The following is a 456,326-nucleotide window of genomic DNA, read 5'->3' on the forward strand; positions in this document are numbered from 1 at the left end:
ACGACGAGGTGATCGTGCACTGTCCGGCCGAGGAGGCCGAGCGCGTGGTGGGGGCCATCCGCGCGGCCGGGGAACTGGCCGGGCGGACCGCCTTCGGTGAGACACCGGTGCGGTTTCCGTTCACGACGGCGGTCGTGGAGCGGTACTCCGACGCCAAGTGAGCGCCGCCTGACCGTGACCGGCGGCTCGCCCGGGGCGGTCCACCGCGGAAGGGTCCCGCCCGCGCAGGGGACTGCGCGGACGGGACCCTTCGAGGCGGTGGTGCGCGCCCGCTGCCGCGTCTACCCGCGTTCCCACAACGCGGGGACATGGGGCGGTTCCCAGCCGCCCATGGCCAGGTGGCCCTGCAGACAGCGGTAGGCGACCCCGCCGTAGGTGACGCGGTCTCCCGCGCGGTAGGAGGTCCCGGCCGACCAGGTCCCGCCCGGCGGGTCGGTGGGCGGATCGGTGGGCGGATCCGTGGGACCAGGGGTCTGGGCTACGTCGAGGACGAAGTCGAAGGTGCCCTGTCTGCCGCTTCCCGCGGTGCGCACGTTCATCAGCAGGGCCGGATCGAAGAGGGAGTCGGTGGCGTTGCGCGGCTCGTTCGGGAAGTACAGCTGCGTGGTGAGGACCGGACGGCCGGGCGCCTGGGCCTTCACATGGATGTGCCGGGTGCGCCCGGGGTAGAGGCCCGCCACGACCGTGGTGAGCGTGAAGGCCCCGTTCGCGTCGGTGAACTGGTGGCCGCGGAAGGCGTAACCGGCCATGTCGTACGCGCCGTTGGTGTCGGCCTGCCAGAAGTCGAGCAGCACTCCGGGAATGGGCCGGCAGGCCCGGCCGAAGACGTATCCGCTGACGGTCAGCGGTACGCCGGGGGTTCCCGCCGTCACCAGGCTGGTGCGGCGTGGGGAGTTGGGCCTGAAGTACGGGCCCTCCATCTGCGGCGGCGTGGGGTCGTCCCCGTCGTCGCAGGCGGGGGTTGGGGCGAGCAGCCGGCCCTCGGAGCCGGCGTCGCGGGCGAGCGCGACGCCTCCTCCGGCGAGCAGGGGGGCGGCGCTCGCGACGATCGCTGCCTTCAGGAGACTCTTGCGGCTGATCCGTCGGTCGTGGGGGGCATCGTCGTTCGGGATGCCGTCGCGTACTGCTGGAGTCATGACGTATTCCTCGGAACGGGGAGAGGACGTACGGACAGGGGCTGTCTGGTCAGATCCGCTGCCACAGCGCGGGCACGTTCGGCGGCTGCCAGCCCGCCTGGGCCGTGTGGGCCTGGAGGCAGCGGTAGGTCGCGCCGCCGTACGTCACCGTGGCTCCGGCGGCGTACGCCGTGCCCGCGGCCCAGGTCCCGCCCGGCTCGGTCGGCGGGTCCGTCGGCTCGGTGGGCGGGTCGGTCGGGGTGCCGCTGGTCATCAGCGTCAGCCCGTAGACCTGGAGCGCGGCGTTCACCGGCTGGAAGTACGTCGTACCGCCTGACGAGCAGTTCCCGGAGCCGCCGGAGGTGACCCCCTGGGCCTGGCTGCCGGAGAGGAACGAGCCGCCGGAGTCACCGGGTTCGGCGCACACACTGGTGCGGGTCACCGGGGAGATGGTGCCCTCCGGGTAGGTGACGCTGGTGTTGCGCTGCTGGATGGTGCCGCAGTGCCAGCCGGTCGTCGATCCGGAGCGGCAGACCGAGGCGCCTTCGAGCATCTCGGTGGAGCCGGTGACGGTCACATCTCCCCTGCCGTAGCCGTTCACCAGGCCCCGCGGGGTCCAGGAGGAGTTGGTGGCGACCCAGGCGTAGTCCCGGCCGGGGAAGGTGGATGCCTGGAAGGAGCCCTGGGCCTGCTGGTTGACGCCGTTGGTGGTCGTGCCGGCCCTGCCGCAGTGCCCCGCGGTGACGAAGCCGTTCTGCGTACCGCGCTTGACGGGGAAGCCGATCGAGCAGCGGCCCGAGCCGTTCATGTAGTACGCGTCGCCGCCGCGCAGGTCCGCGAGGGCGCGGGGCCGCTCGGCGGACCGGTTGACCTTCACCAGGGAGCGGGAGACACCGGCGGCGTCGAGGAAGGCGCGCGCGGCCGAGGCGTCCGCGGCGTTGACGACGACCCGGTTGGTGCGCACGTCGACGTACCAGGAGGGCACGTTCCGCGGGGACTCGGCCCGTGCCACGCCGTCCAGCGCGGCCTTCGCGGCTTCGAGGCGGTCCAGGCTGTGGCCGACGACCTCGGCCTCGGCGCCCGCGGCGGTGATGCGTGCGGCCTCCGTGCTGTCGGTGGTGGCGACGGTGAGCGTGGCGCCGTCTCCGCTCACCCTGGCTCCGGCGAAGCTGGCGCCGAGGGACTTCTCCAGCCCGGCGGCGACGGCCGCGGCGCGGTACTCGTCGCCTATCCGGCTCTTCGCCTCCTTCTCGCTCAGGCCGAGATCGCGTCGCATGGCGTCGATCAGACCGGGTGACACCTGCTCGGCCGCGACCGCGGAGGGGGTGGCGGTGCCCGTCGGGTCGGCCGAAGCGGTTCCGGTCAGACCTGCGAGGGCGAGCGCTCCCACCGCCGCGGTGGCGGTACATGCGGCGAGTGCGCGTCTGCGGAGTGCGGTGGTGGTCTCCACGTAACTCTCCTTGGCGTGAGGGGTGTTGGGCTCCGGGCCGGGAACCCGGTCGGGGATTGCCGAAAACGTAGCCGCGCGCACGACGGCCGAGGAGATCCCGTCCGCCCCCTCACTTCGCGTTATGGGGCACCCCGGCGATCTCCCGCGCGGGACCGGAACTCCCTCCCGGAGGCCCGCTATAGGCTCCGCGCATGGCGACGCACGAGCACGAGATCACGGCACCCGTCGACCTCTGCGGGCCCGGGGGCCGGCTGAATCCGGCCGCTGTCGGGTGGTCCAGGAAGCCGCTGCACCGCGCCAACCTGCGGGGCTGGGGCCGGACGAAGCGGTGGGAGTACTGGTGCGTGACGACGCCCACCCATCTCGTGGCGCTGACCGTGAGCGACCTCGACTTCCTGGGCCTGAACACGGTCTACGTCCTCGAATACGGGCCCGGGGGCCGCGAGTTCGAGCGCACGGCGATCGTTCCCGGCGCCCGTGGCATCACCCTCCCGGAGGCCGTCGCCGGAGCACCGGGCTCCGCCGACGTGGTGGTGGGACCGGCCCGGCCGACCCGTGGCGCGGTGCGGATCGAGATCCGCGACGAGCCCGGGGGCACCCGGCTGCGGGCCCGTTGCCTGACCCCGGACCGGCAGCCGGTGGAGGTGGACCTGCTGGTCTCCCGCCCGGCCGGTCACGAATCGCTGTCGGTCGTCGTGCCCTGGAGCAGCACCCGTTTCCAGTACACGTCCAAGCAGACGGCGCTCCCCGCGACGGGCCGGGTCCGGATCGGCACCGACGTCCTGCCCTTCGCGGCGGAGGACACCTGGGCGGTCCTGGACCACGGACGCGGTCGCTGGCCGCGCTCGGTCGACTGGAACTGGGGCGCGGCCTCGGGCCGTACCGACGGCCGGACCGTGGGCCTCCAGTTCGGCGGGCGGTGGACGGCGGGCACCGGTTCCACGGAGAACGGGCTGTGCGTGGACGGCCGGCTCACCAAGATCGGCGAGGAACTGGCGTGGAACTGGTCCCCCGAGGACCTCCTCTCCCCCTGGACCGTGCGTACCCCGTCCTCGGACCAGGTGGATCTGGCCTTCACCCCGTTCCACAACCGCTCGACACGCACGGAGGCCGGACTGATCGCCAACCGCACCGACCAGTGCTTCGGCCACTACGACGGCCGTATCCGCACCGACGACGGCACCGAGATCGTCGTCGAACGGCTGCTGGGCTGGGCCGAGGACGTCCACATGCGCTGGTGACTCCCCCTCCGGCGGCGGCCCGGGTAGGTTCCCCTCATGCACACAGGCCAACCGCTGGGCTCAGGACGCACCGCCGATGTGTACGAGATCGACGAGTCCTGGGTCCTGCGCCGCTACCGCGACGGCACCGACGCCACGCCCGAACTGGCCGTCATGGCGTACCTCGCCGCCTCCGGATTCCCCGTCCCCCGCATAGGCCCGCCCGCCGGTCCCTCGATGCCGCTCTCCGATCTGGTCCTGGAGCGGCTGACCGGACCGACGATGGCCGAGGCCCTGCTCGCGGGCACGCTCAGCGGGCCGGAGGGTGCCGAGACGCTGGCCCGGCTCCTGCGCGAACTGCACACGATCCCGCCCCGGCTCTCCCACGACCCGGACGACCGGATGATCCATCTCGATCTGCATCCCGAGAACGTGATGCTGACGCCCGGCGGTCCGGTGGTGATCGACTGGAGCAACGCCTCGGAGGGCCCGCCGGAGCTGGACCGGGCCATGTCGTCCCTGATCCTGGCCCAGGTCTCGCTCGACCCCGCGTTCCCATCCGGGGACGCCGTCCGGGGGCTGCTCGGGGAACTGCTCGACCGGCTCGCCGAGGACGGCGGCGTACCCGCGGACGCCCTCGCCCGTGCCACAGCGCTCCGCGCATCGGACCCGTGCCTGACCGAAGGGGAACGGGCGGCGCTCGACGCGGCGGCGGAGCTGGTCGCCGCGGGGGCGGGCCTGGCCAGGGACTGAGCCGTCTGTCGAAGGACCAGACCCTAGGGTCCTAACCGCGCAGATAGGCCAGTACGGCGAGCACGCGTCGGTTCGTCTCGTCGGTCAGCGAGAGGTCGAGCTTCGTCAGGATGGAGCCGAAGTGCTTGCTGACGGTGCCCTCACTGACCGACATCGCCTGCGCCACCGACGCGTTCGAGCGGCCTTCGGCCATCAGCCCCAGCACCTCCTGCTCGCGTGCGGTGAGCCGGGACAGCGGATCGCGGCGGTGCCTGAGCAGTTGGCGTACGACCTCCGGATCGACCACGGTGGCGCCGTCGGCGACCCGCTGGAGCGCGTCGACGAACTCCTCCACGTTGCCGATCCGCTCCTTGAGGAGATAGCCGACGCCCGTGCCGTCGGAGGTGTCCAGCAACTCCTCGGCGTAGGCGCGCTGGACGTACTGACTGAGGACGAGGACGGGCAGCTGAGGCCGCGCCCCGCGCAGGGCGACGGCGGCCCGCAGCCCCTCGTCGGAGAATCCGGGCGGCATCCGCACATCGGTCACGACGATGTCCGGATCGTGTGCGCCGACCGCCGCGGTGAGCTCGTCGGCGGTGCCGACGCCCGCCACGACCTGGTGGCCGAACCGCTCCAGCAGACCGACGAGACCTTCCCGCAGGAGCACGCTGTCCTCGGCCAGCACGATGCGCAACATCAGATCCTCAGGGCGGAATCGGGTACGTCCAGCCGGAACACCGTCGGACCTCCGGGCGGGCTGGACAGTAGCAGGTGGCCGTCCAGCACCGAGATGCGGTCGGCCACGCCCTGGAGCCCCGTGCCGACGGCCGTGTCCGCACCGCCCGCCCCGTCGTCGCGCACCTCGACCACCAACACCCCTTCCACGACACGGCCGTTCACCCCGGCCCGGCTCGCCCCGCTGTGCTTGGCCACATTGGCGAGCGCCTCGCAGACCGCGAAGTACACAGCCGTCTCGACGTGTTCGGGGAGCCGCCCCGGCAGCTCGAACTCCACGTCGACAGGGACCGCCGACCGGTCCGCGAGGTCCTCGACCGCCGCCTGAAGACCGCGGTCGGTGAGCACCTGGGGGTGGATTCCCTGGATCAGTTCCCTGATCTCGACCAGCGCGGCCCGTGCCTCGTCGTGCGCCGTGGCGAGCAGACCCCCCAGCGGCTCGGCCGGGCTCTCCAGCCTGGCCAGGCCCAGTGTCATCGACAGGGCGACGAGCCGCTGCTGCGCACCGTCGTGCAGATCGCGCTCGATCCGCCGGCGCTCCGCCTCGAAGGCGTCCACCAACCGCATCCGCGACCGGCCCAGTTCCACGATCCTGGCATCGGTCCCGCTGCCGCCCGGAGCCAGCATCCACCGGGTCAGCGCGCCGCGCGCCGCGGCCACCAGCCCCACCGGGTAGGCGAACACCGGCAGCAGCAGGGCCCCGAGGAGCGCCACGGCGAACGCCTGCGGATACGTCTCCGCCAGCCCGAGCTTCAGTACGCGCACCTCCTCGCCCCCGGTGACCGCTGCCATCACGACCGGCGTCGCGAGCAGTCCCCCGCAGACCGCGATCACGGTCCCGGCCACCAGTGCCTCCAGGGGCCACAACACCCAGGCGACCAGCAGCGCGAAGCCCAGCTCCCGCCAGGTGGCGGGCTCCCGGAGCCGGGTCCGCACCCAGGCGGCCGGACCGGTGCGGTCCGGGTCGCGGTGCGGATCACCGATCGGAGCGGGGTCGACGAGCCGCAGCCGGCGGCGCTCCAGCGCGGCCACCGGTATGCCGGTGAGCACGAGCATCAGGAGCAGCGGAATGCCGATCAGTACGAGGGTCAGCGCACTGCCCACGACCGCCAGCAGCAGGACACAGCCGAGGACGGCCAGCCCGACGGGAACCCCCGTGAGGAGATAGAGCGCCGAACGCCACGGCCACCCGCCGAGGAGGTAGCGGGGCCGTCGGAGAGCCTGACCGATGCTGAGGGAGCGCATGAGCGCACGGTAGAAGGTGCTGGTCGCGGGCCACCACCCAGCTGGCTCCACCATCGGCCGGGAGCTGGGTGGGGTGGAGCTACCTCCACCCCCAGGACTCCTCCTCGCTGCGATGTGCGCGGCACGCGGCGTCGGTTGACTGATCCTCATGAATCAGCAACCAGCCGACAGCCCGCCGGCCGTGCGGCTCCGTTCGGTCACCCGCTCCTTCGGAAAGCCGGCCGACTCCGTCACCGCCCTCGACGACGTCAGCCTCACCATCCCCGGCGGCACCTTCACCGCCGTCATGGGACCTTCCGGTTCCGGCAAGTCGACGCTGCTGCAGTGCACGGCGGGGCTGGACCGGCCGACCTCCGGCCAGGTGTTCCTCGGGGACACGGACCTGACGGGGCTCAGCGAACGGAAGCTGACTCTGCTGCGCCGCGACCGCATCGGCTTCGTCTTCCAGGCGTTCAACCTGCTGCCCTCCCTCACGGCGGCGCAGAACGTCGCGCTCCCGCTGCGGCTGGCGGGCCGGCGGCCCGGGCGGTCCGAGGTGCGCGACGTACTGGAGCAGGTCGGTCTCGCCGACCGGGCCGGGCACCGGCCCGGCGAACTGTCCGGCGGCCAGCAGCAGCGTGTGGCCCTGGCCAGGGCCCTCGTCACCCGGCCCGAGGTGCTGTTCGGGGACGAGCCGACCGGGGCGCTCGATTCGCAGACCGGCAGGGAGGTGCTGACGCTGCTGCGTTCCATGGTCGACCGGGGGCAGACCGTGATCATGGTGACGCACGATCCGGTGGCCGCCTCGTACGCGGACCGGGTGGTGTTCCTGGCGGACGGGTCGGTGCGGGACGAGCTGCACGACCCGACCGCCGAACAGGTCGCGGCGCGCATGACCGCAGCGGCGGTGGTCCCGTGCTGAGCCTCGCTCTGCGCTCGATGCGGACCCGGTGGGTCACGTTCATCGGCTCCTTCGTCGCCCTGGCTCTGGGAGTCGGGCTGATCGCCACCACGGGGATGGCGCTCGCGGCGACGTTCGGCGCCCCGGAGCGCGAACCCGAACGGTTCGCCGGGGCCCCGGTCGTGGTGCGGGCGTCCGACACCCTCCGGGTCGCGACGCCGATCGGTGAACGTACCCAGCGACTGGCCGACCCCCGGCCGGTGCCCGCCGGCCTGGCCGCCCGGCTCGCCTCGCTGGGACGCACCACGCAGGACCGGACGTTCCACGTGAAACTGGACCGGGGCGACGGCCAGGACGAGGCCGTCGGCCACCCCTGGTCGATCGCCGCCGCCACCCCGTACCGGCTCTCCTCGGGCCGCGCCCCCCGGGCCGCCCACGAGATCGTCGTGGCGACGGGCTCCGCCGGCGGCCCGCGCACCGGCGACCGTGTCGAGGTCGCCACGGCCACCCGGCACACGCCCGGGGCCGTCTCCACGCGGACGGTCGTCGGCACCGTGCCGGCCACCGGCTTCGAGAGCGCCGTCTTCTTCAGCGACGCCGAGGCGGCCCGCATCTCCCCGCCGGTCGACGCGGTGGTGGTGCACGCGGACCCGGCCGCGGTCCGCGCCCTGGTCGGGGCGGCCCCCGGCATGACGGTCCTCACCGGTGACGAACGGCGCAGGGCCGACCCCGATCCCGACCGGGACAGCGAGGCGCTCGTCGCCGTCAACGCCATGCTCGGCACGGCGGCCGGCATCACCGGCTTCGTCTCGGTGTTCGTCGTCGCGTCGACGTTCTCGTTCACCGTGGCCCAGCGGCGGCGCGAATTCGGGCTGCTCCGCACGGCCGGCGCCACACCGGGGCAGGTACGGCGCATGGTGGTCGCCGAGGCAGGCGTCATCGGTGTGCTCGCGTCGGCCGCGGGCTGCCTGCTCGGCGACGCCGCGGCGCCCCGGCTCGCCTCCTGGATGACCGGTGCGGGGATCGCGCCGTCCTGGTTCGCCGTCGGTGACGTGACGTGGCCCCTGCACGCGGCCTTCTGGACGGGACTGTTCGTCGCGATGGCGGGCGTGGTGGTCTCCTCCCACCGGGCGGGACGCATCGGCCCCACGGAGGCGCTCCGCGAGTCCGCCGTCGACAGCCGGACGATGCCGCCGAGCCGGCTCCTGACGGGCTCCGCCGTCCTGCTGACCGGCCTGGGACTGCTCGCCTGGGCGCTGGTCACCGATCCGGGGGACGTACTGAAGCGGAAGACGTACATCCTCCAGCCCATGTGGCTGATCGTCGGCTTCGCCCTGTTCGCCCCGCTCCTGGTCCGCCCGCTGACCCGACTGCTGACCTGGCTGCCCGCCCGGCTCCCCGGCGCCACGGGCCTGCTGGCCCGGCAGAACGCCTCCACCGCGGTACGCCGCACGGCGGCCGTCGCGGCGCCGGTCCTCATCACCGTCGCCCTGGCCGTCTCCCTGCTCGGCACGGTGGCCACCGTCAACGGGGCCAAGGCCGCCGAGGCGGCGGCGCAGACCGGCGCGGACTGGGTGGTGTCGGCGGGCGAGGGCCGCGCACTGGACCCGCGCTTCGTGGACCGCGCCCGGACCATCCCGGGAGCGGTGACCAGCGCCTCGCGCTCCACCGCGGTCACCGTCCTCGAAGAGGGCACCGCCCTCATCAGGTCCGAGGCCCGAGCCGTCGACCCGGCAGCCCTGGCCCGGATCGGCCGTCCGCCCCTCGTCTCCGGAAGCCTCACCGACCTCGACGACGACTCCATCGTCGTCAACGAGGAGTGGGAGACCCGGACCGTGGGACAGCGGGTGAGCGTCTGGCTCGGCGACGGCCGCAAGGTGTCGCTGCGCATCGCCGCGGTCCTGCGGGTCGGCACCGGCTCCAACGGCGTGTACGTGACCCCGAAGAACGCCGCCGGGGCCGGAATCGACCGTCTCGACGTCGGGCTCCGTACGGGAGCGGACCGTTCGGCCACCGCCGCCCTCCTCGCGAAGGCCGGCCGGGCAACCTCCACCCCGGTCCTCACGAAGGACGCCTGGGTGACCGCGCACTACCCCCGCACCAGCGAGAACACCCGTATGGGCATGTTCCTGATCCTCGGCATCGCCCTGCTGTACACGGGCATCGCGCTGGCCAACACCCTGGTGATGGCCAGCGCGGACCGGGTCCGCGACCTCGCGGTGCTCCGCCTGACGGGCGCCACGAAACCGCAGGTCCTGCGGCTGATCGCCGTCGAGGCCCTGGTGGTCGTCGCCGTGGGCGCCGTCCTGGGCGGTGCGGTCGCCGCCCTCAACCTCCTCGGCGTCAAGGGCGCACTGGAGCTGCTCTGCGTGAGCTCACCGGTGATCGTGCCCTGGGGAACCGTGGGCACGCTCCTGGCCGCGAGCGCGGCCCTCGCCACGGTCTCCGCCGTCCTCCCGGCCCTGGCGGCCCTGCGCACCCGGCCGGTCGAGCTGGCCGGCATGCGCGAATGAACCGGTGCCGGCCGTCAGTCTCCGGTCACGACGGGAAGTTCCGAGGGAAGGCCCCACTCGCTCCACGACCCGTCGTACACGGACAGGCCGCGATACCCCGCCAGTTCGGCGCCCAGCGCGAGTACGCAGGCGGTGACCCCCGAACCACAGCTGAAGACCAGCCTCTCCCGCTCCCCCACGAGCCCCTCGAAGGCCGCCCGCAGTTCCGCGGCCGGCAGCATCCGCCCGTCACGCCGGAGCTCGGCGAAAGGCAGGTTGACCGCGCCGGGCATATGGCCGCCGCGCAGCCCGGCACGAGGCTCCGGGGCCGTACCGGCGAACCGCTCCCGGGCCCGGGCGTCGAAGACGACGGCGCCCGGGTCGGCAAGGGCCGCCAGGACCTCACCGCTCCCGACCACGAACCCGGCGCGCGGCCGGGCGGTGAAGTCACCCACCGGAACCTCGGGCGCGGGCCCCCCGCGCTCCAGCGGCAGTCCGGCGGCGGTCCAGGCGGGCAGCCCGCCGTCGAGCACGGCGACCCGGTCGAAGCCCATCGCGCGCAGCATCCACCAGGCGCGGGCACTGGAGTAGATGCCCGCCCCGTCGTAGACGATCACGGTGTCGGAGTCATGGACGCCCAGCACCCGCATCTCCCGGGCGAAGGCGTCCGCGCCGGGCATGGTGTGGGGCAGCGGCCCGGAGTGATCGGACAGCGCACCGTCGATATCGAAGACCCGCGCCCCCGGAATCCGCCACTCCGCCCCCCGGTCGGCACCCACGGAGGCATCGAGCACCACGACTCCCGGACGGCCGAGCCGCTCCCCGAGCCACTCGGCACCGACCAACGGGCCGGGAAGGACTCCCGGCAGCTCCCGCACACCCACGATTCCTCCCACCCCTCAGCCCTCCGGCCAAGTCCATCGCAGCACACAAAAGCCCCAGGTCAGCGATGAACTGACCTGGGGCTTCTCTGAGCCGCCTTCGGGATTCGAACCCGAGACCTACGCATTACGAGTGCGTTGCTCTGGCCAACTGAGCTAAGGCGGCACGCCCTGTCGCACCATAGTGCGATCAGCAGCGGGCCCAAGTCTACACAGTTTCCGGGGGTGCTCCGTACAGGGCGCCGCCGGAGGCGTATCCGCAGGTCAGGGGCGGGTCAGGAGCACTTCTTGCCCTCTGCGGGCGGGGTTCCCTCCAGCAGGTACGTGTTGATCGCCGTGTCGATGCAGTCGCTTCCCCGGCCGTACGCGGTGTGGCCGTCGCCCTCGTAGGTGAGGAGGGTGCCGGAGGAGAGCTGGTCCGCGAGCGACTCGGCCCACTTGTACGGCGTCGCGGGGTCCCGGGTGGTGCCGACCACGACGATCGGGGCGGCGCCCTTCGCCTCGGTGCGGTGGGGGGTGCCGGTGGCGTCGACGGGCCAGTAGCCGCAGTTCAGGGCCGCCCAGGCGAAGCCCTTGCCGAAGACCGGGGACGCCTCCTCGAAGCTGGGAACGGACTTCTGGACGTCGGCGGGGGCGTCGAAGGCCGGGGGCAGATCGAGGCAGTTCACGGCCGCGTTCGCGTACATCAGGTTGGCGTAGGTGCCGTTCGGCTCGCGCTCGTAGTAGCTGTCGGCGAGTGCCAGGAGACCCGAGCCGTCGCTGCGCAGGGCACCCGCGAGGGCCTCGCGGAGCTGCGGCCAGGCCGCCTCGTCGTACATGGCGGCGATCACCCCGGTCGTGGCCAGCGACTCGGTCAGCTTCCGGCTCTCGCCGGTCGGGATGGGCTTGGCGTCCAGATCGGCGAAGAGCTGCTTGAGCGCGGTGGCCGCCGCGTCCGCGGTCGTGGTGCCGAGCGGGCAGTCCTCCTTCTTCACGCAGTCCGCGGCGAAGGACTGGAACGCCGCCTCGAAGCCCGCGGTCTGGTCGCGGTTGATGTCGATGGCGGGAAGGGACGGGTCCATCGCGCCGTCGAGGACCAGCCGGCCCACCCGGTCCGGGAAGAGATCGGCGTACGTCGCCCCGAGGAAGGTGCCGTAGGACGCCCCGACGTAGTGCAGCTCCTTGTCGCCCAGGAGGGAGCGCAGGATGTCCATGTCACGGGCCGTCTCGACCGTGGAGACGTGCGGGAGGATCCTCTCGGAGCGCTTCTCGCAGCCGTTGGCGAACTTCTCGAAGGCACCGCTCAGCTCGGTGATCTCGGCGTCGTCGTCGGGGGTCTGATCGACCTGGGTGTAGGCGTCCATCTCCTTGCCCGTCAGACACTCGACGGGCTCGCTGCGGGCCACTCCCCGCGGGTCGATGGCCACCATGTCGTAGCGGGCGCGGACCGGAGCCGGGTAGCCGATGGCCGCGTACCCCTGGAGGTAGCCGATGGCCGAACCGCCCGGGCCGCCCGGATTCACCAGGAGCGAGCCGATCCGCTTGCCCGGTCCGGTGGCCTTCTTGCGGGAGACGGCCAGCTTGATGTCCCCGTCGTCGGGGTTCCCGTAGTCCAGCGGCGCCTTCATCGTGGCGCACTGGAAGCCCTCCACGCCGCAGTCGCGCCAGTTCAGCTTCTGCGCGTAGTACGGCTCGAGGTCCTTGGGGGCCGCGGCTCCGGCGGCCGACGCACTCGTCGTCGACGTTCCGCTGCTGCAGCCGGAGACGAGGAGGCCGGCAGTGCCGAGCGCGGTGGCGAGGATGCGGAGCAGGCGCCTGGTGTCCATCCCCGGAGCGTAGTCGCCGGGTGACGACTCGTCCGATTCCCTGCTCATTCGGGTGAATACCCCGCCCCACCTGCCCAGCTGCGTCAGCCGGCCCGGAGCGCCATCGTCATCGCCTCCACCGCGAGCAGCGGCGCCACGTTGCGGTCGAGTGCCCGACGGCAGGCGATGACCGCCTCGATCCGGCGCAGGGTGCGCTCGGGGGTCGACGACCGGGCGATCCGGTCGAGCGCGTCCCCCGCGTCGACGTTGGCGATCGCGATCCGGGAACCGAGCTGGAGCGCCAGCACGTCGCGGTAGAAGCCGGTCAGATCGGTGAGCGCCAGATCGAGGCTGTCGCGCTGCGAACGGGTCTTGCGGCGCTTCTGCCGGTCCTCCAGCTCCTTCATCACCCCTGCCGTGCCCCGGGGCATCCGGCCCCCGGCGACCGCGCCGAGCGCCGCCTTCATGTCGTCGGTCTCCTTGACGTCCACCTCGTCCGAGACCTGCTTGGCTTCCTCGGACGCGGTGTCGATCAGCTCCTGAGCAGCCTTCAGGCAGCCGCCGACGTCGTCGATCCGGAGCGGGAGCTTGAGCACGGCGGCACGGCGGGCCCTGGCCCGCTCGTCCGTGGCCAGCCGACGGGCCCGGCCGATGTGGCCCTGGGTCGCGCGGGCCGCCGACGCGGCGCGCTCGGGATCGATGCCGTCCCGCCGGATCAGCACGTCGGCGACGGCGTCGACCGGCGGTGTGCGGAGCGTGAGATGGCGGCAGCGGGAGCGGATCGTCGGCAGGACGTCTTCCAGGGACGGTGCGCAGAGCAGCCACACCGTGCGGGGAGCGGGCTCCTCCACGGCCTTCAGCAGGACGTTGCCCGCTCCCTCGGTCAGACGGTCGGCGTCCTCCAGGACGATGACCTGCCAACGGCCGACGGCCGGGGAGAGCTGGGCGCGGCGGACCAGGTCGCGGGTCTCCTTCACACCGATGGACAGCAGGTCGGTGCGGATGATGTCGACGTCGGCGTGCGTACCGATCAGGCTGGTGTGGCAGCCGTCGCAGAAGCCGCAGCCGGGAATGCCGCCGAGGGCCCGGTCAGGACTGGTGCACTGGAGCGCGGCGGCGAAGGCGCGGGCGGCGGTGGACCGCCCGGACCCGGGCGGTCCGGTGAACAGCCAGGCGTGGGTCATCTTCGAGCCCGGGGGTACCGGCTCACCCGTGGAAATGGCGGTGACCAGCGCATCGGCGTCCCGGGCGGCGGCAGCGAGCTGCTCCTGGACCCGGTCCTGTCCGACGAGGTCGTCCCATACGGTCATGGGTCATCGCCCTTCCGGTGCTGTGGTGGTGCGGTGAGCCGCGGACTCGGGATGTTCCGCGGCCTGGGGTCGAGCCGGATTCCCATTGTGGGGGAAGGCTCTGACAATCCACGCTTTCCGGCCTCCGGGACGAGCGGGCTCCCCGGACGCCGCCGCCGTCACGCGCGACCGGCGGGCCCGGAGTTCCGGGCCCGCCGGTCGCGCGGTCGGGTGGAGCGGGCGGTCAGCCGCGCGGACGGCGGCCCCGGCCGGACTGGCCCGGGTCCTCGTCGTGGCCGCCGAGCAGCTCGTCGGCCAGGGACGGCAGGTCGTCCAGCGGCGTCTCCTCGGCCCAGTCGGGACGGGGGCGCTTCTGGCGGGCCTGACGGTCGTAGGCGTCCTGGGCGGCCCGGGGGTCGTCGCCGATCTGCGGCAGCTCGCGCGTGCGCTCGTTCTCGCTCTCCGGGGCGCGCGCGGCGGGGCGCTCGTCACGGAAGATGCCCGGCGGCACCCGGTCGGACGGCGCCTCGTCCCGTACGGGAGGCAGGACCGTGGTCTCGTCCGCGTCCCTCGCCGGGCGGCGCCCGGCCGGATCGTCCACCCGCGGCAGCATGGTCGTCTCGGCGTCGTCGGCCGCGGAACCCGAACGGGGGGAGCGGTCGGAGCGCGGACGGTCGGGCTGCGCCACCGGCGAAGGCACCGGCTGAGTCACCTCGTTCGCCCCGACGATCGGCGTCGGCACCGTGAGCTCGTTGTCCGGAACGGACGGCCCGGACTGGCCGGACGACGAGGGCGACTCGGACGCGGACCACGCGGACCGCTCCGACTCCGCCGCGGCGGCAGCCGCAGCTGCGGCCTCCGCCTCGGCCTCGGCCCGGGCGGCGGCCTCGGCCTCCGCCTGACGCCGTGCCTCCTCGGCCCTCAGCAGCGCCTCTTCCGCCTTGCGCTGCTTCTCCAGACGCCGCGCCTCCGCCTCCTTGCGCAGCCGCGCCTCTTCCTCGGCCTGCCTGCGGAGGCGTTCCTGCTCGGCCTCGCGCACCCGCTCCTCGGCCTCGCGCCTGGCCCGCTCCTCCTCGGCGAGACGGCGGGCTTCCTCGGCCCGCTGCCGGGCCTCCTCGGCCTGCCGTTCGGCCTCGCGCTGCCGGGCCTCCTCCAGCTCGCGGCGCTTGCGCTCCTCCTCCTCGGCACGGAGCCTGGCGAGCTGTTCCTGCCGCTCGCGCTCCAGCCGCTCCTCCTCGGCCTTCCGGGCCGCCTCTTCCTCGGCCTTGCGCCGGGCCTCCTCCTCGGCCGCCCTGCGCGCCTCCTCCTGGGCCTTGATCTCGGCCTCGGAGAGCGGAAGGAGCCGGTCGAGCCGGTGGCGTACGACGGTGGTGATCGCTTCCGGTTCCTGGCCCGCGTCCACCACCAGGTAGCGGACCGGATCGGCCGCCGCGAGGGTGAGGAAGCCGGAACGCACCCGTGCGTGGAACTCCGGCGGCTCCGACTCCAGGCGGTCCGGCGCCTCGGTGAACCGCTCGCGCGCGGTCTCGGGGTCCACGTCCAGCAGGACCGTCAGGTGCGGCACGAGACCGCTCGTGGCCCACCGGGAGATCCGGGCGATCTCGGTCGGGGACAGGTCGCGGCCCGCACCCTGGTAGGCGACGGACGAGTCGATGTACCGGTCCGAGATGACGATCGCACCGCGTTCCAGCGCCGGACGCACGACCGAGTCGACGTGCTCGGCACGGTCGGCGGCGTACAGCAGGGCCTCGGCCCGGTTGGAGAGCCCGGCCGACGACACGTCGAGCAGGATCGAGCGCAGCCGCTTGCCGACCGGGGTCGCTCCCGGCTCGCGCGTCACGACGACCTCGTGGCCCTTCGCCCGGATCCACTCGGCGAGTGCCTCGACCTGGGTGGACTTGCCGGCTCCGTCGCCGCCCTCCAGGGCGAGGAAGAAACCGGTGGCGGCGGGCGCGACCGTCGGGTCGCCCCCGCGCACGGCCTCACGCAGATCGCGCCGCAGCGGCACACCCGAACGGTCGTCGGTCCTGGCGAGCAGAACCGCGGCGACGGGCAGCAGCAGTGCGCCGATGAGCATCAGCGCGAACGCGGCCCCGCCGTGCGCGAAGACGAAGTCACCGGAGCCCAGACGGTGCCGGCCGATGGCCGCGGCGAGCAGCGGGCCGCCCACGGCACCGAGTGCGATGAGCACCCGGACGACGGCCTGGAGGTGTTCGGTGGTCCTGGCCTGCCGGAACTCCTCGGTCTCCTGGTCGATGAGCGTGTGCCCCGTGGCGGCGGCGACCCCGGCCGCGTAACCGGCGAGGAGGGCGAGGAGCAGTCCGGTCGCGGTGTCGGGCACCAGGCCGAGGGCGAGGAGCGCGACTCCGGTGACGGCGGTGGAGAAGGCCAGCAGGCGGCGCCGCGACAGGGTGGGCAGCACCTTCTGAGCGGTACGGATACCGAGTCCGGTGCCGCCGGTCAGCGCCAGGATCAGCAGCGCGAACGTGGCGGGGCCGCCGCCCAGGTCGAGCGCGTGCAGGACGGAGACCGCCGCCGCGGCGGCGATCGCCCCGGCGACCGCGGCGCAGGCGCCGACGACCAGTGGAACCGTGCCGGTGCGGCCCTTGTCGGGTCCCGTGCCGGTGGCCGGACGGCGCAGGCCCTCCAGGGGCGAGCGCGGGCGGGGAGTCGGGGTGCCGGGCAGTTCGAGGAAGTACAGGGTCGAGATCGAGGCGGAGAAGAGTCCGGCCGCGACGTACGAGCCGAGTGCCGCCTGGTGGAACGAGAACCAGTCGAGTCCCGCGCCGAGCAGGTTGCCGACCAGGGTCGCGATCAGCAGGGCCGCCGCAGCGGCGGGGATCGCCAGGAAGTCGGTACGCAGCGAGAGCCTGCGCAGCGCGTCGAGGTGGTCGGGCAGCGGGCGCACGGCCGCGCCCTCGGCGGGCGGGGCGGGCAGCAGCGCGGGGGCCGCGCTCTCCTTCGCGACCGTCCACAGCCGCTCACCGACGCCGGTGACGAAGACGGTGATCAGGATCATCATGAGTGCCTTGTCCGGCATCCAGTCGATCCAGAGCGGTGCGACGACCAGCAGGGCGAGCCGCAGCCCGTCCGCGCCGATCATCAGCCATCGCCGGTCCACCGGCCCGCCCGGGGCCGTGAGCGACGTCAGTGGCCCCAGGAGTACGGCTCCGAAGAGCACCGTGGAAATAATCCGGGCGCCGAACACGGCGGCGACGGCGAAGGCCGCCCCCCGGTATCCGGCTCCGAATGAGCCCTCCAGGACCGCTGCTTGCAGCGACAACAGCACCAGCACGAGAAGGGCGAGTGCATCGCCGATACTGCCGACGAGCTGGGCGCTCCACAACCGCTTCAGCGGGGGAACACGCAACAATGCTCGTACGGCGCGCTCGCGTGAGTCTGCGGCAAGTGTGTCGGAGGTGGGGCTCACGACCGTTGGCTGCTCGGCTCGCGTCATCCGCCCAGCCTATCCGGAGCGGTGCCGTCACTGTCGGCCCCATCCGAACATACGGCCGCCGGGGGTGGGTGCGGGCGCCCGCGGAGGGCCCTTCCCCCTGCCCGCCCCCTCCCGGAACCGGGGCGGAGAACGACGGAACGGCGGGGCCCGAAGGCCCCGCCGTTCCCGTGTGTGCGGCCGGTCAGTCCTCCGTGGAGGCCGAGGAGGTCGCCTTCTTCGCCGCCGTGGCCTTCTTGGCCGTCGTCGTCTTCTTCGCCGTGGTCGTCTTCTTGGCGGCCGTCTTCTTCGCCGCCGTGGCCTTCTTCGCCGTCGTCGTCTTCTTCGCCGTGGCCTTCTTCGCCGGGGCCTTCTTCGCCGTCTTCTTCTTGGCGGGACCCTTGGCGCGCTTCTCGGCCAGCAGCTCGTAGCCGCGCTCCGGCGTGATGTCCTCGACGCTGTCGTCGGTCCGCAGCGTCGCGTTCGTCTCGCCGTCCGTGACGTACGCGCCGAAGCGGCCGTCCTTGACGACCACCGGGGCCCCGCTCACCGGGTCGGTGCCCAGTTCCTTGAGCGGCGGCTTGGCGGCTGCCCGGCCGCGCTGCTTGGGCTGGGCGTAGATCGCCAGGGCCTCTTCGAGCGTGATGTCGAAGAGCTGGTCCTCGGAGGTCAGGGACCGCGAGTCCGTGCCCTTCTTCAGATACGGGCCGTAGCGGCCGTTCTGCGCGGTGATCTCGACACCCTCGGCGTCCTCGCCGACCACGCGCGGCAGCGACATCAGCTTGAGCGCGTCGGCCAGCGTCACCGTGTCCAGCGCCATCGACTTGAAGAGCGAAGCCGTCCGCGGCTTCACCGCGTTCTTGCCGGTCTTCGGGGTGCCCTCGGGCAGCACCTCGGTGACGTACGGACCGTAGCGCCCGTCCTTGGCGATGATCTGGTTCCCGCTCACCGGGTCGGCGCCGAGCTCGAAGTCGCCGCTCGGCTTCGCCAGCAGCTCCTCCGCGTGCTCCACGGACAGCTCGTCGGGTGCCATGTCCTCGGGCACGTCGGCGCGCTGGTGGCCCTCGGAGTCCTTCTCGCCGCGCTCGATGTACGGGCCGTAGCGCCCGACACGCAGCACGATGCCGTTGCCCACGGGGAACGAGGAGATCTCGCGGGCGTCGATCGCGCCGAGGTCCGTGACGAGTTCCTTCAGACCACCGAGGTGGTCGCCGTCGCCGTTGCCCGCGTCGGAGGCGGCGCCGGCACCGGCCGTGGCCTCGCTCGCACCGAAGTAGAAGCGCTTCAGCCACGGCACGGACTGCGCCTCGCCCCGCGCGATGCGGTCGAGGTCGTCCTCCATACGGGCCGTGAAGTCGTAGTCGACCAGCCGGCCGAAGTGCTTCTCCAGCAGATTGACCACGGCGAAGGAGAGGAACGACGGGACGAGCGCCGTGCCCTTCTTGAAGACGTAGCCGCGGTCCAGGATCGTGCCGATGATCGACGCGTACGTCGACGGGCGGCCGATCTCGCGCTCTTCGAGCTCCTTGACCAGCGATGCCTCGGTGTAGCGGGCGGGCGGCTTGGTGGCGTGGCCGTCGACCGTGATCTCGTCGGCGGACAGCGCGTCGCCCTCCGCGACCTGCGGCAGACGCCGCTCGCGGTCGTCGAGCTCGGCGTTCGGGTCGTCGGCTCCTTCGACGTACGCCTTCATGAAGCCGTGGAAGGTGATCGTCTTGCCGGAGGCCGAGAACTCGGCGTCCCGGCCGTCGCTCGCCCGGCCGCCGATCTTGACGGTGACCGAGTTACCGACGGCGTCCTTCATCTGGGAGGCGACGGTCCGCTTCCAGATCAGCTCGTACAGACGGAACTGGTCACCGGTGAGACCGGTCTCGGCAGGGGTGCGGAAGCGGTCGCCCGAGGGACGGATCGCCTCGTGCGCCTCCTGCGCGTTCTTGACCTTGCCGGCGTACGTGCGCGGCTTGTCCGGCAGGTAGTTCGCTCCGTACAGCTGCGTGACCTGCGCCCGCGCCGCGGAGATCGCGGTGTCGGAGAGGGTCGTGGAGTCCGTACGCATATAGGTGATGAAGCCGTTCTCGTACAGCTTCTGCGCGACCTGCATCGTGGCCTTGGCCCCGAAGCCCAGCTTGCGGCTGGCCTCCTGCTGGAGGGTGGTCGTACGGAACGGCGCGTACGGCGAACGGCGGTACGGCTTCGACTCGACGGAGCGGACCGCGAACGTGGAGTCGGCGAGCGCCGCGGCCAGGGCGCGGGCGTTCGTCTCGTCCAGGTGCAGCGTCTGGCCGGAGGCGGACTTGAGCTGCCCGTCGGGACCGAAGTCGCGACCCTGGGCGATCCGGCGGCCGTCGACCGCGCTGAGGCGGGCGGTGAGCGTCGACGGGTCGGAGGCGTCACCGGTACGGCCGGTGGCGAAGGTGCCGGTCAGGTCCCAGTACTCGGCGGAACGGAAGGCGATGCGCTCGCGCTCCCGCTCGACGACGAGGCGGGTCGCGACGGACTGGACACGGCCGGCCGAGAGGCGCGGCATGACCTTCTTCCAGAGGACCGGGGACACCTCGTAGCCGTAGAGGCGGTCGAGGATACGGCGGGTCTCCTGGGCGTCGACCATGCGCTGGTTGAGCTCGCGCGGGTTGGCGACGGCGGCCCGGATCGCGTCCTTGGTGATCTCGTGGAAGACCATCCGGTGGACCGGGACCTTGGGCTTCAGGACTTCCTGGAGGTGCCACGCGATGGCTTCGCCCTCGCGGTCCTCATCGGTGGCGAGGAAGAGTTCGTCGGACTCGGCCAGCAGCTGCTTGAGCTTCCTGACCTGGGCCTTCTTGTCGGCGTTGACGACGTAGATGGGCTGGAAGTCGTTCTCGACGTCCACCCCGAGACGCCGTACCTCACCGGTGTACTCGTCCGGCACCTCGGCGGCGCCGTTCGGGAGGTCGCGGATGTGCCCGACGCTCGCCTCGACGACGTATCCGGGGCCGAGATAGCCCTTGATCGTCTTCGCCTTGGCAGGCGACTCGACGATGACGAGTCGGCGGCCGCCCTGTGCGGTCTCGCTGGTCGGGGACAACTTCGCTCTTCTCTCCGGTCGGCACTCAGTGGGCATCCGGGCAGCGCAGTGACGCTGCCCGCGGTGCTGTCGCTGCGGAGTGTGACGGTACAACCCGCCCCCGTGTCAAACGGCAAAAGCCCGCAACGGCCACTCGAACGGTAACCCGACTTCCGCCATTCCTGCCGCCCGGACCGCCCGGTCCGCAGTGCGCACGCCTCCTGCCTGCGTGTTTCGGGATGCCGTCGAGGCGCCTTCACGGAGGGTGCCGGTGCTGCCCTGTCCGGGATCAGCCCCTGCTGGGGGTGGGAATCAGACGCGGGTGAAGCACCAGACGCCGACCACGAGGAACGTTGCGCCGAAGAGCGTGGCGAGAGCGGTGGAGGCGACGGGGCTCACACCGTGAGCCACCGGCGCGCGGTGCAGGGTGCGCGCCCCCGTCCAGATCAGGAGCGCGGCGCCGAACAGTGCGAATGCCGTACCGGCGAAGACCGCGGTGACGCTCTCCATGTCCGTACCCCTCAAACTCACTCGTCGTCGTGATGCCGCCCGGGCGTGGCCGGGAGGGCCCGCGGCCCGGCAGGGGGAGGCTGCCACGCCGGAGCGTCGCCGACACGAACCCTGGGTGAACAGCACTCCCCCGGCCCCGCGCCGCCGCCCGTCCCACGTCGCATGGCCCCACGCCTCACCTCGCGTGTCGCATCACGTGTCGCGTCACGTGTCGCGTCACGTGTCGCGTCACGTGTCGCGTCACGTGTCGCGTGTCGCGTCACGTGTCACATCACGTCGAGGGTCGCGCGTCGCCGGCTGCCGCGTTCGAACAGCGCCAGGAGGGCCACGGCGAGCAGCGCGTACCCGGCGCCGACCGTCAGTTCCGCACCGAGCAGCCCCGTGTCGAGAGCTCCGCCCGCCGACAACTGCCGGGCCGCGTCCGCCGCGTGGGTCAGCGGGAGTACGTCGCCGAGGGCGCCCATCCACGCGGGGAGCTCGGTCCGAGGCACGTTCGCCCCGGTCAGCAGGAGCAGTACGGAACAGGCCACATTCGAGACCAGGAAGACATCACGGAAGCGCAGCCCGAGCGCACCAAGGGCGAGCCCGAACGCGGAGCAGGCGGCGCAGGCCGCGAGCAGCACCGCCGCGAGCCCGGGGACGGACCCGAGCGGAATCCGCAGACCCAGCAGGAGGGATGCCACGGTGAGGGTGAAGACGCTGATGAGAAGCCCGTTGAGTACATAGGGCAGGGCTCGGCCGAACCAGAGCGGAGCGCGGCGGCGGGGGCTGAGAAGGACCGCGCCGAGCGTGCCGAAGCGGCGCTCGTTGGCGATGGCCATCGTGCCTCCGTAGACGCAGGCGGTCGAGGAGGCGAGCACCGCGTTGCCGATCAGATAGAAGCGGTCGTCCGCCACCCCGAGCTCGCGCCCGAGGAAGACGAAGAACAGCAGTTGCAGCAGCGGTCCGGCCAGCAGCGTGCCGATGAACATGGGCGGTGTCGTCCAGTTGAACAGGGCTCGGTAGGAGAGGGCACCACCGAGGACGACAAGTCGTGCCGTACGGAGGGGTCCCGAGGCGGAGGCCGTGGCGGGAGCGGGGACTGACGAGGGCATGCGGGGGCTCCTGGAGATCCTGAATCGCCCGGTCATCAGGCGAGCGAGAGGGTGGCGGCGGCCCGGGCGCGGCGTTCGACCCGGCCGAGGACCAGCACCGCGAGCAGGCAGTAGAGCCCGCCGAGGGCGAGGGCCGTGCCCATCGGGACGAGCACCTGGGATACGGCGGGCCCGCCCGAGGTCGCCGCGTGCACCGCCCGGGAACCCCAGGTGGTGGGCAGCGCCCAGGAGATCGGCCTGGTCCAGTCCGGCAGAACGCGGATGGGAACGAGCATTCCGGACAGCAGCCAGACGGGTGCGTCCAGCGGGTTGGCGAGCGCGTTCGCGTTGCGCAGCAGGACGAACGTCGCGGCCAGGAGCAGCCCCATCATGCCGAGCGACAGCACGCATACGGGCACGGCGACGAGGAAGAGCAGCGGGTGCGCGAAGTCCAGCGGCACGCCGAAGAGCACGGCACCCCAGAGGACCGTCGCGCCCATGGAGTAGGTCCCGATGACGGCCGTGGCCAGCGTGATCGGCAGCAGGACGAGGGAGAGCGGGGACGTCGAGGCGACCAGCGTCTCCAGAGTGCCGAGCCAGCGCTGGTTCTGCACGGCGCCGCCGGAGCCGAAGAGCACCGAGGTCCAGATGCCCATCAGCCCCGCGCCGACGGCGGCGGTGAGCAGCCGGTCGGGGTCGTCGGCGGCCCGGAAGAGATAGACGGCGAGGGTCGCGTACACGAGCGGCAGGAGGACGGCGAAGGTGATTTCGAGCGGTGACCGGCTCATGTACAGGACATGGGTGCGCACACCGACGACGATCAGCCGCAGAGCCCGGCGGGGGCTCGTTCCGTTTCTCATACCCTGGCCTCCTGTTCGCCCGCCGTGGTCTTCTGCTCGTCCAGGGGGCCGGCCTCCGGTTCCGGGCCGCTCGCCTCCTCGACGATCGCGATGTAGGCGTCCTCCAGGGTCGGTTCGCGGGTGACGACCCGTCCGACCCTGATGCCGTCGAGCGCCGCCAGTACACCGGCGTGCAGGCCGGCGCCCCGCTCCGTCTGCACGATGACGGCCTGCCCGCTTCCCCGTTCCTCCGCGGCCACACCCCGCACGCCGGGCAGGGCCCGGATGCGGTCGAGGTGCTCCTCGGCGGCCCCGTACGCCTCGATCTCCAGGACATCGCGGTCCTGGACCCGCGACTTGAGCCGGTCCGGGGTGCCCAGGGCCCGGATCGTGCCGCCCGCGATCACCGCGATCCGGTCGCACAGCTCGTCGGCCTCGGCCATGTAATGGGTGGTCAGCAGCACCGTGGTGCCACCCGCCCGCAGGTCGGCGACGGTACGGCGCAGATCGCGGGCCGCCACCGGGTCGACGCCGATGGACGGCTCGTCGAGGAAGAGGACATCGGGCCGGTGCAGCAGGCCGCGGGCGATGTGCAGGCGCTGGCGCATGCCGCGCGAGTAGCCCTCGACCCGCTCCTTCTCCCGGCCCCTGAGCCCCACCAGGTCCAGCAGTTCGCCGATCCGGGCCTTCTGTTCGCGGGGCTCGACCCCGTACAACTCCGCGAAGTAGCGCAGGTTGTCGAGGGCCGAGAGCCGGTCGTACAGACCCCGGTCGCCCCCGAAGACGTACCCGATCCTGCGGCGTACGGCCACGGGGTCGGTGGCCACGTCGTGGCCCAGCACCTTCGCGGTGCCGGAGGTCGGCAGCAGAAGGGTGTTGAGCATCTTGATGGTCGTGGTCTTGCCCGCGCCGTTGGGCCCGAGCAGTCCGAAGAGCTCGCCGCGCGCCACCTGGAAACTGACACCGCGTACGGCCTCGGTCTCGGTGCGGCGCGGGCGCAGGAAGCCCGTGCGGGCGGTGTAGGTGCGGCGGAGATTCTTCGCCTCGATCGCAAGCATGGCGGCGACGCTAGAGCCGCAGCCGCGGCCCGGCCATCAATTCGGGGGCCGCCGAATCGTCGGCGCACGGCGCCGCGCTCAGGACACCGCGCGCAGGACGTCCTCCCCCGACAGCAGCGCGAGCAGGGCCCGTCCCGTGTCGGTGAGTTGGTAGTACACGCTGCGGCCGACCCGGTGCCGGGTCACGACGTCCGAGTCGGCGAGGACCGACAGGTGCTCGGAGACCGTGCTCGGCGCGAGGCCCAGCCGGTCGGATATCCCGGCCGTGGTGAGCGGTGCGCCGAGCTGGCGCAGGACGGATGCCCGGCCCCGCCCGAGCAGCAGACCGAGCCGGTCGCCGCTGCCGTCCGCAGGTTCGGCGGGCCGCTCGCGCAGTGCGGCCGCGCCCCTGGCCTGGAAGGAGATGGTCAGGACCTCGGGGTCGTCGGTGGAGTAGAGCCGGCAGCCCTCGGCGAAGACGAGGGGGACGAGCAGCAGCCGCCGCTCACCGGCCCGGTAGTCGGCGTCGATGTGCTTGGTCAGCTCCAGGACGGGCGGTGTCCACCTGGCCCGTGACTCCAGCCCGGCGAAGAGCGCGTCGACGCCCTCGGTCGCGAAGGTCCGTGCCCGGATGAGGACCTCGTCCTCCACGAGCCGGCGCATGGTCGGCCAGTGCTGCTCCATCGCGCCCTCCCAGTACGCCGCGTACGCGTCCGCGAGCGCGGCGCAGGCGGCCTCGGGGTCATCGAGATACGGGCGTACCCAGGGGTGCCCGGCGAGGTCCGCGTAGTGCTCGGTGATCCCGGCCCGTACGACGTCGGCGGGCGTGTCCCGGACGACGTCGAGCTCCGCCTCGATCGACGAGGCGCCGCACGGCTTCGGCACCAGGAAGTCGGGGAAGGCGTTCGGGCCGTCGATCAGGAGGCGCAGGGGGTGGGTCCGGTCGTCCTCGCGCAGGACCTCCCGGGCCCGGCCCACCCACGACTCGTACGGCCAGGACGGCGTCCTGTGCGGACCGGCCAGATGGATGCTGCAGAAGGTGTCCCACAGCGGGCTTACGGCGATCCGGGTCGCGCCGAGCGAGGCTTCGTCCAGCTCTATACGGATCACCGGCGCTCCCGTTCCGTCGCGCGGGCCGGGTGCACGCCACCCGCGCGGGCAGGGCCTACGGCGCTCGCGCGGAGCCCGGCGGCGCTCACACGCTGCCCCGTACGGGTTCCAGGAAGCCCTCCTCCACCAGCAGCCGGATCGCCTGCGGGGTCCGGTCGCGCAGCAGCACCGGGTCCTCGGACATCAGCTGCGCGATGGCATCGAGAATCCGGCCCGCGGGAAGCGATCCGTCGCACACGCCGGCGAATCCGGCCCCTACGGCGTCGACCTTCGTGGCACGGCGCATCCCGCGGTGCTGGCGCAGCACCACGTGCTCGGGGTCCTCCGCGCCGGGCAGTCCGACCTGCTCCTGCACGACCTCGGCGGCCAGCGTGAACCGGCCCGCCAGAAGCGCCGCGTCGTCCTGCTGCCTGAGGTAGTCCTGGCGGGCGAAGTGGGCCTCGATCGCAGGGCCGAGCGGCTGCTCCACCGGGTGCGGCCACTCCTCGATCACGATCGACGGCTCGGCCGCACCGGTCTTCCTGAGGGTGATCCAGCCGAAGCCGACCGCCTTCGTCCCGCGTGCCTCGAACTCGTCGAGCCATGCCTCGTACCGCGCGGCGTACTCGGCGGGGTCCGAACGGTGGTCGCCGCTGTCGCGCAGCCACAGCTCCGCGTACTGCGTGACGTCCTGCACCTCCCGCTGCACGATCCAGGCGTCGCAGCCGCGCGGCACCCACGTGCGCAGCCGGTCCTGCCACTCCTCGCCCTCCACGTGCTGCCAGTTGGCGAGGAACTGGGCGTAACCCCCCTCGTTCAGCCGGTCGCCTGCCTGCTGCACCAGGGTCCGGCACAGGTCGTCGCCGCCCATGCCGCCGTCGCGGTACGTCAGCCGGGCGCCCGGAGAGATCACGAACGGGGGGTTGGAGACGATCAGGTCGAACGTCTCCCCGGAGACCGGCTCGAAGAGGGACCCCTCGCGAAGGTCGGCGGGGGCGGCGCCGGACAGGGCGAGGGTGAGCCGGGTGAAGTCCAGGGCCCGCGGGTTGAGGTCCGTGGCCGTGACACGCGTCGCGTGCTGGGCGGCGTGCAGCGCCTGGATACCGGAACCGGTGCCCAGGTCCAGTGCGGATCCCACCGGCTCGCGGACGGTGATTCCGGCGAGCGTGGTCGACGCCCCGCCGACGCCGAGGACGACGCCCTCCTCGTGCGAACCGATGCCGCCGGCCCCGCCGACGGCGCAGCCGAGATCGGACACGATGAACCAGTCCTGGCCCTCCGGTCCGCCGTACGGCCGGACGTCGACGGTCGCCCGCACCTCGTCCCCGTCACGGCTCAGCCAGCCGTCCTCGACGCACTCCTCCACGGGAAGCGCCGCGCGGGCCCGCTCGTACGGGACGGGGCGCTGGAGAAGGAAGAGCCGCACCAGCGTGTCGAGCGGCGAATCGCCCCGGGTCGCCCGCAGTGCGGGGACCGTTTCGCTGCGGGCGAGCGCGGCATAGGCGGACGCGCCGAGCCGGTCGAGGAGCCCGTCCGCGGTGAAGGCGGCGGAGAGCAGGGCTTCGCGGAGCGCGGGGATACGGTCGGATGCGGGAAGGCTGGGCGTACTCACCCGCCCATTGTGTCCGCTTCCACCGACAACGGCAGCGGCCCGGCACCCATAAAGGGCGGCCGGGCCGCTGACCGGCGGTCCACCGAGGCGTTCCGCGTGCCGTGACTACGCCTTCTTGGTCGCCGAGGCGGACGGCGATGCCGTCTTCGAGGCCCCTGCGGACGGCGAGGCGGAGGCCGTCGGCTTCTGACAGCCCTTCTGCTTGGCCATCGCCTCACCGACCTCACCGGACTGGAGCTTCTTCAGCGCCTGGTCGCCATTGGTGCTGATCTTGTTCAGCTCGTCGGCGATGTCCTTGAGACCGTCGGCGAACTTCGCCTGGTCCTTCGTGTTGAGGGCGTCGACCTTCGTCTTCAGCTCGGCGTAGGCGACGGAGGAGGCGTTGAGCTCCTTCACGGCCTCCTTCTGCGTGGTCTCGCCGTCGTCGACGGGCGGCGGGCCCGCGGATTCCACGGCCGTGCCCAGCGCCTTGTACGCCTGCGAGATCTGCTGGAAGGCGGCCGAGTCGGTCGCCTGGACGTCCGCCGGCTTGCTGTTGTCCGCGGTCTGCTGCTGGATGGAGGCGTTGGCGTCCGCGATCTTCTGCAGCTGGGGCTGGACCTGGTCGCAGACCTCCTTGGCCCAGTCGTTGACCTTGTCGTCGCTGTCGTCGCTGCAGCCCGACAGCGTCAGTACGAGTACCGCACCGCCGGACAGTGCGGCTGCAAGCTTCTTGTTCACCGGATTGGGTCCCTTCCAAGGCTCTCGGCCCCGGAACTTACACGCCAAGTGGGCGACATTCTGGCGCCGGTCGTCCGATGTACGAGCTTTTGCAGCCATTTGCACCAAGGGAAATGAGGGAGATACAACTCACCCGAACGCTCGATCACGCGTATGGATACTCACCGGTAAGGGTGAAGTCCGCGAAGCACGACGGGCGGACGCCCCCTCAGAAGGGTTCGCCCACCCGCCGCTTGACCAGGTGCTGGGGACACGACTTACGGCCTCCGGGCCGCCCCGGGCCCGCCGGCCCGGCCGGTCCGGATCACGAAATGGCCGCCGGATCGGGCGACTTGGCGGAACGGCCGCCGTCGTCCCCGCCGCCACCCTCGTCCCCCGAACCGTCTTCGTCGCCCATGGCGATCCCGCGCCGCTTGGACACGTACACCGCGCCGACGATGACGACGATGGCGAACACCGCCACCACCGCCCGCACCCCGGCACTCGCGTCCTCCCCGTAACTGAACTGCACGACCGCCGGGGCGATGAGCAGCGCCACCAGGTTCATCACCTTGAGGAGCGGGTTGATCGCGGGCCCGGCCGTGTCCTTGAACGGGTCTCCGACCGTGTCGCCGATGACCGTCGCGGCATGGGCCTCGCTGCCCTTGCCGCCGTGGTGGCCGTCCTCGACGAGCTTCTTGGCGTTGTCCCACGCGCCACCGGAGTTGGCGAGGAAGACGGCCATGAGCGTGCCGGTCGCGATCGCGCCCGCGAGATACGAGCCGAGCGCCCCGACACCGAGACTGAAACCGACCGCGATCGGCGCCAGCACGGCGAGCAGTCCGGGCGTGGCCAGCTCGCGCAACGCGTCCTTGGTGCAGATGTCGACGACGCGCCCGTACTCCGGCTTCTCCGTGTAGTCCATGATCCCGGGGTGCTCGCGGAACTGCCGCCGCACCTCGTAGACCACGGCCCCGGCGGACCGGGACACCGCGTTGATGGCCAGGCCGGAGAAGAGGAAGACGACGGCCGCGCCGAGGATCAGCCCGACCAGGTTGTTGGGCTGCGAGATGTCCAGGCTCAGCCCCAGCTCACCCGCCTGGGCCCCCACGTCGTCGACCGCCGTGGCGATCGCGTCGCGGTACGAACCGAAGAGCGCCGCCGCCGCCAGAACGGCGGTGGCGATGGCGATGCCCTTGGTGATGGCCTTGGTGGTGTTGCCGACGGCGTCCAGGTCGGTGAGCACCTGGGCGCCTGCGCCCGTGACGTCGCCGGACATCTCGGCGATGCCCTGGGCGTTGTCGGACACCGGACCGAAGGTGTCCATGGCGACGATGACCCCGACCGTGGTGAGCAGACCGGTGCCGGCGAGCGCCACGGCGAAGAGCGCCAGCATCACCGACGTACCGCCCAGCAGGAACGCTCCGTAGACGCCGAGCCCGATCAGCAGCGCGGTGTAGACGGCGGACTCCAGGCCGATGGAGATACCGGCGAGCACCACGGTCGCCGGACCCGTCAGCGAGGACTTCCCGATGTCCCTGACGGGGCGGCGGTTGGTCTCCGTGAAGTAGCCGGTGAGCTGCTGGATCAGCGCGGCGAGCACGATGCCGATGGCGACGGCGACGAGGGCGAAGATCCGCGGATCGCCGCCGTGCGAGGAGATGGCGCTGTCGGTGACGCCGTCCAGTTCGGCGTACGAGGACGGGAGGTAGACGAAGACCGCCACCGCCACCAGGACGAGCGAGATCACCGCGGAGATGAAGAATCCGCGGTTGATGGCGGTCATCCCGCTGCGGTCGGCGCGCCGCGGGGCGACCGCGAAGATGCCGATCATCGCGGTGACCACGCCGATCGCCGGCACGATCAGGGGGAAGGCCAGTCCGGAGTCCCCGAACGCGGCCGAGCCGAGGATGAGTGCGGCGACGAGTGTCACGGCGTACGACTCGAACAGGTCGGCCGCCATGCCCGCGCAGTCCCCGACGTTGTCGCCCACGTTGTCGGCGATGGTGGCGGCGTTGCGCGGATCGTCCTCGGGGATGCCCTGTTCCACCTTGCCGACGAGGTCGGCGCCCACGTCGGCGGCCTTGGTGAAGATGCCGCCCCCGACCCTCATGAACATGGCGATCAGCGCGGCGCCGAGACCGAACCCTTCCAGGACCTTGGGCGCGTCGGCCGCGTAGACGAGGACGACACAGGAGGCACCGAGAAGGCCGAGGCCCACCGTGATCATGCCGACCACGCCCCCCGTACGGAAAGCGATCTTCATCGCCTTGTGCGAAACGGCGGTGAGATCCTTTTCCGGTTCACCTTCTTCCGGAGTCGCCTCACGCGCGGCTGCGGCGACGCGCACATTGCTGCGTACGGCGAGGCGCATGCCGATGTATCCGGTGGCCGCCGAGAAAAGCGCACCCACCAGGAAGAACAACGACCGTCCTGCGCGCTGGGACCAGTCGTCGGCCGGCAGCAGAAGAAGCAGGAAGAACACGACGACGGCGAAGACGCCGACGGTACGCAGCTGTCGTCCCAGATACGCATTCGCGCCCTCCTGGACGGCTGCCGCGATTTCCTTCATGCGTTCGGTGCCCTCGCCGGCCGCCAGGACCTGGCGTACCAGCAGCTGGGCCACGACCAGTGCGGCGATGGCGACGACCGCGACAACGATGATGATCAGCCGGTTGCCATCGGTGAGAACCGCGGCTGCGAGTGAGGTGGGACGGTCGGAAGGTGCGGAATACTGCGTCAGTTCTGCCAGTGGTGTGTTGAAGAACCCCGCCATACGTCCTCCTTGACGCTCAGCGCTCAAGACGTGGACGGATTGTAGGGAGCAGAACCTGATCAAAACAGTGGGCGGGTAATGGAATTGACCTTCGTCCCTCAATCGGCAAATGATCTCACCCCTGATTCGACGCGAATGCAGTAACGGGGCAGAGGCATTGCCCGGAGATCACCGGACGGACGGAAATGAAAAAAGGCCCTGCTCAGCAGGGCCCAGAAAATTCGATCACGTACACCCGGACGGGGTAGGCGGGGGTGCGTTCAAGCACATCCGGACGAGGACAGGTGCCGGCTTCGATCAGACACATCCCGAAGAAGACCGGTGCCGGATTCGGTCACGCGGTCGCGCGGTCCGGAGGCACGCAGCCCTCGGATCCGGTCCCGTGCCGCAGGGACGGCTCTCAGGAAAGCATCGCCGCGGACTTCTTCGGCCAGCTCATCCGGATCACTCCGCCGTCCGCGCCCGACCTGACTTCGACGTCGTCGACCAGACCGCTGATGACCGCGAGACCCATCTCGTCCTCGCCCTCACCGTCGGGCTCGGAATCCGTCTCGCCGTTTCTCCCGCCGGGCGTGGCGTCGGGCACCTCGTCGCCGACCTCGATGGAGAAAACCTTCTCCTCCTCGATCAGCACGACCGTCACCGGGGCGGTGATGCCGTAGGTCCGGTGCAGCCCGACAGCACGGCTGCACGCCTCACCCACGGCGAGCCGGACCTCGTCGAGCAACGCCTCGTCGACCCCGGCCCTGCGCGCCACGGCGGCTGCCACAAGGCGTGCCGTCCTGACATGTTCGGGCTGAGCGCTGAAGCGGAGTTCAACGGTGGCCATGCCATCCCCCTCGAACGTACGGGCGTGCGTCTCAGGGGCCCGGGCGTGGCGCCCGGTACCCCTGCTCTCAACCTCCGGAAAAGCCGACAAAGCCGGCAGCCGGCCAGAGGCCGACCACCTGCTCGACGCGGCCTGCCTGCTGCCGCGTGCCGGGCTGTTCACTGCCTGCCGGCCGGCCAGATGAGGCCGACCCGCCCGACGTCAGTCGGTGGCCGCTACAGCCTCGTCGACCGTGGTGTGAATGGGGAACACCTTGGTCAGACCTGTGATCCGGAAGATCTTGAGAATGCGCTCCTGGTTGCAGACCAGGCGCAGCGAGCCCTCATGGGCTCGGACACGCTTCAAGCCACCCACGAGCACGCCGAGGCCGGTGGAGTCGAGGAAGTCGACACCTTCCATGTCGACAACCAGGTGGTAGCTGCCGTCATTCACCAACTCGACCAACTGCTCGCGCAGCTTGGGCGCGGTATACACATCAATCTCGCCACCGACCTCGACGACCGTACGGTCGCCACCAGGGCCGGACACATTGCGAGTCGACAGGGACAGGTCCACGGATCCTCCAGCACCTTGCTATCGAGCGGTCGCCCCTCGGTCTCCCCGACGGAGCCAGGGGACGGATCGCCAGCCGCGATGGCATTCAATCACTTACCAGCAGCCATGCACGACGCCTTGGGACCATTGTCCGCCACGCCAGTGACACACTCGGTGCCGATGGCCAAGAATCACCGCCCCAGTCGACCGCCCGAGAGCGGGGGCTCCCGCCCCTCTCCCTCCATGGTCCTCGACCGGCTCGCCGCAGGGGCGGGCCGGTCCGCGCGCATCACTCATACGGAGCACTTGCCCCCGCGAGCGGGAACCCATGCCATCTGGCCGGATCGCATCCGGCCAGAAGTGATCTCGGCGATTCAGCAGGCCGGAATCGACCATCCGTGGGCACATCAGGCCGCCGCCGCGGAGTACGCCCTGGACGGCGAATCCGTCGTGATCGCCACCGGCACGGCTTCCGGGAAGTCGCTCGCCTACCTCGCGCCGGTCCTCAGCACCCTCCTCGACGGCTCACAGGCCCCGAACGGCCGCGGAGCGACCGCCCTGTACCTCGCCCCCACCAAGGCCCTCGCCGCCGACCAGAGGCGGTCCGTGAAGGACCTCTCGGCACCGCTCGGCCACGCGATCAGGCCGGCGGTGTACGACGGGGACACCCCCGTCGAGGAACGCGAATGGGTACGTCAGTACGCCAACTACGTCCTGACCAACCCCGACATGCTGCACCGCGGAATCCTGCCCTCCCATCCCCGCTGGTCCTCGTTCCTGCGCGCCCTGCGCTTCGTCGTCATCGACGAGTGCCACACCTACCGGGGCGTCTTCGGCTCCCACGTCGCCCAGGTGCTGCGGCGTCTGCGCCGCCTGTGCGCCCGTTACGGCGCCGATCCGGTCTTCCTCCTCGCCTCGGCCACCGCGGCGGACCCCTCGGTCGCCGCGGGCCGCCTCACCGGCCTTCCCGTGAAGGAGGTCGCCGACGACGCGTCGCCCCGGGGCGAGCTGGTCTTCGCCCTCTGGGAACCCCCGCTGACCGAGCTCCACGGCGAGAAGGGCGCGCCGGTGCGCCGTACCGCCACGGCCGAGACGGCGGACCTCCTCACCGACCTGACCCTCCAGGGCGTCCGCTCGGTGGCTTTCGTACGCTCCCGGCGCGGCGCCGAACTCATCTCCGTGATCGCGAAGGAGCGCCTCGCCGAGGTGGACCGCTCGCTGCCGAAGCGGGTCGCCGCCTATCGCGGTGGCTACCTTCCCGAGGAGCGCCGCGCCCTGGAACGTGCCCTGCACTCCGGAGAGCTGCTCGGCCTCGCCGCGACCACCGCCCTGGAGCTGGGCATCGACGTCTCGGGCCTGGACGCCGTCGTCATCGCCGGCTACCCGGGCACCAGGGCCTCCCTGTGGCAGCAGGCGGGCCGGGCGGGACGCTCGGGGCAGGGTGCGCTCGCCGTCCTGGTCGCCCGGGACGATCCGCTGGACACCTACCTGGTCCACCACCCCGAGGCGCTGTTCCAGCAGCCCGTGGAGTCGACCGTCCTCGACCCGGACAACCCGTACGTCCTCGCCCCCCATCTGTGCGCGGCAGCCTCCGAGCTCCCGCTCACCGAGTCCGACATCGATCTCTTCGGTCCTGCGGTGCCCGGTCTGCTGCCTCAGCTGGAGACAGCGAAACTGCTGCGCAAACGGCCGTCGGGCTGGCACTGGACCCGCCGGGAGCGGGCGGCCGACCTCACCGACATCCGGGGCGAGGGCGGCCGTCCGGTCCAGATCGTCGAGGAGGGCACCGGCCGCCTGCTCGGCACCGTCGACGAGTCGGCCGCGCACACCGCCGTCCACGAGGGCGCCGTCCACCTCCACCAGGGCCGCACCTACCTGGTGCGGAAACTGGATCTGGAGGACTCGGTGGCCCTCGTCGAGGAGGCGAGCCCGCCGTACTCGACCACGGCACGCGACACCACGGCGATCTCCGTCCTGGAGACCGACACCGAGATCCCGTGGGGCGACGGGCGGCTCTGTTACGGCTCCGTGGAGGTCACCAACCAGGTCGTCTCCTTCCTGCGCCGCAGGGTGATCACCGGGGAGGTCATGGGCGAGACCAAGCTCGACCTGCCGCCCCGCACCCTGCGCACCCGCGCCGTGTGGTGGACGGTCACCGAGGACCAGCTCGATGCCGCCCGGATCAATCCGGAGATCCTCGGCGGCGCGCTGCACGCCGCCGAGCACGCGTCGATCGGGATGCTCCCGCTCTTCGCCACCTGCGACCGCTGGGACATCGGCGGGGTCTCCGTGCCCCTCCACCCGGACACGCTGCTGCCGACGGTCTTCGTCTACGACGGCCACCCGGGCGGCGCCGGATTCGCCGAGCGGGCCTTCCACACCGCGCGGACGTGGCTGACGGCGACCCGTGAGGCGATCGCGTCCTGCGAGTGCGAAGCGGGCTGTCCTTCGTGCATCCAGTCCCCCAAGTGCGGCAACGGAAACGAACCGCTCCACAAGCGCGGCGCCGTACGCCTCCTCACCGAACTCCTGCGCGCCGCACCCCCGGACCCGGACCGGGAAAGCACCCGGAAGGCGTAACGAACGCACGGCCCCGGCAGCGCCCTCCACCTGCCCGGCGGCCTACGGCCTACCGGGTCCCGCCGTCCGGCAGCCCGGCCGCATCCGCCTGCTCCTCCCCGTCCGGCAGCTCCACCCCTTCCGGCAGCTCCACCCCGTCCGGCGGGCCCGCGCGGGACCTGACCGACGGTTCGTACGGGCCGAAGCCCGCGCGGGCGGTCACGTCGGCGATCTCTCCCCGCACCGCGCACCGCACCAGCACCGCGTCCTGCGCCCGGGCCACCCGCCCGGCGGCCCCGCACGCGGCTGCCGCGCCCTGGAGGGCACGATCGGCCGCGGCGAGGGCTGCCAGGTCCGCCGCTCCGCCGGCCCGGTGCCGGACCGCCACCGCCTGTCCCAGGGCCAGCACCACCGCGAACACCGCACACAGCGTGGCCGTGGTCATCGCCACCCACACCGTCGCCAGCCCCTGATCACCGCCCCCGCCCCGTTTCCCGCCCCCGAGCCCTTCCCCCTCCCCTCTCCCGGTCACGAGCCGACCCCGTCGCCGACCCCTCACGGCGCCACCCCCACCGTGTCCTCGGCCAGCGCGACCGCCTCGGCGCTCAAGGTGAGTGCCAGCGGTCCGGGCCCCGGTATCGGCGCCTCCACGCGGACCTGCCACAACTCCCCCGACCGTTGAACCTCGACCCGCGCCTGCCCCGGTGCCGCCGACCGCGCCGCCTCCAGGACCGCCGCGGCCGGCTCGGAACGTGCCGCAGCCCGTGCTCCCGCCCGTGCCGCATCCACGCACCGGATCTGGGCGGCGGCGGCCACGAGGGCCCAGATCAGGACCAGCGCGAGGGCGACGAGCGCAGGAATGACCATCGCCGCCTCCGCCGTCACAGCCCCCCGGTCCCCGCGGGGACCGTCAGGAGCCCGCGCCCGGCTCTCCCGTGCGGCCTCAGAACTTCGCATCGAGCGCGTCCTTGATCAACGCCTGCATGGCCGAAAGCACGGGTCCACTCGTCACGACCTTGTAGAGCACCGCGGCGAACCCGCAGGCCGCGATCGTTCCCACCGCGTACTCGGACGTCGTCATCCCGCGGTCCGACCTGGCGAACCTGCTCAGCCGATCCCGCCCGCCGGTCCGCACCCGGCGCACCGTGCCGAGCACCCGCTCCATGAAGTTCCTGCTCATTTCAACCCCCGAAATAGACTTGTCGATTTTTGTGACCGCCAGGTGGCCGCAAAGGAGTTCCACCTGTTTCGTGTCAGCCCGCGGTCAGCAGTCCGGTCGCGAGCCCGATCACCACCGGGGCCACCCCGATCGCCAGGAAGGCGGGCAGGAAGCACAGCCCGACCGGCGCCGTGATCAGTACGCCCGCACGCTGGGCGCGGGCCACCGCAGCGCTCGACCGTTCGGCGCGCATCGCCTCCGCCAGCCGGGCCACCGGTTCCGCCGCCGGCGCCCCGGTCGAACCGGCCCGGTCCAGACACCGGGCCAACGCCCCCGCGCCCGGTATCTCCGCGAACCGCCCCCACGCCTCGCCCGGTTCACCGCCGAGCCGGATCTCCGCAGCCGCCCTGGCCAGCCTGTCGCCGACCGGGCCGCCCATGGACTCGCCCACCGCCTCCGCCGCCTCCCGCGGACCGGCCCCGGCGGAGAGGCAGGCCGCCAGCAGATCGGCGGCCAGCGGAAGGTGCCGCGACACCTCGGTGAGCTCCGCTTCGGCGGCGCCCGCACCCCGCTCGCTCCGTGACCGCTGCCAGCGCCACGTCCCGTACGCCACAGCCGCCGCGGCCACACACCCCGGCAGCCCACCGACCAGAACCCAGCCGGCCGCCGCGGCCCCCAGCGGCGCCACCCACCTCCGGGCACCGGTGCCGGCTCGCGGCCGCCACCGGCGCCGCTTCCCCGCACCCGCGGCCAGGAGCAGCGCCCCCCGTCTGCGCACTGCCCGCTCGCGCCGCCGGCCGATCGCGGCGATAACCGGATACACGGCCGCGCACACCAGCGTCCCGGCGATCCCCAGGGTGTGGACAGCGCCCCCCGTCAGCCCGCTCATCCCGCCTCACCCGCCCTGACGATCCGCCGGGCCCAGATCAGGCCCACCGTCTCCAGCAGCCCGCCCGCCGCCAGGCAGGCCAGACCACCCGGACTGTGCAGCAGAACCCGCAAGGGGTCGGCTCCGAGCGCGGCACCCAGCCCCAGCCCAGCCACCGGCAGGAGGGCCAGCACCACGACCGTCGACCAAGCGCCCGCCAGTTGGGCCCGCAACTCCTCCCGTCGGCGCCTGTCCGCCCGTAAGGCGCCCTCCAGGCGGTCGAGTCCGGCCGCGAGCCCCGCTCCGCCGTCCACCGCCACCCGCCAGCACGCAGCAACACCCGCGAGTCCGTCACGCCCGGGCGTACCCGCGGCCTGCCGCAGCGCACCCGGCACATCCCCACCGAATCTCGCGGCAGCCAGCACAGCGGCTTCCGCCCCGCCCAGCGCCTCCCCCGCGCCACGGGCAGCAACCAGCAACGCCTGCCCCGGCTCACGCCCCGCCCGCAGCTCCCCCACCACCGCGCCGCACAGCGCCATCACCGCATCCGCCGCACGCTCCCGCTTCCCGCGCCGGGACCGCGCACCCAGCCACCGCCGCACGAGCGGCACCGCCACGGCCCCCGCGACGAGCGGCAGCACCGACTCGCCCAGCACCGCGAGCAGCACCGCCACAGGGGCACACAGCCACTCGTGCCTCCCCCGGAAGAACGCCGGCACCGCCGACGGCCACGCCCCCCACCGGTTCCGCTCCGGCGCCCCGACCACGAACAGCACCCAGGCCCGCCGCGGCGCCGGATCGCGCCGGGCGGCCGTCCACGCCGCCGCTCCCGCGCACACCGCCGTCGCGTACATCGCGTACGCCGACCCTCCGCCCGTCACAGCGCACCCCCGATCAGCGAACCCAGCCGCTCCCAGCCCCGCTCCCGTACGAATCCGCCGACACCCCAACGCAGCGCGGGCACCGTCACCACCAGCCCCGCCGCGTCCCGTTCCAGCACGTGCACCTCGGCCAGCCGCCGCTGACCGCTCCGGTCGCGCACCAGATGGACCACCACCGACAATGCAGCCGCCAACTGGCTGTGCAGGGCTGCCCGATCGAGGCCCGCAGCCGTCCCCAGGGCTTCAAGACGGGCCGGGACGTGTTCGGCGGCGTTGGCATGCACCGTGCCGCACCCGCCCTCGTGCCCGGTGTTCAGCGCGGCCAGCAACTCCGTCACCTCTGCCCCCCGCACCTCGCCGACCACCAGACGGTCGGGACGCATCCGCAGCGCCTGCCGCACGATGTCCCGCAGCGTCACGCGGCCGACACCCTCCTGGTTGGCGGGGCGGGTCTCCAGGCGCACCACATGGGGATGGTCCGGCCGCAGCTCGGCGGAGTCCTCGGCGAGCACGATCCGCTCCTGCTCCCCGACCGCGCCCAGCAGGCTGGACAGCAGCGTCGTCTTCCCGGCGCCCGTACCTCCGCTGATCAGATACGAGACCCTGGCTTCCACCAGCGCCCGCAGCACCCGATCCCCGCCCGGCGGCACCGTCCCCGCCTCGACCAGCTCGTTCAGCGCGAACGCCCTGGGCCGCACGACCCGCAGGGACAGACAGGCGGAGCCGACGGACACCGGCGGCAGCACCGCGTGCATCCGGGTCCCGTCCGGCAGCCGCGCGTCCACCCAGGGCCGGGCATCGTCCAGACGCCGCCCCGCGACGGCCGCGAGCCGCTGCGCCAGCCTCCGTACGGCCGCCGGGTCCGCGAAGGTGACCGCGGTCAGTTCGAGCCCGCCGCCCCGGTCCACCCACACCCGGTCCGGCGCGGACACCAGGACATCGGTCACGGCGGGGTCGGCGAGCAGCGGCTCCAACACCCCGGTCCCGACCAGTTCGCCCCGCAACTCCTCAGCGGCGCCGAGCACTTCCGCATCCCCGAGGAGCCGTCCCTGCGCCCGCAGGGCAGCCGCCACCCCGGCCGGGGTCGGCGCCGCGCCACTGCGGGCCAGCCGCTGGCGGACGGCGTCCAGCAGCGCCTCCGTCATGACACACCTCCGCCGGGAAGCCCGGTGGCGAGGCTTCCGCCACCTGCGGCGCCCGCCTGCTCCCAGAAAGCCGTGCAGAACCGGGCCAACGGCCCCCGCACCGCGCTCCCCGGGGGCACACCGTCGTCCTGAGCCTCCGGAAGCCCCGCCTCCCAGGGCAGTTCACCGACGAGCGGAAGGCCCAGGGCCTTGGCCACCCACCGCTCGTCCAGGCCCGCCGCATACGGACCGCGCGCGACGACCCGCAGGTCCTCCAGGACCATTCCGGCCATCGACACCACCCGTTGGGCCGCCGCGACCGCCCTCAGTTCACCGGGCACCACCACGAGTCCGAGGTCGAGTTGGGCCAGCGCCTCGGCCACCCCTTCGTCGACCCTGCGCGGCAGATCCACGACGACCACGCCCCCGAGACGGCGCGCGGCGGCCAGCACGGCCCGCATGGCCTGCGGCGGGATGACCACCTCGTCGTCACGGCCCCAGCTCAGCACCCGCAGCCCGTGCAAAGCGGGCAGCGAGTCCTCCAGCGCGCCACCTCCCACCCGCCCTCTGGACTGGGCGAAATCCGGCCACCTCATCCCCTCGGCTCGTTCGCCGCCGAGCAGCACGTCGATACCGCCGCCGAGCGGGTCGCCGTCGATCAGCATCGTCCGCCGGCCCGACCGGGCGGCGGTCACGGCGAGCGCACAGGCCAGCGTGGATGCGCCGGAGCCGCCCCTCCCGCCCATCACGCCGACGGTCAGCGCGGGACGCCCCACGCCCTCCGCCGCGTTGGCGATCTGGTCGACGAGCCAGCCCTCCGAATCGGGCAACCGCAGCACATATTCGGCCCCGATCTCCACCGCCTGACGCCAGACGTCCGGCGCGTCCTGGTCCCGTCCGACGAGCATCACGCCCCGCCGGCGAGCGGCGCCCCGACACCGCGGTGCCGCGTCGTCGCCCACCAGAACCATCGGGGCCTGCTCCCAGCCGCCCCGGCGTTCGGGCGGCCCGTAATGCACTTCCGGCTCGGCTCCGGCCGCCGCGCAGAGCCTCAGCAGATCGTCGAGCAACTCCACGTCTTCGGTCACGATCAACGGCCCGCCCCGGCGTCCTTCCGCGCTCGGCAGACCTTCTCGTGCGAGGGATCCAGCCACGATCTCCGCCCCCTTCTCACTGCCCCTTCAGTACGGTTCGCGGCGATCTCGGAGCGTTCCGAGATGCGCGATTCCGGAACCCGTGGACTTCACGGGTGGAATCACCGTGCAGCGCTTCGGAAAAACGTGTGGATCTTGCTGCAAAACTGTGGACAACTTCAACGTTGTGAATATCTCGGTAACCCATACCGGCGACTTCCGAGCGCAGCTCTTCCGTTACACACCGTGACGAGTCAGGATGAGGGAAGTCCCACGAAGAACCAGGCCGTTGCGGCCGGGAGAGGGGTGGAGTGCTCGATTCCGGCCGGCGAAAACGGGTCCGGACATGCGACGACCCCCGCCGGGGGGGAGAGCGGGGGTCGTCCCCACGGCCGACTCGGGGGGGGAGGAGTCGGACCGGGTTAGCACGGTCGCGAACGATCCGTGACTTCCATGGTGTACCCGAGAGCCTTCTCAGGCAAACCCACACGCGAGAGTTTACGCCGAATGGTGGGCCCCTATGCTCAGCCTTGTGGAAAACTGCTTCTCGCCGCGCACAGCAGCCTTCTTTGACCTGGACAAGACGGTCATTGCGAAGTCATCGACGCTGACCTTCAGCAAGTCCTTCTACCAAGGCGGACTGATCAACCGCCGTGACGTACTGCGCACTGCGTACACACAGTTCGTCTTCCTTGCCGGAGGCGCCGATCACGATCAGATGGAGCGGATGCGCGAATACCTCTCCGCGCTCTGCAAAGGATGGAACGTCGAGCAGGTCAAGGAGCTCGTCGCCGAGACCCTTCACGACCTGATCGACCCGATCATCTACGACGAGGCCGCCACGCTCATCGAGGAGCACCACACCGCGGGCCGCGATGTGGTCATCGTGTCCACGTCGGGTGCGGAGGTCGTCGAGCCGATCGGGGAACTGCTGGGCGCGGACCGGGTCGTGGCCACCAGGATGGTCGTCGGGGACGACGGCTGCTTCACCGGCGAGATCGAGTACTACGCCTACGGGCCGACGAAGGCCGAAGCGATCAAGGCGCTCGCGGTGTCGGAGGGGTACGACCTTTCGCGGTGCTACGCGTACAGCGACTCGGCGACCGACGTACCGATGCTGGAGTCGGTCGGGCACCCGCACGCGGTCAACCCGGACCGCGCGCTCCGGCGCGAGGCGACCATCCGGGAATGGCCGATTCTCGTCTTCAACCGTCCGGTCAGGCTCAAGCAGCGACTGCCCGCCTTCTCGATGCCCCCGCGCCCGGCGCTCGTGGCGGCGGCGGCCGTGGGCGCGGCGGCCCTCACCGCGGGACTGGTCTGGTACGCCAGCCGCCGCCGCGCGGCCACGATCGCCACCTGATCCCGAACCCCAACCCCTGTCACCCGCGCCCGTCATCCGCCGCCTCCGGGGCGCGCCCACTTCAGGACGCGCCGCCAACCCGGCACGTCTCGCGACCGTGCGCGACGGGCCCACGACGACGCGCGACACGGCACGTCCTACTCGCCCGTATTTGAACCCAAAAGTAAAGAAGTCGAGCCAGCACTTTCCCTTCCTCTCCCGGGGGAGTAGAAAGGACTCAACGGCCCGCGAGACCAAGGACATCCGAGAGGATCACCTTCACACGCAGAACGGCCCCACGGACCGCGCATGAAAGCCGAGCACCCACGCGACGTCGACCCGTCGATTACGGGCCAGCCGCACCAGGGCACGGGCTAAGTTCCCGACCTGATGGGCATATTACGAGGACGCTTGGTAACCCGGTGGACATGCCAGCGGCGGTACCGATTCCGGTACCGCCGCAACCCTTTCCCCCGTCAGAACGTCACGCCGCGCCGCGCTGCAGCGCCTCGCAGACGGCCGTCGACTCCCGTACGCCCAGCTCCACCGCACGGCCGCAGTGCGCGATCCAGGCCGCCACACCCTCCGGCGTCCCGGTCAGATAGCCCTCGAAGGCCGCCACGTACGCCGCCCGGCCCTGCTCCGCATGACCCACCTCGGCCGGGCAGATCGACTTCGGGTCGAGCCCGCTGCCGATCAGCACGATCCGCTGGGCCGTCCGCGCGACCAGACCGTTGCAGGAACTGAACGGGCGCAGGGCCAGCAGTTCACCGTGCACGACCGCAGCCGAGACCAGAGCCGGCGCCGCGCTCCCCGCGATGATCAGCCCGGAGAGCCCTTCCAGCCGTCCGGCGACCTCGTCGGCATCCGGCACCGGAGCCTCGATCAGCGGCTCGTCGACGGCCTCTCCCGCCAGTCGCGGCCGTCCGACGGCGTCGTCGGGCGACGCACCACCGGCCGCGACCAGGTGCAGACGCGCCAGAACCCTGAGGGGCGACTGCCGCCAGATGGAGAGCAGTTGACCCGCTTCGGCGGTCAGCCGCAGGGCCGCGCCGATCGTCCGGGCCTCGTCGTCACCTCTGAAGTCGGTGCGCCGGCGCACCTCCTCCAGATTCCAGTCGGCGCCGGAGAGCGCCGCGGATCCGCGGGCGCCGCGCAGGGCCGCTTCCGCGGTGATCTCGTTGCTCCGGCGCCGCATGACCCGGTGGCCGTAGACCCGGTCCACGGCCTTGCGTACGGAGTCCACGGCATCGGGGACGCCGGGCAGGGCGCCCAGCGCGGCGAGCGGATCTGAGGCAGTCGTACTCATAAGTAGCGAGGCTACGCGCCCCCTACACCCTTACCGCCTTGGAGTGGTCTTCTTCACGAAGTGTGACAGCGCACCGCAGTCGCACCACTACCCTAGGTGAACATGAAGATCGCTTTCGTGGGGAAGGGCGGCAGCGGCAAGACAACGCTGTCCTCGCTCTTCATCCGCCACCTCGCTGCCAATGAAGCCCATGTCGTCGCGGTGGACGCCGACATCAACCAGCACCTCGGAGCCGCGCTCGGCCTCGAAGAGGAGGAAGCCGCCGCCCTGCCCGCCATGGGCGCGCAGCTCCCGCTCATCAAGGACTATCTGCGGGGCAGCAACCCCCGGATCGCCTCCGCCGAGACGATGATCAAGACGACGCCGCCCGGCGAGGGCTCGCGGCTCCTGCGCGTCTGCGAGGACAACCCGGTCTACGACGCCTGCGCGCGTACGGTCCGGCTCGACGACGGGGAGATCCGGCTGATGGCCACCGGCCCGTTCACCGAGTCGGACCTGGGTGTGGCCTGCTACCACTCCAAGGTCGGGGCCGTCGAGCTGTGCCTCAACCACCTGGTCGACGGCCCGGACGAGTACGTGGTGGTCGACATGACCGCGGGCTCGGACTCGTTCGCCTCCGGGATGTTCACCCGCTTCGACATGACGTTCCTGGTCGCGGAGCCGACCCGGAAGGGTGTCTCGGTCTACCGCCAGTACAAGGAGTACGCGCGGGACTTCGGCGTCGCGCTGAGGGTGGTCGGCAACAAGGTCCAGTGCCAGGACGATCTGGACTTCCTGCGTGCGGAGGTGGGCGACGACCTGCTGGTGGGCGTCGGCCACTCGGACTGGGTGCGCTCGATGGAGAAGGGCCGGCCCTCCCGGTTCGAGCTGTTGGAGGCGGACAACCGGATGGCGCTCCAGGCCCTCCAGGACGCCGCGGAGGATTCGTACGGGCAGCGCGACTGGGAGCGCTACACGCGCCAGATGGTCCACTTCCATCTGAAGAACGCGGAGAGCTGGGGCAACGCCAAGACGGGCGCCGACCTGGCAGCCCAGGTCGACCCCGCCTTCGTACTCGACGAGCGGTACGCGCGGACGGGCGTCGCTCAGCCCGCATGACCGCGTCCGGCGGGGAGTACGAGGTCCGGGCACCACAGCCCCGGATGCCGCACTCCCCGCCCGGAAGTCAGCCGGCAGACCGCTCGCCCGAAGCGGGCTTGCCGGCGGGCTCGGCGGCCGGCTTTCCGGGAGATGCCGCGGCGCCGAGGTAGCCGGCCCAGCTCTCCTTCGGCGCCTCGCCGACGCCGAGCGTGCCGAGCTTGGCCAGCGTGGCCGGGTCCTGCGCGTCGAGCCAGTCGGCGAGCTGCCGGAAGGAGACGCAGCGCACGCCCTCCTTCGTACAGACCGTCTCGATCGTCTCCTCGATGGCGCGCATGTAGGTGCCGCCGTTCCAGGACTCGAAGTGGTTGCCGATGATCAGCGGGGCCCGGTTGCCGCTGTAGGAGCGGTCGAACGCCTGGATCAGACCGTCGCGCATCTGGTTGCCCCAGTACGCGTGCTTGGCCGGGTCGCCCTGTGTCGTACCGGACTGGTTGAACATGAAGTTGTAATCCATCGAGAGCGTCTCGAAGGCGCGGCCGGGTACGGGGACGAGCTGGAGCGGCAGGTCCCAGACGCCGCCCTTCTTCTTGGGCCAGACCTGGTTGCCGACGCCGCTGGAGTCGTACCGGAAGCCCATCGTCCGCGCTGCGGCGACCATGTTCTCCTGCCCTTCCAGGCAAGGGGTGCGACCGCCGACGAGTTCCTTGTCGTAGTCGAAGGGCAGTGGCGCCTCGGCCTTCAGGGCCGGAGCGTTGGACTTCCAGCTCTGCACGAAGGACTTCGCCTGGCGGATCTCGCTCTTCCACTCCTCGACGGACCAGGTCCCGACCCCGCCGTCCTTGCCGCAGAAGTGGCCGTTGAAGTGGGTGCCGATCTCGTTGCCGTCCTGCCAGGCGGCGCGCAGTTCGGTGAGGGTGTCGCGAATGCCCTTGGTGTCGTTGAAGCCGATGTCGGAGCGGCCCGCCGAGTGCTGGGGCGGGTTGTAGAGGTTCCGCTTCTCCTCGGGCAGCAGATACACGCCACTGAGGAAGTACGTCATGGTCGCGTTGTTCTTCTTGGCCACCTCGCGGAAGTGCGAGAACAGCTTCTGGCTGTCCTCACCCGCGCCGTCCCACGAGAACACCACGAACTGCGGGGGCTTCTGACCGGGCGCCAGACGCTCGGCAGCGGGAAGTTTCGGCTGCACCCCGGTGAAGGCGGTGGAACCGTCGCCGATGAGCTGGACCTTGCTCTTGGGGGCGGCGGCCGGAGCGTCCTCCTTCGGCCCGTGGGCTCCCTTGCCGACCTTCTCGGCGCCGGAGCCGGACGATCCCGATCCCGTCCCGGAGCCGGCGCAGCCTGCCAGACCCGCGACCAGTGCCGTCGCCATGACACCCATGGCGATCCTCTTCGTGGCGGCCATCATCCGCCCACCCTCTTCCTTGCAGGTTATGTGCATCGAAGTGCTGACACGGCGCGGTCAACCTCGCACGCAGCTCCGAGCAACCAGGACGACAGGCCGAATGAAAAGCTGCATATTCACCTGATTGGGTGGGCCAACGGACCATTTGCCCTAGATCATGGACACGTATCTTTACTCTGCATTACGATTCGTTTACTGAGAGTTGAGAAATCCCGCCGCTGCACGCCGTGACCCACGGCCGCGTCCCCCACATTCCGCGACCGCGCTGCCCCGGAGGAGACGGGAACATGTCTGCATGCGTCCCCACCCGCAATGACCACACATCCCGCAGTTCCCGCCCTTCCCGGGCCTCGGGAATCAAGCGACCACACAGCCCGCCACCGCCGCCCGGCGGACGGCGCTTCCGCATCGCCGGCGCCGACCTGTCCGCGTCGATCACTGTCTTTCTCATCGCAGTCCCCATGTCGCTCGGCCTCGCCGTCGCCATGGACGCCCCACTGGAGGCCGGTCTGGTCTCCGCGGCCATCGGCGGCATCGTCGCCGGACTGCTCGGCGGCACCCCTCTTCAGGTCAGCGGCCCTTCCGCCGGACTGACCGTCGTCACAGCAGAGTTGATCCAGATCTACGGCTGGCGGACGACCTGTGCGATCACCATCGGCGCCGGGCTTCTGCAGATCCTGCTGGGCTCGCTGAGAGCGGCCCGCAGCGCGCTCGCCGTCAGCCCCGCCATCGTGCACGGCACGCTCGCCGGGATCGGCGTGGCCATCGCCCTGGCGCAGCTGCACATCGTGCTCGGCGGCTCGCCCCAGAGCTCCGCCGTCGACAACGCCATCGCCCTGCCTGCCCAGTTGGAGCGGATCAGTCCGGCCGCTCCGCTCATCGGCTCGCTGACCATCGCCGTGCTGGTGCTGTGGCCACGCCTCCCGGGACGTGCCGGGCACCTGGCGCGGAGAATCCCCGCCGCGCTGGCCTCCGTGGTGATCGCGACCGCGGTCGCCGCCCTCGCCACTCCCGGAATCGCCCGGGTCGACCTCCCGTCCTGGCGCTCGCACGCCCTTCCCGAGATGCCGCAGGGGCCGGTTCTCGCCCTGGCCACAGCCGTGTTCACCGTCATGCTGGTGGCGAGTCTGGAGTCACTTCTCGCGGCGGTCGCCGTCGACAAGATGGCCGCGGACCGGGCGGCCGACCGCTCCGGAGGCGGGCCGTTCGGCCACGAGCCGGTCAAACGCTCCGACCTCGACCGCGAGCTGTGCGGTCAGGGCATCGCCAACTCGCTGGCGGGGCTGCTCGGCGGGCTGCCCATCTCCGGTGGCGCCGTGCGCAGTTCGGCGAATGTGAGGGCCGGGGCGACCGGCCGCGCGGCCACAGTGCTGCACGGTCTCTGGGTGCTGCTGGCCGCCGCCCTGCTGGTCACGGTGCTCGAATGGATTCCGCTGGCCGCGCTCGGCGCCCTGGTCATGATGGTCGGCATCCAGATGGTGAGCTTCGCCCACATCCGTAACGTCCACAAGCACCGCGAATTCCTGGTGTACGGCGCGACGATCACGGGCGTGGTCGTCTTCGGCGTGCTGAAGGGGGTGGTGCTCGGCATCGCGGTGGCGGTCGCCGTCGCCCTGCACCGGCTGGCCCGCACGAGGATCACCGTGACCGAGCAGGACGGCCGTCATCTGGTCACGGTCCGCGGACAGTTGACGTTCCTTGCGGTACCGCGGCTCAGCCGGACCCTCGGCCAACTCCCCCACGGGGTCGATGCGATCGTCGAGTTGGACGGCTTCTTCATGGACCACGCGGCGTTCGAGGCGATCCAGGACTGGCGCAGCGCCCAGATCGCCCAGGGTGGCCAGGTCGTCTTCACCGGAAGATCGGGCGGCCGGGTCGCCGAGCCCGCTGCGGCGGCGCACTCCTGCTGCCGCCCGTGGACCCCCTGGCGCAACCACCACTGCCACGACCGGTCCGAGCACGCCACCGCAGGCACCACCGAGTTCACGGCCCAGGATCCGTCGTGCCGCGGCGCATCCGGCCCCGGTCAGCCCGACGGCACCAGCGGGACCGGCGATGCGGTCGGCGAAAGCAGTGCGACAGGCGCAGCTCCACGACCGGCCGGTGCCCACCGTCTGTTCAACGGCCTCAGCTCGTTCCAGCGCAACACGGCCCCGCTGGTGCGCGAGGAGCTGGCCCGGCTGGCCGCAGAGGGCCAGCGGCCCTCCCAGCTCTTCATCACCTGTGCCGACTCCCGGCTGGTCACCAGCATGATCACGTCGAGCGGCCCGGGCGACCTCTTCACCGTGCGGAACGTCGGCAATCTCGTCCCCCCGCCGGACACGGAGACCACCGAGAGCGGCGACGATTCGGTGGCCGCCGCCATCGAGTACGCGGTGGACGTGCTGAAGGTCGGCTCCATCACCGTCTGCGGACACTCCGGCTGCGGTGCCATGCAGGCGCTGCTCGGCGCTGAGCCGCGCACCCCCCGGACGCCCCTGTGGCGCTGGCTGCGGCACGGCCTGCCGAGCCTGGAGCGAATGGCCTCGCGTCACCACTCCTGGGCCCGGATCTCCGGACGGCTGCCCACCGACGCGGTGGAGCAGCTCTGCCTCACCAATGTGGTCCAGCAGCTGGACCACCTGCGGGCGCACGAGTCGGTGGCCCGCCGGCTGGCCGAAGGCACGCTGGAGCTGCACGGCATGTACTTCCACGTGGGAGAGGCGCAGGCGTATCTGCTGGCCGAAGGAGCCAGCGCCGGTACGGGTCCTGACGAGGTCTTCGACCGGGTCGGCCCCGGCACCGACCTCAGCACCGCCCTCGACGCCTGAACCGCAGGCCCGCCCGGTCCGTGAGACCTTGTGGTCCCGCTTCCGCACCGCACGGAACTGCTTGCGGAAGCGGGGCCGGTGGCCCCATACACGAGAACACAGGTCTAAACCAATTCCCGGCAGACACTTGTCACCCGGCCTTTGGCCTGATGAGCTATGCCCCGGGACACAACGGACACCCTGGGACTGGGAGAAGTCGTGAGCAACGAAAGCCTCGCCAACCTGCTTCGGGAAGAGCGGAAATTCGCTCCGCCTGCCGAGTTGGCCGCGAACGCCAACGTGACATCGCAGGCGTACGAGCAGGCCGAGGCGGACCGGCTGGGCTTCTGGGCCGAGCAGGCCCGCCGCCTGACCTGGGCCACCGAGCCGACCGAGACGCTCGACTGGAGCAACCCGCCCTTCGCGAAGTGGTTCGCGGACGGCAAGCTCAACGTCGCGTACAACTGCGTGGACCGCCACGTCGAAGCGGGGAACGGCGACCGGGTCGCCATCCACTTCGAGGGCGAGCCCGGCGACAGCCGCGCCATCACCTACGCGGAGCTGAAGGACGAGGTCTCGCGCGCCGCCAACGCCCTCACCGAACTCGGTGTGACCGCCGGCGACCGGGTCGCCGTCTATCTGCCGATGATCCCCGAAGCCGCCGTCGCGATGCTGGCCTGCGCCCGCATCGGTGCCGCGCACTCGGTGGTCTTCGGCGGCTTCTCCGCCGACGCCATCGCGGCCCGCATCCAGGACGCGGACGCCAAGGTCGTCATCACCGCCGACGGCGGATACCGCCGCGGCAAGCCCTCCGCGCTCAAGCCCGCGGTCGACGACGCCGTCTCCCGTATCGAGAGCGTCGAGCACGTCCTCGTGGTGCGCCGCACCGGTCAGGACACCGCGTGGACCGAGGGACGCGACGTCTGGTGGCACGATGTCGTCGGCCGCCAGTCCGCCGAGCACACCCCCGAGGCGTTCGAGGCCGAGCACCCGCTCTTCATCCTCTACACCTCGGGCACGACGGGTAAGCCGAAGGGCATCCTGCACACCTCGGGCGGCTACCTCACCCAGGCGGCCTACACCCACAACGCGGTCTTCGACCTCAAGCCGGAGTCCGACGTCTACTGGTGCACCGCCGACATCGGCTGGGTCACCGGCCACTCGTACATCGTCTACGGCCCGCTGGCCAACGGCGCGACGCAGGTCATGTACGAGGGCACGCCCGACACCCCGCACCAGGGGCGCTTCTGGGAGATCGTCCAGAAGTACGGCGTCACCATCCTCTACACCGCGCCGACCGCGATCCGCACGTTCATGAAGTGGGGCGACGACATCCCCGCCAAGTTCGACCTGTCGTCACTTCGCGTCCTCGGATCGGTCGGTGAGCCGATCAACCCCGAGGCATGGATGTGGTACCGCAAGCACATCGGCGCCGACACCTGCCCGATCGTGGACACCTGGTGGCAGACCGAGACCGGCGCGATGATGATCTCGCCGCTGCCCGGAGTCACCGCCACCAAGCCCGGATCGGCGCAGCGCGCACTGCCCGGCATCGCCGCCACCGTCGTCGACGACGAGGCCCGCGAGGTTCCGGACGGGGGCGGCGGCTACCTCGTCCTCACCGAGCCGTGGCCCTCGATGCTCCGCACCATCTGGGGTGACGACCAGCGCTTCATCGACACCTACTGGACGCGCTTCGAAGGCAAGTACTTCGCGGGCGACGGCGCCAAGAAGGACGAGGACGGCGACATCTGGCTCCTCGGCCGGGTCGACGACGTCATGCTCGTCTCCGGGCACAACATCTCGACCACCGAGGTCGAGTCGGCCCTCGTGTCGCACCCCTCGGTCGCCGAGGCCGCCGTCGTCGGCGCCGCCGACGAGACGACCGGCCAGGCCATCGTCGCCTTCGTCATCCTGCGCGGCACCGCGACCGCCTCCGACGAGCTGGTCGCCGAACTGCGCAACCACGTCGGCACCACGCTCGGCCCGATCGCCAAGCCCAAGCGGGTCCTGCCGGTCGCCGAACTCCCCAAGACCCGCTCCGGCAAGATCATGCGCCGCCTGCTGCGCGACGTCGCCGAGAACCGCGAGCTGGGAGACGTCACCACGCTCACCGACTCCTCGGTCATGGATCTCATCACCACGCAGCTGCCGTCCTCCTCGTCCGAGGACTGACCGAGGACCGGCAGCCGCAGCCACTCCCGTACAGCCCCGAGGGGCACCCGGCAACGAGCCGGGTGCCCCTCGGGCGTTTAGTGTGAAGATCGCTCGATGTGGCTCCGGCGCCACAGGTACAGTGATGGCTCCGTCAACAACGTAATAAGAAATCTCCACAAGGTGCGCCGGGAAGTCTGGTCGGCAAGTGCTACAGCCATGCCATCGCTGCCGTACCGACCCGGAGGTCTCCACCCGTGGCCGCGCCCACCCCCACCCCGCCTTCCCCCCGCCGTACCGTCCTCGGCCGCCTTCCTCTGCCCGAGCGGAACTACGTCGCCGAAGCGCTGCGCACCGAGACCGTCGGCGGCATCATCCTGCTGGTCGCCGCCGTCGCCGCACTGATCTGGGCGAACACCTTCGCGGGAAGTTACGGATCGGTCAGCCACTACCACTTCGGGCCCGAGGCGCTGGGGCTCAACCTCTCCGTGACGCACTGGGCCGCCGACGGGCTCCTGGCCATCTTCTTCTTCGTCGCGGGTGTCGAGCTCAAACGTGAACTGGTCGCGGGTGAACTGCGCGACCCGAAGGCCGCCGCGCTTCCGGTCATCGCCGCACTCTGCGGCATGGCCGTCCCGGCCCTCGTCTACCTCCTGACCGTGGTCCTCGGCGACGGTTCCACGGCCGGCTGGGCGGTCCCCACCGCCACCGACATCGCCTTCGCGCTCGCCGTCCTCGCGGTCATCGGCACCTCGCTTCCGGCCGCGCTGCGCGCGTTCCTGCTCACCCTCGCCGTGGTCGACGACCTCTTCGCGATCCTGATCATCGCGGTCTTCTTCACCGACAGCATCGACTTCCTGGCGCTCGGCGGAGCCTTCGTCGGCCTGGCCGTCTTCTACTTCCTGCTGCGGGCCGAGGTCAGGGGCTGGTACGTCTACGTGCCGCTCGCCCTGGTCATCTGGGGGCTGATGTACAACAGCGGCGTCCACGCGACCATCGCCGGTGTCGCCATGGGCCTGATGCTGCGCTGCACGACACGTGAAGGCGAGGCGCACTCCCCCGGCGAGCACATCGAGCACCTGGTCCGCCCGCTGTCGGCCGGTTTCGCCGTACCGCTGTTCGCTCTCTTCTCCGCCGGCGTCTCCCTCAAGGGCGACGCGCTCGCCGGCGTCTTCACCCAGCCCGAAACGCTCGGTGTCGTCCTCGGCCTGGTCGTCGGCAAGACGCTCGGCATCTTCGGCGGCACCTGGCTCGCCGCCCGCTTCACCAAGGCGGAGCTCAACAAGGACCTGGCCTGGGCGGACGTCTTCGCCGTCGCCTCGCTCGCCGGAATCGGCTTCACCGTCTCGCTGCTCATCGGGGAACTCGCGTTCGAGGGCCACGGCGAGACGGTCAACGACATCAAGGCCGCCGTGCTCGTGGGGTCCCTGATCGCGGCCGTACTCTCCGGTGTACTGCTCAAACTGCGGGTACGCACATACAGAGCCCTCTTCGACGCCGAGGAGCTCGACGAGGACGAGGACGGCATCCCCGACATCTACGAGCAGGACAATCCGGAGTACCACCTCCGGATGGCCGCGATCCTCGAAAAGAAGGCCGCCGAGCATCGGCGTCTGGCCCGGGCGGCGGGGGCAACGAGCAGCGAGACGGACAGTCCGGCATGATCTGACACCGGATGTGTTGAAGAGGAGAGGGAGTCAGGGATGAGCGACCCCGGCAACTACGCGGGCAGTGGCGACCGCAGTCTCGGACAGTTGGTCGCTTCGGCGACGGCCGAGATGTCGGCACTGGTGCACGACGAGATCGCACTGGCCAAGGCCGAAGTACGCCAGGACGTGAAGCGCGGCGTCATCGGCAGTGTGGCGTTCATCGTCACGGGCGTGCTGATTCTGTTCGCGATTCCGGTGCTGAGCTTCGCGGCGGCGTACGGAATCCACAATCTGGGCCTCGGCCTCGCCTGGTCGTTCCTGATCGTCGGCGGCGCGTTCATCCTGCTGGGAATCCTGCTGGCGCTGTTCGGCTGGGCCAAGCTGAAGAAGGTCAAGCCGCCGGAGAAGTCGATCGCGTCGGCCAAGCAGACCGCCGCCGTCCTCCAGGGCGTCAAGCCCCACCCCCGTCCCGAGGTAGTGCCCGGTACGGTCCTTCCGGCCGCCGGCAGCACGATGCTGGACAAGGCCATCGAAAGCGGCCCGGTCCAGGACAAGGCGTCGGCTGTGGCACGCTCGTCCACATGACCGTCCCCGATTCCAGCGCGTCCGGTCCGGCACCAGGCCCCCAGGGCCCGGCCGGTTCCGGCAGTCCCGTACGCCTCGACGGTCCGTGGATCCACCGGGATGTGGCGGCCAACGGTGCGCGCTTCCACATCGCCGAGCTGGGCGACGGGCCTCTGGTGCTCCTGCTGCACGGCTTCCCGCAGTTCTGGTGGACGTGGCGCCACCAGATGACCGCGCTCGCCGACGCCGGGTTCCGGGCGGTGGCCATGGACCTGCGCGGGGTCGGCGGCAGCGACCGTACGCCCCGGGGTTACGACCCCGCCAACCTCGCCCTCGACGTCACCGGCGTGATCCGCTCGCTCGGCGAGCCGGACGCGGCGCTGGTCGGCCACGACCTGGGCGGCTATCTCGCCTGGACGGCGGCCGTGATGCGGCCGAAGCTGGTGCGTCGGCTCGTGGTGTCCTCCATGCCGCACCCCCGCCGCTGGCGGTCCTCGATGCTCTCCGACTTCTCGCAGTCCAGGGCGGGTTCGTACATCTGGGGGTTCCAGCAGCCGTGGCTGCCGGAGCGCCGGCTCGTCGCGGACGACGCGGCCCTCGTGGGCCGGCTGATCACGGAGTGGGCGGGACCGCGGACCCCGGAGTTCCCCGACGACGAAGCGCTGGACGTCTACCGTCGCGCGATGGCGATCCCGTCGACGGCGCACTGCTCGATCGAGCCGTACCGCTGGATGGTGCGTTCCATGGCCCGGCCGGACGGTGTCCAGTTCAACCGGCGGATGAAGCGGCCGGTGCGCGTACCGACGCTGCATCTGCACGGTTCACTCGATCCGGCGGTCCGTACGCGGAGTTCCGCGGGGTCCGGTGAGTACGTGGAAGCGCCGTACCGTTGGCGACTTTTCGACGGTCTGGGGCACTTCCCCCACGAGGAGGACCCGGTGGGGTTCTCGACCGAACTCATCAACTGGCTCAAGGATCCCGAGCCCGACCGCTAGCCCGGTGGCACGCGTGTCCGACGAACAGCCAATTGCCTGCCGCATAGGCCAATTGGCTGACTCCCGCACGATTACCGACCTTGGGTCACGGGCAGACGTCGGGGTATGGGCTGGACGCACGACTTCGGTGACGCAGCACGCAACCGCCGCTCGACCGCAACGGTCGGTCCGAGCACTCATGAGGGGGGCGGCCCACAGGGCCGGGTGCACGATGTGCATGATTTTCATGATCCCCAGCTTGGAATTCCGCGCATTCTCCGCCGCCGGGCCCGCTGGTTCTCGGCGCGGCTGCGCCATCCCCGTGGATGACGCAGCCACCTTCTGACGACAGGGCCTAGGTCGTGTCCGCGAAGTCTCGTCTGGCCGGCGATACTTTGCGGACACTCCCTAGAGCGCGCAGTTCTGGCTGTCCACCTGCTGGTTGGCGGTCCGGCCGCGCTCGACGTCCTGGCGGACCTCGTCGGCCGTCAGCGCGTACCCGGTGTCCGGGTCGTCGAGGGACTTGGCGAACACCACTCCGTACACCTTTCCGTCCGGAGTGAGCAGCGGGCCACCGGAGTTGCCCTGCCGCACGGTCGCGTAGAGCGAGTACACATCGCGGCGGACGGTGCCCCGGTGGTAGATGTCCGGACCGTCGGCGTTGATGCGTCCGCGGACCCGGGCGGACCGTACGTCGTAGGCGCCGTTTTCCGGGAAGCCCGCGACGATCGCGCTGTCGCCCGTCTCCGCGTCGTCCTCGGTGAAGCGCAGCGGCTTCGCTTCGAGGTCCGGCACGTCCAGTACGGCGATGTCGCGCTGCCAGTCGTAGAGGACGACCTTCGCGTCGTACAGCCGTCCCTCGCCGCCGATCTGCACGGTCGGCTCGTCGACTCCGCCGACGACATGGGCGTTGGTCATGACGCGACGGTCGGAGAACACGAAGCCGGTGCCTTCGAGAACCTTGCCGCAACTGGGCGCCATACCCACGACCTTGACGATGGACTTCTTGGCGCGGGCGGCGACGGGGCTGCCGGCCAGCGCCGGGTCCGGGGCCTGGACCTCGGTGATGGGCTCGTTGGCGAAGGGACTGAAGACCTGCGGGAAGCCGTTCTGAGCGAGCACCGAGGAGAAGTCGGTGAACCAGGTGGACGCCTGATCGGGCATCACACGCGAGACGCCGAGGAGGACCTTCGAGTTGCGGACCTCCTTACCGAGCGTCGGCAGGGAGGTGCCGGCCAGGGCGGAGCCGATCAGCCAGGCGACCAGGAGCATCGCCACCACGTTGACCAGTGAGCCGCCGGTGGCGTCCAGGGCGCGCGCGGGCGACCACGTGATGTGCCGGCGGAGTCTGTTGCCCAGATGGGTGGTGAACGCCTGGCCCGCGGAGGCACAGACGATCACGATGATGACCGCGACGATCGCGGCCGTGGAAGAGACCTCGGAGCCGTTGGTCACCTGGTCCCATATGAACGGCAGCAGATAGACGGCGACGAGTCCGCCGCCCAGAAAGCCGATCACCGACAGGATGCCGACGACGAAACCCTGGCGGTAGCCGATGACCGCGAACCACACGGCGCCGACCAACAGCAGGATGTCCAGCACGTTCACCGTCTCTAGCCTCGCAGAATCGTCACCTGGCCCGTCATCCGTCCGACGGGGTCCGGGCCGGGCCGGAGCAGCGCAGCACGGGATTGAGCAGTCAGCCTGTCATGGGCGCCAGTCGAGCGGCACCTGTCTGGTCGGGTCCCAGGGACGCTCCCAGCCCGCGTAGTGCAGGATCCGGTCGATCACGCCGGCCGTGAAACCCCAGACGAGAGCGGATTCGACCAGGAACGACGGGCCCGGATGGCCGCTGGGATACACGGTGGTCACCCGGTTGGCGGGATCCGTGAGATCCGCCACGGGGACGGTGAAGACCCGGGCGGTCTCGGCCGGGTCGACGACACCGACCGGGCTCGGTGCCCGCCACCAGCCGAGGACGGGCGTCACCACGAAGCCGCTCACCGGGATGTACAGCCGGGGCAGTACGCCGAAGATCTGGACGCCCCTCGGATCGAGTCCCGTCTCCTCCTCGGCCTCCCGCAGCGCGGCCCTGAGCGGTCCCGTGGTGGCCGGGTCACCGTCCTCGGGGTCCAGGGCGCCGCCGGGGAAGGACGGCTGGCCCGCGTGCGAGCGCAGCGAGCTGGAGCGCTTCATGAGGAGCAGCTCCGGGCCGCGCTCTCCCTCGCCGAAGAGGATCAGGACGGCGGACTGGCGGCCCGCGCCGCTTTCGGGCGGCAGGAAGCGGCTGAGCTGCTGGGGCCGGATGCTCCGCGCCGCGCGGGCGACGGGGTCGAGCCAGTCGGGCAACCCCTCGGTGGTGACGGGGACCTGGTCGGTGTCGGGCGTGCCGCTCGCCCCGGTCGGAGCGGACCGTGTGCTCTGTGCGTGCGTCATATGCACCCCCTCCGTTTCACAACGCCTGTCGTCGGCCATTTCGTTCCGGGGCCATTTCGCTCGGTTTCGTGCGGCTCGGGCCGGGTGCCCGTCCCTCATTCGGCCCCGAGGGGCGGTGCCGGTTTGCCCGGGTAGTCGGGCGGGGGGCTGAGGCGCTGGCCCGGGTAGCCGCCCATCTCGTACTTCAGGAGCTTCTTCGCCTTCTCCGGGTCCGTCTCTCCCTCGCCGTACGAAGGACAGAGCGGGGCGATGGGGCAGGCGCCGCAGGCGGGCTTGCGGGAGTGACAGATGCGGCGGCCGTGGAAGACGACGCGGTGCGAGAGCATCGTCCACTCGCTCTTCGGGAAGATCGCGGCCACGTCCGCCTCGACCTTCTCCGGGTCCTCCTGGTCGGTCCACTTCCAGCGGCGCACCAGCCGGCCGAAGTGGGTGTCCACCGTGATGCCGGGGACCCCGAAGGCGTTGCCCAGGACGACGTTGGCGGTCTTGCGGCCCACACCGGGCAGCTTCACGAGATCGGCGAGCCGGCCGGGGACCTCGCCGCCGAAGTCGTCCCTGAGCGCGGCCGACAGCCCTATCAGCGACCTGGTCTTGGCCCGGAAGAAGCCGGTCGGCCGAATGAGCTCTTCCAGTTCTTCGGGGACGGCCGCCGCCATGTCCTCGGGGGTCGGGTAGGCGGCGAACAGCGCGGGAGTGGTCTGGTTGACCCTCAGGTCGGTGGTCTGCGCCGAGAGCACGGTGGCGACGAGGAGTTCGAAGGGATTCCGGAAGTCCAGCTCCGGATGGGCGTACGGATAGATCTCGGCGAGCTCGCGGTTGATCCGGCGGGCGCGGCGGACCATCGCGAGGTGCGATTCCGGTTTCGCCTTCTTCGGGGCCCCGGCCCTCTTCGCCGGTGCCGCCGACTTCCCCGTCGCCGTCTTCTCTGTCGCCGTCTTCTCCGTCGCCGTCACTGCCTTCGTCGTCTTCACAGCCTTCGTCGCGGGCTTCCCCGCAGTGGTCTCATCCGGGCGTTTTGTGGCATTTTTGGAGCGACGCGCGAACCGTTCGCCCACAGCGGAATCAGGGCCTTCCGACACCCCATCAGCCCCCTCGACCTGCACTCTCACCGGCGTTCTGGACACCCGGCCAGCCTAGAGCCCGACACTGACATCCGCCCCGGTCACTGCGCATCCGCGCCCAATCGGCCCCCTGCCGTACGGTCCGGCACGTCCGTGCGTCAAACTGGTTTGTGATTGATCGCACTGTTTTACCGTCCGGCATCATGGGGACCACGGTTCCCTGAACAGGCCGACAAGGAGAGAACTCGTGGACGACGTTCTGCGGCGCGCCCCGCTTTTCGCGGCGCTCGATGACGAGCAGGCCGCGGAGCTCCGCGCCTCGATGAGTGAGGTGACCCTCGCGCGCGGAGACGCGCTGTTCCACGAGGGTGACCCGGGTGACCGCCTGTACGTGGTCACCGAGGGCAAGGTGAAGCTCCACCGCACCTCCCCCGACGGACGCGAGAACATGCTGGCCGTCCTCGGTCCCGGCGAGCTCATCGGAGAGCTGTCGCTCTTCGACCCGGGCCCGCGCACGGCGACGGCGACGGCCCTGACCGAGGTCAAGCTGCTCGGCCTCGGCCACGGCGACCTCCAGCCCTGGCTGAACGCACGCCCCGAGGTGGCCACCGCGCTCCTGCGCGCCGTCGCCCGCCGGCTGCGCAAGACCAACGACCAGATGTCCGACCTGGTCTTCTCCGACGTGCCGGGCCGTGTCGCCCGTGCGCTCCTCGACCTGTCGCGCCGCTTCGGCGTGCAGTCGGAGGAGGGCATCCACGTCGTGCACGACCTGACCCAGGAAGAGCTGGCCCAGCTGGTCGGCGCCTCCCGCGAGACGGTCAACAAGGCGCTCGCGGACTTCGCCGGGCGCGGTTGGCTGCGCCTGGAGGCTCGCGCGGTGATCCTGCTGGACGTGGAGCGGCTGGCGAAGCGCTCGCGCTGACCCCGCACCTGATTCGTGCACGAAGGGCCCCGCCGGACGGCGGGGCCCTTCCGCGTTCCCGGCCGCCCGGAGAAGGCTCCTGGAAGGTGCCCTGACCAAACGAGAGCGCTAGATGAGCCCGTGCTCGCTCAGGTACTCCATCTGGGCCCGCACCGACAGCTCCGCAGCCGGCCACAGGGAGCGGTCCACCTCCGCGTACACGTGGGCCACCACCTCCGAGGACGACCGGTGTCCGGCCTCCACGGCCGTCTCCACCTGGGCGAGACGGTGCGCACGGTGGGCGAGATAGAACTCGACCGCCCCCTGGGCGTCCTCCAGGACCGGGCCGTGGCCCGGAAGGACGGTGTGCACCCCGTCGTCGACCGTCAGCGAGCGCAGCCGCCGCAGCGAGTCCAGATAGTCGCCCAGGCGCCCGTCCGGGTGCGCCACCATCGAGGTGCCGCGCCCCAGGACGGTGTCGCCGGTCAGCACCGCCCGGTCGGCCGGCAGGTGGAAGCAGAGCGAGTCCGCGGTGTGCCCGGGCGTCGGCACCACCCGCAGTTCGAGTCCGCCGGTGGTGATCACATCGCCCGCCCCGAGCCCCTCGTCGCCCAGGCGCAGCGCCGCGTCCAGGGCGCGCACCTTCGTACGGGTCAGCTCGGCGAAGCGCGCCGCGCCCTCCGCGTGGTCGGCGTGGCCGTGGGTGAGGAGGGTGAGCCCGACACGCCGCCCGGAGCGCTCGACGGCGTCCGTCACCGCCCGCAGATGGGCCTCGTCGAGCGGGCCCGGGTCGATGACGACCGCCAGGTCCGAACCGGGCTCGGCCACGATCCAGGTGTTGGTGCCGTCCAGCGTCATCGGCGAGGCGTTCGGGGCGAGGACGTTGACCGTACGCGTGGTGGCGGGACCGGAGAGCACTCCGCCCCGCGGCTGCCCGGGAAGTGCCGCCGCGTCGCTCATGCGCCCTCGCCTCCGGCCTTCCCGGTGGGGATGTGTTTGGTGAACTCATCGTGCCCCGGCCAGCTCAGCACCAGCTCGTCGCCGTCCAGGCGGGCCTGTGCGAGTACGGGAGTGAGGTCCTGGGAGTCCGCCGCCTTCAGGGCCTCGGCGGCCGTCCCGTACGGCCTGAGCGTCCGCAGCGTGGACACGGTGGGCGGCATCATCAGCAGCTCGCCCCGGTCGTAGCCGTCGGCCGCCTCGCCCGGGGCGATCCACACGGTCCTGTCGGCCTCCGTGGACGCGTTGCGGGTGCGCTGGCCCTCCGGGAGCGCGGCGACGAAGAACCAGGTGTCGTAGCGGCGCGGTTCGAACTCCGGGGTGATCCAGCGCGCCCACGCACCGAGCAGGTCGGAGCGCAGCACCAGACCCCGCCGGTCGAGGAACTCGGCGAAGGACAGCTCACGGGCGACCAGCGCCTCGCGGTCCCCCTCCCAGTCCGCCCCCGTCGTGTCGCTGACGACCGTGCCGGCGGTCGGACCCGCCAGGAGGACGCCCGCCTCCTCGTACGTCTCACGCACGGCGGCGCAGACGATGGCCTGTGCCTCGGTGACCGTCTCGACGCCGAGCCGCCCGGCCCAGTGCTCCAGCGACGGCCCGGCCCAGCCGACCAGGCGGTCGTCGTCGCGCGGATCGACTCCGCCACCCGGATAGGCGTACGCGCCCCCGGCGAAGGCCATGGAGGCGCGGCGGCGCAGCATGTGCACGGCCGGCCCGCCCGCGGTGTCCGCGGCAGGGTCCCGGAGCAGCATCACGGTCGCGGCGCGCCTGGGGGTCGCGGCTGTCAGCTCGCCTGCGGCGAGGGCCCGGATCCGGTCGGGCCATTCCGGTGGGTACCACTGACCATTGGACATGGCCGGAGGCTATCCGGAACCGTCCCGATGTTCGAGGGCCGCGGTGATCCGTACATGCCCCGTACATGCATGATCCCGCCCGGTCACCGGGACCGGACGGGATCATGTGTGGCGTACGGAGGACGGATCAGGCGTCGACGAGCTCGACCTGGACCTCGACCTCGACCGGCGCGTCCAGCGGCAGCACCGCGACGCCCACGGCGCTGCGCGCATGCACGCCCTTGTCACCGAGGACCGCGCCCAGCAGCTCGCTCGCGCCGTTGATCACGGCCGGCTGGCCGGTGAAGTCGGAGGCCGAGGCGACGAAGCCCACGACCTTCACGACCCGCGCGATCCGGTCCAGGTCGCCCGCGACCGACTTCACGGCCGCGAGGGCGTTGAGCGCGCACGTCCTGGCGAGCTCCTTCGCCTCGTCGGGCGTGACCTCGGCGCCGACCTTGCCGGTCACCGCGAGCTTCCCGTCCACCATCGGCAGCTGGCCGGAGGTGTAGACGTACACCCCGGACTGCACGGCCGGCTGGTACGAGGCCAGCGGCGGCACGACGTCCGGGAGCGTCAGGCCGAGCTCCGCGAGGCGCGCCTCGACGGCGCCCGCCATTACGCGCGCTCCCGCTTCAGGTAGGCCACGAGCTGCTCGGGGTTGTTCGGGCCGGGGACGACCTGGACGAGCTCCCAGCCGTCCTCGCCCCAGGTGTCCAGAATCTGCTTGGTCGCGTGCACGAGAAGGGGCACGGTCGCGTATTCCCACTTGGTCATAGGGCCGACTGTAATGCCTGGCACGTACGGTCTCGTGCGTAGCCCGGGGCACGACTGGTTAGGCTCCAGGACGTGAGCAGGTTCCAGGTCGTCAGCGGTAAGGGCGGGACCGGTAAGACCACGGTCGCCGCCGCCCTCGCGCTCGCCCTCGCGACCGAGGGGAAACGCACCCTCCTCGTCGAGGTCGAGGGCAGGCAGGGCATCGCCCAGCTCTTCGAGTCGGAGGCGCTTCCCTACGAGGAGCGGAAGATCGCCGTCGCGCCGGGCGGCGGGGAGGTGCACGCGCTGGCGATCGACGCCGAGCGGGCCCTCCTCGACTACCTCCAGATGTTCTACAAACTGGGCAGTGCCGGCCGGGCGCTCAAGAAGCTCGGCGCGATCGACTTCGCCACCACCATCGCTCCGGGGGTGCGGGACGTCCTGCTGACCGGCAAGGCGTGCGAAGCCGTACGCCGCAAGGACAAGCGGGGACGTTTCGTCTACGACCACGTGGTCATGGACGCGCCCCCCACCGGACGCATCACCCGCTTCCTCAATGTGAACGACGAGGTGGCCGGGCTGGCGAGGATCGGCCCGATATACAACCAGGCCCAGGCCGTGATGCGCGTCCTGAAGTCCCCGGAGACCGCGGTCCACCTCGTGACGCTCCTGGAGGAGATGCCGGTCCAGGAGACCGCGGACGGCATCGCCGAGCTCCGGGCCGCCGAACTGCCCGTGGGCCGGATCATCGTGAACATGGTGCGCCCGCACCTGCTCGACGAGGAGGCGCTGCGGACCGTCTCGGGCGCTCGCCGCAGGGAGATCGCCAAGACACTCACCCGGGCGGGGGTGACCGGCTCCGCCGCCCTCGTACGGCCCCTGGTCGAACAGGCGGCCGAGCACGCCGAGCGGGTCTCACTGGAGCGCGAGCAGCGCGCCGTACTGGCCGGCCTGGAGCTGCCCACGGACGAACTGCCGCTGATCGGCGAGGGTGTGGACCTCCCCGCGCTGTACGACCTGGCGGTCGAGCTCCGTAAGCAGGGCACAGGGGAAGAGGTGGGGTCATGACGCTGGGCTCGGACGTCGCACCGGGGCTGGACACCGATGCGCTCCTGGACGACCCGGACATCCGGATCGTCGTGTGCTGCGGCTCGGGCGGGGTCGGCAAGACCACGACCGCCGCGGCCCTCGGCGTACGGGCCGCCGAGCGCGGGCGCAAGGCCGTGGTCCTCACCATCGACCCGGCCCGCCGGCTCGCCCAGTCCATGGGCATCGACCAGCTGGACAACATCCCCCGCCGGGTCGAGGACATCGACGGCGAGGGCGGCGGTGAACTCCACGCCATGATGCTCGACATGAAGCGGACCTTCGACGAGACCGTCGAGGCGCACACCGACCCCGCGCGGGCCCGCGCGATCCTGGAGAACCCCTTCTACCAGTCCCTGTCGGCCGGCTTCGCGGGCACGCAGGAGTACATGGCGATGGAGAAGCTGGGGCAGCTGAGGGCCCGCGACGAGTGGGACCTGATCATCGTCGACACCCCGCCCTCGCGCTCCGCACTGGACTTCCTGGACGCTCCGAAGCGCCTCGGTTCGTTCCTGGACGGAAAGTTCATCCGGCTGCTGGTGGCCCCGGCGAAGATCGGCGGCCGGGCCGGGATGAAGTTCCTCAACGTCGGCATGTCGATGATGACCGGGACGCTCGGCAAACTGCTGGGTGGTCAGTTCCTCCGTGACGTACAGACCTTCGTCGCCGCGATGGACTCGATGTTCGGCGGATTCCGTACCCGGGCCGATGCCACGTACAAACTGCTCCAGGCCCCCGGTACGGCGTTCCTCGTCGTCGCGACGCCGGAGCGGGACGCCTTGCGCGAGGCCGCGTACTTCGTGGAGCGGCTGGCCGACGAGGAGATGCCCCTGGCCGGCCTGGTGCTCAACCGGGTGCACAACAGCGAGGCTTCCCGGCTCACGGCGGAGCGCGCGCTCGCCGCTGCGGAAAATCTTGAAGAGGGCGGCATTGTGGATCAGACGACCGGGAAGGCTGGCCTCAGTGACCCAGTGGACCCGGCGGGCGCCTCTCCCGAAGCCCCCGAGTCACCGCTGCCCCCCGAACGCGACGAGCCGAACGAACAGCACGAGCCGCACGAGTCGCCCGAACACCCCCACAAGGGTGACGCCCGAGCACCTCACAAGCAGTCGGAGCCGCCGACGGACGCGCATTCCGCATCCGCTGCCGCCACTGCCGCCACATCGTCCGATCCCGAGTCCACCGAACCCTCGGTCGAGCAGGTGACCGCAGGTCTGCTCCGCCTGCACGCCGAGCGCATGCAGGTCGTCGCGCGCGAACAGCGCACACGCGACCGCTTCACCGCGCTCCACCCCGAGGTCCCGGTCACCGAGGTGGCCGCGCTGCCCGGCGATGTACATGACCTCGCAGGTCTCCGGGCCATCGGGGACCGGCTCTCGGCCGGTTCCGTTTCCGCTCCGGCCGGAGCTGCCTAGGCCCTGCTGCCCGTAACCCCTCACGGGGTGCGGGCCCGTACGCCTACCCCACGGCGGCGAACGTCTCGTGCAGTACGTCGTCGTCCAGGCCGACCGCTGCGGGCAGGATGCCCGTCGACTGCTCGTACTCACTGCGAGCGGTCTCCAGCAGGCGACGCCAGGACGTGACAGTCGGTCGTCGCCGCAGCAGTGCGCGGCGCTCCCGCTCCGTCATTCCACCCCACACGCCGAATTCGACGCGATTGTCCAGCGCATCGGCCAGGCACTCGGTCCGCACCGGACAACCGGTGCACACCGCCTTGGCCCTGTTCTGCGCTGCCCCTTGTACGAACAGTTCATCCGGATCGGTAGTGCGGCAGGCTGCCTGCGCACTCCAGTCGGTTACCCAGCCCATGCCGGCGCCGTCCTCTCCCGAATCGAGGCTCCCCCACGGCGGCGGCGGCATATTCACCGCCACCAGTTGAGGACGTTACGGAAGGCAGCACCAGCACAACACCCCCTTCGGGCCCAATCTTGGATGGCCCGAACGGACTATGCGTACGCGGCAGATCACCCAGAGGAGTGAGGGGAGGACATACGAGACCATCACCACAAAATCGGGGCAGGACCCCCAAATCGCAGTGGACAATCCGTGACACACAAGGCGAATTCGGGAACGCCTCGGGTCGCGGAACCGCTGCTTGCGGAGATGGCTTGAACTGCACGGGGGTTGAAACAAAACCGGTCTGCTGTGACAGTTGAGAGCAGCTTAGGCCAACGCATATACGCCTGTCCGGCGAATGAGAACGTAGGCTGCCCCCATGCCAAAGAAGCGCTCGGGCGGGGGTCTCACGACGACCCAGCAGGCCGCCAAGTTCCTCGGTGTCGCCGCACTATCCGGAGCTGTCCTGGCAGGTATCGCACTGCCGGCCGCCGGAGTGCTCGGCCTCGCGGCCAAGGGGACGGTCGAGGGATTCGACGAAATCCCTTCCAACCTCAAGACACCACCGCTCAGTCAGCGCACCAAGATCCTGGACAGCGACGGCGGGCTCATCGCGACGGACTACTCGCGCGACCGCACCGTCGTCCCGCTCAAGGACATCTCCCCGTACATGCAGGACGCGATCGTCGCGATCGAGGACTCCCGCTTCTACGAGCACGGGGCCGTCGACCTCAAGGGCATCCTGCGTGCGATGAACCGCAACGTGCAGGCAGGCGGGGCCGCGCAGGGCGCGTCGACCCTCACCCAGCAGTACGTGAAGAACGTCTTCGTCGAGGAGGCGGGCGACGACCAGGCGAAGGTCGCCGAGGCCACCCAGCAGACGCTCGGCCGCAAGGTCCGCGAGCTCAAGTACGCGATCCAGGTCGAGGAAGAGCTCGGCAAGAAGAAGATCCTGGAGAACTACCTCAACATCACGTTCTTCGGGCAGCAGGCGTACGGCATCGAAGCCGCGTCCCAGCGCTACTTCTCCAAGCCCGCGAAGAACCTGAAGCTGGCGGAGGCCGCGCTGCTGGCCGGCATCGTCCAGTCGCCCAGCCGCTACGACCCGGTCAACGACGCGCAGGAGGCGACCAAGCGTCGCAACACCGTGCTGCAGCGCATGGCCGCGACGAAGAGCATCACGCAGGCCGAGGCCGACAAGGCCATGGCCACCCCGCTCGGCCTGAAGGTCAGCAAGCCCCGCAGCGGCTGCATCACCGCTGTGGAGGGCGCCGGCTTCTTCTGCAACTACGTCCGCAAGACGGTCCTCTCCGACCGCTCCTTCGGCAAGACCGAGGCGGACCGGCAGAAGCTGTGGGACCTCGGCGGTCTGACCATCAAGACCACGCTCGACCCCAAGGCGCAGGCCGCGGCCAACAAGGCCGCCACCTCCCGCGTCAACAAGGACGACGGCGTCGCCGCCTCGGTCGTCCAGGTCCAGCCCGGCACCGGCAAGATCCTCTCGATGGGGCAGTCGCGGCCGTACGGGCTCGACGGGACGAAGCACGAGACGGTGATCAACCTCGGTGTCGGCAGCGAGATGGGCGGCACGACGTACGGGTTCCAGGTCGGCTCGACCTTCAAGCCCATCACCGCTGCCGCCGCCCTGGAGAAGAGCATCAGCCCCACCACGGTCTTCGACGACCCGTGGAAGATCAACATGGCGAAGAGCGACTACCGGAACTGCTCCGGCAGCCCGACCGGCTCGGACCAGTGGCCCGTGCAGAACGAGCTGGAGTCCGAGAAGGGCCCCTACGACCTGACCAGCGCGCTGGGCAAGTCCATCAACACCTACTTCGCGCGGCTGGAGCAGAAGGTCGGTCTCTGCGAGACCGTCACCATGGCGAAGAGCCTCGGGTACGAGGCCAGCACCGGGCGGAAGCTGGGCGAGGACCCGTCGGTCACCCTCGGCGTCGCGGAGAACACCCCGCTGGGCATGGCCTCCACGTACGCCGCCTTCGCCAACCGCGGCACGTACTGCTCCCCGGTCGCGATCGAATCGGTCACCACACGGGACGGCAAGTCCCTGCCCGTGCCGAAGACGGCCTGCAACCGCGCGATGAGCGAGCTCACCGCCGACACGATCAACCAGATGCTCAAGGGCGTCGTCGAGGACGGAACGGGCACCCAGGCCGGCCTCACCGACCGCGACAACGCGGGCAAGACCGGTACCACCGACGACCGCAAGGACGCCTGGTTCGTCGGCTACACCCCGAACCTGTCCACCGCGGTCTGGGTCGGCGACGACGTCGGCGAGAAGCGCGGCATGTACAACATCACCATCGGCGGCCAGTACTACGACAAGGTCTGCGGTGGCTGCCTTCCCGGCCCGATCTGGCGGACCGCGATGACCGAGGTGCTGAGCGCCGGCGAGACGCCCGCCTTCAACTACGTCAAGGTCCCGCGCGGCAACACCAAGCCCGAGAAGGAAGACAAGGGCGACAAGGAAGAGGACGACAAGGGGGGCAGGGGCGACCCCAAGCCCGGCGACGAGATCACCCTTCCGCCCGGCCTCCTCGGCGGCGCGACCGGCGGTGACGGCGACTGGGGGGACGGCACCGGCGGCGGCCGGAACTGACCCGAAGGCGCCCCCGCGGACTCCGGTCCGCGGGGGCGCCGGTCGCTCAGAAGCACGACGAGGGTGCCCCGGGATGATCCCGGGGCACCCTCGTCGCGTTTCCGTGAACACGTGACGAAGGTCACGTGACTCTTCGTGAAAGGCGCGGCTCCCGGCCCGTGCGGCGAATCCATAAATTCCACTCACAAACGACTTTGCGACACCTGGATTTCACCCAACGCAGTACCGGATGGTCTTGTTCCGATTATCGTGTCCCAGTCCCGCGTTCCAGTCGGCCCCCCACACCTATGATCGAAGAAGTAAAGAGCGGCGGGCATTTTCCGCTCATTGACGGGCCACGGAAAACGAAGGTGTAAAAACGGTTGCGATTTATCGGGACAGCACGAACTCTTGTCTTTCTCCTCGCTTTCTCTCCCCTTGCGGCGGGCTGCGGATCATCACCCCAGGCATCGCCTCCCGAGGACGTGGCCGGCTTCCGGAACGTGAAGCCGGGGACTCCGCTCGTGGAGGTCGTGGACGAAGTGACGTCCGCGGGACTCGGGCTCTCGGTCCGGGACGCGACCGCCCTGGGCAGGTACATCCCTCCGGAGATGACCCGGAAGTACGAGGTGTGCTTCACGGAGGACAAGCCCGATCTCGGCGCAATCGACCTGTTCGTGGTCCCGTCGGCGGAAGTCTGCCCGGCGAAGAGGGGTGCTGCCGCGCCACGGCCTCCGGTCCCCGACGTCACGGGCAGGACGACCGGTGAAGCGGCGTCACTGATGGCCGAGACCGGCTTCCGGCCCGACCGGATGACGGCTCGGGACGAGGAGAAGCCGTCCAGGCCGCTCGATGCCAAGGCGGCGAGGAATTGGCGGGTCTGTTCTCAGTCCCCGGCCGCGGGAACCCCGTTCACGGCTGACGGGAAAGTCCTCATGCTCATCGCGGTCACGTGCGGCACCAGCGAGAAGATTCAGCCTGAATGACACAGAGCGCACGGACCGGGTTGTATATCCGACAGCCCCAACCGAAAGGTCTTTGATATATGCGTCACGCAATGCGCGCCATAACCATCGCAGCCGCAGTTCTGCTCGCGGGAGGAATCACGGCGTCCTCGGCACAGGCCGACGACCCCGCCGTGACCATCTACACCGCTTCCAAGTTGGGCAAGGCCAAGTTCGAGCCCTACGGCGAGCACCTCTACATCACCGACCTGGTCAGTGACGGCAAGTCGACGGTGGCACGGCTCGTGGTTCACGGGGACACGACGTACTACTACTGGAACCGCACCAAGGCCGGCTCCACGCGCGACGTGAACATGGACCTCCCCGAGGACCGCCACGTCGCCCTGGTGGCCTACACCGGTGTCTGGGACGGCACCGTGACCGGCGGCATCCACTGGGACAGCTACGACCACATGCTTGAGGCCGTCACCACCTTCAGCTGAGTCGCCCACGAACGGGACCCTCCGGCGGGAGAGCGATGACTCCCCGCCGGAGGGTCCGTCAGTCCGCGTACACCGAAACGGTGATCAGCCCGCGAGGAGCTTCTTCACCGTCGCGGCCACCCGGCCGCCCTCGGCGAGGCCCGCCACCTTCGGGTTCACGATCTTCATGACGGCGCCCATCGCGCGGGGCCCCTCGGCTCCGGCGGCCTTCGCCTCCTCGACCGCGGCCGAGACGATGCCCGTCAGCTCCTCGTCGCTGAGCTGCTTGGGAAGGTACGCGTCGAGCAGCTCGCCCTCGGCCTTCTCGCGGTCGGCCTGCTCCTGCCTGCCGCCCTGGGCGAAAGCCTCTGCCGCCTCGCGGCGCTTCTTCGCCTCCCTGGCGATCACCTTCTGCACCTCGTCGTCGGAGAGCTCGCGCGCCGTCTTGCCGCTGACCTCTTCCTTGGTGATCGCGGTGAGGGTCAGCCGGAGCGTGGACGAGGTCAGCTCGTCACGCGCCTTCATGGCCGTGGTGAGGTCTTCCTTGAGCTTGGACTTGAGCGTGGTCATGCGGCGATTGTGACAGGTACGGGGCACCCGACGCCCGCGTGTTTTCCTGTCGCGGCACCGTGTCTGCGACGATGGGCACATGCGCGCACGCTACGGAGTACCCCTGAAAGTCACGGCTGTCGGCGCTGCGGTCGGCGTTGCCGGCCTCGCTTACGCCGCCGGATTCGAGGCCCGCTCGTTCCGCCTGCGTCGGATCACGGTCCCCGTACTCCCGCACGGGGCACGCCCGTTGCGCGTACTCCAGGTGTCCGACATCCACATGGTGTCCGGCCAGCGCAAGAAGCGGGCCTGGCTCCAGTCGCTGGCGGGCCTGCGTCCGGACTTCGTCGTGAACACCGGCGACAACCTCTCGGACCCGGACGCCGTTCCGGAGGTGCTCGACGCCCTCGGTCCGCTGATGGAACTCCCCGGGGTCTACGTCTTCGGCTCCAACGACTACTACGGGCCCAAGCTCCGTAACCCCGCCCGGTACCTGTTCGAGAAGATGCAGGGCAACCACGGTCTCAACGGCAACGCCCCCGCGGTCGGTGTCGTCCACAACCCGTGGGAGCCGATGCGGGACGCGTTCGACGAGGCCGGCTGGCTGGGCCTGTCCAACACCCGCGGACGGCTGAAGCTCGACGGCCTGGAGATCGCGTTCACCGGCCTCGACGATCCGCACATCAAGCGCGACCGGTACGCGGAGGTCGCGGGCGGTCCGGAAACCGGCGCGGACCTCTCCATCGGCGTGGTCCACGCCCCGTATCTGCGCTCCCTCGACGCGTTCACGGCCGAGGGCTACCCGCTGGTCCTGGCGGGCCACACCCACGGCGGTCAGCTCTGCATCCCCTTCTACGGTGCGCTGGTCACCAACTGCGACCTGGATACGGACCGGGTCAAGGGCCTCTCCACGCACACGGCCGGGGGCCACCGCTCCTACCTCCACGTCTCGGCCGGCTGCGGCACCAACCGCTACACCCCGGTCCGCTTCGCCTGCCCGCCCGAGGCGACGCTGCTGACCCTCACGCCGCGCGACTGACGCACGGACGGCGGGACCGGCCCACCGACGAATCGCGGGGTACGGGCTCCCCGCTTACCGTGAAGATCATGACCTCCCCGCGGACCGTCCTGCTCCCCAGCCCGCGGTCCGCGGAGTCGTTCCCGTACGCGGAACGGTCCCCCAGACCCGTGATCGCGGCCCTGCGCGCCCTCGTGTGCGCGGCGGCGGTCACCGGCCTGGTGATCGACATGGCCATCGGGTCGCCGCTCCGGGTCCTGAGCTACTTCACGATCCAGACGAACGTCCTGGTCGCGCTCGCCTTCGGCTGGTCGGCGTACCGCTCCTGGAAGGGCGGCCCGCCCCTCTCCCCGCGCCTCACCGGCGGGGTACTCCTCTTCGTCACGATCACCGGCCTCGTCTACCACCTGATCCTGGCGAACGGCTCCGGCGACTTCTCCATGGCGGACGCCCCGGGCCACACGATCACCGGCTGGCGCGCGGTCTCCAACCAGCTCCTCCACACGGTCACGCCCGTGGCGGCGGCCCTGGACTGGCTCCTCCTGACCACCCCCCGGACGCTGCGCCTGCGCTTCGTCCCGGCGTGGCTGCTCTTCCCCTTGGCGTACCTGGCCTTCGCCCTGACCCGGGGCGCACTCCTCTCCCCCGGCACGGAGGCCCGCTACCCGTACCCCTTCCTCAATGTGGACGCCTACAGCTACACCGGAGTCCTCATCCACGCCCTGGCCCTCGGCCTGCCCTTCGCCGCCCTGGCCACGCTGCTGGTCGGCCTGGACCGCATCCGGCCCGGGCTCTGGGGACCGCCCGCCCCGCACAGAAACCGGATTTCGCCTCCGGCCGCGGGTGGGCTAAAGTAATCGATGTCGCCGGGAGACCGCGTGACATCGGGGTGTAGCGCAGCTTGGCAGCGCGCTTCGTTCGGGACGAAGAGGTCGTGGGTTCAAATCCCGCCACCCCGACAGCTGAAACACCAGGTCAAAGGCCAGGTCCTAAATTTGGGACCTGGCCTTTGTCGTACCCCGGGGGCCAAACAGGGGGCCAAAGCAAGCTGATCCAGCTCCATGAGCAGACGCAGTGAGCTTTACTGCTGGCGTGGATCAGGGCATAGCAGGCTTAGTGGGAGCCGCGGTCGGAGGACTGATCGGCGTCGTGGGCACCTTGGGGGCCGCTCGACTGACCGGTAAGGACCAGAGACGGAACCAACATGAGCACTGGCGTCGCCAGCAGCGGCGAGATGCCTACAGTCAGCTTGTGATCCAAGCTTCTGAAGCTCTCAGGCTGGGTAGCAGCGCGCAAGATGCTTTCGAAGCCCGTGACCCGTCCTCCACTGCTCTCTCCGAACAGTTCAGTGGGGTGGTGCACAGGCTGGGCGAAGCCGAGAGTCTGGTTGCTCTCGAAGGCCCGGAAGAAGCGTCCAACGAAGCTGGTGAGCTCATTACAGAGCTATACACATGGGCGAACAGTCTCGACGTCGCCGTAGCAACGAGGGACGGACACGTCACGCTTCCCTCAGACTGGTCGGTCTCCCTAAGCGAGCTAGTCGATCACAGAGATCGTAGTCACGAAGCCGTGGCTACCTTCACCATGCACTGCCGACGCCTGTTGGACAGCTGAATCCGAGCGCCCAAGGACTGGTTCAACCGCATGTCAGTGGCGCGTGTGCTCACGGCCGCGCCACTGACATCCTTGTTACGGATAGAGGTCAACCCTCGCACTTGGTGCTCGGTCGTCGGCGAAGATGTCGTCCATCGCTTCGGCACCCTGCGTGATCACGGGTCGGAGCTGCTTACGGTAGACCGCCTCTGTGGTCGCCTGACTGCTGTGACCGACCAAGAGCGCGATCCGCTCCAAGGGGATGCCGTGGTCGGAGAGCAGGGACACGAAACTGTGCCGGAGCTCCCGCGGCGTCCACTCAGGCTTCAGTCCGGCCTTCTTCACGATGGCCTTGAAGTCTCGCCGGACGTTGGCTGCGTCCAGCGGCTCGCCGCTCCGAGTCGTGAAGACACGCCCCGTCGGGCTCCACTCCATCCCTCTCGATGCCCGCTCCTGCTTCTGCCATCGCATGTGCTCTTCGAGGACGTCGACTACCTGTCGGTAGAGCGATGGTCCGGCGGCTCTTCCTCGTCTTGGTGTCACCGTGCTTGCGCACCCGAAGAATGGGCCACCCTGGCGGGGATCGACCTCACAGGTCTGGCCAGGCAGCTCAACGGAACCCGCGAGACTGGACAGGGCTGCATACCCTGCTGGGCGCCGTCCCCGCCGGACGGTGGACCACCTACGGAGACGTAGCTGCAGTGATCGGCAGCCATGCCGTCCCGGTCGGTACCCATCTGGCCACCTGCGGCCAATGCCCCAACCCCTGGCGCGTCCTCACCTGCAGCGTTGTCGTCGGTCGCCGACGCTCCGCGTCGACTCCCTCCTCCGCCTTGCAGCTGCCCACACCAGACCCCGCTCCCTGATCCGGCCTGATCCAAACGAAAGACCCTTCGCCGACCGGCGCGAACGCTCGGCGAAGTCGAAGACGGAGCCGGTTTCCCCGGCCCAGTTGAAGTACCTGAACCCTTCTCGCCAGGGCCGTGCGAGCAGTTCGACACCGCGTACAACAAAGCGGTCGAGGCCACCGGCGTCGCTCGGACGGCACCGAGGGAGAGAACGCAGGCGGTGCTGGGGCGGCTGGGCAAGGCAGCGGCCCGCAGGCTGATCGCCGCACTGGTCTGCCCCTGAGGCCACCTGATGGAGTAACAGTGTCGCGTGTTCGTCCAACCGTTCGTCCGTCTCCGTCTCCGGGGCGGGCGATCCCGTCCAGTTACGGGACGCTGAGTGTGTCGCCATCGCGGCCACCGTCCGGACCGAGCAACTGGCCGCCAGTCGAGTTGTCACACCTCGTCGGCCCACACCGGCGTGCCGTCGTCCTGCACGTGCAGCGTCGGAGAGTGCTCCCGATATCCCCACTGTGCTGTGTCATCGGGCACCACCCAGGCCCTGGATTGGAACGCTTGGCCTGACGTCAGCGAAGCGGTACACGCGTTTAGCGGGCTGGTCTTCGTCGCTTTGGCGGGGACGGTGACCTTCATCAACGCCCCCCACGGGTCCGGGCAGGTCTGCTCCACCGCGGCCTGGACGTAGGCAAGCTTCGCCTTCACCGTGACCGGCGTGCCCGAGGTGTTCGTTAACTGAACCAGGAAGGACATCGTCCCGTCCGCGGCGAGGAGTGTGCACGGCGTCCACGACACCGCGCCCGCACTCCGGGGTTTTCCACACCGGTGGTTTCCCTCAACGCTGCCGGACTCGGTTGAGGTGGCAGGACCTGGCTTGGCCACGTCCGCCCCCTGCGCGCTCGTTGCCGACCCGTCCGGCTTCGTACTCACCGAGGAGGGCTCTTCACCGCCCAGCCACACGAACACTGCGATTGTCCCGGCCACCCCTGCGGCTGTGGCCGCTCCCGCCCAGATCCGCCCGTTCTTCCCCCTCCGCTTCCCAGTCTTCTGCTCGCCGACCTCGACCGCCTCGGCCGCCCTGGCAGGTTCAACGGGTTCGGCCGACTTGGCGGCATCGACCGGCTCGGCATGTGCGGCGGGCTTCGCAACCTCGGCCGGCTCGGCGGTCTCGTTTGGTTCAACGGGTTCGGCGGGCTGAGCGATGACGCTCGTCAGGACCCGGTTCCGCCAGCCCGGTCCACCTGTGTCCTGAAGACTGCGGGCAAGCTCAGCGATCTCCCAGCCAATCTTCGGAAGCCGCTGGGCGTTCTCTGGCGCCTTCTCCCTTAACGCCCGAGCAATGGCCTCGCAGTCCTCCTTGCTGGGCAGCCGGTTGTGCTTGGTGCCGGGCAACAGTTGGTTGCGGCCCTTCAACCAGTACGACAGCAGTGCCTCGTCAATCCTTTTGCGGGACTGCCAGACGGGCGTCGCGCGCTCTGTCTCCAGAGCCTTCACCAGAGCCTTACGCGTCGGCTTCCCCTCCGCCGTCGGCTCCCCCACACACGTCACCCACGCGTCCAGTGCCTGCACCAGACGGTGAGCCAAGTCCGCGAACGACTCCCCCTGATCCCCCATCAACGGCTCCCCCTGCGAGGCGAATTCTGTTGCGGTGCAACCGAGAAGCAGCAGGTTACGGAGGTGCAAGTTGCGCCGCAAATCCTCACCCCGCTTGCACTGATGATCTCCCCTTTCGACTGCGGGACATTCGGTTTGGCGGCGCGGAACGCCCCGCCGCCCCCGATGAGAAGAGGACTGACCATGTGGAACAAGTGCCAGCGCTGTAAGGGCAATGGAAAGTGCACCACCTGTGACGGATCCGGCTCCCGCGGTGTGTGGAAGTGCGACAGCTGCCGGGGCAGCGGCGACTGCAAGGCATGCGACGGCCGCGGCTGACCGCGTGAATGCCGCGGGGTGAGCTGACCCTGCTCTCTCCGCGGCACGAGCCCCCACCCCTTCAGACATCGCGGGCGTGGCTGACCCACATCAGCGCGCCCGCCACTCGATCGCCCCCGCCAGATAGGCAGGGGGCGTAAGCAGGAGGATGCGATATGCGTAAGACGATCAGGAAGCTGATGATGCCGGCGGTGGCAGCCGCTGTTGTCAGTGCCGTCGTAGTCGGTGTGGTCCATGAGGGAGAAACGCGCAGCGCCGACGTCCAGCTCAGCACCTTCGGTGACGACCAGGCACGGGGCGACAGCCACTCTGCCGCCGTCGGGAATGGCGCAACCAGCGGGCACCCGCAACCCGGACTGCGCGGGACGCCATTGGACAAGCCGTCGTCCAGCGACACCGGGTGGCCTGTCCTCAAGACGGGACAGCACAACGAGAACGTCCGCAGCGCCCAGTTGCTGCTCGCATCAAGCGGCTATCGCCTCGCCGCTGACGGAAGCTACGGCCCGGCCACCGCCGCCACAACCTCGGCGTTCCAGCGCACGAACGGCCTCACGGTGAACGGCTCCATTGACGGACCCACCTGGAACAAACTGCTACGCACGGTCGGCCGCGGGGCATCTGGCCCCGCAGTGAAGGCAGTGCAGGCCCAGCTGAACATGTACCGCAATCAGCTCGCCGTCGACGGAGCGTTCGGCCCTGCCACCGCGGCCGCTGTCGCGAAGTTCCAGCAAAATCGCCGCCTGACGGCCGACGGCATCGTGGGGCCGCTCACTTGGAAGAAGCTCATCAGCGGGACCGCGCTGGCCAAGCGCGGCACCCCCGCCAAGCCTGCCCCGGCGGCGCCGTCCCAGCTCCCAGAGGAGCTCACCCACACCCAGGCCATGGCCCTGCTGCGCCCCGCCGGCATCACCACATCGTCGAGCGGCGGCTGCGACAACCGCAACAACAACCGCTGCACGAGCCTGGACGACATCCGCAGCGACTCCATCCGCGGCGTCATCGCCTTGCGCAGGGCCAGCGGCTGTCCCCTCGTCATTACGGGCGGCACCGAATACGGAATCCACAACGAGGAGATCCCGAAGGCCCACACGAAGGGCTACAAGCTCGACCTCCGGATCGACACCTGCATCACCAACTGGATCAAGAACACCCAGCGCAAGGCCGCCCCTCGCAAGGCCGACCCGCGTTGGCAGGGCAAGTTCAGCAACATTGCGATCGAGTACGTCTACGAGACTCCCACGAACGGTGACGTCCACTGGGACATCACCTTCAACTAGGCCCGCCCTTCGCAGGTCACGGGCACGTGACGGTCGTGGCTGACTCCTCATAGGCGCTGACCCCGCCCTCAGCCGAGGGGCTTCCGCCGGGTGAACCCGGCGGGACCCCCTCCCCCTGCCTCCAAGCCCGGTAGCGGTTCGACCGCCAGCCCATGCCGGCCAGATCAACATCCGCCCTCGCCCCTTCAAGACCTAGGGAGAACGACCCTCATGTACCTGCTGGCGGGCTTCGTGATCATTCTGGGCCTGGCTGCGCTCGCTCAGGCTGCGGCGGCGCAGAGCGCTCTCGATCCTTACAGCGAGGCTTCGAGGTTCATGGCACCCGCTGTTGAGGAGGCGGAGCAGAATGCGGCAGGGCAGATGGTGGTCGCGCAGCTCGGAATGTTCTAGGGCGCCATCTACGCTGTTCTCGCGCTCGCTCTCGCCGCACGATTCGGCAAGGGAGGCAACGCCCTCCGCATCTGCACAATCGTCCAAGGCGCCTGGCTCTGCGTGGTCGGCACCTTCACTCTCGGCCTCACGGCCAACATCGCCCCCGCAACCGTCGTCATGCCAGCCTTTGTGGAGTTGGCCGCCGGTGTTCTGCCGATCGTCGTCATGGTTCAGAAGGACGGCATGGCCTGGTTCAGCCGCCCACGCCACTGAGCTCAGCAGAGACGAGGCCGGCCACACCGGACGGGTGGTGGCCAAGAAGCATTCAAAGGCAGCCAACTACACCTGGATCAAATGAGGAAGGAGGCCGACCTCGCGCAGGGCACCAACGAGGGCCTGGCCGAGGCCCGCGCCGGCGGGCGCGCGCCTCGGCCGCCCACCCGGCGATGACGGAGGAGCAGGTACGGCACACCCGGGACCTGCTCACCTGCCCGGAAAGCACCGCCACCCCGAACTGCCCCCGGCCTGCGCAGTGCTCAAGTCGACCAATGCGGAGAACTTGGCCTGATGGAGCAGCGAAGGAGGAGCAGATCCTTCCGGAGAATGGTCCACGCCGTTGAGGTCTGCTGGGGCATGCCCCCCCGGTGACGTCCCATGCTGGGAGCCATTTGGAAGCCGATCCGCTCCCCAAGCCCCTTCGAGACCACCCGACACCACCGCAGCCCAACCCTCTGACCAGGCAGAACGTCAAATCACCAGGTGACGATCGCGACCGGCCCTCATTCGGGACGAAGAGGTCGTGGGTTCAAATCCCGCCACCCCGACAGCTGAAACACCAGGTCAAGGGCTCGATCCGCATCGCGGGTCGGGCCCTTGAGTGGTTTCCGGGGGCGTCTTGGGAGCCGTGCTGCGCGCCGGTGAGACGCGGGGTGCGAACTCGGCCTCCGGCAGATGTTTTCGGCGCGGCACGAAACGGCCTGCGGCACACGTGCTCAGGCTTCGCCGTGGGAGGTCGCCTTGGTGGCGGGGCCGGGGGTGTCGTGTCGGGTGCATGCCCACAGCGCGAGCCCGAGGCAGCTGAACGCGGCGCCCAGTGCGCATACGGCGCCCCAGCCGGCTACTGCGTAGAGGGAGGTCGCGGCGATGGCGCCGGTGGCGCTGCCGATCGCGTAGAAGATCATGTATCCGCCGATCAGCCGGCTGCCCGCGTCCGGGTGCAGCGCGTAGATCAGGGTCTGGTTGGTGACATGGACCGCCTGCACGGCGAGGTCCAGGAGGATCACCCCGACGACCAGGGCCCAGAGCGAGCTGCGGGTGAAGGCCAGGGGCAGCCACGAGGCGGCGAGCAGTGCCAGGGCGATGCCGGTGGTCCGGCCGGAGAGTCCGCGGTCGTTCAGGCGGCCCGCCACGGTCGCGGCCAGGGCGCCGGCGACACCGATCAGCCCCAGGGCCCCGATCGCGCTGTGCGGCAGGAAGTACGGGGCCTCGCTCAGCGGCAGTGCGACGCTGCTCCACAGGGTGCTGAAGGCGGCGAAGACCAGCAGGCCGAACAGGGCCCGGAGCCGCAGCAGTCGTTCCCGTGCGAACAGGGTGACCGTGGAGCGCAGGAGCTGGCCGTAGCGCAGGGTTGCCGGCGGAGCGGCACCGTGGCGCGGCAGCACTCGGTACAGGACCAGGGCGAGCAGAGCGGTGAGCGCGGCCGAGGCGAGGTAGACGGAGCGCCAGCCCGCGAGATCGGCCATGAGGCCGGATGCGGTGCGGGCGAGCAGGATTCCGATGACCACTCCGCTGGTGACCAGACCGACGACGCGTCCGCGTACGGCGGGAGGGGCCAGCGACGCCGCGAAGGCCACCAGCGTCTGGGTGACGACCGCGAGAAGCCCCAGCGCGGCCATGCCCGCGAGCAGGACCGCCGCCGAGTGGGCGGTGGCCACCACGGCCAGCGCCACCACCAGGAGCAGCAGCTGCGCCACGACGAGCCGTCTGCGGTCGGCCACGTCGCCCAGCGGCACGAGGAAGAAGAGTCCCAGCCCGTATCCGACCTGCGTGAGGGTGACCACGCCGCCGACCAGCGCCGGGCTCATGCCGAGGTCGTGGCCCATGGTCACCAGGAGCGGCTGGGAGAAGTAGACGTTGGCCACCGCAGCCCCGCAGGCGACGGCGAACAGGATGACGACGCCCCGGGAGAGGGCGAACGCCGGACCCTCACCGCTTCGGGCCTCGGTCCGTCGTGTCGCGGCCTCACCGTTGCCGGGCATCAGCACTCCTCCGCACATCTGGTTTCATCTTGCTACCAGAGGTGACGGTAACTTCCTTGGTAGCATGTTGCAACCGTCGTGAAAGTGAGGGATGGCATGGTGACCAGGACGCGCTTCAACGACAGCGAATGTCCCGTCGCCCGGTCGGTGGACGCGATCGGCGACTGGTGGTCCCTGCTGATCGTGCGGGACGCCTTCGACGGGAGCCGGCGCTTCGGGGAGTTCCAGCGCAGCCTCGGCGTGGCGAAGAACATCCTCACCGCGCGCCTGCGCACCCTGGTCGCCGGCGGGGTTCTCGAATCCGTCCCCGCCTCGGACGGCAGCGCCTACCGCGAGTACGTACTGACTCCGAAGGGCAAGGCACTCTTCCCCGTCATCGTGGCGCTGCGGCAGTGGGGCGAACAGAACTTCTTCGAACCCGGGGAACCTCACTCGCAGTTGGTCGACCGTCGGCAGGAACGTCGCCTCCGGCCACTGGAAGTGCTGTCCGCGGACGGGCGACGACTGGACCCCGACGACACCACCGTCCACAAGGTCTCCGCCCGGTGATCCGAGCCGGCGCACGGCCGCATCCCCGAAGAAACCCCGTGCGCACGGACGGCAGAGTGCTGATAGTTGCTGCATGGAAGCGATTGACGCCGCGCGTGCCGTTGTAGACGAACACCACCCTGCCGCTCGGGCCGCGTTCCTGGGAGGCAGCGTCCTGACGGACCGCCGCACGCCGTTGTCGGACCTCGACATCGTGGTGCTCCTCCACGGATCCCCGGCCCCGTACCGGTCGAGCCTCCGGTACGGCGCGTGGCCGGTGGAGATGTTCGTACACACCGAAGAGACCTGGCACGCGTACGTCGAGCGGGAAGTGCGCGAGCGCCGCTCACCGCTGCTCCGGATGTGTGCCGACGGGCTGCTGCTCCTCGACACCGATGGGGTGGGGGCGCAGCTCGCCGCTGAAGCCCGGAAGCTGACCGCCGCTGGGCCGCCCCCGGTGCCGGCCGAAGGGATCGACGACCGCCGTTACGCGATCACCGACCTCCTGGACGACCTGGCGGGAAGCACCGACCAAGGTGAGCGGTTGTTCATTGCTACCGAACTGGTCCGCCGGACCGGTGAGTTGGCTCTGATAGTCGGCGGATCGTGGAACGGGAGCGGAAAGTGGCTGGCACGCCGTCTCGAGACCACGGCGCCGGGGCTCGGCATGCGCCTGCACGAGGGCGTACGTCACCTGTCGGCGGGGCGGACCGAGCCCCTCGCGGCAGTCGTGGACGAGGTGCTGGACCAGGCCGGCGGACGGTTGTGGGCCGGATACCGGCGCGGTGGAACGCCATGAACGGGGTCGTCGCCCACCGTTCCTGGAAAGCGGTCACCGCGAGTCCTGGCCTTGGGCTCCACCACGCCGTTCGACGGACTGCCGGCAGCCGCTGCCGACAGGGCTCTCGGCCGCCCGACCGGGCAGGGCATCGCGCAGCAGCGCGGTGACCAGCAGCGAGAGCACAGCCATCATGGCCATCGCCCAGCCCACCGAGCGCCCACCACCGAACCACTGGGCGATGCCACCGGCCAACAGCGCACCCAGCGCCTGGCCCGCCATCACACCGGTTCCGGAGAGGCCGAACGCCTGACCCCGCACGCTTTCATGGGTATGCCGCACCAGCCGCTCCTGCAACGGCAACGATGCCGAGAAGCCGAAGGCGGAGACCCCGACCAGCGTCGCCTCGACCGGCGCTGACAGCGACAGGGGGAACGCCAGGAACGGCACCGCCAGCAGCACGCGCAGCGGCACGATCAGCCTGTCGCGCAGACCTTCGGGGACGAATCGTCCCATCACGATGTCGCCCAGGAGCATGCCGACCGCGCCGGCTGCCAGCAGGTATCCGGCATGGCCGGTGGAGTACGGGATGAACAACGCCTCGCACCCCACGACCAGCCCGTTGGGCACCCACATCATCAGGTAGAGAGGCCGGACGACGGGCGAGGTGAGAAGTTCGCGGTTGATACGGCGGCTGCGTTCGACAACCTTCCCCTCCGCTCGTGGCGGACGGTCGGCGAGCCCGATCCTCGCTGCGATGCCTGCGGTGGCGCTCACCAGGGCGGCGAGCCCGAACAGCCAGGTCGGCGACACCACGGCGAGCAGCAGAGCGCCGGTGGCATTGCCAACGATCTGCATTCCACCGACGGTGATGTTCATCGTGGCACGGGCCAGCACATACGCGTCCTTCGGCACGATGTCCGACAACAGAGCGACGACTGTGCCCGACGTGGCGGCCAACGCCACGTACCCGCCGGCGAGGATCAGGAAGCGCATCCACCAGGTCAGGTCAGGGAGCATCTGCAACGTGGCCGTCAGCGCCGCAATGCCCGCCATGAAGATCACGGCAGTGCGGGGGCGCAGCAGATCCGAGGAGGCCAGCAGGTAGCGCGCGGTGACGAGCTGCACCAGCGGGCCCCCGAAGAGGGAGATCGCGGTCAGGAAGGGTGACCTCGTCTCGCGGTACATCACCGTGCCGAGCGCCAGGCCGGAGGCTACGACGCCCAGCATCGCGAACAGGCGTACCACGAAGAGGACTCGGAACTCACGGATGCCGAATATCGCGCGATAGGTGGTCACTTGACGTGTGAGCGATCGATGCGAGCCATCGGCGGGGCGTCACCGCGCCACGAGGCCGCATGGCCCTCACCGGCCGGCCACCTCTCACTCACTGACATCGATCCGAACTCCCGAGGTGACCTTCCGGCATATGTCGATCGCCTGCGCAGCGGTCGGCGCTGTGGCCAGCACATAGCCAACCCGCGTGCGGGAGTTGCGGATTGCGTGGATCCTGTCTCCGATCTTCACGGGCAGGTGCACCTTCAGGACGCCCGGAAGACCTTGCCACCGCTGTAGCCCCGTGATGTCGGCGACCCTTCCCGGTGGCGGTGTGAAGAAGCGGATGGCAGCGGCACCAGGATTCACCGGTGCCGTCTCCTGCGGCCTGGTCCGGTCGATGGCCCACTGGACCACAAGGTCGAGCAGGTCGCATCCGGTGGCTTGCCTGACGAGCACGGGAATCGAGTCTCCGCCGACACGGGTGTGCGTCTCGATGACCTCCGGGCCCGAAGGCGTCAGGCGCAGCTCCGTATGGCTGCAGCCATCGGTCATTCCCATGACGTCGAGGAAATCCGAGACGTACTCCTTGATCGCTGCCGCGACCTCCGGTTCGACCTGCGCGGGGACGACATGACCCACCTCCACGAAGGGGTTCGCCGGGTCGTCGTCGTGCGTGAACTTCCCCGTGATCGCCACCACGTGGTGATCACCGGCACAGCTGAAGCCCTCGACCGAGAATTCCCGGCCCGGGAGGAACGGCTCGGCAATGTACTCGTCGGTGGTCGTGGGCGGCAGGACCACCTCGTCGGCCTTCCGGAAGCATGAGACGTTCTCGCTTCCCTGGCCGTGTCGCGGCTTCACCATCACCGGGTATCCGTGCCTGGCCGCGAAGTTGTGGATGTCTGCGACGTCCCGCACGACCTCACAGGGAACAGTGGAGAACCCCTTGTCCCGCAACCAGGTCCGCATGGCGAGCTTGTCCCGTGTGCGTGCGACCACTTCTGGCGACAGACCAGGAATCCCGAGGGCCTCGGCGATCCGCGCAGCAGGCATCAATCCCTGCTCCGTAAGTGAAAGCACCGCACTGAACGGGCTGTCACGGTGGATCGCCTGCACCAGCGGGATCAGCGACGGATCATCGTATTCGGTCAGCACAGTGCGCCTGACAACCGAATTCAACGCCTGGTCGTACCGTGCCGGTGTTTCGACCAGCGTGATCTCCGCACCGGACAAACGCAGGCGGTCACAGAGTCCAGGACTACTGCCCAGGACAACGACCTGTCTCGGGGCTTCCATGCCCAGCACATCCTTTCACTCGGGGAACACAGGGGCGAGCCAATGCCTACAGAGTCCGTATATAGGTGTCCAGATCCCTCAACGACTCGCTCCGCAATACGGAATAACCGGTACGCCGGTTCCCCGAGAAGGGTTCCGCTCCGGAAACGAGATGTTCGCCGTCGTGGACGGCTCGCACTACATCGACTCCCGCCGGCCGGGCCGCTTCGGAGCGCTCGTCGAAGTGGAATCGAATCCCGTGCCAGATTCCCCGCGGTTCGTTCACGGGGACCTTCCAGTCGAGGCCGGCCCTGGCGTAGAGGTACGCCTCCTCCAGGCGCAGCCCGTGCTGCAGTTCGACGATCTCCGTCACATGGCCGCCGACGGGGCGAGCAGCGGCCTCGATGATGCTGATCCGCTCGGGATTCATCTTGAATTCCATGTGCATCACCCCCCGCACCATGCCCCAGCTCGACGCGATGCGCTCGGCCGTCTCCAACAGCCCTTGCCGGTGCTGTGCCGGCAGGTCGCTGCCGGAAATATGGCCGACCTCATGACATCCCGGAAGCGATGACACGAACTTCTGTGTCAATGCATGCGCGAGGATGCTTTCATCCTGCACGACGCATTCAAGACTGAACTCCGGCCCTTCCGCGAACTCTTCGACGAGAGCTCCCACGGTGAATTCGTAGTTGGTGAGCCGCGCCTTCCTGAAAGCGAACATCTTCGCCAGCGCGGCCTCGACCTCGTCCTGCGAGTCGCACGTGCGCACGAACAGGCTCATGGCCATGTCCAACGGCTTCACGACCACCGGGAAGGTGACGCTCCCCCAGTCGAACGCGCGGCTTTCCTCCAGCGAGGAAAGCCTGGCGAGCACCCGCGGTTGGGGTACGCCGTACCGGGCGAAGGCTTCCCGCATGAGCGACTTGTTCCGGGAGGCCCGTATGTTGATGACGTCGTTGTGATACAGACCCAATTCTTTTGCCAGGACGTCTGCCGCAATCACCGCGAATTCGTTGCCCGCGGCCACTGCATCGAACCTCCGTGAACCGATTTGAGAAAGTAGTTCCCGAGGGGATTCCGACAGCGCCGGCACCCGAATCCATTCGTGCAATCCGGCGGTGTTGTCCCCGACCGTGGAACGCTCAATCGTCACGATCGTCAGCCGCCAGCCCTCGCGTTTGCAGATTTCCGCAACGCGGTTCAGCGACCATTGCGCAACCGGGTGGAGCAAAAGAATATGCATGTTCACACGCCTTTGAACCCGTCGGGCAGGAAGTCGGTCACACGTCAGGGATTCTGCATCTGCGGGTCGCACCCGCATTCCGCCCGGTACGCCTCGATGCTCTCCGGCAGGGCAGCACGGAGCTGCCGCGGAGCAGCTCGACGACCCACCGAAGTCCCCCTGGACGCGCGATGTTGCGGTCAGCAGCCCGCACCGGGCGACGCTCTCCGCGTGATCGCGTGGGCAAGCTAACACTCCATCGCCGTGCCCGAAAGACAAGATCCGAAGGACAGGGTTGTACCCCCTGCGCTCCGGCGATCTCTCGTGCGTGACCGTTACGCCTGACATGCGACCTTCGTACGCACATGCGAATCTGGAAGGGCCCCATCGTTCGGGACGCTGACAGGAGGCGTGATCGTGGGCAAGAAACAGAGCCGGCAGAACCGTGGTGCTCGTTCAGGTGGCCATGAGCGCAGTGCCACCGCCGAGACGAAGGAACAGAAGCCGATGGGGGATACTCCCGACGCCGCGCGTGCGATCGGGGAGACCGTTTCCCACAAGAAGGAGCGGAAGTTCGGCCACAACTGATCCGCGGCCCTCGGGCAACCGACCTGCGGCCCCGTGGCAATCCGTCCGCGACCGGCATCCAGTACGGAACCTGGGCCGGTCGGGGCCGTCAGTACGCGCGAGGTGACATCAGCCGGGGTTCGGCGTCCGGTGCCTCAAGGAGGCAACTGGGGCTGCCGGGGCCCGGCTTCACGCGCACGGTGGCCGACTCCGGCGGTTCGGTGGGCAGTTCGATGCCCACGGCGATCGGGTCGTCTCCGCGCGCGGTGACGAATCCGGTCTCCTTGCCGTCGACCAGCACCTCCACCTCGACGGTGTGGCCCGTCTGAACGGTCACGGTCACCGAGTGGCCCGCGTGGTCGGTGTGGAAATGATGGCGCCGTCTCATGGAAGTCACCTTCCTGCGGCGCACGTTCCGGGTCTGCGTCCGCCTCATCAAGCGTAGCCGCGCCGGGCCCTGCGGGCGCCGCGAGCGGGCCAGGCGGGGACAGCGGGGATGGCGGGGAACGGGCGGCCCCGGAGTGCCCGGGGCCGCCCGTCTGCCGCACCGACGGCCGTGGTCAGTGTCCGGTCAGAGCCCTGAGCGCGACGTTGAGCTGGAGCACGTTCACCCGGGGCTCGCCGATGAAACCGAGGACGCGGTCGTCCGTGTGGGCGGCGACGAGTGCGGCGACCCGTCGGGCGTCGAGGTGGTTCTTCTCGGCGACGCGGTTGACCTGGAGCTTCGCGTATTCGGGGGAGATGTGCGGGTCCAGGCCGGAGCCGGAGGAGGTGACGGCGTCGGCCGGCACGTCGGAGGGATTCACCGGGTGGCCGGCGGTCGAGTTGTCCTTGACCACGGCGGCCTTGGCGTCCTTGACCCACTGGATCAGCTCCGGGTTGTCGCCCGAGCGGTTGGTCGCGCCGGAAAGGATCAGCGCGTACTGGGTGTTCACGCCGTTGGTACCGAGGACGTTGGAGGGGCGGGGCTGGAACCACCTGAGGTCCGGGGCCGCCGTCTCCTCCCCGTCCTTCAGGGGTACGTCGTAGCGCTGCCCGATGAGGGAGGAACCGACGACCCTGCCGCCGGACGTGATCTCGGAGCCGTTGGCCTTGTCGCTGAACAGGGCCTGGGCGACGCCGGTGACCGCGAGCGGGTAGACCACCCCGCAGATCAGGGTCAGGACGAGCAGGGCGCGCAGACCGGCGCCGAGCATCCGGGCCGTGCTTCCAAGGGAGTTGTTCATCGCAGATCAGCCGATTCCGGGGATGGTGGAGATGAGCAGGTCGATGATTTTGATGCCGATGAACGGGGCGACCAGGCCGCCGAGTCCGTAGATCCCGAGGTTGCGGCGGAGCATCTTGTCCGCGCTGGTGGGCTTGTACCGGACGCCCTTGAGGGCGAGCGGCACCAGCGCGACGATGATCAGCGCGTTGAAGACGACGGCGGACAGGATCGCCGACTCCGGTGAGGACAGGCCCATGATGTTGAGCTTGTCCAGGCCCGGATAGACGACCGCGAACATCGCGGGGATGATCGCGAAGTACTTCGCGACGTCGTTGGCGATCGAGAAGGTCGTCAACGCGCCTCGGGTGATGAGGAGTTGCTTGCCGATCTCGACGATCTCGATGAGCTTGGTGGGGTTGGAGTCCAGGTCCACCATGTTCCCGGCCTCCTTGGCGGCCGAGGTGCCGGTGTTCATGGCCACCCCGACGTCCGCCTGAGCCAGCGCCGGCGCGTCGTTCGTACCGTCGCCGGTCATCGCGACGAGCTTGCCGCCCGCCTGCTCCCGCTTGATGAGGGCCATCTTGTCCTCGGGCGTCGCCTCGGCGAGGAAGTCGTCGACTCCCGCCTCCTCGGCGATGGCCTTCGCGGTCAGCGGGTTGTCGCCCGTGATCATGACCGTCCTGATGCCCATGCGGCGCAGTTCGTCGAACCGCTCGCGCATGCCCTCCTTCACGACGTCCTTGAGGTGGATGACTCCCAGGACCCGTGCGCCCTCCGCGTCCTCCAGTGCCACCAGCAGCGGCGTTCCGCCGGCCTCGGAGATCCCGTCGGTCAGCGCCTGGGTGTCCGCGGAGACACTGCCGCCACGCTCCCTGACCCAGGCGACGACCGAACCGGTCGCGCCCTTGCGCACCTTGCGCCCGTCGACGTCCACACCCGACATCCGGGTCTGGGCGGTGAAGGCCACCCACTCGGCCTGCTCCAGCTCGCCCTGGTGGCGTTCGCGCAGTCCGTACTTCTCCTTGGCCAGGACCACGATCGAGCGGCCCTCGGGGGTCTCGTCCGCGAGGGAGGAGAGCTGGGCGGCGTCGGCCAGTTCGGCCTCCGTGGTGCCCCTGACCGGTACGAACTCCGATGCCTGACGGTTGCCGAGGGTGATGGTGCCGGTCTTGTCGAGGAGGAGGGTGGAGACGTCGCCGGCCGCCTCCACCGCGCGGCCGGACATCGCCAGGACGTTGCGCTGGACCAGGCGGTCCATGCCCGCGATGCCGATCGCTGAGAGCAGCGCGCCGATGGTCGTGGGGATCAGGCAGACCAGCAGTGCGGTCAGCACGATCATCGACTGCTCGGCGCCCGCGTACGTGGCGAACGGCTGCAGCGTGACGACCGCGAGCAGGAAGACGATCGTGAGGGACGCGAGCAGGATGTTGAGCGCGATCTCGTTGGGGGTCTTCTGCCGGGCCGCACCCTCGACCAGGTTGATCATCCGGTCGATGAAGGTCTCGCCGGGTTTCGTGGTGATCTTGACGACGATCCGGTCGGACAGCACCTTCGTACCGCCGGTGACGGCACTGCGGTCACCGCCCGACTCCCGTATGACCGGGGCCGATTCACCCGTGATCGCCGACTCGTCGACCGAAGCGACACCCTCGACGACGTCGCCGTCACCGGGGATGATGTCGCCCGCCTCGCAGACCACGAGGTCGCCGATGCGCAGCTCGGTGCCGGGCACCCGCTCCTCGTCGGAGCCAAGGAGACGGCGGGCGACGGTGTCCGTCTTCGCCTTGCGGAGCGTGTCGGCCTGCGCCTTGCCGCGGCCCTCGGCCACGGCCTCGGCCAGGTTCGCGAAGACCGTCGTCAGCCACAGCCAGGCGGTGATCGCCCAGCCGAACCAGTCGGTCGGGTCCTTGACCGCGAAGACCGTGGTCAGCACCGACCCGATCAGCACCACGAACATCACCGGCGACTTGATCATCACCCGGGGGTCGAGCTTGCGCAGCGCGTCCGGGAGTGCCTTGATCAGCATCCTGGGATCGAACAGACCCCCTCCCACCTTGCCGCTCCCGGGCTTGTGACCGGTGGGGGCGTCCTGGTGGGGCGCCAGATCGGGGGTGACGGTCGGCGTACTGGTGCTCATGACGCGAGCCCTTCGGCGAGCGGTCCCAGCGCGAGCGCCGGGAAGTAGGTCAGACCGGCGACGATCAGGATCGTGCCGACCAGGAGGCCCGTGAACAGCGGCTTCTGCGTGCGCAGCGTGCCCGCCGTCTCGGGGACCGGGGTCTGCTCGGCCAGCGAGCCGGCCAGGGCGAGGACGAACACCATGGGCAGGAAGCGGCCCAACAGCATCGCGATGCCGATCGTGCTGTTGAACCACTGGGTGTCGGCGTTCAGACCGGCGAAGGCCGAGCCGTTGTTGTTGGCGCCCGAGGTGTACGCGTACAGGATCTCGGAGAAGCCGTGCGCACCGGAGTTGGTCATCGAGTGGGACGGGGTGTCCAGGGCCATCGCCGCGGCGGTGAAGCAGAGGACCAGCGCCGGGGTGACGAGGATGTAGCAGGCGGCGAACTTGATCTGCCGCGTGCCGATCTTCTTGCCGAGGTACTCGGGGGTCCTGCCGACCATCAGACCGGCGATGAACACCGCGATGACCGCCATGATCAGCATGCCGTAGAGGCCGGAACCGACCCCGCCGGGGGCGATCTCGCCGAGCTGCATGCCCAGCATCGTGATGCCGCCGCCGAGGCCGGTGTACGAGGAGTGGAAGGAGTTCACCGCACCGGTGGACGTCAGGGTGGTGGCCACCGCGAAGATCGACGAGCCGGCGATCCCGAAGCGGGTCTCCTTGCCCTCCATCGCGCCGCCCGCGAGGTCGAAGGCCGGTCCGTTGTGCGCGGACTCGGTCCACAGCATCAGGAGACTGAAGCCGATCCAGATCGTGGCCATCGCCGCGAGGATCGCGTACCCCTGCCTGACGCTTCCGACCATGCGCCCGAAGGTGCGGGTCAGCGCGAACGGGATGACGAGGATCAGGAAGATCTCGAAGAGGTTCGAGAGGGGGGTGGGGTTCTCGAAGGGGTGGGCGGAGTTGGCGTTGAAGTAGCCGCCACCGTTCGTGCCGAGCTCCTTGATGGCCTCCTGCGAGGCGACCGCGCCGCCGTTCCACTGCTGGGTGCCGCCCGTGAACTGGCCGACCTCGTGGATCCCGGCGAAGTTCTGGATCGCGCCGCACGCCACCAGCACGATCGCGCCGATCACGGAGATCGGGAGCAGGATGCGGACGGTGCCGCGCACCAGGTCGGACCAGAAGTTGCCCAGCTCACCGGTGCGGGCGCGGGCGAAGCCCCGTACGAGAGCGACCGCGACCGCCATGCCCACGGCGGCGGACACGAAGTTCTGCACCGCCAGGCCGCCGGTCTGCACGACGTGGCCCATGGCCTGCTCGCCGTAGTAGGACTGCCAGTTGGTGTTCGCGACGAACGAGGCGGCGGTGTTGAACGCCTGGTCCGGGTCGATCGAGGAGAAGCCGAGCGAGCCGGGCAGGGAGCCCTGCACGCGCTGCATCAGGTAGAGGAAGAGGACGCTCACCGCCGAGAAGGCGAGGACACCGCGCAGATAGGCGGGCCAGCGCATCTCGGAGGCGGGGTCGGCCCCGATGGCCTTGTAGATCCACTTCTCGACGCGCAGGTGCTTGTCGGAGGAGTAGGTGCGGGCCATGTAGTCGCCGAGCGGGCGGTACACGAGGCCCAGCGCGGCGATCAGGGCGAGCAGCTGGAGCAATCCGGAGAGGACAGGACTCATGGCCCCCGGAGCGGCGGCGACTGATGTCACAGTCAGAACCTCTCCGGCTTGATGAGGGCCAGCACGAGGTAGCCCAGCAGGACGGCGGCCACGACGAGGCCGACGACGTTCTCGGCAGTCACAGCTTCGCCACCCCTCTGGCGATGAATGCCACCAGCGCGAAGACCGCGATCGTGGTGACGACGAAGGCCATGTCGGCCATCGTGAGCTCCTGAGTGAAGAACGGATTCTCGGACATTCCGAGGAAACCGCTTCTCAGGCGGGCCGCGGCTCCCGTTAACGGGTCCCATACGAATCGCGGGGCGCTCTTGACGCTTCTCCTACGGCGCGGGGGCGCGGGGTGTCACAGCCCCGGGTCTGTGCCGCCTCAGCCCTCACGGCGGACGTCGTCGAGGGCCTCGTACATCGCGCGGCGGCCCATTGCCGCGAGTACGGGATTCGTGACGCGGTAGTAGTGCTCCACCATGAGGCCGAAGCACAGCGCCCAGCCCCGCCCCCGCGCCCACGTCGCGTCGTCCACCCCGACCGACTCGCGGAACAGGCCGCGGGTCGGCGGCGACAGCAGGGTCCAGGCGGCCATCGTGTCGCAGGCGGGATCTCCGGTGCCCAGTCCGCCGAAGTCGATGACGGCGGTGAGCCTCCCCCCGCGAACCAGCACGTTCCCCGGCAGGAGATCGCCGTGGAGCCAGACGGGTTCGCCCTCCCACTGCGGGAGCCCGAGGCATTCCTCCCAGGCCGCTGTCGCGGCGTCCCCGTCGACCGTGCCGTCCGCGCCGAGGTCACGGATCGCGGCGCGGACCTGCTCCTCGCGACCGCTCAGCGGCCCGCCGCGGAACGACGCCGGTCCACCGGTGGCGTCGACCGACCGCAGGGCCGCGACGAAGCCGCCCAGTTCCACGGCCGCGTGCGGAAGGTCGGTGAGGGGCTCGTCGACGGCGTTCTCACCCTCCAGCCATCGGTAGACCGACCAGGGAAGGCCGTAGCCCTCACCCGGCTCCCCCACCGCGAGCGGGACCGGCACGGCGAGCGGGAGATGCGGGGCGAGATGCGGCAGCCAGCGCTGTTCCTTGGCGACCTGTCCGGCCGCGCGGGGAACGCGCGGCAGCCGTACGGCCATGTCGTCGCCCAGCCGGTACATGGCGTTGTCCGTGCCGGCGGAACGGACCGCCGTGACGGGCAGGTGCGCCCAGGCGGGGAACTGCGCCGCGATCAGCCTGCCGACCAGCGGGGCATCGATGTCGACTTCGTCGGCGTGCATCTTCGTGCCCGTCATACAGGTCTTCCTCCGGCTGTACGTGGATGTTCCGTGCGCCGCGTCCATGCGCTCCGCCCGGCGGGGCACCGTACTGACCGCCGCCTCCGACGTTCAAATGATTTACCGCACGGGATGCCCCAACAGCCTTTATTTCAGGGGGTCTTCGAGGTTTATCTACGCGCGGAGCTACGAGTCCCGAACGATCATTCGGGCATATCAGACGACTTCTTGCGCAGCCATTACCGGCGAGTACTCGGAGCTGCTAGAAACTGGGGCGCCCCACCAAATCCCCACTCACCCCCCACACTTCGAAGGGCTGGCAGCCATGTCAGTACGAAGAATCTGGGCATCCGTCTCCACCCTCGCCCTCGCCGCCGTCGCCGCCCTGGGCGCCGCCACTCCGGCCTCGGCAGCCGCCGGTGGCTACGTCGCTCTCGGCGACTCCTACTCCTCCGGTGTCGGAGCCGGGAGTTACCTCTCCGACAGCGGCGACTGCCGGCGCAGCACCAACGCCTATCCGTACCTCTGGGCCGCCGCGAACTCCCCGTCCTCGTTCGCCTTCGTCGCCTGCTCGGGGGCGACGACGAGTTCGGTCGCCAGCAGCCAGCTGGGCGCGCTGAGTTCGTCGACCGCGCTCGTCAGCGTCACCGCCGGCGGCAATGATGTCGGGTTCGCGACCGTCATGCAGGACTGCGTCCTGTCGAGCGAGGCCACCTGTGTGAACAGCGTGAACGCGGCGATCTCGCAGGTGGAGAACGTGCTGCCGGGACGCCTGGACTCCCTCTACGGCAACATCCGTTCGCGGGCCCCGCAGGCCCGTGTGGTGGTGCTGGGCTACCCGCGCTTCTACAAACTCTCCGGAAGCTGCATCGCCGGGCTCACCGAGACCGAGCGCGGGGCGATCAACAGGGCGTCGGACATCCTGAACGGCGTCATGGCCAAGCGGGCCGCCGATGCCGGATTCACCTTCTCCAGCGTGGTGGACGAGTTCACCGGGCACGAGCTGTGCTCCGGCGACGCCTGGATCCACAGCGTGTCGATTCCGGTCTACAACTCCTACCACCCCAAGGCCACGGGGCAGGCGGGCGGATATCTGCCGGCCTTCCGCTCGGCCGCGTAGCACGCGGAGTCCACCCCCACGGGTTCCCCACGGATGCGGCGGTGCCCCGGAGTCCGCTCCGGGGCACCGCCGCATCGCCGTGACCCCCGTGATCAGCCGCCGGTCCGGCGCGACGCCTTGATCGAGTACATCAGCGGGATACGGGGACGGTCCGCCGGGAACCGGTAGTAGCCGTCACCCTGCCGCTCCAGCGCGCCGAAGCGTGCGAAGAGCGAGGCGTCGTGCTCGTGGAGCAGCTCGATCCGCAGCCCGGCAGCGGCCAGCGCCGAGACGACCTCACCGATCGGATGCTGCCATTCGACGCTCCGGTTGTGGATCGTCGGAGCGTCGAAGTCGGTGTACGTGCCCGGGGTTTCGTCCACCCATGCCTCGCGGCTGAAGTAGTCGTAGGTGATCCGGGAGCCCGTCGCGTCGTCCAGCGCGTCGGTCAGCGGATGGAACTCCGCGAGGTAGAGGAAGCCGCCGGGCGCGACGAGCGAGGCGGCGGTCTCCGCCCAGCGCTCGATGTCGGGAAGCCAGTTCAGGGCGCCGAGGCCGGTGTAGACGATGTCGTACGAGGAGTCGGGGACGGCCTCCGCCGCGTCGTACACGTCGGCGGCGACGAACGCGGCCCGCTCCGGCGTGAGGCCGAGGGAGCGGGCGAGGCCGCGGGCGGTCTCCACGGCCGGCTCGGAGAAGTCGAGGCCGACCACGTGCGCGGCGCCGTGCCGGGCCCAGGACAGGGTGTCGAGTCCGATGTGGCACTGGAGGTGCAGGAGGGACTTTCCGGTGACGTCGCCGACCTCCGCGAGCTCGAAGTCGCGCAGCGCGTCCTTCCCGGCGCGGAACGCGTCCAGGTCGTAGAAGTCGCTCGCCGCGTGTATCGCCACCCGCTCGTCCCACCGCGCGCGGTTGGCGTCGTGCCAGTCGTCCGGAGTCGCTGCATACATGCCTGCAAGCTACCCACCGGCCGGGGACCGCGGCGAACAGTTATCCACAGGCCACTCGGTCGCGGCGCCCGATCGGGTTGGATGGTGGCATGAGCGACACACAGAACGCCTCGTCCGCGCCGGAGTGGGAGCAGCGTTTCCGCGCGCCCCGCGTGTCCCTGCCCGACTGGGCCGAGGACGCGCCCGACCGCTCGCTCTTCGTCTCCAACGCCACCGGGACGTACGAGCTCTACGCATGGGACCGGGCGAGCGGGCAGCAGCGTCAGGTGACCGACCGGCCCAACGGGACGACCGACGGACTGCTGACCCCCGACGGCTCGGCGGTCTGGTGGTTCAGCGATACCGACGGTGACGAGTTCGGCGTGTGGATGCGCCAGCCCTTCGACGGCGCCCAGGGCGAGGACGAGCCCGCCGCCCAGGGGCTCGAAGCCTCCTACCCGGCCGGCCTCGCCATCGGCCGCGACGGCACGGCGGTGATCGGCCGGTCCACCGACGAGGAGGGCACGACCGTCCACGTCGTACGGCCCTCGGGCGCTCCCGTGGAGATCTACCGGCACCGGGAGTCCGCCGGGGTCGGGGACCTCTCCTACGACGGCACGCTGGTCGCTCTGGAGCACACCGAGCACGGCGACGCGATGCACTCCGCGCTGCGAGTGGTGCGGCTGCACGGCAGCACCGGCGCCGAAGGCGGGGAAAGCGCCCCCACGGTCGCCGAGCTGGACGACACCGAAGGCGGCACGAAGGAGCTCGGCCTCGCCGTGCTGGGCTTCGCCCCGGTGGCCGGGGACACCAGGCTCCTCGTCGGGCACCAGCGCCGCGGTCGCTGGGAGCCGATGATCTGGGACCCGGTCGCGGGCACCGAGACGCACCTCCCGATCGACCTCCCGGGCGACGTGGGCGCCGAGTGGTATCCGGACGGCTCCGCGCTGCTGATCGAGCACAGCTTCGAGGCCCGCAGCGAGCTGTGGCGCTACGAGCCCGCCACGGAGGAGCTGGTCCGGGTGGAGACGCCGGCCGGCACGGTGTCGGGCGCGACCGCCCGCCCGGACGGCACCGTGGAGTACCTCTGGTCCTCGGCCGCGCAGCCGCCCGTCGTCCGGTCCACGACCGGCGCCGTGGTCCTCGACCCGCCCGGCGCGAAGGCACCGGCCTCGGTGCCCGTCGAGGACGCGTGGGTGGAGGGACCCGGCGGCCGGATCCACGCCCTCGTCCAGCGGCCCGCCACCGGGGACGGCCCGTTCCCGACCGTCTTCGAGATCCACGGCGGCCCGACCTGGCACGACAGCGATGCCTTCGCGTCCGGTCCGGCCGCCTGGGTGGACCACGGCTTCGCCGTCGTACGGGTCAACTACCGCGGGTCCACCGGATACGGCCGCGCCTGGACGGACGCGCTCAAGCACCGGGTCGGGCTGATCGAGCTGGAGGACATCGCGGCCGTCCGCGACTGGGCGGTGAAGTCCGGTCTCGCCGACCCGGCCCGGCTGGTCCTGGCGGGCGGCTCCTGGGGCGGCTACCTCACGCTGCTCGGTCTCGGTACGCAGCCGGACGCCTGGGCGCTCGGGCTGGCCGCCGTTCCCGTCGCCGACTACGTCACGGCGTACCACGACGAGATGGAGGCCCTGAAGGCGATGGACCGCACGCTGCTGGGCGGCACACCGGAGGAGGTGCCCGAGCGCTTCGAGGCGTCCTCCCCGCTCACGTACGTCGACGCGGTGCGCGCCCCCGTCTACATCTCGGCCGGCGTCAACGATCCGCGCTGCCCCATCCGTCAGGTGGAGAACTACGTGGACCGGCTGAAGGCCCGCGACGCGGTGCACGAGGTGTACCGGTACGACGCGGGCCACGGATCGCTCGTCGTGGAGGAGCGGATCAAGCAGGTCCGGCTGGAGCTCGACTTCGCGCTCAGGCATCTCGGACGGGTGTGACGTCGAGCCCGTCCGGGCTTCGAGGACGGGACGGTGGCCGCGCCGCACCGTCGACGGACGGCCCCCGCTCCGGACCCGCGGAGCGGGGACCGTACCGTGGAGGGGTGTACCGGTTCCTGCTGACCCCGCGATGGTGGGGGATCAACCTCTTCGTCGTGCTGGCCATCCCGTTCTGCGTGTTCATGGGCACCTGGCAGCTCGGCCGCTTCGAGGACCGCGTGCAGTCGCACGAGGAGGCCGAGAAGCGGCCCGATCCGAGTACGCGCGCCGCCAAGCCCCTCGACTCCCTGCTGCCGGTCGACAAGGTGACGTCCGGCAGCCCCGCGACCGCCACCGGGACGTACGCCGAGCAGTTCCTCGTCCCCGGCCGCGAGCTGGACGACCGCAACGGCTTCTACGTCCTCAACCTGCTCCGTACCGACAGCGGCAAGGCCCTGCCTGTCGTACGCGGCTGGCTGCCCGGCACCGCGGGACGGACCGAGGTGCCCGCCGCACCTTCCGGCACCGTCACCGTCACCGGTGATCTCCAGGCGTCCGAGAACGCGGGCACCGACGGTGTGCACTCCGAGGGCGGACTGCCCGAGGGCCAGCTCGGCATGATCAGCGCCGCGTCGCTGGTGAACCTCGTCCCGTACGACGTGTACGACGCCTGGGTCACGCTGCAGGAGCCCGAGGCGGGCGCTGCGGGCGGCACGGCGAAGGGCGCGAACGGCGCGAGTGCGCTGAAGCCGGTGCCCGCGGAGGCGCCGCAGGGCAGCGGGCTCGACCTGAAGGCGTTCCAGAACCTCGGCTACACCGGCGAGTGGTTCGTCTTCGGCGGCTTCGTGCTCTTCATGTGGTTCCGGCTGCTGCGGCGCGAGGCCGAGGCGGCACGCGACGTGGAACTGGGACTCGCGGCCGACGCCGACTGAGGCACCGGCCTCCGGCGCGGGGGCGGGGCTGTGGAGACGTGAGAAGGGGGACGGCCCGGTGCGGGCCGTCCCCCTTCTCGTTCTCGCTTCTCACATCACGCTCACGGAGAGGCGGTGAGCACTCCCGTGCGGTAGATCGTGCCCGCACAGGCATTTTCGATCTTCGTCTCCGCCGTCGGCGCACCCACCTCCGGGGTGTGCGTCACCGCGATGCTGCCGTCCGCGATCCCGCCGTCCTCGTCGGCGAACTGCGCCTCCGTGTCCGTCGGGGTCGTGCCCTCGCCCGTGGAGCCGCCGACGCCGTCCGTCGGGGTGGGGCTGGGCGAGGCGCCGTCCGTCGGGCACGTGTCCGAGGGCACCCAGGCGAACCGCACCTCGTACGCCATGGCCGGCTTCAGCATCACCGTGCCGGGCTCCAGCGAGGGATCGGGCAGCCCGGCCGCCGCGTCCCCCGCGGTGTGCTGCACGACCTGGATCTTGAGCGGGTCGGCCGCTCCCATCGCCTGCACACCCACCGAGCCGTCGCTGCTCACCGAGCAGTCGTCGCCGGACACGTTGGAGATCCGGAAGGTGCCGTACACCGTGCCGTCCGCACCGGCCGCGCCCGACTCGGCCGAGACGACACCCAGCTGGTTCGGCTCACAGCTGGGCATGGCGGCCACTTCGGAGCGCGGGGTGTCGGCGACGCCGCCGATGACCTTGGGATCGGGGGCGGTGCCGCCGGCCGCCGAGGGGGACGCGGAGTTGCCCGGATCGCCCTTGCCGCCGTCGGTCACCGTGTCGGCGGGCCCGGGGTCCTCGTCGGTGCCGGGCTCCTCGCCCGCCTCCGAGCCGCTGCCCCCGTGGGCCTCCTCGCCGTGACCGGCTATGGCGGAGTTCACGCCGGCGCTGCCGTCCGAGGTCGCGACGTGCACGAACGCGGGTACGGCGGTGCCGATCAGCAGGGCCGCCGCGGCGGCCCCGACGACGGCCTGCCGCCGCCGCGCCCGCCGGGCGGGCACCGCGCGGTGCAGGTGGTCGAGGGTGCCGTTGGAGGGCTGGAGGTCCTGGACGGCTCCCCGCAACAGGCGGCGCAGGGCGACCTCGTCGAGGTCGCCTTCCGCGTCACCGCTGCCGGTCCCGCTCCCCGGCTGTGCGCCGAAGAGACCGGTCAGCACGCTCGCATCCGCCGCGGCGGCTTCGTTCTCCGCCGGCTTCCGGGCCTGACGGCCGGCCGGGCCGAGGGTGGGTTCCAGGCCGGGCCGCAGTACGGGCTGCGGGTCCTCGTCCCGTTCCGGTTCGAACTCCGGTCCCGGTTCCGGCGCCTGGCCGCCTGCGGACTCGGCACCGTCCGAGGGGGCGTTCGGTGTGTTTTCCGACCCGTGGTTCACAATTCCGTTTCCAGTCCGGTCGTTCTCACGCCTGTGCTCGGGGCCACTCATGCCTGCGCCTCCATCACGACGCGCAGCGCCGCGATGCCTCGGGATCCGTACGCCTTGACCGAGCCCAGCGATATGCCCAGGGTCTCCGCGACCTGGGCCTCCGTCATATCCGCGAAGTAGCGCAGCACCAGCACCTCGCGCTGGCGTCGCTGCAGCCCCTTCATCGCCTTGATCAGCGCGTCCCGCTCCAGCTGGTCGTACGCCCCCTCCTCCGCGCTCGCCATGTCCGGCATCGGCTTGGAGAGCAGCTTCAGCCCGAGGATGCGGCGACGCAGTGCGGAGCGGGAGAGGTTGACCACCGTCTGGCGGAGGTACGCGAGCGTCTTCTCCGGGTCACGTACCCGATTGCGCGCCGAGTGCACGCGGATGAACGCCTCCTGCACCACGTCCTCACAGGAGGCGGTGTCGTCCAGCAGCAGGGCCGCGAGGCCGAGCAGCGAACGGTAGTGGGCGCGATAGGTCTCGGTGAGGTGATCGACCGTGGTCCCCGCTGCCACCGTCTCGTCAGCGCCCTCGCGCTGCGAAGGCAGCCGAGTCGAACGCGCAGCGGGCATGGGCGCAATCACCGGCATACCGCCGGGTGCGCGGGGCCTCCGGAGCGGACGCAAGGAAGCGCCTCGCAACGGGCCCACCACTGTGATGTCGAGAACCTCTGCCACGCCAGTTGGACACGCTTCCCCCCGTCAGGGTTGTACGCGTGCGCCACCGCGTTTGGCGCTGTGCGACATGCCCTCATACGTACCTGCTCTTCCCCGAATGCCCCATTCATGCGCCCCGCCACGCAAGAGTGACGGCATAGACGCACCCGCTCGACTCGCGGTTGCAGAAGGCCAGGAGATCATCGTCGGATACGGCAATGTCCCAGCTCAAGAGGTTCAGACCCGCTACTTGCTCACAAGGAACGCACAGATCCTACAAAACCCGCGCGATCAGGTCCGGGGAAATTCGGCCGCCACCGACTCGGCGATCTGGGCGACGTTCAGTGCCGCACCTTTTCGGAGGTTGTCGCCGCAGACGAACATGTCGAGGGCGCGGGGATCGTCCATCGACTGCCGCACGCGCCCGACCCAGGTCGGATCCGTGCCCACTACATCGGACGGGGTGGGGAAGTCACCGGCGGCCGGGCTGTCGAAGAGCACGACCCCGGGGGCGGTCGCCAGGATCTCGTGGGCGCGGTCGACGGTGACCTCGTTCTCGAAGCGCGCGTGGACCGACATCGAGTGCGTCGCGACGACGGGGACGTACACACAGGTCGCGGCGACCCGCAGACCCGGCAGGTCCAGGACCTTCCGGCACTCCTCGCGGATCGCGAGCTCCTCGGACGACCAGCCGTTTCCGGCATCGACACCCGCCCACGGCACGACGTTCAGCGCCACGGGCGCGGCGAAGGGGCTCGCCTCGCCGTCCCCGAGGGCACGTCGTACGTCCCCGGGGTGCGTGCCGAGCTCCGTACCGGCCACCAGCGACAGTTCCTCGCGCAGCGCCGCGACGCCCTCGCGGCCCGCGCCGCTCACCGCCTGGTACGAGGAGACGATCAGCTCCTGGAGCCCGAACTCGGCGTGCAGGGCGCCGACGGCGACGATCAGCGACAGGGTCGTGGCGTGCGGGGACGCGACGATGCCGCGCGGCCGGAGCCGGGCGGCATGGGGGTTGATCTCGGGAACGACCAGCGGCACGTCGTCGTCCCTGCGGAAGGCCGCCGAGTCGTCGATGACCACGGTGCCCTTGGACGCGGCGACCGGCCCCCACTGGGCGGACACCTCGTCCGGCACCAGGAAGAGGGCCACGTCGACGTCGTCGAACACGTCCTCGGTGAGGGCGAGGACCTCGGTCTCCTCACCGCGGACGACCAGCTTGCGGCCGGCCGAGCGCGGCGAGGAGATCAGCTTCACGTCGCCCCAGACATCCGCGTGCTGCGAGAGGATCTGGAGCATGACGCCGCCGATCACCCCGGTCGCACCGACGACCGCGAGCGAAGGGCGGCTGTGCGTCATCGTCCGGTGCCTCCGTAGACCACGGCCTCGTCGGAGTCGCTGTCGAGTCCGAAGGCGGTGTGCACGGCGCGCACTGCCTCGTTGACGTCGTCGGCGCGGGTGACCACCGAGATGCGGATCTCGGATGTCGAGATGAGCTCGATGTTCACACCCGCGTCGGAGAGGGCCTCGAAGAAGAGGGCCGTGACGCCGGGGTTGGTCTTCATACCCGCGCCGACCAGGGAGATCTTGGCGATCTGGTCGTCGTAGCGCAGCGAGTCGAAGCCGATCGCGCCCTTCTGCCGCTCCAGGGCGTCGATGGCCTTGCGGCCCTCGGACTTCGGGAGCGTGAAGGAGATGTCCGTCAGACCCGTCGACGCGGCGGAGACGTTCTGCACCACCATGTCGATGTTGACTTCCGCGTTCGCGATGGTGCGGAAGATCGCGGCGGCCTCGCCCGGCTTGTCGGGCACGCCGACGACCGTGACCTTGGCCTCCGAGACGTCGTGGGCGACTCCGGAGATGATCGCGTGCTCCACCTGCTGGTCCCCTTGCGGCTCGTTGCTGACCCAGGTGCCGCGCAGTCCGGAGAAGGACGAGCGGACGTGGATCGGAATGTTGTAACGGCGTGCGTACTCGACGCAGCGGTGCAGGAGCACCTTGGAGCCGGACGCGGCCAGCTCCAGCATGTCCTCGGAGGAGATCCAGTCGATCTTCCGGGCCTTCTTCACGACCCGCGGGTCGGCGGTGAAGACACCGTCCACATCGGTGTAGATCTCACAGACCTCGGCGTCCAGCGCCGCCGCGAGTGCGACGGCGGTGGTGTCGGATCCACCGCGGCCGAGGGTGGTGATGTCCTTCTTGTCCTGGGACACGCCCTGGAACCCGGCGACGATCGCGATGTTGCCCTCGTCGAGCGCGGTACGAATCCGGCCCGGCGTGACATCGATGATCCGCGCTTTGTTGTGAACCGAGTCGGTGATGACGCCGGCCTGACTGCCCGTGAACGACTGGGCCTCGTGGCCCAGGTTTTTGATCGCCATGGCCAGCAGCGCCATGGAGATCCGCTCTCCCGCGGTCAGCAGCATGTCGAACTCACGCCCGGCAGGAATCGGGGAAACCTGCTCGGCGAGATCGATCAACTCGTCCGTCGTGTCGCCCATCGCTGACACCACGACAACCACCTGGTTGCCGTTCTTCTTGGCATCGACGACTCGCTTGGCGACGCGCTTGATGCCCTCGGCATCGGCTACGGAGGAGCCTCCGTACTTCTGCACGACAAGGCCCACGTGCGCTCCTCGCTCAATTCAATAGTGCGGTCGGCTCAGTTTAACGAGCAGCCCGGAATCGCCTCGTCCTTACCAGATGGTGAGATGTCCCGCCCACCACGTGGTCCGGCGTGTCGACCCGAACTGCCCGTACGAGGTTGCTGCCCGCCGAACGCCGGGCCACGCCCCTTTGTGTCCCAGCCCACACCGACGAGGGCTCACACCTGCCCCGGGCCGCTGTCCGGTGAGCTCACGTGCGGCCCCCTTTCCGCGCAAGAAACGGGATCACTTCCACGATAGGTCGATGTGTACCGGATCTCAGGTGCTGCGGCGCACTCCCGCGCCCGTCGGCGGCGTCTCGGCACGGCAACGTCCCCTGAGTAGGCTCATGTTCATGCCAGTCACTTGGAACGACGCCGTTCGAAGGCTCCTGGACGAGCCCATTCCCGCCGTCCTCGCCACCGTGAACGCCGACGGAAGTCCGCAGACATCGGTGGTGTGGATCACCCGGGACCACGACGACATCCTGATCTCCACCGCGGAGGGCCGCCGCAAGGACCGGAACGTGCGCCGCGACCCGCGCGTCAGCCTGACCGTGTACGACCCGAAGGACCCGCTCCAGTACGTCGAGATCCGCGGCGTGGCCACGGTCGCCGCCGACCCCGGCCGGGCACTCGCCGTCCGCCTCGCGGAGGAGTACGAGGGACCGGGAGCCGGCGAGGACTTCCTGTCGCTCCCGCCGGAGGTGATCCGCATCGTGATCCGGATCGCGCCGCAGCACGTGGTGGGGACGGCCACCGAATGACGAACGCCGGGGTGGTGCCCGTGTGGGCACCACCCCGGCGGTTTCACGGGGTCCGTCGGTTACCGACCTCATCGGCCGTCACCACGCGGTCACAGACGCGCGCGTCACCGATCTCGCCCTTCAGCTGTACGGGAGCCCGCGGGCCGGGCTACTTCACCGGCCGCAGCCCCAGCGGCCCCGCGATCTCCTGGACCATGACGCGGCCGGCTTCCTCGGCCAGGTCCTCGTCGCCCGGGTCCTGGTCCGTGTCCAGGCCGTCGAGTTCTTCGAGGGGCTGGTTCAGGCGGATGTGGGCGATGAGGGACTGGAGGGCGCGCAGGGTCGCGGAGGCCGTGGAGCCCCAGTTGGAGAAGTACGAGAACTGCCACCACCACAGCGCCTCGGCGGTGCGGCCCGCCTCGTAGTGGGCCAGGCCGTGGCCGAGGTCCGTGACCAGGTCGGCCAGGTCGTCGGAGATGCGGTGCGGGACCGGGGCCTTGCGGGGCTCGTACGGGTCGAAGACCTCGGAGTAGACGTCGATCGGTTCGAGGAGGGCCGCGAAGCGTTCGCGCAGGCCGTCCGCGTCCGGCTCGGGACCGAGGTCCGGCTCGTAGCGCTCGTCGGGCAGGACGTCCTCGTACGCACCCAGCCTGCCGCCGGCCAGCAGGAGCTGCGAGACCTGGAGGAGCAGTACGGGGACGGCCTCTTCGGGCTCCTCGACCTTGGACACCTCGGTGACCGCGACGATGAACGTCTTGATCTGGTCCGCGATCTGGACGGCGAAGTCGTCCGGGTCCTGCGTGACGGAGTTCAGCGTGGCGTCAGACATCGAGGGGACCTCCCGTAGGCACGGTCTCGAACGGTGATCGGGGCCTGAGAAGCACAGCGCAGGTGTCAGACATCCAGGAGTCGCCTGCCTTCGAACGCGCGGCCCAGGGTGACCTCGTCCGCGTACTCGAGGTCGCCGCCCACGGGCAGGCCGCTGGCCAGCCGGGTCACCCTCAGGCCCATCGGCTTGACCATCCGCGCCAGGTACGTCGCGGTGGCCTCGCCCTCCAGGTTGGGGTCCGTCGCCAGGATCAGCTCCGTGATGGAGCCGTCCGCGAGCCGGGCCAGCAGCTCGCGGATACGCAGATCGTCGGGACCGACGCCCTCGATCGGGCTGATCGCGCCGCCGAGGACGTGGTATCGGCCCCGGAACTCGCGGGTCCGCTCGATCGCGACGACGTCCTTGGGCTCCTCGACCACGCAGATGACCGTCAGATCGCGGCGGGTGTCCCGGCAGATGTTGCACTGCTCCTGCTGCGCGACGTTGCCGCACACCGAACAGAACCGGACCTTGTCCTTGACCTCCAGGAGGGCATGGGCGAGGCGGCGTACGTCGGTGGGCTCGGCCTGCAGGATGTGAAAGGCGATCCGCTGCGCGCTCTTGGGACCGACGCCGGGCAGCCTGCCCAGTTCGTCGATGAGGTCCTGAACAACGCCTTCGTACACGGAACGCCTCTCTCCTGCTGTGCTGCTCTGCTCGTACCGTAGTTGGTACGCCTGGGTATCAGTAGGTCTCGGTCCGGGTCAGAAGGGGAGACCGGGCATACCGCCGAGACCCTGCGCGAGCGGGCCCAGCTTCTGCTGCTGGAGCGCCTGCGCGTTCTCGTTCGCTGCCTGGACGGCGGCCACGACGAGGTCGGCGAGCGTCTCGGTGTCCTCCGCGTCCACGGCCTTGGGGTCGATCACCAGGGCGCGGAGCTCGCCGGAGCCGGTGACCGTGGCCTTCACGAGGCCGCCGCCCGCCTGTCCGTCGACCTCGGTCCTGGCCAGTTCCTCCTGGGCCGCGGCAAGGTCCTGCTGCATCTTCTGGGCCTGCTGGAGCAGCTGCTGCATATTCGGCTGACCACCACCGGGAATCACGGTCACTCCTGGCATTTCGACGACAAATGTTTCGGTATGCCGAGCCTACGTGCTCACCGGTCGCCGCGCCCCACTCGCCGGGGACCAACTCTTTCGGGTGAGATTTGGAATGCGGTATTCACCCTCCTATACCTGATCACAGGCCGTGCGCACGCAGGAATCCTGCGATTTCGACTCCGCGGCCCACCATTCGGCGGTAGGAAGGGCATGCGTATCAGTACACCCAGGCGCCTCAGCGGTAACGCAGAGTTACCCGGAGCCACCCAGAGAACCCACGTCGTTCCTACGCAGAGTGCAGAGGAGTGCCCCGGTGAGTCAGCCGGAGATGCAGCCCGAGGGGCCGCCCCGCAAGGAGTCCGGCGAGGGAACCGGTGGAGAAACCGGAACTGAGCGCTCCGTTTCAACTCCGGAGATGGGGGCGCCCAGGGACCTCACGGTCCGGGCCTTCCCGCTCGGAGACTGGGGCGAGCCCGCCGAACGTCTCGACGAGCTCTACCGCTGGGTCGAGGACGGTGCCCTGCGCACCGCGGACTGGTATCTGCACGACCGCCTCCGCAAGCGCCGCGCCGCGCGGGCGCTGCGGCTGGGTACGGCGGCCGGGGCGGTCGCCGGGGCGGCGCTGCCGCTGCTCGATCTGACGGGCGCGCTGGACGGGGCGGCGGGCTGGGGCTATCTGTCGCTGCTGCTGGGTGCCGCGTGCGTGGCGTGCGACCGGTACTTCGGACTGACCTCCGGATGGATAAGGAATCTCGCCACCGCGCAGGCCGTGCAGCGGCGGCTCCAGGTGCTCCAGTTCGACTGGGCGTCCGAGTGCGTCCGGGAGGTGCTGGGGCCGACCGAGGGCACGGCGAGCGAGGCCGCGGAGCGGTGCCTCGGGGTGCTGCGGCGGTTCTCCGAGGACGTCACGGAGCTCGTACGGTCCGAGACCGCGGACTGGATGGTGGAGTTCCGGGCCGGGCCCGCTCCGCTGGGGATGCAGTCGATGGTGCCGGGGGGTGCGGGGCGGGCGGAGCCGGGGGGATCGCTCGGGCGGTTCGCGCTGCCGACCGTCGCCCGGCCGAACATGCCTCGGCAGAGGCCGCCGGAGCCGCCGCGGTAGGGCGGACGGGGTTACCGGGGCCATCCCGGGACGGCCCCGGCACGGGCGCGGCGGTCAGCTGAAGATGATCATGGAGCCTTGGGCAAGGCTTCTCGTCGCCGCCGCGTGCAGGCCCAGCCAGACGTGGCGTTCGCGGGCGAACGGGTTGTCGTCGGGGCGCATCGGACCGGCCGGCTCCTCCAGCGTGGTCGGACCGATGGGCGGGAGCGGGGCGGCCGGCGGGTTGGCCGGGTCGATGCCGATCGACGGGCCCACGAACTCCAGCTCCCGCAGCAGACCGTGCGAGGAGCCCAACGGGCCGCCGCCCTCCAGCAGTTCGTCGTTGGTGAGCGGGGCGGAGAAGTCCACCGGGACGTACGCCCCCGCGTGGTCGTAGTGCCAGACCAGGTGCGACTGCTGCGCACTCTGCTCGAACATCTCCAGCAACTGCTCGTAGTCCCCGCCCAGTTCGTCGACGGGAGTCACGGCGAGACCGCTCAGCTGGAGGAGGTAGGCGCGGCGCAGGAAGTGCAGCGCGTCGTAGTCGAACCCCGCGACCGGGGCGACGTCCCCGGTGAGGCCCGGCATGTAGGCGTAGACGGGGACGGGCGGCAGTCCCGCGTCGCCCAACGCCTTGTCGTAGGAGGCGATCTCTTCGGCGAACGGGTTGTCGGGGCTGTGGCACAGCACGTCGACGAGGGGGACCAGCCACAGGTCACAGGCCACGAATGCTCGCTCTCCAACGGGTTCGTGCGATGGTCGGGACAGCGTAATGCGGACGGAACGTCCCGCACAGAGCACCTCCCGACTATTCCGCCGGTCCTGCCGTCCCCGCACCGTGACCCGGGTGCGCCGGGTCCCCGGCCGCGAGCCGGTCCGCCCACTTCAGGCCGTGCTCGTTGTACGCGTCGAGCACCGCGCGTACGGCGTCCGCGTCCGCGTCCATGATCGCCTCCACCAGTTCCTGGTGGCCGCTCCACAGCCAGTCCAGTACGTCGGCGTCCCCGCGCAGGTACGGCACGGCGAACACCCACGCCTGGACCCGCAGGCGGTGCAGGAAGTCGGTGATGTAGGTGTTGGCGACGATCGTGCCGAGCTCACGCCAGAAGCGCAGGTCGTAGCCGATCAGTATGTCGAGGTCGCCGGAGCGGGCCGCCCGTGCGGCTTCCTCCGCCCGTCGGCGTACGGAGACGAGCGTGTCGCGGTACGGGGCGAGGCGGGCGCGGGCCGGCTGCGGCCCCTGGAAGACGCCGCGGAACACCCCGTCGATCACGAGCGCGCGGGCTTCCACCATCGACCGGTAGTCGGCCACGCCGAACTGGCGCACATGGAAACCGCGGTGCTGGTCCGATTCGAGGAGGCCCTGCGCCGCGAGGTCGAAGAGCGCCTCGCGCACCGGGGTCGCGGAGACCCCGTACTGCTCCGCGATCTGCTTGACGGTGAACTCCCGGCCCGGCTGCAAGCGCCCTGCCAGCACCTCGTCACGCAGTGCGTCCGCGATCTGCTGCCGCAGCGTATTGCGGGTCACGCCTCCGCTCGCGCGCATGGCGCCCCCTCCCCTTCTCGACTTTCGGTCACCTTAAGCCAGGCGCGGCTGCCCGGATCCGGGCAGGTGACACCGTAGAGGGAGGGGGCGTGGTGCGGAACTCGTTACGCGGTGTGCTCGTCGGCGACCGAGAGGGCCGCGTCCAGGGCCGCCAGACCCTCCTTCGCCTCCGCCTCGGTGACGTTGCAGGCGGGCACGGCGTGGGTGCGGTTCATGTTGATGAAGGGCCAGAGGCCGTTCTTCTTCGCCGCCGCGCCGAAGGCCGCCATGGGGGCGTTGTCCGCGCCCGCGGCGTTGTACGGGACCAGGGGTTCGCGGGTCTCCCTGTTGCGGACCAGGTCCAGCGCCCAGAACGCGCCGAGGCCACGGACCTCGCCGACGGAGGGGTGGCGCTCGGCCAGCTCGCGCAGGCCCGGGCCGAGGACGTTCTCACCGATGTGGGCGGCGTTCTCGATGACCTTCTCGTCCTCCATCACCTTGATGGTGGCGACGGCCGCCGCGCAGGCCAGCGGGTGACCGGAGTAGGTCAGTCCGCCCGGGTAGGGGCGGGTCTCGAAGGTGGCGGCGATCTCGGCGTTGATCGCGACTCCGCCGAGCGGGACGTAACCGGAGTTGACGCCCTTGGCGAAGGTCATCAGGTCGGGGACGACGTCGTAGTGGTCGGCGGCGAACCACTTGCCCGTACGGCCGAAACCGGCCATGACCTCGTCGAGGACGAAGACGATGCCGTACCGGTCGCAGAGCGCGCGGACGCCCGCGAGGTAGCCGGGCGGCGGCGTCATGATGCCCGCCGTGCCGGGGATCGTCTCCAGGATGATCGCCGCGATGGTGGACGGGCCCTCGAAGGCGAGGGTGTCCTCCAGGTGCTGGAGCGCGCGGGCGCACTCCTCGGCCTCGGTCTCGGCGTAGAACGGCGAGCGGTAGAGGAACGGCGCCCAGAAGCGGACGACGCCGGCCGAGCCGTTGTCGGACGGCCAGCGGCGCGGGTCACCGGTGAGGTTGATCGCGGTGGAGGTGGCGCCGTGGTACGAGCGGTACGCGGAGAGCACCTTCGTACGGCCGGTGTGCAGCCGGGCCATGCGGACGGCGTTCTCGACGGCCTCGGCGCCGCCGTTGGTGAAGAAGATCTTGTCCAGGTCGCCCGGGGTGCGCTCGGCGATGAGGCGTGCGGCCTCGGAGCGCGCCTCGATCGCGAAGGCGGGGGCGAAGGTGGCGAGCTTGCCGGCCTGCTCCTGGATCGCGGCGACGACGGTGGGGTGCTGGTAGCCGATGTTCGTGTAGACGAGGCCGCTGGTGAAGTCCAGGTAGCGGTTGCCGTCGTAGTCCCAGAAATACGCCCCCTCGGCGCCGGCGACGGCGAGCGGGTCGATCAGGCCCTGGGCGGACCAGGAGTGGAACACGTGCGCGCGGTCGGCGGCCTTCACGGCCGCTCCGGCCGCGGAGTCGACATACGGGGCATGAGGGGTCATGCCGCGAGCGTAGGTCCTGGTGAGGGCGTGCTCCATGGCCACCTTGTATGGAGTGTGGCGTTCGGTTCGGCAGGGTGTCGGGTCCGGTGGCGGGTCCCGTGCGGTCGGTACGGGTCCCGTACCGCGTGGCGGGTCCCGTACCGACCTCCCATGCGATTGACAGCATGCTGCCTTCATGACAGCCTACTGTCATAGCGCATGCAGTGAAGGTCCCGCGTTTCGAGTCCTGGAGGTCGCCATGACCCGCACGACCGTTCATCTGGCCGTCTACGACACCTTCGCCGACTGGGAGACCGGGCACACCACCGCCCATCTCACGCAGAACGGCTTCACGGTGCGGACCGTCGGGCTCACGACGGAACCCGTCACCACCATGGGCGGGGTACGCGTCCAGCCCGATCTGGCCCTCGACGAGCTGCGGCCCGAGGACAGCGCACTGCTCCTCCTGACCGGGGCGAACCTCTGGGACACCGGCGAGGAGCTGGCGCCCTTCGCCCGCACGGCCCGCGCGTTCCTCGACGCGGGGGTGCCGGTCGCGGCGATCTGCGGGGCGACGGCCGGACTCGCACGCGAGGGCCTGCTCGACGACCGGGCGCACACGAGCGCCGTCTCCTTCTACCTGGCGGCCACGGGGTATGCGGGGGGTGCGCGGTACGTCGACGCGGACGCGGTGACGGACGGCGGCCTCGTCACGGCCGGGCCGACCGAACCGGTGGCGTTCGCGCGGGAGGTGTTCGGGCTGCTGGGGGTGTACGAGGCGGAGAAGCTGGATGCCTGGTACCGGCTGTTCCACGACTCCGACGCGAGTGCGTACGAGGTGTTGGCGGGATGAGCGGCTCCGCCGACGACCAGGAGCGGCTGACCCGGACGGCACTCGGGGTGTTCCGGCTGAACGGCCAGTTCCTCGCGGTGTCCGAGGAGTTGGCCCGGCCCGCCGGGCTCACCGCGGCGTGGTGGCAGGTGCTCGGGGCGGTACTGCGCGAGCCGCTGCCGGTGTCCGGGATCGCGCGGGCCATGGGGATCACGCGGCAGAGCGTGCAGCGGATCGCGGATCTGCTGGTCGGGAAGGGGCTGGCGGAGTACGTGCAGAATCCCGCCCACCGCCGCGCGAAACTGCTCCGCCCGACGGAGGAGGGCCGGGCGGCGGTGTCCCGGATCGGCCCCGGCCACGCGGAGTTCGCCGCGCGGCTCGCGAAGGAGCTGGGGGCGGAGGGGTTCGCGGAGACGGTACGGGTGCTGGAGCGGCTGTCGGCGGCGGTGGACGCGGTGGGCGGCGCGGCCGGGGAGACGTCGGCGCCCCGGTCCGGTTGAACGGCTCCGGCCGGGCCCGTGGCCGGTCGTACGGAACCGGGACCCCGGGCCGCACGTCCCCCGGTACATGCTGACCATCCTGGGGATACTCTTCGCCGTCGCCCCGGCCGTCGTCTGGATGACGATCGCCCGCACCCGCGGCATCGGCTTCGCGATCGGCGGCGCGCTCCTGGCCGGAGCGGGCCTGCTGATCGGCGTCCAGCAGGGCTGGATCGACGCCCCCCGGGCCGACGCGCATCTCGTGTACACGGCCCTCGCTCCCCTGCTCGTCGCCTGCGGCGCGGGTCTGGAGCGCCGGCACGAGAACACCCCTCCGCCGGAGTGGATTCCGCGCCGCAACGGCGCCATCGGCTTCCTGGGCGTGCAGTTCGCCCTCACTCTCGTGGTCGGCCTGCTGTACGCCGTGATGCTCAGCGAAGGCTCGGACGCCCCGCCGGCGAGGGCCGTACCCGCGCTCCCGCCCGGCATCACCATGGTCTCCGAAGGCACCGGTTGCGGGTCCGGCGGCTGTTACCGCCTGGTGGAGGTCGCCAGCGAGGACGGCCTGACCCGCCCGGAGATCATCCGGACACTGGACCTCCAGAAGGAAACCTGCCGCCCCAGCGGCTGGCTGCTGGACTGGCGCGACGTATGCGTCGGGGCGAACGACAACGGCAGGAACGTCGTCGTCTACGCGGCCTGGAGCTGACGGGGCACCACCCCGTCCCCCCGGGACGCATATTCCGCGGCCACTGTCCGCGCCATGCCATACCCTGCGATCCGGGCCGCACCCCTCTCTCATCTCCGGGTGCCACGCGGCCCACTTACCGTGGGGGTAACAGACACTGTGCGTACGCGCAGAATTTCGACCGCGACAGCGCTCGCGGTCCTCTTCAGTTCAGTCGTTCTGGCCGGCGGTGCCGCGAGTCCGGCCGCCGCCGACAGCAGCGCGATCCTGCCGATCATGACGGCGGGGGACATCGTGGTGGACGGCGTCCACCAGAAGATCTTCATCAGCGACCCGTACAGCGGCACGCTCGTCGCCACCGACTACGCGGGCCGGGTCCTGGCCACCCTGACCGGACTGCCGGGTGTGGACGGGCTGGCCCTGTCCGCCGATTCGGGGCAGGTGTACGCGGCGGTCCCGGGCGACGACTCCATCGTCTCCATCGAGACGCAGACGGTCACACGGACCGCCCGGTACGCGACCGGCGAGGGGACGGATCCGGAATCCCTCGCGCTCGCGGGCGGCAAGGTCTGGTTCGGATACGGCTTCGAGGACAAGGGCAACCTCGGCTCGCTGGACCTGTCCGGTCCCGAGCCCGTGGTGGTCCTGGGCCAGGACGACGCGAGCGGCTGGCGCGGAGCCCCGGAGCTCGCTGCCACACCCGGCGCTCCGAACACCCTGGCAGCCGGGGACGAGACCACGTCCTCGGGCCTGCTCGGGATCTTCGACGTCGCCACCGGCACGGCCGTCCGCACCGCCTTCACGGCCGACTCGTACGGCAGCACCAAGGACCTCGCGCTGACCCCGGACGGCACTCACCTCGTCACGGCCAACGTGGCCGACCGCCACTTCGTCCGGCAGACCACGGACCTCGCGGAGGTGGGGTCCTACCCCACCGAGCACTACGCCAACGGTGTTGCCATCGCGGCCGACGGCACGGTCGCGGCGGGAAGCGACTCCTGGTACGACCCGGACGTGCACGTCTTCAAGCCCGGCGCCTCGACGCCGGTCAGGCAGTACGACTTCCCCAACACCGGGGACAGCAGTGGTGCGGACACCCTGGCCCAGGGCGGCCTGGCCTGGGAGCCGGGCGGCAGCCGGCTGTTCGCCGTGTCGGGCAACAGCCGGGGCCAGTTCTCCCTCCGCGTCCTGACCGAGCCCACCAAGTCGGCCACCACCGTCACGGTGAACGCCCCGGCGACGGCGACCCGCGCCAAGCAGCTCACCGTCACCGGCAAGGTCGACTCGAACACGCCGTTCCCGGTCGGTGCCAGGATCGCGGTGACCCGCGTCGACATGGAGTCACCGAAGGGCACGTCGCCGAGCTCGGTCGCCCTGCGCACGGACGGCACCTTCTCGTTCACCAACTCCCCGCCCGCGGGCGGCAAGGTGACGTACAAGGTGGCGTACGCGGGTGACGCCACGCACTCCGCGTCCTCCGGATACGACTCCGTCGCCGTCTCCCGGGCCGCCACCGGTCTGACGCTGAACCGCAACAAGTCGGTCTACTCGTACGGCAAGGACGTCACGTTCACGGCGCACCTCGGCACGACGTACAAGAACCGTGTGGTCGAGCTGTGGGTGGACCCCTTCGGTTCCGACAAGCCGAAGAAGCTGGTCCGCACGGGCACGGTCAACTCCAGCGGCAATCTGTCCGTCGTCGTCGACATGAAGCGGGACACGGCCGTCACCGCCGTGTTCCGGGGCGACTCGCGCTACGCGCCGAAGTCCGTGAAGTCGACCGCGTACGCCAGGGTGAAGGTGTCGACCTCCGTCACCAAGGAATACAAGAACGCGAAGATCGGCACCAGGTCGTACGCGTACTTCCACAAGTCGACCGACCCGGTCTTCAACACGACCATGAGCTACTACAAGGGCCGCTCGCACAAGCTGTCCCTGGAGCTCTACTACAAGGGCACCTGGTACGACGTGGGCTGGGACTACTTCAAGCTCTCCACCAGCGGCCGGACCTCCATCACGCTGAACGGCACCCACGACACCGGTTACAAGATGCGCGTGCGTTCCTCGTACGTGAACGGGTCCTCCGGCGACAGCGTGAACAGCACCACGCACGGCAGCTGGAAGTACTTCATCTTCACGAAGTGAGATCCGCGGCCCGGAACGCCAGCCACAGGTCGTAGCGGGCGCTCGGGGTCCTGAGCAGTGAGCGCTGGAGCGCCGCTTCGAGCCGGGTGAGCCGCTTGCGGGCACCCGGCACGGAGATGCCCAGTTCCGCCGCCGTGGGACCGAGGCGGCCCTCGCACGCGAGCCAGGTGCGCAGGGTCGCCTCCGCCGTCGCGCCGGCCGGGTCCAGCGCACGCATCTGCTCCGCCGCCCACGCCTGGAGGGCGGGGCCGGCCAGCAGCCCGTCGAGGTCCGGGGCATCCCCGGGAGCCGGGTCGCCGGGGTGCGCGGGCCGGTGCCGGGCGGGTGTCGCCCTGACGCGGAGGGCCAGGTCGAGTGCCGCCTGGTCGGCGAGCCGGTCCAGATCCAGGCCGAGCAGGTCGCCGATCAGCCGCAGCCGGGCGGTCAGCGTGTTGCGGTGGATCTTCAGGTGCTGTGTGGCACCGGAGGAGAACGCGAGCCAGGAGCCGAGGGTCGCCGCCAGTTCCTGGCTGCCCGGGTCCTGGGAACGCCTCGGCCGGTAGGCCAGCAGCGGGCCGAGCAGGGCGTCGGCCCACCGGGTACCCGCGCTGCCGACGACCAGGGCTGGTTCCGGCGAGAGGCCGAAGCAGGAATGACGGCTGGGGAGTCCGCGGGCCACGGCGAGTGCGTGGAACGCCTGCCGGTATCCGGTCGCGGTGTCGGACAGCGGTACCTCCTCGCTGATCCCGACGACCGAGTCGTCCACGAGAGCGGCGACGGCCAGGTCCAGCGGAGTGCCTTCCGCCTTCTCCCCCGCGGGCATCACGAGGATCAGATGCCGTGCGTACACGGGACACCGCACGATCCACGACCGGCCGCCCGAGACGTCCGAGCAGACCCGCGCCACCTCGTCGCGGCTCCCGCCCGAGCACTCGACCACGCACACCTGCACCGGGTCGGGCAGCCTCGGCCGCAGCGCTCCCGCCACCTGGTGCGCGATGGACAACTGACCCGTCATCAGGAGGTGCAGGACCGCTTCCCGCCCCCGGGACTCGGCGAGGTCGACGCGGCGGCGCTTGCGTTCGACGGTCTCGGACTCCCAGCACAGGGTCAGGGGCATCATCACGTCGGCCAGCAGCGTGGCCAGCCCGGCGGGCAGGGGCCGGGGCGCGAGGACGGCGAGGACGGGGACGGACGTGCCCGGCGGTCCGTCGAGGGGGAACAACAGGCCGGTGTACGTGTCCTTGTCGAAGGAGTACGCGCGAGCGCCCCGGTCCCTCAGCACCCCCACGCCCTCGGCCGCCAGCGCGGCGGCCTCCCGGAGCACGTCCGGGAGCAACCCCGCCTGCGGCGTGGCCGCGGCGTGCAGCACCGTGCCGTCGGAGTCGAGGAGACCGGCCCAGCCCTCCGCACGCAGGGCGAGCCACCGCAGCAGCTCCGCCGTCCCGCCGGCGCGGGCCAGGCGGTGCATCCGCAGTACGTTCTCGGCCCGCTCCGGCGCGTGCACCAGGTCCCCCGTCCGGCTGTCCGTTCCACTGAAATCGGAGCGAAGCGTACCGGTTCGACTGTGCGAACTGATACCCCGCGAGCGCGACGGAGGGCGAAGTGAAGCTCCCCGTCCGCCGGGCGGACCCCTAGAGTCCGAACGTGTCCCGGCCTTCGGGGGAAGCCGGGCACGCAGGGGGCATCGGAGGGAGCGCGGCGGCGGCGGCCCACGGGGGTGGTCGCAGTCGTCGGCTCCCGTCCGGTGGCAGCAGGGGAATTGTCAGTGGCGTCCCCTAGCGTCGGCACTCCGGTGACCGATGAGGAGAAACCCCACCATGGAGTTCCGCATTGAACGTGGTGCACTGACCGATGCCGTCGCCTGGGCCGCCCGGGTGCTGCCCACCCGGTCGCCCGTACCCGTCCTGGGCGGGCTGCTCCTCTCGGCCGAGGACGGCCGACTGCGCATCTCCGGGCTCGACTTCGAGGCTTCGGCCCGCATCGACGTGGAAGCGGAGATTCTGCGGCCCGGCCGGGTGCTGGTGATGGGGCGCAGGCTCCTCGACATCTGCAAGGTGCTGCCCGAGGGCGCCGTCGAATGTGCGGTGGAGGGCTCGCGTTTCGCGGTCACGGGGGACGGCGCCCGCTTCGGTCTCTCGGTGCTGCCGCTGGACGACTACCCGGCCCTGCCCGTGCTGCCGGAGGTCCGCGGGGCCGTGGAGGCCGCCGAGTTCGCCGCCGCGGTCGCCCATGTGACGGTGGCGGCGGGGCGGGACGACACCCTGCCCACGCTCACCGGTATCCGGCTCGCCCTCGACGGGACGACGATGACGCTGGCGGCCACCGACCGGTACCGCTTCGCGGTGCGCACCCTGCCCTGGAAGGCGGCGGAGCCCGGTGTCACCGCCGATGTCGTGGTGTCGGCCCGCCGACTGACCGAGATCGCCCGCTCGCTGGGCCGCTCCGGCCTCGTCAGCGTCGCCCTGGACTCCGGCTCCGCCGGCTTCGAGCACGCGGGGATGCGGACGACGGTGCGTCTGCTGGACGGCCGGCTGCCGCGCCACGACAAGCTGTTCGCGATGGCGGACCCGGCGCTCGCGGTGACCGACCGGGCGGGGCTGGTGGAGGCCGTCAAGCGGGTGTCGGTGGTGGCGGACGGGGACAGCCCGGTCCAGCTGACCTTCTCGGCCGCCGACGGCACGGTGCTGCTCCAGGCGGGATACGAGGACGACGTGGCCGCGCAGCGGCTGCCCGCCACGCTGGAGGGCGCCGACGGGATGACGGTGGCGTTCAACCCCTCGTACCTGATGGACGCGTTGGCCTCCTTCGAGGAGCCGGTGGTCCGGCTGCACCTGCTGGGGCCGGGCCAGCGCGCGATGATCACGGGCGATCCGGTCCCGGCGGGGACCACGCACCAGCATCTGCTGATGTCCGTGAAGCCGCCGCTGGTGTAGGTGCGGGTCCGGACACCGGAGCGGGGGGCGCGCCCCGGCCTGAGCCGGGCGCACCCCCCGTCCGGGTGGGGGCCGTCGGTCAGCAGCTCAGGTTCGAGCCGGTGGTGGTGCCGAGGATCTGGGTGAAGGCCCGGTACTTGTCGATACGGCTCTGGACCTGGGCGGGGTTGCCGCCGTTGCACTCCAGGCTGCCGTTGATCGAGCGGATCGTCTCGCCGAATCCGGCGCCGTTGACCATGGCGTTGTGGGCCGTCATGGTGCCGGGGCCGTTCTGGGTGTTCCAGTACCAGAGGCCGGTCTTCCAGGCCACGGAGGCGTTCTGCTCCACCAGGTACGGGTTGCCGAGGAGGTCGATGCCGAGGGCGTCGCCCGCCGCCTTGTAGTTGAAGTTCCAGCTGAGCTGGATCGGGCCGCGGCCGTAGTACGCGGCCTGGCCGGCCGGGCAGCCGTAGGGCTGGCTGCTGTCGCAGTAGTGGGGGTAGTTGGCCTGGTTCTGCTCGACGACGTGGACGAGCCCGCCGGTCTCATGGCTGACGTTGGCGAGGAACGCCGCCGCCTCCTGGCGCTTGACCGTGTCGCTGCCGGTGTTGGCGAAGGCCGGGTAGGCGCTCAGGGCCGCGGTCAGTCCGCTGTAGGTGTAGAAGGAACTCCGGCTCGGGAACATCTGGTTGAACTGCGCCTCGCTGACGACGAAGCCGGAGGGGTTGGGCTCGCCCGGGTCCGTACCGCCGCAGGTGCCGCTGTCGGCCCAGACGTCGGCGGTGCCCGGGGTCTCGTTCTGGGTCCACCACTTCGCGGACCAGTTGTGCCCGTTGTAGGAGGCGGTGCCGCCTCCGGTGTAGACGGACGAGGCGTTCCAGGCCGGGGCGCAGGTGGCCGCGGCGGCCGTCGTGGCGGGGAGGATGACGATCGTCGCGACGACCGCGCCCAGCGCGGTCAGCAGACTCAGGACGCGTCTGATCAATGTGATCACTCCTTCGGTGCGGCGCAACGGCTGCCCGTGCGCCGCCATGGGGGGTGCCCGACACTCAAGCGGAATGGTCTGTACCTGTCAAGGTCTAGACCAAGGTTGGCGGATACCCCGGCGAACAACCGGCGAACTTCAGTCGACGGGACCTCTCCGCGCCTCCCAACTCCCTTACCGCGCACGTACGGTGGCGCGAAATGATGGCCGCGCCAGGCGCACGCCCGTGCGCGTCGGGGGGAGTGCGAGAAAGCCGTGGAGTGGTTCAGCGCCGAGAACGTCGTGGCCGTCCTCACCGCCGTACTGGGCGTCCTGGCCTCCGTCGGGGTGCTCTGGTACGAGCGCCGGGTGCCCCGCCGCAAACGCATCGGCTACCGGGTCCAGATGGACACTCCGATAGGCAGCGACGTCAGCCAGGGGCGGGCCAACGTGCGGCTCGGACTCTTCAACGAGACACCGGACATGGCCGACGCCACGCTCGTCCTGCTGCGCGTCGAGAACGACGGCTCGCAGTCCATCGCCGACAGCGACTACACCGGCCGCGAACTGCACGGCCTGACCGTCGAGTTCACCGGCCGCACCGTGCGCGGGATCGCGGTCACGCAGTCACCGAACGCCGACCACCTGATGGAGCACTTCACCCCGGCGGGCGGGATGCGGCACAGCGGGCCGCTGATCCGGCTGCCCCGCGTACCGCTCAACCGCAACGAGCACTTCAAGCTGCTCGTCCTGCTCACCGGCGCGAACGTGGGCAGCCCCATCACCGTCACCGGCGGCATCCGGGACGGTGTGGTGGCGCCGAACAAGGCCGCACGCCCCGACGAGAAGCCGCCCCTCTTCGGCCGGGCCGCCCGGCTGATCACCGTGGCCCTCACCGTCTGCGTCGTCACGCTCGCCTCGATCATCCTCGTACGGGACGACAGCCCGCCGCCGATCGGCTGCGCCGGGGGCGAGCTGACGGTCACCGGCTCCACCGCGTTCGCCCCGGTCGTACGCGAACTGGCGGAGAAGTACGAGAAGGAGTGCGAGGGCTCCACCATCCATGTGGACGCGCACGGTTCCAACGCCGGCATACGGCAGCTCGCCGATCAGGGCGCCAAGGAGGCGAGCTCCGGCGCCCCCGCCCTGGTCGCCCTCTCCGACGGACCGAAGCCGGACGGCTATCCGCAGCTGCGCGAGACCCGGGTCGCGGTCTCGCTCTTCTCCCTCGTCCTCAACGACCGGGTGCAGGTGCGCGACCTCTCCCTGGAGGACATCCGGAGGATCTACCGGGGCGACATCCGTAACTGGAAGGCCCTCGGCGGTCCCGACCTGAAGGTCCTGCTGGTGAGCCGCGACGCCAACTCCGGCACCCGCGAGGTCTTCCAGCGGCGCGTACTGGGCCGCAACGAGCCCGCGCAGTCCTCCCGCGACTGCGCCACCAAGGACGACGCGCAGGCCGCGGTCACCCGCTGCGAACTCGACAGCACCGAACAGGTGCTGTCCACCGTGGCCAGGCTCCCCGGAGCCATCGGCTACAGCGAACTGCGCGCCGGAACCCCGCTGAACGGACTGCACCAGCTCGCGATCGACGGCACCGCCCCGTCCGTGGACACGATCGGGAGCAGCGACTACCCGTACCGCGAGATCGAGTACGCCTACAGCTACGGCCAGCCGCCCGCGGACTCGCTGGCCTCCAGCTTCCTCGGCTATCTCAGCCGGGGCAGCGGCCAGGACGTCATCCGGACCCACGGACATCTGCCGTGCGCGACCCCCAAGGGCCTGCGGATCTGCGGCGCGGACTGAGGACGCCGGGAAACGCGGGAGGGCCGGGACGCATGCGTCCCGGCCCTCCCGCGGCTTCCGGTCTAGAGGAAGGAGTTGATCTCGATCGTCTCGGTACGGCCGGGGCCGACACCGATCGCCGAGATCGGAGCGCCCGACATCTCTTCGAGCGCCTTCACGTAGCCCTGCGCGTTCTTCGGCAGGTCGTCGAAGGTCTTGGCCTTCGTGATGTCCTCGGACCAGCCCGGCAGCATCTCGTAGATCGGCTTCGCGTGGTGGAAGTCGGTCTGGTTGTACGGGAGCTCCTCGACGCGCTTGCCGTCGATCTCGTACGCGACGCACACCGGGATCTGCTCCCAGCCGGTCAGCACGTCCAGCTTCGTCAGGAAGAAGTCGGTGAGACCGTTGACCCGGGTCGCGTAGCGCGCGATCGGGGCGTCGAACCAGCCGCAGCGACGGTCACGGCCGGTGGTGACACCGCGCTCGCCACCGATGCGGCGCAGCGCCTCGCCGTCCTCGTCGAGCAGTTCCGTCGGGAACGGTCCGGCGCCGACGCGCGTGGTGTACGCCTTGAGGATGCCGATGACCCGGCTGATCTTCGTCGGGCCCACGCCGGAACCGGTGCAGGCGCCGCCCGCGGTCGGGTTCGACGAGGTGACGAAGGGGTACGTGCCGTGGTCGACGTCGAGCAGCGTTCCCTGGCCACCCTCGAAGAGGACGACCTTGCCCTCGTCGATGGCGTTGTTCAGGATCAGCGTCGTGTCGGAGACGTACGGCTTGAGCCGGTCCGCGTAGGTGAGCAGCTCTTCGACGATCTTCGCGGATTCGATCGCGCGCCGGTTGTAGAGCTTGGCGAGGATCTGGTTCTTGAAGTCGAGGGCCGCTTCGACCTTCTGGACGAGGATCGACTCGTCGTAGAGGTCCTGGACCCGGATGCCGACGCGGTTGATCTTGTCCGCGTACGTCGGTCCGATCCCGCGACCGGTGGTACCGATCTTGCGGGAGCCGAGGAAGCGTTCCGTCACCTTGTCGACGGTGACGTTGTACGGAGTGATCAAATGAGCGTTACCGCTGATCAGAAGCTTGGACGTGTCGACGCCTCGCTCGTTCAGACCGTTCAGCTCGGAGAACAGCACGGCCGGGTCGACCACGACACCGTTACCGATGACCGGGGTACACCCCGGCGACAGGATTCCGGAGGGGAGGAGATGCAGTGCGTACTTCTGGTCGCCCACGACGACCGTGTGGCCGGCATTGTTGCCGCCCTGGTAGCGCACTACATAGTCCACGGATCCACCGAGGAGGTCGGTGGCCTTCCCCTTGCCCTCGTCACCCCACTGAGCACCGAGCAGCACAAGTGCGGGCACAGGCGTACACCCCTTCCGGGCGGGGCATGTCCAAGGTCAGGGGGCGTACGTAAAGGTGTACCTGCCGTACGACGATGTACGGCAAAGCCTGAGCCGTCGAACCGGGTGCCCCGGAATAGACGAAGCCCCTGGCGCAATAGCGCAAGGGGCTCTTGCACCAAGATGCTACCCGAGGAAGGACCGAGGTGTCGGCTGCAGAGCCCCCCGGCGACGGCGACCACCAGCTTCTGGTGCTCATCGACCCGGTTGCCCGCCGGACCGACGGCGAGTCCGTCCGTATCGCGAAGGACGTGCTGAGCGCCGGCTCGCACGCCAAGATCTGCCTTCCGGACACGCCGGAGGAGTTCGTCCGGGCCCTGTCCAGGCGGGGCGGGAGACGGCCGGTGGTCGTCGGTGACGACCGGTCGCTGCTGCGCGCCGTGGCCCACCTCCACCGGGAGCGCGAGCTCTCCGAAGGCGCCCTCGCCCTGGTCCCGGTGGGCGCCGCCCCCGCCCTGGAACTCGCCCATGCCCTCGGCGTGCCCCGGGGCGCGGTGGCCGCCGCCCGTTCGGCGCTCGACGGCACGGTCCGCCGGCTGGACCTGCTGGTCGACGACAGCGACGGCGTCGTCCTCGGCACGCTGCGCATCCCCGCCCCGCCCCCGTCCTCCGGGACCTCGCACACGGGCGTCACGGCGGTCTGGGACACCTGCCGCTCACTGGTGGCCTCACTGGTCCGCCCCGCCCCGGCCGGGGCCCACACGCCGCCGCGTACGCACCGCCTGCGCGTGGAGGCGGACGGAGTCCTGCTCAACGACCTGGACCGCCCCGTCACGGGCGTCTCGGTGACCGCGCAGGGCGACGGCGGCCTGGCCGACGTGGTGATCCACACCGCACCGGGCCGTACGGAGTCCAGGGAGGCGAAGGCCGTCACGGTCTCCGGCGCCGACTTCCGCTACCTGGCCGACATAAACGTCACCGGACCGGTCCGCACCCGGACGTGGACGGTGCGGGCCGGGGCGTGGTCGCTGATACTTCCGGCGAGCGCGGAGTAGGGCGTCCCGTTCAGGCGTCCAGGGACGCGCGGTGGGCGCGCCAGCGGTCCATCATTCCCACGAGCTCCGACTGCACGAACTCGAAGAAGGCCGCGGTCTCGGCGAGCCGGACCCCGGCAGGGGTGTCCTCGCCGAGGGTGCGGGCGCCCTCCTTGAGGGTCTCCTCCCAGCGGGTGAGCACGCGGTCCCGGCTCGCGAAGGTGGTGTACCAGATCTCGTTGTGCAGGCGGTAGCGGTCGCGGCGGGAGCCCGGCTCGCGCTCCCTGCTCACCATGCTGACCTGGGTCAGGTAGCTGACCGCGCCGGAGACGGCGGCCGGGCTGATCTGCAGGGCCAGCGCGAGCTCGGCCGAGGTCATCGAGCCGTCGTCGTCCGCGAGGAGCGCCGCGAAGACGCGCGAGGCCATGCGCTGCATGCCCGCCTCGGTCATGTCGGCCGCGAACCGCTCGACGAACCGCGACACGGCCTCGTCGTCGCGCCCGTCCGCGCTGGATTCACCGGTTTCGCTGGTCATCGCCTCATCGTCTCCCCATCGCCCCCGCACTCGATCACGCTCTGGATTTTATACGCTTCCTTAACTTCACAACTTTGTGAAAGTAGCGTACGTTCTGAAACATGACGAAGGCGATCACCGTGGCCGGACTGCACAAGTCGTTCGGGCGGACACATGCGCTGGACGGCCTCGACCTGAACGTCGAGACCGGTGAGGTCCACGGCTTCCTCGGGCCCAACGGCTCCGGGAAGTCCACCACCATCCGGGTCCTGCTGGGGCTGCTGCGGGCCGACTCCGGCGCCGCGCAGGTCCTCGGCCGGGACCCCTGGGACGACGCGGTGGAGGTGCACCGGCGCATCGCGTACGTCCCCGGTGACGTCACCCTGTGGCGCAACCTCTCGGGCGGCGAGGTCATCGACCTCTACGGGCGGCTGCGCGGCGGCGGCCTCGACCGGCAGCGGCGCGCCGACCTCGTCGAGCGGTTCGAGCTGGACCCCACCAAGAAGGGGCGCACCTACTCCAAGGGCAACCGACAGAAGGTCGCCCTCGTCGCCGCACTCGCCGCCGACGTCGACGTCGACCTGCTGATCCTCGACGAGCCGACCTCCGGGCTCGACCCGCTCATGGAGGAGGTCTTCACGGAGTGCGTACGGGAGGCGGCCCGTGAGCGCGGACAGACGGTGCTGCTCTCCTCGCACATCCTGAGCGAGATCGAGACCCTCTGCGACCGGGTCAGCATCATCCGCAAGGGCGTCACCGTCGAGACGGGATCCCTCGCGGACCTGCGCCATCTGACCCGTACGAGCGTCACCGCGGAACTGGCCACGGAGCCCGACGGGCTCGCCGGACTGCCCGGCGTCCACGACCTGGACGTGCGGGGCAGGCGCGTACGGCTCCAGGTCGACACGGACAAGCTCGACGCCGTACTGCGCTCGCTCACCGCCTCCGGCGTCCGGACGCTGACCAGCACCCCGCCCACCCTGGAGGAACTCTTCCTCCGCCACTACCAGGACACCGCGTCCACGGCGACGGAAGAGGCGATCGCGCGATGACCGCGGACCTCGCGGTACGGGGCTCCGGCGGCGCCGGGCAACTCACCGGAACGAGCCCGCTGTTCAGGCTCGCCCTGCGCCGGGACCGCGTCGTGCTCCCGGTCTGGGTCCTTGTAATCACCCTGATCGTCGTCAGCGGCGGCTCGTCCATCGAGACGCTGTACGACACTCCGGCCGACCGGGCCGAGGCCGCCCGGTCGCTGGCCGCCAACAGTTCGTTGCGCGCCCTGTACGGACCGGTCTTCGGCGACTCCGTCGGCGCCCTGGTGGCCTGGCGGTTCGCCGTCGTCGCCGCCACGCTGGCCGCCGTGATGAGCCTGGTCATCGTCGTCCGGCACACCCGGGAGGAAGAGGAGACGGGCCGTCAGGAGATGCTCTCCTCGGCGATGGTGGGGCGACGCGCCCCGCTGACCTCGGCGCTGCTCACCGCGCTCGTGGCCAACGGACTGGTCGCGCTGTTCGTCACGGTCGGCCTCGCGGGGCAGGGCGGCACGGGAGCACTGGCGCTCGGGCTCGCGATCGGCGCGACCGGGATGGTCTTCGCCACGGCGGCGGCGATCGTCGCGCAGCTCACCGAGAGCGCCCGGCTCGCCAAGGGGATGGCGGGCGCGGTCGTCGGCCTCGCCTTCCTGCTGCGGGCGGCCGGTGACTCCGGTTCGGACGGCTCCTCCGCCCTGACCTGGCTCTCACCGATCGGCTGGGCCGAGAACGTGCGGCCGTACGCGGGCGAACGCTGGTGGGTGCCGCTGCTCTCCGTCACGGCGATCGTCGCCCAGGGCGCGGTGGCGTACACCCTGGCCGGACGCCGCGACATCGGCATGGGCTTCCTCCCGGCCCGGCCGGGACCGGCCGAGGGCGCGCTCGCCACGGCGGGCGCTCTGGCCCGCCGGCTGCAGCGCGGCACCCTGGCCGGCTGGACCGCGGGCTTCGCCGTCGCGGGCGTCGTCTTCGGCGGCATGGCCGAGGGCGCGGCCGATCTGGTCGGTGACAACGAACAGGCCCGGGAGATCTTCGCGCGGATGGGCGGCCAGGAGGCCATGACCCAGGCGTTCCTGGCCGCGATGACCGGGATGCTGGGGATGATGGCCGCGCTGTACGCGGTGGCGTCGGTCCTCCGCCTCCACGGCGAGGAGACCTCGCAGCGCGCCGAACCGCTCCTCGCGAACCGGCTGGGACGGCTGCGCTGGGCGGCCGGCCACCTGGTGTTCGCCTTCGGCGGGACGGTCGTCGTCATGCTGGCGGGCGGCCTCGGACTGGCCGTCGGCTACGGCGAAGAGTTCGGCGCGGTGCTCGGCGCGGCCCTGGTCCAGGTGCCCGCGATCTGGCTCCTCGGCGGCCTCGCGGTGCTGCTGTACGGGCTCCTTCCCAAGGTCGCGCCCGCGGCCTGGGGTGTGGTCGGGGCGTGTCTGCTGATCGGCTGGATCGGCCCGGCGCTCGACCTGCCCCGGCCGGTGATGAACCTGTCCCCGTTCGGCCACCTGCCGAAGCTGCCGGGCACGGAGATGGCCTGGACCCCGGTGCTCCTGATGACGCTGGGAGCCGCGGCGCTGGTGGCCGCGGGCCTGGCGGGACTGCGCCGCCGGGACATCCTGACCTGAGAGGGTCCGGGGGCGACGCCCCCGGACCCCGGTCTCAGAGCTCCACGTTCAGCGCCTTGAGCCCCCGGATCACATAGCCCGGATGCCACTGGGGCTCCTCGACCAGCCGCATGTCCGGCGCCTTGCGCAGCAACTCACCGAACGAGGCCGCCAGTTCGATACGGGCCAGCGGCGCCCCCAGGCAGTAGTGGATCCCCGCCCCGAAGGTGATGTGCGGATTGTCCGGCCGGGACAGATCCAGCGTGCCGGGCTCGGCGAACCGCTCCGGGTCCCGGTTGGCCGAGCCGAAGAGCAGCGCGACCTCCGAGCCACGCGGAATGACCGTGCCGGCGATCTCGATGTCGTCGAGCACCCAGCGCTCGAACATCTGCAACGGGGTGTCGTACCGCAGCAGTTCCTCCACCGCGGTGGACAGCAGACCGTGATCGGCGCGCAGCGCCGCCAGCTGCTCCGGGTGCCGGAAGAGCGTCCACCAGCCGTTGACCGTGGTGTTGACGGTCGCCTCGTGCCCCGCGTTCAGGAGCAGCACGCACGTGGAGATCATCTCCTGCTCGCTGAGCCGCTCCCCCTCGTCGTGGGCGGCGATCAGCGCGGAGATCAGGTCCGTACCGGGCTCCTTGCGGCGCTCCGCGATCAGCCCCCGCAGATACGCGGAGAAGTCCACCGACGCCCGGACCGCCTCCCGGGCCGTCTCCTCCGACGGGTTCAGCTCGAACATTCCGCAGATCGCCGAGGACCACGGCCGCAGCAGCGCCCGGTCGGCCTCCGGCACCCCGAGCATCTCCGCGATCACGGCGACGGGCAGGGGCTCGGCGACCTCCGCCAGCAGATCGCCGCCGCCCGAGGCGACGAACGCGTCGACCAGCTCGGCCGCCAGCCGCTCCACCGTGGGCGCGAGCCGCTCGACCGTACGTGGCGTGAACGCCTTGGAGACCAGCCGCCGGATGCGGGTGTGGTCGGGGGCCTCCAGATCGAGCAGCCCCTGCCCGTTGAGCGTGTGGAAGGGCTCGTGGGCGTCCGGCGGAGGGGTGAGACCGAACTCCTCGTGGGTGAACCGGTGCAGATACGTCCGGCCCAGCCGCCGGTCCCGCAGCAGGCCGGACACGTCGGAGTAGTGCGGGATCAGCCACTGCCGGGTCTGCTCGAAGTAGTGCGCCCGGCCTGCGGCGCGCAGCGCTGTGTAGGCGGGGTACGGATCGGCGACGAACGCCGGCGACCAGGGGTCGAAGGACACATGCATGACCTGACGCTACCGTCGGCACCGGGGCCGCGCTCAGGGAGCCGAAGCGTTATCCGGCAGCGCTTCAGTCGGCGTGATCGCGTTGCTACGTTGAGCGCCCTGTCGGGACGGATTCCTCAAGGGCGGCCATGCGAGGCATACGAATGCGAGTCGCCGGTACGGCGGCGGCGCTGCTGGCCGCGGTACTCACCGGTTGCGCCGAGCCGCGGAGCGCGACGACGGTCGCGGAGAAGCCCGCTCTTCCGCCGTCGCCCGCGGTGAGCGACAGCCCGACACCCTCCGTCTCCCCGTCCCCCGCCTCTCCGTCCCCGACCGTCACGCGGCCGAGCGCCACCGGAAGCCCGTCGGTCCGGCCGGCCACCCGGCCCGTCACCACCCCGGAACCGACTGCGCCGAAGCCGACGTTCCTGCGGATGACGGTCGCCGCCGGGGCGGGCCGGCTCGACCTGGTCCGCGGCGGCGCCGCCGAGGAGTTCACCGTCACCCTGCACAACGGCAACACCCGGGCGTACGGACATCTGCGGCTTGCGTTCCAGATGGAGATCCTCGTCGACGGAACCCCGGCCAACGAACGTCCGCCGTCCGACGGCTTCGTACTGGAACGCTGGGACGCCGCGACGGGCGCGTGGCGCGGCGCGGAGCTGCGTATCGCCAATGACGCCCTGCCGCCCGAGTTCCACGAGGGCGGTGTCCCGCTGGCCCGCGACACGGTGCGCACCGAGCGCTACCGGCTGCGTGCCGGGTCCGCGGGTCCGGTCGGGAGCACGCCCCTGATGATCGCGCTGATCGACACGGACGCGCCCGCCGGCGCATCGGCCGGCGAGGCGCGCCCGGCCTCCTTCGCCCTGCCCCACACCACCCGGCGGGACTGACCGGGGTACGTCGTCCCCGGCCGCCGGCCCTCTACCCGGGCGTGACGAGGCGTGCCTCGTACGCGAACACCGCCGCCTGCGTACGGTCCCGCAGCCCCAGCTTCACGAGAATGCGGCTGACATGCGTCTTGATGGTGGACTCGGCGACCACCAGGCGCGAGGCGATCTCCGCGTTCGACAGTCCCTGCGCGATCAGGACGAGCACCTCCGTCTCCCGCTCCGTGAGATCGCCGATGCGGGCGAGGACGGGAGACCGCGGTGCCTCGGCGAGCTTCGAGAACTCCGTGATCAGCCGCCGTGTGACGGTCGGCGCGAGCAGTGCCTCGCCGGAGGCGACCACCCTCACACCGTCGGCGAGCTGGCGGGCCGACGCGTCCTTCAGCAGGAAGCCGGAGGCCCCCGCGCGCAGCGCCTGGTACACGTACTCGTCCAGGTCGAAGGTGGTCAGGACGAGTACCTTGGCGTCCGCGTCGGCGGCGACGATCTCGCGGGTCGCCTCGATGCCGTTGAGCTCCGGCATCCGGATGTCCATCAGCACGACGTCGGGACGGAGGGCGGCCACCTGCGTGACGGCCTGGCGTCCGTCGACGGCCTCGCCCACGACCTCGATCCCCGGCATCGCGTTGAGGAGTACGGAGAAGCCCTCGCGGACCATCATCTGGTCGTCGACGATCAGCACCCTGATGCTGTTCATCGGGAGCCGCCCGACAGCGTGCCGTCCGTCGGAGTCCCGTCGTCCGCGGCCTCCTCGCGCACCATCTGCACGGGGATGAAGGCGGCGATCTCGTAGCCGCCGTCCGCCGTGGACGTCGCGGTCATCTCCCCGTCGAGCATGGCCACCCGCTCGCGCATCCCCGTGATGCCGTGTCCGGCCCCGGGCGACGGCTTGACGAGCCCGGTCGGCGGCCCGTTGACGACGCGCAGCCCGAGACCGCCGAGCACATAGCCGATCTCCACCTGCGCGGCGGCGCCCGGCGCGTGCCGCAGCGTGTTGCTCAGGGCTTCCTGGATGATCCGGTACGCCGACAGCTCGACGCCCTGCGGCAGTTCGCGTACCGCACCGGTGACCGTCTTCTCCGTCCGCAGACCCGCTTCCCCCACATTGGCCAGGAGGCGGTCGAGCTCGGCGAGCGTGGGCTGCGGGGCGTCCGGGGCCTCGTAGTCCTCGGCCCGTACGACACCGAGGACCCGGCGCAGCTCGGTGAGCGCGGCGACGGCGTTCTCCCGGATGGTGAGGAACGCCTGCTCCAGCTCGGGCGGCGGGTTCTCCACCCGGTAGGGGGCGGCCTCCGCCTGGATCGCCACGACCGACATGTGGTGGGCGACGACGTCGTGCAGCTCACGGGCGATGGTGGTGCGCTCCTCCAGGAGCGTGCGGCGGTCCCGCTCGACAGCGGTCACCGTGCGCTGCACGGTCACCTCGCGCTCGGCCTCCTTGCGGACCTGGACGACCGTCACGACGAGAAGCGCCAGGGCGGAGACGACGACCATGGGCATGGTCGTGTAGGAGTAGCGCCAGGGCCCGGCGTTCTCCATCAGGGTCCCGAGCAGCACGGTGAGCGTCCACATCCAGGCGGCCGTACGCGGCCTGGTCCTGGCCGCGACGACCACCAGGACCACCATGTGGGCGAAGAAGGTGCTGGGACCCCACGGCGAGTCGTTCCCCAGCAGGCTGACGACGACGGTGGCCGCCATCGAGGCCCAGAACGCGGCGACGGGCCTGACCAGGGTCATCGCGACAGCGATCGCGGGCAGCACACCCACGACGAACTGGCCGTGCCCCATCCCCACCCCGATGAGCAACGTGATCACCGCGGCGAACAGCACCAGGGCGTGCCGGACCCAGACGGCCTGCGCGGCGACCCGCCGCGGCAGCCGCCGGATCAGCCGGCCGTCCCGGGGCAGCGGATCCAGCGGACGGTAGGCGAACACATCACGGAAGAGGTCCTGTCGCAGGCCGCCTATCGCCCCTGCGGCCACCCGGATCTCCGGGCTTCTGGTCTTGGTCTGGGTCTCGGTCACGCTTCCACGGTAGGCGGCGGCGCGGCGCAGGTCGTCAGCAGTGATGCGGATCCCGCACCGTCCGTCGCAAGTACTACACAGGGGCCCCGGGTGCCCTCACCACGCCAGCTGGGCCAGCTCCTCCGCGACCACGGCGCAGGCGTCCGCCGACGGATCGATGAGCGGGAAGTGCCCGACACCCTCCAGCAGCGTCAGCCCCACCATCTCCCCCGCCTTGGCCGCCGCGTCGACGAACGCCTCCGGCACCGCCTGGGGCACGGTCAGGTCGCAGGTGCCCTGCACCACAGCCGTCGCGATACCGGTGGGGAGCAGGACCGCCGGGTCGGCGAAGGCGCTCCTCTCCGCGAACTCCCCTTCTCCGCCGAGGAGTTGATGCACGGCGCCGGAGCAGACGTCCAGCTCGACGGCGGTGGCGAAGTCGGCGACCGGTGCCAGCGCGACGACGCCGCGCAGCGGCGGCGGCGAGGACAGCCGCCACGGCGAGCCCTCCGGGAGTACGTGCCGGGCTGCCGCCCACAGGGCCAGCTGACCGCCCGCCGAGTGCCCGGTGACCACGGTCCGCCGCACATCGGCCTCCGGCAGCTCCCGCCCGGCCAGCACCGGCATCGCGTCCATCGCCGCGGCGACGTCGTCGAAGGTCTCGGGCCAGCGGCCGGCGGCCGGACCGGAGCCGCGCTGCTGCGGGATCTCGCTGCCGCGCCGGTACTCCACGTTGGCGACGGCGAAACCGCGCCGGGCCAGGAAGTCCGCGAGCGGCGACACATGGTGCCGGTCGTACGGGGCACGCCACGCCCCGCCGTGCAGCAGGACGACGAGGGGCGCCCCGGTCCTGCCGTCCCGGGGAGCGTAGAAGTCGATCACCTGATCGGGGTGGCTGCCGTAGGCCGCGGACCGGTCGGGGGCGACCACCGGATGGGCGAACGCCGACTCCTCCTCGGCGGCATCACGATCACGCGCGGCAGAATCCGACATGCTGCTCCAACCGTCCTACGAATATGCCCAACTGGCTTGACCTGCGGGGACGGTATCAGCACCGGGGCCCCATGACGGACGGGGCCGATCCTCCCGGCTCAGCGGAAGAATCGACCCCGTCGGGCACTCACGGGTACGGCGGACTAGCCCGCCAGCACGTCCGCGAGGATGCGGGCCGCCCGCTCCGCGTCCGCGAAGCCCACGTACAGGGGAGTGAACCCGAACCGCAGCACGTCCGGGCGCCGCAGGTCCCCGACGACTCCCCGCTCGATGAGCGCGCGCATCACCGGCTCGGCGTCCTCGCACCGCAAGGCGACCTGGCTGCCGCGTTCCGCGTGCGCGGCCGGGGTGACCGAGGTGACCCGGCCCTCCGGCACGTACGCGGCGACGCACTCCAGGAAGAAGTCCGTCAGCGCGAGGGACTTGGCCCGCACGGCGGCGACGTCCACCCCGTCCCACACGTCCAGCGAGGCTTCGAGCGCCAGCATGGACAGGATGTCGGGGGTGCCGACCCTGCCCCGTACCGCGCCCTCCGCAGGGGCGTATCCCGGTGTCATCGCGAACGGGTCGGCGTGCGACGTCCACCCCGGCAGGGGGGAGTCGAAGGCCGCCTGGTGGCGCTCGGCGACGTACAGATAGGCGGGGGAACCGGGGCCGCCGTTGAGGTACTTGTACGTGCAGCCGACGGCCAGGTCCACACCGTGCTCGTCGAGGCCGACGGGCAGGGCGCCCGCGCTGTGGCACAGGTCCCAGACGGCCACCGCGCCCGCCGCGTGGACGGCGGCGGTGAGACCGGGCAGGTCGTGGAGCCTGCCCGTGCGGTAGTCGACGTGGTTGAGCAGGACGACCGCCGTACGGGGGCCGAGCGCGCCCCGCACATCGGCGGGCGCGACCGGCACGATCCGGTGGCCCGTCATCCGGGCGGCGGACTCGGCGATGTACCCGTCCGTGGGAAAGGTCGTCGCGTCGACCAGGATCTCGTCGCGTCCGTCCGCCGCGAGCCGGCTGGCGGCGACGACGGCCTTGAAGACGTTCACGCTCGTCGAGTCGCCCACCACGATCTGGCCGGCGGCGGCACCGACGAGCGGCGCGATCCGGTCGCCGATCCGCTCGGGCGCGGTCCACCAGCCGCTCTCGTCCCAGGACCGGATGCGCAGCTCGCCCCACTCGCGGGTGAGGACCTCCTGGATCCGCGCGGGCACGTGACGGGGCAGCGCTCCCAGCGAGTTCCCGTCGAGGTAGACGGTGTCGTCGAGGGTGAACAGCTCACGGAGCTTGGCCAGTTCGTCGGCGGCGTCGAGCGCCGCTGCCTTGTCGGCGAAGGTCTCAGACATGGCTGCGGGCCGTCCACAGCTCGGGGAAGACGTTCTTCGTGGCCCGCTTCTCCAGCCACGCGACCCCGGCCGAACCGCCGGTCCCGGTCTTCGAACCCATCGCACGCCGGGTGGCGACCAGGTGGTCGTTGCGCCAGCGCCAGACCAGTTCGCCGACATCCGTGAGCGCCTCGCCGAGGCGGACGAGCTCGTCGTGCTGGTCGGGATTGGCGTAGATCTGCGCCCAGACGGCCTCGACCTCGGCGGACGGCTCGTACTTCTTGGACAGGTCCCGGCCGAGCACCGACTGCGGCACCGCGTGCCCGCGCCGCGCGAGCAGGGTCAGCGCCTCGTCGTACAGGCTGGGCTCCTGGAGCGCCTTCTCCAGCTCGGCGTACACGCGGGGCGCGCCCCGGTGCGGGACGAGCATGGAGGCGGACTTGTCCCCGAGCAGGAACTCCATCCGCCGGTACATCGCCGACTGGAATCCGGAGCCTTCACCGAGCGCGCCGCGGTAGGAGTTGAACTGGGCGGGCGTGAGCCCTGCCAGCGGGGTCCAGGAGGCGTTCAGCGCCTCCAGCTCCCGTACGGACCGCTTGAGCGCGTCACGCGCCACCGGTATGCGGTCCTCGCGCAGCGCGTGCGCCGCGGTCTCCCACTCATGGACGATGACCGTGAACCACAGCTCCATGACCTGGGTGGTGACCAGGAAGACCATCTCGCCGGGGTCGTCCGAGCGAAGGTGCTGGAGGTGGGTCAGGACATCCGCCTGGACATAGTCCTCGTACGGAGTCGTTCCCGCGAAGTCGAGGTGCGGGGTGGCCGCACCGGTGGCTTCGGGGTCGGGGTGATTCGTCGACATTTCTGTCTCCTCGACACGAGCTTCCGGGTAGCGGTCCGCCCCTTCCGTGAGGAAGTGGAGCTCCGGTCCCCTGCCCGCACATCCTAAGCCGAGGCCGGGGGCGCCGTCTTCCGGGCACCCGGCCGGGGCCGCAGGCCGGGCAGCACACGGGCCCCGCGGACGGCGGACGTCCACGGGGCCCGGTACGGTGCGGGGCGGTCTCAGCCCAGGGTGTCGGCGGCGGTCTGCGAGGAGTCGCGCAGGAACGTCGAGCAGCGCTCGTACTCGTCCTTCTCACCGATGTCCCCCGCGGCGCGGGCGAGGGCGTGCAGCGCGCGCAGGAAACCGCGGTTCGGCTCGTGCTCGAACGGGACGGGGCCGTGGCCCTTCCAGCCCGCGCGGCGCAGGGCGTCGAGGCCGCGGTGGTAGCCGGTGCGGGCGTACGCGTACGACTCGATGACCCGGCCGCCCTCGTACGCCTCGTCGGCGAGCTGCGCCCAGGCCAGCGAGGAGGTGGGGTACTTCGCCGCGACATCGGCGGGCGCCGCGCCGTTGGCGAGGAGCTCACGCGGTGCCGGGTCGTCGGGCAGATGGGTCGGGGAGGGCCCCCCGAGCAGGTTCTCGTGGATGGACATGGGTTCAAGTGTGCCTGGTGGGACGGTCCCGTGGGGCATCACCCCGCTTCCCTTTCCGGTTCGCGTACGGGCTCCAGGGGCGGCGCCACGACCCCGCAGTGCACGGTGCACTCCGGCCGGGCCCCCTTCTCCGGGGTCCGCACCATCCACCAGGCGATCGCCGCGCCCAGCACCAGCAGCCCCGCGCACATCGGCATCGCCCGCCGGAACGTCGAGGCGAACTCGTCGGCGTCGCGGTACGCCTCCGGCCCCATTCCGGCGAGCAGCGGCAGCGCGGCCACCGCGATCAGCCCGGCGGCGCGCGCCGCCGCGTTGTTGATGCCGCTGGCGAGACCGGCCCGCGCGGAGTCCACGGCGGCCAGGACGGTCGCGGTGAGCGGGGCGACCAGAAGCACCAGGCCGATGCCGAGCACCACGACGGCGGGCAGCACCTCGGTGACGTACGAGGAGACGGAGGCGCCCGGACCGACCCGCAGCATCAGCAGCATCCCGGCGGCGGCCAGCAGGGGCCCGACCGTGAGCGGGATGCGGGGCCCGATCCGCCGGCCGAGATCACCCGCCCACGCGGAGAACAGCAGCATCAGCACCGTCGTCGGCAGCAGGGCCGTGCCCGCCCCCAGCGCCGAGTATCCGGCGACGACCTGGAGCTGGATCGCGGAGAGGAAGAAGAAGCCGCCGAGCGCCGCGTACACACAGAGGGTGATGATGTTGACGACGGTGAACAGCCGGGACGAGAAGATCGACGGCGGCAGCATCGGATCGGACCGCCGCCGCTCGACCTGCACGAACGCCACCCCCAGCAGCACCCCGCCCACCGCGGCCCCGATGACGACCGGGGACGCGCCCTGCCCCGGTGCCTCGATCAGCGCGAACGTGACGCCCGCCAGCGAGAGCGCCCCGAGGGCGGCCCCCAGCACGTCGAAGCGGCCGTGCGCCCGCGGGTCGCGGGACTCCGGTACGTGGCGCAGAGCGACGGGTACGCAGATGGCGGCGAGCGGCAGGTTGAGGAGAAACACCCAGCGCCAGCCGGGGCCGTCGACGAGCCAGCCCCCCACGAACGGCCCGATCGCGGCTCCGACCCCGCCGAACCCCGACCAGAGCCCGACGGCGCGGGCCCGGTCGTCCGGATGGAAACTGGCCTGGATGATCGCCAGCGACCCCGGGGTGAGCAGCGCGCCACCCACCCCTTGCAGGGCGCGCGCGGCGATCAGGACACCGGCGTTGGGCGCGATCCCGCAGAGCAACGAGGCGGCGGCGAACCACACGACCCCCACGACGAACACCCGCCGCCGGCCGTACCGGTCCCCGAGCGCACCGCCGAGGAGGATCAGCCCGGCGAGGGTGAGCATGTAGGCGTTGACGGTCCACTGGAGGGCGGCCAGATCGGTACCGAGGTCCTCGCCGATGCGGGGCAGGGCCACGTTGATCACGGTCGAGTCGAGCAGGGCCATGGCCGACCCGAGAACGGTGGTCAGGACGACCCACCGGCCGACGGGCGAAGCGACCCTGATCCCCTCGCCACCGGCACGCGCATCATCCATGGAGCCAGCATCACCGCTCCCGGTCCGGGCGGCTACCGGGCCACCGCGGTGGCCTTCGGTCCGTCCGTCCACCCGGGGCAGGTCCTTCCGGCCCGTCCCGCGTTCGGGGGACAGGCCCTAGCGCACGCCCCCCACGCCCCGGATCAACGCCTCCACCCCGGCCACCACCTTGCTCCGAGGACAGCCCACGTTCAGCCGCAGGAACCCCGGCGCCCCGTACACCGACCCCGGCATGATCGCGACCTTCTCCCGCTCGATCAGCACCCGCTGGAGCGCCTCGTCGTCCACCCCCAGCGGCCGGATGTCGATCCACGCGAGGTACCCCGCCTGCGGCGGCTCCCACCCCAGCTCGGGGAACGCCCCGTTCAGCCGTTCCGCCACCAGCGCCAGGTTCCCGGCCACGTACGCGCGGGCCTCGTCCAGCCACGCCGCGCCCTCCCGGTACGCCGCGATGTGCGCGGTCAGCGAGAGCACCGCCGGGGAGGCGAGCCCTTCCGCCGTCTCCATCCGCCGCCGGAACTCCGCCCGGTCCGCCGACCGGCCGACGATCCCGTACGACCCCGTCAGCGCGGGAAAGTTGAACGCCTTCGACGCGGACGTGATGACCGCCCAGCGCCCGTCACCGCCCACCCGCGTCCAGGGCACGTGCCGGTACCCGTCGTGCACGAAGTCCGCGTGTATCTCGTCGCTGATCACCGCCACCCCGTGCCGCCCGGCCAGCGCGGCCATCTCCGTCAGCTCGGCCTCCGTCCACACCCGCCCCGTCGGGTTGTGCGGCGAGCACAGCACGAGCACCTTCGCGTCGGCCCGCGCGAGCTCCCGCTCCAGCGCCTCCGCGTCCCCCACCGGCACGCCCCGCAGCTCACGCCCGAGCCCGGTGATCGCCTTGCGGAAGCCGTCGTACGTGGGGGTGTGGACGACCACCCCGTCCCCGGCGTCCGTCCACATCTGCAGGAGCTGCGAGAGCTGGCTGAGGACGGACGGTCCGTAGACCAGCCGTCCGGTGTCGAGAGGGGCGTCGTACCGGGTGCCGTACCAGTGCGCGATCGCCGACCGGAAGTCGTCCTGGTCCCAGTCCGTATAGCCGAAGACCCCGTGATCGAGCCGGGCCCGCAGCGCCGACAGCACCTCGGGCGCGGTCTCGAAGTCCATGTCGGAGATGGTGAACGGCAGCAGTCCGTCCACCCCGAACCGGTCGGCGACCCCGTCCCACTGGACGCACCACGTGCCCCGGCGGTCGATGACGGTGTCGAAGTCGTAGGACGCACTCACAGCAGATACCTCACATCTCTCGGACATGCCGTGGGCCCGGCACCCCAAGGGGTACCGGGCCCACCACACACAGCACAGGGGTGCCGACTACTTCAGCTTGGTGCCCGTGGACCGCAGGTTGGCACACGCCTCGGTGACACGCGCGGCCATGCCGGCCTCGGCCAGCTTGCCCCAGGTGCGGGGGTCGTACTTCGACTTGTTGCCGACCTCGCCGTCGACCTTCAGCACGCCGTCGTAGTTGCGGAACATGTGGTCCGCGACCGGCCGGGTGAAGGCGTACTGGGTGTCGGTGTCGAGGTTCATCTTCACGACGCCGTTCTCCAGCGCGGTGGAGATCTCCTCCGCCGTGGAGCCGGAGCCGCCGTGGAAGACGAAGTCGAACGGGGACGTCTTGCCGTACTTGGCGCCGACGCCCTCCTGGAGGTCCTTCAGCAGCTCGGGACGGAGCACGACGTTGCCCGGCTTGTAGACGCCGTGGACGTTGCCGAAGGACGCGGCCAGCAGGTAGCGGCCCTTCTCGCCCAGGCCGAGCGCCTCGGCCGTACGCAGCGCGTCGTCGACGGTCGTGTACAGCTCGTCGTTGATCTCGTGCGTGACGCCGTCCTCCTCGCCACCGGTCGGGGTGATCTCGACCTCAAGAATGATCTTGGCGGCGGCGGCCTTGGCGAGCAGCTCCTGGCCAATGGCGAGGTTGTCGGCGAGGTTCTCGGCCGAGCCGTCCCACATGTGGGACTGGAACAGCGGGTTCAGACCCTTGGCGACGCGCTCCGCGGAGATCTCGATCAGCGGACGCACATAGGTGTCCAGCTTGTCCTTGGGGCAGTGGTCGGTGTGCAGCGCGACGGTGACGTCGTACTTGGCGGCGACGATGTGCGCGAACTCGGCCAGGGCGACAGCGCCCGTGACCATGTCCTTGTTGTACTGGCCGCCCAGGAACTCCGCCCCACCGGTGGAGATCTGGATGATGCCGTCGCTCTCGGCCTCCGCGAAACCGCGCAGTGCAGCGTGCAGGGTCTGGGTCGACGTCACATTGATCGCCGGGTAGGCGAACTTGCCTGCCTTCGCCCGGTCGAGCATCTCGGCGTAGACCTCGGGGGTTGCGATGGGCATCTGTCCGCTCCTTGGGATGTGCGGGTGTGCAGTGCTGGTCCCTGACCTGGGGGCGACGTCATCGTCGCCCCCATCTTCCCAGACTCTCGTCGCGGCTCCACCCGGCCTCCTCCACCCAGGCATACGCAAGGGCGGGCCGTTTCACGTGAAACGGCCCGCCCTTGTTCGAATCCGCAGGTCAGGACAGGTCGAGGTCCGCCACGGAGTAGACGTGGAGGTACGGCAGCCCGGCCTCCGCGACAGCGGGAGCGGCACCCCGCTCCACGATCACGGCAACGGCGACGACCTCGCCCCCGGCCTCGCGCACCGCCTCCACGGCGGTCAGCGGCGAACCGCCCGTCGTCGAGGTGTCCTCGACGACCAGGCAGCGCCGGCCCTTCACGTCCGTGCCCTCGATCCGGCGCTGCATACCGTGCGCCTTCTGTGCCTTGCGCACGACGAAGGCGTCCAGGCTCTGCCCGCGCGCGGCGGAGGCGTGCAGCATCGACGTGGCCACCGGGTCGGCGCCCAGCGTCAGGCCGCCGACGCAGTCGTAGTCCAGGTCGGCGGTGGCATCGAGCATCACCTGGCCGACCATCGGCGCGGCCTTGCCGTCCAGCGTGATCCGGCGCAGGTCGATGTACCAGTCGGCTTCCAGACCCGAGGAGAGGGTCACCTTGCCGTGTACCACGGCCTTGTCCTTGATCTGCTGGAGCAGCTCAGCGCGTACGTCAGTCATGTCAACGAGGGTAAGCGCTGCCGTCGCCGGTCAGAGCCGCACCCAGCTCCAGGTCGTCGCGATCTCCAGCGGATCGATCGGGGTGACCAGCCGGGGCGTGCTGTTCAGCCCGTTCGGCGGCCCCGACTGCGGCTCGACGCACACGGCCTCGTCCTGCTCGTCGTAGACGACCACCCACTCGTCCCGGCTCTTCACCGTCAGCTCCAGCTGCTGCGGCCAGGTGAGCTTCACATCGACGCCGTCGGGCATCCCGAAGCAGTCGTCCCACGGCCCGGGCAGCGGGTCGATCCGGCGGCCGGTCGGCAGATGGTCCTCGCCGCGCTCCTCCTGCCAGACGGCGTCGAAGTCGACCAGTACCTCCTGGCCCCCGATGTTCCGGAGGAACCACGGGTGCCAGCCGGCCTGCGCCGGGAAGGAGTCGACCTGTGCCTCGACACCCATCCGGAGCGTCAGGGAGTCCTCGGCGAGCTCGAAGGTCTGCGTCACCCGGCCCGGGTAGGGCCACGGTTCGGCCAGGTCGTAGTAGAACGCCGCTTCGCTCCCGGTCTCCCGGGCGATGGTCCAGGAGGTGTCGCGGCCGGTGCCGTGGATGGCGTGCGGCGGGGCGTTCAGCGGCAGGCTGTGCAGTTCACCGCCACTGCGGAACTTCCCGTTCTCGGTGCGTCCGCACCACGGCACCATGGGGAAGCAGCCGTACCGCTCCCCCTGGCGCAGCAGTTCGGTGCCACCGATCCGCAGGCTGCTGATCCGGCAGCCATGGGTGGGGTCAACGGTCAACTCGGCGTCGCCGACGGTCAGCCGGACGTCCTTCGCAGCTCTGCTCACCCCACGACACTACTGGCGCCGCTACCTCCGCCGTCGCAGCGCACGCCCCACGACGACCGCGGAGGCGAGCGCGAGGGCGGCTGCGGGGGCGACCCAGCGCAGGGTGGCACCGGCCCGGTCCGCCTCGGGCGAGGGGACGGGCGCGTACCGGCCGCGCGGCGGTGCGTGGTCGACCTCTTCCGTGCTGCGCCCGATCATGGTCCGCCGGGCATGTGCGGCCTCGGCCGGAGGCCCGTCCGGCACGGTGAACTCCACCTCCGCGAGCGGGTCGAGCGAGGGCGGCGGCACCGGGGCGTCGAACACGGACCCCTTGTCGGGCGGCGGCTCGACGGAGGGCGCCTCGTCGGGCGCGGCCTCGTGCGTGGGCGTGGCCTCGTGCGTGGGCGTGGCCTCGTGCGTGGGCGCGGGCGCGTCGGACTCACCCGGCTCGGCCGGCTCCTCGGAGGAGGCCGGCACCTCGTCCGCCGAGGCCACCACCTCGTCGGGGGAGGCCAGTGACTCCGTCACCAGCTGCTGCGTGAAGCGGTCGAGCAGGCGGTGGGCCGCCGCCAGCGCCACCGCGTCGTCCACGTCCACGATGCGGCCGTCCCCGCCCGCCGTGCCCGCGAACTCGATGGTCGTACCGCCGTCGGTCTCCGTGAGGGTGAGCGTCAGGGCCAGCGTGGCCGAGCCCGTCCCCCGGGCCTCCACGCCCTCCCCCGCCACAGCGAAGGTGTCTCCGTCGCGGCCGGCGAGCTTCAGCGCGCCCCGGTAGGTGATCGTGTGGCCGCCGACCCTGATCTTCAGACGGCCGGACAGCGGGCCCGCCGACGCGTCGGCGTCCTGTTGGAGTCCCGGCACACAGCGCGCGACCCGGGCAGCATCGCCCAGGGTCCGCCGCAGGGACGGAACCGGAACCGGAACGAACACCTCATGCTCCATGGAAACCGAGCCTACTCAGCCCCGGCCACCGCGTCAGCGCTTCCGCTCTCCGCATGTCAGCACTCCCGCCACCCGCACGGCACCCTCACGGTTCCTCCCAGTACCGCGGATGCACCAGCGTCGACGGCGCCTGGCCCCGTATCCGGACCCGCTCCGCGGCCACGCCGGCCTCGTTCAGATCCCGCTCCCCCAGTGACCGCAGTTCCGGGGCCCGGGGGTCCAGCGCGAGCGGCGGTGGGGTCCGCCGCGAGGCCAGGACGAAGCCCCAGTCGCGCGGCTCCCGCGTCTCCTCCGTGACCCGGTCGGGGCCTGCCGCGAATCCGGAGATCCGGCCGGTGACGCGGTACGGGTGCGTCGACAGGCCGCCCGCCCGTACGGATGCCTCCGCCGTCCAGAACGAACGCGGCCGGATGCCCACCGGTCCCGCGTGCACCACCAGCCGGCCGCCGGGTGCGAGGGCCTCCGCGACCAGTCCGTAGAACTCCGCCGAGTAGAGCTTCGTGCTCGCCGTGATCCCGGGGTCCGGCAGATCCGACACGACCACGTCGTAGGGGCCGGGCGTCGTCCGCAGCCAGGTGAACGCGTCCCCGTCGGCCGTCGTGAGCCGCGGGTCCCGGTAGGCGTGCCCGTTCAGCGCGGAGAGCGCGGGGTCCGTCCGGGCCAGTCGGGTGACGGCGGGGTCCAGCTCGACGACCGTGACGGCCCGTACGTCCGGGTAGCGCAGCACCTCGCGGGCGGCCAGGCCGTCCCCGCCGCCCAGGATCAGCACCCGCCCGTGCGGTCCGCTCATCGCCGGGTGCACCAGCGCCTCGTGGTAGCGGTACTCGTCGCGTGCGCTGACCCGAAGCCGCCCGTCCAGGTACAGGTCCAGCGAGTCCCGGCCCTCCCCGGTGAGGACGACCTCCTGCACCCCGGTCTGGACGGCGACCCGCACCCGGTCCCCGTAGACCGCGCGACGGGCCGCCCGCTCGAAGTCGTCGACCAGCACCGTGGCGGTGGCCAGCAGCGCGATCACCGTGACGTTGGCCAGGACCAGCAGCCACCGCGACCGGGAGCTCAGGTCCCGCCGGAACAGCCACAGCACCAGCGCCCCGCCGGCCGCCGCGTTGACCGCCCCGGTGAACAGCGCGCCGGTCAGCTGGCCCAGCATCGGCAGCAGCAGGAACGGGAAGGCGAGCCCGCCGACCAGCGCCCCCACGTAGTCGGCGGCGAAGAGATCGGCGACGGCCCCGCCCGCGTCCTGCCGGTCGACCCGCTGGATCAGCGTCATCAGCAGCGGGATCTCGGCACCGATCAGAATGCCGATCGCCAGCGAGAACCCGACCAGGGCGTACCGCGACTCGCCCAGCCAGGCGAACGAGGCGTACAGCACGAGGGCCGACGAACCGCCGACCAGCGCGAGAGCCGCCTCGATGAGCCCGAATCCGACTGCGGCACGGCAGCGCAAACGTTTCGCGAGGAGCGATCCGATGCCCATCGCGAACACCATCACGGAGAGCACGACGGACGCCTGCGTGACCGAGTCGCCGATCAGATACGAGGCGAGCGCGACCAGCTCCAGCTCGTACACGAGGCCGCAGGCGGCGCAGATGAAGACAGCGGCCAGCACGAGGAACCGTCCGGTCCTCGGCCGTACGGGAAGCCGCGCCGCGCCCCCTCGCAGCGGCACCTGCTGGTCGATCATGAAGCGAACGCTACGTTACGGAACAGTCGCCGCCTGTCACCCACACGGGTGTAAGTGAGGCATCGGCGCGACCGGTCGTACCGGGCGGGACAAGGCGCGGAAGGGGGCGCGGCAAGCGGTACGAGGGGGCGTGCGCGCCCTGCGTCCGCACGGTCAGAGGGCCGGGGCCGGCACCCGCACGCCCACCCGGGTACGCGTCACCACCAGCTGCCCCTCCTGCGGGTACGCGTGCCAGGTCCGCCACCGCACCTGCCCCTCGGTCTCCTGGGCCAGCAAGGCCGTGAAGGCGTGCGGGCTGCCGGGGAACGTCCCCGCGAGACCGTGCGGATGGTCGGCGACGAGGGCGAGCAGCTCCTGCGCACGCCCCGCGAACGCGCCTTCGGTGAGCGTCTCGACGCGCGCCGCGAATTCGTACTCCCAGTCGCCGAGCCGCTTCGCGACGCCGAGCGGCAGCGGGGTGCTGCTGCCGGGAATACAGGCGACGGTCTCCGAACAGGTGGTGCCACTGTCCTCCTCCAGGAGGACCTGATGGGAGGCGCCGAGCAGCCTCAACTGCAGCGTGGCCTGCTCGAACCGGAGGTCGAGCACGGCGAGGGCGGGCAGCGGCTCCCGTCCGAGCGCCCAGGCCAGATCTGCGGCGCGGGTGTCGGAGTAGGCCGTCTGAAGGGTCGTGAGCATGGTTCGGCTCCGCAAACACACATGGACACATGGACAGGGGGCGCTCCCTGGAGATGCGCGTGGGGGAGGGAAGCGCCCGATCAGGTCCAACTGGGGTCCGAGGGCTGAATGTTCTCTACAGGGAGGGAATCACGAAGTACGCCTCACTCACAGCGTTTTTGCCCAACTTGACGTGGTTTCCATCCCCCCGGGGGCAGCCCGGTTCAACTGTTCAATCAAAACTCTCCGCGTGGCTCAACGAAAAGGTGTCCGGCGGGAGTTCACCCACCGGACACCTCACGTGCGGAGCGCCCGCAGACGGACCGGCTGCCCCGTGTCAGCTGCCTCCGCCACAACCGCCCCCGCCACCGCACGACGAACTGCTGCCGCACGATGAGCTGCTGCCGCACGACGAGCTGCTGCCGCACGACGAACCGCCGCCGCCCCCCGCGTACGAGCTGGAGCTCCCGCCGGCGCCGGCGGCCCGCCGGCGCCGCGACGCCTTCCCCCCGGGCACCGGCCTGCGCCGGCGCCCACCGGACACCCCTGCGACGACGGCCACCACGACGACGATCCCGATCAGCCCCGCTGCGAAGAAACCCACCGACCTCACACCCTTCCGTCCCCCGAAGCGAGGTCCCCCCGCTCCCTGTGTGTGAGGGGGATGCCCTCTGCCTTCCGGAGCCAAAGCAGACTTGAGCAACTCCAGAGCTTCGGCACAGGATGGCGGTCATGACACAGGGACGACCGCTGCTCAACCGCCGCCTCACCGAGTTCGGGACGACCATCTTCGCGGAGATGTCCGCGCTGGCCGTACGGACCGGCTCGATCAACCTCGGCCAGGGATTCCCCGACACCGACGGCCCCGAAGAGATCCGCGAGGCCGCGGTCCGCGCCCTGCGCGCCGGGCACGGCAACCAGTACCCGCCCGGCCCCGGCATCCCCGAACTGCGCTCCGCGATCGCGGAGCACCAGCAGCGCTTCCACGGCCTGTCGTACGACCCCGACACCGAGGTCCTGGTCACCGCGGGCGCCACCGAGGCCATCGCGGCGGCCCTGCTGGCGCTCCTGGAACCCGGTGACGAGGTCATCGCCCTGGAGCCCTACTACGACTCGTACGCCGCCTGCATCGCCATGGCGGGCGGCACCCGCGTCCCCGTCACCCTGCGCCCGCACGAGGGCGTCTACCGGCTCGACCTCGACGAACTCCGCGCGGCCGTCACCCCCCGCACCCGCCTCATCCTTCTCAACACCCCGCACAACCCCACCGGCACCGTCCTCAGCCGCGAGGAACTGGCCGCCGTCGCCGCACTCGCCTGCGAACGCGACCTCCTCGTCGTCACCGACGAGGTCTACGAGCACCTGGTCTTCGAGGGCGAGCACCTCCCGCTCGCCTCCTTCCCCGGCATGCGCGAGCGCACCGTCACCATCGGCAGCGCGGGGAAGACGTTCTCGTTCACCGGCTGGAAGGTCGGCTGGGTCACCGCGAGCCCGCAGCTGGTCACCGCGGTCCGCTCGGCGAAGCAGTTCCTGACGTACGTCTCCGCCGGACCGCTCCAGTACGCCGTGGCCGAGGCCCTGCGCCTGCCCCGCGCGTACTTCGACGACCTGCGGGCCGACCTCCGCGCCAAGCGCGACCTGCTGAGCGACGGGCTCGCCGCCGCGGGCTTCGAGGTCTACCGGCCGGCCGGGACGTACTTCGTCACCACCGACATCCGCCCCCTCGGCGGCGGGGACGACGGCTTCGCCTTCTGCCGCGCCCTGCCCGAGCGCTGCGGGGTCGTCGCCATCCCGAACGCCGTCTTCTACGACCACCGCGAACAGGGCGCGCCCTTCGTGCGCTTCGCGTTCTGCAAGCGCACCGAGGTCCTGACCGAGGCGGTCACCCGCCTGAAGACCCTCACGGCCTGAGACCGGGGCCGCCGGCCTCCGTCCGCACAGACGGAAGCCCGGCCCGGAGCGACGGCCTCAGGGGCCGCCCGCTCCGGACCGGGCCACGGTCCGCTGTCCGGGATCAGGCGTCCGGCGACTCGGTGTCGTCGGGCTTCGCCTCGGTCGGCTCCAGACCCAGACGCTCCACGAGCCACTTGTCGAACTCGATCGAGGCCCGCACCCAGCTGACCGTCGAGGAGACGAAGTGCTCCAGGCTGACGCCCGTACCGATGAGCATCTGCGCCTCACCGATCAGCCGGACGGAACCCGCGGCACCCTCTTCACCCTCATGGGCGTGCGTGTAGACCTTCGGCCACAGGGTGCGGCGGTTCCAGTCGTCGATCGCGTCCAGCAGGACGGGACGCTGGTCGAGGGCGTGGGGGCGGTCGTAGAACGTACGGACCGAGAAGACCTGCTGCTCGTCCTCGCCACGGAACATGAAGTACGTGCGGAAGTCCTCCCACGGCGCGGCGAGGTCACCCTCGTCGTCGACGACGAACTTCAGCTCCATCTGCTCAAGCAACTGCTTGACGAGGTCCTGGTCAGGGACGACGGGGCCAGCGGGTCCTGCCGCCTGCGGTTCGGGCTGCCCCCCGAAGTTGGGAATCGAGGACGGATCGATAGACATCGCCGGTTACTCCTGTGGATCGCACGTGGTTGCCTGACTCTGCCTTCGACCCTAACCGCGATTGGCGGTCATTGGTCCTGCGCCCTCGGAGGAATCATGCCCGCGTCCGCCCCTTCGGACCTCACACGGCCGTGCCGGCCTGCACGGGTCCCACGATCAGCCCGTCCCCGACCCGGTCCACGCGGACCGTGTCGCCGTCCGTGACCTCACCCGCGAGGATCTCCTTGGCGAGCCGGTCGCCGATCGCCGTCTGGATGAGGCGGCGAAGCGGCCGTGCCCCGTACGCCGGGTCGTTGCCCTCCTCGGCCAGCCAGGCCAGGGCCTCCGGCGTGACGTCGAGGGTGAGCCTGCGGTCCGCCAGGCGCTTGGCGAGGCGGCCGATCTGGAGCGCGGCGATGTGGGAGAGCTCGTCACCGGACAGCGCGGAGAAGACCACGAGGTCGTCGAGCCGGTTGAGGAACTCCGGCTTGAACGAGGCGCGTACGACGTCCAGAACCTGCTGTTCCTTCACCTCGGGCTTGGTCAGCGGATCGACCAGGAACTGGCTGCCGAGGTTCGACGTCAGGATCAGGATGGTGTTGCGGAAGTCCACCGTCCGGCCCTGTCCGTCGGTGAGCCGGCCGTCGTCGAGGACCTGGAGCAGGATGTCGAAGACCTCGGGGTGGGCCTTCTCGACCTCGTCCAGCAGGACGACGCTGTACGGACGACGGCGGACCGCCTCCGTGAGCTGGCCGCCCTCCTCGTACCCGACGTACCCCGGAGGGGCACCGACGAGCCGCGCCACGCTGTGCTTCTCGCCGTATTCGCTCATGTCGATGCGGATCATGGCCCGCTCGTCGTCGAACAGGAAGTCCGCGAGCGCCTTGGCCAGCTCGGTCTTGCCGACACCGGTCGGCCCGAGGAAGAGGAACGAGCCGGTGGGGCGGTCGGGGTCGGCGATTCCGGCGCGGGTACGGCGTACGGCGTCCGACACCGCCTGCACGGCCTGGGACTGCCCGATCAGCCGCTTGCCGAGCTCGTCCTCCATGCGCAGCAGCTTCTGCGTCTCACCCTCCAGGAGACGCCCGGCGGGGATTCCGGTCCAGGAACCGACCACGTCCGCGATGTCGTCGGGGCCGACCTCCTCCTTGACCATGGTGTCCTTGGCGGCTTCCTGTTCGGCCTCGGCCGCCTCCGCCAACTCCCGTTCCAGACCCGGGATCTCCCCGTACAGCAGCTTGGAAGCGGTGTCGAAGTCGCCGTCGCGCTGGGCACGCTCGGCCTGACCGCGCAGGTCGTCGAGGCGTTCCTTCAGCTCACCGACGCGGTTGAGACCCTGCTTCTCCTTCTCCCAGCGGGCGGTGAGACCGCGCAGCTCCTCCTCCTTGTCGGCGAGGTCGCGGCGGAGCTTCTCCAGCCGCTGCTTGGACGCGGGGTCGGTCTCGTTCTTGAGAGCCAGTTCCTCCATCCGCAGACGGTCGACGGACCGCTGGAGCTCGTCGATCTCCAGGGGGGAGGAGTCGATCTCCATGCGGAGCCGTGAGGCCGCCTCGTCGACCAGGTCGATGGCCTTGTCGGGAAGGAAGCGGGAGGTGATGTAGCGGTCGGAGAGGGTCGCGGCGGCCACCAGCGAGGAGTCGGCGATCTGGACCTTGTGGTGCGCCTCGTAGCGCCCCTTGAGGCCACGCAGGATCGCGATGGTGTCCTCGACGGACGGCTCGGCGACCAGGACCTGCTGGAAACGGCGCTCCAGCGCGGGGTCCTTCTCGATCCGCTCGCGGTACTCGTCGAGCGTCGTGGCGCCGACCATGCGGAGCTCACCGCGGGCCAGCATCGGCTTGAGCATGTTGCCCGCGTCCATGGCGGAGTCGCCGCCGGCGCCCGCGCCGACGACCGTGTGCAGCTCGTCGATGAAGGTGATGATCTGGCCGTCGCTCTCCTTGATCTCGGAGAGGACGGTCTTCAGCCGCTCCTCGAACTCGCCGCGGTACTTCGCGCCCGCGACCATCGCACCGAGGTCGAGCGAGACCAGCCGCTTGTTCTTGAGGCTCTCCGGGACGTCGCCCTTGATGATGCGCTGGGCGAGCCCTTCGACGACGGCCGTCTTGCCGACACCGGGTTCACCGATGAGCACGGGGTTGTTCTTCGTACGGCGCGACAGCACCTGCACGACCCGCCGGATCTCCTGGTCACGGCCGATGACCGGGTCCAGCTTGCCCTCGCGGGCGGCAGCCGTGAAGTCGGTGCCGAACTTCTCCAGGGCCTTGTACTGGCCCTCCGGGTCGGGAGTGGTCACCCGGCGCCCTCCCCTGCTCTTCTCGAACGCGTCCAGGAGCCTCTTCGCACTGGCCCCCTGCTGAGTGAGGATCTCACCGGCCCGGCCGCCCTTCGCCGCGAGGGCGATCAGCAGGTGCTCGGTGGAGAGGTAGTCGTCGCCCAGCTCCTTCGCCTGCTGCGCGGCGTCGGCGATGACGGCGAGCAGGTCGCGGTTGGGCTGCGGGGGCGCGACGGTGGAACCGGTGACACTGGGCTGCGCCCCGAGAAGCCGCTCGGTCTCGGCGCGCACGGCCACCTGGTCGGCGTCGACGGCGGCCAGCAGGTCGGTGACGTTCTCGTTGTCCTCGCCCGCGAGCAGCGCGAGCAGCAGATGCCCGGGAGTCAGATCGGGGTGCCCGTCCTTCACGGCCCGGTTGGTGGCCGCGTTGAGGGCGTCCCGGCTCTTGTTGGTCAGCTCGGCGTCCACGTGCGCTCTCTCCTCCGTGCGATGGGCGGTATGTCGGTAACACTGACATGGTCAACGTGCACAAAGTTGAGCCTATTCCACTCAAGGCAAAAACGGGACCACCGCCGCTTCACCGACCGCGAACGCTTTCGAGTGAACCGGCCACCGGACGCACCCGCCACCGCATCACGGCGCCCGGGCTGCCTAGGCTGCAGACATGCACGATGTACGCAGTCCCAGCCCCGAGTACCTCGCCTTCTGGCGCGAGCGCCACGTGTGCACGCTGACGACGCTGCGCCCCGACGGCACCCCGCACGTGGTGCCCGTCGGTGTGACGTACGACCCCGAGGCGGGGATCGCACGTGTCATCACGAACAAGAGCAGCCGCAAGGTCGCCCACATCCTGGCCGCGGCCCCGGGAGAAGCACGGGTCGCCGTCTGCCAGATGCACAAAGCCCGCTGGGCGACGCTGGAAGGCGTGGCGGCCGTCCGCACGGAGCAGGATGTCGTCGACGACGCGGTACGCCGCTACGCGGAACGCTACGAACGCACACCCAGGCCCAACCCCGACCGGGTCGTCATCGAGATCACCCTCGACCGGGCGCTCGGCAGGGCCTGAACCGGCCCCGGGCAGCACAGCGGCGCCATCGTGTTCAGGTCACGATGGCGCCGCTGTGTGGGGGAAGCGCCTGAACGATATGGAACGACGGGGGTCGCTCAGGCACTGCGGGGGGTGGCGGAAATGGCTTCAGATTCGAACAGCTCATGGTCACGCTGATCGAGATTGACGAAAATCATGCCGTACCTCACGGCACAGCGGACCGGCTGCGGCGCCCCGCGTGGCCGGCGGAGGCAGCGATAGGCGCGGACGTCCTCGCCCTCTTCCATCACGACGACGATCGGCTCACCGAACAGGGTGACCATCAACGAGTCGCCACGACGGGGGAGTGCCGTGAGCAGATCGATGAAGTGCCACCCGGAGCGATAGGCCGTGGCCATCTCGCGCCGGAAGGTGCGGTCGTCCGGCGGGGTGGTCATGCGCCGGACTCGTTCTTCGGAGCGATGTCCCATGCCAGGTCGGGTGGCACCACCGAGTCGGTACCCGCATCGGTCGTCCCGGCCGGTGCGCTGTCCCACGCCAGATCCGGCGGCGGCGCGGCCTGAGCGTACGAGTCCACCACCCCCGTGGACCCACCTCCCCAAGCCGGACCCAGGGCACCCATCGCCCCGAACGTCAGCCCGGCGGAGAAGGCCGCAGCAAGCGCCGAGCGAAGCATTTTGTTACCCATAGTTGGCTTCGTCCTCACTTCCAAGGTTTCCTCTCCCCCGCATGACAAGACGATTGCTCATCCAGGCACGTCAATGCCACAGAACCGATGCATCATGTTCCTGCTGATGCATGTTCCTGGGGGGTGGAGAATTGACCATAAACGGCACTAACACGACACATCCACACCCTGTGAGTGCTCTGTGCGACGAGGGAGCGCGGCTGTACGCCAGCGCCCTCAGTGTGGGCAAGATCGCCCGTGCCGAAGTAGGACTCGCTCCCTGCCTGCTGGAATTCGCCCTGCTGCACCCCGACCCCGACGACGCCACCTGGCTCCGTCCCGTGCCACCCTCCGCGGCACTCACCCAGCGGCTCCACCCCATCGAGCGGGAGATCCAGGACCGGAGGCGCCTCTCGGTCGAGCTCACCGAGGCGTTCGAGCCGTTCATGGCCATCAGCGCCCAGACGCCGCCGATCACGCACGCGATCACTGTGCTCGAAGGCATCGACCGCATCAACGCGTCCATCGAGCTGGCTCTGACCGAATGCCGCTCGGAAGTCCTCACGATCCAGCCCGGCGGCGGACGCAGCGAGGACGCGCTCAACACCGCCCTGGAACGCGGCAGCATGCTCACCGAACGCGGAGTGAGCATGCGCACCCTCTATCAGCACACCGTCCGCCACAGCCACGGCACGCTCAACTACGCGGCCCGCATGGCTGAGGGGAAGGTGGAGATCCGCACGCTCGAAGAGCTCATAGAACGACTCATGATCTTCGATCGCACAGTCGCCTTCATACCCGCCACCGATGACCGCCGGGTGGCACTGGAACTGAGGCATCCCGGCATCGTCGAATACCTCGTCAAGGTCTTCGACCAATTCTGGCAACGCGCCGTCCCTCTCCAGGAACCCATCCCTTACGACCCCAGCCCTGAAGGCATATCCGGGGTCCAGCACTCCATCGCTAAACTGCTCATCGAAGGCCATGTCGACGAGGCGATCGCCCGGCGGCTGGGAATGAACGTACGCACGTGTCGCTCCCACATCGCCAAGCTCAGCACCGCCCTCGGCAGCAACAGCCGTGCGCAACTCGGCTACTTGATCGCCCGGTCAGGAATCCTCGACCAGGATTCCTGACCGTCGGCGCCTCCAGCGTCCCCCACCCAGGGCCGGAAGGTGCGACCGCACAACGGGGGAGAGCACGGCCGCACCCTGTTCCATCAGGGAAGTTCCCGGCTCCCCCGACTCGTCCACACTCTCCCGACAGCCACGCTTCCACCACCGTCATCTTGTTGCACTGCAAAAAGTGGGGGGCCCGCAAATGGATACGGAAACGGCAAACGAAGCTCATTCGCATGGGAACAGGGAACTCTGCGCCCCGGCAATCCGGCTGTACGAGGAAGCCCTCCGCAAGGGACGCATCGCCCGCTCCGAACTCGCCCCCGCGCCGTGCCTCGTCGAGATGGCCCTGCTCCATCCCGATCCGCGGGACGACGCCTGGATGCGCCCCGTTCCTCCGTCCACCGGCCTGGCGCACCTTCTGCAGCCCATCACCCGGGAAATAGAAGAGCGCGTACAACTCACCGCCGCCCTGAGCAAGTCGCTGGCCCCCCTGGTCGCCGTCGCCACCGAAGACCTCAGCCTCGCGATCACCGTTCTCGAAGGACCGGACGTGATCCAGGCAGCCCTCAAAGAGGCGACCGCCACGGCCAGGGAGGAAGTCCTGACCGCTCAGCCGGGCAGCAGGCGGCCGTCCGAGCTGCTCCCGCAGGCGCTGGCCAACGCCCAGACCGCCATCGACCACGGCGCCCGGCTCCGACACATCTACCAGCACCCGGCCCGCTACAGCACCGCTGTCAGGGACTACCTGGAACAGGTTCCGTCCGACCACCTGAAGGTCCGCACCACCGAACGTACCGTCGACCGGTTGATCATCTTTGACCGTCAGGTGGCGTTCATCCCCGCCACACCCGACCGCAACGCGGCCCTGGAAATACGCAACCCCGCGATAGTCCGCTACCTGATCCAGGTCTACGAAATGCTCTGGGAACAGGCCATCCCCTTCACGGAACAGCTTCCGACAGCCGCCCCCGGCATCCCCGTCACCGCCGTCCAGCACAGCATCGCCCGGCTGCTCGTCGAAGGGCACGTCGACGACATCGTGGCCCGGAAGCTCGGCATCAGCGTCCGTACCTGCCGCGCCCACATCGCCAAACTCATGCAGGCACTCGGCGCATCGAGCCGGACCCATCTGGGCGCGCTGCTCGTGCAGTCCGGCCTGGTCGACCTCGACGGCCCGCACTCCGTCCGGTAAGTCACGTCCGGTCAACCCGTAGGCCCAGCCCGGCCCGGACCCGCCTCCCCGCCCCGTTCCACCACCCCCGCCCACTCATCCGTCGTCACCATGGCCCCGCGCCGGCCGGCCGCGCGGGCGGTGTGGCATCAGTTCGCGGACGGTCGCGTCACCCGCGCCCACGATCGGCAGAGGCTGGGGCGAGTCGTCCCCGTCCGGCTGGTCCGGGAACTGGATCAACCGGCCGGACGGGGTGGTTCGGCCCTCCGCTTCGGGGCGGCCCTCGGCATCGGGGTGGCCCGCCATTCCGGCGCGCTGCGGATCGGCGGCGTGGGCGTGTTCTTCCCAGCCCCTGCGGTACCAGAGGACCTGATCCCGCTCGGCCTCTTCGTCGGTCAGGATGCGAATGCCTGCGGCGCCCGCCTTCTGGACCTTGTGGCCGAGTTCGATCAGTAAGGCGCCCACCAGCCGCGCCATACGCTCCTCTTCGGCCGGATCACCGACGACGCCCCCCTCGTTCTCCATCCGCGCACTCCCTCACGTGCCCCCTCAGGGCTGCCTCGTCTCCTACCTACCTTCTGGTAGGAACTGCGCCGCGACCTTCACAAACATCTCTCGCAGTTCAGGGGGCACCCCCATTCTCCGCGCGGCTTCCTCCGGACTCAGCAGCAGGGAGTCCTCGCCCGGAATCACCCGTCGCACGGCGACGACAGGCAGATCCTCCTCCGTCAGCCGCCCGGACCGGATCAACATGTCGCGCAGCGGCACACCGAGCACCCCTGCCAGACGCCGCATGGTCTCCAGGTCCGGCATGCTCTGCCGCTGGAGCAGTCGGCTCACGGCGGCCCGATGCACACCCGCGTCATCGGCGAGCCGGGACTTGCCGCCGCCGCGGGGGCTGTCGATGTCGTACCCCCTGCCGCGCATCAACTCCTCGACCCAGGAGGCAAATTCCTCAAGTCCGACCGCTCGGTTCCGGCCACCGTCGACGCGCCGGCTCTGATCGTTGTGGGCACCTGCCCACGAGTTTGACCCCATCGTGTCGCTCTCCCCTCGTCGCGGGGGACAGCGTACCGACCGCGCACGCACCTACATGTGTGCGCGCTCGCGCGTTGTTGTGGAGATGTCGTCAACATGCCTCCAAATCAAGCCACTTGACCCGTCGTCGGCGCCTCCCGAACGGACTGCAGTCGCTTGCGCACGCGCTCGCACCATGTAACTCTGATCACGCGTTCGCAATTCTCGAACGCATGTTCCCATACGTGGGGAGGGGTTGCACGTGACTGCACCGACGACAGTGTTCTCAACCGCCTTGACCATTGGTTTCTCTCGTATGACCGATGAACTGGACTGGCGCAGAGAAGCCGCCTGCGCTCACCTTTCACAGGATTCCGTCTTCGCCAAGGTGCTCTCCGAGGCGGAACCGGCATTGCGCGCCTGCAATCAATGCGTGATCCGGAGGGAGTGCGAGGCCGTCGTGGACCCCGAGCGCACCTGGTTCGACGGCGTCAGCGGCGGTCGGCTCTGGCGCAACGGCCGCGAGGTCGGTCGGGTCTCGTGACTACCGACGGCGGCAGCGCCCTGTGGATAGCCTCGCTCGCGCGACGCTTCCCCGAACTTCTGGAAGAACTCGTTCCCGGCACCGGGGGCGGTCTGCGTGAGCGCCGCGGCGGCGGGCGGACCGCCGGTACGACTGCGCCGGTGCGGCTTTACGTGTCGGATGCCATCCGCGACATCACCGACGGAGTGGTGGAACTGGAAGAAGCCGTACGGGACCGGCTCGGCCTGCGCCGTCTCGCAGCGGCTCCCGTACCCGCACGGCTCCGACGGATCGCCGGACTCCTCGAGGAGATCGGCCGCCACCCGGACCTCGCGGCGCATGTGGAGGACGAAGTCCGCCGGATGGCCCGGCGTTGCGCACGCGCCCTGGGCGACCCCGAGCAACTGGTGCATGTCGCGGGACGGTGCCCGGCCTGCGATTCCGTATCCCTGCGGGCCTTCCCCGAACGGGCGATGGTGATGTGCGTCAACCCTGCCTGCCGTCGCGCTCTGCAGGAGGCCGAGGTCACATGAACACAAGACTGATCTCGGGCGATCTCGCCGCTGCAGAGGTGACGGTGTCACCCGCAACCATCCGCAAGTGGGTCCAGCTCGGCCACCTCACTGCAGCGGGCCGGCAAGGGCGACGGCTGCTCTACCGCCTTGAGGACGTCTTCGCCGCCGAGCGGGCCGTACGCCGCGGATACGCCACGGGCAGCTGAGAGCAGAACCGGAAGCAGAGGGTCCCACCGGAAGCCGGTGGGACCCTCTGCTGTTGGCCTCCAGAGACCCCAACGCCCCTTTAAATCCAGCGAGTTGCGGGATCCGTGTACGTCGATCACACTTGGCGAAGCGGCAGAGCTGCGCCCCTCACCGGGGCGGCGGACCTGCCGCTTTGTGTTGCCCGGAATCCCACTCCCCTGGGTCGCGACCGGTCCGCACGATCCGCTTCACTCACCCGCCCAACCGAAGGGAGCGTCCATGTGAGCGTCTTGAACTTTCCCGATGTGGAACGGCTCGTCGTCGATTTCCTCAAGGACCGGCCCGAGCTGGCCGGCACCGTGGTCGACAACCGCCCGCCCGCCGGGTTCGACGGCACTCAGAAGGCAGTCCTGGTCTCCCGCGTCGGCGGAGCCTGGCTGGACGACCTCCATCTCGACCAGCCCCTGGTCGACCTGGAGGTGTACGGGCCCGACAAGACCACCGCACACGGTGTGGCGCTCGCCGCCCGCGCCGGTGTCCTGGAACTGATCGGCACGACGTACGGCACGGCCGTCGTCACCGACGTCAAGGAGGCGGACGGCCCGCGTTGGCTGCCCGACTACAACCGGCCGGCCGGCAACCGGTACCTCGCCACGGTCCGGCTGTCGATCCGTCCCGCCTGAGCGTCCGTCGCCCCACCCCCACCGAACGAGCCCTGTCCACGCGGCAGGGCTCAGTCATATCCCACTGATCAAGGAGTACACATGCCCGGCTTCAAGAACAGCGAGGTCCGCATCGCGGGCGCCGGTTCCGTCTGGGTCGCCCCGGCGGGCACCACCGTGACCGACACCCTCGCAGCGTCGATGACGAGCCCGTGGATCAACCTCGGCTTCACGTCGTCCGACGGCGTGAAGTTCAACAAGAAGGACAAGAACGACCCGATCGACACCTGGCAGTCGACCGCGCCGGCGCGCTTCATCCTGACCGACCGCGACGTGACGCTGAAGTTCCAGCTGCTCCAGATGAGCAAGGACACCTTCCAGTTCTACATGGGTACGGGCAGCACCTCGCTCGTCGCGGCGGGCAGCACTGCCGAGACGACCGCCAAGAAGCTGGAGCTGACCGGAGCCCCGGGTGGCCAGGACCAGCGGGCGATCGCCATCGACTTCAAGGACAACAACGGCACCACCGATCTCCGGTACCGCCTCGTCGTCCCGTACGCCGCGGTGTCGGACGTCGAGGAGCTCTCCCTCGCCCGGACCGGCGCCATCAAGCTCGGCGTCACCGTCACGGCTCTCTCCGGCGACAAGCCGAACGACCCGATGGCCACCTGGCTGGTCAGCGACACGGCGCTCGCGTAACCCCTCCCCCGGTGCCCGGCGTGCGCCTTCGGGAGCACGCCGGGCACCCCCTTCCTCCTCACCCACGAACTGGAGCCGCAGATGGCCGGATTCAACGTCAACGCCGCACGAGCCCAGCGCCTGGAGGCGCTCGGCCGGGCCTGGACCTTCGACCTCGACTCGGACTCGTTCGAGCTGCCGACCGAGCTCTCCCGCACGACCGCCCGCAAGCTGCGCGACCTCGACGACAACGACGTCGACGGCCTGCTCCGACTTCTGCTCGGCGAGCAGCAGTTCACCCGCTTCGAACGGCACGACGTCACGATGCAGGACATCGCGGCGATCCTTGAGGCGTACGGCAAGGAGACCGGGCTCGGCCTGGGGGAAGACTGAGCCTCGGCGAGCTCGTCGAAGAGCACGCCGAGGCGCTCGAGGCGGACCTCCTCCGCCACTACGGCGTCGACCTGCTCGACTGGCACCGCGGCCGGCTCTCGTCGCGCCGGCTCGCGGTGCTGATCCAGCAGCTGCCACGGGACAGCGGCCTCTCACGGGAGTTGAACGGTGAGGTCGCCGACTGGTCAGTGACCGACTACCTGCTCGCCCACACCGTCGACCAGCTCCAGGAAGCCAACTGGATGTTCGCCACTGTCAATCGGGACGAGGAGTCAGATCCGCTTCCCCGGCCGGTGCCCGTCCCTCGCCCCCTGACCGATCCCTCCTCTTCGGAGGAAGAGGGACAGACGGAACTCGTGGCGCCCACTGCGAGCGAACTCATGCAGTTCTTCAACTGACATGCCAGGATCTCCCTGAGCGCTGGTGACGGATGCACCCGAGGGGGAGAGCCCGATGAGCAAGGGATCATTAGGCGAGTGGTCAGGCTGGTCGGACAGAGCGATCAGCATTCCGGGAGGCAACGCCGGTGTCCCGACACCACTGGAAATTCATGGAGGGTTCACCTCCAGTTTCGAGGTACAGCCGACCAGCTCCCGTGCGGGCAACGAGGATTTAGCTCTGGACGCCGTGACCACGTACAGACGCGAACGCTGTCGCATCGTCCTTCCTGCCGCCGCGGACTCTTTCACCATCCGCCGTATTCGATTCCATGAACGTGCCGGTGGAATCCATCGCTGGCACGCACGGATACTCGCGCCGGAAACATTCCCCACCCTCCCGCGCCAGGACCTCACGGGCAGCGGGACAGAAACCTACTTCTATGTCCCGGAACCACGCTACTACGGTGATGTACGCGTCCTTCGCTACGCATTCGAAGACTACGGAAACGTGATGTACAACCCCGCCGATGGCGGAGAGCCAACAAGAATCCTCACGTCGCACGCCACTCGTGAGGGCGTCCTACGCCTGCCGCATCGTGGATACGTGACGCTGTCCAGTGACGGAGGGTGGCAGGCGTCCGCCATCTGAACCTCCACACGTCCCGATTCCATGGGTGTATGTGCCGATCCTGGCGCATACACCCTTTTCCATTGCCCGCCCCTTGCGGGCACACCACACGGCGGTGATCTAGATGTCAAATATCCGATCCGACGACGAAGCGTGGGTCGTCGGCATAGCCAAACGTGAATTGGCTGCCTTTAGAGGAAACTGGCGAGCTTGGACCGAAAACATGGTCAAGAAGGAGTACATCAAGCAGTTCGAGGCAACAGGCGTCAAGGCTGAGGCAAACGGAGCAGCACTGGCTGCCCACGGGATCAATGCCGAAGTCACCGGCATCAAGCTCGAAAAGACTTTCATAGACCCGATCGCCGAATACGAGAAGCGAAAAGAAGACCAGAGACTGCGCTCCCTCCACCAGCACCCGACACAGCTGCGCCGCGACATAACAAGAACGATCGGAGATGTTACAAGGCTGCGCGGAGATGTTACAACGGTGCGCGGAGAAGCGGGCCGGGCAATGAACAAGGCCACCGAAGCCCACCAGAAAGTGACCAACCTGCGCCGTGCCCATATAGCCGACCTCGAAAGCATCTCCGATGAATTCGGGACCATCGGAAGTCGTGTCACCGATCTCATCGATGCCTTGGGCGGCATCTGAGCAGGGAGATCCACATGAATCTGAAGCAGGCCATCCAACAGGTAAATTCGGGACTGAACGGCCTCAGACGCACACTGGGCCAGTCGTCTTCCGGGTTCTCCGCTCTTCAGCGGGGCGCCACCGGTGCCACGCAGCCACTCTCCAAAATGAAGGTTGCGGCGGGGCAGACCAGCACGTCGGTCGGAAAACTTCGCATATCCGCCACAAACAGCGGAAGCGCGTTCAAGAAGTTACAGTCAGGCGTCCATGCGGCTAGCGGCGACATCGGCAAGGCGCGCACCGGCACCGACAAATTCAAGTCCTCCCTCGACAAGCTCAAGTCCTCCGCCGACAAGACCAAGAAGTCGCTCCAGGACGTCAAGAAGCAGGCCGACGCCGTCGAGAAGTCCGTCGGGAAGGCCGGCAAGAACGCCGACAAGGGCGGGAAGTCCATGGGGAGCCTCGGCAAGGGGCTCAAGGGCGCGTCCCTCGCGCAGAGAGGGCTCAACCTCGCCATGGCGGCAAGCCCGTTCGGGCTCATCATGACGCTGCTCGCCCCGCTCATCGCCCGCTTCGTCAACATGGACAAGGTCGCGTCGACCGTCCGTAAGGGCCTCATCGCCGCGTGGAACGGCATCCGCAGCGCCTCCTCGTCCGCCGCCAAGTTCCTCGGACCGCTCTTCAAGGGCGTCGTCAACGCCTTCCTGCTCCCCACCCGGATGCTCGTCCGCGGACTCAACGCCCTCATCGGCGGCCTGAACCAGGTCAAGTTCAAGGTCCCCGACTGGGTGCCCGTCATCGGCGGCAAGGGCTTCGCGTTCAACCTCCCCCGCATCCCCGTGCCGCAACTCGCCGACGGCGGAATCATCCAGGCCCGCGCCGGGGGCCGGCTCGCGGTCATCGGCGAGGGCGGCGAGGCGGAGGCAGTCATACCGCTGTCCCGGCTGGAGCAGATGCTCGGCCGGAACGCCGGTGGCGGCGCCGCACTGCACCGGCTCGCCGAAGCCGTGGAACGGCTCGCCGAGCGGCCCGTTCACGTGGATGTGGACTCTCAGACCATTGCCCGCGCCGTCCTCGTAGGACAGCGCAAGCTCGCCCGGAGGTGAGGCACACATGGCCAGGAATCTGTGGATAGGCAAGCCCGGACTGCTCAAGGAGATCCCGCAGGCGGCCCGGAGCTGGGACCGCAGCGCCGAACTCAACGTAGCCGAGTTCAAGTCGCTCGAAGGCCAGATCACCACTGTCGCGCCCGCCCTCACCGTCCGACGGCTCAAGTTCTCCTGGGAGTGGCTGGAGCCGGCCGACGCGGATCATCTGGTGCGGCTCGCACGGCGCGTCAACGGCCCGGGGATGCTGGGCCGCAATGTGTACGCGGGCCGGACCGTCGCCGTGCTCGACCCTGCGTCCGTCAACCTGCTCGACCCGTACCAGGCCGCCGGACAGAGCGCGCGGCGCGACGGGGCCGACCACTGGTTCACCGTGGAGGGCTCCATCACCATCAGCCCCTTCGTCGACGACGTCGTGCTGGGAAGCTGTGAGGACGCGGCCACCCGGATCGGCTGGCGGCACAACGCCTGGCCCGGCTGGCCCGTCATGCCCGGCATGGAGGTCTCGTGGCTGCTGCCCCCCGACTGGACCGCCGGACTGTCCACCGCCCAACTGGACTGGAAGGACATGGACGGCGCATATCTCGGGAGCCGCACCGCCGTCGGCTCGTCGACGGTCAGCGGCACCGCCCCCGCGGGCGCCGCCTTCGTCACCCCTGTCGGAGGCCCGGGTGCCACGGGCATGACGGGGCTGGCAGGAGCCTGTCTGACCATCGGCGAGGCGCCAACGGCACTGTCGCTCGGAGAGGGCTGCCCGGCCATGGTCGTGACCGGCTGCACGGACACCCCCTCGCCCCGTCTCCCCTACCGGAACATCGGCATCGACCTGGTGGAGGTGGCAGGTGCAGCCCTCTGACATCGAGCTCGACGCCGCACTCGCCGCGCCCGATCGCACCCCCACCCACTCCACCCGCTTCGGCGGCATGGATCTCGGGGAGCAGATCCAGTCCTGGAAGGTCGAACGGGCCTACAGCACCGACCTGCCCGAAGCCATGCGGGCCTTCAACGGCAGTGCCTCGGCCCAGTTCGAGGCGCAGCTCGCCGGCCGGGACGGGACGGCCGCCCCGCGCCTGTACTCCGCTTGGGCGGACCGTGCCACGGGCGACGCCGTGCGCCCCAGTCAATCCGTCGTCCACGCCTCCGGCGTCAGCGGCCGGAACCTGCCCGCATTCCGGGGCACCGTCCGCTCCCGTTCCGCCGTGTCCGGGAGCGACACCGTCACCGTTCAGGCCCTGGACGGCGCCGAGCGCCTGCGCGGGCCGGCCTCGCTGCCCCGCCCGTACCACGGCGTACTGACCGGCAAGCGCGTCGCGTCCGAGGTCTGGTGCGTGGACGAACTGCTCCGCCAGGGTGGCATCCACACCTGCCCGCCGCCCCGCGCGCCGGTGGCCGGAAGCGACGACTCCGCCCCATTCACCGTGCTGTACGCATCCCTCCACGGTGGGGTCACCGCGACGTACGGCCACCCCGAGAACGTCCCGCACATCGATGGCTACGACTGGATCCGTGAGGGCGCGCCCTTCGAAATGGCGCTGATGCCGAAGGCAGCCGCACTCACGGCCTCCTGGACGCCCCGCTCGCGGTTCGTCGTGCCGGGCAAGGTGTTTCTGATCGAATGCTGGGTCAACACCGCCCTGGCCCGGGACAGCAAGATCGAGATCAGGGCCTTGCTCGACCGCAGCGGCGGAGCCTTCGGCTATCTGAACGGCGTCGTCGACATCGCGGCCGGAACCATCAGGATCAGCTCCGGTACGCAGAACGGCTCGGGCTGGACCATCACCTGGACGAGCTCCAAGCTGGCCGCCCTGCGGGGCGCCTGGCACCTCGGTTTCCTCTTCGACACCACGTCGACGGGAACCAGTGTGCTGCCCACGGTGCAACCGCGGCTGACCGGCCCCGACGGCTCGTCCTTCGTCGGTTCCGCGGCCACCTTCACCGAAGCCGCCGCGGCCCAGCCGCGGGCCGAGCTGTACCGCGTCGAACTGACCACCGACATGGCGGTGGAGTGTCTCCAGGTGACCGACCGCGTCTGGACCGACGTGCCCTCCTACCCGCGAGCCGAGTGGGAGCAGACGGGGACGTGGGTCAAGGGAGCGGTGCTCGACGCGCCCGCGCTGCCGGTCTACAACGTCCCCCGGGTTTCGGGTTCGCAGTGGGACGTGATCACCGAGATCGCCCGGTCGAGCATGTCGACCGGGGACTTCGACGAGCAGGGGGTCTTCCACTGGCGCGGCCCGTCCCGGTTCGCCGTGGTGCCCGACGAGCCCGATCTCGTCGTCACCACTCGCCGGGACATCTCCTCGCTCACCGTCGGCGAGGAGATCGATGCCTGCCGCAACCACTGCGAGCAGCCGTTCCAGGACTGGGCCGGGATCACCAGCGTCGCCGGGAGCACGGTGGACGACACCGTGGTGCGGAAGATAGATCCGGGCGCTTCCGTGGAGGTCTCCTACGCGGTGGCCGAGGACGAGTTCGACATCGGCCCGCTCGTCGTCATCGACGACACGGTGGTGACCGACATTCACCGGGTGCGCTTCGGCACCCTCGCGACCGGCGGCACCGCGGTCAAGGGCGTGGTCACCGTCAGCTGCCGGCGCGAAGGCCCCACGTACATCGCGCGCTTCACCAACACGGGCACCGCGCCCGTGTGGACCGTCACCAAGGACGGCAAGCCCTCGGTGCGCATCAGCTTCCAGAAGGCGAGCGCCGATGCGAAGCAGCGCCAGGTGGCCTGGTGGAGTACCACGAGCCAGGGGCATTACGGCCGGCAGCAGTACACGGCCCCGGCCTCCGACTGGGTCCAGAACGGCACCGCCGCCGTCGGACTGTCGCAGACCATGCTGAACGCCGGCCGCTACCCCGTCCCGGTCCTTGGCGAGGTGGAGGTCCTGCACGACCCGCGGCTCCAACTCGGGGACGTCGTCAGGGTGGTGGACACGACGGGTGCCACGCTGGACACGCTGGCCTGGGTGGTGGGCATGCGGACCACCTGCGCGGCGGGCGGAGCACCACAGCAGACACTGACCCTGCGCGGCACCTCGTACAACGGTGTCCCGCGGGACACCGGTCTGGTCCCCGACGGCGCACTCGATCCGGCGTACGGCACGCGGCGTACGTACGCGCAGGCCACGGCACAGTACGCGACGCTCGCCGATCTCCAGGCGGGCGAGGCGGACTACCGGGCACTGCTGATGGCCACAGGAGGCTCGCTGTGAGCAGACCGCCCACGGAGCCGTCGATGGCGATGGAAGAGATTCCCGCATACGAGGGGTACGAGGTTCGCGAGGCGTACGAGGCTCTTCCGGAACACGAGGAGCTTCCGGAGTCGCCGGCCGCTCCGGTCCTCATCGACAGTCCTGTCACCCGCGCGGGTGACGAAGGCACCGGAGCGGACTACCTCCCTCCGCCCCTCGACGGCTAGACCGCACCACATCCCCGCACGCCCCCTCTCCGGACCACCAGGAGGCCCTTCGTCATGTCCCTGCTCACCCCGCTCGGCGGCCTGCCGTACCCCCAGCCCACCGACGCCGCCAACGTCCCGCTGCACCTCCAGTCCCTCGCCGAATCCGTGGACGGCCGCACCGTGCTGCGGTTCGCCGACGCCGCCACCCGGGATGCCAAGGTGAACGCACCGGTCGCCGGCATGCTGGCGTGGCTCACCACCCCCGGCCGGTACTTCCACTACACCGGAACCCAGTGGCACCCGGTCGTGCCCGGCCCCGTGCACAAGGCCAACTCCACGATCGGCACCACCGCCTCCACCACCTACGCGGAGACGCTCACCGGCTCGACCGGAGACCCCACGGCCGTCACCTTCACCGCACCGCCCTCGGGCTCGGTCCTCGTGTCGGTGGGCGCGCGCATCAGCGGCACGGCGGCGGGGGTGTCCTGCCTGATGTCGGCGAACGTCCGTACCGGTACGACGCTCACTCTCGCCGCTGCCGATACCCGCGCCGCCATCGGCAGCGGTACGAGCCAGAGTTCCGGCTCGACCCAGTTCCAGGTCAACGGCCTCGCGGCAGGCGCCGTCTGCACCGCGACCGCCGCGTACAAGTCGGCCGCCACCACGAACACCGCCACGTTCGCCTACCGCTTCGTGACCGTGACACCCCTGACCTGACCCCGGCGCAATGTGATGTGAGGAGCCCGCCCGTGGCCGTACCCCTCTCCCCCGACGCCCTCGCGCGCGCCCTGCGCCGCGAGGGCGTCCGCGTCGCCGAACACGGCGACTGGCAGACCCACAACCGCAACCACAAGGGCGCCTGGGGCCCGGTGCACGGCGTCATGCTGCACCACACCGCGGGCACCAACAGCCTCGCCCTGTGCCGGTCGGGCACACCGGATCTGCCCGGTCCGCTCTGCATCGGGCTGGTCGCCAAGGACGGCACCGTCCACCTGGTCGGCTACGGGCGAACCAACCACGCGGGCCTCGGCTCGTCCGCCGTCCTCGGCGCCGTACGCACCGAAGCGGCCCTGCCCGCCCCGGGACCGGACGCCGTGGACGGCAACGCGCGCTTCTACGGCTTCGAGATCGAGAACCTCGGCAACGGCCGCGATCCCTATCCCGAGGCTCAACTCGACGCCTCCGACCGGCTGTCCGCCGCACTGTGCCGCACACACGGCTGGACGGCGCGGAGCGTGATCGCGCACAAGGAGTGGACCCGACGGAAGATCGACCCGTCGTTCTCCATGGCCTCGATGCGCGGCCGGATCGCGACCCGCCTCGGCTCGGCACCCACCGTGGAGCCGTACGAACCGTTTCCTGGCGCCGCGTTCTTCGTACCCGGGCGGACCAGCCCGCTGATCACGAGGGCCGGTATCCGGCTCGTCGCCGAGGGCTGCGGCCGGTACGACGTCGGGCCAGGCCCGGTCTGGGGAGAGGCCGACCGGCGCTCGTACGCCGCCTGGCAGCGCGAGCTCGGCTACAGCGGAGGCGCGGCGGACGGCGTCCCGGGGCGTGCCAGCTGGGACCGACTGCGCGTCCCCCGTATCTGAGGAGGTCCGCGATGACGCAGTCCGAGGCCGATGGCATCGCTCGGGAACTGGAGCGCCTGCACCGCTCCGTCGACGTAGGATTCGCCACCACCCGGGGCGACTTGGCGCTGCTGCTGCAGCGTGTCGACCAGACCGACAAGGCGCTGGACGATCACGAGGAGCGCCTCGAAGCACTGGAGCGCACCCGATGGCCGCTGTCGTCCCTGGCCGCGGTGACCTCGTGCACGGCGCTGGCGCTCACCCTCTGGCAGGGCTCCGGAAAGTGACCCTGCACGCGAAAAAGGCCCGTGGTCCCCGACATCCGTCGGTGGCCACGGGCCTCTCGTGCGTGACAGCGGATGCGGCTAGTCCGTAGCCCTCTTGGGCTTCGGACGCCACACCACCAGCGCGCTCGCCTGCTGGACGTCCTGGTACGGGACCAGGTCACGGCGGTACGAGGCGTGCACCTGGGCCTCGCGCTGCTGCATGGCCACCGCCGCCCCGTCGACCGCCGCCGAGAGCTCGGCGACGCGCTGCTGGAGCGCGGCGACCTGGTTCTCCAGCTCGATGATGCGTTTGATGCCGGCCAGGTTGATGCCCTCGTCCTGCGACAACTGCTGGACGGTGCGCAGCAGTTCGATGTCGCGGGCCGAGTAGCGCCTGCCGCGCCCGGCGGTGCGGTCCGGGGAGACCAGGCCGAGGCGGTCGTACTGGCGCAGCGTCTGCGGGTGCAGGCCCGAGAGCTGGGCCGCGATCGAGATCACGTACACCGGTGATTCGTCGGTCAGCTGGTACGGATTACGTCGACGGCCGTCCATCTCAAGCTCCCTTCGCAGCCTGGAACAGCTCCGCCCGCGGGTCCTCCTCCGCGGTCGCCTTCCGGTATGCCTCCAGTGCGTCCCGGGCCTCGGGTGCGAGGTCCTTGGGCACTGCGACCTCCACGGTGACCAGGAGGTCGCCGCGGGTGCCGTCCTTGCGGACCGCACCCTTGCCGCGGGCGCGCATCGTACGCCCGTTGGGGGTGCCGGCCGGAAGCTTCAGGGTGACCGGGGGGCCGCCGAGCGTCGGGACCTTCACCTCGCCGCCGAGCGCCGCCTCCGTGAAGGAGACCGGCACGGTGACCGTGAGGTTGTCGCCCTTGCGGCCGAAGACGGGGTGGGCGTCGACGTGCACGACGACGTACAGGTCGCCGGCCGGTCCGCCGCGTTCGCCCGGGCTGCCCTTGCCGCGCAGCCGGATGCGCTGGCCGTCCAGGACACCCGCCGGGATCCTGACCTGCATGGTGCGGGCCGACTTCGCCCGTCCGCTGCCCTTGCAGACCTCGCAGGGGTCCTGGGCGATGAGGCCCCGGCCCTTGCAGTCCACGCAGGGATCGGTGAGCGAGAAGCCGCCGCCGCTGCCGCGCGACACCTGTCCGGTGCCGACACAGGTCGGGCAGACCCTCGGGGTGCCGTTCTTGTCGCCGGTGCCCGAACACGCCTTGCAGGGTGCCTGGCTGGACATCCGCAGCGGGACGGTGGCCCCGTCGACCGCCTCGGTGAAGCTGAGCGTCACCTCGGACTCGATGTCCTGGCCGCGCCGGGGCTGCACACGGGTGCCCGCACCGCCGCGGTTGAAGAGACCGCCGAAGACGTCTCCCAGCCCGCCGCCGCCGCCGAACCCTCCGGCGCCGCCGGCCTGGCCGCCGCCACCGCCCGGGGCACCTCCGAAGAGGTCGCCCAGGTCGAAGTTGAAGTTGCCCCCGGCGCCGCCGGGACCGGCCCGGAAGCCTCCGTTGCCGAAGAGCGCGCGGGCTTCGTCGTACTCCTTGCGCTTCTTGCTGTCGCCGAGGATGTCGTTCGCCTCGGAGATCTCCTTGAAGCGCTCCTCCGCCTTGGCGTCACTCTTGTTGGCGTCCGGGTGGAACTCGCGGGCGAGCTTCCGGTACGCCTTCTTGACCTCGGCGTCGGTGGCGTCCTTGGGGACGCCGAGAACCTTGTAGTAGTCCTTCTCGACGAAGTCCTTCGTGCTCATCGACGTCCCTCCTTCCGGACGATCGGCCGAGGAGCCGGCCCGGGGGCCGGGCTCCTCGCCGGTCGGTGTGCACCGAGTTGGTCAGACCTGATGTCAGACCTCCTCCGTGCCACCGCTCTCCTCGTCGTCTGTCTTCTCTTCCTTCGCCGTTGCCGGCGTCGCGCCGGGCTGCGGCTCGGCCACGGCCACCCGCGCGGGGCGGATGGTGCGCTCGCCGATGCGATACCCCGGCTGCAGGATCGCCACGCAGGTCGTCTCGGTGACGTCCGGCGCGTACGAGTGCATCAGGGCCTCGTGGATCGTCGGGTCGAAGGGCTCGCCCTCCTTGCCGAACTGCTGGAGGCCCATCTTCGCGGCGACCGTCTCCAGGGACTCGGCCACCGACTTGAAGCCGCCGGTCAGCTCGCCGTGTTCCCGCGCGCGGCCGACGTCGTCGAGCACGGGCAGGAGCTCGGACAGGAGACCCGCGACTGCGATCTCCTTGACCGTGACCCGGTCCCGCTCGACGCGGCGGCGGTAGTTCTGGTACTCGGCCTGGAGCCGCTGGAGGTCGCCCGTGCGCTCGCTGAGCGCGGTGCGGACCTGGTCCAGCTGTGCCGTCAGGCCAACTGTCTGTACTGAGTCCCCGGCCGGGGACGCCTCCTCCTCCGGAGAGGGGGTGGCGTCCTTCGGCTCAGCTCCGTCAGGGGTGGCGCCGGAGGGGACGTCAGGCTTCTCCTCGAAGCCCGGAGTCTCCTCGGTCACACCGCACCGCCCTTGGTGTCCTTCTCGTCGTCGACGATCTCGGCGTCGACCACGTCGTCACCGTCGGCCTGGGCCTGACCGGCGCCCGGAGCGTCCGCACCCGGCGTCGCACCCTCGGCCTGGGCGTTGGCGTACATCGCCTGGCCGAGCTTCTGGGAGACGGCCGCGACCTTCTCGGTGGCGGTACGGATCTCGGCGGTGTCCTCGCCCTTGAGCTTTTCCTTCAGCTCGGTGAGGGACTCCTCGACCTCCGTCTTGACGTCGCCCGGAACCTTGTCCTCGTTGTCCTTGAGGAACTTCTCCGTCTGGTAGACGAGCTGCTCGCCCTGGTTACGGGACTCGGCGGCCTCGCGACGGCGGTGGTCCTCGTCCGCGTACTGCTCGGCCTCTTCGCGCATCCGGTTGACCTCGTCCTTCGGCAGCGAGGAGCCACCGGTGACGGTCATCTTCTGCTCCTTGCCGGTGCCGAGGTCCTTGGCAGCGACGTGCATGATGCCGTTGGCGTCGATGTCGAACGCGACCTCGATCTGCGGCACGCCACGCGGGGCCGGCGGCAGACCGGTGAGCTCGAACATTCCGAGCTTCTTGTTGTACGCCGCGATCTCGCGCTCGCCCTGGTAGACCTGGATCTGCACGGACGGCTGGTTGTCCTCGGCCGTCGTGAAGATCTCGGAGCGCTTGGTCGGGATGGTCGTGTTGCGCTCGATGAGCTTCGTCATGATGCCGCCCTTGGTTTCGATACCAAGCGACAGCGGCGTGACGTCGAGGAGCAGAACGTCCTTGACCTCGCCCTTGAGGACACCGGCCTGGAGCGAGGCGCCGATGGCGACGACCTCGTCCGGGTTCACGCCCTTGTTGGCTTCCTGACCACCGGTGAGCTCCTTGACGAGCTCGGCGACGGCCGGCATACGGGTCGAGCCACCGACGAGAACGACGTGGTCGATCTCGGAGAGCTGGATGCCCGCGTCCTTGATGACGTTGTGGAACGGGTTCTTGCAGCGGTCCAGGAGGTCAGCGGTGAGCTGCTGGAACTGGGCGCGCGTGAGCTTCTCGTCCAGGTGCAGCGGGCCCTCGGCCGACGCCGTGATGTACGGAAGGTTGATCGTGGTCTCCGTCGAGGAGGACAGCTCGATCTTCGCCTTCTCCGCGGCCTCGCGGAGACGCTGGAGAGCCATCTTGTCCTTGGACAGGTCCACGCCGTGACCGTTGGCGAACTGCTTGACCAGGTAGTCCATGACGCGCTGGTCCCAGTCGTCACCACCGAGGTGGTTGTCACCGTTGGTGGCCTTCACCTCGACGACGCCGTCGCCGATCTCCAGGAGGGACACGTCGAAGGTGCCGCCACCGAGGTCGAAGACGAGGATCGTCTGGTCGTCCTTGTCGAGCCCGTACGCCAGCGCGGCGGCGGTCGGCTCGTTGACGATACGCAGGACGTTCAGGCCCGCGATCTCGCCGGCCTCCTTGGTCGCCTGACGCTCGGAGTCGTTGAAGTACGCCGGGACGGTGATGACCGCGTCGGTCACCTTCTCGCCCAGGTAGGACTCGGCGTCACGCTTCAGCTTCTGCAGGATGAAGGCGCTCATCTGCTGCGGGTTGAAGCTCTTGCCGTCCAGGTCGATCTTCCAGTCAGTGCCCATGTGGCGCTTGACGGAGCGGATGGTCCTGTCGACGTTCGTGACCGCCTGGCGCTTGGCGACCTCGCCGACGAGCACCTCACCGTTCTTCGCGAAGGCGACGACGGACGGCGTGGTCCTGGCGCCTTCGGCGTTGGTGATGACGGTGGGCTCGCCGCCTTCCAGAACGCTCACGACGGAGTTAGTCGTGCCCAGGTCGATGCCGACCGCACGTGCCATTTCAATTCCTCCAACTGACTACTTGAGTGGATCTGACTCAAGGATGCATGACACCCGCCCCAGAGTCAACAGACCTGAGTCAGGGCGACTCAACTAACGTGCTCGCATGGGCTCTCACCAGCGGCTTTACCCTGGAAGCCCCCGCGCGTCACCGCGCACCTCGCGCCCCACGGGGCGACACCCGCCCCCTCATGTGCGCCACACACCCCGACCCACCATCGCACCATGGGATCGTTCTGTCACAAAATGCCGTGAGCCGGTCAAAACCGGCACGTCACCGATCTCCGGGCAGGTGCGATGCAGAACGCGAATCGGACTGCGGTACGAACGAGGGCGCACACGGGCTCCCCGACGGCGGAGGCGGCGAGAACCACCGTGGCCGCCCTCACCCGCGCCGCGGCCCGCACCCTCGACTACGCGACGGCCCGACTGACGGCCAAGCGGCTCCTCGACCTGACGCTCGGCACGGCACTTCTGGTCCTCGTCGCACCGGCGCTCGCCGTGGGCGCCCTCGCGCTCGCCGCACGGCGCCCGCCCGGCGGCGTACTGCTCCGCGAACCCCGGACGGGGCTCGACGGCAGACCCTTCGAGCTGCGCTCCCTGCGCACCCGCCGCTGCCGGCTCGACCTGCTGTCCCGGCTCCCCCATGTCGTACGGGGAGAGCTGTCCCTCGTCGGCCCGGCGCCCCTCGCCCCCGGCGACCCGCGGACCCGGGGGCCGGGCGCCAGGCACTGGCGACAGGAGCTGCGGCCGGGCCTGACGGGCCTCGCGCAGGTGCGGGCCCGCTCCGGGATGCCCTGGGACGAACCGGCCCTGCTCGACCAGCACTACGCCGAGCACCACCGGGTGGGACTCGACCTGGCGATCCTGGCGGAAGCCGTACTCCTCCCACTGCGCGCGGCCCTGCGGCGGCGGCCTCGCGGCGGCAAGGGGTACCTGAGCGACGCAGATCACCGCCTGCCCGGCTACAGCGTGGCGGAATAAGTGGATAGTGTCGTCACAGACTCATTAAGTTACTGCTTAGTAATCCGTAATCATTGGTGTACCCCAACCCCTCGCAGGCCCGAGGAGCCCCCAAATGCAACTCGCCGCGATCATCGTGTCGCTGGTCATCACGGTGGTGGCCGTCGCGCTTTTCGGCCGCGCCATCGCGCAGATCTACCGCTTCGTGCGCCTTGGTCAGCCCGTTCCCGCGGGCACCCGCACGGGTGACCCCACACAGCGCACCATCACGCTGGCCAAGGAGTTCCTCGGCCACACCCGTATGAACCGCTGGGGCATCGTCGGCTTCGCGCACTGGTTCGTGGCGGTGGGCTTCTTCTCGCTGCTGCTCACGATCGTCAACGCCTTCGGCCAGCTCTTCCAGGCCGACTGGCTGATCCCGTTCATCGGTGACTGGCTGCCGTACGAGATCTTCACCGAGTTCCTCGGCCTGATGACGGTCCTCGGCATCGTGACGCTGATCGTGATCCGGCAGCTGAGCAGGCCGGACAAGGCGGGCCGCAAGTCCCGCTTCGCGGGCTCCAAGACCGGCCAGGCGTACTTCGTCGAGGCCGTCATCCTCATCGTCGGCGTCTGCATCATGACGCTGCGCGGCCTGGAGGGTGCCCAGCACCACGTGACCAGCTGGGAGCCCGGCTTCTTCGCCTCGTACCCGCTGGTCGCCGCGTTCGACGGTCTGAGCCTCGGCACGCTGCAGCAGATCACCTACTTCGTCGCGGCGCTCAAGATCGTCACGTCCTTCACCTGGATGATCACGGTCTCGCTCAACACCAACATGGGTGTCGCCTGGCACCGCTTCCTCGGCTTCCCGAACATCTGGTTCAAGCGGAACGCCGACGGCGCGGTCGCCCTGGGCGCACTGCAGCCCATGACCTCGGGCGGCAAGGAGATCGACTTCGAGGACCCGGGCGAGGACGACGTCTTCGGCGTCTCCCAGGTCGAGCAGTTCTCCTGGAAGGGCATCCTCGACTTCTCCACGTGCACCGAGTGCGGTCGCTGCCAGTCGCAGTGCCCCGCCTGGAACACCGGAAAGCCGCTGTCCCCCAAGCTCCTCATCATGTCGCTGCGCGACCACGCGCACGCCAAGGCCCCGTACCTGCTCGCAGGCGGCGGCAAGGACATGGAGGGCAACGAGAAGGCCACGGCCGAGCAGCTCAAGGACGTCCCCGCCTCGGCACTCGCCGAGGCCGAGCGCCCCCTCATCGGCACCGCCGAGGAGAACGGCGTCATCGACCCGGACGTCCTGTGGTCCTGCACCAGTTGCGGTGCGTGCGTGGAGCAGTGCCCGGTCGACATCGAGCACATCGACCACATCGTCGACATGCGCCGCTACCAGGTGATGATCGAGTCCGCGTTCCCGTCCGAGGCGGGCACGATGCTCAAGAACCTGGAGAAGAAGGGCAACCCCTGGGGGCTTGCCAAGAAGCAGCGCGTCGAGTGGACCAAGGAGGTCGACTTCGAGGTCCCGATCGTCGGCAAGGACATCGAGGACCTCTCCGAGGTCGAGTACCTGTACTGGGTCGGCTGCGCGGGCGCTCTCGAAGACCGCGCCAAGAAGACCACGAAGGCGTTCGCCGAACTGCTGCACATCGCGGGCGTCAAGTTCGCGATCATGGGCGGCGACGAGAAGTGCACCGGTGACTCCCCCCGCCGCCTGGGCAACGAGCCGCTGTTCCAGCAGCTCGGCCAGGAGAACGTCGCGATGCTGAACATGGCGTTCGGCGAGGACGACGAGGACGAGGCGACGAAGAAGCCCAAGTCGTCGAAGAAGATCGTCGCGACCTGCCCGCACTGCTTCAACACCATCGCCAACGAGTACCCGCAGCTCGGCGGCGAGTACGAGGTCATCCACCACACGCAGCTGCTCCAGCACCTGGTGGACGAGGGCAAGCTGATCCCGGTGACCCCGGTCGAGGGCCTGATCACGTACCACGACCCGTGCTACCTGGGCCGTCACAACAAGGTCTACACGCCTCCGCGCGAGATCATCGCGAGCGTTCCGGGTCTCCGGAACGAGGAGATGCACCGCCACAAGGAACGCGGCTTCTGCTGCGGCGCCGGTGGTGCCCGGATGTGGATGGAGGAGCGGATCGGCAAGCGCATCAACAACGAGCGTGTCGACGAAGCCCTCTCCCTCAACCCGGACATCGTCTCCACCGCCTGCCCGTTCTGCCTCGTCATGCTGACCGACTCGGTCAACGGCAAGAAGAACGACGGCCAGGCCAAGGAGTCGATCCAGGTGGTCGACGTCTCGCAGCTGCTGCTGGAGTCCGTGAAGACCCCGGCGGACCCGGCAGGCGAGACGGAAGCAGCGGACGCGCCGGAGCCCGAACCGGTGAAGTAGTCCCGCTGTCGAACTGACGGAAGCGGCCGGACCTGCCTCGGGGGCAGGACCGGCCGCTTCCGTGTGTGCCGGGGCATCCGCCGGTGACCGGCCGCTTCCCCGTACGAGGAGGGACTTCCGCGTACGCCCCGGGGGCACGCGTCCGCCGCGATCCGGTGCTCGCGTGTGATCGGGGACATGTACGCGACGGAACATCTGAAGCATCATGTGGGCCGAACACCTTCGAACGCGCCGGATCGCCCCGCCCCACCGCATCTGCCGGACCGGGCCGGATCTCCACGCATCGCGGCGCACCACGACGGATGAGGGACCCCGTGCGGACACGCATCACCACGGCCGCGGCGAGCGCCACGGCCGCCAGGACGACGGCAAGGGCCACCGCCGGCCGGCCCGCTGCCGCGCGGCCCGCCGCTGCCAGGACCGTGGCCGTCAGGGCCACGACGGCGCTCGTGGCGAGCGGCGCCTGCCTGCTCCTGCTGACGGCCTGCGGAGGCCCCTCCTCGGCCCACGCCCCCTCGTCCGCACCCGCCGCCGATGCGGGCAAGAACGGCGACGCACCGCCCGAGGCCCTCGCCGGCCGCGGGGACGTCCCCCGTATCCCGGTCCCGCGCGGCAAGGGCAGCCGCACCGCCGACGACTTCAACGGCGACGGCCACCGCGACCTCGTCATCGACGACCTGGTGAAGGCCCCGGAGGACAGCCACGGCGACGACGCGGGCATCGGCGTCGTCTACGGCTCCGCCGACGGCGGCCTCGACCCGGCCGCACGCCAGCTGCTGAGCGCGCGGACCCACGCGGCCAAGGTCGGCGACACCCTCCCGGTCGCGTTCGACGCCGAGGCGGCCTGCGACCTCGACGCCGACGGCTTCACCGACCTGGTGGTGGCCACGGACCCCCCGTACAACGGCATCGGCCGCCCGCCCGTGCCGCTGCAGGTGCTCTTCGGCTCCCCCGAGGGGCTCACCGGCAAGGCCGTCACCCTCCGCATCCCGGCCGCGGCCCGGTTCGGCAACGAGTGGCCCGACCACCCGGTCTGCGGCGACTTCGACGGCGACGACCGCACCGACCTCGCCGTCACGGCGGGCGCGGGCCGGATCAGCTACCTCCGCGGCCCCTTCACCCGCGCCGCGGCCCCACGCGCCGCCGCCTCCCTCCCCGGCGGCGGCCCGTACCTCGCCTCCCCCGAGCCCCGTGCCGACACGAACGGCGACGGCTACGACGACCTCGCCCACTCCGACAAGCCCCTGGTGCCGGACGCCCCCGCCAAGGCCACGCTGCTGCTCGGCTCGGCCGACGGCCCGGCCCGCCCGGGCGGCACCTACCGCATCAAGGCCCCGGCCCACGGCATCCCGACGGCTCCGGTCCGCACCGGCTCGGGTCCCACGGAGACGACCCTGCTCCGGTACGCGGACTTCGACGGCGACAAGAAGCCCGACACCGTCGTCCGCACGTACCGCGGCGAGCGGACGGACGTGATCGCCCTGTACCCGTCCACGACCCCGGACCGGCCCCGCGTCACGTTCAGCACGGCCCTGTTCCTGCCCTGAGAGCAGCCGAGTTCAGCCCCTAGGGGATGTCACAGCTCGGCCGCAAAGGCGGGCGGGTTCCCCCGGCTCTCCCACCACACACACGCGGACCAGGTACGTTCGATTCGTGGCTGGATTCAGGATCGGACGCGGCCGGGACAACCGCACAGGGCAACAACACCCGCAGCAGCAACAGCAGCCGTACGGCACGCAGGCACCACCGCCGCCGTACGGCCGCCAGTCGTGGCCGCCTGCAGGAGGCACCGGAGCGCCGTACAACGGCGGCGGGCACCACGGCGGACCCCGGGCCGGCGGGCACCAGGGCGGGCAGCACGGGGGCGGACACGGGGAGCCCGAGTACTTCGGCGACCCGTACCACCAGGCCCCGCAGCAGGACCCGTACGCCAACAGCCCGGGTCACACCCAGGCGTTCAGCATCAACGAGGACCCGTACGGCGACGGCAACACCTACCGCGCCGGTCAGGCACCCGCCCAGCCCGCAGGCCCGCGCCTGCCCTGGAAGGACCTGCTCACGGGCATCGTGCTGCGCCCGGGCCCGACCTTCTGGCAGATGCGCGACTACCCGGTCTGGGGCCCGGCGATCGTCGTCACGTTCCTCTACGGGCTGCTGGCACTCTTCGGCTTCGACCAGGCCCGCGACGAGGCGATCAACGCGACGATCTCCGCCGCCGTCCCGTACGTCGCCGTGACCGGCATCGGTTTCGTCATCGGCGGACTGGTCCTCGGCGCCGTCACCCACACGCTGGCCCGCCAGCTCGGCGGCACCGGCTCCTGGCAGCCGACCGTGGGCCTCTCCATGCTGATCATGTCGATCACCGACGCGCCCCGCCTGCTCTTCGCCGTCTTCCTGGGCGGCGAGAACTCCCTCGTCCAGGTACTCGGCTGGATCACCTGGCTGGCCGCCGGCGCGCTGTTCACCTCCATGGTGAGCAAGTCGCACGACCTGCCCTGGCCCAAGGCACTGGGCGCATCCGCGATCCAGCTGATCGCCCTGCTGTCGATCATCAAGCTCGGCACGATCTGAGCCACCCGTACACACCGATACGTGAGGGGCCCCCGGCACGAGCCGGGGGCCCCTCACACGTATCCGTCGGTCCCGCTCTACGAGTCGAGGACCTGGCCCTCACGCCGCACGACGGGCTTCTCGACGCTCCACGGGAAGTTGATCCACTGGTCGGTCTTCTTCCACACGTACTCGCACTTCACGAGCGAGTGCGACTTCTCGTAGATGACCGCGCTGCGCACCTCGGCCACATGATCGATGCAGAAGTCCCGCACCAGCTTGAGCGTCTTGCCGGTGTCGGCCACGTCGTCGGCGATCAGGACCTTCTTCCGCGAGAAGTCGATCGCGTTCGGAACCGGCGCCAGCATGACCGGCATCTCCAGCGTGGTGCCCACCCCGGTGTAGAACTCCACGTTCACGAGGTGGATGTTCTTGCAGTCCAGCGCGTACGCCAGTCCGCCCGCGACGAAGACCCCGCCCCGCGCGATGCTGAGCACCACGTCCGGCTCGTACCCGTCGTCGGCGACGGCCTGCGCGAGCTCGCGCACGGCCAGCCCGAAACCCTCGTACGTCAGATTCTCGCGCACGTCACCGCTCATCCGGCATCACACCTGCGTCCGATGGAAGTTCATGAACGAACGCGAGGCCGTCGGCCCGCGCTGCCCCTGGTACCGCGAGCCGTACCGCTCGGAGCCGTAAGGGAATTCGGACGGCGAGCTGAGCTTGAACATGCACAGCTGCCCGATCTTCATCCCCGGCCAGAGCTTGATCGGCAGCGTCGCGACGTTCGACAGCTCCAGGGTCACGTGCCCCGAGAACCCGGGGTCGATGAACCCGGCCGTCGAATGCGTCACCAGCCCGAGACGCCCGAGTGAGCTCTTCCCCTCCAGCCGCGACGCAAGATCGTCGGGGAGCGAGATGACCTCGTACGTCGAGGCGAGCACGAACTCACCGGGGTGGAGGATGAACGCCTCGTCGCCCTCCGGTTCGACCATGCGGGTCAGGTCCGACTGCTCAACGGCCGGATCGATATGCGGATAGCGGTGGTTCTCGAACACCCGGAAGTAGCGGTCGAGCCGCACATCGATGCTCGAGGGCTGCACCATCGACGAGTCGAACGGATCAATGCGCACCCGTCCGGCGTCGATCTCGGCCCGGATGTCCTTATCTGAGAGAAGCACGTCCCGAGGATACGCAGAACGCGCGAGCCCGCCCCAACCGGACCGCCCTCGCGCGCCTGCCTGCCACTTTCCTCCGGCCCCTCGACCGGGCCCGAAACCCCCGGGCGACCGCCCTACCGCTGCTCGAACACCACGGGAACCGCCTGCCTCAACCGGGCACAGCGCGGACAGCGAATGAGCCGCCCGGGACCGATCCGGCCGGACCCGAGCTGCTGCATCGGGAACGACGAGGTAGCAAAAACGTGCCCTTCGGCACAACGGACGACGGTGCGCTCCATCGACTCCATCAAGCCCCTTCCCCAACCAAGCCTTGGACGAGAAAGCCACATTAGGGGATGAACAGGACGCCACTCCAGGCGGCACTCCGGCCACCCACGCTACGCCTTCAACTCCCGCCCACCGGACCCGCGTCCACCCCACCACGCACTCCCCCGCGAACGACACGTGGACCCCGCGGCGCCTACGCCGGGGGTCTGCCATGGGGTACAGTGAGCGACGATGCACTGCCGATCATCGGCGCGCTTCGCGGGTGTAGTTTAATGGTAGAACATGAGCTTCCCAAGCTCAGAGCGCGAGTTCGATTCTCGTCACCCGCTCCACAGCTCAAATCAAAGCCCCAGGCCAGCGGCCGGGGGCTTCTTTGCTGTCTGGACCGGTCTAAGCGTCGCGCACCACCTGCGCACCGCCTTGCCCCTCGACCAGCCGCTCAGAGCCCTCCACAAGCCGCCGGGGGAATCGCTCGGTCCCGCTTCCGGCTCTCGGTGTCCGGGAGGTACCAGCCACTGGCGTCCTTGGTGACCGTGTCCGTCAGCAGTGCGAGGCGGCTGACGGCAGTGAGACAGGCCCGGATATGTTCACTCGGCTGTCCATCGGACCTCATCCGTCCAGGGGAAGAGAAACGATTCTGGCCGCGGGGAAGGACTATGCCGTGCGGTGAGGTGGCACGGTCCGGTCATGAAGATGATCAAGATGCTGATCACAGTTGTCGCGAGCGCCTGCCTCGCAGCCGCCCCCGTGGGCGAGGCGTCAGCGGCGCCGCACTGGAACAAGAGCGTGAAGTGTGAGGAGACCGACCCCGAGGGACGGGTGATCCCCACGCGTTACGGCAACGCCGATCTCGGCTGGAATCACTTCTCCGGCAAGCACAACATCAAGAAGTGCCGGGTGGTCGACGCGGCCCTGGCCGGGAGGGTCGACAAGAAGAACGGAGGAAGACTCGAGTACTACGGGGTCGCCCGCAACCAGACCAAGTTGGTCAAGATCGTGGTCATCGTGCAGTACGCCCGCCGTACGGCCGATGGTGAGTACGACGCGGGCAGGGGCAAGAAGATCGGTGTCATCACGGCCTACTGCAAGGGCATGAACAGGTGCCCGGACTGGATCAACGAGTGAACGACCCCGGCGGGGAAACGGTCGAGCAGCAGGCGTACATCACGCGCTTCCTCCTCGACTACACAGCGGTGCCCCTTGCCGGGGGGACCTTCCTGCGCGGTGTGCTGCCGGCGCGGGATACGGTCCGGGTCGTGACCGGAACCGCTGACACGGTGGCGCCACACGAACTGGTCGCCTATGAAGTCCCGTTGTCGGACGAGGACGATGAGCCGGTAACCGCCCCGCTGGTGCTTGGCTGGACACGCACGCTCGCGTCCGGCCCTCTCCCCCACACCGACGCGACCGTCATGGGCATGCCACTGGTCCCAGTGGACACCACCGTCCTCGAACCCGCCGACTCGACCAGCACGGATCAAGCGCTCCGTGTGCTGCGCACGCTGGCCTGGCCGTTCGTGGAGACCCCGCCCAGCCCAGCGCTCTGCGGGTTCCTCTTCACCGGACAGAACAGCATGCGTCTCTACCTCGCAGTCGAGAAGGCCGAGGGCCTGATCGCGGCCGACGTACGGCTCACCGGGGCGTTGACCGCGCTGCTGGCCGCCCTGCCCTCGCTCATCGGCGAAGAGGAACGCTGGGTGACAGACACATCCGACCCCCACTGTGTCCACGTAGTCGACCTGACCAGGTGGTAACGGCTGGCCACACCGCACCAGGACGCCCCGAGAGCCGGGCCTGCTGCGTCTGCAGCCAGCCCATCAGAGCGACCGCAATCTGATGGTGACCTCCCGGCGATCACCATCGGCCACGCAGCCCGGACCGGGCAGCCTCGTCCGAGCGGTTGCCCGCACGGGAGCCCGTGCCACAACGTGCCAGAAGGGGCGGTAAACAGCGGTCACCAAGGGTGCTGACGGAGCAGTCGGGACGATGTCAGCGGTGCGCGTTCTCGCAGGTCAGACGCTATACATGGGACCAAGTGCCGGGTGATTCCCAAGCTCAGAGCGCGAGTTCGATCCTCGTCACCCGCTCCATGAAAAAGCCCCAGGCCAGTGGCCCGGGGCTTCTTATTTGCAGCGCCTTGTCACTGGCCGGCCGGGTACCGGGGGCCTCTTCCTGGATAATCGACGCATGGCATCACAGCCCAGTCTTTCCGATCTCCGCCGTGCCAAGTTCGCCCGGCGCGTGCCCGCTGTGCTCTCCGAGCTTGCCGGCCCCGAGCACGGCACGGTGAGCCTGCCGCTCCACCTGGCGTGGTCGGGACTGACCATGTTCAACCTGGATCAGCCCCGGCTGCGGATGAGCTACTACCGCATCGTCCTGGCCGAGGGCCAGCACGACGATCTGGTCCGGTACCTCAATCGCGACCTTCTCGTCGGCCTGTGGCCCACACTGCGCACACTGATCAGCCGTGATGTCCGCGAAGTGTGGGAACGCTCCTTCGACGAGCTGGCTCACAGTGCCCAGGCCGCTGCGTGAACCTCACGGATCTCCACCGTCGCTTGCTTGCAGACGTGCTCGCCGTAGGCGGTGCATACCCTCTGGCGCTTACCGGTGGCTACGCGGTCCAGGCGCACGGCTTGGTCGACCGGCTCAGCCAGGACCTCGATGTCGCGACCGAGAACCCCGATCGCATGGAGGACATCGCTACTGCCGTGCGCACCGGCCTGGAGCAGCGCGGATAGCAAGTCAGCGCTCTGGAGACAGACCCGTTGTCCGCGCGTCTGATCGTCACCGATCCCGCCAGCCATGAAGAGTGCGAGGCCGACATCCTCAAGGAAGCACTCTGGCGACCACCCGTACACACCGAGCACGGCTTGGTGCTGTCCCTCGAAGATGTCGTCGGCACGAAGGTTCGCGCGCTGGCCGACCGCGGACTCGCCAGGGATCTGATCGATGTACAGGCTGCCGCAGACCGATGGAGCCACATCGAACTCGAAGAGCTCGGTCGGCGGCATGCCCGCGACTCCTTCGACCTGAGCGAGCTTCAAGCACGACTGGGTGGAGCCGACTGGATCGACGACACGGAATTCGCCGCGTACGGGCTTGATGAGCAAGCGATCACCGTGCTGCGGCAGTGGGCACAGGCATGGGCCGACGACATCGGGGAGCGGCTTCAGGAGCTTGAGGCTCCGGACGGAGACTGATGACCTCACGATGCCGACCGCTCGACAAGGATGTGGCTGCCCACCTCCCGGTTGCCGTGCCCTACCCGTGCCCTTCGGAGCGGACAACAGCGGTCAAGTACGGCCCCCAGGGACCGAGCCAACCTCTTTCCTGCAAGGCAAACAAGCAGGTCAGAGGCATTCCAGTCGCCCAAGCGCCGGTGATTCCCAAGCTCAGAGCGCGAGTTCGATCCTCGTCACCCGCTCCATGAAAAAGCCCCAGGCCAGTGGCCGGGGGCTTTTGTCGTCCAGAACCTCTCATGGTCCGCGAGTCCCGTTTCCCTACCGGGCGGACGCCTGCCGGACCGCCTGAGGCGGCCTGCGGAAAATGTTGCGCAACCCCTCCAGTGCCTCCCGGTCTCCTGAAGCCGAGACGGCTTTGTTCTTGATGGCGTTGGCGAGACTCGACCGGCCCTCGGCCAGTTCGACGAATGCCTCGTCATCCGCCTCGATGACTGCGTCAGGGTGCTGGGCCGGGCCGTGCAGCGCTTCGATGGTTCCGCGGTCGACGCGCACGTGGAACACCTCGTCGCCGACACGGAACTCATAGACCGCACGCACACCGGCGGCGGCCTCCGCGTCGAAGCAGGCTTCCATGGCCAGTACCGCCCAGCCCGGGTGGAAAGTCTCGCTCTCCCGCCGCTCGCCCATCGCCCACTTCATGCCCCAACGGGCCAAAGCCAGTACGGCAGGCCCGAGCTCCTCACCTGCCTCGGTGAGGGCGTACGCCTGGGCACGGGCGGGTGGGGGAAGCGTGACTTTGTGTGCCAGGCCCTCCCGTTCGAGGTGCTTCATCCGGGCCGCGAGCAGGCCGGTACCCATGCCACGCAGGCTTTTCTGCAGATCACCGAACCGCTTGGGACCGGTCAGGAGCTCGCGGATGAGGAGCAGCGTCCAGCGCTCCCCGACGAGGTCGAGTGTCCGCGCGGTGGCGCAGTACTGGTTGTATGTTCGCTGGTCCACTTCCTCATTCTAAATCTCGGACTTCCTCTTCTTTAATGCCGACCTTCAAAGTCACCCCCTGAGGTCGGAACTGTCAGCAAGATTTCCGCAAGGTCGCGCGGATGGCTCAGCATCACGTCGTGCGAACCGTCCAGGGCGACCGGCCGGTACCCGACCTCCGCGGCGAACCGGGCAAAGGGAAACGTTTCCGGCCGACAGTGGATGCCTGTTCCGGGGATGTGGTCGACGGCCCCGCTCAAGCGCGTGGGTTCGGTGAAGCTCCGCAGCGGCTGGCCGCGGAGGCGCCGGCCGAGCCATCGGGCGTCGCCGGGATCGGTGATACCGAACAGCTCCGGGGCAGGGGCGGGGACGGACCAGCCGTCCCCGGCGGCGGCGCGGATCCTGGTCATGAACCAATCCGGGGCCAGACCGGCCATGCTGACACCGTCCGCACCCGCCCAGCCCTCCACCAGGACGATGTGGGCCACCCGCTCCCGCCTGCGGTCGGCTGCCTGCCGGACAACCAGGCCGGCATAGCTGTGGCCGACCAGCACCAGGTCGTGATCGGCCATGGCGTCGATCGCCGTCACCACCTCGTCGACGTGATGGTGCAGCCCGACGTCGCTGTCGAGCGTGAGATCGGGGGTGACAACGCGTGCACCTGCCTGAGCGAGCAACGGGGTTACCCGGTCCCAGGCCCAACTACCGTGCCAGGCACCATGAACGAGCACGAAGGCGGTCATCCCCGGCCTCCCCGGCGCAGCAGCGGAAGCACTCCGTCGGCGAACTCCTCCAGGGCCGCGGTGTGGTCGTCGACGGCGAGTCGGATCACCAAGTGACGGGCGTCGGCGTACCCGCGCAACCAGGCGGCAGTGTCCTGGGCGGGGCCGGCGAACATCGCCTGAACGGACTCAACGGCTTCCAGCGGCGCGTTGTAGTAACGCTCGACGCTCGCCCTGAGACGGCGGCGGCCTCGCTCGGGATCCTCGTCCACACACACGGTGGCATAGAGAGCGGGTGTGACCGGACGTGCCGCCCGTCGGATCGTGGCCCATTCATCCGCGTAGGTCTGCCAGGTGGGCGGGTAGGGCAACCACCCGTCAGCAAGGCGCGCGACACGTCGCAGTGCCGGTTCGCCGGATCCGGCCAGCCAGATCGGGGGGCCACCGGGCCGAACCGGCCTGGGCGCCACAGTCACATCGTGGAAGTCGAAATGCCGGCCCTGGAAGGAGACGGCATCCGAGGTCCACAGCCGTCGCATCACCTCGATCGACTCCGTCAGGCGACTGACCCGGCGCTCGAAGCCGACTCCTACAGCGGCGAACTGCGCCTCGGTGTTCGCGTGCGCATAGCCGGCGCCCAGGCCGGCAATCAGCCGCCCTTCGGCGAGCCGGTCCAGTGTGGTCAGTTGGTGGGCCAACAGGATCGGGTGACGCAGCCCGGCCAGTAATACAGCGGTGCCGAGCGTGACTTGTTCCGTGCTCGCCGCCGCGGCGGCCAGTACCAGCAGCGGGTCGGCACGAGGCCGGGTGATCGGACTGTCGCCCGCCCAGACGGAGTCGAATCCCAGCGTCTCGGCAAGCCGCGCCTGCCTGATCAGCGGGCCCAGCTCGTGATCGTCGTGAGCGGTTCGGTCACGGGTGGGGAGCAGATAGCCGACCTGCGGTCCCGTCATGGTGTCTCTCCCAACAGCAGCTTGTGCTTCCTGTTTTTGAAGCATACAGTTTCAATTCAGGAAGCATACGGGAGGGGAACCAGCATGGCGAAGCCGCTCTACACAGCAGAGGCCCATGTGACCGGAGGCCGCGCCCAAGGGCACGGACGGACAACCGACGGCCGCCTGGAGGTCGACCTGCGACAGCCGAAGGAACTGGGCGGCGACGGCGAAGGGACCAATCCCGAGCAGCTGTTCGCGATCGGCTACGCCGCATGCTTCGCGACCGTGCTGACCCTGGTGGGGCAGCGCAGGAATCTCAACGCGGACGACGCGGCAATCGACTCGCGCGTCACACTCGCCCCGAGCGGGAACGGCGCACTCGAGCTGGCCGTCGAACTCGACATCGCACTGCCGTCGATCGGCGATCCCGAGCAGTGTGCGGACCTCGTCCGTGCGGCACACCAGCTGTGCCCGTACTCCAAAGCCACCCGCGGGAACATCGACGTAACGCTGGTGGTGAATGGCGCGGTGGTGTGAACGCCGGGTGGCCACAGAAGACACATCACGGTCGCAGCCGGTCCCGCCGCGTGAGCGCTGGGGCGGGACCGTACCGATAGTTCAGAGATCTCGCAGCAGAAGGCATCTCCTCGACCTTCTCCGACCGCCCCGTGCCGACGGTATCGACGCATGGACGTGGCCGCCCACGTAAGCGTCGCCCTCGCACCCCCGGCCTTGCCGATTTATGCGGGGTGGATGAGCGGAACTGCTTCCGGGCGCAGGGCAGTTCGCTCGGGCAGAATGAGAGGATGCAACCTGTGCTCGTCTACGACGGTGACTGCGCCTTCTGCACAACCTCGGTGAACTTCCTCATCCAGCGGCTGCGGCCGACCTGCGCCGTGACGCCGTGGCAGTTCGCGGATCTGGCCAGCCTCGGCGTTACGCAGCAGCGGGCGGAGCATGAGCTGTTGTGGGTTTCGCAGGTCGGCACGGTGTACGGCGGTGCACAGGCCATTGCCAAGATCCTCTTGAGTGCCGGTGGGCTCTGGGCATGGTTGGGCGGGCTGCTCACCTTGCCCCCTCTGCGGTGGATCGCCCACGGTGTCTACCGGCTCGTCGCCACCAACCGGGACCGCCTGCCCGGCGGCTCCCCGGCCTGCGCGTTGCCGGCCGACCGCAGGCCCGGCGTACGGCCCGCGGCTTAGGGGCGACTGCGCGCGAGGGACGCAGGGCTTCCCTGCTTCGGCACAGACCCCGCATGTGCTCCTGACGCGGCCCGTGGCGCTCCCGGCCGCCGGACCGCCCGCCGGCACAGGTTCGCCACCGCGACGTAGAAGCGGTCCGGCAGGAACACGGTGTCGGCGATGATCATCGCGCCGGAGAACAAGGGCAGCCCCATGAGAACGGCGATGCCGATGTGCATTCCGAGCAGCATGGTCAGCACCGGGTACTTGAGCCTGCCGAACAGCACGAAGGGGAAGGCGACCTGGAGCAGCACGGTCAGGTAGCCGGCCACCGCGATGGCGACCGCGTGTCCGTCCGCCCAGTGGGAAAGCGCGGGCCACGGCTGGAAAAGCTCAAGGTTCAGCACGTAGTGCAGCGCGGTTCCGCCTCCCCAGGTGCCGCCCTGCACCTTGTACAGGCCGGCCGCGCCGTAGAGGAAGCAGACCTGGAACGCGATCACGAGCAGCCCGCAGTTGTGCACGGCCGTAACCAGGGTGTGCCGTGCGTCGCGGAGTCGCGGTGCGACGTCGGGCCGCCAACGGCCCGTAGCGCTTTCGGCGGACCTGCGGCGGAGCCTTCGGGCGTCCAGGGACCAGCGGCGTCCGGATGCGGTGAGGACGAGGTAGAGCGCCATCAGGAGAACGAGGTTGTCGCCTCCGTCCGTCATGAAGATCGCCCGCGCGTGGAACGAGGTCACCACGACGGCGAAGAGCACGGACACGGCACGGGTCCGCCAGCCCAGTGCGAAGAGCGCGCAGACAACGAGCGCCGCCGCGTAGCAGCCTTCGAAGTAGATCCGGCTGTCCGACAGCGTGAGGACGCTGGCCCAGCCCGTCTGGTCGAAGAGCTGCCGTGCCAGCGTCGGCGTCCACGGTGAACCGGGGCCCCAGATCTCATCGCGGTACGGGAACTCCCGCAGCAGGAAGACCAGGTAGAGCAGGCCGTACCCGATGCGTAGGACCGACACCGCGTAGAGCGAGATGGGGCGTTCGGTCAGCAACGCCCACGCACCTCGTCCTGAGCCGGACAGCCGTGCGAGCAGACGGGCGAACAGTGGCCCCCCGGTCGGCTCGTCCGGGACTGCCGGAGGTCGAATCGGGTCATTTCCCGTCGGAGCCATCGGAGGCCACCTTCCACCAGGGCAGAAGCCGTGTTTCGGCTTTCGCGGCAGCGGCACGGCGGTCACTGGCCGCAGTGCCCGGAGCAGCAACGGGCAGTGTGGCCACCCGGAGCTGGATGTTCTCGAACGGCTTACCGTTCAGATCGGCCATCCGGTCGGCGGCGATGTTGCGCAGGTACTGCTGCATCATCACGGCCCGGTCCGAGCGCGGGACGTCGTCGCCTCCGTGGAGTTCGACGTAGGACGTCCAGGACCGCCGCAGAAGGTTCTGCGAGGTGTGACTCGGAAAGGGGTTGTGCTCGATGGCGGATTCATCCACCGCGGTCAGGTCGGTCCAGGGGCCGACCTGGACGGAACCGTCCCGAGCCGTGTGCGCGGTCCGCGCGGAAATCGTCCGGTTGACGGAGTCCGGGTCCGGAGCGAACAGCCGCCAGTTCTGCTCGAAGAGGGGGTAGATCCAGGCATTCACCTGTTGGCCGTAGCGCTGGGAGACGACGTTCGAGGGCGCCACGTGCAGGAATACCAGGGCGACGTGCGCCAAGGCCGTGGCCAGGCAGAGGGCCACAATGGTGTTCAGGGCTCCTGCCCCCGCCCTTTGCGCTCGGCGTGGCCTGGTTGCCTCTCCGTCCGCGGCGTCCGGGCCAGGCTCCGCCCCGAGGGCCCGCCCCTGCTTCTGTCCGTGCTCTGATGCGACTTCGCCCAGCACTGCCCGCCCTGTTTCTTCTCGTCGTCCGTCTCGTGGAAGCGCGCGGCGGGCCCCGAGGAGAGGCTCCGCCGCGCGCTGTCAGTCGGCAGCGCGCGTGCCGCGCCGCCGACTAGCCCTCGTAGCCCTCCGGTCCCTGCGGCTTGTCCCCGTAGCCGCCGTGCTCCTGACCGTGGTCTCCGGGCTCGTCGCCGTACTCCCCGGGCTCGTCGCCGTAGCCGCCGTGGCCGCCACCGGGGCCTCCGTGGTCACCCCCGCCACCGGGGCCTCCGTTGCCGCCGCCCGTCACGCCACCCTTGCCGCCGCCGGTGGTGGTGCCGGCGATGTTGCCCGTGGTGACTCCGGTGGTGCTGCTGCCGCCGCCGGTGGTGCCGCCGGTCAGGACTCCGCCGAGCACACCGCCGGTCGTGCCGCCGGTCAGGACTCCGCCGAGCACAGCGCCAGTCGTTCCGCCGGTCGTGCCGCCGGTTGTTCCGCCGGTCGTGCCGCCGGTCAGGACTCCGCCGAGCACGCCCCCCGTGGTGCCGGTTGTGGCGCCAGTGGTGGTGCCCGTCGTGGTGCCGGTGGTGGTGGTGCCCGTCGTGGTGCCCGTCGTGGTGCCCGTCGTGGTGCCCGTGGTGGTGCCCGTCGTGGTGCCGGTGGTGGTGCCCGTCGTGGTGCCGGTGGTGGTTTCGCCGGCGCAGGTGGAGCGGGTGATTCGGTTGGTGTCCAGGGTGACCGAGCCGTTACGCGCCAGCGCCCGGCCGTCGATGCTCGCGTTGGTGGTGGCAGTGATCGACGTCAGGGCCAGGATGTTGCCCACGAAGGTCGAACCGGTGCCGAGCGTGGCCGAACTACCGATCTGCCAGAACACGTTGCACGGCTGCGCACCGTTGATGAGAGAGACGCTGCTGGCGGACGCCGTCGTCAGTCCTGAGCCGACCTGGAAGACCCAGACCGTGTTCGGGTTGCCCCGGGCGTCGAGCGTGAGGGTGCCGGTCAGGCCCAGGGTCGACGGGGCGGTGTAGACGCCCCCTACCAGCGTCAGCCCTCCGGCGTCCGGCGGAAGCACGGCGTCCGTCGCCTGACCTGCGGCATTGTTGTACGCCGTCACCAGGTCGGTCTTGGCCTGGTTCCCGACGCCGTCCGAGGGCCCGGAGTGAAATTCCCCGCTCACGACTCCCGGCGGGAACCCGCTGATGGCCGTACCGGGACTGACGCCGACATCCCCGGTGATCACGGACGGACCGGTGTTGCTGACCGACTGGCCGGCCAGAACGGCGAAGCTGGCCGCGGTACGCAGGGGTACGGGAGTGGCGATGGCGAACGCCTGAGACGGCGTCACGGAGGTTTCTCTGTGTGGGGCGTCGGCTCCCGGGCCGTTACCGGTTTCCCGAAAGCCCTCATGTTGTCGCCAGCACACTACGCACAAAAAGCCTCCCTAAACCCGGAGGAAAGGGGCAAGTCGAGGAGTATTTTTGAGCAGAAATTCAGGATCATAAAATCTAAATCTTGTCGCAGTTAAACCCTGCGGTTCGATTACAGATCACGGAAACGATACTTCGTGATGCTGAATTGATTCTTCGCGAATTGGTGCCCGTCCATCACGAACCGAAACTTAATCTAATGCATCACGTGTACCCCTTCGGTCATCCCTGACCGAAAACGGGATCCGTCCGTGCGGGACCGCCGTCCCGTCGAAGGCGAGCCGGCACCGGCCCAGCAGGCGACCCGGACAGCTGGCGGCCTGGCATCCGTAGTTGACGTCCGCGCCCCGTGTCGGTGGTCCCGCAACCGACGTCAGCTCCGACCGACATGCCACGGGCAGCCCCGAGCGCACCGTCGGCGCCGAACCGGGGCGCGCACGGCTCTCGGTGCCGCGCACCCGGTTACTGAGACTGCGTTCTACGGTTCGAATGACGTCGGCACCCGCCGCTCGTTTTCGGTCCGGGACCGCCGGGCAGGACGGCCGGCCCGCGCCGCAACGCCGGTCGGCGCAGGCTGCCGCAGACCGATCAGGACACCTGCGGCGACGAGCAGGGCGCCGGCCACATCTGTGAGGCCCGCCTCGCCGAGCCCGAGTGCGACTGTGGTGACCAGTGCACCCACCGGGACAAGTCCTGCGAAGAGTCCGGCACGTGCGGCGCCCAGTCGGCGCAGCGCGTCGTACCAGAGGAAGAAGGCAGTGGCTGTGACGAGTACGCCGAGGTAGCCGAAGGAGGCCGCTTCGGTGGGGGTGGGCAGGCGAAGGGAGCTCGTACCGTCCAGGGCGATGCTCGCGGCCAGCAGCATGGGCACGGCCAGCGCCGCGGGATAGGCGGCGACTCTCATGGGTCCGAGCTTGGGCAGCAGGGGAAGGGCGAGCAGCGAGAAGGCGACCTCTCCGACGAGCGCTCCCAGCGACAGCAGCACACCGTGCAGGCTGCCGCCGCCGAACCCTGCGGCGACAGCGGCGCCCAGGGTCACGACAGCCGCGGCGCCGACGGTGCGCGCGGCCGGCCGGCGGCGTTCCGTCAACGGCCCGACGAGTGCGAGGACGATGGGGATCGCTCCGACCACGGTGCCGATCACGGCGGGGCTCGCGTGCCGGGTGGCTTCGACCAGGAAGATGTTGAAGCCCGCCAGGCCGGTGGCGGCCAGTGCCAGCAGGAGCAGGAAGTCACGGGGGGTCAGGCCGGCGCGGGGTAAACGGCGGTGGCGTACCACGGCAAGGAGAATCGCCGCGGCGAGCGCGTAGCGCAGGGCCTGACCGCTGAGGACGGGGTAGTCGGCGATCGTCGCGGAGACGGCCGTCGAGGTGCCGACGAGCAGCATCGCGGCGGCGGCGCCCGCGGCCGGAACGGTGGAGGAACTCATGCCGCGTACTCCTTCGGCTGCGGGGCGGTGCCCACGGGGCCGAGGACCTTACGGGTGATGCGTTCGGCGATGGCGGCGACCAGGGTGCGCGGCCGGCGCGGCAGCAGATGCGCGGCCAGGGCGTTGCCGAGTCCGGGGGTGACGTAGCCGCGGTCGCGGTCGAGTGCGCGCAGAGCGGCGCGTACAACCGGCTCCGGTGTGGTCATCGAGCCGTTGACGGCCGCCTTGCGGGTGCCGATGGCCTCGAAGAAGGGGGTGTCGACCGGGCCGGGGCACAGAGTGAGCACGCGGATGCCGCGCCCGCGGTACTCCTGGCGCAGGGCGAGGCCGAAGTTCAGCACGAAGCCCTTGGCCGCGCTGTAGACGGCGAAGTACGGGGAGGGCTGGAAGCCCGCGGTGGAAGCGACGTTCACGACCGCGCCCGTGCCGCGCTCCAGCATGCCGGGGATCAGTGCGTGGGTGAGGTCGACGAGCGCGACGACGTTGACCATCAGCTGGTCGTGGTCACGGTCCGCGGCGATGTCCTCGAAGCGACCGCAGGTGCCGAACCCGGCGTTGTTGACCAGCAGGTCGACGCTCAGCCCACGCGCGGCGAGGCGGCCGGCGATCTGCCGGGCCGCATCGGGCTCGGCGAGGTCCTGGACCAGGACGTGGGCGCGGATGCCGTGCTCCGCGGCGAGGCGCTCGGCGAGGGCGGTGAGCCTGTCCTCGGAACGCGCCACCAGGATCAGATCGTGCCCGCGAGCGGCGAGCTGCGCGGCGAACTCCGCGCCGAGTCCGGACGAGGCACCGGTGATGAGCGCTGCACTGTGCACGGGAATCTCCTTCACTCGACGAACAACCGAGACATTAGCGTACCTACTTTCGTCATAACTGCAACAGCAGTGATGCAACTCCTTGGGAGATGGCGCAGCGGTGTATCGTTTTGAAGGTCTATGGATGAGTGGGAGCTGCCATGAGCGAGACACCGGCACGGCCGTTGCGGGCGGACGCGGAGCGCAGTGTGCGCGCGATCCTGGAGGCGGCCGAACGCGTGCTCTCCACGGATCCCGGCGCGTCGATGGAGCAGATCGCGACCGCGGCGGGAGTGGCCAGGACGACGATCCACCGGCGGTTCGCCCATCGGCAGGCACTGATCGACGCCCTGGCTTCGTCAGCCGCCCGCCAGCTCGTCCAAGCCGTGGAGGACGGCCGGCCGGACACCGCCCCTCCCCTGGTGGCACTGCACCGGATCACGGCCAATGTGCTTGAGGTGAAAGGCGCCTGGGCATTCGCCCTGGAGCTGCCGGCCGATCCCGACAGCGAAGCGGCCGCCCTCCACGAGGACATCGGCCGACGCTGCATCACCGTGCTGGAACGGGCCCGGGCGGACAAGCTCATCGACGAGGCAGCCGACCTCCACTGGGTGCGGCGCGTCTACTACGCGCTCCTCGGGGAGTCCCTGCGCGGCAACCCGGACGACACCGGCATCGACACCGACGCCCTCGCCGCCCGCATCATCGAAACCCTGCTGCACGGCGCCGGACCGCGCACCTGATCTCGCCGCGGACCCGAGCGACTATCTGAAGTGCGCCCGCATCGGGGATGGTGCGCGGTCGGCTCTGGCAGGTCATCTGCTGGCCATCGACGAAGCCCGACCGTCGGTTAGGTCCCGGACGAATCTCCGGGCCGCCCCCAGACAGGCCGGGGATGCAACCATTCCCTTCAGAGCTGGAACCCCCGGGCAGCCGACCGCGCACTGGAGACCCTAAAGGCCGCCACTGACAACGGCCTTGTGCGCGATGGGGCGTTGAGCGGTGAGAGTCCAACCGCGCGTGGCCCTCGTCAACTTCGCCTCGGTGGAAGTTTATTGACCGATCGTTCTGCATTGGCTTAGGGTCTCCGATGTGGCCAGGACCAAGGAATTCGATCCGGACGCCGCGCTGCAGTCGGCCCTTGAGCTGTTCTGGCGGCGCGGTTACGAAGCGACGTCGATCGCCGACCTCGTCGAACACCTCGGCATCGGTCGCGCCAGCATCTACGCCACCTTCGGCAACAAGCACGAGCTGTACCTGAAGGCTGTGGACCGATACTCGGAGGGGCGCGATCCGCTGCTCCTCACCGAGCTGTCCCAACCGGGACCCGCGCTGCCCGCTGTGCGGGCGACCGTGCGCCGCTTCGCCTCGGAAGCGGCCTCCCCCGAGGGCAGACTGAATGGCTGCCTCATCACCAACACGGCGGCCGAACTGGCCCCGCACGACCCCGCTGCGGCCCGCCGGGTCGAGGTCAGCTGGGAGCACTTCGAGACGCTGCTGCAGTCCGCGCTCGTACGGGCCCGGGCCCAGGGCGAGCTGCCCGAGGATCGCGATCCGCGTGCGCTGGCCCGCATGCTGCTCGTCCTGCTTCAGGGCATACGGATCGTCGGCAAGGCGTCCAGCGATCCCGCCCGGGTGCGGGACGCGGCCGAGCAGGCGCTGACCCTGCTGGACTGAATCACACTCACCGGGACGACCTCGCTCTCTCTCGCACGCCCGAATAATGAACCGATCGATCAAATATGAGGAGGGGCATGACCGCCGGGGGAGCCACCCACGTCGTCGACGTGCAGCACCGATATGCCTTCGTCCTTCTCGGAAGCGTCCAGACCACGCTGATCTTCACGCTCGCCGCGATCGCCGTGCCGCTGCCTCTCATCGGCCGGGAATTCGGCTTGCAGCGGCCCGACTTGATCCTGCTCAGCGCCTCGTACGGACTGACCTTCGCCGGTCTGCTGCTCTTCGGCGGCCGACTCGCCGACCGCTACGGCGGGCGGCGTACCCTCGCCGTCGGCCTCCTCCTCTTCGCCGCCGCCTCGGCCGCCGCCCCGTTCGCTCCCGGCATCGGGGCACTGCTCGCGGCACGCCTCGTACAGGGCGCGGGCGCGGCCCTCGTCGCGCCCGCCGCCATGGCGGTGCTGCGCATCGTCTTCCGCTCGCCCACCGCGTACGGCAGGGCGATGGCCACCTGGGGCGGGCTCTCCGTACTCGGCGCGACCGCCGGCAATCTGCTCTCCGGCGTCATCCTGTCGTGGCTCTCGTGGCGTTGGACCTTCGTCGTGCCCCTCGTGGTCGCGGTCACCGCCCTGGCCCTCACGCCCCGGCTTCTGCCGCGCACCGCTCCGAACCGGGGCAGGACACTCGACCTGCCGGGTGCACTGCTCGCCACCACCGGGATCACCCTCGCCAGTTACGGACTCGTCGTCACCGACGTCCGGCCCTGGTCGTCGACCGGTGTGCTCGTGCCACTGCTCGGCGGGGCCGTACTGCTTGCCGCGTTCCTGTACGCCGAGCGTCACGCCCACGACCCGCTGCTGCCGATTCGCTTCCTGCTCGACCGGCGCCGAGCCCTCGCGCTCACGGCCATCGCGCTGAGCGCCTGCGGGACCGCGATGACCTTCGTGGTCCTCTCACTCCACCTCCAGCAGACCCGCGACTGGTCACCGCTGCAGACCTCGGCCGCCTTCGTACCGTTCGCCATCGCGCTGATCGCCTCGGGCCGGGCGGCAGGGCCCCTCGTCATCCGGTACGGGGCCGGCGCCGTCACGACCGCCGGGCTCGGCACCGGCGCGGCCGGGCTCGCCTTCCTCGCGTCCACCGGACTCCACGCACACATTCCGTACGCGTACGGGCTGTTGCCGGGCCTCGTGCTGCTGTCGGCCGGCACCGCGGCCTCCTTCGGCGGAGCCGCCGTGCTCGCCACCGAAGGCGTACCGCCGCAGCAGACCGGGCTCGCGGGCGGTGTGCTGAACAGCGCGATGGAGCTCGGCCCCACCGTCCTGTTCGCCCTCCTGCTCACGCTCGGCGGCGACGCCCTGTCCCTGGCCGCGACGGGGTCCGCCCTTGCCGTCGCAGCCTTCCTGAACCATCGCACCGACTGATCCACCACTCAAAGGAGTTGTCGAACAATGAACCGCTTCACTGGCAAGACCGTGCTCGTCACGGGTGCGGGCTCCGGTCTCGGCCGCGCGATCGCGCTCGCCTTCGCCGCCGAGGAGGCATCCGTGATCGCCGCGGGTCGCACCGCGGCCTCCCTGGACGAGACGGTCGGCCTCATCGAGGCGGCCGGCGGCACGGCTGCCGCCATCACCGTCGACGTCACGGACTCCGGCCGGCTCCGGGACCTCGTACGCGAGAGTGTCGCCCGCTTCGGCGGGCTCGACATAGCCGTCAACAACGCCGGGATACTCCGCGGCACCGTCCCCGTCGGCGAGGTGAGCGAGGAGGACTGGGACGCGGTGCTGCGGACCAATGTCACCGGAGTCTGGCTGGCCATGAAGCACGAGATCGCCCACATGAAGGAGAACGGCGGCGGGGTCATCGTCAACATCTCCTCCAACCTCGGCGCACACCTGCGCATCCCGAACGTCGCCGCGTACATCACCTCGAAGGCAGCGGTCTCCGCGCTGACCCGCGCCGCCGCTCTCGACCACATCCACCAGGGCATTCGCATCAACGCGGTCAGCCCTGGGGCCTCCGCCGCACCCATGTCGCTACGGCCCGGCGAGACCGAGGCCGACCGTGCCGAGCGGGTGAAGTCGGAGAACCCGCTCGGCCGGGTCGCGGAGGCCGAGGAAGTGGCGGCTGCGGTGCTCTACCTCGCCTCGCCCTCGGCCGGCGCGGTGGTCGGCACCGACCTGGTCGTCGACAGTGGGTCATCGGCCTGACAGTTCGCAGGGAGAGGGGTGACATCCCCGGCGGGAACCTTCACCACGACGGGCTGGAAGGCGGGTTGAATCCTCGGCGCCGTACGCAGTCGTGCGGGGGAGCCTCACTCACCGCACGGGGAAGCCGAAGGAGTAGCCCTGTTGCTTCAGCCAGGGCAGGATCTCGCGCAGGGCGGCCACGGTCTGGGAGCGGTCCCCGCCCGCGTCGTGGAAGAGGACGGTCGGACCGTTGGCGATCTCGCGCTTGACGGTGGCGACCATGGCGTCCGCGCCGGGTTGCTCGAAGTCCTTGGTGTCGACGTTCCAGCCCAGCGGTCGCATGCCCCGGGACGCGGCGAGCTGTCGGCTGTACGGGGTGAAGGCACCGCCCGGGGCCCGGTAGTACTGCGACCGGACGCCCCCGGACGCCTTGATGATCATGCGTTCGGCATCAAGGATCTGCTGGGACTGGTATGCCTCGGACTGGGTGTCCATGGTGGTGTCGTGCGAGACGGTGTGGTTGCACAGTCGGTGCCCGTCCGCCACGACCGCCTTGACCAGGTCCGGGTAGGCCCGGGCCTGCGTGCCCACCATGCAGAACGTGGCCTTCACGCCGCTGTCCTTCAGCAGTTGCAGCACCTGGGGCGTCCAGGCCGGGTCCGGTCCGTCGTCGATGGTGATGTTGACGCCCCGGGCGCCGCGGTCCGAGGCGTGGGCGATGTCCGCCGCGACCGGCCGGGTGTCCGGCGCCGAGACACGTGCTTGCGGCCGCGCGCCGGTGGTGTCGGCCTGCGCGGTCCACGCCGAGGCGGCAGCGGCCACCACTGTCACTCCGAGCCCTGCCGCGAGAAGCCGGCCGTGCCATCCCCTCCCCTTGTGCTTCGCCATGTCCGCCCCGCCCCTTTGTTGTCTCCCCGATGCCGTGCCCTCATGAAGACATACGAACGCCCTTACAGGCTGCCTCTGTTACCGATCAAGGACGAATCCACAGGGGACCGGCGACAAACAGAGGAGTTCCGCGACAGACGCCCGACACAACGGCCGTCCCGTTCAGACGGATGTCAGCATCGGCAGGGACGTCAGGTGTTGCTCCGGGATGTCGAAGGCTTCCGTCAGCGTCGGCAGGTGAGGGGCGAGCCGGGACGTCAGCGCGCGCAGTGTGCCGGGGAGGGAGCGGACCTGGTCGGTGGTGAGTGCGTTCTCGACCAGGAGGAGTCCGCTGAGAGAGGTCAGCCGGTCGAGCAGGAACAGCGCGCGCAGGTCGTCCAGGGTGGCGCGGGTGCCCGGGTCGGTGACGCCGGCACAGGCCGTGGCAAAGGCGTCGGCGGCCTGGCCCACCGCGTAGGTCTCGACCAGGGCGAGGGCGGCGGCGGACGCGTGGTTCCAGCGGCCGAGCGCGTCGCCCCCGGCGCCGCCGCGCAGGTCGCGTCGTGCGGCCAGGTGCCAGTGGCGCTCGGCGGCGGCGAGGGCGCGGCGCAGGAAGTCGGGGTCGGTCAGGGGCTCCTGGCCGGTCGCCTGCACCGGCGCCGGGACGGTCGTGTGGCCGAAGATCATCTCGGCTCCGGCCTTGCACCAGATCGCCAGGTTGTCCCCCTCGGCGGTGATGGCTCCGTCCGCGTTGGCGGCGAACTCCGCCAGCCCGTTCACCGGGAACAGGGCCCTGGCACCGCAGCGTTCCCGGCTCTCGATCGTGATGTCGCGGGCCTGCCAGGTGATCCAGCCCTTGGCCACCGCGACCAGCCGTTCGGCCTCGGCCCGGTCCTCGGGGGCGTGGGTGATCCAGCGCTCGGTGACGGCCCGGTGCAGGAAGGTCATGGCGTAGGCGGTGGCCGTGCAGGTGAGCAGCCTGGCGTGATGGCTGCGGTGCGCGGCGAGCGGAACGCTCTCCCCGGCCACGGAGCCGGAGATGCGTCGCATGCCCGCGTAGCGGACGGCGATCGCCAGAGCCGCGCGGCTGCCTCCGAGGGTGCTCGCGCTCATGCACAGCTTTCCGACCGTCACCCGGCGGATGGCGTGCAGGAACCGCTTGCGCGGGCTGCCCACGGCACTGGTGAAGGTGCCGTCCGGCAGCAGCGCTCCGTGGTCCCCCTGGATCAGGGCGGTGCGGGGCAGACGTACCTGGTCGAAGCCGGTGACGCAGTGGTCCACCGGACTGCCGATGCGTTCCGGCAGCAGCGTCACGGTGATGCCCGGCAGAGTCCCGTGGCGGTCGCTCAGCGGGGTGAGGAACAGGAAGACGCCGTGGTCCCGGTCGTCGACCAGGAGCCGGGCCGCCACGACGGCGGCCTTCGGCCCGCCGACGGGACTGGTGTTGGGCATGTACTTCTGCGCGCCCTCGTGCGGGGTGTGCAGCACGAACTCGTCCCGCTCGCGGTCGTAGCGGGCGGCGGTCTCCAGCGCCGCCGCGTCGTTGCCGTGCGCGCGCTCGGTGCACAGAAAGGTTCCTGTGCCGGCCAGCGCGGCGAACCGGGTGAGGTCGCGCGCCGGTGAGACGCCGTCGTCGAGCAGGCTGCCGAGGAAGAGGTTGTAGTGAATGCCGGCCACGGTGGCCGTGGCCCCGTCCACCACCGAGGCCCACTCGTGCAGGGCGGCCAGCCCGCGGGGGTCCCGGGCCAGGGACTCCGGGCACAGCACCTCTTCGTTCAGAGCACGCAGCCGGTCGTACGACAGCTGCCACCGCTCCTCGGCGGGCAAATCGGCCCGGTGGCGGAACAGGTCGGTCGAGATCGCCTTGCGCCAGGAGCCGTGTACATCCGGCCCCGATACGCCGTCCTGGAAGAGGATCTCGGTCAACTCATTTGGGCGGGGCATGAGTTGCGTGCTGCCCTGCGTGTGCGCATCGGTGTTGATCATCATGCCCGACCCAACGAGCGGCCCGGTGTGCAGAAACGATCCAGAGGTAACCGTTCAGTTAACAACCCGGGCTCGCGGCCTCGTCAACGTGACTGCCGCTGCGGGCAGATGGAGTCCCGTCGCGCCCGGAAGCCCAGGCCCCTACCTGTCCGTCGGGACCGGGGTGGCCTTCAGTGTCTCGCGCATGACGGCCACGCCCTGCTCGGCCATCTCGTCGATGGGGCCTGCGAGTTCGTCGGGCGTCACGTCGATCGTCCAGACGAACCGGCTGCTCCCCCCGGCGTCCGGGAAGACCTGCATCGAGGCGTGATGGTGCTTCGGCTCCATCGAGCCGCCGACCACCGCGTAGGCCACCCTGCGGGCAGCCTCGTCGATGTCGACGATCAGCTCGTGCACGACGACCCCGTTCGCGAAGGTCACGATCCTGGTGTCCGTCTCCATACGGGTGTCCGTGACGAATCCCGGCACCAGGCGACGGTGCACGGCTCCGACCTCGCGCAGGGCCTCCCATACGTTCTCCGGGGAGTTGTCGATCAGGAATTCCTTGTGGAGGTGTGCCATGTGATCTTCTCCTGTCGAGCGTTCGGTCAGGCGCCGGTGGTGAGGCAGAACGGGTGCCCCTCGGGATCGGTGAGGACGAGCCACTGGTCCTTGCCGGGCTGGAACTCGGGCCTCGACGCTCCGAGGGCGAGGATCCGGCCTGCGGCCTCCTCCACGTCGCCCACCGTGAAGTCGAGGTGGGCGTGCTTGCCGTCGTCGGGCCAGCCGGGGGCCCGGTAGCCGTCGACGCGTACGAAAGCCAGGCCGGGGTGCTCCCCGCCGGCAAGAGCGGCGTAGTCCTCACCGCTGTCGGTGATCTCCCAGTCCGTGACGCTGCTGTAGAACTCGGCGAGCCGGACCGGGTCACAGCAATCGATGACGATGGTGCTGATCTTCGCGAGAGCGGGCATGACGGAGACTCCTTGATGGCGGTACGAGGTGAAGTGCGACGCCGCTCAGCTTGCTCGCCGCGCCCCCTCCCGGTCTTGAAGATTCTTGCGCGGGGCGACTGTCAGACCCCCTGCGTAGCGTTCGAGGGTGCTCACCTTCGCCGTCCTCGCCACCCGGCCCGACTTCCGTATCACCGCGGTGAACTGCCGTGACGACCACGCCCGCTGGTCGGAGACGGAGGTGCGCGAGGACTACCGGGTGGTGCTCGTGCGCCGCGGCCGGTTCCGCAGGTGGGCGGCCGGCACCCCGGCCGAGGTCGACCCGACCCTGGCCTATCTCGGCGTCCCGGGCGAGGAGGAGCGGTTCGCGCACCCCGCCGCCGGGGGCGACACCTGCACATCGATCAGCCTGACGCCCGCGCTGTGGAGGGTCGTGGCAGGTGAGGACGCCCGCCCGGCTCGGCAGAGCGTCTACGTGGACGCCCGCCTCGACCTGGCCCACCGCCGCGTCCTCGCGTCCGCCCGCACCGGCGACGTGGACCATGCGGTGACCGAGGAACTGCTCGGACTGCTCTCCGCCGCCGTCGGCCAGGCCGTCGACGGAGCCGTACCGACCGGTGTCCGTCCCGGCCGGGACGAGGCGACGCTCGTCGCCGCGGCCCGGCAGGCGATCGGCGAGGCCCACCCCGCCTCCGAGGGGCTCCTGCCGCTCGCAGAGCTCCTCGGCGTCTCGCCCTACCGCCTGAGCCGCTCCTTCACCCGCGAGCTGGGTGTTTCGCTGACCCGCTACCGCAACCGGGTCCGTGTCGGCCGGGCCCTCGACCGTCTGGACGCGGGCGAGGACAGCCTCGCCACCCTCGCCGCCGACCTCGGCTTCTCCGACCAGGCCCACCTCTGCCGGACCCTGCGCCACTACCTCGGGCACACACCAACAGCACTGCGGCGACTCCTCACTCCGCCGTGAGCCTCCTTCCTGTCCGCGCGCTTCGCTGACCGGCTGTCCCCGGCCGGGCATTCGCTGCGCATTTCGACGAATGCGCCATGCCGTTCGAGTGACAACCGTTCGCGCCGCCCGTATCCGGCGCCCAGCGGGGTCCATACCTGACCCCATGGACAGGAATCCACCGAGACGAACGGTGCGTGCTGCAGTGCGAGCAGAGAAATTCGGATCCTTTCGGCGCCGCGTGGTCGCCGGATGCTGTGCCCTGCTGCTCCTGGCCCTGGCATCGGGCGAGGCGGCACAGGCGGCCTCGCCCGACGACCACGGTTCCGACCGGCTCGACCCGCGGATCACGGAGATCATGCGGAAGCCCGACTACCCCAACGCCCAGTGGGGCCTGCTCCAGCAGGATCCGGACAGCGGGCGGGTGGTCCACAGCCGGTTCGCCGAGCAGTTCTTCGTCCCCGGGTCGGTGGCCAAACTGTTCGGCACCTCCGGGGCGTGGGACACCCTCGGCGGCGACCACCGCTTCAGGACGCCGGTCTACGCGGTCGGCGAGCGCCGCGGAAGCACGCTGGACGGCGATCTCGGCCTCGTCGCCCAGGGCGACCTGACCATGGGCGGCAGGACCCGCCCCGACGGCACGGTCGACTACACCGACCTCGACCACACGTACGCCAATGACTTCCCCGGCGCCACGCTCACTCCGGAGAACCCGCTCGCCGGGATCAACCAGATCGCGCGGCAGGTAAGGAAATCCGGCATCACCCGCGTCGACGGGAACGTGATCGTCGACAACCGGCTCTTCGAGCCCGAGCCGGTCTTCGTCCCCGTCCCGACCCCGCTGATCATCAACGACAATCTCATCGACCTGCTGACCACCCCCGGCGCCCGCCCCGGCGCGCCCGCGCGACTGGACTGGCGGCCGAAGGTCGCCCCGTACCGCGTCACGTCGACCGTGCGGACCGTGGCGGCGGGCGGGCCGACCGACATCGAGGTGACGACCTCCGACAACGGCACCCGGATCCGGCTGTCCGGCACCATCGCGGCCGACTCCGAACCGGCTCTCAAGGTGTCACCCATCGCCGATCCGGCGGCCTTCGGACGCACCGCGCTGATCGAGGCGCTGGGACGGGCCGGGGTGAGGGTGACCGCGCATCCGACGGGTCCCAACCCGGTCGGCAAGCTCCCCGGTTCGTACGAGGGCCGGCCGCGCGTGGCGCAGTACACCTCCCCGCCGTACGCCCAGTACGGCAAGCTCATCTTCAAGGTCAGCCACAACCTGGGCGGCAACCTCGCCATCTGTCTGATGGCGGTCGCGGCCGGCAGCCGGGACTGCATGGACGGCTTCCCGGTGCTGGCCGACTTCCTGGACCGCGCGGGCGTCGACCGCAAGCAGGTCCAGCTCCTGGACGGCCGGGGCGGCAACCCCGTCGACCGGACCACGCCCAAGGCCGTGGTGCAGATGCTGACGTACTGGCATCGCACCCCCGAGGCGGAGGTCTTCCGGAACGCGCTGCCCATCCTCGGCGTCGACGGCCTGCTGGCCGAGAACTGCACCGACTGCCCCGCGCGCGGAAAGGTGTTCGCCAAGACCGGCGCCGCCGTCGGGCTGGACGCGCTCAACAACCGTCTGGCCGTCGGCGCCATCACGATCGCCGGTTACCTGGACAAGGGCAACGGCCGCTTCGACGTCTTCTTCGCCGGCGTCAACGGCGCCTCCACTCCGACGACCGACGTCAACGGCGTACTGAGCATCGCCGACGACCTCGCCCTGATCTCCGCGTACTTGCAGGAGTCGGCGGCCCGGCGAGAAGACTGCGAGCACTGCATCGCGCGCGATTGATCCGGTTCCCGTCGCCCGCTCCACGAAGAAGCCCCTGGCCGTCGGCCAGGGGCTTCTTCGTTGCCGGGCGCCGTCGGCACGCGGGGATCAGGGGCGCTCGAAGTACTGGAGCACCCCTCCGACGGAGAAACAGAATGCTCCCGCGAGGGTGCCCCAGTTGGCGATGTCGACGTTCACGAGGCTGCCCGTCGCGGGACGCGTGAACGCGGCCAGTGCCGCACCCAGGAAGAGCACGGATCCGAGTTGGTTGACCGCGACGATCCACCAGCCGAGATCGTGGGGACGGATGCCCGGCCGGCCATGGCAGACCTCGGCCAGGGCGAGGTGTCCCGAGACGAGGAACAGGGTGCACCCGACCATGTCGGGGGCCCAGACCAGCCTGTTCTCCTGCTGCACCGAAAGCCCTTGCAACAGGGAACTCAGCAGGTTGATGCCGAACACCAGCGTTCCCACGAACAGCAGGAAGGTACTCAGCCAGTCGATCCGGCCGGGCTCGTAGCTCCACCATCTCCAGCGCCGTGCGGCAAGGGCCCCGGTGCCGTTGTCCTGGCGAGGAGCGTTGACCGCCTGGAGCAGCGACGCGAAGCCGCCCGTGTTGAAGAACAGACCGCCCGCGAAGTAGATCCAGGCACTCGTCGCGTCGCCCGAGCCGAACTGGGCCACCGCGGCCCCGGAGGCGAACAGGCCCCCACCGACCACGAACGCGCTCGCGGCAATGGCGTTCAGCCTGCGGAGACGCCCGACCGATGCGCTGTCCGCACGTCGGGAGCGGGGCTCCGCCCCGTCTGCGGCCCGCACGGTGAGCAGGCCACGCTTGCGTGCCAGTCGCGACTCCCAGACCGCGGTGCCTCCGTCGCTGAGGCGCCAGGTCAGCCGGGTCGTGAACGGTCCCGCACCCTCGGCGGTCCTCTCGATTCGACTCACCCGTCGACCCTAGCCCCTTGGTCCGCTTTTATCCCGAAGTGCGCAGGGCAACTGCGGTGGCGGTAGGGGCCCGAGGCCCTCGCGCGCCGCGGAGCGGCAGCGTCCGGCCCGAGGACGAGGTTCGCGGTTCCGCGGCCCGTACGGCCTGACTAGGCTCGCCGGTGTTCCGCCCACTCCGCAGCAGAACGGACCAGTCATGACCACAACCGACGACCACGCGCTCCTCCGACGGGCCATCGCGCTCGCAGCCACGGCACGGGAGGGCGGCAACCCGCCGTTCGGGTCGCTGTTGTCGGCACCGGACGGAACCGTTCTGGCAGAGGAGCACAACACGACGCTCACCGACAGGGACATCACCGCGCACCCGGAACTGAAGCTGGCGAAGTGGGCCGCGAGGGAGCTGGACAGGGCCACGGCAGCGGAAACCACGATGTACACCAGTTGCCAGCCGTGCGGGATGTGCGAGGCGGCCATCCAGCAGGCGGGGCTGCGGCGGGTGGTGTTCGCCCTGTCCAACGAACAGCTCCTGGACATCAGGCCGGGCAGCGGCCGGCCGCCCGTGCCGCAGGAGGGGCCCGCGCTGCTCGACGAGGTGCGGGCCGTGGTCGAGGGGTACTACCGCTGACCCTCCGGCATCGCGGTTGCCGGAGGGCCGAATCGGCTACCGGCCGCGGTCCTCGGCGAGGGTGTGGGCGACCAGGGCGTTGGCGTGGCCGTGGCCCAGGCCGTGTTCGGACTTGAGCCAGGCGACCAGCTCCATGTGCTTGGTCAGCGGCGACGCACGTACGAGGCTCTCCCACTCGGAGATCGGGCGGCCGTACTTCTTCTCGATCGAGGGGAAGTAGTGCGCGGGGCCCTTCACGGCGTCGGTCATGGTGTGTCCCGTCTGTGGAAGCGGTTGTCGCATGTATGACCGGCGACGGACGTGGAAATCATCGGTTCGACACGGACGACCTGGCCCGGATCCCTCCCGGGACCTCAAGGGCGCGGCGCCGCCGGCGCGTCCAGATCGGCCAGGTCCTCCGCGTCGAGGCGGACGCCGGCCGCCGCGATGTTGTCCTCCACGTGGGCCACCGAGGAGGTCCCGGGGATCGGGAGGACGACTGGTGAACGGGCCATCGTCCAGGCGAGCTTGACCTGTTCGGGAGAGGCGCCGTGGCGAGCCGCGATCCGGGCGAGCGGCTCGGCCGGCTCGGGGCGGCCCAGGCTTTCCAGGGAGAAGAACGGCACGAAGGCGATGCCCTGCCGGGTGCAGGCGTCGAGGACGTCGGGGTCCTGGCGGTGGAACAGGCCGTACAGGTTCTGTACGGCCGTCACCGGGGCGATCCGCTGCGCCCGGGTGAGCTGTTCCGTGGTGGTGTTGCTGAGGCCGAGGTGCCGGATCAGACCTTCCTCGCGCAGGGCGGCGAGCGCGCCGAACCGTTCGGCGAGTGTCCCGTCCCCGCCGTGCTCGGCCGCCTCTTCCGGCTGGAGGCGCAGATAGACCAGGTCGAGGCGGTCCCGGCCGAGTTCGCGCAGCGTGCGGTGGACGCCGGCGACCAGTTCCCGGGGGCCCGCCGGGGCGCCCCAGCTGCCGTCGGCGTGCCGGACCGGGCCGACCTTGGCCGCGAGGACCAGGTCGTCGGGGTAGGGGCGCAGAGCACGGTGGATCAGGCCGTTCGCCGAGATCCCGCCGTGGAAGTAGAACCAGGCGGTGTCGATGTGGTTCACGCCGAGTTCGACGGCCCGCCTCAGTACGGCGGCAGAGGTCTCCGGATCGTTCGCGGGGCCGGCGATGTCCCGGGCCGGCAGCCGCATGGCGCCGAAACCCATGCGCGCGACGGGAAGGTCTCCGCCGAGCAGGAAGGGGGGATACGGGGTTGCACGGGTCGTGGTCATGCCTCCAGATCTTCGGGACCGCTCGTGCCGGAGGCGAACGACTGGCAGCTTGGTGCCATGGCGACGACGGAGATCGTGACCCTGCGGGGCGAGGCCGAGCTGGTTCGACGTGCGGGCGCGCTCTTCGGCGGCGTACGGAGGGAGTTCCTGTGCGCTGCCGGGGACCTCGACACGTGGTCCGGGGCGGCATCGGCCGCCCGTCGCTCCCCGGCGCCGGGCCTCGTGGTGCGCAAGCTGTACGGGCCCGGCGTGTTCCGGACATCCGCCGGGCGGGAGGTGCTCCACCGACTCACCACGGCAGGCGCGGAGATCCGGATCTCACCCGCGCCCCCGGCCCACGAGACGATCGTCGTCGACGGGCGCCTCGCGGTGCTGGCGGCCCCGAGGCCGACTGCGGGGGAGGCCCGTACCTACAACGTCGTGCAGGAGCCGACCGTGGTGGCCGGAGTCCGCGCCCTGTTCGAGACGGCCTGGGAGACCTCGACGGACCTCGCGACGTACCGCCGGAACCCGTTCCCCCTCCTCGACGAGGGCCAACGCGCCGTGCTGCGGTCCCTGGCGGCCGGCCACACGGACGAGGCGGCGTCCCGCCTCCTCGGAGTGTCCCTGCGCACCTACCGGCGGCGGGTGGCTTCCCTGATGACCGCTCTGGACGCCCGTTCCCGGTTCCAGGCCGGCCTGCGGGCCCGCGAGATCCTCGGCGGGCGGCACGGCACGCCTCCCGGAGGTCTCCAGGAGTAGCGCGAGCCGACGGGCCCGACACCGTTCGGTGTCGGGCCCGTTGGACGCTCAGTGCGGGGGACGGGGTTCCTGGCCGTCACCCCGGCTCATGCGTCAGGCGTGGGAGCCGGTCTTGCGACGGCGTACGACGAACACCGCGCCCGCGCCGATCACCAGGGCCGCGCCACTCGCGAGGGCGAGCTGCGAGGTCGCGGAGGACGTGCCCGTGGAGGCGAGGCTGCCGCTCACGGGGCTGGCCGACGCGCCGCTCTGCGGCTGGAGGCCGGAGGTGTTCGGCTTGGTCGTGCTGGGCTTGGCGTCGTCGACCTTGCCGGGCTCACTGCCCGCGGCGGCGATCATGAACTCGTAGCCCTCGAGGTCGGGGTTCCCGCCGCAGGAGCCGTCCTCGTTGAAGTAGTCACCGGCGACGAAGGTGACGCCGTTGCCCGCGGGGGCCGAGGCGTCGATCGTGAGGCGCATCTTGACGTCTGTGTGGGCGCCGGCCTTCAGCGGGCTGATGGCGTCCATGTAGTGCTCGTTGTCGACGGTCTGCCACTTCTTGGACGAGGCGGACGACCACTGCAGGTGCACCAGGTCGTCGATGTCCTTGAGACCGCTCTTGTCGGTCGCGTGGACGTAGGCGAACGGAAGCACCTCGTCCAGCGTCTTGTCGGTGCCGTTGGTCACCCGGAGCTTGAAGTTGACCTTCGTACCGGCGACGACCGTGGACGGCAGACCCGTGACGACCGTGGTCAGCTTGGACTCGGGGACGCATTCCTCGCCGCCCTCACCCTCCTCGGCCGCCTCCTCCTTCGCCTTGGCCAGCGCCTCGTCGGCCGCGGTCTTGTCGGCGAGCGCCGCCTCGGTGGCGTCCTGCGCCTGGCCCACCGCCCGGGATGCGGCGACCCGCGCGTCGTCGAGCGCGTCACCGGCTGCCACGAACTCGGCATCGGCGGCGGTCTTGGCCTCACCGGCGGCTGCGGCGGCGGCTTCCGCATCGGTGAGAGCCGTCGCCGCGGCGGTCTTCTCCTCCTCGGTGGCCGTCTCCGGGAGGGCGTCGACCGCCGCCTCGGCGTCGACGACCGCCTGGTCGGCGGCGGCCTTCGCGGTGGCGGCGTCGGCCGCGGCGGTCTCGGCGGCGTCCAGCGCCACCTTCAGGGGGGCGGTGTCGGAGAGGAGCGCTTCGAGAGCCGCGTAGGCGGCGTTCTCGGCGGCGACGGCGTCGTCGTACGCCGTCTGCGCCGCGGCGGCGGCCCTTTCCAGCTCCGAGATGGAGGGCTTCTCCTGCGTCTGGGCTGCCGGCTTTCCGTCGGCGAACGCGGGGGTGACCGACAGCAGGAGAACAGGTGTGGTCACTGCGGCGGCAACAGCTGTGGCGAGAATCCGGCGAATCTTCACAAGAGCCCTTCGGGGTCCGAAAAAAGAAGAAGGGGTCGCCGCGGAATAGGACACGCAGATGCGACTTGAGGTGATCGTATGGCGGGGACAACGATCTGCGGTCACGGGTTTTTCACCTGTTCCGCCCGGCACCACGACACCGGGACAGACAGAAAAGACGAATGGGTGCAGTTGCTTTCACTCCCTGCCCTTTCGCTGTGATGAATGCCACATGCCGGTGCGGCGTCGCCCGGCGGGGCGTGCGTTGCACGGTGCATCCGGAGAGCCCTTCGGACGAGAGCAGCCCCGGACCGTGAAGTGGGTTTTCTCGGACCGTAGTTGGACAGGGCGACCGGCCGCACACGGCCGTTAGACTCCGCCGGGTGGACGACGACCAGCCGATTTCGGCGCACGCTCGGATCCATCTCGTACCCTCGGCGCCGGGACTGACTGATCCGTCCGGGCAAGGCGATCCAACCGCGGTCCAAAGTCTGGGCGCTGTCCCGCCACGCCCTGTTCGGTGGCCTCCGGGAATGAGCCGGGACGAAGCCGTGCCCCTCGTGCAGCGCCTCCTGGACGTCGACGTCGCCGACGAAGCAGAAGGCGACGACATTCTGGAAGTCCTGCGACGCGGGCTCGCATGCCCTCACATCAGCGACTACATCTACTGGGGCCTCGACGCCGAACCGAATGCCGGGCAGATCGTCGATCGAGCGTTGGCCTACAGGCCGATCGCACTCTGACGACTCAGGCGGCGCGGCAAGGGTTTCGCAGTCCGTTCTCGGCGCCCGTCCCGTGACGACGGCCCGGCCCGGGCCATCGGCGTCGGCTCCCTAACGCGGCGCGGTGTCGTCGGCCGGGAATGCGGGGCCGTGGCCCGGGACGATCACGTCTGCGGCGGTGAGTACCCGGAGCCGGGATGCCAGGAGCAGGTCGTGGTCCGGGGCGACCGGGTCGTCCACCGGGCCGTTGGGGCGCCACCACAGGTCGCCGACGAAGGCCACGACGCCCGACTCCGTGCCTGCCAGCAGGGTGATGTCCTCGCGGCTGTGGCCCGGGGTGCGGATCAGCCTGAGCGACGGGGTCAGTTCGTAGCCCTCGGCGTCGCGGTCGGTCCACTGGTCGTTGAGGTAGATCGCCTTGTGGTCGTGGACGCGAGCGTTGCCGAAGAGGCCGACGTTCATGGTGTTGTCCGGGTGGTGGTGACTGAGCACCACATCGGTGATGTCGTCGGGGCCGATCCCCGCCTCGGCGAGCGGGCCGAGGATCCGGTCGCGGCCGGCCACCATGCCCGGGTCGACGATCACGCGGTGCTCCCCGTCGCTGATGTACGAGACGGTGGCGGCCACCCCGGGGCCGGTGGAGAGGGTGTAACCCGTGGTCAGGATGCGGTAGTCGGCGCTGCGTCCGAGCGGTGCGTCTGTCATGTCCCCAAGTCTTCGGCACGGCCCCCTCCTTCACGAGTGGCCGTGCTGCCACCGATCGCAGGAATCGTGCCACACTGCCCGCATGCCCCCCTTCGTGTCCGTCGCCGCCTATGCCTCGCCCGGCGTCGGCATGCTCGGAGCCGGCATCGTCTCCGAGGTGTTCGACGCGCGGGGCCCGGACCTGCCGCGCTTCGACTTCGCCCTGTGCACGGACCGGCCGGGGCGGATCCGCAGCGATGTCGGGCTGCCGATCGTGGCCGAGCACGGACTGGACCGGCTGGCCGAGGCCGACCTGGTGATCGCCCTGCCGTGGGCGGACTTCCGTACCCCGCCGGGACCCGCCGTGCTCGACGCACTGACCGCCGCGCACGGGCGCGGCGCACTCGTCGCGGGTCAGTGCGTCGGCGCTTTCGCGCTCGCCGCCGCCGGTCTGCTCGACGGGCGGCGGGCGACCACCCACTGGCGGTTCACCGGGCTGCTGGCCGAGCGGCACCCGGACGTCACCGTCGAACCCGACGCCCTGTACATCGACGAAGGCCGGATCGTCACGGGCGCCGGAGCCGCCGCCGGGTTCGACCTGTGTCTGCACCTCCTGCGGCGGGAGTACGGCGCCGCCACGGCCAACGCCATCGCCCGTGATCTGGTCCTGCCGTCCCACCGCGACGGAGGACAGGCCCAGTACCTGGCCACGCCGGCCCCCGAGGACTGCCAGGACGACCGGCTCGCGGACGTGCTGGACTGGGCCCGTGAGCACCTCCACGAGTCGCTTCCCGTGGCGGAGCTGGCCCGCCGGGCGCTGATGAGCAGGCGGTCCTTCGCCCGCCGCTTCGCCGCCTCGACCGGCACCACCCCGCACGCCTGGCTGCTCGGGCTGCGGCTCAGCCGTGCCGAGGAACTCCTGGAGACCACGGACCTGCCCGTCGAGGAGATCGCCCGGCTGGTCGGTTTCGGCAGCGCCGCGGTTCTGCGCTCGCAGTTCGTACGGCGTCGGGGTGTACCGCCCCGCTCCTACCGCCGTTCCTTCACCCGCACGCCGTAGCCGGAGCGGAGGCAGGTGCGGGGCATCCCCGCCCACCGTGCGTGCCAGACACCGCGCGGCAGACGGAAGTTTGACGACAGACCCTTGGGCCTCTCGTTTGGATCATGCGGGACCGACCGTGGCAGGAAACTCTGAATGATGGTTCACTCCTTCCATGGCCTACCGCAAGACCCCCGCCGAAATCCGTCGGCTCGAAGCCGCCCGGGAGCACCTGATCGCCTGCGCCACCTCGGTCGTCGCCGAAGTGGGCTGGTCACAGGCATCGGTGACCGCGGTCGCCGACTCGGCCGGCATCGCGGCCGGCTCCGTCTACCAGCACTTCCCGTCCAAGGCGGCGCTCGCCGTGGAGGTGTTCCGGCGGGCCGCCGCACGCGAGGTGGAGGTGCTCGGCGAGGTCCTGCACGGACCAGGCGACCCGGTCGAGCGACTCGGTCGCGGTGTGGAGGTCTTCGCCCGCCGGGCCCTGGAGAACCGCGGACTGGCCTACGCCCTGCTCGCCGCCCCCGCCGAACCCGCGGTCGGCGCCGAGCGCCTCGACTTCCGCCGCCGCTACCGCGCGCTGTTCGCCGAGGTGGTGCACGAGGGCATCGCGGCCGAGCTGCTGCCCGCGCAGAACGGCGAGATCACCGCCGCCGCACTCACCGGAGCGATCGGCGAGGTCCTCGTCGACCCGCTCGGCAGCCCGGACGAGAGCGCCACCGACGGGCTTCTGGCCGAACTCACCGCCACGGCGCTGCGCTGCGCGGGCGCCGCGACCGCCCGAACCGACCCGGCTCCCCCGGAGGAGGCACCATGACCACCGCCACGACCACGACCACGCTCCCGCCGAGCAGTCACCCCACCGCGGCGACCCACGAGGTGACCAACCAGGTCCCGCCGCTGACCGGATACGACGCCGCGGACGACCCGGTCCTGCTCGAAGGCGTACACCGGGAAGGCGCCGGCTGGCACGTGGACGAGCTGCACCGCTTCGGCCGTCTGGTCGGCAGCGAGGAGGCGCAGCAGTGGGCGGACCGGGCCAACCGCCACGAGCCCGAGCTGCGTACCCACGACCGCTACGGCCACCGCGTGGACGAGGTCGAGTTCCACCCCGCGTACCACTCCCTGATGGACGCGTCGGTGAGCGCCGGCATCGCGGGCGCCGCCTGGGCCGACGAGCGCCCCGGCGCCCATGTGGCGCGGGCCGGGACCTTCATGCTGGCCACGATGCTGGAAGCGGGGCACCTGTGCCCGGTCTCCATGACGTACGCGGTGGTCCCCGCCCTGCGTCACGCCCCCGAGCTCGCGAAGACGTACGAGCCGCTGCTCACCAGCCGCACCTACGAGCCCGGGCTGCGCACGCCGTCCGAGAAGCGCGGACTGCTCGCCGGAATGGGCATGACGGAGAAGCAGGGCGGCACGGATGTCCGGGCCAACACGACCACGGCGGCCGTGCAGGCGGACGGCACGTGGCGGCTGCGCGGGCACAAGTGGTTCACCAGCGCTCCGATGAACGACCTGTTCCTCGTGCTGGCGCAGGCCCCCGGCGGCCTGTCGTGCTTCCTCGTCCCCCGCGTCCTGCCCGACGGCAGCCGCAACACGTTCCGCATCCAGCGGCTCAAGGACAAGCTCGGCAACCGCTCCAACGCGAGCAGCGAGCCCGAGTTCGACGACACGGTGGCCTGGCTCGTCGGCGACGAGGGCAAGGGCGTGCGCACCATCATCGACATGGTCACGATGACCCGCCTCGACTGCGTGCTCGGCTCGGCGGCCGGCACCCGTGCCGCTCTCGCGCAGGCCGCCCACCATGTCCGCCACCGTGCGGTGTTCGGCGCCAAGCTGATCGACCAGCCCCTGATGCGCAACGTGATCGCCGATCTCGCCGTGGAGTCCGAGGCCGCGACCACGCTCGCGCTGCGGCTGGCCGGGGCGGCCGACCGGGCCCATCGGGGCGACGACCGGGAGCGGGCCTTCCTGCGCCTGGCGACGGCCGTCGGCAAGTACTGGGTGTGCAAGCGGCAGCCCGCCGCGGTCGCCGAGGCGCTGGAATGCCTGGGCGGCAACGGTTATGACGAAGCATCAGGCATGCCGCGGCTGTACCGCGAAGCCCCGCTGAACGGCATCTGGGAGGGCTCGGGCAATGTGAACGCCCTCGACATGCTGCGGGCCCTGGCCCGTGAGCCCGAGGCCCTCGACGCCTTCCGTACGGAGATCGGGGCGGCGGCCGGAGCGGACCGGCGGCTCGACGCGGCCTGGCGCGAGCTGCAGGGCGAACTCGTACTCACCGAGGACGCTCCCCTGCGCGCCCGCCGGGTCATCGAACGGGCCGCACTCGTCCTCCAGGGCTCGCTGCTGGTCCGCCACGCCCCGGCCGCCGTCGCCGACGCCTTCTGCGCCTCGCGGCTGGCCGGTGACCGGGGACTCGCCTTCGGGACGCTGCCGCCCGGCGCGGACTTCACGGGGCTGCTGGAGCGGCTGCCCGTCTGACGCGGGTCCGTCCGGGGCGATGGGCCGCGGCCGGCCTCCCGCACGGTGCGGGTGGCCGGTGGCGGCGCCGCGGCGACCGCCGCCACGACCACCGCAGGTTCATGTTCATGAACAGGAATCATGTACGTAACTATTGACGTGGTCACGACAGGGTTTTAGCGTCGGAGAAAGCGCTTGCTCCCCCACACCACGATGCCCTGTCGAACGGTCTGTTCATACACCAGAACAAGCCGTCGTCTCGGCATCAACAGCCGTTCCCCACCCGGCCGTTCCCCGTCCACGGGCGCACCTCACCCACCCCTGGCCGGACGAACCACCCCCCCCCCTGGAGACGAACGATGCAAATGAGACCCGTCATCGCGTGCGTCGGCCTGCTGGCCGGCTCGCTCGTCGCGCTGTCCGGCACCACGGCGCAGGCCGCGTCCGTCCGGTACGAGGCCGAGCGCTCCCCCGCCGTCTGCACCGGCGCCATCGAATCGGAATGGCCCGGCTACTCGGACAGCGGCTTCTGCAACGCCGACAACGCGGTGGGCGCCTCCGCGCAGTTCACCGTGAACGCCGCCGCCGCGGGCACCGCCACGCTTCAGGTCCGGTTCGCCAACGGAACGACCACCGCCCGGCCCGCGACCGTCACGGTCAACGGATCGGCGGCCACCTCCGCGTCCTTCGAGGGCACCGGCGCATGGGGCACGTGGGTGACCAAGACAGTCACCGTGCCGGTGCGCGCGGGCAGCAACACGATCCAGCTCAGCCCGACCACGGCCAACGGGCTGCCCAATGTCGACTACCTCGACGTCGAGACGGGGGGCACCACGCCCCCGCCGACCGGCTCCGCGCTGTACGTGGCACCGAACGGCAGCGAGAGCGCAGCCGGGACGGAGACGGCGCCCACCACGCTCGCCTCGGCGATCTCCCGCGTCGGTTCCGGCGGGACGATCCTCATGCGCGGCGGGACGTACTCCCTCGCGCAGACCGTCACCATCGCCCCGGGCAACAACGGCACCGCCGCGGCCCCGACGGAGCTGTCCGCCTACCCGGGCGAGACTCCCGTGCTGAACTTCTCCGCCCAGGCCGAGGACCCCGCCAACCGCGGGCTCGCCGTGAACGGCGACTACTGGCACGTCAAGGGCCTCGTCGTCGAGCACGCCGGTGACAACGGGATCTTCGTCGGCGGCCACCACAACACCCTCGAACGCACGGTGACGCGCTTCAACCGCGACACCGGCCTGCAGCTCTCGCGGATCGCCTCCACCACTCCGCGCGACCAGTGGCCGTCCGACAACCTCGTCCTCAGCGCCGAGTCGCACGACAACGCCGACTCCGACGGCGAGGACGCCGACGGCTTCGCGGCGAAGCTCACCGTCGGCTCCGGCAACGTCTTCCGCTACGCCGTGTCGCACAACAACATCGACGACGGCTGGGACCTCTACACCAAGACCGACACCGGCCCCATCGGCGCGGTGACCATCGAGGACTCCCTCGCCTACGAGAACGGCACGTTGAGCGACGGGTCCCAGAACTCCAGCGGTGACCGCAACGGCTACAAGCTCGGCGGCGAGGACATCGGGGTCGACCACGTGATCCGGCGCAGCATCGCGTACGACAACGGCAAGCACGGATTCACGTACAACAGGAATCTCGGCACGATGTCGGTCTCGGACAACGTCAGCATCGACAACGCCGAGCGCAACTTCTCCTTCGACGGCGGCACTTCGGTGTTCCGCAACAACGTCTCGTGCCGCAGTTCCAGCGGCACGAACGACAAGACCGTGGGCGACGCCGACGCCACGAACCAGTTCTGGTCCGGCACGAACGGCTCCCGGTGCTCCGCGTACGCGGGCGCACTGGACTGGTCCTACGCCTCGGACGGCCGCCTCGCCGTGACCTTCGGCGGCAGCCGGGTGACGCCGTAGCCGACCGGTAGCACCGAAAGAAGGCCCAGGTCGGTGACCTGGGCCTTCGTCGTTCCCGTAGCCGGGGCGGTGGGGGTCAGTCGTAGCTGAAGTCGCCCACCGTCCAGGCGCTGACGTCGTCGATCGACACCCGGTACATCCCGCCGGTCTCCGGGATGCCGACGGTGCCCTGGAGGATGCGGGCGACGTGGAAGTGCAGGTGGGTGGGCGGGCCGTTCCTCCCCGGGGAGGCGGTGAAGATGCCGGAGAACTCGCCCAGCCGGGCGGAATCCGTCAGGACCTCCGACACGCGCTGCCGCCACACGGCTTCGGGAGCCAGCCGGCCGGTGATGACAGCACCACCGGTGACCACGGTCAGGGACATCTGATTGCTGTGCCCGGACTCCACCAGTGCGGCGATGTCCACGAGCAGCTCGTCGGTCTTCGACATGAAAGCCGAGTCTATTCGCCGGGACGACCGGCAGCGCTGCGCCGGGTCCGACGGTCCGGTGCCACCGGTCGGCATCACTGGCCGTTCGATGCCGATTACCTCGCCGTCGGACACGCGAAAACCTATGACGGTCACGGTAGACATTGAGTATCCGCGTGGCTATGGTTTCTCTCGTAGCCAAGGTTGAAGGCCCCGGCAGAGATGAACTGCCGGGGCGTAGTACACGCAGTGCGGTGCGGTGGTGGAGCATCGGAGCCAGGGCTTTCGCAGGACGGCGACGAGGCTGACGACCGGACCGGGTGACCCGCGGTGATCAGGGGTCACCACAGGCAGTACGCGGAACAGCAGTCGGTTGGCATGCGATATCTCGGCAAAGGCGCCGGACTGCGGGCGCGCGTGCTGAGGGGTCCGGTAGTCGGGTCCTCCGCCCGGTCAGTACGAGGGGCGGCGGGACGGCCTGCCGGGCAAGGTGCACGCGGTTCGAGGGTGCACCGACAGCAGTACCGGTTCGGCACATGTTGATCCAGAGGGAACGAACGGAGGATGCAGGCGCCATCAGGATCGCCCGGGCGGGACGGAAACGGCCCGGGTACCGCAAGACCCCGGAATGGAAGGTGGTCCCCGGTCAAGCAACCGCGATCCCCGCGCTCATGCCCTCCTTCAGGGCGAGGCCGCGGACACAGAAGGTCGGCGCAGCACTGAGGCCGACAGATGGTGTTGAATTTCCTTCGGGGCCTTGGTGCCGTACGGCACCAAGGCCCCTCGACGCGTTCCCAAGAAGAGGTGCAGATGACAGCGGATAATGCGCTCGGCGGCCGGCTCGACGACGACGACTACCCTGCGTACACCATGGGGCGGGCGGCCGAGATGCTCGGCACCAACGCCGGCTTTCTCCGTGCTCTCGGAGATGCCCGCCTGATCACCCCGCTCCGTTCCGAGGGCGGCCACCGGCGCTATTCCCGGTACCAGCTGCGGATCGCGGCCCGCGCACGCGAACTCGTCGACCAGGGCACCCCGGTCGAGGCCGCCTGCCGCATCGTGATCCTTGAGGACCAGCTCGAGGAAGCACAGCGCATCAACGCCGAATACCGCCGCACCGCGGCAAACGCGGCCGAGAGCTCCGGCTGAGCCCTTACCTTTCCCAGCCGACCGGCCTGCGCACCGTGCGTGCGCACGGACGGATGCGCCCGGGGCGGTCGGCGAGCAGCGTCGGCCCGTACGCCGGGGCCGGTGCGTCTCCCCACGGCCGGACCGGCCGGCCGGACAGCCCTTCGAAGGATTCCAGCAGGCCGTGACGGCCCTCCGCGTCGATCCAGCGCGTGCCGGCCAGGACACCGGCTCTGCGGACCGGCCGCATCGGCCTCGACGTCAGCGACCTGGAGGTCCTGCGCGTGCCCGGCGCGGCGTTCGCACACGACGGCGTCGTACCGCACGGGGAGAACGGCACCTCGGGCGGCATCTTCCTCGCCGACCGCCCCTCCCTGCCCTGCCCTGCCCTGCCCCGGCCCCTTCCCGGCCGGGAGACCTTGACCACATCGGCCGCGCGTGGGGATGCCGACGCCGCAGCCCCATGTTGGCACCCGAAGGACACCGCAGCGACTGAACAGGACATGACGTGACAGACGTATACGCCGGCCGTGCCGCAGACGCCCTCTCGCGCCCCTTCGCCGTCCGCGGACTCACCGCGCGCAACCGGATCGCGATGGCCCCCATGACCCGGCAGTTCTCGCCGAACGGCGTCCCGGGCCAGGACGTGGCGGACTACTACACGCGGCGGGCCGCCGGTGGTGTCGGGCTGATCATCACCGAGGGCACCTACGTCGACCACCACTCCGCGGGCACCAGCGACCGCATCCCGCGGTTCCACGGTGCGGAGGCACTCGCGGGCTGGGCGGACGTCGCGGACTCCGTGCACCGCGTGGGCGGCGCGATCATTCCGCAGCTGTGGCACGTGGGCGTCACCCGCACCGAGGGCGCCCCGCCCGTGGCGGACGCCGAGCCGGTCAGCCCCTCGGGCGTGTCACTGGCGGGTGCTGCCAAGGGGCGCGCCATGACGCAGAAGGACCTCGACGACGTGATCGGCGCCTTCGCCGACGCGGCGGCAGCCGCCGAGCGCGCCGGGTTCGACGGCGTCGAACTGCACGGCGCGCACGGCTACTTGATCGACCAGTTCCTCTGGTCGGGCACCAACCGGCGTACGGACGCCTACGGCGGCGACCTCGTCGCGCGGACCCGGTTCGCGGCCGAGATCGTGGCGGCCTGCCGTGCGGCCGTGTCCGACGCCTTCCCCCTCTTCTTCCGGATGTCCCAGTGGAAGATGGACGCGTACGAGGCGAAGCTCGCCGCGACGCCGGCGGAGTTGGACGCCCTGCTGACCCCGCTCGCCGACGCCGGTGTCGACGTCTTCCACGCGTCCACCCGCCGCTACTGGCTGCCGGAGTTCGACGACTCCGATCTGAACCTCGCCGGCTGGGTGAAGAAGATCAGCGGCAGGCCGACGGTCACCGTGGGCTCGGTCGGCCTGGACGGTGACTTCTTCAGCGCCTTCCAGGGCAACGGCTCGGGCGTCACCGGCATCGAGCAGCTGCTGGAGCGGCTGGAGCGCGACGAGTTCGACATGGTGGCCGTCGGCCGCGCGCTGATCGCCGACCCCGAGTGGGCGGCGAAGACGCTGCGCGGTCGCACCGACGAGATCACCCCGTTCGGCGCGGAGATGCTCTCGACCCTGCGCTGACCGGGCAGGACCGCGGGCTCAGGAGGCGGCCGGCGTCCAGCCACCGAGCCAGTCCGCGGTCTCCTGTCCCGCGGCCTGGCTGTCGGTGAGCTGCGGGCGGTCGGCGCTCGCGGTGCCCGCGCCGGGGCCGGTGTTCCGGTACTCGGCGAACCGGTCGTCCTTCCACGGGAATCCGCCCATGTCGGCCCAGGGGGCCGTCCTGATCGCGGCGCTCAGCGTGGTGTCGCGGACGGTGGTCTGCGGGTCGAGGCTCGCGTCGCCGCCCGCGTGCCAGTTGCGGCCCAGGAAGAAGCTGCCCGCGGACACGTCGCCGTTGACGACGGACCGGGTGATCAGGAAGCCCTTGCGGTCCGCGGGGGTGCTGGGCGCGGTGACGTAGCCGGCGGACGTACCGTCCCAGCGCTTCTTCAGCGTCAGGACGGAGCGGTCGATGACCGCGCTGGCCCGGCCGAAGACGAAGTCGACGTTCCCGGCGACGTAGGAGTTGGTGACGTACACCCGGCCGAGCCTGTCCTTGGCGGCGGTGTCCAGCAGGAGGGTGTCCTGGTCGCCGTCGACGATGATCCCGTCGAGGACCACCTGGTCGGCGGCGGTGCGCAGGGCGACGGCCTGGTGCCCGCTGAGCCCCTGGTTCGCGCCTTCGTCGAAGCTGTTGGTGATGGACAGGTTGCGGGCCTGGAAGTCGTCGGCCTCGACGGCGACGGTGGCGCTGCCGCTCGTGCCGTACGTGCCCGACCCGTCGGGCTTCGGCGTCCCCGCCGCGTTCCCGTAGACGATCACGGTGTCCTTGCGGCTCGCGCCCGAGCCCTGGATGGTGACGTGCGGCTTGTTCGCGGGGACCTTGACGGTCTCCCGGTACGTGCCGGGGGCGACCGAGATCAGCACCCGTGAGGCGTTGCCCGCCGGGACGGCGTCGACGGCCTTCTGCACGCTCGTGTACTGACCGCTGCCGTCCTTGGCCACGGTGATCGTCGTGGCCGCGGCGGCCACCGCCGCCGTGCCGATCGTCGTGCGCGGCCCGGTGCCCGCCTTGAGCAGGGCGGGGACGTCGGCGGCGCTGTCGAGGGTGTAGTCGTAGTACGTCCTCGGGTCGAACGCCTCGCCGCCGCCGCTCTCGTTGCGCCCGCTGGTGCCCGAGAAGACGTTCCCGCGCTGGACGACGACGGCCGTGGCGTCCCGGGTGACGGGGTTCGCGAGGCCCTCGAAGAAGGAGTTCTCCAGGACCATGCGCGTCCCGCCGCGCGCGTAGTTGCCGTAGGACGTCGTGATGGCGGTCCCGGGCACGTCCTGGAGGTAGTTGTTGTAGAGGTGGGCGTGCGCGACGTTGTCCGTGGACGGATTGCGCTGCTCGGTCTCGCGGAACCAGTTGTGGTGGATCGTGAGGTCACTGGTGACGTTCTCGGTCCAGCCGATGCCGAACGTCTTGTTGTTGTCGCTCAGCCGGTTCCAGGACACCGTGACGTACGTGCTGTCCTTGCGTATGTCGACGAGACCGTCGGCCATGTGCCGGAGGTCGTTGTGATCGACCCACACATGGTGCGCGCCGTCCATCTGGATCGCGTCGAAGTCGTGGTCCTTGTCGTTCCAGATGCCCTGGTAGGCGTCCCGGATCGTCAGGTTCCGGATGATGACGTTGTGCACGCCCTGGCCGAGGAAGAAGCCACCGCCGACGATCTGGCCCGCGGTTCCCGCGCCCACGATCGTCTTGTCCGACGCGACCTTGATCTCCTTGCCGACCGGGTCCATGGCGATCGTCGCGGCCACGACGATCACGTACGGCTCCGGAGCGGTCGCGTACTTCTCCAGGTCGGCGAGCGTCTTCACGGTGACGACCGTGCCGTCGCGCCCGCCGTACGTACCGTCCTGGCCGAGCGCCTCGACCGAGGCGAAGCCGTCGGCGGCGTCGAGGACCGAGGCCGGTACGGCAGGTGCCGCCGCCGCGTTCGCCCGGCTCTCGCCGGACAGGCCGAGGGCGCCGCCGTAGGCCAGGGCGACGGCCGCGGTCAGCGCCAGTGGAACACCGACGGTCAGGGCGGGCCTGTGCCTGCGGTGACGGGATGTGCTGCGTGTGTCAGTCACGTGATGCGTCCGTTCCACTCCGTGGGGGGATGGGCACTCGTCAGTCGCCGCCGGAGAGCGGAAGGTTGCCGCGGACGCGCAGAGGTCCGGGCGCCGTCGTGAACGGCGCCCGGACCTGTGGTTCGGCTCGGCCGGTGGTCAGGGCCGACGGCAGGGGTACGGGGGACTCGGCCGGGCTCCTGCCCGCACCGCTCAGGCGCGGCCGGTCGCGGCGGGGCCGACCAGTTCTTCCAGTACGTCCTCCATCGTGACGAATCCGATGACGGTGCCCTTGTCCCCGGTCACGGCCGCCAGGTGCGTGCCCGCGGCCCGCATCGCGGTCATCGTGTCGTCGAGCGGGGAGTCGATCTCGACGCGGATGACGGGGTGGAAGGCGCTCCTCGGGAGCGGCCGGGTGCGCTGGACGACGCCGAGGGCGTCCTTGATGTGCAGGTAACCCAGCACCTCGTCCCCCGGTCCGGTGACCGGCAGCCGGGAGAAGCCCGAGGTGGCCGCCGCTCGCTCCAGCTGCTGCGGGGTGATGTCGTGGTCGACGGTGACGGTCCGGTTGAGCGGGACCATGACCTCGCCGACCGGGCGGGTGCCCAGCTCCAGGGCGTCGCGCAGCCGTTCGCCGTCGGCCGGTGCGAGCAGCCCGGCCTCACTGGAGTCCTTCACGAGCCGGACGAGTTCGTCGTCGGTGTAGACGGAGGCGACCTCGTCCTTCGGCTCGACCCTGAGCAGCCGCAGCAGGACGTTGGCGAAGGCGTTGATGCCGAAGACGACCGGGCGCAGGGCCCGGGTCAGGGCCACCAGCGGCGGGGCCAGCGCGAGGGCGGTCTGCGCGGGAGCGGCCAGCGCGATGTTCTTCGGGATCATCTCGCCGACCAGCATGTGCAGGTACGTGGCGAGGGCCAGCGCGATCACGAACGCGATGGGGTGCACCAGGGCCTCGGGCACACCGATCGTCTCGAAGGGCGGTTCCAGGAGGTGGGCGATGGCCGGCTCGGCCACGGCCCCCAGGACCAGGGAGGAGATGGTGATGCCGAGCTGGGCGGTGGCCATCGCGGCCGACAGGTGCTCAAGACCCCACAGCGTGCTCCTGGCGCGGGCGTCGCCCTTGACGGCCCGGGGCTCGATCTGGCTGCGGCGTACGGAGATCAGGGCGAACTCCGCCCCGACGAAGAACGCGTTGGTGAAGAGGGTGAAGACGCCGATGGCGAGCTGGAGCATGGTCATCGGGAGCCCTCCTCGACGAGCTGCGCGGCGACGGGCGCGGGCGCGGTGACGCGCACCCGGTCGGCGCGGTGGTGTTCGACGTGGAGGACGGCCAGGTGCCAGCCCTCGACGGAGACCGTGTCGGTGGGTACGGGGATGCGTTCCAGGCGGGTCGCGACCAGGCCGGCGAGGGTTTCGTACGGACCTTCCGGCACGTCGAAGCCGATGGATTCGAGCTGGTCCAGACGGATGCTCCCGTCCGCCTCCCAGACCGCGCGCCCGTCCGCGGCGAGTCCGCCCGGCGCCAGGTCGGGGCGCTCGTCGGGGTCGTGCTCGTCGCGGACCTCGCCCACGACCTCCTCGACGATGTCCTCGACGGTGGCGACGCCCGCCGTGCCGCCGTACTCGTCGATGACGACGGCCATCGTGCGGCTCTGGCGGAGCCGTCCCAGCAGGGTGTCGACGGGCAGCGAGTCGGGTACGAGGAGCGGCGCCGTGGCCAGGTCGGTGACCGGGGTCCGGTGGCGCAGCGGCTCGTCCAGGGCGAGCACGTCGCGGATGTGGACGGTGCCGATGACCTCGTCGAGGCTGTCGCGGTAGACGGGGAAGCGGGACAGTCCGGTGGCCAGCGTCAGATTGGCCGCGTCGGCCGCCGTGGCGCCGGCTTCGAGGGCGCGGACGTCCACGCGCGGGGTCATCACGTTCTCGGCGGTCAGGTCGGCGAGGTGGAGGGTGCGGACGAACAGCTCGGCGGAGTCCTGCTCGATCGCGCCCTCACGGGCGGAGTGCCGGGCGAGGGCGACGAGCTCCTCCGGGGTGCGGGCGGAGGCCAGCTCCTCGGCGGGTTCCATGCCGAAGCGGCGTACGACACGGTTCGCGGTGTTGTTGAGGTGCCGGATCAGCGGGGCGAAGCAGGCGGTGAACGCACGCTGCGGGCCGGCCACGACCTTGGCGACGGCCAGCGGGCTGGAGATCGCCCAGTTCTTCGGTACGAGCTCGCCGATCACCATCAGCACCACGGTGGAGAGCGCGACGCCGAGCAGCGTGGCGACGGTCGGGACGGCGCCCGGAGGCAGGCCGACCGCTTCCAGCGGGCCGCGCAGGAGCACGGCCAGGGAGGGTTCGGCGAGCATGCCGATGACCAGCGAGGTGACGGTGATGCCGAGCTGGGCACCGGAGAGCTGGAACGTGAGCCGTTTGGCGGCCTTCAGGGCACTCTCGGCGCCCCGCTCGCCGGCCTGTGCGGCGCGCTCCAGCTCACCGCGTTCGATCGTGGTCAGGGAGAACTCGGCTGCGACGAAGACCGCGCATGCCAGCGTGAGCGCGAGCGCGAGGAGGAGCAGGAGTACTTCGCTCACCGTGCCACCGCCGCCCTGTGACGCGAAGGGGCGGGAATGGCACGGCTCGTACTGGGAGGCTCACCCATTGCGGGACCGGAGCTCCTTTTCGGTTCGGACGGCGGTCGGACGAAAGGCGGGGCGTTCCACCCCTCCCCTGATGGTAAAGGGAAAGCAAAGCGATCCCGTGTGGCGCCGGTCACAGCGCACTCCGTGCCCGGTCCACCGGCCGGCCACCTTGCCGCGCTACCGTGCGCCGACAGCGGGCGGATCCCGCGCGTGCGGGGAGGACGATTCATGAGCGGGACGGACACGGGCGGACTGCGCCGACGGCTCGGCGTGCGCGACGCCGTGGTGATCGGGCTGGGCTCGATGATCGGAGCCGGCGTCTTCACCGCCTTCGGGCCCGCCGCCGAAGCCGCCGGATCCGGACTGCTGCTCGGCCTGGCACTGGCCGCGGTGGTGGCGTACTGCAACGCGACCTCGACCGCCCGGCTGGCCGCCCGTTATCCACAGTCCGGCGGCACCTACGTCTACGGCCGCGAACGCCTGGGCGACTTCTGGGGCTACCTGGCCGGCTGGGGATTCGTCGTCGGCAAGACCGCCTCGTGCGCCGCCATGGCCCTCACGGTCGGCGCGTACGCCTGGCCGGGGCAGGCGCACGCGGTGGCCGTGGCCGCCGTCGTGGCGCTGACCACGCTGAGCTGCGCCGGCGTGCAGAAGGCGGCCGGGGTGACCCGGGCCGTCGTCGCGGTCGTCCTGGCCGTGCTGGCCGCGGTCGTCACCGCGCTCCTGACCAGCGGCGCGGCCGAGACCTCCCGCCTCGGCATCGGCGGCGACATCACGGCGGGCGGTGTGCTCCAGGCCGCCGGGCTGCTGTTCTTCGCCTTCGCCGGGTACGCGCGCATCGCGACCCTCGGCGAGGAGGTCCGCGACCCCCGGCGCACCATTCCCCGGGCCATCCCCCTCGCCCTCGGCATCACCCTCGCCGTCTACACCGCGGTCGCCGTGGCCGTCCTGGCCGTCCTCGGCCCGGAGCGGCTCGCCCAGTCGGCCGCCCCGCTCACCGACGCCGTGCGGGCCGCGGGTGTCCCGGCACTGGCGCCCGTGGTGCGCGTCGGCGCGGCCGTCGCCGCCCTCGGCTCCCTGCTCGCACTGATCCTCGGCGTCTCCCGCACCACGCTCGCCATGGCCCGCGACCACCATCTGCCCCGAACGCTGGCAGCCGTCCACCCCCGGTCCGGCGTCCCCCGCCACGCCGAGATCGCCGTGGGCACCGTCGTCGCCGTGCTGGCCGCGACGGTCGACGTGCGGGACGCCATCGGCTTCTCCTCCTTCGGCGTGCTCGTCTACTACGCCATCGCCAACGCCGCCGCCCGCACCCTCGGTCCCGACGAGGGACGGCCGCCCCTGCCCGTGCCCCTGATCGGCCTGGCCGGCTGTCTCGTGCTCGCGTTCACCCTGCCCGTGGACTCGGTCCTCGTCGGCGGCTCGGTCCTGCTGGCCGGCGCCGCCGTGTACGGTCTGCGCGGCCGGACCAGGAACTGATGCGCACCCGGCGCCCCCCGACTTGCCGGACCGCCGCGTATGGGGTTGGTTCGAGGTAGGTGTGTACGTGGTTCCCGTCTCCCCGGTTGGGGGTGAACCGACGTGCTGTTCACCGATCGCGCCGAAGCGGGGCGGCTGCTCGCCGAAGCACTCAGACCGCTGGCCGCCGAGCGTCCCGTCGTCCTCGGCCTGCCGCGCGGCGGGGTCCCCGTGGCCTTCGAGGTGGCCCAGGAACTCGGCGCACCCCTCGACGTGATCGTCGTCCGCAAGCTCGGCGTTCCCTACCACCCCGAGCTGGGCTTCGGCGCGATCGGCGAGGACGGGGTACGGGTCATCAGCGAGGAGATCGTCCGGCATACCGGGGTCACGGAGCAGGACCTCGCCACCGTCGAGCGCGCCGAGCAGGCCGAACTCGTGCGCCGGGCACGGGCGTTCCGCGCCGACCGGCCCCGCGTTCCGCTGGCGGGCCGGACGGTGATCCTGGTCGACGACGGGATCGCGACCGGGGCCACGGCCGAGGCCGCGTGCGCGGTCGTACGGGCCCAGGGTGCGGGCCGGGTGGTGCTCGCCGTTCCCGTGGCGCCGCCGAGCGCGGTCGAGCGTCTCCGCGCCAGGGCGGACGACGTGGTCTGTCTGTCGGCGCCCGCGCTGTTCTCCGCCGTCGGCGAGTGGTACCGCGACTTCTCCCAGACCCCCGACGAGGACGTCGTCGCCCTGCTGGCCCGCGCCGCACGCCGCGACCTGCCGCCCCGGACCGTCCGCACGACCGAGGTGGAGGTGGAGGCCGACGGCCTCGGACTCGCCGGTGAACTCGCCCTCCCGGAGGACGCCGAGGCGGTCGTGGTGTTCGCCCACGGTTCCGGAAGCAGCCGCCACAGCCCCCGTAACCGCGCGGTGGCCGAGTACCTGAACCGGGCCGGCCTCGGCACCCTCCTCTTCGACCTGCTCGTGCCCGAGGAAGAAGCCGACCGCAGCCAGGTCTTCGACATCGAGACGCTGGCCCGGCGGCTGACGGACGCCACCCGCTGGCTGCGCGACCGGGTGGCCGTGCCGTTCGGCTACTTCGGGGCGAGCACCGGTGCCGCCGCCGCGCTCACGGCCGCCGCAGCGGCCGACGCGGACGTCGACGCGGTGGTCTCGCGCGGCGGGCGCCCCGACCTCACCGGGCGGCGGCTCGCGGACGTACGGGCGCCCACCCTGCTCATCGTCGGCGGCCACGACGAGCAGGTGCTCGACCTCAACCGGCTCGCGCGGGACGAGCTGCGCTGCGAGAGCCGGCTGGAGATCGTGCCGGGTGCCACGCACCTCTTCGAGGAGCCGGGCGCGCTGGACGCCGTGGCCGAGCTCGCGCGCGACTGGTTCACCCGGCACCTGGTGACGGTGCCGGGTGAACGGTGACGGCCGGAGCATGCCTCACGCCGTGGCGGCCGGGGATCACGTCAGCGGGTACGACGTACGTCCCGATGCCTCGTCGATCTCGTCATGGGCCTTGGTCAGCAGCTTCATCGCCAGTTCGTTGAGGGCTCTGCCGCCCGCGATCTCCTCGCCCACCCTCGGCTGCTCCGAGTCGCTCGGGTGTCGGCTGGCGTAGCCGTGCGCACGCATCTCGGTTCCGTCCGGGAGACGCACCAGGGCAGCCGCACGGGTGCGGTTGCCGTCCTCCTCGAATTCGAGCTCGATGTGCCATCCGACAGCGGTCTTCAGCATGACGGTCACCTCCGGAAACCCCCTCCGGACAACCCCTCCTACCAGGGTGCCCCCGTTCCCTCCACCGCGCAGCACGCGCACGGGCGGGGCACACTCGGACGTAGGGCTTCTTCCGCCTTCCGAGGGTCGTCGCGCGTATCCGTTGCGAGGTTTCCCAAGTGCTCGACGTGCCGGTCTGGCTGTGGGTGACATTCGTCGCCGTCGTGGTCGTCTCTCTGCTGATCGACCTCATGGCGCACCGGACCGCGCATGTGATCGGATTCAAGGAAGCCACCCTGTGGAGCGGGATATGGATATCCCTCGCGCTCGCCTTCGGCGGGGTCGTCTTTCTGGTTCTCGGAACGACCGCGGGGACCGAATACACCACCGCGTGGCTGCTGGAGAAGAGCCTGTCCGTCGACAACCTCTTCGTCTTCGCCCTGATCTTCTCCTATTTCAAGGTGCCCCGCGCCTATCAGCACCGCGTCCTGTTCTTCGGAGTCATCGGCGCCCTCGTGTTCCGCGGAATCTTCCTGTCCCTGGGCGTGGCCGTGGTCAGCCGGTTCACCGCCGTGCTCTTCGCCTTCGCGGCCGTCCTCTTCTACAGCACGTACAAGATCCTGAGCGGGCAGGAGGAGACCTTCGACCCGGGCCGGAGCATCGCCGTGCGGCTGCTCCGGAAGATCGTCCCGGTGCGCGACGACTACGACGGGACGAAGTTCCTCGTCAAGGAGGCGGGCCAGTGGGTGGCGACCCCGCTGCTCGCGGTGGTCGCCGCGATCGAGACGGCCGACCTGGTGTTCGCGGTCGACAGCGTGCCGGCCGTCCTCGCGGTCAGCGACGACGCGTTCATCGTCTACACCAGCAACGCGTTCGCCATTTTGGGCCTGCGGGCCCTGTTCTTCCTGCTGGCGGGCATGCTCGACCGGTTCCATTACCTCAGTCACGGAGTGGCGATCATTCTCGCCTTCATCGGCTTCAAACTCATCCTCCAGGCGTCCCACGAGCTGATCAGCGACTCCATTCCGGAAATCTCCTCACCGGTGAGTCTGGCCGTGATCGTGGTGATCCTGAGCATTTCCGTGGCGCTGAGTGTGCGCCGTACCCATGCGCGGCAGCCGTGACTCCCGAAGGTAAAGCACAGGGAAAACTTTCCACGACCGGTCCGCGGGACTACCGTTGAAGAATGTCCAGGAAAGAGCGCGAGAACACGTCGCAGGCCGCGTTCATGTGTCCGGCCTGCAAGCACCCCGTCGCAAGCGCCGTGACCCGGCACAAGACGCTCGGAATCTTCGTACCCGTATGGGGACCGGGCCCCTGCCACAACCCCGACTGCCTCAATTTCCGGGCGGACACGGAGCGTACGGAGCACCGGACCCACTCGTAGACCCGCCGCGCACCGCCGCACCCTCCACGGGCACCGACCCGGGGACCCCCGTCGGCTCCGGGATCTGACCTGCCCTCACCAACGAGATGCGGCACACCCCGACTCATGGCAATTTATGCCGTATTGACCACCTGGGCAGTGCGGCATCCTCGGATGGCGCCGTGGCCGTTGCGAGGAGTGCCGCATGAGCACGATGGACATCCCGTCCGACGTTCCGAAACCGCGCACGCAGACTGCGAAACCGGCCGTTGCAGGGATGACCTGGGTCACCCTCGCGCTGATGACCACCGCTTCCGTGGCCAGCCTGCGGTCCGCCCCGACCATGGCCGTCTACGGTCTGGCCTGCGTCTTTCTCTACCTCATCCCGGCCATCATCTTCCTGATGCCGACAGCGCTCGTCTCCGCGGAGCTCGCCTCGGGATGGAACGGCGGCGTCTACCGCTGGGTCAGCGAGGGCCTGTCGAAGCCACTGGGCTTCCTGGCCGTGTGGTGCCAGTTCGCGATGACGATCTTCTACTACCCGAGCCTGCTGGCCTACGTCGCCAGCACCATCGCGTACGTCATCGATCCGGCCCTGGCCAGCAGCGGTCTCTACACCGCGATCGTGATCATGGTCCTGTACTGGACCGGGGTCTGGGTCTCCGCCCGTGGCACGAAGGCAGTCGCCGGGCTCTCGTCCTGGGGCCTGATCATCGGCACCCTGATCCCCGGCACCATCCTGGTCGTCCTGGGCATCGTCTTCCTCGGCCAGGGCAACGGTTCGGCCGCCCCGATGACCGCCAGCCACCTGCTCCCCCAGTGGACGGGGCTCGCCAGTCTGGTGCTGATCGTCAACAACTTCCTGAGCTACTCGGGCATGGAGATGAACGCCGTCCACGTCTCCTCGCTCAAGAACCCGGCCAAGGAGTACCCGCGCTCGATGTTCCTGGCCATGGGCCTGGTGCTGCTGATCTTCATCCTTCCGGCCCTGGCGATCAGCTGGGTCGTACCGGCCAATCAGCTGAGCCTGACCGCGGGCGTGATGCAGGCGTTCGACGCCTTCTTCTCGTACTTCAACATCGGCTGGCTCACCCCGATCGTGGCCATCGCCCTGGTCGCCGCCGCACTCGGCGGCATGCTGACCTGGCTCGCCGGACCCTCCAAGGGCCTCCTGCTGATCTCCCGTGAGGAGGGCTATCTGCCGCCCTTCCTCCAGAAGCTCAACAAGAACGGCATCCAGCAGAACATCCTCGTCACCCAGGGCATCGTCACCACGGCCATCGCCCTGATGTACGCGCTGATCCCCGACGTCTCCAGCGCCTACTGGATCTTCTCGGTCATCACCACGCAGGTGTATCTCATCGTCTACCTGCTGATGTTCGCCGCGGCGATCCGGCTGCGACAGAAGCAGCCCGACCACCCGCGCGGCTACCGCGCCCCCGCCCTCATCCCGCTCTGCGTCCTCGGACTGCTCGCCTCGCTGGCCGCGCTCGTCATCGGCTTCGTGCCGTCCTCGCAGTTCGGCGGAAACAGCGTCTGGGCGTACATCGGCCTGATCGGCGGCGGCCTGCTCCTCCTCGGCCTGGTCATTCCGTACCTCTTCCTCAAGCTCCGCAAGCCGAGCTGGCGCATGCCCGCCCAGGGCCACGCGGACGAGCCGAACCCGGAGGGTGCCGCATGAGTCCCACCCGAATGGCCTCCGAACACCGCTGGGTCTACATCGGGGCGATCGTGATCCTGGTCGCCCTCATGGTCATCGGCGTCATCCAGTACCAGTCGATCAAGAAGACCAACGACACGAAGGAGAAGGCGGACCAGCTCAGCGAGCAGCTGGTCGCGGCCGGATTCCCGGCGCCCGACACCGGTGTCGTCCAGCGACTGCTGGGCACGGACGGCGGCATCGTGTGCGAGTCCCCCGACGACGCGCTGCAGACCGCCCTGTGGAAGATCCAGATGTCCAACGGCTCCGGCGGACCGGGCCAGCGGCCCGTCATCTCCGACACCAGGGCGGTCGAGGCCGAACGCATCGTCCTCCAGGTCTACTGCCCGGACCAGGTCGACGACTTCGACGAGGCCGTCGACAGCCTCAAGACCGACGACACCGTCCGGCGCTGACCTCCGTACCCGGCCGCACCACACCACACCCCGTGAGGGAGCCACCATGAACGAAGCCGAACTCGCCGACCGGATCGCCGCCCTGATGCCCCGCGCCCAGGCCGACCTCACCGAGCTCGTGTCGATCCCCTCCGTCGCCGACCCCCGGCAGTACCCGCCCGAGGAGTGCAAGCGGGCCGCCCAGTGGGTCGCGGACGCCTTCACGGAGGCGGGCCTCCAGGACGTACACCTCGCCGAGACCCCGGACGGCAGCCATGCGGTGCTCGGCCACCGGCCGGCGCCGCCCGGCGCCCCGACGGTGCTCCTCTACTGCCACTACGACGTGCAGCCGCCCCTCGACGACGCCGCGTGGACCTCGCCGCCCTTCACGCTCACCGAGCGCGACGGCCGCTGGTACGGGCGCGGCACCGCGGACTGCAAGGGCAACATCGTCATGCACCTCACCGCGCTGCGCGCCCTCGGCGACGACATCCCGGTCGGCCTGAAGTTCGTCGCCGAGGGCTCGGAGGAACAGGGCACCGGCGGTCTGGAGGCGTACGTCGGACAGCACCGCGACGCCTTCCTCGCCGACACCCTCCTGGTCTGCGACACGGGGAACGCGGCGGTGGGCCGGCCCACCGTCACCACGTCCCTCCGGGGTCTGGTGAACCTCGTGGTCACCGTCTCGACCCTGCGGGGCGAGCTGCACTCGGGGATGTTCGGCGGACCGGCCCCGGACGCGCTCGCCGCCCTGATCCAGCTGCTGTCCACGCTGCGCGACCCGGACGGCGGAACCCGCGTCGAGGGACTCGACTCCTCCGGCACCTGGACCGGGGCCCCTTACGAGGAGGAGCAGTTCCGCCGCGACGCCGACGTGCTGGACGGGGTCGCCCTCACCGGCTCCGGAACGGTCTCGGACCGGCTCTGGGCCCGCCCCGCCGTCACCGTCCTCGGCATCGACTGCCCTCCCGTCGTCGGCTCGTCCGCCGCGATCCAGGGCACCGCGCGGGCCCGGGTCAGCCTGCGCGTACCGCCGGGAACGGATGCGGACGCCGCCCTCCGGGCGCTGACCACCCATCTGGAGAAGGCCGCTCCCTGGGGCGCGAAGGTGTCCGTCGAGACCGAGAGCACCGGCTCGCCGTTCCGGGCGGCCACCGACGGGCCCGCCTACGCCACGCTCGGCAAGGCCATGGCGGACGTCTACGGAACCCCGATGTCCTCGCTGGGCCAGGGCGGTTCGATCCCCCTGTGCAACGTGCTCACCGAGGAGTACCCGGACGCCGAGATCGTCCTCATGGGCGTCGAGGAACCGCAGTGCCTCATCCATGCCCCCAACGAGAGCGTCGACCCGAGCGAGATCCGGAACATGGCGCACGTGGAGGCCCTCTTCCTGCTCCGCTACGGATCCGCCACCGAAGGCTGACACCCCATGGGGGGAGGGGGGGTTCAGCGGGAGGAACCGCGCCGAAAGCCGCGCGATCACGCCGGTATACAGTGCGAAAATCATTCCGTTGAGTAGGTGGGGGCCCTGACATGGCACTGTTCGGAAACGCGCACACGATCGACCCGGCGACGGCTCAGCAGGACTACGCGCGGCTGCTGTCGCAGGGCGAACAGATCAGCGCCGCCTATCTGTTGATCCGCGACACGATCCTGTTCACCGACCATCGGCTCATCCTCGTCGACAAGCAGGGGATCACCGGCAAGAAGGTGGAGTACCACTCGGTCCCGTACCGGAGCATCACGCACTTCTCGGTGGAGACGGCCGGCACGTTCGACCTGGAGGCCGAGCTCAACATCTGGATCTCCGGGGCCGCCCTGCCGGTCCAGAAGACCTTCTCCAAGGGTGTCGACATCTACGAGGTGCAGGCCATCCTGGCGCAGTACGTGGCCAAGTAGGTCACCGGCCGGTCCGCACAGCCCCTCCGCGTACTCCCGTCACCGACGGCGTTCGCGGAGGGCCGCCACCGCGTCCCTGATGGCCGGCAGCTGGGCGTACAGCGCGTCTCCGGGGCAGCCGGTGAGATAGCTGTCCCGGTGCCCCGAGATGACGTGCAGCTCGGCCGCGTGGCCCTTCGGGAAGCGGCTCTCGTCGTTCGTGGAGACCAGCCGCACCGAACCGCGCGGATCGGCCCCAGGGCGCAGCTTCCATGCGATCACCCGCGCTATCGCCTCCACGACCGCCTTCGGTACGGGCACCCCGGCCCCGAAGGTGCCGATCGCCGCGATCCCGACACTGTCCGCGTTGAAGCCCTTGGTGTGCGCGCCGCGCACCGGCCGCGTGATGCCGCCGGCCCGCCCCTCGTAGATGGTCCCGCACCGGTCGACGACGAAGTTGTACCCGATGTCGTCCCACCCGTCCTGCTTGATGTGGTCCGCCTGGATCCCACGCAGCAGCTCCGGGGCGTCGGCGCAGTCGTACCCGTTGGTGTGCCCCGTGTGGTGGATGAAGGCGGCGCTCACCCGGCCCGTGTACGTCGCCGCGTGCCTGACCATGCGCTCGTCGGCCCCCCAGTCCGACCGGGGGACGATCTCGGGCTGCGGCGCCCCCGGCGGGGCCTCGGGGAGGGCGAGCCGTGCGGGCGCGGCGAACCGTACCGGGGCATCCCGAAGGACCAGGAAGGCCAGCGGTATGGACACGGCACACAGGACGAGCCGACGCGACCACATGGGCATGCGTCCACCCTGCGCCCTGATCAGCAGTCCCGCAGCGGTGCCGGGCAACCGAGTGAGGCAGGGGTGCCGGGGAGGCGGCCCGGCAGAACATACCGATCATGCCTTTTGGGGCATCCCGCACCGTTTCGGCCAATCAGCGGCCACGGTCAGGACGCGACCGCTTCCCTGCTCTCCTTGAGGAGCCGTTCGGCGCGGTGCGGAGACGTGTCGAGCCGCGACAGCACACCCGGGACGGCGTTGTTGGGGAGGATGAGTTCGAAGAGGGCCGAGATCTCGCTGACGAGTTCCGGCGGCTCGGACATCGATTCGGCCACCAGCTGGATTCCGGTCCACGCCCCGACGAACAGCCGCGAGGTGGTCACGGGGTCGACATGCGGAAGCAGTTCCCCGCGGTTCTTGGCCTCGGTGAGGATCTCCGTGCCCATCGCGATCCAGTCCGGCCAGCGCGTCCCGAACATGCCACGGGCTCTGGGGTCGACGGACAGCCTGATGGACGCGCTGAGCATCGGCTCCCGGGGCAGCCGGTACGCCAGCAGCAGGGCTATGTCCACCCACTCCTGGAGCTTGAACGCCTGTGGCGTGAGCCCCTCGGCGGTCACCGCCTCGGCGAGAACTCCCCGCGCAAGCTCTTCCTTCGAGGTGAAGTGGAAGTAAAGTGCACCTCGGGTTAGTCCAGCTCGCTCAAGGATCGATGCGATGGTGGCGGCGTCGTAACCATGCTCGTCGAAGACTTCTGCCGCCGCTTCGAGGAAGACCCTGCGCGTGCGGATCGCCCGTTGCTGTCTGGCCAACTCGCTCTCCCTTTTGACCTCGTCTTTGCACGTGCTTAAAAACAAACGGGTGAGCCGGTATCATATCAGCGCGCGCTTCACCGCATCGCGCCACGTCCTGGGGGGACCGTGTCCGAAGCTTCTGTGGTTCACGACGACTTGACCACGGTGCCGAAGGAGTTCGTGCATCTCAAGCACGACGCATCCGTGTTCATCACCGGCTGGAAGCAGCTGGGCGAGGGCGAGTTCACGCTCACCGCCCGTTGGCCCGCAGCCGTCGAAGGCCGTGCCTACGACCCCAGGGTGCTCACCCAGACCATCCGGCAGAGCGGCCTGGTCATCGCCCACGGCGCCTACGACGTACCGCTGACGCATCACACGCTGCTCCACTACTTCAACTTCACCGTCCGGCCGGGCTTCCACGTCCCCAACGACCGTCCGTCGGCCCTGGACATCGAGATCAAGGTCTCGGAGCCCACCAGGCGCGGGAGGAACGTCAGCGGCCTCGGCATGGATGTTCATGTGCTCCAAGACAACACCACTGTGGCGGTCGCGAATTCTGAGTTCGGCTGGATTTCGCCGGCCGCCTACCGTCGGCTGCGCGGTGAACAACTCTCCAACAGCTGGAACGAATGGCGGCTTCCCGCTCCCGTGGCCGCTCACACCGTCGGCCGCCCGGCCGCTTCGGACGTGGTCCTCGCGGCCACCGGCCACCCCCACCGCTGGCAGCTGCGCAACGACGTCGCCAACGTCATCCTCTTCGACCACCCGGTCGACCACGTCCCGGGACTGGCGCTGATGGAGGCGGGCTATCAGGCGGCCCAGGCCGTGCTCTCCCCCGCGTCCTTCGAGCCCACCGGCATCGCCAGCAGTTTCGAGCGGTACGTCGAGTTCGACCGGCCCTGCTGGGTCGAGGCCGAGAGGCTCGCGTCCGACCGGCCCGGTCACACCGCGGTGCGGGTCACGGGCACCCAGGACGGCCGGTCCGTCTTCCGTCTCGAACTGAGCGGAACGATCCGGCAGCGCTGACGCACCGACGGGTACGGGGCCGGCGGAGTCCGCCGGCCCCGTACCCGCGTGATCACTGGTTGATGAAGCCGCCGTCCACCGGCATGACCGTGCCCGTGAGGAACGGGCAGCGGTCGCTGAGCAGCCAGGCCGCGGCAGCCGCGATCTCCTCGGGCTCCGCCGTACGGCCCTGCGGAGTAAGCGAGTTGACCATCTCCTCGAGGCCGGGGTTGCGCCCGAACCAGTCGGCGGTGATCTCGCTGCGCGTCGTACCGGGAGCGACGGCGTTGACCCGGATGCCCTGCTTCGCGTACTCGTCGGCAGCGGCCCGCGTGAGACCGACCACGGCGTGCTTGGACGCTATGTAGGGAGCGGCGGCGGGTATCGCCACCAGCCCGGCCACGCTGCTGTTGTTGACGATCGTGCCGCCGCCCTGTTCGAGCATCGCCGCGATCTCGTACCGGAGGCAGTTCCACACGCTGCGGACGTTGGTGTCCATGAGGGTGTCGTAGACGTCGTCCCCCATCAGGTGCATCGGCGTCCGGTCGCCGCCGAGACCTGCGTTGTTGAAGGCCGAGTCCAGGCGCCCGTACGTCGAGACGGCGAAGTCCACCGCACGGGAGACCTCGTCCGCGACGGACACGTCGGTGACGACGTAGGCCGCCTCCGCGCCCTTGTCCCGCAGCTCACCGACCAGCGCTGCCAGCCGCTCTTCGCGGCGGGCCGCCAGCACCACCTTCGCACCCTCCTGGGCGAAGACGCGGGCCGCTGCCGCGCCAATTCCACTGCTCGCCCCGGTGATGAGGACGACTTTGTCTGAGAGGAGATCGTTGCTCATGCGCGCAGTGTCGCAGGGCGATGCGGCACGGGCTCCGGCAGCCCCGCCTCTCCGGTACGCACCGCGAGACGGGGCAGCATCAGCGACCAGAACTGGGTGACGGCCGTGCACGAGGACCACTGCGCGTCGGCGCGTCCCAGGATCTCCGAGCCCACCACCGCGGCCGTGACGGCGGACACCGCCGCGTCCAGCGGAACGTCCGCCGCCAGCGCGCCCCGTTCACCGGCGAGCGCCAGTGTCGAGCGGACCCAACTGCGCCACTCCAGCCAGAGTTTGGCGTCCTCCTGCCAGGTGGCGTCGTGGCCCAGGCCGAACGCTGCCCTCAACACCACGTCCTGGGACAGCCGTTGGGCCAGTGCGCAGGAGGTGTCGACGAGGAGGTGCAGCGGCTCGGGGTGAGCGGGCGGGCACGGGGCGATGATGCTGTGCAGCGTCTGCGCCGCGGCGGACTCGACCGCCTCCCCCAACTCCCTTTTGCTGCTGAAGTGGAAGTGCAGTGCACCGCTGCTGACTCCGGCGCGGGCGCTGATGTCGGAGAGGGAAGACAGTCCGAAACCGCTCCGGTCGAAAGCCTCGGCGGCCGAACGGATCAACTCTTCGCGCGTACGCACCGCACGGTCCTGCTTGGCCATCCTGAGCTCCGGGGGCGTGGTCGAACGACGGGTCGGTGGTCGGTCCATGAATCCGTGAGCACAGGTGTGCGCGGTGACGTTCACGCTAACAAACCGGTCGTATGGTTTGAGCGACACTTCGTTGCATCTGGCCGAAATTCTTCCCTGCCCACGGCCCCGGTCGGCCGCGCGGTACCGTGCCGCATGCTCGCTATCCAGTTCGGCCGCTTCGGTGGTCCAGAAGTCCTCGCACCCGTTGAACTGGCCGCCCCCGTCGCGGGCCCCGGAGAGGTGCTCCTCACGGTCGAGGCAGCCGGAGTGAACTTCGCGGACACCCATCAGGTGGACGGCTCGTACCTGACCGCCGACGCGCTGCCGTTCGTACCCGGCAGCGAGGTCGTGGGCCGCACCCCCGCCGGGACGAGGGTGCTGGCCCGGGTCTCGCGCGGTTACGCGGAACAGGTGGTCGCCAAGGAGTCCGCCCTCCAGGAGATCCCCGAGGAGCTCGGTGCCGCGGAAGCCCTCGCCCTGATGATGCAGGGGCTGACCGCCTGGCATCTGCTCCGCTCGGCGGCCCGGCTGCGCGCGGGCGAGACCGTGGTCGTGCACTCCGCGGCCGGCGGCGTGGGCAGTCTCGCCGTCCAGCTGGCCAGGGAGTTCGGTGCCGGGCGGGTGCTCGCCCAGGTCTCGACCCCCGCCAAGGAGTGTCTGGCCCTGGACCTCGGCGCGGACGCGGTGATCACGTACCCGCACGAGGAGAAGGCGGACGTCGTCCTGGACGCCGTGGGCGGCGAGCTCTTCGACCAGGCCCTGGGCTCCCTGGCGTCCTACGGGCGCTTGGTGACCTATGGCAACGCCGCCCGCGGGGGGTTCACCCCGGTCGACCCGGCACGGCTGAACCGGCTCAACGCGGCGGTCGTCGGGTTCTGGCTGCGGCCCGCGCTGGCGGCGCCGGGCGCGGTCTCCGGCCCCCTCAAGGAACTCTTCGGCCTGGTGGCCGAGGGGCGTCTCAAGCCGGTGGCCGGAGGGAGCTACCCGCTCTCGGAGGCCCGCCGCGCGCACGAGGACCTGCTCGCCCGCCGCACGGTCGGCAAGATCGTCCTCGTCCCCGGAACCTGACGAACCTGACCGCTCCTGGGCACCCGACCGCCCTCGGGTACCCGCGGGCCGGTGACCCCGGACCCCGGGGTCACCAGGGGTCCGACGCCTCCGCCGACCGGGACGGTGCCCCTGGGGGCTGCCCCTCCGACCGCCGCAGCAGCCTGAAGGCCACCAGCGGAAACGTCAGTACGGACACCATGGCGGCCCCGACGAGCGCGGCCCCCTCGCCCGAGCCGAGCGCCCCGTCGTCCAGGCCGATGGTCGTGATCGCGACGACGAGGGGCAGGCAGGTGGCGGAGTAGAGCGCCAGGGCGTTCCGTTCGGGTTCCGTCAGATCGCGCGGGGCGAGCAGGCGGACGGGGACGCCGCGTACCAGCAGGAAGAGCGCCAGGAAGACCGGCAGGAGCAGCAGCGGCCGACCGCCGTCGAGCAGCGCGTCGAGATCGAAGTGGATACCCGTCACGATGTAGAAGAACGGCACCAGGAAACCGAAGCCCATCGCCTCGACCTTGGCCAGGATCTCGTGGCTGCTGTCGGGCGCCGCACCCTGGAGCACCAGCCGGGTCAGCATCCCTGCGGCGAAGGCGCCGAGCAGGGTGTCGAGACCGAACACATGGGACAGCCCGAGCATCGCGGCGAGCAGCAGCATGACGAAGCGGACGGCGAACTGGGAACTGCTGTGCAGGGTCTTGGCGATGACCGCGGAGAACCACGGTGGCCTGGGCCGCATCGCCCAGACGACCGCGCCCGCCGTCACCACCGCGAACGCGATCAGGACCGCACTCGCCGCACCCGGACTGCGACCGCTGAACAGCAGCGCCATCGCGATGATCGGTCCGAACTCGCCGACCGCCCCGAACGCCATCACCACGGTGCCGAAGCGCCCTTCGAGCCGCCCGGAGTCGCGCAGGATGGGCAGGACGGCCCCGAGAGCGGTGCTGGTCAGCGCGGTACCGATGACGAGGCCCGCCGCGACGTCCCCGCCGGTCAGGGCGAACGCGATGCCGAGCCCCACGGCGAACGAGACGACCCAGGCCCACCCGGAGCGGCGCAGGGTGTCCCCGCGGACCGCCGCGAACTGGATCTCGTACCCCGCCAGGAAGATCAGCATCGAGAGGCCGAGATCGGCGAGCACGTCCACGGTCTCGTCGTCGTGCACCCATCCGAGGACGTCGGGGCCGATGAGGACACCCAGGAGGATCTCGAAGATGACCACGGGGACGGCCAGCCGGCGCCCGACGGCGTACGCGAGCAGGGGCGCGACGACAGCCATGAGCATGATCAGGATGAGGGTGCCCGGGTACTCCATCGCTCGTGTATAGCAAGAAAGTCGCATAAAACGACTCATTCGGGGTGCTGGTCACCCGTTCTCCCGCACCGGAGTGCCGAGCGGCCGGAACGGACCTTGACTGCTTGCTACACGTCCGCATACGAGACCCCTCCCCAGATCTCGTCCCCCACGAGCCCTGGCCCGACCGGGAGTGCCCATGCCGCTGCCGCCCTCCACGCACGACTCCGGTGCGGAATCCGGCCGTCCCGAGCCCCGGAAACCGCGCCGCACGGATGTGGCGGGCCGCCCGGGCGCTCTGCGCCGCACCGGCCAGTGGTGCGCCCGGCACTTCGTCGTCGTCATCGTCCTGTGGTTCGCCGCCCTCGCCGGGCTCCAGGTGCTGAACCACGCGTACGGCGGCGACTACTCCGACAACTTCTCCCTCCCCGGCACCCAGTCGCAGGACGGCCTCGACGTCCTCAAGGCGCACGACCCCTCGGCCGGCGGCTACAGCGCCCAGGTGGTGCTGCACGACGCGTCCAAGCCGCTCACCGATGTCAGCAGCCAGGTCTCCTCCGCCGTCACGGCTCTCGGAAAGCTGCCGCACGTCCTCGCCGCCCAGAACCCGCTGCCCTCGGACGGCTCCACGCCTCCCGCCCCGACCTCCGGCACCCCTGATGTCGGACCGCTCTCCACCGACGAGAAGACGGCGTACATCACCGTCACCTTCGACGAGCAGCCCTCCACTCTCGGGGCCGGCTATCTCGACGGGGTCGACTCCGCCGTCGCGCCCCTGCGCGCGGCGGGGGTCGACGTGGAGTACGGAGGCTCCCTGGGCGAACTCGCCCGCCCGGAGGCGGACGACAGAACCAGCGAGGCCATCGGCTTCGGGGTCGCGATCCTCGTCCTGCTGATCGGCTTCGGCAGCCTGGTAGCCGCTCTGCTGCCCCTGATCACGGCACTGATCTGCGTCATCTGCGGCCTCGCTCTGCTGGGCCTCCTCGCCGCCGCCGCCACCTTCGGCACCGTCTCACCGACCCTGGCCACGATGATCGGGATCGGCGTCGGCATCGACTACGCGCTCTTCCTCGTCACCCGGCACCGCCAGAACCTCATGAACGGCGAGGATCCGGTGAACGCCGCCGGGATGGCGGCGGCCACCAGCGGGCGGGCGGTCCTGCTCTCCGGCTGCACGGTCATCATCGCCCTCTCCGGACTGTGGGTCTCCGGGATCGGCTTCATCGGCAAGCTCGGCCTGGCAGCCGCGGTCACCGTCGTCACGGCGGTGGCCGGGGCGCTCACCCTCGTCCCCGCGATGCTGGGCCTGATCGGCCGGCACATCGACCGGCTGCACGTCCGCACTCCCGTCGCCGAGACGGACGCGGAGCCCGGCCAGGAGGCGCAGGGCGGCTGGCACAGGTACGCGCAGCGGGTGGAGCGCAAGCCGTGGTGGTTCCTCACCGGCGGGGTGATCGCCCTGCTCGTCCTGGCGTTCCCGCTGCTGTTCATCCAGCTCGGGCACATCGGCGACGGCGCGGACCCGAAGTCCTTCACGGACCGGCGCGCCTTCGACCTGATGTCCTCGGCCTTCGGCCCCGGCTCGAACGGCCCCCTGACCCTCGTGATCGACCAGACCTCGGTCCCGCAGTCCGACCGGTCCACCTTGGCCGACCAGGCGCAGCAGGCCCTCACCAAGGTGCCGGACGCCGCCTTCATCACCCCGCTGAAGGCCACGTCAGACGGTGACGTCCTGGTCGGCACGGCGTACTCCGTGGCCTCCCCGCAGGACGAGAGGACCACCGACCTCGTCAACCACCTGCACGACGACGTCCTGCCGAAGGCCGTCTCCGGGACGGACGCGAGCGGCTACGTCACCGGCACGACCGCCGCCCAGGTCGACTTCCTGGACATCGTCTCCAGCAGGCTCCCCCTGATCATCGCGGTGGTGGTGGGCCTCGCCTTCCTCGTCATCCTCATCGTGTTCCGCGGCCTGCTGGTCGCGGTCAAGGCGGCCGTGCTCAACGTCCTGTCGATCGCGGCCTCGTACGGCGTCGTGGTGGCCGTCTTCCAGTGGGGCTGGGGCGGCCCGGCCCTGGGCGTGTCGGGAGACGTACCGATCGAGAGCTACGTACCGATGATGATGTTCGCCATCGTCTTCGGCCTGTCCATGGACTACGAGATCTTCCTGCTCTCCCGCATCCACGAGGCGTGGCTGCGCACCGGCGACGCCCGAGCGAGCGTGGCGCACGCCCTGGAGATCACCGCCCGGGTGATCACCTGTGCGGCGCTCATCATGGTCAGCGTCTTCGCGGCCTTCCTGATCAGCGACAACATCGTGGTGAAGATGCTGGGCCTGGGCCTCGCCGCGAGCGTCCTCATCGACGCCACGGTCGTCCGCCTGCTGCTCGTGCCCGCCGTGATGACCCTGCTCGGCAGGGCCGCCTGGTGGACCCCGCGCTGGCTGGACCGGATCCTGCCCCACCTGGATGCCGAAGGGGACGCCGGGACGGAGGGCGCGAAGCGGCCGTGAGGCGACCATGACCGGGCATGCCTCGCGCACACCGCCCGTCGTTCCGTTTGCGGCGGTCACTATGGTGTCCGCGTGACCTCCTTGACCTCGCAGACACCGAGCCCGGCTCCCGCGGAAGCCGGGACGGCGGCGTCCGGTGCCCGCTCGACCGGGCGCGACCCGTTCTTCGACAACGCGAAATACCTGGCCATCGTCCTCGTGGCGATGGGGCATGCCTGGGAGCCGTTGCCCGACAGCGGGCGCGTGGTGGAGACGCTCTACACCTTCGTCTACACCTTCCACATGCCGGTCTTCATCGTCATCGCGGGCTACTTCTCCCGCAGCTTCGACCTGCGGCCGATGCGGGTCTGGAAGCTGGTCACCCAGCTGCTGGTGCCGTACGTCATCTTCGAGATCGCGTACTCGATCTTCCAGCGCACGGTGCACGACCCCTCGTTCACGCTGACCATCGCCGACCCCTACTGGCTGCTGTGGTTCCTGCCCGCCCTGTTCTTCTGGCGGCTGACGACACCGATCTGGCAGGTGATCCGCCAGCCGGTGGCCGTGTCCGTGTGCATCGCCGCCGTGGCGTCGATGAGCGACGGCATCGGCGGCGATCTGCAGCTCCAGCGCGTTCTGCAGTTCCTGCCGTTCTACGTACTGGGCCTGCGACTGAAGCCGCACCACTTCGACCTGGTGCGCCGCCCCGCGGCGCGGATCATCGCCCTGCCGGTCGTCGCGGTCGCCCTGCTCGTCGCGTACTGGGCGGTGCCGCGCATCTCGACGACGTGGTTCTTCCGGAAGAGCAGCGCCGAGGAGCTGTCCTCGCCGATCTGGGCGGGCGCCGTGATGACCCTCCTGCTGTTCACCGCCGCCGTGGTGCTCAGCGCGTGCTTCCTCGCCTGGGTGCCGAACCGGAAGCTGTGGATGAGCGCGCTCGGAGCGGGCACGATCTACGGCTATCTGCTGCACGGCTTCGTCATCAGGACCGCGACGTACAAGGGCTTCTACGACCACGCGTTCCTGGAGACACCGCTCGGCCGGGTCGCGGTGACGGTGGCCGCCGCGGTGATGGTGACGCTCCTGTGCACCTCGCCGGTGCGGCGGGTGTTCCGCTTCGTGGTGGAGCCCCGGATGAAGTGGGCCCTGAAGCCCGCGCCGAAGCCTTCGTCCTGACGCCTCAGCCGGTGACGGCCGTCCGGCCGATCACCGTGGCGTGCTCCAGGACGTCCTCCAGCGGGTCGTCGATCTGACCGGTGGAGATGAGCGCCACCTGCGGGCCGTTGTGCGCGTGGGAGTGCGTCTCGTCGGCGTGCGCGGACCCGGCCGGGAGCACGGAGGCCAGCACCGTCGCGCCGAGTACGGTCAGCTCTCGCCTGTTCATGTTTCCCCGCCCTGTCGCGTCCTGTCGGCCGGACCATCCTCCCTCCGCGGGAGGAGGAGAAACGCTGGTCGGAGCCCGTATGGCGGCATGACTGTTACAGACGTTCCCGGGTTCGGGGGAACGGACCGCGAACGCATCGCACCCCTGGGCCCGGACGACGGGCACAGGGGTGCGGTGGGCTCTGCGGGATCAGACCGTGTCGGGCGTCCCGAGCAGTGCCGACGCGTTCTCCATCGGGGTGAGGAGCGTCGCGGGGGCGGGCACCTCGGCCGAACGGCAGGTGAAGCCGAGGCGCGTCAGCGCCCGGGTCACTTCGGCGGAGGAGAAGTCACGGCGGTCCTGCCGCGTGATCACTTCGCCGACCTGCTTGACGGGGTAGACCCGGCGGCTGATGACCACCGCGTCACCGGTGACGGGTTCGGGCTTGATGCCCTTCATCGAATCCTCGACTTCGTTCTTGAACAGATCGAAGGGGAAGCGGGCGATGACACAGCGCATAGTGCCTCAACAAGGTGGAGGGGAAAGCCGGGGACGGGGACTACCGGTACGGGTTCACGCAGCCCGGTTGGCACGGCGCTGCGACGCCGCGGCACGCGCTTCGGGCGTGGGAACGCCCGGACGGCGGCCCTGTGCGGGACGGCTGCGGCGGCCACGGCCGGCGAAACCACCGCTCTTGGAGCGCTCGGAGGGCGGCGAGCTGATGGTCACCGGGATGCCCGAGGGCGCCTGCGCCCCGGTGATCCGGTGCAGTTCGGCCTCGCCGGAACGGACCTGGGCGATCTGCGGGGTGATCCCGGCGTCCATCATCAGGCGGCTCATCTCGCGGCGCTGGTTGGGCAGCACCAGCGTGACGACGCTGCCGGACTCACCGGCACGGGCGGTACGGCCGCCGCGGTGCAGGTAGTCCTTGTGGTCGCTGGGCGGGTCGACGTTCACGACGAGGTCGAGGTTGTCGACGTGGATGCCGCGCGCGGCGACGTTGGTGGCGACGAGCACCGTGACGTGGCCGGTCTTGAACCGGTCGAGGGTGCGGGTGCGCTGCGGCTGCGACTTGCCGCCGTGCAGTGCCGCGGCCCGTACACCGCTGCTCAGCAGGTGGTCGGTGAGCTTGTCCACGGCGTGCTTGGTGTCCAGGAACATGATCACCCGGCCGTCGCGGGCCGCGATCTCGGTGGTCGTGGCGTACTTGTCGGCGCCCTGGACGTAGAGCACGTGGTGCTCCATCGTCGTCACCGCACCGGCGGCGGGGTCGACGGAGTGGACGACCGGGTCGTTCAGGTAGCGACGGACCAGCAGGTCGACGTTGCGGTCGAGGGTGGCCGAGAACAGCATCCGCTGGCCTTCGGGGTTCACCTGGTCGAGCAGCTCGGTGACCTGGGGCATGAAGCCCATGTCGGCCATCTGGTCGGCCTCGTCGAGGACGGTGATGGTGACGCGGTCGAGGCGGCAGTCGCCGCGCTCGATGAGGTCCTTCAGCCGGCCGGGGGTCGCCACGACGACCTCGGCGCCGCCGCGCAGGGCGCTGGCCTGGCGGCCGATCGACATACCGCCGACGACGGTGGCGACGCGCAGCTTGAGCGACCGGGCGTAGGGGGTGAGCGCGTCGGTGACCTGCTGGGCCAGTTCCCGGGTGGGGACGAGGACCAGGGCCAGCGGGCGACGGGCGTCGGCGCGGCGGCCCTCGGTGCGGGCCAGCAGGGCCAGACCGAAGGCGAGCGTCTTGCCGGAGCCGGTGCGGCCACGGCCCAGGACGTCGCGGCCGGCGAGCGAGTTCGGCAGGGTGGCGGCCTGGATCGGGAACGGCACCGACATGCCCTCGGCGACGAGCGCCGCCATGAGCGGTGCGGGCATGTCCAGGTCACCGAAGGCTTCCACCGCGGGCAGCGCCGGGGTGATGGTCACCGGAAGGGCGAACTCGCCCTTCAGCGCGGCGGGCCGACGGCCGTAGCCACCGGAGCGGCCGGAGCTGCCGCCGGAACGGCCCTGGGAGCCGGGTCCGCCCTGTCGGCTGGCGGTGCCACGGAATCCGTTGGCGGTGCGGCTGCCGGAGGGGGCGCCACCCGAGCGGGTACGGGAAAATCGGTCGTTCGTACGAGATGTGCGATCGCGGTTCATGCAGAACCTTCCTCGATATGGCGCGTATCGAGGGATTCTTTATCGGGCAGCAGCAGCCTGAGCGGCGCCAAGAATCGCAAGAACGTGCCGATGAAATACGAAAACGAAGACCGGCCGCTGAAAACAAGCCGTATCCGGTGCTTCGAAATGACTGCTTCTACATGACCGACGTACATCCGGAATAAATCACCGGGGAGTCGCTCATGGTGTCGGTCATGGATCGGTCAAGACGGGGGACGTGCGGTGGTACGTGGTGCGTGTCCTGCCGGGGCTCGCCACCGGCACGGACACCGGGCCGGCCGGGCGGACCTGCGTCGCGCCCCCGAGCCCGGAAAACGGCAACAAGCCGGGACCCGCACCCCAAGGTGCGGGCCCCAGCTGCGCCATGCGCCTGATGTAGATCAGGCGGGGGTGATGTTCTCGGCCTGCGGGCCCTTCTGGCCCTGCGTGACGTCGAAGTTCACCTTCTGGCCTTCCTGCAGCTCGCGGAAGCCGGAAGAGGCGATGTTCGAGTAGTGGGCGAAGACGTCAGCGCCGCCACCCTCCTGCTCGATGAAGCCGAAACCCTTTTCCGCGTTGAACCACTTCACGGTGCCAGTAGCCATGTCATATCTCCTTCGGGGCAGTGCCCGTGGGCCCACACTGTGCGAGCCCTACGTCGCCGCAAATGATTGCCCCTTCCGGAAAAGACCGGAAATACAAAAGCGCACCCGCCGATGTAGAACCGACGAGAGCACTTGAAGTTTTGGGAACCACAACTGCAACTGAGATCAACCGTAGCACGATTCGCCGGGACCGGGGCTGTACGCCATATCACTCGGCACGCGGGCATAAATCTACTGTTGCTCATTGAGCAATTTTCTGTGCCGGCGAAAACAGATATTCAGCCACCGGGCGCGGGACGCCGCAGCTCCTCGTTGAGACGCAGGGCCTCTTCGAGCTGGTCCTCGAGGATGACGATGCGGCACGCGGCCTCGATCGGCGTACCGCCGTCGACCAGCTCGCGGACACGCGCGGCGATGCGCAGTTGATAGCGGGAGTAGCGGCGATGGCCGCCCTCGGACCGCAGAGGCGTGATCAGGCGGGCCTCACCCACCGCACGCAGGAATCCCGGCGTCGCACCGATCATCTCCGCGGCTCGCCCCATGGTGTAAGCGGGGTAATCGTCGTCGTCGAGCCGGTCGATGGCGTGCGAAGGGGGTTCCATCGTCATCTGCACCTCTGCTGTCACGCGTCCAGGCGTACCGCTGTTTGACGCGCCTGCGCGAGAAAGCCTATGCGTGGGAGAACTTCATGTCTATTGCGACCGGAACAGATTTACGCACGGGCGGGCGCACGGGGCAAAGGGTACGCACGGCCGACTGACCGGCTGGTCAGTTGGAAGCGCGCCTGAACAGGGGCCATAATGCGCGTGTAGCCCTTCACGCATCCCCCGTCGTGAAGGGCTACACCCTTGTGCGGACCGGACCGGCCGAGGTCTTACGGTCCGGTGACATGCGGGCGGCGCTCCGGCTCCCGCGCTCCGCGCGGACCTAGCGTGGCGTCCATGCGCGTACTGGTCACCGGCGGAGCCGGGTTCATCGGGTCGGAGATCGTCAGGGCCCTCGTCTCGTCCGGGCACGAGGCGGTCGTGTTCGACGCCCTGCTGCCGTCGGCGCACGTGGGGGGTGCCGGCGCACCGGCCCCGCCGGGCGTCCGGTCGGTCGTCGCCGACGTACGGGACCGGGAGGCGCTCGCCGGGGCGCTGGCCGGAGTCGACGCGGTGTGCCATCAGGCGGCGATGGTCGGGCTGGGCAAGGATTTCGCGGACGCGCCCGCGTACGTGGCGTGCAACGACCTCGGCACCGCCGTACTGCTCGCCGGGATGGCCGAGGCGGGGGTACGGGGGCTGGTGCTCGCCGGGTCGATGGTGGTCTACGGCGAGGGCCGGTACGACTGCCCCCGGCACGGGGTGGTGCGGCCGGGCCCCAGGGCGGAGACGGATCTGGCGGCCGGGCGCTTCGAACCCCTCTGCCCGTCCTGCGGGGCGGAACTGGTGCCCGGTCTCGTCCCGGAGAACGCTCCCACCGATCCGCGGAACGTGTACGCGACCACCAAGCTCGCCCAGGAGCATCTTGCGGCGGCGTGGGCGCGGGCGACGGACGGGCGGGCGGTCTCGCTGCGCTACCACAACGTGTACGGCCCGGGGATGCCGCGCGACACCCCGTACGCCGGAGTCGCCTCCTTCTTCCGCTCGGCCCTGGCCCGGGGCGAGGCGCCCCGGGTCTTCGAGGACGGCGGGCAGCGCCGGGACTTCGTCCATGTGCGGGATGTGGCGGCGGCCGGCGTGGCGGCCCTGTCGGCGCTGCCGGAGCGGACGCCGGGCACGTTCACCGCGTACAACACGGGCAGCGGCGAGCCGCACACGATCGGCGAGATGGCCTCCGCACTGGCGTCGGCGCACGGGGGGCCCGCCCCGGTGGTCACCGGGGAGTACCGCCTGGGGGACGTACGCCATGTCACGGCGGACTCGTCCCGGCTCCGCGCCGAACTGGGCTGGAAGCCGGAGGTGGGCTTCACGGCCGGTATGAAGGAGTTCGCCGCGGCGCGGCTGCGGGGCGCGGGCCCGTCCGGCGACTAGGGTCTTTCGTTTGGATCAGGCCGGATCAGGGAGCGGGGTCTGGTGCGGGCAGCTGCAAGGCGGAGGAGGGAGTCGACGCGGAGCGTCGGCGACCGACGACAACGCCGCAGGTGCGCGTGCCAGGGCACGCGAGCCCGGCATGATCCAAACGAGAGGCCCTAAGTCGGGAGCCCTCAGCCCGGGGAGACCGGCAGGGTCACCTCGAAGCGGCAGCCGCCGGCCACGTTCCGTACCGCCGCCCGCCCCGCGTGCGCCTCCACGATTCCGCGCACGATCGCCAGGCCCAGGCCGGCGCCCGCCGGTGGGGTGCGGGCGTGCGTGCCGCGCCAGCCGGTGTCGAAGACCCGGGGCAGGTCCTCCTCCGGAATCCCGCCGCAGCCGTCGGTCACCGAGAGCACCACCCCGCCCTCGCACCGCCGCGCGGCCACCGCCACGGTGCCGTCGGCCGGCGTACGGCGGATCGCGTTGATCAGGAGGTTGCCCAGGACCCGGCTCATCTCCTTGCTGTCGACCTCCACCGGCACCGCGTCGATCCGGTCACCGACCAGCCGTACCCCGTGCTCGCGGGCCAGCGGATGCGCACCGGCGAGGGCGTCCCCCACCAGGTCGTACACGGATATCCGGGCGGGCGTGAGGGTCAGCGATCCGGCGTGGATACGGGAGAGCTCGAAGAGGTCGCCGACCATGTCGTTCATGCGCCCCACCTCCGTACGGATCTGCCGCAGATAGCGGCCCGGGTCCGGCGCCATCCCGTCCTCCAGCGCCTCCGACATCGCGCGCAGCCCGGCCAGCGGCGTCCGCAGATCGTGGGAGATCCACGCCACGAGTTCGCGCCGCGAGGTCTCCAGTGCGCGTTCCCGCTCCCGGGAACTGTCGAGCTTGGCGCTGGTGGCGGCCAGCTCCCGGGTGAGGGCGGCGAGCTCGGCGGTCGCCCCGCCCTCGGGCGCGGCGAACACCCCGCCGTCGCCGAAGGAGCGTGCCGCGAGCGTCAGGTCCCGGCTCCGCGCCGCCACCCAGCGGCCGAGCAGCATCGCCGTCGCGAGGGAGACCACGGCCGCCATGGCCACGACGGTCGTGACGACCGTCAGGTCGTGCGGCGACAGGAACATCGCCCAGGCCACGGCGAGCGTCCCCGCGAGCATGGCCGTGACGGCGACCGCGGCAACGACCGTCAGCGACACGACGAGGGAGCGGTGCCGGAAGATCCGCAGGACGAGAGCGCCCAGCAGGCCCGCCGCCGCGGCGCCCATGAAGGCGAAGAGCGCGATCAGGAGGATGTCGTTCACGGCGTCCCCGTCCCGGTGTCCTGCGCCGTGCCGCCCCGGAGGTCCAGGCGGTAGCCCACGCCCCACACCGTGCGGATCAGACAGGGGCGGGCCGGGTCCGCCTCGACCTTTCCGCGCAGGCGCCGTACGTGCACCGTCACCGTCGACAGGTCGCCGAAGTCCCAGCCCCAGACCTCCCGCATCAGCTCCTCGCGGGTGAACACCTGTCCGGGGTGGCGCAGGAAGAACGCGAGCAGGTCGAACTCACGGAGGGTCAGGGCGAGCACCGTGCCGTCGCGGGTCGCGCTGCGGGCCGCCGGGTCCAGGACGAGCCCCGCACCGCCGAACGGCGCCAGGGGCCCGCCGGCGGCCGGCCCGGTCGCGGCACGGCGCAGTACGGAGTCGACGCGCAGGACGAGTTCGCGGGGGCTGAACGGCTTGGTCACGTAGTCGTCGGCGCCGGTCTCCAGGCCGAGGATGCGGTCGTCCTCGTCGCCCCGCGCCGTGAGCATGATGACCGGCACCGGTCCCTGCGCGCGCATCCGGCGGCAGACCTCGAAGCCGTCCATGCCGGGCAGCATCAGATCGAGGACGACCAGGTCGGGGCGGTGGGCGGCGAACCGTTCCAGGGCGGCGGGCCCGTCGTCGGCCCGCTCCACGCCGTAACCCGCCCGGTCCAGATAGCCGGCCACGACTTCGGCGACGGTCGGATCGTCGTCCACGACGAGCACCCGCCGGGCGGGGGCACCGGAACGGGCCGGCACGCCGGTGCCCACGACCGGGCCGTTCGCCGGGGGGATGTTCTGCATGCCGCCCACCTTGGCACTCACCGGTCCGGCGCGGGCCTCCACGGGTCACCCCGCTGGCCGACGTCCACGTTTCGTAAGATCCTGACGCCCGAAATGCCGGATTCTGCTCCGTAGGGTGAACAGGGTGACCGACTCCTCAGCGACCGACTCCGCCGCACGCGCCGACTCCGTCCCGCGCGCCGATGTCGTCCTGCCCTGCCTCGACGAGGCCGCTGCCCTGCCCGGTGTGCTGGCACGCGTCCCGGCGGGCTGGCGCGCGATCGTCGTCGACAACGGTTCCACGGACGGCTCCGCCGAACTCGCGCGCTCGCTCGGCGCGACGGTCGTGCGCGAGCGGCAGCGCGGCTTCGGCGCGGCCTGCCACGCCGGGCTGCTCGCCGCCACGGCGGAGTTCGTCTGCTTCTGCGACTGCGACGGCTCCCTCGACCCCGGGCTGCTCCCCTCGTTCGTCCGCCGGATCGCCGACGGGGAGACCGATCTGCTCCTGGGACGCCGCCGTCCGCAGGGCACAGGGGCCTGGCCCTTGCACGCGCGGGCGGGAAACGTGGCGCTGGCCCGGATGCTGCGCCGCCGCACGGGCCTGCGCCTGCACGATCTCGGCCCCCTGCGGGCCGGCCGCCGCACCGACCTGCTCGCGCTCGGGCTCACGGACCGGCGCAGCGGCTACCCGCTCCAGATGGTGGTCCGGGCCGCCGACGCCGGAATGCGCGTCGCGGAGACGGACGTCCCCTATCTCCCGCGTACCGGAAAGTCGAAGGTCACCGGGACCTGGCGGGGCACCTGGCACGCGGTGCGCGACATGCGGTCGGTGCTGCGGGAACCACCGGCGGACCAGCCGTCGGCCGTCCGCACGGAGGCGTCCCGATGAGCCGGCCCCCGCGTCCCGACGCCCCCACCGGCCCCACCACCCTCCTGGTCATCGCCAAGGAACCCGTACCGGGACGGGTCAAGACCCGGCTCTGTCCGCCCTTCAGTCCCGCCGAGGCGGCCGGGCTCGCCGAGGCGGCCCTCGCCGACACCCTGCGCACCGTCCTCACCCTCCCCGCCCGCCGGCGCGTCCTCGTCCTCGAAGGGCAGCCCGGTCCGTGGCTGCCGCCCGGCTTCGACGTGGTGGCCCAGTGCGCGGGCGGTCTCGACGAGCGGCTCGCCGCCGCGTTCGCCGCCTGCACCGGCCCCTCCCTCCTCATCGGCATGGACACCCCGCAGGCCGGCGCCCGGCACCTGGCGGATGCGCTCGCCCCGGACGGCTGGGACCACTGCGACGCCTGGTTCGGCCCGGCCGACGACGGCGGTTTCTGGGCGCTGGGGCTCGCCGTCCCCGACCCCGGTCTCCTGCGCGGCGTGCCGATGTCCGTCCCCGAGACCGGCGCGGTCCAGCGCCGCCGCCTCGTGGACGCCGGGCTCACCGTGCGCGACCTGCCGGCGCTGCGCGACGTGGACACGGCGCAGGACGCCGCGTACGTCGCCGCCGCCGCGCCGGACGGCGCGTTCGCCGCCGCGTTCGCCCGACTGACCCGGGCCGAGGCCCGGTGAACGCCCCGGCGGACACCGCACACCTGGCTGCCTGGAGCACCGATCCGTACGCCAACGCGCTGCGCACCGGTCGCGGTCCGCTCTTCCTGCGGCGCACGGACGGCTGGCTGCTGCCCCTGGACGTCGAGCGCTGGTGCGCGGGCGCCGACCCCGCCGACCTCTCCGCGCTGCGCCGCTGCGAGGGCCCGGTCCTGGACGTCGGCTGCGGACCCGGCCGCCTCGTCGCGGAGCTGGCCGCGCACGGACACCGCGCGCTGGGCATCGACGTGAGCGAGGCCGCCGTCGCCCGCACCCAGGGGCTCGGCGGCTCGGCGCTGCACCGCAGTGTCTTCGATCCGCTGCCGGGCGAAGGCCGTTGGGGCACGATCCTGCTCGTCGACGGCAACATCGGCATCGGCGGCGACCCGCACGTCCTGCTCCGCCGGGCGGCCGAACTGCTCGCCCCCGGCGGGCTGCTCATCGCCGAGACGACGGCTCAGGACGTCGACGAACGGGTGCTGGTCCGGCTGGACGACGGGCGGGGACCGACGGTGGCGGAGGGTACGCCGCCGGGCGCGCCCACGGACACGCTCTTCCCGTGGGCGCGGCTCTCCACCGCCGCTCTGCTGCGCTACGCCCGGCAGCCCGACTGGCGGCCCGTCGATCAGTGGGAGGCGGACGGCCGGCCCTTCGTGGCCCTGCGCCTCAGCCACAGCGCGCGGACCACGAGCCAGAGCGCCGACGCCGCGAACAGCACGCCCGTGACGAGCAACCAGTTCCCGAGGAACACGTCGGGCGACATTCCGCTCGCGGACTCGTAGCGCTCCGTCTGCCGGGTGATCAGCGGAAACCACGTCAGCAGGAGCAGACCGGAGAGGAAGGCCGGTACGCGTACGAAGTTGATCCGTCCGGGCCACGGCCCCAGCGCCGTGCGTACGGCCAGGTCCGCCAGGGAGTACGCCGGCACCAGCACCAGGTCGTGCACGAGCGCGGCGCCGACGAACCACAGCACGATGCCGAACGTGTCGCCGTCCAGCAGCCGCACGCCCGCGTAGCCCGCGAGGCAGAACGTGGCCGCCAGCAGCAGGAGATGCAGCGGGCCTCCCCCGTACCAGCGCTCCAGAACTCCCTTACCCGACCCGGGCCGCGGTGTGCGCGTGCTCATCCCACATCTCCGAACGTCAGCCGGCCCACCCATTTGGTGTTCATCACGCCGGGCGCGGCCGGCACGATGATCCGCGCCGGAAATCCGTGATCCGGCGACAGGTCCTCGCCGTTGACCCGCAGCGCCAGCAGCGAGCGCGGGTCGCGTACCTGGTTGTCGCGCAGGGCGACCGTACGGAACGGGCCGCGCCGCTGCACGGACTCCACCAGGACGCCCGGCAGCCGGTCCTCCGGATGTCCCGCGAGCACCGCGAGATCCCGCAGCCGGACCCCACGCCACCACTGGTCCGCTGTCGACCAGCCCTCCACGCAGGCGATCGGGAGCGCGGCGCTGTACTGGTCCATCGCCAGCAACCGCGCCCTGGACAGCCGGATCACGCCGGCCGGACCACTGACCGCGAGCGACCAGCCCTCCCCCGTGTCGGCCGGGGTGACACCGACGTAGGCGGCGGTCTTGTTGATCTGGAAGCCGTTGGGCCCGGTGCCCGGTTCCGCGCCGCCCCGCGGGGTGACGAGCGCGGTGGCGCGGAGCGGCCCGTCGAAGCTCCGGCCCGCCGAGGTGGCGAGCAGCAGCAGCGACCCGGCGCCCACCATGCCGAGGGCCCCGCGCCGGGAGATGGTCGCCGGGGCGGGGGCGGGTGACGCCAGCGGGTCCTGGTCCGCTCGCAGGACGCCGCCGCGCAGGGCCCGTACCGCCTGCGGGAGCTTCAGCCCGGTGTGGGCGAGGAATCCGGCGAAGAACACCCACGCCCCGTAGAAGTGCAGCGGATAGAAGGACCCCGGAAACAGGTACTCCAGCTGGATGTTGAGCAGCCCGGTGACGAACTCGAAGAGCGCGCCGCCCACGAGCAGCAGCAGCGAGAACCGCTCCAGCGCATGGGCCACGGACCGGACGGGCGGCAGCGTGAAGAGCTTCGGGACCACTGACCAGAGCTTCGCCAGCAGGACCGGTACGAGCGCGATCCCGACCGTGACGTGCAGGCCCTGGTTCAGGCGGTACAGCCAGACGGGTCCGGTCGGCCAGGCGAAGAGGTAGAAGCCGAGCAACCCCTTGTCCGGCGTCTTGTCGTTGACCGCCGCGAGGTCCGGGTTGTACGCGGCGTACGACAGCAGCCCCGTGACGAAGAGCAGGGTGAGCCCGCACAGCAGGACGAGTCCGAGCACCGCCGTGAAGCGGACGCCGCGCACCGGGCTGCGCCAGAACGCGGGGTCGGCGGGGGTGGGCAGGGTGCGAAGCCGACGTCTGACGTCCATGTGCCGACGCTATGCCCGGGGCGGCGGGTCGCGGCGGCTGCGACTCCTGACGAAAGTCTGACGTCACTCCCGTGGCGCCGCCGCACACCACCGCTCCCTGCATAGCGTGCGTGCGTGAAGACCGAGAACTCCGCGACCGCCGAGGACCGTTCCGGGCGCCGCCGCGATCTGTTCGCCGCCGGGGCAGGTGTCCTCCTGGTCACCGTGGCCGTACTCGTCGGACGGGCGATCCAGCGCGCCGACGGAAGCCTGCATGTCCAGTGGCCGCCCCTGCTGGCCTCCTGGGACCCGCATGTCGGTCCGGGCACCCCGGCCGCCGTCGTGGTCGCCGCCGCGGTCGTCGCGTACGGGCCGGTCCTCGCCGCACGGCTGCCGTGGCGGGGCCTGCTCCTCACCGTGTGGGCGAGCGCCCTGGCCTGGACGCTGTCGCTCGCGCTCGTCGACGGCTGGTACCGGGGTGTCGCCCGCCGGCTGACCACGAAGCACGAATACCTGCGGGTCATCGACCGGTTCGACGACATCGGGGCCGCCCTGCGCGGCTTCGAGGACCACATCGTGATCGGCCCCCCGGGCAACTGGCCCGCCCACGTCGCCGGGCACCCGCCGGGTGCGACGCTGACCTTCGTCGGCCTGGACCGCATCGGGCTCGGCGGCGGCGCCTGGGCCGCCGTCTGGTGCCTCGTGCTCGCCGCGTCCGCCTCGGTGGCCGTCCTGGTCACGCTCCGTGCGCTGGGCGACGAACGCCTCGCGCGCCGGGCCGCCCCGTTCCTCGTCCTCGCCCCCGTGGCGGTGTGGGCGGGCGTCTCGGCCGACGGCTACTTCGCGGCCGTCGCCGCCTGGTCCGTGGCCCTCCTGGCACTGGCCGCGACCCGGTGGAGGAGGGACCACCGGGCCAAGGGCGCATGGGCCCAGGCGCTCGGCTCCGGGCTGCTGTTCGGCCTGACCTGCTACCTGTCGTACGGGCTGACGCTGATCGCGGTGCTCCTGCTCGCCGTCCTCGTACTCGCCCGGACGGCCCGGCCGCTCGGCCCGTTCCTGCTGGGGGCGCTCGTCGTCCCGCTCGCCTTCACGTCGGCGGGATTCAACTGGTGGGACGCCTACCACCTGCTCGTCGAGCGCTACTACCAAGGCGCGGGCGGCGTACGGCCGTACGGCTACTGGGTCTGGGCGAACCTCGCCTGCACCACCCTCGCCGCCGGCCTCGCCACCGTCGCCGGTCTGCGGCGGGCGGTGGCCGCGGCCCCCGACGCCGTACGCACCGTGCGCTCGGGCACCACGGAAGCCGGGCAGCGACTCGCTCTCCTTGCCCTGGCGGCGCTCCTGGCCCTGCTCGTCGCGGACCTCTCCGGCATGAGCAAGGCGGAGACGGAGCGCATCTGGCAGCCCTTCGTCCTCTGGCTGCTTCCCGCCGCCGCACTGCTCCCCGACACGACCCGGCGGGGCTGGCTGACCGCGCAGGCCGTGGTGGCGCTGCTGGTCAACCATCTGCTGTGGACGGGCTGGTGAGCCCTAGGGCCTCTCGTTTGGATCATGCCGGGCTCGCGTGCCCGTCACGGAACCTGGCCGTCACACCCGAACCCGCACCTGTCCGCGCAGCCGCTCCAGCACCCGCCCGCGCAACAGCTCGTACTCCTCGCGGAGCCTGACGATCTCCGCCGGGCGGGGAACCACCGTGCCACCCGTCACGATCTCCTCCGGGCCGAACTGCTCGCGGGTGAGGTCGATCTCGATGCCCATCCCCAGCCGGTTCCACCAGTGGTAGTCCGTCTGGACGCCGCCGACCCGGACCTCTCCACGGATCAGTTCGCCGCCGAGCAGGTCGTTGACCACCATGGCGGTGACCCCGCACTGATCCCTGGCCGGATTGTCCGGATTCCAGTGCGGGCGGTGAACGGGAGTGGTCGTGTCGGCGTCCCAGCTGCTTCTGATGGCGGCTTCGAGATCGGCGAGGAGGAGGGGTTCCATGGCCCGATCCTCCCACCGCCCACTGACAACGCCCGCCGCTCAGCGCAAGGTCCGCGAGGCCATCACCGCGATGTCGTCCTCCGCGTCCTGGCCGAACCGGTCCAGCACCTCGTCCAGCAGGTCCACCAGCTTGCCGCTCACCGGCATGGCGAGGCCCGAGAGCCGTCCGACCGACACGTCGATGTCCTCGCCCCGGCGCTCCACCAGACCGTCGGTGTACATGAACAGCACCGTCCCCGGACCGCACGGCACCGTCGTCGAGCGGTAGCCGCCGAATCCCGTACCGAGCGGCGGCCCCACCGGCACCTCCACCAACCGCCCGGTCAGCCCCGGGTCGATGAACACCGGTGGCAGATGGCCCGCACTGGCCAGTTCGCAGACCCCGACGGCCCGGTCGACCACCGCGATCAGACAGGTCGCCGCCCGGTCGGTGCCGGAGCGCTCGACCATCCTGTCGAGCTGCTCCAGGATCTCGTGCGGCGGCAGATCGTCGTAGGCCAGGAGCCGCAGCAGCGAGCGGTAGTGGCTCATGGCGACGGACGCCTCCACCCCGTGCCCCATCACATCGCCGATCGCCTTGAGGTGGCGCCCGTTCCCCAGCGGAATGACGTCGAACCAGTCGCCGCCCACCAACGCCCCCTGTTCGGCGGACAGATAGCGGCTCGCGATCTCCACGTGCGGGTGCGGGCCGGACGGTTCGGAGAGCAGGGACCGCTGGAGCTCCCGGGCGATGGAGTGCTCGTGGGCGTACCGGCGGGCGTGCTCCAGGTCGACGGCGGCCCGGCCCGCCAGCTCGCGCGCCACGAGCACGTCCTCGTCGGTGAACGGAGGTGACCCGGCGGCCCGCGCGAGGCTGAGGGCACCCTGCGGAAGCCCCCGCGCGGTGAGCGGCACGACGAGCGCCGAGTGGATGCCGATGGCGCGGTAGGCGGCGGCCCGTTCGGGGGCGGGCCCCCAGGCACCGAACTCCTCGTCGCTGCGGAAGTTCACCTTCACCGACGCGTTCGACGCCAGGCAGCGCGGTACGGCCGCGTCCTCCTGGTAGTCGATGTACTCACCCGGCCTGCTGAACTGGTCGACCAGATCGCGGAGTCCGGGAACCGACGCCAGTGCGGCGCGCCGCATCCGCACCACCCCCTGCGGCGCGTGCCGCACCCGGTTCCCCACGTCCGGAGGGAAGACCTCCACCGTCGCGACGTCGGCCAGCACGGGGACGACGACGTCGCAGAGCTCCTGGCAGGTGGTGTCCATGTCGAGGGTCGTACCGATGCTCACGGCCGCGGTGTCCAGCAGCGCCAGATGGCCCCTGGCCCGCTTCAGCTCCACGTTCCTGATCTCGGACGCGCTGATGTCCAGGACGATGGCGACCAGCCCGACGACCTTCCCGTCCTCGCTCTCCAGCCGGTGGTAGGCCCCGTGCCAGTACCGCTGTTCCAGGTCGGAAACCGCCCAGGTCTGGCCCGTGTAGGTGATCTCCCGGGCCTGCCCGTCGGCCAGCACCTTGCGCAGGACGTCCACGCGCGCCTCGATCTCCGGCAGCACCTCGAAGACGGGACGGCCCAGGTGGGCGGCGGCCGAGACACCGTTGAGCCGTTCGAGTGCCGGATTGACGTAGAGGTAGCGCAGACCGGTGTCGAGCACGGCCACTCCCGCCATGGCGCCGCCGAACAGCGCGGCCGTCACCGCGGGGTCGAACGGCGCCGGCTGGGCGGCGTGCTCTTCGGACGGCAAGGGAGCCTCCTGGGGCGGGCACGGGCGGTCACGCGGGGGCCGGGCGGCAGACGGGGTGCGTGCACCGCCTGCAGCCCGGCTCTTCATCGTGGTCCGCCGCGCCCGGCCCCGCATCTCCGTGTGTTCCGAACGGACCCGGGCCCCCGGGTACACCCCTCAGTGCGCGTGCGGTCCCGACAGCTGCGGCTTCCCCTGCGGTACGAGCGCGAGCGCCACGGCCGCGCTCGCACCGGCGGTCACCGCACAGACCGTGAACGCGTCACCGAACGCCCCGACGGCCGCGCTCCCGCCCGCGATCCCCGCCGCCGCGACCGTGGACACGACGGCAACCCCGATGGAACCGCCCACCTCGTGGAAGGTGTTCACGACACCTGATGCGAGCCCCGCCTCCCGGTGGTCCACCATGGCCAGGGCTGTGGTCGTCGCCGTCACGAACACCGCCCCCAGCCCGAACGAGGCCACGACGAGCCCGGGGAGCAGACCCCCGTACACACTGCTGTCCACCGAAAGCCACGTCAGGGGTACGCACCCGGCGGCGGCGATGACCATCGCGCCGACGGCCGTCGTACGGCTGCCGATCCGCCCGACGAGCCGCGATCCGAGATGCGCGCCGATGCCGACGGCGAGCGCGACGGGCAGGAAGAAGAGACCGGTCTTCATCGGCCCGAAGCCGCGCCCGTGCTGGAGGTAGACGGAACCGAGGAAGAAGAACGCGATCAGCAGCGCGGTGGCGATCAGCATCAGGAACGCCCCCGCGAGCACCGGCCGCCGCGTGAACATCCGCAGGTCCATCAGCGGCGCCTTCGCGACCCGCTCGACGCCCGCGAACAGCGCGTACAGCACGGCGGACCCCGCGATCGGCAGCAGCGTCGCCGCCGCGCCCCAGCCGGAGTCGCCCGCCTCGACCAGTCCGTAGATCAGCGACCCGGTCCCGGCGGTGACCAGCAGCGCCCCGGGCACGTCGAGCCGGGCGGGCTGCGGTGCGCGGGCCGGAACCAGGAGGGGTACGGCCACCAGGAGCGCCAGTCCGACGGGGACGTTGACGTAGAACACCCACTGCCAGCCCGGACCGGCGGTCAGCGCACCGCCGAGCAGCACCCCGATCGCCGAACCGGTGCCGCCGATCATGGCCCAGACGCCGAGCGCCTTGTTGCGCTCCTCGCCGTGGAACGTGGTGGTGACCAGGGAGAGCGCGGCCGGCGACAGCAGCGCCGCCCCCACCCCCTGCGCGATCCGGCCGCCGATCAGCAGGGCGGCGCTGTCGGCGAGCCCGGTGGCCAGCGAGGCGGTGGTGAAGACGGCCAGCCCGGCGAGCAGGACCCGGCGCGCTCCGAGCGCGTCGGCGAATCGTCCGCCCAGCAGCATCAGTCCGCCGAAGCAGAGGGTGTACGCGGTGACGACCCAGGTCAGCGTGGTGCGGTCGAGGTGCAGATCGGTCGCCATGTCGGGCAGCGCGACGTTCACCACGGTCACGTCGAGCACCAGCATGAACTGGCCGGCGCAGATCAGCGCGAGGACCGCCCAGCGCCGTGGATCGACGACGGCAGCGGGGTGGTCGTGGGCATGCGGAGGGGCCTGTCGGACCTCGGAAGGACTCATGAACTCAACTGTACGGTTCAGTTCAGTTGAACTCAACCGTACAGTTCAGGTCGGGGTAGCCTGGGCCCATGAACGCGAAGCAGCCGCCCGCCGGACCCCGCGCCGAGGCGAAGCGCCTGGCCATCGTCGGAGCCGCCCGCGCGGCGTTCCTCCGCGAGGGTTTCGGCGTGGGCATGGACGTCATCGCCGCCGAAGCGGGCGTATCGAAGGTGACGGTCTACAACCACTTCGGCAGCAAGGAAGCGCTGTTCACGGCCGTCATCACGGGCGCACTGGACGAACCCCTCGGCGGCGCGCCCACGGCAGCACTGGCCGGACTGGCCGACGCCGACGACCTGCGTACGGCCTTCGTCGACGCGGCCCGCGCCTGGGTGACGGCGGTGCGGGGCAACACGGACGTCGCGGCCCTGCGCAATCTGGTGGCCGCCGAGCAGCACCGCTTCCCGGAACTCGGGGCCGCCTGGCAGGGCCACGGCCCCGAGGGCCACCACCCTGCCGTCGCCGACGCCCTGCGCGCGCTCGACGCCCGGGGCCGGCTGGACGTCCCCGACCTGGAGACGGCGATCGTGCAGCTCTACGCGCTGCTCGTCTTCCCGCACCTGGTCTTCAGCTCGTACGGGACCGGAATCGACGACGCCGCCACGGATCGTCTGATCACGGGCGGCGTCGACATGTTCCTGAGTTATTACGCCCCGAAGGGGGCCTAGGGTCTTTCGTTTGGATCAGGCCGGATCAGGGAGCGGGGTCTGGTGTGGGCAGCTGCAAGGCGGAGGAGGGAGTCGACGCGGAGCGTCGGCGACCGACGACAACGCCGCAGATGCGCGCGCCGGGGCACGCGAGCCCGGCATGATCCAAACGAGAGGCCCTAGGCGAGACCTTCCGCCGCAGCGGCCACGAAACGCGGTCAGGCCGCGCGCGGGCGGGAAGACGGTGTGCTTCGAGTGCCGGACAGACGTGCAGCCAGACGGCTCCACCCGGCACGCCCAGAGCGCGGACCCGCTCTCTAATGGAGAGTCCCGGCCCCGGCACGCCGCCGGACCGACCGGACAAAGGAGTCCCGGGATGCCAGGAATCGCCAGAGCGGCTGCCGTCATGGCCGTGATCGGCTTGCTCACCACAGCTGTCAGCGGCTGTTCCGACAGCAACGACGGAGGATCGTCCCCGACGAAGTCCCCTGCGAAGTCCGCCACCGCGAGCGCCACCGCGTCGGCCACCGCCACCGCAGCCGGAGGCCGGACCGTGGCCACCGCCGACAACCCGCTGGGGACGATCCTGGTCGGCGAGAACGGCAAGACCGTCTACCTCTTCGAGTCCGACACCGCCGCCAAGTCCAGCTGCTCCGGAGACTGCGCGAAAGCGTGGCCGCCCGTGATCACGAAGGGCGAGCCCGTCGCGGGCGAAGGGGCGAAGGCCGATCTGCTGGGCACCCTCGCGCGCAACGACGGCGGCACCCAAGTCACGTACAACGGCCATCCCCTGTACTACTTCCAGGGCGACACTCAGGCCGGTGACACGAACGGCCAGGACTCCGACGCGTTCGGCGCCAAGTGGTACGTACTCGACGCGTCCGGCGACAAGATCACCAAGAAGTCGGAGCCGACCGGCGGCGGATACTGAACGCGTCAAGACCCGTTTCAACGTGCACCGTGCGGAGTACCGTGGAGACATCGAGGGCCCGGTGTCGGGCGCGCGGCCGGAGGCGATGGCCTGTGATCAACAGGGGAATGCCTGACGCGAGGGCGCATGCGTACGGGTGACGAGTCCTCGCGGAGTCCGGTCGGCGCGATCGGCAGAGTGACCGTACAGATCCCGCCCGACGGACCGGGCGAGGTACTCGTCGCCATGCGTGGCGGTTCCGAGTCGTACGCGGCGTACTGCGCCACATCCATCGGCTGGGGCGTGCGCGTCGTCGTAGTCGACTCCCTCTCGGCACGCTCAGTGCTCGTCGAGCCTCTGCCTTCCTGATCACCGCCTGAATCACCGCTGGAGAGTTCCCATGTTGTTCTGGCACGTTCCCGCGCCCAACGAGGCGATGCTCATATCCGGTACCAAGCGGCAGGCACAGGAGACACAGTTCCGGATCGTCACCGGGCACGGCAGTTTCGTCCTGCCGGTGAAGCAGAAGGCCCGCATGCTGTCGCTGGCTCTGCGGGAAGCGGAGATTTCCGAGGACTGTGTAACCCAGCAGGGCATCCGGCTGAGTGTGCGCGCCGTCTGCGTGTTCAAGGTCGGTGACGACGCGGTGTCGATCGCCAACGCGGCCCGCCGCTTCCTGTCCGAGCAGCACCGGATGGAAGAGCTCGTCGGCCGGATCTTCGCCGGTCACCTCCGCTCCATCATCGGCGGACTGACCGTTGAGCAGATCATCCGGGAACGCAACCGCGTCGCCCAGGAAGTGGTGGCGGGCAGCCACGGCGAGATGGAGAAGCTCGGCATCGTCGTGGACGCTCTGCAGATCCAGGAGATCGAGGACGCCACCGGATACATCAACAACCTCGCCGCCCCGCACGCCGCCGCCGTCGCCAGCCAGGCACGTATCGCCCAGGCCAAGGCGGACCAGGAGGCGGCGGAGCGCGAGCAGCAGGCTGCCGCGCTCAAGGCCGAGTACGAACGTGACACCGCGATCAAGAGGGCCGGTTTCCTCGCCGAGACGGAGCAGTCCAACGCCCGCGCCGCGCAGGCGGGCCCGCTCGCGCGGGCCAGGGCGTCCCACGAGGTCATCGAGGAGCAGACCGCACTCGCCGAGCGCCAGGCCATGCTGGCCGCGCAGCGACTGGAGGCGGAGGTCAGGCGTCCGGCGGACGCGGAGGCGTACCGTCAGCGCACACTGGCCGAAGCCGCCCGTGACCAGGTCAAGTTCGAGGCGGACGGCAACGCCTACGCGGCACGGACCCTCGCCCAGGCGCAGGCCGACGCCAACGCCGCCCGCGCCGCCTCGCTGCGGGACGGAAACCAGGAACTCATCGCGGCCAACCTCGTCGTGGAGAACCTGCCCGCGCTGGCCGACGCGGCTGCCCGGGGCATGGCCGGGGCGAGCCTCACCGTCCTGAACGGAACCAACGGGGTCAACGAGATGGCGGCGGGTTTGGTGAGCCAGGGGCTGGCCATCTTCAACTCGCTCCAGAACACGAAGAATCCGGCCGTGAACGGGAAGTCGGACCTCCGTCTTCCCGGTATGACCTCGTAGAACACAGACCCGAGGCCCGGCAGTTCACGGACGGGCCCCGTTCCGAGCCACCCCGTACGGGCGCGGCAGCGCGTCGATGCCGAGCATGCCGTGCGCGGAGTCGGCGTCCCGGGGCAGCCGGAGCGCTGCGGAGACGGCGTCCGGCATGGCGCTCCGACCGAGCAGGCCGGTGACCAGGGCGGCCGTCAGTTCGTGCCACCGGTCGGCGCTCCGCAGCATCGCGTGGTCGCCGCCCTCGACCGTGACCAGGCAGGTCCGGGCACCCGCGCGGCGGGCACGGTCGGCCAGGACCTCGCTGGCGCGGGGGCTCGTGACGCGGTCGTGGGTGCCGTGGATCAGGACGACGTCGCGGTCCGCGAGCTGGGCGACGGGATCCTCGGGCGGGCACCACGGGGCGAGGCCGACCACCGCGCGCACGAGGGGATGCCCGGCCGCGCGGAGGGAGGCCCGGCCGCCCATGGAGTGGCCCACGAGGACGACGGGGATGTCACCGGCCTCACGCCGGAGAGCGTCGAGGGCGCGGACGGCGTCCTGCAGGGGGTCCTCGCGGGGGCCGTTCCAGCCGCGGACGGTGTAGCGGACGCTGCGGACCAGGACACCGGCCGGGCCGGTGGCCTTCGCGACGGCCCTCCGGAAGGGACGCATCCGGACGGCCGGCAGGTTCAGCGGCCCGAACGGCGGCGGCCCGGTTCCTGCCTCGCGGCCACCGTGCAGGAGGAGTACCGCAGCCGAGGGGGGTTGGTTTGCCATACGTTCACGGTACGGGGGTACGCACGTGTCCACGTACGGCGATCAAGGGAGCCATGATGGCATCAGGACCTCAACTCGGACAGCCGGTGCAGGACTTCACCCTGCCCGGCGGAATTCTCACCGGCGACGCTTTCGAGCGGCGCGATTTCACGTTCTCGGAGACGCGCGGCCGGTCCGTCGTCCTCGCTTTCTATCCGGGGGACAACACTCCGGTCTGCACGAAGCAGCTCTGCTCCTACTCTTCCGGGTTCGAGACCTTCGAGGGGCTGGACGCCGAGGTCTGGGGAATCAGTCCACAGGGTGTGGACAGTCATGAGTCGTTCGCCCGCACGCACGGGCTGCGGATGCCGCTGCTCGCCGACGAGGGACGCGAGATCGCCAAGGCGTACGGGGTTTCCGCACCCGGCATCGGTGTGCGGCGGGCGATCTTCCTGGTCGGTCCCGACGGTGTCCTGCGGTGGAAGCACGTGGCCCTGTTCGGTGCCACGTTCCAGTCGCTGGACACGCTCGCCGACCACCTGTCCGGCATCAAAGTCGCGTAAAGACTGCCGGGACCCGGCAGTACCACGGTCCCCCGACGTATGGGATCATCCAGCCAGTTCGACGGAAAATGTCGGGGGACATCTAAAAGCCGGGGGAGTGATCGCGTGACCTTCTTTCTGGGTCTCGGCATTGCGGGAATTGTTCTTCTCGCCCTCTCCCTGATCTTCGACGGAATCCTCGAAGGACTATTGGGCGGCGTGCTGGACGGCATGTTCGACGGCCTTCTCTCGCTGCCGGTCATCGCGGGCTTCCTCTCGATGCTCGGCTTCGGCGGCGCGATCATGCTGGGCGCGACGGGCGTCGGCACGGTCGCGGCCACCGTCACCGGAGTCGTCGCCGGTCTCGTCGCGGCATGGATGACCTGGAAGTTCAGCCGGGCCCTCATGCGTGACCAGACGACCGCGACACCGCGCGGCGGCGATCTGATCGGCACCTCCGGGTCGGTCGTCACACCCATCCCGGCCGACGGCTACGGCGAGGTGCTGCTGCGACTCGCGGGCCAGACCGTGAAGTTCGCCGCGAAGAGCCCGGAGCCCGTCGAGCGGGGCGCCGAGATCTGGGTGGAGGCCGCGCTGTCGACCACCTCGGTCCAGGTCCGCCCCGTGGAGCGCTGACCCACCACTTGACTGCTTGACCGAAACAATCTGCCGTCCCTCTTGTCGGGAGGCAGGGGGGACCCTTCTCATGAGCCCAGTTCTGCTTGCCGTCATCGGCATCGTCGTACTCGTCGTACTCCTCGGCCTCGTCGTGATCACCCGCTACAAGGTGGCCGGGCCCAGCGAGGCGTTCATCATCACGGGCCGTCGCGGCAAGAAGTCGACCGACCCGGTCACCGGCCGCACCAGCATCGACAACAGCGGCCAGAAGGTCGTCGTCGGTGGCGGCGTCTTCGTCGTGCCGTTCGTCCAGCAGAAGTTCACCCTGGACCTCTCCAGCCGGCACATCCCGATCTCCGTGCGCGGCGCCGTCACCCTGCGCGGCGTGAAGTCGAACCTGGAAGGCGTCGCGATCGTCAAGGTCGGCGGCAACGAGGACGCGATCCGGGCCGCCGCCCAGCGATTCCTCCAGCAGCAGGACGGCATCGTCGGCTTCACCCAGGAAGTGCTGTCGGGTGCGCTGCGCGCCATCGTCGGCCGGATGTCCGTCGAGGACATCATCCGCGACCGTGCCGCGTTCGCCAGCCAGGTCGCCGAGGAGGCCGAGGCCAGCCTGTCCGGTCAGGGCCTGATCCTGGACGCGTTCCAGATCCAGGACATCACCACCGAGGGCTCCTACCTGGAGGACCTCGGCCGGCCCGAGGCCGCGCGTGCCAAGCAGGAGGCCGACATCGCGGAGGCCATCGCCCGCCGTGCGTCGGAGCAGGCCCGGCTGAAGGCGGCCGAGGAAATCGCCATCGCCGAGCGGACGTTCTACCTGAAGCAGGCCGAGATCAAGGCCGAGACGGAGGCCGCCGCGGCCAAGGCCAACGCCGCCGGCCCGCTCGCCGAAGCCGCCCGCCAGCAGGAAGTCCTCCAGGAGCAGGAGAAGGTCGCCGAGCGCCAGGCGGCGCTGACGGACCGCGAGCTGGACACGAAGGTCCGTAAGCCCGCGGACGCCGCCCGCTACCAGGCCGAGCAGGAGGCGGAGGCCCGGCGTATCGCCCAGGTCAAGGAGGCCGAGGCGGACGCGGAGCGCTCCCGCCTGACCGGCCAGGGCGAGAAGCTGCACCGTTCGGCACTCGCCGACGCGGTGCGCATCGAGGGCGAGGCGGAGGCCGCGGCGATCGCCGCCAAGGGTTCGGCCGAGGCCGAGGCCATGCAGAAGAAGGCCGACGCGTTCGCCCAGTACGGCGACGCGGCCGTGCTCCAGATGCTGGTCGAGGTGCTGCCGTCGGTCGTCGCGAAGGCATCCGAGCCGCTCAGCGCGATCGACAAGCTGACGGTGATCTCCACGGACGGCGCCAGCCAACTCGCCCGTACCGTCACGGACAACGTGACCCAGGGCATCGAACTCCTCAACTCCACCACGGGCGTCGACCTGGGCGCCCTGCTCGAAAACCTCAAGAACCGCACGGCCACCACCGCCGCCACGGCCGAGGTCCCCGCCCAGTCCGGCGAAGCCACGAACAACGGCAAGATCGAGATCACCGGCTGACCCGTACTCCCGCACCGCACCCCGTGCCCGGCCGAGGCTTCCTCGGTCGGGCACGGGTGCGTAGGGGGCCGGCGCTCAGTCCCCCGCGGGACGCCAACGGCGGGCCGTCGTCAGGGCGTTGTGGGTGGCTCAGGCCGCGGTGAGGACCGCCAGGACGAGAAGCGTCGCCGCCGTGAATAGTTCCGGGGGGGAGTACGCCGCGTCGGGGCGGGGTCGTCAGGGGGGCCGTGAGCCAGATGGCGAAGCCGGCCGCCAGGGGGCGGCCAGGCAGAGCGGGGCCAGGACCGTCCAGGCCGCTACCGAGGCGTAGATGCGGCGGCTGCCCGTCAGGACGCATACCGGGGAGATCGCACGGGCGAAACGCAGGATCTCGCCCAGGGTGTTCAGGCCGTGGGCCGCGGCGCCGGTCCCGTGACCGACGACTCCGCCAGGAGGAGGCCGGCCCGGGGTGGCGACGGGGGTCGACGGTCACCGGGGTGCAGGGCAGGTCGAGAGCCTTGAGGGCGGGGCACGACCCGCGCAGTGTGGCGGGGGCGTCCGGTTCCACCGTGACGATCTCCGTGTCGGGCGGGAGTGCGGCCACGAACACCGGGAAGCGCTGTGCGTCCGGGACTTCGACCCGTAACAGCTTCGTGCCCGCCTCCGACTGCGCCTGGCGGGCCGCCGTTCCGAAGGAGGACGGGATGCTCGGGTAGACCTGGATGAACGCGAGCAGTCCGGCCGCGATCACCGATCCCGCGACCAGGCGCGCCACTCTGCCGGGGCCCGCCTGGATCCAGCGGCACGCGAGCACGGCGCCGGGGGCGCCGCGGCGCAGGCCAGGAGAACCTTCTTCATGTCCACAGGACCGTCCTTCGAGGAGCGAGGGATCCGGGATCGCGGCAGCTCACTGCCGCGTCGCTGTCCGGATCACTGTCCTGGGGAGCATGGGGTGGCGAAATGATTCTCCATTCGGCCGAGGAAGGGCTTTCATCACAATGAGTGACGAAAGCCGCCAGGGAGAGCCTCCTCAGAGCGGTGTGGCCGCGTGCAGGATGCGTACGAGCGTCACCGTCGCGTTCACCGAGGAGAGGGCCGATGCCGCCGTGCCCGCCGTCGCCATGAGCGCGGCGAGGGCCACGTGCGCGGAGGCCGGTGGCCAGAGTCGGCCGGCCGGGACCGGGGCGAGCAGCGCCGCCACCCTGCGCGGGACCGGGCCCGCCGCCGCGAAGGCCGGGAGTCCCGCCGCACCGCCGGGGGCCCGGTGCGGGAAGAGCGCCGCCCTGCCGACCGCCGACGCCACCACCCGGCGGCTGCCGACCGCGCGGGCCGCCTCCTCGTCCGCCCAGCGTTCCGTGCCGAACGCGACCGCTGTCCGCAGCGGGAGCAGGAACGGGTTGGCGCGTGCGGCGAGTTGGGTCGCCAGCAGGTACCGGTGGTGCCGGGCCGTCAGGTGGGCGCGCTCGTGGGCGACGAGCGCGCGCCGCTCGCGGTCGTTCAGGAGCTCCAGCATCGCCGTCGAGACGACGACCCGGCCGCCGCGGTGCCTGCGGCCTCCGGGGAGTGCGTACGCGTACGGATCGGACGACGGGAGAACGGCGACCCCCGAGGTCCGCCCGAGGGAGGACAGGGCGCGGGCCGCGCGTACCCGGGTGCGCGCGTGCCGCAGCAGCGTCGCCCCGCACGCCACGACCACCGCTCCCAGGACACCGATCGCGACGACGCCGGTCCGCTCCTCGTACGGCATCGCGGCCCGTACCTCCGGGTCCGACCAGCCGTCCGGCAGGGGGTTGCCGGGGAGCTGGGCGGTGCCGACGACCACCAGCAGGGCCAGGCACAGCGTGCTGCACAGGGCGAGCGTGGTGCCGACGGCAGCGAGCAGCCGGGTCGCGCTGCGCGGGTGGAGATGGTGCTCGGCCAGCCGCGCTATCGGCAGCGCGGTCAGCGGGAGCACGAGTGGCAGGTAGACGAAGACGCCCATCGGTCGGCTCTCACTCCTGCCCGGGGTCGTCCGGGTCGGCGGCGCGGGACAGCAGGGCGCGGAGCCGTTCCTCGTCGCCCGGGGAGAGCGCGGAGACGAAGCGGGCGAGGACGGCGTCCCGGTCGCGCTCGCCGTCCAGGACGCGGCGCATCCGCAGCGCGGCGAGACCGGCGTCGTCGAAGGCCGCGGTCCAGACGTAGGAGCGGCCCTCGCGGGTGCGGGTCACCGCGTTCTTCGCGTACAGACGGGAGAGGATCGTGATGACGGTGGTGTACGCGAGGTCGCCTTCGAGGTGTTCCTGCACCCAGCCCGCGGTGGCGGGTCCTGCGGCGGAACGCAGCACCGTGAGGACCTGGGACTCCAGCTCCCCCTGTCCGCGTCTGCGCAGCCGCCGGGTCTCGGTGCCCTCCACCTCGCCCGCGCCGTCCTCCCCGAGATCGTTCCGGGCGTTGTCCATCGTCCTGTCCGCCCTTCCCGAGCCCTGGCCACGCCGCATTTTAGTGGGCGGTCCGTCCGTCGGCTTCTACAAGTCTGTAGAGTTTCACTCGGATCCACGACAGTTCGTGCAACGCAACGTATGGAGACGTCAATGGCCCTGTGGGATCGGATCAAGGAATCCGCGTCGACGATGCAGACGCAGCTGGAGGCGAAGAAGAACGACCTCAAGAGCGGGGCGTTCCGGGACGCGAGCATGGCCATGTGCGCCCTGGTCTCCGCCGCCGACGGTTCCATCGACCCGTCCGAGCGGCAGCGCGTCGCCTCGCTGATCGCCTCGAACGACGTACTCCAGAACTTCCCGGCGGACGACCTCCAGCGCCGCTTCAACGCGTACGTGGACAAGCTCACCGCCGACTTCGCGTTCGGTAAGGTCAGCGTGCTCCAGGAGATCGCCAAGGCGAAGAAGAAGCCCGCCGAGGCGCGTGCCGTCATCCAGATCGGCATCGTCATCGGCGGCGCCGACGGCGACTTCGACAAGTCGGAGCAGGCCGTCATCCGCGAGGCGTGCTTCGCGCTCGACCTGCCGCCGCACGAGTTCGACCTGTAGGACCTCCCGTACCGCCGGATGACCGCGGACCGGCTGACCACCGGTCCGCGCCCGGCAGGCCGGGGCGCGCACCCCCCCTGCGCGCCCCGGCCACCTTCCTTCTCAGAGCTCCTTGGCCGGCCAGTCCAGGAGACGGGCACCGATCACGGCGGTCTGCAGCGTGTAGCGGTGCATCGGATCGGAGGGGTCGGAGCCGGTCAGCTGACGGATGCGCTCCAGCCGGTACGTCAGGGCCCGCACGCTCAACGCCAGCCGGCGGGCCGTCTCCGCCGCGACGCAGCCCGCGTCGAAATACACCGCGAGGGTCTTCAGCAGCGGTTCCGCGCCGCCCCTGGCATCCCGGAGCGGGCCCAGCTCGCTGCGCACCAGGTCGGCCATCGCCTGCCGGTCCCGGGTCAGCACCGGGTAGACCAGCAGGTCGGCGGCGTACAGCACCGGATCGTCGAGCCCCATCCGCCGCGCCAGATCGAGGGCGTCGAGCGCTTCGTCGTACGAGTGGACGACGCCACCGGGCCCCTGGTGCGGGCGGCCCACCGCGACCTGGCCGCCGTCCGTCGCCGCGTGGGCCTGTTTGGCGAAGTACCGCAGGACGTCCGGCTGACTGCCGGGAGCGATACAGACCAGCCGCCCGTCCTTCGTCGTCAACAGAATCTTCCGGCCGCCGAAGCGGGCGAGCAGCGCGGCCTCCACGCTCCGCGGCACCGTGTCCGTCTCGGTGTACGCCTCCGGGCCCGCCGCCACCGCGACCGCGTGGGCGCGCGAGAGCCGGAGCCCGAACCGGGTGGCCCGCTCGGCGAGGCGGCCCAGGTCGCTGCGCCCGTACAGCAGGTCGTCGATGAACTCCCGCCGCGCGGCTTCCTCGCGCCGTACGGTGAGCCGCTGGGCGCGCTCGAAGCCCTCGGCGAACGCGTCGACCGTCTGTTCCACGGCGGCCAGGACGGAATCGGTCGCGGCGGGTTTCGTACCGGACGGCCAGGCGGTGCGGGTCTCCGCCAGGTACAGGCCCACCAGCGCGCGCAGTTGGTGCCCCGCCTCCGCCGCCTCCCGGCCGAGGGCACGTTGGGTCTCCAGCTCCTCGCGGGTCAACCGGCGCCCGGTGGCGGAGACTTCACCCAATATGCTGGCGTAGTCCCCCAGAAACGACACGGGAATCTCCGGTTCCGGCACGCGCACCCCTCCGCCTCGGGCATCCGCCCCTTGATGTGACCCTGACGCTTTCCTAACGCCTCCGGACAGCTGCCAGTGCCCGGCACCGGCACCGCGCGAAGACTGCCGGACTCCGGCAGTGCGGCGGCGGGTCCCCGGCTGACACCATCCGGTCAGCACCACACGGGGGAACGCACGGGGGACACGGGGGACCACCGGCTGCCGCACCGCCGCTCGCGGCGGCACGGCAGCCGGGCCCCTCCCTCCCGCCCGGGTCCGCCCGCCCGCTCGTTTCCGCGCCACCTCCCCGTCGCCGCTCCCCGGGCAGGTCACGCGAAGATCGCCGGCTTGCCGGACCGAACGGAAGGGAGCAGGGCATGCTGGGATTCGTGCCCCCACTTCCTCAGCAGCCCCAACGCGCCACCACCAGTGGACACATGGTCGTCTGCGGCGACGACACGCTGGCCCGCCGCCTCGCCGTGGAGCTCCGCTACGTCTACGGCGAACGGGTCACCCTGATCCTCCCGCCCGGCGGAGATCCCAGCCACCCCGAGCAGCCGATGACCCAACGCGGGCGCGCCGCAGCCCTGTTCGGCCGGATGTCGGCGGCGATGAACCGCAACGGCGGCGCGGCCGGAACCACGGACAGCGACACGAACGCCGGAGTCGAGGCCGTACGCATCATGGAGGCGGCCGAGCCCTCCGACGAGGTGCTCGAAGAGGCGGGTGTCGACCGGGCCGCCGCACTCGCGCTCGTCTACGACGACGACGAGCGCAACATCCGCGCCGCCCTGACCGCCCGCCGCCTCAATCCGCGTCTGCGCCTGGTCATCCGGCTCTACAACCGCAAGCTCGGCCAGCACCTGGAGACCCTCCTCGACCAGGCGGCGGCGCTGGCCGTGCCGGGACTGGACCACGCGGCACTCGACGCCTCGACCACCGTCCTCTCCGACGCGGACACCGCGGCCCCCGCCCTGGCCGCCACCGCGCTCACCGGCAGCAGCAAGGTGATCCAGGCCGAGGGGCTGCTCCTGCGGGCCGCCGAGCGACCGCCGTCCCGCCACGGCGAGGAGGCCGACCCGGGGCTCTGCACGCTCGCGCTGCTCTCCTCCACCACGCACGACCCGGCGGGCGCCGAAGGGTCCGAGAGCAGTGGCGCCGAAGGCCCCCAACTCCTGCCGGACGCGGCGTCGGTGGCGGCTGCGGCCGGGCGCGGGACCATCGTCCTGGAGAACATCAGCCAGGCGGACCCGGCCCGCCCGGTGACGCGGATGGGCGGGCGGGGCGCACCGCTGAGCCAGGTGTTCTCACGACGGCTGCGCTGGTCGGCCGCGGGCGTCGCGACGGCCGTCGTCGGTCTGGCCGTCGCCTCGGTCCTGAGCACCGGCTACCACCCCCTGCACGCCGCGTATCTGACGCTGCTCGATCTGTTCGCGATGGGCGACCCGGCGGTCGACGACCCGCCGGGCCGCCAGATCATCCAGCTGCTCTCCGGCCTGGCCGGACTGATGCTGCTGCCCCTGCTGGTGGCCGCCGTCCTGGAGACGTTCGGCTCGCTGCGCACCACCTCCTCGCTGCGCCGACCGCCGCGCGGACTGTCCGGACACGTCGTCCTGCTGGGACTCGGCAAGATCGGTACGCGGGTCCTGGTGCGGCTGCGCGAACTGAACATCCCCGTGGTCGTCGTGGAGGAGGACCCGGAGGCACGCGGCATCCCGCTGGCCCGGAGCATGCACGTGCCGACGGTCATCGGCGACGTCACCCAGGAAGGCGTGCTGGAAGCGGCGAAGATCCACCGCGCCCGTTCCCTCCTGGCCCTGACCAGCGTCGACACCACGAATCTGGAGGCCGCGCTGTACGCCCGCTCGGTCAAGCCGGACCTGAAGGTGGCCCTGCGCCTCTACGACGACGAGTTCGCCACCGCCGTCTACCGGACCCTGCGCACCGCCCACCCCCAGGCCCTGACCCGCTCCCGCTCCGTCTCCCACCTGGCCGCCCCCTCGTTCGCGGGCGCCATGATGGGCCGCCAGATCCTGGGGGCGATCCCGGTCGAGCGGAAGGTCATGCTGTTCGCCGCCCTGGGGGTGGCCGGCCACTCCCAGCTGGAGGGCCGCACCGTCGAACAGGCGTTCCGCGCGGGTGCCTGGCGCGTCCTGGCCCTGGACGCCACCCCGCCCGCCGACCGCCGGCCCGACCTGACGGCAGCCGGGGAGTCCGGGCAGCCGCTGGGCCTGGTCTGGGACCTGCACCCCGGGTACGTCCTGCGCCCCGAGGACCGCGTGGTCATCGCCGCGACCCGCCGCGGTCTGGCCGAACTCCTGCGCGGGCAGCGGACGATGACGCGCCGCTGACCGGCTCCCGCCGGCGGTCAGCGCAGGCCGCCCATGGCCTCCCTCACCTCGTCGAGGGTCCGCTCGGCGATCTCGCGGGCCCGCTCGTTGCCCGCGCTCAGCACCGACCGTACGTACGCCATGTCCTTCGCGTACTCCGCCCGCCGGGCCCGGATCGGCGCCATGCGCGTGTTGACGGCCTCGGTCACCGTCCGCTTGAGGACGGCGGCGCCGCCGTTCCCGATCTCCTCGGCGAGCCCGTGCGGATCGCGGTCGAGGCAGAGCGCGGCGAGCAGCACGAGGCCCGACACCCCGGGCCTGCCCTCCGGGTCGTACGTGATGTGGCGTTCGGAGTCCGTCTTCGCGCCCTTGATCAGGCGCGCCGTCTCGTCGGCGTCGGCGGAGAGCGCGATCGAGTTGGCGCGGCTCTTGCTCATCTTGGTGCCGTCGGTGCCGAGCAGGAGCGGGGCGTCGGAGAGCAGGGCGTCGGGTTCGGGGAACACCGCCCCGTACCGCTCGTTGAAGCGCCGGGCCACGGTCCGGGTCACTTCGAGGTGCGGCAGCTGGTCCTGGCCCACCGGCACCAGGTTGCCCTTGCAGAAGAGGATGTCGGCGGCCTGGTGGACCGGGTAGGTGTACATGAGCCCGCTGACCGAGGACTGCCGGGAGTGCGCGATCTCGTCCTTCACCGTGGGGTTGCGGCCGAGTTCGGCGACGGAGACCAGGCTCAGGAAGGGCAGCATGAGCTGGTTCAGGGCGGGGACGGCGCTGTGGTTGAAGATCGTCGTGCGCGTGGGGTCGATCCCGATCGCCAGATGGTCGAGCACCAGCCCGTCCACGTACTCGGGGAGCCGCTCGGCGATGTCGCGGTCGGTGAGCACCTGGTAGTCGGCGACGAGCACGAAGACCTCCACGCCGAGGTCCTGGAGCCGGACCCGGTTGTGGAGGGTGCCGAAGTAGTGCCCGAGGTGGAGGGCTCCGGTGGGCCGGTCGCCGGTCAGGACCCGGAAGCGTTCCGGGGTCCGTGCGAGCTGCTGCTCCAGCTCGGCGCTGCGGAGCCGTGCGGGGGTGGTCAGGTTGTCGGAAGCGGTGACGGTCGTGGTCATGGTCTCTCCTCGCGTGTGCGATGCGTGGAGGACGGCCCGCCGAACCCGGGATCCGTGCCGCCCGGAGGCAGCGAGAAGGGCCGTCCATAGCGAACGGCCCTGGTTCCGTGCAGATGAGGTGGCCGCTCCTAGGAGGAGCGCCACCAGTTCCGGCACGGTACGGAGGTCATGGGGGCGAGTGTACCGGCCGGTCGGCCGCGGCGTCCTCGGCGAACCTGCTGCGTACGGGTGGACACCGCGCGCCCTTGCCTCCGTACCGGCCGTCGCGGCGGTAGACCGGGGCACGCCGCACGTTCTTCCGCACGCACAGAGGAGCCCCCATGGTGCCGCCCGTCCCCACCGATGACGCCTACCGCTTCGACGGTCTGCGCGCGCTGTACATCAACTGCACGCTCAAGCCGTTTCCGGAGGCCAGCAACACGGACGGTCTGATCGAGCGGAGCCGCTCGGTGATGGAGGCGCGCGGCGTCACCACCGAGGTCGTCCGGGCCGTCGACCACGACATCGCGACCGGGGTGTGGCCGGACATGACGGAGCACGGCTGGGAGACGGACGCCTGGCCCGCGCTGTACGAGAAGGTGATGGCCGCCGACATCCTGGTGCTGTGCGGGCCGATCTGGCTGGGCGACAACAGCTCGGTGATGAAGCGGGTCGTCGAGCGGCTCTACGCCTGTTCGAGCATCCTCAACGACAAGGACCAGTACGCGTACTACGGCCGGGCCGGGGGCTGTCTGATCACCGGGAACGAGGACGGCGTCAAGCACTGCGCCATGAACGTCCTCTACAGCCTCCAGCACCTGGGCTACACGATCCCCCCGCAGGCCGACGCGGGCTGGATCGGGGAGGCGGGGCCCGGGCCCTCGTACATGGATCCGGGGTCGGGGGGCCCGGAGAACGACTTCACCAACCGCAACACGTCCTTCATGGCCTGGAACCTGATGCACCTCGCCGCCATGCTCAAGCGCGCGGGCGGCATCCCGGCCCACGGCAACCAGCGCTCCGCGTGGGACGCGGGCTGCCGTGCGGACTCCGCCAACCCGGAGCACCGCTGATCCGGGGAACCTCCGGCCCGGACGGCGGACGAGATGTTGCCGCCCCCACCGCCCGAGGCGAGCCTGGACGGGACGTCCCCAGGTCTCAGCGAGCGCGGAACTCACCGCGCCGGTCGTGGTGGGCGCGAGGAGCGGACTGCGATGAGGGTCATGTTGAGGGCGCACCTGGACACCCAGGTGTCGAACGCGGCGGTCAAGGACGGCACGCTGCAGCAGGTCATGCAGAAGATGGTGGAAGAGCTGAAGCCCGAGGCGGCCTACTTCGGTCCCAGCGAGGGCGGGCGGTCCTGCACGTTCGTCTTCGACATGCAGGACAGTTCGCGACTGCCCACCATCGCGGAGCCGCTCCTCGACCACCTCGGCGCGAGGATCGAGATCCAGCCGGTGATGAACGGCGAAGACCTGAAGAAGGGTCTTGCCGCGGTGAAGCGGGACTGACCCCGGAGCAACCGCCCGGCCGGTCCGGGCGGTTGCCGAACGGGGCGAAGTGCGCATTTCGCCCAACTCGTTTCTACTGGGGTGTCATGAGCGACCTTCCGTTCCATGACACGACCGATTTCGAGAACGCCGACCGCGGTTTCGTCGCCGCCCTGAAGCCCGCCGTGGTGAAGGGGGACGACGGCCGCGTCGTCTGGGACAACGACGCCTACGGGTTCCTCGAAGGCGACTGCCCCGACACCGCCCACCCGAGCCTCTGGCGTCAGGCCCAGCTCGTCTCGCGGCAGGGGCTCTACGAGGTGGCCGAGGGGATCTACCAGGTCCGCGGCCTCGACCTGTCGAACATGACGCTGGTCGAGGGCGACACCGGTGTCGTCGTCATCGACCCGCTGATCTCCTCGGAGACCGCTGCCGCCGCCCTCGCGCTGTACCGGAGCGAACGCGGCGACCGGCCCGTCACGGGAATGATCTACACGCACTCGCACGCCGACCACTTCGCCGGCGCCCGCGGTGTCCTCCCCCACGGCCACCCGCCGGTGCCGATCCTCGCGCCCGCCGGCTTCCTGGAGCACGCGGTCAGCGAGAACGTGTACGCGGGCAACGCCATGACGCGGCGCGCCGTCTTCATGTACGGCGACCGGATCGAGAAGGGCCCGGAAGGACAGATCGGCGCCGGACTCGGAATGACCACCTCCACCGGGAGGACGGCCCTCGTCCCGCCGACCGTGGACATCACGCACACCGGGCAGGAGGAGACGGTCGACGGCGTACGGATCGTCTTCCAGATGACGCCCGGTACCGAGGCCCCCGCGGAGATGAACTTCCTCTTCCCGGACCGCCGCGCGTTGTGCCTGGCCGAGAACGCCACCCACAACATGCACAACGTCCTGACCCTGCGCGGCGCCGTCGTCCGTGACTCCCGCATCTGGTCGCACTACCTCGACGAGGCGATCGAGCTCTTCGGCGACAAGCTCGACGTCGCCTTCGCGTCGCACCACTGGCCCACCTGGGGCCAGGAGAACGTGACGGAGTTCCTCACCGTCCAGCGCGACCTGTACGCGTACATGCACGACCAGACCCTGCGGATGCTCAACGAAGGTCTGACCGGCCGCGAGATCGCCGAGGAGATCGCGCTGCCTCCGGCGCTGGAGAACTCCTGGCACGTCCGCGGCTACTACGGCTCGCTCAGCCACAACGTGAAGGCGATCTACCAGCGTTACATGGGCTGGTTCGACGGCAATCCGGCCCACCTGTGGGAGCACACCCCCGTCGAGGAGGCGAAGCGCTACGTCGACTGCATGGGCGGGGCCGACGCCGTCGTCGCGAAGGCGCGCGCGTACGCCGAGAAGGGCGATCTGCGGTTCGCCGCGACCCTTCTCAACCACGTCCTGTTCGCCGACGACACGCGGGCGCAGGCGCGTGCCGACCTGGCGGACGTGTACCGCCGGCTCGGTCACGGCGCGGAGAACGGGCCCTGGCGCAACTTCTTCCTGATGGGCGCCAAGGAGCTCACCGAGGGCGAGAGCCCGATGCTGCTGGACACCGCCAACCCCGAGATGGCGATGGCGCTCACCGTCGAGCAGCTCATCGACTCGCTCGCCGTACGGGTCGACGGCCCCCGCGCCTGGGACAAGGACCTGGTCATCGACCTGGACGTGACCGACCTGGGCACCCGGCACCGCCTCACCCTCCACAACGGGGCCCTCACCCACCGCGCCGTCCCCGACTCCGCACCGGCCCGGACCCCGGCGGCGCTGACGCTCACCCTGACCAAGCCCCAGCTGCTGGGCCTCCTCGCGGGCAGCAGCCTCGACGGGATCACGCAGGAGGGTGATCCGGCGGTGTTCGGCACGCTGCTTTCGGTGCTCTCGGAGCCCGACACGGCCTTCCCGATCGTGACCCCGTAGGGAGACGCCTCCTTGCGCACCAGGAAGACGAAGCTGGGCCGGCCGACACCCTCCGACGTGTCGGCCGGTCTGGTGACCGGGCTCTTCTCCATCCCGGAGGGCATGGCGTACGCGGCGATCGGCGGCTTCAACCCGGTCACCGGTATCTACGCGGGCGTCGTCCCGACCATCCTGGGCTCCTTCTTCGCCCGTACCGTCCTGATGGTCACGACGCTCACCTCCGCCATCGCCCTGACCTCGCAGAGCGTGCTCTCCGGAGCCCGTCTGGACCCCAAGGACGCGGGGAACGTCGCGACGGTCGCGGTGCTCGCCGGGATCATCATGGTGGCGCTAGGGCTGCTGAAGCTCGGCGTCGTCATGAGCTTCGTCTCCAATGCCGTGATGACCGGCTTCTCGACCGGCATCGCCCTCCAGATCATCACCGGGTCCCTCGACGACGCCACCGGCTACGAGCCCGAGGGCCACAACCGCCTCACCCAGCTCGTCGACTGGCTGATCCATGCCGGGGACTGGAAGCTCACCACCACGCTGACCGCCCTCGTCACCGTCGCCGTGTGGGCACTCGTCCGGCTGGTCGGGAAGCTGGAGCCGGTCTCGATCCTGATCGCGCTGGTGGTCGTCAGCCTGGGCGTCGGGGTGCTGGCGGTCGATGTGGAGCTGGCCCGGGACATCGCCGAGATCCCGGCGGCCCTGCCCCACTTCACCGCGCCCGATCTCTCGGCGGTCGGCACGCTGCTCCCCGGCGCGTTCGCGATCGCCCTGGTCGCGCTGGCGCAGGCCGCGTCCATCGGCCCGACCGTGCCCAATCCGGACGGCACCAAGTCCTCCGTCGACGGCGACTTCGTCGCGCAGGGCATCGGCAACATCGGCGGCGGGCTCTTCGGCGCCCTGCCGGCGGGCGGCTCCATGTCCCGTACCGGAGTCGCGGTCGGCGCGGGCGCGAGCACCCGGTGGACCGGGATCTTCGCGGGGGTCTGGCTGGCCCTGCTGGTGCTGACGCTCGGCTCGCTGGCGGAGCGGATCCCGATGCCGGTGATCGGCGGCCTGATCATCGTCATCGGCTGCGAGCTGATCTGGGGGCGCCGCAAGGACATCCTGCTGGTGATGCGGACGTCACCGCTGTCGGCGGCGGCCATGGTCGTCACCTTCGTCGCCACGACCCAGCTCCCCCTCCAGCAGGCCATCGTCGTCGGCGCGCTGCTGTCCCTGCTGCTGTACTGCGTGCAGGCGGCCCGGCAGGGCGGGCTGCGCGGACTGGAGCGCGGCACGGGACCGGGTGCGTGGCGGTTCACCGAGCCGCCGGCACGGGTCGGGCCCGGCGAGGTCGTCGTCCTCTTCTACGACGGTGCGAGCCTGTTCGCGGAGGCACCCCGGATCGACGCCCAGTGGCCCGACGTGTCGCAGGCGCGGGGCGCGGCGGTGGTGCTCTCGCTCCGCACCGCGCCCGACGTGCCGTCCTCGGTGGTGCTGAAGCTGCTGCGGCGGTACGCCCGGGACCTGGAGCAGCACGGCGGGCGGCTCTATCTGGCGGGGGTCGAGCCGGGCCTCGCGCAGGTGCTGCGGCGGACCGGGATCACGGCGGAGCTGGGGGAGGACCGGGTGCTTCCGGCCCGGGAGGAGATCTTCCGGGCGCAGCGGGAAGCGATCGCGCGGGCCGAGCGGTGGGTCGCCGAGCAGCGGGAATCGCCGCGTCCGGGGGGTGCGGAATAGGTCGCGGGGGTGCCCGGTTGTAGGGTGTGTTCATATAGTTCAATCTTCAACCAAATCAATTCGAGCATCTGGAGGCGGGCGTCATGCAGTTCGGGATCTTCACCGTCGGAGACGTCACCACCGACCCCACGACCGGCCGGACACCGAGCGAGCACGAGCGGATCAAGGCGACCATCGAGATCGCGCTCAAGGCCGAGGAAGTGGGCCTGGACGTCTTCGCGACCGGCGAGCACCACAACCCGCCGTTCGTCCCGTCCTCCCCGACGACCACGCTCGGCTACATCGCCGCCCGCACCGAGAAGCTGATCCTCTCCACGTCCACCACGCTGATCACCACCAACGACCCGGTGAAGATCGCCGAGGACTACGCGACCCTCCAGCACCTCACGGACGGCCGCATGGACCTGATGATGGGCCGGGGAAACACCGGACCGGTCTACCCCTGGTTCGGCAAGGACATCCGCCAGGGCATCCCGATGGCGATCGAGAACTACGCCCTGCTGCACAAGCTGTGGCGCGAGGACGTCGTCGACTGGGAGGGCAAGTTCCGCACGCCGCTCCAGTCCTTCACCGCCACCCCGCGCCCGCTGGACGGCGTCCCGCCGTTCGTCTGGCACGGCTCCATCCGCTCGCCGGAGATCGCCGAACAGGCCGCGTACTACGGCGACGGCTTCTTCCACAACAACATCTTCTGGCCCATGGAGCACACGGAGAAGATGGTCGCCCTCTACCGCAGGCGCTACGCCCACTACGGGCACGGCACCCCCGAGCAGGCCATCGTGGGCCTCGGCGGCCAGGTGTTCATGCGGAAGAACTCGCAGGACGCGGTACGGGAGTTCCGGCCGTACTTCGACAACGCACCGGTCTACGGCCACGGACCCTCGCTGGAGGAGTTCACCGAGCAGACCCCGCTGACCGTCGGCTCCCCGCAGGAGGTCATCGAGCGGACCCTGTCCTTCCGTGACTCCGTCGGCGACTACCAGCGCCAGCTGTTCCTGATGGACCACGCGGGACTGCCGCTGAAGACGGTCCTGGAGCAGCTCGACATCCTCGGCGAGGAAGTCGTGCCGGTGCTCCGCAAGGAGTTCGCCCGGCTGCGCCCGGCCGGCGTGCCGGAAACCCCCGTCCACCCGGCGGTCACCGCCGCCCGTACGGCCGCTGCCGCCAAGGAGGTCTGAACACCGTGTTCGCCACCGCACCCCTGAAGATCGTCGCCGTCTCGGCCGGGCTGAGCAGCCCCTCGTCCACCCGGCTGCTGGCCGACCGGCTGGCCGAGGCCGCCCGCGAGCGGCTGGAGGCCGACCAGGACCGCAGGGTCGACGTCCAGGTCGTCGAGCTGCGCGACCTGGCCGTCGACATCGCGAACAACCTGGTCACCGGCTTCCCGCCGCGCGCCCTGAAGGACGCGATCGAAGCGGTGACGGAGGCGGACGGACTGATCGCCGTGACGCCGGTCTTCACCGCCTCGTACAGCGGGCTGTTCAAGTCGTTCTTCGACCTGATCGACCACACCGCGCTGACCGGCAAGCCCGTCGTGATCGCGGCGACGGGCGGCACGGCCCGGCACTCCCTGGTCCTGGAGCACGCGCTGCGCCCGCTCTTCGCCTACCTGCGGGCCGTCACCCTGCCGACGTCCGTGTACGCGGCGTCGGAGGACTGGGGCTCGTCCGGCGACGAGTACACCGAGGGCCTGCCCTCCCGCATCCGCCGGGCGGGCGGCGAGCTCGCCTCGGCGGTCCTGGGACGGACGGTCTCCGGGGCCTCGCGGGCACTCGGCCTGGACGACGGCGAGGACGCGGTCGTGCCGTTCGAGCAGCAGCTCGCCGATCTCCGGCTGGACTGACCCCCGTACGCCGACCCGCGAGGGACGCAATGTCCGGTTTGACTACAGTTGGACCGAACGTCGAATCAAGCTGAACCGAGCTGGAGGCAGACATGGGCAGAATCGTCGTGGGCGTGGACGGCTCCGAGCCGTCGATCAAGGCGCTGCACTGGGCCGTACGCCAGGCCGAGCTGACCGGCGACTCCGTCGAGGCCGTGAACAGCTGGGAGTACCCCGCCACCAGCTGGGCGTCCATGATGCCGGGCATGCCGGAGGACTTCGATCCGCAGGCCGTGGCGACCGTGGCGCTCACCGAGGCGCTGGAGGAGGCCCTCGGCGCCGAGGGAGCGGCCGGCGTCAGCAAGGTCGTGGTGATCGGCAATCCCGCACAGGCCCTGCTGGACCGGGCCAAGGGCGCCAGTCTGCTGGTCGTCGGCGCACGCGGCTACAGCGGCTTCAAGGCGACGCTGCTCGGCTCGGTCAGCCTGCACGTCGCCCAGCACGCATCGTGCCCGGTGACGGTCGTGCGCGACTGAGGGGGAACGACGGAGGAGGGGCGGCCCGCGGTGCGGGCCGCCCCTTCCGTGCGTCAGGCGGACTGCGCCTTCACGTGGTCGATCACCTCGTTGAACTCCTTGGTCGGCGAGAAGTCCACGTACTCGCAGTCCTCCAGCGCCTCGGGGGCGTGCCCCGGCGACCAGTAGAACGCCTGCCCCGCCTCGTAGACCTCGTCCCCCGCCGCGGTCCGCATCTTCATCCGGCCCTTGAGCAGGTATCCCCAGTGGGGGCACTGGCACAGGTCATCGGGCTGGCCCTTGAGAGCCGGCGCCATGTCCGTGCCCTTCGGGAACCGCACGAAGGCGACCGTCATGTCTCCCCCGACGTCCCGCATGCGCAGTTCCACACCGTCGCCTTCGATGGCGACGGGCGTGTCCGTCCGTGTGAGTGCCGTCATGACTCCTCCAGGGCCTGTCGGCTGTGCGCGCCCGAGCTTCTCCCCCTTCAAGTCTGTTCCCCGCCCCGGCCCCGTGCGACCTGTACGGACTCCGTCCGTCACAGGGCGACGACGTCCGCGACGACGCAGGCCAGGTTGTCGGGGGCGCCCGCGTCCGCGGCCAGCGCGGCGAGGTCGCGGACGGCCGCTTCGGGGCCGTCCGCGAGGATGACCGACCGGGTCAGGGCCGCCTCGTCCACCACCGCGGACAGCCCGTCCGAGCAGAGCAGATAGCGGTCGCCCGGCCGCACGTCGTGCAGCCGCACCGCCGGCCGGGACGGCCCGTCGGCCTCCCCGCCCGCCAGCGCCCTGAGCAGCAGTGCGCGCTGCGGGTGCGAGGCCGCCTCCTCCTCGGTCAGCGAACCGTCGTCGATCATCGTCTGCACCAGGCTGTCGTCGTGCGTGATCCGCACCAGTTCACCGCCGCGCAGCAGATAGGCCCGCGAGTCACCGATGTGCACGAGACCCAGCCGGGAACCGGTCCACACCATCGCGGTGAGCGTGGTCCCCGACTCGGCTGGGGCCTCGCCCGTCGCGACCGCGTCCCGCACCGCCCCGGAGGCGCGGTCCGCCGCGTCCTCCAGGAGGTTCAGCAGGTCCGCGGCACTGACCGCCTCCCGCGCCACCGGCTTCAGGGCCTCGATCGCCGCCGCGCTCGCCCCGGCCCCGCGTTCCCCGAAACCGTCGGCGACGGCCAGCAGCCGGGCCCCCGCGTAGGCCGCGTCCTGGTTGGACTCCCGTACCGCTCCGGTGTCCGTCAGTGCCGCGTACCGGATCCCCAGCGTGCCCAGGCCCTGCTTGCCGTGCTCTGTCATCGTGCCGTCCTCCGTGGAGAGATGGTCGACGAGGAAGGCCGCCAGATCGCGCCGGGCCGCCGTCTCGGCCTCCACCCGCGCCCAGTACGCCCGGATCTCCGCCGCCGCCGCGCCCGCGTCGAGCGCGGTGACCTCGGCGATCCGGCCGAGCGGCATCCCGATCCGGCGCAGCCAGGCGACCAGCCGGGCCGTCTCCAGCTGCGCCGGCTCGTAGTACCGGTAGCCGTTCGCCGGATCGACCAGGGCGGGCCGGAGCAGGCCCAGTTCGTCGTAACGGCGCAGCGCCTTCGCGGAGAGCCGGGACATCCGGGCGAACTCGCCGATCGTGACCGGTGCCTCGCGCTCCACACGTACCTCCTCGTACCGGGCGGTTCCCGTCCGGCCCCACCGATGCTGGGGTTTCCCCCACGGGGAAGGTCAAGGACGCGGGCGTCCGGTCACTTCCGGTTGTAGAGCCTCATCGTCACCGAGCCGAACACCACCACGAAGAGCGCCGACCACCCCAGCGACCAGGCGATCTCCGTCGCGGGCCAGTTACCGGCCATCAGCTCCCGTACCGCGGAGGCCAGATGCGTCACCGGGCTGTTGTTCACGAACGCCTGGAGCCAGCCCGGCATCGTGCTCGGATCGACGAACACGTTGCTCAGGAACGTCAGCGGGAAGATGACCATCATGCTGACGCCCATCACCGACTTCTCGGTGCGCAGCATCAGCCCGAACATGGTCCAGATCCACGAGAACGCGAACGAGAACACCACCAGCAGGGCCACGCCCGCCAGCACTCCGACCGGTCCGCCGCCCGGCCGGTAGCCGATGATCATGCCGACCGTCAGCATCACCGCCGAGGCCAGCACGTAGCGCAGGACGTCACCGAGCAGATAGCCGACCATCGCCGCGGGCCGCCAGACGGGCAGCGTACGGAAGCGGTCGAAGACTCCCTTGGCGATGTCGGTGTTGACCGCGACACCCGTGTACATCGTGATCATCACGACGCTCATCACCAGGATGCCGGGCAGCAGGAACTGGATGTACTCCTCGGTGGAACCGGCCAGCGCACCGCCGAAGAGGTACGTGTACATCAGCACCATCATGATCGGGAACGCCGTCACGTCGAAGAGCTGCTCCGGCACATGCTTGATCTTCAGCATGGCCCGCCACCCGAACGTGAGGGACGCCGACAGCGCGCTCGGCCTCGGCGGTCGCTCCTGGCCGACCAGCAGGGCCGTCAGGCTCTCCGCGTCGGGCGCGGCGAGCGCGGCGTCCCCCGGCAGGCCGGTCCGGTCCGTCGTGGTGGTCATGCCGCCACTCCCTTCCTGTCCGTGAGCGCGAGGAAGACCTCGTCGAGGCTGGGCTGTCCCAGCGAGAAGTTGTCCACGGTGATGCCGCAGCGGGCGAGCTCCGCGAGGGCGCGTGCGGCCTGTTCCGCGGCGCCCTGTTCGGTTCCGTGCCCGCTGACCCGGGCGGTGAGCGCGACCGGGTCGGGGTCCAGCTGCACGGTCGCGCCCAGCGCGACGGACAGCACCCGCTCGGCCTCGGGGCGCTGGGCGGCCTCCCGCAGACGCAGGTGCACGGAACCGGCGCCGACCGATGCCTTCAGCTCGCCCTTCGTGCCCTCGGCGATGACCCTGCCGTGGTCGATGACCGCGATCCGGGACGCCAGCTGGTCGGCCTCGTCCAGATACTGCGTGGTCAGCATGACCGTCGTGCCCTGCGCGACGACGGCCCGCACGATGTCCCACACCTGGTTGCGGCTGCGCGGGTCGAGCCCGGTCGTCGGCTCGTCGAGGAAGAGCAGATCCGGGGTGTTCAGGATGGACGCGGCGATGTCGATGCGGCGGCGCATACCGCCCGAGTAGTTCTTCACCTGCTTGCCCGCGGCCTCGCTCAGACCGAACGCCTCCAGCAGCTGCGCGGAGCGGGTGCGCGCCGCCGGCTTCGTGTGCCCGAGAAGGCGGGCGAGCAGCACCAGGTTCTCGGTACCGGTCAGGTCCTCGTCCACCGAGGCGTACTGCCCGGTGAGGCTGACCAGGCCGCGGACGGCGTCGGCCTCCTTCACGACGTCCTTGCCGAACACCCTCGCCTCCCCGCCGTCCGGGCGCAGGAGGGTCGCCAGCATCCGTACGGTGGTGGTCTTCCCGGCGCCGTTCGGTCCGAGTACGCCGTAGACCGTGCCGGGCGGGACGGCGAGGTCGACGCCGTCGACCGCTCGGTTGTCACCGAAGACCTTCACCAGCCCGTTGGTCTCGATGGCCAGTTGCGTCGTCATGTTCCGTTCCTTGTCGGGTCGGGGAACCGGCGGGGACACGGCGAAATGCGACCGCCAGAGCGATCCGGCGGTCGCGACCACGGTCGGACGGGCACCCGTGCTCAGTCCTCCCGCGTGTAGTAGACGTAGAAGGCGACGCAGAACACACCGGCTCCCACCAACGCTCCCATTCCGGCGGACCTCAGCACGCTGGTATCGGTGAGACTCGTCAGAAATCCGATGGCGCAGGCCGTCAGCGCACCGAACGCCGCCGCCCGCAGTTCACGCGGCAGCGCGTGCCGGTAGCGGCCCAGCACGAAGCAGAGAGCGGCGAAGACGACACCGGAGACCACTCCGAGGACGACCTGGCCGCCGGTGGACGGACCGCCGTCCCGGTCGATGAACGCCGCGTAGAAACCGAAGATCACGCCCAGTGCCACGGGCACTGCCCAGGCGAGCGGGCCGTGGTGCCGGGCCGTCGTGCCCGTACGGGACCCGTGGGATCCACGGGACGGCACGGCTGCGTGTGTGGCCATGGCGGAGAGCTCCTTCCCTCGCCCCCGTTTCTCCAGATCACACCCGACCGCGCCGCCCGGCAACTCGAATGGCGTACGGCCCGGGGCGCTCCGGTCCCGTACGGGATTCCCTGAGCGTGTGCGCACCTACCTCTCCGTGGCCCTGTCAGCGGTCCTGATCGTCCTGCTCGCCGTTCTGGTGCCCCTGAGCGCGCTGTCGGCCTGGGTCGACCTGGAGATCGACGACACCGACCGGTACGTCGCCGCCCTCTCCCCGCTCGCCTCCGATCCCGCCGTGCAGAGCACGGTGACCGACCTGATCACGGACGAGGCGATGAAGCGGCTGGATCTGGGGCCGCTCCAGGAGGCCGTCGAGGAGCTGCTGCGCGGTGCCGTGCAGTCCTTCACCACGACGGAGTCGTTCCAGAACGCCTGGGACCTCGCGAACCGCACGTCCCACGAGACGGTGACCGAGGCGCTGGACGGTGACAGCGGGCAGGCCGTGACCATCGACCTGGCGCCGGTGATCGAGCAGGTCAAGCAGGATCTGGTGAAGGACGGGGTGCCGTTCGCGGAGCAGATTCCCGTCCAGCACACCGATATCACCCTGCTCTCCGCCGACCGCGCGGACCAGCTGCGCGACAACGCCGGATGGCTGCGGTACTCCAGCGTCTGGCCCGCGATCGGCACCCTGGTACTGCTCGTCCTGGTGGTGGGCATGGCGGCGGTACGCAGCGGACTGCGGGGCGCGCTGTTCGCCACGGCGGTCGCGGGGGCGGGTCTGGTGGTCGGCGCGCTGGTGCTGCGGCTGGTGGTCGCGGTCGGCCGCGACCGGGTGCTGGACGAGGTGCCGGCCGCCGACCGGGACGGGGCGGCGGCGGTGTTCGACGCCCTGACGGACTCGCTGCGGACGACGGTGTGGGCGGTGCTGCTGGCAGGGGCGGTGCTGGCGGTCGGCGCGGTGGTGACCCGGGTGCTCCTGAACCGCCGGGCGACCCCGCCCCGCCGGACGGGACAGCCGGTTCCGTGAGGGGCCGGGAGCCCGCGGAGCCCGACATGCGCTCCCGCGCGGGCCGGGCGAGAGTGGGAATCGTGACTGCCGGGGGCGAGTGAGAGGTCTTCCGCATGCGAGCCATCGCCGTCCGCACGTTCCGCGCGGAGCCCCGACTCGTCGAGGTGCCCAAGCCCGAGCCCGCGGCGGGCGAGGTGCGGGTGAAGATCGAGTACGCGGCGCTCAACCCGCTCGACTGGCAGACCGCCGACGGCGCCGGGGGCGATCCGGACCAGCAGGAGTTCCCGCTGATCATCGGCGTGGACTTCGCGGGCAGGGTCGACATGATCGGCAGCGGCGACAACACCTTCCGGGTGGGCGACGCGGTCCTCGGCCGGGTCACGACGAAGCTTCCGGGGACCGGAACGTACTGCGAGTACGTCTCGGTGCCGCAGGACTCCCCGATCGTGCTGGCCCCCCGCGACCTGCCGCCGCGTACCGCCGCCGCACTCCCCTCGGCCGGGATGGCCGCCGCCCAGATCCTGGAGGCGGTCGCGGTGCGTCCCGGCGGGCGGCTGCTCGTCATCGGCGCGGCGGGCGGCGTCGGCAGCTGCCTGACGCAGCTCGCCACGGCCCGTGACGTGCGGGTCCTCGCGGCGGTGCGGGGCGACGAGCAGACCCGGATGGGCGCCCTGGGGGCCACGGTCACCATCGACACGACCGCCGGGGAAGGGGCCCTGGAGGCGGCCGTACGGGAGGTGTGCCCGGACGGCGTCGAGGCGGTCGTCGATCTCATCTCCACCGACCCGGCCGCCTTCGCCGCGCATGCCGCGCTGGTGCGTACGGGCGGAGTCGCCCTCAGCACCAGGGGCGCGGCCGGTCCGGGAACCGCCCCCACCGGCACCAGGTGCGCCGACTTCCGGCTGGCGCCGACCGCCGTCCTGCTCGCCACTCTCGCGAAGGCGACCGCGAGCGGGGCGCTGCACGTGCCGATCGGCAGCGAACTCCCGCTGGAAAAGGCCCCGCAGGCACTCGCGGAGAACCGTGCGGGCGGGGCGCGCGGCAAGACCGTCTTCGTGCTCTGACCGGACACCGACCCCCGAATCCGGCCACCTCGACACAGCTGAGAGAGGCGTCATGGGCGACCAGGACATCTTCGACAACATCGACAGCCTGATTTCCGAGGAACGGGCCCTGCGCGGCCGTTCCACCGAGAAGATGGGCCTGTCCGCCGAGGAGAAGGCCCGTCTGCGTACGGTGGAGGTCGAACTCGATCAGTGCTGGGACCTCCTGCGCCGGCGCCGCGCCCTCAGCGAATTCGGTGAGGACCCGTCGACGGCGAAGGTCAGGCCGGCCGAAGAGGTCGAGAACTACGAAAGCTGACTGAGCGGCACGCGCGGCACAGGACAGCAGCGGGGAACGCACGGAGGGGGCACGCAGTGGCCGGGGCCGACGCCGGACAGAAGCGCGCGGCACCGCCGCCCTGGCTGCTCAGCGGGCTGCTCCCGCAGTCCGCCCCCATCCCCTGGGCCGCCGTCGCGCGCGCCTCCGTGGCCCTGGCCGCCCCGCTCGCCGTCGGTTTCGCCGTCGACCGGCCGACTTACGGCGCGCTCGTCTCGATGGGCGCCCTGTCCGGTGTCATCGGTGACACGGCCGACGCGTACCGGATGCGCATCCTCAACATCGCCGTCCCGCAGCTGTTCGGCGCGCTGGGCATGATGCTCGGCACCCTCGTCTTCGATACCGGCTGGGCGGCCGTCGCCGTGCTCACCGTCGTCGCCCTGGTCTCCGGGATGATGTCGACGATCGGCGCCGTGGCCTCGGTCTCGGGACTGCTGCTCCTGCTCAACTCGGTGGTCGGCGCGGGGCTGCCGATGCCGAACCCCTGGTGGGTGGCGCCCCTGCTGCTGACGCTCGGCGGCCTGGTGGTGCTCGTCCTGACGCTGCTCGCCTGGCCGCTGCGCGGGAAGCTCCCCGAGCGGGCCGCCGTGGCCGGCACCTACCGGGCCATCGCCGACCTGCTGACCGCCGCCGGCACACCCGCGTACGAGGAACGGCGGCAGGACGTCACCCAGTCCCTGAACGCCTCCTACGACCTGATCCTCGCCCGCCGGGCGCGCTACCACGGCCGCAGCACCTCCATGGTCCGGCTGCTGTCCCAGCTCAACGTCGTCATCCCGCTCGTCGAGGCCGCGCCCGCGGTCCATCTCACGCGACGCCCGCTGCCCGACCCGATCCCGGCGGCGGTGCGCGCGCTGGCGGACGACATCGAGCAGAGCCGCACCGGCGCCGCGGTACCCGAACTCCCGGCCCCCGACTCGCCCGCCACCCGGGCGGTGGACAGCGCCCTGCGGCACACGGCGGCCGTCGTCCACAAGGCCGAGCCCGACCCCTACAACGTGGACGACCGGCTGGGCCGGCCCGCCGCGCTCGGCGTCCGCATCCGGCGTACGACCCGCAGTGTGCTGTTCTCCGAGACGTCCTGGCGGTACGGGCTGCGCCTGGCCCTCTGCATCGGCCTGGCCCAGGCACTCACCTCGCTGGTCGACGTGGAGCGCTCCTACTGGGTCGCGCTGACCGTCACCTTCGTCCTCAAGCCGGACTTCGGATCGGTCTTCTCCCGGGCCGTCCTGCGCGCGGTCGGCACGGCGGCAGGGCTGGTCGTCGCGACCCCGGTGCTGGCCGAGGTGCCCATCGGCTGGTGGGACGTCCCCGTCATGATGGTCCTCGCCGCGCTCATCCCGGCCCTCACCGCCAAGGGGTACGCCTTCCAGACGGCGGCCATCACCCCGGTCATCCTGCTGCTCTCCGACCTGCTGAACCACCAGGGCGTCGACCTGGTGGCGCCCCGTCTCCTGGACAGCCTGCTCGGCTGCGCCATCGTCCTCGTGGCGGGCTATCTGCTCTGGCCGGAGAGCTGGCACACCCGGATCGGGTCACGGCTCGCGGGCGCGGTCACGGACATCGCCGACTACGTCGCGTGCGCCTTCGACGGCGAGGAAGGCGACCAGGCGGAACGGGTGCGGGCGCGGCGGCGGCTCTACCGCGACCTGTCGGCCGTGCGGTCCGAGTTCCAGCGGGCCCTGACGGAGCCGCCGCCGGTCGGCGCGCGTGCCGCCGCGTGGTGGCCCCTGGTCGTCGCCGTCGAACGGATCGTGGACGCGACGACGGCGGCCCGGGTCCGGGTCAACCACGGGGCTCCGGCGCCGCTGCCCGGCGAGGTGGCCGCGATCGAGCAGCAGCTGCGGGAGCTGTCGGAGGGGCTGCGGTCGAGCGAGGTGCTGGTGGAGGTGCGGGCCGAGCTGCCGGGTGACGAGGACAGCGTGCTGGAGCCGCTGCGCCAGGAAGTGGCAGCGGCCAGAGCGATCGCCTCGCCTCAGCCGTAGTCCCGGCCCTGCGGGCTTCCGGTCGGCTGTTTCACGTGAAACGTCCTGGTCACCGATCCGGCCCGGGGCCGCGCTCCTGAAGGCGCTCCATCTCGCGCCGGTCGCGCTTGGTGGGCCGGCCGGTGCCACGGTCGCGTACGGGAACCTGGAGGGCGACCTCACGGGGCGGCGGGGGCGGACTGTTGTCGACGAAGCACTCGACCGCCACCGGCGGGCCGACCCGCTTCTTCACGATCTTCGACACGACCACGATCCGGTCCCGGCCGTCGTGCCGGAGCCGCACCTCGTCGCCGGTGCGCAGCGCCTGGGCGGGCTTGGCCCGGTCCCCGTTGACCCGCACATGTCCTGCCCGGCAGGCGGCTGCGGCCTGCGACCGGGTCTTCGTCAGCCGGACCGACCAGATCCAGGCGTCGACGCGGACGCTGCCCTCCGCCTGCGGTGCCTCACCGGAAACCATGGGGCCGACTCTAATGCGGTGCACACGCGCGGGGCGCCGTACCGGCGGACTTTCCGTCCGCCGGTACGGCGCCCGTACACAGAGGCCACGCGGATCGGTCAGACGCCGATGTCCCGGCCGTCCCGACGCCACACCGCGACGACGGACGGGCGGACGATCTTCCCCGGACCGTCCGGCCAGCTGCTCGCCGGCTTGTCGACGGTCGCGCCGTCGATCTCGCCCGGGTGCTGCACGGCGACCAGGACGCGACGGTCCTGGATCACCGGGCCGCAGGTCTCGGCACCGGTCGGGACGGTGAGGAACTGCTTCAGCTCACCGCGCCGCTCGCCCTGCGTCGCGACACCGAATAGGCCGTCGTGGGAGCCGAGCTGGTTGCCGTCCGTGGAGATCCACAGGTTGCCGTGGTCGTCGAAGGCCACGTTGTCCGGGCAGGAGATGGGGCTGACCTTCTCCTTGGGGAAGCCGGAGAAGTACGTCGCCGGGTCGTTCGGGTCGCCCGCGACGAGGAAGAGCCGCCAGGCGAAACCGTCGCCCGCCGGGTCGTCCCAGTGCTCCGCCAGTTCCAGGACCTGGCCGTGCTTGTTCAGGTTGCGCGGGTTCGCCTCGTCCGCGGCGGCCTTGCCGGCCTTGCCGCGGTCGGTGTTGTTGGTGAGCGCGATGTACACGCGACCGGTGCGCGGCGAGGGCTCGACGTCCTCGGGGCGGTCCATCTTCGTGGCGCCGACCTTGTCACCGGCCAGACGCGTGAAGACGTACACCTCCTCGGCCGTCATGCCGGGCACGTGCGAGGTGTTGCCCGTCGCCAGCGGAATCCATACACCGCTGCCGTCGAACTCGCCGTCGGAGGGAAGCTTCCCGGTGCCGTCGAACTCCTCGGCCGGGGAGTCGCCGGTCAGCTTGGCGACGTACAGCGTGCCCTCGTCCAGCAGGGTCAGGTTGTGCTCGCGGGCGGCCCGCGAGTTCCCCTTCTTCATCTGCTTGCTGGAGACGAACTTGTAGAAGTAGTCGAAGCGTTCGTCGTCGCCCATGTAGACCACCGGGCGCCCGTCGGCGGTCAGCCGGGGTTGCGCCGCCTCGTGCTTGAAACGGCCCAGCGCGGTCCGCTTACGGGGGGTGGACTCCGGGTCGAACGGGTCGAGTTCGACGACCCAGCCGTGACGGTGCGGCTCGTTGGGCTCCTGAGCGACGTCGAAGCGCTTGTCGAAACGCTCCCACTTGCGCTCGGTGGCGGTGGAACCGATGCCGTACCGCTTGTCGGTGGCGCTCGAACCGTTGGCGAAGTACTGGTTGAAGTTCTCCTCGCCGTGCAGGGTGGTGCCCCACGGCGTGGTGCCGCCCGCGCAGTTGTTGAGCGTGCCCAGGACCTTGCGGCCGGACGGGTCGGCGGAGGTACGGAGCAGAGGGCTGCCCGCGGCCGGGCCGGTGACCCGGAACTCGCTCGTCGCGGTGAGACGGCGGTTGAGCGGGTGACGGCCGACCGCGCCGAGCTTTCCGGTGCGGTGCTCCTCCTGGACCACGACCACGGAGAGTCCGTGCGCCGCCCAGGCGATCTCGACCTGCTCGCGGGTCGGATTGGCCGGATCATAACCACGGAACATGAGGTTCTCGTCCGTGTACTCATGGTTGGCGACCAGGACCTGACGGCCGTGCTCACCCCGGAGCGGGAGCAGCGAGAGGAAGTCGACGTTGTAACCGAACTGGCCCGCCTGCGCCTTCGCCGTCTGACGGTCCGGGTCGAAGGCGGGGGCGCCGCGCAGGATCGGCTCGCCCCAGCGGAGAACGATGTTCTGGTCGTAGCCGTCCGGGACGGTGACCTTGTCGTCCTTGTTGGGTGCCACCGGCGAGAAGCGCAGACCACGAGCGCCCGAAACGCCGGGCTTGTGCGAGTAGTTCGGCGTACGGCCCGTTCCGGCGAGGGCGGCGGCCTCGGCCTGCGGGGCGGCCGGACCGGCGAGGGCGGCGGTCCCGGCAGCAGCGGCAACGGTCACCACGGCGGCGGCGCGCATCATCGACCGGCGCGACAGGGCACCGGCGATGACATCGCCGGCGTACTCGTTGTCGCTGGTGTTCGGTATCTCCTGGAAGCAGGCGTCGCCGCAGCGATAGCGGCAGGTCAGCCCAGAGCGCCCGCCCGGATGCGAGCTGATGAGCGGCAGCAGATTGCGCACGTGGTTTCCCTCCATCTGTGTGTCCTGCGTGACGGTAGGTGCGCATTCACGCGGTACGAGGGACTCCCGATGAACGGGGGGTGAAGTCCGGGCCACCGCTGCTCTCCACGGTTGGCCGGAATTCGGCAATGCCTCGGTTCGGGCTCGGTTGAGGCTCAGTTGTCCACGGGGCGGGCCGTGCCGCCGAACGGCCGGATCCGGCCGCTAACCTTACGTATCCGCCCTGGCCAGGGATCAATTTCCGCAGGTCGGACATTTACCGCACCCAACTCACGCGAAAGGCTTGGCCCATGGGCATTCGGAGCTTGCTGCGCAAGGTGTTCGGCCGCACGGAGCAGGACGAGTCGGCAACGGCCACCGTCCCGCCCCAGGCCGAGCGCACCCAGCCCACGGAGCCGGAGCCGGAGACGATTTCGGCGGCCGAGCCCGCACCGGCCGTGAAGGCGTCGGTGCCCGCCCCGGCCACCTCCTCTCCCTCCACCTCCCCCTCGACCACCTCCTCCACTTCTTCCGCCTCTTCCGCCTCTTCCGCATCGGCGACCACGCCTGCCGCGCGGTCCGGCGAGCACGAGAACGGACCGGCCTCGGACCTGGTGGCGGCTGCCTTCGACAAGGCCGCCGCAGCTTCGTCGTCCGCCCCGGCCGCCACGCCGACCGTCCCGGCCCAGGGCTCCGCCCCGGACACGAAGCCGGCCCCGAAGACGGAGGCCGCACCCGAGCCGGTCGTCGAAGCGGAGGCCGCACCCGAGGCAGCGGCCGAGCCCGTCGTCGAAGCGGAGGTCACGCCCGAGGCCGCGCCCGAGCCGGTCGTCGCCGCGAGCGAGCCCGAGCCGGAGGCGCAGGCAGAAACCGAGTCGGAGCCGGCACCGATCAGCATCGACCTGGACCCGGAACCGGAACCTGCCGTGACCCCGGCTGCCGAGGCCGAGACGGCACCGGAGCCGACCCAGGAGGCAGCCCCCGAGCCCGCCGCCGAGCCGGTGGCGGAAGCCGCCGCGCCGGTGATCGAGCCCGTGGACGCCGCGATCCCGCCGGCCGTCGAAGAGCCCGCAGCCCCGGCGCCCGCAGCCGCGGAACCCGTAGTCGCCGCCGAGCCCGTCGTCGCCGCGGAACCCGCCGCCGAGGTCACTGAGGCCCCTGAGGCCCCTGAGGCCCCCGAGACCACCGAGGCCCCCGCCAAGCCCGCCGTCGCCCTCGCCCGGGTCAAGTCCCGTGCACCCGAGCTCGTCGCCCCGTACAAGGCGGCGCAGGCCGGGCTCAAGGAGCACGGGCTGACCGGGCTCCGCGCCACCGTGTACCTGGTGCTCGACCGCTCCGGCTCGATGCGCCCGTTCTACAAGGACGGCAGCGCCCAGCACCTGGGCGACCGCACTCTGGCCCTCGCCGCGCATCTGGACGAGACCGCCACCGTGCCCGTCGTCTTCTTCTCGACCGACATCGACGGCACCGGGGCGATCGACCTCACCGCCCACGAGGGCCGGATCGACGAGCTGCACGCCGGGCTCGGCCGCCTGGGACGCACCAACTACCACCGGGCCGTCGAGGAGATCGTCTCCCACTACGAGAAGTCGGGCGCCGCCGGTCCCGCCCTCGTGATCTTCCAGACGGACGGTCCGCCGGACGCCAAGCAGGCCGCCAGGCAGGCGCTGGCCGAGGCGGCAAAGCTGCCGCTGTTCTTCCAGTTCGTCGCCTTCGGTGACGAGGACGCGAAGGGCTTCGACTTCCTGCGCAGGCTCGACGTCGAGAACGCCGCGTTCTTCCACGCGGGCCCGGCGCCGCGGGAGGTCCCGGACGCCACGTTCTACCGGGAGATCCTGTCCGCGCTCCCCGCCTGGGCCGCCGCACGCGAGGCCGTCACCGGCAGCTGATCGGCGGATTCCACCCGCACACGCAGTCACGGCGGTGCCCGGCCCAGCGGCCGGGTACCGCCGTCGCCGTATCGGCACGCTTCCTAATAGAACACGCGCTCGAACAACAGGCGGGCGGTGCCCTGCCGCGTTTATCCGTGCGAGGGGATCCCCCGAGGGCCGTTAGGATTTCGACCATGGCGGCCACTGGATCCGAGAAGCAGGGGGCGAACGACGTGAAGTCCTTTTACGTATCGACCCCCATTTACTACGTCAACGACGCTCCTCACCTGGGCCACGCCTACACGACCGTCGCAGGCGACGTGCTCACTCGCTGGCACCGCCAGCGGGGCGAGAAGGTGTGGTACCTCACCGGCACGGACGAGCACGGTCAGAAGATCATGCGCACGGCCGAGGCGAACAACGTCACCCCGCAGGCTTGGTGCGACAAGCTCGTCGAGGAGGCGTGGAAGCCCCTCTGGGAGCACCTGAACATCGCGAACGACGACTTCATCCGTACGACGGAGAAGCGGCACACCGACCGTGTGCAGGAGTTCGTGCAGGACCTGTACGACAAGGACCAGATCTACAAGGGCGGGTACGAAGGCCCGTACTGCGTGGGCTGCGAGGAGTACAAGCTCCCCGGCGACCTGATCGAGTCCGAGGACGGCACGAAGCTGTGCCCGATCCACAAGAAGCCGGTGGAGCTCCTCAAGGAGGAGAACTACTTCTTCAAGCTGAGCGAGTACGGCCCGAAGCTGCTGGAGTTCTACGCGAACAACCCCGGCTTCATCCAGCCCGAGTCGGCCCGCAACGAGGTTGTGAACTTCGTCCGGCAGGGCCTGCAGGACCTGTCGATCTCACGCTCGACCTTCGACTGGGGCGTCCCGGTGCCGTGGGACGAGAAGCACGTCATCTACGTCTGGGTCGACGCACTGCTCAATTACGCGACGGCGGTCGGCTACGGCGCCAACCAGGAGAAGTTCGACGCGACGTTCCCGGCCGATGTGCACCTGATCGGCAAGGACATCCTCCGCTTCCACTCGGTCATCTGGCCCGCGATGCTGATGGCGCAGGGTCTGCCGCTGCCCGGCAAGGTCGTGGCCAACGGCTGGCTGATGGTCGGCGGCGAGAAGATGTCGAAGTCGAACCTGACCGGCATCAAGCCGCAGGACCTGACCTCGCACTTCGGCGTGGACGCGTACCGCTGGTACTTCCTGCGCGCCATCGCGTACGGCAACGACGGCTCGTTCTCCTGGGAGGACTTCTCCGCCCGCTACACCTCCGAGCTCGCCAACGACTACGGCAACCTGGCCTCGCGCCTCGCCGCCATGGTCGGCAAGTACTTCGGCGGGGCGCTCCCGGAGGCCACAGCCGCGGGTGAGGCCGAGAAGGCGGTCCAGGACGGTCTCGCGAAGGCCGTCGCCACGGCCGACCGGAAGATCGGCGAGGAAGTGGACTTCCAGGCCGGCATCCTGGCGATCTTCGACTTCGTGAAGCAGGTCAACGGCTACATCACCGAGCAGGAGCCCTGGAAGGTCGCCAAGGACGAGTCGCCCGAGGGCCAGGCCCGCCTCGCGACGATCCTGTACACCGCCGCCGAGGCGCTGCGCGGTGTGGCCGTCCTGCTGAACTCCGTGATGCCGGACACCTCGCAGAAGCTGTGGGAGTCCCTGGGCGCCGAGGAGTCCCTGGGCGCGCTGGCCGACCAGCGCGTGCAGGACGCGGGCACCTGGGGCCTGCTGCCCGCGGGTGCGACGGTGACGAAGGGCGCGGTGCTGTTCCCGCGTCTGGAGGAGAAGCCCGCGTAGCCGACGCCACGCGACGACAGAGGGCCGGGACCGCGCGACGCGGTCCCGGCCCTCTCGTTCTCCGCCGTGCGGCTCACTGCCGCAGCGACTCCGCGTCCCCCATCACGATCACCGGCTTGCTCACCGGGTCGAGGGCGAGAAGCAGTTCCTTCATCCGGGCCTCGGGAAGCGAGACGCAGCCCTGGGTCGGGCCGCCGTGGTCCACATGGAGCCAGATTCCGCCGCCCCGCTCCTCGCCGAGCGGACGCTCCCGGTCCAGGGGGGTGACGCCGGGCGTGCGGTTGTAGTCGATGGCGACGACGTAGTCGAAGGACCCTTCGAGCGGCTCCCCGAAGAAGCCCTCACCGCTCATCGCGAAACGCGGATGCTCGTCGTACGGGAGCCGCGCGCCCGGGTCGGGGAGCAGCCCGCCCGCGTCGGAGAGGGTGAAGGCACCGATCGGCGACCTGAGGTCGCCCGCCACGTGGTAGTCGGTCCAGCCCTCCAGACCGTTGTGGGCCGGCCACGGTCCGGCCGCCGGCCGCCAGCCCTTGACGGGGTCACGGGTGTAGAGGACGACGGTCGACTGGTTGGAGTCGACGGCATCGCCGGTGACGACGACCGCCTGCCGCGCGGTGGCCGGGACCGTCGCCCGGGTGCGCGGGCCGAGTGCCGGGATCTCCACGGGCCGGGGCGCCTTCGTGCGCCCGGCAGCGGGCATGGACTGGGGGCCCGCCGCGCCGCTGGGTGCGGGGGATGCCGGCGGTGCGGGGGCCTCCGTGGAGCAGCCGGTGAGCGCGAGGAGGACCAGGGCGACGAGGGTGGCGTACGGACGGCGGGAAGCGGACACGGCGAGGGCTCCTGAGTAGGTCGGCTGACGCAGTCTCAGAGCGCAGTCTTCGCCCGGCCCGCCCCTGACGCACCCTCAGCCGGGCCATCCGGCTGCACACGTCACCCGCATGTCAGATCCCGGTGCCGTCGTTCGTCTCGTCCGGGTCGACGCCCATGGTGATCGAACCGATGACGCCGCGCGCGATGCGCCCCTTGCCGTAGGTGAGTTTCAGCAGGCCGCCCGTGACCCCGCTCTGGTCGTAGATGGTGTCCTCGGTGAGGGTGGTGCGGGTGGTGGTGCTCGTCGAGTACGGCGCCACCTTCGCCGAGTCGAGCACGGCGCGCTCCGAGAAGAAGAACTGCCCGGTGTGGCAGGTGTGTCCGCCCTCGTACCCGGCGTCGGTCATCTTCCCGCCGACGTGCGCCTTGGTGTGGACGTGGACGGCGCGGCCCTGGTACCAGCCGGGGAAGACCGTCTTGAACTCCACGTAGCCGTGCTTGTCGGTGAGTTGTGTGCCCCGCAGGTAGCGCTTGTCGTCGGTGGGCTCGCTGTGGCCGCCGCCTCCGCCGGGTCCGCCGCCGCCGGGCTCCCCGGTCGGGGGCGTGCCGGTGGGGGTGCCGGTGGGGGTGCCGCTCGGCGGGGTGCCGCCGCCACCGGGGCCGCCGGGACCGCCGCCGCTCATGCTCTCGTAACCGGAGTAGAGCCCGAGGGCGTCGCAGTGCCAGATGTCGACGGCTGCCTGCTTGAGCGGTTTACAGGTGTCGGAGTCTATGACCTTCAGACGGAGGGTCATGGGGATGCCCTCCCTGTCCTCCGTGATGTCCCGGCGGATCTTGTCGGCGTCGATGTAGTACGGCCCCTCGGTGGTCTCCGAGGTCAGCCGGTAGCACGCCTCCTTCTGCCCGGCCGTCTCCTTCGCCGTGGCGCCGGTCTCATCGGCCGAGGCGTTCGCGACGACCCCGGCTCCGATCCCGGCTGCGGCCACGGCAGCACCGCCGGCGAGTATGACCCGACGACGCGTCAGGTCCTTCTTGTGTGCGGGTCCCTGAATTTCTGTCATGGGCGTGAGGCTAGGCAGCCGAGCTGGCAAGGACATGAGCGCGCGCTGTGTGTTCCTGTGCGTCGGCCCGTTACACCGGACGCGGAACAGCCCCCGGCCTGGCGACCGGGGGCTGTTTCACGTGGAACCGAAGCGGAACCGCTGACGCTTACTTCGCGCCGGTGTCCCTCGCCACGGAGTCCTTGGCCTCCGCCTTCTCCTTCACCGACGCGACCGGCTTGCGGAGCTGGATGTTCAGCTCACGCAGTCGGGTCTCGTCCAGCTCGGACGGCGCGCCCATCATCAGGTCCTGGGCGTTGCCGTTGAGCGGGAAGGCGATCGTCTCGCGGATGTTGGGCTCGTCGGCGAGCAGCATCACGATGCGGTCGACGCCCGGGGCGATGCCACCGTGCGGCGGGGCGCCGAGGCGGAACGCGCGCAGCATGCCCGCGAACTCCCGCTCGACGGTCTCGGCCTCGTAGCCGGCGATCTCGAACGCCTTGATCATGACGTCGGGCTCGTGGTTACGGATGGCGCCGGAGGACAGCTCGATGCCGTTGCAGACGATGTCGTACTGCCACGCCAGGATGTCGAGCGGGTCCTTCTCCTCCAGGTCCTTCATGCCGCCCTGGGGCATGGAGAACGGGTTGTGCGAGAAGTCGATCTTGCCGGTGTCCGCGTCCTTCTCGTACATCGGGAAGTCGACGATCCAGCAGAAGCGGAAGACGCCCTCCTCGAAGTGGCCGGAGCGCTTGGCGGCCTCGACGCGGACGACGGACATGATCTTGGAGACCTCGTCGAACTCGCCCGCGCCGAAGAAGACGGCGTGACCCGGGACGAGGGACAGACGCTCGGTGAGGGTCTTGATGTCCGTCTCGGTGAGGAACTTGGCGATCGGGCCGGCCAGCGTGCCGTCCTCGCCGACGCGGACCCAGGCGAGGCCCTTGGCGCCGTGCTCGACCGCGTACGCACCGAGGCCGTCGAAGAACTTCCGGGACTGGCCCGCGGTGTCCGGGACCGGCAGCGCGCGGACGTGCTTGCCGGCGAATGCCTTGAACTCCGAGTCCGCGAAGACGTCGGAGATGTCGACGAGCTCCAGCTGGGCCCGGAGGTCCGGCTTGTCGTTGCCGTACTTCAGCATCGACTCGCGGAACGGGATGCGCGGGAACGGCGAGGTGACGTGGCGGCCGTTGCCGAACTCCTCGAAGAGCTCGGTCATCAGCTTCTCGATCGGCTGGAAGACGTCTTCCTGCTCGACGAACGACATCTCGACGTCGAGCTGGTAGAACTCGCCCGGCGAACGGTCCGCGCGGGCGTCCTCGTCGCGGAAGCACGGCGCGATCTGGAAGTAGCGGTCGAAGCCGGAGATCATCAGCAGCTGCTTGAACTGCTGGGGGGCCTGCGGCAGCGCGTAGAACTTGCCGGGGTTCAGCCGGGACGGGACCACGAAGTCGCGGGCGCCCTCGGGGGAGGTCGCGGCGAGGATCGGGGTCGCCATCTCGTTGAAGCCGAGGGCCACCATCTTGGAGCGGATGGCGGCGATGACCGACGAGCGCAGCATGATGTTGCGGTGCATGCGCTCGCGGCGCAGGTCGAGGAAGCGGTACTCCAGGCGCCGCTCCTCGTTGACGCCGTCCTCGGCGTTGATCGTGAAGGGCAGCGGCGCGGCCTCGCCCAGGACCTCGACCTCGGTGACCTCGATCTCGATGTCACCGGTCGGGAGCTCCGGGTTGACGTTGTCGGCTCCGCGCGCGGAGACCTTGCCGTCGATCCGGACGACGGTCTCCTTGGTCAGCTTCGACAGTGCCTCGTTGCCGGGGGTGCCGGGGCGGGCGACGAGCTGCACCAGACCGTAGTGGTCGCGCAGATCGATGAAGAGGATGCCACCCAGGTCTCGGCGATTGTGCAGCCAGCCGCTCAGCCGGACGTCGGTGCCGACGTCAGAGGCGCGGAGCTCGCCGCAGGTGTGGGACCTGTACCGATGCATCGTCGTTCATCCAGTCTTAGCGGTTCGGGGTGGATTCAGCTTCCCCAGGCTACCGCCCGCATCCGTACCGCAGCATTGTCATTGTCGTTATCCGATCTTCCGGGACACATCGGGCGCGGGACCGGGGCGGCGCACGGGGCGGGCGGCGCCCCCGCCTCCCTCGGTGGCGTTCGGTGCTCACATCTTCATAAAGTGGGGCAATGCGCACCGAGGAAATCCTGGCCGCGATCGCGACCGGTCTGTGGCGCTGGGACAACGAAGCCGGAACGGTCACGCTCGACGCGGAGGCCGCCCGGCTCCTCGGCCTTCCCGCCGAGCCCGGCGTCTTCCGGGAGAACGTGGTGCGCTCCCGCTTCCACCCGGTCGACTGGAACGAGATCTACGGGGTCGTGAACCTCGCGGTCGCCGAGGGCACCCTGGCCGAGGCCCGGCTGCGGATCGTGGACGAGCGGGGCTACGTGCTCCGCATCGTCCGCAGCCGCTCGAAGCCGGTCATGCGCCCCGGGGGAGGTACCGAGGGCTATGTGCTGACGGGAACGCTCCAGGAGGTCGCCGAGCCGCAGCCGGACTCCACCGCCGAGCACACCGCCATCACCGGGGACTGGCGCCGCTCCCGCGAGGCGTTCCTGCTGGACGCGGGCCGGGCACTGGCCGAGGCCCGGTCCACCGAGGAGGTCCTGCGGGTCGCCGCGTCCCTCTCCATGCCCGGCTTTTCCCCGGACGGGCTGGCCGTCTTCGGCGTGGCGGGAGAGCGGCTGACCATCATCGGGCACCACGGGCACAACGTGGGCGACGAGGACCCGTTCGCCGACATGCCGCTGGACACCGACTACCCGGCCGCCGAGGTCGTACGGACGGGGCGGGCGATCTATCTCCCCTCGCCGGACGAGTACCGGCGGCGCTTCTCCGCCACCTGGCCGCTCGCCCGCCGCTTCGGGCGCCGCTCCTGGGCCTTCCTGCCGCTCGTCTCCTCGGGCCACACGATGGGCGCCTGGATGGCCGGGTTCCGGCACCCCGTGTCCTTCTCGCCGGACGAGCGCGCCGTACTGACGACGGTCGCCCGGATGCTCGCCCAGGCGCTGGACCGGGCCGGGGCCGCCGAGACCGAACGCGAGCTGTCGCTCGGCCTCCAGCGCTCGATGATGCCGTCGCTCGGCCCGGACATCCCCGGGATGTCGGTGGCCGCGCGCTACATCCCGACCGGCGGCGGCCTCCAGGTGGGTGGCGACTGGTACGACATGATCCCGCTCCCCAGCGGCCGTATCGCGCTCGTCATCGGCGACGTCCAGGGCCATGACGTACGGGCCGCCGGACTCATGGGCCAGCTGCGGATCGCGCTGCGCGCCTACGCCTCGGAGGGGCACCGCCCCGACGCGGTGCTCTCCCGGGCCTCGCGCTTCCTGGCCGGGCTCTCCGAGGGGTACGAGGGCGTGGACGGCGAAGAGCCCGCCGCACGCTTCGCGACCTGCCTGTACGCGGAGGCCGACCCGGAGACCGGCACCCTGGACATCGCCAGGGCGGGCCACCCGGATCCGGTGGTGATCAGCGTCGACGGCACCGCGGTGATCCGGCAGACCGCGGGAGGGCTGCCGCTCGGCATCGAGGCGGACTCGGACTATCCGACGACCCGGGTCACCCTGGAGCCAGGGGAAACGATCATGCTGTGCACCGACGGGCTCATCGAGACCGGCGGGCACGACATGGCCACCGGCTGGGAACGGCTCAGGCCGGTCCTGGAGGAGCCGGCCGACGACCTGGAGAAGCTCGCCGACGCCCTCGTACAGGCCGTGCACGGCCCGACGTCCCACTACACGACCGGACCGCTGGTGGACCGGCGGGAGGACGACATCGCGGTCCTGGTGCTCCGCCGTCAGGGCCCCACGACCCGGCAGGCGCCCCCGCGCCGCACCGCCATGACCATCGCCCAGGCCGAGCCCGAACGGATCGCGGCGGCCCGCCAGCAGCTGCGCGAGCTGCTGCACGACTGGGCGGATCCGGACCAGGTCGACTCGGCGGTGCTGATGCTCTCCGAGATGGCCACCAACGTGCTGGTCCACACCGACGGCGACGCGCTGATGGTCGCGGAGGTGAGCGGGGAGCGGGGGGAACGCAGGCTGCACGTCGAGGTCGCCGACGGCAGCGACGAGCTGCCGCACAAGCGGAGGCCCGGCGAGATGGCGTCCAGCGGGCGGGGGCTCGTCCTGATGGAGATGCTGGCCCATGCCTGGGGAGTGGACCCCCGGGGCGAGGGGAAGTCGATCTGGTTCGAGCTGTTCGAGAGGGTGACGGAGCAGAGCTGAGCGGGACCCGCGGGCTCAGCCGCCGGGCGGGCCCTCTTCGGGCTCCGGGTGGCCGTAGCCCTGCCGGAGCTCCCCGATCACTCCGAACACCGCCGCGCACAGCGGTACGGCGAGCAGCATGCCCAGGACGCCCGCGACGCTGGCACCCGCGGTCAGGGCGATCATGATCATGGCGGGGTGCATCTGGACCGTACGGCTCTGGATCATCGGCTGAAGGATGTGGCCCTCCAGCAACTGGACCGCCAGCACCATCCCCAGGGCCCAGAGGGCGATGACGAGCCCGCGGTCGACGAGCGCGACCAGGACGGCGACGGCGCCGGAGATGACCGCGCCGAGATACGGGATGTAGGCGCCGACGAGGACCAGCGCCCCCAGGCCCACCGCCCCGGGCACGCGGAGGATCAGCAGCCCCACCGTGATGCACACGGCGTCGATCAGCGCGATGAACGTGGTGCCCCGCATGAACCCCTCGACGGCCTCGAAGGCCCGCCGCCCCATGGCCTCCACCAGGTCGCCCGTACCGCGCGGGGCGATGGTGTGGGCGAGTTTCGCGGCCCGGTCGGAGTCGCGCAGGAAGAAGAAGGTGAGCAGCAGGGTCAGGATGCCGGTCGTGGCGAGGGAGCCGAGCAGGCTGATCCCGCTGAGCAGGCCGCCGGCTGCGCTGGCCCCGAACTTCTCGACGAGGTTCTTGGCGTTGTCGGCGAGGTCGTCCACGTTCGCGCCGTCCGCGATACCGAAGTGGTCGATGATCCACTGGCCCGCGTCCTTGAGCGAGTCCACGATCTGGCCGCCGGTGTCGACGAGGGCCGTGACGACGATGTACCCGGCGCCACCGACCACGGCGACGAGCACACAGCAGGTGAGTCCGGCGGCCACGGAACGGCTCACCTTGCGGGCGATCAGCCAGCGGTGGACGGGGCCGAGCAGCGCCGTACCCAGCAGCGCGAGCATGACCGGCGTGACGGCCGTCTTGAGCACGATGGACAGCCAGACGACCACTGCGGCGACACCGGCGACGAGGAGGACGACGACGCACCAGGCGGCCGTACGGCGCGCATTGTCGGGCAGGAGGGGCTTCTGGGTCTGCACCCTCCCACCCGATCACGGCACGGATGCGCGAGCCCGCCCGCGCGGGCGTACGGGTGACGTTCCGTCACCCGTGGCCCGGCGGGCGGACGGGGTGTCACATTCCGTGGACGGCGGGCACGGTGCCGAGCCGGCCGGCCTGGAAGTCCTCGAACGCCTGCTTCAGTTCGGCCTGGGTGTTCATCACGAACGGTCCGTAGTGCGCCATCGGCTCACGGATCGGACGGCCGCCGAGCAGGACGACCTCCAGGTCGGGAGTGTTGCCGTCCTGCGCCTCGTCCGCGCGGACGGTCAGCGAGGAGCCGCTGCCGAAGACGGCGGTCTGTCCCTTGTGGACGGGCCTGCGCTCCGTACCGACCGTGCCGCGTCCGGCCAGCACGTACGCGAGTCCGTTGAAGTCCTCGCGCCACGGCAGGGTCACCTCGGCGCCGGGGCGGACGGTGGCGTGGACCATCGTGATCGGGGTGTGGGTGATTCCGGGGCCCTCGTGCCCGTCGAGCTCACCGGCGATGACGCGGAGCAGCGCGCCGCCGTCCGGGGACGCGAGGAGCTGGACCTGGCCGCCGCGGATGTCCTGGTAGCGGGGGGCCATCATCTTGTCGGACTTGGGGAGGTTCACCCACAGCTGGAGGCCGTGGAAGAGCCCGCCCGACATGACCAGGGACTCCGGCGGGGCCTCGATGTGCAGCAGCCCGGAGCCGGCTGTCATCCACTGGGTGTCACCGTTCTCGATGGTGCCGCCGCCACCGTTGCTGTCCTGGTGGACGAAGGTGCCGTCGATCAGATAGGTGACGGTCTCGAAGCCGCGGTGCGGGTGCCAGGGAGTCCCCTTCGGCTCACCGGCCGCGTACTCCACCTCACCCATCTGGTCCATCATGATGAACGGGTCGAGGTGCTTGTAGTTGATGCCCGCGAACGCGCGGCGCACCGGGAAGCCCTCCCCCTCGAAACCGGTGGGCGCGGTGGTGACGGCCAGCACGGGACGTGCCACGGCGTCACCCGCAGCCGCGACCTTGGGCAGGCTCAGCGGGTTTTCGACGGTCACTGCGGGCATGGGAAGCCACCTCCGGGATTGTCCTGATTTCAATTTAGTTGAATGGTGAACATCCTGCAAGGGGGGATGCATTCCCGCCCGTGCCCGGGCAGCAGAAAGGGCCCGTACCCCAGGGGTACAGGCCCGTCGGGACGGCCGCACGTCAGCCGTACATGCGGCGCATCGCGAAGTCGACCATCTGCTCCACGGCCTTGGCGTCGAAGACCATGCGGTGATCGCCCTCCATGTCGAGGACGAAGCCGTAGCCGGTGGGCAGCAGGTCGATCACCTCGGCCCCGGTGATCACGAAGTACTTGGACTCCTTGCCCGCGTACAGCCGCAGCTCCTTGAGCGTGGTGAACATGGGAATCACCGGCTGCTGGGTGTTGTGCAGGGCCAGGAAGCCCGGATTGTCGCCGCGCGGGCAGTAGACCTTCGAGGTCGCGAAGATCTGCTGGAAGTCCTCCGCGGCCAGCGAGCCCGTGGTGAAGGCCCGGACCGCGTCCGCCAGGGACGGCGGCGAGGGTTCGGGATACAGCGGCTGCTCGCCGTAGCCGCCGCCCATCTGCTGCTGCGCGCCCGGGGTCTGGTCATAGCCGTACATGCCGCAAAGAGTAATCGGACACATCAACCCCTTGAGGGGTTGCGTCTTATTACTGACGGGTAGCATCATCGTAGAGGTCAGCTGATATACCCACGCCAGCTCGTCGCCCGACCCTCACCCCTCCCCGGGGCGCTGCGCGCCACTGCTATTGATTACGGAGCCTTCCCATGGGGCACTACAAGTCGAATCTCCGCGACATCGAGTTCAACCTCTTCGAGGTCCTCGGGCGCGACAAGGTGTACGGCACCGGCACGTTCGCCGAGATGGACGTCGACACCGCGAAGACCATCCTCGACGAGGTCACCCGCCTCGCGGAGAACGAGCTCGCCGACTCCTTCGCCGACGCCGACCGCAACCCGCCGGTGTTCGACCCGGAGACCAACACCGCGCCGGTCCCGGACACCTTCAAGAAGTCGTACCAGGCGTTCATGGACTCCGAGTACTGGCGGCTGGGCCTGCCCGAGGAGATCGGCGGCACCACCTCGCCGCGCTCCCTGATCTGGGGCTACGCGGAGCTGCTGCTCGGCGCGAACCCGGCCGTGTGGATGTACTCCTCCGGCCCGGCCTTCGCCGGCATCCTCTTCGACGAGGGCAACGAGGCGCAGAAGAAGATCGCGGAGATCGCCGTCGAGAAGCAGTGGGGCTCGACGATGGTGCTGACCGAGCCCGACGCGGGTTCGGACGTCGGCGCCGGCCGCACGAAGGCCGTCGAGCAGGAGGACGGCTCCTGGCACATCGAGGGTGTGAAGCGCTTCATCACCTCGGGCGAGCACGACATGTCCGAGAACATCATCCACTACGTGCTGGCACGCCCCGAGGGCGCGGGACCGGGCACCAAGGGCCTGTCGCTCTTCATGGTCCCGAAGTTCCACTTCGACTGGACGACGGGCGAGCTGGCCGAGCGCAACGGCGTGTACGCGACGAACGTCGAGCACAAGATGGGCCTCAAGGCGTCCAACACCTGCGAGATGACCTTCGGCGACCAGCACCCCGCCAAGGGCTGGCTGATCGGTGACAAGCACGACGGCATCCGCCAGATGTTCCGCATCATCGAGTTCGCCCGCATGATGGTCGGCACGAAGGCCATCGCGACCCTGTCGACGGGCTACCTGAACGCGCTGGAGTACGCCAAGGAGCGCGTCCAGGGCACCGACCTGTCGCAGTTCATGGACAAGACGGCCCCCAAGGTCACCATCACGCACCACCCCGACGTGCGCCGCTCGCTCATGACACAGAAGGCGTACGCCGAGGGCATGCGCTCCCTCGTGCTGTACACCGCCTCCGTCCAGGACGCGATCCAGGAGAAGGAGGACGCGGGCGAGGACGCGAAGGCGCTGCACGGCCTCAACGACCTGCTGCTCCCGATCGTGAAGGGCTACGGCTCCGAGAAGTCGTACGAGCAGCTGGCGCAGTCGCTCCAGACCTTCGGTGGCTCCGGTTACCTCCAGGAGTACCCGGTCGAGCAGTACATCCGTGACGCCAAGATCGACACCCTGTACGAGGGCACGACGGCCATCCAGGGCCAGGACTTCTTCTTCCGGAAGATCGTCCGCGACCAGGGCGCCTCGCTGAACACGCTCTCCGAGGAGATCAAGAAGTTCCTCGCCGAGAACCACGGCAACGAGGAGCTCAGCGCCTCGGTGGACTCCCTCGCCAAGGCGGCCGTGGACCTTGAGGCGATCGTCGGCACGATGATCACCGACCTCACCGCGACCGGCGAGGACGTCAAGAACATCTACAAGGTGGGCCTCAACACCACCCGCCTGCTGATGGCGTCCGGCGATGTCGTCGTCGGATACCTGCTGCTCAAGGGCGCGGCCGTGGCCGCCGAGAAGCTGCCGACCGCCTCCGCGAAGGACGTCGCCTTCTACCAGGGCAAGATCGCCGCCGCGAAGTTCTTCGCCGCGAACATCCTGCCGGGCGTCGGCGCCGAGCGCGCGCTCGCGGAGTCCGTCGACAACTCGCTCATGGAGCTGGACGAGGCCGCGTTCTAGGAAACCCGGTCCGCGTCCCGCCGAAGGACAGTGAGTGAGAAGGCCCGCCCCGCACCGGGGCGGGCCTTCTCTATGATCGGCATCCGGCCCGAGAAGGAGATGCGATCGTGAGTTCCGCGCGGACAACTGCCCTGCACCGGACGGCCCGAGGCGTGGCGGCGGGGGCAGCGCTGCTGCTGCTCGCGGGCTGCGGTGGTTCGGACGACAAGGCGGCGGCGCTGGACGAGGCGCAGGTCGCCTCGGTGCTTCCGGACCAGGACGCGATGCCGGGCTGGAAGCGCTCCGAGAAGGCTGCCACCTCGCCTATGAACGACCTCATGCGGAGCAACCTCTGCGCGAACAAGGGCAACAAGGGGTGCGAGGAATCCCTGTTCATGGGGACGGTCTCCTTCAGGAACGAGAAGGAGAAGGCCGGGGCCCGGTTCTGGATGATCGCGTACAAGGACGAGAAGGCCGCCGAGGCCGCGTACGACACCCTGTGGAAGAACACCTCGCGTACGACAGGACCGAAGAAGGCCGACCTCGGGCAGGTCGGCGCGGAGCGCGACGCACGACTCGGGACGCAGTACGGCGCGGGCCTCAGCGTCACGGGTCAGATACGGGTCGGCACCGCCGTGCTCTGGCTCGGGTCGGACGCCCTGAGCGAGGAAGCACCCGACCAGGAGCTCACCGAGGACCTCGCGGCGCTGTTCTCCGAGCGCGCGCAGCAGGCCCAGAACGGCGACAAGCCGTCCGCGACGCTCTGACCGGCCCGCTCGCACGGGCAGGAACCGGGCGTAACACCACGCTCCGCACGACCGGCATGTGCCACCGCGGGGCAACCGTGAATCGTCCGGGCCGACCGTCGTTACAGTGAAGAACATGAGTTCTCCCCTCCGCTTCGACCGCGGGCACACCGACGACCTGATGGCATTCCTGATGGCCAGCCCCTCCCCGTACCACGCGGTGGCCTCCGCCGCCGCGCGCCTGGAGAAGGCCGGTTTCCGGCAGGTCGAGGAGACCGCTGCCTGGGACGCCTCCACCGGCGGGAAGTACGTGCTGCGGGGCGGGGCGATCATCGCCTGGTACGTACCGGAGGGCGCCGAGGCGCACACCCCGTTCCGGATCGCCGGGGCGCACACCGACTCGCCGAACCTGCGCGTCAAGCCGCTGCCCGACACCGGTTCGTACGGCTGGCGCCAGGTCGCCGTCGAGATCTACGGCGGGACGCTCCTCAACACCTGGCTCGACCGGGACCTGGGCCTCGCCGGCCGGCTCTCCCTGCGGGACGGCACGCACCGGCTGGTCAACATCGACCGGGCCCTGCTGCGCGTACCGCAGCTGGCCGTCCACCTGGACCGCTCGGCCAACACGGACGGTCTCAAGCTCGACCGGCAGAAGCACATGCAGCCGATCTGGGGGCTCGGGGACGTCGAGGAGGGCGACCTGATCCGGTTCGTCGCCGAGGAGGCGGGCGTCGACGCCGAGGACGTGACCGGCTGGGACCTGATGCCGCACGCCATCGAACCGCCCTCCTACCTGGGCCGGGACGAGGAGCTGCTGGCCGGCCCCCGGATGGACAACCTGCTTTCCGTGCACGCCGCGACCGCCGCGCTCGCCGCCGTCGCCGGGCTGCCGGACGCCGAGATCCCGTACATCCCCGTGCTCGCCGCCTTCGACCACGAGGAGAACGGCTCGCAGTCCGACACCGGCGCCGACGGCCCGCTGCTCGGCACGGTCCTGGAGCGCTCCGTCTTCGCCCGCGGAGGCAGCCTCGAAGACCGTGCCCGGGCCTTCGCCGGCACCGTCTGTCTCTCCTCCGACACCGGGCACGCGGTGCACCCGAACTACGCGGAGCGCCACGACCCGACGCACCACCCGGTCGCCAACGGCGGACCGATCCTCAAGGTCAACGTCAATATGCGGTACGCGACCGACGGCAGCGGCCGGGCCGTGTTCGCGGCGGCGTGCGAGAAGGCCGGCGTGCCGTGGCAGACGTTCGTCTCCAACAACGCGATGCCGTGCGGCACGACGATCGGCCCGATCACTGCGGCCCGCCACGGCATCCAGACCGTCGACGTCGGCGTCGCGATCCTGTCGATGCACAGCGCCCGTGAGCTGTGCGGCGCCGACGACCCGTATCTGCTGGCGAACGCGCTCGCGGCGTTCCTGGCTGGCTGACAAGCGCTGGTACCCCTGTCCGAAGGCGAAGGTCATGCCATCGGACAGGGGCACCCAGTCCCTACGAGACCGTGGTCAGATACATGCCGGAGGCGCCCGCCCCCGCGGTGTTGCGGCAGCTGTAGTTGCCGCTCGGCCGGGCATGGATCAGCGTGAGGCAGCGGCCGAGCGCCAACTGCCCGTAGTAGCTGGGGTGTACGGACTCCTGCACCAGCCCCTGGGTCTCGTTGTTGTCGATCCAGCGAGCCCACTCGCTGGTCGTGGCCGAAGCGGGCACGGTCGAGCTGACCAGCTTGCTGGTCCTCGCACACACCTCACGGCCCTGGAGCATGTCCCTCAGGTCCATGAACTGCACACCCTTGGCACTGGCGACGCCCTTGAGGCGGCTCGCGACCTGGGGCACGAGGGAGTCGCGCGCCCAGTCGGAGTCCTTGTTCCAGAAAGGGCAGCCGCCCGTGTTCACACGGCTCCAGCCGCTCTCCGCGTAGCGGTTCTCGGCGGCGCGCGGGATGGGGGAGGGATACGACTGGAGGACGATCCGGTAGTCCGCCGCGGCGTATCCGGCCCCGGACATGACCGCGCGGACCTCGTCGACGGACTTGCCCACGTCCGCCATGACCGTGTTGATCTTCGAGTCGACGGCGGTCTGCTGGTCGTCGTGGCAGTACGAGTACCAGACGATGTAGTCGGTCGCGCAGGTCCTGATGATGTCCGCGAAGCCCAGGTCGTTGCCGCCGACGGACAGGACGATCAGCTTCACGTCGTTGGCTGCCGCGATGCCGGCGAGCTGGTCGGCCTGCGGAGCCTCGCCCTTGTAGGAACGGCCGCCGTTCGCCGCCCGGAAGACGTTCTGGGTCGTGGCGCCCGAGCAGGCGATGTTGATCAACGCCCCCACCGCACCGGCTGCGCCGTTGACCTCGGCGGAGTCCGAGCGGTGACAGCCGTTCGCCGCCGTGGTGCCGTAGACGCGGCTCGGGTCGTAACCGCTCCCCGTCCATGCCCGGTCGGTCCCGTCGCGGCTCCCGCTGTTCGTAAGGCTGTTGCCCTGCCAGCGGCCGGCCTCGCCGGAGATGTAGCTGTCGCCCATCGTCACGACAGCGGTGGGCCCTGAGCCGGGGCTCGCGACGGCGGGGGAGGCGCCGGCGGCCGTCAGTGCCGCGGCGGCGAGGGAGAGAGCGAGAAACCCGCGAACGGCGCGGTGGGGGGATGAGAGCATGGCTGTTGTTCTCCTGCGTCGGTGCAGAGAAGCGGGGACAGCCGCCGGCCGGTGGCATACGGAATCTGGCACGCCGTGGCTTGTTACCGCTAGGTAGCGCCACGTTTCTCTTTCGTCACGGAGGCGAGCGCACGCTCGGATACGGAACCGGAGTCGGACCCGGAACCGGACCGAGTCATGCCGGGCCGGTCCTGAACCGGCGCCGGTACTCGGTCGGGGTGGTGTCGAGCCTTCGGCGGAAGGCCCTGACGAGGGTGTCGACGGTGCCGAACCCGCAGGCGGACGCCGTACGTTCGAGCGTGGCGTCGGTGGTTTCGAGCTGGATGCGCGCCCTCTCCACACGGACCGACTCGATGTAGGCGTGCGGGGTCGTGCCGAGCTCGTTCTTGAAGATCCGGGTGAGCTGCCGGTCGCTGATGTGGGCGTACGCGGCGAGGTCCGCCACGGTGAGCGGTTCGCCGATGTTGCGCAGGACGTGGTGGCGGAGATCCTCGATGCGCCGGGTCGTGGAGACCTGTTCCAGCGGAACGCTGAACTGGCTCTGCCCGCCGGGCCGCTTGAGGTACATCACGAGCTGCCGGGCGACCCGCAGCGCGACGGCCTCGCCGAGGTCGTCGGCGACGAGGGCGAGCGACAGGTCGAGGCAGGCACTGATCCCCGCGCCGGTCCACACGTCCCCTTCGCGGACGAAGATCGGGTCGGCGTCGACCTCGACCTCCGGATGGTCGGCGGCGAGCTGCTGCGCGGTCGACCAGTGGGTGGTGGCACGCCTGCCGTCGAGGAGTCCGGCGGCGGCGAGGAGGTGCGCCCCGACGCAGACGGAGGTGACCCGTCGCGTCCGCCCGGCGAGCTGTCGCACCCGGCTCACCACCGCGGGGTCGACGAGCGGGTGCACGCGGCCACCGCCGTCGACCTCCACCGCGCCGGGCACCACGAGGGTGTCGATGCTCCTCGTGGACAGTGCGTCGAAGGTGACGTCGGGGAGGATGCGGACCCCGGCGGCCGTGGTGACCGGGTCCATGGTCTCGGCGGCGAGGACCACCTCGTAGCCCGCCGCTTCGTCCGTCTCGCGCCGCGCGAGGGAGAACACCTCGGGCGGTCCGGTGACGTCCAGCAGGTCGACGCCTCCGAAGACGACGATGACGACCAGTCGTTCGACGGTGCTCACAGGGCCCCCGGGGTCGGCGCACTCGATGTCGGTATCTGCATGCTAGATGACATTGCCGACACTCCGGGGTGGGTCATAGCGTCGTCAGGGCAGCCCGCCGCACCGGTGGGCCGCCTCCCCGCCACGAAACCGACAGGTGGTACCCACCCATGCCCCGGACGACCCTGCGCAGGCTCAACGGCTTCGACGACACCCCTCCGAAGCTCGCCGACTCGACCCTGGTCCTCATCGACTACCAGAACACCTACACCACCGGCGTGATGGAACTGGACGGCTGGCAGGCCGCCCTCGACGCCGCCGCCCACCTGCTGGCACGGGCCCGCCGGGAGGGCGCGAAGGTCATCCACGTCATCAACGACGGTGGCGAAGGCACCCCGTACGACATCCGGGCCGAGATCGGCCGGATCCACCCGAGCGTCGCCCCGGCCGACGGCGAGCCCGTCGTCGTCAAGCAGGCCCCGAACGCCTTCGTCGGCACCGACCTGGACCGACACGTCGACGCCGCGGGCAGGAACGACCTGGTCATCGCCGGGTTCATGACGCACATGTGCGTGGCGTTCACCGCCCAGGGCGCCTTCCTGCGGGGCAACCGGCCCACCGTCGTGGCCGACGCCAGTGCCACCCGCGCACTGCCGGTCCTCGGCACCGAACTGGACGCCCGCCAGGTCCACTCCGGCGCCCTCGCCACCATCGCCGATCTCTACGGGGTCGTCGTGCCGTCGCAGAAGGAGATCGGCTGACGAAGGGTCCCGACTGCCGCACGGGGCATGGTCGTTGCCCGGCCGGGTACGCGATCCGTACACCGGCCCGGATCCTCCGGGCCATCGAGGAGGCGGAACTCATGGGACTCGGAGGGTGCATCATCCTCATCGGCGCCGGGGCGGTACTCGCCTTCGCCACCGACTGGAAAATGGACACCGTCAACGTCAGCCTGGTCGGCTGGATCATGATGATCGTCGGCCTCATCGGGGTCTTCGCCTACGCGAGCATCGCGCGCCGCCGCCGCATGGTCGTACCCCCCACCACCGTCGTCTCGGAGGACGAGCGCCGCTACCCGTGACCGGGTGCGGGACGGGCGGTCACGCCCGGGACGACCTGGCATCCGGGCACGGCGGACCCCGATATTCTTAGGGGTACGCGTGCCCTGGTCACCGGGTGCGTCCGTCCCGCAAGGAGAGGCACTCGTGGAGTTCCGGCTGCTCGGCACCGTCTCCGTCGACACCCTCTCCGGCCCCCTCCCGCTCGGGCCCGCCAAACGCCGCAGCCTGCTCGCAGCCCTGCTCCTGCGCGCCAACACCCCGGTGTCCATAGCCCAGCTGACGGACGCCCTGTGGGACGACGAACCGCCGCTGCACGCCCGCACCGTCATCCAGGGACACGTGTCCCGGCTGCGCGCCCTCCTGATCGGGGCCGACGCCGAGGCGTACGAGGTGGAGCTGACCACACTCGGCGACGCCTACCTGCTGCGGGTGCCGGAGTCCCTGCTCGACTCGCAGCGGTTCGAGGAACTGCTCATGCTGGCGCGGGAACAGCGCAGCGCCACCGACACCGTGCTGATGCTCAAGGAGGCGCTGGCACTGTGGCAGGGCCCCCCGCTCACCGGCGTGTTCGCCGGACCTCCGCTCCAGGCCGCCGCTCACTCGCTGGAGGAGTCACGGCTGGCCACCGTCGAGCAACTGGCCGGCGCGTACGCCCGGCTGGGGGAGCACAACCGGGCCGCCGCGGTGCTCCGGGCCGAGGCCGTCGCCCACCCCATGCGGGAGTCGCTGGCGGCGGCACTGATGACGGCCCTGTACCGGTCGGGCCGCCAGTCGGAGGCCCTGGACTGGTTCCACCGCACCCGGCGGCTGCTCGCCGACGAACTCGGCGTCGACCCCGGGCGGGAACTCGCCGACGCGTACGCCCTGATCCTGCGGGGCGACCCCGGGACCGGCCAGCAGCCCGACGAAGGCCCCGGCACGGCACCGGTGGCCCTCACCGTCGACGTGCCGGCCCCCCTCGCCCCCGCACGCGCCCTCGCCCCGCCGCACACCGGCGTCGACCCCCACGCCGCCGACCTGCTGCCCCGCGCACCCCGCGGCTTCCACGGACGCCTGCCCGAACTGGCCTCGCTCTCCCGGGCCGCGGCGGGCGAAGCCCCCATCTGCCTGGTCACCGGCCCGACGGGCGTGGGCAAGACCGCACTCGCCCTCCAGTGGGCGCACCGCAACGTGGCCGCCTTCCCGGACGGACGGCTCTTCGCCGACCTGCGCGGATTCAGCGACACCGGGGACCCCTCACCCCTGGAGATCCTGCGCGAGTTCCTGCTCGCACTCGGCGTCGCACCGCGCCGGGTTCCCGAAACCGTCCAGGCCGCCGCCGCACTCTTCCGGTCCATGACCGCCCGGCGCAGCCTGCTCGTCGTACTCGACAACGCCCGCGACTCCGCCCAGCTCAGGCCACTGCTGCCCGGCGGCACCGACTGCGTCACCGTCGTCACCAGTCGCCACCGGCTCGAAGGCATCATCGCCTCGGACGCCGCCCGGCCCGTCGCGCTCGACACCCTCGGCCCCCAGGACGGTGTGGCCCTGCTGGCCGGCGTACTCGGCGAGGAACGGGTACTCGCCGAACCGGTGGCCGCCCGCCGCCTCGCCGAGCTGTGCGGCGGCCTCCCCCTCGCCCTGCGGGTGACCGCGGCCCGCCTCGCGGGCCGCCCGCAGCGCACCCTCGCCGGCACGGCCGCGGAACTGGCCGACGAGCAGCACCGGCTGACCTACCTCGAAGGGGAGGACACCGGCGTCTCCGCCGCACTGCGGCTGACCGTCCATCAACTGCCGCCCGAAGCCGTCCACCAGTTCGCCCGCCTCGGCCACCACCCCGGCGGCCACTTCGACCCGTACACCGCCGCCGCACTCGCCGGCAGCGACCCGGTCACCGCGACGACCGCGCTGGAACGCCTCGCCGCCGCCCACCTCGTCACCGAGACGGCTCCCGGCCACTGGATCCTCCACGACCTCGTACGCCTGTACGCCCGCGGCCTGGACCCGGAATCGGCGCACGAAGCCCTCGTCCGGGTCCTCGACCACTACATCGCCACCGCGCTCGCCGCCGCCGACACGGCCGAACCCGGCGGCGAGTCCTGCTTCGTCCTGCCGGACGGCTTCCACCGGCCCACCGCCGTACGGGACTTCACCGACCGGGCCGAGGCGATGCACTGGCTGGCCACCGAGCGCGAGAACCTGACCCTGGCGACCGCCGCGGCCCGCACCGCCGGACTCGACGACCGGTCCTGGCGGATCACCCTGCTCCAGTGGCCCCAAGTGGTCTGGCGGGTACGGGACAACTGGACCCCGATGCTGGAGACGGCCCTCGACGCCGCACGCGCCCTGGGCGATCCGTACGCCGAGTCACGGGTGACCACGCTGCTGGGCTGGGTCCTGACCGAGGAGGGCCGCACCGCCGAGGCCCTCGCCCTCCTGGAACGCTCCCCGGACCTCGCCCGGCGGGCCGGCGACCCGCTCGGCGAGGCGACCGCACTGATCAACCTGGCCATCGTCCAGGCCGAACAGGGCGCACTCGACGAGGCGTTGGAGGGCTGCGAGCGTGCCATCGAGCTCGCCCGCGCCGAGCAGGACGCCCACACCAAGATGCTCGCCCTGCAACACCTCGCCCGGATGCAGCTCGCCGCCGACCGGCCGCAGGAGGCCCTCGACGCCGCCCGCACCGCCCTCGACCTCGGCCCCGAACACGAGGAGGCGGCCCGCCGGGTGCTGCTCACGACCGTGTGCGGCGAGGCGCATCTGGCGCTGGGCGCGAAGAGCGACGGCATCCGGCTGCTGGACCGGGCCGCCCGGGAGGCCGAGGACACCGGATTCAGCGAGGGCGCGGTACGGGCCCTCGGCGCGCTGTGGCAGGTCACCGCCGACCCGGACCACGGCAGGCGGTACGAGCAGGCGGTACGCCGGCTCTCCGACGACGGGTGATCCACCCTCTCCCGGACCGCGGGCGCGCGGAGCGCACCGGCGGACAGCGGCAGACGTCGGCGGGACGTTAGCGGCACAACAGCGAAACGTCACCGCCGGGCGGCAGACTCATGAATGTCAGCAGGTCAGGGGCGTTGCACCCGCAGCACGCGGAGCCGCTCCGGGCCCTGGCTCCACTCAGCCGCAGGACCGTCGGGCCGGATCACCGGACACGCCGGACTCCACACCACCCGCCCCGGGGGAACTCTCATGCGTACGTCCCGTCACCGCTCCGCCCTGCTCGCCGCCGCGACCACGGCCGCGCTCGCCCTCGCCCTCACCGCCTGCGGTGGGGAGGGCACCGGCACGCAGTCCGCAGGCCCGGCGGACAACAGCTCCGCACCGGCCGCCGCGGGCTCCTCGCAGGACGCCGGCGCCACCAAGGACACCTCGAAGGACACCACCGCGGCCAAGACCACGGGCAACGGCTCCGGCACCGCGGACAGCACCGGCGGCGATGCCGCCGCGTCCGCGCCGGCCTGCACCACCGAGGACGTCGCCATCAGCGCCGCCCGCCAGGACGGCCCGCCCTACACGCACCTCGTCCTGACCGCGAAGAACACCTCCGGCCACAGCTGCACGATCAAGGGCTTCCCGAAGATCCAGTTCCTGGAGAGCCACAAGGAGGACGTGCCCGCCGTCGCCAAGAGCAAGCCGGCCGCCCCCGTCGTGCTGGAGGCCGGCGCCCCGGCCTACGCCCTGGTGAAGCTGTCCGACGGCGGCACCGACGAGGAGAACGAGCCGGTGTCGGCCTTCGCCCTCTGGCTGGAGGGCGGCGACGGCATGGCCACCGTGAACGCGCCCGGCGAGGGCGGCATCGCCGTCGACCCGGCCGTCTGGGCGACCGGCTACTGGACCCACGAACTCCGCAACGGCGCCGACGAGTTCTGAGCGCCGGCTCCCCGAGCGGAGCGCGGGCGCCCGCCACCCCGAACGGGGCGCGGACCGGCCCCCTGAACGGCCCGCGGGCCCGGTCCGGTGGAATCCACCGCACCGGGCCCGCCCGCGCACCCGGGCACACCGCCGTCACGCGGCCACCCGGCCCCCGTACCCACACCGCCACCGCGACCGGCCCTCGCCGGTCGCGGCGGACGGCAGTCCGACGACAGGGCCTGAGGTTTCGTTCGGATCCGCGAGCCCGGCGTGATCCGAACGAGAGGCCCCAGGACGACAGGCCCTAGCGGCCCGCGTCCGTCACCGTGAACGTGCCCGTCCGGACCAGCGCGGCACCCGTGCCGTCCTCCGGCGGGGCGGTGAGCGTCCAGGAGTACGTACCCGTCGCGGCCTCGGAACCGTCCGCGCCCCTGCCGTCCCAGGCGGCGGAGAGCGCCGCACCCGTCGCGGTCGCGTCCAACGTGCGGATCACCTTGTTGTTGCGCTTGACGACCACCGTGGCCCCGGCCGCCGGCTTCGAGAGCTGCCACGCGGCTGCCCAGTCCGCCGCCCCCCGGACGTACGAGGTGTCCGCCCCGGCGCCGGTCGCCGTCAGCGGCTGCGTGGGCACCCCGCTCTCCACCGCGCGGACCGTACCCGCCGCGTCGAGCCAGGCGACGCCGCCGCCGAACTTGTCGACGTCGTAGCTCTTCCACGTCGAGACGGCGGGCAGGTCACCGAGCACCCGGGGCGTTCCGGCCGCACCGGTGTGGAAGTCCGTGAGCCGCAGTTGCCCCGCCGCCCCGTCGTGGCCGGCCACGAAACCGTCGCCGAGCATTCCGCGCTCCGGCAGTTCGATGTTCCTGCCGGTCTCCAGGTCGTACACACCGAAGTCGTACGCGTCCGGGGAGGAACCGCCGGACGGCATGCAGTCCCAGTACACCCAGCGGCCGACGGCCTGGAGGTCCTGGATCTGGCAGGCGGCGTCGACGGAGTAGGACGTGACCTGCGAGGTCACCAGGTCACGTGACTCGATCCGCCCCCAGGTCCCGTCCGTGGTCCAGAGCTGCCCGCCCCAGACGGCCGCGGCCGAGGTGTTCACCTCCTGGATCACCGCGCCGCCACCGGGCGCCGCCAGGTCGACGACCGACCGCTCGTTGCCGCCGCCGACCACCGCGTACCGGCCCGCGACATCGCGCAGCAGCCGGCCCGAGGTCTCCGGAGTCGTGCGGTCGAAGAGCACCGTCTCGGTGCGTTCGCCGGAGGCCGTCGCCCGCACCAGCAGGTCCCGCTGCGTCGCCGCGTCGTGCCGGACGTGGACGACCGCGCCGTCACCGGCCCCGAGCGGCTGACCGTAGGTGTCCCCGTAGGGAGCGGTCGTGACCTGGGCCCGTGGGCCCGCGGCGGGCGTCCCGGTCAGAGTGACCTTCCGGGTCACGTACGCCGGCCGCGGCGCGCTGTCCGCCTCCTTGGTCACCAACTGACCGCCCGCCAGCGCCACTCCGCGCACCTCGGCCGACCGGGACGGCACCTCGTCGAGCGTACGGAGGGACAGGGTGCCGTCCGCCGCGACCTCGACGCGGCGGACCGCCCAGTCACCGGCGTCCGCGCCGCCGACCGCGATCGCGCCGCCGCCCGGGATCTGCTGGAGGCCGGACTGCGCCGCGTCCAGCAGGGTGCGGGCCGGTCCGCCGTCGAACGGGGTGGCCCTCAGGGGCCCGCCCCTCTTCAGCGGCGGGTTCTGCTCGGTGGGCTCCTCCGGCCGGTACGAGGTCAGCAGCCACTCGCCCGCCAACCCGATGACGGGCGCGCCTTCCTCGGACTCCGGTACGGTCACGGCCGTCTGCGCCCCGGTGGGGTCGTCGCGGCGGACCACACGGGCCTGGCCCGTGCCCTCCTGGTACCAGGCGAGGTGGGTGGGCGAGAGGACGGCCTGCAGGGGCTTCGAGTCGTCACGGGCGCTCGTGGGGACGGCCGTGACCGCACCGGTGGTGAGGTCGAGGAGGCCGAGCGTGTGGGTGCGGGTGAACTTCAGCAGGACCGACCGGCCGTCCCCGGCCAGCACCGGGGACGCGGCGAAGGCCAGCCCCTCCGGCGGGTCGACGGCGGTGTCCGTGGTCACGCCGTCCTGGTCCTGGAGGAGGTGCACCTTGTCGATCTGCCACACCTCGTTGTACGAGGTCGTGAGCACGGTCCTGCCGAACGAGGCGACGACCGTCTGCCCGTCCGGCACGGTGAGATCACCGGTCTCGCCGGTGGCGGGGTCGAGGAGCCGCACGGTGTCGTACGAGCCCGAGTCCACCGGGAGGATGTCGGTGCCCGCCCCGTAGTAGCCCTGCTGGCCGGGGAGTGTTCCGGTGAAGCCCTCCACGGTCCGCTCGGTGCCGTCGTAACTCCGCCACCGGTACGGGGCGGTGGAGCCGTCCTCCGTCGCCCGGCGGTGCAGGTAGCCGGTGTCCCCGGCCGCGTACAGGGTGTCCTGGACCGGTGTGTAGCGGTCCGGCGCGGTGATGGTGAGTCCGCCGGAGTCGGCGCGGGCCTCGGTGGCGAGGAGCGGCACCGCCCCGGTGGCGAGCGCGAGCGCGGCGACGGCGGCCACACCGCCGCGGCTGAAGGTGAAGTGAGAAGCAACCAGATGACGACTCGTCACACATTCTCCCAGAAAGGCATGGTGAAGGAGGGCGTTCCGAGCCCCTCCTCGAACAAGCGTCCGAGATATAACACGCCACGGGAGAGCCGTACCAGCCACATGACAAATGCCCCAGAGCGGATCCGAAGGGAAGGATTCCGCTCTGGGGCAGAGGAGTTGGGCGGGGTACGGGAGAGGTCAGGCGTCCATGCCCGCGAGCACCAGCGGCAGCCGGGACACGCCGTCCGCGGTCACACGGAGGGGCACACCCCAGTCCTGCTGGTGGACGTGACAGGCGGGGTACTCGTTCTCCGGATCGTCGTCGCAGGACGCCGCCATCGCCGAGACGTGCAGCACGCCTTCGGTGACCCCGTCGGCCAGGACCAGATCACGGAACAGGTCGGTCCCGGGACCCGCGCCCTCCGCCAGCAGTTCGGGCGGGGTCGAGGAGACCAGCAGCCGCGTCGAGGGACCGTACCGGGTGTCCAGCTTCTGCCCGGCCGGCGCCTGGAAGACGACATCGAGCCGGAGCGCTCCCGGTGCGACCTCGGTGGCCGCCCGCCGGGTCCGGTGGGCCTCGCCCGCGACGCGTACCGCCTCCTCGGGCAGCCGCAGCCGGGTCAGCCGGTGCCGGGCCGACTCCACGACCACCAGATCGCCCTCGACCAGCACGGCGTCGCTCGGCTCCCGCAGGTCCGTGGCCAGCGTGGTGACCTCGCCGCTCTCGGGGTCGTACCGGCGCAGCGCGTGGTTGTACGTGTCGCAGACGGCGACCGATCCGTCCGGCAGCGCGGTCACGCCCAGCGGGTGCTGGAGGAGGGCCTGTTCCGCGGCGCCGTCACGGTGACCGAAGTCGAAGAGCCCCGTGCCGACCGCCGTGCGGACGGAACCGTCCCGCTCGACGTACCGCAGGGCGGAGGTCTCCGAGTCCGCGACCCACAGCCGCTCCCCGTCGAAGGACGTGGCGAGGCCGGACGGCTGGGCGAACCACGCCTCGGCCGCGGGCCCGTCGACCAGGCCCTCGTTCGTCGTACCCGCGGCGACCCGCACGGTCAGGGTCTCCGGGTCGTACGTCCACAGCTGGTGCACGCCCGCCATCGCGATCCACAGACGGTCGCCGAACCAGGCGATGTCCCACGGCGAGGAGAGGTCGACGTCCCGGGCCGGACCGTGACTCGGCGCCCCCTGCCACCACTGGCGGCCGGTCCCGGCGAGCGTGACCGTCAGCCCCGTCTCCAGGTCGAGGGCCCGGATCGCGTGGTTGACCGTGTCCGCGACGGCGACGCGCCCGTCGGGCAGGACGGCCAGCCCCTGCGGCTCGCTGAACCTGACCTCGTCCGGCCCGCCGTCCACCAGCCCGCGCTCACCCGAACCGAAGGACCGGCGCACACTCTCGCCGTCCTCGTCCAGCTCGACCAGCCGGTGCCGGGTGGTGTCGGAGACCAGGAAGCCACCGCCGGGGAGGGCGAGTGCCTTCCCGGGAAAGCGCAGATGCGTGGCGACCGGCTCCGGAGCGACATAGGGACCATCGCCCCGCCGCAGCGTGCCCTTCTCCGCGTGTTCGGTCTCCAGCTCCTCGACCAGCTTCTCGATGGCGTGCGCGTGCCCCTCACCCGCGTGCTGGGCGACGACGTACCCCTCGGGATCGATGACGACGAGCGTCGGCCAGGCCCGCACGGCGTACTGCTTCCAGGTGGCGAGCTCGGGATCGTCCAGGACCGGGTGATGCACCTCGTACCGCTCGACCGCGTCGACGACGGCCTGGTGCTCCGCCTCGTGCACGAACTTGGGCGAGTGCACACCGATGATGACCACCGTGTCGCGGTGCTTCTCCTCCAGCTCGCGCAGCTCGTCGAGGACGTGCAGACAGTTCACACAGCAGAACGTCCAAAAATCCAAGATCACAATGCGCCCTCGCAGGTCAGCGAGGGTGTACTGCTTATCGCCTGTATTGAGCCAGCCACCCTTGCCGATCAGCTCGGGGGCCCGGACGCGCGCACGTGTAGCCATACCGACAGTCAACATCACCTCGGCCTGCGCGCATTCCGGAGGGGGCTCGGGGACCCTGTCAGCCATGAGACTTCTCGTACGTGAGCGACTGTTCGCCGTCGGTGACGACTACTGGATCGAGGACACCGAGGGACGCAAGGTCTTCCATGTCGACGGCAAGGCCATGCGGCTGCGGGACACCTTCGAGCTGAAGGACCCGCAGGGCCGGATTCTCATCGAGTTGCGGCAGAAGCTGATCAGCCTGCGCGACACGATGGTCATCGAACGCGACGGCGAAGAGCTCGCCAAGGTCAAGCGGAAGCGGCTGTCGCTGCTGCGCAACCACTACCGGGTCACCCTGGTCGACGGCACCGAACTCGACGTCAGCGGGCGGATTCTGGACCGTGAGTTCGCCATCGACTACGACGGGGAGCTGCTCGCCCAGATCTCCCGGCGCTGGCTCACCGTCCGCGACACCTACGGGATCGACGTCGTCCGCGAGGACGCCGACGCCGCGCTGCTCATCGCCGTGTCGATGTGCGTCATCGTGCTCGCGGACAAGGAGGAGTAGGAGTGCCGCCGGCCCCGGCCGCGGGGGCAGCCGGGGTCCGTTTCACGTGAAACGCCGGGACCGTCCCGCGTCGCGCCCATTGACGGGTCAGCGGGGCGGGGCGAGGCCCAGGCGCCGGTCCTTCAGGGCCGGGAACTGCTCCCGGGTGGTGGCGGTCCGCGCCGGGTCGAACTCGACGGTCAGGATCTCCTCGTCCGCGCCCGCCTCGGCCAGCACCTCGCCCCACGGGTCCACGACGATGCTGTGACCGGCCTGCTGGATACCGGCGTGGGTGCCGGCGCTGCCGACGGCCAGGACGTACGCCTGGTTCTCGACGGCGCGGGCCTGCGCCAGCAGCGTCCAGTGGGCGCGGCGGCGTTCCGGCCAGCCGGCCGCGACGACCAGGGTCTCGGCGCCCGCGTCGACGAGTCCGCGGAAGAGTTCGGGGAAGCGCAGGTCGTAGCAGGTGGCGAGGCCCAGGGTGGTCTGCGGCAGGGCGGCCGTGACCAGTTCCTCGCCGGAGCCCATCATCACCGCCTCGCCCTTGTCGAAGCCGAAGAGATGGATCTTGCGGTACGTGGCCACGCGCTCGCCCTCGGGCGAGAAGACCAGCGAGGTGTTGTAGAGGGCACCGTCCGCGGCGCGCTCCACGAAGGAGCCGGCGTGCAGCCAGACCCCGGCCTCGGCCGCGGCCTTCGCCATCGCCTCGTGCGTCGGGCCCACGAGGGGTTCGGCCTCGTCCTCGAAAGCGGTGTACGCGAAGGCGCCCACCGGCCAGAGTTCGGGGAGAACCACCAGATCCGCGCCCTGCTGGGAGACGACCAGGGAAGCCGCGCGATCTCTGCGGGCATTGACGGATTCGTCCGGGTCTACTGCGATCTGGATGAGGGAGGCGCGCACACTACCACCGTCCTGGCATTCGAGCCGTCAACACGGGCCTACGATCGTCACACGAAAGCACTGCCGGGGTGCCTGCTCGCAGCGTAACTTAGCGAGCGAACCTCAGACGCAGAGCCGTAGCCCGCAGACAGCGCCGTCAGTGCCGGCCCACACGCCGGTACTCCCTGCTCTCCAGCCCATGCACCGCAGAACCGCACGAGGGGTCCCGTGACCGTCCATCCCAGCCTCCAGACCTACGCCGACGCCTGGACCCACTCCATCGAGTCGATAGCCGAGCTGGTGACGCCGCTCGTCGAAGGGGAGTGGAATCGCCGTACGCCGTGCCCCGGCTGGTCGGTGCGCGACATCGTGTCGCACATCATCGGCATGGAGTGCGAACAGCTCGGCGACCCCCGCCCGATCCACACGCTGCCCCGCGATCTCTACCACGTGCAGAACGACTTCACCCGGTACATGGAGATGCAGGTCGACGTGCGCCGGCACCACACGGCGCCGGAGATGACCTCCGAGCTGGAGTACACCGTCATCCGCCGCGCCCGTCAGCTGCGCAACGAGTCGCGGGCCCCCGAAACCATGGTCCGGGCACCGCTGGGTACTGAGCAGACGCTGGAACTGGCCCTGCACATGCGCGCCTTCGACGTCTGGGTGCACGAGCAGGACCTGCGTACGACGCTGGGTCAGCCGGGCAACCTGGACTCCCCCGGCGCTCTCGTCGCCCGGGACACCCTGCTCGCCGCCCTGCCGAAGGTCGTCGCCAAGAACGCGGGCGCGCCCGCCAATTCGGCGGTCGTGCTCGATGTGCACGGGCCGGTGGAGTTCCTGCGCACCGTCCGCGTCGACGCGGAGGGCCGTGGCTCGATCGACGGGGCGCCGTCCCTCGGTCCCGCGGTGACGCTGGCGATGGACTGGGAGACGTACTACCGCCTCGCCTGCGGCAGGGTGCGGGCGACGGCCGTCGCGGACCGGATCAAGGTCGAGGGCGACCAGGATCTCGCGGCGGCGATCCTGCACAACTTCGCCGTGACGCCGTAGTCCCACCGGTCGGCGGCGCCCGTCCTGGAGTACGAGACGGGCGCGCCGCCGGCCGGGGCGCGCCGGGTGTCATGCGGGGACGTGCACGGCCTCGACCCTGCTGACCACGTGGTGATCGCGCTCCCTGAGCGCCGCCCTGGCGCGCAGCCGCAGGATCTGGGTGATGCCGAGTGCCTCCAGGACGAAGACGGAGGCGAAGGCGATCCGGTAGTTGTCGCCGGTCGCGTCCAGCAGCACACCGACCGCGAAGAGCGTGGTCATCGAGGCGATGAAGCCGCCCATGTTCACGATTCCCGATGCGGTGCCCTGGCGCTCCGGGGGGTTGGCGGGGCGTGCGAAGTCGAAGCCGATCATCGAGGCGGGTCCGCAGGCGCCGAGCACCACGCACAGGGTGATCAGCAGCCACATCGGCGCATGGTCGCCCGGGTGGAAGATCGCCGCGGCCCACAGGGTGGCCGTCAGCGCGACCGTGCCGAGCGCCAGTGGGGTGCGTGCCGCGTGGTGCCGGGCGATGACCTGGCCGTAGACGAGTCCCACCGCCATGTTGGAGAGCACCACGAGGGTGAGCAGTTCACCGGCGGTTCCACGGCTCAGCCCCTGTGCCTCCACCAGGAACGGCATGCCCCACAGGAGCAGGAAGACCATGGCGGGGAACTGGGTGGTGAAGTGCACCCACATGCCGAGCCGGGTGCCGGGTTCCCGCCACGCGGCGGCGATCTGCTTGCGTACGTAGGCGGCGCCGGCGTGCTCGGCGGGCGGGGGTTCGTGTCCCTCCGGGTGGTCCTTGAGGAACAGCAGCAGCAGGACGAGGACGACGACGCCCGCCGCCGCGCTGCCGACGAAGGTGGTCGTCCAGCCGAAGCCGTGCAGCGCGCGTGCGATGAACAGGGTGGAGACGAGGTTGCCCGCCATCCCGAACAGTGCGGCGACCTGCCCGATCATCGGCCCGCGCCGGGCCGGGAACCACCGACTGCCGAGCCGCAGCACGCTGATGAACGTCATCGCGTCGCCGCAGCCGAGCAGGGCGCGGGAGGCCAGCGCCATCCCGTACGAGGGGGAGAGCGCGAAGCCGAGCTGTCCGAGGGTGAACAGCACGGCCCCGATGGTGAGGACCTTCTTGGTGCCGAGCCGGTCGACCATCAGCCCGACGGGTATCTGCATGCCCGCGTAGACGAGCAGTTGGAGGATGGAGAACGTGGAGAGCGCGGAGGCGTTGACGTCGAAGCGGTCGGCGGCGTCGAGTCCGGCGACTCCCAGGCTCGTACGGAAGATGATGGCGACGAAGTAGACGGCGACGCCGACGCCCCAGACCTGGGCGGCGCGCCGGCCTCCGGGTGGGTCGCCGGGCAGGGAGAGGGTGGGGGCGGCCCCGGAACTCACCGGTCCTCACCCCGGACCAGCACCTTGACCCGGCTGACGTGGCGCCGTACGACCTGCGCGGCGCCGTCCGCGTCTCCGGCCCTGATGGCTTCCAGGAGTTCACCGTGCTCGGTGATGTTCGCGGCGATCCGGCCGGGGTGTGCTTCCAGGACGGCGACGCCCATCCGCAGCTGCCGGTCGCGCAGCTGGTCGTAGAGGCGCGAGAGGATCTCGTTGCCCGCGTTCCGCACGATCTCGGCGTGGAAGCAGCGGTCGCTCACGGCGACGGCGGCGAGGTCGCCGGCCTCGGACTTCTGGCGCTGCTCCTCGAGCAGGTCCTCAAGCCGGCGGATCAGCTGGGGCGACGCGGGTACCGCCTTGCGGGCGGCGAACTCCTCGACCAGCAGCCGGGTCTCCACCACGTCCGCGATCTCCTGCGCGGAGACGGCGAGGACGAGGGCGCCCTTCTTCGGGTAGAGCTTGATGAGCCCTTCGACCTCCAGCCGCAGCAGTGCCTCGCGCACGGGGGTGCGGGAGACGCCGACGGCTTCCGCCAGATCGCCTTCGGTGAGGAGCGTCCCGCCCTGGTACCGGCGGTCGAGGACGGCGTCCTTGATGTGGGTGTAGACGCGGTCGGCGGCGGGGGGCTGCTTGAGGGAGGTCTTGGCCGGAGGCTTCGCTGGGGCAGAGGGCGCGACAGGCATGCGCACAGCATAGATACAACATGGACGCATGTGGTGATCCGTCCAGGATATGAAATCCCGTGAGCCGCCGGCCGGGCTCCGAAATTCCCCTGAATTCACTCCCGTTGCCGTACATCCATCGCCCCCCTCCAGGAGTCTCACCACCGAGCGGCACCGTTATGTAGCCGCATATAGGGGTATTTGGAGCGTTCAGTTGAAAATCGGCATGACGCGCAGACATCGTGCAACCGCCACTGCCACCGTGGCCCTCACCGCCGGCGCCGTTCTCGCGGGCAGCGCCTTCGCCACGCAGGCCCAGGCAGCCGCACCGCCGAAGCCCACGATCGTCGCCAAGGGCGGCTTCGTGATGAACAACGGCACCGGCAAGACCCTCTTCACCAAGGCAGCGGACACGCGCCGCTCCACCGGCTCGACCACCAAGATCATGACCGCCAAGGTGGTGCTGTCGCAGAAGAATCTGAACCTGGATTCCAAGGTGACGATCCAGAAGGCGTACAGCGACTACATCGTCTCCAAGGGCGCCTCGTCGGCCCGGCTGATCGTCGGTGACAAGGTCACCGTCCGACAGCTCCTGTACGGGCTCATGCTGCCGTCCGGCTGCGACGCCGCGTACGCCCTCGCCGACAAGTTCGGCTCCGGCACCACGCGCGGCGCCCGCGTGAAGTCGTTCATCGGCAAGATGAACGCCACCGCCAAGAGCCTCGGCCTGAAGAACACGAAGTTCGACTCGTTCGACGGCATAGGGAGTGGGAACAACTACTCCACCCCGCGCGACCTGACGAAGATCGCCAGCAGCGCGATGAAGAGCTCCACCTTCCGCGCGATCGTCAAGACCAAGTCGACGAAGCAGAAGGTGACCACGAAGAGCGGCGGATACCGCTACATGGCGTGGACCAACACCAACAAGATGCTCAGCACCTACAGCGGTGCCATCGGCGTGAAGACCGGCTCCGGCCCGACGGCCAAGTACTGCCTGGTCTTCGCCGCGACCCGTAACGGCAAGACCGTCATCGGTACGGTCCTCACCTCCTCGTCCGAGGCGAACAGGACCGCGGACGCGAAGAAGCTCATGGACTACGGCTTCAAGCTGTAGGACCTGTACGGATCCACGCATCACGGGTCTACGGAATACGGGAGGGCGGCCACGGCGGTGACCGCCCTCCCAGGCGTTGGTCGAACGGCAGGACGAGGCTGACAGAGTTTTTGCCATGTCTGCGTACATCCTTGCGGGCCGCTCATGAGTCTCGTGTGGGGACCCCCCTCACACCCCGGTCCCTCTCAATGCATTCGCGAACTCGGAGCGTTCATTGATATCGAGCCACAAGGCCCGCCCCAAGGCTGGTCACAAGGCCCGCAGCAAGCGCCTGCGCAACGCTGTCGTCGCAGCCGTCGTATCCGGTGGCGTGATGCTGGCGGTCACGCCTCTCATGACGTCTGCCCAGGCCGCTGTCCCCCTGCCGACGCTCAGCGCCAAGGGTGCGTTCCTGCAGGACAGGACAACGGGCGCCAAGAAGTACGGCAAGGCCGCCGACATCAAGCGACAGATGGCCAGCACCACCAAGGTCATGACCGCCGCCGTGGTGCTCAACACCCCCGGCGTCGATCTGAGCCGCAAGGTGACCATCTCGCAGACCTACCGCGACTACGTCACGGCCAAGGGCGCCAGCACAGCGGACCTGAAGACCGGTGACAAGCCCACGGTCCGTCAGCTGCTGCACGCTCTGATGCTTCCGTCCGGCTGTGACGCGGCGTACGCGCTCGCCGACGCCTACGGCGTGGGCACCACCCGGGCTGCCCGGACGAAGCAGTTCATCGGTCAGATGAACAAGAAGGCCGCCTCGCTCGGGATGACCAACACCACGTTCGACTCGTTCGACGGCATTTCGTCGACCGGGAACAACCTCTCGACCCCGCGCGACCTCGCACAGCTCGCCAGCTACGCGATGCGGGGCTCGACGCTGCGCGGCATCATGGCCACCACCAAGTACGTCACCCCCGTGACGACCAGCACCGGCGCCACTCGCACGTACACCTGGTACAACACCAACAAGCTGCTCGGCTCCTACAGCGGCGCCGTCGGCATCAAGACCGGCTCCGGCACGGCGGCAGGTCCCTGCCTCATCTTCGCCGCCACCCGGGGCGACAAGACGTACGTCGGCGTCATCCTGAACGGCACCGACCGCTACAACGACGCGGCCAAGCTGCTGGACTACGGCTTCGGTTCCTCCACCGCGACGACCATGCAGCTGCGTACGCTGCCCCAGGGCGCGCAGCGCGACTGATCCGGCACCGGACAGAAGCAGCCGAACACGAGCAGAAGGGTGCGGCCACCAACGGTGACCGCACCCTTCTGTCTGTCGGGCCCAGGTAATCAGGCCCAGGTGATCAGCCGCTTCGGCTGCTCCAGGACCGCGGCGACATCCGCGAGGACCTTGGAGCCGAGCTCGCCGTCGACCAGGCGGTGGTCGAACGACAGCGCCAGCGTGGTGACCTGGCGGGGCTTCACCTTGCCCTTGTGGACCCAGGGCTGGAGCTTGATCGCACCGACCGCGAGGATCGCGGACTCGCCCGGGTTCAGGATCGGCGTTCCCGTGTCGACGCCGAAGACACCGACGTTGGTGATCGTCACCGTGCCGCCCGCCATCGCCGCGGGGGACGTCTTGCCCTCGCGCGCGGTGGAGACCAGTTCGCCCAGCGAGGCGGCGAGCTGGGGCAGGGTCTGCTCGTGCGCGTCCTTGATGTTCGGCACGATCAGACCGCGCGGCGTGGCCGCGGCGATCCCCAGATTCACGTAGTGCTTCTGGACGATCTCCTGGTTGGCCTCGTCCCAGGCGGCGTTGACGTCCGGGTTCCGCTTGATCGCGACCAGGAGGGCCTTGGCGATGATCAGGAGCGGGTTGACCCGCACCCCCGCCATGTCCTTGTCCTCCTTGAGTTCCGCCACGAGCTTCATCGTGCGCGTCACGTCGACGGTCACGAACTCGGTGACGTGCGGAGCCGTGAAGGCACTGCCCACCATCGCCTGCGCGATGGCCTTGCGTACGCCCTTGACCGGGATACGCGTCTCCCGGGCACCCGGGACGACCTCGACGGCGGGAGCCACCGGCGCCGACGCCACGGGCTGGGCCACGACGGGCGCCGCCACCGGGGCAGCCGCCGCGTGGACGTCCTCGCGGGTGATGATGCCGTCCTTGCCGGTCGGCGTCACCGTCGCCAGGTCGATGCCCAGGTCCTTGGCCAGCTTGCGGACCGGCGGCTTGGCGAGCGGGCGGCTCTCGGGGGCCACGCCGCCGTGGCCGTTGAGCTCACCCTGTATCGCCGCGGCTGCCTGCACCGGCGCCTCGGCGCCCTTGCGCGGGCGCCGCTTCGTGGAGGACTCGGCCACGCCGTAGCCCACCAGGACCGGCTGGCGGCCCTTCGGCGCCTCGTCCTCGGCGGCCGGCTGCGCGGCCGCCACGGGCTCCGCCACCGGGGCGGGGGCCGCGTCGCCGCTGCCCGGCGCCACGTCCACCGCGATGATCACCTGGCCGACATCGACGGTCGTGCCCTCGGGGAAGCGCAGCTCGTGCACGACCCCGTCGAACGGGATCGGCAGCTCCACGGCTGCCTTGGCCGTCTCGACCTCGCACACGACCTGGCCGTCGGTGACGGTGTCGCCGGGCTGGACGTACCACTTGAGGATTTCCGCCTCGGTCAGTCCTTCGCCCACATCGGGCATCTTGAACTCACGGAAGCGAGCAGACGTTTCGGTCATCGTCGTCACGAACCCTCTCCTCAGTACGCCAGCGAGCGGTCGACGGCGTCGAGCACCCGGTCGAGTCCCGGCAGGTACTCGTCCTCGAGACGGGCCGGCGGATACGGGACGTGGTAGCCGCCGACGCGCAGCACCGGTGCTTCGAGATGGTAGAAGCAGCGCTCCGTGATGCGGGCGGCGATCTCGGCGCCCGAGCCGTAGAACACCGGGGCCTCGTGGACGACGACGAGCCGGCGGGTCTTCTCCACCGAGGTCTGGATCGTGTCGAAGTCGATCGGGGACATCGACCGCAGGTCCAGGACCTCGACCGACTTGCCCTCCTCCTGCGCCGCGGCGGCTGCCTCCAGGCAGACCTTCACCATCGGCCCGTAGGCGACGAGCGTGAGGTCGGTGCCCGTACGCGCCACCGTCGCCTTGTGCAGCTGCCCGGGAATGGACTCGGTGTCGACCTCGCCCTTGTCCCAGTAGCGCCGCTTCGGCTCGAAGAAGATGATCGGGTCGTCGCTCTGCACGGCCTGCTGCATCATCCAGTACGCGTCGGACGCGTTGGACGGGGACACCACCTTCAGCCCGGCGACGTGCGCGAACAGGGCCTCCGGCGACTCGCTGTGGTGCTCCACGGCGCCGATGCCGCCGCCGTACGGAATCCGCACGACGACCGGCAGCTTGATCTTGCCCAGCGCACGGGCGTGCATCTTCGCCAGCTGCGTGACGATCTGGTCGTACGCGGGGAAGACGAAGCCGTCGAACTGGATCTCGACGATCGGCCGGTATCCCCGCAGGGCCATGCCGATCGCCGTGCCGACGATCCCGGACTCGGCGAGCGGGGTGTCGATGACCCGGCCCTCGCCGAAGTCCTTCTGGAGCCCGTCGGTGATCCGGAAGACACCGCCCAGCTTGCCGACGTCCTCACCCATGATGAGGACCTTCGGGTCCGTGTCGAGGGCGAGGCGCAGCGACTCGTTGAGCGCCTTCGCGATGGACATCTTTTCCACGGCCATGGCTAGTTGCCCTCCTCGGCAGAGTCTGCGAACGATGCCTGGTAGGCGGCGAACTGGGCGCGCTCCTCGTCGACGAGGCTGCTCCCGTCGGCGTAGCCGTGCTCGAACAGCGACATCGGGTCCGGGTCGGGCATGGCCCGGACCGCTTCCCGTACGCGCTTGCCGAGGGTCTCGCTCTCCTCTTCGAGCGCGGTGAAGAACGCCTCGTCGGCGGCCTTCTCCTTCTCCAGGTACGTCCGCAGGCGCAGGATCGGGTCCTTGGCCTCCCAGGCGGCCCGCTCCTCGTCCGCCCGGTACTTCGTCGGGTCGTCGGAGGTGGTGTGGGCGCCCATGCGGTAGGTGAACGCCTCGACGAGGGTCGGGCCCTCGCCGCGGCGGGCGCGCTCCAGTGCCGACTTGGTGACGGCCAGGCAGGCGAGTACGTCGTTGCCGTCGACCCGGACGCCGGGGAAGCCGAAGCCCTGGGCGCGCTGGTAGAGCGGTACCCGGGTCTGTCGCTCGGTGGGCTCGGAGATCGCCCACTGGTTGTTCTGGCAGAAGAACACCACGGGGGCGTTGTAGACGGCCGAGAAGGTGAACGCCTCAGCGACGTCGCCCTGGCTGGAGGCCCCGTCACCGAAGTACGCGATCACGGCCGAGTCCGCACCGTCCTTGGCGACGCCCATGGCGTAGCCGGTGGCGTGCAGGGTCTGCGAGCCGATGACGATCGTGTACAGGTGGAAGTTGTTCGTGTTCGGGTCCCAGCCGCCGTGGTTCACACCGCGGAACATCCCGAGCAGATTGGTCGGGTCGACACCCCGGCACCAGGCGACGCCGTGCTCCCGGTAGGTCGGGAAGACGTAGTCGTCGTCGCGCAGCGCCCGGCCGGAGCCGATCTGCGCGGCCTCCTGGCCGAGCAGCGAGGCCCACAGGCCCAGCTCGCCCTGGCGCTGGAGGGCCGTGGCCTCGGCGTCGAAGCGCCGGGTCAGGACCATGTCCCGGTACAGGCCGCGGAGCTCGTCCGCGGTCAGGTCGATCTCGTACTCCGGGTGCTGGACGCGCTCGCCCTCGGGCGTCAGCAACTGTACGAGCTGGGGCTCGGAAGTCTGTGGTGTTTTCGCGGCGCTGGTCCGCTTGCTGCTGCGTCGCGGTTTGCGCGCGGCAGTGCTCTCCACGGTCACGTGCGTGCTCCTCCGTCGGTCCGGCCCCCGGGGTCTGCCGGGAACCAGTGCGGCTCGCCTGTGTCCGGACCCGTGCACGGGGTGGGTGCCGCTCGGCCGGGAACAGGCGTGACAGGTGCCCCGGCGAGCACCCTGTCAAAAGCACGTTACCCAGTGCATCGCATAACTGCGAAACCCTCTCTGACCTGCGATTTTGCTTGGATTTCCAAGTAAATCGAGAAAATCGGGAACTCTCGCTGGTCACAGCACTGGTAACAGCCTTGCAGGCCGCCGGAACAACGGCACGTTATCCCGGCCAACGGCGGCAGGGAAGGGGTGAATGTGTGAGACTGCGTTTGTGCGCGAAGATGGAAAAATCACCGTATTTCTGTTGGACGACCATGAAGTGGTCCGCCGTGGAGTGCATGAATTGCTCTCCTCCGAAGCCGATATCGAGGTGGTCGGAGAGGCGGGTACGGCAGCGGACGCCCTGGTCCGCATCCCGGCGACCCGCCCCGATGTGGCGGTCCTGGACGTACGGCTGCCGGACGGCAGCGGGGTGGAGGTGTGCCGCGAGGTCCGCTCCCTGGACGAGAACATCAAGTGCCTGATGCTCACCTCGTACGCCGATGACGAGGCACTTTTCGACGCGATCATGGCCGGTGCCTCGGGTTACGTACTGAAGGCCATCCGTGGCAACGAGCTGCTGAACGCGGTACGGGACGTGGCGGCCGGGAAGTCCCTGCTGGACCCGGCAGCGACCGCCCGCGTGCTGGAGCGGCTGCGCGACGGCGCCAACGGCAAGGGCGACGACAAGCTGGCCGGCCTCACCGACCAGGAGCGCAAGATCCTGGACCTGATCGGGGAGGGGCTCACGAACCGGGTGATCGGCGAGCGGCTCCACCTGGCCGAGAAGACGATCAAGAACTACGTCTCCAGCCTGCTCGCCAAGCTGGGCATGGAGCGCCGCTCGCAGGCCGCGGCCTACGTGGCCCGGCTCCAGGCCGAACGGCGCTGACCGCCGCATCCGCCGCGCGCCCCCTGCGGCTCCGGGCGATTCCGGGACTTTGGTCCTGAGTCAACCGGGGCCGCAGACCCTTACCCGGCCCCTACCTGTAGCGGACAGTGGACGCATGGCCTCTGAGGAACTCCATGCGATCGAGCTGCTCGGCCGGGTGCCGTACGGCCGCCTGGCGACGAGTATGCGAGCCCTCCCCATCCTGGCCGTGGCCCGCCACGTCGTGGCCGAAGGCCGTGTGCTCCTGCGGATGCACCGGGGGCTCGGCCACCACACCTCGTGCGACGGGAGCGTCATCGCGTACGGGGCGGACAACTTCAACACCGCGGCCGACGGCGGCGACGATCCCTGGTCCGTGCAGTTCACCGGGCCCGCCGAGATCGTCCGCCCCTGCTCCGAGCAGCAGAAACTCTTCGGCCCTGTGCCTCTGACGGCGAACGACGAGCCCTTCGATCCGGTCTATCTCCGGCTCGAACCCCGCTTCGTCACCATGCACACTCTGGGCTTCCACGCAAGTCAGCGAATCGGCCACGTAGCGTGATCTAACATGTGGTAAGTGCCGCGCTCATATGTAACCCGCCCGCCTGTTCCCCCGGTCGGCGAGGTGCTGCGCCGCTATCCCGAGGCGGGTGAGCCGCTCGCCTGCGAGCCCCTCACCAAAGGTCTCCTGAACCACGGATACCGCGTATCCACCACGCGCGGCGCGTATTTCCTCAAGCACCACCTGGACAAGCGCCACCTCGACGACGCCACCGGCGACCGCGCCACGATCGTCCGTCAGCACCGGGCGACCCAGCGGCTCCACTCGCTCGGCGTGCCCGTCGCCCCTCCCCTCACGGACACGGAGGGTGACACCGTCACGGTGATCGACGGCCGCTGCTACGCCCTGCACCCCTGGGTGGACGGCCTCCACCGGGTGGGCGCCGAGCTGACCACCGTCCAGTCGCGGCGCCTCGGCGCCCTGCTCGGAGCCGTGCACACCGGTCTGGAGCAGGTCATGGGGCCGGGCAGCGGCCTTCCGCCCCGGCCCGGGTACGGGAGCCCCGATCCCGCGGACACCTTCGAGCTGATCGACGAACTGCTGGCCGCGGCACGCGGGCTCCGCCCCCGCGACGCCTTCGACGAGCTGGCCGTACACCGCCTCGTCGAGCGCCGCGCCCTGCTCGAACGGCACGCCCACCGCCGGCCGCCGACCCCGGACGGACCGGCCACGGGCTGGGTGCACGGCGACTTCCACCCGCTGAACCTGCTCTACCGGGGCGCCGATCCGGTCGCGATCGTCGACTGGGACCGGCTGGGCGTGCAGCCGCGCGCGGAAGAGGCGGTACGGGCCGCGGCGATCTTCTTCGTCAGGCCGGCCGGGGAACTGGACCTGGAGAAGGTGCGGGCCTACGCGCGGGCCTACCGCCGGGCGGCCGGGGCGGGCGCCGCGGAACTGGCCGCGGCGGTGCACCGGGTCTGGTGGGAACGGCTCAACGACTTCTGGATACTGCGCTGGCGCTACCGCCTGCACGACCGCAGGGCCGACCCGCAGTTCCCTGCGGTGTCGGCCCTGGCGGTGTGGTGGACGCGCGAGTACGAGGCGGTGTGCGCGGCCTTCACGGAGTGAGGGCCGCGGACCGTACGGAGTGCCTTACGGGGTGGTGCCCGCGACGGATCCGGCGGTCTCGCCGGCCCCTGTCGACGCGCCCTCGGCCGTGCCCTCGGTGGTGCCCTCCGTGGTGCCTTCGGTGGTGCCCTCGGTGGTGCCCGTGCCGCCGTCGTCGCCCGTGCCGCCGTCGTCGCCCGTGCCCTCGTCCGTGCCCGTGCCGCCGTCCGCGGTGCCCGGGTCGGGGGAGGACGGCTGCTCGGACGGGGTGTTGGAGGGCTGGCTCGGCGTCTGGGACGGCGTGAAGGTGGGCTCCTCGGTGGGCTCCCACTGACCGCCCGTGGTGCTGTCCGGCGCCTCGGTCTCCTCCGTCGGCTCCTCGGAGGGTTCCTCGGTCGTCTCCGACGGGGTGGGCGAGGCCGGGGTGGTGACGGGCGGCGGGCTCTTCTTGCCGCCGCCGTCGTTCGCCGCGTTGACGGCGATGGCCACACCGGCACCGATCGCGATCAGGGCGAGCAGGATGAACAGCCACATCTTGCCGCGGCCACCACCACCGCCGCCGTGCTGACCGCCGACGTACCCGCCGTCGTCCGGATTCATCGGCGGCAGGATCGGGCCCTGCGAGGTGTCCCCGTGCGTCGGGTACCCCATCGCCGCCGTACCGCCGCCCACCGCGCCCATCGGGGAGGTGTGACCGCCCTCGTGCAGCATGACCGGGCCGGTGTTCCACGTACCCGTGTGGCCGCCCTGGACCTGGAGCATCTGCAGGCTGTACTGGACGAGGCCGCGCATCTCCTCGGCGCTCTGGAACCGGTCGTCCGGGTCCTTCGCGAGCGAGCGCATCACCATCCCGTCCAGCTCCGGCGGCACCGCGTCCGAGACCTCGGACGGCGGGACCGGGATGTCCTGGACGTGCTGGTAGACGACGGAGAGCGGGGTCTCACCGGTGAACGGGGGCCGCAGGGCCAGCAGTTCGTAGAGCAGGCAGCCGGTGGCGTACAGGTCGGAGCGGTGGTCGACCGCCTTGCCGAGCGCCTGTTCGGGGGAGAGGTACTGGGGCGTGCCCATGACCATGCCGGTCTGGGTCATCGTCGACTGGGCGCCGTGCAGTGCACGGGCGATGCCGAAGTCCATGACCTTGACCGCACCGGAGTGCGTGATGATCACGTTGGCGGGCTTGATGTCACGGTGCACGATGCCGTGCTGGTGCGAGTACGCGAGAGCTTCGAGCACTCCCGAGACGATGATCAGCGCCTGCTCGGGCGGCGGGGCCTCCGCGTTGAGCAGGAGGTCGCGGATGGTGTTGCCCTCGACGAGCTCCATCACGATGTACGGGACGGTCTGGCCGCCCACGACGTCCTCGCCGGAGTCGTACACGGCGACGATCGCGTGGTGGTTGAGGCCCGCGACGGACTGTGCCTCGCGGGTGAAGCGGGCCTTGGAGACCGGGTCCTCGGCGAGGTCGGAGCGGAGCAGCTTCACCGCCACGGTGCGTCCCAGACGGACGTCCTCCGCGGCATAGACCTCGGCCATGCCGCCCCGGCCGAGCCGGTGGGTCATCCGGTAGCGCCCGTCACCGACGACACCGCCGATGCCCCAGGAGTCGGTGCCATCCGAAACTCCGCCGCCGTTTGCTTCGGGTCCGGGTGCCATCAGTCCTCGCCGTCGTTTCTGTCCGCGCGTCCGCGGGTGTCACGGGTGCCTTGCTGCATTGCCACGTCACGCTACAGGCTCTGCAAGACACCCCGGTTCCGAGAGGGACGGGTCATCCAATCGGCTCGCGTGCCGCTCACGCAAATTCCATGCGGTTCCTGTAACGCTTCCGAGACGCTTCTTGTGCGTAGGGTCACGGAACGGGCACCTGGCTTGACGTGTCGTACCCCTCGGGCAGACTTGGCCCGTACTACGGATCTTCGCGTCACGTCATCAGTTTCGCGCCGAGGGGGAAGCAAGTCATGAGCCAGGACGGCGCACACGGCGCTCAGGGTCGCTACGCGGGCGGTTCGGTCGCCGGCGGCCGGTACCAGCTGCGCGACCTGCTCGGCGAGGGCGGGATGGCCTCCGTATATCTCGCGTACGACTCCGCGCTCGACCGCCAGGTCGCGATCAAGACGCTGCACACGGAGCTGGGACGCGAACAGTCCTTCCGCGAGCGCTTCCGCCGCGAGGCGCAGGCGGTCGCGAAGCTCCAGCACACCAACATCGTCTCGGTCTTCGACACCGGCGAGGACGAGCTCGGCGGCGCGCTGATGCCGTACATCGTCATGGAGTACGTCGAGGGGCAGCCGCTCGGCTCCGTCCTCCAGTCGGACATCCAGCAGTACGGCGCGATGCCCGCCGAGAAGGCGCTCAAGGTCACGGCCGACGTGCTGGCCGCGCTGGAGACCAGCCACGAGATGGGCCTGGTCCACCGCGACATCAAGCCCGGCAACGTGATGATGACCAAGCGCGGTGTCGTGAAGGTCATGGACTTCGGCATCGCCCGCGCCATGCAGTCGGGCGTGACGTCGATGACGCAGACCGGCATGGTCGTCGGTACGCCGCAGTACCTCTCCCCCGAGCAGGCCCTGGGGCGCGGGGTGGACGCGCGGTCCGACCTCTACTCGGTCGGCATCATGCTGTTCCAGCTGCTCACCGGGCGCATTCCGTTCGACGCGGACTCGCCGCTGGCCATCGCGTACGCGCACGTGCAGGAGGAGCCGGTCGCTCCGTCGAGCATCAACCGGTCGATCACTCCCGCGATGGACGCGCTCGTCGCCCGCGCGCTGAAGAAGAACCCGAACGAGCGCTTCCCGAGCGCCGCGGCGATGCAGGACGAGGTCACCCGCGTACTGAACGCGGGCGGCCGGACCGGCGCCCCCGTGATCATCAGTGGCAGCGGGGCCCCGGGGAACAGCGGAGCGGGGGTCGGCTCCGCCGTCTTCCCGCCGGTCGACCAGGGCACGCCCGCACCGCAGAGCGTGCAGACGCCGTACCAGCCGCAGCCCCACCAGCCGTACCAGCAGCCCGGTCCGTACGGCGCTCCGACGCCGGCGCCCGCGCCGAGCTACGGCTACCCGCAGGCGTACCAGCAGACCCCCGCCCCCGCGGCGCACGGGACCCCGCCGCCGTACACGATGGCCCCGCAGGGCGCGCACGGCCAGGGCGGCGGCGGTGCCTCCAAACGGAACATGCCCGTCATCGTGGGTTCGATCGTGGTCGCGCTCCTCGCGATCGGCGGCCTGGTCGCGGCCATCTCGCTGAACGGCGACCCGGACACGGGCAAGAACGGCGACCCGGGTTCCGAGGAGTCCGCGGTGGCGGGCGAGCACAAGCCGCCGGAGCGCAACCGCACGATGGACGAAGAGGACTGCACGGACGCGAGCGAGGACTCGGACGACCCGGCGAAGGTCCAGGCGCCGAACTTCATGTACAAGGACTACAAGTCGGCGCACGCCTGCGCGCTGGCGGCGGGCTGGACCATCAAGCCCATCGACGAGCCCGGCAACACCTACGCCGAGGACCAGGTCGTCGACCAGTTCCCCTCCGCGGGTACGGCCATTCCCGAGCAGGGTGCCCACTTCGAACTGAGGATCTCCACGGGGGACCCGGCCTGACCACGCGGCACCCCGTCCGACGGCCCGGAACGCACCAAGCGTTCCGGGCCGTCGCGTTGCCGGGTGCGCGTCCTGACGCCCGGTCCGGGATGCCGGACATATCGGCCCGTGTGACGCTGAGCGCATGGCTCCAGGACTCCTCCCGTCTCGGCGGTCCCGGTCGTCGCGCTGCGCGCTCTGCCTTGCGGTGACAGCGGCGGCGGTGCTGGGCCCCGCGAGCTGGACGTACGCGGCAGAGCGGGCACACGGCGGGGTGACGCACCGCCAGGCCGGCCCCCCGGCGGCGCACGCGAGCGCGCGGGGACCTCTTGCTCCCGCCCCCCGTTCGGCCGAGCTGCCGGGCACGGCCACGGACGGCCCGTCGTCCGTGCCGACAACCGGCACTCCGGCCGCTCCCTCGCCCCGTCCCTCGACGCCGCCGCCGGCCCCCGTGCCGACCTCCCGGCCCTCCGCGAGCCCCTCGGTCCCGCCCTCCGGGTCACCGTCCGCCGTCGCCTCCGGTACGCCGTCCGCACACCCCTCGGGCGCCTCCGGCCCGGCCGGGGCGCCGTCCGGGAGCTCGGCCCCGCCCGCCGGTTCGTCGGCGAGCCCCTCCGCCTCCGCCGACCGGTCGCCCCTCGCGGGCAGGCCGGCGGGAGAGGGCCGCACCCGGCCCGGCCGGTCGCTGTCGCCGCTGGAACTCGCCCGCGCCGACGCCCTGCTCGAAGAGGAGGAGCCGGAGCCGGACGCGGCCGACGTGCCTCCCGTCGAGGTGTCGCCGAGCGCGTCGCCGCGCTCGGGGCGGTCGGCTCCCCAGGCGATGGACGGCCCTGCCGTGCGGCAGGTCCAGCAGGTGTCGCTCGGCGCGGGAATCGCACTGGTCGGCCTGGGTCTGGGCTTCCTGGCGTTCCGGATGCGCCGCGCCCGCTGAGTCGGCGCGGGGCCGATCCGTACCCCTGAAAGGCTTGCCCGGAGCAACATACTCGGTATACATACTGAGTATGTCGATCCGTCACGGGCTTCTCGCCCTCCTGGAGCGCGGGCCTCGGTACGGCTCCCAGCTCCGCACCGAATTCGAGTCGCGCACCGGCTCCACCTGGCCGCTGAACGTCGGCCAGGTCTATACGACGCTCAGCCGGCTGGAGCGCGACGGCATGGTCGTCCAGGACGGTGAGGACGACGCGGGCCACGCGCTCTACTCGATCACCGACGACGGCCGTACCGAACTGCACAGCTGGTTCGGGACACCCGTCGACCGCAGCAACCCGCCCCGCGACGAGCTGGCCATCAAGCTCGCCATGGCGGTCGGCGCACCGGGCGTCGACATCCGGGCGGTGATCCAGGCCCAGCGCCACCACACGGTGAAGGCGATGCAGGAGTACACGCGGCTGAAGGCCCAGGCCCTCACCGCCGCCCCCGCCAACCGGGACGAGGTCGCCTGGCTCCTCGTGGTGGAGCAGCTGATCTTCCAGGCCGAGGCGGAGGCCCGGTGGCTGGACCACTGCGAATCACGTCTCGTACGCCTCGCCGAGGCCGCCGCCACCGACCCGGCGCCCGAGCCCGGCAAGGCCGCCCCGCGCGGCCCCTCCGGCACGGCGGCCTCCCGGCTCCGCGCCCGTCACTGACCACGGACGCCGGGCCGACCGCATCACCGAACGCCGCTGTCCTGCGCGGCTCCGTCCGACCACCACCGACCGGAACATCCCAGGGGGAACGCCCACCATGTCCTCGTCCGTCCCGCCCCCGTCCACCGGCCTGTCCGTGGACGCGCCCGTCCTGGAGCTGAGAGCGCTCACGCGCACCCACGGCTCCGGCATCGCCCAGGTCCACGCCCTGCGCGGGGTCAACCTGTCCGTCCACACGGGAGAGCTCGTCGCCGTGATGGGACCGTCCGGTTCCGGCAAGTCCACCCTGCTCACCCTGGCCGGCGGCCTCGACACCGCGAGCAGCGGGCAGGTGGTCATCGAGGGCCAGGACATCGCCGCACTCGGCCGCAAGGGCATCGCCGCCCTCCGCCGCCGCAGCGTCGGTTACGTCTTCCAGGACTACAACCTCATCCCCGCCCTCACCGCCGCCGAGAACATCGCACTGCCCCGCGAACTCGACGGCGTCTCCCTCCGCAAGGCACGCAGGGAAGCCCTCGACGCGCTGGAGGAGATGAACCTCGGCGAGATCGCCGACCGGTTCCCCGACGAGATGTCCGGCGGCCAGCAGCAGCGGGTCGCCATCGCCCGCGCCCTGGTGGGGGACCGCCGCCTCGTCCTCGCGGACGAGCCGACCGGGGCACTCGACTCCGAGACCGGCGAGTCCGTCCTCGCCCTGCTGCGCAGCCGCTGCGACCAGGGCGCGGCCGGGGTGATGGTGACGCACGAGCCGCGGTACGCGGCCTGGGCGGACCGGGTGGTGTTCCTCCGGGACGGATCGATCGTCGACCAGACACTGGTCCCGGGCGCCGACTCGCTGCTCACCGCCGAGGGCGCCAAGTGAGCGTCTTCTCGGGGTGGCGTGCCGCCCTCCGGATCGCCCGGCGCGACGCCATGCGGTCCAAGGGCCGCAGCGCGCTGGTGGTCGCGATGATCGCCCTGCCGGTGCTCGGGGTGACGGCCGCTGACGTGACGTACCGCAGCGCGCTGCCCGACCAGGGCGAGAAGCTGACGGCAGAGATGGGCTCGGCCGACGCCCTGTACAGCGACCCGGGCATGGGCGGGCTTCCGATCCACCAGATGCCCGACGCGACGACCTGGGGCGGCCAGTCCTCGTACCCCTCCCGAGGGAAGGAGCCCGAGCCGGTCCGGATCGCGGACGCGTTCCCGAAGGGCTCGCGCCATCTCACCGAGCGCTCCGTGCCCGCGGTCGTGACCACCCGGCACGGCATCACGAACACGGAGATCGTCGAACTGCGCACCTCGGACCCGCTGGTCCGGGGCAAGATCGACCTGGTGGACGGCGCGTTCCCGGACGGACCTGACGAGATCGCCGCCACGGAGCCCTTCATGGCGTCGGCGGGCCTCGGCATCGGCTCCCGCGTCACGGTGCGCGGCCCCGGTACGACGTACACCCTCACCGGCACCGTGGAACTGCCCGACGAGCTGGGCAAGAAGGCGCTGTACGCCGATCCCGGCGCGGTCATCGGCCCGTGGAAGACCGCGTCCGACCGCGACGACACGGTCCTTCCGCCCCAGCCCAGCGGTACGGAGTGGCTGGTCGAGGGCCCGGCCGGAGCCGGCGTGGCCTGGGCGGACGTGCTCCGGGCCAATGAGCTGGGCGCCCTGGTGGTGTCCCGCCAGGTCGTCCTCGACCCGCCGCCGGACTCCGAGGTGCCGATGGCCGACGGGACGTCCTGGGACTCCGGGTCCTCGGCGGAGCTGAGCGCCGCGGTGGTGACCGTGGTCGCCATGGCCGTCCTGGAGATCGTGCTGCTGGCCGGACCGGCCTTCGCGGTCGGCGCACGCCGCTCGCGCAGGCAGCTCGGCCTGGTCGGTACGTGCGGCGGCGACCGGAGCCATGTCCGGGCCGTGGTGCTGGCCGGTGGCGCGGTGCTCGGCGGAGTCGGAGCCGTGCTCGGCGTCGCCGCCGGATTCGGGCTGACCGTGCTGTTCCGCCCGATCATCGAGGGCTGGACCGGACACCGCTTCGGCGAACTGTCCGTGCGCCCGGCCGAACTTCTGGCCGTCGCCGTGATCGGCCTGGTCACCGGCATCCTGGCGGCACTCGCCCCGGCGATCGTGGCCGGCCGGCGGTCCGTACTGGAGTCCCTGACCGGCCGCCGCGGCACCCGCCGCAGCTCCCGCACCCTGCCCGTGCTCGGCGGCATCGCCCTCGTGGGTGGCGCCTCCATCGCCGCGTACGGCGGTGTCAGCGGCGATACGACGCTGGTCGCCGGCGGCTCGGTCCTCGCCGAACTCGGCGTCCTCGCCTGCATCCCGGTGCTCGTCGGGCTCCTCGGCCGGCTCGGCCGCCGGCTGCCGCTCAGCCCGCGGATGGCGCTGCGCGACGCGGCCCGCAACCGGGGACGTACGGCGCCCGCCGTCGCCGCGGTGATGGCGGCCGTCGCCGGCACCGTCGCCATCGCCACGTACACGAGCAGCACGATGGCCGAGCACGCCTACGACTACACGCCCTCGCTCACCTCGGGTACGGCCGCGCTCGTCGCCGACGACCCTTCCGGCGTCCCGCAGCTCCCCCGGGCGCGGGCCGCCACCGAGGGCCACCTCTCCCTCAGCGGTGGGCGCGCCGACTTCGGCCGGGTCTGGGCGGGCAGCGACTGCTCCGTCTACTTCGAGGAGGACGGCTGCGGCACCGTCGAGCTGGTCAAACCGGCCGGCAAAGGCCATGCCTGCCCGCTGAAGGGCGCGGGTGCCAAGGAGCTCGCCCGGAAGCTCTCCGCCGACGCGCACAAGGACCTGATGAGCTCACCGGCCTGCGTGGACGAGTTCCTCCTCATGACCACGCTGGGCACGGACTCCTCCAAGATCGTGGTGGGTGACGCCGCGTTCCTCACCACGTACGTGAAACTCACCGACCCCGCGGCGGCGGCTGCGCTGACGGCGGGCACACCGGTCCTGCTCAACCCGGCGTACGCGAAGAACGGCGAGGTCACCCTCAAGGCCGTGCACAGGTACAACGACCGCGACACCGAGAACCGGAAGCTGCACCCGGGCGCGGCGCGGAGCAGTGTGGACCGGCTCCCGGTCCATGTGGCCCCGGCCGCGTACGCCGACACCCCCGGCGTACGCATGATCATTCCGCAGCGGACCGCGGACCGGCTCGGCCTCCACACCCAGGACTACGGGAGCGTGTACACCGTCGCCCACCGTCCCACGGACGCCGAGGAGCAGGCGACCGCGTCGGCGATCGAGCTGGCCGGAGGCGGCGCCTACCTGATGACCGGCAATCAGCCCGGCAGGGGCGAGGACGTCGTCCTGCTGATCCTCGCCCTGTTCGCCGGTGTGGTGACCCTGGGCGCCTCGGCGATCACCACCGGTCTGGCCAGGGCGGACGCGGAGGCCGACCTGACCACGCTCAGCGCGGTCGGCGCACCGCCGGCCGTGCGGCGCACCCTCTCCGGGTTCCAGTGCGTGGTGGTGGCGCTCACGGGTGTCCTGCTGGGGACGGCCGCCGGGCTCGTGCCCGCGGTGGCCCTGCGGCTGATCGATCTGCGCGAGGCCATGAAGTCCATGCGGCTGCAGCCGATGGACTCCGCGTACACACCGATCGTGCTGCCCTGGGCGACCATCGGGCTGCTGGCCGTGATCGTGCCCGTGTTCGCGGGACTGCTGGCCGCCGCGTTCAGCGGTTCACGGACGGTTCTGTCCCGGCGGACGGGCTGATCACCTCCCGCCGAACCGGGCTCCGGCTCCGCGACCGGCGATTTCGGTGCCCCCGGATGGGGTGGATCATCCGTTCCCGGGGGCACCACCGTGGTGTACACCACGTGTGCGAGACAATGGCGGCATGGAGATGCCGAGGAATGACCGGTCGCAGGAGCACCCCCAAGTCCTCGTAGTGGGGCAGGACGGAATGGCTATCGGCGGCGGTGACAGTGGCGACGAGTCGCGCGAGGTCCCGGTGACGGAAATGGTCGAACAGCCCGCGAAGGTCATGCGTATCGGCAGCATGATCAAGCAACTCCTGGAGGAGGTCAGGGCGGCTCCTCTCGATGAGGCGAGCCGGGTCAGGCTCAAGGAGATCCACGCGAGTTCCGTGAAGGAGCTCGAAGACGGACTGGCACCGGAACTGGTGGAGGAGCTCGAACGGCTCTCCCTGCCGTTCACCGAGGAGTCGGTGCCTTCGGAAGCCGAACTGAGGATCGCGCAGGCCCAGCTGGTCGGCTGGCTGGAGGGGCTCTTCCACGGAATCCAGACAGCACTGTTCGCCCAGCAGATGGCGGCGCGCGCCCAACTGGAGCAGATGCGTCGCGCCCTGCCGCCCGGCTCCGGCCACGAGGACGAGGAAGGCGGCTCGGACCCGCACGGACCGATCCGGTCCGGCCCGTACCTGTAAGCACCGCGGGCGTGGACACCGCAGGGGCCCGGCAGACAACGTTCGCCGTTGCGTGCCGGGCCCCTGTGGTTGTGTGCCGGGCCGCTGTGTCTGCTGCCCCGGCCCCTGTGTCTGCTGCCCGGCTCCGCCGTTTCCGGGCTGGGTGGGTGGCGCGGGTCAGTCGGCCGCGGGCGCGAGCAGGAGCACCTTGCCGATGTGCGTGCTGGATTCCAGCACCCGGTGCGCCTCCGCGGCGTCCGCCATCGGCACCATACGGTCCACGACCGGCCGGACCAGCCCGCCGGCGATCAGCGGCCAGACGTGCTCGCGCACGGCGGCGACGATCGCCGTCTTCTCGTTGAGGGGACGCCCCCGCAGGGAGGTGGCCGTGACCGCGGCCCGCTTGTTCAGCAGTGCGCCCAGGTTCAGCTCGCCCTTGACGCCGCCCTGGAGGCCGATGATGGCGAGGCGGCCGTTCACCGCGAGCGCCCGTACGTTCCGGTCCAGGTACTTCGCACCCATGATGTCGAGGATGACGTCGGCGCCCGCGCCGTCCGTCGCCTTGTGGATCTCCTCGACGAAGTCCTGTTCGCGGTAGTCGATGAGGATGTCCGCGCCGAGCTCCGCACAGCGTGCGAGCTTCTCGGGCCCGCCCGCGGTCACCGCGACCCGTGCGCCGACCGCCTTGGCCAGCTGGATGGCCATCGTGCCGATACCGCTGGACCCGCCGTGCACCAGCAGGGTCTCGCCGGGGCGCAGATGGGCCACCATGAAGACGTTGGACCAGACGGTCGCCGTGACCTCGGGCAGCGCCGCCGCCGTTGCCAGGTCCACGCCGTCGGGTACGGGCAGGAGCTGACCGGCCGGCACGACGACCTTCTCGGCGTAACCGCCGCCCGCGAGCAGCCCGCACACCTCGTCACCGACCGACCAGCCCGTGACGCCGGGGCCGAGCGCCGCGACGCGGCCCGCGCACTCCAGGCCGGGATAGGGGGAAGCGCCGGGGGGCGGGTTGTAGAAGCCCTGGCGCTGCAGCACATCGGCGCGGTTGACCGCGCTGGACACGACCTCGACGAGGACCTCGCCCTCGCCGGGTACGGGATCGGGCACCTCGGCCCATACGAGCGCCTCGGGGCCACCGGGTTCGGGGATCGTGATCGCATGCATGGCCGCGAGGCTACTCCGTGGGCCGCGCGTCGGCATGCGGTCGGCCGGTGCGCACGGACTCCGCACCGGCTCCTCCGGGTCCGCATCTGCTGCACGGGACCGGTCGGCCTGACGGGCTGACCGGTCGCGCCGAACCCGCCCTACGGCAGCGGCTTGCCCGGCTGATGGCCCGGCAGACCGCTCGGCGGGGTGTGGAGCGGGGAGGCCCGCACGATCGTGATCACCCGGTCCGTCAGTTGCAGCGGGCTGGCCGCCGGATCGTCGTAACCGAGCAGCCGGTGGCCCCGCAGCACGCTGACGACCAGGTCCTCGGTCTCCCGCACGTGCTTGCCCACCTCGGCCTTTATCACCGGCCGTTCGACCAGGTCGAGCCCGCTGCCCTGCTGGATCAGGTCCTCCATGACCGTGCCCGCGCTGGGGCTGAGCACGGAGAGACCGAGCAGCCGCCCGGCCGCACTGGCGCTGGTGATGACGGCATCGGCGCCGGACTGCCGCAGCAGCGGCGCGTTCTCCTCCTCACGCACGGCGGCGACGATCTTCGCCCCGCGGTTGAGCTGGCGCGCCGTCAGGGCCACGAGGACCGCGGTGTCGTCGCGCTGGGTGGCGATGATGATCTGACGTGCTTTCTGGAGTTCGGCGCGCAGCAGGACATCACTGCGTGTCGCATCGCCCAGCACGCCCACGAATCCATCGGCGTTGGCGGCCTCGATCACTTTCGTGGCCGGGTCGACGACGACGATCTGTTCCTTCTTCAGGCCCGTGCTGCACAGCGTCTGGATCGCCGAGCGGCCCTTCGTGCCGAAGCCGACGACAACGGTGTGTTCACGCAAGTTGCTTCTCCAACGGTTCAGCCGGAAGTCCTCCCGGGTCCGCTCCGTGAGGACTTCAAGGGTGGTGCCGACCAGGATGATCAGGAAGAGCACGCGCAGCGGCGTCACCAGAAGCACGTTTATGAGCCGGGCGCCGTCGCCGTACGGAACGATGTCGCCGTAGCCGGTGGTCGAGAGGGTCACCGTCGCGTAGTAGACGGCGTCGAGGAAGTCGACGCTGCCGTCGGCATTGTCGTGGTACTCGTCACGGTCCACGTAGACGATCAGGACTGTGGTGGCCAGCACCATCAGCGCCATCGCCAGCCGCTTGGCGACCTGCCGCAGCGGCCGGTCCATGACCCGGCGAGGCAGCATCACCCGGGTGGGGACGACATGCTCGTCGGCGCGCCTGGCCATCGCATCCTGGCCGGGAAGTTTCACGTGAAACACCCTTCCGCCCACGGCGCCGCCGAGGCCCATGGGAGATCGAGGATCTCCACCTCGGTGCCGGACCGTACCCCGCCCGGCGGCACAACGGCCAGTCCGTCAGCAGCGGCGATACCGCGGAGCATTGCGGGGCCGTTGTAGTGCAGGGGGACGACGTGGTCCAACCCGCCCTCGTGCGTGGCGCGATGGACGACGGGGACGAGGCGGGTGTCGTGCGGATGCCCCTGGACCTCGTCGTGGACCAACGCCCGGTACGCCTCCTGCGCCGGACGGCCCGCGATGCCCCGGAGCAGGGGTTCGGCCAGGGTGAGCAGACCGGAGACGGCAGCCAGGGGATTGCCCGGCAGCCCCACGACGTAAGGCCCTTGGGCGGTCAGACGGGCCAGCAGCATGGGGTGGCCGGGACGCACATCGACTCCGTCGACCAGCAGTTCGGCGCCGACCTCGGCAAGGACCGGGTGGACGTGATCGACCGGGCCGGCCGCCGTACCGCCGGTGGTCACGACGAGGTCGGCGTCCGAGGTGGTGAGGGCGTGGCGCAGAGCCGCGGCGTCGTCGCCGAGGCGGCGGGGCTCGCCGACCTCGGCGCCCAGCGCCCGCAGCCAGGGACCGAGCATGGGGCCGAGCGCGTCACGGATCAGCCCGTCGTGCGGGAGCCCGGCGGTGAGGAGTTCGTCGCCGAGAACGAGGACGTCGACGCGGGGACGGGGAACGGCGACCAGCGCGTCGTACCCGGCAGCGGCGGCCAGGCCGAGGACGGGCGCGGTCACCAGCGTCCCGGCGGGCAGGAGTTCGTCACCGGTGCGGCACTCCTGGCCGCGCGGTCTGATGTCCTGTCCGGGAACGACCTCGCGCTGCGCGAAGAGCAGCCCCTTCGCTTCGTCGGCGTGCGCGTGCTCGCTGCGGAGGACGGCCGTGGCATCGGCCGGGATACGGGCTCCGGTGGCGATCCGTACCGCCGCACCGTCGGGCAACCCGGCGGGGGCGCTGTGTCCGGCGAGGAGCCCTTCGCCTTCCCGGACGGTCCACGGACCGGGCCCGGCCACGACCCAGCCGTCCATGGCGGAGGTGTCGAAGGACGGCAGGTCGGTGAGCGCGTGCAGTGCCTCGGCGAGGACGTGGCCGAGCGCGCGGTCGAGGGCGAGCCGGTGCGCGGCGACCGGAGCGGCGCGCCCCGCGCGCGCGGCCAGGGCCCGTGCCTCGCTCCAGGAGGTGGTCCGGTGGCGCCGGGCGCGTACGGGCTGGGAGGGCGGGGAGGGCGCGGCGGCCTGGGTGGGCGAGCCGCTGGAAGCGGGGGAGGAGGGCGAGACGGCGTGCTCCTGCTCCCCCGGGCGGGCTCCGTGGTCCGGGCGGGCTCCGTGGTCCGGGCGATTCGATGCCACCAGAGCCAGAGCCTCCTCCACGGCGCGCTCGTCCTCCGGTGTCATCGCGGAGAGGGGCGAGGCACCGGGCGAGGCACCGGGCGAGGCTTCGGGTGCGGAAGCAGCGGTGGGGACGGCAGCCGGAGCAGCGGTGGCACCAGCGGACTGCGCGGAGCCTGCCGAGCCGCCCGGCGCCGAGTCCGTAGCGGTGGGCTGGTGCGTGGCGCCCTGGGACGGGCCGCCGGTGCCGGTGCCGGTGCCGTGATGCCCCGTCATTGTGGGTCGGCCTCGTTCGTGGCCCCCGCCTCCTCCTCCCACCGGAGGGCGAGCGCGACGGCCTTGCGGCTGGCCTCGGCCACCGCTTCGGCCGCGGCTTCGGGGCCGCCACCACTGCTCGCCTTCGCCGCCGCGTAACCGACCAGGAAGGTCGTCAGCGGCGCGGCCGGGCGGGCGACGCCGTGCGCGGCATCACGGGCGAGGTCGAGCAGTACGCCGGTGTCGACGTCCAGCTCGATGCCCAGTTCGTTCTTGACTGCGGTGATCCATTCGTCCAGCACGGTCCCATGCTCCCTGATACGGGCCCTGGCTGTGGCGATGTCTTCCCAGGTGTCGCAGTCGAACGAGTCGAGAGGACCGGCCTCGACGCGGGCGAGGTCCAGTTCGGCCGTCAGCAGGCGCAGCGGCAGCCCGGCGAGACTGCCGTGCTCGGTGGCCAGGAGCGCGAGTTCCCGGCGGAGCGGCTCGGCGCGGTAGACCGCGACCAGCGGCTGGTCCCGCCCTCCCGGATCGGCGCACAGGGCGCCTTCCAGGCCCTCCTGCCCGGCGGCGGCCAGCAGCGCTCCGACGGTGGATGCCCCGAGAAACGGCAGGTCGGCGGAGAGTACGAGAACCCGCTCCGCCGTCGTGTGACGCACCCCGGCGCCGAGCGCCGCCAACGGTCCCCCGCCGGCCGGAGTCTCCCGTGTCCAGGTCACGGGCCGCCCGGTCGGCCTCCGGCCGCCCACCACCACGGTGGTCCCGGCACCGGTGCAGGCCGCGAGGACCCGGTCGAGCAGCGACCGGCCGCCGACCCGGACCCCGGGCTTATCGGCTCCGCCGAGGCGTTTGGCGGCCCCTCCGGCAAGGACGATGGCGTCATAGGCGGTCATGCCCCGAGTATGCGTGCAGCCCGCCCCGGCCGATCCCCCAGGGACCGGACACCCACAGCCGTCCGGTCCCGCACCGCTCTCGTCCAGCCGCTACAGCGTGCGCAACAGCACCGCGGGCTGCTCCACGCAGTCGGCCACGTACCGGAGGAATCCGCCCGCCGTGCCTCCGTCGCACACCCGGTGGTCGAAGGTGAGCGAGAGCTGGACGACCTGGCGCACGGCCAGTTCGCCCCCGTGCACCCACGGCTTGGGCATGATCCGGCCGACGCCCAGCATCGCCGCCTCGGGGTGGTTGATGATCGGCGTCGAACCGTCGACCCCGAACACCCCGTAGTTGTTCAGCGTGAACGTGCCTCCGGTCAGCTCGGCCGGGGTCAGGCTCCCCGTGCGTGCCGATTCCGTGAGCCGGGCGATCTCGGCGCCGATCGACTCGACGTTCCGGGACTGCGCGTCCCGGACGACCGGTACGACCAGCCCGCGATCCGTCTGGGCGGCGAAGCCGAGATGGATGTCGCGCAGCCGCACGATCTCCCGGGCGGCCGGGTCCACGGTCGAGTTGAGCTCGGGGAACTTGGCCAGAGCCGCCGTGCAGATACGCGCCAGCAGGGCGAGCACCGACACCTTGGGGCCCGCGGACGGACCACCTGCGCCGTTCATCGCCGCTCTGGCCGCCATCAGCTCGGTGGCGTCGGCGTCGACCCAGCACGTCGCATCCGGGATCTCGTGCCGGCTGCGCGACAGCTTGTCGGCCACCGCGCCCCGTACGCCACGCAGCGGAATCCGCTCACCGGCGGCACCGGCCGCCGACCGCGGCAACGTGGCCGCGAGGGGTGCCGCTGCCGCCACCGGGACGGCCGTCCGCTCCGACACGGCCCGGATCGCGGACTCGACGTCGGCCCGCAGGATCAGCCCGTCACGCCCCGACCCGTTCACCTGGCGCAGGTCGACGTCGTGCTGCCGGGCAAGCTTGCGTACGAGCGGCGAGACGACGGCCACCGGCCCCCGTACCTCTTCCGCGACCGGCGCCGGCTCGGGCGTCGCAGGCCGTGCCGACACCTGCTCGGGCCGCACCCGGCGACGACGTGCCGCCGGAGCCCCCGTCCCGTAACCCACCAGCACGTTGCCGGACGACTCGGCCTCGGCCGCTCCGGAACCAGAACCCGCCGCTCCGGAACCAGCCGTCCCGGAACCCTTGGCGGGCGTCGCCGCACCGGAGTCCGCGGACCCGACCGCCACCGTCAGCAGCGGTGCTCCGACGGGGAGTTCCGTCCCCTCCTCGCCGAAGCGCGCGGTCACCACACCCCCGTACGGGCACGGCACCTCGACCATCGCCTTGGCCGTCTCGACCTCGACGACCGGCTGGTCGATGGCGACGACATCGCCGACCTCCACCAGCCAGCGCACGATCTCCGCCTCGGTCAGCCCCTCACCGAGGTCGGGCAATTTGAACTCGAGCACTTGGGCCATCAGCTCTGCGCCTCCCACTGCAGACGGGCCACCGCGTCGAGCACCCGGTCCACACCCGGCAAATGGTGTCGCTCCAGCATCGGCGCCGGATACGGAATGTCGAATCCGGCGACTCTCAGCACCGGGGCCTCCAGATGGTGGAAGCACCTCTCCGTGACCCGTGCGGCGATCTCCCCGCCGGGGCCGCCGAATCCCGATGACTCATGGACGACCACGGCACGGCCCGTCCGCCGTACTGAGGCGGCGACCGTCTCGTCGTCGAACGGCACGAGCGAGCGCAGGTCCACGACTTCGAGATCCCAGCCCTCGGCCACCGCGGCCTCGGCCGCCTCCAGGCAGACCGGCAGGGACGGCCCGTACGTGATGAGCGTCGCGCTGCGCCCGGAACGTCGTACGACCGCCCGACCGATCGGCTCGACCGGCACCGGGGCATCCGGCGACCAGGCGGCCTTCGACCAGTACAGCCGCTTCGGCTCCAGGAAGATCACCGGGTCGTCGGAGGCGATCGAGGCCCTCAGCAGCCCGTACGCGTCATCGACCGTGGCCGGAGTGACGACGTGCAGACCGGGGGTGGCCATGTAGTACGCCTCGGAGGAGTCGCTGTGGTGCTCAACCCCGCCGATTCCCCCGCCGTACGGCACCCGCACCGTGATCGGCAGCGGCATGGCGCCCCGGGTCCGGTTGCGCATCTTGGCGACATGGCTGATCAGCTGCTCGAACGCCGGATAGGCGAAGGCGTCGAACTGCATCTCCACCACGGGCCGCAGCCCGTACATCGCCATACCGACGGCCGCGCCCAGGATTCCCGCCTCGGCCAGCGGTGTGTCCGTACAACGGTCGTCGCCGAACTCCTTCGCCAGGCCGTCGGTGATCCGGAAGACCCCGCCGAGCGTGCCGACGTCCTCACCGAGGACGTGGACCGACGGGTCCTCGGCCATCGAGTCGCGCAGCGCACGCCCGAGGGCCTGCGCCATGGTGGCCGGCTTGGGCTTCCCCGTCTGTGCGCCGGGAACCGCCGCTGCGGTCGTCATCGCCGTTCCTCCGCATTGTCGTCGTGCTGGTCCTGCTCGGCATCCAGCTCGACACGCAGGCGGGCCGCCTGCTCGCGCAGCTGCTCGGTCTGTTCCGCATAGACGTGCGTGAACAGGCTCATCGGGTCGAGCACCGGATCGGCGTTCATCCGCTCGCGCAGTCCGGCGGCCATCACGTCCGCCGCCTCCTTCGCCGCCACGATGCCGTCCTCGTCCAGCAGTCCCCGCCCGGTCAGCTCCCGCTCCAGGAGCAGGATCGGGTCGTGCGCCCGCCATGCCTCGACCTCGCTGTCCACGCGGTACCGCGTGGCGTCGTCGGCGTTCGTATGGGCGTCCATGCGGTAGGTGACGGCCTCGACCAGCGTCGGACCCTCACCGCGGCGGGCGCGGGCCACCGCGTCGGCGAGCACCTCGTGCACGGCCGCCGCGTCGTTGCCGTCGACCAGCCGTCCCGGCATCCCGTAACCCACGGCCTTGTGGGCCAGGGAGGGCGCGGCCGTCTGCTTGGCGAGCGGGACGGAGATGGCGAAGCCGTTGTTCTGAACGAGGAAGACGACCGGCGCCTTCCAGACAGCCGCGAAGTTCAGCGCCTCGTGGAAGTCACCCTCACTGGTGCCCCCGTCGCCGACCATGGCGAGCGCGACCACGTCGTCGCCCTTGAGCCGGGCCGCGTGGGCCAGGCCCACGGCATGCGGCAGCTGGGTGGCCAGCGGGGTGCAGAGCGGGGCGATGCGGTGCTCGCGCGGGTCGTATCCGGTGTGCCGGTCGCCGCGCAGAAGAGTCAGCGCCTCGACGGGGTCGAGTCCGCGCGCCACGGCCGCGAGGGTGTCGCGGTAGCTGGGGAAGAGCCAGTCCTGCTCCTCCAGCACGAGCGCAGCGGCGATCTCGCACGCCTCCTGCCCGGTGCTCGACGGGTAGACGGCGAGCCGGCCCTGCTTGGTCAGGGCCGTGGCCTGCACGTTGTACCGGCGCCCGCGCACGAGCTCGGCGTAGAGCCGCAGCAGCAGACCGGGATCCGCGCCTGCCGCCGCGTCCGTGCCGAGCACGCGGTGCGGCTCGGGGTCCGGGAGCAGCGGCGCCGGGTCGGTCAGCGGCTTCCAGGCCGGGGGCGGCGTGGGCCGGTAGGCAGCCGCGCCGGGCAGCTCTTGGACCGTCATGAGAAGCACCTCCTGGCATCGAGGTATATCGAGGGGTGTCGAAATATGTCGAAATGTCGAGGGGTAGACGAGACACGGGTGTGGTGTGCCTCACCTACCGATTGTTCGGTCGCGGCGGCATTTTGGCTACAGGCGCCGTCAGCCTGTGGACAAACGGTTCTCCACAGCCTGGGATAGAGGCAGGTCGTCCACCACAGGGAGGCACGGGGAGATGGCGTCTGAACAAATGGCCGAGAGGGGCGAGGAGCCCTGCCCCGTTCCGCCCGCCCGGCCGCTCGACTCCATCGACCGCGACATCCTCCGCATCCTGCGGACGGACGGCCGCGCCTCGATACGGTCGGTCGCCGACCGCGTCCACGTCTCGCGGGCCAACGCGTACGCCCGCATCAACCGGCTCGTCGAGGACGGGGTGATCCGGGGCTTCAGCGCACGGGTGGACCATGAGCGGGCGGGGCACGGCGCCTCCGCGTACATCACGCTCAAGATCGTCCAGAACTCGTGGCGCACGGTGCGCGAGCAGTTGCAGGCGCTACCCGGGGCCACCCATATCGCGCTGGTCAGCGGCGATTTCGACGTACTGCTCCTCGTGCACACCCCGGACAACCGGGCGCTGCGCGAGCTGGTCCTCACCAGGATTCAGGCGATACCCGAGGTGCTCTCGACCCGCACCCTCCTGGTGTTCGAGGAGACCGACCTCGGTCCGGGGACCGACCGCCCCACGGATCCGGCCCAGGGCCTGATCAGCGAGTGACGCGCATCCCCTCGAAGGCCAGCTGCACCACCGTGTCCGCGAGCTGTTCCGCCTCCGAGGAGCCGCCGGGCTGCGGGCGGTACCACTCGACCAGGGAGTTCACCATCCCGAAGAGCAGCCGAGTGGCCAGGCGTATGTCCACGTCGGCACGGAGATCACCGTCCGCCACGGCCGCCTTGAGCAGCTCCGAGACCCGCTGGTCGAATTCGCGCCGCCGCTCCAGGGCCCAGCGCTCGGTCTTCGTGTTGCCCCGCACGCGCAGCAGCAGCGTGACGTAGGGCAGTTCGGTCATCAGCACCTCGACGGTGCGGCGCGTGACGTATTCGACCCGGTCGATCGTGCGCCCCCGCGTCGCGCCGGACTCGTCGAGAATCCCGAAGAGCCCGTCGAGCGCCCGGCTGACGGCCCTCCTCAGCAGCTCTTCCTTGCCACTCACATGGTGGTAGATGGACGACTTGGAGATGCCGGCCGCCTTGGAGAGGTGCTCCATCGAGGTGCCGTCGTAGCCACGCTCGTTGAAGACGCGAACGGCCACGGTGAGGAGCGTCTCAGGCGTGTACGTGTCCCGCTTGGCCGTAGTCATGCCCGCGATCCTCCCCCATGAGTTGTCCACAGGTTTCCCGGGGGCCCTTGCCCCGACCGATCGTTCGGTTACTCTAACTCCGTCCGCCCGTCCCTGCCCAGCTCGATGAGGAGTTGGTCCGTCATGGCCGCCGAGCTCTCCCCCCAGCAGCTGTCCGAGACCCATCGACCGACGCTCGACCAGGCCCTCGACGCCATCCGTACGCGCGCCTACTGGTCCCCGCACCCCGAGCACCCCAAGGCGTACGGCGAGGGCGGCGCCCCCGGCAGCCAGGGAGCAGCCGAGGGCAAGGCCGCGTTCGACGCCGTGCTGAACACCCGGCTCGACCTCGGCCAGCCCGGCACCGACGGATGGACGGGCGGCGAGACCTCGCCGTACGGGCCGGAGCTCGGCGTCGAGTACCCCCACGCCGATCTGGACGTGCTGCTGCCGGCCATGAGCGCGGGCATGGGTGCCTGGCGCGAGGCGGGTCCGGAGACCAGGGCCCTGGTCTGCCTGGAGATCCTGTCCCGGATCAGCGCCCGCACCCACGAGCTGGCCCTCGCCGTGATGCACACCAGCGGCCAGGCGTTCATGATGGCGTTCCAGGCGGGCGGCCCGCACGCCCAGGACCGCGGTCTGGAAGCGGTGGCGTACGCGTACGCGGAGCAGATCCGCACCCCGCAGAACGCCGACTGGTCCAAGCCCCAGGGCAAGCGCGACCCGCTCCAGCTGCGCAAGTCGTTCACCGCGGCGGGCCGTGGCATCTCGCTGCTGATCGGCTGCAACACCTTCCCGACGTGGAACAGCTACCCCGGCATCTTCGCCTCCCTCGCCACCGGTAACCCGGTCCTGGTCAAGCCGCACCCGCGCGCGGTGCTTCCGCTCGCGCTCACCGTGCAGCTGGCGCGCGAGGTCCTCACCGAGGCCGGCTTCGACCCGAACCTGATCGCCCTGGCCGCCGAGCGGCCGGGGGAGGGCATCGCCAAGACCCTGGCGCTGCGCCCCGAAGTCAAGATCATCGACTACACCGGGTCCACCGCCTTCGGCGACTGGCTGGAGGCCAACGCCCGCCAGGCACAGGTCTACACGGAGAAGGCCGGCGTCAACACGGTCGTCATCGACTCCACCGACGACTACCGCGGCATGCTCTCCAACCTGGCCTTCTCGCTCTCGCTCTACAGCGGCCAGATGTGCACCACCCCGCAGAATCTGCTGATCCCCCGCGACGGCATCACGACGGACGCGGGCGACAAGTCCTACGAGGACGTGGTCACGGACATCGCCGCCGCTGTCACCGGCCTCCTCGGCGACGACGCCCGGGCCGGCGCCCTGCTCGGCGCCCTGGTCAACCCGGACGTGAAGGCCAGGGTGGAAGGCGCCGCGGAGCTGGGCGACGTGGCCCTGCCCTCGCGGACGGTGGCCAACCCCGACTTCCCCGACGCGGTGGTCCGTACGCCGGTGATCGTCAAGCTCGACGGCACCAAGCCCGACGACGGTGCGGCCTATCTGTCGGAGTGCTTCGGCCCGGTCTCGTTCGCGGTCGCGGTCGACTCGACGAAGGACGCGGTGGCGCTGCTGAGGCGCACGGTGCGCGACAAGGGAGCGATGACGGTCGGCGCGTACACCACGTCGCCGGAGGTCGAGCGCGACATCGAGAACGTCTGCTTCGAGGAGTCGGCCCAGCTCTCGCTGAACCTGACCGGCGGGGTGTACGTCAACCAGACCGCGGCGTTCTCGGACTTCCACGGCTCGGGCGGCAACCCTGCGGCGAACGCGGCCCTGTGCGACGGCGCGTTCGTCTCGAACCGCTTCCGAGTGGTGGAAGTCCGCCGCCAGGCGTAAGCGGCACCCCGCCCCCGGCGGCCCCTCCCGTCAGCCCTTCCGGACCCCGCCCCCGTACGCCTCTCGGCGTTCGGGGAGCGGGGGTCCGGGGGCTCTCGGTTACCCGGGCTCCCCGGCCGCCGGAACATCCGCGTACCGCTGTACCCAGGCGTGCATCGCGATGGCCGCCGCGGCCCCCGCGTTGATCGACCGCGTCGAGCCGAACTGCGCGATCGAGCACACCATCGTGGCGTGTTTGCGCGCCTCCTCCGTGAGCCCCGGCCCTTCCTGCCCGAAGAGCAGGACACAGCGTCGCGGCAGCTCCGTCCGCTCCAGCGGCACGGCACCGGGAAGGTTGTCGATCCCGATGATCGGCAGCCCCTCGGACGCCGCCCAGGCGGTCAGGTCCTCGGTGTCGGGGTGATGCCGCACGTGCTGGTAGCGATCGGTGACCATGGCGCCCCGCCGGTTCCACCGCCGCCGCCCCACGATGTGGATCTCCTTCGCGAGGAAGGCGTTGGCGGTACGCACCACCGACCCGATGTTGAAGTCGTGGCCCCAGTTCTCCACCGCCACGTGGAAGTCGTGCCGCCGCAGATCGAGATCGGCGACGATCGCCTCCCGCGTCCAGTACCGGTACGCGTCGCCGACGTTGCGCCGGTCTCCATGGGCGAGCAGCTCGGGGTCGTACCGCTCGCCCTCGGGCCACGGCAGGGGATGCGGCCCGACGCCGATCTCCGGCCCGTACCCGTCGTCGTACTGGATCGGTTCCGCCGACGGGTCGGAGGCCGGCGTCAGGGGGCGCTCTTCGGTACTGCCGTTCTCGCTGCTCACCCGACGAGCGTATGGCCCCCGCCGCCGCTGTGCTGCGGGACCTCCCCCTCGCCGTCTCCGGCCCGTACCTGGCCAGGTACCAGACCCTTGCGCACACGGCGGGAGAAGAGCCGCTCGCGCGTGAGCGTGACCCGGCCGCCGAGCCACACGAGGAAGACCGTCGGCAGGAACACGGCGTCCGCGGCGATCATCGCCATCGAGAAGAAGGGCAGTCCGAGCAGCAGGGCGATTCCGGCGTGCTCACCGATCATGGCGACCAGCAGCACGTTCTTGACCCGTCGGTTGAACAGGGTGAACGGGAAGGCGACCTGCACGATGACCGTGCCGTACGTCAGCACCATCACCATCAGCCCACTGGCCGCAAGGAGATCCGAAAGCCAGGGCCACGGAGTGAAGTAGTCCAGCTTGAGCGGATAGTAGAGCGCCGTACCGTCCTGCCAGCGCGAACCCTGGATCTTGTACCAGCCCGCCGTCGCGTAGATCAGACAGACCTCGGCCATGATCACGACGAGCGTGGCGTTGTGGGCCAGGTTGGCCAGGACGTCGAGCAGCGTGCGCGGCTCACCGGCCGGTGCGAACCGGTTCACGGCCCACCAGGCGCCGTGCCCCACCCACAGCACCCACAGGAGTGCCGGCAGCCACACGGTGTCGCCGAGTCCGCCCATGAACGTGCTCACCAGCAGGACGGGGCCGAGCACGGCCCAGAGAACCGGACCCGCCACGTCCCGTACCGGCACGAGCCCGTCGGCCGCACGCGCGGCGTTGCGCGCCGCCCGCCGCGCGTCCAGCGACCACACCTGTGCGCACCGGGTCAGCGTGAGGTAGATCGCCATCAGGTGGATGACGTTGTCGCCGCCGTCACCCATGAAGATGCTGCGGTTCTGGAGGGACAGCACGCCGACCATGAAGAGGACGGACATGGTCCGGCTGCGCCAGCCGACCAGGAGAAGAACGGCCGAGACCAGCGCGAGCGCGTAGACGATCTCGAACCACACCGTGCTGTCCGACCACATGAGCACGCTGAAAGCGCCGTTGTTCGCTATGAGCTGCTCCGCCATGCCCCACTGCCACGGCCCGTCGGGGCCGTACATCTCGTGGCGGTGCGGGAACTCGCGCAGCAGGAACAGCAGGTACGTGGCGGAGAAACCGATCCGGATGACGGCGCTCTGGTACGGCCCCAGGGCGGCGGCCGTGACGCGCTGGATCCCGCGGGCGAGCTTGCTGTCGGGCCCGGGGTTCCGGCCGGTGTCCCGCATCTCGGTGGGAGTGCTCACTTGTCCGTCTCCTCACCGTGCGACGCCCGCGCCGCTCCGTCGCTCTCGGGAAGATCGGCAGGGTCGACAGTCCACCAGGGGAGCACGCGGTAGTTGGGCCGGGTGCTGATCCTCTCCTCGCTCCACGGCGGTGCCGGAACGGAGCGTACGGAGGAGCGGACCTGGATGCGCTCGACGGTGCCGCCGTAGTCGTGCTCGCCGAGCCGCAGCATCACGATGCGGCGGATGTAGCGCTCGGAGAGGTCTCCACGCATGCCGGTGGAGCGGTTCTCGCTGTCGTGGGAGTTCAGGAAGAAGTCCCACGCGCGGCGGAGCTCGTTCTGGTCGACGTGGCTGGGGAGAAGGTTTCCCCGTATCGCCTCTCCGTCCTCACCCGACAGGCTCATCCAGGGAGTGGTGCGGCGGCCGTCGGCCCCTGCCACGTCGGCGCGCACGTGTACGGCGATGTTCTGCTGGAGCGGATTGGGAGCGAACAGTTTCCAGTTCTGCTCGAACTCCGGGTAGATCCAGTCGTCTATCGCCTCGCCGTGCTGCTTCGTGAGGGTGTTGGACGGCGCGACGTGCAGAAACACCATGGCCAGGTGTACGGCGCCCAGCACCCCGATGACGGACAGCGCCAGGGCGGCAATGACCTGGTACGGACGCGAGAGCGCGGCTATCCCGCCTCCGCGGGCACCAGCGGCTCCGGAGACGACATCTCCGGCGTCCGAATCGGCTTCGGGCGAGGCATCCGGCGAATCCGCCGTACGGTCCGCGGAAGCATCCGGTGAGCCGGCATGCCCATCCGCCGAAGCATCCGGGGATGCCTCCCGCCGGGTGTCCTGCCTGGGGACCTGACCGGTCGCCCGAACGGTCTCCTGGCCTCCGACCTGGCCCGTTCCGGTGGTCTCACCCTCGCCGGGCCCGTCCGCCCGGTGGCTCACCGCCTCCGGCCAGGCCGCCTTCCGCTCGCTCTCGGCGCCCCCGCCGTGGTCCGCAACCATCCCGCCCCGATCACCGTCGATCACCACTCAGTTATCCACAGGGTTGACACCCTACGGGCCGCCGACTCACCATTGAAGTCATTGAACCGAACGATCGGTCGGTAGGGAGCCCGGGATGGCGGCAGTGACTGCGGACCAGCAGAAGCACAGGGCAGCAGGCGCGGCGGACACGGCGCAGGACGCGGCACGCACCGCGGTGTTCGACGCCGCGGTGGCGGCGGACGACCGAATCGAGCCGCGTGACTGGATGCCGGAGGCGTACAGGGCCTCGCTGGTCCGCCAGATGGCCCAGCACGCCCACTCGGAAATCATCGGGATGCAGCCCGAGGCCAACTGGATCACGCGCGCGCCCTCGCTGCGCCGCAAAGCGATCCTGATGGCCAAGGTCCAGGACGAGGCGGGACACGGGCTGTATCTGTACAGCGCGGCGGAGACCCTGGGCACGAGCCGCGAGGAGCTGCTCGACAAGCTCCACGCGGGGCGCCAGCGGTATTCGTCGATCTTCAATTACCCGACGCTGACCTGGGCGGACGTCGGCGCGATCGGCTGGCTGGTGGACGGCGCCGCGATCACCAACCAGGTGCCGCTCTGCCGCTGCTCCTACGGTCCGTACGCCCGCGCGATGGTCCGGATCTGCAAGGAGGAGTCCTTCCACCAGCGGCAGGGGTACGAGCTGCTGCTCGCCCTCAGCCGGGGGACCGCGGCCCAGCACGAGATGGCCCAGGACGCGGTGAACCGCTGGTGGTGGCCGTCCCTGATGATGTTCGGCCCGCCGGACGACGCGTCGGCGCACTCGGAGCAGTCGATGGCCTGGAAGATCAAGCGCCACTCCAACGACGAGCTGCGCAGACGCTTCGTGGACATCTGCGTCCCGCAGGCCGAGGCACTCGGGCTCACCCTCCCCGACCCGGACATCCGGTGGAACAAGGAGCTGGGCCGGCACGACTTCGGGGCCATCGACTGGACGGAGTTCCAGGAGGTCCTCAAGGGCAACGGGCCCTGCAACGAGCAGCGCCTCACCCAGCGGCGCACGGCTCACGAAGAAGGTGCCTGGGTCCGCGACGCGGCCGCGGCATACGCGACGAAACACACCACAGGACGGCCCGGGCACACCGGAACGACCGCACAGCCCGGGGAGGCGACGGCATGAGCAGCTCGACCGACTGGCCGCTGTGGGAGGTGTTCGTGCGCTCACGGCGCGGACTGTCCCACACCCACGCAGGCAGCCTGCACGCCCCGGACGCCGAAATGGCCCTCCGGAACGCACGCGACCTGTACACCCGCCGCTCCGAGGGCGTCTCCATCTGGGTGGTGCCCTCCACGGAGATCACGGCCTCGTCGCCGGACGAGAAGGACTCCTTCTTCGAACCGGCCGGCGACAAGCCCTACCGGCACCCCACGTTCTATGAGATCCCGGAAGGGGTGAAGCACCTGTGACCGCGGCCCTCGCCCTCGGCGACGACGCGCTGGTGCTCTCGCACCGGCTGGGAGAGTGGGCAGGCCACGCCCCTGTCCTGGAAGAGGAAGTGGCTCTCGCCAACATCGCCCTGGACCTGCTCGGGCAGGCACGTGTGCTGCTCTCGCTCGTGGGCGACGAGGACGAACTCGCCTACCTCCGCGAGGAGCGCGCCTTCCGCAACGTGCAGCTGGTCGAGCAGCCGAACGGCGACTTCGCCCACACCATCGCCCGGCAGCTCTACTTCTCCGTCTACCAGCACCTGCTGTACGAGCGGCTGGCCGCCGGGGAGGGCGAGTTCGCGGACCTCGCGGCGAAGGCGGTCAAGGAAGTCGCCTACCACCGCGACCACGCCGAGCAGTGGACCCTGCGCCTCGGCGACGGGACGGACGAGAGCCACGAGCGCATGCAGAGCGGACTCGACGCCCTGTGGCGCTTCACCGGCGAGCTCTTCCAGCCCGTGGAGGGCATCGACCTCGACTGGCAGGATCTCGGGGCCACTTGGCTCGCGGCCGTGACGGACGTGGTGGAGCGGGCCACTCTCACCGTCCCGGAAGGACCGCGGTCCGGCGCGTGGCAGGCCGGGGCCGGACGGCAGGGGCTGCACACCGAGCCCTTCGGCAGGATGATCGCCGAGATGCAGCACCTGCACCGCAGTCACCCGGGGGCGTCATGGTGACCGAGACCCGTCTGGAAGCGGAGCTGCACAGGCTCGCGGGCGCCGTACCCGACCCCGAGCTTCCCGTCCTGACCCTGGACGAGCTCGGTGTGCTCCGCGGTGTCCAGGTGGACGGCCCGGACAGCGTCACGGTGCGGCTCACCCCGACGTACACGGGCTGCCCGGCGATCGAGACCATGTCCGCCGACATCGAGCGCGTGCTGCACGACCACGGAGTGAAGGACGTCTCGGTGGTCACCGTCCTCGCCCCCGCGTGGTCGACGGACGACATCAGCGACGAGGGGCGGCGCAAGCTCTCCGAGTTCGGTATCGCGCCCCCGCGCCCCCAGGGCGCGGCGGGCGGTCCGGTGCCTCTGACACTGGCGGTCCGCTGCCCGCACTGCGGGTCGACCGACACGGAACTGCTGAGCCGGTTCTCCTCCACCGCGTGCAAGGCGCTGCGCCGCTGCGTGGCCTGCCGCGAACCGTTCGACCACTTCAAGGAGTTGTAGATGTTCCATCCGCTCCGGGTCAGCGCGATCGAACGGATCACGGACGATGCGGTGGCCGTCACGTTCGCCGTGCCGCCCGAACTGCGCGAGACCTTCCGCCACATCCCGGGCCAGCACCTCAACGTGCGCTACACCCTCGGCGGCGAGGAGATCCGCCGGTCGTACTCGATCTGCGCGCCCGCGACCGAGGCACCGGACGCCCCGGTGCTGCGCGTCGGCATCCGCATGGTCGACGGTGGGGCGTTCTCCACGTACGCCCTCAAGGAACTGGCCGTCGGTGACCAGGTGGAGGCGATGCCTCCGATGGGCCGCTTCGTGCTTCGGCCACGCCCCGGCTTCTTCGCCGCCGTCGTCGGCGGCAGCGGTATCACCCCGGTGCTGTCGATCGCGGCGACCGTGCTGGCCCGCGAACCCCTGGCCCGGTTCTGTCTGATCCGCAGCGACCGGACCGCGGCCTCGACGATGTTCCTCGACGAGGTGGCGGACCTCAAGGACCGCTATCCCGGCCGTTTCCAGCTGGTCACGGCACTCTCCCGGGAGGAGCAGTCGGCCGGCCTTCCGGCAGGCCGCCTCGACCGGGAGCGTCTCACCGGTCTGCTGCCTGCGCTGCTGACCGTCGCGGACGTGGACGGCTGGTTCCTCTGCGGGCCGCTGGGACTGGTGCAGGGCGCCGACAAGGCGCTGCGGGAGCTGGGCGTGGACCGTGCCCGGATCCACCAGGAGATCTTCCACGTCGAGGACGTTCCGGCCCCTGCCGCACGGATCGACGCGCCTGCGGACAGCACCCTGACCGCGACCCTCCACGGCCGCTCGGGAAGCTGGCCGGTGCAGGACGCCGAATCGCTGCTGGAGACGGTGCTGCGCAGCCGCTCCGACGCCCCGTACGCATGCAAGGGCGGGGTGTGCGGCACATGCCGCGCGTTCCTCGTGTCGGGCGAGGTGCGGATGGACCGCAATTTCGCGCTGGAGCCGGAGGAGACGGAGGCGGGCTTCGTCCTGGCCTGCCAGTCGCACCCGGTCACCCCGGAGGTGGAGCTCGACTTCGACCGCTGACCGCCGCGGCGCCGGGGCACCGCACTGTTCCCTTCTCCTAGAACCTGTTCTATCTTGACGAGCCGTCAGGTCCTGCTGTGGGCCCAACGGTTCAGGGACACTACGGTTCGCGGGAGGCCGGAACAGTGGACTTCACCTTCACCGAGGAACAGCAGGCGGTCGTCGAGGCGGCGAAGTCGGTCTTCGCCGACGTCGCACCCGACGGTGTCCCCAGCCCGGCCCTGACTCCGGGGGCGGTGGCCGAGGACATGGACCGGCCGCTGTGGGCCGGTCTCGCCCGCACCGATCTGCTCGGCCTCACGCTGGCACCGGGACACGGCGGGGCCGGTCTCGACCTGGTCGCGCTCTGCCTGGTGCTGCGGGAGTCGGCCAGGGTGCTGGCTCGGGTGCCCCTGCTGGAGGGCAGCGCGGTCGCCATGACCGTTCAGCGGTACGGCGCCCCCGCGCTGGCGGCGGAGCTGCTGCCGGCGTTCGGGCGCGGCGAGCTGGTCCTCACCGCGGGGGCCAACGGCCGCACCGGCCACGACCCGGCAGAGCTCGCGGTCGTGGCCCGCCGGGCCCCGCAGAGCGGGACAGGGACGGGGACCGCAGCCGGGGCGGGATGGGTGCTCGACGGAGTGCAGTCGGCGGTTCCGTGGGCTCAGTGCGCGGACTGGATCGCGGTGCCCGCCCACACGCCCGAGGGACGAACCGTCCTGGCCCTGGTCCGGCGTACGCACGAGGGCGTCGTCCTCGACGAGCAGGTGTCCACCAGCGGCGAGCGCTTCGCCGAGGTCCGGCTCGACGCGGTCCGCATCGCCGAACACGAGCTGATCGAAGCCGCGGACGCCTGGGAAGGGCTGCGGAACGTGCTCACGACCGGGACCTGCGCACTGGCACTCGGCCTGGGCGAGCGTGTGCTCGCCATGACGAGCGCGTACACGGGCAAGCGGGAACAGTTCGGCTTTCCCGTGGCCACGTTCCAAGCAGTCGCCGTACAGACCGCCGACCGCTACATCGATCTGCGGGCCATGGAAGTGACCCTCTGGCAGGCAGCCTGGCGGATCTCCACCGAGGCCGACGGAGCCCTGCCCGCTGCCGGGGACATCGCCGTGGCGAAGATCTGGGCCTCGGAAGGCGTCCGCCGCGTCGTACAGACGGCGCAGCACCTGCACGGCGGCATCGGCGCGGACACCGACTACCCCCTGCACCGCTTCCACGCCTGGGCGAAGCAGATCGAGCTCTCCCTGGGACCGGCAGCGGCCCACGAGGAGGCACTGGGCGACCTGCTGGCCGCCCACCCCCTCGGCTGATCTCCCGGGGAACGAACTCTCAGAGGACGAAGGCCGGGCTCGTGCCGTCCGCGACCATCGGCCGCCCGGCACCGTCCCAGGCGTGCATCCCGCCGTCGATGTTCACCGCGTCGATGCCCTGCTGGACCAGGTACTGCGTGACCTGGGCCGACCGGCCGCCGACGCGGCACATCACGTGCACGCGCCGACCGTCCTCGGCCGCCTCGGTCAGCTCGCCGAAACGGCCCACGAAGTCACTCATCGGAATGTGCAGCGCGCCCTCGACATGCCCGGCCGCCCACTCGTCGTCCTCCCGGACGTCCAGCACGAAGCCGTCCGACGGCACCGCCGAGACATCCACCGAGGGCAGCGGGGCGAAATTCATGGGTCATGCCTTCTCTCGTACGTACGCGGCAGGGACACCAGGAACGCTACTGCACCAGGCCCGCCAGCTCGGCCTCCCGCTGAGAAACCTCGGCCAGCAGCTTCTCGCCGATGTCCTCCAGCAACCGGTCGGGATCCTCCGGTGCCATCCGCAGCATCGATCCGATGGCGCTCTGCTCCAGCTCCTGGGCCAGCACCGTCAGCAGTTCCTTGCGCCGGCTGAGCCAGTCCAGCCGGGCGTACAGCTCTTCGCTCTCGCTGAAGCGGGCCTCCGGGGCGACCGGTCCCGCCTCCCACTCCTGGGCCAGTTCCCGCAGCAGTGCCTCGTCCCCACGCCCGTAAGCCGCGTTCACACGGGTGATGAACTCGTCGCGGCGCTCCCGCTCCTTCTCGTCCGGCGCCAGGTCCGGGTGCGCCTTGCGTGCCAGCTCGCGGTAGAGCTTGCGGGCCTCCTCGCTGGGCCTGACCCGCTTGGGCGGCCGGACGGGCTGTTCGGTGAGCATCGCCGCGGCCTCGGGGGACAGACCGTCGGAGTCCATCCAGTCGTGGAACAGCTCCTCGACCCCTGGCATCGGCATGACGATCGCCCGCGCCTCCTGGGCCTTGCGCAGATCCTCAGGATCCCCGGTCCGGTTCGCACGGGCTTCGGCGATCAACGCGTCCAGCTCGTCGAGCCGGGCGTACATCGGTCCGAGCTTCTGGTGGTGCAGCCGGGAGAAGTTCTCGACCTCGACCCGGAAGGTCTCCACCGCGATCTCGAACTCGATCAACGCCTGCTCGGCCACCCGCACCGCCTTCGCGAGCCGCTCCTCGGGACGAGGCGCCGCACCCTCCTCAGAGGCAGAGGCAGAGGCAGAGGGCGAGTCAGAGGCCGAAGCCGCGCCTCCCTGCGCCGAGGCGGCGCCGTCCGCGGCACCGGACGGACCGGCCTGCGGCTCGCCCTGGGCATCGGACGGCCCGTCCTGCCGGTCGCCCTGCGACGCGTCCTGCGCGTGATGCAGCTCGTCCTGCCGGTCGTTGTCCTGCCGGTCATCATCGTTCCGGGTGGTCGGCACCCCGGCGGCTTCGTGGGTCACCCGTCCAGCGTATGGCCAGGACAGGCACCCCGGGGACGCCCCGGCCTCCGCGATCTCCGTCAGACGCCGAGCTCGGCAGCTATTCGCCCGGCCGCGACGGCCCGCACCAGCTCGGCGTGATCCGCCTCCGTCCGGTCGGCATACGTCACCGCGAAGGCCGCCATCGCCTCGTCCAGCTCGGTGTTCTTGCCGCAGTAGGCAGCCAGCAGTCGCGGGTCGGCGCTGTGGGCATGCGCGCGCGCCAGCAGCGCACCGGTCATCCGCCCGTAGTCGTCGACCTGATCGGCCGCGAGCGCGGCCGGATCGACGCTGCCCTTGCGGTTCCTGAACTGGCGGACCTGGAAGGGCCTCCCGTCGACCTCGGCCCAGCCGAGCAGTATGTCGCTGACGACCTGCATCCGCTTCTGCCCGAGCACCACCCGGCGCCCTTCGTGGGCGATCTCGGCCACATCGAAGCCGACCTGCGGAAGATACGGCGCAAGCGCGGAGGGCCGGGCCTCCTTCACCTGCAGGACCAACGGCTCGCCCCGATGATCCAGCAGCAGCACCACGTAGGACCGCGTCCCGACGCTTCCCGTGCCAACCACCCGGAACGCCACGTCGTGAATCGCGTACCGGGCCAGCAGCGGCACCCTGTCCTCGGAGATCGTGCCCAGGTAGTCGCCGAGCCCCGCCGCGACGGCCGCCGCCTCCTCGTCGGGCACTCGGCGCAGCACCGGCGGCGCGTCGATGAAACGGCGTCCTCCGTCCCCGGAGTCCTCCGTGGACCTGGCGGCGAAGCGGGCACTCGTGTTGTTGCGCGCCTTCTCCGAGACCCGCTGCAGCGTCCCGACGAGGTCCCGCGCGTCGGTGTGCGAGACGAGCTCCTCGTCGGCGATCGCGTTCCACGCGTCGAGCGCGGGCAGTCCGGCCAGCAGCCGCATCGTCCGGCGGTACGCGCCCACGGTGTCGTACGCGCCCTTCCGGCAGGTGTCCTCGTCGGCGCCCGCCTCGCGGCCTGCGAGCACGAGAGAGGTGGCAAGCCGCTTGAGGTCCCACTCCCACGGGCCGAAGACGGTCTCGTCGAAGTCGTTCAGATCGATGACGAGGTTTCCCCGCGCGTCCCCGTACAGACCGAAGTTGGCCGCATGCGCGTCTCCGCAGATCTGCGCGCCCACTCCGGTGACCGGCGTGCCCATCAGGTCGTGGGCCATCAGCCCCGCCGAGCCGCGCATGAACGCGAACGGAGTGGCCGCCATCCGACCCACCCTGATCGGCGTCAGACCTGGCACGCGGCCCCGGTTGGACTCCTCGACCGCCTGGACGGCATCGGGCCGACCGGGAGGAAGGACCAGTGAGCTGTGCGCCGACCGCGCCACCTCGGCTCTCAGCGCCTTGCCGGCCGCCTTCGGCGAACCGTTGGCCCCTGGTGCGGCCGGCGTGCCCAGAGCCGCGCGCCGCGCGAACCCGGGCACGACCGGAATGCGTGCGGCACCCGTCGCAGCCCGCTTCCCCCGTGCAGTCGTATCGCTCTCACCCATGGAACGCCGCCTCCCCCGCCTGCCGGCTGTCCGCCATCAATTCCCGATGACGGTACCGCCGTTCGCCGACAGCCGTCCGTCCCTGTGGACAAGTCGTGGATCACCCTGTGGACAACCCCGAACAGGGCCGCACCACCGCCGGAAGGACGCCGGTCACACACCGACGGCTTCCTCCATCTCCTCCTCCGCGTCGGCTCCTGCCCGCAGCCGGTCCGATCCCTTCGACAGGTCCGCCCGGTCGGGGCGCGCCTCCGACCGCGGAGCGCCGGACATCCCGGCCGCGCTGCGCGCCGACTCGGCGACGGCGCGACGTCGCTGCGCCTCGGCCCGTCCTGCCAGGCCCATGAGGGCCAGCCCCGCCACGAACCACAGCGTGAGAACCATCAGGTGACCGCCCAGCGCGTGGCCGCCGAAGTACACATGGCTGCGTACGCCCTCGACGAAACCGGCACCGTTCCAGAAGGAGTGCAGTGCACCGAAGAATCCGGGCTGCACCTCGGGCCGGAAGATGCCGCCGGAGCTGGTGAAGTTGAGCATGACGAACAGCACCATCAGGCCGAGCGTCGTCCAGCGCTTGAGGAAGGTGTGCAGTCCGACGCCGATCAGCAGAATGCCCGCCGAGTAGAGCCAGGCCATCGCCCAGAGCCCGCCGAGCCCGTGATCCACGAGGTGGAAGACCGGCCCCGCGAACGCCATGCCGACCACACTCACCACCAACGAGGCACCCACCGCCAGCGCGGCCCTGATCCGCAGCGCCAGCGCCGCGCCCGCGCCACCGATCACCGCGACCGACGCGTACGAGCCGATGCTCAGCACGACCAGCAGGAAGAAGATGCCCTGTCCCGTCGGGTCCCCGTCCGCCGGCGGAGCCACGTCCGTGACCTTGAGCGGGGCACCCTGCCCGGCCGCCACCCCGGTGAAGACCTTCTCCACCACCATGGCGCTGGTGTCCGACGAGGTCGTGGCCACCAGGAGCTCCGGGCTCTTCCCCGGCAGGTAGGCCCCGTAACTCGTCTGCGTACCGAGGTGTTCCACGGCCGTCGCGCGGTCGGCCACCGTGCGCACGCTCAGCGCGCCGTCGCCCTTGTCCTGCAAGGTCTGCGCGAGCACCTGGGCGCTCGGACCCGAGCCGACCACGTCCACCCTCAGATCGTGCGGCGCCGGGGCGTGGAAGGCCCCCAGGTAGGCGAAGCCCATGCCCACACACATCAGCAACGGCGTCACGAGATGGCTCAGAACATGTCGCAGCGCAGCGGCCGTGGAGCCGGAAGCGTCGTTCGGGCCTGCGGACATCGAGAACAGCTCCAATGATCGACTAATGGTTGGCTTTTACAACTCAACTTTCGTTGTACTATACAACCGCAATCGAGAAAGGTGAATCCGTGACAGGTACGCCCGAGGAACGCGAAGAGTCGCTGGACGTCATCCAGCGCGAACTGACCGCCTTCGCGCGCCGCGCACGGTCAGCGGCTGCGCGACTGCACCCGGAACTGCCCCTGGTCTCGTACACGCTGCTGTCCCACATCGACGAACAGCACGGTTGCCGCGCCGCCGATCTGGCCGCGCACTACATGCTCGACAAGTCGACCGTCAGCAGGCAGATCGGAGCCCTGGAGAAACTGGGCCTGGTCGAGCGCCACTCGGACCCCGCCGACCACCGCATCCAGGTGCTGCATCCCACCGAGGCCGGAACGCAGGCGCTCGCCTCCACCAAGGCCAGCCGCAGGGCCGCCTACCGGCAACGCCTGGGCGACTGGACGGCGGACGACCTCTCCCAGTTCGCGCAGTACCTCCTGCGCTACAACGACGCGGGCGAGACACCGCCGCAGTAGCCGTCCGCCGGTCCGGACAGGCTTCCCGACCTGCGGGAGGGGGGCAGGTCAGCAGCCGCCCGGCTCGCCCGTCAGATACGTGTCCGCCCACCGGCCGAGCTCCTTCAGAGCCGGCTCCATCGCGGCGCCCGCCTCCGTAAGGCGGTACGAGACGCGCAGGGGCGGCCCCTCGTCGACCTCACGGACCACCAGTCCGGCAGCACCCAGCTCGGACAGCCGGTCCGACAGCATGCGCTCACTGATGCCCGGAATCGCACGCCGCAGATCCGCGAAATGAACCGGCTGCTGCAGGAGCACCGAGACGATCGGGCCCGTCCAGCGCTTGCCGAACAGCCCGAAGACGCGACTGATGCCCACGTCAACCCGCCGACATGCCTCTCCGCCGTGATCCGCCATGCCCCCAGAGTACTGCGCCGTCGTGAGGGACTTATGAAAAGTAAGGGACTATGCTATTCATAGGTACGTACGGAAAACCGGGCTGCCCGGTGACACTCATCACCACCGGCCGTACCAGCCCTCCCCACCCTCGATATCTGTGGAGACCCCCCATGGCCACGCTTCTGCATCTCGACTCCGCCGTCTTCCCCCAGGGCTCCGCATCGCGCGAGGTCACCGCCACCTTTGTGCAGGCATGGCTGGAGCAGCACCCGGACGGTCAGGTCGTGTACCGGGACCTCGCCGCCGACCCGCTGCCCCACCTGGACGCCTCCGCCGCCGCCGCAGGCGCCGAGGACCCGCTGCGCGCCACACTGGCCGCCGAGCTGGCCGCTGCGGACGCCGTCCTGATCGGCGCCCCGATGTACAACTTCTCCATCCCGTCCACCCTGAAGGCGTGGCTGGACCAGGTGATCATCGTCGGGCACAACGCCGGTCCCGACAGCCCGCTCACCGGCACCCCGATCACCGTGGTCGCCAGCCGCGGCGGTTCGTACGCCCCCGGCACCCCTCGCGAATCCTTCGAGTTCGTGCAGAACTACCTGGAGAAGCTGCTCACGGGCATGTTCGGCGCCGAGGTCGACTTCATCGTCCCCGAGCTGACGCTGGCCCACTCCCAGCCGTCGATGGCTGAGCTCGTCCCCCTCGCCGAGACCTCGCGTGCCAAGGCCCTCACCGACGCCGCCACGAAGGCCAAGGCCCTGGCTTCCCGCCTCGCCGCCTGAGACGTACGCAACGCACGAGGGCCGCGAGGCAGAACAGCACCTCGCGGCCCCGCCCGGCTCAAAGCGGGCGTTTCACGTGAAACAAGCACCTGGCCGGGAACCCGGCACCAACCCGGCCGACCCGACCTGGGCACCTGCCGTACAACGACGAAACGGTCGCCATCGTGATTACGATGACGACCGTTTCTGCGTTACTACCAAGCACCAACCATCGGTACTTCGTTGTGCGCGAGGGGGGATTTGAACCCCCACGTCCCTAAGGACACTGGCACCTGAAGCCAGCGCGTCTGCCGTTCCGCCACTCGCGCATGAGTGATGTTTTGAGACTCTCTCACCGTTTGGTGTGAGCGCCTGGCGACATCCGGAAGATTAGCACGATGGACTGGGTGGATTCACATCCGTTGTTTTGGCGAACACATGAGGGGAAGCGGGAACGCGGAGCCTCCGCCCCCCACTCCTCCTGACTGCACCCCGGGTGCGGGACACTGTGAGGAGGCCACCTCTACGATCCGTGTGAGGGGTGACACTCATCCACTGGGCAGACAAGGGGAACCAGCCGATTTCCCGACGCGTGGATACGATCAGTAAGCAGTACAGGGATGACGACACCGGAGGAGGTGCCCCATGGGAGTCATGAAGCGTTTCGAGCAGCGTCTCGAAGGTTTGGTCAATGGCACCTTCGCCAAGGTCTTCAAGTCCGAGGTCCAGCCGGTGGAGATCGCGGGCGCTCTCCAGCGTGAGTGCGACAACAACGCCACCATCTGGAACCGCGAGCGAACCGTCGTACCCAACGACTTCATCGTCGAACTGAGCGCGCCCGACTACGAGCGGCTCAGCCCGTACTCCGGCCAGCTCGGCGACGAGCTGTCCGGCCTCGTGCGGGACTACGCCAAGCAGCAGCGCTACACCTTCATGGGCCCGATCAAGGTCCACCTCGAGAAGGCCGACGACCTCGACACCGGGCTCTACCGTGTCCGCAGCCGGACCCTGGCGTCGAGTTCGTCACAGCAGGGCCAGCCCGGACAGCACGGTGGCCCTCCCCAGCACGCCCAGCCGAACCGGCCCGGCCCCGGGCGGCCTGCCGCCCCGCAGGGCCCCGGCGGTTACGGTTACCCCCCGACCGCCGCTCCGCCCATGCCCGCGGCCCCGCCGCCGAGCACCGGGCGCCCCGGCGGTCCCTCGACCGACCGGCGCCCTCCGACCGCACCCGGCCCCCTGCCGGACGCACAGGTACGGCGCTGGATCGAGATCAATGGCACCCGCCATCAGATCTCCCGCCCGACGTTGGTGATGGGACGAAGCACCGACGCCGACGTGCGGATCGACGATCCCGGCGTATCCCGCCGGCACTGTGAGATCCGGACCGGAACGCCCTCGACGATCCAGGATCTCGGGTCTACCAACGGCATCGTGGTAGACGGGCAGCACACCACCCGCGCTACGCTCCGCGACGGCTCGCGGATCGTCGTGGGCAGCACCACCATCGTTTACCGGCAAGCCGAAGGGTGAAGCGGGGGCAATGTCAGAGCTGACCCTGACGGTCATGCGGCTAGGTTTCCTAGCTGTTCTGTGGCTGTTCGTGATCGTGGCCGTCCAGGTCATCAGAAGCGACCTGTTCGGAACGCGCGTCACGCAGCGCGGCTCACGCCGCACTGCCACCGACACGCGCCCGCAGCAGGGGCGCCAACCATCCGCTGCCCCACCGCAGCAACGCCAGCAGCCCGGGCGCCAGCGCCGCGGGGCACCCACCAAACTGGTCGTCTCCGAAGGCACCCTCACCGGTACTACGGTGGCGCTCCAGGGCCAGACCATCACCCTGGGCCGGGCGCACGACTCAACCATCGTGCTGGACGACGACTACGCGTCCAGCAGGCATGCCAGGATCTACCCGGACCGTGACGGCCAGTGGATCGTCGAGGATCTCGGGTCCACCAATGGCACGTATCTCGACCGGACCCGACTCACCACCCCGACGCCTGTTCCGCTGGGCGCGCCGATCCGCATCGGCAAGACCGTCATCGAGCTGCGGAAGTAGTACGACAATGAGCGAGCGGAGCGAGCGAGCCGCGGCGGTCCTTACGACGGACCCGGCCCGGCTCCCGACCGGAGGGTGGGCAGTGTGGCTCGAGACCGGCTGTACCCCGAACCGACGGGCGAGGTGCGCATGAGCTTGTCCCTGCGCTTCGCCGCCGGATCGCACAAGGGCATGATCCGGGAAGGAAACGAGGACTCCGGCTACGCCGGCCCCCGCCTTCTCGCCATCGCCGACGGCATGGGCGGCCAGGCGGCCGGTGAGGTCGCCAGCTCCGAGGTGATCTCCACGCTCGTCCAGCTCGACGACGACGTGCCGGGCTCCGACATCCTGACCTCGCTCGGCACGGCGGTCCAGCGTGCCAACGACCAGCTGCGGCTGATGGTCGAGGAGGACCCCCAGCTGGAGGGCATGGGCACCACGCTCACCGCCCTGCTCTGGACCGGTCAGCGCCTCGGCCTGGTCCACGTCGGCGACTCGCGCGCCTACCTCCTGCGTGACGGGGTGCTCACCCAGATCACCCAGGACCACACCTGGGTGCAGCGCCTCGTCGACGAGGGACGTATCACCGAGGAAGAGGCCACCACCCACCCTCAGCGCTCCCTGCTGATGCGGGCGCTGGGCAGCGGCGACCACGTCGAACCCGACCTCTCCATCCGTGAGGTCCGTGCCGGCGACCGCTATCTGATCTGTTCCGACGGGCTTTCCGGCGTCGTCTCCCATCAGACGATGGAAGAGACCCTGGCCAGCTACCAGGGCCCCCAGGAGACCATCCAGGAGCTCATCCAGCTGGCTCTGCGCGGCGGTGGCCCCGACAACATCACCTGCATCGTGGCCGACGTCCTGGACGTCGACAGCAACGACACCCTGGCCGGTCAGCTCAACGACACCCCGGTCATCGTCGGAGCGGTCGCCGAGAACCAGGCCGCCCAGCACAACGACGGCGGGGCCATGCAGACCCCGGCGGGACGCGCGGCCGGACTCGGCCGCCCCGTCCCGCCGCCCGCCGGCGGCTTCGGCCCGCCCGGCAGCGGCGACGACAACGGCTACGGGGCGCCGAACGGCGCCTTCGACTCGTACACCGACGACGACTTCGTCAAACCGCGCGGCGGCCGTAAGTGGCTGAAGCGGTCCCTGTACACCGTCCTCGCGCTCGCCGTCATCGGCGGCGGTCTGTACGGCGGCTACCGCTGGACCCAGACGCAGTACTACGTGGGCGCGAAGGACGAGAACGTCGCGCTGTACCGCGGCATCAGCCAGGACCTCGCCTGGGTGTCCCTCTCGAAGGTCGAGAAGGACCACCCCGAGATCGAGCTCAAGTACCTCCCGCCCTACCAGCGCAAGCAGGTGGAGGCGACCATCGCCGAGGGCAGCCTCGCCGACGCCCGCAAGAAGGTCGGCGAACTCGCCGCCCAGGCGTCCGCCTGCAAGAAGGACGCCCAGCGCCGCGCAGCCGAGGCGGACAGCAGTGCCCGCACCGGCGAGGGCGAGGCCGGGGGCACCGCCGGTGCTCCCGCAGACAAGACTTCCGCCACGTCCTCCGCGACGGGGACCAAGCCGACCGCAGCGACTCCCACTCCCGGCCCCAGCCTCTCGGAGGAAGAGAAAAAGCTGGTCCCGCAGTGCGGTAAGCAGTAAGCCGTAGGGGGCCTCAGCACCATGAGCGTTGTCACCAACACGACCACCATCGGCGCGATCGACGCACCGAGCCGCCGCAACACCGAGCTGGCGCTTGTCGTTTTCGCCGTCGCCATCTCGGTGTTCGCCTACGCCAACGTGGGCCTCGCCCTCAACGGCGAGCTGCCCTCCGGCATGCTCGGATACGGAATCGGGCTCGCACTGCTCGGTGGCGTGGCACACCTGGCGGTCCGCAAGTTCGCGCCGTACTCGGACCCGCTGCTGCTTCCACTGGCCACCCTGCTGAACGGACTGGGGCTGGCGCTCATCTGGCGCCTGGACCAGTCCGAGCGCTTCCAGGCCCTGGACACCTTCGTCCCCGCGGCCTCCAAGCAGCTGCTGTTCTCCGCAGTGGGTGTGGGGCTGCTGGTGGTCGTGCTGGTGGCGCTCAAGGATCACCGGCTCCTCCAGCGCTACACGTACATCTCCATGGTCGTGGCGCTGTTCCTGCTGATCCTGCCGATGTTCTTCCCGGCCGTGAACGGCGCCAAGATCTGGATCAAGATCCCCGGTGTCGGCACGATCCAGCCCGGCGAGTTCGCCAAGATCATCATCACGGTCTTCTTCGCCGGATACCTGATGGTCAAGCGCGACGCCCTCGCGCTGGCCAGCCGCCGCTTCATGGGGATGTACCTGCCGCGAGGCCGCGACCTCGGACCGATCCTGATGGTCTGGGCGTTCTCGATCCTGATCCTGGTCTTCGAGACCGACCTCGGTTCCTCCCTGCTGTTCTTCGGCATGTTCGTCGTCATGCTGTACGTCGCGACCGAGCGCACCAGCTGGATCGTGTTCGGCCTCGTGATGTCCGCGGCCGGCGCAGTCGGCGTCGCCTCGTTCGAACCGCATGTCCAGGACCGCGTCGAGGCATGGCTCGACCCCTTCGCGGGTTGGGACAAGGTGGCCGCGAGCGAGCAGATGGCCAAGTCCCTGATGGCGTTCGGCTCGGGCGGCACCCTCGGTACCGGCCTCGGCCAGGGCAACTCCGACCTGATCGGCTTCGCCGCCAACTCCGACTTCATCCTCGCCACCGTCGGCGAGGAGCTCGGGCTGGCCGGCATGATGGCCGTCCTCCTCATCTACGGTCTGATCGTGGAGCGAGGTGTCCGTACGGCGCTCGCAGCCCGCGACCCGTTCGGCAAGCTCCTCGCCGTCGGTCTCTCCGGCTCCTTCGCCATCCAGGTCTTCGTCGTCGCCGGCGGCGTCATGGGACTCATCCCGCTGACCGGCATGACCATGCCGTTCCTCGCGGCAGGTGGTTCGTCCGTGATCGCGAACTGGGCGCTGATCGGGATCCTGATCAGGATCAGCGACACCGCCCGCCGCCCCGCGCCGGCCCCCGCTCCCTCCCCGGATGCCGAAATGACCCAGGTGGTCCGGCCGTGAACAAGCCTCTGCGCCGGATCGCGATCTTCTGCGGCGTCCTCGTCCTCGCCCTGCTCATCCGGGACAACTGGCTCCAGTACGTCCGCGCCGACGAGCTGAACAGCCACAAGCACAACCGACGCGTCCAGATCGAGCGGTACGCGCACGAGCGCGGCAACATCATCGTGGACGGCAATCCGGTCACCGGCTCCGTCGAGACCACCGGAAGCGACTTCAAGTACAAGAGGGTCTGGAAGAACGGCCCCATGTGGGCGCCCGTCACCGGGTACTCCTCCCAGGCGTTCGACGCCTCCCAGCTGGAGAGCCTCGAGGACGGCATCCTCACCGGCAACGACGACCAGCTCTTCTTCGACCGGACGCTTTCGATGTTCACCGGCGAGAAGAAGACCGGCGGCAACATCGTCACCACGCTGAACGGTGCCGCCCAGAAGGCCGCGTTCGAGGGCCTCGGCAACAAGAAGGGCGCCGTCGCGGCGATCGACCCGCGGACCGGCGCCATTCTGGCCCTGGCCAGCACGCCTTCGTACGATCCCTCGGTCTTCGCGGGCAACACCCTCAAGGACTCGGACGCGCGGCAGAAGCTTCTCAAGGACAAAGACAAGCCGATGCTCAACCGGGCCCTGCGGGAGACCTACCCGCCCGGCTCGACGTTCAAGGTCGTCACCGCCGCCGCGGCGCTGGAGAACGGCCTCTACGACGACATCGACGCGAAGACCGACTCCCCGCTTCCCTGGACGCTGCCGCAGACGAGCGTCCCGCTGAAGAACGAGGGCAACATCCCGTGCGAGAACGCCTCCCTCCGGGAAGCGCTCCGCTGGTCGTGCAACACCGTCTTCGGCAAGATGAGCGACGATCTCGGCAACGAGAAGATGATCGAGCAGACCGAGAAGTTCGGCTTCAACAAGGAGATCTTCACTCCGGTCCGCGCCGACGCGAGCATCTACCCCAAGGACAACCGGCCGCAGAACGCGATGGCGGGCATCGGCCAGGCGTCCAACCGCACCACCCCTCTCCAGATGGCCATGGTCGCCTCCGCGATCGCCAACGACGGCAAGCTCATGCAGCCGTACATGGTCGCCGAGCGCCAGGCACCCAACCTGGACGTCATCTACACCCATGAGAAGGAGCAGCTCGGACAGCCGCTCTCGGGTGAGAACGCCCAGAAGGTCCAGCAGATGATGGAGACCGTCGTCAACAGCGGCACGGGAACCAACGCCCGGATCGACGGCGTCACTGTCGGAGGCAAGACCGGTACCGCCCAGCACGGTCTGAACAACAGCGAGAAGCCGTACGCCTGGTTCATCTCGTACGCCAAGACGGACAGCGGCTCCCCGGTCGCCGTGGCCGTGGTGGTCGAGGACGGCAACGCCAACCGGGACGACATCTCCGGTGGCGGCCTGGCCGCCCCGATTGCCAGGAATGTGATGAAGGCGGTCGTCGACAGTCAGTGATGACCGTCACAGCGGCCGTCATACCAGCACATTGGGATACCGGTCAGATATCAGCTGACGGGGGCGGGCCGATCACCTGGCGCGTGCCCGGTAGCGTATGCGCGAACAGCGCACCGCCGGACCACACACGGGTGCGGTCGGGACTGACGGAGAGGGCTGGAACGTATGGAAGAGCCGCGTCGCCTCGGCGGCCGGTACGAGCTGGGCTCGGTGCTCGGCCGTGGTGGCATGGCCGAGGTCTACCTCGCGCACGACACCCGGCTCGGCCGCACCGTCGCCGTGAAGACGCTCCGGGCCGATCTGGCCCGCGACCCGTCCTTCCAGGCCCGGTTCCGCCGTGAGGCCCAGTCCGCCGCCTCGCTCAACCACCCCGCGATCGTCGCCGTCTACGACACCGGCGAGGACTACGTCGACGGGGTCTCCATCCCGTACATCGTGATGGAGTACGTCGACGGGTCGACGCTCAGGGAGCTGCTGCACTCCGGTCGCAGACTGCTGCCCGAGCGCACCCTCGAGATGACGGTGGGCATCCTCCAGGCGCTGGAGTACTCGCACCGCGCCCAGATCGTCCACCGCGACATCAAGCCGGCGAACGTCATGCTGACGCGCACCGGCCAGGTCAAGGTCATGGACTTCGGCATCGCCCGCGCCATGGGCGACTCCGGCATGACCATGACGCAGACCGCCGCTGTCATCGGCACCGCCCAGTACCTCTCCCCGGAGCAGGCCAAGGGCGAGCAGGTCGACGCGCGCTCCGACCTGTACTCCACCGGCTGCCTGCTCTACGAGCTGCTCGCGGTCCGGCCGCCGTTCGTCGGGGACTCACCCGTCGCGGTCGCCTACCAGCATGTGCGGGAGGAGCCGCAGCCTCCGAGCAACTTCGACCCCGAGATCACGCCCGAGATGGACGCGATCGTGTTGAAGGCCCTCACCAAGGACCCCGACTACCGCTACCAGTCCGCCGACGAGATGCGGGCCGACATCGAGGCGTGCCTCGACGGTCAGCCGGTCGCGGCCACGGCGGCGATGGGAGCGGCCGGCTACGGCGGTTACGGCGGCTACAACCAGGACCAGCCCACCACGGCTCTGCGCCAGGCCGACCCGAACAGCGCCCAGACGTCGATGCTGCCGCCGGTCAACGCGGACGACGGCTACGGATACGACGACCGCCCGGACCGCCGGCGCCAGAAGAAGAGCAACACCTCGACGATCCTCCTGGTCGTCGCGGGCATTCTGGTACTGATCGGCGCCATCCTGATCGGCAAGTCCGTCTTCGGTTCCAACGGCGGTGGCAGCGGCGACGTCACCGTGCCGAACATGGTCGGTTCGACCGTGCCGGCAGCGCAGAAACTCGCGGACAACGCCGGTGTGACCCTCAAGGTCGGCGGCAAGGAGCCCTGCGAGGCCCAGGAGAAGGGCAAGATCTGCAGCCAGACGCCGGAGAGCGGCAAGATGGGGGAGAACGAGACCGTCACGGTCGTCGTCTCCACCGGAGCGCCGAAGGTGGAGGTTCCGGACGTCACCGACGAGACCGAGTCCGACGCCCGTAAGACCCTGGAGGACCTGGGCTTCACGGTGAACGTGAAGTCGGTCGAGTCCGAGAAGACCCCGGACACGGTCGTCGAGCAGAACCCCGAGGGCGGCTCGAAGGCCGAGAAGGAGTCCGAGGTCACGATCTCGGTGGCCAAGGAAGCGACCCTCAACCTGCCCGACGTACGCACCCGTACGTACGACGCGGCACTGGCCCAGCTCAACGCCATCGGCTTCAGCAACGTCTCGAAGGCCGAGATCGACTCGAACGAGCCGGTGGGCACGGTCCTGGAGCAGACCCCGACCGGGCCCAGCAAGCAGGCCAAGGACGTCCAGATCGTCCTGAAGGTCTCCAAGGGCCCGCCGCAGCCGGAACAGGTCACCATCCCCGGCGACATCTACGGCAAGAAGTACCAGGACGTGAAGGGCCAGCTGGAGGGCCTCGGTCTGGTCGTCACGCTCGGCCCCGGAGCCGTGGACAAGCCGAACGCCATCGTGGCCAACAGCAACCCGGCGCCCAACACCCCGGTGGCGAAGGGCAGCTCGGTAGCGCTCTTCACCGTCGACGGCGGGGGCGGGGACGGCAACATCTTCGGCGGCCCCTCCGGCCTCGGAGGCTGACCGCACGACCCGCACACGCCAGAGGGCCCCGCTCACCGGAAGGTGGGCGGGGCCCTTTTGCCGGACCGCGTCAGGAGGCCGGCCTGCTCAGCGCAGCTCCGCCGGCCTGGTGCGGTCCCGGTCGACCTTCTCCGTACGCACCAGCTCGCCCCACACGATGTAGCGGTACTTCGACGTGTAGACCGGAGTGCAGGTCGTCAGGGTGATGTAGCGGCCGGGCTTCTTCACGCCCGATTCCTTCGGCACCGGCTGGAGCACGTCGACGTTGTACTTCGAGGTCTCCGGGAGCTTCTCGTAGACCTTGTAGACGTACCAGGTGTCCCTGGTCTCGAAGACGATCGCGTCGCCCGTCTTCAGCTTGTCGATGTTGTGGAACTTGGCGCCGTGCCCGTCCCGGTGCGCGGCGAGCGTGAAGTTGCCCTTCTCGTCCCAGGGAAGGCCCGACTTCACCGGGTCCGTGTAATAGCCGGCGATGCCGTCGTTCAGCGACTTGGTGTCGGTGCCCTTCTTGACCAGCACCTCGCCGTTCTTCATGGCGGGGACGTGCAGGAAGCCGATGCCGTCCTTGGTGTCCAGGGCTCCGGGTCCGCGTCCCTCCGCCCAGTGGCCGCGCACCGTGTCGCCCTGCTTGTCGGCCGCGCGGTCGGCGAGGACGTTGGTCCACCACAGCGAGTAGACGACGAAGAGGCCCAGCACCAGACCGGCGGTGATCAGCAGCTCGCCGAAGACGCTGACGACGGCGGCTACGGGGTGGCGGTCTCCGCGGCGCTCCGGGGACACGGGCTCGCCGGTCCGCGTTTCGTGCTCGGTCCTCGCTGCCACCGCACCGCCCCTGTCGTCATGATGTTCAGCCCACGAGCGCGTCGGGCTTCCCCTTGCTGCGCGGCCGTTCATCGACCATCTTGCCCCAGACGATCAATCGGTACGTACTCGTGAATTCCGGCGTACAGGTCGTCAGGGTGAGGTAGCGGCCCGGCCCTCTGAACCCCGAACCGACAGGGACGGGCGCGATCACCGAGACGTTGGAGGGCGACGTCTGGGGAAGGGCCGTGGTCATCTCGTACGTGTAATACGTGTCCTGCGTCTCGACGACGATCGGGTCACCGGGCCGCAGCTTGTTGATGTAGCGGAACGGTTCCCCATGGGTGTTGCGGTGACCCGCCACCGCGAAGTTGCCCTGCTTCGCCGACGGCATCGCGGTCTTCAGCTTGCCCTCGCCGTAGTGGCCGATCATCCCGCGGTCGAGGACCTTCTCCTTGTCGATGCCTTCGGCGATCGGGGCGACGACGTCCAGCTTCGGAATGTGCATGATGGCGAAGCCCTGCCCGGGTTCGAAGGCGCCCGGTTTGCGCTCCCCGTTCGCCCACTCGTCCTGGATCTTGTTCGTCTCCTTGCCGGCGATCAGGTCGGCGCGGACATTGGTCCACCAGAGCTGGTACGTGACGAACAGCAGCATCAGCACGCCGAGCGAGATGAACACCTCACCCACGACACGGCTGGCGACGACCGCGGGGCTGTCCTTGGCCGCGCGGGCCGCCCTCCGCGCCTCGACGCGGGACAGCGGGGCGGCGGGACGAACTGCTTCCGGTTCCACCTCGGGCGTGGCTTCCGTACGTCGCCTGCCTCGCCCCTTCGCCGCCCTGCGGCGTTCCGCCCGCCCTCCGGTACGGGGTTCGTCCGCCCCGGCCGACGGCGGCACCGGCCGCGCGTCCGACAGTTCACCCGCTTCCGCCATCATCCGCGTATCGGCCGTCCGCAGGCCGACGGTCTCGTCGTCGGCGGGAGCGGGGGCGGCGGGCCGCCGGTGGGCGGCCTCCTGGGCGGCCTGAACGGGCGCCGGGTCCTGCACCCGCACAGGGCCCTGGACGGGCTCCTGCTGGCGGTACCAGTCCCGTTGATAGCCCTCGGGGTCGTACCACTCCTGCGGGGCCTCCTGGGCCTCCTGGGGCCCCTGTTGAGCTTGTTGCGCCAGGGGCGCCGTCCCGCCCGCCGGGATGTTGCCCGCCCGGAACCACGGCGAGGCGTGCTGACCGGGCAGGGGATCCGTCAGCGGGTCCGCCAGCTGGTCCACCGCCGCCACGAACGTGCCGTCGGCCTCGTACGCTCCCTGCGCGTACGGGCCTTGGTCTCCGGCACCTCGTTCGGGGCGGAGTCCGCTCACGCGGCGGCCTTGCCCACCACCGGCGCGAGCCCTTCGGACCTCGCCACGGCCCCCGTGTCCCCGCACTGCTCCAGCCAGTTGGCGAGCATCAGGTGACCGTACTCGGTGAGCACCGACTCGGGGTGGAACTGCACGCCCTCCACCGCCAGTTCACGGTGACGCAGCCCCATGATGATGCCGTCCGCCGTGCGCGCCGTGACCTCGAGCTCGGGCGGGACCGTGTCCGGCTCGGCCGCGAGCGAGTGATAGCGGGTGGCGGTGAAGGGGGAAGGGAGACCGGCGAAGACACCCTTGCCCTCGTGGTTCACGGGAGAGGTCTTGCCGTGCAGCAGCTCCGGGGCGCGGTCCACCACACCGCCGTACGCGACGGCCATCGACTGCATTCCGAGGCAGACGCCGAACACCGGAACGCCCGTGTCGGCGCAGTGGCGCACCATCTCGATGCAGACCCCGGCCTGCTCGGGAGCACCGGGACCCGGCGACAGCAGGACTCCGTCGAAGCCGTCCTGGGCGTGCGCCGTGGTCACCTCGTCGTTGCGCAGGACCTCGCACTCGGCGCCGAGCTGGTAGAGGTACTGCACGAGGTTGAAGACAAAGCTGTCGTAGTTGTCGACGACGAGAATGCGTGCGCTCACTGACCGGTCCCCGCTCCACTGGTGCCTTGGCCGTCCACCGTGACGTCGCCGAACGGAAGCAGCGGCTCCGCCCAGGGGAAGACGTACTGGAAGAGCGCATAGACGACAGCCAGGATCAGCACGAGCGAGATGACTGCCCGCACCCACACGTTGCCCGGCAGATGCCGCCAGATCCAGCCGTACATGCTGTCCCCTCCATTCGGTACGGCACCAGACTAAAGGGCCGGGGCTCAGGCGTGGGTCAGCTGTGGAAAGCGGCAGGTTTGCCGTCCGTCACAGGCTGGGTCGCGTCCAGATGGGCCCAGGCGATCAGCCGGTGACTGCTGCCCCACTCGGGTTCGCACGTGGTCAGCGTGAGATAGCGGCCCGGACCGTCGAATCCGGACGTGCGGGGTACGGGGTCGATGACCGCGGTGTCGCTCGGCACGGTCCGGTAGGGCTTCCTGGCGATGCGGTACGTGTACCAGGCCGTCCCGTCCGTCAGCAGGACCGCGTCCCCGGGACGCAGCCGCGGGAAGTCCTTGAACGGGTCGCCGTAGGTCCTCCGGTGGCCGGCCACCGCGAAGTTGCCGGTCGCACCGAGCCGCGCCGTGCCCGCGTAGTGGCCGAGCCCCTTCTGGAGGGTCCTCACCTTCGTGTTCTCCAGCACGGGCCACTCCCAGCCCCTGCCGAAGCGGGGGATGTACATCATCGCGAACGGCTTGCCGTCCCGGTACGCCGGAGCAGGCGGCTCCGGATCGAGGGAGGGAGCGGGGTCGGGCTCAGGGGCGGGAGCGGAGACGGCGCCCTGCGCCCACTGGCTCTGGAGGGTGTCGATCTCCCCCTCGGTGGCACCGGCCGCCTTCACTCCCGTCCAGAACAGCACGTAGAGGACGAAGAGGATGATCAGGGCGCCGACGGTGATGCACAGCTCGCTGAAACTTCTGACGATCAGTCGCACCGACACCGGCCGGCCTCCCCCGGGGACTACTCCACAGGCTTCGCGTAGTGGAGATCCACTGTGCCCGAGTAGCCGGGAAGAGTCACCCTGTCGTCCTCGTCCACTTTCCAGCCCAGGCCGTACGCCTTCACGTACAGCTGGTAGTTCTGGATCGACGTGGAGTCGTTGAGCGCCTGCTTGAGCCGGTCCGGGTCCCCGACGGCGGTGACCTTGTACGGCGGCGAGTAGACCCGGCCCTGGAGGATCAGGGTGTTGCCCACGCAGCGGACGGCGCTCGTGGAGATCAGCCGCTGGTCCATGACCTGGATGCCGCGGGCCCCGCCCTGCCAGAGCGCGTTGACGACGGCCTGCAGGTCCTGCTGGTGAATGACCAGGTCATTGGGTTGCGGCTCGGGGTATCCGGGGTTGGCCGTGGCGTCGGGAGGGGCGTCGTCGAGCGTGACACTGACAGCACCACCGGTGATCTCCGTGGTCCCCGCGGCCTTCTCCAGCGCCTTGAGTTTGGCGTCCTCCGCCTTCGTGCTGCCGTCGTCGCGCTGGGCCAGGGTGTCGATGTCCTCGCGGAGCGCGGCGGTCGACTCGTTCAGCTCGGCGTTCTTCTGGCTGCGCTGCTGGATGAGGTCGGAGAGCTTCAGCAGCGAGGAGTCGGTGCGGATGTTGGTGCCCTTGGCCGTGTTGGCACTGGTGACGAAGATCAGTCCCGCCAGGGCGAAAACGGCAGCGGTGAGCCCCCGGACCGGCCATCGGGAGACGTGCCGGACCGGGCCTTCGGGAGAGTCGGCAGAATTGCTCAACGTACCCTTATCTCCTTAGGCGCCACGGAAGCACTACGCTAACGGACGCCCGGGGGCGGCATCATTCCCCCTCGTGCCCAGCCCCGGCGTCAGCCATAGTTCCCTGCGCGGTCACGCAGCGCATCGACAGGAGAGTTCCTCGTGCCGAAGTCACGTATCCGCAAGAAGGCCGATTTCACGCCCCCTCCGGCGAAGCAGGCAACGAGCATAAAGCTGACCAACCGCAGTTGGGTGGCGCCAGTGATGCTGGCGCTGTTCCTGATTGGTCTGGCCTGGATCGTCGTCTTCTACGTGACCGAGGGCGACCTGCCCATCAAGGCACTGGGCAACTGGAACATCGTCGTCGGCTTCGGCTTCATCGCCGGCGGCTTCGGTGTGTCCACGCAGTGGAAGTAGCCCTACCCGGATCAGCCCCGCTTCCACAAGCCCTGCCCTGAGTTACCCACAGAGTTATCCACAGGTGGGGGAAAAGGTCAGACGATCTGTGGATAACCTTCGTCGAAGTTGACGCCGGTGTGACTACACCCTCCCCCATCGGGGGAGGGTTCGCCCCTTGTCCTGACTGGGTAAACCCAGCTCAGCGACAAGGGGCACACCTGTTCCCCACGTGATGCACAACATTCGGCACGCTCTGTGGACAACTCGGAGCCCGAAGGGCAGATTCCGCTCGGATTGCGCCCATGAACCGCCCCCGAACCGCCCCGGAACCGCCCTGGGGACGCCTTGGGGACGCTCAGAATCCGCCCCGGGACCGTTCAGAAACCGCTCAGGTGAGCGCTGCGGTCCGGGCGAGGACGATGCCGACGACCACGAGCAGGACCAGTGCACAGGTCCCGAACTGCACCAGGTTCCGGCGCTCGCGCGGCGCGTGCACCATGCCGATCGCGATCAGGACACCCGCGATCAGACCGCCGACATGGGCTTCCCAGGCGATGCCGCCCCAGGTGAAGGTGAAGAGCAGGTTCAGCGCCAGGAGCACGAGGACCGGCCGCAGGTCGTAGTTCATCCGGCGCATCAGGACGACCGTGGCACCCAGCAGACCGAAGATCGCACCCGAAGCACCCAGGGAGCCCTGCTGGGGCGAGGCGATCAGGTAGGTGAGGGCGCTGCCCGCCAGCCCCGAGAGCAGATAGAGCGTGAGATAGCGGACGCGCCCCAGAGCCGCTTCCAGCGGTCCGCCCAGCCACCACAGCCCCAGCATGTTGAACGCGATGTGCCACACCTCCTGGTGCAGGAACGTCGAGGTCAGCAGTCGGTACCACTGCCCCTCGGCGACCCCTTCCAGCCCGTCGGAGGTGTACGCCCGGCCGAACAGCAGCAGATCGTCCAGCAGCCACGACCGGGCCCAGGCCGCGACGAAGACCGCGATGTTGAGGGCGAGCAGGATCTTGGTGATCAGCCGGGGGTCCGAGGCCACCGTGCCGCCGGCGAGCGTACGAGGCTGGTTCGCGGCCGGGTGGTGTCCGGTTCCGGAGCCCTCACGGACGCAGTTCGGGCACTGGAAGCCGACGGACGCGTCGACCATGCACTCGGTGCAGATCGGCCGCTCGCACCGGGTGCAGCGGATACCCGTGGCGCGGTCCGGGTGGCGGTAACAGGTGGGAGTGCCGCCGGGGATCGCGGACGGATCCTGGCCTGCTGGCGGCTGCTGGTCCATCGGTCCTCGCCCTCGGTCGGTCCTGGTCCTGATCGCGACGGACAGGCCGACGCCCTGCTCGTCCGCTATGTAACAGTACGGACGAGCAGGGCGGTTGGTTCCCCGTGCGCCGGGGACCGGTCAGCGGGGAGACGGATTCAGCGGGTCTCGATGACGACGGACTCGATCACCACGTCCTGGAGCGGGCGGTCGGTACGCGGGTTGGTCGGCGCCGCGGCGATGGCGTCCACGACCTTCTTCCCGGCCTCGTCGGCGACCTCACCGAAGATGGTGTGCTTGCCCGTCAGCCACGCGGTGGGAGACACGGTCAGGAAGAACTGCGAGCCGTTGGTGCCCGGGCCCGCGTTGGCCATGGCCAGCAGGTAGGGCTTGTTGAAGCTGAGGTCCGGGTGGAACTCGTCGCGGAACTCGTACCCTGGGCCGCCCGTGCCGTTCCCCAGCGGGTCGCCGCCCTGAATCATGAAGCCGCTGATGACCCGGTGGAAGACGGTGCCGTCGTACAGCTTGTCCGTGGACTTCTGCCCGGTCGCGGGGTGGGTCCACTCCCGCTCGCCCTGGGCGAGCTCGACGAAGTTCTTGACCGTTTTGGGCGCGTGGTTCGGCAGGAGCCGGATCTCGATGTCGCCTTGGTTGGTCTTCAAGGTGGCGTAAAGCTGCTCGGCCACAATCTGCCTTCCGTAAGTCCTCAACTACGTTCACCGATCCTCGCACGGAGGACCCTCCACGACATCCGGCCGCCGGGGGCCGAACTCCGCGCCGACCCCCGCTCCTTCCGCCCGCTGCGGGGATTAATGCGGCCAAGTGCGCGACGATGCGGCGCGCCCCGGCCCGAACCATGGCATTGTCGGCGCCACGCTCCCCTTGCACCGCAATGTCCAGAGAAGCGATTCATGACCCGGATGCCCGCCCCGCATGCCGCGCGGGGCACCGGCGGGCATGATTTCGAATTGGGTGGAAAGGCGGAGTACCTACCCGCCACCAAGGAGGAGGATCCCGTGACCCGCATCGACAGCGTGCGCGCCGCAACCGACTCGGCGAAGGAGAGCGCGCAGCACGCCGCGGAAGTGGTGGCGCCCTATGCCGACACGGCCAAGGAACAGGCGGCGCACTACGCACACGAGGCCCGTGTGCTGATCGCACCCAAGGTGTCCAAGGCAGCCCAGCAGGCTCGTGTCCAGTACGTGGCACACCTGGCACCGCATATCGAACAGGCGCGTACGCATGTGCCGCCCAAGGTGGACGAGGCCGCGCACCGCGCCGCGGTCCGGACGCGCCGCGCCGCAAGGAGCGCCGCGGACTACACCGTGCCGCGCGTCGAACACGCGGTGTCCGTCGCACAGCCGGTGGCCGAGGAGGTCACCGCCCGCAGTGCGGCCGCGCTGGCGGCACTGCGCGGCCAGGTGACGCCCAAGGAGATCCGCAAGCTGGTCAGGAAGCACGAGCGGCGGGCCAAGGCCGGCCGACTGGCCAAGGGACTCGCCGTTCTGGGCATCGTGGCCGGTGGCGCCTACTTCGCCTGGAGGTGGTGGGACAAGCAGGCCAACCCGGACTGGCTCGTCGAACCGCCCGCCCCCACGGAGGTGTCGGACGACCGCGCACCGCTGACCTCGGTCGACGGTAGCGGGCAGACGGTACTCGACCCGGAAGTCCAGGCCAAGCAGTCCGATGCCGAAGCGAACGGCGTGGACGGCACCGACCGCGACGACCGCCCCTGATCTGCCGGACCCGCGCAGCACCCCCGGGAACGAGAGGGGCGCCGGATGACCTCATGGTCTCCGGCGCCCCTCTTCCCTCTTCTGCGCTTCCGCTCCCGAACCGCCTCGAAGGACGCCGGACACATCGTCCACACCCGCGAACACACGGACCGGCTCGTTGTCACGGTGCAGGCAGGCCCGGCTCTCCGCGTACCGCACCGGACCGACGCTCCACCCCACGCGAGGCACGGCGCAAAAAATGCCCCCTGATCTGCGTTTCCGCAGATCAGGGGGCATCTTGCTGTGGAGCCTAGGAGATTCGAACTCCTGACATCTGCCTTGCAAAGGCAGCGCTCTACCAACTGAGCTAAGGCCCCGAAAAAGTGGACAGCACCGAACACGTCCGTGTCGCGGCGACCGTCGCAGACCAGAGTACCGGGTGTCCCCCTGAATCCTGCAAAAGGATTGGGACTCCCGGTCGGCAACCACTCTCCGTAAGATGCTCGACGAGGTTCGCAGCAGCGAAGCCGCAGCGAAGGGGAGACGCAATGGACGCAGCGCAGCAAGAGGCGACGGCGAGAGCCAGAGAGCTTCAGCGCAGTTGGTACGGAGAGCCGCTGGGGGCGCTCTTCCGCCGGCTGATCGATGATCTCGGCCTCAACCAGGCCAGGCTCGCCGCGGTGCTCGGGCTGTCGGCTCCCATGCTCTCCCAGCTGATGAGCGGCCAGCGCGCCAAGATCGGCAACCCCGCGGTCGTACAGCGCGTCCAGGCGCTTCAGGAACTGGCCAGCCAGGTCGCGGACGGCAGTGTCAGTGCGGGAGAGGCGACCGACCGGATGGAAGAGATCAAGAAGTCCCAGGGCGGGTCGGTCCTGACCTCCACCGGCCAGACCTCGACCACGGGCGGAGCCCCCACCGTCAGGCGCGTCGTACGCGAGATCCAGTCGCTTCTGCGGTCGGTCGCCGCGGCCGGAGACATCATCGATGCCGCGGACTCCCTCGCACCGACCCACCCGGAACTGGCAGAGTTCCTCAAGGTGTACGGCGCCGGGCGCACCGCGGACGCGGTGGCGCACTACGAAGGACACCAGAGCTAAGCACCTGGGCCGGGACGCAGCTCCCGGAATCCGGGCACGAGCCGAAACAGAACTGGGAGCGGACGCAGCGCAATGGGTGAGGTCTTCGCTGGTCGGTACGAACTGATCGATCCGATCGGACGCGGTGGGGTCGGTGCCGTCTGGCGTGCCTGGGATCACCGCCGCCGACGCTATGTGGCGGCCAAGGTCCTTCAGCAGAGCGATGCCCATACGCTGCTGCGCTTCGTACGCGAGCAGGCACTGCGGATCGAGCATCCCCATGTGCTGGCCCCGGCCAGCTGGGCCGCCGACGACGACAAGGTCCTGTTCACCATGGATCTGGTCAGCGGCGGCTCGCTGGCCCATGTCATCGGTGACTACGGCCCGTTGCCCCCGCGCTTCGTCTGCATGCTCCTCGATCAGCTGCTGTCCGGACTGTCGACGGTGCACGCGGAAGGCGTCGTGCACCGCGACATCAAGCCGGCCAACATCCTCATGGAGGCCACCGGGACGGGCAGGCCGCATCTGCGCCTCTCCGACTTCGGCATCTCGATGCGCAAGGGCGAGCCCCGCCTCACCGAGACCAACTACGTGGTGGGCACTCCCGGTTACTTCGCACCCGAGCAAATGATGGGCGCCGAGCCCGACTTCCCCGCCGACCTCTTCGCGGTCGGTCTCGTCGCGCTCTATCTGCTCCAGGGCAAGAAGCCCGATTCCCAGGCCCTCGTCGAGCACTTCGCCTCGTACGGCACGCCGAGCGCCCCGCAGGGAATCCCCGAACCGCTGTGGCAGGTCCTGGCCGGTTTGCTGCAACCCGACCCGCAGGCCCGCTTCCGGACGGCCACGGGCGCACGCAAGGCCCTCACCGCCGCGGCGGAGATGCTGCCCGATCCGGCCGAGGGAGAGGAGCCGGTGGAGGTCTTCGACCAGATCGGGCCGCTGCCGGCCGGATTCGGCCCCGCAGGACCCCTCACCGGCCGTCAGACGCCCGAGCAGGCTCCCCTCCAGCCCGGAACCCAGCACCACGCTGCGCAGAACCCTCAGCAGGACGCACAGACCCCCCAGCACTCCACCCAGCAGCCCTACACACAGCAGCCGTACACCCCGCCGTCCGGGCTGCCCGCGCCGATCCCCGCACCGGCGCCCTCGCCGATGTCGGAGACGGGCAGCTTCCACCTCGCGCCGCCTCCCCAGGCCGCGACACCACCCCACGCGGCTCAGCCGGCCACTCCTCACCCTTCGCTCCAGGCGCATACGGGTTCCCCCTTCCCTGCTGCCACGCCGGATCTCGCCCAGGCCCCCACCGCCGCGGTGCAGCACGATCCGTCTCCTACTCGTGCTTACACCGCCCAGCGCCCGCAGGTTCCCCATCCCGGGGCCCCGGTTCCACCTGCCGCCCCGGGCCACGGCGCACCCGCCCGCCAAACGCGTCCGGGACCGCCCCCGAAGGTGGCGATCCCGGTCCTGCTCGTTGCGCTGATCTGTTTCGCAGTGGGTATCTGGGCGCTGACCCAGACCTGATGTGCGGGCCGGCTGCCCGGACTACCAGGTCCGTGTCGGCCCGCCGTACGGCGGCTGCTGCCCGCCCGCAGCCGCCGGAACAGCGGCAGGAGCCGTCCGGCGCCTGGCGAGCAGCGTCCATGCACCGAGCCCGAGCACCAGCACGGCGCCCGCGCCGATCCCGGCCGCGGCCACCAGCTTCATCGTGTCGCTCTGGGCGGCCTGCGGGGCGCTCTGCCCGCTCTTCGCCATGTCCTTGTCCTCGTCGCTGACGCCGAAGATCCCGGCCGCACCCTCGTACGGCGACGCCTTCGGGTCGTTGCGGACGTTCACCTTCAGCCTCAGCTGAATCGCCTCGTCGCCATAGGACTTCGCGACCTCCGGGCTCAGCGTCACCGACAGGTAGTACCAGCCGGCGAAGCGCATGGCGCTCACATCGGACGCGGACGCGAACCGGTTCCGGTAGTCGACCGGGGGCAGCGGGTCCAGGGCGACGGACGCCGGCTCGCCCGAGTACGAGAGCGTCGTGTCGTCGACATGGCCCTGGACCGGGTTGTCCAGCGACAGCGACAGCGCGTTGCCCAGGTACTCGGTCGACTTGGGGTTGTTGCTGAGCGCGGCGGTGGCGAAGATCTGCTGCCCCCAGTCCACCGGCACCCGGTAGAACCGCGTCTGACCGGGCACGATGGTGTCGTGCCACTCGCCGGTCTCCAGACCGGTGGCCTCGTAGAAGCTGCTGCCGCCGGACCGCTTCTGCCCACCGGAGGGCGGGACGGGCGAGGCCGACGACCAGTTCTCCGGCGCCTCGGTCTCCTGTGCGTCGGCGGCCTTCACCGCCGGTTCCGACGCGTACCGCAGCTCCAGGTCCCACTCGTCGGGGGACGACGTCGCGTTGCTCTTCCGCTCGATCAGTACGTTGTACTCGCCGGCTTCCCGGCAGGTGCTGTTGCCCTTCTCGATGACCCGGTGCGCGTACGCGGCGATCGGGCGGGCGAATTCACCCGAACCGAAGATCGCGTCCTCCGAGCCGCACTGCGTGTCGTCGACGTCCCTGATGCTGACCGTGATGCCGTCCCCGTAGGCGACCTTGCCGCCCGAGGGGGGCACGGCCACGGCGGAGACGTAGGCATTGGTGTCGTCGTCGAGGTTCAGCCGGTAATAGAGCTTCTGGCCCGGCTTGATCGCACTCCTGTAGACCGAACCGGACTTCAGCTCGGACGCCTCGGCGTTCGTCTCCGTACCCCGCACCGTCGCGGCCTCGGGATCGAAGGCGTACGGAGCCGGGTCGTCGGCCGCGTGCGCCTGCCCCGGCAGCGCCGCCACCGCGCACATCGCCGCGATGGACGCCAGCGTCACCCGGCCCCTGTTGCGCTGCCTCTTCACGCGCTTCCCCTCGTCGTCTGCGTGGCCGCCCTGCGCCGACCGCGTACGAACGCGAGCCCCGCGATCACAGCCACCACGGCGCCCGCTCCGGCAGCGGCCGCGATGCCGGTCCATCCTGCCCCGCCCGCACCGCCGCTGTCTCCGGCCACAGCGGAATCGCCCCGATTGTCCGTCTTCCCGTCCTGCCCAGCGGTGTTCTCCCCTGCCAGGACAGGAGCTTCGTGCTGGGGGCCGGCCAGCTCGTCCCCGAGGACCGCCACCCTCAGCACGAAGCCGATCTGCGGGTTCTCGGCGATCTCCGCGGCCTTCGCCCCCAGCGTCACCGCGATGTAGAAGTCGCCCTTGTCGTGGACCGGCTGGACGGCCGAGCGGTACTCGTAGCGGTTGGTCCAGGCGACCGGAACCGATCCCATCCCGACCGCCGCGGGCCGGCCGTTGTACAGCGCCGTCGGAGAGAACTCGCCGCCCCCGCCCACGGGGAAGCGGGCCGGGGTGAACAGCTGCGATCCGCCGTACGAATAGGTGGAGGAAACACCTTCCACCGTCGGCTCGTTGGCGAACTCCACGTCGTAACGCACCTGCTGGCCCCAGCCGGCCGGGACCTTGTACCAGAGGGTCTGTGCGGGCAGGATCCGGTCGCGCCACACCCCCTGCCCCACTGCTTCGGCGTCGTTGAAACCGGTGCCGCCCCGCACGTCACGCGGGTCCCCGGTCGGCAGTACGGCGCTCTTGCCGCCCTCGCCGTACTCCGGCTGCGACCGGGCCGGGGTGACATCACCGGCGAGCGGCGCCTCCACCCCGTACAGCAGCTCGACCGGCCAACGCGCCGCGTCCGAGCCCTTCTTGCTCTTCCGTTCCACCACCAGCCAGTACGTGCCCGCCGCGTCGCAGCCGGCGTTGCCGTCCGCCGAACGGATACGGGAGACGGCCGAGGTCAGCGGGGTCGCCCCCTCACGCTGGGAGAAGTGCTCGGTACTGGTCGCGCAGCTGCTGCCGGTGCCGTACACGAGGCCGGTGCTCAGGGCGTCGAAGGTGTCGACCGCCGCACCCGGCTGCGGTACGGCCGTCACCGCGAAGTCCGCCGTGGACACGGCATCGAGGCCGACGGCGTAGTACCGCTTCTCGCCCGGTCCGATCGTGTCCACGTACTGCCCCGGGCGGATCGTCGGAGCCGCGGCCCGAGTGGCGGCGCCCGTGACCCGGTCACCCTTCAACCGGTATCCGTCGGCGGAGAGTTGCGCCGCCCGCTGAAGCTGCCTGGCGAGCGCCGCGGCATCCGGAGCGTCGTAGTAGCGCCCGTTGCCCGCCCGGGCGATGCACTCCAACTGCTCACGGGCCGCGCCCTCGACCTGGAAGCCCACGGTGTCGATCCGCAGCCCGGTCCCGTCCTTGCCGAGCTGCTCGGCGACCTCACAGGGCTTCGGCGTACCGCAGTTGTCCTCTCCGTCGGAGATCAGCAGGACGGTACGCGTGCCGATGGCACCGCCGGACGGCGACGGCAGATCCTCCGCGGCCTTCTGCAGGGACAGCCCGATGGGTGTGTCACCACGGGGCCGCACACCCGCCACGGCGCTTTTGAGGGCCGCCCTGTCGAGCTTCACGACCGGCCGTACGAGCCGGGTGTCCGTACAGCCCCGGGGCCGGTCGGCTCCGTAGACCCGCAGTCCGGTGGGATGCCCGTCGGGCAGGGCGTCGACCACCGTGCCGACGGCCGCGCGTGCGGATTCCATCCTGGTCCGGCCCGCGCCGTCGTCGTCGCCCATGGAGCCGGACGAGTCGAGCACCATGACGAGGCTGCTTCCACCGGCCCCTTCGGCGGCCGGCGCCGCCGCGGCCGGCAGCGCACCTGCCACCAGGGCGAGGAGCGCCCCGCCGATCCATGCCCCCGCCGTTGCAGCGCGGCGGTGCTTATGTGCCGTCACCCGTGCCCCCCTAGGCCGAAATCCCAGCGACTTTGCTCTCGCAAGCTAGCGATTTGCGGAGGCGAACTCAAGGATGTCGCTGTCACGGTCCCGCAACAGCGGCAGCGGGGCACGGCCGCCCAGGAAGGCACCACCGAGATCGGCAGGACCTGGGGCGACGCCGTTCAGAGCGCGGGAAACGCGGATCAGGCTCCGGAACGGGCCCGGACAGCACGAAGCCCCGGCCGCTCAGCGACCGGGGCTCGCGACGGACTGTTCCGTCTCACACACCCGAACCTGCGGGCACGGAGTCGGTCGCCTCCGTCCACAGATCCTGCTCGGCGCGATCCGCCTGGATCTGGCGGTACACGAGGAGCCCGCCGATGGCAGCCAGTGCGACCAGGAGAAGCTTCTTCACCGCGCGACCTCGTCTTTCCTTGGCGTAAGGGACTTCTGCCGCTCGACTATACACACCGGCCGATACCGATCGGTGACCTGCCTGGAACCCAACTGCCGCCCGGTCATCCACCTCGTCCGACCACCGAAACCGGCATTTTCCGGACCGGTTGAACCATACGAGTGGTGTTCATCTGAAGATCGGCGTACGCGGGGCGTCGGTCCCCGAAATCGCGGCCCGGATCCACATCATCGGAGAGGTAAGCAAACCGGACCACCTGAAAGCGAGGGGCCATGAGCACCTTCAGGGTCAAGAGCATCTGGACCGCCTTCATCACCGCCTTCTTCGCGATCCTCGCAACACTGGGGCTCGCCACCAGCCAGGCCACGGCCGCGGAGCCGACGGTCACGCCCCAGGAGCACACGAGTGCCACCGCGGCAACTCCGGCAGCCCCGGCCGTGCGATGGACCCTTCCGCGTGACAGGGCGGTCCCACCCACGATGAAGCAGCGCATCCGCGCCGAGGCCCACGGCTCCTCGCCGGCCACCCGGCATCTGTCCGCGGACACGACGGACGCCACGATCACCACTGACGGCGCTCGCACCACCCACGGCGCCCCGGCGGGCGACTCCTCGCTCCTCCCGCCCTGAGAGCGCCTGTGACCGACACACAGGGCCCCAGGTCCGGTTCACACCGGGCAGGGGCCTTTTCCGTGTGTCCACGCGCCCGTGAGGCCGTCTCCCGACGTGTGTCCCCGCCGCACCGCCCACAACCCCGGGCCACGGCAGGCAGCCGCCAGGGCCGCACCGGCGGGCACGACCGTGACCTCCGCGGCGGTCCCGCCGCCCAGGTACCCCGCTCCGATCCGTGCCTCCCCTTCAGGCCGGACAGCAGTCGCCGGGGAGGGCCGCCCGAGTCCCGCTCACGGATCTCTCCCCTCCGCGCCGGGACCGCCGGTCACCTGCTGGCGGCCGTAAACGCCGAAGACCCCCAACCACAAGTGGTTGGGGGTCTTCGTGCTGGTGGGGCTAACAGGATTTGAACCTGTGGCCTCATCCTTATCAGGGATGCGCTCTAACCAACTGAGCTATAGCCCCGCCGCGCTGCTGCGCTGACTTCTGAAGATTAGCGCACGTCGGGGCCAGTCCCAAAATCGATACTCGGCGCCCTACTCGTCCTCGGCGAGAGTGAGCTCGACACCACCCACGAAGCCGGCCGACAAGTTGTAGATGAAGGCGCCCAGCGTCGCCAGCGCGGTGGCCAGCACCACGTCGATCACCGCGATGACCGAGGTGAAGACGAGGACACGCGGCAGCGACAGGAACGACTGCAGATCGAAGCCGTTGCTCTCGTTCGAACCGGTGGCCTCGCTGATCGTGCCGCCCACGGTGGAGAAGACGCCCATCGCGTCCATCACCATCCACAGGACCGCCGCAGCGACCACCGTGCAGATACCCAGCGCGATGGAGAGCAGGAAGCTGACCTTCATCACCGACCAGGGATCGGCCTTGGCCACCCGCAGACGCGCCTTGCGCGTACGCGGAGTGGTCCGTGCGCCCGTCCGCGGCCGGCGCATGGCCTGTCCGCCGCCCGCGGTGCCGCCCTGCGGCGCACCGCCCTGCGTACCGCCCACAGGCGACTGGTACGCCTGGGGCGGGTGGTAGGGGCCCGCCTGCCCCTGCGCGGGCTCACGCTCACCGGGCAACGGCCCGGTCGCATAACCCTCGTACTGGGGCTGTGGCCCCCGAGTGTCCGTCACAGTGCCCCCTTGGGAGTCCGTGGCAGGGCCACGGGCACCGCTCGCTCCAGCTCCGGAAGCGGCCGAACCGGCGCCCGTGGCTCCACTCACGCTTTACTCCTCGTGCTCCCCGGCCGAGGGCTCCGTGCCCCCGGCAGTGCCCTCGACCACGCTCTCGGCCTGAGCCTCGACCGTCTCGCCTTCGGCCTCATCGGTCCCATCGACCTCTTCAGCCTCTCGACCGGCCTCGGCGTTGCGCGCGATGCCGACGACGGCGTCGCGCTTACCCAGATTGATCAGTTGGACGCCCATGGTGTCACGGCCCGTCTCCCTGACTTCATTGACTCGCGTGCGAATCACACCACCGCCGAGCGTGATGGCGAGGATCTCGTCCGTCTCCTCCACCACCAGCGCACCGACGAGCGAGCCCCTGTCCTCCACGATCTTGGCGGCCTTGATACCCAGGCCGCCGCGACCCTGGACGCGGTACTCGTCGACGGGGGTCCGCTTCGCGTACCCACCGTCGGTGGCAGTGAACACGAACGTACCCGGCCGGACAACATTCATCGAGAGCAGTTCGTCGCCCTCTCGGAAACTCATGCCCTTCACACCCGATGTGGCACGGCCCATCGGACGCAGCGCATCGTCCGTCGCAGTGAACCTGATCGACTGGGCCTTCCTGCTGATGAGCAGCAGGTCGTCCTCGGCCGAGACCAGCTCCGCACCGATCAGCTCGTCGTCGCTGCCGTCCTCCGTCTCCCGGAGGTTGATCGCGATGACACCGCCGGAACGGGGAGAGTCGTAGTCCTTGAGCGCGGTCTTCTTCACCAGACCGCCCTTCGTCGCCAGGATCAGATAAGGCGCGGCGTCGTAGTCGCGGATCGCCAGGATCTCGGCGATCTGCTCGTCCGGCTGGAAGGCCAGCAGGTTGGCGACGTGCTGACCACGCGCGTCCCGGCCGGCGTCCGGAAGCTCGTACGCCTTCGCCCGGTACACCCGGCCCTTGTTCGTGAAGAACAGCAGCCAGTGGTGCGTCGTCGACACGAAGAAGTGGTCGACGATGTCGTCTTCCTTCAGCTTCGTACCGCGCACGCCCTTGCCGCCGCGCTTCTGCGAGCGGTAGTCGTCCGTCTTGGTGCGCTTCACATAGCCGCCGCGGGAAATCGTGACGACGATGTCCTCCTCGGCGATCAGGTCCTCGATGGACATGTCACCGTCGAAGGGCACCAGCTTGGAACGCCGGTCGTCGCCGAACTTCTCGACGATCGCCGCCAGCTCCTCGCTGACGATCTGCCGCTGCCGCTCGGGCGACGCCAGGATCGCGTTGTACTCGTTGATCTTCGCCTGGAGCTCGTCGTGCTCGGCGGTGATCTTCTGGTGCTCCAGCGCGGCCAGCCGGCGCAGCTGCATCTCCAGGATCGCGTTCGCCTGGATCTCGTCGATCTCCAGGAGGCCCATCAGGCCCTCGCGCGCGATCTCCACCGTGTTGCTGCGCCGGATGAGTGCGATGACCTCGTCGATCGCGTCCAGCGCCTTGAGCAGGCCGCGCAGGATGTGCGCCCGCTCCTCGGCCTTGCGCAGGCGGAACTTCGTACGCCGGACGATGACCTCGATCTGGTGCGTCACCCAGTGACGGATGAACGCGTCGATCGACAGCGTGCGCGGCACACCGTCGACGAGCGCCAGCATGTTCGCGCCGAAGTTCGTCTGCAGGTCGGTGTGCTTGTACAGGTTGTTGAGGACGACCTTGGCGACCGCGTCACGCTTGAGCACGACGACCAGGCGCTGACCGGTGCGCGAGGACGTCTCGTCACGGACGTCCGCGATCCCGCCGACCTTGCCGTCCTTCACCAGGTCGGCGATCTTCTGCGCGAGGTTGTCGGGGTTGGTCTGGTACGGAAGCTCCGTGACGACCAGGCACTGGCGGCCCTGGATCTCCTCGACCGCCACGACCGCGCGCATCGTGATGGAGCCACGGCCGGTGCGGTACGCCTCCTCGATGCCCTTGCGGCCCACGACGAGCGCGCCCGTCGGGAAGTCGGGGCCCTTGATCCGCTCGAGCAGCGCGTCCAGCAGCTCCTCGTGCGAAGCGTCCGGGTGCTCCAGGTACCACTGCGCGCCGGCCGCGACCTCGCGCAGGTTGTGCGGCGGGATGTTGGTGGCCATACCCACCGCAATGCCGGCCGAGCCGTTGATCAGCAGGTTCGGGAAGCGCGCCGGGAGGACGACCGGCTCCTGGTTGCGGCCGTCGTAGTTGTCCTTGAAGTCGACGGTCTCCTCGTCGATGTCACGGACCATCTCCATGGACAGCGGCATCATCTTGCACTCGGTGTACCGCATCGCCGCGGCCGGGTCGTTGCCCGGAGAACCGAAGTTGCCGTTGGAGTCCACCAGCGGCATGCGCATCGACCAGTGCTGCGCCAGTCGCACGAGCGCGTCGTAGATCGAGGAGTCGCCGTGCGGGTGGTACGTACCCATGACGTCGCCGACGACGCGGGCGCACTTGTAGAAGCCCTTCTCGGGCCGGTAGCCACCGTCGTACATCGCGTACAGCACACGGCGGTGGACGGGCTTCAGTCCGTCCCGCACGTCCGGCAGGGCACGCGACACGATGACGGACATCGCGTAGTCGAGGTAGGAACGCTGCATCTCCGTCTCGAGCCCCACGGGCTCGACACGCATACCGATGCCCGGGACAACGGGTTCCTCTTCAGGTGTCACAGTGGTGTTCTCGTCGGCCATTGCTGGTCAAAGTCCTTTCGAGCTGCGGCTTGCTTGTACGGCCGACTCAGATGTCGAGGAAGCGGACGTCCTTGGCATTGCGCTGGATGAACGAGCGCCGTGCCTCGACGTCCTCACCCATGAGCACCGAGAACAGGTCGTCGGCCTGCGCCGCGTCGTCCAGCGTGACCTGACCGAGAACCCGGTGGTCGACGTCCATGGTCGTGATGCGCAGCTCCTCGGCGTTCATCTCGCCGAGACCCTTGAAGCGCTGGATCGAGTCTTCCTTGATCCGCTTGCCGTTCTGCTTGCCGAGCTCGACGAGCGCGTCGCGCTCGCGGTCCGAGTACGCGTACTCGAAGTCGTCCCGGCCCCACTTGATCTTGTAGAGCGGCGGGCGCGAGAGGTACACGTGCCCGGCCTCGACCAGGGGCCGCATGAAGCGGAACAGGAAGGTCAGCAGCAGGGTGTTGATGTGCTGGCCGTCGACGTCGGCGTCCGCCATCAGGATGATCTTGTGATAGCGGAGCTTCTCGATGTCGAAGTCCTCGTGGACCCCGGTACCGAAGGCCGAGATGAGGGCCTGGACCTCGGTGTTCTGCAGGATCTTGTCGATCCGGGCCTTCTCGACGTTCAGGATCTTGCCTCGGATCGGCAGGATGGCCTGGTACATCGGGTTACGGCCGGACTTCGCCGAACCACCGGCGGAGTCACCCTCGACGATGAAGATCTCGCACTTCGTCGGGTCGTTGGACTGGCAGTCGCTCAGCTTGCCCGGCAGCGAGGCACTCTCCAGGAGCCCCTTGCGGCGGGTCAGGTCACGGGCCTTGCGGGCCGCCACCCGGGCGGTCGACGCGGCGATGCCCTTACGGATGATGTCCGCGGCCTCGTTGGGGTTCCGGTCGAACCAGTCCGTCAGCTGCTCGTGGACGACCTTCTGCACGAAGGTCTTGGCCTCCGTGTTGCCCAGCTTGGTCTTCGTCTGGCCCTCGAACTGCGGCTCGCCGAGCTTCACCGAGATGATCGCGGTGAGGCCCTCGCGGACGTCCTCGCCGGTGAGGTTGTCGTCCTTCTCGCGGAGCAGCTTCTTGTCGCGCGCATAGCGGTTGACCAGCGAGGTCAGCGCCGCACGGAAGCCCTCCTCGTGCGTACCGCCCTCATGCGTGTGGATCGCGTTGGCGAAGGAGTAGACGCCCTCGGTGTACTGCGTGTTCCACTGCATGGCGATCTCGGCCGAGAGGAGACGGTCCTTGTCCTCGGCCTCGATGTCGATCACCGACTGGTGAATGACGTCGCCCTTGCGGGAGTTGAGGTACTTCACGAAATCGACGATGCCGTTTTCGTAGTGGTACGTGACCGAGCGGGCGGTCTCCTCCTCGGCGGGCTCGGCCGCCTCGACGCTGTCCGCGCCCGCCGTCGCCTTCGCCGACTCGCGCTCGTCGGTGAGCTTGAGCGTGAGGCCCTTGTTGAGGAACGCCATCTCCTGGAAGCGGCGCGAGAGGGTCTCGAAGCTGTACTCGGTGGTCTCGAAGATGTCTCCGTCGGCCCAGAACGTGACCGACGTACCGGTCTCATCGGTGGCCTCGTGCTTGGCCAGCGGGGCGGTCGGGACACCGAGCTTGTAGTCCTGGGTCCAGCGGTAGCCGTCCGTCTTGACCTCGACGGCGACCCGGGTGGACAGGGCGTTGACGACGGAGACGCCGACGCCGTGCAGACCGCCGGAGACGGCGTAACCGCCGCCGCCGAACTTGCCGCCCGCGTGCAGGACGGTCAGCACGACCTCGACGGCCGGCTTTCCTTCGGACGGCACGATGCCGACCGGGATACCGCGGCCGTTGTCGACCACGCGCACCCCGCCGTCGGCGAGGATCGTGACGTCGATGGTGTCCGCGTGCCCGGCCATCGCCTCGTCGACCGAGTTGTCGACAACCTCTTGCACGAGGTGGTGGAGACCGCGCTCACCGGTGGAACCGATGTACATGCCAGGTCGCTTGCGGACCGCGTCCAGGCCCTCGAGCACGGTGATCGCACTGGCGTCGTACGAAGACGTGACCTCGCCGTTCTCACCGGTCGTGGACGGGTTGTTCTCGTTGGGGTTGCCGGAATCGGCCACGAAGCGCCCTTTCTGGCACAGCACAGGCCGTTCTCCGGACAGGCGGGAGCGGCTGCGTCGTTCGGCTTGTATCGACGAATCCCGCACAGGGACGGGATTAGTCATCAGTCTACCGGTAGCGCCGACATGAATGGGGGTTTGCCGGTACCTGAGTCCGCATGTGCCGCCCTGAACCGGCGCCCGCCGACTCCCCATATTCGGGATGGGGGCCAAGGAGGCTCACACGGGCATTGAGCGCTTCGGCCTGTCAACCTCCCACTACGGTGAGGGACGCCGCCCACCGGTGGGCCGTCACCAATCCCCGCATAGCACCACAACCCGGGAGCAGCGGACAGCGCCGCGCGCGGAGCCCCGCCACGGGGAGATCCAAGCGAAAAGCCCCGGCACAGGCCGGGGCTTCACCACCGCGCAACGGGAAAACCGCAGCTCAGCCGTACGTATCCCCAGGGCCCGTACTCCCAGGTGCCCGCAGGGGGCCGAACCGGCGCTGCGGACCCGTCGGCCCCAGCACCTTGATCACCCTGACCGTGCCCTGGCCGAGGTCCGTGTTCAGCCGGGCCACCAACTGCGGAGCAAGCAGTCGCAACTGCGTCGCCCACGCCGTCGAATCGCACTGCACGGTCAGCACCCGCTCGGCCGGAGCCTCGTCGTACCGCAAGGGCACGCAGTGATTCGCCAGGTCGTCGCCCACGATCTGCGGCCATCGCCCCATCACACCGCCCACCGCGGCGGGCGTCTCCCACCCGCGCTCGGTGATCAGCCGGTTGATCGCCGAACCCAGCGCCTGTGGATCGCGGCCGTCGGACCGCGCTCCAGAACGAAGCCCGCCACCGCGCCCGGCCTGCTTCTTCTGCTGCGCCGCGGCGCCACGCGCGCGCGCCTGCTCCTTCGCCGCCCGCAGGGCCACCCGCGCCAGATCGACCCCCGAGACCTCCGGAGGCTTCGCCACCCGGTCACCGGCCTCCGGCTCACCCACGGAATCCAGCGAGGGCTCGGAACCACCGCCGGCACCGGGGACCGAAGCCCCGGACGCTTTCCTCCGCCCGCTCACAGCCGCTCCACCCCGCCCGCGGACACCCCGTACCGCGTGCCCGCGAGCACGCCCGGAACATCGTCGTCGACGGCGGCCGTCACCAGCACCTGCTCGCCCGGAGCCACCAGCTCCGCAAGCCGCTCCCGGCGCCGCGCGTCCAGCTCCGCGAACACGTCGTCCAGGATCAGCACCGGCTCGTTGCCCTCGGAGCGCAGCAGCTCGTACGAGGCCAGGCGCAGCGCCAGGGCGTACGACCAGGACTCGCCATGGCTCGCGTACCCCTTCGCCGGCATTCCGCGCAGCCCGAGGAGCAGATCGTCCCGGTGCGGACCGACCAGCGTCACGCCCCGCTCGATCTCCTGCTTACGGACCTCCGCGAGTGCGGCGATGATCTGCTCGTACAGCTCGGGGCGCGACCGCGCGGGCTCCACCCCGGCACCGATCGAGCTCCGGTACTCCAGGGTCACCGGGCCGCCGCCCGGCGCCACGTCCGCGTACGCCTTGTCCGCCAGGGGCTGCAGCGTCGCGATCAGATCCAGCCGCTGCGCCAGCAGCTCGGCGCCCACCCGGCCCAGATGCTGGTCCCAGACGTCCAGCGTCGAGAGGTCCATCGAGCGGCCACCGTGCCTGCGCGCCATCGCCGCGGACTTCAGCAGGGTGTTGCGCTGCTTCAGGACCCGCTCGTAGTCGGAACGGACCCCGGCCATCCGCGGTGAGCGCGCCGTGACCAGCTCGTCGAGGAAGCGACGGCGCTCCCCGGGATCGCCCTTCACCAGGGCCAGATCCTCCGGGGCGAACAGCACGGTCCGTACGATGCCCAGCACGTCACGGGGCCTGACCTGCGACGACCTGTTGATCCTGGCGCGATTCGCCCGCCCCGGATTGAGTTCGAGCTCGATCAGCTGCGAGCGCTCGCCCTGGGTGACGGCGGCCCGGACCACGGCCCGTTCCGCACCCATCCGCACCAGCGGCGCATCGGACGACACCCGATGGCTGCCGAGCGTCGAGAGATAGCCGATGGCCTCGACCAGATTGGTCTTCCCCTGGCCGTTGGCGCCCACGAACGCGGTGACGCCCGGGTCGAGGGGAACCTCGACCCGGGCGTACGAGCGGAAGTCGGCCAGCGAGAGATGCGTGACGTGCATGTGCGCCGACCTCCCGATTTCCTGCTCCGTGCCGGTACTGCTCGATCTACTTCTTGTTCTCGACCGCGTGGCCGCCGAACTGGTTGCGCAGCGCGGCGATCATCTTCATCTGCGGGGAGTCGTCCTGGCGCGAGGCGAACCGCGCGAAGAGCGACGCGGTGATCGCGGGCAGCGGCACCGCGTTGTCGATGGCGGCCTCCACCGTCCAGCGGCCCTCGCCGGAGTCGGCGGCGAAACCGCGGAGCTTCTCGAGGTGCTCGTCGTCGTCCAGCGCGTTGACCGCCAGGTCGAGCAGCCAGGAACGGATGACCGTGCCCTCCTGCCAGGAGCGGAAGACCTCGCGCACGTCGGTGACGGAGTCGACCTTCTCCAGGAGCTCCCAGCCCTCGGCGTACGCCTGCATCATGGCGTACTCGATGCCGTTGTGAACCATCTTCGCGAAGTGGCCGGCGCCGACCTTGCCGGCGTGCACCGAGCCGAACTCGCCCTCGGGCTTGAGAGCGTCGAAGATCGGCTGGACCTTCGCGACGTTCTCGGCGTCGCCGCCGTACATCAGCGCGTAGCCGTTCTCCAGGCCCCAGACGCCGCCGGAGACTCCGCAGTCGACGAAGCCGATGCCCTTGATACCGAGCTCGACCGCGTGCTTCTCGTCGTCCGTCCAGCGGGAGTTGCCACCGTCCACGACGATGTCGCCGGGGGACAGCAGGGCTGCCAGCTCGTCGACGGTGGACTGGGTCGCGGCACCCGCCGGGACCATCACCCAGACAACCCGCGGGCCCTTCAGCTTGCCCACGAGCTCTTCGAGGCTCTGGACATCGGAGACGTCCGGGTTGCGGTCGTAACCGATGACGGTGTGGCCTGCGCGGCGGATGCGCTCGCGCATGTTGCCGCCCATCTTGCCGAGGCCGACGAGACCGAGCTCCATCAGAGATTCCTTAAGCGTTGTGCCGATTCGTACCCAGCACCGAGCCTACGCCCGGCCGGGGACAGCGCGGCGGGCCTGCTCAGCGTTGAGCGTGCCCGCCGGATGCTGCCGTGACAGGTCGGATCGCCGGATCAGCCGGAGAGGCGGACCGGCATGATCAGGTACTTGTACGCGTCGTCCGCCTCGGCGTCGACGGCCGGCCGGCCGCTCAGCAGGGCGGGCTTGGTGGACGTCGTGAAGGAGAGCTGGGCGACCGGGGAGTCGATCGCGCTGAGCCCGTCCAGCAGGAACGTCGGGTTGAAGGCGATCGAGATGTCGTCGCCGTCGAGCACGGCGTCGACACGCTCCACAGCCTGTGCATCGTCGCTGGAACCGGCTTCCAGGATGAGCACACCCTGTTCGAAGCTGAGCCGGACCGGAGTGTTGCGCTCGGCGACGAGGGCCACACGCTTGACGGCCTCGACGAAGGGTGCGGTCTCGATGACCGCGACCGAGTTGAACTCGGTGGGGAAGAGCGTCCGGTACTTCGGCAGGTCGCCTTCGAGCAGACGTGTCGTCGTACGCCGGCCCGCGCCCTCGAAGCCGATCAGCCCTTCACCGGCACCGGAGCCCGACAGCGCAAGGGTGACGGTGTCACCGCTGGTCAGCGCCTTGGCGGTGTCCAGGAGCGTCTTGGCGGGCACCAGAGCGACCGCCGAGGCGTCCGGGTTCTCCGGCTTCCACAGGAACTCACGGACCGCGAAGCGGTAGCGGTCGGTGGAGGCGAGGGTGACGGTGTCGCCCTCGATCTCGATCCGGACGCCGGTGAGGACGGGCAGGGTGTCGTCGCGGCCCGCGGCGATGGCGACCTGGGCTGCGGCCGAGGCGAAGACCTCACCGGGAACGGTGCCGGTCGCCGTCGGCATCTCCGGCAGTGCCGGGTACTCCTCCACAGGAAGGGTGTGGAGTGTGAATCGCGAGGAGCCGCAGACCACGGTCGCCCGTACACCGTCGGTGGAAATCTCCACCGGCCTGTTCGGCAGCGCGCGGCAGATGTCGGCGAGCAGCCGGCCGGAGACGAGCACCGTGCCGTCCTCGTCGACCTCGGCGTCCACCGAGACCCTGGCCGAGACCTCGTAGTCGAAGCTCGAGAAGCTGAGGGCTCCGTCCTCAGCCTTCAGAAGAAGGCCCGCGAGAACGGGCGCCGGCGGACGGGCCGGGAGGCTACGGGCCACCCAGGCCACCGCCTCCGCGAGTACATCGCGCTCCACCCGGATCTTCACCGGAACCGCCTCCTGCTGTTGCTCGCTCGCCCTGCTGGCCTTCGTCGTCTGGTCGGGTCTTCCTGCCGTGGGGCTGGGGAGGACGCCGGGGTCCAGTCTGACGTACGGCACCGACACTCGTTGCTGCTCGGGGTCAAGTCGCGAGAAGAGGTCCGGACCGGGCCCGGCCGAAGTTGTGCACAGGCCCCACTTCGAAGCGGATTCCTAGCTAACTATGTGTGGCAGTAGTAGTAGGGCCTGTGGAAACCGTGGATAACGTCGTTTTCGCAGGTCAGGCCCAGTTTTTTGTCCACTGCCCCTGTGGGTGGCACCGGTGGACAACTGAAGGCTTCTGTGGACACACGAAAGTTCTGCACACCCGATGCACAGGAGCCAGTCACTTCTCCCCAGGGCTGTCCCCAGCTTTACCCACGTTCCCCACAGCCCAACCGACCTCCTTGGTGTGACGCCTTTCACTCCGGGCGGTGAGAGCGTGTGTTGTGTTGCCGAACAGTGGACAGGGGTGTGGAGAAGCTGGGGACAACATCATCGAGCCTGTGGGCCGTCGGTGGACAACCCAAACGACCCCCTGTGGACGAGAAACTTGTCCACAGGCTGTGGATCATCGTTGACCACAAATCCCCAGGCTCCTGACCTGGTCTGATGGAGTATCGGCCGTCACCCCTGTGGACGCATTATGGACAACTTTGTGTTCCCCAGGCTGTGGACGGCGGATTCCCCTCAGATCTGTGGAGAAGTGACCTCAGCCGCGCCGTATTCGAACAGCGGGGGCGCGGAGGAGCGGCGGGAGCGGCTCCCGCGAGGGGTTTCACGTGGTCCACAGCGGTGCACAGCGGCCTCATATCGGCCCTCTGTCGCCCTCCACGCACGACGAAGGGCGCCCCAGGAGGCCATTTACGGTCCTCCCGGGGCGCCCTTCGTCGTACAGGGGCGAAGCGCCGGCCTGTCAGCTGTTCTTGATGCGGTTGGTGAGCTCGGTGACCTGGTTGTAGATGGAGCGACGCTCCGCCATCAGCGCCCGGATCTTCCGGTCCGCGTGCATCACCGTCGTATGGTCACGGCCGCCGAACTGGGCGCCGATCTTGGGCAGGGAGAGGTCCGTCAGCTCACGGCACAGATACATCGCGATCTGGCGTGCCGTCACCAGCACCCGGCTGCGCGACGATCCGCAGAGGTCCTCGACCGTCAGGCCGAAGTAGTCGGCGGTCGCCGCCATGATGGCCGGCGCGGTGATCTCGGGTGCCGCGTCCTCGCCGCCCGGGATCAGGTCCTTCAGCACGCCCTCGGTCAGCCCCAGGTCGACCGGCTGGCGGTTGAGACTGGCGAAGGCCGTCACCCTGATCAGGGCGCCCTCCAGCTCACGGATGTTCCGCGAGATGCGGGAGGCGATGAACTCCAGCACCTCCGGCGGGGCGTTGAGCTGCTCCTGGACCGCCTTCTTGCGGAGGATCGCGATCCGCGTCTCCAGCTCGGGCGGCTGCACGTCGGTGGTCAGGCCCCACTCGAACCGGTTGCGCAACCGGTCCTCCAGGGTCACCAGCTGCTTGGGAGGCCGGTCCGAGGACAGCACGATCTGCTTGTTCGCGTTGTGGAGCGTATTGAAGGTGTGGAAGAACTCCTCCTGCGTCGACTCCTTGCTCGCCAGGAACTGGATGTCGTCGACCAGCAGGATGTCCACGTCGCGGTAGCGCTTGCGGAAGGTGTCGCCCTTGCCGTCGCGGATCGAGTTGATGAACTCGTTGGTGAACTCCTCCGAGCTCACATACCGCACCCGGGTCCCCGGATAGAGGCTCCGCGCGTAGTGCCCGATGGCGTGCAGCAGGTGGGTCTTCCCGAGCCCCGACTCCCCATAGATGAAGAGGGGGTTGTACGCCTTCGCGGGGGCCTCTGCGACGGCGACGGCCGCGGCGTGCGCGAACCGGTTCGACGCACCGATGACGAAGGTGTCGAAGAGGTACTTCGGGTTCAGCCTGGCCTGCGGCTCGCCGGGACGCGGTGTGGGCGACGACTGGCCGCCCATCGTGCCGGGACCGCCGCCGCGCCCCGTGCCGGGGCCGTTCTGGCGGTGCTGGGGCTGCTGCTCCTGCATGTCGTGGCGGTCGGGGCGCTGCTGCTCGTAGCCCTGGCGCTCCGGCGGCTGGGGGCGGTAGTCGTGCTGAGGCTGCTGGGGGCGCGGGTTCGCGTAGGGATCGCGGTCCTGGTAGCCACCGTGGCGGGGCTGCTGCCAGGAGAGGTCCTCCTGGGTGCGCGGCCAGGAGCCGGGCTCTGGGCGCTGCTGCTGGTAGTCCGGGTAGGCCGGACGTGCCGTCGGCATGCCGTCGTCGGAGGGCCGCCGGCCGTAGCCGTCGTAGGAGTCGTCGTGCTGCGGCTCGTCGCGCTGCGGCCCCTGGTAGCGATGGGACTGCTGGCCCTGGTGCGACTGATGCATCGGGGGGGCCGGCGGGGACGGCGGTTCGCCCGCCGAGTCGTCGACGGTGATGGCGATGCGGATCGGACGGCCGCACTCACGGGTGAGCGTCTCGCTGATGAGCGGCGCGAGCCGGCCCTCCAGGACGCGCTTGCCCCATTCGTTGGGGACGGCGAGCAGTGCGGTGTCGGCGACGAGTGCCAGGGGCTGGCAGCGCTCGATCCACTGCTTGTCCTTCGGCTCGATGCCCTGCTGCCCCTCCCCGAGCAGTTGCTCCAGCACGCGTGGCCACACTGCGGCAAGATCGGCAGGTACGTCAGCCACGGGGCACGCTCTCTCGCAGGTCCCACGAATGTGTGGTTCTCGGGACGGGATGGGTCGGGTCGGGTGAGGCCCGGCAGTCGGGAAGGAAAAGAACCGGAGTTCAGCCACGGTAGTCAGGCCGACCCGCGCGGTTCAAGTTGTTGTCCACAGGCTGTGTACAGCATGGGGTGGTGCGAGGCCGGTTTGACCGGATGGCGCAGCCGCGCGTACCGTGACCAGGTCGAGTTGTCGATGGCTGCTGCCGCCTGCCTCCGATGGGCAAAGATCACGATCTGTGATTGTGAAGCGGTGCACTAAGGCGTTTACGCGAGTTCCTCGTGGGCGCACGGTGACAGCCAGGCGATGTCCCGCCAATACACGATCATTTCTGGAGCCCCCGAGTGAGCAAGCGCACCTTCCAGCCGAACAACCGTCGTCGCGCCAAGACCCATGGCTTCCGGCTGCGTATGCGTACCCGTGCCGGCCGTGCGATTCTCGCGAACCGCCGTGGCAAGGGCCGCAGCAGCCTGTCCGCCTGATCGCTAACAGGTCCATGACGTGCTGCCTACCGAGAATCGGCTGAGGCGGCGCGAGGACTTCGCGACCGCGGTACGACGAGGACGTAGGGCTGGTCGCCCGCTACTCGTCGTCCATCTAAGCAGCGGTTCAACGGACCCGCACGTGACTGGGGAGAGTGCTCCCCCGCCGCGTGCGGGTTTCGTTGTCAGCAAAGCTGTGGGTGGAGCGGTCGTACGCACTGCCGTGAAGCGAAGGCTTCGCCATCTGGTCCGCGAACGGCTGGCTCAGCTGCCCCCCGGTAGCCTTGTTGTCGTACGAGCGCTGCCCGGATCGGGCGACGCCGACCATGCACAGCTGGCCCGAGACCTGGATGCCGCACTGCAGCGGCTCCTGGGAGGGGGCGCGCGATGAAGTACCCGCTGCTGGCTCTCATCAAGCTGTACCAGTGGACGATCAGCCCACTTCTCGGGCCTGTCTGCCGCTACTACCCGTCGTGTTCCCACTATGGATATACGGCGATCGACCGGCACGGTGCGATCAAGGGAACGGCGCTGACCGCATGGCGCATCCTTCGATGCAATCCGTGGTCGCCCGGCGGCGTGGACCATGTTCCACCACGTAAGCGTCCGCGTTGGCACGAACTGCTGCGCAGCTCTTTGCGCGGTGGCAAGGGCGGGGACTCCGCCGCCGATGTGCCTCACAGGGGATCGGTCTCCGAACCCCTGAGCCCGGCCACAGAGACCTCGCCCAATGCTCAAGGAGCCTGATTAGTGGACACGATTGCCAGTCTGTTCAGCTTTATCACCACACCCGTTTCCTGGGTCATCGTCCAGTTCCACAAGATCTACGGTGCGATCTTCGGTGACGACACGGGGTGGGCCTGGGGCCTGTCCATCGTGTCCCTTGTGGTTCTGATCCGGATCTGTCTGATCCCGCTTTTCGTTAAGCAGATCAAGTCCACCCGGAACATGCAGGTGCTCCAGCCGAAGATGAAGGCGATCCAGGAGCGCTACAAGAACGACAAACAGCGTCAGTCCGAAGAGATGATGAAGCTGTACAAGGAGACGGGTACCAACCCGCTCTCCTCGTGCCTTCCCATCCTGGCGCAGTCCCCGTTCTTCTTTGCCCTGTATCACGTGCTCTCGTCCATCGCCTCGGGCAAGACGATCGGCGTCATCGACCAGCCGCTGCTCGACAGCGCGCGGCAGGCGCACATCTTCGGCGCTCCGCTGGCCGCGAAGTTCATGGACAGCGAGGAGAAGGTCCAGGCGCTCGGCGCCTCCCTGACCGACGTCCGCGTCGTCACCGCGATCATGATCGTGATGATGTCGGCCTCGCAGTTCTTCACGCAGCGCCAGCTGATGACGAAGAACGTCGACCTGACGGTGAAGACCCCGTACATGCAGCAGCAGAAGATGCTGATGTACATCTTCCCGATCATCTTCGCCGTGATGGGCATCAACTTCCCCGTCGGTGTCCTCGTGTACTGGCTGACCACCAACGTCTGGACCATGGGTCAGCAGATGTACGTGATCAACCAGAACCCGACGCCGGGCAGCAAGGCGCAGGAGCAGTACCTGGGGCGTCTGCTGAAGAGCGTCACCACTCATGGACAGGTGCGCGGCCGGACGCGGCGCAACACCGTCAAGCGGGTCGTGGCCAAGGGCCCGGACCGTAACGACATCGAGCGCAAGTTCATCACCGGTCTGGCCAAGCTGGGTCTCGCGGCTCAGGAGGACGGCACCGTCGCGAAGAGCGACGCGGCGATCGCCGAGGCGGAAGGCGCGCCCGCGCCGAAGCGTCAGCAGCCCAAGCGTCAGACCAAGGCGCAGCGTCACACGGCTGCTGCTCAGCCCGCCGGCGCCAAGGAAGCCGACGCGGCCGAGCCGGAAGCCAAGACCTCGCTGGAGAAGCGGGACGCCTCGCAGGACGCAGCGCAGGACGACAAGCCGAAGACGGCGGGCAAGCCCGCTTCCGGCTCCTCACGCCAAGCCAAGTCCGGACAGCGCAAGGGCCCGCAGCGGCCCAAGCACCCGTCCAAGAAGTAAGAAGGAGTCCATCCGTGACGGAAGGCACCGTTACCACGGCCGCTGAGGGCAGCGACACCCTGACCCGCCTTGAGCAGGAGGGTGAGATCGCGGCTGATTACCTCGAGGGCCTGCTCGACATCGCCGACCTCGACGGCGATATCGACATGGATGTCGAGGCGGACCGGGCGGCGGTCTCGATCATCAGCGAGTCGGCACGTGATCTGCAGAAGCTGGTGGGGCGCGACGGTGAGGTCCTGGAGGCGCTTCAGGAGCTGACGCGTCTTGCTGTTCACCGGGAGACCGGCGACCGCAGCCGTCTGATGCTCGACATCGGCGGCTTCCGGGCCAAGAAGCGTGAGGTTCTTGCCGAGCTGGGTGCCAAGGCCGCGGATGAGGTCAAGAACTCCGGTGAGCCGGTGAAGCTGGACCCCATGACGCCGTTCGAGCGCAAGGTCGTGCACGACGCGGTCGCGGCAGCAGGTCTGCGCAGCGAGTCCGAGGGCGAGGAGCCGCAGCGCTTCGTCGTCGTTCTCCCGGCCTGACCGGATCCTTGTACTGTCGGCCCCGTCTGTTCGCAGGCGGGGCCGATCTTTGTCAGCCTGATAGTCAGCCACCCACAGTGCGCTAGTGCGGTACGGAAGGACGGTCCCCGTGACGGAGGCAGCAGAGCTCCCCCAGGCGCCTGAGGAGGCACAGGCGGTATTCGGTGAGCTCTTCCCGGAGGCTGTCCGGTACGCGGAACTGCTGGCGGACGCGGGGGTCAAGCGCGGGCTGATCGGCCCACGCGAAGTGCCGCGGCTGTGGGAGCGGCATCTACTGAACTGTGCGGTGCTCTCCGAGGTGGTTCCGGAGGGTGTCACGGTGTGCGACGTGGGCTCCGGGGCGGGTCTTCCCGGTATCCCGCTGGCCCTGGTCCGGCCGGATCTGAAGATCACCCTGCTGGAACCGCTGCTGCGACGGACCAACTTCCTCCAGGAAGTCGTCGAGCTGCTGGGGCTTGATCATGTGACGGTCGTGCGCGGCAGGGCCGAAGAGGTTCTCGGCACCTTGCAGCCGGTTCACGTCGTGACGGCTCGCGCCGTGGCTCCACTCGATCGTCTCGCGGGATGGGGTGTTCCGCTGCTGCGCCCGTACGGGGAGATGCTGGCGCTCAAGGGCGACACCGCCGAGGAGGAGATCAACGGCGCTCGCGCGGCTCTCAGCAAGCTCGGTGTGGTGGAGACCGAGGTGCTGCATGTCGGCGAGGGCGTGGTCGATCCGACGACAACCGTGGTGCGCGTGGTCGTCGGGGAGAGCCCGGGCGGTGTGAGGTTCGCCGCAAAGAGGGCCAAGGCGGCGAGGGTCGGCCGCACGCGACGACGCCGCTGACCGCAGTTTCCCCCCGAGCATCACTGACCGTTTCGAGCAGTTACATACAGTTCGTACCTTCTGTCAGTGATGCTCCATACAAGCAGCCATACGTACCTCGTGCGGAGTGTCGTAGAGGGCTGGTGGCGCTGCGCAGGCATCGTGTTTCACGTGAAACGTCGCTCTCTGCTGCAGGGAATTATCAGCCGCGGTCGTGCGGCTGCCACGCCGCGCGACCGCAAGCTCGTACGGGCTGCCGAGTTGTCCACAGAAGTGGATTCATCCACAGAAGAGCGGGCCTCGCTGGTTCACGACCCCGAAAGCATGGCAGGCTCTGTTCATTGCGAGCCTGAAGTCGAGGAGAGTGAATCCTTGCGGTCCGACGCCAACATCGCGGGACCGATGACCGATCCGGTCCCCGGTCCCCGAACCGAGTCCGCGGGGGAGGGTGTTTCACGTGAAACACCGCCTCCGATGGACGACACACCCATCGGTCGTGCGGCCCAGCTGGCGGTCGAGGCCCTCGGCCGCGCCGGCGAGGGGCTGCCCCGCCCTGACCAGACGCGCGTCATGGTGGTGGCCAACCAGAAGGGCGGAGTGGGCAAGACGACCTCGACGGTCAACCTTGCCGCTTCGCTGGCGCTCCACGGTGCCCGCGTTCTGGTGGTGGATCTCGACCCGCAGGGGAACGCCTCAACGGCTCTGGGGATCGACCACCACGCCGAAGTCCCCTCCATCTATGACGTCCTCGTCGACAGCAGGCCGCTTTCCGAAGTGGTTCAGCCCGTCCCGGACATCGAAGGTCTCTTCTGCGCTCCCGCCACCATCGATCTCGCCGGTGCGGAGATCGAGCTGGTGTCGCTGGTGGCGCGGGAGAGTCGACTGCAGCGGGCGATCCAGGCGTACGAGCAGCCGCTCGACTACATCCTCATCGACTGCCCGCCCTCGCTCGGCCTGCTGACGGTCAACGCTCTTGTTGCCGGGGCCGAGGTGCTGATCCCTATCCAGTGCGAGTACTACGCGCTGGAGGGTCTGGGGCAGTTGCTGCGGAACGTCGACCTGGTGCGAGGTCACCTCAACCCGGATCTGCATGTGTCGACGATCCTGCTCACCATGTACGACGGCAGGACCCGGCTCGCCTCCCAGGTTGCTGAGGAGGTGCGCAGCCACTTCGGCAAGGAGGTGCTGCGGACGAGCATCCCGCGGTCGGTGCGTATTTCCGAGGCGCCGAGCTACGGGCAGACGGTACTGACGTATGACCCGGGGTCCAGTGGCTCCTTGTCCTACCTTGAGGCGGCCCGTGAGATCGCCCTGAGGGGGGTCGGGATGCACTACGAGGCCCAGCATGCCCAGATGGGCAGTCAGAACAGCCAGCAGAGCGTTTCGGAGGGCATCCAGTGAGTGAGCGTCGTAGAGGGCTGGGACGTGGGCTCGGTGCGCTGATCCCCGCTGCACCACAGGAACGACAGGTCGGTTCTCCCGGGGCGGGGTCGGCCTCGCCGGGTTCGGTTCCGGTGCTGACCGCCGAGCGCGGTGTGGCCGCTGCGAAGGTGACCACGCTTCCTGCTGCTCCGGTGGTGCCGGAGCCCAGTGGGCCCTTCGTGGAGCCGGAGGCGGCTGCCGAGACCAGGGACGCGGCCGGGGCGTACTTCGCCGAGGTCCTTCTGGGATCGATCACACCCAACCCCCGGCAACCGCGTGAGGTGTTCGACGAGGACGCTCTCGCCGAGCTGGTCACCTCGATCAAGGAGGTGGGTCTCCTCCAGCCCGTCGTGGTGCGCAAGGTGGCGGAGGACCGCTACGAGCTCATCATGGGTGAGCGGCGCTGGAGGGCGTGCCGTGAGGCCGGCCTGGAGAGGATCCCCGCCATCGTGCGGGCGACGGACGACGAGAAGCTGCTTCTCGACGCCCTCCTGGAGAACCTTCACCGTGCTCAGCTGAACCCCTTGGAAGAGGCGGCGGCGTACGACCAGCTGCTCAAGGATTTCAAGTGCACGCACGACCAGCTGGCGGACCGGATCGGCCGGTCCCGTCCGCAGGTGTCCAACACGCTGCGTCTGCTCCGGCTCTCGCCGCCGGTGCAGCGTCGGGTCGCGGCGGGTGTGCTGTCGGCCGGCCACGCACGGGCGCTGCTTTCGGTGGACGACTCCGAGGAGCAGGACAGGCTCGCCCACCGCATCGTGGCCGAAGGGCTGTCGGTCCGGGCGGTGGAGGAGATCGTGACTCTCATGGGGTCCACTCCTTCGAGCTCGGCCAAGCCGAAGGGGCCTCGAGCGGGAGGCCGGCTCTCCCCGGCTCTGAGCGATCTCGCCTCCCGGCTCTCGGACCGTTTCGAGACGAGGGTGAAGGTCGACCTCGGTCAGAAGAAGGGCAAGATCGTCGTGGAGTTCGCCTCGATGGAGGACTTGGACCGCATTCTCGGCAGCCTCGCGCCGGGCGAGGGGCGTGTGCTGGAGCGGGGACTCTCCGAGGAGCCGTCTGAGGGCGACGAGGACTGACCTCCAGGAACGAACCGAGGGCGGGCTGGGTCCGGGCGTTTGCCGGACCACAGCCCGCCCTTTGCTTTCTCCCGGTTTCCGCGACACGTCTGGGTGGATACGATGCGTTCTGGTATGGCGCACCCACCTTGATGCCACCTCGGAGGAGGTCGGGGGTATGCGAACAGTGAGCCGCAGCCGGCTGATGACAGTCGGGTTGGGCTTGGGAGTCGTCGGAGGGTTCTTCGGCAGCTTGATTCGTGAACGGAGTGCGCTGGCGGCCGCACGGGATGCGGCGAGCGAAGGAAGTGAGGAACCGCCTTCATGGGGCGTCGGCTCGTACCGCTCACCTTGGACAACCTTCCGGATCTCCCCAGACGCTGCCGCTCGTGTGTCTTCTGGGAGCTTGACCCGGTCAGCGGGGAAGCTGCGGTAAAAGCGGGCAGGCCCGAACTGGAGAAGGAAGCCTGGATTTCGGCAGTTCTGCTGGAGTGGGGCTCCTGCGGCCGAGTCGTCTACGTGGACGACGTGCCGGCCGGGTTCGTGCTCTACGCGCCGCCTGCGTATGTGCCGCGTGCGACGGCTTTTCCCACGAGCCCTGTGTCGCCCGACGCCGTGCAGTTGATGACTGCTTTCATCCTGCCGGGCTATCAGGGGCAGGGACTGGGGCGCGTGCTGGTGCAGACAGTGGCGAAGGATCTGCTGCGGCGTGGGTTCAAGGCGATCGAAGCCTTCGGGGACGCACGGTGGAAGGAGCCGGCCTGTGTACTGCCGGCGGACCACCTGCTGGCGGTCGGCTTCAAGACCGTACGACCACATCCCAAGTACCCACGTCTGCGTCTGGAACTGCGGACGACGCTGTCCTGGAAGGAAGACGTCGAACTGGCCCTGGACAGGTTGCTGGGCGCTGTGCAGAAGGAGCCCGCGCTACGCCCCCTCTGAGCTGAGCGGAGGGCGTGCACACAGAAACGGGCCCACCCCGCGGGGTGGGCCCGTTTCACGTGAAACAGAGTGCGTCGGGCTGTTACTCGCCGATGAAGGCTTCGAGGTCGCGGAGGATCGCGGCCTTCGGCTTGGCGCCGACGATGGTCTTGGCGACCTCGCCGCCCTGGTAGACGTTGAGCGTCGGGATGGACATCACGCCGTACTTGGCAGCGGTGGCCGGGTTCTCGTCGATGTTGAGCTTGACGATCTCGATCTGGTCCCCGTGCTCGGCCGCGATGGCCTCCAGCGAGGGGGCGATCTGACGGCACGGACCGCACCAAGCGGCCCAGAAGTCCACCAGTACGGGCTTCTTGCTGTTGAGGACTACCTCGTCGAAGGTGTCGTCGGTCACGTTCTTCAGGTCGCCGGCCACGGCGGCCTCCTTAACTTCGCGGGGTGTGAGGTGGGGGTGGATCAGACCGCGGGGGTCTTCTCCGGTTCGGCGAGCTTCTCGTCGGCGAGCGCAGCAAGGAAGCGCTCGGCATCGAGTGCAGCGGAGCATCCGGTACCGGCGGCGGTGATGGCCTGCCGGTAGGTGTGGTCGACGACGTCTCCGGCGCCGAACACTCCCGACAGGTTGGTACGCGTCGAGGGGGCTTCGACCTGGAGGTAGCCCTCGTCGTCGAGGTCGAGCTGGCCCTTGAAGAGCTCGGTGCGCGGGTCGTGGCCGACTGCGATGAACAGACCGGTCACCGCGAGCTCCGAAGTCTCGCCCGTCTTCGTGTTGCGCAGCGTCAGCCCGGAGAGCTTCTGCTCGCCCGTGACCGCTGCGACCTCGCTGTCCCAGGCGAACTTGATCTTCGGGTCCGCGAAGGCGCGGTCCTGCATGGCCTTGGAGGCACGCAGGGAGTCGCGGCGGTGGACGATCGTGACGGACTTGGCGAAGCGGGAGAGGAAGGTTGCTTCCTCCATCGCCGTGTCGCCGCCGCCCACCACGGCGATGTCCTGGTCCTTGAAGAAGAAGCCGTCGCAGGTCGCGCACCAGGAGACGCCGCGTCCGGAGAGGGCGTCCTCGTTGGGCAGACCGAGCTTGCGGTGCTGGGAGCCGGTGGTGACGATGATGGCCTTGGCCCGGTGAACCGTGCCCACCGTGTCGGTGACGGTCTTGATGTCGCCGGTCAGGTCGACTGCGACCACGTCATCGGGGATGAGCTCCGCGCCGAAGCGCTCGGCCTGGGCGCGCATGTTGTCCATGAGCTCAGGGCCCATGATGCCGTCCTGGAAGCCCGGGAAGTTCTCCACGTCGGTGGTGTTCATCAGCGCACCACCGGCGGTGACGGCGCCCTCGAACACCAGCGGCTTCAGCGACGCACGAGCCGTGTACAGGGCGGCGGTGTAACCGGCCGGCCCGGAACCGATGATGATCACATTACGGACGTCGCTCACGTGTGTCTTCCTCGTCTCTGCAGACTGCCTACTGCCTACTGGGGCCGGTTCAACGACTCTCACCCCACCCAACGGATCCTACGGGCCCTGCATTCCCGACGTGCCGCGGCATTCGGCGCGGTGTTCAGGAGCGGGGGTAGGAGTCGGTGAGGAGCACCTGTCCCTTGGCCGGCGGGGTGGCGTCGACGCAGGCAGCGTCGACTACGTACGCCTGCACGCGCGAGGGGTCCGTCGTGTCGGGCAGAACGACGAGGTAGGCATCGGTTCCCTTGTAACTGCCTTGTTCCGCTGCCAGGGGCGGGGTACTGCGACCGGTGCCTTGCTGTACGCAGGGAGGAACAGTCGCTGTGGGCCTGCGCAGAGGGTTGCGGGGCGCGGAGGGGTCCGCGGACGACATCTCGGGGGTCACCTGCGAGTCGACGCTCGGTTGCCTCTTCTCGACCCCTGGAGTCTTCGATGCGGCGTCGCCGAGGAGCGCGCTGACGCGACCCTCCAGGGTGCCCTCAGAGAACGTGTGTGTACTGCCGTCGGCTGCGCTGGAGCTGCTGTCCGCCATCTTGGAGGCTGAATCCGAGTTGTTCGACGTCTGAACGGATTGCAGCAGGAAGACGCTCACGCCGACAACGGCTGCACCGAATGCGGCACCGAGGACAGCCGTACGGCGTCGACGGCGGCCAGGGCGGCGGTTGGGGCCGGTAGCGCCTCGGGGGTGGCCGGCCGGCCGGTCCGCAGTGGTCTTCGCACCGGCGGTCTCCTCCTCGGTGGACTCTGTTTCACGTGAAACAGAGTCCGCTTCGACGGGAGCCGTGGAGTTCAGTAGCGCTTCGGCGGCGAGCGCGGCATCGATACGGCCGGCGACGTCGTCGGGCATTCGCGGAGAGCCGGGCAGAGTCCCGAGGAGACTGCGGATCTCTTCCAGCGAGGTCTGGACGTCGTCGCAGAGCGCGCATCCGTCGATGTGGTTCCGGACCTCCGCCGTGCGGGAGGCGGAGAGGAGTCCCTCAGTGAGATCCGAGATCTCCGAGACGTCCGGGTGCTGATCCGTGTCGGCCGTGGAAGTCACGAGCGCCCACCTCCTCCCTTCGCAGCAGCAGGATCGCTTGTCCCTGCATCTCTAGGTCCCGACGCCGGTGGGACGGATGTCCCCTGCGTGCGGTTCCTTCCCCCAGTGTGGTTGCCGTTATCCCCGGCATCACCGCGCAGATGGGTGAGCATGGGGACCAGTCTCGCCCGACCCCGTGCGCAGCGGCTTTTCACCGTGCCGGTTGGGACATCGAGTATGCGGGCCGCCTCTGCGACCGGGTAGCCCTGCATGTCGACGAGGACGAGCGCGGCGCGTTGTTCCACCGGCAGTTTGGCCAGGGCGGCCAGGAGCTCGCGGTGCAGATCCTGACGTTCGGCGGGCGCCTCGGCGGACTCATGAGGTTCCAGGAGCTGATCGAGCCGGTCGGCGTCGTCGACCGGGGCGGTCTTCCGCGAAGCGGCCTTGCGCGCACGGTCGAGGCAGGCGTTGACGGTGATGCGGTGCAGCCACGTGGTGACCGCGGACTGGCCCCGGAAGGTGTGGGCGGCGCGGAAGGCGGATATCAGAGCGTCCTGGACCGCGTCGGCGGCCTCCTCGCGGTCGCCGAGCGTACGCAGGGCCACGGCCCAGAGCCGGTCACGGTGCCGCCGTACGAGCTCGCCGAAGGCGTCCGGATCGCCTGCGACGTGCTGGGCCAGGAGATCCTGGTCGTTCGTGTCGGCGAATCTGGCGTTGTCCAACGGTGAGCCCCCTCCCCTGGTGACGTCAGCTGGTGATCTTGATATCCGAGACCTTGCCGCGGAATCGTCCGTCGTCACTCAGCGGCAGATTGGTCAGCCAGACCAGAACGTACCGTGCCTTCACCGGTTCGTCGGGCTTGAGTGACACCTTCGTACCCGATCCGTCGGCGACCTTCTTGAAACCACCGGGAAGCGCGGGCACGGACGAGTCCTCCGTCGTCCGGAGCTCCACCGAGGTGGTGCCGCCGAGGAAGGAGACGTCGACAGCCCCGACCTGCTGGACCTTGCCGAGGTCGAGAACGACCCCGACACCGTCCTTGAGATTGCCGAAGTCGGCGGTGAAGTAGCCGTCCGTGTGCCAGAAGGTGGAGGAATCACCGTCGTGCACGTTCTTTATCGCAGCCGGTTTCTCCGAGCCGTCCACCCCGAGGGGGTCGTAGTCCCGGGCCCCGACGATGGAGACGGGCTTGCCCGTTGCGATCTCCTGGTTCTTCTCGTCGTCTTCCGGCGTGGTCTGGGTGGTGCCCGGATCCACGGGGTCCTTGCGCCGGTCGAGGACCGTCTCGGCCAGCTGCCAGCTGCCCAGACCGAGTGCTGCGATCAGGAGGGCGGACACGGCCCACTTCAGTGCCCTGCCGGTACGGCTCTGCAGCGGAGCCGGCGGTGCGGCCATGACGGGCTGGGCCGCCTGGTTGGGGCGGGCGGACGGGCGCCCGTAGGTGCCCTGCTGGTAGGTCGTGCGCTGGTACTCGGGCGGCGCGGTAAACGTCGGTTCCGGCGGCAGGATGCGCGGCATGGCCGCGACGGCCTTGGCCAGCTCGTCCGGCGTGGTGCAGGGCTGCTCCTGCCGGGAGGCGGTCGCACCGTCGTTGGCGAGCGCCCGCATGGCGATCTCCGATAGCCCGCGGTGGACACCAGCCCGCACCTGGTCGGGAGCGATCAGGCCCACGCCCTTCGGGAGCCCGGAAAGGCCGTAGGCGTCGTCCTCGTAGGGCCAGCGATGTGTCAGCGCGGCGTAGAGCAGTGCTCCGATGGCTTCGGTGTCCGTGCGCAGCGGGCGCTCGGCGGTGATGCCACGCAGCGCGGCGTTCACGGCGAGACCGCGAATCCGGTACTGCCCTGTGGAACTGCGCAGCACGGCTCCGGGAGTGAGCCTCAGATGCGCGAGACCCTCACGGTGCGCGGCTGCCATCGCCTGTGAGATCTGGCTGACCAGCTGGTAGGCGTCGTGGGCCTCCAGCGGCCCGGAGGCCAGCAGAGCGGTGAGCTCGGTGGCGTCCGGAAGCCATTCATGGACGACATAGACGAGGTCGTCCTCCTCGACGGCGTCCAGGACCTGCACGAAGCGCGGGTCGCCGAGCAGCGCGGAGGACCGGGCGGCGGCCAGCACGGAGCGGGCGCGCGGGTGGTCGGCGGGGAGGAGGTGTACCCCCACCGCACGGCGCAGTTTCTCGTCCACAGCGCGCCAGCTGCTAAATCCGTCCAGACGGGTGACGCACTCTTCGAGGCGATAGCGTCCGGCGAGCTTGTGGCCGCTGTGCAGATCGGGTGCCGGGGGAATGGCCCGTGAACCGTCCCGCCCCCCGTTCGCGTCCTTGGGGCTCACACCTGCTGTGTCCTGGGGTTCCGCGGTCCCGTCGGTCGTGGCCTCGTCCGCCTTGGCGGTCAGCGGCTCGTCGCCGCTGTTGTCGGCCACGTCGACGGCAGCCGTGCTACGTTCCGCCACCGTCGTTCCTGCCTCCCCATCCGTTGAGCGATGCCAGCCGGCTCTGCACAGTCACGCCAATTGTGCCCACACTCCGGCGCTATGCACGACACGCGGTGTCCGGCGATGGTTGTGCGGGCCCGGGTCCCCTTTACCGTCCGAGTCGCCCCCGGACCATGCCGACCATGCCGTTGAGCTCTTCGATGCGCATCTTCTTGGCTGCCAGGAAGAAGACTGCCAGCAGCACGATGCCGCCGCAGACGAGGGCGACCAGTGAGCCGAGCGCACCCTCGCCGAGTGCCGTCAGGAGGGCGAATCCGACGCCGCCGCCGACGACGGCCGCAGGTACCGCTGCCAGGCAGAGACGGGCGTAGGTGCGCACGATGTGTGCACCGTCCAGGTCGCCGCCCAGCCGGTTGCGCAGTCGGCGCCAGGCGATACCGACACCCACGGCGTAGGCGAGTCCGTACGAGGCGGCCATGCCGACGACTGCCCACTGGGCCGGAAGGAGCACGTAGCAGAGGGCGGAGGCGGCTGCGTTGACCGCGGCGACGATGACGGTGTTGTAGAAGGGGGTCCGGGTGTCCTCGTACGCGTAGAAGCCGCGCAGCACGACGTACTGCACGGAGTACGGGATGAGGCCGAGGCCGAACGCCATCAGGATGAAGCCCATGGAGCGGGCGGCCTCGGTGCCGCTGGACGCGTACAGCAGGGTGCACATGGGCAGACCGAGCGCCAGGAACGTGAAGGCGACCGGCACGATGGCCACGGCCGAGTTCCGCAGGCCCTGCGAGATGTCGTCGCGGACCGCGCCGGGGTCGTTGTCGTGGGCAGCCCGGGAGATACGGGGGAGCAGAGCGGCCATGACCGAGACGGTGATGATGGCCTGCGGCATGCCCCAGATCAGCTGGGCGTTCGAGTAGGCGAGGAAGCCGGTCCCGTCCGTGTCGGACGAGGCTCCCGCAGACGTCGCCAGCTGGGTGACGACGAGGACGCCCGCCTGGTTGGCCAGGACGAACAGGACGGTCCACTTGGCCAGCTTGATCGTCTTTCCGAGCCCGTGGCCCCTCCAGTCGAAGCGCGGGCGGAAGCGGAAGCCTGCCTCACGCAGGTACGGGATCATCGCGAGCGCCTGCACGACCAGGCCGAGCAGGGTGCCGATGCCCAGGAGCCGGATGCCCTCGTCCGGGATCGTCTCCACGCCCATCTGGGATTCGCCCGAGGTGCCGTAGACCCAGATGAACAGACCGAACGTGAAGATCATGACGACGTTGTTGAGGACCGGGGTCCACATCATCGCGCCGAACTTCCCCCGGGCGTTCAGAATCTGCCCCATCACGACATGGATGCCCATGAAGAAGATGGTCGGCAGGCAGTACCTGGCGAACGTGACGGCCACGCTGTTGGCCGCGGCGTCTGTCGCGATCGTCCGCGACATCATGCTGATCAGCCAGGGTGCGGCGAACACGGCGATCGCGACGATCACACCGAGCGCGACCATCACGAGGGTCAGCAACCGGTTCGCGAACGCCTCGCCGCCGTCCTCGTCGTCCTTCATGGAACGGACGAGCTGCGGGACGAACACGGAGTTCAGTCCGCCGCCCACGGTCAGGATGTAGATCATCGTGGGCAGGGTGTACGCGATGGTGAAGGCGTCACCGAGCAGGGCCGCACCCAGCGCGGCGGTGATCACCAGGCTGCGTACGAACCCGGTGAGTCGCGACACCAGGGTGCCGGCCGCCATCAGGGCACTGGACTTGAGCAGGCTGGAGGCCCGGCCGCCGGACTTGGGCGGGACGGGAGCGGGTGCCGGTTCGGGTTCGGGCGTGCCGGAGGGCTTTCCCGAACCTTCCTGGTCCCGGAAGAGGTGGGCGAAGGCGTCCGGCTCCTCACGGTCGTCGGACGCGCGGGTGACCAGATCGTCCACTCCGACGAACTGGGTGGTCGCCGCGTCGTCGCCGTACGGGAGGTGCCGTGACGGGCCCGAGGGCTCCGGAGCGGGTGTCTGAGCCCACAGCCGGGGGTCGGGGGCGTACTGCGTCGCCGGCGGCTGCTGGTAGAGGGGCTGCGGCTCCTGGAACGTGCCCGGCGGCGGCGGCGGGTGCGCGGCGCGGTCGTAGAGCGCTTCGCTCACCGGATCCTGGGCCGCGAGATCCTGGGCCCGGTAGGGATCGTGGTCGTAGGCGTGCTGAAGGTACGGATCGGGGGGCGTCGGGCTGTCGTAGCCGTCCGGAGGCACCGCCGGCCCACCGGGGGAACCACCTCCGCCCGCGCCCTGGCCGCGGTCACCGTCGTACGGCGCGTTCATCGAAACCCCACCTCATCGTCCCCGGCCGACCGGCCACGACAGACATCGCTCAACGGTCCACTTTCTCACCCGTTCCTGACGGGTCCCCGCTTTCCGGACCAGTGTCCGGCGTCGGGTCACTCGGCTGCTCGGGTTCGCCGCCGTTGTCCTCCGTTGTGTCGCTTGCGATGGTGCGCTTGCGGTGTGTGTACATCCTGATGCCTGCGAGGACCAGCAGCAGCAGTCCGCCCGCGATGACGAGCAACACGGTCGGCGTGACTTCGGAGACCTTGACCGTGAAGGTCATTTCTTCGCCGTACGGTGTGCCGTCCTCGGTGAACAGTCGCGCGGTGACCTGCACCTGTCCGTTGACGTTGGCCGCGGCGTCGAACTTCACGGACTGACTGTGACCGCCCGCGATCTTGACGGGCTGTTCCGCCACGGCGCCGCCGTCGTTGAGCTTCAGCCTGGTCGCGTTCTCCGACGTCAGCCGGAGAACCAGATGGTCGACGCCCTGCACCAGCTTGTTCTGGACCGTCACGGGAATCGTCGCGCTCCGGCCGGACAGGGTGACGTCCGACTTCGCGATGAGCTGGACCTCGCTGGTGAGGCTACGCAGGTAGGTGCGTACCGAGTCACGGTACCGCTGCGCCTCCAGGGGCCTGCCCCGCCATGACGTCGACATGGAGCGGTTGATCGCGTTGCCGAAGGGGGTCACCACCCGGTCGCGCTGGGTGAGGATGACCTCGAAGCTGTCGAGCGAGTCCGTGGTGGTCCTGATGTCCTGGAACGCCTGAGTGGGGAGCTCCTGGCTGCGCAGCTTCTTCGGGTACTGCGAGGACCGGGGCACCTTGGTCGTGGCCTGGGCGTCGGGCTTCTCCTCGGCCGCGGCCGTCAGGTCGATCGGCTGCGTCCACCGCTCGTCCAGGAGCGCCCGCAGGGAGTCGGCCATCGATTGGGCCTGGGAAGCACTGGGGGTGCGCTGGGGGGCGACGACGATGCTGCGCTGCTTCTCGGGGACCTGTTCCGTGAGCGCCAGCGTCTGGGCCAGGAACTTCTGGACGGCGAGCGTGGAGTCCCCGGCGTGCGACATGTCGCCCTTGAAGGCCGTCGAGAGCCGGTAGTCCGCCACGACGGCCGTGGTGCCACCGCCGATCGGCCGGGCGGCGGTCGGGGTGTAGAGAAGGCTGCCGGTCTCCGCGAGGCTGTCGCTGCGGGCGATCACGTTGTGCGCGCCGGCCGAGGTGGAGACGTCGACGATCGACGGATCGATCGCACCCTCCACCGGCCAGGCGAAGTCGGTGGACGGCTTCACATGGAGGATGGTCTCCACGGTCGTCCCCGCCACCTCGGTGGCGGTCTGCAAGTGGCTGAGCGTGCCTGTGACGCTCTTGCCCCGGTGCGCGATCGAGGCCAGATCGGGGTCGGCGAACGGCAGGGCGATCACCTTGCCGTCCTCCACGGCCGTTCCCAGTGCCGTCAGCCACTGCTTGGCGACGTCCTGGTTCTTGCCCGCGACCGTGGTGTCCCCGACCTTGATCCGGTAGTTCTTCGTCATCGCGTCGACGGTGGCTAGCAGATCCGGGTCGATGACCCAGGTCACCGGGAGCTGGCGGCCCAGCGAGACGAGCTGTTCCAGCCGTCCGCCCGGGGCAAGCTCGGCTGCGAGATCGTCGTCGGCGAAGACCGGTGTCTGCTGTTCGTCCGAGCCCGTCTCCGCGCTGACATGCGCGGAGGCGATGAGCGGCCAGAGATACGTCAGCTTGGTCTTGGCGTCGCTCTCCTTGGGCTGCCAGGGAAGGAAGGTGCGCTGAATGCCCAGCACCTGCTCATAAGGCAGACGGGCAGTCTGGCCGGAGAGCGAGACGCCGAGCTGATAGACGCCCGCGTCGTTCAGCGGCAGCTTGCCGACGGGCACCGAGAGCTCGAAGTCCTGGCTGATGCCGGACCGCAGATTGGCGGTCTTCACCGTGTACTTGCCGCCGAGTGGAGCCGGATCGACTCCCGGTACGTACCCGGTGCGCTTGGCGGCGTCGTCGATCGCGGTCCTGCCGGACAGCTTCGGACCCACACGCAGATCGATTTCCGCGTTGGTGATCGTTTCCTTGCCCTTGTTCGTCAGGGTGCCGGAGACGGTGAGTGTGTCGCCTTTCACTGGCGCGCTGGGGGTCAGTGTGTCGAGCGACACGGCGACCGTGCTCGATCCGGTGGGGGCTTTCACAGGTCCCGCGGCCTCGGCTGCCGACGCGGTGGGACCGCTGAGGAGACCTGCCAGCAGAGGTGCCCCGACCAGCAAGGAGGCTGCGCGCCTCAACCACCGGCGGGCAGGAGCGGGACTCATCCCCTGAAAGTCTGCCGCCTCGGCCACGCGCCTACCCGTCCCTCGTCGTCGTCACTGCTGTCGATCGTTGTCGGTCTTTGCGTCCCCGCATGGTAACGATGTGCGCCGGAGCTAAGTGCTGGGGACTGCGCCACATGATCGGGAGAGTCTCGCAGGGTCGCAAGAAACGATGACGCCCGGGCCGGTCGGTGCACGTACCCTTTTCTGTTGTGCCGAACGCCAAGGAAGACAACGCCAGTGCACTGAGCCAGGTGCAGCACCGCGCAGTCAGTGAACTGCTGCGAGTGTCCCCGGTCGCCGACGACCTCGCCCGCCGATTCCAGGAGGCCGGATTCAGCCTCGCCCTGGTCGGTGGCTCGGTCCGCGACGCGCTGCTCGGCAGGCTCGGAAACGACCTGGACTTCACGACCGACGCCCGCCCCGAGGACGTACTGAAGATCGTCCGGCCGTGGGCGGACTCGGTGTGGGAGGTCGGAATCGCCTTCGGCACGGTCGGGTCCCAGAAGGACGGGTACCAGATCGAGGTCACGACGTACCGGTCGGAGGCGTACGACAGGACCTCGCGCAAGCCCGAGGTCTCTTACGGCGACTCCATCGAGGACGACCTCGTGCGTCGGGACTTCACGGTCAACGCGATGGCTGTCGCGCTGCCGCAGAAGGAGTTCATCGACCCGCACGACGGCCTGAAGGACCTTGCCGAGCGCGTGCTGCGGACCCCGGGTACCCCGGAGGAGTCGTTCTCCGACGACCCGCTGCGCATGCTGCGCGCTGCGCGGTTCGCCGCGCAGCTGGACTTCGAGGTGGCCCCCGAGGTCGTCGCGGCGATGACCGACATGGCTGGGCGCATCGAGATCGTCTCGGCGGAGCGGGTCCGCGAAGAGCTCAACAAGCTGCTTCTCTCCGCGCACCCGCGCAAGGGACTGGGGCTGCTGGTCGACACGGGCCTGGCGGACCACGTGATGCCGGAGCTTCCCGCGCTGCGGCTGGAGAGTGACGAGCATCACCGCCACAAGGACGTCTACGAGCATTCGCTGACCGTTCTCGAGCAGGCCATCGATCTGGAGGAGGACGGGCCTGACCTCGTACTGAGGATCGCTGCCCTGCTGCACGACATCGGTAAGCCGAGGACACGTCGTTTCGAGAAGGACGGCCGGGTCTCGTTCCACCACCACGAGGTGGTCGGCGCGAAGATGACCAAGAAGCGGATGACCGACCTCAAGTACTCCAACGACATGGTCAGGGACGTCTCGAAGCTCGTGGAACTGCATCTGCGCTTCCACGGTTACGGCGACGGGGAGTGGACCGACTCGGCGGTCCGCAGGTACGTGCGTGACGCCGGCCCGCTACTGGAGCGTCTGCACAAGCTGACCCGTTCGGACTGCACCACGCGCAACAAGCGCAAGGCGAACGCTCTCTCGCGGACCTATGACGGCCTTGAGGAGCGCATTGCGCAGTTGCAGGAGCAGGAGGAGCTGGATTCGATCCGGCCCGACCTGGACGGCAACGAGATCATGAAGATCCTGGGTGTGGGTCCGGGGCCGGTGATCGGCAAGGCGTACACGTTCCTGCTGGAGCTGCGGCTGGAGAACGGGCCGATGGAGCGAGACACGGCGATCGCCGCGCTCAAGGACTGGTGGGCGACGCAGAGCTAGCTGATGCCGGCGCGGGTCATGTTTCACGTGAAACATGACCCGCGCCGGTTTCGTCGAAGGGCGCTGTTTCACGTGAAACAGCGCCCTTCGACGTCAGGTGGAGCCGCTCAGTACTCCCCCGACTCGCCTCCACCGGAACAGGGCCACGGAGACGGCTGCGTAGAGCACGGCCACTCCGACCACCACGACGACAGATCGTCCGTCAGCGGGCAGCAGTAGAGCGGACATCCCCGCTGCGGCGACGAAGGCCACATTGAACAGGACGTCGTAGAGGGAGAAGACCCTGCCGCGGAAGGCGTCGTCCACGGAGGTCTGCACCACCGTGTCCGTGGCGATCTTCGCCCCCTGGGTGACGAGGCCGAGAAGGAACGCCGCGATCAGCATCGGCCCGATGACGAAGGACAGTCCCAGGGCCGGTTCCAGGACGGCCGCCATGCCCGCGCAGAGAGCTATCCAGCCGTACCGGCCCAGCCGGGCCACGGCCCAGGGGGTCACCACCGCAGCCACGAAGAACCCCGCCGCGGAAGCTCCCAGCGCGAGTCCGAGCAGAGCCAGTCCATCGGACTCGGTGTCGGACCAGGCGTACCGGCAGAGCATCAGCACCATCACGGTCAGCGCCCCGTAGCAGAAGCGCATCACCGTCATGGCTGCCAGAGCGCGGGCCGCGTCCTTCCGCTCGGCCAGATGGCGCAGTCCGGCGACGAGGCCGCGGGCCGTGGTGGCCAGTGCCTCGCGAAGCCGCAGATGGTTCGCCGCGTCCGGGCCCAGCAGTCGCCGCGGCAGGCTGAGTGACGTCACGGCCGAGACGAGGTAGAGCGTCGCGCCCAGCATGACCACCGCGGCGTCGGACCCGTCGGCCACCAGTCGCACGGCGAAGGCGAGCCCGCCGCCGGCGGCGGCAGCCAGCGTTCCGGCCGTCGGCGAGAGGGAGTTGGCGATGACGAGCCGGTCGGCGTCGACCACGCGTGGGAGTGCCGCGGACAGCCCGGCGAGTACGAAGCGATTGACCGCTGTGACGCAGAGGGCGGAGGCGTAGAACAGCCAGGTGGGTACGGAGCTGAGAATCAGCAGAGCCGTGCAGCAGGCGAGTACGGCCCGCAACAGGTTCCCGTACAGGAAGACCTGACGGCGCGGCCAGCGGTCCAGGAGGACGCCGGCGAAAGGGCCGACCAGTGAGTACGGCAGCAGCAGCACCGCCATGGCGGAGGCGATGGCGGCGGGCGTCGCCTGGTTCTCCGGGGAGAAGACGACATGCGTGGCGAGAGCGACCTGATAGACGCCGTCCGCCGACTGGGAGAGAAGCCGTACGGCGAGAAGGCGACGGAAGTTCCGAAGGCGCAGGAGTACGCGCAGATCACGCACGACAGGCATGTGAACAAGCGTCACACATGTTGAGGGTCCCCGGGCGGATTGCCCGGGGACCCTCAACATGTGGAAGGGGAGGAGCGTTACCGCTCATCGCCCCGGTGAGGCTGTGTGCCGTGAACGGCTGCTCAGCGCTCGACCTCGCCAGCGATGAACTTCTCGACGTTGGCAGCGGCCTCGTCGTCGAAGTACTGCACCGGCGGGGACTTCATGAAGTACGAGGACGCGGAGAGGATCGGGCCGCCGATGCCGCGGTCCTTGGCGATCTTCGCTGCGCGCACGGCGTCGATGATGACACCGGCGGAGTTCGGGGAGTCCCACACCTCGAGCTTGTACTCGAGGTTCAGCGGAACGTCGCCGAAGGCGCGGCCCTCGAGGCGCACGTACGCCCACTTGCGGTCGTCCAGCCAGGCCACGTAGTCCGACGGGCCGATGTGGACGTTGTCCGCACCCAGCTCGCGGTCACGGATCTGCGAGGTGACGGCCTGCGTCTTCGAGATCTTCTTGGACTCCAGGCGCTCACGCTCGAGCATGTTCTTGAAGTCCATGTTGCCGCCGACGTTCAGCTGCATCGTGCGGTCCAGGACGACACCGCGGTCCTCGAACAGCTTCGCCATCACGCGGTGCGTGATGGTGGCGCCGACCTGGGACTTGATGTCGTCGCCGACGATCGGGACACCGGCCTCGGTGAACTTGTCCGCCCACTCCTTGGTGCCGGCGATGAAGACCGGGAGAGCGTTGACGAACGCGACCTTGGCGTCGATGGCGCACTGCGCGTAGAACTTCGCAGCGACCTCGGAACCGACGGGCAGGTAGCAGACGAGGACGTCGACCTGCTTGTCCTTGAGGACCTGGACGATGTCGACCGGGGCCTCCGTGGACTCCTCGATCGTCTGGCGGTAGTACTTGCCCAGACCGTCGTGGGTGTGGCCGCGCTGAACGGTCACGCCCGTGTTCGGCACATCGGCGATCTTGATGGTGTTGTTCTCGCTGGCGCCGATGGCGTCCGCGAGGTCGAGGCCGACCTTCTTCGCGTCGACGTCGAAGGCGGCGACGAACTCGACGTCACCGACGTGGTACTCGCCGAACTGGACGTGCATCAGACCGGGCACCTTGCCGGCCGGATCGGCGTCCTTGTAGTACTCGACGCCCTGCACCAGCGAGGCGGCGCAGTTGCCCACGCCAACGATGGCTACGCGAACCGAACCCATGCCGATTGCTCCCTGTGTGTTCTCGGTGTTCCCCGTAGGGCCTTGCGGACCTGCGGGGTTTTCACTTGGTGGTGTCGTCGGACGGATCCGGCAGGGTGGAATCCCGGTGCCGGGGCAGGCCGCCCGTCTCTCCTGATGTGTCCTGTTGAGCGGAACCTTCGGTCGGGGACCTTCGCTGATCCCGTCCCGACCGCTCGCTCTCGATGAGCTCGTTCAGCCAGCGAACTTCGCGCTCCACGGACTCCATGCCGTGTCGCTGCAGCTCAAGCGTGTAGTCGTCGAGTCGTTCACGGGTGCGGGCGAGCGAGGCGCGCATCTTCTCGAGGCGCTCCTCAAGCCTGCTGCGGCGACCCTCCAGCACACGCATCCGTACGTCTCGCTCCGTCTGACCGAAGAAGGCGAAACGAGCGGCGAAGTGCTCGTCCTCCCAGGCATCGGGGCCGGTGTGCGAGAGCAGCTCCTCGAAGTGCTCCTTACCTTCTGCCGTCAACCGGTAGACGATCTTGGCCCGGCGTCCTGCGAGTGAAGACGCGGGAGCGACCGCCCGGCCCGTGGCGGGAGGAAGGTCTGCCGGAGCATTTCCCGGCTCCTCGATCAACCAGCCATGGGCGACCAGCGTCTTGAGGCAGGGATAGAGAGTGCCGTAACTGAAGGCGCGGAAGATCCCCAGCGAGGTGTTGAGGCGCTTGCGCAGCTCGTACCCATGCATCGGGGATTCGCGGAGCAGGCCGAGTACGGCGAATTCGAGGATGCCTGAGCGTCTGCTCACCTTCGCCTCCTCTTCCTTCTCCGTGTGCTCCGGCGGAGCTCTTCGGTGCGACGTATGCCGTGCTGATGTATCGACTCGATACATCAGCACGATAGATCGGTCTGCTCGCTTCGACAAGGGCGACCTTCGTGAGCGGCGTCACATCACCAATTCGTAGGAAGCGACTTGCGTTATTTGGGGTGAACTTCGGCGCTAGGGGGGTTTTGACCGTGCGTAGTCTGGGCGGCATGCAGACCACCGGGAACCGTGCGGCGCTCCCGAGCGTCAGTCTTCGCGGACTGCCGGATGCGCTGCGGATGAGCCCTCCGCAGGGTTTGTCCGTAATTCGGGGGGACCGGATCTCAACTGCCGCTTCCAGGCGCTCTCGCCTGCCCGAGGAGTAGTCGTTCGATGAGCGAGCACCGTCGCAAAACGTCGCAACCGCAAGGTGGCGGACGCGCAGCGGCCAGACGAGCCGCCCAGCCTGCAGGACGTCGCGCAGCACCGTCACGCAGAGTAAGTAATGAATCACCTTCGGAGCCGTACGGCGAGGAACGCCAGTACGGCAGTCGTGCCGAAGCCCGTCGAGCCGCCCAGCGCGGCGGACGCCGCAGGGGACCCGAGGAGCTCAGCTCCGGAGCCGGCGGCGGTGGCCGCCGGCGCGGTGGAGGCGGTGGGGGTGGCCACGAAGGCCCCGGCCGCGGCCGGGGCGGCGCAGGTGGCTACCCGGCGAAGAAGCGCTTCATCGACTACCCGCGCTCCGGGAAGTACGGCTTCCGTCGCTGGGTGCCGTCCTGGAAGCTCGTCTCGGGTGTGTGTCTCAGCTTCCTCGGTCTTCTGATGGGCGTGGCCGGAGTCGCGTACGCGATGGTCGTGCCGCCCAAGGTGAGCGATGCGGCCAAGGCGCAGAACAACGTCTACTACTGGGAGGACGGCACACAGCTGGCCGCGACCGGTGGTGAGGTCAACCGTCAGGTGATCAGCTACGAGCAGATCCCCGAGGCGATGCGCGACGCCGTCATCTCGGCCGAGAACAAGACGTTCGAGGACGACAAGGGCATCGACCCGATGGGTATCGCCCGAGCCTTGTTCAACATGGCCAAGGGCGGTGAAACCCAGGGCGGCTCGACGATCACCCAGCAGTACGTGAAGAACTCGATGCTCTCCCAGGACCAGACCCTGAGCCGGAAGTTCAAGGAGCTCTTCATCACCCTGAAGGTCGGCGGGGAGATGGACAAGCGTGACGTCATGGCCGGCTACCTCAACGTCTCGTACTACGGCCGGGGCGCCTGGGGACTTCAGGCGGCAGCGCGTACGTACTACGACAAGGACGCCACGGACCTGACCCCGAGCGAGTGCGCCTTCCTGGCCACGCTGCTCAAGGGCGCGACCTACTTCGACCCGGCGGGTGTCCCCGAGGTCGACCCCCACAAGGCCACGAAGGCCAAGAACAGGGCGCGGGCGGAGGACCGCTGGAAGTGGATCCTCGACGAGGAGGTCAAGGACAACAGGATGGAGGAAGCGGAGCGCGTCACGTACGACACGTTCCCCATGCCTGTTGCGCCCAAGAAGAACGCCCAGCTGGGCGGTCAGACCGGCTACCTCGTCGACCTCGCCAAGTCGTACGTCCTCAACAACACCGACGTGACCTCGCAGGAGCTCGCCCGGGGCGGGTACGAGATCTTCACGACCTTCAAGAAGGACAAGGTCAAGCAGCTCCAGAAGGCCGTCGAGGACGTGGACTCCGCGAACATCGACCCGAAGAAGCGTCCCACCAAGGACACCCACGTCGAGTTCGGTGGGGCGTCGATCGACACGAGCACCGGAGCCATCGTCGCCACGTACGGCGGCCGGGACGCGACCGAGCACTACACCAACAACGCCGACCCGACCGGTGCCCAGGTGGGCTCGACCTTCAAGCCCTTCGTGCTGGCCGCCGCGATGCAGTACGGGAAGCGTGACCCCAAGCTCGGCGAGGAGCAGAGCCTGGCGGAACGCACGCCGGTCTCCCCGAAGAGCGTCTACAACGGTGACAACCTCCTGAAGATCACGGACTACAAGGGCGAGATCTGGGAGAACGACGACGGGGAGCAGTGGCGGCAGACCAACGACGGTGACCATTCCTACGGCGACATCGACCTGCGCTACGCCATGGAGCAGTCCGCCAACTCCCCCTACGTACAGCTCGGTATGGACGTCGGCACCGACAAGGTGAAGGACGTCGCCATGGCCGTCGGGCTCCGGGACGACGACTACATGGCGAACTCGGAGGTTCCGTCGTTCTCCATCGGTACGTCGTCGCCGAGTGCCATCCGGATGGCCGGTGCGTACGCGACGTTCGCCACCAGTGGCATGCAGCGCGAGCCCTTCTCGGTCCTTGAGGTGAAGGAGAAGGGTGCGCCGATCTTCCAGCACAAGATGAAGCCGAAGCGCGCCCTCGATCCGATCATCGCGGACAACGTCACCGACGTGCTGAAGAACGTCGTCGAGAACGGAACGGGTACGCCGGCCAAGCTGCCCGGCCGCGACGTGGCGGGCAAGACGGGTACGACGGACGGCAACAGGTCGGCCTGGTTCGTCGGCTACACCCCGCAGCTGTCCACCGCCATCAGCATGTTCCGCCTGGACGACAACGAGAAGAACACCAAGCGCGAGTTCCTCAAGATGTTCGGCACCGGTGGCGAGGAGAAGATCCACGGCGCTTCGTTCCCCGCGCAGATCTGGCACGAATACATGGCCACGGCCATGAAGGGCATGAAGGTCAAGAACTTCCCGAAGCCGCAGCCGTGGGGCGACAAGATGTACGGCGGTGGCGCGGCCAGCCCGACGCCGACGCCGACCGTCACCGCTTCGCCGACCCCCTCGGCCGAGCCGTCGACCATGTCGCCGACGCCGACGCCTTCTTCCCCGACCCCCACGCCGAGTAACACCTGTGGCATCTGGGGTTCGCAGGACTGCAAGGACAACGGCGGTACCAACACCGGTACGGACACCGGCGGGACCACGGAGGGAACGACCGACGGAACGACCGACGGAAGCGATACCGCCGGCACCACCGACGGAACCGATACGACCGGCACGACCGACGGAAGCGGGAACGGCGGGAACGGCAACGGGAACGGCGGGTTCTTCGGGGGCGGCGGATAGCCTCCGGTAGGACAGCGCCCGGCGACGGGTCTGCCCGAGGACGACGACGAGGGCCGCCGCACCACCCGGTGCGGCGGCCCTCGTCGTGTCCCGGGGCGGGCCACACCGCGCGCACAGTCCCGTACGGCAGGATGTGCGGCATGCCAAGCGCAGAAGACACGAGCGTGCACCAGGAGCGGCCCGTCGTACGGCCCACGCACCAGGACGAGATCGCCGCGGCCGGCAGCGAGCTGATCGGCGGGCGAGTGGGACGCCGGGCGCTGCTCGGCAGGAGCCCGCTGACACCTGTGCGTGTCATCGCGCTGGTCGCGATCGGGATGTTCGCGCTCGGCATGGTGCAGAAGATCCCCTGCTACGAATGGGCCTGGTTCAGGGGCACCACCTCGCAGTACACGCACGCCTGCTACTCGGACATTCCGCACCTGTACATGGGGCGCGGCTTCGCCGAAGGGCTCGTGCCGTACTTCGACCGGCTCAGCGGCGACATGGAGTACCTCGAGTACCCGGTCCTGACCGGTCTGTTCATGCAGGTCGCCTCGTGGCTGACGCTGACGCCCGACAGCGACCCCGTACAGCAGCGCGAGCAGATGTACTGGATGGTCAACGCGGGCATGCTGATGGTCTGCGCCGTCGTCGCCGCGGTGTGCGTCGCCCGTACGCACCGGCGCCGCCCCTGGGACGGTCTGCTGGTCGCCCTGGCGCCCGCCCTGGCGCTCACCGCCACGATCAACTGGGACCTGCTGGCCGTCGCCCTGACGGCCGCGGCGATGCTCATGTGGTCCCGGGGGCGTGCGCTCGCGTTCGGCATCCTCATCGGCCTGGCCACGGCCGCCAAGTTCTACCCCGCGCTCCTGCTCTGGCCGATTCTGCTGCTGTGCTGGCGGGCGGGGAAGTGGAGGGCGTTCTTCCATGCGGTGCTGGGCGCGGCGGCTGCCTGGCTGCTGGTCAATCTGCCCGTGATGGTGTTCGCCCCCGAAGGCTGGAAGAAGTTCTACACCTTCAACCAGGAACGGCCGCTCGACTTCGGGTCCTTCTGGCTGATCATCACCCAGCGCACAGGCGTGGCCATCGACGTCGAGACGGTGAACGTGGGGTCGACGCTGCTGATGGTGGTGGCGGTCCTGGCGCTGGCGGTGCTGGCCCTGGTCGCCCCGCGCAGGCCGCGTTTCGCGCAGCTCGCGCTCCTGCTGGTCGCGGCCTTCGTCCTGACGAACAAGGTGTACTCGCCCCAGTACGTCCTCTGGCTCATTCCGCTCGTCGTGCTGGCCAGGCCGCGCTGGCGCGACTTCCTCATCTGGCAGGCGTGCGAATGCATGTACTTCCTGGGGATCTGGCTGTACCTCGCGTACACGACCAGCGGCGACAAGCACCAGGGGCTGCCCGAGGAGGGCTACCAGATCGCGATCGTCCTGCACCTGCTGGGAACGCTGTACATCTGCGCCGTCGTCGTCCGGGACATCCTCATGCCCGAACGCGATCCCGTACGGCGCGACGGATCCGACGATCCGTCCGGCGGTGTGCTCGACAACGCGCCGGACGTGTTCGTACTCGGAGAGGCGCCGCATCCGGCACGGCACGCGGCGCACGCGGTCGAGGGACCGCGGGTGGAGTGGGGCGCCGCGCGAGGACCGGCCACCGACTGAGGGCGGCGGGCCGGCCCTCCCGGATCAGCGGTCGACGAGGCGGTCGAACTGGGTGGTCGTGTGGCGCAGGTGGGCCACCAGTTCGTCGCCGACCTTCGGCTCCTGGGCGTCCGACGGCACGAACAGGATCGACACCTGCATGTGCGGGGGCTCCGCGAACCAGCGCTGCTTGCCCGCCCAGACGAACGGCGAGAGATTCCGGTTGACCGTGGCCAGACCGGCGCGGGCCACCCCCTTCGCCCGCGGCATCACGCCGTGCAGGGCCTTGGGAGCCTCCAGGCCGACGCCGTGGGACGTACCGCCGGCCACGACGACCAGCCAGCCGTCGGAGGCCACCTTCTGCTGGCGGTAGCCGAAACGGTCACCCTTGACGACCGGCGTGACGTCGAGGACGGCGCCCCGGTACTCGGTCGCCTCGTGGTCGCCGAGCCAGAGCCGCGTACCGATACGGGCGCGGAAGCGGGTCTGCGGGAACTGCTGCTGCAGCCGCGCCAGTTCCTCGGCCCGCAGGTGGCTGACGAACATGGTGTGCAGCGGCAGCCTGGCCGCGCGCAGCCGGTCCATCCAGCCGATGACCTCTTCGACCGCGTCCGAGCCGTCCGTGCGGTCCAGCGGCAGGTGCAGGGCGAAGCCTTCGAGCCGTACGTCCTCGATGGCGGCGTGCAGCTGCCCCAGCTCCTCCTCCTTCACACCGTGGCGCTTCATCGAGCTCATGCACTCGATGACGACCCGGGCCCCGACGAGGGCGTGGACGCCGTCGACGGAGGAGACCGAACGGATGACACGGTCGGGGAGCGGCACCGGCTCCTCGCCCCGCCGGAAGGGGGTCAGGACGAGCAGGTCGCCGCTGAACCAGTCCTTGATACGAGCTGCCTCGTAGGTGGTTCCGACGGCGAGGGTGTCGGAGCCGAAGCGGATCGCCTCGTCGGCGAGCCGCTCGTGGCCGAAGCCGTAACCGTTGCCCTTGCAGACCGGTACGAGACCGGGGAACTGGTCGAGCACGGACTTCTGGTGCGCCCGCCAGCGCGCGGTGTCTACGTAGAGGGAGAGCGCCATGGCCGGCCCGGAACCTTTCTTGTGGCTGCGGTGTATCAGAGGTATGCGGAACGTACTGAAGCGTCCATTGAAGCGAACGGCACCGATTTCGGCAGCGGTGCCGGCCGCGCCGCCGGGATCGGCGGCGCGCTACGCGTCAGCGGCGCGACATGTAGATGTCGAGTGCCTTGTGCAGCAGCTTGTTGAGCGGGAAGTCCCACTCGCCGACGTACTCGACGGCCTCGCCGCCGGTGCCGACCTTGAACTGGATGAGGCCGAAGAGGTGATCGGTCTCGTCGAGCGAGTCGCTGATGCCGCGCAGGTCGTAGACCGTCGCGCCCATCGCGTACGAGTCGCGCAGCATGCGCCACTGCATCGCGTTCGAGGGCCGGACCTCGCGCCCGATGTTGTCGGACGCGCCGTACGAGTACCAGACGTGCCCGCCGACGACGAGCATCGTCGCCGCGGACAGGTTCACCCCGTTGTGCCGCGCGAAATACAGCCGCATGCGGTTGGGGTCCTCGGAGTTGAGGACCTTCCACATGCGCTGGAAGTAGGAGAGCGGGCGCGGGCGGAAGTGGTCACGCACAGCGGTGATCTCGTACAGCCGCTGCCATTCGGCGAGGTCCTCGTAGCTGCCCTGGACGACCTCGACACCGGCCTTGTCGGCCTTCTTGATGTTGCGGCGCCACAGCTGGTTGAAGCCCTTGAGGACGTCTTCGAGCGAGCGGTTGGCCAGCGGCACCTGGAAGACGTAGCGGGGCTGCACGTCGCCGAAGCCGGCGCCGCCGTCCTCGCCCTGCTGCCAGCCCATCTTGCGCAGCCTGTCGGAGACCTCGAAGGCGCGGGGCTCGATGTGCGTGGCCTCGACGTCGCGCAGACGCTTCACATCGGGGTCCTGGATACCGGACTTGATGGCGGCCGAGTCCCAGCGCCTGATGACGACGGGCGGGCCCATCTTCACGGAGAAGGCGCCCTGCTGCTTGAGGTGGGCGAGCATCGGCTGGAGCCAGTCGTCCAGGTTCGGGGCGTACCAGTTGATGACCGGGCCCTCGGGGAGGTACGCGAGATACCGCTTGATCTTGGGCAGCTGGCGGTACAGGACCAAGCCGGCGCCGACCATCTCGCCGCTCTTGTCGAACCATCCGAGGTTCTCCGAGCGCCATTCGGTCTTCACGTCAGCCCACGCCGGGACCTGGCAGTGACTGGCCGAGGGCAGGCTCTGGATGTACGCCAGATGCTGTTCTCGGCTGATGGTCCTCAGGGTCAGGCTCATGCGGGGCGCTCCTCGGCAGGTGTGTCCCCATCGGTCAGGGGCTCCGGCTCTCGCGCCGAAGCCTACTGTGACCGAGGAGCGCCCGTTCTGGCACTACGGGACCGGGCTCGGCACCCGGGCTGGATACCCCTCAGGTGATCAGGCCGCCGAAGAGGCCCCCGTGGGACATGCCGAGGTAGAACCCAATGGCCGACGCGCCGAGCCCGACGATCAGCGGGAACCTCTCGCGTGTGGTCACCGAGACGAACTGCCCGTAGGCACCCGTAAGGATTCCGATCAGTCCGGCCCACGAGCTGATCAGGTGCAGGTTGTGGAACATCGCCGTCACGAAGGCGACGGCACCCAGCACCAGGGTCACCGCCACGAGGGCGTCCTGGAGTGGATGAGCCTTGCCGTCCGTGGCGAGAAGGGAAACCGAAGAGCGGGGTCGCATTGCGTGTGCCATGGAGAACCTCCTGGCTTGAAGGCGGCGCACTGTAGCGCCGCTCACACCCGATGTGTACAGATTGCGTCTCCTGAGCACCGGATTTCAACCGGAAGCCCCTCTGCGGGTAGTCTGGACGGTCTGCACCTGTGTCTGCCCTGAGCCGGTTCGACAGCTCCCTCTCCATGGAGGGCGTTGTCAGTGGCGGCTGTTTTACTCGGGGACACATGTGCTTACGCATCACGACCCTCCTGCCACGGAACGACCGTGGCCGCTGAGTCCAAAGGAGGTGGGTTCCACATGCGTCACTACGAGGTGATGGTCATCCTCGACCCCGATCTCGAGGAGCGCGCTGTCTCCCCGTTGATCGAGAACTTCCTCTCCGTCGTCCGTGAGGGCAACGGAAAGGTTGAGAAGGTCGACACCTGGGGCCGTCGTCGTCTCTCTTACGAGATCAAGAAGAAGCCTGAGGGCATCTACTCGGTCATCGACCTGCAGGCAGAGCCCGCAGTCGTCAAGGAGCTCGACCGACAGATGAACCTGAACGAGTCGGTCCTCCGGACCAAGGTCCTCCGCCCCGAGACCCACTGAGCTTCTAGCTCAGAGGTCATCGGGTCCGAGTAGCAGCAAGCAGCCAGAAGCAATCCCCGCCGAGAGGTTCACCCATGGCAGGCGAGACCGTCATCACGGTCGTCGGCAATCTCGTCGACGACCCCGAGCTGCGCTTCACCCCGTCCGGTGCGGCGGTCGCGAAGTTCCGTGTCGCGTCCACTCCCCGCATCTTCGACCGTCAGACCAATGAGTGGAAGGACGGTGAGGGCCTGTTCCTCACCTGCTCGGTCTGGCGTCAGGCGGCGGAGAACGTCGCGGAGTCGCTCCAGCGAGGCATGCGCGTCGTCGTGCAGGGCCGGCTGAAGCAGCGGTCCTACGAAGACCGTGAGGGCGTCAAGCGCACGGTCTACGAGCTGGACGTCGAGGAAGTCGGCCCCAGCCTGAAGAGCGCCACGGCCAAGGTCACCAAGACCACGGGTCGCGGTGGCCAGGGCCAGGGCGGCCAGGGTGGATACGGCGGTGGCCAGCAGGGCGGCGGCAACTGGGGCGGCGGTCCCGGTGCCGGCGGCCAGCAGGGCGGCGGCGGTGCTCCCGCCGACGACCCGTGGGCCACCAGCGCGCCGGCCGGCGGCCAGCAAGGCGGGGGTCAGCAGGGCGGCGGAGGCAACTGGGGCGGAAGCTCCGGTGGCTCCGGCGGATCTGCTGGTTCCGGCGGCGGCTACTCGGACGAGCCGCCCTTCTAGGGCAGCTCGTACCCCCACTTCTTGATCACACAGGAGAAACACCATGGCGAAGCCGCCTGTGCGCAAGCCTAAGAAGAAGGTCTGCGCGTTCTGCAAGGACAAGACCCAGTACGTGGACTACAAGGACACGAACATGCTGCGGAAGTTCATTTCCGACCGTGGCAAGATCCGTGCCCGCCGCGTCACCGGCAACTGCACGCAGCACCAGCGTGACGTCGCCACGGCTGTCAAGAACAGCCGTGAGATGGCGCTGCTGCCCTACACGTCCACCGCGCGATAAGGGAAGGGTGACCGAATCATGAAGATCATCCTCACCCACGAGGTCTCCGGCCTCGGTGCTGCAGGCGACGTCGTTGACGTCAAGGACGGGTACGCCCGTAACTACCTGGTTCCGCGTGGCTTTGCCATCCGCTGGACCAAGGGTGGCGAGAAGGACGTGGCGCAGATCCGCCGCGCCCGCAAGATCCACGAGATCGCGACGATCGAGCAGGCCAACGAGATCAAGGCCAAGCTCGAGGCCGTCAAGGTTCGTCTGGCTGTTCGCTCCGGCGACGCCGGCCGTCTCTTCGGCTCCGTCACCCCGGCCGACATCGCTTCGGCGATCAAGGCTGCCGGTGGTCCGGACGTCGACAAGCGTCGCGTTGAGCTCGGCTCGGCGATCAAGACGCTCGGCGGACACCAGGTGTCCGTGCGTCTGCACCCCGAGGTCGCTGCGAAGCTCGGCATCGAGGTCGTTGCTGCCTAAGGGCACAGCTCATCAGAGCTAGGTGAAGGGCCGCACCCCACGGGTGCGGCCCTTCGTCGTTCCCGGATTTCTTGCGGATGGGTCTGTTTCACGTGAAACAGACCCGTCGGCCGTTGCTCGGCCTCGTCGCGGAGGTCCCTCAGCGGGTCGCGCCGGTGACGATCCACCGTCCCGAGCGGGCGCGCAGCCAGAGCGTCACCAGCCGGACGGTCATCATCAAGGTCATCGCCCACCAGAGAGCCGTGAGGCCACCGCCGAACGTGGGGACCAGGAGAGCGACCGGAGCGAACACGGCGAGGGTCAACAGCATCGCCCAGGCGAGATAGCGGCCGTCCCCGGCTCCCATCAGAACGCCGTCCAGGACGAAGACCACTCCGGCGATCGGTTGCGAGAGCGCCACCACGAGCAGGGCGGGGAGCAGTGTGTCCTGTACGGACTCGTCGCTGGTGAAGAGTGGGATGAACAGGGGCCGCGCGACCACGATCAGTACGCCGAGCACCACGCCGGACATGATTCCCCACTGGACCATGCGGCGGCATGCCTCGCGTGCGCCCTTGGCGTCGTTCGCGCCGAGATAGCGCCCGATGATGGCCTGTCCCGCGATGGCGATGGCGTCGAGGGCGAAGGCCGTGAGGCTCCACAGCGAAAGGATGATCTGGTGGGCGGCGATGTCCGTGTCGCCGAGACGGGCCGCGACGGCGGTGGCGATCATCAGGACTGAGCGCAGCGACAGCGTACGGACCAGCAGGGGCACACCCGCTTGTGCGCTGGCTCTGATGCCTGCGGCGTCCGGGCGCAGGGAAGCTCCGTGGCGCCTGGCGCCGCGTACGACCACGACGAGATAGGCGGCGGCCATGCCGACCTGGGCGATCACGGTTCCCCAGGCGGATCCGGCGATGCCGAGGCCAGCGCCGTAGACGAGTACCGCGTTGAGCACGCCGTTGGCGGCGAAACCGCCGATGGCGACATAGAGCGGCGTCCTGGTGTCCTGGAGGCCGCGCAGTACACCCGTCGCCGCGAGGACGACCAGCATGGCGGGGATGCCGAGGCTGGAGATGCGCAGATACGTGGTCGCGTAGGGAGCCGCGGTATCGGAGGCGCCGAACACGTCCACGAGCCAGGGTGCCGAAGGGAGCGCGACGGCGACGACGGCGGCCCCGAGCAGCAGCGCCAGCCAGATCCCGTCCATGCCCTGGCGGATCGCGGACGGCAGGTCCCCCGCGCCGACCCGGCGGGCCACGGCCGCCGTGGTGGCGTACGCGAGGAAGACGAAGACACTCACGGAGGTCATGAGCAAGGCTGCGGCGACGCCCAGACCGGCCAGCTGGGGCGTCCCGAGGTGGCCGACGATGGCGCTGTCGACCATCACGAAAAGGGGCTCGGCGACGAGTGCGCCGAAGGCGGGAACGGCGAGGGCGATGATCTCGCGGTCGTGCCGTCGGCGGCTGAGAGCGGTCGTCGCGGGGGCCTTGGTCATGGGGGCCAATCTAATCTTCCACAGGTAAGAGATGCAATGCCGCTGCACTCCTTACTTTCGTCACCGTCCGGAGTTCGGCTGTGCACCGTTTGCCGTGATCTTGATCTGAGGGCAAAAGAATTTCTCCCCCACAAGCGGTGGATGGAGAAACGCCAGGTCAGGGCGCTGGTGCGTGGGGCGGTATGAGTTTGTCCACAGTGCTGTCCCCCGCTCCGTGCACAGGTTCCGAGGAGTTCTCCACAGCATCTGGCCCGTCGTCCACATGCCCTGTGGATAACCAGATTGGCTGACGGTGCTGAGCGGCCTACCGTGGTCCGGCGCCCGCACTCCGTCATGGCCTTGGAAACCTGCAGAACTCTTCGTGCCGGAACCGGAGTCGGGCGTCTTGTTTGTCGGTGCCGTGCCGTAAGAAAGAGTGGCACGGCTAGGTCCGCGAAGCGGACGGGAGGAGGTGGCCGGGTGAGTATCCCCGAGCCTTTGGACGACCCCTGGGCCGACACCGGTCCCAGCGACCGTCTGCCCGTCTCCCGTAAGCGACGCGGTGACGGCAAGGGACGCGACGATCAGCACGACCGGGGTCGCGAGGACAGCTGGGACGGTGGCTCGCCCGGCTTCGAGCGCGTACCTCCGCAGGATCTCGACGCCGAGCAGTCGGTGCTGGGCGGCATGCTGCTGTCCAAGGACGCCATCGCCGACGTCGTGGAGATCATCAAGGGCCACGACTTCTACCGTCCGGCCCACGAGACCGTCTACACGGCGATCCTCGACCTCTACGCCAAGGGCGAGCCGGCCGACCCGATCACCGTGGCGGCCGAGCTGGTCAAGCGCGGCGAGATCACCAAGGTCGGCGGGGCCCCGTATCTGCACACCCTCGTCCAGTCCGTCCCGACCGCGGCGAACGCCTCGTACTACGCGGAGATCGTCCACGAGCGGGCCGTGCTGCGGCGCCTCGTCGAGGCCGGCACGAAGATCACGCAGATGGGATACGCGGCGGACGGGGACGTCGACGAGATCGTCAACTCCGCCCAGGCCGAGATCTACGCCGTCACCGAGCAGCGCACCAGCGAGGACTACCTGCCGCTCGGCGACATCATGGAGGGCGCTCTCGACGAGATCGAGGCGATCGGCTCGCGAAGCGGCGAGATGACCGGTGTGCCCACCGGCTTCACCGACCTCGACGCCCTCACGAACGGCCTGCACCCCGGCCAGATGATCGTCATCGCGGCCCGTCCCGCCATGGGTAAGTCCACGCTCGCCCTGGACTTCGCGCGCGCGTGCTCGATCAAGAGCAACCTGCCGAGCGTGATCTTCTCCCTGGAAATGGGCCGGAACGAGATCGCGATGCGACTCCTGTCGGCCGAGGCCCGGGTGGCGCTCCACCACATGCGCTCCGGCACGATGACGGACGAGGACTGGACACGCCTGGCCCGCCGGATGCCGGACGTCTCGGCCGCCCCGCTCTACATCGACGACTCGCCGAACCTCTCCATGATGGAGATCCGGGCGAAATGCAGGCGCCTCAAGCAGCGCAACGACCTCAAGCTCGTGGTCATCGACTATCTGCAGCTGATGCAGTCCGGTGGTTCCAAGCGGGCCGAGAGCCGCCAGCAGGAAGTCTCGGACATGTCCCGAAACCTCAAGCTGCTCGCCAAGGAGCTGGAGCTCCCGGTGATCGCGCTCTCCCAGCTGAACCGTGGCCCCGAGCAGCGTACGGACAAGAAGCCGATGGTCTCCGACCTGCGTGAATCGGGTTCCATCGAGCAGGACGCCGACATGGTGATCCTGCTGCACCGTGAGGACGCGTACGAGAAGGAGTCACCGCGCGCGGGCGAGGCGGACCTGATCGTGGCCAAGCACCGTAACGGTCCGACGGCGACGATCACGGTGGCCTTCCAGGGCCACTACTCGCGCTTCGTGGACATGGCACAGACCTGAGTCCGTGCCTGTAGGTTCTCGGGACACCGAGGTGAGAATCACAAGGGGTAGCAGCACTGCTCAGGCACGTACTGGTCGGCGACCGTGCCCGCCTTGGCCTGTGCGCCCACCAACTACCAGTAAAGCCCGTGGGGATGGGCGCCGCGCAAGAGGCCAGTGATCGTCACTGCGGAGGTTGAAACACCTCCGTCAGGCTTCGGGCGGAGACGGCGCTGCATGGTCTCACCAGGGAATCGGCCCGTCCTCGGCCAGAAAGGCGCCCGTCGGGCCGTCCTCGCCCACAGTCGCCAGGTCGACCGCGACGGCCGCGCCCTCCTCCGCCGTGCGTATCCCGGTGTGGCGGTTGAGGTCGGTCGCGCAGTAGCCGGGACTCACCGCGTTGACCAGGATCCCTTCGGCGCGCAGTTCATTGGCGTAGAGCACGGTGATCGCGTTCAGCGCGGTCTTCGAGGTGCAGTAAGGGAGGAGAACCGAGGAGTAGGCGGACCACGGGCTGCCCGGGTCGGCGAGGTGGGTGAGGGAGCCGAGTTCGCTGGACATGTTGACGATGCGTGCGGCGGCGGCGCGGCGTAGCAGGGGGAGCATGGCGTGGGTCACCGCGATGACGCCGAACACGTTGGTCTCGTAGACCTGCCGGACGGTGACGGCGGGGGTTTCACTCGGTTTTTGCGGTCCGGCGGCGATCGCGGCGTTGTTGACGAGGATGTCGAGGCGGCCGAACGTGGCGTCGATGTGCTTGGCGGCGGCCTGGACCGAGATCTCGTCGGTGACGTCCAGCGGTACGAACCGTACGTCGGCGCCGTCGGCGCGAAGCTCCTCGGCCGCCGCCTCGCCACGCTCGGCGTTGCGGGCGGCGATCAGCACGGTGATTCCGAGGGCTGCGAGCCTGCGCGCCGTTTCCTTGCCAATGCCCTTGTTCGCACCGGTGATCAGAGCAGTCTTCTGCGAAGTCGTCATGGCACCCAGCCTCCCCGCACCCCCGGGCGGCAGGGAAAGACCAGAAAACTCTGGATCTATAGTCCGCAGATATGAGTGAGCTAGAGGTGCGGGAGCTGAGGTACTTCATCGCGGTCGCCGAGGAACTGAACTTCAGCCGGGCCGCGCAACGCCTGGGGATGGCGCAGCCCCCGCTGTCGAAGGCGATCGCTCAGATGGAGTCCCGGCTCGGTGTACGCCTGCTGGAGCGCACCACCCGGCAGGTGAGGCTGACCACCGCCGGTCAGGTGCTGCTCGACCAGGCCCGGATCGCGGTCGACGCGGTGCACGCGGCGGCCCGGCGTGCACGCCGGGCCGGTCAGCCGACACCCCAACTCGTCGTGGCGGTCAAGCCGGGAGGCGATGCCGGGCTGCTGCGGGAGATCCTCGCCGCCTACCGGGGAACGGGTTCGCATCTGCCGCCGCCCGAAGTCGTCGTCGGCGGCAGCGGAGAGCCGATCGCCATGCTGCGGGACGGCCGTGCCGATGTAGCGCTGCTGCGCAGCCCGTTCGACGGGCAAGGGCTGGATTCCCAGACGCTCGTGGTCGAGCCGCGACTGGCCGTCCTCCCCGCCGCGCACCGCCTGGCCGGACGCCGGCGACTGCGGCTGACCGACCTCAAGGGCGAACCGATCCCACGCTGGAAAGGGGCCGCCCCCTCCACCACCGCCTACTACACAGGATGCGACGGAGCGGAAGCAGGCGATGGCCAGACGGGCTTGGCGCCGGCCGACACTCCTGAGGGGCCGCTCGTGGCCAGCGTCGAGCAACTCCTGGAGGTGGTCGGACTGGGCCAGGCAGTGGCGTTCCTGTCACTCTCCACCACCAAGCGGCACCAGCGCCCTGACATCGCATACCGGCCGGTCACCGGCCTCAGCCCCAGCGCGGTCATGGTCGCCTGGCCGGAGACCTCGCGATCCGCGGCCGTCGCCGCCTTCGTCCGAGCCGCCCACGACGTCGCCGCCCACCACCCCGACCACCTGACCGCACTGGCCTACTGACCGGGGCCACTCACCCCTCGCCATGACGATCACCGCAGGACCAATTTCAGACAACGACCAGCGCGAAGAAAGGCCGGACAGGTCAGGAATCGAGAAGCGCGGGCCCGGGAGCCGTGCCTAGCATGATCGTCATGGACATCACCATTCATACGAGCTTCCTCCCGCACGACGACCCGGACGCGTCCCTGGTCTTCTACCGCGACGTCCTCGGCTTCGAGGTCCGCAGCGATGTCGGGCAGGGCAAGATGCGCTGGATCACGGTCGGCCCCGTCGGCCAGCCCGGTACGTCCATCCTCCTTGCGCCGCCGGCCGCCGATCCCGGGGTCACCGAGGACGAGCGCCGCACCATCGCCGAGATGATGGCCAAGGGCACGTACGGCTGGATCCTGCTGGCCACCCGGGACCTCGACGGCACCTTCGAGAAGGTGCAGGCCGGTGACACGGAGGTGGTCCAGGAGCCGACCGAGCAGCCGTACGGCATCCGCGACTGTGCCTTCCGCGATCCCGCGGGCAACCTCATCCGCATCCAGGAAGTTCGCTGAGCCCTCCGGCGCACCATCGCGGTGGTGCCGCGATGCCCGGATGCCGCCGAGCAGGTGCTCGGCCCTCTCGTACCGGCCTGTCGACTACCGGCAGGCCGGTTGTTGCCATGGAGCACCTCGCCGGCTGCCTCACGCGGATGCCGGGTGCTCGCGGACATCGATGTGGAGGAGTTCTCTCATGTGTCATCCCTCGTGGGGACGCGCACGCGCCGCGGCTCAGCGTCTGAGCGACTTCGCGCGGCTGCGCCGCGTCCGGGATCGGATAGACCGGGAGTACGCGCAGCCGCTGGACGTCGAGGCGCTCGCCCGCGGTGCCGGCATGTCCGCCGGGCACCTCAGCCGCGAGTTCAGGCTGGCGTACGGGGAGTCGCCGTACGCGTACCTGATGACGCGTCGCATAGAGCGTGCGACAGCGCTGCTGCGCCGTGGCGACCTCGGCGTCACCGAGGTCTGCTCCGAGGTCGGCTGCTCGTCGCTGGGTACCTTCAGCACCCGCTTCACCGAGCTCGTCGGGGTGCCGCCGGCCGCTTACCGGTGCGGCGCGACAGGGGCTGTGGCGGGGATGCCGGCGTGCGTGGCGAGACAGGCGGCGAGACCGGTCAGGAATCAAGAAGCACCGGCCCCGGAGCCACAACTAGCGTGATGGTCATGGAATTCATCGAATCCGTCACTCTCGACGTGGCCGACCCCACGGCCGCCCACCACTTCTACAGCACCGCCTTCGGACTGGACGCGCAGATCCGTCTGCGCGCCTCGGAGGCGCCCACCACCGGCTTCCGGGGCTTCACGATGGCGCTCACGGTGTCCCAGCCGGCCGACGTCGACAGCCTGGTCGACGCCGCCGTCGCCGCGGGCGCCACGCCGCTGAAGCCCGCCGCGAAGTCGCTCTGGGGTTACGGCGGTGTCGTGCAGGCCCCGGACGGGACGATCTGGAAGGTCGCGACCTCCGCGAAGAAGGACACCGGTCCCGCCACCCGCCGGATCGACGAGATCGTGCTCCTGCTGGGAGTCGCGGACGTGATCGCGAGCAAGCGGTTCTACGTTGGCCAGGGGCTCGCCGTGGGGAAGAGCTTCGGCCGCGTGTACGTCGAGTTCGCCGCCGGGTCGAGTCCCGTCAAGCTGGCGCTGTACCGGCGCCGCGCCCTGGCCAAGGACGTCGGCGTCTCTCCCGACGGCACCGGCTCCCACCGCCTCATGATCGGCGGCGGTGCCGGGTCCTTCACCGACCCGGACGGGTTCGACTGGGAGGCCGTGTCGCCGGCCCGCACGGCCTGATGTCCGCTGTCCCACCCGCCCGGTTCGCAGCGGCCACGAGTCCGCGAAGCTGTTGGCCGCTGTGAACCGGCCGACGCCCGAAGGAGCCCGCCCACTTGGGGCCGGGCTCTCCGCGAAGTGATCTGGAGGAACCATGACAGGCGCGCCGCCGCGTGGACGTGAGGAGAGGCTGCGGGACACCCGCGCGAGACTGGAGAGCGACATCGATCTCTGGGTCGCGACGGCGGGTTCGGAGTCCGGCGTCCACCTCGTTCCGCTCTCGTACCTCTGGGACGGGACAGCGTTCCTCGTATCGACGCCGCGCTCCTCCGTCACCGGCCGCAATCTGCTCGCGGACCCCCGCGTACGACTCAGCCTCGGGCCGACCCGTGACGTGGTCGTCGTCGACGGCGCGGCGGAGCCGGTGGACATCGCCGGGCTCGCCCCCGGCACGGGCGACGCGTTCGCCGCCAAGACCGGTTTCGACCCGAGCGGGCTCGACGAGCCGTACCAGTACTTCCTGATCCGGCCGAGGCGTATCCAGGCATGGCGTGAGGCGAACGAGCTGCGGGGACGCGACCTCATGCGCGACGGCCGCTGGCTCGGCTGACCGCCGTACCGGAGGCGAAGGGCTACCGGATACCGAGCAGAGAGACCGGTGAGAGACCCGGCTCCGAGGATGAACCGGATTCAGGGTGGCCGCCCCGTCCGAACCCGTGCGCCGAACCAGGCCCCGACCGAGGGCCGGGGGCCGGCTGCCTGCCCGTGAGGGGCGCGGCGGTGACGTCGTGGTGTTCCCTCTCACCGGGGCCGGCAGTCCCGGGTTCCCGGGACTGCGTCCTTCCGACAGGAGCTGCACATGCGCTTCCTCCGTCTCGCCGCCTCCGCCACCCTCGCCGCAGCCCTGGTGGGTTCCGCCGCGGCGACCTCATCGGCGGCCAAGCCCCCGCCGAACGACAACTACCTCACCGACACCAAGTACGACGCCGTCTCCCTCGGCATGACCCAGCAGCAGGTCGAGGACTTGATCGGTCCGCAGCCCTCCTGTTCGGGCACTCCCGAGGGCCTGATGTGCTGGACGGCGAACCAATTCGTCGACCAGACCGCGACGTTCACTTTCAACGCCGACGACAGGCTGTACAAGAAGGAGAAGAGCTTCCCCTTCGCCTACGGCTGGTACACCTACGACCTGCCCCGGACCATGACGAAGGCTCAGTACGAGGAGCAGTTCGCGGTGGGCGACACCCTGGCCGAGGTCAACGCGATCATCGCGGGCACCGCCTGCACCGACATCTCGGTCGAGCACCCCAACTATCCGTCCTCCAGCGGGTGGAAGACCCTGATCGAGTGCACCGGGACCATCGATGAGTCGTATCCGACGATCGACTTCTTCTTCACCGACGGCCGGCTGACGGAGAAGACCTACTCCTCCCGCGACGACATGCGCTGACCCGGACGTACGCCTCGCCGGCCTCCGTCGGCCGTGCCCGCGGCGCCACGCCGCCGCTCCGCGGTCCGTGGCGCCGTGGCGGTTGCGGTGTCAGGCGGCGAAGCCCAGGGCCAGGGCGCCGACCACCGGGGCCATGTACACCAGCGGGAAAGGGACATGGGCGTACGAACGGGCCCGGATCACGGTGATGACGGCGCCGGTGAAGTACAGCACCAGGCCGAAGCCGGCCAGAACGCCGACAGCCGGTACGAGCAGGCCGGCCAGGAGGCCCAGCGCCCCTGCGGCCTTTGCCGTGCCGAGCCAGGGCCACCACGACCGGGGAACGCCGTAATCGGCCAGCGGCTCCACGACCCACGCGGCGCGGCGGAAGACCGAGACGGCGGAGAATCCGGCCATCACGGCGGCCAGGACAGTGACGACGACGTATGTGGTGGACATCAGGAGTGCTCCCATCGGGGGGCCGGGCGTTCCGGCCGGTTCGGGTCCGTCACTTCCATGACCCGGCGGGACGGGAGAATGTGACCGGTGGGCGGCATCCATGTGTGACCGGTGGTTGGCACCATGTCCGAGCACCCCCGATGGGCGGGCGATGTGGTGTCAGCGGGGGACGATCTGGTTGACCACGGTCTCCACCAGAGCGTCGAGCTCGATGTCGGGCAGGGCCCCGGGCAGTGTGAAGTGCTCCAGGAGCACGCCGGTCATGGCCAGGTAGAGCACGAGGAACGTGTCGTCGTCGCCCGGCAGGCCCGCGTTCCGGTGGAATTCGGCGTTCCCGTCGAACTCCGCGCGCACCGCCCGTGTCAGCTGGACGCGGAGAGCGGGCCGGCGCGTGGCCTCCAGGCGCAGTTCGAGCATGGCCAGGTAGCCGGTGCGGTCGTCCGTCATGCGCTGGACCAGCCATCGCATCAGGGAAGTGACCAGCTCGCGTGAGGGAGCGGGGCGCAGTGCCTCTTCGACCATGGCCGGGTCCGGCGTCATGCGGCTGTTGATACGCGCGCCCGCCTGCATGAACAGGTCGTCCCGGCTGGCGAAGTAGTTGGAGGACGTGCCCACGGGTACACCCGCCCGGGCATCCACGGCGCGGAAGGTGAGTCCGCGGGCTCCTTCGTCCGCCAGCACCTCGATGGCGGCGTCGGTGAGCGCTGTCCTGCGTTCCGGATTCCTGGCCATGGGCCTCTCCCGTCGGGTTCGCCCCTCCGACAAAGGGGCTTGCTTAACCACTACATGTGAAGCACTATAGATGACGTGGTTGCGGCGCGGGGACACGGCGCCGCGACGACGGACGTGATCATTGGCCACTTGGCCTACGGGGAACGGGGACTACATGCGCAAGCTCACCTACTTCATCGCCTGCTCGATCGACGGTTTCATCGGGGACCCGAGTGGCGACGCAGCATCGATGTACCCCTTCGTCGACGAGGAGCTCCTCGCCTTCCTCAAGGCGGAGTATCCGGAGACCGTCCCGGCCGCGGGCCGGGAGGCTCTGGGGTTCCACGACGCGAAGCACCAGCACTTCGACACGGTGATCCAGGGGCGCGCCAGCTACCAGCTGGCTCTGGACACCGGCATCACCAGCCCGTACGCCCACCTCCGCGAGCTCGTCGCCTCCAGCACGCTGAAGGAATCACCGGACGCGCATGTGGAGCTGGTCTCCGGGGACCTGGTCGGGCGCATCCGGGAGCTCAAGGCGGAGAGCGGTGACCTGGGGATCTGGCTCTGCGGTGGATCCACGCTGGCGGGCGAGCTGATCGACGAGGTCGACGAGCTCGTGATCAAGACCTATCCGCTGGTGTACGGCTCCGGCATGCCGATGTTCGGCTCGGACTTCAGCCCCACCGAATTCACCCTCGACGACGTGCGTACCTTCGGCAACGGTGTGCTGGTCAGGACGTACACCCGCAAGCGCTGAGTCGCCGGCCGGCGGGTCCCTGCGGTGCCGGGGCGGATGCCCACTTCAGCGCCCCGCGAAAACGGCTCGCCAGGCGGCTTCCGCCCGGGTAGTCCTTGACCATGACTTCCCCCAATGAAGAGTTGCTCCCGAATACGCGACGTGCCCTGCTGCACCGCATCGCGACGGCTCAGTCCGAAGGCCGTACGCCCTCGTTCGTCGCGGCGGTGCAGCGGGAGGGCCGGACCGTCTGGGACGGGGCGCGCAGCTGTGTCGAGGGCCATGCCCCCGATACGGATACGCAGTTCAGAATCGGCTCCCTCACCAAGACGTTCACCGCCGTCCTGGTGCTCCGGCTGAGGGACGAGGGTCTGTTGGATCTGGACGACGCCCTGGAGAAGCACCTTCCCGGTACGGGCGTGGGCGACGTGACCGTCTTCCAGCTTCTCGGGCACAGCGCGGGCCTGGCCGCCGAGTCGCCCGCTCCCTGGTGGGAGAGGACGCCCGGGACCGTCCGTCCCGGGCTTGCCGACGTCCTCGGCGACCAGCCGCAGACACAGCCGGCAGGCCGGGGCCATCACTACTCCAACCCCGGCTACACCCTGCTTGGCGCGCTCGTCGAAGCGGTACGAGGGGCCTCCTGGGAAGAGGTGCTGCGCCGGGAGATCCTGGAACCGCTGGGGATGCACCGTACGAGTGCGCAGCCGGTGGCGCCGCACGCAGGCGGCTGGGCCGTGCACCCCTGGGCGGACGTCATGCTTCCCGAACCGACCGAGGACCTCGGCCTGATGGCTCCGGCCGGCCAGCTCTGGTCGACGGCGGCCGACCTCCTCCGCTTCGCGGCGTTCCTGGCCGAGGGGGACGAGAGGGTCCTCGGCGAAGCGTCCGTGCGGGAGATGCGGGTGCCGGCGGCCTTGCCCCCTGCAGGAGAGTGGGACGGTGCCTACGGCCTCGGTCTGCAGGTCGTGCGCAGGGACGGCCGGACGCTCGTCGGTCACACGGGTTCGCTGCCGGGATTCCTGGCCGCGCTGTGGTTCTGCGTGGAGGACGGCCTTGCCGCCGTCGCGCTCACCAATGCCACGTCCGGGCCGCCCACGGCCACCGTTGCCGCCGATCTCGTGCAGATCGTCGCCGATGCGGAGCCCCGCATCCCGGCGCCGTGGCGTCCGCTGCCCGAAGTCGACACGGAACTACTGGCGCTGACCGGTCCCTGGTACTGGGGAACCCATGCCTACGTCCTGAAGCTGGTCGCCGACCGTGGCGTGGAGCTCCTGCCCCTGCGCAACGGTGGCCGCAGTGCCCGCTTCCTGGCCCGGCCGGACGGTACATGGACGGGCCTCGACGGGTACTACGCGGGGGAGACCCTCCGTGTCGTGCGGAACGGCGACGGCGCGGTGGACCACCTCGACCTGGGTTCCTTCGTCTTCACGCGTGAACCGTACGACCCGGGTACGGCCATCCCCGGTGGCGTGGACGCCGAGGGCTGGCGAGGACTCGCGCCCTGAGTCCCCCAGCGGCTCGTTTCACGTGAAACACCAGAACGGCGCGCCCTCGTTCAGGCTGTCAGTTCGCGCTCCAGCGGGGTGTGGAAGCGCGGCGTGATGCGGCTCTCGCCCACCCACTCCGCCAGCCGGGACGCCTCCGCCTCGATCGCGGTCGAGGCGTCCCGGCCGACGTCGGAGAGCAGGCGCCAGACGAGCTCTCCGTCGGCGCGCTGGGCCCAGCCGCCGACGATGCTGCCGTTCCACCAGACCGTGGGGCCGGCGTTGCCCGATCGGTCGAACAGCGCGGCGCGATGCCCGGACGGAAGATGGAAGCCCCGGTCCGCCCAGCCCATCGCGCTCGGATCGAGAGCCGGCAGCAGTGCGGCCCAGGGCTCCAGCGCGGGTTCGGGGGAGCTGTCGCCCGGTGCGACCCAACCGCTTGTGCCGTCGTCGAGCCGCACTTCCTCGGCCCCGGCTGCCACCAGTGCCTTGCGGGCCTGGCCGAGGCTCCAGCCGGTCCACCACTTGAGGTCGGCTTCGGTCGCGGGGCCGTACGAACGGAGCCAGCGCACGGCCAGTTCGGTCTGCGCCTCGGCCGTGGCACGTGTGGGCCATGGGTCCGATGCCGTCCAGCGGAACTGACTGGACGTCCAGGAGCCCCGTGGCCTGTCGCGGCGGATGTGTCCTTCGGCGGCCATGATGCGGATGATCCGGGAGGCGACGCCCTGGACCGTCTCGTACTTCTTGCCGGGGAAAACGGTGATCTTCGTCCGGAGGGCCGGTACCGCGGCGGAGAGTTCGCTGCCGGTCGCCCGGCCACGCGCCGCCAGCGCGGTGAGGGTCTCTCGCTCGGCCTCGGCGAGCCAGTTCTCGTCCAACCCGTGGCCGTCCTCCTCGAAGTGCTTGAGGAGCGTGCGACGTTCCTTTGCTGCCACGGCCCGTGCGTTCGACGCGTCCACCCAGGGGGCGAGTTCCCTGGACACGGTGAAGAGCGTGTTGCGCATGGACAGCAGTCGGACCAGCGAGACGTCCTCGTAGAGAGCCTGTTCCACTGGCTCGACGCCGGCCTTCGACAGCCGTGCGCACGCGGAGAGGAAGACGGTGGCGGCGTCGGTGGCGTGCAGGGCGACGACGGCATCGGCCACCGCCACCACGGAGTCGGCACGCGCCGACGGGGCGAGTCGATGGCGCCGTCCGAGTCTGATGCGGCGCTGTTCGTCCGTGATGTGCTGCAACACATGCCCTCCGGGTCTGCCGATCCTGGTCCCGCTTCGGTTCTCTCGGATGTGCGGCGCCGGGTTCAGAGCGTGAGCTTGAACCCGACGTGGCTGGCGGTGAAGCCGAGGCGCTCGTAGAAGCGTCGCGCGTCGGTGCGCGTGGCGTCGGACGTCAGCTGGACCAACTGGCACTCCTGGCGGCGGGATTCGTCCACGGCCCACTGGATCATCTGCGTGCCGAGTCCACTGCTGCGTTCGTCGGCGTGAATGCGGACGCCCTCGATGATCGAGCGTGTCGAGCCGCGCCGGGACAGACCGGGGATGATCGACAGCTGGAGTGTCCCGACGACGCGTTCCTCGCGCACCGCGACGACGAGGTGCTGGTTGGGATCATCGGCAAGCCGCTGGAAAGCGGCGTTGTACGGGGTGAGGTCGTCCGGCGACTCACGCTGTGCGCCCAGCGGATCGTCGGCCAGCATGGCCACGACGGCGGGAAGGTCGGAGAGCGCGGCAGGGCGTATCGCAAGATCGTTCATGCTCGGCAGAATACGCAGCTCGCAAGGGCTATGCGGGAACCTTCAGCTCTTCCACAGCGGTGACCAGCGGGGCCAGCTCGGGGTTACGCGCGGCCTCGTCGAGTGCGGCCCGAAGCGCGGTGTCATTGGTCGGCCGGGCCTCGGCGAGCAGGGCGAGTCCGGCGTCGGTGACGTCGGTGTAGATGCCACGGCGGTCCGTGTCGCAGAGGTACCGGGTCAGCAGTCCTCGGTCCTCGAGGCGGGTGACCAGTCGGGTGGTGGCGCTCTGGCTCAGTACGACGGCGTCGGCGACCTGCTTCATCTGGAGGTGACCACCGGGGCCGCTGTGCTGCCTGCTCAGGACGTCGAGCAGCGAATACTCTCGGACGCTGAGGTCATGACCCGCCTGCAGGGCGCGCTCGATATGGGACTCGATCTTCCCGTGGAGCAGGGAGAGGGCGCACCAGCCCTGGGAGAGGGCAGTCAGGGCGGGGTCTGTGGCTGTCATGGTCTCTCCTCCGTGTGGAGCCTCGTCCCTCCAGGATAGGGCACGCCTGCAATAGTCCGCGTCTGCAATTAGTCGGCCCTGCCGCGTGGCCGACGGGGCCCGGGGTCCCGCCATCGGCTCCCTTCAGCCCGTCGCGACGGTCAGGGGAGCGAACCGGCGGGTCCAGTCACCCGGCAGTTCCGGGCTGCGCGAGGTCATGATCGCCCTGTCGAAGCTCTGCTCCAGGCCACGCTCGCCCAGCCAGCCGAGCAGTTCGCGGTGGCGTGCGTCGATATCGGTGCTCAGAGGGCGGTCCGTCGTCGCGGCGAGCGAGGTGACGAGGGCCTGTGCCGTGGCGGTGTCCCGGGCGATCAGTGGGCCGAGGGTGTGGATGGTCCCGCTCGGCCAGAGCGCCGCGTACCCGACGAGTTCGCCACCGTCCTCCGCGACCAGGAGCCGGTCGGAGAAGGCCGGCAGCCGCGTGATGATGTGGGTCCGGTCGGCGCCGAACGCATCGGTGTCCAGGCGGATGATGCCGTGGAGATCGTCGGCCGTGGCCGGGCGGGTGGTCACCGAGGTGCCACCGGGGGACTCGCCGTCGTTCCGGAAGTGGCCGGTGACACGGGTGGACCACCCCGCCAGGATGAAGCCGAGCTGCTCGTAGAGCGGCTGGCCCTGCGGGGTGGCGGACAGCGAGAGCGGAGTATCCCCCGCCGTCTCCATCACGAATCGCATCAACCGCCGGGCCACTCCCTGCCGCGCATACCGCTCGGCGACGAGCACCACGCCGATGGCGGCCAGGTCCGTTCCGTACGACGTCAGCACACAGGCGGCGGCCAGACCCTTGCCCTCGGGGTCGTCGATGCCGTAGCCCGTCCCCGCGGACAGGAGCAGGCCCCACCGGTGCTCGTCGCGCGGCCACGCGCGGTCCTCACTCAGGTCGGCGCAGGGGACCAGGTCTCCCCGGTTGAGGCGCCGGATGGGCAGTTCGGCGAGGGGGCGAGGCAGTGGGCTGTGCATAGGGCTCAGGCTGTCCGACGCAGTGATCGTTCGTCCACCGCTTTAGCGGATCTGGCCGAGACACGCAGGCGCCGCCCCCGCCGGGTCAGCCCCCAGGGCTTGAGCACCGAGACGGCCGTGACGAACAGATAGGTGGCGGTGGCCACCGCGGGGCCGACCACCAGATCGACGTCGATGACGCCTCCCGCCGCCGCCTCGTTGATCCCGGGGCGCAGCGAGAAGATCGACAGGGCGGTGGTGACCAGGGTGATCCAGAACTTCGCCCAGACCCAGCGGTGCCTGGCCAGCCCCCACGGGGTGCCGAGCGCCAGCACCAGACCGGTGAGGAGCGACAGGAGGGCCACCGGCACGACCAGCCAGTCGCCGAAGATCTTCATGGCGCGAGTGGCGGCCTGGGCGGTGGCGGTGTCGTCCGTGAGCACGGCGGCGAGGCCGAGCGTCAGCAGGCCGATGGTGAGGCCCAGCCAGCTCACGGAGACGGCGACATGCGCGACGAGAAGACTTCTTCGGGCGGGTCGTTTGAGTGGTTTCACGTGAAACACGCTGTCAAGCGTGGGGCGATCGGTCGTCTGACGGCGGGAGTATCCGCGTGTACTGGCCTGGGCGTACGAGGCTGCCGCGGAGTGCCGCGCCCATAGCGCCACGAGGCAGGAGGTGCGTAGGGGAACACGCGCTCTGATACCCGGACTTCCCAGTATTTGTCCGATGCGTGGCGAGTTGCTGGCACACTGCGACAAGGAGAGCCGCACGCAGGGGACGCGTGGGGTGTGGGCACGTCACGACCATTTGATGCTTGAGGCGAGGCACTTCTATGGACGTTCCGGTCACCACACCGGCCGATATCTCAGATTCCACGGCTCCGTCCGCGTCAGCCGATGTGACCCTGATCCACCGCACGCTCGCGGAGGTGGGCCCGGTGGCGGACCACGCCACCTCCTACTTCTACGCGTTGCTGTTCATCCGGCAGCCGGATCTGCGCGCCCTGTTCCCGCCGGCGATGGACACACAGCGGGACCGCCTCTTCCGGGCGCTCCTCGCGGCAGCCGACCGGATCGACGACCCGGAAGCGCTCACCGAGTACCTCGAAGGGCTCGGCCGCGGTCACCGTAAGTACGGCACGCGCCCCACCCACTATCCGGCGTTCGGGGAGGCGCTGCTCGGCGCGCTGGCCCGCTACGCGCCGACCACCTGGAACGGTGAGGCGGAAGCGGCCTGGGTGCGGGCCTACACCAGGATCTCGCAGATCATGATCGACGCGGCGGCGGACGACGAGGGGAAGGCCCCGGCGCTCTGGCAGGCGGAGGTGGTCTCCCATGAGCTCAGAACCCCCCACATCGCGGTCCTCACCGTCCGCCCCGACCAGGCGTACCCCTTCGTGGCCGGGCAGTACACGACTCTGGAGACCCCTTGGTGGCCGCATGTCTGGCGGCACTACTCCTTCGCCTCGGCGCCGCGACGCGACGGGCTGCTCTCGTTCCACGTCAAGGCGGTGCCCGCGGGCTGGGTCTCCAGCGCTCTGGTGCACCGCGCCCGCCCCGGCGACATTCTGCGGTTAGGAGCCCCGGCGGGTTCGATGACGGTCGATCACACCACCCACAACGGTCTTCTCTGCCTCGGTGGCGGCACGGGCATCGCGCCCATCAGGGCTCTGGTCGAGGATGTCGCCGAACACGGTGACCGGCGGCCCGTCGACGTCTTCTACGGCGCTCGCACGGACGGTGACCTCTACGACCTCGACACGATGATGCGTCTCCAGCAGACCTACTCGTGGCTCACCGTCCACCCCGTGGTGAGTGGAGGGCCCGGGAACGGCGCGGAGGGCCGGCTGCCCGACGCCGTACGGGAACGGGGGCCCTGGAAGGGGTACGAGGCATACCTGTCCGGCCCCCCTGGCATGATCCGCAGCAGCGTGGACGTACTCCGGGGCATCGGAATGCCGGCCGAGCGCATACGGCACGACGCCCTCGACGAACTGTCCGTGCCCACGCCCGGCTGATGGCGCCGTTTCAGCCCAGATCGGATGCGTGCATCGCCCGGACGCCCTCGATATTGCCGTCCAGGTAGTGCCGCAGCGACAGCGGTACGAGATGGACCGCGGCGATTCCGATCCGGCTGAAGGGCACCCGTACGATCTCGTACTCCCCACAGGGATCGTCGATCTCCGGTCCGTGCCGTCGTGAGAGGTCCATCGACTCCAGTCGGCAGACGAAGAAGTGCTGAACCTTGACGCCCTTCACTCCACCGCCCGCGATGTGTTCCACGGTGTCGACGAAGCAGGGCACGACATCGGTGATCTTGGCGCCGAGTTCTTCGTCGATCTCGCGGTGCAGGGCGTCGACGACGGTGTCGTCCTCCGGTTCGACCCCGCCACCCGGCGTGAGCCAGTACGGATCCACCCCCGGCTTGGTCCGCTTGATGAGGATGAGGTCGTCGCCGTCGAGCAGGATGGCGCGTGCGGTGCGCTTGACCACAGGTCGTTCGGTCATGGCAAGAGAGTGGCCCGTGGAAGGCGATCTGAAACTCTCCGGCGCCCACAGGTCACCAGTCGACGGCAGCGCGCACCAGCCACTCGTGAGCCCGCGCGATGTGCGGCAGCGCGAGTGTGCCGGTGCGCGCTGCGAGGAAGTACGTACGCAGCGGGGGCACCGGAGGGTCGAGCAGCGCCACGACCTCCCCCCGTTCCAGCGCCCGCTCGCACAGATAACGCGGCAGCACGGCGAGACCGGCACCCGCCGCCGCGCACTCCAGGACCGCCCGCAGATCCGGAGTGATCACGGTCGCGGACGCCGCCGGCCGGCTGTCGAAGACGGCGGCCCAGTAGCGGGAGACGAAGGGCAGGCTCTCGTGGACCTCGACCACCGGCAGCTGTTCCAGCACCACCGGTCCTCCGTGGCGCAGTGTCCCGGGCCCCAGACGGCCGGCCCAGCGCGGCGCAGCCACCAGCACGTGCTCCTCGTCGCAGAGGGTCGTCGAGGTGAGCAGCCCGCCGCGCGGCCGTGCCGTCGTGATGGCCAGGTCGTGATGGCCGGCGGCCAGCCCCTCCATCGTCTCCTCGGCGTTGGCGCTGAACGAACTGCGCAGCGCGAGCCCCTGCGAGAGCAGCGGGGTGAGTGCGGGCAGGGCGCGTACGGAGGTGAACTCCGGGGGCCCTGCCAGGTGGAGGGTGCGTATCCCCGTCTCCTCGTCGAGCCCGGCCTCGGCGATTTCGACGAGCGCGTCCAGATGGGGAGCGGCCCGGTGCGCCAGCTCGTCGCCGATGCTGGTCGGGGTGACACCACGGGCCCGGCGCAGGAAGAGGGGGCGGCCGAGCTGCCGCTCCAGAGTCCGTATCTGTGAGGTGACGGCGGGCTGCGACAGCCCCAGCAGGGCGGCGGCCCGGGTGAACGACCCCGCACGGTGCACGGTGACGAAGGTGCGCAGCAGAGCCAGGTCCATGCCCCGCCTCCTCCCACGCTCACGACGCTTCGGACCCGGACAACTATAAATATGTCGATAGGTCTCTGCCGCTACTGTGATTGGACACTGACGCAGAGTCAACTAGCCTTGTGCACGCGGTTCTTCGCGCGTGGAACCGGGGCGGTCCGAGCCACGAGGGGGGAGGCTCGGACCGCCTTCATCCGTAGAGACCCCTGCTGAGCAGGGTGTTTACCGGGATGCCTCGTCGAGCGCGCGTTCCACGTCGGCGAGCAGGTCCTCGGGGTCCTCGGCCCCGACCGAGAACCGGATGAAGCCCTCAGGAACGGCGTCGCCGCCCCAGCGGGCCCGGCGCTCCGCGGTGGAACGCACGCCGCCGAAGCTCGTCGCGTCGTCGACCAGCCGCAGCCCGGAGAGGAAGCGTTCCGCCGTCTCCTGGTCGGCCAGTACGAACGACACCACCGAGCCGAAGCGCTTCATCTGCCGCACGGCGGCCGGGTACGAAGGGTCGCTCGGCAGCCCGGGGTAGCGCAGGCCGCTCACATCGGTGCGCTTGGCCAGCGTCTCGGCGAGCGTGAGCGCGGTCGCGCACTGCCGGTCGATCCGCAGCTGGAGCGTGGCCAGCGAACGGTGCGCGAGCCATGCCTCCATCGGCCCCGGAATCGCCCCGACGACCTTGCGCCAGCGCCGGACACCTGCCGTCAGCTGAGGATCGCGGCAGGTCACGTGGCCGAGCAGGATGTCGCCGTGCCCCGTCATTCCCTTGGTGTCGCTGGCCACCGAGAAGTCGGCGCCCAGCTCCAGCGGGCGCTGGCCGATGGGTGTGGCCAGTGTGTTGTCGACGGCGACCAGGGCGCCCGCCAGGTGCGCGGCCTCCACGAGCCTGCGCACGTCACAGACGTCGAGGCCGGGGTTGGACGGCGTCTCGATCCACAGCAGCTTGGCTCCTTCCAGAGCGGCCAGCTGCGCGTCGCCGGCGGTCGGCGCGGTCCGCACCTCGACGCCGTACGCCTCCAGCTGCTCACGGACCAGCGGCAGCGCCTGGTATCCGTCGTCCGGCAGTACCACCGTGTCGCCCGTGCGCGTCTGCGACAGCAGTACGGCGGTGACCGCCGCCATTCCTGAGGCGAACACCGTCGTCTCGACCGGCTCCCCGGGCGCTTCCAGCTCGCTGATCGCCCGTTCCAGATGCGTCCACGTCGGGTTGGTCTCCCGGCCGTAGGTGTACGGGCCGACCGGTTCGCCGGACAGATGGAAGTGCGCGGCGAAAACCGGTCCGGGAAGAGTGGGTTCGTACTGCGCGGGTTCGGGCAGCCCGGCCCGTACCGCCCGTGTCCCGTCGCCCATGGTGCTCATGCTGCTCCCTCGCTTCTCTCCCCGGTTCGCCACCGGTCCGGTCTGCACTGTTTCAGAAGGCCCGGATCAGTCCTCGTCGGGGAGTACGACGTTCAGTGCCCAGGAGACGACGGAGATGATCAGGCCACCGACGACGGCGGTCCAGAAGCCGTCGACATGGAAGCTCAGATTGAACAGGTCGGCCAGCCACGAGGTGAGCATCAGCATCAGGGCGTTGACCACCAGAGTGATCAACCCCAGCGTCAGGATGAACAGCGGGAGCGTCAGCAGCTTCACCACCGGCTTGACGACGAAGTTCACCAGCCCGAAGAGAAGGGCGACCACTATCAGCGTGAGCACCTTGTTCCAGGTGTCGTCGCCGGTGAGCGTGATGTCGTTGAGCAGCCAGATGGCTACGGCCAGCGCACCTGCGTTGGCGATCGTCTTGACTACGAAATTCTTCATGTGTCTGATCGTGGCAGACATGATCGATGGCCGATACCGGCTGTATGGAACAAGGGGCGGACAGGCGATGAAGGCATTCAGGCTGGACGAACTGGAGGCGGAGCGGGCCGCCAACGACGGTGCCTATCTCCAGTTCGTGCGGGAACGCAACATGTCCGTCGGCCTGTACGCCCTGGACGCCGGCCAGCTCGACCCGCAGCAGCCGCACGCCCAGGACGAGGTCTACTTCGTCGTGAGCGGCCGTGCGGCGATCACGGTCGGCATGGAGACGACCCAGGTGGGCAGGGGCAGCGTCGTGTACGTACCGGCCGGAGTGGCCCACAAGTTCCACCACATCACCGAGGACCTGCGGGTGATGGTCGTCTTCTCTCCGCCGGAGAGCTGAGCCGGGCAGGCCCTAGGTCGGACACTCCCTAGGGGATCGTTCAGGGGAGTTCAAGGGATCCGGAGCGTCCGCCGGCCACCCCCGCGCCTCTAGCATCGAAGCAGGAACCCAAGGAGACGAGGTAAGGACGATGGCCGTGCAGGAGATATTCGCGGGGATGCCCTGGTGGGTGAAGTGGGTCGCGGTGCCCGTCATCGCGATCGTCGTGTTCGGCAGCCTGATCGCCAGCGTGGTGGGCTTCGTCATCGGCCTGCTGTTCAAGGTGCTGGTCTTCGCCGTTCTGGTCGGTGGTCTGGTCTTCGTCGTACGGAAGTTCCTGTCCTCGTCCTCCTCGGGTCGTGACTGGTAGTGACGGGCGTCCGGGGCGATTAGGCCAGCTGAGCTAAGTCCCGGACGAAAAGGCATGCCGGGCGTACGGTGCCGATACAGTGGCGTATCGCTGCCGCCACCTGGGAAGTAACCGTCCGTTACCGCCTTGACCAGTGGTTTGTTATGTCAGTCCGGTCTCCGGACCCCAGGTTTGTGGCAGTCCGTGGGGGCGGCCCCCACGGGAGGGCTGACTGCCCGTCACCATGCCTGGGGGTGACCTGTGACCACAGCAACGAATACCGCCGCTGTGCCGACCCTGATCGGCTCGGTTCAGCGGGCATTGAGACTGCTGGAGGCTGTGGGCACCCATCGCGACGGGGCGCCCGCCAAGCAACTCGCACGGGAAGCTGGGCTTCAGCTTCCGACCGCGTACCACCTGCTCCGCACCCTGACCCATGAGGGATATCTGCGCCGGGAGAACGGCGTCTTCCTCTTCGGGGAGGCCGCCGAGCGGCTGATGGACGGTGGTGCGGTGCAGAACCGACGCACCGTCATGGCCGATTCGCTGGAGCGATGGCGCGGCACCATCGGTGTGCCGGTGTACTGCGCCGTCTACCGCGAGGGTGAGATCGAACTCGTCGCGGTCGCGGACACTCCGTCCAATCCCGCCGTCGACGAATGGGCCTCGTTCGCCGAGACCGGCCATGCCCACGCGATCGGCCAGTGCCTGCTGAGGCAGCTCGACGAGGCTGCCCGCGGGGATCATCTCGACCGCCATCCGGTGCGGCCCCTGACTCGTCACTCTGTGCGAGATCGACAGGCGCTTCTTGATCGATTGCGATCGACCGAACGCATAGAGCCTGTCATCGAACGACAGGAATATGCCCTGGGAACGATCTGCGCGGCCATCCCGATCACTGTGGGTACCACCATCGCCACGATGGCCATTTCGATGCCCCTTGATCAGCAGGATCGGTTGCTCCCCGCAGTCGAGCAGCTACGGAATGAGGTTGCAGACCTCTTGCGCTCGCTCGTGTTCTCTATCAGTATCTGAAAAATCACTCCTTGTGATCTGCTATCGCGTGCACCACGATGGCGTCAATAGGGCCACGGGGGATCATTCCTGGCCAGTTTCATCTACCGCGGGGTTGAACGATGCGCGAGTCGGTTCAAGCAGAGGTCATGATGAGCTTCCTCGTTTCCGAGGAGCTCTCGTTCCGTATTCCGGTGGAGCTCCGGTACGAGGTTTCTGATCCGTACGCGATCCGGATGACCTTCCACCTGCCGGGCGATGCCCCTGTCACCTGGGCTTTTGGCCGTGAGCTGCTGCTCGACGGTCTCAACAGCCCCAGTGGTGACGGGGATGTGCACATCGGTCCGACCGAGCCCGAAGGGCTTTCCGATGTACACATCCGGCTCCAGGTCGGGGCGGACCGGGCCCTCTTCCGAGCCGGCACGGCGCCTCTCGTGGCCTTTCTCGACCGGACGGACAAACTGGTGCCGCTCGGTCAGGAGCACACGCTGAGTGACTTCGAGGGCAACCTGGAAGAGGCGCTGGGCCGGATCCTCGCCGAGGAGCAGAACGCCGGCTGAGGGGGCTCGTCGTTACAGCTTGCGACGACGGCCTCTCCCGGTCCGTGCGGGTGCAGGAGCTCCGGCTTCCGCGCCGACCCCTGTGCGGTCCGCGGAGACCACCAGCGCCGCGAGCGCTGTCGTCACCGGCACCGAGGCGACCAGTCCGATAGAACCGATCAGCGTCCGGACGATCTCCACCGCCACCAGTTCGCTGTTGGCCACCGTCCCCACGCTGCTCTGGGCGATGGAGAAGAGCAGGAGCAGGGGCAGCGCGGCTCCCGCGTAGGCGAGCACCAGCGTGTTGACGACCGAGGCGATGTGGTCGCGGCCGATTCTGATCCCCGCCTTGTAGAGCTTCCGCGCTCCCATCGACGGGTCCGCCTGGTGCAGTTCCCAGACCGCCGACGTCTGGGTGACCGTCACGTCGTCGAGCACACCGAGCGAGCCGATGATGACGCCGGCCAGCAGCAGACCGCTCATGTCGATCTCCGGGAACAGACCGTGGATGAGACCGGTGTTGTCGTCGGTGTTCCCTGACAGGCTCGCCCAGCCGATGAACAGCGAGCCGAGCAGCCCGATCAGCAGCAGTGAGATGAGTGTGCCGATGACGGCCACGGAGGTGCGGGCCGTCAGCCCGTGGCACAGATAGAGGGCGGCCAGCATGATGGCGCTCGCCCCGATCACCGCGACGACCAGCGGATTCGATCCCTGAAGAATCGCTGGCAGGATGAACAGGGTCAGCACGGCGAACGAGACGGCGAGCGCGATGAGCGCCATCAGTCCGCGCAGCCTGCCCACCACGACCACGGCCAGTGCGAAGATTCCGGCCAGCACCGCCAGGGGCAGCTTCCGGTTCACATCGGTCACCGAGTACTGGAGATCGCGGGGTGCGTCGGGCGCGTACGCCACGACCACGCCCTGACCCTCCTTCAGTTGCCTCGGGGCGTCCGGCTGGACGATCTCGACGAACTCGCGGCCCTTGTCCGCGCCGCTGGTCACCTCGATCGTGGCCTTCTTGCAGTCCCCCGTCTGCGCATTGACCGCCTCGCGTCCCGAGGCTGTCGAGGTGTCACCGGTCGCCGGAACCTGTGCGGCGTTCACATCCGCGCAGTCCACCGTGTCGACCTGGACCACCTTGCCGGACTCGGTCTGCCGGTCGAAGCCGACGCCCGTGCGCTCGTGGGCGGGGGCGCCGCCCGGCCAGAACGCCACGAGGCCGACGACGACCGCCGTGGCGAACGGAATCAGCACGGCCGCGATGACCTTGCGCAGATGCTTGGAGACAGGGGCGGCGGGGCCATGGCTGTGCGAGTGGCCGTGCGCGGTGCCCTGCGGTTCGGGATCGCTTGAGGAGGAGGTCACCGGGCGATCATCGCAAGAACGGGAGGGGCCCTCTATTCAGCACGCCATGAAGGACGCTAGCGTGGTGGCACCTTTGCACACGCGGGAGCTCGGAGCACCGGGCTGAGAGGGCGCTGACCTCCGTACACCGGTACGGAACAGGCTGCGCCGACCGCCGAACCTGTTACCGGGTAATGCCGGCGTAGGGAGTAGGTCTCATGACCACAGCGGACGCACGCACGCCTGCCTCGACGCAGAATGCGCAGAATGCGCAGGACGCACCGAACGACGAGGCCGGGAAGTCCATCGGCTGGCACAAGGGATACGTCCAGGGCTCACGCCCGGACCTCCGGGTGCCGGTCCGTCAGGTGCACCTCACCAACGGCAAGGACGTGACGCTGTACGACACGTCCGGGCCGTACACCGATCCCACCATCGACACCGATGTCCGGCGCGGGCTCACGCCGCTCCGGGAGAACTGGATCATCGCCCGCGGCGACACCGAGGAGTACGCCGGCCGTCCCGGGCGCCCCGAGGACGACGGCCTCAAGCACACCTCTCCCCGCGGCGGTCTGCGCAACCTCGACGCGGTGTTCCCGGGCCGGCCCCGGCAGCCGCGCCGCAGCCGTGACGGACGGCCGGTCACCCAGCTCGCGTACGCCCGACGCGGCGACATCACCCCGGAGATGGAGTACGTCGCGATCCGGGAGAACGTCGAGCCCGAGGTCGTGCGCGAGGAGATCGCCGCGGGCCGGGCCGTCATGCCGGTCAACGTCAACCACCCGGAGATCGAGCCGATGATCATCGGCAAGCGATTCCTCGTGAAGGTCAACGCGAACATCGGCAACTCCGCGGTCACCTCCTCCATCGAGGAGGAGGTGGACAAGATGACCTGGGCGACCAAGTGGGGCGCCGACACGGTCATGGACCTCTCCACCGGCCGCAACATCCACACCACCCGCGAATGGGTCCTGCGCAACTCCCCCGTTCCCATCGGCACGGTGCCGCTCTACCAGGCCCTCGAAAAGGTCGACGGCAGGGCCGAGGAACTGACCTGGGAGATCTACAAGGACACCGTCATCGAGCAGGCCGAGCAGGGCGTCGACTACATGACGGTGCACGCCGGCGTGCGCCTGCCGTACGTGCCGATGACCGCGCGCCGCAAGACCGGCATCGTCTCGCGCGGCGGCTCGATCATGGCGGCCTGGTGCCTCGCGCACCACAAGGAGTCGTTCCTCTACGAGAACTTCGAGGAGCTCTGCGAGATCCTCGCGACGTACGACGTGACGTACTCGCTGGGCGACGGGCTGCGCCCCGGTTCGATCGCCGACGCCAACGACGAGGCGCAGTTCGCCGAACTGCGCACGCTCGGCGAGCTGAACACCGTCGCCAAGCGCTTCGGTGTCCAGACGATGATCGAGGGTCCGGGCCATGTCCCGATGCACAAGATCAAGGAGAACATCGACCTCCAGCAGGAGATCTGCGAGGAGGCGCCGTTCTACACGCTCGGCCCGCTGACCACGGATGTCGCTCCCGCGTACGACCACATCACCTCCGGGATCGGCGCCGCGATGATCGCCTGGTGGGGCACCGCGATGCTCTGCTACGTCACGCCCAAGGAGCACCTGGGGCTGCCCAACCGGGACGACGTGAAGACCGGCGTGATCACCTACAAGATCGCGGCCCACGCGGCGGACCTCGCCAAGGGGCATCCGGGAGCGCAGGACTGGGACGACGCGCTGTCGGACGCCCGGTTCGAGTTCCGCTGGGAGGACCAGTTCAACCTGGCGCTCGACCCGGTCACGGCACGGGAGTTCCACGACGAGACGCTGCCGGCCGAGCCGGCGAAGACGGCCCACTTCTGCTCGATGTGCGGTCCGAAGTTCTGTTCCATGAAGATCTCGCAGGACATCCGGCGTGAGCACGGGGGCTCGCAGACGGAGATCGAGGCGGGTATGGCCGAGAAGTCGAAGGAGTTCGCGGCGGCCGGAAACCGGGTCTATCTGCCGCTCGCGGACTGACGCCGCCGACGCCACCGCACGGGCCGGGTGCAGCCATGGGCTGCCCCGGCCCTCGGGCGTTCCGCACCCGGAACGCCCGGGGTCACTCCGGCTGGTGCTCGGGGCCGCCGAAGTCCGGACTGGTGAAGTCGGGGCTGGTGAAGGTCGGACGCGGGCCCGCGGACGGTCCGTCGGACGGGCCGGAGAAGTCCGGTCTGCTGTAGCCGATCTTCGGGATGCGGTTCGGGGAGCGGTGCGGGGTCCGGGAGGCCGGGCCCGCGGTCGGGTCGGCGAGGGCGTCCCGCAGGAACGGCAGGATTCCGCGCTCCAGCAGCGCGTGGCGCCACGCCTCCCGGGCGCGTGCCACGTCCTCGGGCAGCTCCTCCTCGGGATCCTCGGCCGGCAGCGAGGTGGCGCCGTTGCGCAGGGCCGTGACGAGGAGTCCGACGGCGGCGGCCAGGGTGGCTGCCGCGGCGACCGCGCCGAAGAACCAGCCGGCGGTGACCATCGTGTCGGCGAACGCCAGGTCCGGGCCGAGGGCCTGGAGCAGATAGCCGACGAGCAGGAAGATCACGGCGGCGGTGCCGGCGAGGACCGGGGCCAGGGCGGTGATGACGGCTCCTATGCCGGCGCCCGCCCCGCTGGTCTCGTCCGGCGCGGATCCGATGGCGTGGGCGAGGGCCGGATCACCGGCGGGACCGCGCAGTTCACCGCGGACCTTCACGTAGTGCTCGTACTCGGTGGCCGCGGCGGCCGTGATCAGAGCCGTGGCGTTGAGCGCCATCGTGCGCAGCTGTTCCGGATTGAGCCGGTCGCCGACCCCGTCCAGGGCCGGGTGTTCGTCGGCGTGACGCAGCGCGTCATCGAGGATCCGCTCGTACTCCGGGCGGTCCTCGGCCAGCAGGTGCGGAGCGCTTTTCATGTGCATCCCCCGATGCTCCGTAGGGCCTGACTGACCGCGTGAACCGGGCAATTGGGCGGAAACGGAGGAGAGCCTGCGACTGATACGCCGATGGTAGAGCGCCCACGGCACGGGGTGACAGGGGGTTTCCGTAAATAGGCCCGGTGGTCGGCGTGGTCAGGTCGTGGATGCGTCTTCCCCGGACTGCTTCATTCATGCAGGGGGAGTTGGACCACCAGTAGCTTTCCGGCCATGGTCACGCCGCCGTCCATGGCGATGGCGAGCCCGTCCGCGTACACGTGCGGGCCTTCCACGACGGGACGCGAGCTGTCTTCGCCGTCCTCCGAACCGACCTCGCCGAGCAGATACGGAATGGGGCTGTGGCCGTGGACCACGCGCTGCCCGCCGTACGTCGCCATCAGTTCGCGTACGGCGTCGGCGCCTCCCTCGTCCCGGAAGGCGAACCGCTTGGTCAGCTTGCGGAAGACGTCCCAGCACTCGTCGGCGTCGTTACGCGTGAGGATGGCGTGCACCGTGTCGTTGACGTCCTCGATGGTGGAGCCGTAGTCGAGGTAGGCCGTCGTGTCGGAGTGCATCAGCAGATGCCCGTCCTCCTCGACGACTGCGTCGAGCCGGGACATCCACTGGAGGTGGACGTCCTGGAGCCGGTCCATGTCGGACTTCTGGCCGCCGTTGAGCAGCCAGGCCGCCTGGAAGGTCGCGGTGCCCGCGCCGGAGTTCACCGGGGTGTCGCCGAACCGCTTGGCTCCGATGAGCAGCAGTTCGTGGTTGCCCATCAGGGCCTTGCAGTAGCCGCCGGCGGCGGCGGCCTCGGCGGAGAGGCGCATCACGAGGTCGATGACGCCGATGCCGTCCGGTCCGCGGTCCGTGAAGTCACCGAGGAACCAGAGCCGGGCATTGCCCGCCGCCCAGGCGCCGTCGGCGTCGATGAGGCCCTGCTCGGCGAGGGCGGCGAGGAGCTCGTCCAGATAGCCGTGGACGTCTCCGACGACGTAGAGCGGACCGCGCCCCGCGTCGCCGGCCGGCCGCTGCTCGGGGACGGGGCGCACCTCGACGGTGTCCTCGCGCCTGATCACGGGCAGATCGCGCTCGGTGGGCGTGTAGCCCTCCGGCGGCTCGTCGCTCATCGCCACGCTGCCGGGATGCGGCGAGGGCGGGGGCACGGGCGTCTGCGCATACGGCGGGACGCGAAAGTCACGCAACGTCGCCGTCCGCACCACGGGTTCCTGACCGGCCCCCTGAGTCATCGACCCCTCCACCACCGTCGCGCCGCCGTACACCTGACGGGCCCTGCCTGGTAGAGGTGGTCCGCGGTGTCGTGCGCCCATCATAGGAATGCGGATCGTGCTGTGTGACGCACCAGGGGTGGTGAATCCGTGCGCACGTACGGTTCACCGGTTGATTGGCCCGGATTGTCCGGATCAGTCCCCGGCCGGAGAGCGCGGAGCGCTGACCGTGGTGCGTGGCGGGCGGCGTTGTGACGACGTCCGGACGATGAGCTCCGTCGGTATTACCTGTTCGAGGGGCCCGTCGTGCTCGACGCCCTCGATGGCGTCGATGAGGAGCTGGACGACCGCCGTGCCGATTCTGCGCGGCTTCAGGGACAGCGTCGTGATGGGCGGTTCGGTGGTCGCGTACACAGTGGACTCGCTGCAGCAGACGAGCAGGAGGTCTTCGGGGACGCGCAGGCCGTACCGGCGGGCGGCGGCCAGTAGATCCGTGCCGTTGGGGTCGAAGAGCCCGTACACGGCGTCGGGCCGGTCCGGGCGGGCCAGGAGGCGGTCGGCCGCCACGGCGCCCGCACACGGGTCGTGGGCCGGATAGGACTCGTACACCGGGTCCTGGCCCACGCGCTCGCACCAGTGGAGGTAGGCGGTGGTGGAGAGCCGGGTGTACGTGTCGGTGGTGGTGCCGGTCAGCAGGCCGATGCGGCGGGCTCCGGCGGCGGCCAGGTGGTCGAGGAGGTCGAGGACGGCGGCCCGGTGGTCGTTGTCCACCCAGGCGGTGACCGGAAGCGACCCGGCGGGGCGGCCGTCCGAGACGACGGGGACCCCCTGGCGGACGAGTTCGGTGACGACCGGGTCCTGGTCGGACGGGTCGATGACGACGGTGCCGTCCAGCGCCACGTTCGACCAGACGTCGACGGTGCTGTGGCGGGAGGTCGCGGGAAGGATGACGAGGGCGTAGCCGCGGGCGAGCGCCGCGGACGTCGCGGCTCTCGCCATCTCCGCGAAGTACGCGAATTCGGTGAAGGTGAAAGGTTCATCCCCGTACGTGGTCACGGTCAGGCCGATCAGCCCCGACTTGCCCGTACGGAGGGTTCGGGCCGCGGCGGACGGGCGATAGCCCAGACGCTCGGCGACCTCGCGGACATGGCGGCGGGTGGCGTCCGGGAGCCTGCCCTTGCCGTTGAGCGCGTCGGAGACGGTCGTGATGGAGACCCCGGCCGCGGCGGCTACATCCCGGATACCCGCCCGTCCTTGCCGGCCGTTGCGCCGGGGCGTCTCTGTCCGGCTCACCTGGTGCTTCCCTGCTGCTGTCATGGCGAGCCGATAGTAGGGCTCGGACGCCTGGTTGGGCCGGTCGCATATTCACCCGTTGACAGGCACGTTTCTGCATGGTCGTTTGCTGCCAAATACCTTGCAAAACAAGGGTGTTGGTGGGTTGGACGCAAGTGTGTCATGTGCCGAAGTGGATGGGCCTACTAAATGGTCGATGTTTCGAAGAGGTCTCAACTCACCTCTTCGAGGGATGCGCGCCACGGAGTGAGCCACCGGCGCGCGGCGGAATACCAAACGCTCCCCCTGTCCGGCCCGGATCGGGCGGGACCATTCCTCGCGCTTCCCCGCACAGCGGACGAATCCCGGCTCCGGCCATTCGCAGCGGCGCCGAATCCTCATAAGGTGAGCAGTATTGATGTGCACAGATGGTCGAGGAGGACCTGCGGTGAGCGATACGAGCCCCAAGCTGCGCGCCGAGCTGGACGGCGTGCCCGCCTACGTGCCGGGTAAGCCGGCGGCGGCCGGCGGTCCGGTCGCCTTCAAGCTTTCCTCCAACGAGAACCCGTTTCCGCCGTTGCCGGGCGTGATGGAGTCCGCGCTCGCCGCCGCCGCGGACTTCAACCGCTACCCGGACATGGCCTGCACCGGTCTGATGAACGAGCTGGCCGACCGATTCGGTGTGCCTGTCTCGCACCTGGCCACCGGTACCGGCTCGGTCGGGGTGGCGCAGCAGCTGCTCCAGGCCACGTCGGGCCCGGGTGACGAGGTCATCTACGCCTGGCGCTCCTTCGAGGCGTACCCGATCATCACGCAGGTCAGTGGTGCGACCTCGGTGAAGGTGCCGCTGACCGACGGTGACGTGCACGACCTGGACGCGATGGCGGACGCGATCACCGACCGGACGCGCCTGATCTTCGTCTGCAACCCGAACAACCCGACCGGCACGGTGGTCCGCAGGGCCGAGCTGGAGCGCTTCCTGGACCGGGTGCCGAGCGATGTGTTGGTGGTGCTCGACGAGGCGTACAAGGAGTTCATCCGGGACGTCGAGGTGCCCGACGGCATCGAGATCTACCGGGACCGGCCCAATGTCGCGGTGCTGCGGACCTTCTCCAAGGCGTACGGGCTGGCCGGTCTGCGGATCGGCTTCGCGGTGGCCCACGAGCCGGTCGCGGCGGCGTTGCGGAAGACGGCGGTCCCCTTCGGTGTCAGCCAGCTCGCGCAGGACGCGGCCGTCGCCTCGCTCCGTGCCGAGGACGAGCTGATGGGACGGGTCGGCTCCCTGGTCTCCGAGCGCACCCGGGTCTACGGCGAACTGCTGCGGCAGGGCTGGACCGTTCCGGAGTCGCAGGCCAACTTCGTGTGGCTGCGGCTCGGGGACCGTACGGTCGATTTCGCCGCGACGTGCGCGCGGGCCGGTGTCGTGGTCCGGCCGTTCGCCGGCGAGGGCGTACGGGTCACGATCGGGGAGTCCGAGGCCAACGACCTCTTCCTCAAGGTGGCGGAGTCGTACCGCAGCGAGTGACGAGCGCCGGGCCCGGCGGCCGCGGAGCCTTCCGCTCGCCGTAGCCGCCCGTCCTGTGTGCCGGTGGCCCCGGACCTCGATTGCCGAGGTCCGGGGCCACTGTGCTGGGCGGCGCGGGGTGCCGTGCGAGGGGGCGGCTGTCCGAAGAGTCCCGAGAGGCCCCCCCCCGATCGTGGGTCCCGAAAGTGTGTGCGCCATAATGCTTGTGAATGTGAACGCGTTCACAAGCGTGTCCCGGTTCCTCCCACGATCAGTGGGATTGGAGGGGCAAAGTGCCCCTGTGAACACGGCCCGGTAAGGAGAACGACGACGTGGACCTAGCTCTGGCGCCGGAGACCCTGGCGCGATGGCAATTCGGCATTACCACCGTCTACCACTTCCTGTTTGTCCCTCTGACGATCTCCCTCGCCGCGCTCACCGCCGGCCTGCAGACCGCCTGGGTGCGGACGAGCAACGAGAAGTACCTCAGGGCTACGAAGTTCTGGGGGAAGCTCTTCCTGATCAACATCGCCATGGGTGTCGTCACCGGCATCGTCCAGGAGTTCCAGTTCGGCATGAACTGGTCGGACTACTCGCGCTTCGTCGGCGACATCTTCGGTGCCCCGCTCGCCTTCGAGGCGCTGATCGCGTTCTTCTTCGAGTCCACGTTCATCGGACTGTGGATCTTCGGCTGGGACAAGCTGCCGAAGAAGATCCACCTCGCCTGCATGTGGATGGTCTCCATCGGCACCATCCTGTCCGCGTACTTCATCCTGGCGGCCAACTCCTGGATGCAGCACCCGGTCGGCTACCGCATAAACGAGGAACGCGGGCGCGCGGAGCTCACCGACTTCTGGCGGGTGCTCACCCAGAACACCGCGCTCACCCAGTTCTTCCACACCATCACGGCGGCCTTCCTCGTCGGCGGCGCCTTCATGGTCGGCATCGCCGCGTTCCACCTGGCACGCAAGAAGCACATCCCGGTGATGCGGACGTCGCTGCGGCTCGGGCTCGTCACCGTCGTGATCGCCGGTCTGTTCACGGCCGTCAGCGGTGACATGTTGGGCAAGGTGATGTTCAAGCAGCAGCCGATGAAGATGGCCGCTGCCGAGGCCCTGTGGGACGGGCAGTACTCCGCCCCCTTCTCGATCTTCGCCTACGGAGACGTCAGCAAGGGCCACAACACCGTGGAGATCTCGATCCCCGGGATACTGTCCTTCCTCGCCGACGACGACTTCAACTCGTACGTCCCCGGCATCAACGACATCAACCAGGCCGAGCAGGAACGGTTCGGCCCCGGTGACTACCGGCCCAACATCCCGGTCGCCTTCTGGAGCTTCCGCTGGATGATCGGCTTCGGCATGGCGTCCTTCGGCCTCGGGCTGCTCGGACTCTGGTTGACGCGGAAGAAGTTCCTGCTACCACCCGCGCTGCGGACCGGGGACGACGAGGTGCCCCATCTGGTCCTGTTCAGGAACAAGGCACTGAGCCCGAAGCTCACCAAGCTCTACTGGATCGTCGCCCTCTGGACCCTGCTCTTCCCGCTGATCGCCAACTCCTGGGGCTGGATCTTCACCGAGATGGGGCGTCAGCCCTGGGTCGTCTACGGCGTGCTCCAGACCCGCGACGCGGTCTCCCCCGGTGTCTCGCAGGGCGAGGTACTCACCTCGATGATCGTCTTCACCCTGCTCTACGCGGTGCTCGCCGTGATCGAGGTCAAGCTGCTCGTGAAGTACATCAAGGCCGGACCGCCGGAACTCACGGAGGACGACCTCAACCCGCCCACCAAGATCGGCGGTCATGACGACGAGGACGCCGACCGCCCGATGGCCTTCTCTTACTGAGAG

The 456,326-nt window shown here is 70.1% G+C and carries 425 protein-coding genes, 6 tRNA genes and 3 pseudogenes (1 of these 434 running past the window's edge); 206 read left to right on the forward strand and 228 right to left on the reverse strand.

Annotated features, from left to right (window positions below):
• Positions 1–161: the end of a bifunctional 3'-5' exonuclease/DNA polymerase gene (locus OG230_RS16090; protein WP_328910905.1), read on the forward strand. 1,540 nt of this gene lie to the left of the window's left edge; the window shows 161 of its 1,701 coding nt (coding positions 1,541–1,701); the start codon falls outside the window, past its left edge; the stop codon is at positions 159–161.
• Positions 162–281: 120 nt separating this feature from the next.
• Here OG230_RS16090 and OG230_RS16095 read toward each other — a convergent pair whose 3' ends face one another.
• Complete coding sequence (locus OG230_RS16095; protein ID WP_328910906.1) at positions 282–1,136, reverse strand: carbohydrate-binding protein; 855 nt, start codon at positions 1,134–1,136, stop codon at positions 282–284.
• Positions 1,137–1,185: 49 nt separating this feature from the next.
• Positions 1,186–2,565, reverse strand: a complete 1,380-nt coding sequence (locus OG230_RS16100; protein WP_328910907.1) for a carbohydrate-binding protein — start codon at positions 2,563–2,565, stop codon at positions 1,186–1,188.
• A gap of 191 nt (positions 2,566–2,756) precedes the next feature.
• Here OG230_RS16100 and OG230_RS16105 point away from each other — a divergent pair, with 191 nt between their 5' ends.
• Together OG230_RS16105 and OG230_RS16110 are read left to right on the forward strand one after the other, a co-directional pair.
• Entirely contained in the window at positions 2,757–3,806 is a 1,050-nt protein-coding gene (locus OG230_RS16105) for a DUF2804 domain-containing protein (protein ID WP_328910908.1), read from the forward strand.
• Positions 3,807–3,842: 36 nt separating this feature from the next.
• A complete protein-coding gene (locus OG230_RS16110) occupies positions 3,843–4,538 on the forward strand; it encodes a phosphotransferase (RefSeq protein WP_328910909.1) in 696 nt (231 codons plus the stop codon).
• A gap of 31 nt (positions 4,539–4,569) precedes the next feature.
• Here the strand turns inward: OG230_RS16110 and OG230_RS16115 are convergent, their stop codons facing one another.
• Complete coding sequence (locus tag OG230_RS16115) at positions 4,570–5,214, reverse strand: response regulator transcription factor (RefSeq protein WP_328910910.1); 645 nt, start codon at positions 5,212–5,214, stop codon at positions 4,570–4,572.
• Positions 5,214–6,497 (reverse strand): sensor histidine kinase, encoded by a 1,284-nt coding sequence (locus OG230_RS16120; protein WP_328910911.1) that lies wholly within the window; start codon positions 6,495–6,497, stop codon positions 5,214–5,216. The genes OG230_RS16115 and OG230_RS16120 overlap by 1 nt, the downstream gene beginning before the upstream one ends.
• 148 nt (positions 6,498–6,645) lie before the next feature.
• Here OG230_RS16120 and OG230_RS16125 point away from each other — a divergent pair, with 148 nt between their 5' ends.
• Together OG230_RS16125 and OG230_RS16130 are read left to right on the forward strand one after the other, a co-directional pair.
• Entirely contained in the window at positions 6,646–7,398 is a 753-nt protein-coding gene (locus OG230_RS16125) for an ABC transporter ATP-binding protein (RefSeq protein ID WP_328910912.1), read from the forward strand.
• Entirely contained in the window at positions 7,392–9,890 is a 2,499-nt protein-coding gene (locus OG230_RS16130) for an ABC transporter permease (protein ID WP_328910913.1), read from the forward strand. Before OG230_RS16125 ends, OG230_RS16130 begins: the two co-directional genes overlap by 7 nt.
• A gap of 14 nt (positions 9,891–9,904) precedes the next feature.
• Here OG230_RS16130 and OG230_RS16135 read toward each other — a convergent pair whose 3' ends face one another.
• From OG230_RS16135 to OG230_RS16210, 16 genes are all read right to left on the reverse strand, one after another.
• On the reverse strand, positions 9,905–10,753 hold the full coding sequence (locus OG230_RS16135; RefSeq protein WP_328910914.1) for a sulfurtransferase: 849 nt from the start codon (positions 10,751–10,753) through the stop codon (positions 9,905–9,907).
• An 89-nt stretch (positions 10,754–10,842) separates the two neighbouring features.
• A tRNA-Thr gene (locus OG230_RS16140) sits at positions 10,843–10,916 on the reverse strand.
• Positions 10,917–11,025: 109 nt separating this feature from the next.
• Positions 11,026–12,555, reverse strand: coding sequence for an alpha/beta hydrolase (locus OG230_RS16145; protein ID WP_328910915.1), 1,530 nt, complete (start codon positions 12,553–12,555; stop codon positions 11,026–11,028).
• An 83-nt stretch (positions 12,556–12,638) separates the two neighbouring features.
• A complete protein-coding gene (locus OG230_RS16150) occupies positions 12,639–13,844 on the reverse strand; it encodes a DNA polymerase III subunit delta' (protein ID WP_328910916.1) in 1,206 nt (401 codons plus the stop codon).
• 223 nt (positions 13,845–14,067) lie between these two features.
• The gene (gene tmk, locus OG230_RS16155) at positions 14,068–17,280 is read right to left on the reverse strand and encodes a dTMP kinase (RefSeq protein ID WP_328910917.1); all 3,213 of its coding nucleotides are present in this window, start codon (positions 17,278–17,280) and stop codon (positions 14,068–14,070) included.
• 181 nt (positions 17,281–17,461) lie between these two features.
• A complete protein-coding gene (gene topA / locus OG230_RS16160; protein ID WP_328910918.1) occupies positions 17,462–20,320 on the reverse strand; it encodes a type I DNA topoisomerase in 2,859 nt (952 codons plus the stop codon).
• Between the two features lie 291 nt (positions 20,321–20,611).
• Positions 20,612–20,809: a hypothetical protein gene (locus tag OG230_RS16165; RefSeq protein WP_328910919.1), complete on the reverse strand. Its 198-nt coding sequence runs from the start codon at positions 20,807–20,809 to the stop codon at positions 20,612–20,614.
• Between the two features lie 266 nt (positions 20,810–21,075).
• Positions 21,076–21,903, reverse strand: a complete 828-nt coding sequence (locus tag OG230_RS16170) for an ABC transporter permease (protein WP_328910920.1) — start codon at positions 21,901–21,903, stop codon at positions 21,076–21,078.
• 35 nt (positions 21,904–21,938) lie between these two features.
• A complete protein-coding gene (locus OG230_RS16175; protein ID WP_328910921.1) occupies positions 21,939–22,742 on the reverse strand; it encodes an ABC transporter permease in 804 nt (267 codons plus the stop codon).
• Positions 22,739–23,779, reverse strand: coding sequence for an ABC transporter ATP-binding protein (locus OG230_RS16180; RefSeq protein ID WP_328910922.1), 1,041 nt, complete (start codon positions 23,777–23,779; stop codon positions 22,739–22,741). The genes OG230_RS16175 and OG230_RS16180 overlap by 4 nt, the downstream gene beginning before the upstream one ends.
• Positions 23,780–23,857: 78 nt before the next feature.
• Positions 23,858–24,868: a helix-turn-helix domain-containing protein gene (locus OG230_RS16185; RefSeq protein WP_328910923.1), complete on the reverse strand. Its 1,011-nt coding sequence runs from the start codon at positions 24,866–24,868 to the stop codon at positions 23,858–23,860.
• An 85-nt stretch (positions 24,869–24,953) separates the two neighbouring features.
• Complete coding sequence (locus tag OG230_RS16190) at positions 24,954–26,459, reverse strand: DUF7059 domain-containing protein (RefSeq protein WP_328910924.1); 1,506 nt, start codon at positions 26,457–26,459, stop codon at positions 24,954–24,956.
• Between the two features lie 105 nt (positions 26,460–26,564).
• Positions 26,565–27,179: a small secreted protein gene (locus tag OG230_RS16195; RefSeq protein ID WP_328910925.1), complete on the reverse strand. Its 615-nt coding sequence runs from the start codon at positions 27,177–27,179 to the stop codon at positions 26,565–26,567.
• A gap of 304 nt (positions 27,180–27,483) precedes the next feature.
• On the reverse strand, positions 27,484–29,934 hold the full coding sequence (locus OG230_RS16200; protein WP_328910926.1) for a sodium-translocating pyrophosphatase: 2,451 nt from the start codon (positions 29,932–29,934) through the stop codon (positions 27,484–27,486).
• A gap of 400 nt (positions 29,935–30,334) precedes the next feature.
• Complete coding sequence (locus OG230_RS16205) at positions 30,335–30,763, reverse strand: ATP-binding protein (RefSeq protein WP_328910927.1); 429 nt, start codon at positions 30,761–30,763, stop codon at positions 30,335–30,337.
• Positions 30,764–30,964: 201 nt separating this feature from the next.
• Positions 30,965–31,318, reverse strand: coding sequence for an STAS domain-containing protein (locus tag OG230_RS16210; RefSeq protein WP_003967428.1), 354 nt, complete (start codon positions 31,316–31,318; stop codon positions 30,965–30,967).
• Positions 31,319–31,396: 78 nt separating this feature from the next.
• Here OG230_RS16210 and OG230_RS16215 point away from each other — a divergent pair, with 78 nt between their 5' ends.
• Positions 31,397–33,877: a DEAD/DEAH box helicase gene (locus OG230_RS16215; protein WP_328910928.1), complete on the forward strand. Its 2,481-nt coding sequence runs from the start codon at positions 31,397–31,399 to the stop codon at positions 33,875–33,877.
• Between the two features lie 49 nt (positions 33,878–33,926).
• On the opposite strand, the gene OG230_RS16220 is transcribed toward OG230_RS16215, so the two are convergent.
• From OG230_RS16220 to ssd, 7 genes are all read right to left on the reverse strand, one after another.
• The gene (locus OG230_RS16220; protein WP_443051563.1) at positions 33,927–34,301 is read right to left on the reverse strand and encodes an Rv3654c family TadE-like protein; all 375 of its coding nucleotides are present in this window, start codon (positions 34,299–34,301) and stop codon (positions 33,927–33,929) included.
• Positions 34,302–34,411: 110 nt separating this feature from the next.
• Entirely contained in the window at positions 34,412–34,813 is a 402-nt protein-coding gene (locus tag OG230_RS16225; RefSeq protein ID WP_328910930.1) for a TadE family type IV pilus minor pilin, read from the reverse strand.
• Positions 34,800–35,021: a DUF4244 domain-containing protein gene (locus OG230_RS16230; RefSeq protein WP_328911422.1), complete on the reverse strand. Its 222-nt coding sequence runs from the start codon at positions 35,019–35,021 to the stop codon at positions 34,800–34,802. The genes OG230_RS16225 and OG230_RS16230 overlap by 14 nt, the downstream gene beginning before the upstream one ends.
• 88 nt (positions 35,022–35,109) lie before the next feature.
• Entirely contained in the window at positions 35,110–35,904 is a 795-nt protein-coding gene (locus tag OG230_RS16235; protein WP_328910931.1) for a type II secretion system F family protein, read from the reverse strand.
• The gene (locus tag OG230_RS16240; RefSeq protein ID WP_443051590.1) at positions 35,901–36,737 is read right to left on the reverse strand and encodes a type II secretion system F family protein; all 837 of its coding nucleotides are present in this window, start codon (positions 36,735–36,737) and stop codon (positions 35,901–35,903) included. Before OG230_RS16240 ends, OG230_RS16235 begins: the two co-directional genes overlap by 4 nt.
• A 23-nt stretch (positions 36,738–36,760) precedes the next feature.
• On the reverse strand, positions 36,761–37,909 hold the full coding sequence (locus tag OG230_RS16245; protein WP_328910933.1) for a TadA family conjugal transfer-associated ATPase: 1,149 nt from the start codon (positions 37,907–37,909) through the stop codon (positions 36,761–36,763).
• Complete coding sequence (ssd, locus tag OG230_RS16250) at positions 37,906–39,042, reverse strand: septum site-determining protein Ssd (RefSeq protein WP_328910934.1); 1,137 nt, start codon at positions 39,040–39,042, stop codon at positions 37,906–37,908. Before ssd ends, OG230_RS16245 begins: the two co-directional genes overlap by 4 nt.
• A gap of 499 nt (positions 39,043–39,541) precedes the next feature.
• Between ssd and OG230_RS16255 the strand changes: the two genes are divergently transcribed.
• Entirely contained in the window at positions 39,542–40,381 is an 840-nt protein-coding gene (locus OG230_RS16255; RefSeq protein WP_328910935.1) for an HAD family hydrolase, read from the forward strand.
• A gap of 463 nt (positions 40,382–40,844) precedes the next feature.
• Here OG230_RS16255 and OG230_RS16260 read toward each other — a convergent pair whose 3' ends face one another.
• Positions 40,845–41,669 carry an oxidoreductase gene (locus tag OG230_RS16260; protein WP_328910936.1) on the reverse strand — a complete coding sequence of 275 codons (825 nt, stop codon included), beginning with the start codon at positions 41,667–41,669 and terminating at the stop codon, positions 40,845–40,847.
• Between the two features lie 102 nt (positions 41,670–41,771).
• Between OG230_RS16260 and OG230_RS16265 the strand changes: the two genes are divergently transcribed.
• Positions 41,772–42,767, forward strand: coding sequence for an ATP-binding protein (locus tag OG230_RS16265; protein ID WP_328910937.1), 996 nt, complete (start codon positions 41,772–41,774; stop codon positions 42,765–42,767).
• Positions 42,768–42,834: 67 nt separating this feature from the next.
• Here OG230_RS16265 and OG230_RS16270 read toward each other — a convergent pair whose 3' ends face one another.
• Positions 42,835–44,154: a hypothetical protein gene (locus OG230_RS16270; protein WP_328910938.1), complete on the reverse strand. Its 1,320-nt coding sequence runs from the start codon at positions 44,152–44,154 to the stop codon at positions 42,835–42,837.
• Positions 44,155–44,438: 284 nt separating this feature from the next.
• Between OG230_RS16270 and OG230_RS16275 the strand changes: the two genes are divergently transcribed.
• From OG230_RS16275 to OG230_RS16300, 6 genes are all read left to right on the forward strand, one after another.
• Positions 44,439–46,961 carry a bifunctional SulP family inorganic anion transporter/carbonic anhydrase gene (locus tag OG230_RS16275; protein ID WP_328910939.1) on the forward strand — a complete coding sequence of 841 codons (2,523 nt, stop codon included), beginning with the start codon at positions 44,439–44,441 and terminating at the stop codon, positions 46,959–46,961.
• A 156-nt stretch (positions 46,962–47,117) separates the two neighbouring features.
• Positions 47,118–49,115, forward strand: coding sequence for an acetate--CoA ligase (gene acs / locus OG230_RS16280; RefSeq protein ID WP_328910940.1), 1,998 nt, complete (start codon positions 47,118–47,120; stop codon positions 49,113–49,115).
• A 236-nt stretch (positions 49,116–49,351) separates the two neighbouring features.
• The gene (nhaA, locus tag OG230_RS16285) at positions 49,352–50,758 is read left to right on the forward strand and encodes a Na+/H+ antiporter NhaA (protein ID WP_328910941.1); all 1,407 of its coding nucleotides are present in this window, start codon (positions 49,352–49,354) and stop codon (positions 50,756–50,758) included.
• Positions 50,759–50,797: 39 nt separating this feature from the next.
• Positions 50,798–51,328: a phage holin family protein gene (locus OG230_RS16290; RefSeq protein ID WP_328910942.1), complete on the forward strand. Its 531-nt coding sequence runs from the start codon at positions 50,798–50,800 to the stop codon at positions 51,326–51,328.
• A complete protein-coding gene (locus OG230_RS16295; RefSeq protein WP_328910943.1) occupies positions 51,325–52,302 on the forward strand; it encodes an alpha/beta fold hydrolase in 978 nt (325 codons plus the stop codon). Before OG230_RS16290 ends, OG230_RS16295 begins: the two co-directional genes overlap by 4 nt.
• Positions 52,303–52,407: 105 nt before the next feature.
• On the forward strand, positions 52,408–52,611 hold the full coding sequence (locus OG230_RS16300; RefSeq protein ID WP_328910944.1) for a hypothetical protein: 204 nt from the start codon (positions 52,408–52,410) through the stop codon (positions 52,609–52,611).
• 78 nt (positions 52,612–52,689) lie between these two features.
• Here the strand turns inward: OG230_RS16300 and OG230_RS16305 are convergent, their stop codons facing one another.
• The 3 genes from OG230_RS16305 to nth form a co-directional block, all read right to left on the reverse strand.
• Positions 52,690–53,889: a MarP family serine protease gene (locus OG230_RS16305; RefSeq protein WP_328910945.1), complete on the reverse strand. Its 1,200-nt coding sequence runs from the start codon at positions 53,887–53,889 to the stop codon at positions 52,690–52,692.
• A gap of 99 nt (positions 53,890–53,988) precedes the next feature.
• A complete protein-coding gene (locus OG230_RS16310) occupies positions 53,989–54,717 on the reverse strand; it encodes an NUDIX hydrolase (protein ID WP_328910946.1) in 729 nt (242 codons plus the stop codon).
• A gap of 95 nt (positions 54,718–54,812) precedes the next feature.
• Positions 54,813–55,670 (reverse strand): endonuclease III, encoded by an 858-nt coding sequence (gene nth / locus OG230_RS16315; protein WP_443051591.1) that lies wholly within the window; start codon positions 55,668–55,670, stop codon positions 54,813–54,815.
• Positions 55,671–56,025: 355 nt separating this feature from the next.
• Here nth and OG230_RS16320 point away from each other — a divergent pair, with 355 nt between their 5' ends.
• Positions 56,026–56,700 carry a Crp/Fnr family transcriptional regulator gene (locus tag OG230_RS16320; protein WP_014046869.1) on the forward strand — a complete coding sequence of 225 codons (675 nt, stop codon included), beginning with the start codon at positions 56,026–56,028 and terminating at the stop codon, positions 56,698–56,700.
• Between the two features lie 108 nt (positions 56,701–56,808).
• Here OG230_RS16320 and OG230_RS16325 read toward each other — a convergent pair whose 3' ends face one another.
• From OG230_RS16325 to OG230_RS16340, 4 genes are all read right to left on the reverse strand, one after another.
• A complete protein-coding gene (locus OG230_RS16325; protein ID WP_328910948.1) occupies positions 56,809–57,639 on the reverse strand; it encodes an MBL fold metallo-hydrolase in 831 nt (276 codons plus the stop codon).
• Positions 57,636–58,529, reverse strand: a complete 894-nt coding sequence (locus OG230_RS16330) for an NUDIX hydrolase (protein WP_328910949.1) — start codon at positions 58,527–58,529, stop codon at positions 57,636–57,638. The genes OG230_RS16325 and OG230_RS16330 overlap by 4 nt, the downstream gene beginning before the upstream one ends.
• 127 nt (positions 58,530–58,656) lie before the next feature.
• Positions 58,657–59,127 (reverse strand): RidA family protein, encoded by a 471-nt coding sequence (locus OG230_RS16335; protein WP_328910950.1) that lies wholly within the window; start codon positions 59,125–59,127, stop codon positions 58,657–58,659.
• Positions 59,127–59,285: a DUF4177 domain-containing protein gene (locus OG230_RS16340; protein ID WP_073492664.1), complete on the reverse strand. Its 159-nt coding sequence runs from the start codon at positions 59,283–59,285 to the stop codon at positions 59,127–59,129. The genes OG230_RS16335 and OG230_RS16340 overlap by 1 nt, the downstream gene beginning before the upstream one ends.
• Positions 59,286–59,357: 72 nt before the next feature.
• On the opposite strand from OG230_RS16340, the gene OG230_RS16345 reads away from it, so the two are divergent.
• The gene (locus OG230_RS16345; protein WP_328910951.1) at positions 59,358–60,332 is read left to right on the forward strand and encodes an ArsA family ATPase; all 975 of its coding nucleotides are present in this window, start codon (positions 59,358–59,360) and stop codon (positions 60,330–60,332) included.
• Positions 60,329–61,765, forward strand: coding sequence for an ArsA family ATPase (locus OG230_RS16350; protein ID WP_328910952.1), 1,437 nt, complete (start codon positions 60,329–60,331; stop codon positions 61,763–61,765). Before OG230_RS16345 ends, OG230_RS16350 begins: the two co-directional genes overlap by 4 nt.
• Positions 61,766–61,808: 43 nt before the next feature.
• Here OG230_RS16350 and OG230_RS16355 read toward each other — a convergent pair whose 3' ends face one another.
• Positions 61,809–62,159 (reverse strand): WhiB family transcriptional regulator, encoded by a 351-nt coding sequence (locus OG230_RS16355; protein ID WP_328910953.1) that lies wholly within the window; start codon positions 62,157–62,159, stop codon positions 61,809–61,811.
• Positions 62,160–62,565: 406 nt separating this feature from the next.
• On the opposite strand from OG230_RS16355, the gene OG230_RS16360 reads away from it, so the two are divergent.
• From OG230_RS16360 to OG230_RS16370, 3 genes are all read left to right on the forward strand, one after another.
• Positions 62,566–64,803: a transglycosylase domain-containing protein gene (locus OG230_RS16360; RefSeq protein ID WP_328910954.1), complete on the forward strand. Its 2,238-nt coding sequence runs from the start codon at positions 62,566–62,568 to the stop codon at positions 64,801–64,803.
• 362 nt (positions 64,804–65,165) lie between these two features.
• Complete coding sequence (locus OG230_RS16365; protein ID WP_328910955.1) at positions 65,166–65,768, forward strand: PASTA domain-containing protein; 603 nt, start codon at positions 65,166–65,168, stop codon at positions 65,766–65,768.
• A 71-nt stretch (positions 65,769–65,839) separates the two neighbouring features.
• The gene (locus tag OG230_RS16370; protein WP_328910956.1) at positions 65,840–66,229 is read left to right on the forward strand and encodes a hypothetical protein; all 390 of its coding nucleotides are present in this window, start codon (positions 65,840–65,842) and stop codon (positions 66,227–66,229) included.
• Between the two features lie 84 nt (positions 66,230–66,313).
• Here OG230_RS16370 and OG230_RS16375 read toward each other — a convergent pair whose 3' ends face one another.
• A complete protein-coding gene (locus OG230_RS16375; protein WP_328910957.1) occupies positions 66,314–66,778 on the reverse strand; it encodes a GatB/YqeY domain-containing protein in 465 nt (154 codons plus the stop codon).
• 79 nt (positions 66,779–66,857) lie between these two features.
• On the opposite strand from OG230_RS16375, the gene OG230_RS16380 reads away from it, so the two are divergent.
• The 3 genes from OG230_RS16380 to OG230_RS16390 all read left to right on the forward strand — a co-directional run bounded on the left by OG230_RS16380 (position 66,858) and on the right by OG230_RS16390 (position 68,734).
• Positions 66,858–67,796: a metallophosphoesterase gene (locus OG230_RS16380; protein WP_328910958.1), complete on the forward strand. Its 939-nt coding sequence runs from the start codon at positions 66,858–66,860 to the stop codon at positions 67,794–67,796.
• Between the two features lie 68 nt (positions 67,797–67,864).
• Positions 67,865–68,632, forward strand: coding sequence for a Pr6Pr family membrane protein (locus tag OG230_RS16385; protein WP_328910959.1), 768 nt, complete (start codon positions 67,865–67,867; stop codon positions 68,630–68,632).
• A 28-nt stretch (positions 68,633–68,660) separates the two neighbouring features.
• Positions 68,661–68,734, forward strand: a tRNA-Pro gene (locus OG230_RS16390).
• A gap of 730 nt (positions 68,735–69,464) precedes the next feature.
• Here the strand turns inward: OG230_RS16390 and OG230_RS16395 are convergent.
• Positions 69,465–69,839: a tyrosine-type recombinase/integrase gene (locus OG230_RS16395; protein ID WP_328910960.1), complete on the reverse strand. Its 375-nt coding sequence runs from the start codon at positions 69,837–69,839 to the stop codon at positions 69,465–69,467.
• An 812-nt stretch (positions 69,840–70,651) separates the two neighbouring features.
• Positions 70,652–71,827: a hypothetical protein gene (locus OG230_RS16400; protein WP_328910961.1), complete on the reverse strand. Its 1,176-nt coding sequence runs from the start codon at positions 71,825–71,827 to the stop codon at positions 70,652–70,654.
• 473 nt (positions 71,828–72,300) lie between these two features.
• Between OG230_RS16400 and OG230_RS16405 the strand changes: the two genes are divergently transcribed.
• The 3 genes from OG230_RS16405 (at position 72,301) to OG230_RS16415 (ending at position 74,067) form a co-directional block, all read left to right on the forward strand.
• Positions 72,301–73,422, forward strand: coding sequence for a peptidoglycan-binding domain-containing protein (locus tag OG230_RS16405; RefSeq protein ID WP_328910962.1), 1,122 nt, complete (start codon positions 72,301–72,303; stop codon positions 73,420–73,422).
• A 210-nt stretch (positions 73,423–73,632) separates the two neighbouring features.
• Complete coding sequence (locus tag OG230_RS16410) at positions 73,633–73,812, forward strand: hypothetical protein (RefSeq protein WP_328910963.1); 180 nt, start codon at positions 73,633–73,635, stop codon at positions 73,810–73,812.
• A 102-nt stretch (positions 73,813–73,914) separates the two neighbouring features.
• Positions 73,915–74,067 carry a hypothetical protein gene (locus tag OG230_RS16415; RefSeq protein WP_328910964.1) on the forward strand — a complete coding sequence of 51 codons (153 nt, stop codon included), beginning with the start codon at positions 73,915–73,917 and terminating at the stop codon, positions 74,065–74,067.
• 719 nt (positions 74,068–74,786) lie between these two features.
• Here the strand turns inward: OG230_RS16415 and OG230_RS16420 are convergent.
• A complete protein-coding gene (locus OG230_RS16420) occupies positions 74,787–76,052 on the reverse strand; it encodes an MFS transporter (protein WP_328910965.1) in 1,266 nt (421 codons plus the stop codon).
• A 96-nt stretch (positions 76,053–76,148) separates the two neighbouring features.
• Between OG230_RS16420 and OG230_RS16425 the strand changes: the two genes are divergently transcribed.
• Together OG230_RS16425 and OG230_RS16430 are read left to right on the forward strand one after the other, a co-directional pair.
• Complete coding sequence (locus OG230_RS16425; RefSeq protein WP_328910966.1) at positions 76,149–76,601, forward strand: winged helix-turn-helix transcriptional regulator; 453 nt, start codon at positions 76,149–76,151, stop codon at positions 76,599–76,601.
• A 73-nt stretch (positions 76,602–76,674) separates the two neighbouring features.
• Positions 76,675–77,379, forward strand: coding sequence for a nucleotidyltransferase domain-containing protein (locus tag OG230_RS16430; protein WP_328910967.1), 705 nt, complete (start codon positions 76,675–76,677; stop codon positions 77,377–77,379).
• A 33-nt stretch (positions 77,380–77,412) separates the two neighbouring features.
• Here the strand turns inward: OG230_RS16430 and OG230_RS16435 are convergent, their stop codons facing one another.
• The 3 genes from OG230_RS16435 to OG230_RS16445 all read right to left on the reverse strand — a co-directional run bounded on the left by OG230_RS16435 (position 77,413) and on the right by OG230_RS16445 (position 81,157).
• Entirely contained in the window at positions 77,413–78,657 is a 1,245-nt protein-coding gene (locus tag OG230_RS16435) for an MFS transporter (protein WP_328910968.1), read from the reverse strand.
• A gap of 84 nt (positions 78,658–78,741) precedes the next feature.
• Complete coding sequence (locus OG230_RS16440; protein ID WP_328910969.1) at positions 78,742–79,932, reverse strand: ATP-grasp domain-containing protein; 1,191 nt, start codon at positions 79,930–79,932, stop codon at positions 78,742–78,744.
• A gap of 46 nt (positions 79,933–79,978) precedes the next feature.
• Positions 79,979–81,157, reverse strand: coding sequence for an ATP-grasp domain-containing protein (locus tag OG230_RS16445; RefSeq protein WP_328910970.1), 1,179 nt, complete (start codon positions 81,155–81,157; stop codon positions 79,979–79,981).
• Positions 81,158–81,553: 396 nt separating this feature from the next.
• Here OG230_RS16445 and OG230_RS16450 point away from each other — a divergent pair, with 396 nt between their 5' ends.
• Positions 81,554–81,724 carry a hypothetical protein gene (locus OG230_RS16450; RefSeq protein WP_328910971.1) on the forward strand — a complete coding sequence of 57 codons (171 nt, stop codon included), beginning with the start codon at positions 81,554–81,556 and terminating at the stop codon, positions 81,722–81,724.
• A gap of 88 nt (positions 81,725–81,812) precedes the next feature.
• Here the strand turns inward: OG230_RS16450 and OG230_RS16455 are convergent, their stop codons facing one another.
• The 6 genes from OG230_RS16455 to OG230_RS16480 form a co-directional block, all read right to left on the reverse strand.
• Positions 81,813–82,091 carry a hypothetical protein gene (locus OG230_RS16455; protein WP_328910972.1) on the reverse strand — a complete coding sequence of 93 codons (279 nt, stop codon included), beginning with the start codon at positions 82,089–82,091 and terminating at the stop codon, positions 81,813–81,815.
• 172 nt (positions 82,092–82,263) lie between these two features.
• A complete protein-coding gene (locus tag OG230_RS16460; RefSeq protein WP_328910973.1) occupies positions 82,264–82,929 on the reverse strand; it encodes a potassium-transporting ATPase subunit C in 666 nt (221 codons plus the stop codon).
• Positions 82,930–82,935: 6 nt separating this feature from the next.
• Entirely contained in the window at positions 82,936–85,047 is a 2,112-nt protein-coding gene (gene kdpB / locus OG230_RS16465) for a potassium-transporting ATPase subunit KdpB (RefSeq protein WP_328910974.1), read from the reverse strand.
• Complete coding sequence (gene kdpA / locus OG230_RS16470; RefSeq protein WP_328907221.1) at positions 85,044–86,708, reverse strand: potassium-transporting ATPase subunit KdpA; 1,665 nt, start codon at positions 86,706–86,708, stop codon at positions 85,044–85,046. The genes kdpB and kdpA overlap by 4 nt, the downstream gene beginning before the upstream one ends.
• 32 nt (positions 86,709–86,740) lie before the next feature.
• Positions 86,741–86,830 (reverse strand): K(+)-transporting ATPase subunit F, encoded by a 90-nt coding sequence (gene kdpF, locus OG230_RS16475; RefSeq protein WP_328907220.1) that lies wholly within the window; start codon positions 86,828–86,830, stop codon positions 86,741–86,743.
• 245 nt (positions 86,831–87,075) lie between these two features.
• A complete protein-coding gene (locus OG230_RS16480) occupies positions 87,076–87,981 on the reverse strand; it encodes an aminoglycoside phosphotransferase family protein (RefSeq protein WP_328910975.1) in 906 nt (301 codons plus the stop codon).
• A 307-nt stretch (positions 87,982–88,288) separates the two neighbouring features.
• Between OG230_RS16480 and OG230_RS16485 the strand changes: the two genes are divergently transcribed.
• Entirely contained in the window at positions 88,289–89,083 is a 795-nt protein-coding gene (locus OG230_RS16485) for an SGNH/GDSL hydrolase family protein (protein ID WP_328910976.1), read from the forward strand.
• 92 nt (positions 89,084–89,175) lie between these two features.
• Here the strand turns inward: OG230_RS16485 and OG230_RS16490 are convergent, their stop codons facing one another.
• The gene (locus OG230_RS16490) at positions 89,176–90,012 is read right to left on the reverse strand and encodes a class I SAM-dependent methyltransferase (RefSeq protein WP_328910977.1); all 837 of its coding nucleotides are present in this window, start codon (positions 90,010–90,012) and stop codon (positions 89,176–89,178) included.
• An 89-nt stretch (positions 90,013–90,101) separates the two neighbouring features.
• Here OG230_RS16490 and OG230_RS16495 point away from each other — a divergent pair, with 89 nt between their 5' ends.
• Entirely contained in the window at positions 90,102–91,937 is a 1,836-nt protein-coding gene (locus OG230_RS16495) for a S9 family peptidase (RefSeq protein WP_328910978.1), read from the forward strand.
• Between the two features lie 104 nt (positions 91,938–92,041).
• Entirely contained in the window at positions 92,042–92,848 is an 807-nt protein-coding gene (locus OG230_RS16500; protein ID WP_328910979.1) for an SURF1 family protein, read from the forward strand.
• Positions 92,849–92,949: 101 nt separating this feature from the next.
• Here the strand turns inward: OG230_RS16500 and OG230_RS16505 are convergent, their stop codons facing one another.
• The 4 genes from OG230_RS16505 to OG230_RS16520 form a co-directional block, all read right to left on the reverse strand.
• Positions 92,950–94,269, reverse strand: coding sequence for a hypothetical protein (locus tag OG230_RS16505; protein WP_328910980.1), 1,320 nt, complete (start codon positions 94,267–94,269; stop codon positions 92,950–92,952).
• Entirely contained in the window at positions 94,266–94,841 is a 576-nt protein-coding gene (locus OG230_RS16510) for a SigE family RNA polymerase sigma factor (RefSeq protein WP_328910981.1), read from the reverse strand. The genes OG230_RS16505 and OG230_RS16510 overlap by 4 nt, the downstream gene beginning before the upstream one ends.
• Before the next feature lie 357 nt (positions 94,842–95,198).
• The gene (locus OG230_RS16515; RefSeq protein WP_328910982.1) at positions 95,199–96,263 is read right to left on the reverse strand and encodes an aspartate-semialdehyde dehydrogenase; all 1,065 of its coding nucleotides are present in this window, start codon (positions 96,261–96,263) and stop codon (positions 95,199–95,201) included.
• Positions 96,260–97,531 (reverse strand): aspartate kinase, encoded by a 1,272-nt coding sequence (locus OG230_RS16520; protein ID WP_328910983.1) that lies wholly within the window; start codon positions 97,529–97,531, stop codon positions 96,260–96,262. The genes OG230_RS16515 and OG230_RS16520 overlap by 4 nt, the downstream gene beginning before the upstream one ends.
• 373 nt (positions 97,532–97,904) lie before the next feature.
• On the opposite strand from OG230_RS16520, the gene OG230_RS16525 reads away from it, so the two are divergent.
• On the forward strand, positions 97,905–98,315 hold the full coding sequence (locus tag OG230_RS16525) for a PPOX class F420-dependent oxidoreductase (protein ID WP_328910984.1): 411 nt from the start codon (positions 97,905–97,907) through the stop codon (positions 98,313–98,315).
• Between the two features lie 148 nt (positions 98,316–98,463).
• On the opposite strand, the gene OG230_RS16530 is transcribed toward OG230_RS16525, so the two are convergent.
• The 3 genes from OG230_RS16530 to OG230_RS16540 form a co-directional block, all read right to left on the reverse strand.
• Positions 98,464–99,123, reverse strand: coding sequence for a DUF5063 domain-containing protein (locus OG230_RS16530; RefSeq protein WP_328910985.1), 660 nt, complete (start codon positions 99,121–99,123; stop codon positions 98,464–98,466).
• Positions 99,124–99,188: 65 nt separating this feature from the next.
• Entirely contained in the window at positions 99,189–99,788 is a 600-nt protein-coding gene (gene recR / locus OG230_RS16535) for a recombination mediator RecR (protein WP_328910986.1), read from the reverse strand.
• Between the two features lie 78 nt (positions 99,789–99,866).
• On the reverse strand, positions 99,867–100,202 hold the full coding sequence (locus OG230_RS16540; RefSeq protein ID WP_328911423.1) for a YbaB/EbfC family nucleoid-associated protein: 336 nt from the start codon (positions 100,200–100,202) through the stop codon (positions 99,867–99,869).
• 310 nt (positions 100,203–100,512) lie between these two features.
• Here OG230_RS16540 and OG230_RS16545 point away from each other — a divergent pair, with 310 nt between their 5' ends.
• Positions 100,513–101,301 carry an SLATT domain-containing protein gene (locus OG230_RS16545; RefSeq protein WP_328910987.1) on the forward strand — a complete coding sequence of 263 codons (789 nt, stop codon included), beginning with the start codon at positions 100,513–100,515 and terminating at the stop codon, positions 101,299–101,301.
• Between the two features lie 54 nt (positions 101,302–101,355).
• On the opposite strand, the gene OG230_RS16550 is transcribed toward OG230_RS16545, so the two are convergent.
• The 3 genes from OG230_RS16550 to OG230_RS16560 form a co-directional block, all read right to left on the reverse strand.
• Positions 101,356–102,006, reverse strand: a complete 651-nt coding sequence (locus OG230_RS16550; protein ID WP_328910988.1) for a hypothetical protein — start codon at positions 102,004–102,006, stop codon at positions 101,356–101,358.
• Positions 102,007–102,088: 82 nt separating this feature from the next.
• Entirely contained in the window at positions 102,089–102,826 is a 738-nt protein-coding gene (locus OG230_RS16555; RefSeq protein ID WP_328910989.1) for a GntR family transcriptional regulator, read from the reverse strand.
• Positions 102,827–102,930: 104 nt separating this feature from the next.
• Positions 102,931–104,295, reverse strand: a complete 1,365-nt coding sequence (locus OG230_RS16560; protein ID WP_328910990.1) for an aspartate aminotransferase family protein — start codon at positions 104,293–104,295, stop codon at positions 102,931–102,933.
• Positions 104,296–104,533: 238 nt separating this feature from the next.
• On the opposite strand from OG230_RS16560, the gene OG230_RS16565 reads away from it, so the two are divergent.
• From OG230_RS16565 to OG230_RS16580, 4 genes are all read left to right on the forward strand, one after another.
• Complete coding sequence (locus tag OG230_RS16565; RefSeq protein WP_328910991.1) at positions 104,534–105,127, forward strand: type 1 glutamine amidotransferase family protein; 594 nt, start codon at positions 104,534–104,536, stop codon at positions 105,125–105,127.
• Positions 105,124–105,606, forward strand: coding sequence for a MarR family winged helix-turn-helix transcriptional regulator (locus OG230_RS16570; protein WP_328910992.1), 483 nt, complete (start codon positions 105,124–105,126; stop codon positions 105,604–105,606). The genes OG230_RS16565 and OG230_RS16570 overlap by 4 nt, the downstream gene beginning before the upstream one ends.
• 67 nt (positions 105,607–105,673) lie before the next feature.
• The gene (locus OG230_RS16575; protein WP_328910993.1) at positions 105,674–106,294 is read left to right on the forward strand and encodes a hypothetical protein; all 621 of its coding nucleotides are present in this window, start codon (positions 105,674–105,676) and stop codon (positions 106,292–106,294) included.
• Positions 106,295–106,432: 138 nt separating this feature from the next.
• Positions 106,433–108,418: an Ig-like domain repeat protein gene (locus OG230_RS16580; protein ID WP_328910994.1), complete on the forward strand. Its 1,986-nt coding sequence runs from the start codon at positions 106,433–106,435 to the stop codon at positions 108,416–108,418.
• On the opposite strand, the gene OG230_RS16585 is transcribed toward OG230_RS16580, so the two are convergent.
• Positions 108,408–109,868, reverse strand: coding sequence for a helix-turn-helix domain-containing protein (locus OG230_RS16585; RefSeq protein ID WP_328911424.1), 1,461 nt, complete (start codon positions 109,866–109,868; stop codon positions 108,408–108,410). The two genes, OG230_RS16580 and OG230_RS16585, sit on opposite strands and share 11 nt — an antisense overlap.
• Before the next feature lie 349 nt (positions 109,869–110,217).
• On the opposite strand from OG230_RS16585, the gene dnaN (OG230_RS16590) reads away from it, so the two are divergent.
• Complete coding sequence (gene dnaN / locus OG230_RS16590; protein ID WP_328910995.1) at positions 110,218–111,333, forward strand: DNA polymerase III subunit beta; 1,116 nt, start codon at positions 110,218–110,220, stop codon at positions 111,331–111,333.
• Positions 111,334–111,412: 79 nt separating this feature from the next.
• Here dnaN (OG230_RS16590) and OG230_RS16595 read toward each other — a convergent pair whose 3' ends face one another.
• Complete coding sequence (locus OG230_RS16595; RefSeq protein WP_328910996.1) at positions 111,413–112,297, reverse strand: glycoside hydrolase family 19 protein; 885 nt, start codon at positions 112,295–112,297, stop codon at positions 111,413–111,415.
• A gap of 255 nt (positions 112,298–112,552) precedes the next feature.
• Here OG230_RS16595 and OG230_RS16600 point away from each other — a divergent pair, with 255 nt between their 5' ends.
• Positions 112,553–114,082, forward strand: a complete 1,530-nt coding sequence (locus OG230_RS16600) for a substrate-binding domain-containing protein (RefSeq protein WP_328910997.1) — start codon at positions 112,553–112,555, stop codon at positions 114,080–114,082.
• Positions 114,083–114,144: 62 nt separating this feature from the next.
• On the opposite strand, the gene OG230_RS16605 is transcribed toward OG230_RS16600, so the two are convergent.
• Complete coding sequence (locus OG230_RS16605) at positions 114,145–115,428, reverse strand: adenylosuccinate synthase (RefSeq protein WP_328910998.1); 1,284 nt, start codon at positions 115,426–115,428, stop codon at positions 114,145–114,147.
• Positions 115,429–115,613: 185 nt separating this feature from the next.
• On the opposite strand from OG230_RS16605, the gene OG230_RS16610 reads away from it, so the two are divergent.
• Positions 115,614–116,462 carry a diacylglycerol kinase gene (locus OG230_RS16610; protein WP_328910999.1) on the forward strand — a complete coding sequence of 283 codons (849 nt, stop codon included), beginning with the start codon at positions 115,614–115,616 and terminating at the stop codon, positions 116,460–116,462.
• A 10-nt stretch (positions 116,463–116,472) separates the two neighbouring features.
• On the opposite strand, the gene OG230_RS16615 is transcribed toward OG230_RS16610, so the two are convergent.
• Positions 116,473–116,976 (reverse strand): GbsR/MarR family transcriptional regulator, encoded by a 504-nt coding sequence (locus OG230_RS16615; protein ID WP_328911000.1) that lies wholly within the window; start codon positions 116,974–116,976, stop codon positions 116,473–116,475.
• Between the two features lie 101 nt (positions 116,977–117,077).
• Here OG230_RS16615 and OG230_RS16620 point away from each other — a divergent pair, with 101 nt between their 5' ends.
• Positions 117,078–118,007, forward strand: coding sequence for an ABC transporter ATP-binding protein (locus OG230_RS16620; RefSeq protein ID WP_328911001.1), 930 nt, complete (start codon positions 117,078–117,080; stop codon positions 118,005–118,007).
• Entirely contained in the window at positions 118,004–119,605 is a 1,602-nt protein-coding gene (locus tag OG230_RS16625; protein WP_328911002.1) for an ABC transporter permease, read from the forward strand. The genes OG230_RS16620 and OG230_RS16625 overlap by 4 nt, the downstream gene beginning before the upstream one ends.
• A gap of 34 nt (positions 119,606–119,639) precedes the next feature.
• On the opposite strand, the gene OG230_RS16630 is transcribed toward OG230_RS16625, so the two are convergent.
• Positions 119,640–120,845 carry a cytochrome P450 gene (locus tag OG230_RS16630; RefSeq protein ID WP_328911003.1) on the reverse strand — a complete coding sequence of 402 codons (1,206 nt, stop codon included), beginning with the start codon at positions 120,843–120,845 and terminating at the stop codon, positions 119,640–119,642.
• A gap of 128 nt (positions 120,846–120,973) precedes the next feature.
• Here OG230_RS16630 and OG230_RS16635 point away from each other — a divergent pair, with 128 nt between their 5' ends.
• Positions 120,974–121,717 (forward strand): hypothetical protein, encoded by a 744-nt coding sequence (locus OG230_RS16635; protein WP_328911004.1) that lies wholly within the window; start codon positions 120,974–120,976, stop codon positions 121,715–121,717.
• Positions 121,718–121,748: 31 nt separating this feature from the next.
• Here OG230_RS16635 and OG230_RS16640 read toward each other — a convergent pair whose 3' ends face one another.
• From OG230_RS16640 to OG230_RS16705, 14 genes are all read right to left on the reverse strand, one after another.
• Entirely contained in the window at positions 121,749–122,411 is a 663-nt protein-coding gene (locus OG230_RS16640; protein WP_328911005.1) for a response regulator transcription factor, read from the reverse strand.
• Positions 122,408–123,739, reverse strand: coding sequence for a sensor histidine kinase (locus OG230_RS16645; protein WP_328911006.1), 1,332 nt, complete (start codon positions 123,737–123,739; stop codon positions 122,408–122,410). Before OG230_RS16645 ends, OG230_RS16640 begins: the two co-directional genes overlap by 4 nt.
• A gap of 96 nt (positions 123,740–123,835) precedes the next feature.
• Complete coding sequence (locus tag OG230_RS16650) at positions 123,836–124,711, reverse strand: alpha/beta hydrolase (RefSeq protein ID WP_328911007.1); 876 nt, start codon at positions 124,709–124,711, stop codon at positions 123,836–123,838.
• Between the two features lie 143 nt (positions 124,712–124,854).
• A complete protein-coding gene (gene kynU / locus OG230_RS16655; protein WP_328911008.1) occupies positions 124,855–126,045 on the reverse strand; it encodes a kynureninase in 1,191 nt (396 codons plus the stop codon).
• Complete coding sequence (locus OG230_RS16660) at positions 126,038–126,886, reverse strand: tryptophan 2,3-dioxygenase family protein (protein ID WP_328911009.1); 849 nt, start codon at positions 126,884–126,886, stop codon at positions 126,038–126,040. The genes kynU and OG230_RS16660 overlap by 8 nt, the downstream gene beginning before the upstream one ends.
• 200 nt (positions 126,887–127,086) lie before the next feature.
• Complete coding sequence (locus OG230_RS16665) at positions 127,087–127,500, reverse strand: DUF3151 domain-containing protein (RefSeq protein WP_328911010.1); 414 nt, start codon at positions 127,498–127,500, stop codon at positions 127,087–127,089.
• Between the two features lie 38 nt (positions 127,501–127,538).
• Positions 127,539–129,041: a DHA2 family efflux MFS transporter permease subunit gene (locus OG230_RS16670; protein ID WP_328911011.1), complete on the reverse strand. Its 1,503-nt coding sequence runs from the start codon at positions 129,039–129,041 to the stop codon at positions 127,539–127,541.
• Positions 129,042–129,158: 117 nt separating this feature from the next.
• Entirely contained in the window at positions 129,159–130,313 is a 1,155-nt protein-coding gene (locus tag OG230_RS16675) for a MalY/PatB family protein (protein ID WP_328911012.1), read from the reverse strand.
• An 87-nt stretch (positions 130,314–130,400) separates the two neighbouring features.
• The gene (fbaA, locus tag OG230_RS16680) at positions 130,401–131,423 is read right to left on the reverse strand and encodes a class II fructose-bisphosphate aldolase (protein ID WP_328911013.1); all 1,023 of its coding nucleotides are present in this window, start codon (positions 131,421–131,423) and stop codon (positions 130,401–130,403) included.
• Between the two features lie 178 nt (positions 131,424–131,601).
• Positions 131,602–132,141: an orotate phosphoribosyltransferase gene (gene pyrE, locus OG230_RS16685; protein ID WP_328911014.1), complete on the reverse strand. Its 540-nt coding sequence runs from the start codon at positions 132,139–132,141 to the stop codon at positions 131,602–131,604.
• Between the two features lie 30 nt (positions 132,142–132,171).
• Positions 132,172–132,966 carry an aldose epimerase family protein gene (locus OG230_RS16690; RefSeq protein ID WP_328911015.1) on the reverse strand — a complete coding sequence of 265 codons (795 nt, stop codon included), beginning with the start codon at positions 132,964–132,966 and terminating at the stop codon, positions 132,172–132,174.
• Positions 132,967–132,987: 21 nt separating this feature from the next.
• On the reverse strand, positions 132,988–133,887 hold the full coding sequence (locus tag OG230_RS16695) for an SRPBCC domain-containing protein (protein WP_328911016.1): 900 nt from the start codon (positions 133,885–133,887) through the stop codon (positions 132,988–132,990).
• A gap of 85 nt (positions 133,888–133,972) precedes the next feature.
• Entirely contained in the window at positions 133,973–135,571 is a 1,599-nt protein-coding gene (locus OG230_RS16700) for a polyamine aminopropyltransferase (protein WP_328911017.1), read from the reverse strand.
• 153 nt (positions 135,572–135,724) lie between these two features.
• Entirely contained in the window at positions 135,725–136,249 is a 525-nt protein-coding gene (locus tag OG230_RS16705) for a DUF2617 family protein (protein ID WP_328911018.1), read from the reverse strand.
• 711 nt (positions 136,250–136,960) lie between these two features.
• On the opposite strand from OG230_RS16705, the gene OG230_RS16710 reads away from it, so the two are divergent.
• Positions 136,961–138,139: a pyridoxal phosphate-dependent aminotransferase gene (locus OG230_RS16710; protein ID WP_328911019.1), complete on the forward strand. Its 1,179-nt coding sequence runs from the start codon at positions 136,961–136,963 to the stop codon at positions 138,137–138,139.
• 103 nt (positions 138,140–138,242) lie between these two features.
• Here OG230_RS16710 and OG230_RS16715 read toward each other — a convergent pair whose 3' ends face one another.
• The gene (locus tag OG230_RS16715; protein ID WP_328911020.1) at positions 138,243–138,788 is read right to left on the reverse strand and encodes a YbjN domain-containing protein; all 546 of its coding nucleotides are present in this window, start codon (positions 138,786–138,788) and stop codon (positions 138,243–138,245) included.
• 121 nt (positions 138,789–138,909) lie between these two features.
• On the reverse strand, positions 138,910–141,510 hold the full coding sequence (clpB, locus tag OG230_RS16720; protein ID WP_328911021.1) for an ATP-dependent chaperone ClpB: 2,601 nt from the start codon (positions 141,508–141,510) through the stop codon (positions 138,910–138,912).
• A gap of 196 nt (positions 141,511–141,706) precedes the next feature.
• Between clpB and OG230_RS16725 the strand changes: the two genes are divergently transcribed.
• Positions 141,707–142,108 (forward strand): pyridoxamine 5'-phosphate oxidase family protein, encoded by a 402-nt coding sequence (locus tag OG230_RS16725; RefSeq protein WP_328911022.1) that lies wholly within the window; start codon positions 141,707–141,709, stop codon positions 142,106–142,108.
• Between the two features lie 98 nt (positions 142,109–142,206).
• On the opposite strand, the gene OG230_RS16730 is transcribed toward OG230_RS16725, so the two are convergent.
• Together OG230_RS16730 and OG230_RS16735 are read right to left on the reverse strand one after the other, a co-directional pair.
• Positions 142,207–142,527: a (2Fe-2S)-binding protein gene (locus OG230_RS16730; RefSeq protein WP_173313908.1), complete on the reverse strand. Its 321-nt coding sequence runs from the start codon at positions 142,525–142,527 to the stop codon at positions 142,207–142,209.
• Complete coding sequence (locus tag OG230_RS16735; protein ID WP_328911023.1) at positions 142,524–142,667, reverse strand: hypothetical protein; 144 nt, start codon at positions 142,665–142,667, stop codon at positions 142,524–142,526. The genes OG230_RS16730 and OG230_RS16735 overlap by 4 nt, the downstream gene beginning before the upstream one ends.
• 221 nt (positions 142,668–142,888) lie before the next feature.
• Here OG230_RS16735 and OG230_RS16740 point away from each other — a divergent pair, with 221 nt between their 5' ends.
• Both OG230_RS16740 and OG230_RS16745 read left to right on the forward strand, forming a co-directional pair.
• Positions 142,889–143,893 (forward strand): helix-turn-helix transcriptional regulator, encoded by a 1,005-nt coding sequence (locus OG230_RS16740; protein ID WP_328911024.1) that lies wholly within the window; start codon positions 142,889–142,891, stop codon positions 143,891–143,893.
• Between the two features lie 184 nt (positions 143,894–144,077).
• A complete protein-coding gene (locus tag OG230_RS16745; protein WP_328911025.1) occupies positions 144,078–145,070 on the forward strand; it encodes a helix-turn-helix transcriptional regulator in 993 nt (330 codons plus the stop codon).
• A 75-nt stretch (positions 145,071–145,145) separates the two neighbouring features.
• Here the strand turns inward: OG230_RS16745 and OG230_RS16750 are convergent, their stop codons facing one another.
• Positions 145,146–145,574 (reverse strand): hypothetical protein, encoded by a 429-nt coding sequence (locus OG230_RS16750; RefSeq protein ID WP_328911026.1) that lies wholly within the window; start codon positions 145,572–145,574, stop codon positions 145,146–145,148.
• 42 nt (positions 145,575–145,616) lie between these two features.
• Complete coding sequence (locus tag OG230_RS16755; RefSeq protein WP_328911027.1) at positions 145,617–145,976, reverse strand: helix-turn-helix domain-containing protein; 360 nt, start codon at positions 145,974–145,976, stop codon at positions 145,617–145,619.
• A 352-nt stretch (positions 145,977–146,328) separates the two neighbouring features.
• Between OG230_RS16755 and OG230_RS16760 the strand changes: the two genes are divergently transcribed.
• The 16 genes from OG230_RS16760 (at position 146,329) to OG230_RS16835 (ending at position 157,029) form a co-directional block, all read left to right on the forward strand.
• Positions 146,329–146,610: a WhiB family transcriptional regulator gene (locus tag OG230_RS16760; RefSeq protein ID WP_328911028.1), complete on the forward strand. Its 282-nt coding sequence runs from the start codon at positions 146,329–146,331 to the stop codon at positions 146,608–146,610.
• Positions 146,607–147,122, forward strand: a complete 516-nt coding sequence (locus OG230_RS16765; RefSeq protein ID WP_328911029.1) for a hypothetical protein — start codon at positions 146,607–146,609, stop codon at positions 147,120–147,122. The genes OG230_RS16760 and OG230_RS16765 overlap by 4 nt, the downstream gene beginning before the upstream one ends.
• On the forward strand, positions 147,119–147,310 hold the full coding sequence (locus tag OG230_RS16770; RefSeq protein WP_328911030.1) for a helix-turn-helix domain-containing protein: 192 nt from the start codon (positions 147,119–147,121) through the stop codon (positions 147,308–147,310). Before OG230_RS16765 ends, OG230_RS16770 begins: the two co-directional genes overlap by 4 nt.
• Positions 147,311–147,571: 261 nt before the next feature.
• Positions 147,572–147,973 (forward strand): hypothetical protein, encoded by a 402-nt coding sequence (locus OG230_RS16775; protein ID WP_328911031.1) that lies wholly within the window; start codon positions 147,572–147,574, stop codon positions 147,971–147,973.
• Positions 147,974–148,054: 81 nt separating this feature from the next.
• Positions 148,055–148,651, forward strand: coding sequence for a phage tail tube protein (locus OG230_RS16780; RefSeq protein ID WP_328911032.1), 597 nt, complete (start codon positions 148,055–148,057; stop codon positions 148,649–148,651).
• Positions 148,652–148,732: 81 nt separating this feature from the next.
• Positions 148,733–149,023: a hypothetical protein gene (locus tag OG230_RS16785; protein WP_328911033.1), complete on the forward strand. Its 291-nt coding sequence runs from the start codon at positions 148,733–148,735 to the stop codon at positions 149,021–149,023.
• Between the two features lie 116 nt (positions 149,024–149,139).
• A complete protein-coding gene (locus tag OG230_RS16790; protein WP_328911034.1) occupies positions 149,140–149,421 on the forward strand; it encodes a hypothetical protein in 282 nt (93 codons plus the stop codon).
• Between the two features lie 55 nt (positions 149,422–149,476).
• Positions 149,477–150,052: a hypothetical protein gene (locus OG230_RS16795; protein WP_328911035.1), complete on the forward strand. Its 576-nt coding sequence runs from the start codon at positions 149,477–149,479 to the stop codon at positions 150,050–150,052.
• A gap of 103 nt (positions 150,053–150,155) precedes the next feature.
• Positions 150,156–150,683, forward strand: coding sequence for a hypothetical protein (locus tag OG230_RS16800; protein ID WP_328911036.1), 528 nt, complete (start codon positions 150,156–150,158; stop codon positions 150,681–150,683).
• A 146-nt stretch (positions 150,684–150,829) separates the two neighbouring features.
• The gene (locus tag OG230_RS16805) at positions 150,830–151,768 is read left to right on the forward strand and encodes a hypothetical protein (RefSeq protein WP_328911037.1); all 939 of its coding nucleotides are present in this window, start codon (positions 150,830–150,832) and stop codon (positions 151,766–151,768) included.
• Positions 151,769–151,775: 7 nt separating this feature from the next.
• Positions 151,776–152,624, forward strand: coding sequence for a hypothetical protein (locus OG230_RS16810; protein ID WP_328911038.1), 849 nt, complete (start codon positions 151,776–151,778; stop codon positions 152,622–152,624).
• The gene (locus OG230_RS16815) at positions 152,611–154,983 is read left to right on the forward strand and encodes a hypothetical protein (RefSeq protein WP_328911039.1); all 2,373 of its coding nucleotides are present in this window, start codon (positions 152,611–152,613) and stop codon (positions 154,981–154,983) included. Before OG230_RS16810 ends, OG230_RS16815 begins: the two co-directional genes overlap by 14 nt.
• Positions 154,980–155,189, forward strand: coding sequence for a hypothetical protein (locus OG230_RS16820; protein WP_328911040.1), 210 nt, complete (start codon positions 154,980–154,982; stop codon positions 155,187–155,189). Before OG230_RS16815 ends, OG230_RS16820 begins: the two co-directional genes overlap by 4 nt.
• A gap of 54 nt (positions 155,190–155,243) precedes the next feature.
• A complete protein-coding gene (locus OG230_RS16825) occupies positions 155,244–155,888 on the forward strand; it encodes a hypothetical protein (RefSeq protein WP_328911041.1) in 645 nt (214 codons plus the stop codon).
• Between the two features lie 32 nt (positions 155,889–155,920).
• Positions 155,921–156,763, forward strand: coding sequence for a peptidoglycan-binding protein (locus OG230_RS16830; RefSeq protein ID WP_328911042.1), 843 nt, complete (start codon positions 155,921–155,923; stop codon positions 156,761–156,763).
• Between the two features lie 11 nt (positions 156,764–156,774).
• Entirely contained in the window at positions 156,775–157,029 is a 255-nt protein-coding gene (locus OG230_RS16835) for a hypothetical protein (RefSeq protein ID WP_328911043.1), read from the forward strand.
• A 78-nt stretch (positions 157,030–157,107) separates the two neighbouring features.
• Here the strand turns inward: OG230_RS16835 and OG230_RS16840 are convergent, their stop codons facing one another.
• The 4 genes from OG230_RS16840 to dnaK all read right to left on the reverse strand — a co-directional run bounded on the left by OG230_RS16840 (position 157,108) and on the right by dnaK (position 161,352).
• A complete protein-coding gene (locus OG230_RS16840) occupies positions 157,108–157,560 on the reverse strand; it encodes a heat shock protein transcriptional repressor HspR (RefSeq protein ID WP_328911044.1) in 453 nt (150 codons plus the stop codon).
• A gap of 1 nt (position 157,561) precedes the next feature.
• Complete coding sequence (gene dnaJ, locus OG230_RS16845; protein WP_328911045.1) at positions 157,562–158,755, reverse strand: molecular chaperone DnaJ; 1,194 nt, start codon at positions 158,753–158,755, stop codon at positions 157,562–157,564.
• A gap of 93 nt (positions 158,756–158,848) precedes the next feature.
• Positions 158,849–159,499: a nucleotide exchange factor GrpE gene (gene grpE / locus OG230_RS16850; RefSeq protein ID WP_328911046.1), complete on the reverse strand. Its 651-nt coding sequence runs from the start codon at positions 159,497–159,499 to the stop codon at positions 158,849–158,851.
• Entirely contained in the window at positions 159,496–161,352 is a 1,857-nt protein-coding gene (dnaK, locus tag OG230_RS16855; RefSeq protein ID WP_328911047.1) for a molecular chaperone DnaK, read from the reverse strand. The genes grpE and dnaK overlap by 4 nt, the downstream gene beginning before the upstream one ends.
• A gap of 297 nt (positions 161,353–161,649) precedes the next feature.
• On the opposite strand from dnaK, the gene OG230_RS16860 reads away from it, so the two are divergent.
• The 4 genes from OG230_RS16860 to OG230_RS16875 all read left to right on the forward strand — a co-directional run bounded on the left by OG230_RS16860 (position 161,650) and on the right by OG230_RS16875 (position 167,269).
• Positions 161,650–162,336, forward strand: coding sequence for a sugar transferase (locus OG230_RS16860; RefSeq protein ID WP_443051565.1), 687 nt, complete (start codon positions 161,650–161,652; stop codon positions 162,334–162,336).
• Between the two features lie 94 nt (positions 162,337–162,430).
• Positions 162,431–164,698 carry a (Fe-S)-binding protein gene (locus OG230_RS16865; protein WP_328911049.1) on the forward strand — a complete coding sequence of 756 codons (2,268 nt, stop codon included), beginning with the start codon at positions 162,431–162,433 and terminating at the stop codon, positions 164,696–164,698.
• 314 nt (positions 164,699–165,012) lie between these two features.
• Positions 165,013–166,245, forward strand: a complete 1,233-nt coding sequence (locus tag OG230_RS16870; protein ID WP_328911050.1) for an FG-GAP repeat domain-containing protein — start codon at positions 165,013–165,015, stop codon at positions 166,243–166,245.
• A gap of 106 nt (positions 166,246–166,351) precedes the next feature.
• On the forward strand, positions 166,352–167,269 hold the full coding sequence (locus OG230_RS16875) for a Yip1 family protein (RefSeq protein WP_328911051.1): 918 nt from the start codon (positions 166,352–166,354) through the stop codon (positions 167,267–167,269).
• Between the two features lie 77 nt (positions 167,270–167,346).
• On the opposite strand, the gene OG230_RS16880 is transcribed toward OG230_RS16875, so the two are convergent.
• Together OG230_RS16880 and dcd are read right to left on the reverse strand one after the other, a co-directional pair.
• Positions 167,347–167,847, reverse strand: coding sequence for a phosphoribosyltransferase (locus OG230_RS16880; RefSeq protein ID WP_328911052.1), 501 nt, complete (start codon positions 167,845–167,847; stop codon positions 167,347–167,349).
• Positions 167,848–167,853: 6 nt separating this feature from the next.
• Positions 167,854–168,429, reverse strand: coding sequence for a dCTP deaminase (gene dcd / locus OG230_RS16885; protein WP_328911053.1), 576 nt, complete (start codon positions 168,427–168,429; stop codon positions 167,854–167,856).
• Between the two features lie 525 nt (positions 168,430–168,954).
• Here dcd and OG230_RS16890 point away from each other — a divergent pair.
• The 5 genes and pseudogenes from OG230_RS16890 (at position 168,955) to OG230_RS16910 (ending at position 171,899) form a co-directional block, all read left to right on the forward strand.
• Positions 168,955–169,028 (forward strand) — tRNA-Gly (locus tag OG230_RS16890).
• Positions 169,029–169,383: 355 nt separating this feature from the next.
• Positions 169,384–169,821 carry a hypothetical protein gene (locus tag OG230_RS16895; protein WP_328911054.1) on the forward strand — a complete coding sequence of 146 codons (438 nt, stop codon included), beginning with the start codon at positions 169,384–169,386 and terminating at the stop codon, positions 169,819–169,821.
• Positions 169,818–170,450 (forward strand): hypothetical protein, encoded by a 633-nt coding sequence (locus OG230_RS16900; RefSeq protein WP_328911055.1) that lies wholly within the window; start codon positions 169,818–169,820, stop codon positions 170,448–170,450. The genes OG230_RS16895 and OG230_RS16900 overlap by 4 nt, the downstream gene beginning before the upstream one ends.
• Positions 170,451–170,883: 433 nt before the next feature.
• Positions 170,884–171,231: a transcriptional regulator gene (locus tag OG230_RS16905; protein ID WP_328911056.1), complete on the forward strand. Its 348-nt coding sequence runs from the start codon at positions 170,884–170,886 to the stop codon at positions 171,229–171,231.
• Positions 171,228–171,899: pseudogene (locus OG230_RS16910) on the forward strand (nucleotidyl transferase AbiEii/AbiGii toxin family protein). Before OG230_RS16905 ends, OG230_RS16910 begins: the two are co-directional and overlap by 4 nt.
• A gap of 300 nt (positions 171,900–172,199) precedes the next feature.
• Here OG230_RS16910 and OG230_RS16915 read toward each other — a convergent pair.
• Genes OG230_RS16915 through OG230_RS16925 form a run of 3 tightly spaced genes read right to left on the reverse strand, consistent with a single transcriptional unit; the run spans position 172,200 to position 174,534 of the window.
• Positions 172,200–172,880 carry a winged helix-turn-helix transcriptional regulator gene (locus tag OG230_RS16915; RefSeq protein WP_328911057.1) on the reverse strand — a complete coding sequence of 227 codons (681 nt, stop codon included), beginning with the start codon at positions 172,878–172,880 and terminating at the stop codon, positions 172,200–172,202.
• Between the two features lie 32 nt (positions 172,881–172,912).
• The gene (locus OG230_RS16920; protein WP_328911058.1) at positions 172,913–173,602 is read right to left on the reverse strand and encodes an alpha/beta fold hydrolase; all 690 of its coding nucleotides are present in this window, start codon (positions 173,600–173,602) and stop codon (positions 172,913–172,915) included.
• On the reverse strand, positions 173,599–174,534 hold the full coding sequence (locus OG230_RS16925; RefSeq protein ID WP_328911059.1) for an LLM class flavin-dependent oxidoreductase: 936 nt from the start codon (positions 174,532–174,534) through the stop codon (positions 173,599–173,601). Before OG230_RS16925 ends, OG230_RS16920 begins: the two co-directional genes overlap by 4 nt.
• 84 nt (positions 174,535–174,618) lie before the next feature.
• Here OG230_RS16925 and OG230_RS16930 point away from each other — a divergent pair, with 84 nt between their 5' ends.
• Complete coding sequence (locus OG230_RS16930) at positions 174,619–175,053, forward strand: organic hydroperoxide resistance protein (RefSeq protein ID WP_328911060.1); 435 nt, start codon at positions 174,619–174,621, stop codon at positions 175,051–175,053.
• Positions 175,054–175,322: 269 nt separating this feature from the next.
• Positions 175,323–175,718: a thiol-disulfide oxidoreductase DCC family protein gene (locus OG230_RS16935; RefSeq protein ID WP_328911061.1), complete on the forward strand. Its 396-nt coding sequence runs from the start codon at positions 175,323–175,325 to the stop codon at positions 175,716–175,718.
• Here the strand turns inward: OG230_RS16935 and OG230_RS16940 are convergent.
• The 5 genes from OG230_RS16940 to OG230_RS16960 all read right to left on the reverse strand — a co-directional run bounded on the left by OG230_RS16940 (position 175,715) and on the right by OG230_RS16960 (position 181,210).
• Positions 175,715–176,857, reverse strand: coding sequence for an HTTM domain-containing protein (locus tag OG230_RS16940; protein ID WP_443051566.1), 1,143 nt, complete (start codon positions 176,855–176,857; stop codon positions 175,715–175,717). The two genes, OG230_RS16935 and OG230_RS16940, sit on opposite strands and share 4 nt — an antisense overlap.
• A complete protein-coding gene (locus tag OG230_RS16945; RefSeq protein WP_328911062.1) occupies positions 176,838–177,422 on the reverse strand; it encodes a DUF5819 family protein in 585 nt (194 codons plus the stop codon). Before OG230_RS16945 ends, OG230_RS16940 begins: the two co-directional genes overlap by 20 nt.
• Before the next feature lie 250 nt (positions 177,423–177,672).
• Positions 177,673–178,884 carry an ice-binding family protein gene (locus OG230_RS16950; RefSeq protein ID WP_328911063.1) on the reverse strand — a complete coding sequence of 404 codons (1,212 nt, stop codon included), beginning with the start codon at positions 178,882–178,884 and terminating at the stop codon, positions 177,673–177,675.
• Between the two features lie 560 nt (positions 178,885–179,444).
• Complete coding sequence (locus OG230_RS16955; RefSeq protein ID WP_328911064.1) at positions 179,445–180,395, reverse strand: DMT family transporter; 951 nt, start codon at positions 180,393–180,395, stop codon at positions 179,445–179,447.
• Positions 180,392–181,210 carry an SDR family NAD(P)-dependent oxidoreductase gene (locus OG230_RS16960; protein ID WP_328911065.1) on the reverse strand — a complete coding sequence of 273 codons (819 nt, stop codon included), beginning with the start codon at positions 181,208–181,210 and terminating at the stop codon, positions 180,392–180,394. The genes OG230_RS16955 and OG230_RS16960 overlap by 4 nt, the downstream gene beginning before the upstream one ends.
• Positions 181,211–181,350: 140 nt before the next feature.
• On the opposite strand from OG230_RS16960, the gene OG230_RS16965 reads away from it, so the two are divergent.
• From OG230_RS16965 to OG230_RS16980, 4 genes are all read left to right on the forward strand, one after another.
• Positions 181,351–181,932 carry a TetR/AcrR family transcriptional regulator gene (locus OG230_RS16965; RefSeq protein ID WP_328911066.1) on the forward strand — a complete coding sequence of 194 codons (582 nt, stop codon included), beginning with the start codon at positions 181,351–181,353 and terminating at the stop codon, positions 181,930–181,932.
• A gap of 349 nt (positions 181,933–182,281) precedes the next feature.
• Complete coding sequence (locus OG230_RS16970; RefSeq protein ID WP_328911067.1) at positions 182,282–182,866, forward strand: TetR/AcrR family transcriptional regulator; 585 nt, start codon at positions 182,282–182,284, stop codon at positions 182,864–182,866.
• 77 nt (positions 182,867–182,943) lie between these two features.
• The gene (locus OG230_RS16975) at positions 182,944–184,290 is read left to right on the forward strand and encodes an MFS transporter (RefSeq protein ID WP_328911068.1); all 1,347 of its coding nucleotides are present in this window, start codon (positions 182,944–182,946) and stop codon (positions 184,288–184,290) included.
• Between the two features lie 27 nt (positions 184,291–184,317).
• Positions 184,318–185,076, forward strand: a complete 759-nt coding sequence (locus tag OG230_RS16980; protein WP_328911069.1) for an SDR family NAD(P)-dependent oxidoreductase — start codon at positions 184,318–184,320, stop codon at positions 185,074–185,076.
• Positions 185,077–185,184: 108 nt separating this feature from the next.
• On the opposite strand, the gene OG230_RS16985 is transcribed toward OG230_RS16980, so the two are convergent.
• From OG230_RS16985 to OG230_RS17000, 4 genes are all read right to left on the reverse strand, one after another.
• Positions 185,185–185,943: a polysaccharide deacetylase family protein gene (locus tag OG230_RS16985; RefSeq protein ID WP_328911070.1), complete on the reverse strand. Its 759-nt coding sequence runs from the start codon at positions 185,941–185,943 to the stop codon at positions 185,185–185,187.
• Between the two features lie 162 nt (positions 185,944–186,105).
• Positions 186,106–187,866, reverse strand: coding sequence for an acyl-CoA dehydrogenase family protein (locus OG230_RS16990; protein WP_328911071.1), 1,761 nt, complete (start codon positions 187,864–187,866; stop codon positions 186,106–186,108).
• Positions 187,867–188,049: 183 nt separating this feature from the next.
• The gene (locus OG230_RS16995; protein WP_328911072.1) at positions 188,050–188,469 is read right to left on the reverse strand and encodes an SRPBCC family protein; all 420 of its coding nucleotides are present in this window, start codon (positions 188,467–188,469) and stop codon (positions 188,050–188,052) included.
• Between the two features lie 26 nt (positions 188,470–188,495).
• Positions 188,496–188,858, reverse strand: a complete 363-nt coding sequence (locus OG230_RS17000; RefSeq protein ID WP_328911073.1) for a VOC family protein — start codon at positions 188,856–188,858, stop codon at positions 188,496–188,498.
• A gap of 127 nt (positions 188,859–188,985) precedes the next feature.
• Between OG230_RS17000 and OG230_RS17005 the strand changes: the two genes are divergently transcribed.
• Together OG230_RS17005 and dacB are read left to right on the forward strand one after the other, a co-directional pair.
• Positions 188,986–189,801 (forward strand): helix-turn-helix domain-containing protein, encoded by an 816-nt coding sequence (locus tag OG230_RS17005; protein ID WP_328911074.1) that lies wholly within the window; start codon positions 188,986–188,988, stop codon positions 189,799–189,801.
• 184 nt (positions 189,802–189,985) lie between these two features.
• A complete protein-coding gene (gene dacB / locus OG230_RS17010) occupies positions 189,986–191,623 on the forward strand; it encodes a D-alanyl-D-alanine carboxypeptidase/D-alanyl-D-alanine endopeptidase (protein ID WP_328911075.1) in 1,638 nt (545 codons plus the stop codon).
• Between the two features lie 87 nt (positions 191,624–191,710).
• On the opposite strand, the gene OG230_RS17015 is transcribed toward dacB, so the two are convergent.
• Positions 191,711–192,547 carry a hypothetical protein gene (locus OG230_RS17015; protein WP_328911076.1) on the reverse strand — a complete coding sequence of 279 codons (837 nt, stop codon included), beginning with the start codon at positions 192,545–192,547 and terminating at the stop codon, positions 191,711–191,713.
• A gap of 196 nt (positions 192,548–192,743) precedes the next feature.
• On the opposite strand from OG230_RS17015, the gene OG230_RS17020 reads away from it, so the two are divergent.
• Entirely contained in the window at positions 192,744–193,172 is a 429-nt protein-coding gene (locus OG230_RS17020; RefSeq protein WP_328911077.1) for a nucleoside deaminase, read from the forward strand.
• Between the two features lie 36 nt (positions 193,173–193,208).
• Here the strand turns inward: OG230_RS17020 and OG230_RS17025 are convergent, their stop codons facing one another.
• Both OG230_RS17025 and OG230_RS17030 read right to left on the reverse strand, forming a co-directional pair.
• Positions 193,209–193,421, reverse strand: a complete 213-nt coding sequence (locus tag OG230_RS17025; RefSeq protein WP_328911078.1) for a DUF4287 domain-containing protein — start codon at positions 193,419–193,421, stop codon at positions 193,209–193,211.
• 104 nt (positions 193,422–193,525) lie between these two features.
• Positions 193,526–194,425 (reverse strand): aldo/keto reductase, encoded by a 900-nt coding sequence (locus OG230_RS17030; protein ID WP_328911079.1) that lies wholly within the window; start codon positions 194,423–194,425, stop codon positions 193,526–193,528.
• Between the two features lie 57 nt (positions 194,426–194,482).
• On the opposite strand from OG230_RS17030, the gene OG230_RS17035 reads away from it, so the two are divergent.
• Positions 194,483–195,166, forward strand: a complete 684-nt coding sequence (locus OG230_RS17035; RefSeq protein ID WP_328911080.1) for a helix-turn-helix transcriptional regulator — start codon at positions 194,483–194,485, stop codon at positions 195,164–195,166.
• Positions 195,167–195,259: 93 nt separating this feature from the next.
• Here OG230_RS17035 and OG230_RS17040 read toward each other — a convergent pair whose 3' ends face one another.
• Positions 195,260–196,543 (reverse strand): LPXTG cell wall anchor domain-containing protein, encoded by a 1,284-nt coding sequence (locus OG230_RS17040; protein ID WP_328911081.1) that lies wholly within the window; start codon positions 196,541–196,543, stop codon positions 195,260–195,262.
• A 512-nt stretch (positions 196,544–197,055) separates the two neighbouring features.
• Between OG230_RS17040 and OG230_RS17045 the strand changes: the two genes are divergently transcribed.
• Positions 197,056–197,265 carry an e9imm peptide gene (locus tag OG230_RS17045; protein ID WP_328911082.1) on the forward strand — a complete coding sequence of 70 codons (210 nt, stop codon included), beginning with the start codon at positions 197,056–197,058 and terminating at the stop codon, positions 197,263–197,265.
• 90 nt (positions 197,266–197,355) lie between these two features.
• Here OG230_RS17045 and OG230_RS17050 read toward each other — a convergent pair whose 3' ends face one another.
• The gene (locus tag OG230_RS17050) at positions 197,356–197,949 is read right to left on the reverse strand and encodes an MBL fold metallo-hydrolase (RefSeq protein ID WP_328911083.1); all 594 of its coding nucleotides are present in this window, start codon (positions 197,947–197,949) and stop codon (positions 197,356–197,358) included.
• 82 nt (positions 197,950–198,031) lie between these two features.
• Between OG230_RS17050 and OG230_RS17055 the strand changes: the two genes are divergently transcribed.
• From OG230_RS17055 to OG230_RS17070, 4 genes are all read left to right on the forward strand, one after another.
• Positions 198,032–198,988 (forward strand): GlxA family transcriptional regulator, encoded by a 957-nt coding sequence (locus OG230_RS17055; protein WP_328911084.1) that lies wholly within the window; start codon positions 198,032–198,034, stop codon positions 198,986–198,988.
• Between the two features lie 154 nt (positions 198,989–199,142).
• On the forward strand, positions 199,143–199,784 hold the full coding sequence (locus OG230_RS17060) for a TetR/AcrR family transcriptional regulator (protein ID WP_328911085.1): 642 nt from the start codon (positions 199,143–199,145) through the stop codon (positions 199,782–199,784).
• The gene (locus tag OG230_RS17065; RefSeq protein WP_328911086.1) at positions 199,781–201,454 is read left to right on the forward strand and encodes an acyl-CoA dehydrogenase family protein; all 1,674 of its coding nucleotides are present in this window, start codon (positions 199,781–199,783) and stop codon (positions 201,452–201,454) included. Before OG230_RS17060 ends, OG230_RS17065 begins: the two co-directional genes overlap by 4 nt.
• Before the next feature lie 338 nt (positions 201,455–201,792).
• Positions 201,793–203,367, forward strand: coding sequence for a CBM35 domain-containing protein (locus OG230_RS17070; RefSeq protein WP_328911087.1), 1,575 nt, complete (start codon positions 201,793–201,795; stop codon positions 203,365–203,367).
• A 76-nt stretch (positions 203,368–203,443) separates the two neighbouring features.
• Here the strand turns inward: OG230_RS17070 and OG230_RS17075 are convergent, their stop codons facing one another.
• Positions 203,444–203,797, reverse strand: coding sequence for a hypothetical protein (locus OG230_RS17075; RefSeq protein WP_328911088.1), 354 nt, complete (start codon positions 203,795–203,797; stop codon positions 203,444–203,446).
• 789 nt (positions 203,798–204,586) lie between these two features.
• Between OG230_RS17075 and OG230_RS17080 the strand changes: the two genes are divergently transcribed.
• The 3 genes and pseudogenes from OG230_RS17080 to OG230_RS17090 all read left to right on the forward strand — a co-directional run bounded on the left by OG230_RS17080 (position 204,587) and on the right by OG230_RS17090 (position 206,531).
• Positions 204,587–204,925: a MerR family transcriptional regulator gene (locus tag OG230_RS17080; protein ID WP_328911089.1), complete on the forward strand. Its 339-nt coding sequence runs from the start codon at positions 204,587–204,589 to the stop codon at positions 204,923–204,925.
• 251 nt (positions 204,926–205,176) lie between these two features.
• Positions 205,177–205,416 (forward strand): annotated as a pseudogene (locus tag OG230_RS36400) (hypothetical protein); the annotation flags it as partial.
• Positions 205,413–206,531, forward strand: coding sequence for an NADH:flavin oxidoreductase (locus OG230_RS17090; protein WP_328911090.1), 1,119 nt, complete (start codon positions 205,413–205,415; stop codon positions 206,529–206,531). The pseudogene OG230_RS36400 and the gene OG230_RS17090, both read left to right, overlap by 4 nt.
• A gap of 18 nt (positions 206,532–206,549) precedes the next feature.
• On the opposite strand, the gene OG230_RS17095 is transcribed toward OG230_RS17090, so the two are convergent.
• The 3 genes from OG230_RS17095 to OG230_RS17105 all read right to left on the reverse strand — a co-directional run bounded on the left by OG230_RS17095 (position 206,550) and on the right by OG230_RS17105 (position 211,165).
• The gene (locus OG230_RS17095; RefSeq protein ID WP_328911091.1) at positions 206,550–208,610 is read right to left on the reverse strand and encodes a pectinesterase family protein; all 2,061 of its coding nucleotides are present in this window, start codon (positions 208,608–208,610) and stop codon (positions 206,550–206,552) included.
• A gap of 192 nt (positions 208,611–208,802) precedes the next feature.
• Positions 208,803–209,828, reverse strand: a complete 1,026-nt coding sequence (locus tag OG230_RS17100) for a hemolysin family protein (protein ID WP_328911092.1) — start codon at positions 209,826–209,828, stop codon at positions 208,803–208,805.
• Complete coding sequence (locus OG230_RS17105) at positions 209,825–211,165, reverse strand: hemolysin family protein (protein WP_328911093.1); 1,341 nt, start codon at positions 211,163–211,165, stop codon at positions 209,825–209,827. Before OG230_RS17105 ends, OG230_RS17100 begins: the two co-directional genes overlap by 4 nt.
• A gap of 276 nt (positions 211,166–211,441) precedes the next feature.
• On the opposite strand from OG230_RS17105, the gene OG230_RS17110 reads away from it, so the two are divergent.
• Both OG230_RS17110 and OG230_RS17115 read left to right on the forward strand, forming a co-directional pair.
• Entirely contained in the window at positions 211,442–212,692 is a 1,251-nt protein-coding gene (locus OG230_RS17110; RefSeq protein WP_328911094.1) for an APC family permease, read from the forward strand.
• 102 nt (positions 212,693–212,794) lie between these two features.
• Positions 212,795–214,090 carry a phosphoribosyltransferase gene (locus OG230_RS17115; RefSeq protein ID WP_328911095.1) on the forward strand — a complete coding sequence of 432 codons (1,296 nt, stop codon included), beginning with the start codon at positions 212,795–212,797 and terminating at the stop codon, positions 214,088–214,090.
• 36 nt (positions 214,091–214,126) lie between these two features.
• Here the strand turns inward: OG230_RS17115 and OG230_RS17120 are convergent, their stop codons facing one another.
• Entirely contained in the window at positions 214,127–214,399 is a 273-nt protein-coding gene (locus OG230_RS17120; protein WP_328911096.1) for a DUF1876 domain-containing protein, read from the reverse strand.
• A gap of 158 nt (positions 214,400–214,557) precedes the next feature.
• Here OG230_RS17120 and OG230_RS17125 point away from each other — a divergent pair, with 158 nt between their 5' ends.
• From OG230_RS17125 to OG230_RS17150, 6 genes are all read left to right on the forward strand, one after another.
• A complete protein-coding gene (locus tag OG230_RS17125) occupies positions 214,558–215,502 on the forward strand; it encodes a TerC family protein (protein ID WP_328911097.1) in 945 nt (314 codons plus the stop codon).
• Between the two features lie 62 nt (positions 215,503–215,564).
• Positions 215,565–215,765: a hypothetical protein gene (locus tag OG230_RS17130; RefSeq protein WP_328911098.1), complete on the forward strand. Its 201-nt coding sequence runs from the start codon at positions 215,565–215,567 to the stop codon at positions 215,763–215,765.
• A 184-nt stretch (positions 215,766–215,949) separates the two neighbouring features.
• Complete coding sequence (locus tag OG230_RS17135; protein ID WP_328911099.1) at positions 215,950–217,425, forward strand: APC family permease; 1,476 nt, start codon at positions 215,950–215,952, stop codon at positions 217,423–217,425.
• A complete protein-coding gene (locus tag OG230_RS17140) occupies positions 217,422–217,859 on the forward strand; it encodes a hypothetical protein (protein ID WP_328911100.1) in 438 nt (145 codons plus the stop codon). Before OG230_RS17135 ends, OG230_RS17140 begins: the two co-directional genes overlap by 4 nt.
• Positions 217,860–217,905: 46 nt before the next feature.
• On the forward strand, positions 217,906–219,261 hold the full coding sequence (locus tag OG230_RS17145; RefSeq protein ID WP_328911101.1) for a dipeptidase: 1,356 nt from the start codon (positions 217,906–217,908) through the stop codon (positions 219,259–219,261).
• 110 nt (positions 219,262–219,371) lie between these two features.
• Entirely contained in the window at positions 219,372–219,737 is a 366-nt protein-coding gene (locus tag OG230_RS17150) for a PH domain-containing protein (protein WP_328911102.1), read from the forward strand.
• 39 nt (positions 219,738–219,776) lie between these two features.
• On the opposite strand, the gene OG230_RS17155 is transcribed toward OG230_RS17150, so the two are convergent.
• Both OG230_RS17155 and OG230_RS17160 read right to left on the reverse strand, forming a co-directional pair.
• Positions 219,777–220,508, reverse strand: coding sequence for a peptidoglycan recognition protein family protein (locus OG230_RS17155; protein ID WP_328911426.1), 732 nt, complete (start codon positions 220,506–220,508; stop codon positions 219,777–219,779).
• A 152-nt stretch (positions 220,509–220,660) separates the two neighbouring features.
• A complete protein-coding gene (locus OG230_RS17160; RefSeq protein ID WP_328911103.1) occupies positions 220,661–221,305 on the reverse strand; it encodes a ScbR family autoregulator-binding transcription factor in 645 nt (214 codons plus the stop codon).
• A 147-nt stretch (positions 221,306–221,452) separates the two neighbouring features.
• Here OG230_RS17160 and OG230_RS17165 point away from each other — a divergent pair, with 147 nt between their 5' ends.
• The gene (locus OG230_RS17165; RefSeq protein WP_328911427.1) at positions 221,453–222,313 is read left to right on the forward strand and encodes a ScbA/BarX family gamma-butyrolactone biosynthesis protein; all 861 of its coding nucleotides are present in this window, start codon (positions 221,453–221,455) and stop codon (positions 222,311–222,313) included.
• A 52-nt stretch (positions 222,314–222,365) separates the two neighbouring features.
• On the opposite strand, the gene OG230_RS17170 is transcribed toward OG230_RS17165, so the two are convergent.
• Together OG230_RS17170 and OG230_RS17175 are read right to left on the reverse strand one after the other, a co-directional pair.
• Positions 222,366–223,130, reverse strand: coding sequence for a glucose 1-dehydrogenase (locus OG230_RS17170; RefSeq protein ID WP_328911104.1), 765 nt, complete (start codon positions 223,128–223,130; stop codon positions 222,366–222,368).
• On the reverse strand, positions 223,127–223,762 hold the full coding sequence (locus tag OG230_RS17175) for a ScbR family autoregulator-binding transcription factor (RefSeq protein WP_328911105.1): 636 nt from the start codon (positions 223,760–223,762) through the stop codon (positions 223,127–223,129). Before OG230_RS17175 ends, OG230_RS17170 begins: the two co-directional genes overlap by 4 nt.
• A 183-nt stretch (positions 223,763–223,945) precedes the next feature.
• Here OG230_RS17175 and OG230_RS17180 point away from each other — a divergent pair, with 183 nt between their 5' ends.
• Entirely contained in the window at positions 223,946–224,860 is a 915-nt protein-coding gene (locus tag OG230_RS17180; RefSeq protein ID WP_328911106.1) for a quinone oxidoreductase family protein, read from the forward strand.
• Positions 224,861–224,930: 70 nt separating this feature from the next.
• Here OG230_RS17180 and OG230_RS17185 read toward each other — a convergent pair whose 3' ends face one another.
• Positions 224,931–226,151 carry a cation:proton antiporter gene (locus tag OG230_RS17185; protein ID WP_328911107.1) on the reverse strand — a complete coding sequence of 407 codons (1,221 nt, stop codon included), beginning with the start codon at positions 226,149–226,151 and terminating at the stop codon, positions 224,931–224,933.
• A gap of 178 nt (positions 226,152–226,329) precedes the next feature.
• Between OG230_RS17185 and OG230_RS17190 the strand changes: the two genes are divergently transcribed.
• Both OG230_RS17190 and OG230_RS17195 read left to right on the forward strand, forming a co-directional pair.
• Positions 226,330–228,642, forward strand: a complete 2,313-nt coding sequence (locus tag OG230_RS17190; RefSeq protein WP_328911108.1) for an MMPL family transporter — start codon at positions 226,330–226,332, stop codon at positions 228,640–228,642.
• Positions 228,643–228,714: 72 nt separating this feature from the next.
• Positions 228,715–229,797 carry an acyltransferase family protein gene (locus tag OG230_RS17195; RefSeq protein ID WP_328911109.1) on the forward strand — a complete coding sequence of 361 codons (1,083 nt, stop codon included), beginning with the start codon at positions 228,715–228,717 and terminating at the stop codon, positions 229,795–229,797.
• 4 nt (positions 229,798–229,801) lie between these two features.
• Here OG230_RS17195 and OG230_RS17200 read toward each other — a convergent pair whose 3' ends face one another.
• From OG230_RS17200 to OG230_RS17220, 5 genes are all read right to left on the reverse strand, one after another.
• Positions 229,802–230,005, reverse strand: a complete 204-nt coding sequence (locus OG230_RS17200; protein WP_328911110.1) for a hypothetical protein — start codon at positions 230,003–230,005, stop codon at positions 229,802–229,804.
• 189 nt (positions 230,006–230,194) lie between these two features.
• Positions 230,195–230,503, reverse strand: coding sequence for an SCO5918 family protein (locus OG230_RS17205; protein ID WP_328911111.1), 309 nt, complete (start codon positions 230,501–230,503; stop codon positions 230,195–230,197).
• 54 nt (positions 230,504–230,557) lie between these two features.
• Positions 230,558–232,120 (reverse strand): DEAD/DEAH box helicase, encoded by a 1,563-nt coding sequence (locus OG230_RS17210; RefSeq protein ID WP_328911112.1) that lies wholly within the window; start codon positions 232,118–232,120, stop codon positions 230,558–230,560.
• A 401-nt stretch (positions 232,121–232,521) separates the two neighbouring features.
• A complete protein-coding gene (locus OG230_RS17215) occupies positions 232,522–232,725 on the reverse strand; it encodes a cold-shock protein (RefSeq protein ID WP_151476148.1) in 204 nt (67 codons plus the stop codon).
• Between the two features lie 278 nt (positions 232,726–233,003).
• Complete coding sequence (locus OG230_RS17220; protein WP_328911428.1) at positions 233,004–233,333, reverse strand: MerR family transcriptional regulator; 330 nt, start codon at positions 233,331–233,333, stop codon at positions 233,004–233,006.
• A 333-nt stretch (positions 233,334–233,666) separates the two neighbouring features.
• On the opposite strand from OG230_RS17220, the gene OG230_RS17225 reads away from it, so the two are divergent.
• The gene (locus OG230_RS17225; protein WP_328911113.1) at positions 233,667–234,740 is read left to right on the forward strand and encodes an NAD-dependent epimerase/dehydratase family protein; all 1,074 of its coding nucleotides are present in this window, start codon (positions 233,667–233,669) and stop codon (positions 234,738–234,740) included.
• A gap of 173 nt (positions 234,741–234,913) precedes the next feature.
• Here OG230_RS17225 and OG230_RS17230 read toward each other — a convergent pair whose 3' ends face one another.
• Together OG230_RS17230 and OG230_RS17235 are read right to left on the reverse strand one after the other, a co-directional pair.
• Complete coding sequence (locus OG230_RS17230) at positions 234,914–236,026, reverse strand: sensor histidine kinase (protein ID WP_328911114.1); 1,113 nt, start codon at positions 236,024–236,026, stop codon at positions 234,914–234,916.
• Positions 236,023–236,814, reverse strand: coding sequence for a response regulator transcription factor (locus OG230_RS17235; protein WP_328911115.1), 792 nt, complete (start codon positions 236,812–236,814; stop codon positions 236,023–236,025). The genes OG230_RS17230 and OG230_RS17235 overlap by 4 nt, the downstream gene beginning before the upstream one ends.
• Before the next feature lie 115 nt (positions 236,815–236,929).
• Between OG230_RS17235 and OG230_RS17240 the strand changes: the two genes are divergently transcribed.
• From OG230_RS17240 to OG230_RS17250, 3 genes are read left to right on the forward strand one after another with little or no spacing between them, the layout of a single operon-like run.
• Entirely contained in the window at positions 236,930–237,682 is a 753-nt protein-coding gene (locus OG230_RS17240) for a glycosyltransferase family 2 protein (RefSeq protein WP_443051567.1), read from the forward strand.
• Positions 237,679–238,347: a TIGR04282 family arsenosugar biosynthesis glycosyltransferase gene (locus OG230_RS17245; protein WP_328911117.1), complete on the forward strand. Its 669-nt coding sequence runs from the start codon at positions 237,679–237,681 to the stop codon at positions 238,345–238,347. The genes OG230_RS17240 and OG230_RS17245 overlap by 4 nt, the downstream gene beginning before the upstream one ends.
• Entirely contained in the window at positions 238,344–239,147 is an 804-nt protein-coding gene (locus tag OG230_RS17250) for a class I SAM-dependent methyltransferase (protein ID WP_328911118.1), read from the forward strand. The genes OG230_RS17245 and OG230_RS17250 overlap by 4 nt, the downstream gene beginning before the upstream one ends.
• Positions 239,148–239,487: 340 nt before the next feature.
• On the opposite strand, the gene OG230_RS17255 is transcribed toward OG230_RS17250, so the two are convergent.
• Complete coding sequence (locus OG230_RS17255; RefSeq protein WP_328911119.1) at positions 239,488–240,744, reverse strand: molybdopterin-dependent oxidoreductase; 1,257 nt, start codon at positions 240,742–240,744, stop codon at positions 239,488–239,490.
• Between the two features lie 114 nt (positions 240,745–240,858).
• Between OG230_RS17255 and OG230_RS17260 the strand changes: the two genes are divergently transcribed.
• On the forward strand, positions 240,859–242,250 hold the full coding sequence (locus tag OG230_RS17260; protein ID WP_328911120.1) for a hypothetical protein: 1,392 nt from the start codon (positions 240,859–240,861) through the stop codon (positions 242,248–242,250).
• Positions 242,251–242,310: 60 nt separating this feature from the next.
• Here the strand turns inward: OG230_RS17260 and OG230_RS17265 are convergent, their stop codons facing one another.
• From OG230_RS17265 to OG230_RS17275, 3 genes are all read right to left on the reverse strand, one after another.
• Positions 242,311–242,709 carry a YunG family protein gene (locus OG230_RS17265; protein WP_328911121.1) on the reverse strand — a complete coding sequence of 133 codons (399 nt, stop codon included), beginning with the start codon at positions 242,707–242,709 and terminating at the stop codon, positions 242,311–242,313.
• A 39-nt stretch (positions 242,710–242,748) separates the two neighbouring features.
• Positions 242,749–244,440, reverse strand: coding sequence for a SpoIIE family protein phosphatase (locus OG230_RS17270; RefSeq protein ID WP_328911122.1), 1,692 nt, complete (start codon positions 244,438–244,440; stop codon positions 242,749–242,751).
• 156 nt (positions 244,441–244,596) lie between these two features.
• Positions 244,597–246,039, reverse strand: a complete 1,443-nt coding sequence (locus OG230_RS17275) for an MFS transporter (protein WP_328911123.1) — start codon at positions 246,037–246,039, stop codon at positions 244,597–244,599.
• 68 nt (positions 246,040–246,107) lie between these two features.
• Between OG230_RS17275 and OG230_RS17280 the strand changes: the two genes are divergently transcribed.
• The 4 genes from OG230_RS17280 (at position 246,108) to OG230_RS17295 (ending at position 249,226) form a co-directional block, all read left to right on the forward strand.
• The gene (locus OG230_RS17280) at positions 246,108–246,746 is read left to right on the forward strand and encodes a TetR/AcrR family transcriptional regulator (protein ID WP_328911124.1); all 639 of its coding nucleotides are present in this window, start codon (positions 246,108–246,110) and stop codon (positions 246,744–246,746) included.
• Positions 246,747–247,101: 355 nt separating this feature from the next.
• Positions 247,102–247,656 (forward strand): COG4315 family predicted lipoprotein, encoded by a 555-nt coding sequence (locus OG230_RS17285; RefSeq protein WP_328911125.1) that lies wholly within the window; start codon positions 247,102–247,104, stop codon positions 247,654–247,656.
• Positions 247,657–247,833: 177 nt separating this feature from the next.
• Positions 247,834–248,004 (forward strand): hypothetical protein, encoded by a 171-nt coding sequence (locus OG230_RS17290; RefSeq protein WP_328911126.1) that lies wholly within the window; start codon positions 247,834–247,836, stop codon positions 248,002–248,004.
• 31 nt (positions 248,005–248,035) lie between these two features.
• The gene (locus OG230_RS17295; RefSeq protein ID WP_328911127.1) at positions 248,036–249,226 is read left to right on the forward strand and encodes a flotillin family protein; all 1,191 of its coding nucleotides are present in this window, start codon (positions 248,036–248,038) and stop codon (positions 249,224–249,226) included.
• A 24-nt stretch (positions 249,227–249,250) separates the two neighbouring features.
• Here OG230_RS17295 and OG230_RS17300 read toward each other — a convergent pair whose 3' ends face one another.
• On the reverse strand, positions 249,251–249,976 hold the full coding sequence (locus OG230_RS17300; RefSeq protein ID WP_328911128.1) for an alpha/beta fold hydrolase: 726 nt from the start codon (positions 249,974–249,976) through the stop codon (positions 249,251–249,253).
• A gap of 56 nt (positions 249,977–250,032) precedes the next feature.
• Here OG230_RS17300 and OG230_RS17305 point away from each other — a divergent pair, with 56 nt between their 5' ends.
• From OG230_RS17305 to OG230_RS17320, 4 genes are all read left to right on the forward strand, one after another.
• Positions 250,033–250,518 (forward strand): peroxiredoxin, encoded by a 486-nt coding sequence (locus OG230_RS17305; RefSeq protein ID WP_328911129.1) that lies wholly within the window; start codon positions 250,033–250,035, stop codon positions 250,516–250,518.
• A gap of 105 nt (positions 250,519–250,623) precedes the next feature.
• Positions 250,624–251,133, forward strand: a complete 510-nt coding sequence (locus OG230_RS17310; protein WP_328911130.1) for a hypothetical protein — start codon at positions 250,624–250,626, stop codon at positions 251,131–251,133.
• Between the two features lie 70 nt (positions 251,134–251,203).
• Positions 251,204–252,652, forward strand: coding sequence for a flotillin family protein (locus OG230_RS17315; protein WP_328911131.1), 1,449 nt, complete (start codon positions 251,204–251,206; stop codon positions 252,650–252,652).
• Positions 252,653–253,200: 548 nt separating this feature from the next.
• Complete coding sequence (locus OG230_RS17320) at positions 253,201–253,347, forward strand: hypothetical protein (protein ID WP_328911132.1); 147 nt, start codon at positions 253,201–253,203, stop codon at positions 253,345–253,347.
• A 314-nt stretch (positions 253,348–253,661) separates the two neighbouring features.
• On the opposite strand, the gene OG230_RS17325 is transcribed toward OG230_RS17320, so the two are convergent.
• Both OG230_RS17325 and OG230_RS17330 read right to left on the reverse strand, forming a co-directional pair.
• Positions 253,662–254,612 (reverse strand): M48 family metalloprotease, encoded by a 951-nt coding sequence (locus tag OG230_RS17325; protein ID WP_328911133.1) that lies wholly within the window; start codon positions 254,610–254,612, stop codon positions 253,662–253,664.
• Between the two features lie 10 nt (positions 254,613–254,622).
• Entirely contained in the window at positions 254,623–255,069 is a 447-nt protein-coding gene (locus tag OG230_RS17330; protein ID WP_328911134.1) for a BlaI/MecI/CopY family transcriptional regulator, read from the reverse strand.
• 132 nt (positions 255,070–255,201) lie between these two features.
• On the opposite strand from OG230_RS17330, the gene OG230_RS17335 reads away from it, so the two are divergent.
• Positions 255,202–255,657 (forward strand): tellurite resistance TerB family protein, encoded by a 456-nt coding sequence (locus OG230_RS17335; RefSeq protein WP_328911135.1) that lies wholly within the window; start codon positions 255,202–255,204, stop codon positions 255,655–255,657.
• Between the two features lie 102 nt (positions 255,658–255,759).
• On the opposite strand, the gene OG230_RS17340 is transcribed toward OG230_RS17335, so the two are convergent.
• On the reverse strand, positions 255,760–256,824 hold the full coding sequence (locus OG230_RS17340) for a helix-turn-helix domain-containing protein (RefSeq protein WP_328911136.1): 1,065 nt from the start codon (positions 256,822–256,824) through the stop codon (positions 255,760–255,762).
• Positions 256,825–257,180: 356 nt separating this feature from the next.
• Here OG230_RS17340 and OG230_RS17345 point away from each other — a divergent pair, with 356 nt between their 5' ends.
• Positions 257,181–259,154 carry an NAD-binding protein gene (locus OG230_RS17345; protein ID WP_328911137.1) on the forward strand — a complete coding sequence of 658 codons (1,974 nt, stop codon included), beginning with the start codon at positions 257,181–257,183 and terminating at the stop codon, positions 259,152–259,154.
• A 17-nt stretch (positions 259,155–259,171) separates the two neighbouring features.
• Here the strand turns inward: OG230_RS17345 and trpS are convergent, their stop codons facing one another.
• Positions 259,172–260,239, reverse strand: a complete 1,068-nt coding sequence (gene trpS, locus OG230_RS17350; protein ID WP_328911138.1) for a tryptophan--tRNA ligase — start codon at positions 260,237–260,239, stop codon at positions 259,172–259,174.
• A 320-nt stretch (positions 260,240–260,559) separates the two neighbouring features.
• Here trpS and OG230_RS17355 point away from each other — a divergent pair, with 320 nt between their 5' ends.
• From OG230_RS17355 to OG230_RS17385, 7 genes are all read left to right on the forward strand, one after another.
• Complete coding sequence (locus OG230_RS17355; protein ID WP_328911139.1) at positions 260,560–261,291, forward strand: flavodoxin family protein; 732 nt, start codon at positions 260,560–260,562, stop codon at positions 261,289–261,291.
• 141 nt (positions 261,292–261,432) lie between these two features.
• The gene (locus OG230_RS17360) at positions 261,433–261,729 is read left to right on the forward strand and encodes a DUF3303 family protein (protein ID WP_328911140.1); all 297 of its coding nucleotides are present in this window, start codon (positions 261,433–261,435) and stop codon (positions 261,727–261,729) included.
• An 86-nt stretch (positions 261,730–261,815) separates the two neighbouring features.
• Positions 261,816–263,636 (forward strand): alkyl/aryl-sulfatase, encoded by a 1,821-nt coding sequence (locus OG230_RS17365; protein ID WP_328911141.1) that lies wholly within the window; start codon positions 261,816–261,818, stop codon positions 263,634–263,636.
• A 12-nt stretch (positions 263,637–263,648) separates the two neighbouring features.
• Positions 263,649–265,346, forward strand: a complete 1,698-nt coding sequence (locus OG230_RS17370; protein ID WP_328911142.1) for a SulP family inorganic anion transporter — start codon at positions 263,649–263,651, stop codon at positions 265,344–265,346.
• A gap of 83 nt (positions 265,347–265,429) precedes the next feature.
• Positions 265,430–266,524 (forward strand): LLM class flavin-dependent oxidoreductase, encoded by a 1,095-nt coding sequence (locus OG230_RS17375; RefSeq protein ID WP_328911143.1) that lies wholly within the window; start codon positions 265,430–265,432, stop codon positions 266,522–266,524.
• 5 nt (positions 266,525–266,529) lie between these two features.
• Entirely contained in the window at positions 266,530–267,189 is a 660-nt protein-coding gene (locus OG230_RS17380) for an FMN reductase (RefSeq protein WP_328911144.1), read from the forward strand.
• 92 nt (positions 267,190–267,281) lie between these two features.
• Positions 267,282–267,704 carry a universal stress protein gene (locus OG230_RS17385; RefSeq protein WP_328911145.1) on the forward strand — a complete coding sequence of 141 codons (423 nt, stop codon included), beginning with the start codon at positions 267,282–267,284 and terminating at the stop codon, positions 267,702–267,704.
• Positions 267,705–267,757: 53 nt separating this feature from the next.
• Here the strand turns inward: OG230_RS17385 and OG230_RS17390 are convergent, their stop codons facing one another.
• The 5 genes from OG230_RS17390 to OG230_RS17410 form a co-directional block, all read right to left on the reverse strand.
• Positions 267,758–268,123 (reverse strand): hypothetical protein, encoded by a 366-nt coding sequence (locus tag OG230_RS17390; RefSeq protein ID WP_328911146.1) that lies wholly within the window; start codon positions 268,121–268,123, stop codon positions 267,758–267,760.
• Positions 268,124–268,221: 98 nt separating this feature from the next.
• The gene (locus OG230_RS17395) at positions 268,222–269,325 is read right to left on the reverse strand and encodes a MerR family transcriptional regulator (protein ID WP_328911147.1); all 1,104 of its coding nucleotides are present in this window, start codon (positions 269,323–269,325) and stop codon (positions 268,222–268,224) included.
• Positions 269,326–269,414: 89 nt separating this feature from the next.
• A complete protein-coding gene (locus OG230_RS17400) occupies positions 269,415–270,275 on the reverse strand; it encodes an ABC transporter permease (RefSeq protein WP_328911148.1) in 861 nt (286 codons plus the stop codon).
• Positions 270,272–271,243: an ATP-binding cassette domain-containing protein gene (locus OG230_RS17405; protein WP_328911149.1), complete on the reverse strand. Its 972-nt coding sequence runs from the start codon at positions 271,241–271,243 to the stop codon at positions 270,272–270,274. Before OG230_RS17405 ends, OG230_RS17400 begins: the two co-directional genes overlap by 4 nt.
• Before the next feature lie 101 nt (positions 271,244–271,344).
• On the reverse strand, positions 271,345–271,758 hold the full coding sequence (locus OG230_RS17410) for a hypothetical protein (protein WP_328911150.1): 414 nt from the start codon (positions 271,756–271,758) through the stop codon (positions 271,345–271,347).
• 118 nt (positions 271,759–271,876) lie between these two features.
• Between OG230_RS17410 and OG230_RS17415 the strand changes: the two genes are divergently transcribed.
• The 4 genes from OG230_RS17415 (at position 271,877) to OG230_RS17430 (ending at position 276,114) form a co-directional block, all read left to right on the forward strand.
• Complete coding sequence (locus OG230_RS17415; RefSeq protein WP_328911151.1) at positions 271,877–272,767, forward strand: hypothetical protein; 891 nt, start codon at positions 271,877–271,879, stop codon at positions 272,765–272,767.
• Positions 272,768–272,862: 95 nt separating this feature from the next.
• Entirely contained in the window at positions 272,863–273,813 is a 951-nt protein-coding gene (locus OG230_RS17420) for an NADP-dependent oxidoreductase (protein ID WP_328911152.1), read from the forward strand.
• A 52-nt stretch (positions 273,814–273,865) separates the two neighbouring features.
• Positions 273,866–274,111, forward strand: a complete 246-nt coding sequence (locus OG230_RS17425) for a DUF2630 family protein (RefSeq protein WP_328911153.1) — start codon at positions 273,866–273,868, stop codon at positions 274,109–274,111.
• A 56-nt stretch (positions 274,112–274,167) separates the two neighbouring features.
• Entirely contained in the window at positions 274,168–276,114 is a 1,947-nt protein-coding gene (locus OG230_RS17430) for an FUSC family protein (RefSeq protein ID WP_328911154.1), read from the forward strand.
• 49 nt (positions 276,115–276,163) lie between these two features.
• On the opposite strand, the gene OG230_RS17435 is transcribed toward OG230_RS17430, so the two are convergent.
• Positions 276,164–276,571 carry an RNA-binding S4 domain-containing protein gene (locus OG230_RS17435; protein ID WP_328911155.1) on the reverse strand — a complete coding sequence of 136 codons (408 nt, stop codon included), beginning with the start codon at positions 276,569–276,571 and terminating at the stop codon, positions 276,164–276,166.
• 98 nt (positions 276,572–276,669) lie between these two features.
• Positions 276,670–278,739, reverse strand: a complete 2,070-nt coding sequence (locus OG230_RS17440) for a PhoX family protein (protein WP_328911429.1) — start codon at positions 278,737–278,739, stop codon at positions 276,670–276,672.
• 290 nt (positions 278,740–279,029) lie between these two features.
• Here OG230_RS17440 and OG230_RS17445 point away from each other — a divergent pair, with 290 nt between their 5' ends.
• Positions 279,030–280,607, forward strand: a complete 1,578-nt coding sequence (locus OG230_RS17445; protein ID WP_328911156.1) for a VWA domain-containing protein — start codon at positions 279,030–279,032, stop codon at positions 280,605–280,607.
• A 176-nt stretch (positions 280,608–280,783) separates the two neighbouring features.
• Positions 280,784–282,397: a methionine--tRNA ligase gene (gene metG / locus OG230_RS17450; protein WP_328911157.1), complete on the forward strand. Its 1,614-nt coding sequence runs from the start codon at positions 280,784–280,786 to the stop codon at positions 282,395–282,397.
• Positions 282,398–282,470: 73 nt separating this feature from the next.
• Here metG and OG230_RS17455 read toward each other — a convergent pair whose 3' ends face one another.
• The 3 genes from OG230_RS17455 to aspS form a co-directional block, all read right to left on the reverse strand.
• A complete protein-coding gene (locus OG230_RS17455) occupies positions 282,471–283,226 on the reverse strand; it encodes a L,D-transpeptidase family protein (RefSeq protein WP_328911158.1) in 756 nt (251 codons plus the stop codon).
• Positions 283,227–283,338: 112 nt separating this feature from the next.
• The gene (locus OG230_RS17460) at positions 283,339–284,268 is read right to left on the reverse strand and encodes an intradiol ring-cleavage dioxygenase (RefSeq protein ID WP_328911159.1); all 930 of its coding nucleotides are present in this window, start codon (positions 284,266–284,268) and stop codon (positions 283,339–283,341) included.
• Positions 284,269–284,416: 148 nt separating this feature from the next.
• Positions 284,417–286,234, reverse strand: coding sequence for an aspartate--tRNA ligase (gene aspS / locus OG230_RS17465; protein ID WP_328911160.1), 1,818 nt, complete (start codon positions 286,232–286,234; stop codon positions 284,417–284,419).
• Between the two features lie 200 nt (positions 286,235–286,434).
• Between aspS and OG230_RS17470 the strand changes: the two genes are divergently transcribed.
• Positions 286,435–288,534: an ATP-binding SpoIIE family protein phosphatase gene (locus tag OG230_RS17470; protein ID WP_328911161.1), complete on the forward strand. Its 2,100-nt coding sequence runs from the start codon at positions 286,435–286,437 to the stop codon at positions 288,532–288,534.
• 15 nt (positions 288,535–288,549) lie between these two features.
• On the opposite strand, the gene OG230_RS17475 is transcribed toward OG230_RS17470, so the two are convergent.
• The 3 genes from OG230_RS17475 to OG230_RS17485 form a co-directional block, all read right to left on the reverse strand.
• Complete coding sequence (locus tag OG230_RS17475) at positions 288,550–289,623, reverse strand: AI-2E family transporter (protein ID WP_328911162.1); 1,074 nt, start codon at positions 289,621–289,623, stop codon at positions 288,550–288,552.
• Between the two features lie 94 nt (positions 289,624–289,717).
• On the reverse strand, positions 289,718–290,674 hold the full coding sequence (locus tag OG230_RS17480) for a pirin family protein (protein WP_328911163.1): 957 nt from the start codon (positions 290,672–290,674) through the stop codon (positions 289,718–289,720).
• Positions 290,675–290,816: 142 nt separating this feature from the next.
• Positions 290,817–291,257, reverse strand: a complete 441-nt coding sequence (locus OG230_RS17485; RefSeq protein ID WP_328911164.1) for an SseB family protein — start codon at positions 291,255–291,257, stop codon at positions 290,817–290,819.
• A gap of 167 nt (positions 291,258–291,424) precedes the next feature.
• On the opposite strand from OG230_RS17485, the gene OG230_RS17490 reads away from it, so the two are divergent.
• From OG230_RS17490 to OG230_RS17500, 3 genes are all read left to right on the forward strand, one after another.
• On the forward strand, positions 291,425–293,251 hold the full coding sequence (locus tag OG230_RS17490; RefSeq protein ID WP_328911165.1) for an acyl-CoA dehydrogenase: 1,827 nt from the start codon (positions 291,425–291,427) through the stop codon (positions 293,249–293,251).
• A gap of 107 nt (positions 293,252–293,358) precedes the next feature.
• Entirely contained in the window at positions 293,359–293,997 is a 639-nt protein-coding gene (locus tag OG230_RS17495) for a hypothetical protein (RefSeq protein ID WP_328911166.1), read from the forward strand.
• Between the two features lie 115 nt (positions 293,998–294,112).
• Positions 294,113–295,411, forward strand: a complete 1,299-nt coding sequence (locus OG230_RS17500) for a M18 family aminopeptidase (RefSeq protein ID WP_328911167.1) — start codon at positions 294,113–294,115, stop codon at positions 295,409–295,411.
• Positions 295,412–295,472: 61 nt separating this feature from the next.
• Here OG230_RS17500 and OG230_RS17505 read toward each other — a convergent pair whose 3' ends face one another.
• Positions 295,473–296,627, reverse strand: coding sequence for a hypothetical protein (locus OG230_RS17505; protein ID WP_328911168.1), 1,155 nt, complete (start codon positions 296,625–296,627; stop codon positions 295,473–295,475).
• A gap of 175 nt (positions 296,628–296,802) precedes the next feature.
• Positions 296,803–297,795 (reverse strand): GlxA family transcriptional regulator, encoded by a 993-nt coding sequence (locus tag OG230_RS17510; protein WP_328911169.1) that lies wholly within the window; start codon positions 297,793–297,795, stop codon positions 296,803–296,805.
• Positions 297,796–297,944: 149 nt separating this feature from the next.
• Between OG230_RS17510 and OG230_RS17515 the strand changes: the two genes are divergently transcribed.
• From OG230_RS17515 to OG230_RS17530, 4 genes are all read left to right on the forward strand, one after another.
• The gene (locus OG230_RS17515; RefSeq protein ID WP_328911170.1) at positions 297,945–298,535 is read left to right on the forward strand and encodes an isochorismatase family protein; all 591 of its coding nucleotides are present in this window, start codon (positions 297,945–297,947) and stop codon (positions 298,533–298,535) included.
• 101 nt (positions 298,536–298,636) lie between these two features.
• On the forward strand, positions 298,637–298,855 hold the full coding sequence (locus OG230_RS17520) for a DUF6458 family protein (protein ID WP_328911171.1): 219 nt from the start codon (positions 298,637–298,639) through the stop codon (positions 298,853–298,855).
• A 124-nt stretch (positions 298,856–298,979) separates the two neighbouring features.
• Positions 298,980–301,757 carry an AfsR/SARP family transcriptional regulator gene (locus OG230_RS17525; protein WP_328911172.1) on the forward strand — a complete coding sequence of 926 codons (2,778 nt, stop codon included), beginning with the start codon at positions 298,980–298,982 and terminating at the stop codon, positions 301,755–301,757.
• 249 nt (positions 301,758–302,006) lie between these two features.
• Positions 302,007–302,687: a DUF4232 domain-containing protein gene (locus OG230_RS17530; protein ID WP_328911173.1), complete on the forward strand. Its 681-nt coding sequence runs from the start codon at positions 302,007–302,009 to the stop codon at positions 302,685–302,687.
• A gap of 286 nt (positions 302,688–302,973) precedes the next feature.
• Here the strand turns inward: OG230_RS17530 and OG230_RS17535 are convergent, their stop codons facing one another.
• Together OG230_RS17535 and OG230_RS17540 are read right to left on the reverse strand one after the other, a co-directional pair.
• A complete protein-coding gene (locus OG230_RS17535) occupies positions 302,974–305,319 on the reverse strand; it encodes a FlgD immunoglobulin-like domain containing protein (RefSeq protein ID WP_328911174.1) in 2,346 nt (781 codons plus the stop codon).
• 177 nt (positions 305,320–305,496) lie between these two features.
• Complete coding sequence (locus OG230_RS17540) at positions 305,497–307,308, reverse strand: NHL domain-containing thioredoxin family protein (protein ID WP_328911175.1); 1,812 nt, start codon at positions 307,306–307,308, stop codon at positions 305,497–305,499.
• Positions 307,309–307,372: 64 nt separating this feature from the next.
• Here OG230_RS17540 and OG230_RS17545 point away from each other — a divergent pair, with 64 nt between their 5' ends.
• Positions 307,373–307,858, forward strand: coding sequence for an LURP-one-related/scramblase family protein (locus OG230_RS17545; protein WP_328911176.1), 486 nt, complete (start codon positions 307,373–307,375; stop codon positions 307,856–307,858).
• Positions 307,859–307,945: 87 nt separating this feature from the next.
• On the opposite strand, the gene OG230_RS17550 is transcribed toward OG230_RS17545, so the two are convergent.
• Entirely contained in the window at positions 307,946–308,737 is a 792-nt protein-coding gene (locus tag OG230_RS17550; RefSeq protein ID WP_328911177.1) for a carbon-nitrogen family hydrolase, read from the reverse strand.
• A gap of 207 nt (positions 308,738–308,944) precedes the next feature.
• Here OG230_RS17550 and OG230_RS17555 point away from each other — a divergent pair, with 207 nt between their 5' ends.
• A complete protein-coding gene (locus OG230_RS17555) occupies positions 308,945–309,769 on the forward strand; it encodes a maleylpyruvate isomerase family mycothiol-dependent enzyme (protein ID WP_328911178.1) in 825 nt (274 codons plus the stop codon).
• Between the two features lie 69 nt (positions 309,770–309,838).
• Here OG230_RS17555 and OG230_RS17560 read toward each other — a convergent pair whose 3' ends face one another.
• Positions 309,839–311,149 (reverse strand): MFS transporter, encoded by a 1,311-nt coding sequence (locus tag OG230_RS17560; RefSeq protein ID WP_328911179.1) that lies wholly within the window; start codon positions 311,147–311,149, stop codon positions 309,839–309,841.
• Positions 311,146–311,832: a GntR family transcriptional regulator gene (locus OG230_RS17565; RefSeq protein WP_328911180.1), complete on the reverse strand. Its 687-nt coding sequence runs from the start codon at positions 311,830–311,832 to the stop codon at positions 311,146–311,148. The genes OG230_RS17560 and OG230_RS17565 overlap by 4 nt, the downstream gene beginning before the upstream one ends.
• Positions 311,833–312,037: 205 nt before the next feature.
• On the opposite strand from OG230_RS17565, the gene OG230_RS17570 reads away from it, so the two are divergent.
• The gene (locus OG230_RS17570) at positions 312,038–312,925 is read left to right on the forward strand and encodes a D-alanyl-D-alanine carboxypeptidase family protein (protein ID WP_443051568.1); all 888 of its coding nucleotides are present in this window, start codon (positions 312,038–312,040) and stop codon (positions 312,923–312,925) included.
• Between the two features lie 313 nt (positions 312,926–313,238).
• Positions 313,239–314,114, forward strand: a complete 876-nt coding sequence (locus OG230_RS17575; RefSeq protein ID WP_328911430.1) for a D-alanyl-D-alanine carboxypeptidase family protein — start codon at positions 313,239–313,241, stop codon at positions 314,112–314,114.
• A gap of 89 nt (positions 314,115–314,203) precedes the next feature.
• On the opposite strand, the gene OG230_RS17580 is transcribed toward OG230_RS17575, so the two are convergent.
• Genes OG230_RS17580 through pdhA (OG230_RS17590) form a run of 3 tightly spaced genes read right to left on the reverse strand, consistent with a single transcriptional unit; the run spans position 314,204 to position 317,747 of the window.
• A complete protein-coding gene (locus OG230_RS17580) occupies positions 314,204–315,595 on the reverse strand; it encodes a dihydrolipoamide acetyltransferase family protein (protein WP_328911182.1) in 1,392 nt (463 codons plus the stop codon).
• Positions 315,596–315,606: 11 nt separating this feature from the next.
• Positions 315,607–316,587 carry an alpha-ketoacid dehydrogenase subunit beta gene (locus OG230_RS17585; RefSeq protein ID WP_328911183.1) on the reverse strand — a complete coding sequence of 327 codons (981 nt, stop codon included), beginning with the start codon at positions 316,585–316,587 and terminating at the stop codon, positions 315,607–315,609.
• Between the two features lie 2 nt (positions 316,588–316,589).
• A complete protein-coding gene (pdhA, locus tag OG230_RS17590) occupies positions 316,590–317,747 on the reverse strand; it encodes a pyruvate dehydrogenase (acetyl-transferring) E1 component subunit alpha (RefSeq protein ID WP_328911184.1) in 1,158 nt (385 codons plus the stop codon).
• 337 nt (positions 317,748–318,084) lie between these two features.
• Here pdhA (OG230_RS17590) and OG230_RS17595 point away from each other — a divergent pair, with 337 nt between their 5' ends.
• The 3 genes from OG230_RS17595 to OG230_RS17605 all read left to right on the forward strand — a co-directional run bounded on the left by OG230_RS17595 (position 318,085) and on the right by OG230_RS17605 (position 320,353).
• Positions 318,085–318,744: a response regulator transcription factor gene (locus OG230_RS17595; RefSeq protein WP_328911185.1), complete on the forward strand. Its 660-nt coding sequence runs from the start codon at positions 318,085–318,087 to the stop codon at positions 318,742–318,744.
• Between the two features lie 115 nt (positions 318,745–318,859).
• Positions 318,860–319,285, forward strand: coding sequence for a pyridoxamine 5'-phosphate oxidase family protein (locus tag OG230_RS17600; protein ID WP_328911186.1), 426 nt, complete (start codon positions 318,860–318,862; stop codon positions 319,283–319,285).
• 63 nt (positions 319,286–319,348) lie between these two features.
• On the forward strand, positions 319,349–320,353 hold the full coding sequence (locus OG230_RS17605; RefSeq protein ID WP_328911431.1) for a phosphotransferase: 1,005 nt from the start codon (positions 319,349–319,351) through the stop codon (positions 320,351–320,353).
• A 24-nt stretch (positions 320,354–320,377) separates the two neighbouring features.
• Here the strand turns inward: OG230_RS17605 and OG230_RS17610 are convergent, their stop codons facing one another.
• Positions 320,378–321,985 (reverse strand): protein kinase domain-containing protein, encoded by a 1,608-nt coding sequence (locus OG230_RS17610; RefSeq protein ID WP_328911187.1) that lies wholly within the window; start codon positions 321,983–321,985, stop codon positions 320,378–320,380.
• 302 nt (positions 321,986–322,287) lie between these two features.
• On the opposite strand from OG230_RS17610, the gene OG230_RS17615 reads away from it, so the two are divergent.
• The 6 genes from OG230_RS17615 to OG230_RS17640 all read left to right on the forward strand — a co-directional run bounded on the left by OG230_RS17615 (position 322,288) and on the right by OG230_RS17640 (position 329,910).
• On the forward strand, positions 322,288–323,928 hold the full coding sequence (locus OG230_RS17615) for a protein kinase domain-containing protein (protein WP_328911188.1): 1,641 nt from the start codon (positions 322,288–322,290) through the stop codon (positions 323,926–323,928).
• Between the two features lie 124 nt (positions 323,929–324,052).
• Complete coding sequence (locus tag OG230_RS17620) at positions 324,053–324,838, forward strand: hypothetical protein (RefSeq protein ID WP_328911189.1); 786 nt, start codon at positions 324,053–324,055, stop codon at positions 324,836–324,838.
• A 70-nt stretch (positions 324,839–324,908) separates the two neighbouring features.
• A complete protein-coding gene (locus tag OG230_RS17625; protein ID WP_328911190.1) occupies positions 324,909–325,532 on the forward strand; it encodes a PadR family transcriptional regulator in 624 nt (207 codons plus the stop codon).
• 97 nt (positions 325,533–325,629) lie between these two features.
• Positions 325,630–326,394 (forward strand): ABC transporter ATP-binding protein, encoded by a 765-nt coding sequence (locus tag OG230_RS17630; protein WP_328911191.1) that lies wholly within the window; start codon positions 325,630–325,632, stop codon positions 326,392–326,394.
• A complete protein-coding gene (locus tag OG230_RS17635) occupies positions 326,391–329,237 on the forward strand; it encodes an FtsX-like permease family protein (RefSeq protein WP_328911192.1) in 2,847 nt (948 codons plus the stop codon). Before OG230_RS17630 ends, OG230_RS17635 begins: the two co-directional genes overlap by 4 nt.
• Positions 329,238–329,361: 124 nt before the next feature.
• Positions 329,362–329,910, forward strand: coding sequence for a bacterial proteasome activator family protein (locus tag OG230_RS17640; protein ID WP_328911193.1), 549 nt, complete (start codon positions 329,362–329,364; stop codon positions 329,908–329,910).
• A gap of 156 nt (positions 329,911–330,066) precedes the next feature.
• Here OG230_RS17640 and OG230_RS17645 read toward each other — a convergent pair whose 3' ends face one another.
• The 7 genes from OG230_RS17645 to pdhA (OG230_RS17675) all read right to left on the reverse strand — a co-directional run bounded on the left by OG230_RS17645 (position 330,067) and on the right by pdhA (OG230_RS17675) (position 338,476).
• Entirely contained in the window at positions 330,067–331,056 is a 990-nt protein-coding gene (locus OG230_RS17645) for an NAD(P)H-quinone oxidoreductase (protein ID WP_328911194.1), read from the reverse strand.
• Between the two features lie 140 nt (positions 331,057–331,196).
• Positions 331,197–332,345: a potassium channel family protein gene (locus tag OG230_RS17650; protein ID WP_328911195.1), complete on the reverse strand. Its 1,149-nt coding sequence runs from the start codon at positions 332,343–332,345 to the stop codon at positions 331,197–331,199.
• The gene (locus OG230_RS17655; RefSeq protein WP_443051592.1) at positions 332,303–333,739 is read right to left on the reverse strand and encodes a molybdopterin molybdotransferase MoeA; all 1,437 of its coding nucleotides are present in this window, start codon (positions 333,737–333,739) and stop codon (positions 332,303–332,305) included. The genes OG230_RS17650 and OG230_RS17655 overlap by 43 nt, the downstream gene beginning before the upstream one ends.
• 206 nt (positions 333,740–333,945) lie before the next feature.
• Positions 333,946–334,821: an NTP transferase domain-containing protein gene (locus OG230_RS17660; protein WP_328911197.1), complete on the reverse strand. Its 876-nt coding sequence runs from the start codon at positions 334,819–334,821 to the stop codon at positions 333,946–333,948.
• Between the two features lie 90 nt (positions 334,822–334,911).
• The gene (locus tag OG230_RS17665; protein ID WP_328911198.1) at positions 334,912–336,288 is read right to left on the reverse strand and encodes a dihydrolipoamide acetyltransferase family protein; all 1,377 of its coding nucleotides are present in this window, start codon (positions 336,286–336,288) and stop codon (positions 334,912–334,914) included.
• The gene (locus OG230_RS17670; RefSeq protein ID WP_328911199.1) at positions 336,288–337,319 is read right to left on the reverse strand and encodes an alpha-ketoacid dehydrogenase subunit beta; all 1,032 of its coding nucleotides are present in this window, start codon (positions 337,317–337,319) and stop codon (positions 336,288–336,290) included. The genes OG230_RS17665 and OG230_RS17670 overlap by 1 nt, the downstream gene beginning before the upstream one ends.
• Complete coding sequence (gene pdhA / locus OG230_RS17675) at positions 337,316–338,476, reverse strand: pyruvate dehydrogenase (acetyl-transferring) E1 component subunit alpha (RefSeq protein WP_328911200.1); 1,161 nt, start codon at positions 338,474–338,476, stop codon at positions 337,316–337,318. The genes OG230_RS17670 and pdhA (OG230_RS17675) overlap by 4 nt, the downstream gene beginning before the upstream one ends.
• Positions 338,477–338,687: 211 nt before the next feature.
• Here pdhA (OG230_RS17675) and OG230_RS17680 point away from each other — a divergent pair, with 211 nt between their 5' ends.
• Positions 338,688–339,227 (forward strand): Lrp/AsnC family transcriptional regulator, encoded by a 540-nt coding sequence (locus tag OG230_RS17680; RefSeq protein ID WP_328911201.1) that lies wholly within the window; start codon positions 338,688–338,690, stop codon positions 339,225–339,227.
• On the opposite strand, the gene OG230_RS17685 is transcribed toward OG230_RS17680, so the two are convergent.
• Positions 339,217–339,810 carry a TetR/AcrR family transcriptional regulator gene (locus tag OG230_RS17685; protein ID WP_328911202.1) on the reverse strand — a complete coding sequence of 198 codons (594 nt, stop codon included), beginning with the start codon at positions 339,808–339,810 and terminating at the stop codon, positions 339,217–339,219. The two genes, OG230_RS17680 and OG230_RS17685, sit on opposite strands and share 11 nt — an antisense overlap.
• Positions 339,811–339,933: 123 nt before the next feature.
• On the opposite strand from OG230_RS17685, the gene paaN reads away from it, so the two are divergent.
• On the forward strand, positions 339,934–341,634 hold the full coding sequence (paaN, locus tag OG230_RS17690; protein WP_328911203.1) for a phenylacetic acid degradation protein PaaN: 1,701 nt from the start codon (positions 339,934–339,936) through the stop codon (positions 341,632–341,634).
• Positions 341,635–341,733: 99 nt separating this feature from the next.
• Here the strand turns inward: paaN and OG230_RS17695 are convergent, their stop codons facing one another.
• From OG230_RS17695 to OG230_RS17705, 3 genes are read right to left on the reverse strand one after another with little or no spacing between them, the layout of a single operon-like run.
• On the reverse strand, positions 341,734–342,447 hold the full coding sequence (locus tag OG230_RS17695; RefSeq protein WP_328911204.1) for a TrmH family RNA methyltransferase: 714 nt from the start codon (positions 342,445–342,447) through the stop codon (positions 341,734–341,736).
• Positions 342,444–343,703, reverse strand: a complete 1,260-nt coding sequence (locus OG230_RS17700; protein ID WP_328911432.1) for an HTTM domain-containing protein — start codon at positions 343,701–343,703, stop codon at positions 342,444–342,446. Before OG230_RS17700 ends, OG230_RS17695 begins: the two co-directional genes overlap by 4 nt.
• Before the next feature lie 14 nt (positions 343,704–343,717).
• Positions 343,718–344,704, reverse strand: a complete 987-nt coding sequence (locus tag OG230_RS17705; protein WP_328911205.1) for a DUF5819 family protein — start codon at positions 344,702–344,704, stop codon at positions 343,718–343,720.
• 115 nt (positions 344,705–344,819) lie between these two features.
• Between OG230_RS17705 and paaA the strand changes: the two genes are divergently transcribed.
• The 6 genes from paaA to OG230_RS17735 all read left to right on the forward strand — a co-directional run bounded on the left by paaA (position 344,820) and on the right by OG230_RS17735 (position 349,675).
• Positions 344,820–345,854, forward strand: coding sequence for a 1,2-phenylacetyl-CoA epoxidase subunit PaaA (paaA, locus tag OG230_RS17710; RefSeq protein ID WP_328911206.1), 1,035 nt, complete (start codon positions 344,820–344,822; stop codon positions 345,852–345,854).
• Positions 345,851–346,141 carry a 1,2-phenylacetyl-CoA epoxidase subunit PaaB gene (gene paaB, locus OG230_RS17715; RefSeq protein ID WP_030972485.1) on the forward strand — a complete coding sequence of 97 codons (291 nt, stop codon included), beginning with the start codon at positions 345,851–345,853 and terminating at the stop codon, positions 346,139–346,141. Before paaA ends, paaB begins: the two co-directional genes overlap by 4 nt.
• Complete coding sequence (gene paaC, locus OG230_RS17720) at positions 346,138–346,839, forward strand: 1,2-phenylacetyl-CoA epoxidase subunit PaaC (protein WP_328911207.1); 702 nt, start codon at positions 346,138–346,140, stop codon at positions 346,837–346,839. Before paaB ends, paaC begins: the two co-directional genes overlap by 4 nt.
• Complete coding sequence (paaD, locus tag OG230_RS17725; RefSeq protein WP_328911208.1) at positions 346,833–347,330, forward strand: 1,2-phenylacetyl-CoA epoxidase subunit PaaD; 498 nt, start codon at positions 346,833–346,835, stop codon at positions 347,328–347,330. Before paaC ends, paaD begins: the two co-directional genes overlap by 7 nt.
• The gene (locus OG230_RS17730) at positions 347,331–348,383 is read left to right on the forward strand and encodes a 2Fe-2S iron-sulfur cluster-binding protein (RefSeq protein ID WP_328911209.1); all 1,053 of its coding nucleotides are present in this window, start codon (positions 347,331–347,333) and stop codon (positions 348,381–348,383) included.
• Positions 348,384–348,508: 125 nt separating this feature from the next.
• The gene (locus OG230_RS17735) at positions 348,509–349,675 is read left to right on the forward strand and encodes an acyl-CoA dehydrogenase family protein (protein WP_328911210.1); all 1,167 of its coding nucleotides are present in this window, start codon (positions 348,509–348,511) and stop codon (positions 349,673–349,675) included.
• Between the two features lie 19 nt (positions 349,676–349,694).
• Here OG230_RS17735 and OG230_RS17740 read toward each other — a convergent pair whose 3' ends face one another.
• The 4 genes from OG230_RS17740 to OG230_RS17755 all read right to left on the reverse strand — a co-directional run bounded on the left by OG230_RS17740 (position 349,695) and on the right by OG230_RS17755 (position 353,927).
• On the reverse strand, positions 349,695–350,039 hold the full coding sequence (locus tag OG230_RS17740; protein ID WP_328911211.1) for a rhodanese-like domain-containing protein: 345 nt from the start codon (positions 350,037–350,039) through the stop codon (positions 349,695–349,697).
• Between the two features lie 46 nt (positions 350,040–350,085).
• The gene (locus OG230_RS17745) at positions 350,086–351,114 is read right to left on the reverse strand and encodes a J domain-containing protein (RefSeq protein ID WP_328911212.1); all 1,029 of its coding nucleotides are present in this window, start codon (positions 351,112–351,114) and stop codon (positions 350,086–350,088) included.
• Positions 351,115–351,173: 59 nt separating this feature from the next.
• The gene (locus tag OG230_RS17750) at positions 351,174–352,634 is read right to left on the reverse strand and encodes a DUF2252 domain-containing protein (RefSeq protein WP_328911213.1); all 1,461 of its coding nucleotides are present in this window, start codon (positions 352,632–352,634) and stop codon (positions 351,174–351,176) included.
• 153 nt (positions 352,635–352,787) lie between these two features.
• Positions 352,788–353,927, reverse strand: coding sequence for a hypothetical protein (locus tag OG230_RS17755; protein WP_328911214.1), 1,140 nt, complete (start codon positions 353,925–353,927; stop codon positions 352,788–352,790).
• 89 nt (positions 353,928–354,016) lie between these two features.
• Between OG230_RS17755 and OG230_RS17760 the strand changes: the two genes are divergently transcribed.
• Complete coding sequence (locus OG230_RS17760) at positions 354,017–354,466, forward strand: MarR family winged helix-turn-helix transcriptional regulator (protein ID WP_328911215.1); 450 nt, start codon at positions 354,017–354,019, stop codon at positions 354,464–354,466.
• Between the two features lie 48 nt (positions 354,467–354,514).
• Here OG230_RS17760 and OG230_RS17765 read toward each other — a convergent pair whose 3' ends face one another.
• Positions 354,515–354,862 carry a winged helix-turn-helix transcriptional regulator gene (locus OG230_RS17765; RefSeq protein WP_328911216.1) on the reverse strand — a complete coding sequence of 116 codons (348 nt, stop codon included), beginning with the start codon at positions 354,860–354,862 and terminating at the stop codon, positions 354,515–354,517.
• 152 nt (positions 354,863–355,014) lie between these two features.
• Between OG230_RS17765 and OG230_RS17770 the strand changes: the two genes are divergently transcribed.
• A complete protein-coding gene (locus tag OG230_RS17770; protein ID WP_328911217.1) occupies positions 355,015–355,626 on the forward strand; it encodes an FMN-dependent NADH-azoreductase in 612 nt (203 codons plus the stop codon).
• 225 nt (positions 355,627–355,851) lie between these two features.
• On the opposite strand, the gene OG230_RS17775 is transcribed toward OG230_RS17770, so the two are convergent.
• Positions 355,852–355,934, reverse strand: a tRNA-Leu gene (locus OG230_RS17775).
• Positions 355,935–356,250: 316 nt separating this feature from the next.
• On the opposite strand from OG230_RS17775, the gene OG230_RS17780 reads away from it, so the two are divergent.
• From OG230_RS17780 to pknB, 6 genes are all read left to right on the forward strand, one after another.
• The gene (locus tag OG230_RS17780) at positions 356,251–357,135 is read left to right on the forward strand and encodes a DUF3662 and FHA domain-containing protein (protein WP_328911218.1); all 885 of its coding nucleotides are present in this window, start codon (positions 356,251–356,253) and stop codon (positions 357,133–357,135) included.
• A 10-nt stretch (positions 357,136–357,145) separates the two neighbouring features.
• Positions 357,146–357,661 (forward strand): FHA domain-containing protein FhaB/FipA, encoded by a 516-nt coding sequence (locus tag OG230_RS17785; protein ID WP_328911219.1) that lies wholly within the window; start codon positions 357,146–357,148, stop codon positions 357,659–357,661.
• Positions 357,662–357,790: 129 nt separating this feature from the next.
• Positions 357,791–359,296, forward strand: a complete 1,506-nt coding sequence (locus OG230_RS17790; protein WP_328911220.1) for a Stp1/IreP family PP2C-type Ser/Thr phosphatase — start codon at positions 357,791–357,793, stop codon at positions 359,294–359,296.
• A gap of 21 nt (positions 359,297–359,317) precedes the next feature.
• A complete protein-coding gene (locus tag OG230_RS17795) occupies positions 359,318–360,718 on the forward strand; it encodes an FtsW/RodA/SpoVE family cell cycle protein (protein ID WP_328911221.1) in 1,401 nt (466 codons plus the stop codon).
• A complete protein-coding gene (locus OG230_RS17800) occupies positions 360,715–362,169 on the forward strand; it encodes a peptidoglycan D,D-transpeptidase FtsI family protein (protein WP_328911222.1) in 1,455 nt (484 codons plus the stop codon). The genes OG230_RS17795 and OG230_RS17800 overlap by 4 nt, the downstream gene beginning before the upstream one ends.
• A gap of 165 nt (positions 362,170–362,334) precedes the next feature.
• The gene (pknB, locus tag OG230_RS17805) at positions 362,335–364,320 is read left to right on the forward strand and encodes a Stk1 family PASTA domain-containing Ser/Thr kinase (protein ID WP_328911223.1); all 1,986 of its coding nucleotides are present in this window, start codon (positions 362,335–362,337) and stop codon (positions 364,318–364,320) included.
• A gap of 87 nt (positions 364,321–364,407) precedes the next feature.
• Here pknB and OG230_RS17810 read toward each other — a convergent pair whose 3' ends face one another.
• From OG230_RS17810 to OG230_RS17835, 6 genes are read right to left on the reverse strand one after another with little or no spacing between them, the layout of a single operon-like run.
• Positions 364,408–365,142: a class E sortase gene (locus tag OG230_RS17810; protein ID WP_328911224.1), complete on the reverse strand. Its 735-nt coding sequence runs from the start codon at positions 365,140–365,142 to the stop codon at positions 364,408–364,410.
• Positions 365,143–365,167: 25 nt separating this feature from the next.
• Entirely contained in the window at positions 365,168–366,481 is a 1,314-nt protein-coding gene (locus tag OG230_RS17815) for a class E sortase (protein WP_328911225.1), read from the reverse strand.
• The gene (locus OG230_RS17820; protein ID WP_328911226.1) at positions 366,478–367,116 is read right to left on the reverse strand and encodes an aminodeoxychorismate/anthranilate synthase component II; all 639 of its coding nucleotides are present in this window, start codon (positions 367,114–367,116) and stop codon (positions 366,478–366,480) included. The genes OG230_RS17815 and OG230_RS17820 overlap by 4 nt, the downstream gene beginning before the upstream one ends.
• Positions 367,113–367,301: a hypothetical protein gene (locus OG230_RS17825; RefSeq protein ID WP_328911227.1), complete on the reverse strand. Its 189-nt coding sequence runs from the start codon at positions 367,299–367,301 to the stop codon at positions 367,113–367,115. The genes OG230_RS17820 and OG230_RS17825 overlap by 4 nt, the downstream gene beginning before the upstream one ends.
• 56 nt (positions 367,302–367,357) lie before the next feature.
• Positions 367,358–368,062 (reverse strand): class E sortase, encoded by a 705-nt coding sequence (locus tag OG230_RS17830; protein WP_328911228.1) that lies wholly within the window; start codon positions 368,060–368,062, stop codon positions 367,358–367,360.
• A gap of 20 nt (positions 368,063–368,082) precedes the next feature.
• The gene (locus OG230_RS17835) at positions 368,083–368,850 is read right to left on the reverse strand and encodes a DUF881 domain-containing protein (RefSeq protein WP_328911229.1); all 768 of its coding nucleotides are present in this window, start codon (positions 368,848–368,850) and stop codon (positions 368,083–368,085) included.
• Between the two features lie 141 nt (positions 368,851–368,991).
• On the opposite strand from OG230_RS17835, the gene crgA reads away from it, so the two are divergent.
• A complete protein-coding gene (gene crgA / locus OG230_RS17840) occupies positions 368,992–369,246 on the forward strand; it encodes a cell division protein CrgA (protein WP_328911230.1) in 255 nt (84 codons plus the stop codon).
• A 370-nt stretch (positions 369,247–369,616) separates the two neighbouring features.
• On the opposite strand, the gene OG230_RS17845 is transcribed toward crgA, so the two are convergent.
• Entirely contained in the window at positions 369,617–370,507 is an 891-nt protein-coding gene (locus tag OG230_RS17845; protein WP_328911231.1) for a rhomboid family intramembrane serine protease, read from the reverse strand.
• A 137-nt stretch (positions 370,508–370,644) separates the two neighbouring features.
• Positions 370,645–371,172 (reverse strand): peptidylprolyl isomerase, encoded by a 528-nt coding sequence (locus tag OG230_RS17850; RefSeq protein ID WP_328911232.1) that lies wholly within the window; start codon positions 371,170–371,172, stop codon positions 370,645–370,647.
• Positions 371,173–371,502: 330 nt separating this feature from the next.
• Here OG230_RS17850 and OG230_RS17855 point away from each other — a divergent pair, with 330 nt between their 5' ends.
• On the forward strand, positions 371,503–372,222 hold the full coding sequence (locus tag OG230_RS17855; protein ID WP_328911233.1) for a DUF5324 family protein: 720 nt from the start codon (positions 371,503–371,505) through the stop codon (positions 372,220–372,222).
• Between the two features lie 283 nt (positions 372,223–372,505).
• Here OG230_RS17855 and OG230_RS17860 read toward each other — a convergent pair.
• Positions 372,506–372,578 (reverse strand) — tRNA-Ala (locus OG230_RS17860).
• 171 nt (positions 372,579–372,749) lie between these two features.
• On the opposite strand from OG230_RS17860, the gene OG230_RS17865 reads away from it, so the two are divergent.
• A complete protein-coding gene (locus OG230_RS17865) occupies positions 372,750–373,298 on the forward strand; it encodes a helix-turn-helix domain-containing protein (protein WP_328911234.1) in 549 nt (182 codons plus the stop codon).
• A gap of 72 nt (positions 373,299–373,370) precedes the next feature.
• A complete protein-coding gene (locus OG230_RS17870; RefSeq protein WP_328911235.1) occupies positions 373,371–374,798 on the forward strand; it encodes a serine/threonine protein kinase in 1,428 nt (475 codons plus the stop codon).
• A gap of 21 nt (positions 374,799–374,819) precedes the next feature.
• Here the strand turns inward: OG230_RS17870 and OG230_RS17875 are convergent, their stop codons facing one another.
• The 3 genes from OG230_RS17875 to OG230_RS17885 form a co-directional block, all read right to left on the reverse strand.
• Positions 374,820–376,160, reverse strand: coding sequence for a hypothetical protein (locus OG230_RS17875; protein ID WP_328911236.1), 1,341 nt, complete (start codon positions 376,158–376,160; stop codon positions 374,820–374,822).
• Positions 376,157–378,082 carry a vWA domain-containing protein gene (locus OG230_RS17880; RefSeq protein WP_328911237.1) on the reverse strand — a complete coding sequence of 642 codons (1,926 nt, stop codon included), beginning with the start codon at positions 378,080–378,082 and terminating at the stop codon, positions 376,157–376,159. The genes OG230_RS17875 and OG230_RS17880 overlap by 4 nt, the downstream gene beginning before the upstream one ends.
• Positions 378,083–378,344: 262 nt before the next feature.
• Positions 378,345–378,479 (reverse strand): DLW-39 family protein, encoded by a 135-nt coding sequence (locus tag OG230_RS17885; protein WP_003958712.1) that lies wholly within the window; start codon positions 378,477–378,479, stop codon positions 378,345–378,347.
• Between the two features lie 272 nt (positions 378,480–378,751).
• Here OG230_RS17885 and OG230_RS17890 point away from each other — a divergent pair, with 272 nt between their 5' ends.
• Complete coding sequence (locus OG230_RS17890) at positions 378,752–379,108, forward strand: DUF6344 domain-containing protein (RefSeq protein WP_328911238.1); 357 nt, start codon at positions 378,752–378,754, stop codon at positions 379,106–379,108.
• A 370-nt stretch (positions 379,109–379,478) separates the two neighbouring features.
• On the opposite strand, the gene OG230_RS17895 is transcribed toward OG230_RS17890, so the two are convergent.
• The 9 genes from OG230_RS17895 to dnaA form a co-directional block, all read right to left on the reverse strand.
• A tRNA-Ile gene (locus tag OG230_RS17895) sits at positions 379,479–379,555 on the reverse strand.
• Positions 379,556–379,626: 71 nt separating this feature from the next.
• Positions 379,627–380,217: a DUF3566 domain-containing protein gene (locus OG230_RS17900; RefSeq protein ID WP_328911239.1), complete on the reverse strand. Its 591-nt coding sequence runs from the start codon at positions 380,215–380,217 to the stop codon at positions 379,627–379,629.
• 93 nt (positions 380,218–380,310) lie between these two features.
• Entirely contained in the window at positions 380,311–382,938 is a 2,628-nt protein-coding gene (gyrA, locus tag OG230_RS17905; protein WP_328911240.1) for a DNA gyrase subunit A, read from the reverse strand.
• Between the two features lie 46 nt (positions 382,939–382,984).
• Positions 382,985–385,054: a DNA topoisomerase (ATP-hydrolyzing) subunit B gene (gene gyrB, locus OG230_RS17910; RefSeq protein ID WP_328911241.1), complete on the reverse strand. Its 2,070-nt coding sequence runs from the start codon at positions 385,052–385,054 to the stop codon at positions 382,985–382,987.
• A 403-nt stretch (positions 385,055–385,457) separates the two neighbouring features.
• On the reverse strand, positions 385,458–386,015 hold the full coding sequence (locus tag OG230_RS17915; protein ID WP_443051593.1) for a DUF721 domain-containing protein: 558 nt from the start codon (positions 386,013–386,015) through the stop codon (positions 385,458–385,460).
• Between the two features lie 62 nt (positions 386,016–386,077).
• The gene (gene recF / locus OG230_RS17920; protein WP_328911243.1) at positions 386,078–387,208 is read right to left on the reverse strand and encodes a DNA replication/repair protein RecF; all 1,131 of its coding nucleotides are present in this window, start codon (positions 387,206–387,208) and stop codon (positions 386,078–386,080) included.
• 46 nt (positions 387,209–387,254) lie between these two features.
• Complete coding sequence (gene gnd / locus OG230_RS17925) at positions 387,255–388,133, reverse strand: phosphogluconate dehydrogenase (NAD(+)-dependent, decarboxylating) (protein ID WP_328911244.1); 879 nt, start codon at positions 388,131–388,133, stop codon at positions 387,255–387,257.
• A gap of 131 nt (positions 388,134–388,264) precedes the next feature.
• Positions 388,265–389,395 (reverse strand): DNA polymerase III subunit beta, encoded by a 1,131-nt coding sequence (gene dnaN / locus OG230_RS17930; RefSeq protein ID WP_328911433.1) that lies wholly within the window; start codon positions 389,393–389,395, stop codon positions 388,265–388,267.
• 946 nt (positions 389,396–390,341) lie between these two features.
• Positions 390,342–392,126 (reverse strand): chromosomal replication initiator protein DnaA, encoded by a 1,785-nt coding sequence (gene dnaA / locus OG230_RS17935; protein ID WP_328911245.1) that lies wholly within the window; start codon positions 392,124–392,126, stop codon positions 390,342–390,344.
• Positions 392,127–392,506: 380 nt separating this feature from the next.
• On the opposite strand from dnaA, the gene rpmH reads away from it, so the two are divergent.
• From rpmH to OG230_RS17980, 9 genes are all read left to right on the forward strand, one after another.
• On the forward strand, positions 392,507–392,644 hold the full coding sequence (rpmH, locus tag OG230_RS17940) for a 50S ribosomal protein L34 (RefSeq protein WP_003967884.1): 138 nt from the start codon (positions 392,507–392,509) through the stop codon (positions 392,642–392,644).
• 19 nt (positions 392,645–392,663) lie between these two features.
• A complete protein-coding gene (gene rnpA / locus OG230_RS17945; protein ID WP_328911246.1) occupies positions 392,664–393,035 on the forward strand; it encodes a ribonuclease P protein component in 372 nt (123 codons plus the stop codon).
• A complete protein-coding gene (gene yidD / locus OG230_RS17950) occupies positions 393,032–393,391 on the forward strand; it encodes a membrane protein insertion efficiency factor YidD (RefSeq protein WP_328911247.1) in 360 nt (119 codons plus the stop codon). The genes rnpA and yidD overlap by 4 nt, the downstream gene beginning before the upstream one ends.
• A gap of 3 nt (positions 393,392–393,394) precedes the next feature.
• On the forward strand, positions 393,395–394,672 hold the full coding sequence (gene yidC, locus OG230_RS17955) for a membrane protein insertase YidC (RefSeq protein WP_328911248.1): 1,278 nt from the start codon (positions 393,395–393,397) through the stop codon (positions 394,670–394,672).
• A gap of 14 nt (positions 394,673–394,686) precedes the next feature.
• Positions 394,687–395,196, forward strand: coding sequence for a Jag family protein (locus OG230_RS17960; RefSeq protein ID WP_328911249.1), 510 nt, complete (start codon positions 394,687–394,689; stop codon positions 395,194–395,196).
• 109 nt (positions 395,197–395,305) lie between these two features.
• Positions 395,306–396,022, forward strand: a complete 717-nt coding sequence (rsmG, locus tag OG230_RS17965) for a 16S rRNA (guanine(527)-N(7))-methyltransferase RsmG (RefSeq protein ID WP_328911250.1) — start codon at positions 395,306–395,308, stop codon at positions 396,020–396,022.
• A gap of 303 nt (positions 396,023–396,325) precedes the next feature.
• Positions 396,326–397,402 carry a ParA family protein gene (locus OG230_RS17970; RefSeq protein WP_328911434.1) on the forward strand — a complete coding sequence of 359 codons (1,077 nt, stop codon included), beginning with the start codon at positions 396,326–396,328 and terminating at the stop codon, positions 397,400–397,402.
• The gene (locus tag OG230_RS17975; protein WP_328911251.1) at positions 397,399–398,499 is read left to right on the forward strand and encodes a ParB/RepB/Spo0J family partition protein; all 1,101 of its coding nucleotides are present in this window, start codon (positions 397,399–397,401) and stop codon (positions 398,497–398,499) included. The genes OG230_RS17970 and OG230_RS17975 overlap by 4 nt, the downstream gene beginning before the upstream one ends.
• A 303-nt stretch (positions 398,500–398,802) precedes the next feature.
• The gene (locus OG230_RS17980) at positions 398,803–399,420 is read left to right on the forward strand and encodes a GNAT family N-acetyltransferase (protein ID WP_328911252.1); all 618 of its coding nucleotides are present in this window, start codon (positions 398,803–398,805) and stop codon (positions 399,418–399,420) included.
• Between the two features lie 82 nt (positions 399,421–399,502).
• Here the strand turns inward: OG230_RS17980 and trxA are convergent, their stop codons facing one another.
• From trxA to OG230_RS18015, 7 genes are all read right to left on the reverse strand, one after another.
• A complete protein-coding gene (gene trxA / locus OG230_RS17985; protein WP_328911253.1) occupies positions 399,503–399,835 on the reverse strand; it encodes a thioredoxin in 333 nt (110 codons plus the stop codon).
• A gap of 41 nt (positions 399,836–399,876) precedes the next feature.
• The gene (gene trxB / locus OG230_RS17990) at positions 399,877–400,848 is read right to left on the reverse strand and encodes a thioredoxin-disulfide reductase (RefSeq protein WP_328911254.1); all 972 of its coding nucleotides are present in this window, start codon (positions 400,846–400,848) and stop codon (positions 399,877–399,879) included.
• A gap of 124 nt (positions 400,849–400,972) precedes the next feature.
• Positions 400,973–401,911, reverse strand: a complete 939-nt coding sequence (locus OG230_RS17995) for a hypothetical protein (RefSeq protein WP_328911255.1) — start codon at positions 401,909–401,911, stop codon at positions 400,973–400,975.
• Positions 401,908–402,612, reverse strand: coding sequence for an RNA polymerase sigma factor SigM (gene sigM, locus OG230_RS18000; protein WP_328911256.1), 705 nt, complete (start codon positions 402,610–402,612; stop codon positions 401,908–401,910). Before sigM ends, OG230_RS17995 begins: the two co-directional genes overlap by 4 nt.
• Positions 402,613–402,637: 25 nt before the next feature.
• Positions 402,638–404,338, reverse strand: a complete 1,701-nt coding sequence (locus OG230_RS18005; RefSeq protein ID WP_328911257.1) for a protein kinase family protein — start codon at positions 404,336–404,338, stop codon at positions 402,638–402,640.
• A 130-nt stretch (positions 404,339–404,468) separates the two neighbouring features.
• The gene (gene murJ / locus OG230_RS18010) at positions 404,469–406,625 is read right to left on the reverse strand and encodes a murein biosynthesis integral membrane protein MurJ (RefSeq protein WP_328911258.1); all 2,157 of its coding nucleotides are present in this window, start codon (positions 406,623–406,625) and stop codon (positions 404,469–404,471) included.
• Positions 406,626–406,674: 49 nt separating this feature from the next.
• On the reverse strand, positions 406,675–408,972 hold the full coding sequence (locus OG230_RS18015; protein ID WP_328911259.1) for a DUF6049 family protein: 2,298 nt from the start codon (positions 408,970–408,972) through the stop codon (positions 406,675–406,677).
• 182 nt (positions 408,973–409,154) lie between these two features.
• On the opposite strand from OG230_RS18015, the gene OG230_RS18020 reads away from it, so the two are divergent.
• Positions 409,155–410,597: a CCA tRNA nucleotidyltransferase gene (locus tag OG230_RS18020; RefSeq protein ID WP_328911260.1), complete on the forward strand. Its 1,443-nt coding sequence runs from the start codon at positions 409,155–409,157 to the stop codon at positions 410,595–410,597.
• 93 nt (positions 410,598–410,690) lie between these two features.
• On the opposite strand, the gene OG230_RS18025 is transcribed toward OG230_RS18020, so the two are convergent.
• From OG230_RS18025 to OG230_RS18040, 4 genes are all read right to left on the reverse strand, one after another.
• The gene (locus OG230_RS18025; RefSeq protein WP_328911261.1) at positions 410,691–411,968 is read right to left on the reverse strand and encodes an MFS transporter; all 1,278 of its coding nucleotides are present in this window, start codon (positions 411,966–411,968) and stop codon (positions 410,691–410,693) included.
• Between the two features lie 122 nt (positions 411,969–412,090).
• On the reverse strand, positions 412,091–413,173 hold the full coding sequence (locus OG230_RS18030) for an inositol-3-phosphate synthase (protein ID WP_328911262.1): 1,083 nt from the start codon (positions 413,171–413,173) through the stop codon (positions 412,091–412,093).
• A gap of 61 nt (positions 413,174–413,234) precedes the next feature.
• Complete coding sequence (locus OG230_RS18035) at positions 413,235–413,942, reverse strand: PadR family transcriptional regulator (RefSeq protein WP_328911263.1); 708 nt, start codon at positions 413,940–413,942, stop codon at positions 413,235–413,237.
• A 507-nt stretch (positions 413,943–414,449) separates the two neighbouring features.
• A complete protein-coding gene (locus OG230_RS18040; RefSeq protein WP_328911264.1) occupies positions 414,450–414,608 on the reverse strand; it encodes a hypothetical protein in 159 nt (52 codons plus the stop codon).
• A gap of 99 nt (positions 414,609–414,707) precedes the next feature.
• Here OG230_RS18040 and OG230_RS18045 point away from each other — a divergent pair, with 99 nt between their 5' ends.
• Both OG230_RS18045 and OG230_RS18050 read left to right on the forward strand, forming a co-directional pair.
• A complete protein-coding gene (locus OG230_RS18045) occupies positions 414,708–417,068 on the forward strand; it encodes a transglycosylase domain-containing protein (protein WP_328911265.1) in 2,361 nt (786 codons plus the stop codon).
• Positions 417,069–417,199: 131 nt separating this feature from the next.
• Entirely contained in the window at positions 417,200–418,711 is a 1,512-nt protein-coding gene (locus OG230_RS18050; protein ID WP_328911266.1) for a glycosyltransferase family 87 protein, read from the forward strand.
• 24 nt (positions 418,712–418,735) lie between these two features.
• On the opposite strand, the gene OG230_RS18055 is transcribed toward OG230_RS18050, so the two are convergent.
• The 3 genes from OG230_RS18055 to OG230_RS18065 all read right to left on the reverse strand — a co-directional run bounded on the left by OG230_RS18055 (position 418,736) and on the right by OG230_RS18065 (position 421,467).
• The gene (locus OG230_RS18055) at positions 418,736–419,767 is read right to left on the reverse strand and encodes an alanine racemase (RefSeq protein WP_328904764.1); all 1,032 of its coding nucleotides are present in this window, start codon (positions 419,765–419,767) and stop codon (positions 418,736–418,738) included.
• Positions 419,768–419,903: 136 nt separating this feature from the next.
• On the reverse strand, positions 419,904–421,022 hold the full coding sequence (locus tag OG230_RS18060) for a lipid II:glycine glycyltransferase FemX (RefSeq protein ID WP_328904765.1): 1,119 nt from the start codon (positions 421,020–421,022) through the stop codon (positions 419,904–419,906).
• Between the two features lie 130 nt (positions 421,023–421,152).
• Positions 421,153–421,467, reverse strand: a complete 315-nt coding sequence (locus OG230_RS18065; RefSeq protein ID WP_328904766.1) for a hypothetical protein — start codon at positions 421,465–421,467, stop codon at positions 421,153–421,155.
• A 279-nt stretch (positions 421,468–421,746) separates the two neighbouring features.
• Between OG230_RS18065 and rpsF the strand changes: the two genes are divergently transcribed.
• The 4 genes from rpsF to rplI all read left to right on the forward strand — a co-directional run bounded on the left by rpsF (position 421,747) and on the right by rplI (position 423,486).
• Positions 421,747–422,037 carry a 30S ribosomal protein S6 gene (gene rpsF, locus OG230_RS18070; RefSeq protein WP_006604399.1) on the forward strand — a complete coding sequence of 97 codons (291 nt, stop codon included), beginning with the start codon at positions 421,747–421,749 and terminating at the stop codon, positions 422,035–422,037.
• Positions 422,038–422,111: 74 nt separating this feature from the next.
• Complete coding sequence (locus OG230_RS18075; RefSeq protein ID WP_328904767.1) at positions 422,112–422,741, forward strand: single-stranded DNA-binding protein; 630 nt, start codon at positions 422,112–422,114, stop codon at positions 422,739–422,741.
• A 43-nt stretch (positions 422,742–422,784) separates the two neighbouring features.
• On the forward strand, positions 422,785–423,021 hold the full coding sequence (rpsR, locus tag OG230_RS18080; protein WP_003967857.1) for a 30S ribosomal protein S18: 237 nt from the start codon (positions 422,785–422,787) through the stop codon (positions 423,019–423,021).
• Between the two features lie 18 nt (positions 423,022–423,039).
• On the forward strand, positions 423,040–423,486 hold the full coding sequence (gene rplI / locus OG230_RS18085; RefSeq protein WP_018553905.1) for a 50S ribosomal protein L9: 447 nt from the start codon (positions 423,040–423,042) through the stop codon (positions 423,484–423,486).
• Between the two features lie 139 nt (positions 423,487–423,625).
• On the opposite strand, the gene OG230_RS18090 is transcribed toward rplI, so the two are convergent.
• Positions 423,626–424,963, reverse strand: a complete 1,338-nt coding sequence (locus OG230_RS18090; RefSeq protein ID WP_328904768.1) for an MATE family efflux transporter — start codon at positions 424,961–424,963, stop codon at positions 423,626–423,628.
• 459 nt (positions 424,964–425,422) lie between these two features.
• Between OG230_RS18090 and dnaB the strand changes: the two genes are divergently transcribed.
• Positions 425,423–426,898 carry a replicative DNA helicase gene (dnaB, locus tag OG230_RS18095; protein ID WP_328904769.1) on the forward strand — a complete coding sequence of 492 codons (1,476 nt, stop codon included), beginning with the start codon at positions 425,423–425,425 and terminating at the stop codon, positions 426,896–426,898.
• Positions 426,899–427,120: 222 nt separating this feature from the next.
• Here dnaB and OG230_RS18100 read toward each other — a convergent pair whose 3' ends face one another.
• Positions 427,121–427,855 carry an SDR family oxidoreductase gene (locus OG230_RS18100; protein WP_328904770.1) on the reverse strand — a complete coding sequence of 245 codons (735 nt, stop codon included), beginning with the start codon at positions 427,853–427,855 and terminating at the stop codon, positions 427,121–427,123.
• Positions 427,856–427,926: 71 nt separating this feature from the next.
• Here OG230_RS18100 and OG230_RS18105 point away from each other — a divergent pair, with 71 nt between their 5' ends.
• From OG230_RS18105 to OG230_RS18130, 6 genes are all read left to right on the forward strand, one after another.
• On the forward strand, positions 427,927–428,874 hold the full coding sequence (locus tag OG230_RS18105) for a LysR family transcriptional regulator (protein WP_328904771.1): 948 nt from the start codon (positions 427,927–427,929) through the stop codon (positions 428,872–428,874).
• Positions 428,875–429,005: 131 nt separating this feature from the next.
• Complete coding sequence (locus OG230_RS18110) at positions 429,006–429,416, forward strand: VOC family protein (protein ID WP_328904772.1); 411 nt, start codon at positions 429,006–429,008, stop codon at positions 429,414–429,416.
• A 178-nt stretch (positions 429,417–429,594) separates the two neighbouring features.
• Positions 429,595–430,059 (forward strand): helix-turn-helix transcriptional regulator, encoded by a 465-nt coding sequence (locus OG230_RS18115; protein ID WP_328904773.1) that lies wholly within the window; start codon positions 429,595–429,597, stop codon positions 430,057–430,059.
• Between the two features lie 5 nt (positions 430,060–430,064).
• A complete protein-coding gene (locus tag OG230_RS18120) occupies positions 430,065–430,691 on the forward strand; it encodes a glyoxalase (RefSeq protein ID WP_328904774.1) in 627 nt (208 codons plus the stop codon).
• 133 nt (positions 430,692–430,824) lie between these two features.
• A complete protein-coding gene (locus OG230_RS18125; protein WP_328904775.1) occupies positions 430,825–431,280 on the forward strand; it encodes a pyridoxamine 5'-phosphate oxidase family protein in 456 nt (151 codons plus the stop codon).
• A 249-nt stretch (positions 431,281–431,529) separates the two neighbouring features.
• Entirely contained in the window at positions 431,530–432,120 is a 591-nt protein-coding gene (locus tag OG230_RS18130) for a BLIP family beta-lactamase inhibitor (RefSeq protein ID WP_328904776.1), read from the forward strand.
• A 90-nt stretch (positions 432,121–432,210) separates the two neighbouring features.
• Here OG230_RS18130 and OG230_RS18135 read toward each other — a convergent pair whose 3' ends face one another.
• Both OG230_RS18135 and OG230_RS18140 read right to left on the reverse strand, forming a co-directional pair.
• Complete coding sequence (locus tag OG230_RS18135; protein ID WP_328904777.1) at positions 432,211–432,558, reverse strand: DoxX family protein; 348 nt, start codon at positions 432,556–432,558, stop codon at positions 432,211–432,213.
• A 159-nt stretch (positions 432,559–432,717) separates the two neighbouring features.
• Positions 432,718–433,290, reverse strand: coding sequence for a TetR/AcrR family transcriptional regulator (locus tag OG230_RS18140; RefSeq protein WP_328904778.1), 573 nt, complete (start codon positions 433,288–433,290; stop codon positions 432,718–432,720).
• A gap of 154 nt (positions 433,291–433,444) precedes the next feature.
• Here OG230_RS18140 and OG230_RS18145 point away from each other — a divergent pair, with 154 nt between their 5' ends.
• Together OG230_RS18145 and OG230_RS18150 are read left to right on the forward strand one after the other, a co-directional pair.
• Entirely contained in the window at positions 433,445–434,029 is a 585-nt protein-coding gene (locus OG230_RS18145) for a dihydrofolate reductase family protein (protein WP_328904779.1), read from the forward strand.
• Positions 434,030–434,130: 101 nt separating this feature from the next.
• Positions 434,131–435,513 (forward strand): serine hydrolase domain-containing protein, encoded by a 1,383-nt coding sequence (locus tag OG230_RS18150; RefSeq protein ID WP_328904780.1) that lies wholly within the window; start codon positions 434,131–434,133, stop codon positions 435,511–435,513.
• 50 nt (positions 435,514–435,563) lie between these two features.
• Here OG230_RS18150 and OG230_RS18155 read toward each other — a convergent pair whose 3' ends face one another.
• The 5 genes from OG230_RS18155 to OG230_RS18175 form a co-directional block, all read right to left on the reverse strand.
• The gene (locus OG230_RS18155; protein ID WP_328911435.1) at positions 435,564–436,727 is read right to left on the reverse strand and encodes a winged helix DNA-binding domain-containing protein; all 1,164 of its coding nucleotides are present in this window, start codon (positions 436,725–436,727) and stop codon (positions 435,564–435,566) included.
• A 65-nt stretch (positions 436,728–436,792) separates the two neighbouring features.
• Positions 436,793–437,245, reverse strand: coding sequence for a GNAT family N-acetyltransferase (locus OG230_RS18160; protein ID WP_328904781.1), 453 nt, complete (start codon positions 437,243–437,245; stop codon positions 436,793–436,795).
• Positions 437,246–437,273: 28 nt separating this feature from the next.
• The gene (locus tag OG230_RS18165; RefSeq protein WP_328904782.1) at positions 437,274–437,732 is read right to left on the reverse strand and encodes a MarR family winged helix-turn-helix transcriptional regulator; all 459 of its coding nucleotides are present in this window, start codon (positions 437,730–437,732) and stop codon (positions 437,274–437,276) included.
• 123 nt (positions 437,733–437,855) lie between these two features.
• Positions 437,856–438,731 carry a GNAT family N-acetyltransferase gene (locus tag OG230_RS18170; RefSeq protein ID WP_328904783.1) on the reverse strand — a complete coding sequence of 292 codons (876 nt, stop codon included), beginning with the start codon at positions 438,729–438,731 and terminating at the stop codon, positions 437,856–437,858.
• A 5-nt stretch (positions 438,732–438,736) separates the two neighbouring features.
• Positions 438,737–439,264 (reverse strand): DUF2269 family protein, encoded by a 528-nt coding sequence (locus tag OG230_RS18175; RefSeq protein WP_328904784.1) that lies wholly within the window; start codon positions 439,262–439,264, stop codon positions 438,737–438,739.
• Between the two features lie 311 nt (positions 439,265–439,575).
• Here OG230_RS18175 and OG230_RS18180 point away from each other — a divergent pair.
• Positions 439,576–440,727 (forward strand): annotated as a pseudogene (locus OG230_RS18180) (globin domain-containing protein); the annotation flags it as partial.
• A 10-nt stretch (positions 440,728–440,737) separates the two neighbouring features.
• On the opposite strand, the gene OG230_RS18185 reads toward OG230_RS18180, so the two are convergent.
• The 4 genes from OG230_RS18185 to OG230_RS18200 all read right to left on the reverse strand — a co-directional run bounded on the left by OG230_RS18185 (position 440,738) and on the right by OG230_RS18200 (position 443,945).
• Positions 440,738–441,217: an NUDIX hydrolase gene (locus tag OG230_RS18185; RefSeq protein WP_328904786.1), complete on the reverse strand. Its 480-nt coding sequence runs from the start codon at positions 441,215–441,217 to the stop codon at positions 440,738–440,740.
• Between the two features lie 52 nt (positions 441,218–441,269).
• Entirely contained in the window at positions 441,270–442,166 is an 897-nt protein-coding gene (locus OG230_RS18190) for a LysR family transcriptional regulator (protein ID WP_328904787.1), read from the reverse strand.
• 210 nt (positions 442,167–442,376) lie between these two features.
• Entirely contained in the window at positions 442,377–443,501 is a 1,125-nt protein-coding gene (locus OG230_RS18195) for a cystathionine gamma-lyase (protein WP_328904788.1), read from the reverse strand.
• Between the two features lie 66 nt (positions 443,502–443,567).
• On the reverse strand, positions 443,568–443,945 hold the full coding sequence (locus OG230_RS18200) for a phage holin family protein (RefSeq protein ID WP_328904789.1): 378 nt from the start codon (positions 443,943–443,945) through the stop codon (positions 443,568–443,570).
• A gap of 67 nt (positions 443,946–444,012) precedes the next feature.
• Between OG230_RS18200 and OG230_RS18205 the strand changes: the two genes are divergently transcribed.
• The 4 genes from OG230_RS18205 to OG230_RS18220 all read left to right on the forward strand — a co-directional run bounded on the left by OG230_RS18205 (position 444,013) and on the right by OG230_RS18220 (position 446,232).
• Positions 444,013–444,330, forward strand: coding sequence for a cupin domain-containing protein (locus tag OG230_RS18205; protein ID WP_328904790.1), 318 nt, complete (start codon positions 444,013–444,015; stop codon positions 444,328–444,330).
• A 136-nt stretch (positions 444,331–444,466) separates the two neighbouring features.
• A complete protein-coding gene (locus tag OG230_RS18210) occupies positions 444,467–444,679 on the forward strand; it encodes a DUF5326 family protein (protein WP_328904791.1) in 213 nt (70 codons plus the stop codon).
• A 240-nt stretch (positions 444,680–444,919) separates the two neighbouring features.
• A complete protein-coding gene (locus tag OG230_RS18215) occupies positions 444,920–445,693 on the forward strand; it encodes an IclR family transcriptional regulator (protein WP_328904792.1) in 774 nt (257 codons plus the stop codon).
• Positions 445,694–445,794: 101 nt separating this feature from the next.
• The gene (locus OG230_RS18220; RefSeq protein ID WP_328904793.1) at positions 445,795–446,232 is read left to right on the forward strand and encodes an SsgA family sporulation/cell division regulator; all 438 of its coding nucleotides are present in this window, start codon (positions 445,795–445,797) and stop codon (positions 446,230–446,232) included.
• A gap of 12 nt (positions 446,233–446,244) precedes the next feature.
• Here the strand turns inward: OG230_RS18220 and OG230_RS18225 are convergent, their stop codons facing one another.
• Positions 446,245–447,576 carry a YibE/F family protein gene (locus tag OG230_RS18225; RefSeq protein ID WP_328904794.1) on the reverse strand — a complete coding sequence of 444 codons (1,332 nt, stop codon included), beginning with the start codon at positions 447,574–447,576 and terminating at the stop codon, positions 446,245–446,247.
• A gap of 197 nt (positions 447,577–447,773) precedes the next feature.
• Between OG230_RS18225 and thiC the strand changes: the two genes are divergently transcribed.
• Positions 447,774–449,576, forward strand: a complete 1,803-nt coding sequence (gene thiC, locus OG230_RS18230) for a phosphomethylpyrimidine synthase ThiC (protein WP_328904795.1) — start codon at positions 447,774–447,776, stop codon at positions 449,574–449,576.
• Positions 449,577–449,658: 82 nt separating this feature from the next.
• Here thiC and OG230_RS18235 read toward each other — a convergent pair whose 3' ends face one another.
• From OG230_RS18235 to OG230_RS18245, 3 genes are all read right to left on the reverse strand, one after another.
• Positions 449,659–450,483 (reverse strand): hypothetical protein, encoded by an 825-nt coding sequence (locus tag OG230_RS18235; protein WP_328904796.1) that lies wholly within the window; start codon positions 450,481–450,483, stop codon positions 449,659–449,661.
• A gap of 182 nt (positions 450,484–450,665) precedes the next feature.
• Positions 450,666–451,739, reverse strand: coding sequence for a metallophosphoesterase (locus tag OG230_RS18240; RefSeq protein WP_443051594.1), 1,074 nt, complete (start codon positions 451,737–451,739; stop codon positions 450,666–450,668).
• Positions 451,740–451,898: 159 nt separating this feature from the next.
• Positions 451,899–453,020, reverse strand: a complete 1,122-nt coding sequence (locus OG230_RS18245) for a LacI family DNA-binding transcriptional regulator (RefSeq protein WP_328904798.1) — start codon at positions 453,018–453,020, stop codon at positions 451,899–451,901.
• 403 nt (positions 453,021–453,423) lie between these two features.
• Here OG230_RS18245 and hisC point away from each other — a divergent pair, with 403 nt between their 5' ends.
• Positions 453,424–454,500, forward strand: a complete 1,077-nt coding sequence (hisC, locus tag OG230_RS18250) for a histidinol-phosphate transaminase (RefSeq protein WP_328904799.1) — start codon at positions 453,424–453,426, stop codon at positions 454,498–454,500.
• Positions 454,501–454,811: 311 nt separating this feature from the next.
• The gene (locus OG230_RS18255) at positions 454,812–456,323 is read left to right on the forward strand and encodes a cytochrome ubiquinol oxidase subunit I (protein ID WP_328904800.1); all 1,512 of its coding nucleotides are present in this window, start codon (positions 454,812–454,814) and stop codon (positions 456,321–456,323) included.
• Positions 456,324–456,326 lie beyond the last annotated feature (3 nt).

Origin of the sequence: Streptomyces sp. NBC_00234 (assembly GCF_036195325.1) — a bacterium.
In the GTDB taxonomy this organism is placed as follows: Bacteria; Actinomycetota; Actinomycetes; order Streptomycetales; family Streptomycetaceae; genus Streptomyces.

Coding starts and splice junctions, on each gene's coding strand:
- OG230_RS16095 (WP_328910906.1), bottom strand. CDS start 1,136: ATGACTCCAGCAGTACGCGACGGCATCCCGAACGACGATGCCCCCCAC.
- OG230_RS16105 (WP_328910908.1), top strand. CDS start 2,757: ATGGCGACGCACGAGCACGAGATCACGGCACCCGTCGACCTCTGCGGG.
- OG230_RS16110 (WP_328910909.1), top strand. CDS start 3,843: ATGCACACAGGCCAACCGCTGGGCTCAGGACGCACCGCCGATGTGTAC.
- OG230_RS16115 (WP_328910910.1), bottom strand. CDS start 5,214: ATGTTGCGCATCGTGCTGGCCGAGGACAGCGTGCTCCTGCGGGAAGGT.
- OG230_RS16120 (WP_328910911.1), bottom strand. CDS start 6,497: ATGCGCTCCCTCAGCATCGGTCAGGCTCTCCGACGGCCCCGCTACCTC.
- OG230_RS16125 (WP_328910912.1), top strand. CDS start 6,646: ATGAATCAGCAACCAGCCGACAGCCCGCCGGCCGTGCGGCTCCGTTCG.
- OG230_RS16145 (WP_328910915.1), bottom strand. CDS start 12,555: ATGGACACCAGGCGCCTGCTCCGCATCCTCGCCACCGCGCTCGGCACT.
- OG230_RS16150 (WP_328910916.1), bottom strand. CDS start 13,844: ATGACCGTATGGGACGACCTCGTCGGACAGGACCGGGTCCAGGAGCAG.
- tmk (WP_328910917.1), bottom strand. CDS start 17,280: ATGACGCGAGCCGAGCAGCCAACGGTCGTGAGCCCCACCTCCGACACA.
- OG230_RS16165 (WP_328910919.1), bottom strand. CDS start 20,809: ATGGAGAGCGTCACCGCGGTCTTCGCCGGTACGGCATTCGCACTGTTC.
- OG230_RS16170 (WP_328910920.1), bottom strand. CDS start 21,903: ATGCCCTCGTCAGTCCCCGCTCCCGCCACGGCCTCCGCCTCGGGACCC.
- OG230_RS16175 (WP_328910921.1), bottom strand. CDS start 22,742: ATGAGAAACGGAACGAGCCCCCGCCGGGCTCTGCGGCTGATCGTCGTC.
- OG230_RS16180 (WP_328910922.1), bottom strand. CDS start 23,779: ATGCTTGCGATCGAGGCGAAGAATCTCCGCCGCACCTACACCGCCCGC.
- OG230_RS16200 (WP_328910926.1), bottom strand. CDS start 29,934: ATGGCGGGGTTCTTCAACACACCACTGGCAGAACTGACGCAGTATTCC.
- OG230_RS16205 (WP_328910927.1), bottom strand. CDS start 30,763: ATGGCCACCGTTGAACTCCGCTTCAGCGCTCAGCCCGAACATGTCAGG.
- OG230_RS16215 (WP_328910928.1), top strand. CDS start 31,397: ATGGCATTCAATCACTTACCAGCAGCCATGCACGACGCCTTGGGACCA.
- OG230_RS16220 (WP_443051563.1), bottom strand. CDS start 34,301: ATGACCACGGCCACGCTGTGTGCGGTGTTCGCGGTGGTGCTGGCCCTG.
- OG230_RS16225 (WP_328910930.1), bottom strand. CDS start 34,813: ATGCGAAGTTCTGAGGCCGCACGGGAGAGCCGGGCGCGGGCTCCTGAC.
- OG230_RS16230 (WP_328911422.1), bottom strand. CDS start 35,021: ATGGAGCGGGTGCTCGGCACGGTGCGCCGGGTGCGGACCGGCGGGCGG.
- OG230_RS16235 (WP_328910931.1), bottom strand. CDS start 35,904: ATGAGCGGGCTGACGGGGGGCGCTGTCCACACCCTGGGGATCGCCGGG.
- OG230_RS16240 (WP_443051590.1), bottom strand. CDS start 36,737: ATGTACGCGACGGCGGTGTGCGCGGGAGCGGCGGCGTGGACGGCCGCC.
- OG230_RS16245 (WP_328910933.1), bottom strand. CDS start 37,909: ATGACGGAGGCGCTGCTGGACGCCGTCCGCCAGCGGCTGGCCCGCAGT.
- OG230_RS16255 (WP_328910935.1), top strand. CDS start 39,542: ATGCTCAGCCTTGTGGAAAACTGCTTCTCGCCGCGCACAGCAGCCTTC.
- OG230_RS16260 (WP_328910936.1), bottom strand. CDS start 41,669: ATGAGTACGACTGCCTCAGATCCGCTCGCCGCGCTGGGCGCCCTGCCC.
- OG230_RS16265 (WP_328910937.1), top strand. CDS start 41,772: ATGAAGATCGCTTTCGTGGGGAAGGGCGGCAGCGGCAAGACAACGCTG.
- OG230_RS16270 (WP_328910938.1), bottom strand. CDS start 44,154: ATGATGGCCGCCACGAAGAGGATCGCCATGGGTGTCATGGCGACGGCA.
- OG230_RS16275 (WP_328910939.1), top strand. CDS start 44,439: ATGTCTGCATGCGTCCCCACCCGCAATGACCACACATCCCGCAGTTCC.
- acs (WP_328910940.1), top strand. CDS start 47,118: ATGCCCCGGGACACAACGGACACCCTGGGACTGGGAGAAGTCGTGAGC.
- OG230_RS16290 (WP_328910942.1), top strand. CDS start 50,798: ATGAGCGACCCCGGCAACTACGCGGGCAGTGGCGACCGCAGTCTCGGA.
- OG230_RS16295 (WP_328910943.1), top strand. CDS start 51,325: ATGACCGTCCCCGATTCCAGCGCGTCCGGTCCGGCACCAGGCCCCCAG.
- OG230_RS16300 (WP_328910944.1), top strand. CDS start 52,408: ATGGGCTGGACGCACGACTTCGGTGACGCAGCACGCAACCGCCGCTCG.
- OG230_RS16310 (WP_328910946.1), bottom strand. CDS start 54,717: ATGACGCACGCACAGAGCACACGGTCCGCTCCGACCGGGGCGAGCGGC.
- OG230_RS16325 (WP_328910948.1), bottom strand. CDS start 57,639: ATGAGCGACGCGGCGGCACTTCCCGGGCAGCCGCGGGGCGGAGTGCTC.
- OG230_RS16330 (WP_328910949.1), bottom strand. CDS start 58,529: ATGTCCAATGGTCAGTGGTACCCACCGGAATGGCCCGACCGGATCCGG.
- OG230_RS16335 (WP_328910950.1), bottom strand. CDS start 59,127: ATGGCGGGCGCCGTCGAGGCGCGCCTCGCGGAGCTCGGCCTGACGCTC.
- OG230_RS16340 (WP_073492664.1), bottom strand. CDS start 59,285: ATGACCAAGTGGGAATACGCGACCGTGCCCCTTCTCGTGCACGCGACC.
- OG230_RS16350 (WP_328910952.1), top strand. CDS start 60,329: ATGACGCTGGGCTCGGACGTCGCACCGGGGCTGGACACCGATGCGCTC.
- OG230_RS16355 (WP_328910953.1), bottom strand. CDS start 62,159: ATGGGCTGGGTAACCGACTGGAGTGCGCAGGCAGCCTGCCGCACTACC.
- OG230_RS16360 (WP_328910954.1), top strand. CDS start 62,566: ATGCCAAAGAAGCGCTCGGGCGGGGGTCTCACGACGACCCAGCAGGCC.
- OG230_RS16370 (WP_328910956.1), top strand. CDS start 65,840: ATGCGCGCCATAACCATCGCAGCCGCAGTTCTGCTCGCGGGAGGAATC.
- OG230_RS16375 (WP_328910957.1), bottom strand. CDS start 66,778: ATGACCACGCTCAAGTCCAAGCTCAAGGAAGACCTCACCACGGCCATG.
- OG230_RS16380 (WP_328910958.1), top strand. CDS start 66,858: ATGCGCGCACGCTACGGAGTACCCCTGAAAGTCACGGCTGTCGGCGCT.
- OG230_RS16385 (WP_328910959.1), top strand. CDS start 67,865: ATGACCTCCCCGCGGACCGTCCTGCTCCCCAGCCCGCGGTCCGCGGAG.
- OG230_RS16395 (WP_328910960.1), bottom strand. CDS start 69,839: ATGCGATGGCAGAAGCAGGAGCGGGCATCGAGAGGGATGGAGTGGAGC.
- OG230_RS16400 (WP_328910961.1), bottom strand. CDS start 71,827: ATGGGGGATCAGGGGGAGTCGTTCGCGGACTTGGCTCACCGTCTGGTG.
- OG230_RS16405 (WP_328910962.1), top strand. CDS start 72,301: ATGCGTAAGACGATCAGGAAGCTGATGATGCCGGCGGTGGCAGCCGCT.
- OG230_RS16410 (WP_328910963.1), top strand. CDS start 73,633: ATGTACCTGCTGGCGGGCTTCGTGATCATTCTGGGCCTGGCTGCGCTC.
- OG230_RS16420 (WP_328910965.1), bottom strand. CDS start 76,052: ATGCCCGGCAACGGTGAGGCCGCGACACGACGGACCGAGGCCCGAAGC.
- OG230_RS16425 (WP_328910966.1), top strand. CDS start 76,149: ATGGTGACCAGGACGCGCTTCAACGACAGCGAATGTCCCGTCGCCCGG.
- OG230_RS16430 (WP_328910967.1), top strand. CDS start 76,675: ATGGAAGCGATTGACGCCGCGCGTGCCGTTGTAGACGAACACCACCCT.
- OG230_RS16440 (WP_328910969.1), bottom strand. CDS start 79,932: ATGGAAGCCCCGAGACAGGTCGTTGTCCTGGGCAGTAGTCCTGGACTC.
- OG230_RS16445 (WP_328910970.1), bottom strand. CDS start 81,157: ATGCATATTCTTTTGCTCCACCCGGTTGCGCAATGGTCGCTGAACCGC.
- OG230_RS16455 (WP_328910972.1), bottom strand. CDS start 82,091: ATGAGACGGCGCCATCATTTCCACACCGACCACGCGGGCCACTCGGTG.
- OG230_RS16460 (WP_328910973.1), bottom strand. CDS start 82,929: ATGAACAACTCCCTTGGAAGCACGGCCCGGATGCTCGGCGCCGGTCTG.
- kdpB (WP_328910974.1), bottom strand. CDS start 85,047: ATGAGCACCAGTACGCCGACCGTCACCCCCGATCTGGCGCCCCACCAG.
- kdpA (WP_328907221.1), bottom strand. CDS start 86,708: ATGAGTCCTGTCCTCTCCGGATTGCTCCAGCTGCTCGCCCTGATCGCC.
- OG230_RS16480 (WP_328910975.1), bottom strand. CDS start 87,981: ATGACGGGCACGAAGATGCACGCCGACGAAGTCGACATCGATGCCCCG.
- OG230_RS16485 (WP_328910976.1), top strand. CDS start 88,289: ATGTCAGTACGAAGAATCTGGGCATCCGTCTCCACCCTCGCCCTCGCC.
- OG230_RS16490 (WP_328910977.1), bottom strand. CDS start 90,012: ATGTATGCAGCGACTCCGGACGACTGGCACGACGCCAACCGCGCGCGG.
- OG230_RS16495 (WP_328910978.1), top strand. CDS start 90,102: ATGAGCGACACACAGAACGCCTCGTCCGCGCCGGAGTGGGAGCAGCGT.
- OG230_RS16505 (WP_328910980.1), bottom strand. CDS start 94,269: ATGAGTGGCCCCGAGCACAGGCGTGAGAACGACCGGACTGGAAACGGA.
- OG230_RS16510 (WP_328910981.1), bottom strand. CDS start 94,841: ATGCCGGTGATTGCGCCCATGCCCGCTGCGCGTTCGACTCGGCTGCCT.
- OG230_RS16515 (WP_328910982.1), bottom strand. CDS start 96,263: ATGACGCACAGCCGCCCTTCGCTCGCGGTCGTCGGTGCGACCGGGGTG.
- OG230_RS16525 (WP_328910984.1), top strand. CDS start 97,905: ATGCCAGTCACTTGGAACGACGCCGTTCGAAGGCTCCTGGACGAGCCC.
- OG230_RS16530 (WP_328910985.1), bottom strand. CDS start 99,123: ATGTCTGACGCCACGCTGAACTCCGTCACGCAGGACCCGGACGACTTC.
- OG230_RS16555 (WP_328910989.1), bottom strand. CDS start 102,826: ATGCGCGCGAGCGGAGGCGTGACCCGCAATACGCTGCGGCAGCAGATC.
- OG230_RS16560 (WP_328910990.1), bottom strand. CDS start 104,295: ATGACCCCTCATGCCCCGTATGTCGACTCCGCGGCCGGAGCGGCCGTG.
- OG230_RS16565 (WP_328910991.1), top strand. CDS start 104,534: ATGACCCGCACGACCGTTCATCTGGCCGTCTACGACACCTTCGCCGAC.
- OG230_RS16570 (WP_328910992.1), top strand. CDS start 105,124: ATGAGCGGCTCCGCCGACGACCAGGAGCGGCTGACCCGGACGGCACTC.
- OG230_RS16575 (WP_328910993.1), top strand. CDS start 105,674: ATGCTGACCATCCTGGGGATACTCTTCGCCGTCGCCCCGGCCGTCGTC.
- OG230_RS16585 (WP_328911424.1), bottom strand. CDS start 109,868: ATGCACCGCCTGGCCCGCGCCGGCGGGACGGCGGAGCTGCTGCGGTGG.
- dnaN (WP_328910995.1), top strand. CDS start 110,218: ATGGAGTTCCGCATTGAACGTGGTGCACTGACCGATGCCGTCGCCTGG.
- OG230_RS16615 (WP_328911000.1), bottom strand. CDS start 116,976: ATGACCAGCGAAACCGGTGAATCCAGCGCGGACGGGCGCGACGACGAG.
- OG230_RS16620 (WP_328911001.1), top strand. CDS start 117,078: ATGACGAAGGCGATCACCGTGGCCGGACTGCACAAGTCGTTCGGGCGG.
- OG230_RS16625 (WP_328911002.1), top strand. CDS start 118,004: ATGACCGCGGACCTCGCGGTACGGGGCTCCGGCGGCGCCGGGCAACTC.
- OG230_RS16630 (WP_328911003.1), bottom strand. CDS start 120,845: ATGCATGTGTCCTTCGACCCCTGGTCGCCGGCGTTCGTCGCCGATCCG.
- OG230_RS16635 (WP_328911004.1), top strand. CDS start 120,974: ATGCGAGGCATACGAATGCGAGTCGCCGGTACGGCGGCGGCGCTGCTG.
- OG230_RS16640 (WP_328911005.1), bottom strand. CDS start 122,411: ATGAACAGCATCAGGGTGCTGATCGTCGACGACCAGATGATGGTCCGC.
- OG230_RS16650 (WP_328911007.1), bottom strand. CDS start 124,711: ATGTCGGATTCTGCCGCGCGTGATCGTGATGCCGCCGAGGAGGAGTCG.
- kynU (WP_328911008.1), bottom strand. CDS start 126,045: ATGTCTGAGACCTTCGCCGACAAGGCAGCGGCGCTCGACGCCGCCGAC.
- OG230_RS16660 (WP_328911009.1), bottom strand. CDS start 126,886: ATGTCGACGAATCACCCCGACCCCGAAGCCACCGGTGCGGCCACCCCG.
- OG230_RS16665 (WP_328911010.1), bottom strand. CDS start 127,500: ATGTCCATCCACGAGAACCTGCTCGGGGGGCCCTCCCCGACCCATCTG.
- OG230_RS16670 (WP_328911011.1), bottom strand. CDS start 129,041: ATGGATGATGCGCGTGCCGGTGGCGAGGGGATCAGGGTCGCTTCGCCC.
- fbaA (WP_328911013.1), bottom strand. CDS start 131,423: ATGCCCATCGCAACCCCCGAGGTCTACGCCGAGATGCTCGACCGGGCG.
- pyrE (WP_328911014.1), bottom strand. CDS start 132,141: ATGACTGACGTACGCGCTGAGCTGCTCCAGCAGATCAAGGACAAGGCC.
- OG230_RS16695 (WP_328911016.1), bottom strand. CDS start 133,887: ATGGAGCATGAGGTGTTCGTTCCGGTTCCGGTTCCGTCCCTGCGGCGG.
- OG230_RS16700 (WP_328911017.1), bottom strand. CDS start 135,571: ATGATCGACCAGCAGGTGCCGCTGCGAGGGGGCGCGGCGCGGCTTCCC.
- OG230_RS16705 (WP_328911018.1), bottom strand. CDS start 136,249: ATGCTCACGACCCTTCAGACGGCCTACTCCGACACCCGCGCCGCAGAT.
- OG230_RS16710 (WP_328911019.1), top strand. CDS start 136,961: ATGACACAGGGACGACCGCTGCTCAACCGCCGCCTCACCGAGTTCGGG.
- OG230_RS16715 (WP_328911020.1), bottom strand. CDS start 138,788: ATGTCTATCGATCCGTCCTCGATTCCCAACTTCGGGGGGCAGCCCGAA.
- OG230_RS16725 (WP_328911022.1), top strand. CDS start 141,707: ATGCACGATGTACGCAGTCCCAGCCCCGAGTACCTCGCCTTCTGGCGC.
- OG230_RS16730 (WP_173313908.1), bottom strand. CDS start 142,527: ATGACCACCCCGCCGGACGACCGCACCTTCCGGCGCGAGATGGCCACG.
- OG230_RS16740 (WP_328911024.1), top strand. CDS start 142,889: ATGTTCCTGGGGGGTGGAGAATTGACCATAAACGGCACTAACACGACA.
- OG230_RS16745 (WP_328911025.1), top strand. CDS start 144,078: ATGGATACGGAAACGGCAAACGAAGCTCATTCGCATGGGAACAGGGAA.
- OG230_RS16750 (WP_328911026.1), bottom strand. CDS start 145,574: ATGGAGAACGAGGGGGGCGTCGTCGGTGATCCGGCCGAAGAGGAGCGT.
- OG230_RS16755 (WP_328911027.1), bottom strand. CDS start 145,976: ATGCGCGGCAGGGGGTACGACATCGACAGCCCCCGCGGCGGCGGCAAG.
- OG230_RS16770 (WP_328911030.1), top strand. CDS start 147,119: ATGAACACAAGACTGATCTCGGGCGATCTCGCCGCTGCAGAGGTGACG.
- OG230_RS16780 (WP_328911032.1), top strand. CDS start 148,055: ATGCCCGGCTTCAAGAACAGCGAGGTCCGCATCGCGGGCGCCGGTTCC.
- OG230_RS16785 (WP_328911033.1), top strand. CDS start 148,733: ATGGCCGGATTCAACGTCAACGCCGCACGAGCCCAGCGCCTGGAGGCG.
- OG230_RS16795 (WP_328911035.1), top strand. CDS start 149,477: ATGAGCAAGGGATCATTAGGCGAGTGGTCAGGCTGGTCGGACAGAGCG.
- OG230_RS16800 (WP_328911036.1), top strand. CDS start 150,156: ATGTCAAATATCCGATCCGACGACGAAGCGTGGGTCGTCGGCATAGCC.
- OG230_RS16805 (WP_328911037.1), top strand. CDS start 150,830: ATGAAGGTTGCGGCGGGGCAGACCAGCACGTCGGTCGGAAAACTTCGC.
- OG230_RS16810 (WP_328911038.1), top strand. CDS start 151,776: ATGGCCAGGAATCTGTGGATAGGCAAGCCCGGACTGCTCAAGGAGATC.
- OG230_RS16825 (WP_328911041.1), top strand. CDS start 155,244: ATGTCCCTGCTCACCCCGCTCGGCGGCCTGCCGTACCCCCAGCCCACC.
- OG230_RS16835 (WP_328911043.1), top strand. CDS start 156,775: ATGACGCAGTCCGAGGCCGATGGCATCGCTCGGGAACTGGAGCGCCTG.
- OG230_RS16840 (WP_328911044.1), bottom strand. CDS start 157,560: ATGGACGGCCGTCGACGTAATCCGTACCAGCTGACCGACGAATCACCG.
- dnaJ (WP_328911045.1), bottom strand. CDS start 158,755: ATGAGCACGAAGGACTTCGTCGAGAAGGACTACTACAAGGTTCTCGGC.
- dnaK (WP_328911047.1), bottom strand. CDS start 161,352: ATGGCACGTGCGGTCGGCATCGACCTGGGCACGACTAACTCCGTCGTG.
- OG230_RS16860 (WP_443051565.1), top strand. CDS start 161,650: ATGCAGAACGCGAATCGGACTGCGGTACGAACGAGGGCGCACACGGGC.
- OG230_RS16865 (WP_328911049.1), top strand. CDS start 162,431: ATGCAACTCGCCGCGATCATCGTGTCGCTGGTCATCACGGTGGTGGCC.
- OG230_RS16880 (WP_328911052.1), bottom strand. CDS start 167,847: ATGAGCGGTGACGTGCGCGAGAATCTGACGTACGAGGGTTTCGGGCTG.
- OG230_RS16895 (WP_328911054.1), top strand. CDS start 169,384: ATGAAGATGATCAAGATGCTGATCACAGTTGTCGCGAGCGCCTGCCTC.
- OG230_RS16905 (WP_328911056.1), top strand. CDS start 170,884: ATGGCATCACAGCCCAGTCTTTCCGATCTCCGCCGTGCCAAGTTCGCC.
- OG230_RS16920 (WP_328911058.1), bottom strand. CDS start 173,602: ATGACCGCCTTCGTGCTCGTTCATGGTGCCTGGCACGGTAGTTGGGCC.
- OG230_RS16925 (WP_328911059.1), bottom strand. CDS start 174,534: ATGACGGGACCGCAGGTCGGCTATCTGCTCCCCACCCGTGACCGAACC.
- OG230_RS16930 (WP_328911060.1), top strand. CDS start 174,619: ATGGCGAAGCCGCTCTACACAGCAGAGGCCCATGTGACCGGAGGCCGC.
- OG230_RS16935 (WP_328911061.1), top strand. CDS start 175,323: ATGCAACCTGTGCTCGTCTACGACGGTGACTGCGCCTTCTGCACAACC.
- OG230_RS16940 (WP_443051566.1), bottom strand. CDS start 176,857: ATGGCTCCGACGGGAAATGACCCGATTCGACCTCCGGCAGTCCCGGAC.
- OG230_RS16955 (WP_328911064.1), bottom strand. CDS start 180,395: ATGAGTTCCTCCACCGTTCCGGCCGCGGGCGCCGCCGCCGCGATGCTG.
- OG230_RS16965 (WP_328911066.1), top strand. CDS start 181,351: ATGAGCGAGACACCGGCACGGCCGTTGCGGGCGGACGCGGAGCGCAGT.
- OG230_RS16975 (WP_328911068.1), top strand. CDS start 182,944: ATGACCGCCGGGGGAGCCACCCACGTCGTCGACGTGCAGCACCGATAT.
- OG230_RS16980 (WP_328911069.1), top strand. CDS start 184,318: ATGAACCGCTTCACTGGCAAGACCGTGCTCGTCACGGGTGCGGGCTCC.
- OG230_RS16985 (WP_328911070.1), bottom strand. CDS start 185,943: ATGGCGAAGCACAAGGGGAGGGGATGGCACGGCCGGCTTCTCGCGGCA.
- OG230_RS16990 (WP_328911071.1), bottom strand. CDS start 187,866: ATGCCCCGCCCAAATGAGTTGACCGAGATCCTCTTCCAGGACGGCGTA.
- OG230_RS16995 (WP_328911072.1), bottom strand. CDS start 188,469: ATGGCACACCTCCACAAGGAATTCCTGATCGACAACTCCCCGGAGAAC.
- OG230_RS17000 (WP_328911073.1), bottom strand. CDS start 188,858: ATGCCCGCTCTCGCGAAGATCAGCACCATCGTCATCGATTGCTGTGAC.
- OG230_RS17020 (WP_328911077.1), top strand. CDS start 192,744: ATGACCACAACCGACGACCACGCGCTCCTCCGACGGGCCATCGCGCTC.
- OG230_RS17025 (WP_328911078.1), bottom strand. CDS start 193,421: ATGACCGACGCCGTGAAGGGCCCCGCGCACTACTTCCCCTCGATCGAG.
- OG230_RS17030 (WP_328911079.1), bottom strand. CDS start 194,425: ATGACCACGACCCGTGCAACCCCGTATCCCCCCTTCCTGCTCGGCGGA.
- OG230_RS17035 (WP_328911080.1), top strand. CDS start 194,483: ATGGCGACGACGGAGATCGTGACCCTGCGGGGCGAGGCCGAGCTGGTT.
- OG230_RS17045 (WP_328911082.1), top strand. CDS start 197,056: ATGAGCCGGGACGAAGCCGTGCCCCTCGTGCAGCGCCTCCTGGACGTC.
- OG230_RS17050 (WP_328911083.1), bottom strand. CDS start 197,949: ATGACAGACGCACCGCTCGGACGCAGCGCCGACTACCGCATCCTGACC.
- OG230_RS17055 (WP_328911084.1), top strand. CDS start 198,032: ATGCCCCCCTTCGTGTCCGTCGCCGCCTATGCCTCGCCCGGCGTCGGC.
- OG230_RS17060 (WP_328911085.1), top strand. CDS start 199,143: ATGGCCTACCGCAAGACCCCCGCCGAAATCCGTCGGCTCGAAGCCGCC.
- OG230_RS17065 (WP_328911086.1), top strand. CDS start 199,781: ATGACCACCGCCACGACCACGACCACGCTCCCGCCGAGCAGTCACCCC.
- OG230_RS17070 (WP_328911087.1), top strand. CDS start 201,793: ATGCAAATGAGACCCGTCATCGCGTGCGTCGGCCTGCTGGCCGGCTCG.
- OG230_RS17075 (WP_328911088.1), bottom strand. CDS start 203,797: ATGTCGAAGACCGACGAGCTGCTCGTGGACATCGCCGCACTGGTGGAG.
- OG230_RS17080 (WP_328911089.1), top strand. CDS start 204,587: ATGACAGCGGATAATGCGCTCGGCGGCCGGCTCGACGACGACGACTAC.
- OG230_RS17100 (WP_328911092.1), bottom strand. CDS start 209,828: ATGACCATGCTCCAGCTCGCCATCGGCGTCTTCACCCTCTTCACCAAC.
- OG230_RS17110 (WP_328911094.1), top strand. CDS start 211,442: ATGAGCGGGACGGACACGGGCGGACTGCGCCGACGGCTCGGCGTGCGC.
- OG230_RS17120 (WP_328911096.1), bottom strand. CDS start 214,399: ATGCTGAAGACCGCTGTCGGATGGCACATCGAGCTCGAATTCGAGGAG.
- OG230_RS17130 (WP_328911098.1), top strand. CDS start 215,565: ATGTCCAGGAAAGAGCGCGAGAACACGTCGCAGGCCGCGTTCATGTGT.
- OG230_RS17135 (WP_328911099.1), top strand. CDS start 215,950: ATGAGCACGATGGACATCCCGTCCGACGTTCCGAAACCGCGCACGCAG.
- OG230_RS17140 (WP_328911100.1), top strand. CDS start 217,422: ATGAGTCCCACCCGAATGGCCTCCGAACACCGCTGGGTCTACATCGGG.
- OG230_RS17145 (WP_328911101.1), top strand. CDS start 217,906: ATGAACGAAGCCGAACTCGCCGACCGGATCGCCGCCCTGATGCCCCGC.
- OG230_RS17150 (WP_328911102.1), top strand. CDS start 219,372: ATGGCACTGTTCGGAAACGCGCACACGATCGACCCGGCGACGGCTCAG.
- OG230_RS17155 (WP_328911426.1), bottom strand. CDS start 220,508: ATGTGGTCGCGTCGGCTCGTCCTGTGTGCCGTGTCCATACCGCTGGCC.
- OG230_RS17170 (WP_328911104.1), bottom strand. CDS start 223,130: ATGAGCAACGATCTCCTCTCAGACAAAGTCGTCCTCATCACCGGGGCG.
- OG230_RS17175 (WP_328911105.1), bottom strand. CDS start 223,762: ATGGCCAAGCAGGACCGTGCGGTGCGTACGCGCGAAGAGTTGATCCGT.
- OG230_RS17180 (WP_328911106.1), top strand. CDS start 223,946: ATGCTCGCTATCCAGTTCGGCCGCTTCGGTGGTCCAGAAGTCCTCGCA.
- OG230_RS17185 (WP_328911107.1), bottom strand. CDS start 226,151: ATGGAGTACCCGGGCACCCTCATCCTGATCATGCTCATGGCTGTCGTC.
- OG230_RS17190 (WP_328911108.1), top strand. CDS start 226,330: ATGCCGCTGCCGCCCTCCACGCACGACTCCGGTGCGGAATCCGGCCGT.
- OG230_RS17200 (WP_328911110.1), bottom strand. CDS start 230,005: ATGAACAGGCGAGAGCTGACCGTACTCGGCGCGACGGTGCTGGCCTCC.
- OG230_RS17205 (WP_328911111.1), bottom strand. CDS start 230,503: ATGCGCTGTGTCATCGCCCGCTTCCCCTTCGATCTGTTCAAGAACGAA.
- OG230_RS17210 (WP_328911112.1), bottom strand. CDS start 232,120: ATGAACCGCGATCGCACATCTCGTACGAACGACCGATTTTCCCGTACC.
- OG230_RS17215 (WP_151476148.1), bottom strand. CDS start 232,725: ATGGCTACTGGCACCGTGAAGTGGTTCAACGCGGAAAAGGGTTTCGGC.
- OG230_RS17220 (WP_328911428.1), bottom strand. CDS start 233,333: ATGACGATGGAACCCCCTTCGCACGCCATCGACCGGCTCGACGACGAC.
- OG230_RS17225 (WP_328911113.1), top strand. CDS start 233,667: ATGCGCGTACTGGTCACCGGCGGAGCCGGGTTCATCGGGTCGGAGATC.
- OG230_RS17235 (WP_328911115.1), bottom strand. CDS start 236,814: ATGCAGAACATCCCCCCGGCGAACGGCCCGGTCGTGGGCACCGGCGTG.
- OG230_RS17245 (WP_328911117.1), top strand. CDS start 237,679: ATGAGCCGGCCCCCGCGTCCCGACGCCCCCACCGGCCCCACCACCCTC.
- OG230_RS17255 (WP_328911119.1), bottom strand. CDS start 240,744: ATGGACGTCAGACGTCGGCTTCGCACCCTGCCCACCCCCGCCGACCCC.
- OG230_RS17265 (WP_328911121.1), bottom strand. CDS start 242,709: ATGGAACCCCTCCTCCTCGCCGATCTCGAAGCCGCCATCAGAAGCAGC.
- OG230_RS17275 (WP_328911123.1), bottom strand. CDS start 246,039: ATGAGTCCTTCCGAGGTCCGACAGGCCCCTCCGCATGCCCACGACCAC.
- OG230_RS17280 (WP_328911124.1), top strand. CDS start 246,108: ATGAACGCGAAGCAGCCGCCCGCCGGACCCCGCGCCGAGGCGAAGCGC.
- OG230_RS17285 (WP_328911125.1), top strand. CDS start 247,102: ATGCCAGGAATCGCCAGAGCGGCTGCCGTCATGGCCGTGATCGGCTTG.
- OG230_RS17295 (WP_328911127.1), top strand. CDS start 248,036: ATGTTGTTCTGGCACGTTCCCGCGCCCAACGAGGCGATGCTCATATCC.
- OG230_RS17300 (WP_328911128.1), bottom strand. CDS start 249,976: ATGGCAAACCAACCCCCCTCGGCTGCGGTACTCCTCCTGCACGGTGGC.
- OG230_RS17305 (WP_328911129.1), top strand. CDS start 250,033: ATGGCATCAGGACCTCAACTCGGACAGCCGGTGCAGGACTTCACCCTG.
- OG230_RS17315 (WP_328911131.1), top strand. CDS start 251,204: ATGAGCCCAGTTCTGCTTGCCGTCATCGGCATCGTCGTACTCGTCGTA.
- OG230_RS17325 (WP_328911133.1), bottom strand. CDS start 254,612: ATGGGCGTCTTCGTCTACCTGCCACTCGTGCTCCCGCTGACCGCGCTG.
- OG230_RS17330 (WP_328911134.1), bottom strand. CDS start 255,069: ATGGACAACGCCCGGAACGATCTCGGGGAGGACGGCGCGGGCGAGGTG.
- OG230_RS17335 (WP_328911135.1), top strand. CDS start 255,202: ATGGCCCTGTGGGATCGGATCAAGGAATCCGCGTCGACGATGCAGACG.
- OG230_RS17345 (WP_328911137.1), top strand. CDS start 257,181: ATGCTGGGATTCGTGCCCCCACTTCCTCAGCAGCCCCAACGCGCCACC.
- trpS (WP_328911138.1), bottom strand. CDS start 260,239: ATGACCACGACCGTCACCGCTTCCGACAACCTGACCACCCCCGCACGG.
- OG230_RS17355 (WP_328911139.1), top strand. CDS start 260,560: ATGGTGCCGCCCGTCCCCACCGATGACGCCTACCGCTTCGACGGTCTG.
- OG230_RS17360 (WP_328911140.1), top strand. CDS start 261,433: ATGAGGGTCATGTTGAGGGCGCACCTGGACACCCAGGTGTCGAACGCG.
- OG230_RS17365 (WP_328911141.1), top strand. CDS start 261,816: ATGAGCGACCTTCCGTTCCATGACACGACCGATTTCGAGAACGCCGAC.
- OG230_RS17375 (WP_328911143.1), top strand. CDS start 265,430: ATGCAGTTCGGGATCTTCACCGTCGGAGACGTCACCACCGACCCCACG.
- OG230_RS17385 (WP_328911145.1), top strand. CDS start 267,282: ATGGGCAGAATCGTCGTGGGCGTGGACGGCTCCGAGCCGTCGATCAAG.
- OG230_RS17390 (WP_328911146.1), bottom strand. CDS start 268,123: ATGACGGCACTCACACGGACGGACACGCCCGTCGCCATCGAAGGCGAC.
- OG230_RS17400 (WP_328911148.1), bottom strand. CDS start 270,275: ATGACCACCACGACGGACCGGACCGGCCTGCCGGGGGACGCCGCGCTC.
- OG230_RS17405 (WP_328911149.1), bottom strand. CDS start 271,243: ATGACGACGCAACTGGCCATCGAGACCAACGGGCTGGTGAAGGTCTTC.
- OG230_RS17410 (WP_328911150.1), bottom strand. CDS start 271,758: ATGGCCACACACGCAGCCGTGCCGTCCCGTGGATCCCACGGGTCCCGT.
- OG230_RS17420 (WP_328911152.1), top strand. CDS start 272,863: ATGCGAGCCATCGCCGTCCGCACGTTCCGCGCGGAGCCCCGACTCGTC.
- OG230_RS17425 (WP_328911153.1), top strand. CDS start 273,866: ATGGGCGACCAGGACATCTTCGACAACATCGACAGCCTGATTTCCGAG.
- OG230_RS17435 (WP_328911155.1), bottom strand. CDS start 276,571: ATGGTTTCCGGTGAGGCACCGCAGGCGGAGGGCAGCGTCCGCGTCGAC.
- OG230_RS17445 (WP_328911156.1), top strand. CDS start 279,030: ATGGGCATTCGGAGCTTGCTGCGCAAGGTGTTCGGCCGCACGGAGCAG.
- metG (WP_328911157.1), top strand. CDS start 280,784: ATGGCGGCCACTGGATCCGAGAAGCAGGGGGCGAACGACGTGAAGTCC.
- OG230_RS17460 (WP_328911159.1), bottom strand. CDS start 284,268: ATGACAGAAATTCAGGGACCCGCACACAAGAAGGACCTGACGCGTCGT.
- aspS (WP_328911160.1), bottom strand. CDS start 286,234: ATGCATCGGTACAGGTCCCACACCTGCGGCGAGCTCCGCGCCTCTGAC.
- OG230_RS17470 (WP_328911161.1), top strand. CDS start 286,435: ATGCGCACCGAGGAAATCCTGGCCGCGATCGCGACCGGTCTGTGGCGC.
- OG230_RS17480 (WP_328911163.1), bottom strand. CDS start 290,674: ATGCCCGCAGTGACCGTCGAAAACCCGCTGAGCCTGCCCAAGGTCGCG.
- OG230_RS17485 (WP_328911164.1), bottom strand. CDS start 291,257: ATGTACGGCTATGACCAGACCCCGGGCGCGCAGCAGCAGATGGGCGGC.
- OG230_RS17490 (WP_328911165.1), top strand. CDS start 291,425: ATGGGGCACTACAAGTCGAATCTCCGCGACATCGAGTTCAACCTCTTC.
- OG230_RS17500 (WP_328911167.1), top strand. CDS start 294,113: ATGAGTTCTCCCCTCCGCTTCGACCGCGGGCACACCGACGACCTGATG.
- OG230_RS17505 (WP_328911168.1), bottom strand. CDS start 296,627: ATGCTCTCATCCCCCCACCGCGCCGTTCGCGGGTTTCTCGCTCTCTCC.
- OG230_RS17515 (WP_328911170.1), top strand. CDS start 297,945: ATGCCCCGGACGACCCTGCGCAGGCTCAACGGCTTCGACGACACCCCT.
- OG230_RS17520 (WP_328911171.1), top strand. CDS start 298,637: ATGGGACTCGGAGGGTGCATCATCCTCATCGGCGCCGGGGCGGTACTC.
- OG230_RS17530 (WP_328911173.1), top strand. CDS start 302,007: ATGCGTACGTCCCGTCACCGCTCCGCCCTGCTCGCCGCCGCGACCACG.
- OG230_RS17540 (WP_328911175.1), bottom strand. CDS start 307,308: ATGGCTACACGTGCGCGCGTCCGGGCCCCCGAGCTGATCGGCAAGGGT.
- OG230_RS17545 (WP_328911176.1), top strand. CDS start 307,373: ATGAGACTTCTCGTACGTGAGCGACTGTTCGCCGTCGGTGACGACTAC.
- OG230_RS17565 (WP_328911180.1), bottom strand. CDS start 311,832: ATGCCTGTCGCGCCCTCTGCCCCAGCGAAGCCTCCGGCCAAGACCTCC.
- OG230_RS17570 (WP_443051568.1), top strand. CDS start 312,038: ATGACGCGCAGACATCGTGCAACCGCCACTGCCACCGTGGCCCTCACC.
- OG230_RS17575 (WP_328911430.1), top strand. CDS start 313,239: ATGCTGGCGGTCACGCCTCTCATGACGTCTGCCCAGGCCGCTGTCCCC.
- OG230_RS17585 (WP_328911183.1), bottom strand. CDS start 316,587: ATGGCCGTGGAAAAGATGTCCATCGCGAAGGCGCTCAACGAGTCGCTG.
- OG230_RS17600 (WP_328911186.1), top strand. CDS start 318,860: ATGGCCTCTGAGGAACTCCATGCGATCGAGCTGCTCGGCCGGGTGCCG.
- OG230_RS17610 (WP_328911187.1), bottom strand. CDS start 321,985: ATGGCACCCGGACCCGAAGCAAACGGCGGCGGAGTTTCGGATGGCACC.
- OG230_RS17615 (WP_328911188.1), top strand. CDS start 322,288: ATGAGCCAGGACGGCGCACACGGCGCTCAGGGTCGCTACGCGGGCGGT.
- OG230_RS17620 (WP_328911189.1), top strand. CDS start 324,053: ATGGCTCCAGGACTCCTCCCGTCTCGGCGGTCCCGGTCGTCGCGCTGC.
- OG230_RS17625 (WP_328911190.1), top strand. CDS start 324,909: ATGTCGATCCGTCACGGGCTTCTCGCCCTCCTGGAGCGCGGGCCTCGG.
- OG230_RS17630 (WP_328911191.1), top strand. CDS start 325,630: ATGTCCTCGTCCGTCCCGCCCCCGTCCACCGGCCTGTCCGTGGACGCG.
- OG230_RS17640 (WP_328911193.1), top strand. CDS start 329,362: ATGGAGATGCCGAGGAATGACCGGTCGCAGGAGCACCCCCAAGTCCTC.
- OG230_RS17645 (WP_328911194.1), bottom strand. CDS start 331,056: ATGCATGCGATCACGATCCCCGAACCCGGTGGCCCCGAGGCGCTCGTA.
- OG230_RS17650 (WP_328911195.1), bottom strand. CDS start 332,345: ATGGGCCTCGGCGGCGCCGTGGGCGGAAGGGTGTTTCACGTGAAACTT.
- OG230_RS17655 (WP_443051592.1), bottom strand. CDS start 333,739: ATGACACCGGAGGACGAGCGCGCCGTGGAGGAGGCTCTGGCTCTGGTG.
- OG230_RS17660 (WP_328911197.1), bottom strand. CDS start 334,821: ATGACCGCCTATGACGCCATCGTCCTTGCCGGAGGGGCCGCCAAACGC.
- OG230_RS17665 (WP_328911198.1), bottom strand. CDS start 336,288: ATGGCCCAAGTGCTCGAGTTCAAATTGCCCGACCTCGGTGAGGGGCTG.
- OG230_RS17670 (WP_328911199.1), bottom strand. CDS start 337,319: ATGACGACCGCAGCGGCGGTTCCCGGCGCACAGACGGGGAAGCCCAAG.
- pdhA (WP_328911200.1), bottom strand. CDS start 338,476: ATGACGGTCCAAGAGCTGCCCGGCGCGGCTGCCTACCGGCCCACGCCG.
- OG230_RS17680 (WP_328911201.1), top strand. CDS start 338,688: ATGGCGTCTGAACAAATGGCCGAGAGGGGCGAGGAGCCCTGCCCCGTT.
- OG230_RS17685 (WP_328911202.1), bottom strand. CDS start 339,810: ATGACTACGGCCAAGCGGGACACGTACACGCCTGAGACGCTCCTCACC.
- paaN (WP_328911203.1), top strand. CDS start 339,934: ATGGCCGCCGAGCTCTCCCCCCAGCAGCTGTCCGAGACCCATCGACCG.
- OG230_RS17700 (WP_328911432.1), bottom strand. CDS start 343,703: ATGCGGGACACCGGCCGGAACCCCGGGCCCGACAGCAAGCTCGCCCGC.
- OG230_RS17705 (WP_328911205.1), bottom strand. CDS start 344,704: ATGGTTGCGGACCACGGCGGGGGCGCCGAGAGCGAGCGGAAGGCGGCC.
- paaA (WP_328911206.1), top strand. CDS start 344,820: ATGGCGGCAGTGACTGCGGACCAGCAGAAGCACAGGGCAGCAGGCGCG.
- paaB (WP_030972485.1), top strand. CDS start 345,851: ATGAGCAGCTCGACCGACTGGCCGCTGTGGGAGGTGTTCGTGCGCTCA.
- paaD (WP_328911208.1), top strand. CDS start 346,833: ATGGTGACCGAGACCCGTCTGGAAGCGGAGCTGCACAGGCTCGCGGGC.
- OG230_RS17730 (WP_328911209.1), top strand. CDS start 347,331: ATGTTCCATCCGCTCCGGGTCAGCGCGATCGAACGGATCACGGACGAT.
- OG230_RS17740 (WP_328911211.1), bottom strand. CDS start 350,039: ATGAATTTCGCCCCGCTGCCCTCGGTGGATGTCTCGGCGGTGCCGTCG.
- OG230_RS17750 (WP_328911213.1), bottom strand. CDS start 352,634: ATGGGTGAGAGCGATACGACTGCACGGGGGAAGCGGGCTGCGACGGGT.
- OG230_RS17755 (WP_328911214.1), bottom strand. CDS start 353,927: ATGTCCGCAGGCCCGAACGACGCTTCCGGCTCCACGGCCGCTGCGCTG.
- OG230_RS17765 (WP_328911216.1), bottom strand. CDS start 354,862: ATGGCGGATCACGGCGGAGAGGCATGTCGGCGGGTTGACGTGGGCATC.
- OG230_RS17770 (WP_328911217.1), top strand. CDS start 355,015: ATGGCCACGCTTCTGCATCTCGACTCCGCCGTCTTCCCCCAGGGCTCC.
- OG230_RS17780 (WP_328911218.1), top strand. CDS start 356,251: ATGGGAGTCATGAAGCGTTTCGAGCAGCGTCTCGAAGGTTTGGTCAAT.
- OG230_RS17785 (WP_328911219.1), top strand. CDS start 357,146: ATGTCAGAGCTGACCCTGACGGTCATGCGGCTAGGTTTCCTAGCTGTT.
- OG230_RS17790 (WP_328911220.1), top strand. CDS start 357,791: ATGAGCTTGTCCCTGCGCTTCGCCGCCGGATCGCACAAGGGCATGATC.
- OG230_RS17795 (WP_328911221.1), top strand. CDS start 359,318: ATGAGCGTTGTCACCAACACGACCACCATCGGCGCGATCGACGCACCG.
- pknB (WP_328911223.1), top strand. CDS start 362,335: ATGGAAGAGCCGCGTCGCCTCGGCGGCCGGTACGAGCTGGGCTCGGTG.
- OG230_RS17825 (WP_328911227.1), bottom strand. CDS start 367,301: ATGTACGGCTGGATCTGGCGGCATCTGCCGGGCAACGTGTGGGTGCGG.
- OG230_RS17845 (WP_328911231.1), bottom strand. CDS start 370,507: ATGGACCAGCAGCCGCCAGCAGGCCAGGATCCGTCCGCGATCCCCGGC.
- OG230_RS17865 (WP_328911234.1), top strand. CDS start 372,750: ATGGACGCAGCGCAGCAAGAGGCGACGGCGAGAGCCAGAGAGCTTCAG.
- OG230_RS17870 (WP_328911235.1), top strand. CDS start 373,371: ATGGGTGAGGTCTTCGCTGGTCGGTACGAACTGATCGATCCGATCGGA.
- OG230_RS17890 (WP_328911238.1), top strand. CDS start 378,752: ATGAGCACCTTCAGGGTCAAGAGCATCTGGACCGCCTTCATCACCGCC.
- gyrA (WP_328911240.1), bottom strand. CDS start 382,938: ATGGCCGACGAGAACACCACTGTGACACCTGAAGAGGAACCCGTTGTC.
- recF (WP_328911243.1), bottom strand. CDS start 387,208: ATGCACGTCACGCATCTCTCGCTGGCCGACTTCCGCTCGTACGCCCGG.
- gnd (WP_328911244.1), bottom strand. CDS start 388,133: ATGGAGCTCGGTCTCGTCGGCCTCGGCAAGATGGGCGGCAACATGCGC.
- yidD (WP_328911247.1), top strand. CDS start 393,032: ATGAAGTACCCGCTGCTGGCTCTCATCAAGCTGTACCAGTGGACGATC.
- OG230_RS17970 (WP_328911434.1), top strand. CDS start 396,326: ATGGCAGGCTCTGTTCATTGCGAGCCTGAAGTCGAGGAGAGTGAATCC.
- OG230_RS17980 (WP_328911252.1), top strand. CDS start 398,803: ATGGGGCGTCGGCTCGTACCGCTCACCTTGGACAACCTTCCGGATCTC.
- murJ (WP_328911258.1), bottom strand. CDS start 406,625: ATGAACGCGCCGTACGACGGTGACCGCGGCCAGGGCGCGGGCGGAGGT.
- OG230_RS18025 (WP_328911261.1), bottom strand. CDS start 411,968: ATGCCTGTCGTGCGTGATCTGCGCGTACTCCTGCGCCTTCGGAACTTC.
- OG230_RS18030 (WP_328911262.1), bottom strand. CDS start 413,173: ATGGGTTCGGTTCGCGTAGCCATCGTTGGCGTGGGCAACTGCGCCGCC.
- OG230_RS18050 (WP_328911266.1), top strand. CDS start 417,200: ATGTGCGGCATGCCAAGCGCAGAAGACACGAGCGTGCACCAGGAGCGG.
- OG230_RS18055 (WP_328904764.1), bottom strand. CDS start 419,767: ATGGCGCTCTCCCTCTACGTAGACACCGCGCGCTGGCGGGCGCACCAG.
- OG230_RS18060 (WP_328904765.1), bottom strand. CDS start 421,022: ATGAGCCTGACCCTGAGGACCATCAGCCGAGAACAGCATCTGGCGTAC.
- OG230_RS18065 (WP_328904766.1), bottom strand. CDS start 421,467: ATGGCACACGCAATGCGACCCCGCTCTTCGGTTTCCCTTCTCGCCACG.
- rpsF (WP_006604399.1), top strand. CDS start 421,747: ATGCGTCACTACGAGGTGATGGTCATCCTCGACCCCGATCTCGAGGAG.
- OG230_RS18075 (WP_328904767.1), top strand. CDS start 422,112: ATGGCAGGCGAGACCGTCATCACGGTCGTCGGCAATCTCGTCGACGAC.
- rpsR (WP_003967857.1), top strand. CDS start 422,785: ATGGCGAAGCCGCCTGTGCGCAAGCCTAAGAAGAAGGTCTGCGCGTTC.
- rplI (WP_018553905.1), top strand. CDS start 423,040: ATGAAGATCATCCTCACCCACGAGGTCTCCGGCCTCGGTGCTGCAGGC.
- OG230_RS18090 (WP_328904768.1), bottom strand. CDS start 424,963: ATGACCAAGGCCCCCGCGACGACCGCTCTCAGCCGCCGACGGCACGAC.
- OG230_RS18100 (WP_328904770.1), bottom strand. CDS start 427,855: ATGACGACTTCGCAGAAGACTGCTCTGATCACCGGTGCGAACAAGGGC.
- OG230_RS18105 (WP_328904771.1), top strand. CDS start 427,927: ATGAGTGAGCTAGAGGTGCGGGAGCTGAGGTACTTCATCGCGGTCGCC.
- OG230_RS18110 (WP_328904772.1), top strand. CDS start 429,006: ATGGACATCACCATTCATACGAGCTTCCTCCCGCACGACGACCCGGAC.
- OG230_RS18115 (WP_328904773.1), top strand. CDS start 429,595: ATGTGTCATCCCTCGTGGGGACGCGCACGCGCCGCGGCTCAGCGTCTG.
- OG230_RS18120 (WP_328904774.1), top strand. CDS start 430,065: ATGGAATTCATCGAATCCGTCACTCTCGACGTGGCCGACCCCACGGCC.
- OG230_RS18125 (WP_328904775.1), top strand. CDS start 430,825: ATGACAGGCGCGCCGCCGCGTGGACGTGAGGAGAGGCTGCGGGACACC.
- OG230_RS18130 (WP_328904776.1), top strand. CDS start 431,530: ATGCGCTTCCTCCGTCTCGCCGCCTCCGCCACCCTCGCCGCAGCCCTG.
- OG230_RS18135 (WP_328904777.1), bottom strand. CDS start 432,558: ATGTCCACCACATACGTCGTCGTCACTGTCCTGGCCGCCGTGATGGCC.
- OG230_RS18140 (WP_328904778.1), bottom strand. CDS start 433,290: ATGGCCAGGAATCCGGAACGCAGGACAGCGCTCACCGACGCCGCCATC.
- OG230_RS18145 (WP_328904779.1), top strand. CDS start 433,445: ATGCGCAAGCTCACCTACTTCATCGCCTGCTCGATCGACGGTTTCATC.
- OG230_RS18150 (WP_328904780.1), top strand. CDS start 434,131: ATGACTTCCCCCAATGAAGAGTTGCTCCCGAATACGCGACGTGCCCTG.
- OG230_RS18160 (WP_328904781.1), bottom strand. CDS start 437,245: ATGAACGATCTTGCGATACGCCCTGCCGCGCTCTCCGACCTTCCCGCC.
- OG230_RS18165 (WP_328904782.1), bottom strand. CDS start 437,732: ATGACAGCCACAGACCCCGCCCTGACTGCCCTCTCCCAGGGCTGGTGC.
- OG230_RS18170 (WP_328904783.1), bottom strand. CDS start 438,731: ATGCACAGCCCACTGCCTCGCCCCCTCGCCGAACTGCCCATCCGGCGC.
- OG230_RS18185 (WP_328904786.1), bottom strand. CDS start 441,217: ATGACCGAACGACCTGTGGTCAAGCGCACCGCACGCGCCATCCTGCTC.
- OG230_RS18190 (WP_328904787.1), bottom strand. CDS start 442,166: ATGGACCTGGCTCTGCTGCGCACCTTCGTCACCGTGCACCGTGCGGGG.
- OG230_RS18195 (WP_328904788.1), bottom strand. CDS start 443,501: ATGAGCACCATGGGCGACGGGACACGGGCGGTACGGGCCGGGCTGCCC.
- OG230_RS18200 (WP_328904789.1), bottom strand. CDS start 443,945: ATGAAGAATTTCGTAGTCAAGACGATCGCCAACGCAGGTGCGCTGGCC.
- OG230_RS18205 (WP_328904790.1), top strand. CDS start 444,013: ATGAAGGCATTCAGGCTGGACGAACTGGAGGCGGAGCGGGCCGCCAAC.
- OG230_RS18220 (WP_328904793.1), top strand. CDS start 445,795: ATGCGCGAGTCGGTTCAAGCAGAGGTCATGATGAGCTTCCTCGTTTCC.
- thiC (WP_328904795.1), top strand. CDS start 447,774: ATGACCACAGCGGACGCACGCACGCCTGCCTCGACGCAGAATGCGCAG.
- OG230_RS18235 (WP_328904796.1), bottom strand. CDS start 450,483: ATGCACATGAAAAGCGCTCCGCACCTGCTGGCCGAGGACCGCCCGGAG.
- OG230_RS18245 (WP_328904798.1), bottom strand. CDS start 453,020: ATGACAGCAGCAGGGAAGCACCAGGTGAGCCGGACAGAGACGCCCCGG.